This is a genomic window from Streptomyces sp. NPDC031474 (assembly GCF_055581185.1).
The window spans coordinates 1-461373 of record NZ_JBVIJX010000008.1; the positions used below are offsets into that span (position 1 = coordinate 1).

At 71.1% G+C, this 461373-nt stretch carries 344 protein-coding genes, 6 pseudogenes and 2 riboswitches (1 of these 352 only partly in view); of the genes and pseudogenes, 157 read left to right on the forward strand and 193 right to left on the reverse strand.

The window, feature by feature from the left end; translation table 11 throughout:
• Nucleotides 1-357: 357 nt before the first annotated feature.
• Nucleotides 358-1434: a glycoside hydrolase family 19 protein gene (locus tag ACZ5SK_RS17530; protein WP_443041317.1), complete on the reverse strand. Its 1077-nt coding sequence runs from the start codon at nt 1432-1434 to the stop codon at nt 358-360.
• A gap of 767 nt (nt 1435-2201) precedes the next feature.
• On the opposite strand from ACZ5SK_RS17530, the gene ACZ5SK_RS17535 reads away from it, so the two are divergent.
• From ACZ5SK_RS17535 to ACZ5SK_RS17545, 3 genes and pseudogenes are all read left to right on the forward strand, one after another.
• The gene (locus ACZ5SK_RS17535; RefSeq protein ID WP_334575795.1) at nt 2202-3680 is read left to right on the forward strand and encodes a BTAD domain-containing putative transcriptional regulator; all 1479 of its coding nucleotides are present in this window, start codon (nt 2202-2204) and stop codon (nt 3678-3680) included.
• A 62-nt stretch (nt 3681-3742) separates the two neighbouring features.
• A pseudogene (locus ACZ5SK_RS17540) lies at nt 3743-4486 on the forward strand (radical SAM family protein); the annotation flags it as partial.
• Nucleotides 4487-4629: 143 nt separating this feature from the next.
• Nucleotides 4630-6216 (forward strand): alpha/beta hydrolase, encoded by a 1587-nt coding sequence (locus ACZ5SK_RS17545; RefSeq protein WP_334575796.1) that lies wholly within the window; start codon nt 4630-4632, stop codon nt 6214-6216.
• A 102-nt stretch (nt 6217-6318) separates the two neighbouring features.
• On the opposite strand, the gene ACZ5SK_RS17550 is transcribed toward ACZ5SK_RS17545, so the two are convergent.
• The gene (locus tag ACZ5SK_RS17550; RefSeq protein WP_334575797.1) at nt 6319-7446 is read right to left on the reverse strand and encodes a tryptophan dimethylallyltransferase family protein; all 1128 of its coding nucleotides are present in this window, start codon (nt 7444-7446) and stop codon (nt 6319-6321) included.
• Between the two features lie 140 nt (nt 7447-7586).
• On the opposite strand from ACZ5SK_RS17550, the gene ACZ5SK_RS17555 reads away from it, so the two are divergent.
• Together ACZ5SK_RS17555 and ACZ5SK_RS17560 are read left to right on the forward strand one after the other, a co-directional pair.
• Nucleotides 7587-7985, forward strand: a complete 399-nt coding sequence (locus ACZ5SK_RS17555) for a RidA family protein (RefSeq protein WP_457495222.1) — start codon at nt 7587-7589, stop codon at nt 7983-7985.
• A gap of 23 nt (nt 7986-8008) precedes the next feature.
• Entirely contained in the window at nt 8009-8509 is a 501-nt protein-coding gene (locus ACZ5SK_RS17560; RefSeq protein WP_334581103.1) for a GNAT family N-acetyltransferase, read from the forward strand.
• A 35-nt stretch (nt 8510-8544) separates the two neighbouring features.
• On the opposite strand, the gene ACZ5SK_RS17565 is transcribed toward ACZ5SK_RS17560, so the two are convergent.
• Nucleotides 8545-9120 (reverse strand): adenylosuccinate lyase, encoded by a 576-nt coding sequence (locus ACZ5SK_RS17565; RefSeq protein WP_334575800.1) that lies wholly within the window; start codon nt 9118-9120, stop codon nt 8545-8547.
• A 386-nt stretch (nt 9121-9506) separates the two neighbouring features.
• On the opposite strand from ACZ5SK_RS17565, the gene ACZ5SK_RS17570 reads away from it, so the two are divergent.
• The 10 genes from ACZ5SK_RS17570 to ACZ5SK_RS17615 all read left to right on the forward strand — a co-directional run bounded on the left by ACZ5SK_RS17570 (nt 9507) and on the right by ACZ5SK_RS17615 (nt 21858).
• On the forward strand, nt 9507-11312 hold the full coding sequence (locus ACZ5SK_RS17570) for a 3-hydroxyacyl-CoA dehydrogenase family protein (protein ID WP_334575801.1): 1806 nt from the start codon (nt 9507-9509) through the stop codon (nt 11310-11312).
• 118 nt (nt 11313-11430) lie between these two features.
• Nucleotides 11431-12264, forward strand: a complete 834-nt coding sequence (locus ACZ5SK_RS17575) for a TetR family transcriptional regulator (RefSeq protein WP_334575802.1) — start codon at nt 11431-11433, stop codon at nt 12262-12264.
• A gap of 429 nt (nt 12265-12693) precedes the next feature.
• Complete coding sequence (gene ccrA, locus ACZ5SK_RS17580) at nt 12694-14031, forward strand: crotonyl-CoA carboxylase/reductase (protein WP_334581104.1); 1338 nt, start codon at nt 12694-12696, stop codon at nt 14029-14031.
• Nucleotides 14032-14048: 17 nt separating this feature from the next.
• A complete protein-coding gene (locus tag ACZ5SK_RS17585) occupies nt 14049-16097 on the forward strand; it encodes a protein meaA (RefSeq protein WP_334575804.1) in 2049 nt (682 codons plus the stop codon).
• Nucleotides 16094-17053, forward strand: coding sequence for an HpcH/HpaI aldolase/citrate lyase family protein (locus ACZ5SK_RS17590; protein WP_334575805.1), 960 nt, complete (start codon nt 16094-16096; stop codon nt 17051-17053). Before ACZ5SK_RS17585 ends, ACZ5SK_RS17590 begins: the two co-directional genes overlap by 4 nt.
• A 15-nt stretch (nt 17054-17068) precedes the next feature.
• Nucleotides 17069-17575, forward strand: coding sequence for a MaoC family dehydratase (locus ACZ5SK_RS17595; RefSeq protein WP_319333068.1), 507 nt, complete (start codon nt 17069-17071; stop codon nt 17573-17575).
• A gap of 4 nt (nt 17576-17579) precedes the next feature.
• Nucleotides 17580-18785: an acyl-CoA dehydrogenase family protein gene (locus ACZ5SK_RS17600; protein WP_334575806.1), complete on the forward strand. Its 1206-nt coding sequence runs from the start codon at nt 17580-17582 to the stop codon at nt 18783-18785.
• Nucleotides 18786-18956: 171 nt separating this feature from the next.
• A complete protein-coding gene (locus ACZ5SK_RS17605) occupies nt 18957-19613 on the forward strand; it encodes a phosphatidylserine decarboxylase (protein ID WP_079658622.1) in 657 nt (218 codons plus the stop codon).
• Nucleotides 19614-19632: 19 nt separating this feature from the next.
• Nucleotides 19633-20451, forward strand: coding sequence for a CDP-diacylglycerol--serine O-phosphatidyltransferase (gene pssA / locus ACZ5SK_RS17610; protein ID WP_334581105.1), 819 nt, complete (start codon nt 19633-19635; stop codon nt 20449-20451).
• 177 nt (nt 20452-20628) lie between these two features.
• Nucleotides 20629-21858 carry an alpha/beta fold hydrolase gene (locus tag ACZ5SK_RS17615; RefSeq protein WP_334575809.1) on the forward strand — a complete coding sequence of 410 codons (1230 nt, stop codon included), beginning with the start codon at nt 20629-20631 and terminating at the stop codon, nt 21856-21858.
• A 58-nt stretch (nt 21859-21916) separates the two neighbouring features.
• On the opposite strand, the gene ACZ5SK_RS17620 is transcribed toward ACZ5SK_RS17615, so the two are convergent.
• Nucleotides 21917-23035 (reverse strand): glycerate kinase, encoded by a 1119-nt coding sequence (locus ACZ5SK_RS17620; RefSeq protein ID WP_468416073.1) that lies wholly within the window; start codon nt 23033-23035, stop codon nt 21917-21919.
• 218 nt (nt 23036-23253) lie between these two features.
• Between ACZ5SK_RS17620 and ACZ5SK_RS17625 the strand changes: the two genes are divergently transcribed.
• From ACZ5SK_RS17625 to ACZ5SK_RS17635, 3 genes are all read left to right on the forward strand, one after another.
• The gene (locus ACZ5SK_RS17625; protein ID WP_334575810.1) at nt 23254-24411 is read left to right on the forward strand and encodes an ADP-ribosylglycohydrolase family protein; all 1158 of its coding nucleotides are present in this window, start codon (nt 23254-23256) and stop codon (nt 24409-24411) included.
• Nucleotides 24408-24908 carry an NUDIX hydrolase gene (locus ACZ5SK_RS17630; protein WP_334575811.1) on the forward strand — a complete coding sequence of 167 codons (501 nt, stop codon included), beginning with the start codon at nt 24408-24410 and terminating at the stop codon, nt 24906-24908. The genes ACZ5SK_RS17625 and ACZ5SK_RS17630 overlap by 4 nt, the downstream gene beginning before the upstream one ends.
• A 111-nt stretch (nt 24909-25019) precedes the next feature.
• Nucleotides 25020-25754 carry an SIR2 family NAD-dependent protein deacylase gene (locus tag ACZ5SK_RS17635; RefSeq protein WP_334575812.1) on the forward strand — a complete coding sequence of 245 codons (735 nt, stop codon included), beginning with the start codon at nt 25020-25022 and terminating at the stop codon, nt 25752-25754.
• Here the strand turns inward: ACZ5SK_RS17635 and ACZ5SK_RS17640 are convergent.
• The 17 genes and pseudogenes from ACZ5SK_RS17640 to ACZ5SK_RS17720 form a co-directional block, all read right to left on the reverse strand.
• Entirely contained in the window at nt 25751-26986 is a 1236-nt protein-coding gene (locus ACZ5SK_RS17640) for a cytochrome P450 (RefSeq protein ID WP_334575814.1), read from the reverse strand. The two genes, ACZ5SK_RS17635 and ACZ5SK_RS17640, sit on opposite strands and share 4 nt — an antisense overlap.
• Before the next feature lie 24 nt (nt 26987-27010).
• Complete coding sequence (locus ACZ5SK_RS17645) at nt 27011-28435, reverse strand: NAD(P)/FAD-dependent oxidoreductase (RefSeq protein ID WP_443041200.1); 1425 nt, start codon at nt 28433-28435, stop codon at nt 27011-27013.
• Nucleotides 28392-28616: a ferredoxin gene (locus tag ACZ5SK_RS17650; RefSeq protein ID WP_334581108.1), complete on the reverse strand. Its 225-nt coding sequence runs from the start codon at nt 28614-28616 to the stop codon at nt 28392-28394. The genes ACZ5SK_RS17645 and ACZ5SK_RS17650 overlap by 44 nt, the downstream gene beginning before the upstream one ends.
• A 130-nt stretch (nt 28617-28746) precedes the next feature.
• Nucleotides 28747-29385, reverse strand: a complete 639-nt coding sequence (locus ACZ5SK_RS17655; RefSeq protein ID WP_334575816.1) for a hypothetical protein — start codon at nt 29383-29385, stop codon at nt 28747-28749.
• A 155-nt stretch (nt 29386-29540) separates the two neighbouring features.
• Complete coding sequence (locus ACZ5SK_RS17660) at nt 29541-30563, reverse strand: TolB family protein (protein WP_334575818.1); 1023 nt, start codon at nt 30561-30563, stop codon at nt 29541-29543.
• Nucleotides 30560-31828 carry an MFS transporter gene (locus ACZ5SK_RS17665; protein WP_361707798.1) on the reverse strand — a complete coding sequence of 423 codons (1269 nt, stop codon included), beginning with the start codon at nt 31826-31828 and terminating at the stop codon, nt 30560-30562. Before ACZ5SK_RS17665 ends, ACZ5SK_RS17660 begins: the two co-directional genes overlap by 4 nt.
• A 5-nt stretch (nt 31829-31833) precedes the next feature.
• Nucleotides 31834-32724 carry an alkaline phosphatase family protein gene (locus ACZ5SK_RS17670; protein WP_334575820.1) on the reverse strand — a complete coding sequence of 297 codons (891 nt, stop codon included), beginning with the start codon at nt 32722-32724 and terminating at the stop codon, nt 31834-31836.
• Nucleotides 32725-32895: 171 nt separating this feature from the next.
• The gene (locus tag ACZ5SK_RS17675; RefSeq protein WP_361707801.1) at nt 32896-33402 is read right to left on the reverse strand and encodes a methylated-DNA--[protein]-cysteine S-methyltransferase; all 507 of its coding nucleotides are present in this window, start codon (nt 33400-33402) and stop codon (nt 32896-32898) included.
• A gap of 9 nt (nt 33403-33411) precedes the next feature.
• Nucleotides 33412-34944: an AlkA N-terminal domain-containing protein gene (locus tag ACZ5SK_RS17680; RefSeq protein WP_361707803.1), complete on the reverse strand. Its 1533-nt coding sequence runs from the start codon at nt 34942-34944 to the stop codon at nt 33412-33414.
• A 79-nt stretch (nt 34945-35023) separates the two neighbouring features.
• Nucleotides 35024-35500, reverse strand: coding sequence for a DUF7144 family membrane protein (locus ACZ5SK_RS17685; RefSeq protein WP_334575824.1), 477 nt, complete (start codon nt 35498-35500; stop codon nt 35024-35026).
• A complete protein-coding gene (locus ACZ5SK_RS17690; RefSeq protein WP_468576259.1) occupies nt 35497-36750 on the reverse strand; it encodes a hypothetical protein in 1254 nt (417 codons plus the stop codon). The genes ACZ5SK_RS17685 and ACZ5SK_RS17690 overlap by 4 nt, the downstream gene beginning before the upstream one ends.
• 830 nt (nt 36751-37580) lie before the next feature.
• Nucleotides 37581-38993, reverse strand: coding sequence for a dihydrolipoyl dehydrogenase (gene lpdA / locus ACZ5SK_RS17695; RefSeq protein ID WP_468415881.1), 1413 nt, complete (start codon nt 38991-38993; stop codon nt 37581-37583).
• Nucleotides 38994-39125: 132 nt separating this feature from the next.
• A pseudogene (locus tag ACZ5SK_RS17700) lies at nt 39126-39556 on the reverse strand (beta-galactosidase small subunit-related protein); the annotation flags it as partial.
• 16 nt (nt 39557-39572) lie between these two features.
• Nucleotides 39573-40523 carry an RNA-guided endonuclease InsQ/TnpB family protein gene (locus tag ACZ5SK_RS17705; RefSeq protein WP_468415879.1) on the reverse strand — a complete coding sequence of 317 codons (951 nt, stop codon included), beginning with the start codon at nt 40521-40523 and terminating at the stop codon, nt 39573-39575.
• A complete protein-coding gene (locus ACZ5SK_RS17710; protein WP_361707810.1) occupies nt 40502-40873 on the reverse strand; it encodes a helix-turn-helix domain-containing protein in 372 nt (123 codons plus the stop codon). The genes ACZ5SK_RS17705 and ACZ5SK_RS17710 overlap by 22 nt, the downstream gene beginning before the upstream one ends.
• A gap of 261 nt (nt 40874-41134) precedes the next feature.
• Nucleotides 41135-41509: pseudogene (locus ACZ5SK_RS17715) on the reverse strand (hypothetical protein); the annotation flags it as partial.
• A gap of 123 nt (nt 41510-41632) precedes the next feature.
• A complete protein-coding gene (locus ACZ5SK_RS17720; protein ID WP_457495235.1) occupies nt 41633-45805 on the reverse strand; it encodes a molybdopterin-dependent oxidoreductase in 4173 nt (1390 codons plus the stop codon).
• An 811-nt stretch (nt 45806-46616) separates the two neighbouring features.
• Between ACZ5SK_RS17720 and ACZ5SK_RS17725 the strand changes: the two genes are divergently transcribed.
• The 4 genes from ACZ5SK_RS17725 to ACZ5SK_RS17740 all read left to right on the forward strand — a co-directional run bounded on the left by ACZ5SK_RS17725 (nt 46617) and on the right by ACZ5SK_RS17740 (nt 51931).
• The gene (locus tag ACZ5SK_RS17725) at nt 46617-48536 is read left to right on the forward strand and encodes a M1 family metallopeptidase (RefSeq protein ID WP_334575831.1); all 1920 of its coding nucleotides are present in this window, start codon (nt 46617-46619) and stop codon (nt 48534-48536) included.
• A 201-nt stretch (nt 48537-48737) separates the two neighbouring features.
• Nucleotides 48738-49187, forward strand: a complete 450-nt coding sequence (locus ACZ5SK_RS17730; protein ID WP_334575832.1) for a DUF6153 family protein — start codon at nt 48738-48740, stop codon at nt 49185-49187.
• Nucleotides 49188-49305: 118 nt separating this feature from the next.
• The gene (locus ACZ5SK_RS17735; protein ID WP_334575833.1) at nt 49306-50952 is read left to right on the forward strand and encodes a multicopper oxidase family protein; all 1647 of its coding nucleotides are present in this window, start codon (nt 49306-49308) and stop codon (nt 50950-50952) included.
• A 454-nt stretch (nt 50953-51406) separates the two neighbouring features.
• Nucleotides 51407-51931 carry a DUF4396 domain-containing protein gene (locus tag ACZ5SK_RS17740; protein WP_361707819.1) on the forward strand — a complete coding sequence of 175 codons (525 nt, stop codon included), beginning with the start codon at nt 51407-51409 and terminating at the stop codon, nt 51929-51931.
• A 36-nt stretch (nt 51932-51967) separates the two neighbouring features.
• Here ACZ5SK_RS17740 and ACZ5SK_RS17745 read toward each other — a convergent pair whose 3' ends face one another.
• The 4 genes from ACZ5SK_RS17745 to ACZ5SK_RS17760 form a co-directional block, all read right to left on the reverse strand.
• On the reverse strand, nt 51968-52477 hold the full coding sequence (locus tag ACZ5SK_RS17745; protein ID WP_361707822.1) for an O-acetyl-ADP-ribose deacetylase: 510 nt from the start codon (nt 52475-52477) through the stop codon (nt 51968-51970).
• Nucleotides 52478-52510: 33 nt separating this feature from the next.
• Nucleotides 52511-53923, reverse strand: a complete 1413-nt coding sequence (locus ACZ5SK_RS17750) for a phytoene desaturase family protein (RefSeq protein ID WP_334581110.1) — start codon at nt 53921-53923, stop codon at nt 52511-52513.
• 284 nt (nt 53924-54207) lie between these two features.
• Nucleotides 54208-55065, reverse strand: coding sequence for an inositol monophosphatase family protein (locus ACZ5SK_RS17755; RefSeq protein WP_334575837.1), 858 nt, complete (start codon nt 55063-55065; stop codon nt 54208-54210).
• Nucleotides 55066-55150: 85 nt separating this feature from the next.
• On the reverse strand, nt 55151-56977 hold the full coding sequence (locus tag ACZ5SK_RS17760) for a gamma-glutamyltransferase family protein (RefSeq protein ID WP_334575839.1): 1827 nt from the start codon (nt 56975-56977) through the stop codon (nt 55151-55153).
• 274 nt (nt 56978-57251) lie between these two features.
• Between ACZ5SK_RS17760 and ACZ5SK_RS17765 the strand changes: the two genes are divergently transcribed.
• A complete protein-coding gene (locus ACZ5SK_RS17765) occupies nt 57252-57920 on the forward strand; it encodes a hypothetical protein (RefSeq protein ID WP_468576262.1) in 669 nt (222 codons plus the stop codon).
• A gap of 67 nt (nt 57921-57987) precedes the next feature.
• Here the strand turns inward: ACZ5SK_RS17765 and ACZ5SK_RS17770 are convergent, their stop codons facing one another.
• The 9 genes from ACZ5SK_RS17770 to ACZ5SK_RS17810 form a co-directional block, all read right to left on the reverse strand.
• A complete protein-coding gene (locus ACZ5SK_RS17770) occupies nt 57988-59517 on the reverse strand; it encodes an NCS1 family nucleobase:cation symporter-1 (RefSeq protein WP_334575841.1) in 1530 nt (509 codons plus the stop codon).
• A gap of 134 nt (nt 59518-59651) precedes the next feature.
• Nucleotides 59652-60671, reverse strand: a complete 1020-nt coding sequence (locus ACZ5SK_RS17775; RefSeq protein ID WP_334575842.1) for a TIGR03842 family LLM class F420-dependent oxidoreductase — start codon at nt 60669-60671, stop codon at nt 59652-59654.
• Between the two features lie 143 nt (nt 60672-60814).
• Nucleotides 60815-62218: a dihydropyrimidinase gene (gene hydA / locus ACZ5SK_RS17780; protein WP_361707833.1), complete on the reverse strand. Its 1404-nt coding sequence runs from the start codon at nt 62216-62218 to the stop codon at nt 60815-60817.
• Nucleotides 62219-62339: 121 nt separating this feature from the next.
• Entirely contained in the window at nt 62340-63182 is an 843-nt protein-coding gene (locus ACZ5SK_RS17785; protein WP_334575844.1) for a nitrilase-related carbon-nitrogen hydrolase, read from the reverse strand.
• Nucleotides 63183-63363: 181 nt separating this feature from the next.
• On the reverse strand, nt 63364-64947 hold the full coding sequence (locus ACZ5SK_RS17790; protein ID WP_334575845.1) for a PucR family transcriptional regulator: 1584 nt from the start codon (nt 64945-64947) through the stop codon (nt 63364-63366).
• A gap of 29 nt (nt 64948-64976) precedes the next feature.
• Nucleotides 64977-66260, reverse strand: coding sequence for an aspartate aminotransferase family protein (locus ACZ5SK_RS17795; RefSeq protein WP_334575846.1), 1284 nt, complete (start codon nt 66258-66260; stop codon nt 64977-64979).
• On the reverse strand, nt 66257-67099 hold the full coding sequence (locus ACZ5SK_RS17800) for a nitrilase-related carbon-nitrogen hydrolase (RefSeq protein WP_319674650.1): 843 nt from the start codon (nt 67097-67099) through the stop codon (nt 66257-66259). Before ACZ5SK_RS17800 ends, ACZ5SK_RS17795 begins: the two co-directional genes overlap by 4 nt.
• A gap of 187 nt (nt 67100-67286) precedes the next feature.
• On the reverse strand, nt 67287-69005 hold the full coding sequence (locus ACZ5SK_RS17805; protein WP_468576264.1) for a hypothetical protein: 1719 nt from the start codon (nt 69003-69005) through the stop codon (nt 67287-67289).
• A 144-nt stretch (nt 69006-69149) separates the two neighbouring features.
• Complete coding sequence (locus ACZ5SK_RS17810) at nt 69150-69401, reverse strand: helix-turn-helix domain-containing protein (protein WP_334575850.1); 252 nt, start codon at nt 69399-69401, stop codon at nt 69150-69152.
• Nucleotides 69402-69433: 32 nt separating this feature from the next.
• On the opposite strand from ACZ5SK_RS17810, the gene map reads away from it, so the two are divergent.
• On the forward strand, nt 69434-70204 hold the full coding sequence (map, locus tag ACZ5SK_RS17815; protein WP_334575851.1) for a type I methionyl aminopeptidase: 771 nt from the start codon (nt 69434-69436) through the stop codon (nt 70202-70204).
• 166 nt (nt 70205-70370) lie between these two features.
• Nucleotides 70371-72920, forward strand: coding sequence for an ATP-dependent Clp protease ATP-binding subunit (locus tag ACZ5SK_RS17820; RefSeq protein WP_468576265.1), 2550 nt, complete (start codon nt 70371-70373; stop codon nt 72918-72920).
• Nucleotides 72921-72930: 10 nt separating this feature from the next.
• Here ACZ5SK_RS17820 and ggt read toward each other — a convergent pair whose 3' ends face one another.
• Nucleotides 72931-74742, reverse strand: coding sequence for a gamma-glutamyltransferase (gene ggt / locus ACZ5SK_RS17825; protein ID WP_468576266.1), 1812 nt, complete (start codon nt 74740-74742; stop codon nt 72931-72933).
• Nucleotides 74743-74884: 142 nt separating this feature from the next.
• Here ggt and ACZ5SK_RS17830 point away from each other — a divergent pair, with 142 nt between their 5' ends.
• Nucleotides 74885-75646: a hypothetical protein gene (locus ACZ5SK_RS17830; RefSeq protein ID WP_334575855.1), complete on the forward strand. Its 762-nt coding sequence runs from the start codon at nt 74885-74887 to the stop codon at nt 75644-75646.
• 130 nt (nt 75647-75776) lie between these two features.
• Complete coding sequence (locus tag ACZ5SK_RS17835) at nt 75777-77345, forward strand: alpha/beta fold hydrolase (protein ID WP_334575857.1); 1569 nt, start codon at nt 75777-75779, stop codon at nt 77343-77345.
• 166 nt (nt 77346-77511) lie between these two features.
• Here the strand turns inward: ACZ5SK_RS17835 and ACZ5SK_RS17840 are convergent, their stop codons facing one another.
• The 4 genes from ACZ5SK_RS17840 to pcaDC form a co-directional block, all read right to left on the reverse strand.
• Complete coding sequence (locus ACZ5SK_RS17840) at nt 77512-77931, reverse strand: DUF6278 family protein (protein WP_334575858.1); 420 nt, start codon at nt 77929-77931, stop codon at nt 77512-77514.
• 61 nt (nt 77932-77992) lie between these two features.
• The gene (locus tag ACZ5SK_RS17845; RefSeq protein ID WP_334575859.1) at nt 77993-78772 is read right to left on the reverse strand and encodes an exodeoxyribonuclease III; all 780 of its coding nucleotides are present in this window, start codon (nt 78770-78772) and stop codon (nt 77993-77995) included.
• Between the two features lie 30 nt (nt 78773-78802).
• A complete protein-coding gene (locus ACZ5SK_RS17850; RefSeq protein ID WP_334581112.1) occupies nt 78803-79438 on the reverse strand; it encodes an MBL fold metallo-hydrolase in 636 nt (211 codons plus the stop codon).
• Nucleotides 79439-79484: 46 nt separating this feature from the next.
• On the reverse strand, nt 79485-80795 hold the full coding sequence (gene pcaDC / locus ACZ5SK_RS17855; RefSeq protein ID WP_468576267.1) for a bifunctional 3-oxoadipate enol-lactonase/4-carboxymuconolactone decarboxylase PcaDC: 1311 nt from the start codon (nt 80793-80795) through the stop codon (nt 79485-79487).
• Between the two features lie 754 nt (nt 80796-81549).
• Between pcaDC and ACZ5SK_RS17860 the strand changes: the two genes are divergently transcribed.
• Nucleotides 81550-82554, forward strand: a complete 1005-nt coding sequence (locus tag ACZ5SK_RS17860) for an asparaginase (protein WP_334575885.1) — start codon at nt 81550-81552, stop codon at nt 82552-82554.
• A 95-nt stretch (nt 82555-82649) separates the two neighbouring features.
• A complete protein-coding gene (locus ACZ5SK_RS17865) occupies nt 82650-82853 on the forward strand; it encodes an NUDIX domain-containing protein (RefSeq protein ID WP_443041204.1) in 204 nt (67 codons plus the stop codon).
• Nucleotides 82854-82896: 43 nt separating this feature from the next.
• Here the strand turns inward: ACZ5SK_RS17865 and ACZ5SK_RS17870 are convergent, their stop codons facing one another.
• From ACZ5SK_RS17870 to ACZ5SK_RS17910, 9 genes are all read right to left on the reverse strand, one after another.
• Nucleotides 82897-83739: a DUF4097 family beta strand repeat-containing protein gene (locus tag ACZ5SK_RS17870; RefSeq protein ID WP_361707852.1), complete on the reverse strand. Its 843-nt coding sequence runs from the start codon at nt 83737-83739 to the stop codon at nt 82897-82899.
• Between the two features lie 103 nt (nt 83740-83842).
• Entirely contained in the window at nt 83843-84361 is a 519-nt protein-coding gene (locus tag ACZ5SK_RS17875; protein WP_334575888.1) for a hypothetical protein, read from the reverse strand.
• A 392-nt stretch (nt 84362-84753) separates the two neighbouring features.
• Nucleotides 84754-87300: a sensor histidine kinase KdpD gene (locus tag ACZ5SK_RS17880; protein WP_334575889.1), complete on the reverse strand. Its 2547-nt coding sequence runs from the start codon at nt 87298-87300 to the stop codon at nt 84754-84756.
• A 13-nt stretch (nt 87301-87313) separates the two neighbouring features.
• Nucleotides 87314-87997 carry a response regulator transcription factor gene (locus ACZ5SK_RS17885; RefSeq protein ID WP_334575890.1) on the reverse strand — a complete coding sequence of 228 codons (684 nt, stop codon included), beginning with the start codon at nt 87995-87997 and terminating at the stop codon, nt 87314-87316.
• A gap of 166 nt (nt 87998-88163) precedes the next feature.
• Nucleotides 88164-88832 (reverse strand): potassium-transporting ATPase subunit C, encoded by a 669-nt coding sequence (locus ACZ5SK_RS17890; protein ID WP_334575891.1) that lies wholly within the window; start codon nt 88830-88832, stop codon nt 88164-88166.
• Between the two features lie 6 nt (nt 88833-88838).
• Entirely contained in the window at nt 88839-90974 is a 2136-nt protein-coding gene (gene kdpB, locus ACZ5SK_RS17895) for a potassium-transporting ATPase subunit KdpB (RefSeq protein WP_334575893.1), read from the reverse strand.
• On the reverse strand, nt 90971-92635 hold the full coding sequence (kdpA, locus tag ACZ5SK_RS17900) for a potassium-transporting ATPase subunit KdpA (RefSeq protein WP_334575894.1): 1665 nt from the start codon (nt 92633-92635) through the stop codon (nt 90971-90973). Before kdpA ends, kdpB begins: the two co-directional genes overlap by 4 nt.
• Before the next feature lies 1 nt (nt 92636).
• On the reverse strand, nt 92637-92726 hold the full coding sequence (gene kdpF / locus ACZ5SK_RS17905) for a K(+)-transporting ATPase subunit F (RefSeq protein WP_099013225.1): 90 nt from the start codon (nt 92724-92726) through the stop codon (nt 92637-92639).
• Nucleotides 92727-92985: 259 nt separating this feature from the next.
• Nucleotides 92986-94830, reverse strand: coding sequence for an APC family permease (locus ACZ5SK_RS17910; RefSeq protein ID WP_334575897.1), 1845 nt, complete (start codon nt 94828-94830; stop codon nt 92986-92988).
• A gap of 236 nt (nt 94831-95066) precedes the next feature.
• On the opposite strand from ACZ5SK_RS17910, the gene ACZ5SK_RS17915 reads away from it, so the two are divergent.
• Nucleotides 95067-95576: a hypothetical protein gene (locus tag ACZ5SK_RS17915; RefSeq protein WP_468418548.1), complete on the forward strand. Its 510-nt coding sequence runs from the start codon at nt 95067-95069 to the stop codon at nt 95574-95576.
• Here ACZ5SK_RS17915 and ACZ5SK_RS17920 read toward each other — a convergent pair.
• A complete protein-coding gene (locus ACZ5SK_RS17920) occupies nt 95554-98040 on the reverse strand; it encodes a sensor histidine kinase (RefSeq protein WP_468418547.1) in 2487 nt (828 codons plus the stop codon). The genes ACZ5SK_RS17915 and ACZ5SK_RS17920 overlap by 23 nt on opposite strands.
• Before the next feature lie 235 nt (nt 98041-98275).
• On the opposite strand from ACZ5SK_RS17920, the gene ACZ5SK_RS17925 reads away from it, so the two are divergent.
• Nucleotides 98276-99850: a Na+/H+ antiporter gene (locus ACZ5SK_RS17925; RefSeq protein WP_361707860.1), complete on the forward strand. Its 1575-nt coding sequence runs from the start codon at nt 98276-98278 to the stop codon at nt 99848-99850.
• 10 nt (nt 99851-99860) lie between these two features.
• Here the strand turns inward: ACZ5SK_RS17925 and ACZ5SK_RS17930 are convergent, their stop codons facing one another.
• Entirely contained in the window at nt 99861-101414 is a 1554-nt protein-coding gene (locus ACZ5SK_RS17930; RefSeq protein WP_361707863.1) for a hypothetical protein, read from the reverse strand.
• A 529-nt stretch (nt 101415-101943) separates the two neighbouring features.
• Here ACZ5SK_RS17930 and ACZ5SK_RS17935 point away from each other — a divergent pair.
• The gene (locus ACZ5SK_RS17935; RefSeq protein ID WP_334575903.1) at nt 101944-103899 is read left to right on the forward strand and encodes an APC family permease; all 1956 of its coding nucleotides are present in this window, start codon (nt 101944-101946) and stop codon (nt 103897-103899) included.
• Between the two features lie 93 nt (nt 103900-103992).
• A complete protein-coding gene (locus tag ACZ5SK_RS17940; protein WP_457493758.1) occupies nt 103993-104511 on the forward strand; it encodes a hypothetical protein in 519 nt (172 codons plus the stop codon).
• A 141-nt stretch (nt 104512-104652) separates the two neighbouring features.
• Here ACZ5SK_RS17940 and ACZ5SK_RS17945 read toward each other — a convergent pair whose 3' ends face one another.
• The 3 genes from ACZ5SK_RS17945 to ACZ5SK_RS17955 all read right to left on the reverse strand — a co-directional run bounded on the left by ACZ5SK_RS17945 (nt 104653) and on the right by ACZ5SK_RS17955 (nt 107333).
• Nucleotides 104653-105141: a GNAT family N-acetyltransferase gene (locus tag ACZ5SK_RS17945; RefSeq protein ID WP_361707464.1), complete on the reverse strand. Its 489-nt coding sequence runs from the start codon at nt 105139-105141 to the stop codon at nt 104653-104655.
• 108 nt (nt 105142-105249) lie between these two features.
• Nucleotides 105250-106362, reverse strand: a complete 1113-nt coding sequence (locus ACZ5SK_RS17950) for an FAD-dependent oxidoreductase (protein ID WP_468576270.1) — start codon at nt 106360-106362, stop codon at nt 105250-105252.
• Nucleotides 106359-107333 carry a Clp protease N-terminal domain-containing protein gene (locus ACZ5SK_RS17955; protein ID WP_334575909.1) on the reverse strand — a complete coding sequence of 325 codons (975 nt, stop codon included), beginning with the start codon at nt 107331-107333 and terminating at the stop codon, nt 106359-106361. The genes ACZ5SK_RS17950 and ACZ5SK_RS17955 overlap by 4 nt, the downstream gene beginning before the upstream one ends.
• A 68-nt stretch (nt 107334-107401) precedes the next feature.
• On the opposite strand from ACZ5SK_RS17955, the gene ACZ5SK_RS17960 reads away from it, so the two are divergent.
• Nucleotides 107402-107761 carry an excisionase gene (locus ACZ5SK_RS17960; RefSeq protein WP_334575910.1) on the forward strand — a complete coding sequence of 120 codons (360 nt, stop codon included), beginning with the start codon at nt 107402-107404 and terminating at the stop codon, nt 107759-107761.
• A gap of 37 nt (nt 107762-107798) precedes the next feature.
• Here the strand turns inward: ACZ5SK_RS17960 and ACZ5SK_RS17965 are convergent, their stop codons facing one another.
• The 3 genes from ACZ5SK_RS17965 to ACZ5SK_RS17975 form a co-directional block, all read right to left on the reverse strand.
• The gene (locus ACZ5SK_RS17965; protein ID WP_334575912.1) at nt 107799-108233 is read right to left on the reverse strand and encodes a DUF2267 domain-containing protein; all 435 of its coding nucleotides are present in this window, start codon (nt 108231-108233) and stop codon (nt 107799-107801) included.
• Nucleotides 108234-108360: 127 nt separating this feature from the next.
• A complete protein-coding gene (locus ACZ5SK_RS17970; protein WP_334575914.1) occupies nt 108361-108756 on the reverse strand; it encodes a DUF2267 domain-containing protein in 396 nt (131 codons plus the stop codon).
• A gap of 95 nt (nt 108757-108851) precedes the next feature.
• The gene (locus ACZ5SK_RS17975; RefSeq protein WP_334575917.1) at nt 108852-109286 is read right to left on the reverse strand and encodes an Hsp20/alpha crystallin family protein; all 435 of its coding nucleotides are present in this window, start codon (nt 109284-109286) and stop codon (nt 108852-108854) included.
• 128 nt (nt 109287-109414) lie between these two features.
• Here ACZ5SK_RS17975 and ACZ5SK_RS17980 point away from each other — a divergent pair, with 128 nt between their 5' ends.
• Complete coding sequence (locus tag ACZ5SK_RS17980) at nt 109415-110104, forward strand: type III effector protein (protein ID WP_334575919.1); 690 nt, start codon at nt 109415-109417, stop codon at nt 110102-110104.
• Between the two features lie 136 nt (nt 110105-110240).
• Here the strand turns inward: ACZ5SK_RS17980 and ACZ5SK_RS17985 are convergent, their stop codons facing one another.
• Complete coding sequence (locus ACZ5SK_RS17985) at nt 110241-110978, reverse strand: flavodoxin family protein (RefSeq protein WP_334575920.1); 738 nt, start codon at nt 110976-110978, stop codon at nt 110241-110243.
• A gap of 356 nt (nt 110979-111334) precedes the next feature.
• Between ACZ5SK_RS17985 and ACZ5SK_RS17990 the strand changes: the two genes are divergently transcribed.
• Nucleotides 111335-112744: a DUF1996 domain-containing protein gene (locus ACZ5SK_RS17990; protein ID WP_334575922.1), complete on the forward strand. Its 1410-nt coding sequence runs from the start codon at nt 111335-111337 to the stop codon at nt 112742-112744.
• Between the two features lie 60 nt (nt 112745-112804).
• On the opposite strand, the gene ACZ5SK_RS17995 is transcribed toward ACZ5SK_RS17990, so the two are convergent.
• From ACZ5SK_RS17995 to ACZ5SK_RS18015, 5 genes are all read right to left on the reverse strand, one after another.
• Nucleotides 112805-115231 carry an SWIM zinc finger family protein gene (locus ACZ5SK_RS17995; protein ID WP_468418538.1) on the reverse strand — a complete coding sequence of 809 codons (2427 nt, stop codon included), beginning with the start codon at nt 115229-115231 and terminating at the stop codon, nt 112805-112807.
• The gene (locus tag ACZ5SK_RS18000; RefSeq protein ID WP_443041319.1) at nt 115231-118074 is read right to left on the reverse strand and encodes a DEAD/DEAH box helicase; all 2844 of its coding nucleotides are present in this window, start codon (nt 118072-118074) and stop codon (nt 115231-115233) included. The genes ACZ5SK_RS17995 and ACZ5SK_RS18000 overlap by 1 nt, the downstream gene beginning before the upstream one ends.
• A gap of 138 nt (nt 118075-118212) precedes the next feature.
• A complete protein-coding gene (locus tag ACZ5SK_RS18005; protein ID WP_334575926.1) occupies nt 118213-118806 on the reverse strand; it encodes a sugar kinase in 594 nt (197 codons plus the stop codon).
• 78 nt (nt 118807-118884) lie between these two features.
• Nucleotides 118885-120033: an ROK family glucokinase gene (locus ACZ5SK_RS18010; RefSeq protein ID WP_079658688.1), complete on the reverse strand. Its 1149-nt coding sequence runs from the start codon at nt 120031-120033 to the stop codon at nt 118885-118887.
• A gap of 233 nt (nt 120034-120266) precedes the next feature.
• Complete coding sequence (locus ACZ5SK_RS18015) at nt 120267-121004, reverse strand: GntR family transcriptional regulator (protein WP_334581114.1); 738 nt, start codon at nt 121002-121004, stop codon at nt 120267-120269.
• A gap of 129 nt (nt 121005-121133) precedes the next feature.
• Between ACZ5SK_RS18015 and ACZ5SK_RS18020 the strand changes: the two genes are divergently transcribed.
• Nucleotides 121134-122156 (forward strand): Gfo/Idh/MocA family protein, encoded by a 1023-nt coding sequence (locus ACZ5SK_RS18020; RefSeq protein WP_334575928.1) that lies wholly within the window; start codon nt 121134-121136, stop codon nt 122154-122156.
• Here ACZ5SK_RS18020 and ACZ5SK_RS18025 read toward each other — a convergent pair.
• From ACZ5SK_RS18025 to ACZ5SK_RS18040, 4 genes are all read right to left on the reverse strand, one after another.
• On the reverse strand, nt 122149-122649 hold the full coding sequence (locus ACZ5SK_RS18025; RefSeq protein WP_334575930.1) for a hypothetical protein: 501 nt from the start codon (nt 122647-122649) through the stop codon (nt 122149-122151). The genes ACZ5SK_RS18020 and ACZ5SK_RS18025 overlap by 8 nt on opposite strands.
• 34 nt (nt 122650-122683) lie before the next feature.
• A complete protein-coding gene (locus ACZ5SK_RS18030; protein WP_334575931.1) occupies nt 122684-123859 on the reverse strand; it encodes a cytochrome P450 family protein in 1176 nt (391 codons plus the stop codon).
• A 43-nt stretch (nt 123860-123902) separates the two neighbouring features.
• Nucleotides 123903-124613, reverse strand: a complete 711-nt coding sequence (locus ACZ5SK_RS18035) for a response regulator transcription factor (protein ID WP_334575932.1) — start codon at nt 124611-124613, stop codon at nt 123903-123905.
• Between the two features lie 63 nt (nt 124614-124676).
• Nucleotides 124677-125963 carry a sensor histidine kinase gene (locus tag ACZ5SK_RS18040; RefSeq protein ID WP_334575933.1) on the reverse strand — a complete coding sequence of 429 codons (1287 nt, stop codon included), beginning with the start codon at nt 125961-125963 and terminating at the stop codon, nt 124677-124679.
• 201 nt (nt 125964-126164) lie between these two features.
• Between ACZ5SK_RS18040 and ACZ5SK_RS18045 the strand changes: the two genes are divergently transcribed.
• Entirely contained in the window at nt 126165-126365 is a 201-nt protein-coding gene (locus ACZ5SK_RS18045; protein WP_334575934.1) for a hypothetical protein, read from the forward strand.
• Between the two features lie 68 nt (nt 126366-126433).
• Here the strand turns inward: ACZ5SK_RS18045 and ACZ5SK_RS18050 are convergent, their stop codons facing one another.
• The 3 genes from ACZ5SK_RS18050 to ACZ5SK_RS18060 form a co-directional block, all read right to left on the reverse strand.
• Complete coding sequence (locus ACZ5SK_RS18050; RefSeq protein WP_334575935.1) at nt 126434-126820, reverse strand: guanyl-specific ribonuclease; 387 nt, start codon at nt 126818-126820, stop codon at nt 126434-126436.
• 96 nt (nt 126821-126916) lie between these two features.
• Nucleotides 126917-127546, reverse strand: coding sequence for a dihydrofolate reductase family protein (locus ACZ5SK_RS18055; RefSeq protein WP_334575937.1), 630 nt, complete (start codon nt 127544-127546; stop codon nt 126917-126919).
• A gap of 74 nt (nt 127547-127620) precedes the next feature.
• A complete protein-coding gene (locus ACZ5SK_RS18060) occupies nt 127621-128442 on the reverse strand; it encodes an AIM24 family protein (protein WP_334575939.1) in 822 nt (273 codons plus the stop codon).
• A gap of 131 nt (nt 128443-128573) precedes the next feature.
• On the opposite strand from ACZ5SK_RS18060, the gene ACZ5SK_RS18065 reads away from it, so the two are divergent.
• Nucleotides 128574-129320: an SDR family oxidoreductase gene (locus ACZ5SK_RS18065; RefSeq protein ID WP_334575940.1), complete on the forward strand. Its 747-nt coding sequence runs from the start codon at nt 128574-128576 to the stop codon at nt 129318-129320.
• Nucleotides 129321-129363: 43 nt separating this feature from the next.
• Here the strand turns inward: ACZ5SK_RS18065 and ACZ5SK_RS18070 are convergent, their stop codons facing one another.
• From ACZ5SK_RS18070 to allB, 3 genes are all read right to left on the reverse strand, one after another.
• Nucleotides 129364-130374 carry a hypothetical protein gene (locus ACZ5SK_RS18070; RefSeq protein ID WP_334575942.1) on the reverse strand — a complete coding sequence of 337 codons (1011 nt, stop codon included), beginning with the start codon at nt 130372-130374 and terminating at the stop codon, nt 129364-129366.
• Nucleotides 130375-130433: 59 nt separating this feature from the next.
• Nucleotides 130434-131549, reverse strand: a complete 1116-nt coding sequence (gene alc, locus ACZ5SK_RS18075) for an allantoicase (RefSeq protein ID WP_334575944.1) — start codon at nt 131547-131549, stop codon at nt 130434-130436.
• A gap of 80 nt (nt 131550-131629) precedes the next feature.
• Entirely contained in the window at nt 131630-132967 is a 1338-nt protein-coding gene (gene allB / locus ACZ5SK_RS18080) for an allantoinase AllB (RefSeq protein WP_334575945.1), read from the reverse strand.
• A 326-nt stretch (nt 132968-133293) separates the two neighbouring features.
• Between allB and ACZ5SK_RS18085 the strand changes: the two genes are divergently transcribed.
• On the forward strand, nt 133294-134091 hold the full coding sequence (locus tag ACZ5SK_RS18085) for an IclR family transcriptional regulator (RefSeq protein WP_334575947.1): 798 nt from the start codon (nt 133294-133296) through the stop codon (nt 134089-134091).
• Nucleotides 134092-134193: 102 nt separating this feature from the next.
• On the opposite strand, the gene ACZ5SK_RS18090 is transcribed toward ACZ5SK_RS18085, so the two are convergent.
• Nucleotides 134194-134481, reverse strand: coding sequence for a DUF5955 family protein (locus tag ACZ5SK_RS18090; RefSeq protein ID WP_361707426.1), 288 nt, complete (start codon nt 134479-134481; stop codon nt 134194-134196).
• Between the two features lie 207 nt (nt 134482-134688).
• On the opposite strand from ACZ5SK_RS18090, the gene ACZ5SK_RS18095 reads away from it, so the two are divergent.
• Nucleotides 134689-135300 carry a nucleotidyltransferase family protein gene (locus tag ACZ5SK_RS18095; protein WP_334575948.1) on the forward strand — a complete coding sequence of 204 codons (612 nt, stop codon included), beginning with the start codon at nt 134689-134691 and terminating at the stop codon, nt 135298-135300.
• 183 nt (nt 135301-135483) lie between these two features.
• Nucleotides 135484-137118, forward strand: a complete 1635-nt coding sequence (gene aceB, locus ACZ5SK_RS18100) for a malate synthase A (RefSeq protein WP_334575950.1) — start codon at nt 135484-135486, stop codon at nt 137116-137118.
• Nucleotide 137119: 1 nt separating this feature from the next.
• Here the strand turns inward: aceB and ACZ5SK_RS18105 are convergent, their stop codons facing one another.
• From ACZ5SK_RS18105 to ACZ5SK_RS18130, 6 genes are all read right to left on the reverse strand, one after another.
• On the reverse strand, nt 137120-137410 hold the full coding sequence (locus ACZ5SK_RS18105; protein WP_079658706.1) for an Rdx family protein: 291 nt from the start codon (nt 137408-137410) through the stop codon (nt 137120-137122).
• Complete coding sequence (locus ACZ5SK_RS18110; RefSeq protein ID WP_361707422.1) at nt 137407-138321, reverse strand: HipA family kinase; 915 nt, start codon at nt 138319-138321, stop codon at nt 137407-137409. Before ACZ5SK_RS18110 ends, ACZ5SK_RS18105 begins: the two co-directional genes overlap by 4 nt.
• Before the next feature lie 108 nt (nt 138322-138429).
• Nucleotides 138430-141189: a helix-turn-helix transcriptional regulator gene (locus ACZ5SK_RS18115; protein ID WP_334575955.1), complete on the reverse strand. Its 2760-nt coding sequence runs from the start codon at nt 141187-141189 to the stop codon at nt 138430-138432.
• Nucleotides 141190-141911: 722 nt separating this feature from the next.
• The gene (locus ACZ5SK_RS18120) at nt 141912-142502 is read right to left on the reverse strand and encodes a response regulator transcription factor (protein ID WP_334581116.1); all 591 of its coding nucleotides are present in this window, start codon (nt 142500-142502) and stop codon (nt 141912-141914) included.
• Nucleotides 142503-142600: 98 nt separating this feature from the next.
• Nucleotides 142601-143110: a hypothetical protein gene (locus ACZ5SK_RS18125; protein ID WP_468418532.1), complete on the reverse strand. Its 510-nt coding sequence runs from the start codon at nt 143108-143110 to the stop codon at nt 142601-142603.
• 975 nt (nt 143111-144085) lie between these two features.
• Nucleotides 144086-144742: a TetR/AcrR family transcriptional regulator C-terminal domain-containing protein gene (locus ACZ5SK_RS18130; RefSeq protein WP_334575959.1), complete on the reverse strand. Its 657-nt coding sequence runs from the start codon at nt 144740-144742 to the stop codon at nt 144086-144088.
• Nucleotides 144743-144854: 112 nt separating this feature from the next.
• On the opposite strand from ACZ5SK_RS18130, the gene ACZ5SK_RS18135 reads away from it, so the two are divergent.
• The 8 genes from ACZ5SK_RS18135 to ACZ5SK_RS18170 all read left to right on the forward strand — a co-directional run bounded on the left by ACZ5SK_RS18135 (nt 144855) and on the right by ACZ5SK_RS18170 (nt 155996).
• Nucleotides 144855-146333, forward strand: a complete 1479-nt coding sequence (locus tag ACZ5SK_RS18135) for an MFS transporter (protein WP_334575961.1) — start codon at nt 144855-144857, stop codon at nt 146331-146333.
• Nucleotides 146334-147040: 707 nt separating this feature from the next.
• Nucleotides 147041-147997 (forward strand): chlorinating enzyme, encoded by a 957-nt coding sequence (locus tag ACZ5SK_RS18140; protein ID WP_334575963.1) that lies wholly within the window; start codon nt 147041-147043, stop codon nt 147995-147997.
• 3 nt (nt 147998-148000) lie between these two features.
• Complete coding sequence (locus ACZ5SK_RS18145) at nt 148001-148276, forward strand: phosphopantetheine-binding protein (protein WP_334575964.1); 276 nt, start codon at nt 148001-148003, stop codon at nt 148274-148276.
• A 36-nt stretch (nt 148277-148312) separates the two neighbouring features.
• A complete protein-coding gene (locus tag ACZ5SK_RS18150; protein ID WP_334575966.1) occupies nt 148313-149044 on the forward strand; it encodes a thioesterase II family protein in 732 nt (243 codons plus the stop codon).
• The gene (locus ACZ5SK_RS18155) at nt 149037-150617 is read left to right on the forward strand and encodes an amino acid adenylation domain-containing protein (protein WP_361707409.1); all 1581 of its coding nucleotides are present in this window, start codon (nt 149037-149039) and stop codon (nt 150615-150617) included. The genes ACZ5SK_RS18150 and ACZ5SK_RS18155 overlap by 8 nt, the downstream gene beginning before the upstream one ends.
• 56 nt (nt 150618-150673) lie before the next feature.
• Nucleotides 150674-151687 (forward strand): ketoacyl-ACP synthase III family protein, encoded by a 1014-nt coding sequence (locus ACZ5SK_RS18160; protein ID WP_334575970.1) that lies wholly within the window; start codon nt 150674-150676, stop codon nt 151685-151687.
• A gap of 18 nt (nt 151688-151705) precedes the next feature.
• Complete coding sequence (locus ACZ5SK_RS18165; protein WP_468418529.1) at nt 151706-153016, forward strand: aminotransferase family protein; 1311 nt, start codon at nt 151706-151708, stop codon at nt 153014-153016.
• A 202-nt stretch (nt 153017-153218) separates the two neighbouring features.
• Nucleotides 153219-155996: an amino acid adenylation domain-containing protein gene (locus ACZ5SK_RS18170; protein ID WP_361707403.1), complete on the forward strand. Its 2778-nt coding sequence runs from the start codon at nt 153219-153221 to the stop codon at nt 155994-155996.
• 50 nt (nt 155997-156046) lie between these two features.
• On the opposite strand, the gene ACZ5SK_RS18175 is transcribed toward ACZ5SK_RS18170, so the two are convergent.
• From ACZ5SK_RS18175 to ACZ5SK_RS18225, 11 genes are all read right to left on the reverse strand, one after another.
• A complete protein-coding gene (locus ACZ5SK_RS18175; RefSeq protein WP_361707401.1) occupies nt 156047-157342 on the reverse strand; it encodes a cation:proton antiporter domain-containing protein in 1296 nt (431 codons plus the stop codon).
• A gap of 193 nt (nt 157343-157535) precedes the next feature.
• Nucleotides 157536-158327 (reverse strand): thioesterase II family protein, encoded by a 792-nt coding sequence (locus ACZ5SK_RS18180; protein ID WP_334575978.1) that lies wholly within the window; start codon nt 158325-158327, stop codon nt 157536-157538.
• Nucleotides 158324-164698: a type I polyketide synthase gene (locus ACZ5SK_RS18185; RefSeq protein ID WP_457493752.1), complete on the reverse strand. Its 6375-nt coding sequence runs from the start codon at nt 164696-164698 to the stop codon at nt 158324-158326. Before ACZ5SK_RS18185 ends, ACZ5SK_RS18180 begins: the two co-directional genes overlap by 4 nt.
• 63 nt (nt 164699-164761) lie before the next feature.
• The gene (locus ACZ5SK_RS18190) at nt 164762-165328 is read right to left on the reverse strand and encodes a 4'-phosphopantetheinyl transferase superfamily protein (protein WP_334575982.1); all 567 of its coding nucleotides are present in this window, start codon (nt 165326-165328) and stop codon (nt 164762-164764) included.
• A gap of 9 nt (nt 165329-165337) precedes the next feature.
• Nucleotides 165338-165592, reverse strand: coding sequence for a phosphopantetheine-binding protein (locus tag ACZ5SK_RS18195; RefSeq protein WP_334575984.1), 255 nt, complete (start codon nt 165590-165592; stop codon nt 165338-165340).
• Entirely contained in the window at nt 165585-166448 is an 864-nt protein-coding gene (locus ACZ5SK_RS18200) for an alpha/beta fold hydrolase (protein WP_334575985.1), read from the reverse strand. The genes ACZ5SK_RS18195 and ACZ5SK_RS18200 overlap by 8 nt, the downstream gene beginning before the upstream one ends.
• Nucleotides 166435-167439, reverse strand: a complete 1005-nt coding sequence (locus tag ACZ5SK_RS18205) for an NAD(P)H-dependent flavin oxidoreductase (RefSeq protein ID WP_334575987.1) — start codon at nt 167437-167439, stop codon at nt 166435-166437. Before ACZ5SK_RS18205 ends, ACZ5SK_RS18200 begins: the two co-directional genes overlap by 14 nt.
• Nucleotides 167439-168266, reverse strand: a complete 828-nt coding sequence (locus tag ACZ5SK_RS18210) for a class-II aminoacyl-tRNA synthetase family protein (protein WP_334575988.1) — start codon at nt 168264-168266, stop codon at nt 167439-167441. Before ACZ5SK_RS18210 ends, ACZ5SK_RS18205 begins: the two co-directional genes overlap by 1 nt.
• A complete protein-coding gene (locus ACZ5SK_RS18215; protein WP_079658724.1) occupies nt 168266-168508 on the reverse strand; it encodes an acetyl xylan esterase in 243 nt (80 codons plus the stop codon). Before ACZ5SK_RS18215 ends, ACZ5SK_RS18210 begins: the two co-directional genes overlap by 1 nt.
• The gene (locus ACZ5SK_RS18220) at nt 168508-169359 is read right to left on the reverse strand and encodes a diiron oxygenase (protein WP_334575990.1); all 852 of its coding nucleotides are present in this window, start codon (nt 169357-169359) and stop codon (nt 168508-168510) included. The genes ACZ5SK_RS18215 and ACZ5SK_RS18220 overlap by 1 nt, the downstream gene beginning before the upstream one ends.
• Nucleotides 169360-169400: 41 nt before the next feature.
• On the reverse strand, nt 169401-170351 hold the full coding sequence (locus ACZ5SK_RS18225) for a hypothetical protein (protein WP_468576277.1): 951 nt from the start codon (nt 170349-170351) through the stop codon (nt 169401-169403).
• A gap of 471 nt (nt 170352-170822) precedes the next feature.
• On the opposite strand from ACZ5SK_RS18225, the gene ACZ5SK_RS18230 reads away from it, so the two are divergent.
• Nucleotides 170823-174551, forward strand: coding sequence for a type I polyketide synthase (locus tag ACZ5SK_RS18230; RefSeq protein WP_468576278.1), 3729 nt, complete (start codon nt 170823-170825; stop codon nt 174549-174551).
• A 21-nt stretch (nt 174552-174572) separates the two neighbouring features.
• Nucleotides 174573-177962: a non-ribosomal peptide synthetase gene (locus ACZ5SK_RS18235; RefSeq protein WP_468576279.1), complete on the forward strand. Its 3390-nt coding sequence runs from the start codon at nt 174573-174575 to the stop codon at nt 177960-177962.
• Between the two features lie 110 nt (nt 177963-178072).
• Here ACZ5SK_RS18235 and ACZ5SK_RS18240 read toward each other — a convergent pair whose 3' ends face one another.
• Entirely contained in the window at nt 178073-178918 is an 846-nt protein-coding gene (locus ACZ5SK_RS18240; RefSeq protein WP_334575998.1) for an ABC transporter permease, read from the reverse strand.
• The gene (locus ACZ5SK_RS18245) at nt 178915-179931 is read right to left on the reverse strand and encodes an ATP-binding cassette domain-containing protein (RefSeq protein ID WP_334576000.1); all 1017 of its coding nucleotides are present in this window, start codon (nt 179929-179931) and stop codon (nt 178915-178917) included. Before ACZ5SK_RS18245 ends, ACZ5SK_RS18240 begins: the two co-directional genes overlap by 4 nt.
• 65 nt (nt 179932-179996) lie before the next feature.
• Between ACZ5SK_RS18245 and ACZ5SK_RS18250 the strand changes: the two genes are divergently transcribed.
• On the forward strand, nt 179997-180608 hold the full coding sequence (locus ACZ5SK_RS18250) for a TetR/AcrR family transcriptional regulator (protein WP_468576281.1): 612 nt from the start codon (nt 179997-179999) through the stop codon (nt 180606-180608).
• 120 nt (nt 180609-180728) lie between these two features.
• Here ACZ5SK_RS18250 and ACZ5SK_RS18255 read toward each other — a convergent pair whose 3' ends face one another.
• Both ACZ5SK_RS18255 and ACZ5SK_RS18260 read right to left on the reverse strand, forming a co-directional pair.
• Nucleotides 180729-187331 carry an SDR family NAD(P)-dependent oxidoreductase gene (locus ACZ5SK_RS18255; protein WP_468576282.1) on the reverse strand — a complete coding sequence of 2201 codons (6603 nt, stop codon included), beginning with the start codon at nt 187329-187331 and terminating at the stop codon, nt 180729-180731.
• A 7-nt stretch (nt 187332-187338) separates the two neighbouring features.
• A complete protein-coding gene (locus ACZ5SK_RS18260; protein WP_468576283.1) occupies nt 187339-202395 on the reverse strand; it encodes an SDR family NAD(P)-dependent oxidoreductase in 15057 nt (5018 codons plus the stop codon).
• A gap of 79 nt (nt 202396-202474) precedes the next feature.
• Here ACZ5SK_RS18260 and ACZ5SK_RS18265 point away from each other — a divergent pair, with 79 nt between their 5' ends.
• The gene (locus tag ACZ5SK_RS18265; protein WP_468156581.1) at nt 202475-203233 is read left to right on the forward strand and encodes a 4'-phosphopantetheinyl transferase family protein; all 759 of its coding nucleotides are present in this window, start codon (nt 202475-202477) and stop codon (nt 203231-203233) included.
• Here ACZ5SK_RS18265 and ACZ5SK_RS18270 read toward each other — a convergent pair.
• From ACZ5SK_RS18270 to ACZ5SK_RS18290, 5 genes are all read right to left on the reverse strand, one after another.
• The gene (locus tag ACZ5SK_RS18270; RefSeq protein WP_099935660.1) at nt 203230-204576 is read right to left on the reverse strand and encodes an NAD(P)/FAD-dependent oxidoreductase; all 1347 of its coding nucleotides are present in this window, start codon (nt 204574-204576) and stop codon (nt 203230-203232) included. The genes ACZ5SK_RS18265 and ACZ5SK_RS18270 overlap by 4 nt on opposite strands.
• Before the next feature lie 5 nt (nt 204577-204581).
• Nucleotides 204582-204854 (reverse strand): hypothetical protein, encoded by a 273-nt coding sequence (locus ACZ5SK_RS18275; protein WP_079658733.1) that lies wholly within the window; start codon nt 204852-204854, stop codon nt 204582-204584.
• A 60-nt stretch (nt 204855-204914) separates the two neighbouring features.
• The gene (locus tag ACZ5SK_RS18280; RefSeq protein ID WP_334576011.1) at nt 204915-206396 is read right to left on the reverse strand and encodes an amino acid adenylation domain-containing protein; all 1482 of its coding nucleotides are present in this window, start codon (nt 206394-206396) and stop codon (nt 204915-204917) included.
• Nucleotides 206393-207532 (reverse strand): acyl-CoA dehydrogenase family protein, encoded by a 1140-nt coding sequence (locus ACZ5SK_RS18285; protein ID WP_361707370.1) that lies wholly within the window; start codon nt 207530-207532, stop codon nt 206393-206395. The genes ACZ5SK_RS18280 and ACZ5SK_RS18285 overlap by 4 nt, the downstream gene beginning before the upstream one ends.
• A gap of 266 nt (nt 207533-207798) precedes the next feature.
• Nucleotides 207799-208566, reverse strand: a complete 768-nt coding sequence (locus tag ACZ5SK_RS18290) for a thioesterase II family protein (RefSeq protein WP_334576013.1) — start codon at nt 208564-208566, stop codon at nt 207799-207801.
• Nucleotides 208567-208763: 197 nt separating this feature from the next.
• Between ACZ5SK_RS18290 and ACZ5SK_RS18295 the strand changes: the two genes are divergently transcribed.
• Entirely contained in the window at nt 208764-210857 is a 2094-nt protein-coding gene (locus ACZ5SK_RS18295) for an acyl-CoA dehydrogenase (protein ID WP_334576015.1), read from the forward strand.
• Nucleotides 210858-210976: 119 nt separating this feature from the next.
• On the opposite strand, the gene ACZ5SK_RS18300 is transcribed toward ACZ5SK_RS18295, so the two are convergent.
• Entirely contained in the window at nt 210977-212536 is a 1560-nt protein-coding gene (locus ACZ5SK_RS18300; protein WP_468576286.1) for an IucA/IucC family protein, read from the reverse strand.
• Between the two features lie 113 nt (nt 212537-212649).
• Between ACZ5SK_RS18300 and ACZ5SK_RS18305 the strand changes: the two genes are divergently transcribed.
• The 3 genes from ACZ5SK_RS18305 (at nt 212650) to ACZ5SK_RS18315 (ending at nt 216542) form a co-directional block, all read left to right on the forward strand.
• A complete protein-coding gene (locus ACZ5SK_RS18305; protein WP_334576019.1) occupies nt 212650-214191 on the forward strand; it encodes an IucA/IucC family protein in 1542 nt (513 codons plus the stop codon).
• A 261-nt stretch (nt 214192-214452) separates the two neighbouring features.
• Nucleotides 214453-215715: a VWA domain-containing protein gene (locus ACZ5SK_RS18310; RefSeq protein WP_079658740.1), complete on the forward strand. Its 1263-nt coding sequence runs from the start codon at nt 214453-214455 to the stop codon at nt 215713-215715.
• The gene (locus ACZ5SK_RS18315) at nt 215715-216542 is read left to right on the forward strand and encodes a hypothetical protein (RefSeq protein WP_361707364.1); all 828 of its coding nucleotides are present in this window, start codon (nt 215715-215717) and stop codon (nt 216540-216542) included. The genes ACZ5SK_RS18310 and ACZ5SK_RS18315 overlap by 1 nt, the downstream gene beginning before the upstream one ends.
• A 99-nt stretch (nt 216543-216641) precedes the next feature.
• Here the strand turns inward: ACZ5SK_RS18315 and ACZ5SK_RS18320 are convergent, their stop codons facing one another.
• A complete protein-coding gene (locus tag ACZ5SK_RS18320) occupies nt 216642-217328 on the reverse strand; it encodes a helix-turn-helix domain-containing protein (protein WP_361707361.1) in 687 nt (228 codons plus the stop codon).
• Nucleotides 217329-217415: 87 nt separating this feature from the next.
• Here ACZ5SK_RS18320 and ACZ5SK_RS18325 point away from each other — a divergent pair, with 87 nt between their 5' ends.
• From ACZ5SK_RS18325 to ACZ5SK_RS18350, 6 genes are all read left to right on the forward strand, one after another.
• The gene (locus tag ACZ5SK_RS18325) at nt 217416-218624 is read left to right on the forward strand and encodes a pyridoxal phosphate-dependent aminotransferase (RefSeq protein WP_334576025.1); all 1209 of its coding nucleotides are present in this window, start codon (nt 217416-217418) and stop codon (nt 218622-218624) included.
• Between the two features lie 77 nt (nt 218625-218701).
• Entirely contained in the window at nt 218702-219301 is a 600-nt protein-coding gene (locus tag ACZ5SK_RS18330) for a histidine phosphatase family protein (protein ID WP_334576026.1), read from the forward strand.
• 88 nt (nt 219302-219389) lie between these two features.
• Nucleotides 219390-219965 (forward strand): IS607 family transposase, encoded by a 576-nt coding sequence (locus tag ACZ5SK_RS18335; protein ID WP_361707357.1) that lies wholly within the window; start codon nt 219390-219392, stop codon nt 219963-219965.
• Complete coding sequence (tnpB, locus tag ACZ5SK_RS18340) at nt 219962-221419, forward strand: IS607 family element RNA-guided endonuclease TnpB (protein ID WP_361707354.1); 1458 nt, start codon at nt 219962-219964, stop codon at nt 221417-221419. The genes ACZ5SK_RS18335 and tnpB overlap by 4 nt, the downstream gene beginning before the upstream one ends.
• Before the next feature lie 87 nt (nt 221420-221506).
• Complete coding sequence (locus ACZ5SK_RS18345; RefSeq protein ID WP_468576289.1) at nt 221507-222172, forward strand: hypothetical protein; 666 nt, start codon at nt 221507-221509, stop codon at nt 222170-222172.
• Nucleotides 222173-222226: 54 nt separating this feature from the next.
• A complete protein-coding gene (locus ACZ5SK_RS18350) occupies nt 222227-222649 on the forward strand; it encodes an acyl-CoA thioesterase (RefSeq protein ID WP_334576032.1) in 423 nt (140 codons plus the stop codon).
• Between the two features lie 60 nt (nt 222650-222709).
• Here the strand turns inward: ACZ5SK_RS18350 and ACZ5SK_RS18355 are convergent, their stop codons facing one another.
• Entirely contained in the window at nt 222710-223561 is an 852-nt protein-coding gene (locus ACZ5SK_RS18355; protein WP_443041206.1) for an NAD(P)H-binding protein, read from the reverse strand.
• A gap of 96 nt (nt 223562-223657) precedes the next feature.
• Here ACZ5SK_RS18355 and ACZ5SK_RS18360 point away from each other — a divergent pair, with 96 nt between their 5' ends.
• Nucleotides 223658-224440, forward strand: coding sequence for a helix-turn-helix domain-containing protein (locus tag ACZ5SK_RS18360; RefSeq protein WP_361707348.1), 783 nt, complete (start codon nt 223658-223660; stop codon nt 224438-224440).
• A 166-nt stretch (nt 224441-224606) separates the two neighbouring features.
• On the opposite strand, the gene ACZ5SK_RS18365 is transcribed toward ACZ5SK_RS18360, so the two are convergent.
• The 6 genes from ACZ5SK_RS18365 to ACZ5SK_RS18390 form a co-directional block, all read right to left on the reverse strand.
• Complete coding sequence (locus ACZ5SK_RS18365) at nt 224607-225980, reverse strand: 8-oxoguanine deaminase (RefSeq protein ID WP_361707345.1); 1374 nt, start codon at nt 225978-225980, stop codon at nt 224607-224609.
• Nucleotides 225981-226029: 49 nt separating this feature from the next.
• On the reverse strand, nt 226030-226929 hold the full coding sequence (gene pucL, locus ACZ5SK_RS18370; protein WP_334576037.1) for a factor-independent urate hydroxylase: 900 nt from the start codon (nt 226927-226929) through the stop codon (nt 226030-226032).
• Between the two features lie 4 nt (nt 226930-226933).
• Nucleotides 226934-227341: a hydroxyisourate hydrolase gene (gene uraH / locus ACZ5SK_RS18375; protein WP_334576038.1), complete on the reverse strand. Its 408-nt coding sequence runs from the start codon at nt 227339-227341 to the stop codon at nt 226934-226936.
• Between the two features lie 8 nt (nt 227342-227349).
• Nucleotides 227350-227859 (reverse strand): 2-oxo-4-hydroxy-4-carboxy-5-ureidoimidazoline decarboxylase, encoded by a 510-nt coding sequence (uraD, locus tag ACZ5SK_RS18380; RefSeq protein WP_361707343.1) that lies wholly within the window; start codon nt 227857-227859, stop codon nt 227350-227352.
• Nucleotides 227860-228029: 170 nt separating this feature from the next.
• Nucleotides 228030-228398: a helix-turn-helix domain-containing protein gene (locus tag ACZ5SK_RS18385; RefSeq protein WP_334576041.1), complete on the reverse strand. Its 369-nt coding sequence runs from the start codon at nt 228396-228398 to the stop codon at nt 228030-228032.
• Nucleotides 228395-228643 (reverse strand): thiamine-binding protein, encoded by a 249-nt coding sequence (locus tag ACZ5SK_RS18390; protein WP_334576042.1) that lies wholly within the window; start codon nt 228641-228643, stop codon nt 228395-228397. Before ACZ5SK_RS18390 ends, ACZ5SK_RS18385 begins: the two co-directional genes overlap by 4 nt.
• Before the next feature lie 215 nt (nt 228644-228858).
• On the opposite strand from ACZ5SK_RS18390, the gene ACZ5SK_RS18395 reads away from it, so the two are divergent.
• Nucleotides 228859-229707 carry a TIM barrel protein gene (locus tag ACZ5SK_RS18395; protein ID WP_468576291.1) on the forward strand — a complete coding sequence of 283 codons (849 nt, stop codon included), beginning with the start codon at nt 228859-228861 and terminating at the stop codon, nt 229705-229707.
• Nucleotides 229704-230597, forward strand: coding sequence for a 2-hydroxy-3-oxopropionate reductase (locus ACZ5SK_RS18400; protein ID WP_334576045.1), 894 nt, complete (start codon nt 229704-229706; stop codon nt 230595-230597). The genes ACZ5SK_RS18395 and ACZ5SK_RS18400 overlap by 4 nt, the downstream gene beginning before the upstream one ends.
• A gap of 230 nt (nt 230598-230827) precedes the next feature.
• Here ACZ5SK_RS18400 and ACZ5SK_RS18405 read toward each other — a convergent pair whose 3' ends face one another.
• Nucleotides 230828-231346, reverse strand: a complete 519-nt coding sequence (locus ACZ5SK_RS18405) for a cupin domain-containing protein (RefSeq protein WP_334576047.1) — start codon at nt 231344-231346, stop codon at nt 230828-230830.
• A gap of 203 nt (nt 231347-231549) precedes the next feature.
• Here ACZ5SK_RS18405 and ACZ5SK_RS18410 point away from each other — a divergent pair, with 203 nt between their 5' ends.
• Nucleotides 231550-231786 (forward strand): hypothetical protein, encoded by a 237-nt coding sequence (locus tag ACZ5SK_RS18410; RefSeq protein ID WP_334576048.1) that lies wholly within the window; start codon nt 231550-231552, stop codon nt 231784-231786.
• A 130-nt stretch (nt 231787-231916) separates the two neighbouring features.
• Nucleotides 231917-232528, forward strand: coding sequence for a TIGR04222 domain-containing membrane protein (locus ACZ5SK_RS18415; RefSeq protein ID WP_334576049.1), 612 nt, complete (start codon nt 231917-231919; stop codon nt 232526-232528).
• Nucleotides 232529-232551: 23 nt separating this feature from the next.
• On the opposite strand, the gene gcl is transcribed toward ACZ5SK_RS18415, so the two are convergent.
• Complete coding sequence (gcl, locus tag ACZ5SK_RS18420; RefSeq protein WP_468576293.1) at nt 232552-234336, reverse strand: glyoxylate carboligase; 1785 nt, start codon at nt 234334-234336, stop codon at nt 232552-232554.
• 211 nt (nt 234337-234547) lie between these two features.
• Between gcl and ACZ5SK_RS18425 the strand changes: the two genes are divergently transcribed.
• A complete protein-coding gene (locus tag ACZ5SK_RS18425; RefSeq protein WP_334576053.1) occupies nt 234548-235330 on the forward strand; it encodes a hypothetical protein in 783 nt (260 codons plus the stop codon).
• Nucleotides 235331-235396: 66 nt separating this feature from the next.
• On the opposite strand, the gene ACZ5SK_RS18430 is transcribed toward ACZ5SK_RS18425, so the two are convergent.
• Both ACZ5SK_RS18430 and ACZ5SK_RS18435 read right to left on the reverse strand, forming a co-directional pair.
• The gene (locus ACZ5SK_RS18430; protein ID WP_334581118.1) at nt 235397-237025 is read right to left on the reverse strand and encodes an AMP-binding protein; all 1629 of its coding nucleotides are present in this window, start codon (nt 237023-237025) and stop codon (nt 235397-235399) included.
• A 38-nt stretch (nt 237026-237063) separates the two neighbouring features.
• A complete protein-coding gene (locus tag ACZ5SK_RS18435; protein ID WP_334576055.1) occupies nt 237064-238734 on the reverse strand; it encodes an AMP-binding protein in 1671 nt (556 codons plus the stop codon).
• A 183-nt stretch (nt 238735-238917) separates the two neighbouring features.
• Between ACZ5SK_RS18435 and ACZ5SK_RS18440 the strand changes: the two genes are divergently transcribed.
• The 3 genes from ACZ5SK_RS18440 (at nt 238918) to ACZ5SK_RS18450 (ending at nt 243967) form a co-directional block, all read left to right on the forward strand.
• Nucleotides 238918-239805, forward strand: coding sequence for a response regulator transcription factor (locus tag ACZ5SK_RS18440; RefSeq protein WP_334576057.1), 888 nt, complete (start codon nt 238918-238920; stop codon nt 239803-239805).
• 224 nt (nt 239806-240029) lie between these two features.
• Nucleotides 240030-242858 (forward strand): helix-turn-helix transcriptional regulator, encoded by a 2829-nt coding sequence (locus ACZ5SK_RS18445; protein ID WP_334576059.1) that lies wholly within the window; start codon nt 240030-240032, stop codon nt 242856-242858.
• Between the two features lie 317 nt (nt 242859-243175).
• Nucleotides 243176-243967, forward strand: coding sequence for a S1 family peptidase (locus ACZ5SK_RS18450; RefSeq protein WP_334576060.1), 792 nt, complete (start codon nt 243176-243178; stop codon nt 243965-243967).
• Nucleotides 243968-244136: 169 nt separating this feature from the next.
• Here ACZ5SK_RS18450 and ACZ5SK_RS18455 read toward each other — a convergent pair whose 3' ends face one another.
• The gene (locus ACZ5SK_RS18455) at nt 244137-245246 is read right to left on the reverse strand and encodes a winged helix DNA-binding domain-containing protein (RefSeq protein WP_334576061.1); all 1110 of its coding nucleotides are present in this window, start codon (nt 245244-245246) and stop codon (nt 244137-244139) included.
• A 137-nt stretch (nt 245247-245383) separates the two neighbouring features.
• Between ACZ5SK_RS18455 and ACZ5SK_RS18460 the strand changes: the two genes are divergently transcribed.
• The 6 genes from ACZ5SK_RS18460 to ACZ5SK_RS18485 all read left to right on the forward strand — a co-directional run bounded on the left by ACZ5SK_RS18460 (nt 245384) and on the right by ACZ5SK_RS18485 (nt 250017).
• Nucleotides 245384-245746 (forward strand): serine hydrolase, encoded by a 363-nt coding sequence (locus tag ACZ5SK_RS18460; protein ID WP_334576063.1) that lies wholly within the window; start codon nt 245384-245386, stop codon nt 245744-245746.
• Nucleotides 245747-245763: 17 nt separating this feature from the next.
• Nucleotides 245764-246171, forward strand: a complete 408-nt coding sequence (locus ACZ5SK_RS18465) for a VOC family protein (RefSeq protein WP_334581119.1) — start codon at nt 245764-245766, stop codon at nt 246169-246171.
• A gap of 24 nt (nt 246172-246195) precedes the next feature.
• A riboswitch (cobalamin riboswitch) is annotated at nt 246196-246348 on the forward strand.
• Nucleotides 246349-246434: 86 nt separating this feature from the next.
• Complete coding sequence (locus ACZ5SK_RS18470; protein WP_334576064.1) at nt 246435-247499, forward strand: ABC transporter substrate-binding protein; 1065 nt, start codon at nt 246435-246437, stop codon at nt 247497-247499.
• Complete coding sequence (locus tag ACZ5SK_RS18475; protein ID WP_334576065.1) at nt 247496-248548, forward strand: FecCD family ABC transporter permease; 1053 nt, start codon at nt 247496-247498, stop codon at nt 248546-248548. The genes ACZ5SK_RS18470 and ACZ5SK_RS18475 overlap by 4 nt, the downstream gene beginning before the upstream one ends.
• On the forward strand, nt 248545-249357 hold the full coding sequence (locus ACZ5SK_RS18480) for an ABC transporter ATP-binding protein (RefSeq protein WP_334576067.1): 813 nt from the start codon (nt 248545-248547) through the stop codon (nt 249355-249357). Before ACZ5SK_RS18475 ends, ACZ5SK_RS18480 begins: the two co-directional genes overlap by 4 nt.
• A gap of 57 nt (nt 249358-249414) precedes the next feature.
• Nucleotides 249415-250017, forward strand: coding sequence for a histidine phosphatase family protein (locus tag ACZ5SK_RS18485; RefSeq protein ID WP_468576297.1), 603 nt, complete (start codon nt 249415-249417; stop codon nt 250015-250017).
• A 57-nt stretch (nt 250018-250074) separates the two neighbouring features.
• On the opposite strand, the gene ACZ5SK_RS18490 is transcribed toward ACZ5SK_RS18485, so the two are convergent.
• The 3 genes from ACZ5SK_RS18490 to ACZ5SK_RS18500 form a co-directional block, all read right to left on the reverse strand.
• Nucleotides 250075-250833, reverse strand: a complete 759-nt coding sequence (locus ACZ5SK_RS18490; protein WP_334576069.1) for a CbtA family protein — start codon at nt 250831-250833, stop codon at nt 250075-250077.
• A 22-nt stretch (nt 250834-250855) separates the two neighbouring features.
• Nucleotides 250856-251077: a CbtB domain-containing protein gene (locus tag ACZ5SK_RS18495; RefSeq protein WP_334576070.1), complete on the reverse strand. Its 222-nt coding sequence runs from the start codon at nt 251075-251077 to the stop codon at nt 250856-250858.
• A 36-nt stretch (nt 251078-251113) separates the two neighbouring features.
• A riboswitch (cobalamin riboswitch) is annotated at nt 251114-251268 on the reverse strand.
• A 96-nt stretch (nt 251269-251364) separates the two neighbouring features.
• Nucleotides 251365-252171, reverse strand: coding sequence for a VOC family protein (locus ACZ5SK_RS18500; protein WP_334576072.1), 807 nt, complete (start codon nt 252169-252171; stop codon nt 251365-251367).
• A 272-nt stretch (nt 252172-252443) separates the two neighbouring features.
• Here ACZ5SK_RS18500 and ACZ5SK_RS18505 point away from each other — a divergent pair, with 272 nt between their 5' ends.
• The 3 genes from ACZ5SK_RS18505 (at nt 252444) to ACZ5SK_RS18515 (ending at nt 256711) form a co-directional block, all read left to right on the forward strand.
• Nucleotides 252444-254660, forward strand: coding sequence for an MMPL family transporter (locus ACZ5SK_RS18505; RefSeq protein ID WP_334576073.1), 2217 nt, complete (start codon nt 252444-252446; stop codon nt 254658-254660).
• Between the two features lie 141 nt (nt 254661-254801).
• Nucleotides 254802-256031: a sensor histidine kinase gene (locus ACZ5SK_RS18510; RefSeq protein WP_457493741.1), complete on the forward strand. Its 1230-nt coding sequence runs from the start codon at nt 254802-254804 to the stop codon at nt 256029-256031.
• Nucleotides 256028-256711: a response regulator transcription factor gene (locus ACZ5SK_RS18515; protein WP_334576076.1), complete on the forward strand. Its 684-nt coding sequence runs from the start codon at nt 256028-256030 to the stop codon at nt 256709-256711. Before ACZ5SK_RS18510 ends, ACZ5SK_RS18515 begins: the two co-directional genes overlap by 4 nt.
• 19 nt (nt 256712-256730) lie before the next feature.
• Here ACZ5SK_RS18515 and ACZ5SK_RS18520 read toward each other — a convergent pair whose 3' ends face one another.
• A complete protein-coding gene (locus ACZ5SK_RS18520; RefSeq protein WP_361707309.1) occupies nt 256731-258401 on the reverse strand; it encodes a bifunctional 3-(3-hydroxy-phenyl)propionate/3-hydroxycinnamic acid hydroxylase in 1671 nt (556 codons plus the stop codon).
• 144 nt (nt 258402-258545) lie between these two features.
• Between ACZ5SK_RS18520 and ACZ5SK_RS18525 the strand changes: the two genes are divergently transcribed.
• The 3 genes from ACZ5SK_RS18525 to katG all read left to right on the forward strand — a co-directional run bounded on the left by ACZ5SK_RS18525 (nt 258546) and on the right by katG (nt 262598).
• Nucleotides 258546-259751: a cysteine desulfurase-like protein gene (locus ACZ5SK_RS18525; protein ID WP_334576083.1), complete on the forward strand. Its 1206-nt coding sequence runs from the start codon at nt 258546-258548 to the stop codon at nt 259749-259751.
• A gap of 135 nt (nt 259752-259886) precedes the next feature.
• Entirely contained in the window at nt 259887-260324 is a 438-nt protein-coding gene (locus ACZ5SK_RS18530) for a Fur family transcriptional regulator (RefSeq protein ID WP_334576085.1), read from the forward strand.
• Nucleotides 260325-260387: 63 nt separating this feature from the next.
• On the forward strand, nt 260388-262598 hold the full coding sequence (katG, locus tag ACZ5SK_RS18535; protein ID WP_457493738.1) for a catalase/peroxidase HPI: 2211 nt from the start codon (nt 260388-260390) through the stop codon (nt 262596-262598).
• A gap of 144 nt (nt 262599-262742) precedes the next feature.
• Here katG and ACZ5SK_RS18540 read toward each other — a convergent pair whose 3' ends face one another.
• The 9 genes from ACZ5SK_RS18540 to ACZ5SK_RS18580 form a co-directional block, all read right to left on the reverse strand.
• Nucleotides 262743-264026, reverse strand: coding sequence for a cytochrome P450 family protein (locus ACZ5SK_RS18540; RefSeq protein ID WP_457493737.1), 1284 nt, complete (start codon nt 264024-264026; stop codon nt 262743-262745).
• Nucleotides 264027-264084: 58 nt separating this feature from the next.
• Nucleotides 264085-264873, reverse strand: coding sequence for a thioesterase II family protein (locus ACZ5SK_RS18545; RefSeq protein ID WP_334576089.1), 789 nt, complete (start codon nt 264871-264873; stop codon nt 264085-264087).
• A 21-nt stretch (nt 264874-264894) separates the two neighbouring features.
• Nucleotides 264895-265071 (reverse strand): hypothetical protein, encoded by a 177-nt coding sequence (locus tag ACZ5SK_RS18550; protein ID WP_334576090.1) that lies wholly within the window; start codon nt 265069-265071, stop codon nt 264895-264897.
• Nucleotides 265071-265829 carry an SRPBCC family protein gene (locus ACZ5SK_RS18555; protein ID WP_334576091.1) on the reverse strand — a complete coding sequence of 253 codons (759 nt, stop codon included), beginning with the start codon at nt 265827-265829 and terminating at the stop codon, nt 265071-265073. The genes ACZ5SK_RS18550 and ACZ5SK_RS18555 overlap by 1 nt, the downstream gene beginning before the upstream one ends.
• 5 nt (nt 265830-265834) lie before the next feature.
• Nucleotides 265835-267082: a cytochrome P450 family protein gene (locus tag ACZ5SK_RS18560; RefSeq protein WP_334576093.1), complete on the reverse strand. Its 1248-nt coding sequence runs from the start codon at nt 267080-267082 to the stop codon at nt 265835-265837.
• Nucleotides 267079-267309 (reverse strand): MbtH family protein, encoded by a 231-nt coding sequence (locus ACZ5SK_RS18565; protein ID WP_334576094.1) that lies wholly within the window; start codon nt 267307-267309, stop codon nt 267079-267081. Before ACZ5SK_RS18565 ends, ACZ5SK_RS18560 begins: the two co-directional genes overlap by 4 nt.
• Nucleotides 267306-291470, reverse strand: coding sequence for a non-ribosomal peptide synthase/polyketide synthase (locus ACZ5SK_RS18570; protein ID WP_468576301.1), 24165 nt, complete (start codon nt 291468-291470; stop codon nt 267306-267308). Before ACZ5SK_RS18570 ends, ACZ5SK_RS18565 begins: the two co-directional genes overlap by 4 nt.
• Before the next feature lie 219 nt (nt 291471-291689).
• Nucleotides 291690-293867 (reverse strand): ABC transporter ATP-binding protein, encoded by a 2178-nt coding sequence (locus ACZ5SK_RS18575; RefSeq protein WP_361705503.1) that lies wholly within the window; start codon nt 293865-293867, stop codon nt 291690-291692.
• A 221-nt stretch (nt 293868-294088) separates the two neighbouring features.
• Nucleotides 294089-294427, reverse strand: a complete 339-nt coding sequence (locus ACZ5SK_RS18580) for a DUF5132 domain-containing protein (RefSeq protein WP_334576100.1) — start codon at nt 294425-294427, stop codon at nt 294089-294091.
• Nucleotides 294428-294907: 480 nt separating this feature from the next.
• On the opposite strand from ACZ5SK_RS18580, the gene ACZ5SK_RS18585 reads away from it, so the two are divergent.
• The 4 genes from ACZ5SK_RS18585 (at nt 294908) to ACZ5SK_RS18600 (ending at nt 299339) form a co-directional block, all read left to right on the forward strand.
• A complete protein-coding gene (locus ACZ5SK_RS18585) occupies nt 294908-296398 on the forward strand; it encodes a family 43 glycosylhydrolase (RefSeq protein ID WP_334576102.1) in 1491 nt (496 codons plus the stop codon).
• 97 nt (nt 296399-296495) lie between these two features.
• Nucleotides 296496-297944 carry a family 43 glycosylhydrolase gene (locus tag ACZ5SK_RS18590; RefSeq protein WP_334576103.1) on the forward strand — a complete coding sequence of 483 codons (1449 nt, stop codon included), beginning with the start codon at nt 296496-296498 and terminating at the stop codon, nt 297942-297944.
• A 129-nt stretch (nt 297945-298073) separates the two neighbouring features.
• Nucleotides 298074-298841, forward strand: a complete 768-nt coding sequence (locus ACZ5SK_RS18595; protein ID WP_334581120.1) for a polysaccharide deacetylase family protein — start codon at nt 298074-298076, stop codon at nt 298839-298841.
• A gap of 57 nt (nt 298842-298898) precedes the next feature.
• The gene (locus tag ACZ5SK_RS18600) at nt 298899-299339 is read left to right on the forward strand and encodes an SRPBCC family protein (RefSeq protein WP_334576105.1); all 441 of its coding nucleotides are present in this window, start codon (nt 298899-298901) and stop codon (nt 299337-299339) included.
• A 219-nt stretch (nt 299340-299558) separates the two neighbouring features.
• On the opposite strand, the gene ACZ5SK_RS18605 is transcribed toward ACZ5SK_RS18600, so the two are convergent.
• The 5 genes and pseudogenes from ACZ5SK_RS18605 to ACZ5SK_RS18625 all read right to left on the reverse strand — a co-directional run bounded on the left by ACZ5SK_RS18605 (nt 299559) and on the right by ACZ5SK_RS18625 (nt 305063).
• A complete protein-coding gene (locus ACZ5SK_RS18605; protein WP_334576106.1) occupies nt 299559-300740 on the reverse strand; it encodes an XdhC family protein in 1182 nt (393 codons plus the stop codon).
• 55 nt (nt 300741-300795) lie between these two features.
• Nucleotides 300796-301017, reverse strand: a pseudogene (locus tag ACZ5SK_RS18610) (NCS2 family permease); the annotation flags it as partial.
• 97 nt (nt 301018-301114) lie between these two features.
• Nucleotides 301115-303532: a xanthine dehydrogenase family protein molybdopterin-binding subunit gene (locus ACZ5SK_RS18615; RefSeq protein ID WP_468576302.1), complete on the reverse strand. Its 2418-nt coding sequence runs from the start codon at nt 303530-303532 to the stop codon at nt 301115-301117.
• Nucleotides 303533-303534: 2 nt separating this feature from the next.
• Nucleotides 303535-304173, reverse strand: coding sequence for a (2Fe-2S)-binding protein (locus ACZ5SK_RS18620; protein WP_334576108.1), 639 nt, complete (start codon nt 304171-304173; stop codon nt 303535-303537).
• Complete coding sequence (locus tag ACZ5SK_RS18625; protein WP_334576110.1) at nt 304173-305063, reverse strand: FAD binding domain-containing protein; 891 nt, start codon at nt 305061-305063, stop codon at nt 304173-304175. The genes ACZ5SK_RS18620 and ACZ5SK_RS18625 overlap by 1 nt, the downstream gene beginning before the upstream one ends.
• A gap of 415 nt (nt 305064-305478) precedes the next feature.
• Here ACZ5SK_RS18625 and ACZ5SK_RS18630 point away from each other — a divergent pair, with 415 nt between their 5' ends.
• Nucleotides 305479-307170, forward strand: coding sequence for a PucR family transcriptional regulator (locus tag ACZ5SK_RS18630; RefSeq protein WP_468156549.1), 1692 nt, complete (start codon nt 305479-305481; stop codon nt 307168-307170).
• 207 nt (nt 307171-307377) lie between these two features.
• Nucleotides 307378-308151 (forward strand): hypothetical protein, encoded by a 774-nt coding sequence (locus ACZ5SK_RS18635; protein WP_334576114.1) that lies wholly within the window; start codon nt 307378-307380, stop codon nt 308149-308151.
• 139 nt (nt 308152-308290) lie between these two features.
• On the opposite strand, the gene ACZ5SK_RS18640 is transcribed toward ACZ5SK_RS18635, so the two are convergent.
• Nucleotides 308291-309151 carry a GntR family transcriptional regulator gene (locus ACZ5SK_RS18640; protein ID WP_457493734.1) on the reverse strand — a complete coding sequence of 287 codons (861 nt, stop codon included), beginning with the start codon at nt 309149-309151 and terminating at the stop codon, nt 308291-308293.
• 664 nt (nt 309152-309815) lie between these two features.
• Between ACZ5SK_RS18640 and ACZ5SK_RS18645 the strand changes: the two genes are divergently transcribed.
• The gene (locus ACZ5SK_RS18645; RefSeq protein ID WP_334576117.1) at nt 309816-310877 is read left to right on the forward strand and encodes a DUF2637 domain-containing protein; all 1062 of its coding nucleotides are present in this window, start codon (nt 309816-309818) and stop codon (nt 310875-310877) included.
• 106 nt (nt 310878-310983) lie between these two features.
• Here the strand turns inward: ACZ5SK_RS18645 and ACZ5SK_RS18650 are convergent, their stop codons facing one another.
• From ACZ5SK_RS18650 to ACZ5SK_RS18660, 3 genes are all read right to left on the reverse strand, one after another.
• Nucleotides 310984-311472 carry an ATP-binding protein gene (locus ACZ5SK_RS18650; RefSeq protein ID WP_457493733.1) on the reverse strand — a complete coding sequence of 163 codons (489 nt, stop codon included), beginning with the start codon at nt 311470-311472 and terminating at the stop codon, nt 310984-310986.
• 999 nt (nt 311473-312471) lie between these two features.
• On the reverse strand, nt 312472-312969 hold the full coding sequence (locus ACZ5SK_RS18655) for a hypothetical protein (RefSeq protein WP_443041208.1): 498 nt from the start codon (nt 312967-312969) through the stop codon (nt 312472-312474).
• A 127-nt stretch (nt 312970-313096) separates the two neighbouring features.
• Nucleotides 313097-313744, reverse strand: coding sequence for a hypothetical protein (locus ACZ5SK_RS18660; RefSeq protein ID WP_361705487.1), 648 nt, complete (start codon nt 313742-313744; stop codon nt 313097-313099).
• Between the two features lie 222 nt (nt 313745-313966).
• Here ACZ5SK_RS18660 and ACZ5SK_RS18665 point away from each other — a divergent pair, with 222 nt between their 5' ends.
• Nucleotides 313967-315403: a helix-turn-helix domain-containing protein gene (locus tag ACZ5SK_RS18665; protein ID WP_334576121.1), complete on the forward strand. Its 1437-nt coding sequence runs from the start codon at nt 313967-313969 to the stop codon at nt 315401-315403.
• Nucleotides 315404-315498: 95 nt separating this feature from the next.
• On the opposite strand, the gene ACZ5SK_RS18670 is transcribed toward ACZ5SK_RS18665, so the two are convergent.
• A complete protein-coding gene (locus tag ACZ5SK_RS18670; protein WP_334576123.1) occupies nt 315499-317241 on the reverse strand; it encodes a pyruvate dehydrogenase in 1743 nt (580 codons plus the stop codon).
• 67 nt (nt 317242-317308) lie between these two features.
• Entirely contained in the window at nt 317309-319579 is a 2271-nt protein-coding gene (locus tag ACZ5SK_RS18675; protein WP_468576304.1) for a protein phosphatase 2C domain-containing protein, read from the reverse strand.
• Nucleotides 319580-319854: 275 nt separating this feature from the next.
• On the opposite strand from ACZ5SK_RS18675, the gene ACZ5SK_RS18680 reads away from it, so the two are divergent.
• The gene (locus ACZ5SK_RS18680; protein ID WP_334576125.1) at nt 319855-320337 is read left to right on the forward strand and encodes a DUF456 domain-containing protein; all 483 of its coding nucleotides are present in this window, start codon (nt 319855-319857) and stop codon (nt 320335-320337) included.
• Nucleotides 320338-320344: 7 nt separating this feature from the next.
• Here the strand turns inward: ACZ5SK_RS18680 and ACZ5SK_RS18685 are convergent, their stop codons facing one another.
• From ACZ5SK_RS18685 to ACZ5SK_RS18705, 5 genes are all read right to left on the reverse strand, one after another.
• Nucleotides 320345-320854 carry a methylated-DNA--[protein]-cysteine S-methyltransferase gene (locus ACZ5SK_RS18685; protein ID WP_334576126.1) on the reverse strand — a complete coding sequence of 170 codons (510 nt, stop codon included), beginning with the start codon at nt 320852-320854 and terminating at the stop codon, nt 320345-320347.
• Nucleotides 320851-322230: an AlkA N-terminal domain-containing protein gene (locus ACZ5SK_RS18690; RefSeq protein ID WP_361705478.1), complete on the reverse strand. Its 1380-nt coding sequence runs from the start codon at nt 322228-322230 to the stop codon at nt 320851-320853. Before ACZ5SK_RS18690 ends, ACZ5SK_RS18685 begins: the two co-directional genes overlap by 4 nt.
• A gap of 102 nt (nt 322231-322332) precedes the next feature.
• On the reverse strand, nt 322333-323490 hold the full coding sequence (gene rsgA / locus ACZ5SK_RS18695; RefSeq protein WP_457493730.1) for a ribosome small subunit-dependent GTPase A: 1158 nt from the start codon (nt 323488-323490) through the stop codon (nt 322333-322335).
• A 266-nt stretch (nt 323491-323756) separates the two neighbouring features.
• Nucleotides 323757-325256, reverse strand: coding sequence for a cellulose binding domain-containing protein (locus tag ACZ5SK_RS18700; RefSeq protein WP_468576305.1), 1500 nt, complete (start codon nt 325254-325256; stop codon nt 323757-323759).
• Nucleotides 325257-325502: 246 nt separating this feature from the next.
• On the reverse strand, nt 325503-326822 hold the full coding sequence (locus tag ACZ5SK_RS18705; protein ID WP_334576130.1) for a radical SAM protein: 1320 nt from the start codon (nt 326820-326822) through the stop codon (nt 325503-325505).
• A 211-nt stretch (nt 326823-327033) separates the two neighbouring features.
• On the opposite strand from ACZ5SK_RS18705, the gene ACZ5SK_RS18710 reads away from it, so the two are divergent.
• The 9 genes from ACZ5SK_RS18710 (at nt 327034) to ACZ5SK_RS18750 (ending at nt 338862) form a co-directional block, all read left to right on the forward strand.
• A complete protein-coding gene (locus tag ACZ5SK_RS18710; protein ID WP_334576132.1) occupies nt 327034-328278 on the forward strand; it encodes an FAD-binding protein in 1245 nt (414 codons plus the stop codon).
• A gap of 152 nt (nt 328279-328430) precedes the next feature.
• Nucleotides 328431-329684 (forward strand): ROK family protein, encoded by a 1254-nt coding sequence (locus tag ACZ5SK_RS18715; RefSeq protein ID WP_334576134.1) that lies wholly within the window; start codon nt 328431-328433, stop codon nt 329682-329684.
• Nucleotides 329685-330082: 398 nt separating this feature from the next.
• On the forward strand, nt 330083-331348 hold the full coding sequence (locus ACZ5SK_RS18720) for an ABC transporter substrate-binding protein (protein WP_334576136.1): 1266 nt from the start codon (nt 330083-330085) through the stop codon (nt 331346-331348).
• Between the two features lie 20 nt (nt 331349-331368).
• Nucleotides 331369-332334 carry a carbohydrate ABC transporter permease gene (locus ACZ5SK_RS18725; RefSeq protein ID WP_334576137.1) on the forward strand — a complete coding sequence of 322 codons (966 nt, stop codon included), beginning with the start codon at nt 331369-331371 and terminating at the stop codon, nt 332332-332334.
• A complete protein-coding gene (locus ACZ5SK_RS18730) occupies nt 332331-333227 on the forward strand; it encodes a carbohydrate ABC transporter permease (protein WP_334576139.1) in 897 nt (298 codons plus the stop codon). The genes ACZ5SK_RS18725 and ACZ5SK_RS18730 overlap by 4 nt, the downstream gene beginning before the upstream one ends.
• Before the next feature lie 12 nt (nt 333228-333239).
• On the forward strand, nt 333240-336116 hold the full coding sequence (locus ACZ5SK_RS18735; protein WP_334576140.1) for a glycoside hydrolase family 2 TIM barrel-domain containing protein: 2877 nt from the start codon (nt 333240-333242) through the stop codon (nt 336114-336116).
• 141 nt (nt 336117-336257) lie between these two features.
• Nucleotides 336258-337253, forward strand: a complete 996-nt coding sequence (locus ACZ5SK_RS18740) for an ABC transporter ATP-binding protein (RefSeq protein WP_334576142.1) — start codon at nt 336258-336260, stop codon at nt 337251-337253.
• Nucleotides 337253-338056 (forward strand): ABC transporter permease, encoded by an 804-nt coding sequence (locus ACZ5SK_RS18745; protein WP_319673407.1) that lies wholly within the window; start codon nt 337253-337255, stop codon nt 338054-338056. Before ACZ5SK_RS18740 ends, ACZ5SK_RS18745 begins: the two co-directional genes overlap by 1 nt.
• Nucleotides 338057-338061: 5 nt before the next feature.
• Nucleotides 338062-338862 (forward strand): ABC transporter permease, encoded by an 801-nt coding sequence (locus ACZ5SK_RS18750; protein WP_334576145.1) that lies wholly within the window; start codon nt 338062-338064, stop codon nt 338860-338862.
• Nucleotides 338863-338923: 61 nt separating this feature from the next.
• Here ACZ5SK_RS18750 and ACZ5SK_RS18755 read toward each other — a convergent pair whose 3' ends face one another.
• Nucleotides 338924-339610, reverse strand: a complete 687-nt coding sequence (locus ACZ5SK_RS18755; protein WP_334576146.1) for a TetR/AcrR family transcriptional regulator — start codon at nt 339608-339610, stop codon at nt 338924-338926.
• A 130-nt stretch (nt 339611-339740) separates the two neighbouring features.
• Here ACZ5SK_RS18755 and ACZ5SK_RS18760 point away from each other — a divergent pair, with 130 nt between their 5' ends.
• From ACZ5SK_RS18760 to ACZ5SK_RS18770, 3 genes are all read left to right on the forward strand, one after another.
• Nucleotides 339741-340385 carry an NADPH-dependent FMN reductase gene (locus tag ACZ5SK_RS18760; RefSeq protein WP_334576148.1) on the forward strand — a complete coding sequence of 215 codons (645 nt, stop codon included), beginning with the start codon at nt 339741-339743 and terminating at the stop codon, nt 340383-340385.
• Between the two features lie 232 nt (nt 340386-340617).
• Complete coding sequence (locus ACZ5SK_RS18765; RefSeq protein WP_468576306.1) at nt 340618-341949, forward strand: jacalin-like lectin; 1332 nt, start codon at nt 340618-340620, stop codon at nt 341947-341949.
• A gap of 170 nt (nt 341950-342119) precedes the next feature.
• Nucleotides 342120-342716, forward strand: coding sequence for a TetR/AcrR family transcriptional regulator (locus ACZ5SK_RS18770; RefSeq protein ID WP_334576151.1), 597 nt, complete (start codon nt 342120-342122; stop codon nt 342714-342716).
• Between the two features lie 25 nt (nt 342717-342741).
• Here the strand turns inward: ACZ5SK_RS18770 and ACZ5SK_RS18775 are convergent, their stop codons facing one another.
• The gene (locus ACZ5SK_RS18775) at nt 342742-343113 is read right to left on the reverse strand and encodes a VOC family protein (protein ID WP_334576153.1); all 372 of its coding nucleotides are present in this window, start codon (nt 343111-343113) and stop codon (nt 342742-342744) included.
• 89 nt (nt 343114-343202) lie between these two features.
• On the opposite strand from ACZ5SK_RS18775, the gene ACZ5SK_RS18780 reads away from it, so the two are divergent.
• On the forward strand, nt 343203-344588 hold the full coding sequence (locus tag ACZ5SK_RS18780; protein ID WP_334576155.1) for a hypothetical protein: 1386 nt from the start codon (nt 343203-343205) through the stop codon (nt 344586-344588).
• Here the strand turns inward: ACZ5SK_RS18780 and ACZ5SK_RS18785 are convergent.
• Both ACZ5SK_RS18785 and ACZ5SK_RS18790 read right to left on the reverse strand, forming a co-directional pair.
• Nucleotides 344533-346284: a DUF2264 domain-containing protein gene (locus tag ACZ5SK_RS18785; protein WP_334576157.1), complete on the reverse strand. Its 1752-nt coding sequence runs from the start codon at nt 346282-346284 to the stop codon at nt 344533-344535. The two genes, ACZ5SK_RS18780 and ACZ5SK_RS18785, sit on opposite strands and share 56 nt — an antisense overlap.
• 90 nt (nt 346285-346374) lie before the next feature.
• Nucleotides 346375-347421 (reverse strand): rhamnogalacturonan acetylesterase, encoded by a 1047-nt coding sequence (locus tag ACZ5SK_RS18790; protein WP_334576159.1) that lies wholly within the window; start codon nt 347419-347421, stop codon nt 346375-346377.
• Between the two features lie 190 nt (nt 347422-347611).
• Here ACZ5SK_RS18790 and ACZ5SK_RS18795 point away from each other — a divergent pair, with 190 nt between their 5' ends.
• On the forward strand, nt 347612-349294 hold the full coding sequence (locus ACZ5SK_RS18795; protein WP_457493728.1) for a rhamnogalacturonan lyase B N-terminal domain-containing protein: 1683 nt from the start codon (nt 347612-347614) through the stop codon (nt 349292-349294).
• A gap of 7 nt (nt 349295-349301) precedes the next feature.
• Here the strand turns inward: ACZ5SK_RS18795 and ACZ5SK_RS18800 are convergent, their stop codons facing one another.
• Both ACZ5SK_RS18800 and ACZ5SK_RS18805 read right to left on the reverse strand, forming a co-directional pair.
• Entirely contained in the window at nt 349302-350714 is a 1413-nt protein-coding gene (locus ACZ5SK_RS18800) for an RICIN domain-containing protein (protein WP_334576163.1), read from the reverse strand.
• A pseudogene (locus ACZ5SK_RS18805) lies at nt 350714-350896 on the reverse strand (alpha-N-arabinofuranosidase); the annotation flags it as partial. The gene ACZ5SK_RS18800 and the pseudogene ACZ5SK_RS18805, both read right to left, overlap by 1 nt.
• Before the next feature lie 238 nt (nt 350897-351134).
• On the opposite strand from ACZ5SK_RS18805, the gene ACZ5SK_RS18810 reads away from it, so the two are divergent.
• The gene (locus ACZ5SK_RS18810) at nt 351135-353243 is read left to right on the forward strand and encodes an autotransporter-associated beta strand repeat-containing protein (protein ID WP_457493727.1); all 2109 of its coding nucleotides are present in this window, start codon (nt 351135-351137) and stop codon (nt 353241-353243) included.
• A gap of 104 nt (nt 353244-353347) precedes the next feature.
• Nucleotides 353348-354289 (forward strand): homocysteine S-methyltransferase, encoded by a 942-nt coding sequence (gene mmuM, locus ACZ5SK_RS18815; RefSeq protein ID WP_334576167.1) that lies wholly within the window; start codon nt 353348-353350, stop codon nt 354287-354289.
• A gap of 111 nt (nt 354290-354400) precedes the next feature.
• On the opposite strand, the gene ACZ5SK_RS18820 is transcribed toward mmuM, so the two are convergent.
• From ACZ5SK_RS18820 to ACZ5SK_RS18850, 7 genes are all read right to left on the reverse strand, one after another.
• Complete coding sequence (locus ACZ5SK_RS18820) at nt 354401-356023, reverse strand: carboxylesterase/lipase family protein (protein ID WP_334576168.1); 1623 nt, start codon at nt 356021-356023, stop codon at nt 354401-354403.
• 91 nt (nt 356024-356114) lie between these two features.
• Nucleotides 356115-357371 carry an alginate lyase family protein gene (locus ACZ5SK_RS18825; RefSeq protein ID WP_361705439.1) on the reverse strand — a complete coding sequence of 419 codons (1257 nt, stop codon included), beginning with the start codon at nt 357369-357371 and terminating at the stop codon, nt 356115-356117.
• A gap of 27 nt (nt 357372-357398) precedes the next feature.
• Nucleotides 357399-360743, reverse strand: a complete 3345-nt coding sequence (locus tag ACZ5SK_RS18830) for an alginate lyase family protein (protein ID WP_468576309.1) — start codon at nt 360741-360743, stop codon at nt 357399-357401.
• Entirely contained in the window at nt 360740-362269 is a 1530-nt protein-coding gene (locus ACZ5SK_RS18835; protein ID WP_334576172.1) for a glycosyl hydrolase family 28 protein, read from the reverse strand. Before ACZ5SK_RS18835 ends, ACZ5SK_RS18830 begins: the two co-directional genes overlap by 4 nt.
• A gap of 36 nt (nt 362270-362305) precedes the next feature.
• A complete protein-coding gene (locus tag ACZ5SK_RS18840) occupies nt 362306-363178 on the reverse strand; it encodes a carbohydrate ABC transporter permease (RefSeq protein ID WP_334576173.1) in 873 nt (290 codons plus the stop codon).
• Nucleotides 363175-364173, reverse strand: a complete 999-nt coding sequence (locus ACZ5SK_RS18845; RefSeq protein WP_334576175.1) for a carbohydrate ABC transporter permease — start codon at nt 364171-364173, stop codon at nt 363175-363177. Before ACZ5SK_RS18845 ends, ACZ5SK_RS18840 begins: the two co-directional genes overlap by 4 nt.
• On the reverse strand, nt 364170-365519 hold the full coding sequence (locus ACZ5SK_RS18850; RefSeq protein WP_334576176.1) for an extracellular solute-binding protein: 1350 nt from the start codon (nt 365517-365519) through the stop codon (nt 364170-364172). Before ACZ5SK_RS18850 ends, ACZ5SK_RS18845 begins: the two co-directional genes overlap by 4 nt.
• Before the next feature lie 610 nt (nt 365520-366129).
• Between ACZ5SK_RS18850 and ACZ5SK_RS18855 the strand changes: the two genes are divergently transcribed.
• From ACZ5SK_RS18855 to ACZ5SK_RS18895, 9 genes are all read left to right on the forward strand, one after another.
• Nucleotides 366130-367143 carry a hydroxyacid dehydrogenase gene (locus ACZ5SK_RS18855; RefSeq protein ID WP_334576177.1) on the forward strand — a complete coding sequence of 338 codons (1014 nt, stop codon included), beginning with the start codon at nt 366130-366132 and terminating at the stop codon, nt 367141-367143.
• A gap of 238 nt (nt 367144-367381) precedes the next feature.
• Nucleotides 367382-368467 (forward strand): LacI family DNA-binding transcriptional regulator, encoded by a 1086-nt coding sequence (locus tag ACZ5SK_RS18860; protein WP_334576179.1) that lies wholly within the window; start codon nt 367382-367384, stop codon nt 368465-368467.
• Between the two features lie 378 nt (nt 368468-368845).
• Nucleotides 368846-370183, forward strand: coding sequence for an ABC transporter substrate-binding protein (locus ACZ5SK_RS18865; protein WP_334576180.1), 1338 nt, complete (start codon nt 368846-368848; stop codon nt 370181-370183).
• Between the two features lie 10 nt (nt 370184-370193).
• Entirely contained in the window at nt 370194-371081 is an 888-nt protein-coding gene (locus tag ACZ5SK_RS18870; protein ID WP_334576181.1) for a carbohydrate ABC transporter permease, read from the forward strand.
• Nucleotides 371078-372001, forward strand: a complete 924-nt coding sequence (locus tag ACZ5SK_RS18875) for a carbohydrate ABC transporter permease (protein ID WP_334576182.1) — start codon at nt 371078-371080, stop codon at nt 371999-372001. The genes ACZ5SK_RS18870 and ACZ5SK_RS18875 overlap by 4 nt, the downstream gene beginning before the upstream one ends.
• Nucleotides 371998-373590 carry a glycoside hydrolase family 43 protein gene (locus ACZ5SK_RS18880; protein ID WP_334576184.1) on the forward strand — a complete coding sequence of 531 codons (1593 nt, stop codon included), beginning with the start codon at nt 371998-372000 and terminating at the stop codon, nt 373588-373590. The genes ACZ5SK_RS18875 and ACZ5SK_RS18880 overlap by 4 nt, the downstream gene beginning before the upstream one ends.
• A gap of 182 nt (nt 373591-373772) precedes the next feature.
• Nucleotides 373773-374816: a LacI family DNA-binding transcriptional regulator gene (locus ACZ5SK_RS18885; RefSeq protein WP_334576185.1), complete on the forward strand. Its 1044-nt coding sequence runs from the start codon at nt 373773-373775 to the stop codon at nt 374814-374816.
• A 129-nt stretch (nt 374817-374945) separates the two neighbouring features.
• The gene (locus ACZ5SK_RS18890) at nt 374946-375578 is read left to right on the forward strand and encodes a VOC family protein (RefSeq protein WP_334576186.1); all 633 of its coding nucleotides are present in this window, start codon (nt 374946-374948) and stop codon (nt 375576-375578) included.
• A 105-nt stretch (nt 375579-375683) separates the two neighbouring features.
• Nucleotides 375684-376079: a VOC family protein gene (locus ACZ5SK_RS18895; RefSeq protein ID WP_334576188.1), complete on the forward strand. Its 396-nt coding sequence runs from the start codon at nt 375684-375686 to the stop codon at nt 376077-376079.
• 250 nt (nt 376080-376329) lie between these two features.
• Here ACZ5SK_RS18895 and ACZ5SK_RS18900 read toward each other — a convergent pair whose 3' ends face one another.
• Both ACZ5SK_RS18900 and ACZ5SK_RS18905 read right to left on the reverse strand, forming a co-directional pair.
• Nucleotides 376330-377004 carry a helix-turn-helix domain-containing protein gene (locus tag ACZ5SK_RS18900; protein WP_334576189.1) on the reverse strand — a complete coding sequence of 225 codons (675 nt, stop codon included), beginning with the start codon at nt 377002-377004 and terminating at the stop codon, nt 376330-376332.
• 93 nt (nt 377005-377097) lie between these two features.
• Entirely contained in the window at nt 377098-378363 is a 1266-nt protein-coding gene (locus ACZ5SK_RS18905; RefSeq protein ID WP_334576190.1) for a YihY/virulence factor BrkB family protein, read from the reverse strand.
• Between the two features lie 124 nt (nt 378364-378487).
• On the opposite strand from ACZ5SK_RS18905, the gene ACZ5SK_RS18910 reads away from it, so the two are divergent.
• From ACZ5SK_RS18910 to ACZ5SK_RS18980, 15 genes are all read left to right on the forward strand, one after another.
• Nucleotides 378488-380137 (forward strand): acyl-CoA dehydrogenase family protein, encoded by a 1650-nt coding sequence (locus ACZ5SK_RS18910; protein WP_334576191.1) that lies wholly within the window; start codon nt 378488-378490, stop codon nt 380135-380137.
• A gap of 321 nt (nt 380138-380458) precedes the next feature.
• Nucleotides 380459-381736, forward strand: a complete 1278-nt coding sequence (locus tag ACZ5SK_RS18915) for a helix-turn-helix domain-containing protein (protein ID WP_334576193.1) — start codon at nt 380459-380461, stop codon at nt 381734-381736.
• A 166-nt stretch (nt 381737-381902) separates the two neighbouring features.
• Nucleotides 381903-383231, forward strand: a complete 1329-nt coding sequence (locus ACZ5SK_RS18920; RefSeq protein WP_361705424.1) for a hypothetical protein — start codon at nt 381903-381905, stop codon at nt 383229-383231.
• A 17-nt stretch (nt 383232-383248) separates the two neighbouring features.
• Nucleotides 383249-383821: a GNAT family N-acetyltransferase gene (locus ACZ5SK_RS18925; protein ID WP_468576311.1), complete on the forward strand. Its 573-nt coding sequence runs from the start codon at nt 383249-383251 to the stop codon at nt 383819-383821.
• Nucleotides 383822-383971: 150 nt separating this feature from the next.
• On the forward strand, nt 383972-384055 hold the full coding sequence (locus ACZ5SK_RS18930; RefSeq protein WP_309486338.1) for a putative leader peptide: 84 nt from the start codon (nt 383972-383974) through the stop codon (nt 384053-384055).
• A gap of 127 nt (nt 384056-384182) precedes the next feature.
• Nucleotides 384183-385880 (forward strand): nitrite/sulfite reductase, encoded by a 1698-nt coding sequence (locus ACZ5SK_RS18935; protein WP_361705420.1) that lies wholly within the window; start codon nt 384183-384185, stop codon nt 385878-385880.
• Nucleotides 385877-386056: a hypothetical protein gene (locus ACZ5SK_RS18940; protein WP_030940226.1), complete on the forward strand. Its 180-nt coding sequence runs from the start codon at nt 385877-385879 to the stop codon at nt 386054-386056. Before ACZ5SK_RS18935 ends, ACZ5SK_RS18940 begins: the two co-directional genes overlap by 4 nt.
• Complete coding sequence (locus tag ACZ5SK_RS18945) at nt 386053-386763, forward strand: phosphoadenylyl-sulfate reductase (RefSeq protein ID WP_334576199.1); 711 nt, start codon at nt 386053-386055, stop codon at nt 386761-386763. Before ACZ5SK_RS18940 ends, ACZ5SK_RS18945 begins: the two co-directional genes overlap by 4 nt.
• Before the next feature lie 5 nt (nt 386764-386768).
• Complete coding sequence (cysC, locus tag ACZ5SK_RS18950; protein ID WP_334576200.1) at nt 386769-387374, forward strand: adenylyl-sulfate kinase; 606 nt, start codon at nt 386769-386771, stop codon at nt 387372-387374.
• Nucleotides 387371-388309: a sulfate adenylyltransferase subunit CysD gene (cysD, locus tag ACZ5SK_RS18955; RefSeq protein ID WP_334576202.1), complete on the forward strand. Its 939-nt coding sequence runs from the start codon at nt 387371-387373 to the stop codon at nt 388307-388309. The genes cysC and cysD overlap by 4 nt, the downstream gene beginning before the upstream one ends.
• Before the next feature lie 2 nt (nt 388310-388311).
• Nucleotides 388312-389646 carry a sulfate adenylyltransferase subunit 1 gene (locus ACZ5SK_RS18960; RefSeq protein ID WP_334576203.1) on the forward strand — a complete coding sequence of 445 codons (1335 nt, stop codon included), beginning with the start codon at nt 388312-388314 and terminating at the stop codon, nt 389644-389646.
• A gap of 236 nt (nt 389647-389882) precedes the next feature.
• Complete coding sequence (locus ACZ5SK_RS18965; protein ID WP_334576204.1) at nt 389883-390995, forward strand: aliphatic sulfonate ABC transporter substrate-binding protein; 1113 nt, start codon at nt 389883-389885, stop codon at nt 390993-390995.
• Nucleotides 390996-391004: 9 nt separating this feature from the next.
• Nucleotides 391005-391817 (forward strand): ABC transporter ATP-binding protein, encoded by an 813-nt coding sequence (locus ACZ5SK_RS18970; RefSeq protein WP_334576206.1) that lies wholly within the window; start codon nt 391005-391007, stop codon nt 391815-391817.
• Nucleotides 391804-392700 (forward strand): ABC transporter permease, encoded by an 897-nt coding sequence (locus ACZ5SK_RS18975; RefSeq protein ID WP_334576207.1) that lies wholly within the window; start codon nt 391804-391806, stop codon nt 392698-392700. The genes ACZ5SK_RS18970 and ACZ5SK_RS18975 overlap by 14 nt, the downstream gene beginning before the upstream one ends.
• 11 nt (nt 392701-392711) lie before the next feature.
• Entirely contained in the window at nt 392712-393461 is a 750-nt protein-coding gene (locus ACZ5SK_RS18980; RefSeq protein ID WP_468576313.1) for a sirohydrochlorin chelatase, read from the forward strand.
• 61 nt (nt 393462-393522) lie between these two features.
• Here ACZ5SK_RS18980 and ACZ5SK_RS18985 read toward each other — a convergent pair whose 3' ends face one another.
• Nucleotides 393523-394569: a ketopantoate reductase family protein gene (locus ACZ5SK_RS18985; protein ID WP_334576210.1), complete on the reverse strand. Its 1047-nt coding sequence runs from the start codon at nt 394567-394569 to the stop codon at nt 393523-393525.
• A gap of 30 nt (nt 394570-394599) precedes the next feature.
• Nucleotides 394600-395151: a DUF1697 domain-containing protein gene (locus ACZ5SK_RS18990; protein WP_334576211.1), complete on the reverse strand. Its 552-nt coding sequence runs from the start codon at nt 395149-395151 to the stop codon at nt 394600-394602.
• Between the two features lie 278 nt (nt 395152-395429).
• Here ACZ5SK_RS18990 and ACZ5SK_RS18995 point away from each other — a divergent pair, with 278 nt between their 5' ends.
• Nucleotides 395430-397697 carry an MMPL family transporter gene (locus ACZ5SK_RS18995; protein WP_334576212.1) on the forward strand — a complete coding sequence of 756 codons (2268 nt, stop codon included), beginning with the start codon at nt 395430-395432 and terminating at the stop codon, nt 397695-397697.
• Nucleotides 397698-397847: 150 nt separating this feature from the next.
• On the opposite strand, the pseudogene mgt reads toward ACZ5SK_RS18995, so the two are convergent.
• The 4 genes and pseudogenes from mgt to ACZ5SK_RS19015 form a co-directional block, all read right to left on the reverse strand.
• Nucleotides 397848-399087, reverse strand: a pseudogene (gene mgt / locus ACZ5SK_RS19000) (macrolide-inactivating glycosyltransferase).
• A gap of 51 nt (nt 399088-399138) precedes the next feature.
• Entirely contained in the window at nt 399139-399735 is a 597-nt protein-coding gene (locus ACZ5SK_RS19005; protein ID WP_468576315.1) for a hypothetical protein, read from the reverse strand.
• Between the two features lie 17 nt (nt 399736-399752).
• The gene (locus tag ACZ5SK_RS19010; RefSeq protein WP_334576215.1) at nt 399753-401255 is read right to left on the reverse strand and encodes a sensor histidine kinase; all 1503 of its coding nucleotides are present in this window, start codon (nt 401253-401255) and stop codon (nt 399753-399755) included.
• Nucleotides 401252-401947 (reverse strand): response regulator transcription factor, encoded by a 696-nt coding sequence (locus ACZ5SK_RS19015; RefSeq protein WP_334576216.1) that lies wholly within the window; start codon nt 401945-401947, stop codon nt 401252-401254. Before ACZ5SK_RS19015 ends, ACZ5SK_RS19010 begins: the two co-directional genes overlap by 4 nt.
• A gap of 140 nt (nt 401948-402087) precedes the next feature.
• Here ACZ5SK_RS19015 and ACZ5SK_RS19020 point away from each other — a divergent pair, with 140 nt between their 5' ends.
• Nucleotides 402088-403041, forward strand: a complete 954-nt coding sequence (locus ACZ5SK_RS19020) for a DUF3152 domain-containing protein (RefSeq protein ID WP_361705404.1) — start codon at nt 402088-402090, stop codon at nt 403039-403041.
• A 50-nt stretch (nt 403042-403091) separates the two neighbouring features.
• On the opposite strand, the gene ACZ5SK_RS19025 is transcribed toward ACZ5SK_RS19020, so the two are convergent.
• From ACZ5SK_RS19025 to ACZ5SK_RS19035, 3 genes are read right to left on the reverse strand one after another with little or no spacing between them, the layout of a single operon-like run.
• Nucleotides 403092-404369, reverse strand: coding sequence for an ABC transporter substrate-binding protein (locus tag ACZ5SK_RS19025; RefSeq protein ID WP_457493719.1), 1278 nt, complete (start codon nt 404367-404369; stop codon nt 403092-403094).
• A complete protein-coding gene (locus ACZ5SK_RS19030; RefSeq protein WP_334576220.1) occupies nt 404369-405202 on the reverse strand; it encodes a carbohydrate ABC transporter permease in 834 nt (277 codons plus the stop codon). Before ACZ5SK_RS19030 ends, ACZ5SK_RS19025 begins: the two co-directional genes overlap by 1 nt.
• Entirely contained in the window at nt 405199-406104 is a 906-nt protein-coding gene (locus ACZ5SK_RS19035; RefSeq protein ID WP_334581124.1) for a carbohydrate ABC transporter permease, read from the reverse strand. Before ACZ5SK_RS19035 ends, ACZ5SK_RS19030 begins: the two co-directional genes overlap by 4 nt.
• Before the next feature lie 215 nt (nt 406105-406319).
• On the opposite strand from ACZ5SK_RS19035, the gene ACZ5SK_RS19040 reads away from it, so the two are divergent.
• The gene (locus ACZ5SK_RS19040; RefSeq protein ID WP_468416424.1) at nt 406320-407183 is read left to right on the forward strand and encodes a phosphotransferase enzyme family protein; all 864 of its coding nucleotides are present in this window, start codon (nt 406320-406322) and stop codon (nt 407181-407183) included.
• A 229-nt stretch (nt 407184-407412) separates the two neighbouring features.
• Here the strand turns inward: ACZ5SK_RS19040 and ACZ5SK_RS19045 are convergent, their stop codons facing one another.
• From ACZ5SK_RS19045 to ACZ5SK_RS19060, 4 genes are all read right to left on the reverse strand, one after another.
• The gene (locus ACZ5SK_RS19045; RefSeq protein ID WP_334576223.1) at nt 407413-408135 is read right to left on the reverse strand and encodes a 3'-5' exonuclease; all 723 of its coding nucleotides are present in this window, start codon (nt 408133-408135) and stop codon (nt 407413-407415) included.
• Nucleotides 408136-408244: 109 nt separating this feature from the next.
• On the reverse strand, nt 408245-409483 hold the full coding sequence (locus tag ACZ5SK_RS19050) for an SAV2148 family HEPN domain-containing protein (protein WP_079658851.1): 1239 nt from the start codon (nt 409481-409483) through the stop codon (nt 408245-408247).
• 102 nt (nt 409484-409585) lie between these two features.
• A complete protein-coding gene (locus ACZ5SK_RS19055; protein ID WP_334576225.1) occupies nt 409586-410932 on the reverse strand; it encodes a copper amine oxidase in 1347 nt (448 codons plus the stop codon).
• A gap of 78 nt (nt 410933-411010) precedes the next feature.
• Nucleotides 411011-411832 carry a Tat pathway signal sequence domain protein gene (locus ACZ5SK_RS19060; RefSeq protein WP_334576226.1) on the reverse strand — a complete coding sequence of 274 codons (822 nt, stop codon included), beginning with the start codon at nt 411830-411832 and terminating at the stop codon, nt 411011-411013.
• 219 nt (nt 411833-412051) lie between these two features.
• Between ACZ5SK_RS19060 and glgX the strand changes: the two genes are divergently transcribed.
• From glgX to ACZ5SK_RS19075, 3 genes are all read left to right on the forward strand, one after another.
• Nucleotides 412052-414208, forward strand: a complete 2157-nt coding sequence (gene glgX, locus ACZ5SK_RS19065; protein WP_334576228.1) for a glycogen debranching protein GlgX — start codon at nt 412052-412054, stop codon at nt 414206-414208.
• 99 nt (nt 414209-414307) lie between these two features.
• Nucleotides 414308-416707 carry a malto-oligosyltrehalose synthase gene (gene treY / locus ACZ5SK_RS19070; RefSeq protein WP_468576317.1) on the forward strand — a complete coding sequence of 800 codons (2400 nt, stop codon included), beginning with the start codon at nt 414308-414310 and terminating at the stop codon, nt 416705-416707.
• A gap of 120 nt (nt 416708-416827) precedes the next feature.
• Nucleotides 416828-418078: a M14 family zinc carboxypeptidase gene (locus ACZ5SK_RS19075; RefSeq protein WP_334576232.1), complete on the forward strand. Its 1251-nt coding sequence runs from the start codon at nt 416828-416830 to the stop codon at nt 418076-418078.
• Between the two features lie 79 nt (nt 418079-418157).
• On the opposite strand, the gene ACZ5SK_RS19080 is transcribed toward ACZ5SK_RS19075, so the two are convergent.
• From ACZ5SK_RS19080 to ACZ5SK_RS19090, 3 genes are all read right to left on the reverse strand, one after another.
• Entirely contained in the window at nt 418158-418625 is a 468-nt protein-coding gene (locus ACZ5SK_RS19080) for an SSI family serine proteinase inhibitor (RefSeq protein ID WP_468576318.1), read from the reverse strand.
• Nucleotides 418622-419950: a M14 family zinc carboxypeptidase gene (locus ACZ5SK_RS19085; RefSeq protein WP_468576319.1), complete on the reverse strand. Its 1329-nt coding sequence runs from the start codon at nt 419948-419950 to the stop codon at nt 418622-418624. The genes ACZ5SK_RS19080 and ACZ5SK_RS19085 overlap by 4 nt, the downstream gene beginning before the upstream one ends.
• A gap of 141 nt (nt 419951-420091) precedes the next feature.
• Entirely contained in the window at nt 420092-420643 is a 552-nt protein-coding gene (locus ACZ5SK_RS19090; RefSeq protein WP_334576236.1) for a DUF1707 and FHA domain-containing protein, read from the reverse strand.
• Nucleotides 420644-420774: 131 nt separating this feature from the next.
• Here ACZ5SK_RS19090 and treZ point away from each other — a divergent pair, with 131 nt between their 5' ends.
• Nucleotides 420775-422520: a malto-oligosyltrehalose trehalohydrolase gene (treZ, locus tag ACZ5SK_RS19095; protein WP_468576335.1), complete on the forward strand. Its 1746-nt coding sequence runs from the start codon at nt 420775-420777 to the stop codon at nt 422518-422520.
• A 7-nt stretch (nt 422521-422527) separates the two neighbouring features.
• Here the strand turns inward: treZ and ACZ5SK_RS19100 are convergent, their stop codons facing one another.
• The 8 genes from ACZ5SK_RS19100 to ACZ5SK_RS19135 form a co-directional block, all read right to left on the reverse strand.
• On the reverse strand, nt 422528-423511 hold the full coding sequence (locus ACZ5SK_RS19100; protein ID WP_334576237.1) for an aminoglycoside phosphotransferase family protein: 984 nt from the start codon (nt 423509-423511) through the stop codon (nt 422528-422530).
• Nucleotides 423512-423562: 51 nt separating this feature from the next.
• On the reverse strand, nt 423563-424690 hold the full coding sequence (locus ACZ5SK_RS19105) for an aminopeptidase P family protein (RefSeq protein ID WP_361705389.1): 1128 nt from the start codon (nt 424688-424690) through the stop codon (nt 423563-423565).
• Nucleotides 424691-424856: 166 nt separating this feature from the next.
• Nucleotides 424857-425486 (reverse strand): LysE family translocator, encoded by a 630-nt coding sequence (locus tag ACZ5SK_RS19110; protein WP_361705386.1) that lies wholly within the window; start codon nt 425484-425486, stop codon nt 424857-424859.
• 57 nt (nt 425487-425543) lie between these two features.
• Nucleotides 425544-426179 (reverse strand): PDZ domain-containing protein, encoded by a 636-nt coding sequence (locus tag ACZ5SK_RS19115; protein WP_361705383.1) that lies wholly within the window; start codon nt 426177-426179, stop codon nt 425544-425546.
• Nucleotides 426180-426270: 91 nt separating this feature from the next.
• Nucleotides 426271-428445 (reverse strand): germacradienol/geosmin synthase Cyc2, encoded by a 2175-nt coding sequence (gene cyc2, locus ACZ5SK_RS19120; protein ID WP_334576241.1) that lies wholly within the window; start codon nt 428443-428445, stop codon nt 426271-426273.
• Nucleotides 428446-428637: 192 nt separating this feature from the next.
• Complete coding sequence (locus ACZ5SK_RS19125) at nt 428638-429882, reverse strand: damage-control phosphatase ARMT1 family protein (RefSeq protein ID WP_361705379.1); 1245 nt, start codon at nt 429880-429882, stop codon at nt 428638-428640.
• A gap of 142 nt (nt 429883-430024) precedes the next feature.
• Complete coding sequence (locus ACZ5SK_RS19130; RefSeq protein WP_334576244.1) at nt 430025-430675, reverse strand: ScbR family autoregulator-binding transcription factor; 651 nt, start codon at nt 430673-430675, stop codon at nt 430025-430027.
• A 407-nt stretch (nt 430676-431082) separates the two neighbouring features.
• Nucleotides 431083-432891, reverse strand: a complete 1809-nt coding sequence (locus tag ACZ5SK_RS19135; protein ID WP_334576245.1) for a S8 family peptidase — start codon at nt 432889-432891, stop codon at nt 431083-431085.
• A 411-nt stretch (nt 432892-433302) separates the two neighbouring features.
• On the opposite strand from ACZ5SK_RS19135, the gene ACZ5SK_RS19140 reads away from it, so the two are divergent.
• Nucleotides 433303-434247, forward strand: coding sequence for a lytic polysaccharide monooxygenase auxiliary activity family 9 protein (locus tag ACZ5SK_RS19140; RefSeq protein WP_334576246.1), 945 nt, complete (start codon nt 433303-433305; stop codon nt 434245-434247).
• Nucleotides 434248-434368: 121 nt separating this feature from the next.
• Here ACZ5SK_RS19140 and ACZ5SK_RS19145 read toward each other — a convergent pair whose 3' ends face one another.
• A complete protein-coding gene (locus ACZ5SK_RS19145; RefSeq protein ID WP_334576248.1) occupies nt 434369-435010 on the reverse strand; it encodes a Tat pathway signal sequence domain protein in 642 nt (213 codons plus the stop codon).
• Nucleotides 435011-435710: 700 nt separating this feature from the next.
• Between ACZ5SK_RS19145 and ACZ5SK_RS19150 the strand changes: the two genes are divergently transcribed.
• The 3 genes from ACZ5SK_RS19150 to ACZ5SK_RS19160 all read left to right on the forward strand — a co-directional run bounded on the left by ACZ5SK_RS19150 (nt 435711) and on the right by ACZ5SK_RS19160 (nt 438194).
• On the forward strand, nt 435711-436376 hold the full coding sequence (locus tag ACZ5SK_RS19150) for a DUF6230 family protein (RefSeq protein ID WP_334576249.1): 666 nt from the start codon (nt 435711-435713) through the stop codon (nt 436374-436376).
• Nucleotides 436376-436837 (forward strand): DUF6114 domain-containing protein, encoded by a 462-nt coding sequence (locus ACZ5SK_RS19155; protein ID WP_334576250.1) that lies wholly within the window; start codon nt 436376-436378, stop codon nt 436835-436837. The genes ACZ5SK_RS19150 and ACZ5SK_RS19155 overlap by 1 nt, the downstream gene beginning before the upstream one ends.
• Nucleotides 436838-437195: 358 nt before the next feature.
• Nucleotides 437196-438194 carry a sporulation protein gene (locus ACZ5SK_RS19160; RefSeq protein ID WP_468576322.1) on the forward strand — a complete coding sequence of 333 codons (999 nt, stop codon included), beginning with the start codon at nt 437196-437198 and terminating at the stop codon, nt 438192-438194.
• A gap of 131 nt (nt 438195-438325) precedes the next feature.
• Here the strand turns inward: ACZ5SK_RS19160 and tatA are convergent, their stop codons facing one another.
• On the reverse strand, nt 438326-438556 hold the full coding sequence (tatA, locus tag ACZ5SK_RS19165) for a Sec-independent protein translocase subunit TatA (RefSeq protein ID WP_361705523.1): 231 nt from the start codon (nt 438554-438556) through the stop codon (nt 438326-438328).
• A gap of 199 nt (nt 438557-438755) precedes the next feature.
• A complete protein-coding gene (locus ACZ5SK_RS19170) occupies nt 438756-439133 on the reverse strand; it encodes an ArsR/SmtB family transcription factor (RefSeq protein ID WP_334576253.1) in 378 nt (125 codons plus the stop codon).
• Nucleotides 439134-439826: 693 nt separating this feature from the next.
• Here ACZ5SK_RS19170 and ACZ5SK_RS19175 point away from each other — a divergent pair.
• The 5 genes from ACZ5SK_RS19175 (at nt 439827) to ACZ5SK_RS19195 (ending at nt 444967) form a co-directional block, all read left to right on the forward strand.
• Nucleotides 439827-440840, forward strand: coding sequence for a substrate-binding domain-containing protein (locus ACZ5SK_RS19175; RefSeq protein WP_457493714.1), 1014 nt, complete (start codon nt 439827-439829; stop codon nt 440838-440840).
• 82 nt (nt 440841-440922) lie between these two features.
• A complete protein-coding gene (locus ACZ5SK_RS19180) occupies nt 440923-443541 on the forward strand; it encodes a sensor histidine kinase (RefSeq protein ID WP_468576324.1) in 2619 nt (872 codons plus the stop codon).
• A gap of 11 nt (nt 443542-443552) precedes the next feature.
• Nucleotides 443553-443987 carry a roadblock/LC7 domain-containing protein gene (locus ACZ5SK_RS19185; protein WP_079664699.1) on the forward strand — a complete coding sequence of 145 codons (435 nt, stop codon included), beginning with the start codon at nt 443553-443555 and terminating at the stop codon, nt 443985-443987.
• Nucleotide 443988: 1 nt separating this feature from the next.
• Nucleotides 443989-444345 (forward strand): DUF742 domain-containing protein, encoded by a 357-nt coding sequence (locus ACZ5SK_RS19190; protein ID WP_319677755.1) that lies wholly within the window; start codon nt 443989-443991, stop codon nt 444343-444345.
• Nucleotides 444332-444967: a GTP-binding protein gene (locus ACZ5SK_RS19195; protein ID WP_334576259.1), complete on the forward strand. Its 636-nt coding sequence runs from the start codon at nt 444332-444334 to the stop codon at nt 444965-444967. Before ACZ5SK_RS19190 ends, ACZ5SK_RS19195 begins: the two co-directional genes overlap by 14 nt.
• Nucleotides 444968-445008: 41 nt before the next feature.
• Here the strand turns inward: ACZ5SK_RS19195 and ACZ5SK_RS19200 are convergent, their stop codons facing one another.
• Nucleotides 445009-445425, reverse strand: a complete 417-nt coding sequence (locus ACZ5SK_RS19200) for an ankyrin repeat domain-containing protein (RefSeq protein ID WP_468576325.1) — start codon at nt 445423-445425, stop codon at nt 445009-445011.
• A gap of 218 nt (nt 445426-445643) precedes the next feature.
• Between ACZ5SK_RS19200 and ACZ5SK_RS19205 the strand changes: the two genes are divergently transcribed.
• Nucleotides 445644-447014 (forward strand): glycoside hydrolase family 43 protein, encoded by a 1371-nt coding sequence (locus ACZ5SK_RS19205; protein WP_468576326.1) that lies wholly within the window; start codon nt 445644-445646, stop codon nt 447012-447014.
• Between the two features lie 90 nt (nt 447015-447104).
• Here the strand turns inward: ACZ5SK_RS19205 and ACZ5SK_RS19210 are convergent, their stop codons facing one another.
• Together ACZ5SK_RS19210 and ACZ5SK_RS19215 are read right to left on the reverse strand one after the other, a co-directional pair.
• Nucleotides 447105-449102 carry an aromatic amino acid lyase gene (locus ACZ5SK_RS19210; protein ID WP_468576327.1) on the reverse strand — a complete coding sequence of 666 codons (1998 nt, stop codon included), beginning with the start codon at nt 449100-449102 and terminating at the stop codon, nt 447105-447107.
• 50 nt (nt 449103-449152) lie between these two features.
• Entirely contained in the window at nt 449153-450112 is a 960-nt protein-coding gene (locus tag ACZ5SK_RS19215; RefSeq protein ID WP_334576264.1) for an ABC transporter substrate-binding protein, read from the reverse strand.
• Between the two features lie 405 nt (nt 450113-450517).
• On the opposite strand from ACZ5SK_RS19215, the gene ACZ5SK_RS19220 reads away from it, so the two are divergent.
• From ACZ5SK_RS19220 to ACZ5SK_RS19240, 5 genes are all read left to right on the forward strand, one after another.
• Nucleotides 450518-453718: an ATP-binding protein gene (locus tag ACZ5SK_RS19220; protein WP_468576328.1), complete on the forward strand. Its 3201-nt coding sequence runs from the start codon at nt 450518-450520 to the stop codon at nt 453716-453718.
• Nucleotides 453715-454191 (forward strand): roadblock/LC7 domain-containing protein, encoded by a 477-nt coding sequence (locus ACZ5SK_RS19225; RefSeq protein ID WP_334576266.1) that lies wholly within the window; start codon nt 453715-453717, stop codon nt 454189-454191. The genes ACZ5SK_RS19220 and ACZ5SK_RS19225 overlap by 4 nt, the downstream gene beginning before the upstream one ends.
• A gap of 30 nt (nt 454192-454221) precedes the next feature.
• Entirely contained in the window at nt 454222-454662 is a 441-nt protein-coding gene (locus ACZ5SK_RS19230; RefSeq protein ID WP_334576268.1) for a DUF742 domain-containing protein, read from the forward strand.
• Nucleotides 454649-455248 carry a GTP-binding protein gene (locus ACZ5SK_RS19235; protein ID WP_079658883.1) on the forward strand — a complete coding sequence of 200 codons (600 nt, stop codon included), beginning with the start codon at nt 454649-454651 and terminating at the stop codon, nt 455246-455248. The genes ACZ5SK_RS19230 and ACZ5SK_RS19235 overlap by 14 nt, the downstream gene beginning before the upstream one ends.
• Before the next feature lie 64 nt (nt 455249-455312).
• Nucleotides 455313-455753, forward strand: coding sequence for a RidA family protein (locus tag ACZ5SK_RS19240; RefSeq protein WP_334576269.1), 441 nt, complete (start codon nt 455313-455315; stop codon nt 455751-455753).
• Here ACZ5SK_RS19240 and ACZ5SK_RS19245 read toward each other — a convergent pair.
• From ACZ5SK_RS19245 to ACZ5SK_RS19270, 6 genes are all read right to left on the reverse strand, one after another.
• Nucleotides 455750-456418: an ABC transporter permease gene (locus ACZ5SK_RS19245; protein ID WP_334576270.1), complete on the reverse strand. Its 669-nt coding sequence runs from the start codon at nt 456416-456418 to the stop codon at nt 455750-455752. The genes ACZ5SK_RS19240 and ACZ5SK_RS19245 overlap by 4 nt on opposite strands.
• Nucleotides 456415-457131 (reverse strand): ABC transporter permease, encoded by a 717-nt coding sequence (locus ACZ5SK_RS19250; RefSeq protein ID WP_334576272.1) that lies wholly within the window; start codon nt 457129-457131, stop codon nt 456415-456417. Before ACZ5SK_RS19250 ends, ACZ5SK_RS19245 begins: the two co-directional genes overlap by 4 nt.
• The gene (locus tag ACZ5SK_RS19255) at nt 457128-458282 is read right to left on the reverse strand and encodes an ABC transporter ATP-binding protein (protein ID WP_334576273.1); all 1155 of its coding nucleotides are present in this window, start codon (nt 458280-458282) and stop codon (nt 457128-457130) included. The genes ACZ5SK_RS19250 and ACZ5SK_RS19255 overlap by 4 nt, the downstream gene beginning before the upstream one ends.
• A gap of 273 nt (nt 458283-458555) precedes the next feature.
• A complete protein-coding gene (locus ACZ5SK_RS19260; protein ID WP_334576274.1) occupies nt 458556-459290 on the reverse strand; it encodes an FAD:protein FMN transferase in 735 nt (244 codons plus the stop codon).
• Nucleotide 459291: 1 nt separating this feature from the next.
• On the reverse strand, nt 459292-459693 hold the full coding sequence (locus tag ACZ5SK_RS19265; RefSeq protein WP_334576276.1) for an FMN-binding protein: 402 nt from the start codon (nt 459691-459693) through the stop codon (nt 459292-459294).
• 10 nt (nt 459694-459703) lie between these two features.
• Nucleotides 459704-461041, reverse strand: coding sequence for a ferredoxin reductase family protein (locus ACZ5SK_RS19270; RefSeq protein WP_361705350.1), 1338 nt, complete (start codon nt 461039-461041; stop codon nt 459704-459706).
• Between the two features lie 152 nt (nt 461042-461193).
• On the opposite strand from ACZ5SK_RS19270, the gene ACZ5SK_RS19275 reads away from it, so the two are divergent.
• Nucleotides 461194-461373, forward strand: the 5' end (the start) of a protein-coding gene (locus ACZ5SK_RS19275) for a response regulator transcription factor (protein ID WP_334576278.1). Its footprint extends 513 nt past the window's final position; 180 of the gene's 693 nt are visible here — the first part of the coding sequence; its start codon is at nt 461194-461196; its stop codon lies off the right edge, out of view.

Here is a 461373-nt window from a genome sequence, read left to right on the forward strand (position 1 = left end):
AACTGTGGCGGGTAGTTCTTCATGACCACGAGATGTCCGTTCTCAGATCCTCAGGATCCAGTGTCTCGTGTGTTCAACATCCGGGGTCAAGGCCCGCCTGGGCCGAAGCTTGAGTCGAAGTCTGAGTCGAGTGCGGCACGGCGGCTGCCGCGACGGCACTCGTTGACGCCCCTGAGAGCATCAGAAATCCAAACGCTGTCGCGAACGCGAAGCGCTTTTGACTCGAATTCATGAGAGTTTTCCTGTTCCTTGACAAGATCGAAGTGGTGACTGTGCGGTGCCTCCGGGCACCGCACAGTCACAAGGGGCTCAGGGTGCCGTGCGATCCCGGCCGCTCCGGCGACGTATGGGTGGGGTTCAGCAGGAGAGATTGCCGCCCGGGCCGACCCCGAGGATCCCGGTGAACCTCTGGTACGCGTTCACCCTGCTCTGCACCTGACCGGGGTTCTTCCCATCGCACTCGAGAGAGCCGTTGATGGCACGGATGGTCTGGCCGAAGCCCGCCTGGTTCACCATCGCGTTGTGCGGTGTCATCGTGCCGGCGCCGGTAGACGTGTTCCAGAACCACAGACCGGTGCGCCAGGCCACGGCGGCGTCGGTCTCGACCAGCCGGGGGTTGTGAAGCAGGTCGATCCCGAGCGCGTCGCCCGCCGCCTTGTAGTTGAAGTTCCAGCTGAGCTGGATGGGACCGCGCCCGTAGTAGGCGGCCCGACCGGCCGGGCAGCCGTACGACTGGCTGAGGTCGCAGTAGTGCGGGTAGTTGGCGGTGTTCTGCTCCACCACATGGACCAGCCCACCGGTCTCGTGATTGACGTTGGCGAGGAAGGCGGCGGCCTCCTGCTTCCTGACCGTGTCACTGCCGGTCTTCGCGAACGCCGGGTAGGAACTCAGCGCCTGCACCAGCCCGTTGTAGGTGTAGAAGCTGTTCCGGTTCGGGAACATCTGGTTGAACTGGGCCTCGCTGACCACGAAGCCGGAAGGGGTCGTACCGCCCCCGCGCGCAGGCGCCGTCCACTTCTGGTTCGACGTGCCGGTGCAGGTCCAGATCTGCAGCCGGGTGCCGTTGGCGGAGTTGTTCTCGCGGACATCCAGGCACTTGTCGGCGGCGGGGTTGACGATGTCCCGAGCCGCGGTGACCACCCACTGCTGATTGGCAGTGCCCGTGCAGTCCCACAGCTGAACTGCCGCACCGTCCGCCGTGCTCTGCTCGACGACGTCGAGGCACTTGCCAAGCGCACGCAGGGTGCCATCTCCTGGATTGGACCAGATCTGAGCGTTGGTCCCATTGCAGTCATAGAGCTGCACGGATGCCCCGTTTTCGCTGCTCGCCGATGCGACGTCGACGCACTTGCCGGCCAGCCCCTTGATCTGGCCATCCGCCGCCGAGACGGTCGGCGCAGCCACGAACAGTGCGGCGATCAGCGCGACAAGCACCGAGAGGGCTGTGAGCACCGTCGACGTGCCAGAGGAAGCGCGTCTGTCCGGTAACTGCTGGACGAGGGATGTGGGCATGCGGATACCACTCCTTGGTCGGCTCAAGGCCGTGTGTGGGGGAACGGGGGATCTTCCCCGTAGGCGTCGGTGTTCACTGGCGTGAGTCCGTGCCGCTCGTGGGTGAGACGGCGCGAACCGCCGCCTGGCCAAGACAACCGCCAGGGTGTTTACAGCTTGTTGACGGTCGCTCCACGAACCGTTGACTTCCACTCGCCGGGTCTCGCGCGCCGTGTACAGGACGTTCCTCGCGCCGAGCTGATGGTCAGTAGAGGGGCGCCTTCGCCGGGAGGCTGTCGGCTTCGGCTTCGGGCCGGCGCCCGCGCCCACGGCCTCCGTGACCGGCGTGAGTCCGGGGCGCCCGTCGCGCGGGTACCAGTCGGCGAAATCCTCGTCCCGCCACAGGCCGTCGAGACGGTCACGCACCCACATCGCCGTCGTACGAGAGGTGTTGCCGGCCCGAGCCGTCCGCGCCGTCAACACCGGGACCTCGACACCCGGACGGGGACGGACCGGCATGTCGCACTCATCAGGAATCTCGCGGGCACCACGTCCCCACAAGACCGGCGCACCACCATGATCACCGGCATCCGAACACCAAGATCCCCGGCAGACTCAAGGTTAGACTTCGGGCATGATCCGCGCGGTTGCCCCGGAAGCCCGGCCTCGCCTGTCGGCTTCGGACGTGCATCCCTGAAGGAGGGCGCTGGTTGAAAGAGCCATTACGGTTCTCGCTGCTGGGACCGGTCAGGGCGTGGCGAGGCCAGGACGAGATCACGCTCGGCCCGCCCCAGCAACGGGCGGTACTGGCCGTGCTGTTGCTGGCCGAAGGCTCGCAGGTGTCGGTGGGCAGGCTCGTCGACGCGGTGTGGGGGACCGAAGCACCGGCCTCCGCGCGTGGCATTCTCCGCACCTATATTCACCAGCTCCGTAAGGTATTGGAGCCCGCCGGGGACACCGCGTCGTCCGTGATCCGTGCCGCGGGGGACGGCTATCAACTCACCTCGCCGGGCGAGCTGGATCTGAGCGCCTTCCGGGAACTGTTCGCCCAGGCCGAGCGGTTGCGAGGTGCGGGAGACGCCCAAGGCGCGGCAAAGTGCCTGGGTGATGCGCTCGGTCTGTGGCGGGGAACGGCGTTGGCCGGTGTCCGGGGCGAGTACGCGGACAGCCAGCGGCAACGGCTGGACGAATTGCGACTGTCGGCGGAGGCGGCCCGGCGGGCGGTCGAACTCGACCTGGGTGGCCATGAGCAGGCGGCCTCGGAGCTGACCCGTCTGGTCGCCGAGCATCCGCTGGACGAGCGGTTCCGGGAGATGCTGATGCTCGCCCTGTACCGCTCGGGGCGACAGGCGGCGGCCCTCGCCACCTACCGCGAGGTGCAGACGCTGCTCGCGGGCGAGCTGGGCGTCGATCCCGGGCCGGCGCTTCAAGCGACGTACCGGCGGGTTCTGCAGGCCGACGCCGGGCTCCTCGCTCCGCCGGCCCCGGTCGAGCCGGACCCCGTGCCCGCCTCGGTCCCGGTCGAGCCAGCCCCTGTGCCCACCCCGGTCCCGGCCGTTTCGGCTCAGTTGCCCGCCGGTCCGGTGGTGTTGGTTGGCCGGAACGCCTTCGTAGAGGAGACCGCAGGTCCGGACACCCGTCCCCGCCGGCTCCGCTGGATGCTGCTGGCCGGCTCCGGCCTGGCGATGGCCCTGCTCGCGTACGTCCCCTTCCTCATAGCGGGCGGGGACTCCGACGAGGGCGGTTCGACAACGAGTTCTTCGACAGCGAGTTCCTCGACAGCGGTCCCTTCCCCCTCCAAGTCTGCTTCAGGCGTGGCAATACAAAGTCACGCCTCCGACAGGTGCATTGACGGCGGCATCCTTGGGGACGCGCCGCTGCAGATCCAAGACTGCTCGAGCAGCGACAGACAGTTCTGGCAGATCGTGTCGGAGGAAAGAATCATCCGGATCTCGGGCAAGTGCCTGGACGTCGCGGGCGGTTCGACAGACAACGGCGCGGCCATCCAATTGGCCAACTGCAACGGCAGCGGCTCCCAGCGGTTCCGGCTCAACCCTGCCCACGACCTGGTCAACCTTCAGGCTCACAAATGCGTGGAGGCCACGGACCCGCGCGGGAGCAACCGCACACCGCTCCGGCTCTGGACCTGCACAGGCGCCCAGAACCAGAAGTGGACCGCGGTCAGCTGATCCCTCGGCCGTTCAGATCACGCGTTACGGGGTCGCGTATCGCCATGTCGGGTGCCCTCGATGGGGAGCACGTCGCGATGGGCGCCAACGTCGACTGCTACCAGCGCGCGGAGGGCCGCTACCGGCTGATGCCGGGCATCCTGTCCGCCCTGCGCGAGCGGGCGAACCCCTTCTCGATCCTGACGAAGGGCACGCTGATCCTGCGCGACCTGGACCTGCTGCGGCAGTCCGCCGAGGTGACCGACGTGGGCGTCTCGGTCTCCGTCGGCTTCACCGACACCGAGCTGTGGCGCACCGTCGAGCCGGGTACCCCGGCACCGCAGCGCCGCCTGGACGTCGTACGGACCCTCACCGACCACGGCATCGGCTGCGGGGTGCTGATGGCGCCCGTGATCCCGTTCCCCGGCGACGAGCCGGCCCAGCTGCGCGCCACCGTGCGGGCCATCGCGGCCGCCGGGGCCACCTCCGTCACCCCGCAGGCGCTGCATCTGCGCCCCGGCGCCCGCGAGTGGTTCATGGCCTGGCTGGGGCAGCACCACCCGCACCTGGTGCGCCGGTACGAGCGGCTGTACGCGGACGGCGCGTACGCCCCGAAGTGGTACCAGCGGCGGATCACCCGTCAGGTCCACGAGCCGGCCGAGGAGTACGGCATCGGCCCCACGCGCGCGGGGATGCCCCGCCGGATCGCGCGGCCCGGCCCGACCGGCCCCACCGAGCCGACCGACCCCACCGACGGGTCCGCCGGGGCCGTCGGGACCGTCGGATCGGCCGCCGGGGCCGAGCCGGTCCAACTCACGCTGATCTGAGCGCGTTCGAGCGCATCCGGCAACCCGAACGGGTCAAGTAACGCCGGATCAGGTTCTTCCGGACGATCTTTTCGGGACGATGCGGCGAGGGCCGTGACCTGCACGGTCCGTCCGTTTCCGTCCCTTGCGTCCCGGGAGCACTCATGAACAAACGCGCAGCCGTGCTGTGCGCTGCCGCCGCCGTCGTGGCCGGAACGGTCACGGCCGTGCCCGCCGGAGCGAGCCCGTCGCCCCCCGCGGCGCCCGCCCGCGCGGCGAAGCTCTCCTGGAGGAGCTGCGCCACCACCGACCAGCCGCGCCTGCAGTGCGCGTCCCTGAGAGTGCCGCTCGACCACGAGCAGCCGGGCGGGAAGCAGATCACGCTGGCGCTGTCCCGTGTCCCACACACCGCGAAGACGTACCAGGGACCGCTGCTGGTCAACCCCGGCGGCCCCGGCGGCCGGGGGCTGAGCCTCGCCGGATTCGTCGCCTCGGCACTGCCGAAGGCGGTGGCGGCCCAGTACGACGTCATCGGCTTCGACCCCCGCGGGGTCGGCAGGAGCAGGCCCGCGCTGAACTGCAAGCCCGGCCACTTCACCCCGGTCCGCCCGGACTCCGTGCCGAGCACCGGGGCGATCGAGCGGGCCAACCTCAAGCGCGCCCGGTCGTTCGCCGCGGCCTGCGGCAAGAAGTACGCGAGCGTCCTGCCGTACATCGACACGCTCAGCGCGGCGCGCGACATGGACGCGATCCGGGCCGCCGTCGGCACGCGGCAGCTGAGCTACTTCGGCTACTCGTACGGCACCTACCTCGGCGCTGTGTACGCCAAGCTCTACCCACAGCGGGTGCGCCGCCTGGTCCTGGACTCGATCGTCGACCCCACCGGGGTCTGGTACGAGGACAACCTCACCCAGGACCTGGCCTTCAACGACCGCCACCGCGCCCTGATGGCCTGGATCGCCAGGTACGACAAGACGTACAAGCTCGGCGTCGACCCGGCCGGGGTCGAGGCCAAGTGGTACGCGATGCGGGCGGCCCTGGCCAGGAAGCCGGCCGGCGGCAAGGTGGGCGCCTCGGAGCTGGAGGACACCTTCATGCCCGGCGGCTACTACAACGGCTACTGGCCCCACCTCGCCGAGGCGTTCGCCGCGTATGTGAACGCCAAGGACGACGACCCGCTGGTCGAGGCGTACGAGAACTTCGCCGCCGTCGACTCCGCGGGGGACAACGGCTACAGCATCTACACCTCCGTGCAGTGCCGGGACGCCTCCTGGCCGCGCGAGTGGCACCAATGGCGCACGGACAACTGGTCGGTGTACGCGAAGGCGCCGTTCATGACCTGGAACAACGCCTGGTACAACGCACCGTGCGCGTTCTGGCCGGGCGAGCCCATGGAGCCGCTGAACCTCGTCAACGACGATCTGCCGCCGGTCCTGCTGTTCCAGGCGACGAACGACGCGGCCACCCCGTACGAGGGCGGCGCGACGGTCCACGCGCTGCTGCACGACTCCAGCCTGGTCGTCGAGGAGGGCGGCCAGAACCACGGCATCACGCTGAGCGGGAACGCCTGTCTGGACCAGCACCTGGCGAAGTACCTGAGCGACGGCGCCGTGCCGCGCGGGACGGGCGGCACGGGCGGGGTCGACGCGGTGTGCAAGGCGCAGCCCGACCCGAAGCCGCTGGGCGCGAGGGTCGCCTCGGGCACGGCCCGCGGCGCCGCGCTGCACGGGCTGCTGGGATTCCGTGGCTGACGCGCGGCTGACCGGCGGCTGACGTAGAGCGGGTGAGGGGGCTCCGCGAGGTCGTCATCGGCCGAGCGGAGCCTTCACGCCGCCCTGGGAACGGCTTCGTGGTCAGACCACGGGGTCGGCATACGTACGGAACCGCAGGTACACGCCTATGTCCGCGGGGAGTTCCGGTGAGATCGTCCGGTAGCTGCACAGCTCCTGCAGTCCCCCGGTGTCCTGGGGCAGTCCCGCCGTCAGCTGTCGCAGGATCTCGGCGTGCGGTCGCGGGTCGATGCCCTCCACTTCCATGAGCCGGGCGATGCGCTCGGCCGCCTCCGCGTCGGAGCGGGTGTTGTCCGGCAGCCGCAGATAGACGTTGGCCTCCTCGGGGCCGGGCGTGCCCTCCCGGAACGCCAGACACGTCATCGGCTCGTTGCTCACGGTGCCGCCGTTCCGCCCGTAGATGACGCTTCGCGCCCGGGCCGCCCGGGCCTGCTCGTAGCGGTGCGCCATCGCCCCCACGGTGTCCAACTCGCCCATGGGCATGGGGAGATGCCGGTAGTAGACCTTCACCCGGGAGGTGTCCGAGCCGCCCAGGTCGAGGGCCATGAGCTCCAACTCGTGTCCGCGCCCGGCGAGTTCCGCGCCGCGGTGCGCGACCGGTTCCCAGGCGTCCGCCAGGCCCAGCCGGTGCATGGCCTCCGCCATGACGTCGTACGCGCCGTCCAGGCCGTGCACCTGCGGGTTGAGGTAGACCTTGTAGTGGGGCCGCTTACCCGGCCGCCAGGCCAACGAGTGCCAGAGGGTGGCCCGGTAGCGGTCGGGAGCGGACGTGATGAACAGGTCCTCGATGCTCAGATAGCGCGCGATGTCCGTCCCGGGGCTTCCGGCGAGTCGACGCGTCAGCTCCCGGCCGGCCTCCTGGCAGCCGAACGGGGTGCCGTCGGAGCCGAGCGACTCGAAGAGGATGCGGACCTCGGGCCGGCCGCCCTTCCAGCTGACGGAGAGTTCGGCGGGGAAGCCGTCGGCGGAGACGAACGAGGGGGGATCGCACCGGGTTCCGACGGGCCGCGTGCCCCACGGGTGGATCACTTCCCTCAGGTCCTGCAGTACGGTCTCGGTCTCCCACTGGTCCACCCCCAGGCCACGGCAGACCGCGGTCCACTTCTCCTCCAGGAACTGCCCGAACGTCTTCGCCGCGTCCTGACGCGGGTCCAGGCCGGATATCTCATCGGGAAGTTGCGCACCTGCCACTCTCCATCACCTTCCACAGCCGGACCAACCCGGCCTAGTCCGCGCTCACTTCGGCGGAAGGCGATCTTCCCCTCGGGAAGATATTCGAATCTCGAACTAATTAGCGACAGGCGGTGACGCGCATGGTTCACCATGGACGCATGAGTGAACTGACCAGGATCCCCGCCCCCGACGGAGTCGCCGCCGCGGCCCAGTACTCCCACGTCGTGATGGGCACCGGCCGTTTCGTCGCCGTCGCAGGTCAACTCCCGCTCGACGAACACCGCCGGCTGGTCGGCGAGGGCGATCCCGAGGCCCAGGCGCGCCAGGTCTTCGAGAACCTGCGGCGCTGCCTCGCCGCGGCCGGCGCCGGCTTCGACGACGTGGTCAAACTCACCTACTTCGTCACGGACATGGCTCACCTGCCCGCGATCCGCACGGCCCGCGCCGCACACCTGCCCGACGACCGTCTCCCGGCCGCCTCGGCCGTGCAGGTCGCCGCGCTGGTCCGTCCCGAGTTCCTGATGGAGATCGAGGCCTTCGCGGTGGTGGCCGAGTGAGCGCCCCGGTCGTCGTACGGGACATGGCACTCGCCGACGTCGACCGGGTCTGCGAGATCCGTGTCCGTGGCTGGCAGAGCGCCTACCGGGGCCTGATGCCGCAGTCCTACCTCGACGCGCTGAGCGTCGACGAGGACGCCGAGCGCCGACGCGCGCACTTCGGGCGCCGCGGCGCCGACGTGGTGAACCTGGTCGCGGAGCAGGAGGGAAAGGTGGTCGGCTGGGCCGCCCACGGCGCCTACCGGGACGGTGAAGTCCGCACCGCCGACGCCGAGTTGTACGCGCTCTACGTCGACACCGGGCACATCGGCACGGGCGTCGGGCGCGCTCTCCTCAAGGAATCGGTGCGGCAGGCGGGCGCCCTCGGGCGGTCCCGCATGTACCTGTGGGTCCTCAGGGACAACACCCCCGCCCGCCGCTTCTACGAGCGTGCCGGGTTCCATGCGGACGGCGCCGAGGAGCCCTTCGAGGTGGCGGGCGTCGCCGTGCCCGAGGTGCGGTATCTCAGCCCCCTCCCGGTCTGACCGGTCCGGTCCGACGGCTGCCGGCCGGCCGCTCCTCACCGCTGTCGGGGGATCCGCGCCAGCGCGTGCACGGCGGCCTCCGCGAGCGCCGGGTGGGCGAGGGCGTCGTTCAGCACCGGCCGGGCCCGGCCGTCCCCCAGCGTGCCCAGCCCCTCCACGCACGCCAGGGCCACCCGCCGGTAGGGGTCGTGCGGCCGCAGCCGCCGACGAAGCGTCGTGATCAGCGCGGGCACGGACTCGGGTGCCCGCAGCTCCACGAGGAGCCGGACGGGATGCAGGGCGTAGGCGACACGCAGTTCGTTGGTGGCCAGGGCGGCCGCGGCGCGCGCCGTGCGGGGGTCGCCGAGGCGGGCCAGGGCATGGGCGGCGGAGGCGCAGCGCGGCGGATCGCGGTGGTTGAGCAGCAGGACGAGCGCCTCGAAGGCGCGCCGGTCCCCGGCGAGCCCCAGCCGGAACGCGGCCAGCTCCCGGGCCCACAACGGCTGTCCCGACGCGATGAGCACGCCCGCCAGTTCGTCGTGATCGCCCGTCGCCGTCAGCCGCTCGTACAGCGCCGCGCCACCCGACTCCCGCCGTAAACGCTCCGTGAGCGTTCGCAACTCTTCGTCCATGACGCGAGCCTAAAGGCTCGGTCGGTCAGGGAGTTACCTCACAGCCGCGAGGGCTGGCGCGCTCGTTACCCACCGGTTAAGCTCATACGAGCGAATCACCCTTTCGCTTCACCTCCTCGTGGTGGCCTGGTGACGCAGTCGCCGCGAGAAGTCGGTTCGGTACCTCGTACCGCTGTACGACCCGGCCACGGGACAGGGCCGGTCGGATCTCCCGTTCGTCTCCGGGCGTGTGCACGCCCTGGGCGACGGCACCGGGCGTGTGCGCTCGCAGCCCGGCATCACCCGCACTCCTTGCTCTCCGCACCCGGTGCGCTCAGGCCTCGCAGAGGCTGTCTCGGCGTATCCGGGCGCGTTCCCAGTCGTCACCTCATTCCTGGAGTCCCGCGATGGCCGCTCCCCTGTCCGACACCACCCTGTCCCCGCTCCAGACGATCGCCGTCATCGGCCTCGGCACCATGGGCACCGGCATCACCGAGGTCCTGGCCAAGGCCGGGCGCGAGGTGATCGGCATCGACATCAGCGAGGCGCAGACCGCGCGGTCCCTCGCCGCGCTGGAGGCCTCCACCGACCGTGCCGTGCGGCGCGGCCGGCTCACCGAGCAGGAGCGCACGGCCGTCCTGGCCCGCGTCCGCACCTCCACCGATCTGCGCGCGGCGGCCGGCGCCGACCTGGTCATCGAGGTGGCGCCGGAGTCGTACGAGATCAAGCAGCAGATCTTCCGCGAGCTGGACGGGATCGTGCGTCCCGAGACCATCCTCGCCACCGGCACCAACGCGCTGTCCGTCACCCGGCTCGCCGCCGACTCCGCCCGCCCGGAGCGGGTGCTGGGCCTGCACTTCTTCAACCCGGCGCCGGCGATGAAGCTGGTCGAGGTCGTCTCCTCGGTGCTGACCGCGCCCGCCGCCGTCACCGCCGTCACCCACCTCGCGCTCGACCTCGGCAAGGAGCCCGTCGCGGTGGGCGACCGGCCCGGGTTCGTCGCCGACGGCCTGCTGTTCGGCTACCTCAACCAGGCCGCCGCGATGTACGAGGCCCGGTACGCCTCCCGCGAGGACATCGACGCGGCGATGCGGCTGGGCTGCGGGCTGCCGATGGGCCCGCTCGCGCTGCTCGACCTGATCGGCGTGGACACCGCCCGCACGGTCCTGGAGGCCATGTACGCCGAGTCCCGCGACCGGCTGCACGCCCCCGCCCCGATCCTGGGGCAGCTCAGTGCGGCGGGCCTGACCGGCCGCAAGTCGGGCCGCGGCTTCTACACCTACGACGCCCCCGGCAGCGCGACGGTCGTCCCGGACGCGCTGACGCCCCTGACCGGCGGGGCTGCGGCCACCGGCCGTCCGGTGCGTTCGGTCGGCGTCGCCGGCTCCGGCACCATGGCCTCCGGCATCGCCGAGGTCTTCGCCAAGGCCGGTTACGACGTCGTCCTCGCCGCCCGCAGCGAGGAGAAGGCACAGAGTGCCAAGGCCCGTATCGGCAAGTCCCTTTCCCGATCCGTCGACAAGGGGCGGCTGCCCGCCGAGGCCGCCGCGCGGACCCTGGACCGGATCACCGCCGCCGGCTCCTACGACGCCTTCGCCGACGTCGATCTGGCCGTCGAGGCGGTCGCCGAGGACCTCGCGGTCAAGCAGCAGCTCTTCGCGACGCTGGACAAGGTCTGCAAGCCCGGCGCGGTCCTCGCCACGACGACCTCCTCGCTGCCGGTGGTCACCTGCGCCCGCGCCACCTCGCGCCCGCAGGACGTGATCGGCATGCACTTCTTCAACCCGGCGCCGGCCATGAAGCTGGTCGAGGTCGTGCGCACGGTGCTGACGGCCGAGGACGTCCACGCGACGGTCCGCGAGGTGTGCGTGAACATCAAGAAGCACGCGGTCGACTGCGGCGACCGGGCCGGCTTCATCGTGAACGCGCTGCTCTTCCCGTACCTGAACAACGCGATCAAGATGGTGCAGGAACACTACGCGTCGCTCGACGACATCGACGCGGCGATGAAGCTGGGCGGCGGCTATCCGATGGGCCCCTTCGAGCTGCTGGACGTCGTCGGGCTCGATGTCTCGCTCGCCATCGAGAAGGTCCTGCACCGCGAGTTCCGCGACCCGGGCCTGGCGCCCGCGCCGCTCCTGGAGCACCTGGTGGCCGCGGGCTGCCTCGGCCGCAAGACCGGCCGCGGCTTCCGCGAATATGCCCGCCGCTGACGGCGTCGGCGACTGGTTCCGAGCGCACGAGGACTGGGGCGGACTACTCGGCCCCACTGGCGGACCCCCGCCCGCCGAGGGCGGGGGAAACCCCGGACACGCGCACCGAGCTGCACACATGCAGTACGTTCGGGGCATGCCCCAGCCCGCCAGGTCCTCACGTACACCAGCCACGCCCGACGCGCCGGAGAGTGCCGCAGGCAGCCGCGCGGCCGCCCAACGGCTCAAGATGCGCCGAGAACTGGCGGCCGCGGCCATGGAGCTGTTCGCGACCAAGGGGTACGAGGCGACCACCGTCGACGAGATCGCGGCCGCCGCCGGGGTCGCCCGCCGCACCTTCTTCCGCCACTTCCGTTCCAAGGAAGAGGCGATCTTCCCCGACCACGACGACACACTGATCCGGGCCGAGGCGGTGCTCAACGCGGCCCCGGCGCACGAGCACCCGCTCGACACGGTGTGCCGCGGCATCAAGGAAGTCATGAAGATGTACGCGGCCCGGCCGGAGATCTCGGTCGCCCGCTACAAACTGACCCGCGAGGTGCCCACCCTGCGCGAGGCGGAGATCGCGTCGGTGGCCCGCTACGAGCGGCTCTTCACCCGCTATCTGCTCGGCCACTTCGACGAGCACGCCCATGACGACGACGCCAACGACGACCCGCTGCTCGCCGAGGTCGCCGCGTCCGCCGTGGTCACCGCCCACAACCACGTCCTGCGGCGCTGGCTCAGGGCAGGCGGCCAGGGCGATGTCGAGGCCCAGCTCGACCACGCCTTCGCGATCGTGCACAAGACGTTCAGGACGGGCATCGGAATGGGCCGCAGCGGCGCCGGCGCCCCCGCACAGGCCCCGGCGACGATCTCCGCGCAGGGCGAGGTCCTGGTGACGGTCGCCCGCACCGACGCCCCGCTGGACGAGGTCATGCGGGCCATCGAGCAGGCCCTCAAGGAGCGCTGAGCCGCTGCCGGAAAGACCCTTCACGCTGTGAGACGGCCACCCCACGGGGTGGCCGTTTTGGCATGTCAGAGCACCTTTTCTCGCGGATTTCACACCTCGTTCGATCGATCATCGCTCATTTGTTACGTAAAGATTTCACCTGAGAGGAAGTTCTGGCACTCAGTGCCTTGCGAGGTGACACGCGGTGTCATACGTTGAAGGTGTCCGGGCGGCCGGCGTGCAGAGACCTTTCGTACGTCGGCTGTCCCCGCAAGCACATGGCTTGCGCGCCCGGACGCCTGCGTCACAGGCAACCTCCCGCGCCACAAAGCGCTGCCGAACAGCACCGCCGCCGAACCGACGGCACTTCCCTCACTCCCTCAGCAGCACCGACGTAACCCTCAGCGCCCCGCCCTCAGGGCGCTCACCGCCGGAGGCAACACCGTGACCATGCAGAAGATCCTGGACGCGATCCAGTCGCCGGACTCGACACCGGACGACTTCGCCGCTCTGCCGCTCCCCGAGTCCTACCGCGCGATCACCGTGCACAAGGACGAGACGGAGATGTTCGCGGGCCTGGAAACCCGCGACAAGGACCCGCGCAAGTCGATCCACCTCGACGAGGTCCCGCTGCCCGAGCTCGGCCCGGGCGAGGCCCTGGTGGCCGTCATGGCCTCCTCGGTCAACTACAACTCCGTGTGGACCTCGATCTTCGAGCCGCTGTCCACGTTCGGCTTCCTGGAGCGCTACGGCCGGCTCAGCGAGCTCACCAAGCGGCACGACCTGCCGTACCACATCATCGGCTCCGACCTCGCGGGCGTCGTCCTGCGCACCGGCCCCGGCGTCAACGCCTGGAAGCCGGGCGACGAGGTCGTCGCGCACTGTCTGTCCGTCGAGCTGGAGTCCTCGGACGGCCACAACGACACGATGCTCGACCCCGAGCAGCGCATCTGGGGCTTCGAGACGAACTTCGGCGGCCTCGCCGAGGTCGCGCTCGTCAAGTCCAACCAGCTGATGCCCAAGCCGGACCACCTGAGCTGGGAGGAGGCGGCGGCCCCCGGCCTCGTCAACTCCACCGCCTACCGGCAGCTGGTCTCCCGCAACGGCGCCGGCATGAAGCAGGGCGACAACGTCCTGATCTGGGGCGCGAGCGGCGGCCTCGGCAGCTATGCCACGCAGTTCGCGCTGGCCGGCGGCGCCAACCCGATCTGTGTCGTCTCCTCGCCGCAGAAGGCGGAGATCTGCCGGGCCATGGGCGCCGAGGCGATCATCGACCGCACCGCCGAGGACTACCGGTTCTGGAAGGACGAGCACACCCAGGATCCGAAGGAGTGGAAGCGTTTCGGCAAGCGCATCCGCGAGCTCACCGACGGCGAGGACGTCGACATCGTCTTCGAGCACCCCGGCCGGGAGACCTTCGGCGCCTCGGTCTACGTCACGCGCAAGGGCGGCACCATCGTCACCTGCGCCTCGACGTCCGGCTACAACCACGAGTACGACAACCGCTACCTGTGGATGTCCCTGAAGCGGATCATCGGCTCGCACTTCGCCAACTACCGCGAGGCCTGGGAGGCCAACCGGCTGGTCGCGAAAGGCAGGATCCACCCGACGCTGTCGAAGGTCTACTCCCTGGAGGAGACCGGCCAGGCCGCCTACGACGTGCACCGCAACCTCCACCAGGGCAAGGTCGGCGTCCTCGCGCTGGCCCCCCAGGAGGGTCTGGGCGTGCGCGACGAGGCCAAGCGCGCCCAGCACATCGACGCCATCAACCGCTTCCGCAACATCTGAGACACCCGAGGTCATAGATGACTGAGCGTCAGCCCGCCGAAGGAAAGCGGGAGAAGGACCGGCCGTGGCTCATGCGCACGTACGCCGGTCACTCCACCGCCGAGGCGTCCAACGAGCTGTACCAGCGCAACCTCGCCAAGGGCCAGACGGGTCTGTCGGTGGCGTTCGACCTGCCCACCCAGACCGGCTACGACTCCGACCACGTCCTCGCCCGCGGCGAGGTCGGCCGGGTCGGCGTGCCGGTGGCCCATCTCGGTGACATGCGCAGGCTGTTCCAGGACATCCCCCTGGAGCAGACGAACACCTCGATGACGATCAACGCCACCGCCATGTGGCTGCTGGCGCTCTACCAGGTCGTCGCCGAGGAGCAGGGCGCCGACATCACCCGGCTCCAGGGCACGACCCAGAACGACATCGTCAAGGAGTACCTGTCGCGGGGCACGCACGTGTTCCCGCCGGGGCCGTCGCTCCGCCTGACGACCGACATGATCGCGTACACGGTCTCCCACATCCCGAAGTGGAACCCGATCAACATCTGCAGCTACCACCTGCAGGAGGCGGGCGCCACGCCGGTCCAGGAGATCGCGTACGCGATGTCGACGGCGATCGCCGTGCTGGACGCCGTCCGGGACTCCGGGCAGGTGCCGGCCGAGAAGTTCGGCGACGTCGTCGCCCGGATCTCCTTCTTCGTGAACGCGGGCGTCCGCTTCGTCGAGGAGATGTGCAAGATGCGCGCCTTCGGCCGCATCTGGGACCAGATCACCCGCGAGCGCTACGGCATCGCCGACCCCAAGCAGCGCCGCTTCCGCTACGGCGTCCAGGTCAACTCCCTGGGGCTGACGGAGGCGCAGCCGGAGAACAACGTCCAGCGCATCGTCCTGGAGATGCTGGCGGTGACGCTGTCGAAGGACGCACGCGCGCGTGCCGTGCAGCTCCCCGCCTGGAACGAGGCCCTGGGCCTGCCCCGCCCCTGGGACCAGCAGTGGAGCCTGCGCATCCAGCAGGTCCTCGCCCACGAGAGCGACCTGCTGGAGTACGAGGACATCTTCGAGGGCTCGCACGTCATCGAGGCCAAGGTCGCCGAGCTGGTCGAGGCCTCCCTGACCGAGATCGAACGGATCCAGGAGATGGGCGGCGCGATGGCCGCCGTCGAGTCCGGCTACCTCAAGTCGCAGCTCGTCTCCTCGCACGCCGAGCGGCGCGCCCGTATCGAGTCCGGGCAGGAGAAGATCGTCGGCGTCAACATCTTCGAGACGACCGAGCCCAACCCGCTGACCGCCGATCTCGACACCGCGATCCAGACGGTCGACCCGGCGGTCGAGGCCCGGGTCATCGCCTCCCTGCAGAACTGGCGCGACACGCGGTACCAGCCGCCCTTCAACCATCCGCGCCCGTGCAAGGCGCTGGAGAAGCTGAAGGAGGCCGCGAAGGGCACCGCCAACCTCATGGAGGCCACCCTGGAGTGCGCCCGCGCCGGGGTCACGACCGGCGAGTGGGCGGGGGCGCTGCGCGAGGTGTTCGGCGAGTTCCGGGCCCCGACCGGGGTCTCGTCGGCGCCGGTGGCGGTGCCGGCGGAGGAGGGCTCGGCCATGGCCGACGTCCGCCGCAGGGTCGATCTGACGGCGAAGGACCTCGGGGTCGGCAAGCTGCGCTTCCTGGTCGGCAAGCCGGGCCTGGACGGGCACTCCAACGGCGCCGAGCAGATAGCCGTGCGCGCGCGTGACGCAGGCTTCGAGGTGGTCTACCAGGGCATCCGGCTGACGCCCGAGCAGATCGTGGACGCCGCGCTGGAGGAGGACGTCCACGCGGTGGGCCTGTCCATCCTGTCCGGCTCGCACGCCCAACTGGTGCCGGATGTCCTCGAACGGCTCCGTGTGGCCGGTGCCACAGACATCCCGGTGATCGCCGGTGGCATCATCCCGAATGGAGACGCCGAACAGCTCAGGGCTGCCGGCGTGGCCGCGGTCTTCACCCCGAAGGACTTCGACATCACCGGAATCATCGGCCGCATCGTCGACGAGATCCGGACAGCGAACCAGCTCGACCCCCTGGAGGTCCCCGCATGACCGTCAACCGTCTGCGTCCCCGCCGCTCGTGTCTCGCGGTCCCGGGCAGCAACCCCCGCTTCCTGGAGAAGGCGCAGGGCCTCCCGGCGGACCAGGTCTTCCTCGACCTGGAGGACGCGTGCGCGCCGCTCGCCAAGCCCGAGGCGCGGCACACCATCGTCAAGTTCCTCAACGAGGGCGACTGGACGGGCAAGACGAGGGTCGTGCGCGTCAACGACTGGACGACCGAGTGGACGTACCGCGATGTCGTGACGGTGGTCGAGGGGGCCGGCCCCAACCTCGACTGCATCATGCTGCCGAAGGTGCAGAACGCCCAGCAGATCGTCGCCCTGGACCTGCTGCTGACCCAGATCGAGAAGACCATGGGCTTCGAGGTCGGCAAGATCGGCATCGAGGCACAGATCGAGAACGCGCAGGGCCTCAACAACGTCAACGAGATCGCGCAGGCCTCCCCGCGCATCGAGACGATCATCTTCGGCCCGGCCGACTTCATGGCGTCGATCAACATGAAGTCGCTGGTCGTGGGCGAGCAGCCGCCCGGCTACCCGGCGGACGCCTACCACTACATCCTGATGAAGATCCTGATGGCGGCCCGTGCCAACGACCTCCAGGCGATCGACGGCCCGTACCTGCAGATCCGCAACGTCGACGGCTACCGCGAGGTCGCCCGGCGCGCCGCCGCGCTCGGTTTCGACGGCAAGTGGGTGCTGCACCCGGGCCAGGTCGAGGCGTCCAACGAGATCTTCTCGCCGTCGCAGGAGGACTACGACCACGCCGAGCTGATCCTGGACGCGTACGACTACTACACGTCCGAGGCGGGCGGCAAGAAGGGCTCGGCGATGCTCGGCGACGAGATGATCGACGAGGCCAGCCGCAAGATGGCGCTGGTCATCTCCGGCAAGGGACGCGCGGCCGGCATGCAGCGCACGTCGAAGTTCGAGACCCCCGTCGACTGAGGAGCCCTGAGCGCGATGCAGTTCGGACGCACGTACGAGGAGTTCGAGGTCGGCGCGACGTACAAGCACTGGCCGGGCAAGACGGTCACGGAGTACGACGACCACCTGTTCTGTCTCCTCACCATGAACCACCACCCGCTCCACATGGACACCAACTACGCGGAGAAGACGACCGACTTCGGCAAGAACGTCGTCGTCGGGAACTACATCTACTCCCTGCTGCTCGGCATGTCCGTGCCGGACGTCTCCGGCAAGGCCATCGCCAACCTGGAGATCGAGTCGCTCAAGCACGTGGCGCCGACCTTCCACGGCGACACGGTCTACGGGCAGACGACCGTGCTCGACAAGTGGCCGTCGAAGTCGAAGAACGACCGCGGCATCGTGTACGTCGAGACGAAGGGCTACAAGCAGGACGGCACGCTGGTCTGCGTGTTCCGCCGCAAGGTGATGGTGCCGACCGAGACGTACATCAAGGAGCGCGGCGGCGAGCAGCCCGGCCGCCCGGAACTTCAGGAAGGCTGACTCGATGGCCCGCCTCGCCCAGACCGCCGGTCTGACCGACGTCCAGCAGGAGATCCTCTCCACCGTCCGCGACTTCGTGGACAAGGAGATCATCCCCGTGGCGACCGAGCTGGAGCACCGCGACGAGTACCCGCAGACAATCGTCGACGGTCTCAAGGAGTTGGGCCTGTTCGGCCTGATGATCCCCGAGGAGTACGGGGGCCTGGGCGAGTCGCTCCTCACCTACGCCCTGTGCGTGGAGGAGATCGCCCGCGGCTGGATGTCGGTGTCCGGCATCATCAACACGCACTTCATCGTGGCGTACATGCTCAAGCAGCACGGCACGCAGGAGCAGAAGGACCACTACCTGCCGCGCATGGCGGCCGGCGACATCCGGGGCGCGTTCTCCATGTCGGAGCCGGCCCTCGGCTCGGACGTGTCCGCGATCACGTCGAAGGCGGTGAAGGACGGCGACGAGTACGTCCTCAACGGCCAGAAGATGTGGCTGACGAACGGCGGAACGTCCTCGCTGGTGGCCGTTCTCGTGCGAAGTGACGAAGGACACCCCGAGGGCACCGCGCCCCACAAGTCGATGACGACCTTCCTGATCGAGAAGGAGCCCGGCTTCGGTGAGGTCCGCCCAGGCCTGACCATCCCGGGCAAGATCGAGAAGATGGGCTACAAGGGCGTCGACACCACCGAGCTCATCATGGACGGCCTGCGGCTTCCCGCCGATCGGGTGCTCGGCGGGGTCACCGGCCGAGGTTTTTACCAAATGATGGACGGCGTCGAGGTTGGGCGCGTCAATGTCGCGGCGCGTGGCTGTGGCGTCGCACAGCGTGCGTTCGAGCTGGGCGTGCGGTACGCCCAGCAGCGTCACACCTTCGGCAAGGCGATCGCCCAGCACCAGGCGATCCAGTTCAAGCTGGCCGAGATGGCTACCAAGGTCGAGGCCGCCCATGCGATGATGGTGAACGCCGCGCGCAAAAAGGATTCCGGAGAGCGAAACGACCTTGAGGCAGGGATGGCGAAGTACCTCGCCTCCGAGTACTGCAAGGAGGTCGTGGAGGATGCCTTCCGGATCCACGGCGGGTACGGCTTCTCCAAGGAATACGAGATCGAGCGCCTCTACCGCGAGGCCCCGATGTTGCTGATCGGTGAAGGCACCGCCGAAATCCAGAAAATGATCATCGGGCGCCGCCTGCTCGAGGAGTACCGGTTCCAGGGTTGATTGTCAGAGTTGGGGGTGTTTTCTTCGAGAAGAAGATCACACCCGGTCAACTTCCGTCAGCCGCCGACTCGGCTTCCTGGCTTACCCAGTTGTGGCCCCGAACCGCTACGATCGCCGAAAGCCGCCGTCCCCCCTGTCGAAGCGCGGCATCATCCGCTACGAAGGTCATCCATGCCCCACAGCCAAACCTCTGCACACCGCGACAGCCTGGTAGGCGCACGCCTCGCGCGCGGAGCATCGCCGTGGCTCCTGCCGACCGTCGCCACCGCAGCCGTCAGCCTGCTGCGCGCTCGCCGCTCGGGTGCCGCCAAGGCCGTAGCCGTGCCCGCCACCGCTCTCGCGGCGGGCATGCTGTGGTTCTTCCGCGACCCCGAGCGTGAGATCGCCCCGGGCCGGGTCATCTCGCCCGCCGACGGAGTGGTGCAGAGCATCATGCCGTGGAAGGACGGGCGCACCCGGGTCGCGATCTTCATGAGCCCGCTCAACGTCCACGTCAACCGCGCGCCGCTGGCCGGCACCGTGACGTCGGTCGAGCACATCCCCGGCGGCTTCGTTCCGGCTTTCAACAAGGAGAGCGAGAACAACGAGCGCGTCGTCTGGCACTTCGACACCGAGCTCGGTGACATCGAGATGATCCAGATCGCCGGCGCCGTCGCCCGCCGCATCGTCCCCTACATCCCCGAGGGCACGAAGGTCGAGCAGGGCGAGCGGATCGGCCTGATCCGTTTCGGCTCGCGCGTCGACATCTACCTGCCCGAGGGCGTGGAGGTCGCGGTCGAGGTGGGACAGAAGACCGTGGCGGGGGTGACTCGCATTGACCGTGATTGATCCTGAGACCCAGGGCTGGGTGCCCGAGGCCGACGAGGTGGACGACGACGAGGAGATGCCCCTCTCTCTCCGCCTGTCGATAGCGGACACCCTCACCCTGGGCAACGCCACATGCGGCTTCATGGCGGTGTACTTCACCACCACCGGCATCCTCATCCCTCACCTCACCGGTGACCAGGAGACCGGCATGGCCCGCCACAGCGCGGCCACGGCGGTCATCCTGATGCTGTGCGCGGCGGTCTTCGACCTCTTCGACGGCCTGGTCGCCCGCAAGCTGCGCTCGTCCCCGATGGGCGCGGAGCTGGACAACCTCTCGGACCTGATCAGCTTCGGCCTGGCCCCGGCGTACTTCGTCCTGGTCTACGGCATGGTCGCCGACGACGCACACCAGCGGGTCGCGGCGGTCGGCGCGATCGTCGTCCTGCTGGCGGTGGTGCTGAGGCTCGCGAGATTCTCCTGCGTCACCGTCAAGGACGGCACCTTCCAGGGCATGCCCTCGCCGTTCGGCGCGCTGACGGTCGTCTCGATCGTGCTCCTCGAGCTGCCCTTCGCGGCGACGCTGATGGCCATCCTGGGCACCGCCTGGCTGATGGTGAGCCGGGTCGAGTACCCGAAGCCGCGGGGCCGCCTCGCCGGCGCGATGCTCGCCTGGATCGTGCTGTCGATGGGCCTGCTGGCGGCTTGGGCGTTCGACGCCCCGAGCGGCCAGCTCCTGCTCCAGACCGGCTGCGCGCTGCAGCTGGTGATGGGCGCGGTCATCCCGCTGTTCGCCACGGCCCGCCGGGTGAACAACTTCCGCGACAACCGGCGCGAGGCCAGGGCGGCGCAGCTGCCCTGACCCTCACCTCACCGTCGAACGGGTGTGGCCCGAGCCTCTTCCAGGCTCGGGCCACACCCGTTTGACGGGTCAACTACCTCTCCCTCACGCCCATTTGCAGGCGACAGGCAAGAAGAGGACGGTGGAATCAGGGGGTTTATCCGGGATTCTTCCCGTTCGATGGATCGGAGGGCGACCATGCCCGCACCCCAGGTGGACCACCTGGTCCCACACGTCTCGACGATCCCGGCGAACGCGGGCACCGACGTGCAGCTGTTCGTCCGGGAGTACAACGGCACCAAGCCGTCCCACACGCCCCAGCCGGTCCTCATGCTCCACGGCAGAAGCGTGCCCGCGGTTGCGGGGTTCGACCTCGTGCTCCCCCCGGGAGCCGAGGGTCCCGAGACCCGATACAGCTGGGCGCAGGACCTCGCCGACGACGGTTACGACGTGTTCCTGATGGACCTCCAGGGCAGCGGACGCTCACCGCGTCCGCAGATGGACGAACCCTGCAACGCCAACCCGGCGCAGCAGACGGACGTCCTGAACCCGAACCCCCTCACGACCACCCCGTGCCCGCCTCCCTACCCGCACCAGCTCGGCAACGCCGAGAGCGAGTGGGCGGAGCTGGACACCGTCGTCAAGTTCATCAAGGCACTGCCCGGCAGGGACCATCCGATCGACTTCGTCGGCTGGTCCGCGGCCGCCTTCGTCATGGGCCCCTACACGCTCCAGCACCCCGGCGAGGTCAAGAGCCTGCTCCTGCTCGCCCCGATCTTCCCGCCGCAGGGCCGCTGGTCCACGAACCCCGCAGACCCCTTCGGGCGTCCCCCCGAGGCCGCGGCGCTGCCCCTGTCCCTGCCCGCCGTCACGTTCGGCTTCCCGATGAACGTCGGCAGCAAGACCGGCTTCAAGGCCGGCTGGGACAAGGAACAGGCCGGCCCCACGCAGCGCGAGCCCGGCATCGAGGACAAGGTGTGGCGCGCCATGATGCAGAACGATCCCCTCGGCAGCACCTGGGGCCCTGCGGTGTCACCCGGCGTGTTCGAGGGGGTCCTGCGGTACCGGAACTCCTACTGGTGGGGCTGGAACAACCAGACCGTCCCGCACAAGGACCCGGGCAACACCCACATCCTCGGTGACCGGGTGCCCGTACTCATCCTCTACGGCGAGCAGGACACGCAGGCCAACACGTCGGCGACGCTCCCTCCGGTCCTGCACTTCTCCGTCCCGGACCTCTACACGGCCATCCAGGGACCGGACAAGCTGATGTTCAAGCTGGCCGGTGCGGGACACTCCGTGGTCTGGGAGCGCAACGCCAAGGTCGTACAGCGCTACGCGAGGCACTGGCTCGACAAGAGCAAGGTCGAGGGCCTCACCAGCGGCAGCTACTACCGGGACGACCTCGGCGTTCTGTACCCCCTGTGAGACTGAGACCCCTACGGGAAAGGGGCTCAGGGCACGTGGGGCTCAGGGCACGTGGGGCTCAGGACAGAAAGTCCCGCCCGATCCGCTCGGCGACCCGCTCCAGGATCGGTCCGGCGTCCGCGATACACGTGGCCACGTCCGGCTCGACGTCGGTCAGCGGGTACGCCCGGCGGATCCCCGCCCGGCCCAGCTCCGCCGGCAGCAGGGCGAGACGGCCGCACACGGCGACGACCTCCTTGCCGGCCGCACGGGCCGCCGCGGCGACACCCGCGGGGGCCTTGCCGTGCAGGGTCTGCTCGTCCAGCGACCCCTCGCCGGTGATCACCAGCTCCGCCCGCTCGAGCGCCGGCCCGAAGCCCAGCACGTCGAGCATGACGTCGATCCCCGCGCGGAAGCGGGCGCCGACGAGCAGCGCGCCGTAACCGATGCCGCCCGCGGCGCCCGCGCCCGGCGCGGCGGCGTACTCCGCCGCCCTCGGCCCGACCGCCGCCTCCAGCACCGTCGCGTAGTGCGTGAGCGCCGCGTCCAGGGTCTCGACGTCGTCCGGCGAGGCGCCCTTCTGCGGCCCGTACACCGCGGCCGCCCCCTTGGGGCCGGTCAGCGGGTTGTCGACGTCGCTCGCCAGGACCAGTTCCACGGAGGCGAGACGCGGATCCAGGTCCGACAGGTCGGCGCGGGCCAGCGCCGCGAGGCCGCCGCCGCCCGGCGCCACCGGCTCGCCGTCCTCGTCCAGGAACCGGGCGCCGAGCGCGGACAGCATGCCCGCGCCGCCGTCCGTGGTGGCGCTGCCGCCGACCCCGAACACGATCGTGCGCACGCCCGCGTCCAGGGCGGCCCGCAGCAGCTCCCCGGAGCCGTACGTCGACGCCGTGAGCGGCGCGAACACGCCGGCCGGGAGCCGTTGCAACCCGCTCGCCTCCGCCATCTCCACGACCGCGGTGTCGCCGCGCACCGCGAACGCGGCGCTCACCTCGTGCCCGAGGGGGCCGGCGACCCGCACCTCGTGGCGTTCGAAGCCGGCCGCGACCGCCGCGGCGACCGTCCCGTCACCTCCGTCGGCGACGGGCAGGGCCTCCACCTCGACGTCCGGCACGACCCGGCGCAGTCCGGCCGTCACCCGCTCGGCGACCTCCACGGCCGTCAGCGAGCCCTTGAACTTGTCCGCGGCCACGAGCACCCGTCGGGTGCCCTGCGCTGCAGCGTCCGCCACCTTGCCATCCCCTTGCTCTCCGGGCCCCGCGCACGTCAGGGCCAGTCGCGCCGCTGCGACCTTAACCGGAGGACGCCCCCGCCGTCATGCGGAGAGCGGACCCTGGAACAAGCCTGAGCGCCGTCTGTGGGCCGTCCGGGCCCGCACGAGTGTTCCCGGGATCCGGAATCGGGTAAACCGGAGCCATGACCCCTGTGGGCGGCGAGCCGGAACTCGCCGACCGTGTCCTCGGGGGCTGGCTGGGCCGGATCGCGGGCAACATGCTCGGCAAACCGGTCGAGCAGGGCGACCTGTGGACGCGCGGACGCATCGACCGCTATCTGCGGCGGGCCGCCGCCCTGCCCCTCACCGACTACCTGCCCGAACCGCCCACCGAGGAGGACGGCCTGCGGCTGCGCCCGGAATGGCGCGCGTGCGTGCGCGGCCGTATCCACGGCAGCTGCCGCGACGACGACGTCGACTACGCCGTCCTCGGCCTCGACCTCCTGGAGACCCACGGCTTCGGCTTCAGCACCGAGCAGGTCGGCGACCTGTGGCTGCTGCGGCTGCCGTATCTGCAGACGTTCACCGCCGAGCGGGCCGCCTACCGCAACCTCGCAAACGGGCTCAGGCCACCGCTGACGGCGACGTACGACAACCCCTACCAGGAGTGGATCGGCGCCCTGATCCGCGCCGACGTCCACGGCTGGACCAGCCCCGGGCTCCCCCGTCGCGCCGCCGCCCTCGCCCGCCGGGACGCGGTGCTCTCGCACACCGGCAACGGCGTGTACGGCGCGATGTTCGCGGCCGCCCTGATCGCGGCGGCGTTCACCGCGCCGACGGTGCGGCAGGCGCTCGACGAGGCGCTGGCCGTCGTCCCGGCGAGCAGCCGTCTCGCCCGGACCGTGCGCCGGGTCGTCGCCCTGCACGCCACCCGCATGACCTGGGAGGACACCCTCACGACGATGGAGACGGAGACGGCGGGCCTGGGCTGGATCCACACCGTCCCCAACATCGCCGTCCTCACCGCCGGACTGCTGTACGGCGACGGCGACTTCACCCGCACGATCGCACTCACCGTGCGCGGCGGCCTGGACACCGACTCCAACGGGGCGACGGCCGGTTCGGTGGCCGGCGTCCTGACGGGCGCCGCGGCCATCCCGCCGCAGTGGACGCAACCGCTCCAGGACACGGTCCGCAGCGCGGTGTTCGGCTTCGACGGCGCACACATCAGCGAGTTGGCGCAGCGGACGGTTCGACTGGCGCGGCTCGCACGGCTGGAGGACGCCCGGGACCGGCGCCCGACGCAGAACCCGCCGGACGCCCCACCGGCCGGCCCGCCACCCCTTACCCTTTCCGGGTGACTGCTTCCGATACGACCGACTTCGCCGCCTACCTCGCCTCCCTGCCCCGGGTCCTGGCGGGCGCCGCCGCGATCTTCCGTGACGCAGACGGGCGGGTGCTGCTCGTCGAGCCCAACTACCGGGCGGGCTGGGCGCTCCCGGGCGGCACCATCGAGTCCGACGGCGGGGAGACCCCGCGGCAGGGCGCGCGGCGCGAAACGCTCGAGGAGATCGGACTCGACCGCGAGCTCGGCCGACTGCTCGCGGTCGACTGGGTGCTCGACCCGGGCCTGCCGCCGCGGGTGGCGTACGTGTACGACGGCGGGGTCCTCGGCGAGGCCGACTTCGAGGCGATCCGGCTGCAGGAGGCGGAGCTGCTGTCCTGGCGACTGGTCCGGCCCGAGGAGCTCACCGACTACCTGCCGGGCCAACTGGGCCGCCGGGTCCTGACCGCGCTGGACGCCCTGGCGGACCCCTCGCTGACGGCCGAACTCGAGAACGGCCACCGCGTGGGCTGACCGCCGGACGACGCACTCGCACTCACCTCCCCCGGTCGTGGGCGGCTGTCTGCGGGACACCGCGCGATATCCGCTCGCGGCCACCGGATCCCCCGACTTACGCTCGAACGCATGAGCAAGCCACTCGTCGCCATCCTCAGTGGGGCCGGTATCTCCACGGATTCCGGGATCCCCGACTATCGCGGTCCGAACGGGTTGTGGCGGCGGGATCCGGAGGCGGAGAAGCTGGTCACGTACGAGTACTACATGGGCGATCCGGAGATCCGGCGGCGGTCCTGGCAGCTGCGGCGCAAGAACCGCAGTCTGAAGGCGGAGCCGAACGCCGCGCATCTCGCCGTGGCGGAGCTGGAGAAGTCCGGCGTACCGGTGCGGGTCATCACCCAGAACGTCGACGGGTTGCACCAGCTCGCCGGCCTGCCCGCCCGCAAGGTGCTCGAACTGCACGGCACCGCACGAAGTTTCGTGTGCACCGACTGTCATGCGCGCGGGCCCATGGAGGACGCCCTCGCCCGGGTCGAGGCCGGGGAGGACGATCCGCCGTGCCTGGCATGCGGCGGGATCCTCAAGTCGGCGACCGTGATGTTCGGGGAGCGGCTCGATCCGGTGGTGCTGGGTGAGGCCGTCGCGATCACCAAGGCGTGTCAGGTGTTCGTCGCCGTGGGGAGCAGTCTTCAGGTGCAGCCCGCCGCCGGGCTCACCGGCGTCGCCGCGGATCATGGGGCACGGCTCGTCATCGTCAACGCCGAACCCACCCCGTACGACGAACTCGCCGACGAAGTCATCCGCGAACCCATCGGCACCGCGTTGCCGAAGCTGCTGCGCCAACTCGGCACGGAGCACCCCTAAGGGCGAATCCCGTCGCAGGAGATGTGCAGATGCCGCGGCCCGCGCAGCACGGCGTTCTGCCGGTACGGGGGCGGGTCCTCGAGCAGACGTGGGTTCTCCAGCCTCCGGGCCAGTTCCGACAGGGCGAACTGGGCCTCCAGCCGGGCGAGTGGTGCGCCGAAGCAACTGTGGATGCCGCTGCCCAGGCCGAGGTGCTGGATGTCCCGGCGGTCCGGGTCGAAGCGGTCCGGGTCCTCGAAGCGCCGGGGGTCGCGGTTGCCGGACGCCAGAACCAGCCAGAGGGAGGCGCCCTTCGGGATGGTGACGCCGCGGACCTCGATGTCGGCGAGGGTGGTGCGCTGTGGCACCAGTTGCACCGGCGGCTCGAAGCGCAGCAGCTCCTCGACGACGGGCACGGCAAGCCGCGGATCCTCGCGCAGCCGCTGGAGGACATCGGGATGGCGCAGCAGGGTCAGCATTCCGTTGGTGATGAGGTTGACGGTGGTCTCGTGCCCCGCGATCAGCAGCAGCGCCGCGGTGCTGAGCAGCTCCATCGTGCTCATCGGGCCGTCCTCGCCCTTGGCCGTGGCCAGCTGGGAGAGCATGTCGTCGCCGGGATTCCTGCGGCGCTCCTCGATCAGACCGGCCAGGTACGTGCCCAGCTGGATACGGGCGTCGTGCGCGCCCTTGCCCCGCTCGGTGGGGTCCGCGTCCGGGTCGGGGTCCAGGCTCGCGGCGAGCGTGTCCGCCCAGGTGTGGAAGCGCGCCTCGTCCTCGCGCGGCACCCCGAGCAGCCGGCAGATCACGGTCACGGGGAAGGGGTACGAGAACTGCTCCACCAGGTCGATCCGGCCCGGGTCGCCGATGCCGTCGATGAGACCGGAGACGATGTCGTGGAGCTCTGAGCGCATACCGTCGACACGGTGCGGGGAGTGCGGCGGGCCGAAGGGCCGGTTCGTCATGCGTCGCAGCCGGTCGTGTTCCGGCGGGTCGAGCCGCAGGAACCCGGGCGGCAGGGCGCTCTCCTCCTGGGCCGGCTCGGCCAGCGGGTCGTGGGCGGTCGAGGCCAGATTGCGGGCGTCGGAGCTGATCCGAGGATCGTGCAGGAGGCTGCGGATCTCGTAGTAGGTGCTGATGACGTACGGCCCGCCGTCGTCGTGGTGTACCGGCGTCTTCCGCAGCTGTTCGTAGATCGGGTACGGGTCGGCGCGGTTGGCGTAGTCCAGGATCTGGTGCAGCAAGGATTGCGTCATGGCGAGTCCTCGTGGCCGTACGGATCAGTGCGCGGGGGTGAACGTCATCCGGCGGTCGGCCGGCGAGTATCCGCCGAGGGTCACGGTGGGGCCGTGAGTGGGGACCGAAGGATCGGGGAAGTCGGCGTCGACCGGCCGCTGTCCGTCCGCGTGGCGGTCGACCGTGGGGAACGGCGGCGGGAACGGCGCGGTGGTCTCGATCAGCTCCTGGTAGAACGGCAGCCACCGGGCGTGGTCGAAGGCGACCGCGCCGATGACGCGCCCCTGATACCCGTAGACGCCGAGGAACCGGTGGTCCTTGAGCGATCCCTGCGCGATGAGGATCTCCGTCCCCAGCGACGGCACGCCGACCGACTTGATGTTGACTCCGAACTGCGAGGACCAGAAGGCCGGCACCTCCATGTGGGGGATGCGGTCGGCGCTCTCGCTGATCATGTTGTGCGCCGCGATCCGGGCCTGGGAGACGGCGTTGCCCCAGTGCTCCAAGGACAGGAACTGGTAGCCGAACAGGGGGTGCGGGCAGCGTGCGACATCGCCCGCCGCATAGATGTCGTCGGTGACGATTCCGCGGACGTCGAAGGCGCGGCAGCCGGCGTCGCAGGCGATGCCGCGGGGGCCTGCGCCGAGTCCGGATCCGGCGAGCCATTCGGTGTTGCGGGTGGCGCCGAGCGAGACGATCACCACGTCGGTCGCCACGGTGGAGCCGTCGGAGAGCTGCGCGGCGCGCACCCGTCCCGAGGCATCGCCCTCCAGAGCGGTCACCATGACCCCGCACCGCAAATCCACACCGTGCTCGCGCTGCATCTCGGCCGCCACCGCGCCGACCACTCCGCCGAGAGCGCCGACCAGGGGCGCCGCGCCGCGCTCGGCGATGGTGACGGCAAGGCCGCGTTCGCGGCAGGCGGAGGCGATCTCCGAGCCGGTGAACCCGGCCCCGATGACCAGGACCCGCTTGGGGCCCTCCTCGAGCCGCCGCGCGAGCGCGACGCTGTCGTCGCGGGTCCGCAGGACGAAGACGCCGTCGAGTTCCGCCTCGGCCTCCCGCGGCCATGCTCGCGCCCGAACGCCGGTGGCGATCAGCAGCCGGTCGTACGGCACCTCGTCGCCGTCGGCCAGCCGCACCCGCCTTGCGGCCATGTCGAGGCCGGTGGCCGGGACACCCAGCCGCCAGGTCGCGTCGAGCGGTCGGAGCCTGGGCAGCGCGGTGCGGTCGGCGGCCGCCCTGCCCAACAGCACCTGTTTGGAAAGCGGGGGCCGGTCGTACGGCTCGTGGGGCTCGTCGCCGATCATGGTCAGGGAGCCCGCGAAGCCCTCTGCCCGCAGGGTTTCGGCAGCGCGCAGCCCGGCCAGCGAGGCGCCCACGACGACGATGCGGCCCTCGCGTTTGAGCCGTTCCAGGGATCCGTCACCGAGCACCGGACACCGCCTCGGCCGGTACGTCCACCGCATCGACGAGGATGGCCTGGACCGGGCAGGCCGCGGCGGCCTGGGCCAGCTTCTCGCGCTGTGCCTCGTCGGCCTCCGGGTCGTACAGCAGCGCCTCCTCGCCGTGCATGGCGAAGATCTCGGGGGCGAGGAACGCGCACTGCGCATACCCCTGACAGCGGTTCAGGTCGACGGCAATCCTCACCACGGAATCGGTCCTCTCCGGCAGCCCGGTCAGCCCCCTACGACCACCCTCGGTGGCCTGACGGGATGCCGCGACGAGAAGGAGACCGTTCGAGTGAGCGGTGCGGCCGACTCAGGTCGATGCGGCCGACTCAGGTCGATGCGGCCGACCGTGGCCGGGCGGGACGCCGGCCCCACAGGATGTTCAGGCTGAGGACCAGCGCCCAGGCCGGGAAGACCAGTTCGGACCAGGGCACGTTCGCTCCCACCACGAGCAGCGTCAGGCCCGCCAGGTAGCCGAGGACGACGAGCGGGCGTGGGAAGGCGCCGAGTCGGCGGCCGATGGTCGAGGTCGTGATGATGAACACCGCCGCCATCCGCATGGCGTACGTGGTCAGCAGGGCGTAGGCGAAGTGTCGGCCGAAAGGCGGGTGCTGCTGACTCTCGTCGAGCACGGTTGCGGCCGCCGCGGCAGCGCCGAACAGGGTGGCGACGAAGACCAGGCCGCTGCCCAGGAACACGGTGGAGAAGAACTGGTCCTCGCCCTCGCCGGCCTGCTCGCGCAGGGCGCCCATGAACCACAGGAAGGCGATCCCGGCGAACGGGAGCAGTGCCAGCGCCGTCCGCACGGCACTGCGTTGTCCGGCATCGACGGTTACGTCGTCCCCTGCGGCGCCGCCCGGCAGAGCGATGCGCATCAGGACGATCGCCGCGGCCATCAGGACCGCGAACACGACCCCGGCCACCCCGGCGGCCCAGGGTGTCGCGAGTCGCTCGTGTTGTCGCTCCATGGTCTCTCGCTTTCTGCCTGGTCCTCCTTCGTCCAGACAGCAACGATCCAGAGACTCGCGCCACCGGGGTCACTCAGGAGGAAGACCGCGATGCGCCATACAGGCCATGGTCACGTACGAGTACTGCATGGGCGATCCGGCACCGGGCCGGCCTGTCAGCCCAGGTAGGCGGGGGCGACGGCGGAGGTCATGAGGGTGCGGGCCGTGCCGCTGCCGTCGGCGGGGACGGTCCACAGGTCCGAGCCGTAGTCGCCGGGAAGCGCGTACACGAGGGTGGAGTCGTCGGCCCACAGGGCCTGGTCGTCGATGTTGCGCCGCTCGGCCGTCGCGGTCTCCTTCATGGTGCGCAGATTCAGGACGTACAGCCGCCAGGGGGCGTCGGCGGAGGCCCCCTTGACGCGCTTCTTGTAGGCGACCCGGGTGCCGTCGGGTGAGAGGGAGGGGCATTCGACGTTGCCGTGCAGGGTGGTGAGGGTGCGTGCGGTCACGTCGCCCCGGACGAGGTAGGTCCGGCCGCCGCTCGCCAGGGTGGCGTAGAAGCGGGTGTCGTCGGCGAAGGTGACACCCCAGACGTTGATGTCCGCCGCGCGGTAGGGCCGGCCGTCCTTGATGATGCGGAAGGTCTCCAGGTTGTCGTCGATCGCCCAGGTGCGGGTGTCGACGATGGCGGTGCGGGTGGAGAAGTCGGTGCCGGCGTAGGAGTCTCCGCTGACGAAGACCGTCCAGGCCACCAGGTGGCCGGAGGGTGAGACGCGGGCCCGGGTGGGGATGCCGGCGGCCGGGAAGTGGTGCAGTTCGTGCAGGTGCGAGTCGAGCACCACCGCTCGGTAGGTGTCCTGCAATGGGCCGTGCACGGCCTGCAGACAGATGCCGGTGCCGGCCGCCGCGTGGAAGCGCAGGCACTTGACGCCCGATGCGGTCCGCGGGCCCTGCGGATCGTCGGCGGGCACGGTGGCGATCTCGTCGCGGTGCGGGCCCCAGGCCAGGTTGCGCACCAGCAGCCGACGGCCGGTCGTCGGCCGGAGCGAGACGTCGCCGGCCCGCACGGTCGGACCGTCCGCCTGCTGCTCGTCACGCATGCCCGACCGGTGGGCGGCGTACAGCACCGCCCCGGTGCCCACGCTGCCGAGCAGCAGGACCGAGACCAGCAGGATCAGCAGGCGGGCGGTTCTGGTCATACGGGCACCTCATCGGCCGTACGGAGGATGAAGGAGGCCACCACGGCGCTGACGGCCAGCGCGACAGCCGTGACGGCGAGCGCGGTGTGCCCGCCCCACAAGCTCCAGGCCGCGCCGAAGGCGAGCGAGCAGGCGAACCGGGCCAGCGCCTGGCCGGTGCCGACCAGCGCCTGCCCGGCCCCTTGGTGCTGGGCCGGCACGGCGCCGGCGGTGGCGGCCGCGAGGACTCCGTCGGTGGCGGCGTAGAAGGCGCCGTGCAGGACGAGGACGGCGACCACGGCGGGGGCGCCGTGCCAAGGGGACAGCACCAGGCCGTAGCCCAGCAGCAGGACGCCGTGGCCGGCCAGGAAGAGCCGACGGCTGCTGACGCGGTCGGCGAGGGCGCCGAGCGGAAAGGCGAGCAGCAGGAAGACGGCGGCGGTGCCCAGCGGCAGCAGCGGGAAGAGATGGGCGGGCAGATCCCCTTCGCGCTGCAGCAGCAGATAGAGGAAGGAGTCGCTGACGGTGGTCAGGCCGAGCAGGGTCGCGCACACGGTGAGCCCGCGCAGCTCGGGGCGGCGCAGCAGCCCGAGCGCGTCCCGGAGCAGCGGGCGGGCCGGCTCGGGTCGCGGTACGGCGTCGGCGGGGGCGATGGTGCGGGGCACGAAGAGCACCAGCACCAGGACCCCGAGTACGGCGATGCAGCCGCTGACCGCGAAGACCGCGTCGTAGCCGTCGACGGTCGCCCGCAGCACGGCGAAGGCCACGAGCGGGCCGAGCAGTGCGCCGGTGGTGTCCATGGCACGGTGCACCCCGAACGCCCGTCCCCGGTGGGCGGGTTCGGTGGCCAGCGAGATCATCGCGTCCCGGGGGGCCGTGCGCAGCCCCTTGCCGGTGCGGTCGGCCGCGAGCACGGCGCTGATCACGGGGAGGGTGTGGGCGAGCAGCAGCAGCGGCTTGCACAGTGCCGACAGTCCGTAGCCGAGGCCTGCCACGACCTTGTGCCGACGGCCTCCCCGGTCGGCGAGATGGCCTCCGGCCAGCCGGACCAGGGCCCCGACGCCGTTGTTGATGCCGTCGAGGAGACCGAACCCGAGCGGCGACAGACCGAGGCCCGCGACCACGTAGAGCGGCAGGACCGCCGTGACCATCTCCGAGGAGACGTCCGTGATCAGGCTGACCGCCCCCAGGGCCAGCACCGTGCCGGGCACGGCGGCCCGCCGCCGCCCCGGACGGGGGTCCGGGACGGCGGCGGCCTTGGTGCTGCGGGAATCCGCGAGATACACGGGCGTCAGTTCCAGATGCCGGTGATGTCGGAGGCGGAGGCGGCGTTGCCCGCGTGCGCGCTGAGACCCGCCAGGTCCTCCACGGTCCGCAGGACGTTGTAGTGGTTGTAGGTGGTGGCGCTGGAGCTGCCCGGGGTGACGTGCTGCCCGTAGAAAACGGTGGGTATGCGGTTGCCGGACAGCTTGTTGTCCTCGTCGAAGGTGACGGCGAGGACGCTGTTGTGGGTCTGCGCCCAGGTGGCGTACGCGCCCAGGTTGTTCTTGATCCAGGTGTCGCCCGTGGAGACCGAGCAGTCGTGCATGTCACTGCACAGGTTCGGCACGACGAAGGACACCTTCGGCAGGGTCGTGTAGTCGGTCGGGAACTGCGTCATGGTCTTGGCGCTGCTGGTCGGCACATTGGAGAAGCCGAACCACGGGTTGTGCTTCTGGGCGTAGTTGCCGCTGCTGCAGGTCGTCGAGCCCTGGCTGGGCAGCGACTCGTTGTAGCTGGCCCAGGTCTTGCCGGCGGCGATCAGCTCCGAGGCGAGGTTGGGCGCGGAGATGGACCCGACCGAGACGCAACTGTCGTCGGTACGGCCCTGGTTGGAGCCCGAGAACAGCATGTAGTAGTTCGGCTCGCTGGGGTGGGTGAGGCCGTAGGACTGGGTGAGGTTGGCGCCACCCGCCTTGAGGGTGTTGTTGATGTAGGGGGCGCTGGAGCTGCCGATCACCTGCGAGTAGGCGTGGTTCTCCATCACCACGACCACCACGTGGTCGGGGGTCGGGAGAGCGGCGGCCTGAGCGGTGGAGGCCGTGGCGGCCCACACGCCGATCGACGTGGCGGTGAGGGCGAGGGCCCCGGCGAGTGCGGCGAGGGGGCGTCTGTTGCGCTGGGAAGCCTTGACGGCGGCCATGACTGTCCTCCGGACAGAAGGGACGGACGTGCGAGGGGGCAGCGCCGCAAACCCTAGAAGTCCTGGGCCGGGCCTGGGTGAAGGCCAGGAGAACGGTGAACCTCACCAGGCAAAGGTCGCACCAGGTACAGGTCACGCACAGCAAAAGCCGTCCGGTCCTTCCAACTGTGTCTAAAAGAGGGTCGTTTCACCGGCTTCGTCGATTGCGGTGCCGCTCTCGAACTTCAACAGGCGCTGCTTGCGTTCCAGACCGCCACCGTAGCCGGTCAGGGCGCCGCCCGCTCCGATCACACGATGACAGGGGACGATGATGCCGATCGGGTTCTTGCCGTTGGCGAGACCCACCGCGCGGGAGGCGGCCGGATTGCCGAGCGCTTCGGCGAGTTCGCCGTAGGTGCGGGTCTCGCCGTACGGGATCTTGCGCAGTTCGGCCCAGACGCGCTGCTGGAACTGGGTGCCGTGCAGGCGGAGTGGGAGTGTGAACTCCTGGAGGTCGCCTGCGAAATAGGCTTCGAGCTGTTCCTCGGTGTCGCCGAAGAGGGTGTCCTGGCGAGGGCCGAAGTTCTCCTCGGGCGGGCGGTGGCGCTGTTCGGTCATATAGAGGCCGCAGAGGACTCCGTCGTCGGCGACGAGGGTCAGCGGGCCGTACGGGCTGTCGACGATCGTGTGCTGGTTCACTGAACGCCCCTATACAGGAAGGAAGTTGATGGGGTGGCTGTCGGTCGCCCACAGGTACTGGACGGCGTATGCGCGCCAGGGCCGCCAGGCCGCCGCACGGGCCGTGAGCGCCGCCGGCGTCGAGGGCAGACCCAACTCCTGGGCCGCGCGCCGGATTCCGAGGTCGGTGGCGAGGAAGGCGTCGGGGTCGCCCAGGGCGCGCATCGCGATGACGTCCACCGTCCACGGCCCGAAGCCGGGCAGCGCGAGGAGACGGGCGCGGACCTCGGGCCAGTCGCTCTCCACACCCAAGTGCAGAGTGCCGTCGGCAAGTTGACGGACCAGGGTGGTGAAGGTGGTGCGGCGGGTGCGGGGCATCGCCAGACGCTCGAGGTCGACGTCGGCGAGCGCCTGCGGCGTCGGGAAGAGATGCGTGAGGCCGCCTTCGGGGTCGTCGACCGGGTCGCCGTACGCGGTGACCAGGCGGGCCGCGTGGGTGCGGGCGGCCGCCGTGGAGACCTGCTGGCCCAGCACGGCACGCACGGCGAACTCCGCCTCGTCGACCGTGCGCGGCACCCGGCGGCCGGGGGCCTTGTCCACCAGCGGCGCGAGGAGCGGGTCCGTGCGCAGTTGCTCGTCGACGGCGACCGGGTCGGCGTCCAGGTCGAGCATGCGCCGGCAGCGACTGATGGCGACGGTGAGATCGCGCAGGTCGCTGAGGGTGAGACGGCAGCCGATGTGGTCGGGGTTCGGGGTGAGCGCCACGATCCCGTGCCCGTACGGCAGCCGGAGCGTGCGCCGGAACGCCCCGTCCCGCCACTCCTCCACGCCCGGCACGGCGGTCGCGGCGAGGTGCCCGAAGAGGTTGTCGGGGTTGAGGGGCGCACGGAAGGGGAGGCGGAGGGCGAGCGTGCCGGGCGTGGCCGGGTGGGCTGCGGTCTGCGCGGGCGCTGAGGCCGAAGGGGCCGTGCGGGCCGAGGGGCTCTTGCGCGGGACGCGGGCTCGCAGTGCGCTCGGCGAGAGCGCGAAGACCTCGCGCACGGTGTCGTTGAAGGTGCGGATGGAGGAGAAGCCGGCGGCGAACGCGACGTCAGCCATGGGAAGTTCGGTCGTCTCGATGAGGATACGAGCCGTCTGGGCGCGCTGCGCGCGGGCCAACGCGAGGGGGCCCGCGCCGAGTTCGGCGAGGAGCTGGCGTTCGACCTGACGGGCGCTGTAGCCGAGGCGCGCGGCCAGTCCGGGGACGCCGTCGCGGTCGACGACGCCGTCGGCGATCAGCCGCATGGCGCGGGCGACCAGATCGGCGCGCTGGTTCCACTCCGGGGACCCCGGGGTGGTGTCGGGCCGGCAGCGCTTGCAGGCGCGGAACCCGGCCTGCTGGCAGGCGGCCGCGCTCGGATGGAAGACCATGTTCTCCGGCTTGGGCGGCACCACCGGGCAGCTGGGCCGGCAGTAGATTCCGGTGGTCAGGACCGCCGTGAAGAACCAGCCGTCGAACCGTGCGTCCTTGGACTGCACGGCGCGCACACAGCGCTCCCGATCGGTGTACATCCCGTTCTGCATGCCTCCAGCATCGACCGGCCACCGCCCCCGTGCTGGCGAGAATCCGACATCGACCTCGCGCGTCCTGCGACGCGTCGCATCACCGGGTGCCGCCCTGCACCTCCCGTGGCGACGTCAGGGACCAGATCACGAACACGTCGATCGCCATGACGGTGATCGACCAGAGCGGCTCGTACGGCAGGAACAGGAACTGGGCGACCAGGCTCAGCGCGGCGAGGAGGATGCCCGGGAAGCGGGCCCAGCGGGCGTTCTTCAGGAGGGCCACGCCGGTCGCGGCCGCGACGACGCCGAGGACGAGGTGGATCCAGCCCCAGCCGGTGAGGCTGAGCTCGTAGACGTAGGCGCCGACGCGGGCGTAGATGTCGTCCTCGGCGATGGCCGCGATGCCCTGGAGGACGGCGAGCACGCCGCTGCACAGCATCAGGACGCCGGCGAAGACGACGCCGCCGCCGATCCGGCTGCCGGGCGGGGTGGGCCGGCGCGGTCCGCCGCGTGGCGTGGACCAGGCGGTGCCGATCTCGCCGTGCGGGTCGCCGGCCGGGGGGTTCGCGCTCATGCGGGGCTGTCCTTTCGGCGGGGCCGGGTCGCGAGGAAGTCGACGATGCCCAGCGCGAAGAGCAGAGCGAGGGCGAGGCCGATCACGACCCAGCCGGTCGGGTACGGCCACAGCAGATACGCCAGGACGGCCGCGCCGGCCAGGATCCAGGCGATCCAGTGGCGAAAGCGGTTCACGAACGGGCCGACGGGTCCGGTCCGCAGCCCTGCGTGGTCGGCGGTCGCGCGTATGGCGCCGATGCCCGAGTGCCACAGCCCTCGGACGAGAGTGGCCCGGCGGCCCGGCCCGGTCAGCCAGGCGGCGAGCGCGACCACCACCCCGACGGCGACGACCTCCCGCACCGACGTGCGCAGGAACCGCGTGAGCGTGTCGTAGACGGATCCGGCGGCCGGCTGGGAGATGCCGGCCGGGAGCGCGTCCAGGTAGAAGACCCGGAAAACGGTGAGCGCAACGCCCAGCAGGAGGGTGGCGAAGGCGAAACAGAGCGCGGAAACGATGAGCACGCGTCGCCGGTGGGTGGAGAGCAGGACACCGGACGCCACCAGGAGCATGGCGACGATCGGCAGCCACAGGCCGGCCAGTTGCAGCAGCCGGAAGTAGGTCCGCACCTTGCCGATGTCGTCGGACCTGACGACCGTGAAGTCGGTGTGGACCTCGGGGATCTTTCCCGCGACCGTCAGGCCGGAGTCGACCAGCCGTTTTTTGACCTGGTCGACGACCGGGGCGAGGTCCACGGTCACCGTGTCGTTCTCGATCTTCACGGCGCCGCCGCCGCTGCCGGTGAGGGCCTTGACCATGGTGCTGTGGATGCGGCGGTTGGCGTCGACCCAGATCCGTTCGAAGGCGTCGGAGGCGATGACGGCCTGCGCTTTGTCCTGCACGAAACTGTGGACGGCGCCCTCGATGGAGCCGCCGAGCTTGCCCAACGCCTTCTGAACGAGCGGACGTTGGGTCGGGACGACGTCCTGCAGCAGGGCGTTGAGGTCCAGGTGGTCCATCACGGCGTTCGTGACACGGTTTGCGGCCGCGTTCTGCACGGCCCGGTCGGAGGCGAGGGGACGCACAGTGTCGACATAGCGATCCGAGTCGCCCACGATGTCGGCCGTCCAGGCGGCCACCGCCCCCAGTGGGGCCAGGACACAGCCCAGGACGATGAGCACGACCGCGAAGAGCGAGCGGACCCAGTGGTGCGTGGAGCGTCGGCCACGCTCCCCCTCCAACACCGCAACCCGAGCCCTGAGCGCCTCCAACTCCGCAGCACCGTCGCCGGGGACGGGCCTGCCAGGGGCGGGGCCGCCAGGGGCAGGGTTGTCCCCGGCACCACTGTCGGGGACACGGTTGCCGGAAGCAGAATCGCCCGCGGCACCGCTGTCCGGGAGACGGTTGCCGGGAGCAGGGTTATGCGCAGCGCCGCTGTCCGGGAGACGGTTGCCGGAAGCAGAATCGCCCGCGGCACCGCTGTCCGGGAGACGGTCGCCGGGAGCAGGGTTGTCCCCGGCGCCGCTGTCCGGGGGACGGTTGTCCGGAGCAGCACGGTCCGGGGGCCCGCTGTTCGGAGGGCTGGTGTCCGGAGAGCCGCTGTCCGGAGGCCCGCCGTTCGAAGGCCGGCTCTCTGGAGCACCGCTGTCCGGTGGCCCTGCGCCCGGAAGGCCTGCGTCCACAGGCCCACTGCCCGGAGACCCGCCGTTCGGAGGCCGGCTCTCCGGAGGGTCGGTGGCCGGAGGCCCGCTGGCCGGTGACCCGCCGTTCGGAGGCCCGTTGGCCGGACGGTCGCTGGCCGGAGGCCCGCTGGCCGGTGACCCGCCGTTCGGAGGCCCGTTGGCCGGACGGTCGCTGGCCGGAGGCCCGCTGGCCGGACCGTCGCTGGCCGGACGGTCGGTGGCCGGGGTGTTGGCGGGCCGGGCGCTGTTGTCCGGCATGGCGGGCTCCCTCGCCGTCGGTCCGGTCCGGTCCTGGCCGGACCGCCCCGCGTCGGTCGGGGTTCGGTCCGGTGGATGCCAGCACATCCCGGCCGTACGTCGGCGGCGAGCGCAGCGGGACCGTTCGGGTGAACGGCCCCGCCGGGTGCGGTGCGCGGGAACTACATGTTGATCATGTGCCCGGCCAGTCCGTGCAGCGCCTCCTTGACGGCCTCGCTGAGGGTGGGGTGGGCGTGGACGTTGCGGGCGACCTCGTGGACGGTGAGGTCCCACTGCTGGGCCAGGGTCAGCTCGGGGAGGAGTTCGGTGACGTCGGGGCCGATGAGGTGGCCGCCGATCAGTTCGCCGTACTTGGCGTCGCTGATGAGCTTGACGAAGCCGGTGGTGTCGCCGAGGCCGTGGGACTTGCCGTTGGCGGTGAACGGGAACTTCGCCACCTTGACGTCGTAACCCCTCTCCCGAGCTTGCTCCTCGGTGTAGCCGAAGCTGGCGACCTGGGGCTGGCAGAACGTGGCCCGCGGGATCATGGCGTAGTCCAGCTCCATGGTCTCCGCGTCCGCGAGCGTCTCGGCGGCGATGATGCCCATCGCCTCGGCGGCGTGCGCGAGCATCAGCTTCGCGGTGACGTCGCCGATGGCGTAGATGTGCGGGACGGAGGTGCGGCAGCGGCCGTCGACGTCGATCGCGCCGCGCTCGGTGACCTTCACGCCCGTGTTCTCCAGGCCGTAACCGGTCACGTTGGGCGCGAACCCGATCGCCTGCAGGACCTTGTCGGCCTGAAGGACCTGCTGGGCGCCGTCCTTGCCGGTCACGGTGACACGCACCTGGGGACCGGACTCGTCGATCGCCTCCACGCGGGTCGAGGTGAGCACGTCGATGCCCAACCTGCGGTACTGCTTGGCCAGTTCGGCGGAGACCTCGGCGTCCTCCAACGGGGCGACCCGGTCCAGGAACTCGACGATCGTGACCTTCACGCCGTAGTTGTGCAGTACGTAGGCGAACTCGATGCCGATGGCGCCGGCGCCCGCGATGACGATCGACTGCGGCAGGTCCTCGGCGAGGATCTGCTCCTCGTACGTCACCACCCGCGCGGTGCGCTTCGTGCCGGGCAGCAGCTTGGGGGTCGCGCCGGTGGCGATGATGCAGTGGTCGAATCCGATGGTGCGGATCTCCCCGTCGTACCCGGTCACCCGAAGGGTGTGGTCGTCGACGAAAGCGCCACGGCCGTCGAGTTCGGTGATCTTGTTCTTCTTCATCAGGTAGTGGACGCCCTTGACCCGGCCGTCGGCGACCTTACGGCTGCGGCGGTACGCCTCGCCGTAGTCGAAGGAGACCTGCCCGTCGACCTTGATGCCGAAGGTCTTCGCGTCGTGGGTGAAGATGTGCGCGATCTCGGCGTTGCGCAGGAGGGCCTTGGTGGGGATGCAGCCCACGTTGAGGCAGACGCCGCCCCAGTACTTCTCCTCGACCACCGCGACGCGCTTGCCCAGCTGGGCGGCGCGGACCGCGGCGACGTAGCCGCCGGGACCGGCGCCGAGGACCACGACGTCGAAGCGTTCGTCCTGCTCGGGCATAGGGGGTTCCTTTTCCGTCGATTCCGTTTCCCGTTCCGTGGGAATTGTTCCGCTCTTCCCCGCCCGCCGCCACAAAGATCATCCGTGGAGGGGGTCACACGGGCGGGGAAACGGCGCCGACGGACCCGGGGGTTACTCCTCGGCGGTGGGCCTGCGCGAGGCGGCCGTCGCCTCGCGCACGTCGGTCAACGGCCGCAGTCGGTAGGTGTACGCGTAGTCGCGGTCGGCGAACAGCTTGTACTCGTCGTGGGTGTGCGCGCCCCAGCTGTTGTCGCCGCCGATGCCCATCTGCCGGTGGTTCAGGCGGAGTACGACTTCCTTGCGGGGGGTGAGCTGGTAGTCGTGGCGGGCCCCGACCGACAGGTCCTCGGGCGTGAAGTGCGAGGCGTTGACCTCCAGGAGCGGCTCACCGGAGACGAGCAGGCCGTTGCCGTCGCCGTCCGTGAGGGCGACCCACCGCACGTCGGTCTTGTTGCCGTTCTCCTGCGGACGCAGGTAGGAGGTCCACTGCCCGGTGACGGTGCCGGAGTACAGGCCCACGTTGGTGCGTCGTTGCGGTCCCATTGACATCCTCCCCCTTTAAAAGAGGGGGATTTCAACCGGTTTGGGTTGAGGTTCACGGACGTTCTTCGACCGCGTGGGCGGCGTCGTCCCTCCGGCACCGGCTGTGCGCCGGGGGCGGGGGATCCCGCCCTGTCCTGCCGCGACGTTGTGACTGGCATTGGTGTCCGCGTTGCAGGTGAAGCCACAGGACACACACGCGAAGTCGGCTTGGCTCTTGCGCGACTTCTTCTCGATCCACCCACACGCACTGCACCGCAGAGACGTGTAGGCAGCGGGAACGTCCTCGACCCGGCCCGGCGCCTTGTGCCCGGTGCGCTGCCGCAGCAGGCCCCAGCCCTGAGCGAGAATCGACCGGTTCAGCCCGGCCTTCTGCGCCACGTTCTTACCGGGCTGCTCCACGCTGCCCGTCGCGGAGCGGGTCATGTTCTTGATGTTCAGCTTCTCGAACCGGATCAGACCGTAGCTGCGGGCGAGCATGGTCGAGGTCTTCTCGCACCAGTCCTTACGCCGGTTCGCCTCCCGCGCCTTCAGCTTCGCGACCCTCGTATACCCGGCCGCCTTCCGCTCGCTGCCCTTCGGCGCGCGGGCGGCACGCCGCTGGTGTTTGCGGATCTGCGCCCGTTCCCGGACGGTGAGCTGCGGGCAGTTCAGCTTCCGCCCGTCGGAGAGGGCGGCGGTGACGGTCACCCCCCGGTCGATGCCGATCACCCCACCCCCGGCGGGCGCCGGTACCGGCTGGGGGATGACGGCGAACGCCACATGCCACTGCCCGTTGCGGTAGGTGACCCGGAACGTCTTCGCGTCGGGCAGGTGCGCGCCTTTGCCTGTGGCGCTGAGGCGGAAGCGGACCCAGCCGCAGCCGGGCACCCTGACCTGGGCCCACCGCCGGTTGAGCTTCTGCACGACGACCGAGCGGCCCAGGACCTGCCGGCCGGTCTTCGCGTTCAGCTTCGGCGAGCCGTCCACGTGGTATCCGGGGACGCGGTCGGTGCCGATGACCCTAAAGCCCTCGTGCACATGCTTCCGACGCCAGGTCGGCTCACCGAACCCGGACGTGAAACGCGCCTGCTTGGCCTCGCGAAGTCCTTCAGCGCCTGCTGCTGCACGTCCGCGTTCCCGGACCCCAGCCACTCGTTGTCGCGCCGGGCCGCGGTGAGCTGACGGCACTGCTCCGCGAAACCGGGCGCACTGCGACGCCACCGGCGCCAGTGCGCGTGCTGCTCCACAGCCAGGTTCCAGACATACCTCGCATGCGCGCAGTGCAGCAGCATCTGCCGCTCCTGCCCGCCCGTCGGGTACATCCGAAACCGTGCCATGCCGCGAACCTAGACCACACATTCCCCGCCCGCGCACCTCATCGATCACCGTCACCCGTCCGAGTGACCACACTCTGCCAACCGCAAGGCCACCTCCCCAACCCCCTCGACCCGATGCAACCACCCCCTCCGAGGCCGCCCTCGGCATCCCGGACGGCGACGCCGACCGCCCCGACGGCGATCCGGCCACCCCTGCCCCGCTCCGCGGAACCGAGCATTCACCTCGGCCCTCAAGGACCGGGCACCCCACCCGAAAGCCAGGTGGAAGTCGGCGTCTCGGTCGTCGGGGCGGTCGGCGTGCGCGAACTTCCAGACACCGTCCAGACTCAGCCGGTACGGGGAGCGGGTGCGGTCGGCGGCGAGCGCCTGGCCGAGGTCCGCGTACGGCATGAGGGTGGTGTGCGGGGCTTCGGTGCCGAGCCGGAAGACGTCGATGGAACCGTTCCATTCCGGCGTGCCGTCCGCCGCGACGGCCCGGTGCGCGGTGGACGGTGCGGACAGGGCGAGCGCGCCGAGAACGGCGGCGGACCCTTCGAGCAGACGGCGGCGGCTGACGACCGGCCGCTGGGAATGACCCGGCTCCACCCGCTGGGGGCGGTCCGGCCGGTCCATGGACGACACGTGCGGGTGCGACATGACCACGACCTTCCCCGAGGCGACCGTGCGGCTGTGCACGGACGGAGGGTGCGTCAGATCTTGTCCACTCCTGTTGATAAAACGAACATGAATGACCGGCCATGGCTGAATATCAACTACGTCTCAGTAAACGTCCCGCACGTACCGCTTGTCGGCGGCGAGTTGCTTCACATGCGCCGCCGCCTCCTCCTCGCTCATGCCGCCGTGGACGACGGCGACGTCGCGCAGCGCCCGGTCGACGTCCTTCGCCATCCGGGAGGCGTCTCCGCAGACGTAGAAGTGGGCGCCGTCCTGGAGCCAGGACCACAGGTGGGAGCCGTGCTCGCGGATCCGGTCCTGGACGTAGACCTTGGCGCGCTGGTCGCGGGAGAAGGCGGTGTCCAGTCGGGTGAGGGCGCCGTCCGCCTGCAGGGCGCTCAGCTCGTCCTCGTAGTAGAAGTCCGTCGCCCGGTGCTGCTCGCCGAAGAACAGCCAGTTGGGAGCCCGGTGCCCGCGGGCCCGGCGCTCCTCGAGGAACCCGACGAACGGCGCCACGCCCGTGCCGGGGCCGACCATCACCATCGGGGTCGCGGGGTCGGCGGGCGGCCGGAAGTGCGGGGAGCGCTGCACATGGACCGGGACCTCGGTGCCCGGTTCGGCGTCGGCGAGGAAGGGCGAGCAGACGCCCTGCCGGGGGCGGCCGGCCAGGTTCTCGTACCGCACGACGGAAACAGTGAGCGACACAAGGTGGGAGTCGGTCAGCGGGCTGGACGAGATGGAGTACAGGCGCGGTTGCAGCCTTCCGAGCACCTCGGCCCATTCCTGGGCGTCGGCGCGCAGGCCCAACTCGGCTGCCACGTCGACGGCTTGGCGGCCCCAGGACCACTTCGCCAGCTCGTCCTTGTTGTCCGGGCGCAGGAGTTTGCGCAACTCGCGCGGGTCGCGGGTGCGGTCGGCGGCGAAGCGGAGCAGGGCCGGGGTGATCCGGGTGATGTCGAGGTGGCGCAGCAGGGCCTCGCCGACGGCAACCTCACCGAAACCGTTGACGACAACGGGGGCGTGCGCGTCGAGGCCGGTGACGGACAGCCACTCCGCCACCAGTTCAGGGGAGTTGAGGGGGCGCACGCCGAGGGCGTCGCCGGCCTCGTAGACGAGCGGGCTCTCGCTGTCGCTGGTGTCGAAGGTGAAGCGCCGGACCTCCTTGCCGGAACCCGGCCGGCTCAGCAACCGGTTGCCGGTGAGGCGGGCGGTGACGGGAACGGGCCGCCTGGAGCGGGCGGGAGCGGCAGGCGCGGTGGGCGTGGCGGGCACGGGCTTGGTGGCGACGGCGGCGGACGTCGAGGCGGGGCCGAGGGCCGGGACAGGGGCGGCGGCGGGGGACGCGGGAGGGGTCGCGAGGGGGCTCGCGGGCAGGAACTCCGTGGCCTCCTTGAGCGCGGTGACCACCTGGTCGAGCCAGGCCTCCGCCTCCGTCTCGTAGTCCGGTTCACAGTCCGTGCGCGGGGCCAGCCGGACCGCGCCGAGCTCGTCCATACGGTGGTCGAGCCGTCGGCCGTGTCCGCAGAAGTCGTCGTACGAGGAGTCCCCGAAGGCGAGGACGGCGTAGCGGCGGCCTTCGAGACGGCCGGTGTCCAGCGCGGCGAGGCCGTCCCAGAAGCCGGCGCCGTTGTCGGGGGCGTCGCCGTCGCCGAAGGTGCTGGTGATCAGCAGCAGGTCGGCGGCTGCGGGCAGGGTGGCGGGGTCGGCCTCGTCCATGGCGACGAGGGACGCCGGATGGCCGCCCTCGGTGAGCCGGGCGGCGGTGGCGGCGGCGAAGTCCTCGGCGTTGCCGGTCTGGGAGGCCCAGAGGATCACGACCTGACGCGCCGGGGATTCCTGGGGCGCGGCGGCGGTGCGGGAGTACATGCCGGCGAGGGTGCCGTTGACCCACAGGGCGTGCTCGGGGCTGAAGGGCGCGTCCGGCGGCAGCACGGGGACGCCGGGGGCGCCGGCCGGGATACCGGCGAGGAAACCGACGAGGTACTGCCGTTCGCGTTCGGTCAGGACCGGCGGCGGGGCGGGCTCCAGGCCGAAGACGGCCGCCGCGGAGGGCTGGACGGCGGTCGGTACGAGGACGGGCGCGGACGCGGAGGCCCCCAGGGCAGTGGTTTCCGTTACCGGAGTTTCCGTGACCGGTCCGGCCATGACGCGCGTCCCCGTGGCCGGGGTGTCCGTGGCCGGAACCTGCACGGTAACCGGTGTCGAAACCCTGGTCAGCGAGACAGCGCATACCTTCAGCTCGGGTTGGAAGGAGAGCGGGTCGACGGCGTCGCTGGTGACCGCGTTGACGCTGAGGTACTCGCCGAACAGGTCGTTCCAGTGGAACGGCGCGAAACAGGAGCCGGGCAGGACGCGGTCGGTGACGACGGCCGGCAGCACGGCCCGCCCGCGCCGCGAGGCGACCTCGACGGAGTCTCCGTCGGCCACGCCGAGCGCGGCCGCGTCCTCGGGGTGCACCTCGACGAACGGGCCGGGGTTGAGCTTGTTGAGCTTGGCCACCTTCGCGGTCTTCGTCAGGGTGTGCCACTGGTGCTGGAGGCGTCCGGTGTTCAGGACGAACGGATAGTCGTCGTCGGGCATCTCGGCGGGCGGAACATGCGGACGCGGGTGGAAGACGGCGCGGCCTGAAGCCGTGGGAAAGGTGAGCGAGCCGTCGTCGTTCACGTACCGGATCGGATTGCGCTCCGGGCCGTCGGCGGTGGCGGCCGGCCACTGCACGGGGGTGGCGCGCAGTCGGTCGTACGTCACTCCGCGCAGGTCGTAACCGGTTGCCGGGTTGTGGGCGCGCTTGATCTCCTCGAAGACCTGCTCGGCGCTGTCGTAGGTGAAACCGCTCTCGTAACCCATTGCGCGGGCGACGGCCGCGATGAGCTGCCAGTCGGCCATGGCCTCGCCGGGCGGGTCGGCGGCGGGCCGGGCGAGGGTGAGGTTGCGCTCGCTGTTGATGAGGACGCCCTCGGTCTCGGTCCACAGCGCGCCGGGCAGGACAACGTCGGCGTAGGCGTTGGTCTCGGTGTCGGCGAAGACGTCCTGGGCGACGACGAACTCGGCGGCCTCCAGCCCCTCGATGACCGTTCTGCGGTTGGCGACGGAGGCGACCGGGTTGGTGCAGATGATCCAGCAGGCCTTGATCTCGCCGTCGGCCATTTTCCGGAACATCTCGACGGTGCCCTTGCCGACGCCGTCGGCCCGGATGGTGCCCGGTTCGAGCCCCCACAGTTCCTCGACGAAGGCGCGGTCGGCGTCGACGAGGACGGAGCGCTGGCCGGGGAGCCCCGGACCCATGTACCCCATTTCCCGGCCGCCCATGGCGTTGGGCTGGCCGGTGAGGGAGAAGGGCCCGCTGCCCGGGCGGCAGATCGCGCCGGTCGCGAGGTGGAGGTTGATGAGCGCGTTGGTGTTCCAGGTGCCGTGCGTGGACTGGTTGAGGCCCATGGTCCAGCAGCTGGTCCACTCCCCCGCCTCCCCGATCAGGCGGGCGGCCTCGTGCAGGTCGGCCTCCGGGAGGCCGGTGATCTCCGCGACGGTCGCGGGCGGGTAGTCGGCGAGGAACTCCGGCATCGCCTCCCAGCCTTCGGTGTGGGCGGCGACGAAGGCGGGGTCGGTGTGGCCCCTCTCGTGCAGGAGGTGGAGCAGGCCGTTGAGGAGGGCCAGGTCGGTACCCGGCTTGACCTGGAGGAACAGGTCGGCTTTCGCCGCGGTGGCGGTGCGGCGCGGGTCGACGACGATCAGTTTCGCGCCCGCTTTCACCCGGTCCATCATCCGCAGGAACAGGATCGGGTGGCAGTCGGCCATGTTGGAGCCGATGACGAGGAAGACGTCCGCCTTGTCGAGGTCCTCGTAGGAGCCGGGCGGGCCGTCGGCGCCCAGAGACAGCTTGTAACCGGTTCCGGCGCTTGCCATGCACAGTCGGGAGTTCGACTCGATCTGGTTGCTGCGGAGGTAACCCTTCACCAGTTTGTTGGCGAGGTACTGCGCTTCGAGGCTCATCTGGCCGGAGACGTAGAGGGCGACCGCGTCGGGGCCGTGCTCGTCGACGATGGCCCGCAGCCGCCGTGCCGTCTCGGCGACGGCCGCTGCCACGGGGGCGGGTTCCGGTTCCTCGCCGCGGTCCGAGCGGACGAGGGCGGTCGTCAGCCGGCCGGGGGCGGCGAGCATGTCGGCGGTGGTCGCACCCTTGGTGCACAGCCGGCCGAAGTTCGCGGGGTGCTCCTTGTCGCCGGACGCCTTCAGGACCGTACGCCGTCCGTCCGGTCCGAAGCCGATGTCCAGGACCATGCCGCAGCCGACGCCGCAGTACGAGCAGACCGTGCGCACCTTCGTCTCCGACGCGCTGTCGGTCCGCGGGTCCAACGCGGCCACGGGCGCCCCTTTCCTTCTGACGATCAGCCTGGCGAGAGTCTCTGCAAGCCTCTGCGACGGTACGAACCGTGCATTACACAGGTGTCTCCCGGACCGGCCACCGGGAGTTAAGCCCGGCGCACAACGAACGGCGGGCGAGTGTGAGCGGGCCGCCCCCGCCCCGCAAGAGAGCAGGTTACGGGGGTGACGGCCGGGGTGCCGGGCTCCAGGGAAGGCGGGGCCCGGGGGCGCGGGTCCGGGGGTGGGGGTCCGGGGGGCGCGGGTCCGGGGGTGGGGGCAGGCCGGACGGTCGGGGTCTCGGGGCGTGGGCCCGGGGCGCTCATGGGGCGAAGGCCGGGCGGGTCCGGGCGCGGTGCGGGCCGAGCCGGGCGGGGTTCGAAGGCCGGGCGGGTCCGGGCGCGGTGCGGGCCGAGCCGGGCGGGGTTCGAAGGCGGGGCGGGTCCGGGCGCGGAACGGGCCGAGCCGGACGGGGTTCGAAGGCCGGGCGGAGTTCGAAGGCGGGGCAGGGTTCGGGCTGCGGGGCAGGGGGCGTGGGGGTGGGCCGGAGGCGGGGGTGTTTTCGGGCCGTCTGTCGGGGGAGGGAGCTTTGCCAATCTCTGATGGCATGGCCGCGTCAAATCTGTCAGGCTTCCGGCAGCCGTCGCGCACCGCCCCTCCGGCACACCCACGCCGTCAGGGGACAGCCACCGAGCAGGCCGGAAACCCGGCCGCCGCAAAGGAGCCATGTGTGAGACCCACCCCCCGCAAGGCCATCTCCGCGAGCGCACTCGTCCTCGCCGCGCTGGCCGCCGTCTCGCTCCCCGCCACGACCGTGGCAGCCGCGCCGCAGACCCAGCAGGCACCCCGTGCACAGCAGGCACAGCAGGCCCCGCGGGCGGCACAGGCGCCGCGGCCTGCGGCTGCCGCCTGCACCCCCGCCCAGGTGGTCGCGGGCGGCGACTTCGAGAGCGGCGCCTCGGCGTGGACCCAGTCCTCGACCGGTGTGATCACCAGCCGCACCGGTCAGTCGGCGCACGGCGGCACCGCTTTCGCCTGGCTGGACGGAGTCGGCAGCACGCACACCGACACGCTCTCGCAGAGCGTCACGATCCCGTCCGGGTGCGCCGGCGCCACCCTCACCTTCTGGCTGCACATCGACACGGCCGAGACGACCTCGTCCACCGCGTACGACAAGCTGACGGCGAAGATCGGCACGACGACGCTGGCCACGTACTCGAATCTCGACAAGAACACCGGCTACGTCCAGAAGTCGTTCGACGTGTCGGCCTTCGCGGGCCAGACCGTGAGCCTCGCCTTCACCGGAACCGAGGACTCCAGCCTCCAGTCGAGTTTCGTCCTCGACGACATCGCGCTCAACACCTCCGGCGACACCGCACCGCCGCCCGCCGACTCCACGCGCACCCCGGCCGCACCCTCGTACACCGTCAGTCTCACCAGCAACACGGCCGGCACGGTCTGGACCGGTCACGAGAGCGCGACCTTCACCAACGCCTCCGCCACCGCGCTGAGCGAGGTGTATCTGCGGTTGTGGGACAACTACCACGGCACCTGCACGTCGATGCCCATCGCGGTCAGCAACGTCACCGGCGGCACCGCGGGCGCCCTCTCCGTCGGCTGCACGGCCCTCCAGATCACCCTCGCCACGCCCCTCACCCAGGGGAAGAGCGCCACGATCGGCTTCGACCTGGGCATCACCGTGCCCAGTGGCGCCGACCGGTTCGGCTACGACGGGTCGTTCAGCTTCATCGGCAACGCGCTTCCCGTGCTGGCGGTGAAGGACGGGGCGGGCTGGCACCTGGACCCGTACACGAACAACGGCGAGTCCTTCTACTCCCTGGCCGCCGACTTCAAGGTGACCCTCGACCACCCGACCGCCCTGCTGGTACCGGCCACCGGCGCCTCGGTCGACGCCGCCGGCTCCAGCGGGCGCACCATCACCACGGCAACCGCGTCCAAGGTGCGTGACTTCGCGTGGGCGGCGGGCCCGTTCAGCAAGATCTCCGGCACCTCGACCGCCGGGACGCCGATCAACGTCTACTCCGTCTCCGGCATCAGCTCGGCCAACGCCCAGTCGATGCTCACCACCGCCAAGTCCGCCGTGGACGCCCACGCCGCCCGCTTCGGCGCCTACCCGTACGGCGAGCTGGACGCCGTCATCGACAACGACTTCTGGTTCGGCGGCATGGAGTACCCCGGGTTCGTCCTGGACCTGGTGAGCACCACGGCGCTGACCCATGAGATCGGCCACCAGTGGTGGTACGGCATCGTCGGCGACGACGAGTACAACAGCCCCTGGCTGGACGAGTCGTTCACCGACTACGCCACCGACCTGGCACAGGGCAAGACCGGCAGCGGCTGCTGGAGCAGCGTCTCGTGGGCCTCGTCGGCGGAGAAGATCACCAACTCGATGGCCTACTGGGACGCCCACTCCTCCCGGTACTCCACCGTCGTCTACGGCTACGGCAAGTGCGCCCTGCACGACCTGCGACGGCTCATCGGCGACACCGCCATGGCCAACCTGCTGAAGACGTACGCCACTTCGCACTGGTACGGCGTCTCCACCACGGCCGAGTTCAAGGCGGCGGCCCAGGCCGCCACGACCACGGACCTGACGTCGTTCTGGACCACCCACCGCATCGACGGCTGATCCGGCACGGACGGCGGTCCACGGACCACGGACCGCGGTCCACGCACTGAGCAGTGCGGCCGCCAGCCAGGTCGCCCCGGCGCAGCACAGGCTCCTCGGCATGGTCGAGGAGCCTGTGGCCGACGGCCCGCAGACCTGAGATACGCATACCCGTACGGGGTATAGTGGGCCACCGCGACGGCAGGAAGTACGGATCCCCTGATGACGGTACGAGAGTGGCCCCGGCACGGGACGGGCGGTGCCGCCCGCTGGGTACGGGGCCTGCTCGTCACGCTGTGCGCCGTGGTTGCCGTACTGCTCCACCACGGGCTCTGCGACGCGCCGGTCACGGCGATGCCGACGGCCGGCCCGCACGCCATGGCGGCGCCTGTCCCGGTTCCTGCCGCCCAGCCGCGTACGGGCCCACCGGCAACAGGCCCAGCGGCACACGTGGCACCCGTGGCACACGGTTCCGACGGCGCCGCCTGCCCTTCCATGGACATGCAGGTCTGCATGTCCGCCGGCGTCAACGCCGTACAACTCACGGCGCCACCCGAGTCGCCGATGGCTGCCTTCCCCGTTCGGACCGCGGAGCTCACGAGCGTGGACATCGCACGCTCGGTGCATCGTGCGCCACCCGATCTGTCTCTCCTCTCCCTCCTGCGCATATAGGCCGCCGTCCCACGGCTTCCCCGCGTCCCCGAGACGCCGGCGAACCGTGTCCGGACCGCCCGAACGCCTATCGCGCATCGCGCATCGCGCATCGCGCATCGAGAAGAGGACCTTCCTCGTGAACAGCATCAACCGTCGCTCCGTCCTGCTCGCCGGACTGGGGGCGGCAGGTACCGGCCTGCTCGCCGCGTGCAGCAACGACGCCTCCGACAGCCCCTCCCTCCTCAGCCCCTCCGGTTCCCAGGTCGCCCGCACGGAGGAGAAGCGGAGCGCTACGGGCCGGGTGCACCGTCTCCGTCTGACCGCTGCTCCCGGCATGCTCGACCTGGGCGGCGGCACCATGGCCGAGTCCTGGGCCTTCGGCGGCCAGGCACCCGGCCGGGAGATCCGCATCTCCGCCGGCGACACCCTCGCCGCCGAGCTGTCCAACCAACTTCCCGGCAGCACCACGACGTCCGTCCACTGGCACGGCATCGCGCTGCGCAGCGACATGGACGGCGTACCGCCGGTCACCCAGACCGCGGTGCGCCCCGGGTCCAGCCTCACGTACCGCTTCGTCGCCGACGCCCCCGGCACCTACTTCTTCCACCCGCACGTGGGTGTCCAGCTCGACCGCGGCCTGTACGCCCCGCTGATCGTCGAGGACCCCAAGGAGCCACTGTCGTACGACGACGAGTGGGTCGTCGTACTCGACGACTGGCTCGACGGCGTGACCGGCACCCCCGACGAAGCCTTCGCCGAGCTCAGGCGTGGCATGGGCGCCATGGACATGAGCGGCATGGACATGGGCGGAACGGACACAGGCGGAATGGACACGGGCGGAATGGACACGGGCGGGATGGACATGGGTGGCTCCGGCATGGACGAGACGACGCCCTCGCCGTCCTCGTCCTCCTCGTCCTCCTCCTCGGGGGACGGCATGCCGATGAGGTTCATGCTCATGGGCGCCACCAGCCGACTGCTCGGGGGCGACGCGGGGGACGTGAAGTACCCGTACCACCTGGTCAACGGGCGGGTGCCGACCAGCCCCGCCGTTTACACCGGCAAGCCGGGCAGGCGCGTCCGACTGCGCATCATCAACGCGGGCGGCGACACCGCCTACCGGGTGGCGCTCGGCGGCCATCAGCTGACCATCACCCACACCGACGGCTTCCCCGTCGAGCACCAGCAGGTAGACGCTCTGCTGATCGGCATGGGCGAGCGATACGACGTGCTGGTCACCCTCAAGGACGGCGTCTTCCCGCTCGTCGCGCTCGCCGAGGGCAAGGGTGCCGGCGGTATGGCTCTGATGCGCACCGGGTCGGGGAGCACCCCGAAGTCGACCGTACGACCGGCCGAGCTGAACGGCCGGATCGTGACCGCCTCGCAGCTGCGCGCGGCCGACGACGTACGGCTGGAGCCGAAGAAGGCCGACCGGGTCCACCGCATCGCACTGACCGGCGGAATGGAAAAGTACGACTGGACCATCAACGGCAAGCGGTACGACATGGCCCATCCGACCGCGAACCCGCTGCTCGTCGAGGAGGGCCAACGCGTCCGGCTCGACTTCGTCAACACCACGGACATGTGGCACCCGATGCACCTGCACGGCCACACCTACCAGCTGGGCAGCACCGGTCCGCGCAAGGACACCACCATCGTGCTGCCCAAGAAGACGGTGTCCGTGGTCTTCGACGCGGACAACCCCGGCCAGTGGATGCTGCACTGCCACAACGCCTACCACGGCGAAGCCGGGATGATGGCGCTCGTGGCCTACGGGAGCTGAGCCCCCGGCCCCCGGTCCGGGGCGGGATTCAGCGCTCCCGCCCCGGACCGTGGTGTCCGACGACTGGGCCGGATGGTGACCCTCGGGACCGTGCCCGTGCCATGCCTTCTCCGGAGGCAGCGTGGACGCGGATCTGCTGCCCGGCCGGGTCGTGGCCTGCCTCGGGCTCGGCGCGGTATTCGTCACCGCCGCCACCACCGCACGGGGCATGGTGCAGCACCACGAGGCCCGCCTCGGTCTGCGCCCTCGCGGCAGCGGCGTGTGCTGCGGCCGCACTGGCGCTCGTCCCGCCGGGGAAACCACGGATGAGCGGCGGGCCGCACGTGCACTGACCGCTCAGGCGAGAAACCCTCCCGACGGAAATGCCTCAACGGAATACCCCCAGGGGGTATATCGTTGGCGACTGCGGGCTCGGGGAACGAGCCATACCGGACGGACGGGAATGGGGAAGGCCATGGATCACAGCGCTCATGACACCGGCACCATGCACGACCACGCCGCCCACGAGGGTCGGCACGGCCACGCAGGCCACGGCGCGCAGGCGGGAGCCTCCTGGGGGACGGCGGTCAAGGCGACCCTGCACTGCCTCACCGGATGCGCCATCGGCGAGATCCTCGGCATGGTCGTCGGCACCGCCCTCACGTGGGGCAACGTGCCCACCATGATCCTGGCGATCGCGCTCGCGTTCCTCTTCGGTTACTCCTTCACCCTGTTCGCGGTGCGCCGGGCCGGCCTGGACCTCAAGTCCGCCATCAGGGTGGCACTGGCCGCCGACACCGTGTCGATCGCCGTGATGGAGCTGGTCGACAACGGGATCGTCGCCCTTGTCCCGGGCGCGATGGACGCCCAGCTGTCCGACGGGCTGTTCTGGTCCGCGCTGCTCGGCGGCTTCGTGATCGCCTTCCTGATCACCACCCCGGTCAACAAGTGGATGATCGGCCGCGGCAAGGGCCACGCGGTCGTCCACGCCCATCACTGACCACGGGCTGGGCGGCCGGGCCACGACGATCGTCGGTCAGCCGACCTGCCGGGCGAACGCCTCGTACGCCCGCTCGTCGAAGAGGACGAACCTGACCTCCTCGACCGACGTCGCTGCCGCCCGCACCGTCTCCACCGCGATCCGCGCCGCGTCGTCCATCGGCCAGCCGTAGATGCCCGCGGAGACCGCCGGGAAGGCGACGGTGCGGGCGCCCAGCTCGTCCGCCACCCGCAACGACTCCCGGTAGCACGAAGCCAGCAGCTCCGACCGGTCCTCGGTCTTGCTGTGCACGGGACCGACGGTGTGGATCACCCAGCCTGCGTCCAGTTCGCCCGCGGTGGTGGCGACGGCCTGCCCGGTGGGCAGGCCCTTGCCGTAGTGCGAGGCGCGCAGGCGGCGGCAGTCGTCGAGGATCGCGGGTCCGCCCCGGCGGTGGATGGCGCCGTCGACGCCACCGCCGCCGAGCAGGGAGGAGTTGGCGGCGTTGACGATGGCGTCCACGGACTGCCGGGTGATGTCGCCCTGGACGAGCGTGATCGTGGTCATGCCTGTGTATACCAACGCGGACGGGCCGACCGCTCAGCCTTGTTGCCGCAGCCTCCGCCACACGGCCTTCGCCGCGTTGTGGCCCGACATGCCGTGCACGCCAGGGCCGGGCGGGGTGGCCGAGGAGCAGATGAAGACGGCCGGGTGCGGGGTGCCGTACGGGAACAGGGACGGCTTGGGGCGCAGCAGCAACTGGAGGCCGGAGGTCGCGCCGGAGGCGATGTCTCCGCCGACGTAGTTGGCGTTGCGCACGGCGAGTTCGGCCGGGCCCGCGATGGCGCGGGCGAGGACTCGGTCGCGGAACCCCGGGGCGAAGCGCTCCAGTTGGCGTTCCATCACGTCGGTGAGGTCGCCGGTCCAGCCGTTGGGAACATGGCCGTAGGCCCAGAAGACGTGCCGGCCGGCCGGGGCCCGGGTGGGGTCGACGACGCTGGGCTGCACCGTGATCATGAAGGGCCGGTCAGGTGCCCGGCCCTCCCGGGAGGGGGCGCGCAGAGCGGCGCCGATCTCCGCACTGTCCGCGCCGATCTGCACGGTGCCGGCGGTGCGGGCCTCCTTCGCGGTCCACGGGACCGGGCCGTCGAGCGCGTAGTCGATCTTGAAGGCGGCCGGGCCGTACCGGTAGCCCTGATAGTGGTTGCCGAAGCCGGCGATGCGGGCGAGGGCGGTGGGCGAGGTGTCGAAGACGTAGGCGCGGGCCGGGGGCAGGTCGTCGAGGCGCTTGACCTCGTAGTCGGTGTGGATGCTGCCGCCGAGGTCCTCGAAGTAGGCGGCGAGGGCGTCCGAGATGGACTGGGAGCCGCCGCGGGCCACCGGCCAGCCGCGGGCGTGCGCGGCGAGGGCGAAGACCAGGCCGATGGCCCCGGTGGCGAAGCTGCTCAGCGGGGCCATGACATGGGCGACGAGACCGGCGAACAGGGCCTTGGCGGGCTCGTCGCGGAAGCGGCGGGTGAGCCAGGTGGACGGGGGCAGGCCGACCAGGCCGAAACGGGCCAGGGTGAGCGGGTCGCGCGGGAGGGCGGTCAGCGGCAGCGACATGAAATCGCGGGCCAGGGTGTCCCACTTGGGCAGGAAGGGCTCGACCAGACGGCGGTACGCGCCCGCGTCGCGCGGCCCGAAGGAAGCGGCCGTCTCGGCCACCGACCTCGACAGCACCGCGGCGCTGCCGTCGAGGAAGGGGTGCGCCATGGGCAGTTCGGCGTGCAACCATTCGAGGCCGTAGCGCTCCAGGGGCAGGGCACGGAAGGCGGGCGAGTTGATGCCGAGGGGGTGCGCGGCGGAGCAGGGGTCGTGGCGGAAGCCCGGCAGGGTGAGCTCCTCGGTGCGGGCTCCCCCGCCCACGGTGCCCCGCGCCTCGAACAGCGCCACGGAGAAGCCACGCCTGGCCAGCTCCACCGCCGCGGTCAGCCCGTTGGGCCCCGCTCCCACCACGACCGCATCGAGCATCGACGGCACTTCGACCCCTTCGTCAGCCGGTGACCTCCGTAGACCGGCGGCCCCCGATCTCAGGATATGCCGGTGGTACGACAACACCTGCGGCACGGGGCCACCGCAAGCGTCCGGATCGCGGGAGCAGCCACGAAACGTCGCGGGGGCGGTCGCCCACCGCATCGCGGGGGCGCGCCACAGTAATCGCCCGCCCCGTCACCGAGACCGCGCCGCCGAAGCCCCCCGTCACCGAGACCGCGTCACGGAACCCCCGTCACAGGGATCGCCTCGGCGTGTCCGCCTCACCGTGTCCGTCGTGCGGTGCCCGAGAGCAGGCCCGACACGCGGCGGGCCGTCGTCGCGTCCCTGGCCGCCGTGAACGGCAGAGCGTTGCCGCCGGTGATGCGGAACGGCTCACCGGTGAGGGTGAGGTGGGCGCCGCCCGCCTCCTCGACCAGCAGCAGTCCGGCCGCGTGGTCCCAGGCCGCCTCCCAGGAGAAGGCTGTTGCGTCCAACTCGCCCCGGGCTATGGCGAGATACTCCAGGCCGGCCGATCCGCACGCGCGCGGTGCGACCCCGTCCGTCCACAGCGCCAGCAGGGCGCTTTTCTGCTCGTCGGTCGTGTAGTCGGGGTGGGACGTGGCCACCGTCAGGTCGCGGCCGGCCTCGGGCGGGCCGGCGAAGAGACGCTCGCCGTTCAGGAAGGCGCCGCCGCCGCGGACGGCCGTGGCCAGTTGGTCGCGGGCCGGAGCGTACGTCCAGGAAGCGAGCAGGACGCCGTGCCGGGCGAGGGCGACCAGGGTGCAGAAGCCGTCTTCACCGCGCACGAACTGCCGGGTCCCGTCGACAGGGTCGACGATCCAGACCGGCGCGTCGCCCTGTATCGCCTCATACGTCGCCGGGTTGGCGTGCACCGCCTCCTCGCCGACGACCACCGAGCCGGGCAGAAGGGCGCCGAGGGCCTCGGTGAGGAGCAGCTCGGCGTTACGGTCGGCATCCGTCACCAGGTCGTGCGGGCCGCTCTTCTCGTCGATCTCGTGCGCCGCCAGCTGCCGGAAGCGGGGCATGATCTCGGTCGCGGCGGCCTTGCGGACCGCCTCCTCCACGTCGACCGAGTGGCGGGCGAGAAACTCGTCGATGGTTTCCGTGTCTTGGATCATGCCTCCATGAGAGCACGCCCCACTGACAATCCTCGCCCGGCCGGTGCACATCGGGTGGAATCGGGATGAAGAAGCGGGGCGCGGGTCAGCGGCCCACCGCGTACCCCTGCATCCCGCGCGGGTTCGCGGCCGCGAGCAGGATCCCGGTCCGCGGGTCGCGGGCCACCGCGCACAGCCGGCCCTCGGACCAAGGGGCGCCGACGGTGACGTCATGGCCGCGCCGCCGCAGCTCCTCCACCACCTCGGCCGGCATGCGCGACTCCACGGTGACGCTGCCAGGCCGCATGCCGCGCGGGTAGAAGGAACCGGGGAAGGCGTCGTTGTGCCAGTTCGGGGCGTCGATGGCCCCCTGGAGGTCGAGGGAGCCGCGCACCCGCGCGCGAAGGGCCACGGCCAGGAAGAAGTGCAGCTGCCACTGGTCCTGCTGGTCGCCGCCGGGCGTGCCGAACGCCAGCACCGGCGCCCCGTCGCGCAGCGCGATCGAGGGGGTGAGGGTGGTGCGGGGGCGGCGGCCCGGCGTCAGCGAGTTCGGCAGGCCCTCCTGCAGCCAGGTCATCTGCAGCCGGGTGCCGAGCGGGAAACCCAGCTCGGGCACGACCGGGTTGGACTGCAGCCAGCCGCCGCTGGGCGTGGCGGCGACCATGTTGCCCCAGCGGTCGACGACGTCGAGGTGGCAGGTGTCGCCCCGGGTGAGTCCGTCACCGGTCACCTCCGGCTCGCCGGGCACCGGCGAGGCCGGTCCCCTGGCGACCGTCGGCTCGCCCGCGCCCATCGGGTCGAAGGCGGGGTCGTCGCCGTTGACCACGTGCGCGTGCGCGCTCAGCCGCGGGGTGCGCCCGCCGGGGCTGCCGGGCCGCAGCTCGTACGACGCCTTGTCGCCGATCAGCCGTCGCCGGTCCGCGTTGTAGCCGGCGTCGAGGAGCTCGCCGAGCGGGACCTCGGCCGCGTCGCCGTACCAGGCCTCGCGGTCGGCCATGGCGAGTTTGCAGCCCTCGATCAGGAGATGGACGTAGTCGGCGCCGCCGTGGGCGGGCAGCTCGGGCGGGAGCAGGGCGAGCTGCTGGAGGAGGGCCGGACCCTGGCTCCAGGGCCCGGCCTTGCACACCGTCCAGCCGTTCCAGTCGTATGTCGCCGGCGTCTCGTAGGTCGCGGACCAGCCGGCCAGGTCGGCGGCCGTGAGCGTGCCGGCGTGGCGCTCGCCGCTGGTGTCCAGGGTGGGCCGGGCGGCCTGACGGACCAGCGCCTCGGCGATGAACCCGGTCCGCCACACCTCCCGCGCGGCCTCGATCCGATCCTGGCGGTCACCGGCCCCGGCGGTCTCGGCGAGCAGCCGCTTCCAGGTGGCGGCGAGGGCGGGGTTGCGCAGCAGCTCGCCGGTCCGCGGCGACTGCCCGCCGGGCAGGTACACCTCGGCCGAGGAGGTCCACTCCGTCTCGAACAGTTCTCGTACGGTCTCGACGGTCGCGCCGACCTTCTCCACCGGCGCGTGGCCGTGCTCGGCGTACCCGATGGCGTACTTCAGCACGTCGGCGAGGGACTTGGTGCCGTGGTCGCGCAGGAGGAGCATCCAGGCGTCGAACGCGCCGGGCACGGCGGCGGCGAGCGGTCCGGTGCCGGGGACGAGGTCCAGACCCAGCCCCCGGTAGTGCCCGACTGTCGCGCCCGCGGGCGCCACGCCCTGACCGCACAGCACCCGCACCTCGCCGCCCGCCGGGGCGAGCAGGATCGGCACCTCGCCGGCGGGGCCGTTGAGGTGCGGTTCGACGACGTGCAGGACGAAGGCGCCGGCGACGGCGGCGTCGTAGGCGTTGCCGCCGTCCTCCAGGACGGCCATCGCCGACTGGGAGGCCAGCCAGTGCGTGGAGGACACCATGCCGAACGTGCCCTGGAGGGTGGGTCGGGTGGTGAACACGAGTGCTCCTCAACTCACGACGGCCGCTCTCGTGATCGTACGCACGCGCCCGTCGTGCCGGGCCTCGATCACTTCAACCCGTGCTCCCCTCCGTGTGTCCGGGCCGCCGCTATGCCCCGTGAAGAGCCGTGATGTCCCGGTCGGGCCGGGCCCCTTCGTCACCGCGCCGCCACGGAGCGAGTTTTCGCTTCCGCCCCACAGGGAGTCGTGTGACACTGGCGTCTTCGTCCGCATCGCGGACTGTCGTCCGCACCGTCCCCCACGAAAGTGCGCCGTGCGCTCTCTCCCACTGCCGCTCGCCCTCACCGCGCGCCTGTCCCCGGTGGCCGTGCTGGCCTGCGCGGGCTGGGCGCTGACGTCCGGCCCGCTCACCGAAACACAGGACACCGCGAGCAAGGACCCGCAGAAAACCCAGTCCCAGAAGGCGTCCGACCCTTCCTCCACCGCCGCGTCCAAGACGTACACCGCGGCGCCCGCCCCCTGCACCAGCGTGGCCGCGAAAACGGTTGCCTCGCTTGTTCCCGGCGCCAAGACGGCGGGCAAGGAGATCCCGTCCACGGACGCCGACCTGCGCCGCACCTGTTCCTGGAACGCGCTCAAGGGATACGACTACCGGTGGCTCGACATCTCGTTCGAGATCATGGATTCGGACGATGCGGCACAGAGTTCGTACAAGGCGCGTCTCGGGGAGAAGAGCGGCGGCGGCGCGGTCCCGGGGCTCGGTAACGCGGGCTACTCGGTGGTGAACCTCACGACGGAGGACAAGCAGCAGACCCGGGAGGGCGTCGTCATCGCCCAGGTGTCCAACGCGCTGGTGGTCGTCAACTACAACGGCAGCGACTTCGAGACGAAGAAGGCGCCCAGCACGGACGAGATCAACAAGGGTGCGATCAAGGCCGCGAAGGAAGCGGTGGCCGCCCTGCAGAACGGCACCAAGAGCTGACCTCGAACGCGGAAGCGGCCGAAGGAGCCGAGCTGCTCCTTCGGCCGTTCTCGTGCCGCAGAGACCGTCAGACTCCGTGTTCCTCCTGCCGTCCGCGCGTCAGCATCAGCGCCAGGTACAGCACCATCGAGGTGCCGAGCCCGACCGCCCAGCCGTAGTCGGCGAGGGATTCCAGGGCCGGGATGGGCCGCCCGTCGAACAGCGGCTTGAAGCTGGCGCCGCCGATCGCGAGGACGCCGCCGACCGCGAAGGCCACCACGGCCCGCCAGTTCCAGCCGGCGTCGTACCAGTAACGGCCGCCGGTGCGGTACAGGTCGGCCAGGTCGAGCTTGCCGCGGCGCAGGATCCAGTAGTCGGCGATGAGGATGCCGGCGACCGTGCCCAGCAGCCCGCCGACCAGACCGAGCCAGGTGAAGATGTAGCCCTGCGGGTCGGAGTACAGCTTCCACGGGAAGATCAGCACGCCGAGGACGCAGGTGGCGAGGGCGCCGGTACGGAAACTGATTTTCCTGGGCGCGATGTTGGAGAAGTCGAAGGCCGGCGAGACCAGGTTGGCCGCGATGTTCACGGACAGCGTCGCCACCAGCACGGTCACCAGGGCGAACAGCAGCCCGAAGACGTTGTCCGTCTTCGCGGCGAGCTGTACCGGGTCCCAGATCGTCTCGCCGTAGACGGCCTGCGAACCGGAGGTGACCATGACCGACAGCAGCGCGAAGAGCGTCATGGTCGTGGGAAGGCCGAGGGCCTGGCCCCACGTCTGCGCTTTCTGCGACTTTCCGTAGCGGGTGAAGTCCGGGATGTTCAGCGACAGCGTCGACCAGAAACCGATCATGCCCATCAGGGACGGCCAGAAAAGCTTCCAGAAGTCGCCGCCCCAGCCGAGCTTGGAGGGCTGGTCCAGCAGCGGGCCGAAGCCGCCCGCCTTGTTGCTCATCCAGATCAGCATCACCAGCGCGCCGACGAGGACGAAGGGCGCCGCCCAGTTCTCGAAGCGGCGGATCGTCTCCATGCCCCGGTAGATGATCGCGACCTGGATCGCCCAGAACACCGCGAACGACAGCCACATCGTCCAGGCGTAGCCGCCGATCTTCCCGGCGTCGCTCCAGCCGTTGCCGATCAGTTTCCCGGCGAGGAAGTAGATCGCCTCACCGCCGATCCAGGTCTGGATGCCGAACCAGCCGCAGGCCACCAACGCCCGTACGACAGCGGGGAGGTTGGCGCCGCGGATGCCGAAGGAGGCGCGGGCGAAGACCGGGAAGGGAATGCCGTACTTCGGTCCCGCGTGCCCGGTGAGCAGCATCGGGACCAGCACGATGAGGTTGGCCAGCGCGATGGTGAACACCGCCTGCTTCCAGTCCATGCCGACGGCGATCAGACCGGAGGCGAGCGTCCACGACGCCGTGTTGTGGGCCATGCCGACCCACAGCGCGGAGAAGTTGTACGTCGTCCAGGTGCGCTTCTCCACGGGAACCGGAAGCAGGTCCTCGTTGGCGTAGGGGCCGCTGGGCGGCGGTGAGCCCGGGGCGAGCTCGACGCGTCCGTCGGGACGGGTGAGTTGGTCGGCCATGGGTATGGCTGTGGGAGCGGTGTCGGTCATGGGCAGGCCAATCAAACGAGGGGCGGATCCGGAAAGGCCGTGCGGGATCTCCGGTCCCCTCCTTGGGGAATGCCGCAGGAGGGGAGAACTGGAGTGGGGGGCTGGGGAGTCGAGCGGGGTGGTCCGGGCAGGGATCAGCCGTTGACGGCCGGGATCACCGTCGTGCCGTACGCGTCGATGACCTTCTCCTGCGCGTCGTGCATGTCGTAGACGGCGAACTGGTCGACGCCCAGCTCGCGCAGGGCGTTCAGCTTCTCGATGTGCTTCTCGACGGGTCCGATGAGGCAGAACCGGTCGACGATCTCGTCGGGCACGAACTCGGTGTCGGGGTTGTCGCTGCGCCCGTGGTGCGAGTAGTCGTACCCCTGACGTGCCTTGATGTAGTCGGTGAGCTCCTCGGGGACCTGGGCGGAGTGCTCGCCGTACTTGGACACCAGGTCGGCGACGTGATTGCCGACCATTCCGCCGAACCACCGGCACTGGTCGCGGGCGTGGGCGAGCGCCTCGGGCGAGTCGTCCTCGGTGACGTACGCGGGGGCGGCGACGCAGATCTTCACCTCGGACGGGTCGCGTCCGGCGGCGACGGCCGCGTCCTTGACGGCCTTCACCATGTACTCGGTGAGGTACAGGTCGGCGAGCTGGAGGATGAAGCCGTCGGCCTCCTCGCCGGTCATCTTCAGCGCCTTGGGTCCGTACGCGGCCATCCAGACGGGGAGCCGGGCGTCCTCCTTGATCCAGGGGAACCTGACGACCGTGCCGCCGAGGTCGGCCTCCCGGCCCGAGCCGAGCGCCCGGATGACCTTCATGGCCTCGCTGATCCGGGCGAGGGTGTTCGGGGTGCGGCCGGCGACGCGCATCGCGGAGTCGCCGCGGCCGATGCCGCAGACCGTGCGGTTGCCGAACATGTCGTTGAGGGTGGCGAAGGTGGAGGCGGTGACCTCCCAGGTGCGGGTGCCGGGGTTCGTCACCATCGGGCCGACCGTCAACGTGCTGGTGTTGGCCAGGATCTGACTGTAGATCACAAAGGGTTCCTGCCAGAGCACCGCGGAGTCGAAGGTCCAGCCGTAGGTGAAGCCGCTGCGCTCGGCGCGCTGCATCAGGCTGACGACACGGGAGGCAGGGGGGTCGGTCTGGAGGACAAGTCCGAAGTCCATCGGTCTCCTTGCAATGGTCTGGTAGCGTTCTTTCGCCCTGTAAAGGGCCGGTTCGGGCTGGACCGCGATCTTCGGATTGGAAGCTTCCTCATCGAGGAAGCGGAGTCACGGTGCGCTGCTCCTAGTTGCTGCGGCGTCACACCTCATTGGAGGTACTGGCAAGTTGAGCGGGGCGTGTACAGGCCGTGGCCGACACGCCCCGCAAACTTCCGCTGGTCGATGACGAGTTCGCCGCGCGAGAGGACCGTCTCGACGCGGCCGGTGAGGCGCTTGCCCTCGTACGCCGAGTAGTCGACGTTCATGTGGTGGGTCTCGGCGGAGACGGTCTGCTCGGCGTGCGGGTCGTAGATGACGACGTCGGCGTCGGCGCCCGGGGCGATGGTGCCCTTCTTCGGGTACATGCCGAACATGCGGGCCGGGGTGGCGCAGGCGATCTCGATCCAGCGGCGGCGGCTGATGTGGCCGTCGACGACGGCCTGGTGGAGCAGGTCCATGCGGTTCTCGACGCCCGGCAGCCCGTTGGGGATCTTCGAGAAGTCGCCCCGGCCGAGCTCCTTCTGGCCCACGAAGCAGAAGGGGCAGTGGTCCGTCGACACCACCTGGAGGTCGTTGGTCCGCAGGCCCTGCCACAGCTTGGCCTGGTGTTCCTTCGGCCGCAGCGGGGTGCTGCACACGTACTTCGAGCCCTCGAAGTCGGGCTCCGCGAGGTTGTCCGTCGACAGGAACAGGTACTGCGGGCAGGTCTCGCCGAAGACGTTCAGCCCCTCGTCGCGTGCCCTGGCGAGTTCCGCAACCGCTTCCATCGCCGATACGTGCACCACGTACAGCGGCGCGCCCGCGACCTGCGCGAGTTTGATGGCGCGGTGGGTGGCCTCGGCCTCCAGCAGTGCCTTGCGCACTTCGCCGTGGTAGCGCGGATCCGTCTCGCCGCGCGCCAGCGCCTGTTCGACCAGGACGTCGATGGCGATACCGTTTTCCGCGTGCATCATGATCAGTCCGCCGTTCTCGGCGGAGCGCTGCATGGCGCGCAGGATCTGGCCGTCGTCGCTGTAGAAGACGCCGGGGTAGGCCATGAACTGTTTGAAGGACGTGACGCCCTCCTCCACCAGCAGGTCCATCTCCTTGAGCGTGTCCTGGTTCACGTCGGAGACGATCATGTGGAAGGCGTAGTCGATCGCGCAGGTGCCCTCCGCCTTGGCGTGCCAGGCGTCCAGGCCTTCGCGCAGGGTGTGGCCGACGCTCTGCACGGCGAAGTCGACGATGGTCGTCGTACCGCCCCAGGCGGCCGCCCGGGTTCCGGTCTCGAAGGTGTCGGAGGCGAAGGTGCCGCCGAACGGCAGCTCCATGTGGGTGTGGGCGTCGACCCCGCCCGGGATCACGTACTTCCCGGTGGCGTCGATGACGCGCTCGGCGCTCCAGGCCTCGGCGGCCGGGGTGCCGGAGGCGGCGAGGGCGGCGATACGGCCGTCCTCGATCAGGACGTCGGCGTGGATCTCGTCGGATGCGGTGATGACGAGGCCACCCCGGATGACGGTACGGCTGCTCATACTCCCTCTCCTGCCGTGCTCAACACTGGTGTGCGGGTCGGTCGGCGCCGCCGGTCGGGCCCCCGTGCACCGGACCGGCGGCGACCGCTGCGACTGCGGGTGCGCGGGCTGCCGCGGCCGGCTACGGAGCGGTGAGCGGCGGGTAGGCGTCGGGACGGCGGTCCCGGTAGAACTGCCAGCGGTCGCGCACCTCGCGCAGCTTGGCCATGTCGAGATCGCGGACGACGAGTTCGCTCTCCTTGTCGCTCGCCACCTCGCCGACGAACTGGGCCTCCGGGTCCACGAAGTACGAGGTCCCGTAGAAGTCGTTGTCGCCGAGTTCCTCTACGCCGACCCGGTTGATCGCGCCGACGAAGTACTCGTTGGCGACGGCCGCCGCCGGCTGCTCCAGCTGCCACAGGTAGGCGGACAGGCCCCGTGAGGTGGCCGAGGGGTTGAAGACGATCTCCGCGCCCGCCAGCCCCAGCGCGCGCCAGCCCTCCGGGAAGTGGCGGTCGTAGCAGATGTAGACGCCGATCTTTCCGACGGCCGTGTCGAAGACCGGCCAGCCCACGTTCCCCGGGCGGAAGTAGAACTTCTCCCAGAAACCCTTCACCTGCGGGATGTGGTGCTTGCGGTACTTGCCGAGGTACGAGCCGTCCGCGTCGATCACGGCGGCGGTGTTGTAGAGGACGCCGGGCTGCTCCTCCTCGTACATCGGCAGCACCAGGACGATGCCGTGTTCCCGGGCGAGCGCCTGGAAACGCTCGACGATGGGGCCGTCGGGGATCTGCTCGGCGTACTCGTAGAACTGCGGGTCCTGGACCTGGCAGAAGTACGGTCCGTAGAACAGCTCCTGAAAACACAGGACCTGAGCACCCTGGGCGGCCGCGTCGCGCACGGCCTGCTCGTGGACCTGGATCATCGATTCCTTGTCGCCGGTCCAGGCCGTCTGGAAAATCGCGGCACGGATCACTCTGCTCATCGGGACCTCCGGTCGCTCGGTGTGCGAGGAGCCTAGAAAGGCCGGAAGACCCATTTGAGTTGCACCGTGTCACGTCTGCGGGCGTCCGGCGTGCCAGCGTGTCACGTCTTGGTCGCCCCATGTTTCACCGCCGTTTTCCCAGGTCGTTTCATGTTTCCGGGCGGTTGCCGCCGCCCGCGGGTCAGCCCTGTTGAGCGTCGTGCGCGAGAAGCGCGATGTGCACCGAGGCGGCCTGTTCGAAGTCGTCCAGGTCCACGCCCAGCCGGCCCTCTATCGCCTCCAGCCGCCGGTACAGCGCGGGTCGGGAGACATGATGGAGCTGGGCGGTGCGGGACTTGTTGCGGCCGGTGGCCAGATAGGTCCGCAGCACGGCGAGGAGGTCCTCGCCCGCCGCGCACAGCAGCCCGTCCAGCTCCCGCTCCGCGAAGGACTGCACATGCGGGTCGTCCCGCAGCAGCCGGACCAGGCCCCGCAGATGGACGTCCTTGAGGCGGACGACGGCCGGGAGGTCGAGGGCGGCCGAGGAGTCGGCCACGGCGTCGGCGACGTGCTGGGCCTCGCGCAGTCCGGCGGGCACGTCCTCCCAGACGGTGCGCGGGTCGGCGGCCGCGACGACCCTGCGGGCCTGACCCGACTCCGTCCGCAGCCGGGCGGCGAAGTGCACGGCGAGTGCGTCTGCGTCCTGGTCGCGGGCGAGGCTGAGCAGCACCGCCGTCGCCCCGTCCGCGAGCTCGGCGACGAGGCCCGGCATTCCCAACAGCCGTAGTGTCCGGTCGAGTTCAGCCAGGTCCCCGTCGCGTACGACGAGCGGGACGAAGGTGCGCCGGTTGACGGGGAGTCCGGCCGCCCGGGCCCGGGGCAGCAGCTGCCGGGCCGGTACGACGCCGGAGATCAGGTCGGTGAGCAGGCTCTGCGCGGACTGCTCCTCCCAGGTGTGGGCGGAGGCTCCGCCGAGCATGCGGTGCAGGACGAGGGCCTCGGCGGCCCGGTCGGCGAGGAGCCGTCCGCCCGCGGTGTCGCCGCGGTGCCCGCAGAGCATGATCTGCCCCCACCGTTCGCCGCGTCCGCCGAGTTCGGCGCGGATCCAGCCGTCGCCCTCACTGCCGCCGGCCTGCCGGGCGATGCGCTCCCAGTCCCGCAGGACGTCGTCGACCGCGGAGCGCTCCCCCGCCGTCGCCAGCACCCGGTGGGCGAGGTTGGTGACGACGACGGGGCAGGCTGCGTGCTGGGCGATCTCGTCGAGCAGCAGTTGCAGCGGGGCGCCCGCGGTGATCAGTGCGGTGAGCGCGGTCCGTACGGCCTCCGACAGGCTGACGGCGGCGAACTTGCGCCGGACCAGACGGGACTGGACCTCCTCCGTCAACTCGGCGAAGGGGAAGGGCCGATGGAGCACGATCATGGGCAGCCCGCACCGTTCGGCGGCCCGTCGCATCACGTCCGGCGGGGTGGGAAAGGCGCGGCCGAGGCCCAGCACCACGGCCGCGGCCTCCGCCCGGTGCAGGGACCGGATGTACTCGGTCTGCGCGCTCTCGTCGCCGGCGAGCAGCACACCGGTGGTGAGGACCATCTCGCCGCCGCTGAGCATCACGCCCACGTCCGCCGCCTCGGCGACGTGCACCCAGCGCACCGGCCGGTCGAGCTGCGCGGCGCCGGCGACCACCTCGGGTTCGCCGGCCAGCACCCGCTCCAGGGCGAGGACCTGACGGACCGACAGGGCGGGTTCCAGGGGCTCTACGGGGCCCCAGGGCTCCAAGGTGATGGTCATGGCGATGTGTTCCCTTGCTCAGGCCGGCACTACTGCGTGGTCCTCAGCGCGTTTTCGAGGATCGCGGCGCCCTCCTCGGCCTCCGCCACGGTCAGCGACAGCGGCGGGGCGATGCGCAGGGCGCTGGTGTTGTGGCCGCCGCCCTTGCCCAGCAGCAGCCCGTCGGCGCGGGCCGCCTCCAGCACGGCGGAGGCCCGGTCCGGGTCGGCCAGGCCGGTGCCGGGCCTGGTCAGTTCGACGCCGATCATCAGCCCGCGCCCGCGCACCTCCCGTACTCCGGGGTCCTGGGCGGCGGCGGCGCGCAGCCGCTCGATGAGCAGACCGCCGACCCGCCGGGCGTTGCCCTGGAGGTCGTGTTCCAGCAGGTAGCCGAGGTTGGCGAGGCCGGCCGCCATGGTGACCTGGGTGCCGCCGAAGGTGGAGATGCTGTTGGCGTCCAGGCAGTTCATGATCTCGGAGCGGGCGATGACACCGCCGATGGACATGCCGTTGCCGATGCCCTTGGCGAAGGTGACGATGTCCGGCGGACCGCTCTGCCCATGCGCCTGCCAGCCCCAGAAGTGCTCGCCGGTGCGTCCCCAGCCTGTCTGCACCTCGTCGGCGATCCACAGGATGCCGGATGCGTTCAGCACGTCTCGGAATGCCGCGTACAGGCCGTCGGGCGGCGAGGTGAAGCCTCCGACGCCCTGGATCGGCTCGGCGATCAGGGCCGCGGGCGGGCGGGTGTGCCCGAGCAGGTCCTTCAGGTCCTCGACGCAGGCGTCGATGAACTCGGCGTCGTCGAGGTCGGCGAAGGGGCCGCGGCTGCGCACCCCGCCGTGCACGTACAGCGTCTGCAGCGGGGACAGCGAGGTCGGGGACCAGCCGCGGTTGCCGGTGATGCCGACCGCGCTGAAGGAGCGGCCGTGGTAGCTGTTGCGCATGGCCAGGACGGTGTTGCTGCGCCGGTATGTGGTGGCGAGCAGCAGCGCCGTGTCGTTGGCCTCGGTGCCGGAGGTGGTGAAGAAGACCCGGGCGTCGGGGATGCCGCTGACGTGGGCGATGCGCTCGGCGAGTTCGACCATGGGCCGGTTGAGGTAGAGCGTGGACGAATGGACGATCCGCCCGGCCTGCTCGCTCACCGCTTTCGTCACCTCGGGCAGCGCGTGCGCGGTCATCGTGGTGAGGATGCCGCCGAAGAAGTCGAGGTACTTGTTTCCGTCGGCGTCCCAGACGTGGCGGCCCTCGCCGTGGGTGATCTCCAGCGGGTTGTCGTAGTAGAGGGCGAGCCAGTCCGGCAGAACGCTTCGGTGGCGGGCGTGGAGGTCGCTCACGGCTGCACCAGTCCTTCGTAGGCGTCGGGACGGCGGTCGCGGTAGAAGGCCCACTGCTGGCGAACCTGCTCGACCAGGTCGAAGTCGAGGTCGCGGACGAGGAGTTGCTCGTCCTTGTCGCTGGCGACCTCACCGACGAACTGCCCGCGCGGGTCGACGAAGTACGAGGTCCCGTAGAAGTCGTTGTCGCCGTACTCCTCGACGCCGACCCGGTTGATCGCGGCGACGAAGTACTCGTTGGCGACCGCGGCCGCCGGCTGCTCCAGCTGCCAGAGGTGGGCGGACAGGCCGCGGTGGGTCGCCGACGGGTTGTAGACCAACTGCGCGCCCTTCAGGCCGAGTTGCCGCCAGCCCTCCGGGAAGTGACGGTCGTAGCAGATATAGACGCCGACCTTGCCGACGGCCGTGTCGAAGACGGGCCAGCCGATGTTGCCCGGCCTGAAGTAGTACTTCTCCCAGAAACCCTTCACCTGCGGAATGTGGTGTTTGCGGTACTTGCCGAGGTACGAGCCGTCGGCGTCGATCACGGCGGCGGTGTTGTAGTAGAAACCGGACTGCTCCACCTCGAAGACCGGCACCACGACCACCATGCCCGTCTCGCGCGCGAGGTCCTGCATACGACGCACGGTCGGCCCGTCGGGGACCGGCTCGGCCCAGCGGTAGTGCTCCGGCTCCTGGACCTGACAGAAGTAGGGGGCGTTGAACACCTCCTGGAACCCGATGACCTTCGCACCCTGCCGGGCCGCCTCGCGGGCGTGCTCCTCGTGTTTCGCCACCATGGACTCGGTGTCGCCGGTCCAGGTGGCCTGGACCAGAGCGGCACGTACGACGTTGGCCATGAGCTGCTCCTTCGACGGGACGGCAGAGCGTCTACGCGCGTGTACGCCGACCGTAGAGGGCGAAGGTCCCGCCGGGAAGGATGCCCGCCCACTCGATCGAGTGAACTGCATTGAATGCCCCGCAAGAAACAAGCGTGAGCGGATTTCTTTACCTCGATGTAAACCGGGCCGGCCGGGTGCGGCCCGGTCAGGCGGTGAAGCCCGCGACCCGCAGGGCGTGCACGAGGTCCCAGCGGCGCTCCTCCGAGACGGCCTGGGCCGCCTCCAGCAGGAGCGGGACGAGCGCCTGCGGATCCGCGGCGACGCTGCGGGCCGCTTCCTCGGGGGTACGGACACGGACGTAGGCGTCGAGCAGCGCGCGGGCCTCCCGGCGCCTTCCCTCCGCGACCAGGCCGAGCACGGACTGCCCGATCTCGGCGGCCGGCCGGGCGACGCCCTGCCGCAGGATCTGCTCGCCGTCGGCCGTGCGCCCCACGGCGGCCAGGGCGTCGGCCGCCGCGACGAGCCGGTCGGCGGGCAGGGACGCGGCCTCCCAGAGCAGGGTGGTCCAGTCGGCGGTGAGTCCGGCGCGCTGCAGTTCGGCCGCGAGCAGCGGGATGCGGGCGGCCGGCCAGTAGGCGAGCTCGACGAGCAGGGCGTGCGCCTCGCCGCTGCGGCCGTCGCCGCGCAGCCGCACCAGCCGCTCCACGACCTCGACGGTCTCCCGTCGGGCCGCCGCGTCCAGCGGCTCACGCTGCGGCTCGGACGGACGCTCGACCTTCTCGGCGGCCCCGGCGAAGCGGGCGCCGCGCGGGGTGCGGCGCGCGGGCGCGGCAGGCGCGGGCGCCACCGGCTCGGCGACGGGCGGTACGACGGAAACACCGGCGTCCTCCTCCTCGGCGAGCCCGGCGAATCGGGCGCTGCCACGACGCCGTTTGCGCTGCTTGGGCACGGGCGCCGGGGCGGGAGCGGGGGTCTCCTCGGCGGGGGCCGTCGGAGCCCCGGCATCGTATGCGTCGACCGTGGCGCCCGCGGCGGACTCGGCACCGCGATACCCGGCCCGCGTGTCATATCCGTCGGCCCCGGGACCGCCCGCAACCTCAGCGCCGCGAAAGCCGGCCCCGGCGTCGTCGTACGCGCCGACCGCAGCACCCGCCGCAGGCCCGACGGCACCGTACCCGGCCCGAGCGTCGCGCACGTCGACCGCGGCACCGGCCACGGGCTCCGCAGCCCGGTACCCGGCCCCGGCCCCGGCCCCGGCATCGTATGCATCGACCACAGCACCCGCCGCAGGCCCGGCGGCGCGGAACCCGGACCGGGGGTCGTACGCGTCGGACGCAGCACCCGACGCCGACTCCGCGTGGCGATGTTCCGCCCGGGCGGCGTACGCGTCGGTCGCGGGGCGGGGGTCGGAGGCCGGGAGGCGGTCCAACTCGGCCATCCGGTAACGGAGTTCGGCGCAGCGGGCGGTGGCTCGTTCGTGATCGTCGTGGGCCCAGGCGAGGTCGAGGCGGATGGCGTCGGCCTGGTCGTGGGTGGCCGCGGAGGCGAGCCGGCCGCTCAGGTCGGCCAGCCGTTCCGCGGCATAGCGCTGTTCGCGGAGCATGACGTCGAGCCGGTCCCCGAGGGCGTCGCGGCCGCCGGGCCGGGCGTCGTGGGCGGCGAGCGCGGCGGCATGCAGGGGCCGTACCCGCTGCGCCTCCTGTACGGCGACCTCGGTGCCGTACTCGGCGGCGAGGTCCTGGAGCAGCGCCTCCACCACGTCCCAGGGCGGCACCTCACGTCCGTCGAGGCAGGCCTGCATGCCGTCGGGATCGCGCTGCCAGAACACCGCGCACCAGCCGACGGCCTGATCCAGGCGTGCCAGCAGTGCACTCAGGTGGCTCGCGAACTCCCGCACCCCGCCCGGGAGTTGATGCACATCCATCGCTCGACTCCCGCCCCGGCCGGAACACTCCGATTGGTAGAAAACACCAGTCGTGTTACAGCGGGGCTACGGCAAGTTTTCGAAGCGGACGCGACGACGTCATTTGCGCGATCTTGACCCATGCCCGAGGACGGGCGCCGGGGGTCATGCCGGGGCGAGTGCGCACAGCCCCGCCAGTTCGTCCATCGACAGGCCGAGCACCCGGGCGAGCGCGGCGACGGTGAAGAACGCCGGGGTGGGCGCGCGGCCGGTCTCGATCTTGCGGAGGGTCTCGGCGGAGATGCCCGCGCTCGCCGCGATCTCGGTCATGCTCCGGCCGCCGCGCGCCTCGCGCAGCAACCGCCCGAGCCGCTCGCCGCGTTCGTGCTCTTCCGGAGTGAGGGGGGTACGCACCATGCCGTCATTCTAATACCGGTATAGTAATTGGCATGGTGGAGCTGAAGACAGACACATCGATCGATGCCATGTATGAGGCGGGACAGGTCGTCGCACGGGCTCTCACGGCCGTGCGCAACGCTGCCGACGTGGGCGTTTCCCTGCTGGAGCTGGACGAGCTGGCGCATGCGACCCTGCGGGAGGCGGGGGCGACGTCACCGTTCCTCGGCTACCGCCCGTCCTTCGCCCCGACGCCCTTCCCGGGGGTGATCTGCGCATCCGTGAACGACGCGATCGTGCACGGCGTCCCCACCCGCTACCGGCTGCGCGACGGCGATCTGCTCTCCGTCGACTTCGGCGCCGAGCTGAACGGCTGGGTCGGCGACTCCGCGATCAGCTTCACCGTCGGAAGGGCGCGCCCGGCGGACGTCCGGCTGATCGAGACGGCCGAGCGCGCCCTCGCGGCGGGCATCGAGGCGGCGGTCGTCGGCAACCGTGTCGGCGACATCGCGCACGCGATCGGCACGGTGTGCCGGGCGGGGGGCTACGGCATCATGGACGACTTCGGCGGCCACGGCGTGGGCCGCCACATGCACGAGGACCCGGCGATCCCCAACGAGGGGCGCCCGCACCGCGGCCTCCCGCTGCGTCACGGCATGGTCATCGCGATCGAACCGATGCTGCTCGCCGGCGGCAGGGACGACTATCACGCGGCCCCCGACGGCTGGACCCTCCGAACGAACGACGGCTCAAGAGCGGCCCACGCCGAACACACGGTGGCGATCACGGAGGCGGGCCCCAGAGTCCTGACCGAGAGGCTGTAGAGCAGTCGGCGGTCCACCGGGGGCGCGGGGCCGTCACGCACCCAGGACATGCCACGCCATGGGGAACGTGCCATGGTGGTCTACGGGCCCTGCCCCACCACACAGGTGTAGCGCCGCACGGCGAGGGCACCCGCGTCCGAACGGTACCTCGATCGAACGGAACGCCATGACCAGCGGCTTCACCAGCCCGGAGGGCTACGGCGACCCCTTCGGTGAATTCCTGGCCCGCTTCTTCGGCGGGCCCCGCCCCGGCCCCCGCCAGATCAACATCGGCCAGCTCCTCAGCCGGCCCGCGAGGGACCTCGTGCGCGGCGCGGCCCAGTACGCCGCCGAGCACGGCAGCCGCGACCTGGACACCGAGCACCTTCTGCGCGCGGCCCTCTCCGCGGAGCCGACCCGCAGTCTGCTCAGCCGGGCGGGCGCCGACCCCGACTCCCTCGCGACGGAGATCGACGAGCGGTCGGGCCCGGTCCAGCACCCGCCGGGCGAGGTGCCGCCGCCCACCTCGCTGGCCCTGACCCCGGCCGCCAAACGTGCCCTGCTGGACGCCCACGACCTGGCCCGTTCCCGCGGCGCGGGGCACATCGGCCCGGAGCACGTGCTCAGCGCCCTCGCCTCGAACCCGGACTCGGCGGCCGGGCACATCCTCAACGCGGCCCGCTTCGCCGCCGCCGGTCTGCCGCCCGAGCCCCCGGACGCCGCCCAGGCGACCCGCACCGCGGACCGGCAGCGGTCCACCGACACGCCCACGCTCGACAAGTACGGCCGTGATCTGACCGAGCTGGCCCGCGAGGGCCGGATCGACCCGGTGATCGGCCGGGACGACGAGATCGAACAGACCATCGAGGTGCTCTCGCGGCGCGGCAAGAACAACCCGGTGCTGATCGGCGACGCGGGAGTCGGCAAGACCGCCATCGTGGAGGGGCTGGCCCAGCGGATCGTGGAGGGCGACGTACCGGACACCCTCGTCGCGCGGCGGGTGGTGGCCCTGGACCTGACGGGCGTGGTCGCGGGAACGCGTTACCGCGGCGATTTCGAGGAGCGGCTGACCACCATCGTCGACGAGATCCGCGCGCACTCCGACCGGCTGATCGTCTTCATCGACGAACTGCACACGGTCGTCGGCGCGGGCGGAGGCGGCGAGGGCGGGTCGATGGACGCCGGAAACATCCTCAAGCCGGCCCTGGCCCGCGGCGAACTGCACATCGTGGGCGCGACGACACTGGAGGAGTTCCGGCGGATCGAGAAGGACGCGGCGCTGGCCCGCCGTTTCCAGCCGATCCTCGTCCCGGAGCCGTCCGTCGCGGACGCGCTGGAGATCCTGCGCGGACTGCGCGACCGCTACGAGGCCCACCACCAGGTCCGCTACGCCGACGAGGCGCTCGTCGCGGCCGTGGAGCTGTCCGACCGCTATCTCACCGACCGCAGGCTGCCCGACAAGGCGATCGACCTGATCGACCAGGCCGGCGCCCGGGTGCGCCTCGGCGCCCGCACAAAGGGCACGGACGTGCGGGCCATGGAGCGCGAGGTCGAGCAGCTCGCCCGCGACAAGGACCAGGCGGCCGCGGACGAACAGTACGAGCAGGCCACCCAACTACGGGACCGTATCGTCGAGTTGAAGCAGCGCATCGCGGACGCCAGCGGCGAGGACGCGGCTGACGAGGGCTGTGATCTGAAGGTCACCGCGGAGGCCGTCGCCGAGGTGGTGTCCCGGCAGACCGGCATCCCGGTCGCCAGCCTCACCCAGGAGGAGAAGGACCGACTGCTCGCCCTGGAGGAACATCTGCACGAGCGGGTCGTCGGCCAGCAGGAGGCCGTACGGGTCGTCGCGGACGCGGTGCTGCGCTCACGCGCCGGGCTCGCGAGCCCGGACCGGCCGATCGGCAGCTTCCTCTTCCTCGGCCCGACCGGCGTCGGCAAGACGGAACTGGCCCGCGCGCTCGCCGAGGCGCTCTTCGGCAGCGAGGAGCGCATGGTCCGGCTCGACATGAGCGAGTACCAGGAGCGGCACACCGTCAGCCGTCTGGTGGGCGCCCCGCCCGGCTACGTCGGCCACGAGGAGGCCGGGCAGCTGACCGAGGTCGTCCGCCGTCACCCGTACTCACTGCTTCTGCTCGACGAGGTGGAGAAAGCGCACCCGGACGTCTTCAACATCCTGCTGCAGGTCCTCGACGACGGCCGGCTCACCGACGCCCAGGGCCGCACGGTGGACTTCACCAACACGGTGATCGTGATGACCAGCAACCTGGGCTCGGAGGCGATCACCCGGCGCGGCGCCGGCATCGGCTTCGGGTCGGGCGGCACGGACGCCGACGAGGAGGCGCGGCGCGAGCAGATCCTGCGTCCGCTGCGCGAGCACTTCCGGCCGGAGTTCCTCAACCGGATCGACGAGATCGTCGTCTTCCGGCAGCTCACGAGTGAGCAACTGCGGCAGATCACGGACCTGTTGCTGGAGAGGACGCGTCGGCTGGTGCATGCCCAGGGCATCACGGTCGAGTTCGGCGGCGCGGCCGTCGACTGGCTCGCCGAGCGCGGCTACCAGCCCGAGTACGGTGCCCGGCCGTTGCGCCGCACCATCCAGCGCGAGGTCGACAACGAGCTCTCGCGGCTGTTGCTCGACGGGCGGGTCAAGGAGGGCGACCGGGTGCGGGTGGAGGTCGAGGACGGGCGGCTGGCGTTCCGCACGCCGCCGTCCGTCCCCACCGCCGAACTCTGAGCTCAGGCCGCTACGGCGCCGGGTGCACCACCTGCGCGGAGCCGCCGCCGCGCCGTACGGTCTCGGCGGCGGCCAGCCACTTGCCGTTCGGCAGCCGCTGCACGCCCGTCGCGGCGCCGATCTCGGGGTTGAGCTTGAAGGAGTGGCCAAGGGCCTCCAGCCGGGCGCGCAGGCTGTCCGGGCCGGCGTCGTTGTAGAGCGCGGGCTCCAACTCCGTCTGCGCGGCGTTGCGTTGGCTGGCGCGCGGGGCGGCGATCGCGTCGACGAGCGGCAGACGGCGGTCGAGGAACTCGGTCAGGGTCTGCAGCACGGTGGTGATGATGGTCGCGCCGCCGGGCGAACCCAGCGCCACCACCGGCTCGTTGTGCCGGTCCAGCACGATGGTGGGCGAGATCGACGACCGCGGCCGCTTGCCCGGGCCGGGCAGGTTCGGGTCGTGGACGGCCGGGTTGGCGGGCGCGAAGGAGAAGTCCGTCAGCTCGTTGTTGAGGATGAAGCCGCGGCCGGGGACGGTGATGGCGCTGCCGCCGGTCTGCTCGATGGTGAGCGTGTAGGAGACGACGTTGCCCCACTTGTCGGCGACGGTCAGGTGCGTGGTGTTCTCGCCCTCATACGTCGTCGGCGCCGCCGTGCCGCCGGTGTTGCAGGCGGCCGGACGGCGCGGGTCGCCCGGTGCCACGGGGCTGGTGAGGACCGCGTCGTCCTTGATGAGGCACGCGCGGGAGTCGGCGTACTTCTGCGACAGCAGTTGCTTCGTGGGCACGTCCTCGAAGGCGGGGTCGCCGACCCAGCGTCCCCGGTCGGCGAAGGCGATCCTGCTCGCCTCGATGAAGTGGTGCAGATACTGCACCTCGCTCGCCTTCGAAAGGTCCGTCTTCTCAAGGATGTTGAGGGCCTCACCGACCGTTGTGCCGCCCGAGGACGAGGGCGCGATGGAGTAGACACCCAGTCCGCGGTACGAAGTCCTCGTCGGCGCCTGGGGTTTGGCGCGGTAGGCCGCGAGATCCTTGGCGGTCAGGTCGCCGGGCCGGGCGTTCCAGCCCGAACTCGGGTCCACGGGAGGGTGGTTGACGGAATCGACGATGTCCTTGCCGAGGTCGCCCCGGTAGATCGCGTCGACGCCCTTCCTGCCCAGCTCCTCGTAGGTCTTGGCGAGGTCGGGGTTCTTGAACGTGGAGCCCACGACGGGGAGACCGCCGCCCGGCAGGAACAGCTTGGCCGTGTCCGGGAAGTAGCGGAAGCGGGTCTCGTTGGCGGCGGTCTGGCTGCGGAAGGTGTCGTCGACGGTGAAGCCGTTGCGGGCGATGCGCTCGGCGGGCTTCAGGACCGTGCCGAGCCGTTCGCTGCCCCACTTGCCCAGTGCTGTCGCCCAGGTGGCCGGCGTGCCCGGCGTGCCGACGCTGAGGCCGCTGCTGACGGCGTCCGCGAAGGCGAGCGGCTTGCCGTTCTCCAGGAAGAGACCGGAGTCCGCCGTCAGCGGCGCGGTCTCGCGGCCGTCGATGGTGTGCACCGTGCGGGACTTGGCGTCGTAGTAGACGAAGTAGCCGCCTCCGCCGATGCCGGAGGAGTAGGGCTCGGTGACGCCGAGGGCGGCGGCGGTGGCGACGGCCGCGTCGACGGCGTTGCCGCCCTTCCTCAGCACCTCGATCCCGGCCGCGGAGGCGTCCGCGTCGACGCTGGCCACGGCGCCGCCGTAGCCGACGGCGACGGGTACCTTCCCAACCGCCGTTCTCTGTGCGGCGGGTGGCGCTGCCGCCCCCACCGTGACCACGGCGGCCGAGACCGCCAGGACCGACAGTTTCCGCGCGACAGGGCGACGCATCCGTACCTCCAGTCAGGGACGTCCGCGCAGCGTAACCATATTCACGGGGGCCTGACAGCCTCCTTCCGGGCACTGTCATACGACTGCCACACCTCGAACACGGGTACGTAGCGGTCATGCTCGCCCGCTACCATGCGCGCCCATGAACGACGACGTGCGCAACATCGTCCTGGGCGTGGTCGCCGCCGGTATCAGCGCCGCGTTCGGCTGGCTCGCCCGTACGTACCTGTGGCGGCGCCGACTGCGGCGCAAGCAGGCGTTCTTCGGGCTGCCGGAGAACTCGGAGACGCTGCTGGTCGTCAACCGCGACCCGGCGTCCTCCGAACCGGCGGTGCACCGCTTCGACGTCTTCGCGCTGCTGGAGCTCTCCGCGCTGATCAAGGACTGCGGCGCCAACGTCCAGGTGGTCACCCAGGACACCGCCCAGCAGGGTTTCGGCGAGCGCACCGAGTTCTGCGTGGGCGGCCCCGCCTCCAACCGGCGCATGATGGCGCACATGGCGGCGATGCTGCCGGGCGTGCGCGTCAACGTCGACCCCGAACCGGGGCCGGACCGGGGGGCGTTCCAGATCGGGCCCGAGCGTTACCGGCTGGAGGCGGGGATCACGGAGTATGTGCTGCTGGCCCGGCTCACCGCGGGCGGGCGGCGTGACATGCGGCCGGTGTTCCTCTTCTGCGGCCAGCGCGCGATCACCAACCAGGCCGCCACCCGCTATCTCGCCCGCAACCACGAGCGGCTGGCCCGCAAACACGGGAACAACTCGTTCGTGCTGTTGCTGAAGGTGGTCAACTCGCAGGCGTACGGCCCCGATGTGGTGGATCTGGTCGCCGACGTGACCCGGGCCGCCCAGGCGCCGCTGCCGTCCCAGGAGGTGGCTTCGCGCAGCTCACATCGTGCGTCCTGATCACCTTCCGGCAAGCGCGTGCACAGCACAACAATCGTTACTCCCACGTAACTTACCGGCGGGTTACTTCGGCTGGGAAACGCGGTTACCGTCGGTTCACTTTGCACTGGGGCACGTCGAGGAGTGAACCGTGGGACAGCACCGCAAGGCCCTGCGCACGACCGCCGTGGGCGCCGTCTCCGCGTCCCTGGTCGCCGGGGGCGTCCTCGCACTGGCTCCCGCAGCGCACGCGGCGACGAACGACGTCCGCTTCGTCGACATCGCCGGGGACGGCGGGACCGTCCTCAAGGCCAACGTCGTCACCCCCGCGGGCGCCGACGGACAACGCCGTTACCCGCTGATCGTGCTGCCCACGGCCTGGGGCTTCCCACAGGTCCAGTATCTCGCCCAGGCCCAGAAACTCGCCGACACCGGTTATGTCGTGCTCAGTTACAACGTGCGGGGCTTCTGGCAGTCCGGCGGCGCGATCGAGGTGGCGGGCCCGCCCGACGTGGCCGACGCCTCCAAGGTCGTCGACTGGGCGCTCGCCCACACCCCGAGCGACCCGAAGAAGGTCGGCATGGCGGGCGTCTCCTACGGCGCCGGCATCAGCCTGCTGGCCGCCGCGCACGACCGGCGCGTCAAGGCGGTCGCCTCGCTCAGCGGCTGGGCGGACCTGATCGACTCGATCTACTCGGGTCGCACCCAGCACGCCCAGGCCGCGGCCCTGCTCGACACCGTGGGCACGGTCACCGGCCGGGTCAGCGCCGAGTCCCAGCGGGTCTTCTCGGACTTCTTCGCCTCCGACCTGTCCCGGGAACAGGCCATGATCGAGTGGGGGCGAAAACGTTCCGCCGCGACCTACCTGGACCAGCTCAACCAGAACGGTGCGGCGATCATGCTCGCCGGCGCCTGGGGCGACACGGTCTTCCCGCCCAACCAGACCGCCGACTTCTACGAGAAGCTGACCGTCCCGAAGCGCCTGGAGTTCCGCCCCGGCGACCACGCGACCCCCGAGATCACCGGCCTGCTCGGGCTGCCCAACGACGTGTGGACCTCCACCGAGCGCTGGTTCGACCACTACCTCAAGGGTGAGGACAACGGCGTCGACCGGGAACAGCCGGTCCGGCTCAAGTCCCGTTCCACAAGCGGTTACGAGGGTTATCCGGACTGGAAGTCGGTGACCGCCACCCGCAAGAAGATCGCCCTCGCGGGCACGACCACCCTCCACACCAACGTCGACTCGGGCGCGGACGCCGGAATCGTCTTCCTGTCCAGCATCCTCGACCAGGTGGCGAAGCTCCCCCCGGTGGCGTCCCTTCCCCTGCTCCCCCGCCGCTGGGCCGCCGTATGGCAGTCGGAAAGGTACGCCACGGCCCAACAGGTGCGTGGCACCGCGCGGTTGCACACCACCGTCACCCCGACCGAGGAGAGCGGCACCCTCGTCGCCTATCTGTACGACGTGGGGCCGCTCGGCCTCGGCAAGCTGGTCAGCAACGCGCCGTACACCTTCCACGGGCGCACGCCCGGCAAGCCGTTCCGTCTCGACCTGGACCTGTTCTCCACGGCCTACGACGTCCCGGCAGGGCATCGGCTCGCCCTGGTCGTCGACACGGTCGACCCGCTCTACATCGAGCACAACCCGTCCGGCGCGCGGCTGACCTTCTCCTCGCCGGGAGACGACCCGTCGTACGTGTCGATTCCGCTGCGCGAGCAGTGATCTCCGGCCGTTGCCGGGGCGGGTGGGCTCGGTGGCTGCCGCAGGTCGGGGTCAGTGCTTGAGGATCTTGGAGAAGAAGTCGTGGTTGCCGCAAACTATCCACATATGGCTGGAGTTAAGGCACGACACGCACTTTTCGGTCATTAACCGTATTTACTCCAGATAGTCAGTTCTCTGACACCTCTGCGTACAGCTGGGACAGTTCGGGAGTGCCGCTCGCGGCCCACTCGTGTCCTGCGGAGACCACGTCGACCTCCCGGCCGGACTCCAGCCTGACGACCGGCTCGCCGCCGGGCCGGATCGCCCAGGCGGCGCCCGGCACGGTGCGCACGACGACGGTGCCCAGGTAGAGCCCGGCGTCATGGCCGAACCACTGCAGGCCGTCCTCGTCGTCGCGCCAGCGCGGCGGAAGCTGGTCCAGCGCCTCCAACGAGGCGGCGGTGTCGTCGAGTCCGATCCCCTCCCGGGCTGCGATGGATCGCAACAGCTCGCATTCGGAGAGGAGTTCGGCGATCCCCTCGGGGTCCTCGGCCAGCACCGACGCACGGTACTTCTTGCTCCTGTTGCCCAGGAAAGGGATGTTCATAAGCTCAGCGTGACACCGGCACCGGGGTGTGCACCACAGGCGCGCTGGCCTTCCCCGGGACCTACACGTCGAGGTCGACGACGACCGGTGCGTGGTCCGAGGCGCCCTTGCCCTTGCGTTCCTCACGGTCGACGTAGGCGTCCTTGACGGCCTTGGCGAACGGCTCGTTGCCGTACACCAGGTCGATGCGCATGCCGCGGTTCTTGGGGAAGCAGAGCTGGCGGTAGTCCCAGTACGTGAAGGGGTGCTCGTACTTCAGGGGGCGCGGGACGACGTCCGACAGGCCGGCCTCGCGCAGGGAGGCCAGGGCGGCCCGCTCGGCCGGGGTGACATGGGTGAGGCCCTCGAAGGCGGCCACGTCGTAGACGTCGTCGTCGGTCGGCGCCACGTTGTAGTCGCCCATCACCGCGAAGGGCCGGCCGCCCGCCGCGTCGCCCGCGACGGCCGCCTTGAGGGCCTCGAACCACTGGAGCTTGTAGGCGTAGTGCGGGTGGTCGACCTCGCGGCCGTTCGGCACGTACACCGACCAGACGCGGACCGGGCCGCAGGTCGCCGAGATGGCGCGGGGCTCCGGCGCGCCGTCGTAGCCGGGGTCGCCGGGCAGGCCCTTGACGACGTCCGCCAGGCCGACGCGGGAGATCACCGCCACGCCGTTCCACCGGCCCGTGGCGTGGACGGCCGCCTCGTAGCCCCGCTCGCGCAGCTGGTCGAGCGGGAACTGCTCCTCGGCGACCTTGGCCTCCTGGAGGCACAGCACGTCGGTGCCGCTGCTCTCCAGCCAGGCCAGCAGCCTCGGCAGGCGGGCGGTGATCGAGTTGACGTTCCAGGTCGCGATGCGCATGTCTCACAACCTACCCGGCAGGTCCGACACTCACAGGAGTGCGGTCTCGCCGGGCGTCAGCCGCAGGTGCCGCGAGCCGCCGAGGGAGCCGATCTGGTTGTCGTAGATCGGGCGGGCGAGGTCGGTGAGGAGGGCGTCGTGGATGTCGTAGGCGCGCTGTGGCTTCACCTCACGGACGTAGTCGATGACCTCGGAGATCTTGCTCCAGGGGGCCATCACCGGGAGCATCAGCGTCTCGACGGAGCGGTCGGGGACGGTGAGGGCGTCGCCGGGGTGGAAGACGCGGCCGTCGTCGATGAGATAGCCGACGTTGGTGATGCGCGGGATGTCCGGGTGGATGACGGCGTGCAGCTCGCCGTGGACCTGGACGTCGAAGCCCGCGGCGGTGAACGAGTCGCCGTGGCCGACGGTGTGGACGCGGCCGGGGAAGGCCGCGGAGATCTTCTCGGCGACCGACTTCAGGGTCCAGATCTCGGCCGCCGGGTTGGCGTCCATGGCCGTGCGCAGCCGGCCTTCGTGGAAGTGGTCGGCGTGCTCGTGCGTGACCAGGATGGCGTCCGCGCCGACCGCCGCGTCCTCCTCGCCAAACCCGCCGGGGTCGAGGACGAGCGTGCGCCCGTCCTTCTCCAGGCGCACGCACGCGTGAAACTTCTTCGTGAGCAACAGATCCGTCGTCATGGCGTCCATCCTGCCTCGGCGCCGCCGGCGGGGCTCACTCGGTGGGGGTGGTCTCCTCGCGGATGACCTGCTGCGCCACCTTGAACGCGCTGTTCGCCGCCGGTACGCCGCAGTAGACGGCCGCCTGGAGCAGCACTTCCTTGATCTCGTCCGGAGTGAGGCCGTTGCGCAGGGCGGCGCGGGTGTGGAAGGCGAGCTCCTCCAGATGGCCGCCGGCGACCAGCGCAGTGAGCGTGACGCAGGAGCGGGAGCGCCGGTCCAGGCCGGGGCGGTCCCAGATCTCGCCCCAGGCGTAGCGGGTGATGAACTCCTGGAAGTCCCCGGAGAACTCGTCGGCCTGCGACAGCGCCCGGTCGACGTGGGCGTCGCCGAGGACCTCCCGGCGCACCTTCAGCCCGGCGTCGTACGGATCGGGGCGGCCCATGACCTGCGGCGGCTCGACGACGGGGGCGGGCGCGATCTCCGCGATGGCCACGGGCTGCGGAGGCTGCTGGGGCGCGGTCAGGACGGCTCTGACGGGGACGCCCGGGATGGCCGTCTGCCCGGTGCCGGAGTCGTAGGCGGGCTGCCAGGCGGTGGAGAAGTGGCGGACGAGCAGGTCGGTGACGGCGGCGGGCTGCTCGACGGGGACCAGGTGCGAGGCGCCGGGGACGACGGCCAGGCGGGCGTCGGGGATGCCGGCGACCAGGGTGCGTGCCTCGGCGGGGCCGGTGACCTGGTCGTCCGAGCCGACGAGGACGAGCGTCGGCACGCCCACGCGACCGATCTCGGCCCGTACGTCGAACGCGGCGAGGGCCTCGCAGGCCGCGATGTAGCAGCCGGGGTCGGTGGTGCGCACCATCTGCACCGCCCACTCGGTGATCGCGGGCTGCGCGGCCGCGAAGCCGCTGGTGAACCAGCGGTCGGGTGAGGTGCGGGCGATGGGGTCGAGGCCGTTCGTGCGGACTATCACGCCGCGCTGGCGGAACTCGTCGGCCGTGCCGAACCGCGGGGAGGCCGCGATCAGCGCCAGCGAGGCGACACGCTCCGGGTGCCGCAGGGCCAGCTCCACGCCGACCGCGCCGCCGAACGCACAGCCCGCGTAGCCGAAGCGCTGCACCCCGAGCGCGTCGAGCGTGGCGAGGAGGCGGTCGGCGAGGTCGGAGACCGAGCCCGCCGGGTAGGCGGGGGCGCCGCCGTGCCCCGGCAGGTCGAACCGGAACACCCGCCACTGCTGGGCCAGTTCGGGAACCTGGCGGTCCCACATGTGCCAGGTGGTGCCCAGTGAGGGACCGAGGATCAGGACCGGGGCGTCTTCTGGTCCGTCGAAGCGGTATTGCAGGGTGTTCATCGGTGTCTCACTCACCCGCCTGAGCCTCTCATCTGTCACGAGATGTCACATCGCCGGGGTGAATGTAGCGGGCCTTGCCCCGCTCCAGGACTGCCGGACCCGCCGGACCTGCCGGACCTGCCGACGAGAGCCCAGGCATACGTTCTCCGGCATGTACTCGTGGCCGTGTCGGCAGTGGGCCCTCCGGGCACGCGCCCTCCTTCAGTCGCTACGGGCAACGCTTCTCTCTTTGACCACGGCCTCCAGGCGGTTCGCGTTGCAGCATCAAGTGTGGTGGCACGGATGAGGCTCGGCGTGACTCACCTGGAAACCTTCCGGAATCCCGCCCAACAGCAGCTTGAACACCGTACGGTGAACGCTTGGTAGAGGGCTTGCCGTAGCCGCATGCCAGTGTCCGGCCCGTCACGCGGATATGGTCCGGGCTGCAGCGGCACGTGACCCGACACCGTGTACGCCTCCCCCAGAGCGAGCCTCTCCTCGGCGTGGAGTGCAGGAGACGGATATTGCCGAGCCTCCCCCGAACTCGGCCCAGGGTAATCCCGTAGTTGTAGTGGGCGGTTTCTTCGAGGTCCTCCGCTTTCATGGCCGGCCATCGGTCGAGCCATGCATGACCAGCGGCCTACGTGTTGCAGCTTGTCGCATCGGCCGGTCGGGTTCGAGGCCGGCACACACGCTGAAGCGACCGATAGCCTGCATCAGGCGATCTCCGTGGGCGGGATACGTGACGATCTCCTCACGAACCGGACCTGACGAGCGCGAGCCTGGGGGCATGGTGGGGGCAACGAGAACGGTGGCGGTCTACTCGCTGGGCGGCACCATCGCCATGACCACCGATCCGCTGACCGGTGGAGTCGTACCCGCCTTGTCCGCACACGATCTCCTCGCCGGCGTCCCCGGCCTCGACAAGTGCGGCGTCGAGCTGCTCGTCCACGACTTCCGCCGGGTACCCGGCGCGTCACTCACTTTCGACGACCTCACCGAACTCGCCGCCGTTATCGGCAACACCCTCGACGGCGGCGACATCGACGGCATCGTGATCACACAGGGCACCGACACCATCGAGGAGACCGCGTTCTTCCTCGACCTGCACCATGGTCACGACCAGCCCATCGTCGTCACCGGCGCCATGCGTAACCCCACGATGGCCGGCCCCGACGGCCCCGCAAACCTGTACGCGGCCGTCATTGCCGCCGCAGACCCGTGCCTGCGCGGCGCCGGAGCGCTGGTCGTGCTGAACGACGAGATCCACGTGGCACGGCACGTCCGCAAGGCCCACACCACCAGCCCCGCAGCGTTCGCCTCACCTGGGGCAGGCCCCATCGGCCGCGTCACGGAGGACCGCGTACGTCTGCTCTCTTCCCCGCCCCGACGTCCAGCCCCCCTCAGGCCACCGAGCCGCGAGGTCCGCGTAGGCATGTATGCCGTCAGCCTCGGTGACGACGGCACACTGCTCTCCGCGTGGGACAGCCTCTGCGACGGGCTCGTCATCGCCGCCTTCGGCGTCGGCCACGTCCCCCAACGCCTCGTGGAGACACTCGAAGCGCTCGCCTCCCGCATCCCCGTCGTTCTTGCTTCGCGCATCGGCAGTGGCCCCGTGCTGAGCAGAACGTACAGCTACCCAGGATCGGAGAAGGACCTCATCGACCGCGGTCTCATCCCGGCCGGCGACCTCGGCCCGTTTCAGGCACGGCTGCTGTTGCACGCCCTGGTCGCCCAGGAGGCCGACCGCAGAGCAATCGTCGAGACCTTCGCCGCCTTGTCCAACCAGCCCTGAGAACCACGGCTGGTCAAGGAGTGACGATGTCCTGAGCCCCTTTTCAAGTCCTTGTCGTTCCCTTCCGCCGAGTCGGCGACCAGGTCGAATTCGCTGTGCTGCTGCGACGCGAGGACATGAACGTCTGGCAGGGCGTGGCAGGGGGCGGTGAGGTCGACGAGACGCCGCAGCAGGCCGCCATACGTGAGACCTGTGAGGAGCTCGGCCTCGACCGGCCAGTCCCGTTGTACCGGCTGCGCTGCGGAGCGGCCATGACTGCATGGTCGCCGTGCCGGATGCACTCACCGACCTGCTGTTGAAGGCCGGCTGACCGGTTGCCGGTTGCCGGTTGCCAGGAGGCGCTCAGGCTTTGGCACGGACGATGTCGATGTTGCCCCAGTTGGTCCGTGCGTGGACCTTGACGGTGCCCTCGGTCAGCTCCGGGGCGTCGGACGCGGCGAGCGCGTTGCGTACCTGCCCGCGGTTGGAGCTGACGTCGAGCCAGGCGGCGGCGCCCTCGCGGACACCGACCTCGATGGAGCCGTTGGAGGTCTCCAACTGGACGCTGCCGCAGGCGACTTCGGCGACGCGAAGGAGACCGTTGGTGGTGGTGCCGGTGACCGACGCCTCGGCGCGCCTGATGTCGATGGCGCCGTTGGCGCCGTTCACCCGCAGCTCGCCGGTCACGGCGCCGACGGTCGTGGTGCCGTGGGAGTTCTTCAGGACGGCGGGGCCGTCGACGAGGCCGACGCGGACGTTGCCGGTGCTGCTGGTGATCTCGGCCATGCCTTCGACCCGGTCGACGGTGGTCGAGCCGTGCGACGCCTTCAGCTGCAGCGGGCCGGTGGTGTCGAGGCGGACATCTCCGGCCGAGGTCTTCACGCGGACCTCGCCGAGCCGGCCTTCGCCGAGCACTCTGGCCCCGGCGCCGGTCACGTCGATGTTCGAGCCCGTAGGCAGTTCCACTGTCACATCGACGGTGCCGCCGCGCCCGAGCAGATTGGCCCTGGGTGTGGTGACGGTCAGGGTGCCGCTCGCGTAGGCGACCTCGGTCTGGTCGGCCGTCCGTACGTCCAGGTCCTTCTTCGGGTCGCGGGGCCGTACCTCGACGACGGTGTCGGGGCGGTCGCCTGCGGTGAACTGGATGGAACCGGCGTACACGTAGGCGGTGACCGAAATCGGTTCGGGAGTATCGAAAGAAGGCATGGCTGTCCCGTCCTCATGAGTCTTTGGGGCGTCCCCGCTGGTGGGACGTGGTGTGGGTGCTGTGCTGGTTCTTTTTTTGGGGGGGTGCGGGCGGGGGGCGCGGCTAGCGCACCCAGCCCGTGAAGCTCTGTCCGACGGTCTGGGTCTTCTCCGTCGTACGTGGCCGGGCGCCGCTGTCGACCGCGACCGACACGGCCCGCACCAGCCACGCGTTGACCGACAGGCCCTCGCGGCTCGCGGCCTCCTCGGCGCGTGCCTTGAGGTGGGCCGGCAGACGCAGGTTGACACGGGCGGTGCCACCCTCGTCGCCGTCGGCCGGGGCCGGAGTCCTGAACGGTTCGACGGGCGCGACGGGTTCCGCGGGGGCGCCGCCGTAGGTGGGCGGTGGTGTCACCACGAAGTCGGGGTCGAGCCCGCGCAGCCGTACGTCGACCGAGCCGGGGGCGAGGTCGCGGGTGATCTCGTCCATCGCGGCGGAGAGCACGTTGAGCATGATCAGCCGGGTCGCCGACTCCAGGGGAGCGGTGAGCCTCTCGGCCAGCTCGCGGGCTTCGTCACCGCCGGCTTCGGCGGCCACCGCAAGCTCGCGGCGGAGAGTGTCGACGTATGGGGTGAGGTCCATAACGCCACCATGGCACCATGATGGCACCTCACGCAAGCCGGTAGGCGCCACCTTCCGGCCCACCCTCACCAAGACAGCCATGAGCTGCAGAAACGTATCGACATCGATCTGAGTGATTGTGGCGCCGCGCGCCCGAATACGCTCCCGAGGACGCAAAACGGCACCTGACGGCAACGTGTGGCACCACGCAGCGCCATGTGATGCCATGTGGTGCCACGTGGCACCGGATAGTGCGAGGCGATGTCGCGAGGAGGGGCGGGTGGCGGCATGGTCGGGCCCGACCCGCCCAGTCAGGGCATCTGTGTGGTCGTGTCATACCCGCAGGGATTCGCCGATGTGACGGAGCCCGAGTGGCTTGAAGGGCCCCTGGGCCCCTCTTCGCGCGTCTGCCCTCAGGACGTGGCCACGGCCGGCAGGTCCGCTTCCGGTGTCCCGGGGTGGCCCGCCGTCCGCGGCAGGCTCAGCACCATGGTGAGGCCCCCGCCAGGCGTGTCCTCGGCGTCGAGGGTGCCGCCGATGGCCTCGGCGAAGCCGCGGGCGACCGCCAGACCGAGGCCGACACCGGTGCCGCGCGGCGAGTCGCCGTAGCGCTGGAAGGGTTCGAAGATGCGGCCCTTGGCCTCGTCGGGGACGCCCGGACCACGGTCTACGACGCGCACCTCCACCCGGTCCGCGATGGCGCTCGCCGACACCAGCACCGGGGTGTCCGCCGGACTGTACTTCACCGCGTTCTCGACGATGTTGGCGACGGACCGTTCCAGAAGCCCCCGGTCGACGTCGACCATGGGCAACGTCTCCGGGATGTCGAGCTCCACGCTGTCCTCGGGCACACCGCCGAGCGCCATGGGCACGACTTCGTCGAGGTCGGTCTCGCGGATGATCGGTGTGACCGTGCCGGTCTGCAGACGGGACATGTCGAGGAGGTTGCCGACGAGGTGGTCCAGGCGGTCGGCGCCCTCCTCGATGGCCTCCAGCAACTCCGCCTGGTCCTCCTCCGACCATGCAACGTCGTCCGAGCGCAGGGAAGTGACCGCGGCCTTGATGCCGGCGAGCGGGGTGCGCAGGTCGTGGCTGACGGCGGCGAGCAGGGCAGTGCGGATGCGGTTGCCCTCGGCCAGTTCCTTGGCCTGGTCGGCCTCCTGCCGAAGCCGCCGGCGGTCCAGGACCACGGCGGCCTGGGCCGCGAAGGCCGCGAGCACCCGCCGGTCCTCGGCGGGCAGGACCCGTCCGGTCAGCACCAGCGCCATGTGGTCACCGACCGAGACGTCGACGTCAGCCTCGTCGGGGGTGGTGCAGGGCTGTGGGCCGACGCTGCCTGCGCAGGTCCAGGGTGTCACGTCGCTCTCGCGCTCCAGCAGGGCCGCCGACTCCATGCCGAAGGTCTCGCGGACGCGCTCCAACAGCGCCTCCAGGCTGGTCTCGCCCCGCAGGACGTTGCCTGCGAGGAAGGACAGGATCTCCGACTCGGCCCGCAGGCGTGCGGCCTGGTGGGTGCGGCGGGCCGCGAGGTCGACCACGGACGCCACGGACACCGCGACTCCGACGAAGATCGCGATGGCCACGATGTTCTTCGGGTCGGCGATGGTGAAGGTGTGGACGGGCGGGGTGAAGTACCAGTTCAGCAGCAAGGAACCGGCCGCCGCCGAGGCCAGGGCCGGGAACAGGCCGCCGAGCAGGGCCGCGGCCACCGTCATCGCCAGGAAGAGCAGCATGTCATTGGCGAGTCCGACATCAGGGGAGACACCGCTCAGCAGCCAGGTCAGCAGCACGGGGCCGCCGAGGCCGGCCACCCAGCCCCAGATGAGGCGGGACCGGCCGAGGCGTGCTCCGCGGGCGACCGGGAGTCCGCGTCCCTTGCCCGCCTCGTCGTGGGTGATGAGATGGACGTCGAGGTCGGGTCCGGACTCGCGGGCGACGGTGGCTCCGACGCCGGGGCCGAAGGCGTACTGCCAGGTTCTGCGGCGGGAGACGCCCAGCACGATCTGGGTGGCGTTCACCCCCCGCGAGAAGTCCAGAAGTGCGGCCGGTATGTCGTCGCCGACGACGTGGTGGAAGGTGCCACCGAGGTCCTCCACCAGGGTCCGCTGGACGGCCAGTTCCTTCGGGGAGGCTCCGGTGAGGCCGTCGCTGCGCGAGATGTAGACCGCCAGCACCTCGCCGCCGGCGCCCTTCTCCGCCAGCCGGGCGGCGCGGCGGATGAGCGTACGGCCCTCGGGGCCGCCGGTCAGGCCGACCACGATCCGCTCCCGCGAGCCCCAGATGGTGGAGACGCTGTGCGCGCTGCGGTACTCGGTCAGATAGGCGTCGACCCGGTCGGCCACCCACAGCAGCGCCAGCTCCCGCAGGGCGGTGAGGTTGCCGGGGCGGAAGTAGTTGGACAGGGCCGCGTCGACCTTGTCCGGCTTGTAGATGTTGCCGTGCGCCATACGGCGGCGCAGCGCCTCCGGGGACATGTCGACCAGGTCTATCTGGTCGGCCCGGCGTACGACCTCGTCCGGGACCGTCTCCCTCTGCCGTACTCCCGTGATCGACTCCACCACGTCGCCGAGCGACTCCAGGTGCTGGATGTTCACCGTGGAGATGACGTTGATGCCGGCGGCCAGCAGCTCCTCCACGTCCTGCCAGCGTTTCTCGTTGCGGGAGCCGGGGACGTTGCTGTGGGCGAGTTCGTCGACGAGCGCCACCTGCGGACGGCGGGCCAGCACCGCGTCCACGTCCATCTCGGTGAAGGTGCCGTCCCGGTACTCGATCTCCTTGCGCGCGATCTGCTCCAGGCCGTGCAGCATCACCTCGGTGCGCGGCCGGTGGTGATGCTCGACGAAGGCGACCACGCAGTCGGTGCCCCGCTCCACGCGGCGGTGCGCCTCGGAGAGCATGGCGTAGGTCTTGCCGACGCCGGGCGCCGCGCCGAGGTAGATCCGGAGCTTGCCGCGTGCCATGTACGCCCTTCGTTCATGCTTCGAAGCGGTAGCCCATGCCGGGCTCGGTGATGAGATAGCGGGGGTGGGAGGGGTCCGATTCCAGTTTGCGACGGAGCTGGGCCATGTAGACGCGCAGGTAGTTGGTCTTGTTGCTCTGGGAGACGCCCCAGACGTCCTGGAGCAGCTGCTTCTGGGTGATCAGCCGGCCCGGGTTGGTGACCAGGATCTCCAGCAGGTGCCATTCGGTGGGGGTGAGGCGGATGTCGCGGCCCTGGCGTACGGCCTTCTTGGCCAGTAGGTCGATGGTGAAGTCGTCCGTCTCCACGTGCGTCGCCCCGAACGCGAGCGGTACTTCTTCGGTACGGCGGACGGCGGCCCGCAGCCGGGCCAGCAGCTCGTCCATGCTGAACGGCTTGGTGACGTAGTCGTCGGCGCCGGCGTCGAGCGCGGCGACCTTCTCGTCGGACGCCTGCCGGGCGGACAGCACCAGGATCGGGACGCGGGTCCAGCCGCGCAGGCCCTTGATGACGTCGACGCCGTCCATGTCGGGCAGCCCGAGGTCGAGCATGACGACGTCGGGCTGACGTGCTGCCGCGAGCCGGAGCGCGGTGGCGCCGTCGGGGGCCGCGTCGACCCCGTACTGGCGTGCCTGGAGATTGATGATGAGGGCCCGGACGAGCTGCGGGTCGTCCTCCACCACCAGCACCCTTGTCATGGGCGTGAGCCTTTCCTGTCGTACGTCGGGCACGTGGGCGCCAGGAGCACGGCAACCGGCGTCATGACCACGGGAGTTGACGGACCCAGGATTCCTCCCGGGCCGCCAACTCCCACGCGGGTCGCGTAAAGCCATCGGCTCAACAGCCTGTCGGCTCTTGTGCTCTTCAGCTCTTCGCCACGAGTTCCTTGAGCGCGATGTTGAGCTCGAGAACGTTCACGCGGGGCTCGCCGATGAAGCCGAGGGTGCGGCTCTCGGTGTGCTTCTTGAGCAGCTTCTCCACCTGGGCGACGGACAGGCCGTTCTTCTCGGCGACCCGGTGTACCTGGATCTCCGCGTATTCCGGGGAGATGTCCGGGTCGAGGCCGGAGCCGGAAGAGGTGACGGCGTCGGCGGGGACCTCGGACGGCTTGACCTTGTAGTCGGCGGTCGAGTTGTCCTTGACGACGGCGGCCTTGGCGGCGGTCACCCAGTCGATCAGGTCCTTGTTGTCGGCGGACCGGTTGGTGGCGCCGGACAGGATCAGCTTGTACCGGGTGTTGACGCTGTTGGTGCCGAGGCCGTTCTGCGGGCGGCCCTGGAACCACTTCAGGTCGGGCTCCGGGGTCTCCTCGCCCTTCTTCAGCGGCAGGTTGTACGACTGCCCGATCAGGGAGGAGCCGACCACCTTTCCGTCCGCCTTGATCTCGGAGCCGTTGGCCTCGTCGTGGAAAAGCGCCTGCGCCACGCCGGTCACCGCGAGGGGGTAGATGACGCCGGTCACCAGGGTCAGCACGAGGAGGGCCCGCAGGCCCGCCCCGAGCAACCGGACGGTGTTCGATACGGAGTTGTTCATGGCGGCTCAACCGATTCCGGGGATGAGGGAGACGAGCAGGTCGATGATCTTGATGCCGATGAACGGGGCGATCAGGCCGCCGATGCCGTAGATCGTGAGGTTGCGCCGCAGCATCTTGTCGGCACTCACCGGCCGGTACTGCACGCCCTTCAGGGACAGCGGCACCAGCGCGATGATGATCAGCGCGTTGAAGACGACTGCTGACAGGATCGCGGAGTCCGGCGAGGCCAGGCCCATGATGTTGAGCTTGTCCAGGCCCGGGTAGACGGCCGCGAACAGCGCCGGGATGATCGCGAAGTACTTCGCGACGTCGTTGGCGATGGAGAACGTGGTCAGCGCACCACGGGTGATGAGGAGTTGCTTGCCGATCTCGACGATCTCGATGAGCTTGGTCGGGTTGGAGTCGAGGTCGACCATGTTGCCGGCCTCCTTGGCGGCCGACGTGCCCGTGTTCATCGCCACGCCGACGTCCGCCTGGGCCAGCGCGGGCGCGTCGTTCGTGCCGTCGCCGGTCATCGCGACGAGCTTGCCGCCGGCCTGCTCCCGCTTGATGAGGGCCATCTTGTCCTCGGGGGTGGCCTCCGCGAGGAAGTCGTCGACGCCCGCCTCCTCGGCGATCGCCCTGGCCGTCAGCGGGTTGTCGCCGGTGATCATGACGGTCTTGATGCCCATGCGGCGCAGTTCGTCGAACCGCTCGCGCATGCCGTCCTTGACGACGTCCTTGAGGTGGATGACGCCCAGGACGCGAGCGCCGTCGGTGTCCTCGATCGCGACGAGCAGCGGGGTGCCGCCGGCCTCGGAGATGCGGTCCGTCAGATCCGAGGCGTCCCGCGCGACTTCGCCGCCCTGTTCCGTCACCCACGCGATGACCGATCCTGCGGCGCCCTTGCGGATCTTCCTGCCGTCGACGTCCACGCCGGACATCCGGGTCTGGGCGGTGAAGGCGATCCACTCGGCTCCGGCGAGCTCTCCCTGGTGTCGCTCGCGCAGGCCGTACTTCTCCTTCGCCAGTACGACGATGGAGCGGCCCTCCGGGGTCTCGTCGGCCAGCGACGACAGCTGGGCGGCATCGGCGACCTCGGCCTCCGTGGTTCCCGACACCGGCACGAACTCGGACGCCTGGCGGTTGCCCAGCGTGATGGTGCCGGTCTTGTCGAGCAGCAGGGTCGACACATCGCCGGCGGCCTCGACCGCGCGGCCGGACATCGCCAGGACGTTGCGCTGCACCAAGCGGTCCATGCCCGCGATGCCGATCGCCGAGAGCAGGGCTCCGATGGTGGTCGGGATCAGGCATACCAGCAGGGCGACCAGGACGACCATCGTCAGGTGGGTGCCCGCATAGTCCGCGAACGGCGGCAGCGTGGCGACGGCCAGCAGGAACACGATCGTCAGCGAGGCGAGCAGGATGTTCAGCGCGATCTCGTTCGGCGTCTTCTGCCGGGCCGCGCCCTCGACCAGGCTGATCATCCGGTCGATGAAGGTCTCGCCCGGCTTTGTCGTGATCCTGATGACGATGCGGTCGGAGAGGACCTTCGTGCCGCCGGTGACGGCGCTGCGGTCGCCGCCCGACTCACGGATCACCGGCGCCGATTCACCCGTGATCGCCGACTCGTCGACCGACGCGACGCCCTCGACGACGTCACCGTCTCCCGGGATGATGTCGCCTGCCTCGCAGACGACCAGGTCACCGATCTTCAACTCCGTGCCCGGCACCTGCTCCTCGGCGCCGTCCTTGAGCAGCCGGCGTGCCACGGTGTCGGTCTTGGCCTTGCGCAGGGTGTCGGCCTGCGCCTTGCCCCGGCCCTCGGCGACCGCCTCCGCCAGGTTGGCGAAGACGACGGTCAGCCACAGCCAGACGCTGATCGTCCAGCCGAACCAGTCGCCCGGGTCCCGGAAGGAGAACACGGTGGTCAGGACGGACCCGATCCACACCACGAACATCACGGGCGACTTGACCATCACCCGCGGGTCGAGCTTGCGGAAGGCGTCCGGCAGCGACTTCAGAAGCTGCCTGGGGTCGAAGAGGCCCGCGCCGACACGGCCCTCGGCGGGCTTGTGCCCGGAGGGCACGTCGCTGTGGGGCGCCCGGGTCGGGGTGGCTGTGGACATCGCGTCCTCTTGCTTCGTCGTGTCGGTTGTCATGACGCCAGCCCCTCGGCCAGCGGGCCCAGGGCGAGGGCCGGGAAGTACGTGAGGCCGGTGATGATCAGGATCGCGCCCACCAGCAGACCGGTGAACAGCGGCTTCTCGGTGCGCAGGGTGCCTGCGGTGACCGGAATGGGCCGCTGCTCGGCGAGCGAGCCGGCCAGCGCCAGCACGAAGATCATGGGCAGGAACCGGCCCAGGATCATCGCCAGCCCGATCGTGGTGTTGAACCACTGCGTGTCCGCGTTCAGACCGGCGAAGGCCGAGCCGTTGTTGTTCGCGCCGGACGTATAGGCGTAGAGGATCTCGGAGAAGCCGTGTGCGCCGGAGTTCGTCATCGAGTTGCCGGGCGTCGGCAGAGCCATCGCGGCGGCCGTGAAGATGAGCACCAGGGCCGGGGTGATCAGGATGTAGCAGGCGGCGAGCTTGATCTCGCGGGTGCCGATCTTCTTGCCCAGGTACTCGGGCGTACGGCCGACCATCAGACCGGCGATGAACACGGCGATGACCGCCATGACGAGCATGCCGTAGAGGCCGGAGCCGGTGCCGCCGGGCGCGATCTCGCCCAGCATCATGCTCAGCATCGTGATGCCGCCGCCGAGGCCGGTGAAGGAGGAGTGGAAGGAGTCCACCGCACCGGTCGAGGTGAGGGTGGTCGACACCGCGAAGATCGAGGACGATCCGACGCCGAAGCGGACCTCCTTGCCTTCCATGGCACCGCCGGCGATCTGGAGCGCCGGGCCGTGATGAGCGAACTCGGTCCACATCATGAGCGCGACGAAACCGACCCAGATGGTGGCCATGGTGGCGAGGATCGCGTAACCCTGCTTCACACTGCCGACCATCACGCCGAACGTCCGGGTCAACGCGAACGGGATGACCAGCAGCAGGAAGATCTCGAAGAGGTTGGTGAAGGGGGTCGGGTTCTCGAACGGGTGGGCGGAGTTGGCGTTGAAGTAGCCGCCACCGTTGGTCCCGAACTCCTTGATGGCCTCCTGCGAGGCGACCGCCCCGCCGTTCCACTGCTGCGAGCCGCCCATGAACTGACCGACCTCGTGGATGCCGGAGAAGTTCTGGATGGCACCGCAGGCGACCAGCACGATCGCCGCGATGAAGGCGCCCGGCAGCAGGATGCGGGTGACTCCGCGCACCATGTCGGACCAGAAGTTGCCCAGTTCACCGGTGCGGGAGCGGGCGAAGCCGCGCACCAGCGCCACCGCCACCGCGATGCCGACCGCCGCCGACACGAAGTTCTGCACAGCCAGACCGGCGGTCTGCACGACGTGGCCCATGGCCTGCTCGCCGTAGTACGACTGCCAGTTGGTGTTCGTGACGAACGACGCGGCGGTGTTGAACGCCTGGTCGGGGTCGATCGCCTTGAAGCCCAGCGAACCGGGTAGGACGCCCTGGACCCGCTGCAACAGGTAGAGGAAGAGAACGCTGACCGCCGAGAAGGCGAGCACGCCCCTCAGATAGGCCGGCCAGCGCATGTCGGTGTCGGGGTCGGCACCGATGCCCTTGTAGATCCACTTCTCGACCCGCCAATGGCTGTCGGAGGAATAGACCTTCGCCATGTAGTTGCCGAGAGGGATGTAGGCGAGCGCCAGTGCGCCTATGAGGGCGAGCAGTTGGAGGACGCCGGCGAGTACGGGACCCATCTCAGAACCTCTCCGGGAAGATCAGGGCGAGGACGAGATAGCCCAGCAGGGCGACGGCCACGATCAGGCCGACGATGTTTTCGACGGTCACAGCTTCGTCACCCCCTTGGCGACGAGAGCCACCAGCGCGAACACCGCGATCGTGATGACGACGAAGGCCAGATCGGCCATCGCGAACTCCTGGAGTGAGGTGCGGGAGAAGAACGGACGATTAGAGGAAACCGCCTCCGTGGCCGGATCCGGCCGGCCATTGACGGCTCTCTTACGGCGACACTCACACCTTTGACGGGACTCTTACGCCCCTGATCGGTACCGGTGGGTGAGCCGCCCGTGACTGTGCGGGACGTCACTCACAGCAGCCGGAAGCGGAGCCGGCAGATGACCGCGTCCGTCTCGCGCCGCACGGCGTGCGCGACGACCGCCCCCCGCTGGTTCTGCAGCAGCCTCTGCCACAGCCGCTCCGGCTCGGTCTCGGGGATCAGGACGGTGACCCGGGTGGCCGGCTCGGACGTCATGACCTCACGCACGTAGGCAGCGATGGGGTGGCCCAGGGTGCGGCGCTCGGAGGTCAGCCGGACCAGGGGTACGCCGGGGTCCCACTCGGCCCATGCGCCCTCCAGGGCGTGCATCTGCGCGCGGTCCTCGGGGTCCGGGTAGCAGACGGTGACCGCGCGGACCTCGTCGCCGAGGGAGGCGGCGGCGCTCAGTGCCTCGGACGTCAGGCGGGAGAGGGAGGAGACCGGAACGATCACGACGGACCAGTCGCGGTGCGGGTGCTCCGGGACGCGGCCGAGGCCCAGCCGCTCGCCGATTCGCGCGTAGGCGCGGTGTACGGCGACGAAGGCCGCCACCAGCAGCGGCAGTTCGACGACGATCAGCCAGGCGCCCTCATCGAACTTGCTCGCCGTGACGACGATCGTCGCGACACCCGTCAGCGCCGCCCCAAAGCCGTTGAGCAGCGCCTTGCCGCGCCATCCCGGGCCACGCTCAAGGCGCCAGTGCCGGACCATGCCCACCTGGGCGATGGTGAAGCCGACGAAGACGCCGATGGCGAAGAGCGGCACCAGGGTGTTGGTGTCGCCGCCGGAGAAGACCAGCAGTGCGGCGGACACGGCGGCCAGGGCGAGCACCCCGTGCCGGTGGACCTGCCGGTCGGCCTTCAGGGCGAACACGTGCGGCAGGTAGTTGTCGCGGGCCAGCAGCTTCAGCAGCACGGGCAACCCGCCGAAGGACGTGTTCGCCGACAGGGCGAGCAGGATCATCGTCGCGAACTGGATGACGTAGAAGGCCCAGTTGTGGCCGAGGGAGGCGTCCGCGAGCTGGGCGAGGACGGTGACGCCCTCGACCGGCTGGAGGTGGAAGCGGGAGATCAGCACCGACAGGCCGATCAGCATCACACCGAGGACCGCGCCGAGGGCGACCTCCGCCCGCTGGGCGCGCTTGACGCGCGGGCGGCGGAAGGAGGGCACGGCGTTGGCGATCGCCTCGACACCCGTCAGCGCGGAGCACCCGGAGGCGAAGGCTTTCAGCAGGAGCAGTGCGCCCACGCTGGTCGCGTTGTCCGCCAGGACCGACGTGTGCCCGGCCGCGGTGGCCGTGCTCACCGGTTCGGAGCGCAAGAGGCCGACGCCTATCAGCACGAGGATCGAGCCGACGAAGACGACGGTCGGCACGATGAACACCCTCGCCGACTCGACGATGCCGCGCAGGTTCACGGCCGTGATCAGCACCAGTACGCCCAGGCACAGCCACAGCCGGTCGTCGTACAGAGCGGGGAAGGCGGAAGTCAGGGCTGCCACACCGGCCGTGACGGCGACGGCCACGTTGAGGACGTAGTCCAGGACCAGCGAGGCGGCGGCCACCAGGCTCGTCCGCACCCCCAGGTGCGTCTTCGCCACGGCGTAGGAGCCACCGCCGTCCGGGAAGGCCGCGACCACCTGTCGGTACGAGGCGACCAGCACCGCCAGCAGGCCCGCGATGGCCAGCGTCACCGGCAGCGTGAAGCCCAGGCCGTGCGATCCGGCGGCGGCCAGCACGAGGACGATGGCCTCGGGGCCATACGCCACCGACGCCATCGCGTCCAGGGACAGGGCGGCCAGCCCGGTGACGGCGGTCAGCCGGTGCCGTTCGCCGGTATCCCGCGGCTCCTCGCCGACGGGGGCGGTGCCGCCGGGCTCGGTGGTCAGGACGGACATGGGTGCGTGCTCCTTCTTCCGCGCCGCGCACGAGGGCCGTGGTACTGCGGTGTGCGCGATGCACTCAGGGTGTGTCCGTTTCCGGCCGCATATGACCATTCCTTGCGGCATCTTCGCGCTGAAAGAGCCGACTTTGACGGACTTTTGACGGCGGTACGAGAGCTCCCGTCAGAGTCGCGTCAAGGGCTCCCGTCAACGGTGTCGATCCGGCTCTCCGGTTCCCTACGGTCGCCCCTATGGAATCCGGGGACGCGGCGCACGACCTCCGCTGGGCAAAGGACGTACGGGACTCGATCCGCTGTGCCGGCGCGCTGTTCGCTGTCCTCCTCCTCGTCGACTGGGGCACGGATCGCTTCACGCTCCGCCGCGGCGCCCTGTGGCTCACCCTGGCGCTGCTGCTCCTCCTGGTGCTGTATCCCGCCCGCGTGTCTGCGGGCGAAGGCTGGCTGGCCTCGCGACGGCTGCTGCGCGAACGCCGTGTCCGTACGGATCTGCTGGTGTCCGTCCGCTGCTTGGACGGCGTCTCCCAACGGCTCGTGCTGCGGGACGCGTTCGGCGGGCGCGTGGAGATCGACCCTGAAGTCCTGGTGAAGAACCCCCATGTGTGGCTGCGGCTCGACGCGGGCGCGCAGAAGTCGGCGGCCGGCGGCACCCTGTTGTGCGGTGCCACTGCCCTGCGCCGCCTCTCCCGGCGCATCGACCGCGAGACCGCCCACGCGGTGTTCAAAGCCTCCGGCTTGGAGTGACGTGTTCGGTCTGTTCAGCGAACGGCAGCGACACGACCATCGTCAGGCCACCGCCCGGTGTGTCCTCGGGGACGAGGGTGCCGTTCATCGCCTCGGTCAGGCCACGGGCGAGGGCGAGCCCGAGGCCGAGGCCGGTGGTGTTGTCGATGTCGCCGAGCCGCTGGAACGGTTGGAAGAGCCGGTCCCGGCCGGTCTGCGGGAGCCCGGGGCCTCGGTCCACGACGCGCACCTCCACCCGGCCCGCCAGCGCGCTCGCCGTGACCAGCACCTTCCGCCCCGGTGGGGTGTGACGGGCCGCGTTGCCGACCAGGTTGGCGATCACCCGCTCCAGCAGCGGCGGATCGGCCAGCACTGCCGGAATGTCCTCGACGTCCGCCACCGCGACGGCGTCCGGGACGTCCGCGAGGGCCATGGGCAGGACCTCCTCCAGGCTCGTGGACCGCAGGTTCAGCGTGAGCGCCCCCGCCTCCAGACGGCTGAGGTCGAGGAGGTTCTCCACCAGCCGACTGAGCTTGGCCATGGACTCGTCGGCGGTGGCGAGGAGTTCGTCCCGGTCCTCTGGCGAGAACTCCACGTCCCGGCTGCGCAGCGAGGTGACGGCCGCCCAGCCCGCGGCGAGCGGGGTACGCAGGTCGTGGCCGACGGCCCGCAGCAGCGCTGTACGCATCCGGTCGGCGGCTTTCACCGGCTCCACCTCGGCCGCCGCCTCGGCCAGCCGGGCCCGCTCGACCGCGGACCCGACATGTGCGGCGAAGGCGGCCAGCACCCGCCGCTCCGAGGAGGACAGGGTCCGGCCGCGCAGCACCAGGTACGCGCCCGGTCCGGCCGGCACGGCGGTGAGACCCTCGGTATCGGGCGGCTCGTCGGCCAGTTCCACCGAGTCCATGCCGAAGGTCTCCCGCGTACGTTCCAGCAGGGCCGGGATCGTCGCGTCGCCGCGGACGATGCTGCCGGCCAGCGACGACATGGTCTCGGCCTCGGCGGTGGCCCGGGCCGAGCGGCGCGACAGGCGCAGGGAGCGGTCGACGACGGCGGCCACGGTGGCGGCGACGACCGCGAAAACGCCCAGGGCCAACAGAGCGTTCGCATCCTCCAGTGTGAAGGAGCCGATCGGCGGGATGAACCAGTAGTTCAGCAGCAGGGACGCCGTCACCGACGCGATCAGCGCCGACACGACCCCGCCTATGCAGGCCACTCCCACCACCGCGAGCAGGAACAGCAGCGCCTCGCTGGTCAGGTTCACCGTCCCACGTACCTGCGCGAGGGCGGCCGTCAGCAGCACCGGCAACACCAGCCCCGCCACCGGGCCCGCGATCAGCCGGGCCCTCGACAGCGTGCGGCGGCGGGACGGCAACAGCGTGCCGCGCCCTGCGCGCTCGTGGGTGACCCGGTGGACGTCGATGTCGCCGGACAGCGCCGTCACGGTCTCCCCCGTGCCCGGACCGGTCAGGAACCGCTCCAGCCGGCCTCGGCGACTGGTGCCAAGGACCAGCTGGGTGGCGTTCTCGGCGCGGGCGAACTCCACCAGCGTGGTGGCGATGTCGTCGCCGACCACGGAGTGGTAACTGCCGCCGAGGTCCTCCACGAGCCGCCGCTGCCGGGTCAGTGAGGCGTGCGAGACTCCGGCGGCGAGGCCGTCGCTGCGGGCGACGTGTACGGCGAGCAGATCACCTCCGGCCGACCGGGCGGCGATCCGGGCGGCCCGCCGGATCAGCGTGTCCCCCTCCGGCCCGCCGGTCAGCGCGACGACGACCCGTTCCCGCGTCTCCCACACGCCGCCGATGCCGTGCTGCGAGCGGTAGTCCAGCAGCGCCTCGTCGACCCGGTCGGCCACCCACAGCAGCGCCAGCTGGCGCAGGGCGGTCAGGTTGCCGGGACGGAAGTAGTTGGCGAGGGCCGCGTCGACCTTCTCGGGGGTGTAGACGTTGCCGTGCGCCAGCCGCCGCCGCAGCCCCTCCGGAGGCATGTCGACCAGCTCCACCTGGTCCGCGCGCCGTACGACCTCGTCCGGCACGGTCTCGTGCTGGGGGACGTGCGTGATCTTCTCGACGACGTCGTTGAGGGACTCCAGGTGCTGGATGTTCAACGCCGTGATGACGTCGATTCCGGCGGCGAGCACCTCCTCGATGTCCTGCCATCGCTTGGCGTTGCGGCCGTCACCGGGCACATTGCTGTGGGCGAGCTCGTCGATGATCGCGACCTGCGGGCGCCGGACCAGCACGGCGGCGAGATCCATCTCCTCGAACTGCCCGCCTCGGTAGGAACAGCGGGCGCGGGGGACGACCTCCAGGCCGTCCAGCATCGCCTCGGTGTGCGGCCGCCCGTGGCACTCGGCGAACCCCACCACCACATCCGCCCCGCGAGCGGCACGCCGCCGCCCCTCGTCGAGCATCCGGTAGGTCTTGCCCACCCCCGGGGCAGCCCCGAGATAGACCTTCAGCTGTCCGGGCCGTACGTCACTCATCGCCGTCGACGCGCTCCGCTCACTGACTCAACTCCCTCAGGAGACCGGTTACTTCTCCTACCGAAGCGCCTCCGGGCACCGTAAGGGGCGCCCGTTAGCGCTTTCTTGGCGCTGATCACGGGGAGCTTGACACTGCCTTGACGTGCCGTGGCCGGATAGGGTGACAGCGGTGTGCCGGGAAGTCTGGTCGGCGGGGGAGCCAAGGCGGCTCCCTTTGTAGCCCCAGGGAGACGGCATGCGCGGCGTCGGTACGGTTCTGGCACTGGTCATCCTGGCCACCATCGTGGCGACCTTCGCCCGCCGGTGGCGCATTCCCGCGCCGTCCCTTCTCGTGGTCGCCGGCCTCGCCGTGGCGCTGCTGCCGGGCACGCCTCAGATCGAGATCAGCCCCGAGATCATCGGCCTCGTCGTCCTGCCGCCCCTGCTGTACGCCAGCGCCGAGGAACTGTCCTGGCGCGAGCTGAAGGCCGTCTGGAAACCGGTCGGGATCCTCTCGATCGGCCTGGTGCTGGCCTCGGCCGCCGCAGTCGGTTGGGTTGCGTCACTGGTGACGCCCCTGTCGTGGCAGATGGCGTTCGTGCTGGGCGCGGTGCTGGCCAGCACGGACCCGGTGGCGGTGACCGCGCTCGGCAGACGCCTCGCCCTGCCTCCGAAGGTGCAGGTCCTGGTACAGGCGGAGAGCCTCTTCAACGACGCCACCTCTCTGGTCCTCTTCCGTGTGGCGGTGAGCGTCGCCGTGGCCACAGCGGCGGCCGGCTGGGGCGCGGCGGGCGGCGAGTTCCTGCTGCTGGCGGGCGGTGGAACGGTCATCGGCGCGGCGGTCGCCGGGGTGGTCGCGCTGATCCGCCGACGCACCGAGGACCCGGTGCTGGAGACGGTGATCTCCCTGGTCACCCCGTACGCGGCCTACGTCCTCGCGGAGGCCGCCCACACCTCCGGCGTCACGTCGGTAGTGGTGGCGGGCGTCGTGCTCGGCGGCCGCGGCGACCGCCTCACCAACGCCCGCATTCGCCTCCAACTCCACGCCGTCTACGGCACCGTGGTGTTCCTGCTGGAGAGCGTGGTCTTCAGCCTCATCGGGCTGGCGCTGCCCGCGCAGGTGCGGGCGCTGGCCGACGGCGACCGCGCCTGGCCGCTGTACGCGCTGGCGGTGGCGGCGACCCTGATCGCCGTACGACTGCTGTGGCTGGCGCCGCTGTCGGCCGTGGTCCAGCGCCAGGGCGGCGGCCGGCGGACGAACTGGCGGGTGCCGCTGGTCCTGACCTGGGCGGGCACCCGAGGCGTGGTGCCATTGGCGGCAGCATTGTCCATCCCGGAGAACACGCAGAACGGCACCGCCCTGGCGGACCGCCCGTTGGTCCTCGTCCTGACCACGTCGGTCGTGGTCGTCACCCTTGTCGTCCAGGGGTTCACCCTCGCCCCGGTCGTGCGTCGCTCGGGCATCGCCCTGGAGCCCGATCACACCGAGCGCGAGGAAGCCTCCGCCCGCTGCCGGCTGGCCGACGCGGGCATACGGCGCCTCGACGAGCTCTCCGAACTCGAAGCCGTACCGGACGTCGTCCTCGACCGTCTCCGCCGTGGACTCACCGCCCGCCTCGACGACGCCCGCGACCGCCTCACCGACGACCACGGCGCCACGGCCCCCGTCGAGTCCGCCGACCTGATCTACCGCCAGCTGCGCCGGGACCTGATCGCCGTCGAAGCCCTGGAGCTGCAACGCCTCTACGACGAGCAGACCATCAGCGACACCACACGGAGAAGGCTCCAGCGCTCCCTCGACCTGGAGGAGGCACGACTGGCAGACGTCTGAGCGGCAGTGCTCAGCGGAACTCTGCCAGCCTCGGCCGCAGCCCCAGCACGGTCAGGAGCATCGCGCCGAGCAGCAGACCGCCCGCCCACGGCAGCAGACCGCTCACCGCCGATCGGCCCGCCTGGACGGACGACGCGAAGTGGTCCCGGTTGATGTCCGTCACCTTGTCCAGCGCCGTCATCCAGGCGGCGAAGTGCGCATTGGAGGTGCCGGGCTTCCAGTCCATGCAGAACTCGGTGGCCTCCCGCTCCTTCCCCGCCGCCACCAGCGCGCGGATCCTCCGGTCGTCGCGCTGGTAGACGGCGTACGTCTCCATCGTCTTCTCCGCCGCCGTCCGCTCACCGGGGAAGGTGATGTTGTCCAGTTCGCGCCGGAACTCGCCCGTGAAGCGCAGGTCGTGGTGGTCGGACTCGTACGCCTGCCAGGTCGTGGCGAGTCCGGAGTCGTACGTCGACAGGGTCGCGTCCTTCAGGCCGTACAGCTGTTGGGACTTGGCGAGGAAGGAGCGCGCGTACTGGTCGCGGCGGGCGGGGTCGAGGAGGTAGCGGCTCTCGTCGGCGTTGGCGTCGTAGGCGATCGCGCGGGCGCGGGACAGGGCCACGACGGAGTCGAAGGCGTCACGGCGGGCGCCGCGCAGGTGCTCGGCGGAGGCGGACAGCATCTGCGTGCCGAGGATCACCGCGAGCAGGGTGCAGACCGTGGCCGCGAGGACGCCCGGGTTGAGGATCCGCCGGAAGCGGCGGGCCAGGTGCCACTGCAGGACGCCAAGTACGGCGAGCAGCAGGATCCCGAGCGCCACGGCGGCCGCGAGCTCGGCGGACAGGGTGGCACGGGCGGTGTCGTATTCGGCGTCGAAGGCGCTGTCGTTGGAGGACACCAGGGTGCGGGACGCGGGCAGGAGCTTGCCCTGCAGGAGGTCCGTCGCCCGGCGGTGGTCGACGAGCGCCGATGCCTTGCCACCGACACGGTCGTCGTTCTCCAGCGCGCGGCCGATCAGTTCCTGGTACTCGGCGAAGGCGTCGGTGAGGTCCTCGACGGTCTTCTCGTCGGCCCTGTTGCCCTGCGCGGCGACGGCGAGGGTGCGCAGGTCGTGCCCGATCTCGCGGCGGGCGGTGCCGTAGAAGCCGACGGCCTTGTCGTACGGCGTCGTCAGGCGCCCTCTGCCTCCGTCGCCGCCGGCCAACAGGATGTTGGAGGCCTGGGCGTCCATGTCGTTGAGGGCGAGGTCGAGGTCGGCGGCGCTGGTGGTGCGGGGCGCGTCGCGCCCCGCGACGGTGTCCCAGGTGCCGGTGGCGGCGAGTCCGGCCAGCAGGAGCAGCAGAGCGAGCGCGGTGGTGAGCGAGAACGTGGCCGCGCGCAGGAGCCGCAGCCGTGCGGGGAGGGTGGCCCAGTAGCGGCGGCGCAGAGCGGCCCACGCGGCGACGGCCCTGTGAGGGAGGCGGTGCCCCGGACTGCCGGGCCGCGACCTCTTCTGGGGCTCTGGCCCGGAGGTCGTCCCGGGCGGGGCGGCAGATGGGTGCGTCTCCGCTTCAGGACTGCGCGCGGTTCCGGCCGTGATCGTCACGAGCCCCCCAAGGTCACGCCACGGACGGTGCGCCCGTCTCTCGTGCCGCTCAGTCTGCGACCGGAATCGGCCACCAGCGGCTGGCGTTGACGCCCTCCTGACGCTTCCTCAGGCTTGTTTGACGAGACCTTGACGGCGCAGGTGGGACGACGGGGCAGACCACGTCTCCCATGGTGCGGTGACCGCGCGCCTCCAGCCCGTCCCACAGCCGCTGGGCGACCTCCTCGTGGCGAAGGACTTGGAGAACGCCCCGACGACGAAGTCGACCTCGTCCTGACATGACACTGGGTGTCCGCCTCTGATCCACCGCCCCTCACCCCCGTATGGCGCAGTCCCCGCCCACACACAGGAGACCTCACCGTTTTGATGTGTTTCCGGCGATCACCGGGCCGCTCTTAACGGAACCTTGACGCCATCGGGCGACTCACCCCCAGGCCCGTACGTCACTCTCTGCTTACGCTGGTGCCGCCGTCCGCGTGATGGCCCGGACCGGACCGCACGCTGAGCCGCACGTCAGGAGAGCACGTCGATGGCCACCGCCGAACACCCGCCTCCCAGCCGCATGCGCACGTGGATGCTGCAGGGCCTGTCCGACATGGGCAAGCCCGGGGGCCACACGGGGCCGCACGCCGAGCCGGAACCTCCACACAAGGGCCAGCGCTGGTACCGGGTCATGTGCCTGACCGGCGTCGACTACTTCTCCACCCTCGGCTACCAGCCGGGCATCGCCGCGCTCGCGGCCGGTCTGCTCTCCCCCGTGGCGACCATCGTGCTCGTCATCGTCACCCTGGCGGGCGCCCTGCCGGTCTACCGGCGGGTGGCCGAGGAGAGCCCGCACGGCGAGGGCTCGATCGCCATGCTGGAGCGGCTGCTGTCCTTCTGGAAGGGCAAGCTGTTCGTCCTGACCCTGCTGGGCTTCGCCGCCACCGACTTCCTGATCACCATCACCCTGTCGGCCGCCGACGCCTCCACCCACCTGGTCGAGAACCCGCACCTGGAGAGTGCACTGCACGGCAAGCAGATGATCATCACCCTCGCGCTCGTCGCCCTGCTCGGCGCGGTGTTCCTCAAGGGCTTCCTGGAGGCGATCGGGGTGGCGGTCGCCCTGGTGGTGGCCTATCTCGGGCTGAACATCGTGGTCGTGCTGGTCGGCATGTGGCATGTGTTCACCGAAGGGCACGTCGTCACCGACTGGACCAACGCCCTGACCGCCGAGCACGGCAACATCTTCGCGATGATCGGCGTCTCCCTGCTGGTCTTCCCGAAGCTCGCTCTGGGCCTCTCCGGCTTCGAGACCGGCGTCGCCGTGATGCCGCACGTCCGGGGGGACCCAGGCGACACCGAGGAACAGCCGAAGGGCCGGATCCGGGACACCAAGAAGCTGCTGACGGCCGCCGCGCTGATCATGAGCGTGTTTCTGATCGCCACCAGCTTCATCACCACCTGGCTGATCCCGGAGAAGGAGTTCGAGCCCGGCGGCCAGGCCAACGGCCGCGCCCTCGCCTACCTCTCCCACGAGTACCTGGGCAACGCCTTCGGCACGGTCTACGACGTCTCGACCATCGCGATCCTCTGGTTCGCCGGCGCCTCCGCCATGGCCGGGCTGCTCAACCTGATGCCCCGCTACCTCCCCCGCTACGGCATGGCCCCGCACTGGGCCCGCGCCGTGCGCCCCATGGTCATCGTCTTCACCCTGGTCGCCTTCCTGGTCACCTGGATCTTCGACGCCGACGTCGACGCCCAGGGCGGCGCCTACGCCACCGGCGTCCTGGTCCTGATGTCCTCCGCCGCGATCGCCGTGACCATCGCCGCCCGCAAGGCGGGACAGCGCAACTGGACCATCGCCTTCGCGGTGGTCTCGGCGGTCCTCCTGTACGTGACGGTCGCGAACGTCATCGAGCGCCCCGACGGCGTCAAGATCGGCGCCTGCTTCATCGCCGGCATCATCCTCGTCTCCCTCCTCTCCCGCCTGGCCCGCGCCTTCGAACTGCGCGTGACCAGCGTGACCCTCGACGACATGGCGGAACGTTTCATCCGGGACATGGCCAGCCGCAAGATACGGTTCATCGCCAACGAGCCCGACCGCCGGGACAAAGCCGAGTACCGCGACAAGATCGAGCAGATCCGGGCGGACAACGACATGCCGGAGCAGGAGGACTTCGTCTTCGTCGAGGTGACGGTCACCGACCCCTCCGAGTTCGAGGCGGGCCTGACGGTCCGCGGCGAGGTCCTGCACAACCGCTACCGCGTCCTGACCCTGGAATCCTCCTCCATCCCGAACGCCCTGGCGGCCCTCCTCCTCCACGTCCGCGACTCCACCGGCTGCATCCCGCACATGTACTTCGAGTGGACCGAGGGCACGCCCTTCGCCAACTTCCTGCGCTTCTTCCTCTTCGGCCAGGGCGAGGTCGCCCCGGTCACCCGCGAGGTCCTGCGCGAGGCGGAACCGGACCGCGCCCGCCGCCCACGGGTCCACACGGGCTGAGGCGTCAGGATCCCGTCAAGATCCGCCCGCAAGGCGTCAGGGTCCCGTCAGCGGCCGTCGCCGGGCGTCGCTCAGCGACCTAGCGTCGGCGGTGTGCGACGGAGCGGACCAACAGACCCGGCCGGCGACCGCCACTGGCGTGGCGGCGCCCGGTTCGCGGTGAGCTGCGCCCTGGTCTTCTGCGCCATGACCCTGCTGGTTGACTGGGACGCCGGAAGCCTGACGCTCCTGCGCGCCGTGCTGTGGGCCACTCTGTCGACCGCTGTAGGCGCCGTCCTGCTGCCGCCGCAGGTGTCCGCGGGTCCCGGCTGGCTGGTGGTACGCACACCCTGGCGCCGGTGCATGGTGCGCACGGACGCGCTGACGACGGTATGGCAGTACGACGGCGTCTCCTCGCATCTCGTCCTGCGGGACGCGTACGGCGCCCGCCTGGAACTCGACCCCCGCGTCCTCACCGCGAACCCGCTGATCTGGCACGAACTCGACACGGGCGTACGCCGCTCTGTCGAGCGAGGGACACTGCGCCAAGGGGCGGACGTGCTGGAGCGACTCGGTCACCGGATCGACGACGACACCGCGCAGGCGGTCCTCAGGGCGTCCGGGCTCTCCTGAACGACTCGCAGCTGCTCTTCGCCGACCACGTCGGCCGCTTCTACGCCCGCCACGGCACCCACGGAGCGCGCGGCGTCCAGCGGCTCCTGAAGCCGGCCGTCGTGCGGGCGAAGCCGGTGTCCCGCAGACCGGCACACCGCGTCATTCCGAAGAAATGCGAAACTCGAATTCGGGACGGTCCCACGGCACGGCGGGCGGGTTCGCGAACGCGGTCCCGGTCCGCACCGCGCCGACGCGGTGGTAGAAGTCCGCGGCGGGAAGGTGCGACACGACCTTGAGACGGTCGATCCCGGCGGCACGGGCCTCGCACCGCATGTGCGCGACGAGCAGCCGTCCAATACCCCGTCCTTGCACGTCGTCGGCGACGAACAGCAGGTCGAGCTCCGGTGGAGCGAGGACGAGCGAGTAGAACCCGAGGACCCTGCCTTCGTGCTCGTCGGCGCCGACGGCCACAAAGGCGCGGTGGGCCTCGATGTAATCAGGACCGACCCGGTAGCCCGCGACTGCGGCTGCGTACTTGCCCTCGTAGGCGCCTGAGCCACGCACGAGCCGCGTGAGCCGTTTGGCATCCCGCGCGACAGCCCTCCGTATCGTGATCGGCTGGCTGACCGGGGAAGTCCGTGAACTCATCGGGAGAGTATTTCGCACCGGGGAGTTCCTTCGTGCGGCGGGTCGGCTGCTCGGGCAGGGCGTTCCTGCACCGCTGCACCCTGCTCCGCTCCTGTCACGTTCATGCGTTCAGCCGGGTCGGAAGAACGCCAGCATTTTCCGGGCGGCGTCCGGCGACCTCAGCAGTTCCTGCATGTCCGCGGACATCCGGGCGGCAGCGCTGGTGCGTTCGAACATCTCGCGTTCGTATTCCTTGACGGCGGCGGGAAAGTCGTCCGGGTGCGCGGCCAGCGCGAGAGCGAGCAGGGCGCCGTCGAGCAGCGCCATGTTGGCGCCCTCTCCCACCGGCGGCATCAGGTGCGCGGCATCGCCGAGCAGCGTGACGCCTGGCGTCGACGGCCAGGTCAGGCCGAGCGGGAGCGTGCTGATCGACCGCGGCACGACCATGTCGTCGCAGGCCGCGATCAGCTCGGTGAACCGTGGGTGCCAGCCGGGGAGCAGGTCGATCAGCCGTGCCCGGGCGGCGGCCGGGTCGTCGAGCGGGATCCCGCTGGTGGCGAACCAGTCCTCGGCGGTGTTGTAGAAGCTGACGCCGATACGCACGCGGCCGTCGCCGTTGCGCTGCGCCGCCAGGGATATTCCGCCGCCGAGCACCCAGTAGGTGCCGCGCCCGACCATCGCCGCGAGGTCGGGGTGCGTGCGGTCGATGTCGGGGATGCCGATCTCGACGACGTTGTGGCCGGTATGCGCCGGGCGGGCGTCGGTGAGCAGCGCGCGGACCCGGGACTGCGCGCCGTCCGCGCCGACCAGCAGGTCATACGGCGCACTGCTGCCGTCGGCGAAGCGCAGCAGGCCGTTGTCGGCGGATCTGAACGCGTGCCCCCAGCGCACCATGTCCTCGGGGAGGGAGTCCAGCAGCAGGTCGCGCAGATCGGCGCGGTCGACCTCGGGTCGGTCGAGCGGCGCGTCGTCGGGTGTGTCCTCCTGGAGCAGCAGGGTGCCGTCCGGCTCTAGGAGACGCATGTCCTGGCCTTCACCACGGGCGATCGCGTAGAACTGCTCGATCAGACCGGCCTCGCGCAGCGCCCGCTGGCCGGAGTGGATGTCGAGCATGCCGCCCTGACCGCGCGCACCCCGCGACGCCTCACGTTCGTACACGACGGCGTCGATGCCGTTCACGTGCAGCACCCTGGCAAGGGCCAGGCCGCCCAGGCCGGCTCCGACGATGGCAAGCCGGTTCACCGGCGGAGCCGGGGTGCGAGGACCGTGCGCACGACCTTGGCCACCTTGCTCGCGGCGGATCCGTCGTCTTCTTCGGGTTCCGGTTCGAGCATGCCCCTCAGCTGCAGCAGCAGCTGGTTGGTCGACCGCCACAGCGGGACGAACAGGCCGGCGACCGGTCCGACGCCCTGGACCGGGCCGCCGCACAGCTCGGCGACCTCCTTGGCGATCGTGACCGTCGTCGGGTCCCGGAGGATCAGGTGCACCTCGTCGTCGACCACCCGGATTTCCATCTTGCGCGCGGCGGCTTCCTCCGGGTTCGCGTCCGTGGTCGTCTCCGGGTCCAGTTCGTCGATCTTGGCGGCGACCGCGGCCGGGTCGACCCCGAGTTCGCGCAGCACCCGGGCCGCCATGCTGTTCTCCGCCCGCAGCATCGCCTCGAGGAGGTGATGGCTGCCGACCGGTGCGCCGCCGGCCAGCGCGCCGGCGGCGGACACGGTGTCCTCGGCGGCGGGCGTGCCGGCCGGCCATGGGCCGGCCGCGACGTCCTGCGGCCCCTGCACCACCGATGCCAGCACCGCGGCACGGATCTTGCTGATCGGATTGATCCGCCCGGCGAGCACCTTCGCGCCGGCGCCCTCCCCCTCCCTGACCAGGGCGAGCAGGATGTGTTCGGTACCGACGTCGTGGTGGTGCAGCTGCTGCGCCTCGCGCAGGGCGAGTTCCAGCGTCTTCGTCGCGCGCGACTCGAACGGGATATGGCCGCTCAGCTGCCGCGTGCCGGGCGGGACCAGCGCGGCGACATCGGCCTGCGCCGCCTCCTTGTCGTACCCGAGCCGGTGCAGAACCTTCGCCGCCGTGCTGTCCGGCACGTCGAGCAGCCCCAGCAGGAGGTGCTCGGTGCCGATGTGGAGGTGCTTGAGCAGCCTCGCCTGCTCCTGGGCCGCGACGACCGCCTGGCGGGCTTTCCCCGTGAACCTTTCAAATGTCATGCTTCCATGGTCCCAACCCTGTCAATACACTGTTATTGACAGGGTCACCGTGCTGAAGGGAGGGTGTGATGGAGACACCGTCGGACTGGGAGGACCGGCTCGCGCGCTGGCGGAACGAGCTGGAGTTGTTCGAGCAGCTGGACGAGACCCCGTGGGTCACGCTGGCCAAGGCGGAGGCCGAGACCGGCGTCTCCCGCTCGGCCCTGCGGTCGTGGTACCGCAACGGCGAGATCCGGTCTCGGCTGGTGGACGGCCCGAACGGCCCGCAGCGTCTGGTCCAGTTGGACGCGGTGATCGAGCGGGCCGCCACGTCACCGCGCATTCAGCGCAGGGCGGAGCGAGAAGTGAGCCTGGAAGCCCAGGTCACCCTGCTACGGCACCGGGTCGACCAGCTTGAGCTGCGGCTGGCCGCGTTGGAGCGACGGTGACCGTGTGCGCCGCGGACCGTGTGCGCCGCGCTGTGCGTCAGGCCGCCCGGGTGAGCTCGGCGCGGCCGAACAGCAGGGCGTAGCCGGAGGGGAGCCGGGCGAGGATGCGGTCGAGGAGTTCCTCGCCGGCGAGGTGGGCCACGACACGCAGGACGGTACCGGTGTCCCAGCGGGTGGTGGCCGGTGTGCCGCCGGTGCGGGTCGCCAGGTCCTTGACGAAGCCCCAGCCGGTGAGGGCTTCGGTGGCGGGGATCTGGGAGGAGAAGATGACGGCGGCCTCGTGCGGCAGCCGGGCGGCGAGCTCCACGCGCTCATCGCCGGTGAGCGCGCGCCCGAAGGCGGCCAGCACAGCGCGCACGGCCTGCTCGGCTTGGGCGCGGGTGGCATAGGCGCCTTCGTAGCGCACTTGTTCCAGCATCTGCTCGAATGTCATGCCCGTGGTGGACCGGCACGGCTGCTGCTGGGGAATCATCGCTGACGGGGTTGCCTTTCTCGGGTGAGGTGGTGGCGGCACCGGCGGCGCGGCCCTCGCGCCGGCTGCCGGTGTCGCCCGGGGTCAGGCAAGAGCGGGTGTGGCCTGCTGTGGGCCGGCCGTGGGGTCAGACGGGCTGGGGGTGGCCGAACAGCAGGTCGTAGCCCGCCGGGAGCTGGAGCAGGATGCTGCGGGTGAGTTCGTCGCCCGCCGCGTCCGCGGCCACGCTGAGCACGGCGCTCACGTCCCAGGCCGCGGTCTGTTCCGTGGCCCCCTCGATCCAGGCCGCGGTGGCCCGTACGAAGCGCTCGGCGGACAGCGGCTCGCGCGCCTGGAGCGGATTGAGCAGGACGAGGGCCAGATTCTCCGGTAGTCGGGCGGCCAGTTCCGCCCTCACCTCGCCCACCAGGTGCGCGCCCAGCAGCGCCAGTACCGTGCGGGCCGCCCGCTCGGCTTCCTCGGTGGTCTTGTACTCGCCGCGTTCCTTGACCTGGTCCAGGAACGTTTCCCATCGCATCACCATCGCTGCTCCCATGCCTGTGTGCGGCGGCGAGCGGAGGACGGGGCCGGCCCCGGGGCGGCGCCGGCCCCGTCCTCCGATGCGGCCGGGAGGGGATTTCAGCCGCTGATCTCCCTGTGCGCGGATCCGCCGCCGATGGCGACCTTGCGGGGCTTGGCGCGCTCGGCGATCGGGATACGCAGGGTCAGCACACCCGCGTCGTAGTCCGCCTTGATGTGCTCGGTGTCCAGGGTGTCGGCCAGCACGACCTGGCGGGAGAAGACGCCCAGAGGCCGCTCCGACAGCTCCATCTGCACGTCGTCCGCCTTGGCGACGGGCCGCCGCTCCGCCTTGACGGTCAGCATGTTCCGCTCGACGTCGATGTCGATCGCGTCCGCGGAGACGCCGGGCAGGTCGAGGGCGATCACATACTCCTCGCCCTCTCGGTAGGCATCCATCGGCATCGGCGACGGCCGCGACCAGGTCCCGGTCGTGCCGAGGAGCTGCTGGGTGAGCCGGTCGAGCTCGCGGAAGGGGTCGGTGCGCATCAACATCGTCAAACACCTCCAGCGTTCAGGTCAGGCACTGCTGCCAATGCGTTCACCTGCCATCGTTGTAACATGTCATCCAGGCGATGACAAGTCGAAAGTCGTCGAGATGATGACAGAGCGATGGAGGCCCGATGACCAGGGATGATCAGCCCACCCGCCGCGGCGGCGGTCTCACGCCGGCGTCCTTCCTCGCCGCCGCGGCGGCGCTGGACACGATCCACGAGGCCCTGCACACCGCCCGGACCACACCGGCCGGCACCGCAGGCGCCCTCGCCGGGTCCGACCGGAGCAGCTCCGAGCAGGCACTCGCCGCGCTCCTGCTGCTGCGCGAAGCGCGCGAGCAACTCGCCGAGTGGGAACCGGGCCTGATCGAAACCGCGCGGGAGGCGGGCGCCAGCTGGGCCGACCTCGCCCAGCCCCTCGGCGTCTCCAGCCGCCAGGCCGCCGAACGCCGCTACCTGCGCGTACGCCCCGGGACCCCGGGGTCCACGGGCGAGCAGCGGGTGCGGGCCACCCGCGACCACCGCGCCGCCGACCGCACCGTCACCGCCTGGGCCCGCGCCAACGCCGGCGCCCTGCGTCAGCTCGCCGGCCAGATCACGGCGCTCACCGGCCTCCCGGCCGCCGCCGACATCCCACTGGCCGAACTCACCGCCGCCCTCGCCGACAACGACCCGGCCGCCCTCGTCGCCCCCCTCACGGACACGCACCCCTACCTGGCATCCGGCCACCCCGACCTCGCCACGCGCGTCGACGACCTCACCCGCCACACCGACCGTCTCCGCCGGCACAGCGGAGACCAGCGCCGAAACAGAACCTGAAACGGGCAGGTCACCGTCTCCGTGGGGGGGGGCGGCAGGGGCAGGAGGCGTCACCTCACTGCCGGCACGCTCGGCCTGGACCACCTGACCACTGCGACGAGGCGGGCGGGCGACAGCGTCGGGCTCCCGGTTCGGCTCAGCGGTGCTCGGGGTTGTCCGCCCCCGGTCGGCAGCCGGCGTCCCACTCCGTGCGCTGGTTGCCGTGGGCCGGAACGCCTCCGGCCCGTTTGAGCAGGGCCGCCAGGTGCATCAGGTTCCAGGTCATGAAGCTGGTGTTGCGGTTGGTGAAGTCGTTCTCCGGGCCGCCCGAACCGGGGTCCAGGTAGGAGGGGCCGGGGCCCGCGGCGCCGATCCAGCCGGCGTCCGCCTGCGGCGGGATGGTGTAGCCGAGGTGCTGCAGGCTGTAGAGGACGTTCATGGCGCAGTGCTTGACGCCGTCCTCGTTGCCGGTGATCAGACACCCGCCGACCCGCCCGTAATAGGCGTACTGCCCCTGGGAGTTGAGCAGGCTGGAGCAGCTGTACAGGCGCTCGATGACCTGCTTGGTGACGGAGCTGTTGTCGCCCAGCCAGATGGGCCCGGCCAGTACCAGGATGTCCGCGGCCATCACCTGCTCGAAGAGCGCGGGCCAGACGTCCGTGGCGAAACCGTGTTCGGTCATGTCCGGGTAGACGCCCGGCGCGATGTCCAGGTCGACCGCGCGGACGAGTTCCGTGGTCACCCCGCGCGCGTCCATGATCGCCCGGCTCTTGTCGATGAGTCCCTGGGTGTGGCTGAGCTGGGGGGACGGCTTGAGCGTGCAGTTGATGAAGAGCGCACGCAGATCGTCGAAGCGGTAGCCGTCCTCGCTGGACGGGGCTGATGGTGCTGCCATGGCGGACTCCTGGGAGGGGAGGAGAGCGGACAGGGGCGAGAGGTGAAGGGTGAAGGGCGAGGGGTGAAGGGCTGGGGGTGATGCCAGCGGCAGCGTCTCGCGGAAGTCGCGCGCTGTCCTGTTACGACGCACCGGCACACGGTGGGTTCCCAGAGGTCCTGCAGCTTGTCGTGCGCGCTGCCTGTTGCCTGCCGGCTGCCGCGGATCTCCTTACGCACCGCTTACGGGCTCCCAGAAACGGCCGTTGCTGATCGCCACTCAGGTCACGCTGTGCTCGTCCCGGGTGAGGCCGAGGAACGTTCGTGGAACTGCGAGCGGGCCTGCCCGGCTGTAGGACCACAGAAAATGGAGCACTCATGCGAGTAGATCACCGGCGCGGCAAGGGCCGTCGCAACAGCATCGTGTTGGCCTTGGCCCTGCTGGCGGGTGGCGGCGGCCTGGTGGCCGTCAATGCGGCAGCGAACGCCACGGACACCGCCCCCAACGCAGCCACGCTCTCGGCGCCCTCACAGACCGTCAGCTGCCCAGGCGTCCGGAATCGATTGCCGGCGATCCCCTCGCGGGCGAAGGCGGAGGTCGACCGAAATCTCGCACTGTTGGAGACCCAGATCGCCGACGCGAACAACAGGATCGCCGCCACCCGGGGACAGGGCGGTCCGAACTTCGTCGACAACGCCGTCCTGGGTCCGCTCAAGGACAAGCGGGTCGCCACCCTGGACCGCATAGCCGTCGCGATCGGCCGCGTCGCCGACAAGCCGACCGGTCTGGAGGCCCTCGCTCCCTGCAGGCTGTCGGCCCCCGCCGCCGGCCCTACGGCATCCGCCTCCGCCGCCACGGGTGCCGGCGGCGCCCAGCGGAACGGCGGCGTGGTCAGGGTCGACGGTCCCGTCGCCTCCGACTTCGTCGACATCACCAAGGTGGCCCGCAACGTCCGGCAGGCGCCCTCCAGGGCCGGTGCGTCCACCGGCACCTTCGACTCCCGTTGTGGCACCAACCGGCGCGGCCAGCACAACTCGGACAACGACATCGTCGCCCCGGGCGTCACCAACGGGGCCCACCACGTTCACGACTACATCGGCAACAAGGACGTCAGCGCGGTCTCCACCAACGAGTCGCTCATCCGCCAGGGGACGACCTGCACCAACGGCGACCAGTCGGCCTACTACTGGCCCGTCCTACGTGACCTGACCAAGGCGGGCCCGGACGCCGACTCCGCCCTCGGCGGCGGGAAGGAGGGCAACGTCGGCGCCATCCTGGTCCCCGCCTCGGTCTCCGTCACGTACAAGGGCAGCCTCGCCGGAAAGGTCGTGGCGATGCCGCAGTTCCTGCGGATCATCACCGGCGACGCCAAGGCCGCCACCAACGGCGTCGCCAACGCCAACTCCCGCTGGACCTGCACCGGTTTCGAGAACAAGGTCGAGCTGGCGGACAAGTACCCGCTGTGCCCGAGGGGCAGCAAGGTGGTGCGCAAGTTCCGCTTCCAGAGCTGCTGGGACGGCAGGAACATCGACAGCGCCGACCACCGCAGCCACGTCGCCTTCGCCGACCCCGCGACCGGTGCCTGCCCGTCCGGTTTCGTGGCCGTCCCGCAACTGACCATGCGACTGGTCTACAAGGTGCCCTCCGGCCCCCACTACGCCGTCGACGGCTTCCAGGGGCAGGGGCACAAGGCGATCACCGACCACGACGACTTCATCGAGGTCATGAACCCCCGGCTCATGAACCAAGCCGTCAAGTGCATCAACTCCGGCAGGCACTGCGGCTGAACAGCCGTCGGGAACCGGCTTCCGGCCGTCGGACGTGCCGCATGCCTGGAGTCCTGTTCATCAAAGGTCCTCCGAGCCGCCCAGGCCGGTGAGGGCGCCCACCGGGTCCGGGTCGGGGGTGCCGCGGGGCCACCAGTCGTCGTCGCCCGGTTCCGACTCGTACGCATACCACAGGCCGTCGCGGCCGAAGCGGAGCTGGACGTGACCACGGGGGTGGGTGAGGTGGTTGCGGCGGGGACGGAAGGCGGGGAGGTCGGCGGCCAGGAGGAGAGGGCGGGCCCGGTCGAAGCGGCCGGCCGGCGGATCCCAGGACTCCTCCAGGACGGTGAGCCCGTCCGGCCCGCCCTGCCGCCAGGCCGCCACCGCGCGCGCCAGCTCGGACGGGGTACGGCCGACGGCGGAGGCGAGCGAGGCGTAGAGGGAACGCGTGGTGGCGGTGAGCCCGGAGCCCGGGCGGGACGCGGCGAGGCGCACGGCGTCCTGCCAGAGGGTCAGTTCGCCGATCTCGTCATGACCGGTGGTCAGCAGGGCGTGGGCGCGGGCGGCCGCGTCGGTCGCCAGGTGATCCAGCTCGAAGGAGTCGGGGCCGTTCGGCGCGGACGGGTACGCCGGGGGCTGCTCGGGATGCGCAGGCACGGGCAACGGGGCCGGAAGGGGCGGAAGCCGACGTTCGGCGAGCGCTTCGGCGGCCCGTACGCCCGGCAGGGGCTCCGGTTCCTGTTCCTGTGCGGCACGGGCCGCACGCGTGGCGTTACGGCGGGACAGCGCGTCGAGTACGTCGCGTTCGCCGCGACCGCGCAGCAGGAGCAGCACGAACGGGTCGGCGTCGAGCAGTCGCGCGGTCTGGTAGCAGAGGGCGGCCGCGTGCTTGCAGGGGTGACCGCGGTCGGGGCAGCTGCAGTGCGGGTCGAGGTCGCCGGGGCCGGGCAGCAGTGGCACCCCGCAGTCGGCGAGGGACTCGGGCAGCTCCTTGTCGAGCAGCGCGGCGATGTGTCCGGGACGCTCGACGGCGGCGTCCAGGAACCGCTCCCAGTGCTCGTCCCCCAGGGTGCGCAGGCGCACCTGGACGCGGTAGGGGCGGGGGCGGCTGCCCTGCACGTACGCCAGGACGAGCCCAGGGGTGACCGTGATCGCGTCCACGTTTCCCTGCTCTGCGTAACCGCGGCCGCGGGCCAGGCGCGCCGGGTCCAGGGCGCCTTCTTCGAGCGCGGTCACCCAGGCGTTGCCCCACCACGTCTCGGCGAAGGATCCACCGGTGCGAGGCGGGAAGGCGGGGAAGGTGCGGCGGTGGTCACCGTCCCGGGAGGGGGCGGCCATGGAGCGGGGGGTGGTGGGGGTGAGTGGGGTGGTGGGGGTGAGTGGGGTGGTGGGGGTGAGTGGGGTGGTTTGGGTGAGTGGGGTGGTTTGGGTGCGGGGCGGTTCGGCGGTCTCCGAGAAGGGCGAACTTCCCTCGGTGGGCGGGGTAGGTGCGTCGTACCGGACGGGTTCGGGCTCGGAATCCGGGTGCGACTCGGAATCCGGGTGCGTCTCAGCATCCGGGTGCCGCTCGGAATCCGGACGCGGCTCGGCATCCGGGTGCCGCTCGGAATCCGGACGCGGCTCGGCATCCGGGTGCTGCTCGGGACGCGGATACGGCTCGGGACGCGGTTCAGGCTCGGGGCGAGGATCGCGATCGGGACCCAGGCCGGGATCGCGATCGGGGCCCCGGTCGGGATCGGCGGCGGGACCCACGTCGGGACCGAGGTCGGGGGCGGGATCGAGGTCGGGCGGGTCCTCCGGTGGCATTCGGAAGGCGTCCGAGAGCAACTCCCTTACCGCACGCGCGCGTTCTTCGGCGACATGGTCACGCGTGCGGCCGGGGCGCCGGGCTTCGGACGCGCCGGCGTCCGCGCGAGGGCGGGGGTGCGGTCGTGGGTGTCGGCTGCCGGGTGCGGTCTCCCGCCCTGCCTGCTCCCCCGCTTCGGCCGCATCCTGCCGCGCCTGCGCGCGTGCCGCCCGCAGGGCCTCACGGGCGATGTCCCCGGGGCGGGCGCCGGTCGTCCCCTGCCGGACGTGCGGCTCGTCGGCCGCCGGTCCGGCGTCCGCGGGTGGAGCGGGGGCCGCTGCGGGGATGGCGTCGGCGGCTGCCGGGGCGCCCTCCGCGGGAGCGGTGGGCGACGTGGAAGCAGTCGGTGCGGGGGTGGGGTCCGACGGGCGTCGCAGGGCCGCGCGGGCCGCGTCGCCCGGCCGGGGGGCAGGGCCTGCGGGCCGCTGCGACGACTCCTGCGCCGACTGTTCCTGCCGCCGCTCCCGGGCCGCCCGCAGCGCGCGGCGGGCCTCGTCGGCCGGCCTGCTGCCCTGCTCTTGGTGCGCCGCCCCGGTGACTGCGTCGGTCTCCACCTCGCCCCCGGTTTCCACCTCGCCTCCGGTTTCCACCATGGCATCGGTTTCCACCTCGGCGTCGGGCGGGACCGCGTCGTGCCTCTTCTGCTCGTGCGACTCCCCCATCACGCCTCCCTCCGCAGCCTGACCAGGTCGGTCAGCTCGCGGTCCGTCAGTTCCGTGAGGGCCGACTCGCCGGAGCCGAGGATCGCGTCGGCCAGGGCGCGCTTGGCCTGGAGCATCTCGGCGATGCGGTCCTCGACCGTGCCCTCGGTGATGAGGCGGTGGACCTGGACCGGCTGGGTCTGCCCGATGCGGTAGGCGCGGTCGGTGGCCTGTTCCTCCACCGCCGGGTTCCACCAGCGGTCGAAGTGGACGACATGACCCGCGCGCGTGAGGTTGAGGCCGGTGCCGGCGGCCTTCAGGGAGAGGACCAGGACCGGGGTCGCACCGCTCTGGAAGCGGTCCACCATCCGCTCCCGCTCGGGTACCGGGGTGCCGCCGTACAGCAGGTCGACCGGGACCGCGCGGGCGGTGAGGTGGGCGGCGATCAGGCGGGCCATGCCGACGTACTGCGTGAAGACGAGGGCCGAGCCGTCCTCGGCGAGCAAGGTGTCGAGCAGCTCGTCCAGGAGAGCGAGCTTGCCTGAGCGGGCGGCCAGCGCGTCGCCGACCGAGGCGCTCTCCTCCTTGAGGTACAGGGCGGGGTGGTCGCAGATCTGCTTCAGCGCGCCCAGGAGCTTCAGCACCAGGCCACGCCGGGCGATGCCGTCCGCCGTCTCGATGGCCAGCAGGGACTCCCGCACCACCGCCTCGTACAGTGCGGCCTGCTCCCGGGTGAGCGGGACCGGGTGGTCGGTCTCCGTCTTGGGCGGCAGTTCGGGCACGATGCCGGGGTCGGACTTCTTGCGGCGCAGGAGGAAGGGGCGCACCAGGCGGGCGAGGCGCTCCGCCGCGAGCTCGTCCTCGCCGTTCTCCACGGCGCGCGCGTGCCGGGCGCGGAAGGACTTCAGGGGGCCGAGGAGTCCCGGTGTCGTCCAGTCGAGCAGGGCCCACAGCTCGGAGAGGTTGTTCTCGACGGGTGTGCCGGTCAGAGCCACGCGCGCGGGCGTCGGGATCGTGCGCAGGGCCTTCGCCGTCGCCGAGAAGGGGTTCTTCACGTGCTGGGCCTCGTCCGCGACGACCATGCCCCAGGGCTGCCCGGCCAGGGTCGCTGCCGCCGAGCGCATCGTGCCGTAAGTGGTGAGGACGAAACCGCCGGTCAGGTCCGTGAGGCTGCGGTCGGGGCCGTGGAAGCGGCGGACGGGGACGGCGGGCGCGAACCGGGTGATCTCGCGCTGCCAGTTGCCCAGGAGGGAGGCCGGGCAGACCACGAGGGTCGGCTCGGTACGAGCTCGCTTCAGGTGCAGGGCGATGACGGTGATCGTCTTTCCGAGGCCCATGTCGTCGGCGAGGCAGCCGCCGAGGCCGAGGGAGGTCATGAGGTCGAGCCAGGCCAGGCCGCGCAGCTGGTAGTCGCGGAGGGTGGCGTGCAGGCCGTCGGGCGGCTGCGCGGGGTGCACCCCGGCGGTGAGGCGGTCGCGCAGGGCGGCCAGGGCGCCGACGGGGACCGCCTCCACGGTCTCGCCGTCGACCTCCGCGGTGCCGGTGAGGGCGACGGACAGGGCGTCGACCGGGTCCAGCAGGCCCAGTTCCCGTTTGCGGGCCTTGCGGACGAGCGCGGGATCGACCAGCACCCACTGGTCGCGGAGCCGGACCACCGGGCGGTGGGCCTCCGCCAGCGCGTCCATCTCGGCCTCGCTGAGCGGGTCGCCGCCGAGCGCGAGCTGCCAGCGGAACTGGAGCAGTTCCTCGCCCTCGAAGAAGCCGGTGCCGTCGGTCGCGGAGCCCGGCGCGGGCCGGACCACCGCGGCCGCGCTGAGGTCCTGCGCCAGGTCCCTCGGCCAGTGCACGGCGACCCCGGTCGCCGCGAGGCGGGTGGCCGCCACGCCGAGCAGGTCGCCCAGCTCGTCCTCGGAGAGGGCCAGGACGTCCGGCGCGTCCTGGTCGGCGAGCCGGGCGAGCGGCGGCCACACGCGGGCCGCGCGCCGCACGGCGAGGGCGGCGTCCACGCGTGCGCGTGCCCCGAAGGCGGCGTCGGCCCCGCCGGCCCACAGGGTCGCCGCGTCCGTCACCAGGGTCGGGTCGGCGAGGCTGTGCACCTGGACGATCGCGGCGCCCGCGCTGCGCACCCGCTCGCCGTCGTCGGACACGTCGAACATGTCGTACGCGGACAGGTCGAGGCGGAGCGAGATCCGCACGCCCGCGTCCATGCCGGCCGCGACCTCGGCGGCCCAGTCGTGTGCGCCGGGCAGCCGCTGGGGGCGGCGGTCCGCGAAGGGCTTCCCGCAGGCGTGCGGCGCGGCAGGGGTGCGGGGCAGGGTGTCCGCGACGGCGTCCAGGAAGGAGCGCATCAGGGCCTCCGGCTTCGGCAGCCGGAGCGGGCCGGGGCCGGGGAGCGGCACCGCGTGGCCCTCGGGCGGGAGCGCGGCGGCGATCGCGCGCAGGTGTGCGATGTCCTCGGGGTCCAGGGGGCCCGCGCGCCAGGCGTCGTGTCCGGCGGGCGTCAGGCCGGGCAGCAGGCGGCCGCGGGCGGTGAGCCGCAACGCGTGCAGGGCGGCGGCGCCCCAGCAGGCGGTGGCCGGGTGGGCGGCGGGGTCTCGGCGGGCGCGCACGAGCAGCTCGAGCGCCTTGTCGAGCGGCAGGGACAGGGCAGGGGCCTGGGTACGGCGGATGGAGGAACCGTGCCGCCGGACGACGGTGAGCTCCGTGAGTTCCGCATGGTCCGCGTCCGCCGCGAGGGGCGGCGGGCCCGGTGACGGGTCCCAGAAGGCGACGCGGCCCTCGCGCGGGAGGGGTGCGGGCAGGAAGACGGCGGCGAGCCGCACGGAGACGGCGCCGGGCTCCGCCGAAGCCGCCTCGCCGGCCATGACGCTCATACCTTGTGTCCACCTCCCGCCCGTGTGTCGGATCAGTCGTCTTCGACTCTACGGGCGGGGTCTGACAATCGGCCCCGGCGGCCGGCCACCCCCAGCAGGTCCGGTCCGCTCCGGTGCGGTGCGGTGCGGTCAGGGCACTGTGCGCGAGACGACGTAGACGAAGGGGTAGAGCGCGTTGCCGGTGTTCACCACCACGTCCAGCGTCGGATCGGGGTTCTCCCGCTCGCGGACGACGCCGAAGTCGTCGCCGGGGCGGGAGCCGGGGCCGGTGAGCTTCCAGCCGGTGATCTCCTGGTCACGGTCGCTGATGGCGATGTCGCCCTTCTTCAGGGCGGCCCTGCTGACGCCGATGTCCGCGAGGAACTGGTCGAGACCGGCCTGCGTGGTCTGGAACTGCACGTAGAGCCGGCTGGTCTTCCAGTTGTTCGTCTCGTAGTAGGCGACCTGGTTGGAGGGGTGCGGGATCGGCACCTGGTACAGGCGGCGCTGGATCTTCGACGGCCAGTCCGCGGTCAGGCCGGTCGCCGAGTACTTCGCCTCCTTGTCCTTGCCGCTGTCGCGGCTCTGGTTGGCGGAGATCACCAGGTAACCGGCCGGGACCCCGATGAGCAGCACGATGATCAGCAGGGTGAGCGCCCTGCGGCGGATCACATGCCGACGGTCCTCCGGCGGGCTGGACGGCTCGTCGGGGGGCGCGGCCTGGCGGGGCAGCGATGCTGTCATGCGGCGTCCCGGGTGGTGCGGGGTGACGCGGCGGTCATGCCGTGTCCTGGGTACGGGGCAGTGCGGCGGTCATGGCGGTCATGCCGTGTCCTGGGTTCGGCGGGCCGCCTCCGTGAACCGCTCGAAGCGCTCGTAGCGCTCCACCCGGCGGCGCTTGGCGCGCCGGAAGCGGCGGGCGACCAGTCGGGCCAGGTCGGCGGCGCCGACCATGCCGGCCTCGGGGCCGAGCTGGGCGCGGACGATCCGGGCCTCGGGGCGGTAGCCGCGGCCGGTGAGCTGACGCTTGAACGCGTCCCGCGCGGGGGCGATCAGCAGGTCGTCGGCGGCCGAGACGCCGCCGCCGATCACGAAGCAGGACGGGTCGAGGGCAGCGGCCAGGTTGGCGATGCCGACGCCGAGCCACTGACCGATGTCCTGGAGCAGCTCGATGCACATGGCGTCGCCCTCGCGGGCCAGCTCGGTGATCATCGGGCCGGTGATGTCGCCGATGTTGCCCTTGACGTGCTCGATGATCCCGTAGGCAACCGGGGAGTCGGCAGCGGCGAGCTCGCGCGCCTCCCTGACCAGGGCGTTGCCGGAGCTGTACTGCTCCCAGCAGCCGCGGTTGCCGCACGGGCAGCGATGCCCGCCGGGCACGACCTGCATATGGCCGAACTCGCCGGCGACACCGTACTTGCCGCGTTTGACCTGGCCGTCCTCCAGGATCGCGCCGCCGATGCCGGTGCCGAGCGTGATCATGACGAGGTGGTCCTCACCGCGGCCCGCGCCGAACCGCCACTCCGCCCAGGCGGCGGTGTTGGCGTCGTTGTCCACCAGGACGGGAACCGCCAGACGGCCGGAGAGGCGGTCCCTGAGCGGCTCGTTGCGCCAGGACAGGTGGGGCGCGAACAGGACGCGGTTGCGGTCCGCGTCGACCCACCCGGCCGCGCCGACGCCGACCGCGTGCACGTCGTGGCGGTCGGACAGGTCCAGGACCAGCTCGACGATCGTGTCCTCCACGACCTTCGGGCTCTTGGACTTGTCCGGGGTCTCCGTGCGGACCTTCTCCAGGATGTTGCCGTCGGCGTCGACGACGCCCGCCATCACCTTGGTGCCGCCGATGTCGATGCCGACGGTCGGCACACGGGGTGCGGTGAGGTGCGAGCGGCGCTCCCTCGTGCCCACGGTGCGAAGTGCGGGGGCGCGGCGGGAGCCGATGGGGGCGCTGAAGTTGCCGTAGGTGCTCATCGTCGCCGATTCTGCCTCACCCACACGTCGGGTGCCGAGTGGGGCAGTGCCCGTGCGGCGCAACCGCACACCGCCGCCGGCCCCCGCCCTCAGGGGGTGCGTTCCCGCTCGTGCCCGGGATCGTCGAGCTCGTTTCCGCCCGTCGTCCGCCTCGTCGGCCACCCTCACCTTGTCCGGATATCCGGTCACATTGTCAGGACATTGCGACGCATTCGGGCTTCTCTCGCCTGCTCTCAGGGCCGTACGAGCAGCTGGAACTCGAAGGAGTAGCGGGTCGGCCGGTAGATGTGGTCGCCGAACTCCACCGCCCGGCCGGTGTCGTCGAAGGTCGTGCGCTGCATGGTCAGCAGGGGGGCGCCCTCGTCCTCGGCGAGCCGCTCGGCCTCGTCGGCGGTCGCGGCGCGGGCGCCGATGGACTGACGGGCGCTGTGCAGGGTGATCCCGGCGGCCCGCATCAGGCGGTACAGGCCGGTGGCCTGGAGCTGGTCGCTGTTCAGATCGAGCAGCCCGGTGGGGAGGTGGTTGCACAGGTAGGCCATCGGCTCCCCGTGCGCCAGCCGCAGCCGCTCCACCCGGTGGACGTCACTGCCCTCGGCCACCGCGAGCGCGGCCGCGACTTCCGCCGACGCCGGGACCATGGTGTTGACCAGGACCGTCGTCGCCGGACGCTGCCCGGCCGCCTCCAGGTCGTCGTAGAGGCTGCTGAGCTCCAGCGGGCGCTTGACCTGGCTGTGCACGACCTGGGTGCCCACGCCCCGGCGGCGGACCAGCAGGCCCTTGTCGACGAGCGACTGGATCGCCTGGCGGACGGTCGGCCGGGACAGGCCGAGCCGCCCGGCGAGCTCGATCTCGTTGCCCAGCAGGCTGCCGGGGGTGAGCGAGCCGTGCTCGATCGCGGCCTCCAACTGCTGGGCCAGCTGGAAGTACAACGGCACCGGAGAGCTTCGGTCCACACGGAGTTCGAGCTGCACGGTCGGGTCCACTTCTGGTTTCGGCACGGGCCGAGCGTAGCTCCGCCGCCGGTTGACGGGAAGTTGTGTAGTTCGGTTGTCCGGACATACGCATTGACAGGGTGCGGCCCGCGCCGCCACTTTGGTTTCATGCGCATCGGGGTCATCGGGACGGGCCGCATAGGCACCATTCATGCGAACACACTCAGCCGTCACCGCGAGGTCGGATCCCTGATCCTGACGGACGCGGACCATGCGCGGGCCCAGGAGCTCGCGCATCGGCTGGGCGAGACGGCCGCCCCTGGGGTGGACGAGATCTTCCGCTGGGGCGTGGACGCCGTGGTGATCACGACGGCGACCTCGGCCCACGCCGAACTGATCGGTCGGGCAGCACGCTCGGGGCTTCCGGTCTTCTGCGAGAAGCCGATCGCCCTGGATCTGGCGGGCACGTTACAGGCGATCGCCGAGGTCGAGTCCGCCGGAACGATCCTTCAGATGGGCTTCCAGCGGCGCTTCGACGCGGGGTACGCGGGCGCCCGGGAGGCGGTGCGCTCGGGGCGGCTCGGACGGCTGCACACCGTACGGGCCCTGACGTCCGACGAGTCGGCGCCGCCGGCCGCGTGGCTGCCGGTGTCCGGCGGGATCTACCGGGACGCGCTCATCCACGACTTCGACTGCCTGCGCTGGGTCACCGGGCACGAGGTGAGGGACGTGTACGCGGCCGGGTCCGACGCCGGGCCCGCGATGTTCCGCGAGGCGGGGGACGTCGACACGGCCGCCGTGGTGCTCACCCTCGACGACGGCACGCTCGCCACGGCGACGGCGACACGGCTGAACGGCGCGGGCTACGACGTCCGTATGGAGCTGGCCGGGGAGCTCGACCAGATCGTCGTGGGCCTGGACGACCGCACGCCGATCGCGTCCACCGAGCCCACCGGACCGCCGGCCGCGGACAAACCGTGGACGGGGTTCCTGGAGCGCTTCGAGCCCGCCTACGGGGCCGAGTTGGCCGCGTTCGTCGAGGTGGTGCTCGGCCGGCGGGCGAACCCGTGCGACGGCCGCGAGGCCCTGCAGGCGCTGAGGATCGCCGAGGCCTGCGAGCTGTCCAGACGGGACCGCAGACCGGTCGCCCTCGCCGAGATCCCGGGCGGGGTCGAGTCGGCGTTCAGCTGAGCAGGCGTATCGCGGGGGCCGCGGCGTCCGTCGCCATGACGGACTCGCAGTGGGCGCATCTCAGGCGGTACGGCCGGACCAGGTTGGTCTGGATGCTGTTCGTGCCCGACTCCTTGGTCTTCGGGCAGTAGTACCCGAGGTTCAGGCGCACCCAGGGATGGCTGGTGGGCGCCAGGCCCCGTCTGCTGTCCCTGGCGTCCTCGAACGGGGCCCACCAGAAGTCCACCAGGGCCCGCAGCGCGAGCCGCTCGGAGCCGGAGGTCGTGTCGTACGCGGCGATCCGGCCCGCGGTGTAGTGGCTCCGGAAGCCGCTGCGGCTGCCCGAGCACAGCGCCCGTTCGGCGCCGCGCTCGTAGACCGTGGTGCGGCCGGTCCGCTCGCAGATGAAGCAGTCCACGCTGAACTCGAGCTGGGAACCCCAGTGCAGATTGTGGAAGTCGTCGCCCTTGAGCGGTCCGGTCAGCTCGGCGGTGATCTCGGCGGTGCGCAGCACGCATGTCCCCCTCAAAGACGTCCGGATCGGTGTTCTACCAGCGCACCGGGAGGCTGCGCACCCCGCGTATCAGCAGGCCCGGGAGCCAGTCGCCGGGCGGGCCGTCGAGGGTGAGGGCGGGGGCGCGGTCCAGCAGTGTCCCTATCGCCGTGCGGGCTTCGAGGCGGGCCAGCGGGGCGCCCAGGCAGTAGTGGATGCCGTGGCCGAAGGCGAGGTGGCCCCGGGTCTCGCGGCGGATGTCGAAGCGGTCGGGGTCCGGAAAGCGGGCCCCGTCCCGGTCGGCCGCGGTGAGGCCGATCATCACGTGCTCCCCCTGCGCGATGGGTGTCGCGCCGATCTCCAGCGGCTGCGCCGCGTAGCGGAAGGTGGCGTTCTCCACCGGCCCCTCGTAGCGCAGGGCCTCCTCGACCGCGCCGTCCAGGAGGGTCATGTCGGCGCGCAGGGCGGCGAGTTGGTCCGGGTGGGTGAGCAGGGCGTGGACGGCGTTGGTGATCAGGTTGACGGTCGTCTCGTGGCCCGCGACGAGGAGGATGAACGCCATGCCGCGCAGCTCGCCGGGCGAGAGCCGGTCGCCGTCCTGCGCGGTGGTGCGGATCAGGTCGCTGAGCAGGTCGCCGCCGGGTCCGGCGGACCGCTTGTCCTCGATCAACTCGGTGAGGTACTCGGCGAGGCGGACCAGCGCGTCGTACTCGCTGTCCGCGTCGGTGGGCGCCACCACCTGCGTGGACAGCTTGCGGAACTCCGTGCGGTCCAGTTCGGGAACGCCGAGCAGCTCGCAGATGACCGTGATGGGCAGCGGGAAGGCCAGTGACTCCACGAGGTCGGCGCGGCCGTGCGGCAGCATCGTGTCGAGCAGCTCGTCGGTGATCTGCTGGATCCTCGGCCGCAGTTCCTCCACGCGGCGCATGGTGAAGGCGCGGGCGACGAGCGCGCGCAGGCGCGTGTGCTGCGGCGGGTCGGCGGTCAGCAGATACGGGCCGATGAGCTGATCGTCGAAGCCCCCCAGCCGGCTGCTGTCCTTGGACAGCCCCGGGTCGGCGAGCGCCGCCCGCGCCTCCTCGTACCCCACGACGAGCCAGGTCTCATAGTCGTCGCCGCCGGGCAGCCGCACCCGGTGCACCGGGCCACGCTCGCGCAGTCGCGCGTACACCGTGTGCGGGTCCCTCAGGAGCCCGTCGCCGAACTCCCCCAGGTCGATCACCTCGGCCATGCCACTCCCCCTCCGTCACTCCCCCAACGGACGGGAGCGACGCCTAGTGCCCGTCCTCCGTCGCGTCCTGAGCTCCCGCCGCGCCTTCCGCCCGCTCCTCCAGGAGCCCGGCGTCGTACGCCAACAGGGCGATCTGCACCCGGTTGTTGAGGTCGAGTTTGGCGAGGATCCGGGAGACGTGGGCCTTGACGGTGGCGACGCTCATGAAGAGTCCGGCGGCGATGTCCGCGTTGGACAGTCCGCGGCCGACGGCGACGGCCACCTCGCGTTCGCGTTCGCCGAGCGCGGCAAGGCGCACGCGCGCGTGGGCGCGTCGGGTGTCGGCCGCCGTGCCGGCCGCGTGGTCCATCAACTGCCGGGTGACCGTGGGCGACAGGACCGGGTCACCGGCCGCGACCCGGCGCACCGCGTCGAGGATCTCGGCGGGCGGGGTGTCCTTGAGGACGAACCCGGCGGCCCCCGCGCGCAGTGCCCGCAGCACCTGCTCGTCGGCGTGGAAGGTGGTGAGCACCACGACCTGCGGGGCGTCCGCCCGCCTGCGCAGCCGTTCCGTGGCGGTGAGCCCGTCCATGGCCGGCATCCGGATGTCCATCAGGACGACGTCGGGCCGGGTGCGGTCCACGAGCTGCTCGACCTCGCCGCCGTCGGCGGCCTCACCGACGATCTCGATGTCGTCGGCGCCGCCCATCATGAAGGCCAGACCGGCCCGCACCAGGGGATCGTCGTCGACGAGGAGGAGTCTGATCGCAGTCATGGCCCTTACGTAATCACGGTTACCGGCCTGCCGGTCGGCGAGTTCACCTGACGTGACGAAGCACTACTGGGGCGCCGCCGCCGGCCACGGCAGCCATGCCCGTACCTCGAAGCCGCCGTCTTCCCACTCGCCGTGTTCCAGGCGGCCCCCGGCCAGCGTCGCCCGTTCGGTGAGGCCGATGAGGCCCTGGCCGGAGCCCGGGACGGGCGGTACGTCGCCCTCGGGGGCCGGGTTGCGCACGGTGACGGCCAGGCCCTCGCCGGGACCGCCGGTGACGGTGACCGCGGTCTCCGCGCCGGGGGCGTGTTTGCGGGCGTTGGTGAGGCCCTCCTGGGCGATGCGGTAGGCGGTGCGGCCGACGGAGGAGGGGACGGATGCGACGTCGGTGACGCGCTGGTCGAGGGTGACCTTCATGCCGGCCTCGCGGGACTCGGCGACCAGCGTGTCCAGGGCGGCCAGCGTCGGCTGGGGCCGGCCGGCGTCGTCGGGCTCGCCGGCCCGCAGCACACCGATGATCTCCCGCAGATCCTGGAGGGCGTCGTGGGCGCTCTCGCGGATGACACCGGCCGCCCGCGCGATCTCCTCACGGGGCGCGTCGGGACGGAACTCCAGCGCGCCGGCGTGCACGCTGAGCAGGGTGAGCCGGTGGGCCAGCACATCGTGCATCTCCCGCGCGATGGCCTCGCGGGCCAGCCGCTGCGCCTGCTCGGCGCGCAGCCGGGCCTCCGTCTCGGCGCGTCGGGCGCGCTCGCGCAGACTCAGCATGAGTTGCCGCTTGGAGCGTACGAACATGCCCCAGCCGATGGCCGTGACGATGATCAGCACAGTCCACGCCACCGCGGCCCCGTAGGCCAGGGTGGGGTCCGGGCGCGCCCAGGCGAGCACCGGGATCAGGGCGAGCTCGGCGCCGCCCACCCAGGCCACGTACCGCAGCGGCCGGTGCACGGCGAGCGAGAAGAGGGCGACGACGCAGGCGCCGGACGAGGTGGTCGACAGGAAGCCGAGGGGGACCAGCAGGGCCGCCAGGCCGAGGGGCCACCGGCGGCGCAGCCAGACCGCCGCGCAGGCGAGGGCGCCCAGGAGCTGGTCGGTGAGGGCGAAGGCGGGCGGGAGGTCGGGTTCGCCGGGGAAGGAGTCCGCGACCGTCAGGCCGACGGCGACGGCCAGCAGGAAGCAGCAGAAGTCGACGACCCAGTCGCGTGCGGTGCGCCGGTGCGGGCGGCCGGGCCGCTCGGCGTCCGGGTCGAGCGCCGAGACCAGGGCGGACGGCAGCAGCCATCGGCGTCCCGTGAACCCGGGCGCCGCCCGTGCCGCGTCGTCCGCGGCAGCCGTGTCGTCGTAAGCCCTCATGGTCGACAAATCTACGCAGCGCGGGGCCGTGCCACCGCCCCGCGGACGGGATCCGCTGCCGAAGGGAGACGACCGTCGACCGAAGTCGTGCCGCCGGCTACTTTCGGCGCTCCCGGACCGCCGGACCGGGGCCTTCCGTCGGACGGGTCTCGCCCCACGGCCGATGGCCCGCAAGGGGGCTCGGGGGTGAGGGTCCGGGACATGAAGAAACTGCTGGAAGCGATCGGTTTTCTCGCCCTGGTGCAGGGTGTGCTGGGCCTGGTGCACGAGTTCAGCGACTGGCGGGTGGGCCTCGTGCAGCGAATCGGTTTCCCGGACGGCTACGAGGTCTACGCCTGCGCCGCGCTCATCGCCTTGGCGTTCGCCCTGTTCGCGGCGGCGGAGAGCCGGGGGTCCGACTGAGTGGGGGGAGTCGGACCTCCGGCCGGTCGCACCGTTCCTCGACGGTCAGCCCTTGATCGCCCGACGGCTCAGCAGCCGTAGTTGATCAGGTTGAACGTGGCGTAGTGGTCCGCGGTGTAGTAGTCCTCGTCGGTCTTCTTCCCGGTCACGATGCGGCGCGCTCCGCGCGTCGACGACCCGGGGGTCTTCACCGTGTACTCGTGGTAGTAGCCGGTCGACTGCGAGGGCAGCACACTCTCCCGGTTCTGGAAGACCGAGCCGTCCTGCGAGTACGGGAACGGCCCGCCCTGCTCGATCAGCTCGAGCGTGTCGTACGCCTGGGACGGCAGCCTGCTGTAGCAGACGCTGCCGACCGCGGCGTTCGCCGTGGTGGCGGAGACGGTGCCGCCGACCAGGAGGGCGGACAGGACGGCGGCCGCGGCGCCTGTGCGAGTGATGCGTGGGGGGAATCTCATGCCCTCATGATGACGCGCGTAGACAGTGGCATGTCAATGACAACTTCGAGGATTTTCCCGGCAAGTCCGTTGAGTTTTCGGGAAGTTAACCTGCGGCTAGCCGTTGTCCGGGAGTTCGTACGAGCCGTAGCTCGGACGGCCCTGAAGGTCGTACGTCTGGATGGAGACGCCCGCCGCGGTGATCAGGCCGCCGGTGTGCCGGAACGCGGTGGGCAGGGCCCCCTCGGCGAACAGCCGCAGGCCGGAGCCGAGCACGACCGGGAACGTCAGCAGGTGAACGGTGTCCACGAGGTCCAGCGCGAGCAGCGACCGGACCAGGGCGCCGCTGCCGTGGATCTGGAGCTCACCGTCGGTGCGCTCCTTGAGGGCGGTGACCTCCTGGGCGAGGGCGTCCCCGCGGATCACGGTGGTGCCTGCCCAGGCGGGGTCGGTGAGGGTCGTGGAGACCACGTACTTCGGCAGTGCGTTCAGCTTGCCCGCGACCGGGTCGCCCAGGTCGGTGACCTTCGGCCAGAACCCGGCGAAGATCTCGTAGGTGCGCCGGCCGAGGAGGAACGCGCCGACGTGGTCGAAGACCCCGGAGACGAACCGGCCGAAGTCCTCGTCCCCGTACGGGAAGCTCCAGCCGCCGTGCTCGAAGCCGCCGCGGGTGTCCTCGTCGCGGCCGCCGGGGGCCTGGTAGACGCCGTCGAGGGTGACGAAGATGGTGGAGACCAGCTTGCCCATGACGCGTGCCTGCTTTCTTCAGTGAGGTCTGCTGTCATCACCTCAGACCCCACCGCGACCCGCAACTCATCGGTTCAGCCCGCGTTCGTCGAGAACAGTCCGCCCGTCGGGCCCTGCTTGTCGCCGCCCTGGGCCTTCTTCAGGGCGTTGGCGAGGCTCTCGATGGTGAGGGACTGCAGGATGACCCGGCCGCTGCCCTCCAGGGTGGCCAGGGACAGGCCCTCGCCGCCGAACACGGCGTTCATGATCCCCTGGCGGTTGAGCCCGCCGACGCGCTGGACGCCGTACCGGATGCCCTCCTCGAAGGCGACCACGCAGCCCGTGTCGACCTCGATACGGCCGCCGAAGTCGGCCGGGTCGAGGTCGATGAAGTTGCCGGCGCCCGCGATGATCACCGTGCCGCGGCCGGTGAACTTCTCCAGGATGAAGCCCTCGCCGCCCTTCATCCCGGTGCGGCCGCCCTGGAAGGCGATGCCGAAGTCGACGGTGGACTCGGCGGCCACGAAGGCGTCCTTCTCGGCGAACCACGCGCGCGTGCCGTCCAGCTCCAGCGCCCGCATCTCGCCGGGGAGCACGCCCGCGAAACCGACCGTGCCCTCGCCGCCCTGCGCGGTGAAGTACTGGAACGCCAGCGACTCACCCGCGAGGGCACGCTGGCCGACCTGCATGGCCGTGCCCATGGCCTGGCGCAGCATGCCGCCCATGCCACCGCCGCCACCGCTCTGGGGCTGCTGGCCGCCGCCCCCGCCGGACGGGCCGCCCAGGCGGGTCTCCATGGTCACGTTCGTGGTCTTGAACAGGAACTTTCCGGCCTCGCAGTACACGGTCTGGCCGGGGTGCAGGCTGACGACCGCCATCTGCATGGCGTTGCCGACGATCTCTTGCTGAAGGGTCACGAGGGGAGAACGGCGGGGGCGGAGGAAAGAGTTCCGGCCCACCCGCTTTCGGCCAGCGGCTCCTTCGGCTCCTCGACCTCGGTGTCCGTTCGCCGCCAGCACGGCGGGGCGGCGGCCGCTGGGATGGATCCATGACGACGACCTACGGAACTCTCGACGGCAAGGTGGCCCTGGTGACCGGCGGCAGCCGCGGCATCGGGGCGGCGACGGCCCTGCGGCTCGCCCAGGAAGGCGCGGACGTGGCGGTGACGTACGTGAACGGCAAGGAGGCCGCCGCGGACGTCGTAGCGGCCGTTCAGGCGCTGGGTCGGCGGGCGGTGGCGCTGCGCGCGGACTCGGCGGACCCGGCGGAGGCGGCCGGGGCGGTGGACCGTGCGGTGGAGGCGCTGGGCGGCCTCGACGTGCTGGTGAACAACGCGGGCGTCGGCGTCCTCGGTCCGCTGGCGGAGCTCGCCCTCCCGGACGTGGACCGGGTGCTGGCCGTGAACGTGCGCGGCGTGTTCATGGCCTCCCAGGCGGCGGCCGGGCGGATGCCGGCCGGCGGGCGGATCATCACGATCGGCACCTGCATGACCCAGCGGGTGCCCGGCCCCGGCGGCACGCTGTACGCGATGAGCAAGTCGGCCCTGGTGGGACTGACCAAGGCGCTGGCCAGGGAGCTGGGCCCGCGCGGGATCACCGCGAACCTCGTCCACCCCGGCCCGATCGACACCGACATGAACCCGGCGGACGGCCCGTACGCGGCCGGTCAGGCGACCATGACCGCGCTGGGCCGCTTCGGGACGGCGCAGGAGGTGGCGGCGACGGTCGCGCACCTGGCGGGGGCCGCCTATGTCACGGGCGCGGAGTTCGCCGTGGACGGCGGGCACGCGGCCTGAGTGCGGGAGTGCGGGAGTACGGGGGTGCGGGAGTGCCTGACCGTCAGGCCAGGGCCTCCCGGACGCGGTGCAGATAGCTGAAGTCGTGGTCCTCGCGGGCTCGGGCCAGGGGGCGGATCTCGCGGGTGGCCACGTTCAGCGCGATGCCGCCGACCGCCCCCAGGACCCAGCCGAGGCCCGGCCGGACCACCTCGCCGGCAGCGGCCGTGAGGCCCACGGTCACCATCACGGACCGTTCCACCCAGGCCATCCGGCTGCTTCTGGCGGCCGCGCGGTAGTCCGCGACGGACTCGTCGATCTCGCGTCGCAGCTGGGCCAGGACGTCGGCCGGGTGTGCGTAGTCGCGGCGGAGGTCGCCGAGCATCCGGTGCAGGGCCCGCATCAGCCGCTCCCGTTCGTCGCCGTAGCGGTCGCGGAAGGCGAGGACGTCGGCGGTGGGGGTGCCGGGCGCGGGGACCGGCAGGAGGCCGCCGAGGTCCGCCTGGTAGGCGGGCAGCCGGTGCTCGTCGGGGGCGGCCAGGCACGCGGCCTCGGCCTCCGCGCGGTCGGTGTACGGGACGTACGCGAGAGGTCCGGCGTGGGCCAGTTCGCGTGCCATGACGCCGACGATGAGCTGCTGGACCCGCCGCGGCACGGCCAGGCTCCAGTACCCGCGGTCGCAGCGCTCGGCCAGGCCGAGGCGCAGCAGCTCCTCCTCCAGCCAGCGACTCAGCTTCGAGCCGTAGATGAAGGTGTCGGGCGGTACGGGGAGCCGCGGCCGGTCCGGGCTCTCGGCCAGGCGGTGCAGTTCCCAGAGCAGCACCCGGGAGGTGAGGGAGCCGAGGGAGACCAGGCCGTGGTACGGGTCGTCCAGCCGCTCCATCGCGCCCTGGCCGAAGACCAACGGCGTGTACAGCGCGCGGTCCCGCAGCTCCGTCAGCTCGGCGGAGACGGCGACCTCGTACACCTCGGGGTCGCGGGGCACGACCGTGGCGATGCCGTCCCAGTACAGCAGCGCCTGGTGCAGCACCTCCGTCGGTGGCTTCACCAACGGGTAGTAGAGCAGGACCGCCATCGTGCCTCCCCGTGAACACCCCGTTCCCCGACGGGGTGTTCACCGTAGCGGAGGCCGGCTCAGCCGCCCAGTTCCTGGTGGCGGGCCGTCAGCGCCGCCGTGCCCGCCTCCGTGAGCGAGCCGAACAGGCGCAGCCGGGAGATGCCGCCGTCGGGGTAGATGTCCACGCGCGCGTGCGTGCCGACGGCCGGCTCCGGCAGGACGAAGCGGTGGTTGGTGTCGGGCTGGAGGCGGGTGCGCGGGAGGATCTCCGTCCACGCGCCGTCCTCGCCGTCCTTGGCCGACACCGTCGCCCAGCCCGCGCTGTTGCCCTTCAGGTACGCGGTGTCGATCTCCAGGGCGCGGATCTGCGCCTGGGCGGCCAGGCGGTAGCGGATCCAGTCGTTGCCCCGGTCGCGTCGGCGGCGGGTCTCCCAGCCGTCGTCCATCTTGCGGGAGCGGCCGGGCTGGATGGTGTTGGAGGCCGGGGAGTAGAAGAGGTTCGAGGCGTCCTCGGCCCGGCCGCCGTTCTCCAGGGCGACGACGTCGAAGGCGCCGAGCACCGCCAGCCACGCGGGGTCCGGGATCACCTCGCCGTACACGCGCAGGCGGGCGATGCCGCCGTCGGGGTGCTGGTTGACCCGCAGATGCGTGACGCGCTGCTCCACCGACACGGCGAAACCGTTCGCCGCGTGGCCGCCGACCGGGGTGCGCGGGACCAGCGTCGTCCACTTCACGTCGTCGCCGAGGAGCTCCTCGGGGGACGGCGAGCCCGGCACCGAGGCGCCCTCGACCGACACCGCCTGCGGGTAGTTGCCCCGGAAGTGGGCCGTGTCGACGACGATGCCGCGGATCACGCCGGGCGCGCCGAGGCGGACCAGCGCCCAGTCGTGGTCCTCGGCGGTCGGCCAGGGGTGCTCGGCCGAGGCGCCGCGGCGGCGGCGGGTCTCCCAGCCGTCCATGATCTTGCCCTTGTGTCCGAAGCGCTCCGGGTCGAACTCGGCGGGCTCGGGGATCAGCAGGTTCTCGCGCTCGGCGAAGAACTCGTCGTTGGCGGCGATCACCGAGGCGCCGAGCCGCCGGTCGGCGAGGTCGGCGTGGTGGGTGAAGGGGAAGTCGGCGGTGCGGTAGTCCGCGTACGGGTCGCCGCCGCCGTAGGGGTTCGCGTCGCCGGTGAAGCGCTCTATCGCCGTCACGGTGATCAGATCTGCCTTTCGGGAGTCGGCCGGTGCGGATGCGGGTGGCGTCGGGGGTGCGGGGCGGGCGCGCCTTCGGCTCAGGGGGTGCGGGTGAGCAGCCGGCCCTTCGGTTCGGTGAACTCGCCGTCTGCGACGATGCGTTCGCCGCGCAGCCAGGTCGACTTGACGACGCCGTACAGGGTCCGGCCTGCGTACGCCGTGACGCGGTTGCGGTGCTGGAGGTCGGCCGGGTCGACGGTGAAGGTCTCGTCGGGGGCGAGGACGGCGAAGTCGGCGTCGCGGCCCACCTCGATGGCGCCCTTGCGGGTCAGGCCCACGAGGGCGGCGGTGCGTGCGGACATCCACCGGACGACGTCCTCCAGGCCGTGGCCGCGCCTGCGGGCCTCGGTCCAGACCGCCGCCAGGCTGAGCTGCAGGCCCGAGATGCCGCCCCACGCGGTCGCGAAGTCGTCGGTCTTCAGGTCGGCCGTGGACGGGGAGTGGTCGGTGACGACGCAGTCGATCACACCGTCCGCGAGGGCCTGCCACAGCAGGTCCCGGTTGGCGGACTCGCGGATCGGCGGGCAGCACTTGAACTCGCTGGCGCCGTCGGGGACTTCCTCGGCGGTGAGGGTCAGGTAGTGCGGGCAGGTCTCGACCGTGATGCGGACGCCGTCGGCCTTCGCGGCGGCGATCAGCGGCAGTGCGTCGGACGAGGACAGGTGCAGGACGTGCACGCGCGCGTGCAGGCGCCCGGCCTGCGCGACGAGGTGCGCGATGGCCGTGTCCTCGGCGTCGCGCGGGCGGCTGGCGAGGAAGTCGGCGTACTTGGGGCCGCCCTGCTGCGGGGCGGCGTCCAGGTGGTGCGGGTCCTCGGCGTGCACGATCAGCAGGCCGTCGAAGGCGGCGATCTCGGCGAGCGACCGGGCGAGCGCGTCCTGGTCGAGGTGCGGGAACTCGTCCACGCCCGACGGGGAGAGGAAGGCCTTGAAGCCGAAGACGCCACGGTCGTGCAGCGGGCGCAGCTCCTTGAGGTTGTCGGGCAGGGCGCCGCCCCAGAATCCGACGTCGATGTGCGCCTTGTCGGCTGCGACCTCCTGCTTGACGCGGAGGTGCTCCACGGTGGTGGTCGGCGGGAGGGAGTTGAGGGGCATGTCGACGAGGGTGGTGATGCCGCCGGCCGCCGCCGCGCGCGTGGCGGTCCAGAACCCCTCCCAGTGGGTGCGGCCGGGGTCGTTGACGTGCACGTGCGTGTCGACCAGGCCTGGCAGCAGGACGTCGTCCCCGAAGTCCTCCAGCCGGGCGCCCTCGGGGACGGGGGCGTCGTAGGGCAGGACGGCGGTGATCTCGCCGGCCGCGACGGCGACCGCGGCGGGCCGTGTCCCTTGGGGAGTGATGACGCGTGTCGAGCGCAGCACCAGTTCAGCGTCGGACACCCGGACCCCTCTCTGTTCGCGTTCTCCGCCGTTGTCTTCCGGTCTCGGAACCGGTTTTCTTCCGGTCGCCCCCGGAGAAACTTCCGGAGATATTTCGGAAACTTCCACGTAACGGAATTCAACGTTCTGTTGAAGGAGTCTTCACCCCCGCCCTCGCGTCGTCAAGGGCACACTTCTCCACAGTGCACCCACTGCCGTCACTCTGGACGTTTCCACAAGGCGGAATTAGTATTCCGTCAAGCAGAACGTAGCTACGCACCAGCGAGGAGTCAACCGACTGCCGGGTAGGCTTCAGCCCTTCCCGCCTGTTTCGAAAGGAACGCGCCGTGCCGACGTCCAGCGCCAGCACCACCGACTCCGCCAAGTCCGCCGGCGGAGGGGTCCAGTCCCTCGAGCGCGCCTTCGATCTGCTGGAACGGATGGCGGACGCGGGCGGCGAGGTGGGCCTGAGCGAGCTCTCCGCGAGCAGCGGACTGCCCCTGCCGACCATCCACCGCCTGATGCGCACCCTGGTGGCCTGCGGATACGTCCGTCAGCAGACCAACCGCCGCTACGCGCTGGGCCCGCGGCTGATCCGGCTCGGCGAGTCCGCCTCCCGGCTGCTGGGCACCTGGGCCCGCCCCTACCTGGCCCGCCTGGTCGAGGAGACCGGCGAGACGGCGAACATGGCGCTGCTCGACGGCGACGAGATCGTGTACGTGGCACAGGTGCCGTCCAAGCACTCGATGCGGATGTTCACCGAGGTCGGCCGTCGGGTCCTGCCGCACTCCACTGGCGTCGGCAAGGCGCTGCTGGCGGGCTTCCCGGACGCCGAGGTGCGCGCGCTGCTCGCCCGCACCGGCATGCCCGCCGCCACGGAGAAGACGATCACCACCCCGGAGGGCTTCCTGGCCGCCCTGGCACAGGTGCGCCGGGCCGGTTACGCGGTCGACGACAACGAGCAGGAGATCGGCGTCCGCTGCCTGGCGGTGTCCGTGCCGGACTCCCCCACCGCCGCGGCCATCTCCATCTCCGGCCCGGCGGGCCGCGTCACGGAGCCGGCCACGGAGCGGATCGTTCCGGTGCTGCAGCAGGTGGCGGCGGAACTGTCGGAGGCCCTGACGAACTCGGGACCGGCCACCTAGGGCGTGGTGCGAAAGTCCCGTCTGCACCCCGGCCGCGCGCAGGCACCCCGGGAGCCTCACCGGCCGGCGCCCGAGGCCCGGCCCGGAAGCAGGGGCCACGGCTCAGCGACGCGGCGTCTGTCCGAACAGCTCCACGGCGTCGCGTACGTCCGACAGGCCGCGGGCCAGCGCGCTCACCGAGCCGATCGCGCCCGCGACGAGGAGCAGGGAACGGCGTAACCGGGGGATTTCCGGGATGCCGTGGGTCGCCATCGCGGCGAGTGCGGCGAGTTCGTCCTCGGCGATGACCCGGTCGGGGAACTCGGCCGGGTGCGCGGCGAGTTCGCGGCGCAGCCGGGACACCGCGGTCCGCAGTTCCGCCACCCTCGGATCCTCGTCGCTGCCGGTCACTGCTCTTTGCCCCAAGCTCCGCAACACAGCTCTCCCCCCTGGCACACTCTCGCGTCTTCCCACCCCCGCGCCCACCGTGACGCCGGTCGGGCGCCGAAGGACGCGCGGGTCAGTAAACGCCACCCGATGCCGGGTGCGCCACTGCACGGACGGAAATTCAGCCCCCGGACACCGTGTGGTCGACACCGCGTCAGGTATGCAGGACGCATGACGCACAACGAAGACCGGGCCCGCGACCAGGTGGTCGGCCTGCTGCTGGCCGCGGGCGGGGGCCGGCGGCTCGGCGGACGGCCCAAGGCGCTGCTCGAACACCGGGGACGGCCGCTGGTCGAACATGCGGTGGGAGTGCTGCGTGCGGCGGGCTGCGCGCGCGTGCATGTGGTCCTCGGGGCCGCCGCCGACGCCGTACGGGAGCGGGCGCGGCTGGAGGGGTGCGTGCTGGTGGAGAACCCCGCGTGGGAGCAGGGCATGGGCACGTCACTGCGGGCCGGGCTCGACTCGCTCGCCGGGACGGGGGCACGGGCGGCGCTCGTCTCGCTCGTCGACCAGCCCGGCATCGGGCCTCGGGCGGTCGCCCGGGTACGCGCCGCGTACGAGGACGACTCCTCGCTCGTCTCCGCCGCCTACGACGGCGTACGCGGCCATCCCGTCCTGTTCGGGGCGGCCCACTGGGCGGGCATCGCCGCGACTGCCACCGGCGACCGTGGGGCACGCGCCTATCTGAGGGCACACGAGGAGGCGATCACGCTGGTCGAGTGCGGGGACGTGGCCAAGCCGTTCGACATCGACACGCCCCAGGATCTCGCCCACCTCGAGTGAGGGGCCTGACACTGAGCGCCACCCTGCCTCGACCCGAAGAATCTCGACATCAACAAACCATTGAACTTCCACAATGAGGAAACTAGTATCCACTGTTCAGAAGCGCCCGGCTCGTCCGGGGACCCGCTCGCCGTACCCGGTTCGACTGGCACCCGGTGCCACCGCTGAAGGAAGTGACCGCTCATGTCCGCACCAGCGCCGTCCCCGCTGGCCATCGTCGACGCCGAGCCCCTGCCGCGGCAGGAGGAGGTCCTCACCGAGGCGGCGCTCGCCTTCGTGGCGGAGCTGCACCGGCGGTTCACGCCACGCCGTGACGAGCTCCTCGCCCGGCGGGCGGGGCGCCGCGCCGAGATCGCCCGCACCTCCACCCTCGACTTCCTCCCCGAGACCGCCGCGATCCGCGCGGACGACTCCTGGCGGGTGGCCCCCTCCCCCGCGGCCCTGGACGACCGCCGGGTCGAGATCACCGGCCCCACCGACCGCAAGATGACCATCAACGCCCTCAACTCGGGCGCGCGGATCTGGCTCGCCGACTTCGAGGACGCCTCCGCGCCGACCTGGGAGAACGTCGTCCTCGGCCAGATCAACCTGGCCGACGCGTACACCCGCACCATCGACTTCACCGACGAGAGGTCCGGCAAGTCGTACGCCCTGCGCCCGGACGAGGAGCTGGCGACGGTCGTCATGCGCCCGCGCGGCTGGCACCTGGGCGAGCGCCACCTCGTCGACGCCGACGGCAACCAGGTCCCCGGCGCCTTCGTCGACTTCGGCCTGTACTTCTTCCACAACGCCCAGCGCCTGATCGACCTCGGCAAGGGCCCGTACTTCTACCTCCCGAAGACGGAGTCGCACCTCGAAGCACGCCTGTGGAACGACGTGTTCGTCTTCGCGCAGGACTACCTCGGCATCCCGCAGGGCACCGTCCGCGCCACCGTGCTCATCGAGACGATCACGGCCGCGTACGAGATGGAGGAGATCCTCTACGAACTCCGCGACCACGCCTCGGGGTTGAACGCCGGCCGCTGGGACTACCTGTTCTCCATCGTCAAGAACTTCCGTGACGGCGGAGCCAGGTTCGTCCTCCCGGACCGCAACGCCGTGACGATGACCGCCCCGTTCATGCGCGCGTACACCGAGCTCCTCGTCCGCACCTGCCACAAGCGCGGCGCGCACGCGATCGGCGGCATGGCGGCGTTCATCCCGTCCCGGCGGGACGCGGAGGTCAACAAGGTCGCCTTCGAGAAGGTCCGCGCGGACAAGGACCGCGAGGCGGGCGACGGCTTCGACGGCTCCTGGGTCGCCCACCCCGACCTGGTCCCGATCGCCATGGAGTCATTCGACAAGGTCCTCGGCGACCGTCCGAACCAGAAGGACCGTCTGCGCGAGGACGTCCATGTGGAGGCCGCCGACCTGATCGCGATCGACTCCCTGGACGCCCGGCCGACATACCAGGGTCTCGTCAACGCCGTACAGGTCGGCATCCGTTACATCGAGGCCTGGCTGCGCGGCCTCGGCGCCGTCGCCATCTTCAACCTCATGGAGGACGCGGCCACCGCCGAGATCTCCCGCTCGCAGATCTGGCAGTGGATCAACGCGGGCGTCGAGTTCGAGCACGCCGGGAACACGGTGAAGGCGACCCCGGAGCTGGCCCGCCAGGTCGCCGCCGAGGAACTCGACAACATCCGCAAGGAGATCGGCGAGGAGGCCTTCGCGGCAGGCCACTGGCAGCAGGCCCACGACCTGCTGCTGACGGTCGCCCTCGACGAGGACTACGCGGACTTCCTGACGCTGCCGGCGTACGAGCAGCTCAAGGGCTGAGCTACTCCCGCGACGGCTTGTCCGAGTGGCCCAGGGAGCGTCCCGGGGCCACTCGGTCGCGTACGGCCTGCTTCACGGCGGTCGGCTCCGGGAAGCCCTGTTCGCGGCGGTCCCAGACCACCTCGTCGTCGACCCGGACGACGAAGACGCCGCCGGTGCCGGGCTTGAGCGACAGCTCGGTCAGCTCCGCCTCGAAGGTGATGAGCAGCTCCTGCGCCAGCCAGGCCGCACGGGGCAGCCAGCGGCACTGGGTGCAGTACTCGATCTGTACCACCCGTCCCACGCGGTTCATCCGAGGTGCACCGACCAATCCTGTTCCGCCGCCGGTTTGCCGTGCAGGTCGGGGACCCGCTTGAGCCAGTTCGGGCGGCCTTCCTGAGTGCGGGCCGCGCGAAGGGCCTCCTCGGCGGCGAGTTCCTCCCGGGTCGGGAAGTCGGTGGGCAGCCAGGCCACGGATGCCTGCACGCGCGCGTGGAGGTAGTCGACGTACGCGGTCCGGACGTCGTCCGCGCTCGCGAAGCCCTCCTCCGCGTCCAGCCAGGCGTCGGGGACCTGCGCCGCGATGTCCCGCAGCAGTTCCCGCGTCACCTTCGGCGCCAGCTCCGCGTCGGCCGCCCGTACGTCGGGGGCGTAGTGGCCGAGGGCGTGGTGGCGGAAGTCGTACCGCTTCGCGGGATCCGACCCGTCCCAGCGGTGATGGAAGACGAGGGCCGCGCCGTGGTCGATCAGCCACAGGCGCGCGGGCACGGTGCCGAAGGTCGGCCAGACCATGAGGTTGGAGCTGTGCACCGTGCGGTCCACGTTCACCGTGAGGGCGTCGAGCCAGACGATCCTGCCCGCCTCCAGCGGGTCCACGGGGAAGGTCCTGGCGACCTCCGGGGTGAAGTCCCGCGCGCCCGGCAGGTAGTCCATGCCCAGGTTGAGGCCCGCGCTCGCGCCATGGAGTTCGCGCACCTCCTGGTGGGGCTCGCCGTCGGCGATCGCGGGGTCGAAGTGCACGAGCACCAGCTCGGGGAACCGCAGCCCGAGCGCGCGGGCCAGCTCGCCGACGATCACCTCGGCGACCAGCGCCTTACGTCCCTGCGCGGAGCCGGTGAACTTGACGACATACGTGCCCAGGTCGTCGGCCTCGACGACTCCGGGGACGGAGCCGCCGGAGCGCAGGGGCGCGACGTAGCGGGTCGCAGTGACTTCGGTCAGCATTTTCCCAGGCTCCACAGCTCGTTTTCCTTGCATACCACGGCACGCCCTCACGGGGTGCAACCGGGCATGAAATGAGCATAGTAACCGGGCGCGTGACACCGGCGGTCGTCATGGGACGAGCTCGGACAGACGCGAAGGGAGTTGGGTGCGGCGGCGGATGCCGAGTTTTCGATAGGCGCGGGTGAGGTGCTGTTCGACGGTGCTGACCGTGATGAAGAGCTTTCGGGCGATCTGCTCGTTCGTGGCACCCCGGGCGGCCAGTTCCGCCACCCGCCATTCCGCCGAGCTGAGCCGGCGGGCGGGTGGGTCGGCCTCGCTGAGGAGCTCCGCTCCCCTGCGCTCGTCGGCCGCCGGTACCGACGGTGGCAGCAGCGGTGCCGCGGCGCACCGGTCCGCCAGTGTCCTCGCCTGGTCGGCGTGGCGGCGGGCCTGGCCGACCTCGCCCAGTGACTCGTAGGCGTGGCCCAGGTCGGAGAGGGTGTACGCCAGGTTCAGCGAGTCGCCGCAGCGATCGAGAATGTTCGCCGCCTTCAGCAGCACCGGCGGACGTTCGTCCGGGCGGAGGGTGGCTGCCATGGCCCGGTAGGTCAGGCCGCGGGTGCGCGGGTGCCCCGGCGGGAGCAGCGTCATCTGTTCCGTCAGGAGTTCCCTCGCCTGCGTCACGAGGCCCTTGTGGAGATACGCGCGGGCGGCGTTGGCGCGCCAGGGCACCGCCGACGGACAGTCGGCCTCCCCGAGCTTCATCAGGTGTCCGGCCGCGAGGAAGTCCTGGAGAGCGGCGTCGTGGTGGCCGCGCGCGAGATGGAAATGGCCCCGGGCGTCGAGGTAGACCACTCCGCCCAGGGTCCCGAAGGCGGCACGGGGGACGGGGAATTCGAGATGGCTCTCGGCCTCGCCCAGGTTCCCCATCGCCGTGGCGGTGAGGATGAGGATCGAAAGCGGGAGGCCCACGGCCACTCCCCAGCCCTCGCGCGGCATCAGCGCGAGCGCGGCCTGTGCCTGTCTCCTGGCGTTCGGCAGGTCTCCGAGGCGGTAGTGGATCTGCGCGCGCGCCGTGGTGAACATGGCGTTCCATACGAGGCCGTGCGTCTCCCCCAGGGAGGCGAGGAGGGCGTCGCACCAGGCCGACGCCTTGTCGAGGTGGTCGGAATAGACCAGGACCATGAGTGAGGCGAGCGACGACGCCGGGCTCGCCGCCCCGGCCAGGGCCTCCCGCAGGACGAGTTCCGCGGCGGGGACGGCTCCCTCCTCGTCGGCGCCCCGCAGGATCGCGCCGAGTGCGGCCGCGGACCGCTGCTCGGGCGTGCCGAGGCCGGCGTCGAGGGGGGCCGCCTCCCCGAATCCCAAGGCGGGTGCGATTCCCGGATACGTGAGCGGAAGCCACAGGTGCAGCTGCTCGGCGTACGCGCCGGCGTCCGCGCCCACCTGCGCGTGAGGATCGTCGCCGAGGCATGCCATCACGCGCGTCGCCTGCTCCACCTGGCCGTTCCACAGCAGGCTTCGGACGACGGGGAGCGACTGCCGGACGGAGAGCTCGCCCTGCTCGACGGCCGTGACCAGATCGGGCAGGTAGCTCTTCACCGCTGTGGGATCGTGCCGCCAGGTGACGTCGGCGAGCTTCGCGGCGATGTCGATCCGCTCCCGCCCGTCCGCACACTGGCGGTGTGCTCTTTCGAGGTAGCGGACGGCCGCTTCGTGGTCTCCGCCGGCGAGGGCGCGGTCCGCTGCCTCGCACAGCACCTTCTTCGCCCAAGGAATCGTTTCGTCGATACGCATCAGGTGTTCGGCCGTCACCAGGGCGGGGGCGCCCTCCTGGTACAGCAGGCGGGCGACGCGAGACCGCAGGGCGTGGCGCTCTTCCTGGGGGATGCTGCCGAGCACGGCCTCACGCACGCTCGGCTGCCCGAGAAGGTCATGGTCCAGCAGTCCACCGACGCCGGGAGAGCCGGCGACCCGCGCGACGGTTTCCGAGTCCATGCCGCAGAGTCGCGCGACCACGGCCGGCGACCGGAACTCCCCCACCGCGGCCCTCGCCTGCGCGATCTCGAGCACGACGGGCTCGGCCCGGTAGAGGCAGCTCAGGACGGCACGGCCGAAGGCAGGGCCGGCCAGTGGCCGCCGCAGCGCGGCCGACGCCGATGCGCTGTCGGCATGGTCCTCGGCCATGGCGTGCACCAGCAACGGCCGGCCGCCGCTGAGCTGCCTGCAGTCGGAAGCGATCCGGCCCGCTGCCTCAAGGGTGAAATACTCCTCGAGCACCGTCGCGACCCCCGTCTCCGAGAGCGGCTCGAGTTCCAGCTGGGTACAGGTCGGCATCCTGAGGATCTCGGCCTGGAGTATGCGCTGAACGCTGGGCCGGCCCATGTCGGGACAGTAGGTGAGGACCATCGATATCGGCGCGCCGCCCATCCGCCGCATGAGCGCGAGCAGACCCTCCAGCGACTCGACGTCCATGAAATGCGCATCGTCGATGCAGAGGACCAGCGGCGGACTGTGGGTCAGGTACTGGAAAGCACTGTGCAGCAGACCGAGGACCGACGGGGAGATCTCGCTGTGCGCTCCTGCTCCGCCGCCGCTCTCCAGCACGGCCCGGATCTCGAGTTCCGCGCTGTGTGAGTAGAGCCGACGCCCCCGCAGAAGCTGATCTATGATCCCCAGCGGCCGGTAACGCTCAAGACTCGAACCGGTGGCCTCGAGGACGGTCGCGCCCGCGTCGGCGGCGTCGTGGGCGAAGGAGTCCAGCAGGGCCGTCTTTCCACTGGCGAGCGGTCCGCCGATGGCGACCGTCCGGCTGCGGCCCAGCGAACACTCGCTCCAGATCTGGACCAGCGTCTTTTCTGCCTCGTCCCGTTCGACCAGCATCTCCATCACCTCTCACCTTCCGCAGCACAGGGACAGGTGTGGATCGACACCCGGCGAACACGGGGGCCGTGCGGGTGGGAGGTCGGGAACAGTTCCGCGCTGTGCGGACCGGTGCCGGGTCGCTCGGCGCAGGCACCGTCTCCCGGCCGTGGTCGGTCGTGGTGAGATCGTGGGTGTTCACCGGCGCGCCGGCCACGGCCGGCCGCAGGGCGTCGGAACCGCCCCACCGCACCGTCGCGTCGTTCGCGGCGGCCTTCCCGTCGATTCCGCACCCGAGGATCCCGGCGACCGGGGCAGTGCGGGTCCGGTGCGGACCACAGCGCGCGGTGGCCCATGTCCCGGGCCGCCGCGAGCACGGGTGCCACCGGAATCCCACTCGACGCCACGACGCCGAAGAAGAGCGGGAGGGAACGGCGGTCGGTCTGCCGACCGTCCGAGGCAGCGGGACGCTGCGTCCCTGGGGCGATGCCCGGCATGAGGGGCGTGGCCTCGTCCGGTAAGAGGTGATCCGTCGAATCGCCCGGAAATTTGCCGCGCAGGCTCGTCCCGAAGATGAAGCCCACTGCGATCCGGCCGACCGCAGCCGGCTGCCCGATCCGGCGCGCGAGGGCGCCGAGCAGGCTCGACGCCCCGAGCACGAGGGCTAAATGGCCGATGACGTCGGCCGTCACCCCATCCATGGTCATAACCAACCCCCAATTGGTCGATGAAGTCGGCGAGCAGGACTTTCAGAGCCAGTGCGCATCCCTGGCGATCCGCAAGGCGTCGATGCGGTTACGCGCGCCGAGCTTCGCCACCAGGGACGAGAGGTAGTTGCGGACGGTCCCCTCGGAGAGGTGCAGCCGTGCCGCGATCTCGGCGATCGAGTCCCCGCGGGAGAATCGCTCCAGCACCGCGAGTTGACGCGAGGTCAGCGGGCAGCCGGCGTTGGACATGGCCGCGACCGTCAGGTCGGCGTCGAAGACGCGTTCGCCCTGATGCACCCGGTGCAGGGCCTCGAAGAAGCGGCTGGCCGGCATGGATCGCTGCAGCATGCCGTCGACCCCGCCGGAGAAGGCCTGGCGGACGATCGATCGGGTGAAGCACTCGGCCAGGACCAGGCTCCGGCACCCCGGAAGACTCGCGATCTTCTCGGCAAGGGTGATCGCACTGGTGTCGGCCCCGTCGAAGCTGATGATCGAGATATCGGGGCGATGAATCTCGGCGAATTCCAGCGCGTCCGAATCTCCGCCGACGGCCCCGACAACCTGGAGATCCTCGCGCTTCTCGATCAATGCGGCGAGCGCACTTCGGGAGAGTAACAAAGCGTCCGACAGCATCACTTGTATTCCCATTGTTCCCCCATGGCGTGAAAAACGCCCCACTGATAGTTGAGAACAGTTATGACCGAATATCGGGGCAGTAGTTCAATCCGCGATTACTGCGTCCAGCGCGATGTCCGGTCCACCGACGCTGCCGGGTCGTTCCGGAGGGGCCCGGCCTGACCAATGGCCGGACGGTGACCCGCGCCGCCCACCTCCGTGATGAGCGGCTCGGCCGTCCACGTCCCCGAGGGCACGCGAGCGACCCGCCGCCGCGTTGCCGCGTTGCCGACGCGGCGGGCGCCGGACGCCGTCCCGCGCCCGGCGACCATCCCCGCCGCGAAACCTCCGGCGAGGCAACCGATCTGCGGGTACCCGCCCGGCGAAACCCCGGTGACCCCGGTGACCTCGGTGACCCCGGTGACCCCGGTGACCCCGGTGACCCCGGTGACCTCGGTGACCCCGGTGACCCCGGTGACCTCGGTGAACCGGGGGGCGAAGGCGCCCGCACCGGAGCAGGCGGCGGCTTCGGCGATGTCACCGGCGCCTTGCTGGACGCGCGAGGAGAGCAGCCGACGTCGCGCCTGCTCTCCTCGTACGGCCAGCAGAAACCCGCCAGGGACCAATCCGTTCTCTTGGCGGAAAAAGCCGGCCGCGGGACAGGCGCCGAATCTCGCCATACGCCGTAAGCGGGCGATTGACAAGTTGTTTTCGTCCATGTGAATGCGCACAGCGCTCAGCCTTCCCCCGTTTTGAGCCGCGCATGACGATCAATGAACATAGCCAGTACCGCTGCGACAGGTCAAGAAGCCCGGGTCAGAGGGCTGCGACACCGAACTGATCAAACAGCGCGATGTGGCCGATACGCCCCGGCCCGCGTACTGGTGACGTCCATCGAAATACCAAGTCCCAGTCAAAAGCAGTACAACACCGATGCGTGAATTGCCGTGGCCGATTCACCTCCGGCCACCACGGAGGTGAAGATTCCGCTCGGCGCGCGGAAGCAACGCGGTGATTCTCGGCCAGTCGGGGGACCGCCTTGGTGACGCCGTCGGCGGTCGAGTGGGGCGCGAGGAGCGCCCACCCCGGCGGGGGACGGAGGCGGGCCGCCACGGGACGGCCGGACCGCGCGCTCGCGGCGGGGCACGGCGACCCGTACGCCGATGCGCCGGGCCGTACGCGGAGATCCCACGGATGCGGCCGACCGAGTCCCGGCCGCCGTGGACGAGTGGGCCGACCTGCCGCCGGAGACCGACTGACGCGCACTTGGACGCGCACGGGTACGCGGACGCTGACGCGGGCGCGGACAGCGGGGATCCGCCTGGTGGCCGCCGGGGCGGGCGCAGCGGAGCCCAGCCGTTTCGCGCGAGGCGGTGAGGCGCGCGAGGCGCGTGAGCCCGAGGGGCGCGCGAGGCGCTGAGGTGCGTGAGGCGCTCAGGTGCGTGAGGTGGTGGGGCGCGTGAGGTGGTGCGGGTTGGGGAGCCGCCGGCTCGGGGCGGCAGGACACGTCGCTGTGGTGCTGGGGGTCGAGGGGTTCTCCTCGGCCGGCTCACGCACGATCGAGGGCGTCCGCCGCGAGGGGGGCGCCCGGTTCCGCTACCTCAGTTGCCCACCGCCCGCCCGGGGAGTGACACCGCCACTGCCTCCCCCTGGAGGTGGCAGAGCCCTTCGATGAAGATGTTCAGCCCGTAGTCGAACCGTTCCGCCGGGTCCGCGTCCGTCAGCGAGTCGAGTGCCGCCGCATACTGCGGTGACACTTCGACGTCGAGCCCCTGGGTGCGGACCCGCCAGTCATGGTCGGGCGGCAACCGCAGCTGGGCCTGTTCCTCGATGGTGTGGCCGAGCACGTAGTAGAAGATGGCGAAACTGACCCAGCCCGCCTGGGCGGGGGGCAGACCGGCCCGGCAGAGCACCCGGACCGCCGCGTCCGAGCCGATGACCGTGTTGGCTCCGGGTGCGAACGTGCCGGCCACCACCCGAGCGCCGTCGCGACGGCTGAGCAAGGCCGCGCGGAGCCGGCTGCCGACGATCCGGATCTGCTCGGGCCAGGAGACGTCGGGCAACGCCTCGCCGACGCCTTCGACGATCTTGTCGGCCACCGCGTCGAGCAGGGCCTCCTTGTTCTCGAAGTGCCGATACAGGGCGCCGCCTTGCACGTTGAGTGATGCGCCGAGCTTGCGCATCGTGAGCTGGTCCAGGCCCTCGGCGTCGAGAAGGCGCAGCGCTTCCTCGACCACGTCGGCTTTGCGCAGCGGCATCGGTTCTCCCTCGATTGACACCCTCCGGACAGCATTGTAGCGTGAACAGTGTTCACGTGAACACTGTTCACATGAACTCGATTCAGTCGCGATCGGCCACTGAGGAGACTCCATGTCTGAGCCACGAGTCGCGTCCGCACCCCCTGTTCTCCGGCCGAATCTGCCACTCGGCGTCGTCGTGGCGATGTCCTGCCTCGCCCTGTTCATGGTCGTGCTCGACGCCACCATCGTCACCGTGGCCCTGCCGGACATGCGCACCGGGCTGAACCTGTCGAACGACCAGCAGCAGTGGGTCGTCAGCGGCTACCTGCTCACCCTGGGCGGCTTCCTGCTCCTGGCGGCCAGGGCCGGCGACCTCTTCGGGCACAAACGGGTGTTCCTGTTCGGGGTGGTCGTCTTCACCGCCGCCAGCCTGATCGGCGGCCTGGCGTCCGACGCGGCCGTTCTGATCACGGCCCGGATCGCGCAGGGCGCCGGCGCTGCCGCGATGGCTCCCACCAGCCTGAGTCTCATCACCGCCAGCCACACCGACGAACACGAGCGCGAGCGCGCCCTGGCGCTGTGGAGCATGATGGGCGGGATCGCAGGCCTGATCGGCGTGGTCCTCGGCGGAGTGCTCACCGCCGAGCTGAACTGGCGCTGGGTGCTGTTCGTCAACGTCCCCCCGGGCGTGGCGCTGTTGGTCACCGGCGTGCTGTTCCTGCTGCCTTCGGCGAACACCGAGCGGACCCGGCTCGACCTGCCCGGCGCCCTCTGCGTCACCCTCGGAGTCGGGGCGCTGACGTACGGGCTCTCGGAGGCCTCCGCCAAGGGCTGGGGTTCACCGAGCGTCGTGCTCCCGCTGGTCGCGGCCGTGGTCCTCATCGCCCTCTTCCTGGTGGCCGAAGCCAGGAGTTCCCACCCGCTCATCCCGGTCGACCTGATCCGGCCGCGGACCCTGCGGATCGCGAACCTGCTGATGTTCTTCCTGGGCGTGACGCTGACCGCCCTGCTCTTCTTCCTCTCGCTCTACTGCCAGCAGGTCCTCGGCTACAGCGCGCTGCGCACCGGCATGGCCATGCTGCCCATCACCGTCGTCTTCATCGTCGGCGGCATCACCTCCCGGGTGCTCACGCCCAAGGTCGGCCCCCGCCGCATGCTGGTGGTCGGCGGCCTCATCGCCACCGCGGGCATCGCCTGGCTGACCACCATCCCCTCCCACCCCGCCTACGTGACCCACATCCTCGGCCCGAACGTGGTCGGCGGGTTCGGCGTCAGTCTCATGCTGCTCGCCGTCACCATCAGCGGCACCACCGATGTGGATCCCAAGAACGCCGGCGCCGCCTCCGGGCTGCTCAACACGTCCCGTCAGATCGGCGGAGCGATCGGTCTTGCCGTGCTCGTGAACATCGCGTCCAGCGTGACCCGTAACGCGAGCCATGACAGCAGCCACCTCGACGCGCTGGTCCAGGGCTACCGCGTCGCGTTCCTCGTCAACGCGGGTCTCATGCTCGTCGCGGCGCTGGCCGCTCTGGCACTGCCGGCCATGGCACCGGGCAAGCAGACAACCGATGAATCCCTCGCGGGCCGGCCGGCGACCACCCGACCGTGACCACGAGAACCTCACCTGCGCGGCGCGCCCTGATCCATGTCTCAGACATGGCCCGGGGCGCGCACGGCAGCCACGGCAGCCACTGCTCGACCCGGATCGGCGTGCTGCCGAATCTGGCTGAAGATCGCCTCCCTGGCACTTGACTTTCTGCCCCGAAGGCCACCGCTCGCCGTGACCGGCGACACTCTCCGCCCGCGGCCCGACAAGCCTCGGCTACGACTGTTCTCAGCCACGCCCGACTCGTCACCGCCGGCCCCGCCACTCGGCCCCGGACCGACATTCGGCACCTGACAAACGCGGGTCCCGCTCGGCGAAGTGACGCGGACTCATGAACGAGCAGGCCAAAGCCACAGGTATGGCACGGCCCTGCGTACTTCCTGCGAAAGACGCATACGAATGTCGCCGCTGTTCACGCGGCCAATGGCCGCGCGGGGCACCCCCTCGGTCGCGCACGGCCTCAACGGCGACGCCCGGCGGCACCGATCTGCGCGTACCTCCGGCGCGAGCACTCAACGCGAGCACTCAATAGGGGTTGCCGACCGCTGGATAGGGGTTGCCGATAGGGGTAATCCATCGGTAGCTTTTTTTCTCGGTTCTTCGTCTTATATTCCGGCGCTGCGGCCACCGAGCCCGCCGGCGGCCCCAGTTTCCAGCCTTATGCCGCTCTGAGCGAAGCCTTCGAGCGCGATTAGGATCGAGGAGAAAAAATGGCCCGTACGAAAACCTTCGCGCTGACCCCCGAAGAGCTGAAGCAGTTCGCTCGCGATGGCTACATCGGCCCTTTCGACCTCTACACCGAAGAAGAGATGGAAGGACATCTCAGGGCGACCAGGCCGAAGCTGCTCAGGACCAAAACGTCCATTTACCACGAGGGGCAGACGGAATCCGGAAACACAAATCTGGCGGCCAGTTACGATCGCCATCTCGACGTCGACTTTCTCGCCGAGCACGTCACGAGGCCGGAGATCGTGGACAGGGTGTCGAGCATCCTCGGGCCCGACACGCTCTGCTGGCGTACCGAACTCTTCCCGAAGTATCCGGGTGACGAGGGAACGGACTGGCACCAGGCGGACAACTTCTCCAGCGTCGACGGTTCGAAGCACCCGCACATCGTGTGGCCGGAGGACGCGGAATTCGGGGGCACCGTAACGGCCTGGACCGCTTTCACGGAGGCGTCGGTCAAGAATGGCTGCCTTCAGTTCATCCCGGGCACTCACACGTCGATGAATTATGATGAGTCGAAGATCATGGAATACAATCCGGAGATCATCAACCAGGTAGAGAAGGACGGCGTCAAGCGCGGGCTCTTCGGCTACGACTACCGGCAGCTGCAGAAGGATCCGGACTGGACTCCCGACGAGTCGAAGGCCGTCTCCCAGGTCATGCGCCAAGGCCAGTTCATTCTCTTCTGGTCGACGCTCATGCACGCGTCTCATCCGCACAGCGGCGAAACCGACCAGATGCGGCTCGGCTTCGCCTCCCGTTACCTGCCGACGCAGGTCCAGGTCTACCCGTACTCCGACGAGCTCCAGGAATTCGGTGCGCGGGCGAGCCTTGAGAAATACGGCTGCGTATTGGTGTCCGGCGAGGACCGATACGGCCACAATCGTTTTGTTGAGAGCACTGTCAACGGATTCCGCTTCCCGGTGCACCAGGAGAAATGACAAATGAGCGAGACGGACAACCGAATGACGTCGGAAACACTGCTGGCATGGGTCGTCGACGAGTGCAGGCAGCTCGGCCTGCGGGTGACGGGCGGCGAGGACGACTTCTTCGAAGCCGGCGGCACATCGCTCACTGCGGTGAAGCTGATCGAGCGGGCGGAACGAGAGTTCGGCGACGACTCGCTTCCCGCTGACGAACTGTTCACCGAGAGCCGCGTCATGGACATCGTGGTCAGCATCCAGCGGAACAGCAAGCACGCTGACGCGGCGTCGGACTAGCGGGTCGGCGTGGCGGCAAGGGCCGACAAGTGGGTGATGACCCTCAAGGCGGCGACGGCAGAGCCGGTCAGCACGTTGTTCTGCTTTCCCTACGCGGGCGGGAGCCCCGAGACGTTCCGTGCCTGGTGCGGCGGGATCGCGGACGACGTGGAGCTGTTGTGCGTGGTGCTCCCCGGCCGGGGGCGCCGGCTCAAGGAACCACGCTACGACCAGTGGCAGCCCCTGGTGGACGATGTCTTCGAGGCGCTGTCGCCGTATCTGAACCGCCGCCACGCCTTCTACGGCCACAGTTTCGGTGGGCGGCTGGCCTACGAGCTGTCTCACCTGGCCACGGCCGAGTACCCGGGAATGACACGCCGGCTGTTCGTTTCCGGCTGCCGGAGCCCGGATGTGCCGCAACTGCGCCCTTATATGCATCGGATGACGGAGAGCGATTTCCGCGATGCGGTGGCGAAGATGGGCGGCACGCCGGCGGAGCTCTTCGAACAGGAGGCGCTGATGCGCCTCCTGTTGCCGACGGTGCGAAGCGAAATCCACCTTGCCGAAATATGGGATCACCGCCACGCCACCGGCGTGGATGTCCCCATCACCGCCATATACAGCCTGGATGACGCGATCGACAGCTGGAGAACCATGCGCGGCTGGCAGAGGTTCACCAAGCAGCATTGCGAGCTGATCGAAGTCCCCGGCGGACACTTCTTCGTGGACAGCCACCCGGAGTACGTAACAAGAATCGTCAACACACGGCTGGGGAACCTGAATGGATAAGATCGCCCTCTCCGAAGAGGCTCTGTCTGTTCATCAGAAGATCAACAGGACTGATGCTGTTCATCCGGTGGAGAGCCTGAAGGAGCTCTTCGAAAGCGCTGCCGGCCGTCATCCCGACTCCGTCGCCCTCGTCCATCAGGAGCGCAAGCTCACGTACCGCGAGCTCAACGGCCTGGCGAACAGCCTGAGCGTGCGGCTCCGCGAGGCCGGCGTACACCCTGGCCAGGTCGTGGGACTGTGCGTCAGGCGCTCACCGGAGATGATCATCGCAATGCTGGCGATCATCAAGTGCGGCGCCACCTACCTCCCGTTCGACCGCACCTGGCCGGATGAACGCCTGAGCGGGATATTCGGCCAGGCCGACTGCACGACCTTGCTCACCGACGCGTCCGGCGAAATGACGGTCCGCTTCGAGAACATGCAGGTGATTCCCGTCGACCTGCCCACGCTGAACGCGGACGAGAAGAACCCTGACCTGCGGGTCCAGCCGGACTCCATCGCCTACATCGTCTTCACGTCGGGATCGACGGGATCCCCCAAAGGCGTGCCGATCCGGCATGAGGGCGTCGTTCGCCTGGTGTTCAACGCCTGCTTCGTCGCCCTCGACGAGAACGCCGTCATCCCGCAGTTGGCGTCGATATTCTTCGACGCCGCGGTCTTCGAGATCTGGGGAGCGCTGCTCCACGGCGGAACGTGCGTGCTCTACCCGTCAGATTTCATCCGGCTCTCGGAACTGAAGCGGGTCGTGCAGCAGAACGGCGTCACGGCGATCTTCGTGACGACAGCGCTGTTCAATGTGATAGTCGATGAGGCGCCCAGCACCCTGGATACCGTGCAGACAATCCTCACGGGCGGCGAGGCGCATTCTCTGAGGCATATGGAAGACGCTCGGAGCCATTACGGGAACGACAAGATAGTGAGCGTGTACGGGCCGACCGAGTGTTCGGTGTTCGCCACGTATTATCCCGTTCGGCATTCCGTCCTGGGGATGTCCGCGCTCCCGATCGGATTGCCCATTCAGAACACGTCTCTCTATGTCGTCCGTGACGGAGTGCTGTGCGCGCCCGGCGAGACCGGAGAGGTGTGCCTGGCGGGACCGGGGCTGTCGCCCGGCTATCTCGGCATGCTTGAGCTGACGAAAAAGAAGTACGTCGAATACGACATCAACGGCGACAAGGTGCGGCTCTACCACACCGGAGACCGCGGATTCTTCCGGGAAGACGGAAATGTCGTCTTCCAGGGGCGGCTGGACGATCAGGTGAAGGTCAACGGTTTCCGGATCGAGCTCGGCGAGATCGCGCACTTCATGAATGAGGTGCCGTACGTCAAGCAAAGCTATGTCACCACCGGCGAGAAGGAGTCCGGCGAGAAGGTCGTGGTGGCGTTCGTGGTCCCCGCCGGCGAGGACTGCACGCCCCAGGCGTGCCGCGACCACCTGGTCACGAAGGTTCCCAGCTACATGCTGCCCGGGGAGATTCATGTCTGCGACAGTCTGCCGCTGACGGGATCGGGCAAGGTGGACCGGAGGGCGCTGCTGTCGCAACGGAATTATCAGGATGCCCCCAAGGCGTAGTGGCCGGGCCCACGCACGGAAATCCAGAATGAAGACGAGAGAAGGGCAAGGATCCAGTGACAGCGACCGAGCTGAGTATCAAGGCGGCGACCCTCCGGCTTCCGTCGGGCAAACAAGGTCCTGCGGACGGTGAGCTCAGCTCAGCGGATATCGAACGCATCGGCGTGACGGAACTGTATGTCGCTCCGGACGATACAGCGCCACCGCAGATGGCTGCGCTGGCCGCGAAAGACGTTCTGGAGTCGAGCGGAGTCGAGCCTGCCGCCATAGGCTGCCTGGTTCATTCCTTCAGTTACCACCAGGGCTTTGACATGTGGTCGCCGGCGCACTACATCGCCAACCAGGCCGGGATCATCGACGCGCTTCCCGTCAATGTCCAGCAACTCTGCAACGGCGGCGCCGTGGCGCTGCAACTCGCGGCCAAATGGCTGGTCGCCACCCCTGAGGCGGGCGCGGCTCTCGTCACGGCCGCGGACCGTTTCTGCGCACCGGGATTCGATCGATGGGCAAGCGACGACGACGCGGCCTACTCGGACTCGGCGACCGCGGTCCTGCTCGGTCGCTCCGGTGAGGGCAGCGACTTTCTCCACCTGCGTTCGCTGGAGATGGAGACGGACACCGAGTGGGAATTCCAGATGCGCGGCGACGACGAGTTCACCTCCGTGCCGCTGGGGCACGGCACTCCGATCGACCTCCGGCGCGCCAACAAGGCGTTCAGGGAGTCCGGTGCGGCAGCACGCATGGTCAAGCTCAGCGTTCCCAAGCTGTTCGGGCTCGTCCTGCGGGCTCTGCGGGCGGCGAATGTCGAACCCAAGGACATCAGCTGCATCGCGCTGCCGCGTCTTACCCGGACCATGCGCGAGGGCATGTTCAAGCCGGCCATCAGTGAAGTCATCGGAGGAAACCCTCGCTATCTCGAGTGCAGCACCGGCTGCCTCGGCGCCGGAGACTTCCTCGCGAACCTGGTGGACATCGAGGCCGGCCTCAACCCGGGCGAATTCGGCATGCTCATCCAGGGCACCGGCGGATACACCTTCACGTGTTCCGTGGTCCAAGCGCCCGTGAAATAACGCGGGAAACGGGGAGACATGGCCATGACGCCGAGTACATGGGATCGTGAAACATACCCTCTCTGGCACGGGACCCTACCCACGTCAGCGATCCTCGAGCAGAGCGGAACCAAGGACTTCTGGGTCAAGGGCGAGGGGTCCTGGCTGATCGACGCCTCGGGAAACCGCGCGCTCGACGCCCGCGCCGGGGTGGGCAACATGATGCTCGGCTACGGCAGGAACGACGTCGTAGAGGCGATGTGCCGCCAGGCGCACGAGCTGCCCTACGTCTGCATGGTGCGGTGGGAACTGGCCGCGCCCGTGGTCGTCGAACTGGCGCAGGCGCTTACCGCGATCGCCCCTGCCGGCCTCAGCCGTGTGCGGTTCTGCCATACGGGCGGCGCAGCGGTCGAGAACGCGATACTGATGGCCCGCTCCTATCACCGAAACCAGGGCCGCCGGGACAAGCGCCTGATCGTGGGTCTCCGGGACAGTTACCACGGCAGCCCGATGGCAGCCATGGCGGCGAGCGGGCAGCGCATCATGCATTGGCTCTTCGGTCCGATGCCGGACGGCTTCTGTCACCTTCCGGAGCCGACCGACGAATCCGGTGCCGAACTCGCCGCCCAGCTGGACGCGCTGGGGCCGGATCGCATCGCGGCGATGATCCTCGAGCCGGTGAAGGGACGCAACGGACAGCCTCTCCCTGCCGCATACCTACGAGCCGCACGTGAGTACTGCACAGAGAACGACATTCTGCTGATCTTCGACGAGGCGTTCACCGGGTTCGGCCGCATGGGCGAGATGTTCGCGGCCGATATCTCCGGAGTCTCCCCGGATGTCATGTGCCTCGCGAAGGGCATCACCGCCGGCTACGCGGCGCTCGGTGCCGTCCTGGCGACCGACCGGATCTACCAGGCATTTGACACCAGCAGCACGGTGTTTGCCCATGCCTCGACCACGGACGGCCACCCCGTGGCCTGCGCTGCGGCGCTCGCAGCCATCCGTGCCTACACGTCCGAGGATCTGGTGGCCAACGGCCGGGCACTCGGCCGGCTCCTTTGCGATCGGCTGGACGACCTGCTCGGCAAGGCGCCCACGTTCGGGGGCGTCCGGGCTGTCGGCGCCTATGTGGCGATCGACCTCGTGGAGGACGACGGCAGTCCGCTCTCCATGCAGGACCGACGTCACCTGGAGACAGCGTGCCGACGGCAGGGCCTGCTGGTCCACTACACGCCCGACACCGTCGTGCTGATGCCTCCGCTGACGATGACCACACAGGAAGCGGAGTTCGCGGCGCAGAGATTCGCGAGCGTGGTGGCCGACCTCAGGCCGGCCGTCCGTCACTAGGGCTCATCGGTCCTTCGGGCCCGCTCCCCGGACGTGGCGTACGTGCGAAATGCACGAACGGGGGTGCGATCCGCATATCGCTCCGGTGCTGCTCCTGCCGCTACTGTGGCCGGTCGGTGGGGAGTCGAAAAAAGGTGCGGATCATGGAGAATTCGACGCGTTCACACGTCGCTGACCATCCTGAATGTCGATCCGGACGACGATGACGTCGGATTTCCGACTGCAGGGTCCGAGGAGTTCCCTGACGGCTCCTCAGGATCCGGCCGGTCCGCCCAACGTGGTCGTCGTCGGCTTCGTCGAACGGGGTGGTGTCGACACGGAGATCCTCGCCGACGCCGTCGTGGGTGTCGTCGCGCACCATGCCCCCGAGATCGTCCGCGCCGAACACGACGGCGCGCCGGAGCACTTCGACGCCTGGGCGCGCGATACGGCGCGCCGATTCGGGCAGCCGCCCTTCGACCCGTCCGCCGCGGCGTCGATGCGCTTCCTGCTGCTCTCGCACGAGGGCGCTCTTCGTGCGGTGGCCGTCGCGGCGCCCCGGTTCCTTCTCGACGCACACGCCGTGGGCCGACTGCTGCGCACACTGTTCTCGCGTCATGACCAACTGCGCCTGGACGCACCGGCTGCCCGTGTCCGCGCCGGCGCGCAGCGCCGCCCCGACGATGAGCCAGAACGCCTCACGGCGTCGTGGGCGGACCGGCTGGCCGAGGTGCCGACGGTCCTCAAGATTCCCTCCGACCGGCCGCGCCCCTACCGCCACGACACGTCCGGCGCGCGGCTTCCCGTCGAACTCTCCGCCGAGGCGACGCAGGCCGTGCTCGAGCGGTCCCGGGCCCTGGGGGTGACCTCGTCCGCCTTCCTCCTCGCCGCGTTCGGTCTGATCCTGGGGCGGATGACCGGTGCCGACTCGCTGCTCGTGGGCATCACCTCGCCGGCCGGCGAGCTGCTCCCGGTCCGCATCGACATCGACGACGACCGCCCACCGGGCGCGTTCGTCCGCGCCGTCCATGAGTCGGTGGCCTGGAGCCTGGCCGCCGACGGCGTTCCGTTCCCGCGGATCGTGGAGCGGCTGGGCGTGGAGCGGTCCGGGCCGGGCCATCCCCTGGTGCAGACGTCCTTCAGTACCTACGGCGAGCCCGGCCCGGAGAGGATCGAGACCGGCACGGCGCGCATCCGGATCGAGGAGACGGACGGCGGCGGATCGCGATTCGACCTCAGCCTCCGGTTCGGCCGGGACGAGCCCTCCTACGCCGGCCACGCCGAATACGCGACGAGCCTGTGGAGCCGGGGCGAGGCGCAGCGTTTCGTCCTCGACTACGTGGCCGCGGTGCAGCAGCTCACCGAGGCGGCGGGCGACGACGACGGCACACTGGCGGACGTGCGGTGCATCTCCCCCGCCGGCCGCGAAGTCCTTGCCGGGCTCAACGAGACGGGCCGTGTCTTCCCCTCCTCCTCCCTGGACGAGCTGTTCCGCGCCGTGGCGGCACGCCGGCCCGCGGCGGTGGCCGTACGCGACGACGAGTCGGCGCTGACCTACTCCGAACTCGCCGCCGCCGCGGCCGAGCAGGCGCGGCTCCTGCGTGCCGCCGGCGTCCAGGACGGCGACACCGTGCTGATCGGGGTCCAGCGGTCGGCGGCGGAGGCGGTGGCCGTCCTGGGCACACTCTGGGCGGGCGGTACCTACGTCGGCGTCGATCTCACCCAGCCCGCGGCACACACCGCGGGGATCGTCGCCAAGGCGGCGCCGGCCGCCGCCATCGTCGGCGACGACGACGCCGGCGAGGTCTCCCGGCACAAGGTGCCCGTGGTCAGCCCCTGGCGGCCGGAGTGGACCGTCGGCGCGGAGCATGTGCCGCCCGCCGCACCCGATCCCGACCGCCCGGCGTACATCGCCTTCACCTCGGGCACGACCGGCGAGCCGAAGGGAGTGGCGGTCCCGCACCGTGCGGTGATCCCGCTGTTCCAGGACACCGACCACCTCGTGTTCGGCCCGGGCGAACGCGTGCTCCGCCTGTCGTCGCTGGCCTTCGACGTCTCCGCGTTCGAACTCTGGGGCGCGCTGCTGTCCGGCGCGGTCCTCGAGGTGTGTCCGCCGGGGCTGCTGTCGCCGGGCGAGCTCGGCGCGTTCATCGAGGAGCGCGAGGTGACCGTGGCCTGGCTGGCGGCAGGTCACTTCCGGCTTGTCCAGGAGTTCGCGCCGACGTCGCTGGGCACGCTGCGCCAGCTGTTGACCGGCGGGGACGTGGTCCCCCACGAACATGTCGCGCGAGCGCTCGCCGACCACCCGGGCCTGACCGTCACCAACGGCTACGGGCCGACCGAGAACGCGATCTTCACGACGTTCCACTCGGTCCGCAGGCCGCAGGACGTCGACGGCCCGCTGCCGATCGGCACCCCCGTTCCCGGGACCCGGGTGTACGTCCTCGACCGGCGGGCGAGGCTGCTGCCGCCCGGCGCCGTCGGCGAGCTGTGCACGGGGGGCGAAGGCCTCGCGGTGGGGTACGTCGACGACGAGGAGGAGACCGACCGCCGCTTCGGCCGCTTCTCGCCCGACGTCCCGGAGCGGATCTACCGTACGGGCGATCTCGTCCGTATCGACCAGGCCGGCCGCATCCACTTCGTCGGGCGGGCCGACCACCAGGTCAAGGTGCGCGGCTACCGTGTCGAGCTCACCGCGATCAGCGACGCGCTGAACGGCTGTCCGGAGGTCGAGGAGACAGTTGTCACCGTCACCGACGGCATCTCCGACAAGCGGCTGCTCGCCGCGGTCCGGCTCGCGCCGGGAACGGCCGTCACCCCGGTCGACCTCAGAGACCGCCTCGCCGAACGGTTCCCGTCCTTCATGGTGCCCTCGCTCTGGGCGGTCGTCGACCGGATGCCCCTCACGGCGAACGGGAAGGTCGACCGGCGTGCGCTCGCCGCCTCGGCCGTACCGGCCAACGTGTTCGCCCGGAGGAAGCGGGGCCGCCGGGGAAGGTGAGCGCGTCCGCCTGGCCGGTGGGTGGCTTCCCCGCAGGCCCGGGACCGTTCTCAGGCGGCGGGGCCTGTCGCGCGTTCGGGTGTGCCGGTGACCTCGGCGACGTCCGCGGCCGCACCGGGGCCGGTGGCGGTGAGGTCGTCGCCGGTCGGGCGGCCCAGGATCCAGGCCAGCAGCGGACCCGCCATCGCGGTCGTCACCACGGCCATGACGACCATCAGGGAGTACAGGCCCTGGCGGATGAAGCCCAGTTGCAGGCCCACGTTCAGGACGATGAGTTCCGTCAGCCCGCGCGTGTTCATCAGCGTGGCCAGCGCGGCGGACTGCCGGACCGGCATCCGGCTCAGCCGGGCGGCGGCGTACGCTCCGGTGAACTTCCCGCCCACGGCCACGAGCAGGATGAGCCCCAGGTCGCCGAGCCCGCTCGCGTCGAGCCCGGACAGGTCGACCTTGAGGCCGGCGACCAGGAAGAACACCGGCAGAAGCAGGGTCGCGCTCAGCTGGCCGAGGCGGTCGTGCACCTCACGGCGGAGCGGCGCGGTGCCCGAGCGCGGGAGGACGGCGCCGAAGAGGAAGGCGCCGAAGATGTAGTGCAGTCCCATCCATTCGGTGGCCGCGGCGGACAGCAGCAGGCCGGCGAGGATGCACGCGAAGACGGTGGGGGTCAGCCGGAGCGAGCCCTGTCGGCGGGCCAGCTGACGCAGTGCGGGGCGCAGGACGAACGCCATGCCGAGCAGATAGGGGACGGCGAGCAGGATCCGCCACTGGTCGGAGCCGGCCGATCCGCTGATGGCGACGACGGCGGCGAGCAGGGACCAGGCGAGGACGTCGTCGATCGAGGCGCAGGCCAGCGCCACCACGCCCAGCGGCGTACGGGTCATGCCCCGGTCGGTGAGGATGCGGGCCAGGACCGGGAACGCGGTGATCGACATGGCGATGCCCATGAAGAGCATGAACGCCGTTTTGTCGCCCGTGCCGTGATCGTGCATCAGATAGCCGCCGAGGGCCGTGCCGAGGCCGAACGGCAGGAGGACGGAGCTGATCGACACCGCGGGGGCGATGGCGCCGCTGCCCCGTATGAGGGTCGTGTCCCACTCGAGGCCGACGATGAACATGAAGATGGCGACGCCGACCGCGGCCAGGGCACTGAGCAGGGGGCGCGTCGTGTCGGGGAAGAGGGCGTCGGATATCGCCCCGTGGAACAGGGTCGGTCCCAGCGCGATGCCGGCGAACACCTCACCGATCACCGGGGGTTGTCCCAGGCGCCGGGCCAGCGCGCCGAGCAACCGGGCGAGCAGCACCATGACGGCCAGGCCGACGAGGAGTGCGGTGGTCTGTTGCGTGGTCATGCGGTCCGTCTCCGTTCTTCGTGGTCCCGCCCGCCGCCTCGTCCGCGGGGCATGGACGGGCAGGGTTGTCTTCCGGATCAGGCCGACCGCGGTCATGTGTTCCCGCGCGGCGTCGGGCCGGATGCTGCTCATCCGGCCCGACAGCCTCAAGGCCGAACGCCACGGCCTTTTCGTACGGCGTCTCCCTGCGCCGTCACTGGGAGTGGGACAGGGCCGTCGGCCGGCCGGTCCTCGTGACGGGGCTCGGGGTGCTGGTCAGGTCGGTGAGCAGGTCGTCCAGGACCTCCTGGAAGTGGTGCCGGATGTAGAAGTGGTCGCCCGGGTAGCGGTGCAGCGTGAAGGCTTCCGGGCCCGCTGCCCACTGCTGCCATCCCGCCATGTCCTCGGGGTCGGCGATGGCGTCGTCGTCACCGGCGAAGGCGGCGACGGCGCAGCGCAGCGGGACGGGCGGCTGGATTCCGAGCCCGGTGTACAGACGGGCGTCGGCGCGGATCAGGGAGATGAAGGAGTCGACGGTGGCCTGGTCGTGTTCGATCTGTCCGGGGAGGGCCTCGCCGCCGAGCATGAGATAGGCGGTGACGGGATCGGTGAGCAGCTTCTCCGCGGTGCTGGTCCAGTACGGGTGGTCCGGTGCCGAGATCCCGGAGGGGCACAGCAGTGCGGGGCCACGGTTGGCGCGTTCGAGGGCCCGGCAGACTTCGAAGGCGTAGCGACCGCCGCCCGAGTGCCCGAACAGTGCCGTCGGGCGGCGCTCGCAGATCCCCGCGATCGCGTTCGCGGTCTGCCTGACCAGGCGGGGCAGGTCGGTGATGGGCAGCTCGGCGGTGCGGGCCTCGCGTCCCGGTGGCTGGACGGCGAGGATCTCGACGCCGCGGGCGTCGGCCCAGGGCGCGTAGAAGTTGGGGCCGCCGCCGGGGTGTGGCAGTCCGATCACGCAGACTGGCGCGTCCGGGTCGGGTGCGATGGGGACGATCCAGTCGTTCACGAGTGCTGCTCCTTGGCGTGACTGATCCCTGCGGCAGCCATGGCGCGGTTGGCCAGGTCGCGTATGCCTTGGCTGGCAAGGATTTCCAGGGTGGGGATGTCGAGGTCGAGTTGGCGTCGCAGGGTGACGCCGAGCTCGGTCGCCAGAATCGAGTCGAGTCCGAGGCGGTTCAGCGGTACCGAGGGTGAGAGGCGTTCCGGTTCGGTCCGCAGGACGGCCGCGATGACGTCGGTGAGCGCCTGGGTGGCCAGTTCCTCCGCGTCGGCTGCCTCGCCTGCCTGCAGTTGCTCGCGCAGGCTTGTGCCGGCCCGGTCCTGCTGCCCGGACGCCGAGGTGATGAGGTGGGAGAACCGGGTGGCGGCGGCGGCCGGGAACATGAGGCCGGCCCGCTCCCAGTCGACGCGTGCGATCACCGCGCTGTGGGGTGCGTCGCCGGTGAGGAGCCGGCCCAGGCGGTCGAGGGCTTCGGCGGTGGAGATCGGCTCCAGTCCGAGCCTGGTCATGGATTCGGCGAGGTTGTCGCGGACGACGACGCCGGTGCCGGCGATGGCTCCCCAGCCGACGGCGAGTGCTGCCTGGCCGCGGTCGCGGCGCCGGCGGGCCAGGGTTTCCAGGCACAGGTTGGCGGCGGCGTAGGAGGCTTGGAGCCGGTTGCCGAGCAGCGCGGAGATGGAGGAGTAGAGGACGAAGTGGTCGAGGTCGCAGTCGCTGGTCAGCTCGTCGAGGAGGTGGGCGCCGGTGACCTTCGGGGCGAGGACGCCTTCGTACCGGTCGCGGGTCTGCTCTTCGAGGGGCCCGTCGTCATAGCCGGCCGCGCAGTGGAACACTCCGCGCAGTCCGCCCGGCGCGCAGGTCCGGGCGTGGTCGATGACCTGGGTCATGGCAGCCCGGTCGGTGACGTCGGCGGCCATGAAGGTGATGCCGGCGCGGTCCGGCTGCTGAGCGGGCTCGCGGCGTCCGGTGACGATGACCCGCCCGGCGCCGTGGTCGGCGAGCCAGCGTGCGGTGGCGGCGCCGAACCCGGCGGTTCCGCCGGTCACGAGGTACACGCCTTCGGGGTCGAACGTCACGCGCTGGGCGGCGATGCCGGTGGTGTCGATGACGAGCTTGCCGATGTGCTCGGACCGCTTGAGCCGGTTGAACGCGTCGTCGAGGCCGGCTGCCGGGTAGACGATGTGCGGCAGCGGTTCGATACGGCCTTCTCCGGCCAGCCGGGCGATGTCGCTCAGGACCTCCCGGGCCCGCTCGGGACGCCGGTCGATGAGCTGGGCCAGGTCGACGGCGAAGTAGGACAGGGTGTTCAGGAAGGGGCGCAGCCGCAGTCCCGCATCGCCGTACAGGTCCCGCTTGCCGAGTTCGACGAAGCGTCCGTCGGGGGCGAGCAGTTCCAGGCAGGCCGCGGCGGCCGTTCCGGTCAGGGAGTTGAGGACGATGTCCACGCCCCGTCCGCCGGTGAGTTCCCGGACCTGGTCGGGGAAGTCGCCGGAGCGTGAGTCGAGCGCGTGCTCGGCCCCTCGGTCCAGCAGGAGCTGCCGTTTCTCGGGTGTGCTGGCGAGGCCGATGACGCGCACGCCGGCCAGGCGTGCCAGGTTCAGGGCGGCCAGGCCGACACCGCCGGCGCCGCCGGGCAGGAGCAGGGTCTCGCCGGCCGACATGCCGGCGAGGACGTTGAGGCTGTAGTGGGCGGTCGCGTAGACCAGCGGCATGGTCGCGGCGTGCTGGAAGTCCATGCCTTGCGGGATGGGGACGGTGACGGCCGCTTCGGCCTTGACGTGGCTGGCCAGAGAGCCGGACGCGACGGCCATGACGGCCTGGCCGGGGCGCAGGCCGGTGACGCCGGGGCCGGTCCTGACGATCACGCCGGCGCATTCCTGGCCGATCAGCGGACCGGCGTTGACGCCTGCGCGCCAGTCGGCCTGGCTGGGCTCGATGGGCATCAGGCCGGTGGCCAGCATGACGTCCTTGTAGTTCAGTGCGGCGGCCTTGACCTCGATGACGACCTGGCCCGGGCCCGGTTCGGGCATCGGGATCGCGGCGGGCCCGAACTGTGGTGTCAGCGCGATCGTGCTGACCTGCAGGGCTGTCGCCTGGTCCGTGGGCCTGCGGCGCGGCGGGGTGGTTTCGCCTGTGGACGGTGGCAGGGCGGCGAGGCGCGGCACGCGTACCTGGTCCGCGAAGACGGCGAACTCGTCCTCCTGGCCGGTGTCGGCCGTGAGGACCTCGGCGACGCGTTCGGTCAGCGCGGCGGCGAAGGAGGGTTCGACGGCGATCCGGCGGATGGCGATGCCGGGTATCTCGTTGGTGATGGTCCGTGCCGTGCCCCATGCCGACGCTGCCGCCATGCTGCCGGCTCCGTCCGTGCCGGGGTGTGCCATGGCGCCGCAGGGCCCGGTGATCAGCCACAGCGTCAGCCGTGCGTCGGGGGTGTCGGCGATGCGCTGCTGCCAGGCGATGGCCACGTCGCGGAGGATCTGTCCGGCGTGTGCCGCGGCCGCGCCCGGGTCGTGGTTGTAGTCGTCGTTGTCGTTGTCGTCGGAGAGCACCAGGGCCACCGCGGTCGCGGCGTCGGGCCGGACCGCGTCGGTCCAGGCTGCGGTGTCACCGGGGGCGACGGCTGTGGGGGCCGTGGCGTCGAGCGTGTCGGCGAGCTGCCGCGCGAACGGCAGGCCACCGTGATCCGCCATGACCGTCCAGGCCGTCGGGGCGCCGGCGGTGTCCGTGGGGAGCGGCGTACCGGGCTCGTCCGCGAAGGCGGCTGCTTCCGACGTGGCCGCCCATACTCCCAGCGGGGGCTGTGGACGGCCCTCGATCAAGCGGAGCCGCATGTTCTTGATGGTGATGGCGACGGTGCCGTCCGGAGCGGCCAGCGTCACGTCCCATACGGCTTCCCGGCCGGTTTCGGAGTGGGCGACGACATGCACGATGCCTTGGGTGGGCGGCCGTGACCAGGCGGTGAGCGCGCCGAACTCGACGGGCATGAACAGCATCGAGCCGTCGCGCAGGGCTGGGTTCAGCGGGCCGCCCGCGTGGAGCGCGACATCGAGGAGTACGGGGTGGGCGACGTAACGGCTGGTGGGTCCGGTCATCTCGGCGGCGGGTGCGGCGGGCATGGTGTACTCGGCGAGAAGCTCGCCGGTTCCGCCCACGTCGTCGCAGCGGAACCATGCGCCGGTCACGGCACGGAAGTCGGAGCCGTAGACGGTGCCCGCGCGGTCGCTGATCGCGTAGAACTCGTCGTGGTTCAGGGTCATCGCCCCGGCGAGGCGGGCGCGGATGGCTGTGGCGTCGAGCGCCTCGGGGCTGGGTGCGGTGACGGCGCGCAGTCGGCCGCGGGCGTGCTGCTGCCACGGCTGGGCCGGGCCGCCGAGCCGGTCCCGCCGCGAGGAGATCGTGATGACGTCTCCCGACACGGCGGTGCTGAGGTGTACCTGCGCGGGGTCGCCGGGTGCGGGCATGGTGAGGCCGGAGGTGACGGCCAGGTCGGTGACCTGGATTGCGTGGTCGCGGATCGCCGCGGGTCCTGCGACCAGAGCCATTTCGGCGAATGCCGCGCCGGGCATGACGGTCGAGCCCGCCACTCGGTGTCCGCTCAACCAGGGCACCCGCGCTGTTTCGACCGTTCCCTCCCACTGCGGGTCCGGGACGGCCACCCGCTCGCCGAGCAGCGGGTGTACGAGCTTGCCGTCGCCGGGGCCGTGTCCCCACCAGGACGGTTCGCCGACCCACAGCCGTTCCCGCTGCCACGGGTAGGCGGGCAGGTCCGCGACGCGGCCGGGTGCGGCGAACCACGTCTGCATGTCGACGGCGCCGCCGGCCGCGAGTACCGCCGCGGCGTGCGCGTCGAGGTCCGGCTTCTGGTCGCGGCGCAGTGTCTCGGTCGCTGTGAAGGCAGGGCTGTCCGGGGACTGGGAGATGCGGCGCAGGTAGGTGGCGAGTACGGGGTGCGGGCCGATCTCGACGAGTACGCCCGCGCCGGCGGCGGTCATCGCCTGGACGGCCTCGGCCATCCTGACGGGCTCCCGGATGTTGCGCCACCAGTAGTCCGCGTTCATCGTCCGGCCGTCCGGCACGGCCGCGCCGGTCACCGTGGAGAACATGGGCAGCGTCGGGTCGCCGGTCGCGAGGTCGTCGAGTTCCTCGAGGATCTGGGCCCGGATCGGGTCCATCCTGGCGCTGTGGAAGGCGTAGTCGAGGGGCAGCATCCGGAAGAACACGCCGCGGTCGGCGAGTATCTTGCCGATGTCCTCCAGTGCTTCGCGGTCGCCTGAGAGGGTGACGTCGCTGGGCGAGTTGATGGCGCTGACCTCCACCTCGGCCCCGCTGGAGGCGATGAGCGCGTCCGCTTCCGCCGGGCCGACGGCGGCGGCGGCCATCATCCCGGTGCCGGCGGTGCGGCCCTGTGCGGCGCTGCGGATCGCCACCACCCGGCAGGCCGCCTCCATGCCGAGGATGCCGGCGGCGTAGGCGGCGGCGATCTCCCCGACGCTGTGCCCGGTGACCATCGACGGGGTGACGCCCCGCTCACGCAGCGAGGCCAGCAGCCCCACCTGGACGGCGAACAGAAGCGGTTGGGCGATCTCCGTGCGTGCCAGGTCGTACTGCCCGTCGGCGAGCGCGGCGGCCACCGACCAGCCGAGCAGCGGGGACAGGTACGTGTCCGCCTCCCGCACGGCGGCGGTGAAGGCGGCGTCGGCCCCGGCGCCCGCGCCCATCAACGCCGACCCCATGCCGGCCCATTGGGAGCCGTTGCCCGCGAACACGAAACCGACGGGTGTCCCTGCCGCCGCGGCTGCCTCGCAGCGGGCGGCGGCTGCGGGGAGCGTCCCCGCGGAGATGCTGTACAGGTCCTGGGCGGCACCGGCCGCGTCATCGGCGATCACCACTGCGGTGTGCTCGTAGCGCTGTCGCCGGCGCACCGAGGTGAACGCGACGTCGTAGAAGCTGTCCGGGGTGTCCTCCAGGTACTCGGCCATCGCCCATGCGGCCTCGTCGAGCGCCTCCGGGGTTCGCGCGGAGACCAGCACCGGCAGCCGCCGGTCGGGCGTCGGGGGCCGGGTGTCGGCGTGCTCTGCTGTCGGCTCGGCGAGGATGACGTGGGCGTTCGCGCCGCCGATGCCGAACGAGTTGATCCCTGCCGCCGCGCGGCCCGGGCCCCGCTCGATCGGGATCTCCCGGTCCGTGGGGAGGAGTCCCAGCCCGTCGAAGTCGATGGCGGAATTGCGGGGCAGACCGTGCAGGGACGGGGGGATCCGGCCGCTGCGCAGGACGACCAGGGTCTTGAGCAGTCCGGCCATTCCGGAGGCGCACTCGAGGTGCCCGATGTTGGTCTTCACCGACCCGATCGGGAGCGGGCGGTCGGCGGCCCTGTGCGCGCCGAGCGCGGCGCCGAGCGCGGTGCATTCCACCGGGTCTCCGACCGGTGTGCCGGTCCCGTGGCATTCCAGGTAGACGAGCTCTTCGGGGCTGATGCCGGCTTCCGCGTACACCTGCTCCAGGAGCGCCTGTTGGGTGACCGGGGACGGCTGGCTCATCACGTTCACCGACCGGCCGTCCGTGTTGGTGCCCGAGCCCGCGACGACCGCCAGGACCCGGTCCCCGTCCGCGAGCGCGTCATCGAGCCGCTTGAGCAGGACGACGCCGCCGCCCTCGCCTCGTACGAACCCGTCGGCGAGTTCCGAGAACGCATGGCAGCGTCCGGTCGGCGACAGTACGGATGCCTCGGCGAATCCGATGTAGTCGACGGGGTTCAGCAGCAGGCCGACACCGGCGGCTATCGCGGTGCGTACCTTCCCGCTCGTCACCGCCTGGGCGGCCTGGTGGAGGGCGACCAGCGCCGACGAGCACGCCGTGTCGATCGAGTACGACGGGCCCCGCCAGTCCAGCAGGAACGACAGCCGGTTGGAGGCGTTGCAGGTGAGGGTGCCCTGCAACGAATGGGCGTCGATCGCCTCGGGTCGCGCGGACACCAGCTCCCAGTACCCGCGCGTGGAGGTCCCCACGTATACGGCGCCGTCCTGCCCCTCCACCGCCGCCGGGTCGATGCCGGCATGGTGGAAGGCCTCTATCGTCATTTCCAGCAACAGCCGCTGCTGCGGGTCCATCTGGGCCGCCTCACGCGGCGAGATCCCGAAGAAACCCGGATCGAAACCGGTGATGTCCTGCAAAAACCCGCCGGCGTCGGTGTAACTCATCCCCGGGCGGTGCTCCCCCGGGGCACACCACAGCGCCGGATCGAACCGGTCCGGCGGCACTTCGGTCACCAGGTCGAGGCCGGCGAACAGGGCCGCCTGAAGCTGATCCAGGTTGTTGATGCCACCCGGCAGCCGACAGCCCACTCCCACGATTGCCGCGCAGTTCCCAAGATCGCCCACGAGTCTCTCCTCCCAGAATCCTGAAACAAAACGCATGGTGGTCAATTTCATTCACCGCTTCATTCACCGCTGGATCGCAACGGCGAACGAAAGGTCTTCCTCGGAACGGATCCACACCGGTACCGCCGCACCGCGATAGGACGCGATCAATGCATCGTCGGACCGATCGAGTGCGATCTTCCAGAACAGGAAGTGTTCCGGTGCGCCGATGCCGTACAGCGCCTTGAAAGCAGCCTCCTTGGCCGAGAAGAGTTCCCGTGGGGTGAATTCCCCGGCGGGCGGGAGCAGCGTATTTCGCTCCCGTCCGCTCAGGACGAATCCGGCGACGCGCGGACCGATGACCGCGCTTTCGATGTCGACGCCGACCGCCGCAGCACCGGGAATCACCACCGCGACCGCCAGACGGTCGGTGTGGGAGATCGATCCGGCGAATCCCGGCGGGAAGCGCGGCCGTCCGTCCCGGTCACGGGGCACGGTCCGGTCGGCGGCGCCGGCCGCGGCCAGCGCCGCCGCGGCCGCCCGTCGGCCGGCCGTGAACTGCTGACGCGGCCCGTACGGCCGGTGCACCGCACGCCATTCGACCCGCATTCCTGCGGCGGCGCGGGCGGGAACCGCCGGCTCGACAACCACGTCGGGCCGTCAACCGCGCAGCGCCACGACGTGGTCGGCCAGCGACTCGATCGAGCGCAGCGCCTCCGGCTGGACGTCGTCGTCCCATTCGAAGTCGAACGCGTCCTCCATCGCCACCAGCAGAGCGACCAGCGCGTTCGAGGACATCCCCGCCTGGCGGAGCGACTCGGTGTCCGACACCGTGCTCACGAACCGGTCGCCGCCCTGCTGCTCCCGTAGCAGTTCACGGATGCTCTGCCGCACCTCGAGTGCTTCATCAGGCACGTGATTCCACTTCTTCGACGAACTTTCGGACGATCGACTGGTAGCCCTCGGGATCGTCGATGAAGGGGATGTGGCCGGCCTTCGGAATGATCTCGCAGCGGCCGTCCGGGAAGAGGCCTGCCAGTTCCTTGGCGCCGGTCGGGCTGAGCAGGAAGTCGTCGTCGCCGACGACGACCAGCGTCGGCGCCTCGATGCGGGCCAGCATCTCGGGGCTGCTCTTGTCCTGCATGGCGCGCTTCAGACCGTTGGTCATCTCCTCGACGGTGGCGAGCGCGCTGAAGCTCTCCCGGAAGCCCAGGAAGCCGGGCGCACCGAGCGCCTCGTTCATTTCCGCGCTGAACACCTCGGGGTACAGATGCTCGTACAGGCCCTCAAGGCCGTGGCTCTCCAGCGTCCGCAGCCACGCCCGCTGAATCTGCCGCTGCCGCCGCATGCCGCGGGGGCCGAAGGCCGGGCCTGTCAGCACCAGCCCCTTGACGCGCTCGGGGTAGCGCAGCGCCACTTCCCTGGCGAACACGGTGGAGGTCGACAGGCCGACCAGATACGTCGTCTCGATCTCCAGGGCGTCGAGCAGGGCGATCAGGTCGACCGCGTGCTCGTCCCAGGTGGGTTCCTCCGCGACCTTCGAGGAGTGGCCGTGATTGCACAGGTCGAAACTCAGCACGCGGTAATGCTGTTCGAGTTCCTCGGTGTATACCCGCCACGCCGGGACCGGCAGGAAGAAGGTGTTGAGCAGCGTGAGGGCAGTGCCTTCACCACGGGTCTCGTAGTAGAGTTCGACGCCCTCCCTGGTGCGAATTCGCGGAGTGTCGAGGTAGGTCATATCCAGCCGGGACAGTTCTTCATAGCTTGCCATGCGATTCCTCCACATTCTCTGTTCCCACAGTGCCGGAACCCGGCAGAATGCGGGCAAATTCGGCGACGATGTCGGCAGCCGGGCGTTCGCCGGAAATGGCGCCGCAGGACAGTCCGCAGTACATCGCCATCTCTTCGATGCGGCCGCTGGTGGTGACAGTGGGAACCGCGGCGCTGAACCGCGGCACCACGTATTGCTTCCCCTCGACCACGGTGCGGCCGATGAATTTCTTCGGCTGGTCCGAGTCGCGGGTGACGGCCGTCGCCAGAACGCGGTGCCGGCGGCCGGACCAGCCGATCTCGTACACGTCGGTGATCACCGTGTCGGCCTCGCCGGAGGCGCAGACCGCGGTCTTGAAGTAGGGGTGGGCCATCGACTCGCGGGCGACGACGAAGGCGGTTCCGAGCAGCACGCCGTCGGCTCCGGCGGCGAGAGCCCGGGCCGCCTCGGCCGGTGAGCCGATCCCGCCGGCGGCGACCAGGCAGGCGTCGGGCAGCAGGGCGCGCAGCTCCGCGACCAGCTCGTCGCGGTGCGAGGTGCCGAGGAGATGACCGCCCGCCTCGGTGCCCTGCACCACCACGATCGCGCCCTGTTCGGCCGCGTGCACGCCGTCCCGTACGGTCCCGATCTGGACGACGAGCTGCCGTCCCGCACCGGTGATCCGCTCGCACACGGCATCGTCCGGCATGCCGAACAGCGACAGGTACACCTGCGGGGGCGTCTCGTCGAGCACCTGCGTGACCTGGCGGTCGAGTTCCTCCGGTCCGACGACCTCCGGGATGAGGTTCACGCCGACAGCGCGGTCGGTGCCCGCGACCAGCCGTTTCAGCGCTGCCGACAGCGCCTCGCCGACCAGCTTGTAGCCGCCGAGGCAGCCCGCCGCGCCCGCCTCCGACACCGCGCACGCCAGGTCCGGGCCCGCGACGCCGCCCATTCCCGACTGGAGCAGGCTCACCCTGATCCCGAGCGCCTCCGCCAACGTGGCGCGCATCAGCCCAGACTCTCCACTGCGGACAGCGCGGCGGCGGTGTCGCCGAAGTGCCGGGTCAGGGTGTGCACCCATCGCTCCAGGCCGAAGGCGAGGCAGCTGGTGTGCGCCGTGTCGCCGCCGGCCTGGATGGCGCATCGCTCGCCGAAGAAGTTCCGGTGGTAGTTGACCGAGCCGATCGCCAGACCGTCGACGACGAACTCCTCCTTCACCGGGAACAGCCGCTGCATCTTGGCCTTGCTGCTGTTCTTGTCGAAGAAGGGATCGGTCGCGACCTCGACCTGGACGTCCAGCCCGAGTCCGGCGCAGAGCGTCAGCACGGTGTCCTTGGCGTTCAGCAGATGCTGCTTGGCGCCGTCCTCCGGGCCGATGAAGACGATCTCCCGCATGGAGAAGCCCAGCAGCCGCTGGAGGCCGTCGTAGTGGTCCTCGTTGCGGAAGCAGGTGGCGACCGTCGTCCGCAGCAGCCCGGCGTCGGGCAGCGTCCGGCCTGCCAGGTTGACGTAGACCGCGTAGCAGGCGGCCGACGGCAGTGCGAAGGCGGTCGTTTCCATGATCTCGGGCGGCACGCGGTCGATCGGCCGCTCCGCCTCGGTGAGCAGCTTGCCGAGGCGTGGCGGGTCGAGCCGGGTCGCAGCCAGGCCCAGTTGCGGGAAGTTGTCGAAGTAGTCGAACCTGTCCAGATCCTCACACCGGATCAGGAACGGGAACCGGAACTCCGGGGCCTGCCAGCCTTCGGCGAAACGCTGGAACACCGCGTCGAGCGCCCGCAGCAGACGCAGTTGGCCGCCGTCGAGAACTCCCAGGCCGTTGTCGGTTGCTGTGGTCATCACGCCGCCTTCTGCTTGAAGAATCGCGCTTCGATCGCGTGGAGCGTGCGGAAGTCGTCCAGATCCAGGTCCTCGGGGTCGATCGGCTCGCCGGTCAACTCCTCGAGCAGGAAAATGAATTCGACGAAGGCCAGCGAGTTGATGGCCCGGCTGTCGATCAGGTCGAGGTCGCCGTCCAGCCGGTCGATCTTGGGATTGCGGCCCAGGATGAACTCCCGAACCGCCTGCATGGGCTCGGTCATCACTTGATCAGTTCCCTGCCTGCGCCTGCCTTGGACAGGAACTTCCGCGTCCGCTTGAGTATCCGGTCGTGCGCCTCCACCCGAGCGGGGTGCTCCAGCGCGCGCCGCCGCAGCGCCAGCGCGTCCGGGATGCCGGCGTCGCGGTAGGCGGCCGGGTTGTAGAGGGTGCCGATGCTGTACTGCAGGTAGTTCTCGAGATACTCGGCGACCACCGGCACCTCGTCCGGGTCTCGCCCGGCCACCTGACCGAGCAGGTTGGTGAAGACCATCCGGCCGAACGCGACGTGCCGGCTCTCGTCCTGGTGGTGCACCCGGTTGATCTCGCGGGCGATGTGCGGCAACGACGGGTCGGTCGCCATATGCGCGTTGTAGTGGTCGACGATCTCCTCGAAGATCAGGATGCGCGCGAACACGATGACCTCACGGGCCACCGTGGAGAGGTGGGCGACCGAGTCGGCCTTCAGCGTCGGCTGCGCCGGATACAGCTTGCCGCCGTAGCGCAGGCAGAACTGCGCGAAGAACCACATGTGCTCGTTTTCCTCACCGATGAAGTGGTGCAGGAATTCCGAGACGTCCGCGTAGGTCCGCTCGTGGATGCGCATCACGACGTCGCTCATCAGCTCGCGGATGCCATGGATGTTGAGGCTGAAGAAATTGATCGCCTCGTATTTGGTCAGCGCGATCTGCTGTTCACGCGTCAACTCGTCCCACATCGGCGTGCCGGCCAGCGTGGTCAGGCTCTCGCTCATCCACGGCAGGTCGGGCTCGATTGTCTCGGGCCAGTCGAACATCGTATACGGGTTGTAATAGCCGGACTCGGCCAGCTGTTCCAACCGGTCGAGTTCGAGCACTACCGGCTCGATTTCGCGTACAGCCATGTGCAGTCGTCTCCTCAACGCACCGATCGGATATCCGCACGCACGTGGACCGGCGTCCGTGAGCCGCACTCGTGATGGCCCAGGGCGGCGTTACCGGAAGCGGTGGACGGAATGACCTTGTTGTAGATCGAGCCAAGGCACAGCTCCTGGAACTCGGCGGTGCTCGCGGAGAGGCGGGCGGCCAGCTGGGCCTTGGCGATGTCGATGGTCTTGAGCCTGCCGTCGTCGTCCTCGACCTCGACGCAGGCGTGCGGCAGGTCGAGGGCGCCGCCGAGTACGCCGCAGAACCAGCCCCGCTTCGCCTCGGCCCGGTACCCGGCGTCCCGGAAGCGCTCCGCCAGCAGCAGACTGGCCGCGATGCAGCTCGTCGCGCCCAGGTCGTGCACCAGGCCGTAGTCGGCCTGCATGGGTACCGGGATCATCTGCCAGCGGTAACCGGCGGCCAGGTACTCGCTGGTCAGGCGCCGTAGCACCGGAGAGATCACCGGGGTGCGCGCACCGGTCGTGGTGACCGTGGCCGTGTACTGCGCGGATCCCGAGCCCGGGGCCGGCGCCGTCACGTCGGCGACGCTCCCGCCGAACCGGACAATGTCCGGTTCCTCCAGACGCCACGGAGCCTCGCCCGCGCAGTCGGAACACTCCAGCCGGACCTGGAAGTCCCAGGTCTTGGTGCGCAGCAGGTCGTCCACGGGCCGGCCCGCGAACCGGAACAGCATGCGGAACGCGAGCTCCGGCTGCGTCTTCGAGGTGTTCGAGTACATGCCGAGGTTGTAGAGATCGTTCACGTCGAAGTGACGGACGCCGGAGCGCTCCTCGAACGGCAGCCCGGCGGCGACGAGCCGATCGATCTCCGCCGGCCCGCACCGCAGCATCTCCTGCGCGACCGATTCCGGCTCGCTCTTGACGGAATATTCGGCGGGAATGAATTCGATGGAATCGGCGACCTTTTCCCAGGGCGTATCCATCACTACAGGCGGATCCGACACAATCCATCTCCCGAGGCAGCATCGAACGGTGATCGTCGACGGACTTTCTCGACGCTAGCAGCGGGAGGCCGGCCATGGCAGATCAACGCCACACCTTTCCCCGTGCATTCTTCACCGCATAAAAGGACAAGAATGATCGCCCCACCGTGGTCCGGCCACCTCGGCAGGTAATGAGTGGGGGGGTTCAGCTCACCGACCACCGGCGCATCCATCACGGACCCGGCCGGCTCACCCCGTCACGGTCTTCGGTCTACCCGACCCGGGAGGCCACCTCAACCCCTATCGCACCCTTAGCCGATGGGCTTAGGGGTGTGCGTAGGGGTGGAGGTGGGGTACCAGGGGACCACGCCCGCGCAGTAAGGTCGACCGGGAATTATGCCGAAGTGAAAAATATGCGTCCCCGGGCCTTCGGATTTGAATTGCCGACAATTACAGGGAGCCGTACGACGAATGGCTGATGAAGAAAAGCTGCGTCAGTACCTGAAGAAGGCCACCGGCGAACTGCAGCGCACCGCCCGGAGACTGCACGAGATCGAGCTGAAGGATTCGGAGCCCATCGCGATCGTCGGCATGGGCTGCCGGTTTCCGCCCGATCTGCGTTCCGCGGCGGATCTCTGGCGGTTCGTCGTCGGCGAAGGCGACGGCATCTCGCCGTTCCCCGACGACCGGGGATGGGGCGCCGTCGACGTGCCCGGCTGCACGGACGCGATGGCGCGGCCCACGGCGGCCCAGGGGGGCTTCGTCGCCGGAGCCGACCGGTTCGATGCCGAGTTCTTCGGGATCGGCGAGCACGAGGCGCTGGCGATGGATCCGCAGCAGCGGCTGCTCCTGGAGACCGCCTGGCACGCGGTCGAGCACGCCGGCCTGGATCCGGCCGGTCTGCGCGGGACCCTGACGGGTGTCTACGCCGGGGTGTCCTACTCCCACTACGCCGGGGAGCCGCGGGCGGGGCTCCCGGCGGGCGTCGAGGAGCAGCTGATCGTCGGCGGAGCGCCGAGCACGACGTCGGGCCGGGTCTCCTACGTCATGGGGCTGCGCGGGCCGGCCATCAGCGTCGACACGGCCTGCTCGTCCTCTCTGGTCGGCATCCATCTGGCGTGCCAGGGACTGCGGCGCGGCGACTGCGAGCTCGCGCTGGCCGGCGGCGTCACGGTCATGGCCACGCCGGACGTCATCGTCGAGTTCGGCCGCCGCGGCGCTCTCGCCGGGGACGGCAGATGCAAGCCCTTCTCGGCCGCCGCGGACGGCATGGGCTTCGGCGAGGGCGCCGGGTTGCTGGTGCTGGAACGCCTGTCCGCGGCTCGGCGCAACGGCCACTCGGTGCTCGCGGTGATCCGCGGGTCGGCCGTCAACCAGGACGGCGCGACGAACGGGCTGACCTCGCCGAGCCGCGCGGCCCAGGAGGCGGTCATCCGGCAGGCGCTGGACGACGCCGGGCTCACCCCCGACCAGGTGGACGCGGTGGAAGGGCACGGGACCGGCACGGCGCTGGGTGACTCGATCGAGGCCGAGGCCGTCATCGCCGTCTACGGCGAGAGCAGGACGGCCGAGCGGCCCCTGCGGCTGAGCTCGGTCAAGTCGAACATCGGCCATACCCAGACGGCGTCCGGGGTGGCGAGCGTGATCAAGACGGTCATGGCCATCCGTGCGGGGACACACGCGCGGACGCTCCACTTCGACCGGCCGTCCCCGCACGTGGACTGGTCCGGCGGAACGGTCGCGCCGACGGCCGAGACGGTTCCGTGGCCCGCCGACGGTCGTCCCCGGCGGGCCGGTGTGTCCTCCTTCGGCATCAGCGGCACCAACGCCCATCTGATCCTCGAGGAGTCGACCGCGCAGGACGGCGGATCCGACCCGGCGCCGGACGGCGCCGACGACATCGCCACGCCCTGGGTGCTGTCCGCGAAGTCCGAGCCGGCGCTGCGTGCCATGGCCGCGGAGCTGGGCGGCTTCCTCGCCGCTCGACCGTCCCGCTCGACGGAGGTCGGGGTGTCGCTCGCCCGCACCAGGGCGGGCTTCAGGCACCGCGCGGTCAGCGTGGGCGTCCGCGCCGGCGACCATCTCGCCGCGCTCGCGGCCCTCGCCCGCGGCGAGGACGCGCCCGGCCTGTTCACCGGTGCGGTCACCGCCGCGAAAACGGCCATGGTGTTCACCGGCGCCGAGACGGCCCACGACGACTCGATCCGGCGGCTGGCGGAACGCTTCCCCGTCTTCGCCGAGGCGTACGACGACGTTCGCACCTGTCTTGAGTCCCATCTCGACCGGCCGCCGGCGACGTACCGCCACGCAGCCGTCTTCGCCGTCCAGGTGGCGCTGTACCGCCTGGCCCTTTCGTGCGGAGTGGTGCCGGATCTCGTCGCCGGTTCGGGGATCGGCGAGATCACGGCCGCTCTCGCCGCCGGTGTCCTGTCGCCTGCGGATGCCGGGGCGCTCGCGGCGGCCGTCGCGCGCGTCCACGACACCGAAAGCCGCGAGGACCGCGGGGATCGCGGGGCCGCGGACGGGCTGCGGGCCACCGCGGAGCGGATCGGTTACGCGAAGCCGCGCATCACGTTGGTCTCCCCCGACCACCCCGACCACCCCGACCACCCCGGCCACTGGGCAGCGGGTGACTTCCTGTGGGCCGGCGGCGACGGCGACGACCTCCTGGCCCGGGTGCGGTCGCAGGGTGCGACGGCCTGTCTGGAGCTGGATCCCGGAGCCGTCGTCACGGCGGAAGGGCTGCTGACACGCCTCGCGGAGGCGTACACGGCCGGTGCGGCGTTGTCGTGGGAGGCCGCCTTCACCGGGACGGACGCCAGGGGGATCCGCCTGCCCGGCTACCCGTTCCGCCGCAAGCGGTACTGGCTCGACGCGCCGAGCTCCCGGGGCCGCGGGGGCGACGAGCTGGTCGGGGAGCCCGTGCACCCTCTGCTCGGGGGCCCGATCGACCTCGCCGACCCCGGCGAACGGCGGTTCACCCGGACACCGGCGGAGCGGGAACCCTGGTACGTCGCGCAGTACCGGTTGCGCGGCACGCGGGCCCTGCCACCCGCCGCGGTCGCCGAATGGGCGCTGGCGGCCGCACGCCGCGGAGCCCGCGAGGGCGACGACGCCCGGACGATCGGGGATCTCGTCTTCGGCGAGCCCACCACGCTGCCCGGCACGCTCCCGCCGACCCTTCAGACAGCGGCGGAAACCCACGGCGCGGTCCGCCGGATCAGGGGATTCAGCGCCGGTCCCGGGGACGCCGGTCCCGGGGGCGGCGGCTGGACCCTGCGGTTCACCGCGTCGAGCACCGAGGAGACCGTCCCGGTCCCTTCCGGCGCAGACCTCGACCGGCTGCGCTCCCGGATGACCGAGCAGGCACCGAAGGAACTGTTCGCGCGGCTCGCGGACGCCGGAATCGCCTGCGGCCCGGCCTTCCGGGAGGTCGCCCGCCGCTGGTGGCGGGCCGACGGGGAAGCGCTGACCCTCCTCGAGACCGACGCGGTCGCCGCTGACGGCGATCAGTACGTCGTGCACCCCGTGGTGCTCGAGACCTGCTTCCTGACCGCCCTGCCGCTCGTCGCCGACGCCAACGCCAATGCCGATGCCGATGCCGACGCCGGCCTGTGGCTTCCGTCGGGCCTGTCCCGGCTCACCCGGCACCGCGCGCTGCCACGACGGCTGTGGTGCCACGTCCGCCGTACGCCGGGCGGCCCGATCGACCTGGAGCTGTACTCCGACGCCGGCGAACCGCTCGTCACCGTCGCGGGGCTCACGTACGCCGCATCCGATCCGGCCGGGCAGGCGGCGGCCGTCGCCGAGCCGGAGGCCGTCGAGCCGTGGGACGCCGACGAGCTGTCGCGGCTCGCCGTCGAGGAGCCGCAGGAGGCACGGCGAGCCCTCACGGACATCCTGTTCACCCGGATGACCGTGCTGGTCCCGGGGCTCGCGGACGAGGTGGAGAGCCTGCGCGCACGGTTCGCCGGCGCCCGGCTGGGTGATCTCGGCCTGGACTCGCTGCGCGCGATGCGGCTCAGGGAGCAGTTCCGCACGGCGCTTGTCGTGGACGTCCCGCCCCAGCGCCTCCTCGGCGACACCACCGTGGCGGACATCGTCGACCTGGTCTGCCGGTCCCTCGCCGCCCGAAGCCTCGTCCTGACCGGCGACGAGGAGTCGGCGGCCGCCGGACCCCTCGAAGAACTCATCCTGTAACCCGCCAGGAAGGCAGGCACGATGACCACGGATCTCTTCGCCGAGCTGTACCGCCGGGGGGTCAGATTACGGCTGGCCGACGGCCGGCTTCATGTGACGGCCCCGCCCGACGCCCTGACCCCCGAACTGCGCGAGGAGATGAAGCTCCGCAGGGACGAGCTCGTCGAGATCATCTCGCGCTCCGGGAGCACGGAGGAGCCGGCCGGCCTGGTTCCACGGCCCGAGGAGCGGCATGAGCCGTTCCCGCTGACGGACATCCAGCACGCGTACTGGGTGGGGCGGACACCGGCGGTGGAGCTGGGCGGGAACTCGACCCACTGCTACCTCGAGTTCGATGCCATGGATCTCGACGTGCCGAGGCTGGGCCAAAGCCTCGACCAGGTCGTCCGGCGCCACGACATGCTCAGGGCGATCATCCAGCCCGACGGCCGTCAGCGTGTCCTGCCCGAGGTCGCGCCGTACGACATCCGGGTCACCGACCTGTCCGGGCTCGACGACGCGGCGCAGGAGAGGGGGATCGCGCGGATCCGGGAAGAGCTGGCGCACCAGGTCCTGCCCGCCGACCGATGTCCGCTGTTCGAAGTCCGCGCGACCCGGCTGGACGACCGGCGGTGGCGTCTGCACCTCAGCCTGGACATGCTGGTCATGGACGGTTTCAGCTTCGGAATCTTCCAGCGCGACTGGTTCCGCTTCTACAGCCGGCCGGACTCCCCGCCCGAGCCCGTCGACGTCACGTTCCGGGACTACGTTCTCGCCGAGCAGCGGCAGCAGAGCGAGCAGCCGTTCGAAGCCGACAAGAAGTACTGGCTGGACCGGCTCGACCGGCTGCCACCCGCTCCCGAACTGCCCCTGGCCGTCCAGCCCGGGCAGCTCTCCCGCCCCAGGTTCGCCCGGCGTGAGGGCCGGTTGTCCCGCGAGCAGTGGTCCGCCGTCAAGGAGACCGCCCGGCGCCGGGGGCTCACTCCGTCCGCCGTGCTCATCACCGCCTACGCCGATGTGCTCCGGCGCTGGTCGAAGCGGCCCGAGTTCACTCTCAACCTGACGCTGTTCAACCGCCGGCCGCTCCATCCCCGGATCGGCGAGGTGATCGGCGACTTCACCTCGTTGGTCCCCCTGGAGGCGCGTCCCGAGCCGGAGGACTCCTTCACGGTGCGGGCGAAACGCCTGCACCACCAGCTCATGGACGATCTCGGGCACTCCGCCTACTCCGGGGTCCGCGTCATGCGGGAGCGCGCCAGACGTCTGGGGGGTCGGCTGGGGGCCGCGATGCCGGTCGTCTTCACGAGCATGATCGGCTTCGACTCCGCGACCGATCTCGCCGGGACCGCCCAGGTGTTCGGCGACGTCGTGTACGGCGTCAGCCAGACGCCCCAGGTCTGGCTGGACTACCAGGTGCTCGAGGACCGGGGCGAGCTGCTGGTCAACTGGGACTTCGTCGACGGACTCTTCCCCGTCGGCATGATCGAGGAGATGTTCCTCGCCCACCGGGCGTGCCTGGAACGCCTCGGCGAGAGCGAAGCCGCGTGGGACGAGCGGGAGCTCGTCACGCTCCCGGCCGCCCAGGCCGACGAGCGCCGCCGGGCCAACGCCACCGAGGCCCCGCTCCCCGAGCGGACGCTCTGCGGCCTGGTCGAGGAACAGGCCGAACGGACTCCGGACGCGACCGCCGTGATCTCGGCCGACGGCGAGCACACCTACCGCGAGCTGGTCGGCGACGCCTACCGGCTGGCCCACGTCCTGCAGTCGATGGACGCGACCCGGGACACCCTGATCGGCGTCATCACCGAGAAGGGGTACGAGCAGGTGGCGGCGGCCCTCGGCGTCACCCGGTCGGGGGCCGCGTATCTGCCGATCCAGCCGCGCTGGCCGGACGCCCGGCGCACGCAGCTCCTCCAGCAGGGCCGGGTCCAGGTCGTGGTCACGACACCGCAGCTGCGCTCCGAGCTGACCTGGCCCGACGGCATCCGGCTGGTGACCCTCGCCGACGCCGCAGTACGGTCCGCGCCGCCCACCCCGCCGCCGGCCGGTCCCGCCCCGGACGACCTGGCATACGTGATCTTCACCTCCGGGTCGACCGGCACGCCGAAGGGCGTCATGATCGACCATCGGGCCGCGGCCAACACGGTCCAGGACCTCAACGACCGCTACCGCGTCACCCCGGACGACCGGGTCCTCGCCCTGTCCGCCCTCAGTTTCGACCTCTCCGTGTACGACGTCTTCGGCCTGCCGGCGGCGGGCGGCGCCGTCGTCATGCCGGAGCCGAGCAGGTCGCAGGAGCCACGGCACTGGAGCGAGCTGGTGAACCGGCACCGGGTGACGATCTGGAACACCGTGCCGGCCCTGATGCAGGCGTGGATCGACGCGCACGAGCCGGCCGCTCCCCCGCCCGGACACGGGCTGCGGCTGGTCATGATGAGCGGCGACTGGATCCCCGTGGCGCTGCCGGACCGCATCCGCGCGTTCTACCCCGAGGCCGAGGTGATGAGCCTGGGCGGCGCCACCGAGGCGTCCATCTGGTCGATCCACTACCCGATCGGCGCGGTGCCCCCGCACTGGTCACGGATCCCCTACGGCAAGCCGCTCGCCAACCAGACCATGCATGTGTACGACCAGTGGCTCGAACCGAGCCCGGTCTGGACGACGGGTGAGATCTACATCGGCGGAAGCGGTGTGGCCCGTGGCTACTGGGCCGATCCCGAGCGGACGGCGGAGCGGTTCGTCGTGCATCCCCGGACCAAGGCCCGGCTGTACCGGACCGGCGACCTCGGCCGCTATCTCCCCGGCGGGGACATCGAGTTCCTGGGGCGCGAGGACTCGCAGATCAAGCTCAACGGCTACCGCATCGAGCTCGGAGAGATCGCGGCCCCGCTGCTGCGGCATCCGGGCGTCCGTGACGCACTGGTGTCCGTGGACACCAACCCCAGGACGGGCCGCCGCCAGCTGGTCGCCTACCTGGTGCCCGCGGCAGGCGAGGCCGTCACGGGGCCGACGCATCCCGACGCCGACGCGCTGCGGGCCGAGCTCGAACAGGTCCTGCCGGAATACATGGTGCCGCGCCACTATCTCGTCATCCCGAGGGTGCCGCTCAGCGCGAACGGGAAGGTCGACGTGTCGGCTCTGCCCGCCCCGAGGGACCACCAGGCCCCCGCCCGGCCGTCCGCTGCGCAGGACGAGCTGGAGCGGACGCTGCTGCGGGTGTGGCAAGAGGTCCTGGAGCGCGACGACTTCGGGACGGAGGAGAACTTCTTCGAACTCGGCGGGGACTCCCTGCACGCGATCGGCGTCCTGGAACGCATCGGCAAGGAGTTCGGGACGACCGAGAGTCAGGACGACGGTCTGCGCAGGCTCTTCGACCACCCCACGGTCGCCGGGCTGGCCGCCGTCATACGGGCCGAGGGCCAGGGGTCCTGACCTGCTCCTCCCGGTGATCCGGGGCTGACGAGGGAGAGCGACCGCCGCCGGAAGACCGGTGGCGGTCGCTCTGCCCATGGCCCCCGGGCAAGGCAGGGGGCAGCGGGGGGTCAGCCCTGCTTGCTGTAGAGGCGGAGCGTGATCGGGCCGCATACGAGAGTGAGGACGGCGATCGCGGCGAGCGACCACAGGACGTCGCCGCCGGCGCCTCCGGTGTCGTTCATCAGGGCGCGGGCCGCGCTCGACACATGGCTGAGCGGGTTGACGTCGACGAAGGCCTGGAGCCAGCCGGGCATGGTGCTCGGCTGGACGAAGATGTTGCTGGCGAACGACAGGGGCATCAGCACGGCGTTGGCGATGCTGAGGACGACGGCCTGGTCGCGGACGGCCAGGGCGACCGCGGCCCACACCAGGGACAGCGAAAGTCCGAAGGCGACGACCAGGGCGACCGCGGGCAGCACGCCCAGCACGCCGCCGTCGGGGCGGTAGCCCATGATCATGCCGAGGACGAGCACGATGGCGGAGGCGAACAGATAGCGGGCGATATCGCTGAGCAGCCCGCCGAGCACGAAGGCACCGCGCCAGACCGGCAGGCCGCGGAAGCGGTCGAAGGCTCCGCTGCGCACGTCCTGGGCGAGACGGCCGCCCCCGTACATGGTGACGATGGCGATGCTCATGCTGAGCACGCCGGGCAGCAGGACCTTGAGGTATTCGCTGGTCGAACCGCTGATGGCGCCGCCGAACAGGTAGGTGAACAGCACCGTCAGCAGGATCGGGATGGCGGAGGAGTCCACGAGCTGCTTGGGGTCGTGCTTGAGCTTCAGCATGGCGCGCCTGCCGAAGGTGGCCGATGCGGCGAGGGCGCCGGCACGGCCGCGTACGCGTCCCTCGGCGAGGAGCGCGTCGATCGGGTCCTCCGGCGCGGCGGGGCGCGTGGACACGGCAGGAGTACTCATGCGTTCAGTTCCTCGTGGTCGATGGTGGCCGGACCGGCCCCGTGGCCGGTCAGGGCGAGGAAGGCCTCGTCCAGGCTGGGCTGGCCGAGGGAGAGGTCGGCGATGCCCACCCCGGCGTCGGCGAGCCGGGTCGCGGCGCGCCCCACCAGCCGGCCCACGTCCGTCTCGTCGGGCCGGCCGGCGAGCAGCACGGACACGGAAAGGGGGTCGGCGGCGGCCTGGACCGTCCCGCCCAGGACGTCGGCCAGGATCTGCAGCGCGTGCGGACGCTGCTCGCCGTCGAGGAGCCGGACGTGCAGGGTGCCCGAACCGACCCGGGACTTGAGCTGGGCGCTGGTGCCTTCGGCCACGATCCGGCCGTTGTCGATGACCGCGATCCGCTCGGCGAGCTGGTCGGCCTCCTCGAGGTACTGGGTGGTGAGCAGCACCGTGGTGCCGGCCGCGGCGACCCGACGGACCAGGTCCCACACCTGGTTACGGCTGCGCGGGTCGAGGCCGGTGGTCGGCTCGTCGAGGAACAGCAGGTCGGGCGTCACGACCAGGCTCGCGCCGATGTCGAGCCGGCGGCGCATGCCGCCGGAGTAGCCGCCCACCGGCCGGTCGGCCGCGCCGGTCAGGTCGAACGCGGCGAGCAGGGCGTCGGCGCGCTTCCTGGTGGCCGCCCGGGACAGTCCGTTGAGCCGGCCGAGGATCAGCAGGTTCTCGTGTCCGGTGAGATCTTCGTCGAGGGAGGCGAACTGGCCGGTCACCGCCACCCGGGCCCGGATCGCGTCCGTCTCGGTCAGCACGTCGTGGCCGAGGACGCGGGCGGTGCCGCCGTCCGGCCGGGTCAGGGTGGCCAGGATGCGGATCGTGGTGGTCTTGCCCGCGCCGTTGGGGCCGAGGAACCCGAACACCTGACCGCGCCCGATCGTGAGGTCGATCCCGTCCAGCGCTCGGTTCTCGCCGTAGACCTTGACCAGACCGCGCGCCTCGACCGCCGGATGATCCGCACCCGAACTTTTCTTTGACATGCCGTAAGAGTTAGCCAATCTCTTACAGCTTGTCAAGGTTATGGCCGAACGCGTATCTTCTGGGAATGGCCGAATCGCACGACACCATCACGCCGCCACGCCGCCGCCGGGCCGACGCCCGGCGCAGCATCGACGCCATCCTCAACGCGGCCCGGGTCGTGCTCGGCGAGCGGCCCGACGCGAGCATGGACGACGTCGCCGCCACGGCCGGCGTCACCCGCCAGACGGTCTACGCGCATTTCCCTTCCCGCGACGCGCTGGTCGCCGCCCTCATCGAGGCCGCGGCCGCCGAATACATCGCCGCGCTCGACAGCGCCGGCCTCGACGTCGACCCGCCCGCCGAGGCGCTGGCCCAGTTCCTCGACGCCGGCTGGCGGTTCCTTCGCCGCAACCCCCTCCTGCTCAACCCCACCGGACCCGGAGCTCCGCGCCCGAACCGCAACGCTCTGTCCGACGTCGTGCCCCCGCGGCTCGAACGGCTCATCCGGCGAGGCCAGAACACGGGCGACTTCGGTGCGCCCCTCCCCGCCGCGTGGCTCGCCGCAGCCGTCATCGGACTGCAGCACGCCGCCACGGCAGAGGTCACCGCCGAGCGCCTCACCACCGACGAGGCGGACGCGCTGTGCCTGGAAAGCGCACTGCGCCTCTGCGGTGGCGAGGCGCCGGCGTCGCGGTAGTCGTGCCCGGTCCGCTCCCGGTCCCAGCCCGCCGTGGACCGGCGACAGGGCCGATGACCAGCCGGGTCCACGGCCTCCGCCGGATGGCCGGCCTGCCCGTGTCCAGGGGCAGGCCGCCCGTCATGCGGTGTCGGGGAGGTCTGCGTCGATGAGCGCGAAGAGTTCGTCGTCGGTGGCGGAGTCGAGGGCGGAATCGAGGGCGGAATCGAGGGCGGTCGCCGCGCCCTCGCGGGACGGCGCCCCGCTCTCGGGGTGAGCGTCGTCCCATCGGCTCAGCAGCGTGCGAAGGCGCCGGGCGATCCTGTCCCGCAGTTCCTCACCCGGCTCGATCCGCAGGAGGCCCTTCTCGAGGCTGTCGATCTCGTCGAGCACCGGCACGGACTGCGGCGCCGCCTCGGAGGTGAGCCTGGTGCGCAGGTGCTCGGCGAGTTCGGCCGGAGTGGGATGGTCGAAGACCAGCGTCGCCGGGAACCGGCAGCCGGTCGCGCCGGCCAGCCTGTTGCGGAAGTCGACGGCGGTGAGGGAGTCGAACCCGATGTCCCGGAACGGGCTGTCCGGATCCATGCTCTCCGCGTCACCGCCGCCCAGCGCGACCACCGCGTGCGACCGGACGAGGTGGAGCAGGAACTGCCGCTGGTCGGCTTCGCTCAGCGAGGCCAGTTGCCTCGCCACACCGGTGGCGGGGTCGGAGGCCACGATCCGTGGCTGGGCCGGCGTGTTGATCAGCCCCCGCCAGAGCGCCGGGAGCGAACCGTCACGGGCAAGGGTCCGAAGCCGGCCGGTGCGGATACCGGTCGCCAGCAGGAGAGGTTCGGCGGAGCCGCGTGCGGCGTCGAACAAGGCCAGCGCCTGCTGGGTGGGCAAGGGGGCGAAGTACCCGCTCATGCGTGCCCGGTTGGAGCTGGTGATGCCGGCGGTCAGCTCGCTGGTCTGCGCCCACAGGCCCCACGCCGTCGACGTCGCCGGCAGGCCCATGGCCCGCCGGTGACAGGCGAGCGCGTCGAGGAACACGTTGGCGGCCGCGTAGTTGCCCTGTCCGGGTGCGCCGGTCAGCCCGGCGCCGGAGGAGAACAGAACGAACGAAGCGAGGTCGGCCCCGGCGGTGAGCTCGTGCAGATGCAGGGCCGCGTCGACCTTGGGCCGCATGACCGTGTCGATCTTGTCCGGGGTGAGCGAGGGCAGGATCCCGTCGTCGAGGACGCCGGCCGCGTGCACGACCGCCGTGAGGGGGTGATCAGCCGACACCGTGGCCAGCGTCCGGGCGAGATCGGCCCGGTCGGCGACGTCACAGGCGACGATCTCCACCCGGGCGCCCCGCTCGGCCAGTTCGTCGTGAAGGGCCTGCGCACCGGGGGCTTCGGGGCCGCGGCGGCTCAGCAGCAGGAAGTGCCTGGCTCCGTGCTCGGCGAGATGGCGCACGACGAGGCCGGCCAGGGTTCCGGTGCCGCCGGTGACGAGCACCGTCCCCTCGGGGTCCAGCGCCGGCGGAACGGTCAGCACGATCTTGCCGACGTGCCGGGCCTGGCTCATGAACCGGAACGCCGGTATCGCGTCGCGGACGTCCCAGGTGGTGACCGGTGGCAACGTCAGTGAACCGGCGTGGAACAGGCTCATGATCTCGGACAGCATCTCCTTGATGCGGTCCGGTCCCGCGTCGTTCAGTTCGAATGCCCGGTAGTCGGCCCCGGGATGGCTGCCGGAGACGTCGGCGCCGTCGCGGATGTCGGTCTTCCCCATCTCGACGAAGCGTCCGCCGGGCCGTAGCAGCCGCAGTGAGGCGTCGACGAAGTCTCCGGCCAACGAGTTCAGCACGACGTCGACGCCCTGCCCGGCGCTCACGTCGCCGAACTGCCGCTCGAACTCGAGCGTGCGGCTGGACGCGATGTGCGCGTCGTCCAGTCCGGCGGACCTCAAGACCGGCCACTTGCCCTGGCTGGCGGTCGCGAACACCTGTGCGCCCCGGTGCTGCGCGAGCTGGACGGCCGCCATGCCGACCCCACCGGCCGCCGCGTGCACGAGCACGGACTCGCCGGGTCGCAGCCCCGCCAGGTCGGACAGCGCGTAGTGCGCGGTGAGGAAAGCCACCGGCACCGAAGCGGCCTCCTCGAACGACCATCCCTCGGGGATCTTGGCGAGCAGCCGGTGATCGGTCACCGAGAGCGGCCCGAACGCATGGGTCAGCAGACCCAGGACCCGGTCCCCTGGCACCAGGTCAGGTACGTCGCTGCCGACGGCGGTCACCGTTCCCGCGCCCTCGCCGCCGAGATCCGTCTCACCGGGGATCAGCCCCAGCGCGACGACCACGTCATGGAAGTTGAGTCCGGCCGCCCGCACGGCCACCCGTACCTCGCGCGGGCCGAGTGGGCCGGTCGGCGGTGAGCATTCCGCCGCCGTCAGTCCCTCCAGCGTCCCGGTGCCGGTGCATTCCAGGCGCCAGGCGGCCGCCCGGGCGGGCGGTGTCAGGCTTTCGCCGTCGGCGGCCCGGGCCAGCCGCGGCGCCAGCAGCTCGCCGGAACGGACCGCGAGCTGCGGTTCCCCGCAGGCCGCTGCCGCCGCCCAGGCCTCCCCCGGTCCGGCATCCTCCGGGCAGCTGCCGTCGTCGACCAGGACGAACCGGCCCGGGTGCTCCGTCTGCGCCGTGCGCACCAGCCCCCACACGGCGGCCGACGCCAGGTTCGCGACGTCGTCCCCCGCCCGTGCCGCGACCGCGCCCTGGGTCCTGATCACCAGCCGGCCGGCGCCGAGGTCGTCGTCCGCCAGCCATGCCTGCACCACGCCCAACGCGGCCGCGGTGACTGTCCGGACGAGGGCGGGCAGGTCGGCGGAGCCGTTGCCGCGGACGGCCTCGGGAGCACTCCACAGCACCAGGTCGGGCGCCGGGGTTCCCTCGGCGATCGCCGCCCGCAGCCCGTCCGGGTCACGGTAGGTGTCGACGACCGCGCCGGAGTCACCGAGCCGCTGCGCGACCGCCGCCCCGTCCGTGCCCAGGACCGCCCAGCGCGGCCGCGCCGGGCCCGGCCCGGACCCGGGCCGGGGCACGGGCGCCCAGTCGACCCTGAACAGCGCGTCGCGGAGCGCGCCCGACTGCGTGGCGCGCACCTGCTCCGCCGATACCGGCCGTACGACGAGGGCGCCGACCGAGACGACGGGACGCCCGTCGAGGTCCGCGGCCGTCAGCGCCACCCGGTCCGGGCCGTTGCGCCGCACCCTGACCCGCAGATCGGTCGCGCCCGACGCGACGAGGGCGACCTCGCTGAACACGAACGGCAGCAGAAGTCCGGCACCCGTCGGCGGGCCTTCCGGCGCCATGAGGATGCCCGCCGCCTGCACCGCCGCGTCCAGCAGGGCAGGGTGGACGCCGAACCGCCCGGCCTCGCCGCGCTGCGGGGAAGGCAGGCGGACCTCGGCGTACACGTCGTCGCCGAGCCGCCATGCCCGGCGGATCCCACGGAACGCCGGTCCATACGTGAATCCGCGCTCCGCGTACTCCTCGTAGAGCCGCTCCGTGGGCAGTTGCTCCGCGCCGGCCGGCGGCCAGATCACGAGGTCGCCGAAGTCCTCCGCGAACGGCGTGCCGGTCAGCTCGCCCACGGCGTTCGACGTCCATCCGCCGTCCACGGACGTGTCCTCCGGCCTCGAGTACACGCTCACTGGGCGGTTGCCCGAGTCGTCCGGGGCTCCGGCGACGACCTGGACCTGGACCGCGCCCTGCGACGGGACCACCATGGGGGCTTCCAGCGCGAGTTCGCCGATTCCGGAGCAGCCGGTTTCGGCCGCGGCGCGCAGCGCCAGCTCCACGAACCCGGTGCCGGGAAGCAGCACCTGGTCCTCGACCACGTGATCGGCCAGCCACCCGTGGGTCTGCGGCGACAGACGGCCGGACAGCACCACGGCGGCGCTGTCGGCGACGTCCGTCGCGGCGCCGAGCATGGGATGCTCACCGGCCCGCAGTCCCGCCTTGCCGAGGGCGTCCGCGGAAGGGGCCGTCGGGTCCTGCCAGTAGCTCTGCCGCTGGAACGCGTACGACGGAAGGGCCGGGGTGTCGTTCCCGCGCCGCCCCAGCACGCTCTCCCAGGCGACCGGCACGCCGCCGACGTAGGCCTGCGCGACGGAGCCGAGGAAGTCGTCGAGGCCGCCGCGGTTGCGATGCAGCGTGGCGAGGACCAGTGCGGAGGCGTCCGCGTCGGCGATCGTGTCCTGCAGTCCCATGGTCAGCACCGGGTGCGGGCTCGCCTCCACGAACAGCTCGTAGCCCCGGTCGAGCAGGGTCCGGGTGACCTCGTCGAAGCGCACCGGCTGCCGGAGGTTGCGGTACCAGTAGTCCGCGTCGAGCTCGGCGGTGTCCAACTGCCCGCCGGTGACCGCGGAGTAGAAGGGGATCCGCGAGGGGCCGGGGGTGACGCCGTCGAGCCGCGCGAGCACGTCGGCCCGGATCCGCTCGACGTGCGGCGAGTGCGAGGCGTAGTCGACCGGGAGGAGCCGTGCCCGGACGTCCGATTCCTGGTGTTCGGCCACCAGAGCGGCTGCCGCGGCGGCGTCGCCCGACACCACCACCGACCCGGGCCCGTTGACGACGGCGATCGTCAGCCGGCCGTCCCACCGGGACAGCAGGGCCTCGGCGTCCTCGCGTCCCAGGCCCAGCGACGCCATCGCCCCCTGCCCGGACAGCGACGCCAGGGCCCGGCTGCGCAGCGCCACGACCCGTGCCGCGTCCTCCAGGGACAGTCCGCCCGACACACAGGCAGCCGCGATCTCGCCCTGGGAGTGTCCGACCACCGCGGCGGGCACGATCCCGGCGTGCTGCCACAGGGCGGCCAGCGACACCATGACCGCGAACAGCACCGGTTGGACGACGTCCACCCGGTCCAGGTCCGGGGCGCCGGGCGCTCCCCGGAGCACGTCGCACACCGACCAGCCGGTGAACGCCGCCAGCGCCTGGTCGCATTCGGTGAGCCGGTCGCGGAACACCGGAGCCGTCTCCAGCAGCCCGAGCGCCATCCCCGGCCACTGGGACCCCTGTCCGGGGAACACCAGCACCGCCTCGCCGGAGCGGCTGCGTGCCGTGCCCTGGATCAGCCCGGGCGCGGGCCGTCCCGCTGTCAGGGCGTGCAGTCCGCTCAGCAGCCCGGTCCGGTCGGCGCCGAGCACCACGGCCCGGTGGGGCAGCGCCGCGCGCCGGGCCAGCGAGTGTGCGGTGTCGCGCGCGTCGAGGTCCGGGCGGGCCTCGACGAACTCCGCCAGCCGGGCGGCCTGCCCGCGCAGACCGGCCTCCCCTCGTGCGGACACCACCCACGGCAGCACAGGCACGGCGTCTTCGGGCCCGGACGGCTGCGGGGCGGGGTCCGCGCCGTCGTGGGCCGGGGGCTGTTCGAGGACGAGGTGGGCGTTGGTGCCGCTGACGCCGAAGGAGGACACCCCCGCACGCCGTGGATGCCCCGCGTCGGGCCACGGCGACGCCTTCACGGCCAGCTCGGCCTCGCCCGCCGACCAGTCCACATGACGGCTCGGCTCGTCCACGTGCAGCGTCGCCGGCACCGTCCCGTGACGCATCGCCAGCACCATCTTCATCACGCCGACCGCACCGGCCGCCGCCTGCGTATGGCCGATGTTCGACTTCACCGACCCCAGCAGAACCGGCCTGCCCTCGGGCCGCTCCTGCCCGTACGTCGCCAACAGCGCCTGTGCCTCGATCGGGTCCCCCAGCGACGTGCCCGTGCCGTGCGCCTCCACCACGTCCACGTCCCGCAGCGACAGGCCCGCGTTCGCCACCGCCTGACGGATCACCCGCTCCTGCGACGGGCCGTTCGGCGCCGTCAGACCGCTCGACGCGCCGTCCTGGTTGACCGCCGAGCCCCGGATGACCGCGAGCACCTCGTGCCCCCGGCGCCGGGCCTGCGACAGCGGCTCGAGCAGCAGCAGCCCGACGCCCTCGGCGAACCCGAATCCGTCCGCGGCGTCGGAGAACGCCTTGCACCGCCCGTCCGCCGACAGCGCGCGCTGCCGGCTGAACTCGACGATCACCTTCGGGCTCGACATCACCGCCACCCCGCCGGCCAGCGCCATCGAGCACTCGCCGGCCCGCAGGGCCTGACAGGCCAGGTGCAGCGCCACCAGGGACGACGAACACGCCGTGTCGACCGTCACCGCCGGGCCCTCCAGCCCGAACACGTACGACAGCCGCCCCGACAGCACACTCGGGGTGGTCCCGGCCACCGCGTAGCCCTCCACGCCGTGCGGGTAGTCCGTCGGACCGGCGCCGACGAACACCCCGGTCCGGCTGCCCTTGAGGCCGAGCGGATCCACTCCGGCCGCCTCGAACAGCTCCCAGGAGGTCTCCAGCAGCAGCCGCTGCCTCGGGTCCATGGCCAGCGCCTCGCGCGGGGAGATCCCGAAGAACTCCGCGTCGAACCCGGACACCCCGTCCAGGAACCCGCCCTCGCGGACATACGACGTCCCCAGGTGATCGGGGTCCGGATCGAACAGCCCGGCCAGATCCCAGCCCCGGTCCGCGGGGAAGGCGGACACCGCGTCCCGGCCCTCGGACAACAGCTGCCAGAACTCCTCCGGCGACGTCACACCCCCCGGCAGGCGGCACGACATCCCCACGATCGCGACCGGCTCGCGGAGCGTCGCCTCGAGCTCGTCGTTTCGCAGCCGCAGCCGCCGGGTCTCCTTGACCGATTCCCGCAGTGCTCTGGTGATCTCGTCGATTGACGCAGTCATCGGGGCCTCACTCTCCGGAGTTCTGCTCGTGGCCTTCGCCGCCGTGCACCGCGCGGATCAGTTCGTCCACGTCCATGTCGTCGACGGCGCTGGTCTCCTCGTCGACGCGCTGTCGGTGGCCGTCGTCGCCGCCGTCCGCCGCGCTCGGGACGTCACTCACCGGACTGAACCGCTCCTCGATTCCGCGTGCGAGGTCCAAGGGCGTCGGACAGTCGAAGATGACGGTCGCGGGCAGCCGCAGACCGGTGGCCGTGGCCAGCCGGTTGCGCAGTTCGACGGCGGTCAGGGAGTCGAATCCCATCTCCAGGAACCCGCGGTCGACGTCCAGCGAACTCGCCGAGCCATGGCCCAGCACCGCGGCGGCCTGTTTCCTGACGAGGCTCACCAGCGCCTGGCGCCGCTCGGCCGGGGACATCCCGGCGAGCCGGTCGGCCAGTCCTTCGGAGGTGCCGCTGTCGCCCGCGGTGTGCTCGGGCCGGCCGCGGCGCGGCGCCAGAGCGCGCATGACGGGAGGGAGCGTTCCCTGGCTGTCCTGGGCGCGCAGCGCCGCGCGGTCGATGTGCGCCGCCACGACCAGCGGCTCCCCGGACCTGACCCCTTGATCGAACAGGGCGAGGCCTTCCGCGGCGGACATGGCCTGCGCCCCGCCCCGGGAGAGCCGATCGCGGTCCACGGCGTTCATCTGCCCTGTCAGTGCGCTGTCGGGCGCCCACAGGCCCCAGGCGATCGACGTGGCGGCCTGCCCGCGCGAGCGCCTGACCGCGGCGAGCGTGTCGAGGAACACGTTGGCCGCGCCGTAGTTGGCCTGCCCGGGGTTGCCGAGCAGGCCGGCCGCGGAGGAGTACAGGGCGAACATGCCGAGGTCGAGGTCGGCGGTGAGCTGGTCGAGGTGCACGGCGGCATCGACCTTGGGACGCAGCACGGGCGCCAGGCGTTCGCCGGTGAGGGAGGTGAACACCGTGTCGTCCAGCACCCCCGCCGTGTGGACCACCGCGGTGAGCGGGTGGTCGGCCGCGATCTGGTCCAGCAGGCCGGCCAGAGCCTCGCGGTCGGCGATGTCGCAGGCGGCGATCCGCACGTCGGCGCCCAGCCCGGCGAGTTCCGCCCGCAGTTCCCCGGCGCCCGGCGCGGTGGCGCCCTGGCGGCTCGCCAGCAGGATGTGGCGCATCCCCCAGGGGCCGGCCAGGTGCTTCGCCACCAAGGCGCCCAGTGTCCCGGTGCCGCCGGTGATCAGTACCGTGCCTTCCGGATCGGGAACGGGCGGAATCGTCAGGACGAGTTTGCCGATGTGCTTGGCCTGGGCCATGTGCCGGAATGCCTCGGGTGCGTCACGAACGTCCCAGGTGCGGACGGGCAGCGGCTCCACGGCGCCGTCCCGCAGCAGCCCGACGACCTCGGTCAGCATGGTCCGGATCGACTCCGGGCTCGTGTCCGGCACCAGGTCCACCGGCCGGTACACCACGCCGGGACAGGCGGCGGCAACCTCTTCCGGATCCCGGCGATCGGTCTTGCCCAGCTCGATGAAGTGACCGCCCTTGGGCAGCAGGCGCAGCGACGCGTCGATGAGTTCGCCGGCCAGCGAGTTGACGACGACGTCGACTCCCGCGCCGCCGGTGGCGGCGAGCACCCGGTCGGCGAACGCGGAGTCCCGTGACGAGGAGATGTGAGCGTCGTCCAGGCCCATCCGCCGTAGCGCGTCGTGCTTGGCCGGGGCGGCCGTGGCGAACACCTCGGCGCCCAGGTGGCGGGCGAGCCGGACCGCGGCCGTGCCGACTCCGCCGGCCGCCGCGTGGACGAGGACTCGTTGCCCGGCGCGCAGGCCGGCCGCTTCGTGCAGCGCGAAGTGGGCGGTCAGGAAGGCGGAGGGGACCGAGGCCGCCTGCTCGAACGACCAGTCCTGCGGGATCGGGACCAGCCAGCGGTGGTCGGTGACCGCTTCGGTGCCGAACGCCTGTGGCATCAGCCCCATGACCCTGTCCCCGGGCTTCAGCCCGGTCACGCCGGGACCGGTCGCCTGGATCACCCCGGCTCCCTCGCCGCCGATGAACAGGCCGTCGTCCGGCGGCAGCCCCAGGGCGACGAGGAGATCGTGGAAGCTGATGCCGGCGGCACGGACCCGCACCCGCACCTGGCCCGCTGCCAGGGACTCTCCGGTCGCCGGGCACGCCACCACGGACATGGCGTCCAGGACACCGGCCGGGTCCGGTTCGAGCCGCCACCGGCCGCCGAGCGGCGGCGTCAGCCTGCCCGGCGGCAGGGCCGCCGCGGCCAGCCTGGGGATCAGCAGCGCGCCCCGCCGGATCGCGATCTGCGGCTCGTCGCCGGCCAGCGCGAGCGCGGCCGTGCCGTCGTTCTCGTCCAGGTCGGCGAGGACGATGCGGCCCGGGTTCTCGGCCTGCGCCGAGCGAAGCAGCCCCCACACCGGGGCCGCGGCGAGGTCGTGCACGTCGCCGGGGTCCCCGACCGCGAGCGCGCGGCGGGTGACCACGATCAGCCGGGTGTCGAGCGTCCGGTCGTCGGCCAGCCAGGCCTGGACGTCGTGCAGCGCCCTGTCGGTCAGGTCGAGAGCGGAACCGGGCAGCCCGGCGCCCGCCGTCGTCGTACAGGGGAGGACCGCTGTGCGGGGGGTCGGCGCACCGTCGGCCAGGGCGCTGAGCAGGGTGGCCACATCGGGGTAGGTGTGCACGGGGGTTCCCGACGCCGTCAGCGCGTCGGCGAGGCCGAAGGCGTCCTCGCCCAGTACGGCCCAGTCGCCGTCGACGCGACGGTCCTGCGGCGCCAGCGGAACCCAGCCCAGGTGGAACAGGGACCGGTTGGCGGGGCTCGCGGCCACGGAGAGCTGCTCGACCGGGACCGGCCGGGTGACCAGGCGTTCGATCACCAGCACCGGGTCGCCGGTCTCGTCCGCCGCGGTCAACGCCACCGCGTCCGGGCCGGCCGGCGCGATGCGCACCCGCAGGGCTCGTGAACCGGGCGCGAACAGTGACACGCCGGACAGGCTGAACGGCAGCCGCACCGTCCTGTCGGGGCCGTCGCCCTGCGCGGCGGACGGGGCCAGGACCATCGCGTGCAGCGCCGCGTCGAGCAGCGCGGGGTGGATGCCGTACCGACCCGCCTCCTCTCTCACCCGGGCGGGCGGCGATATCTCGGCGTAGATCTCGTCGCCGCTCCGCCACGCCCGGGCCAGACCCTGGAACGACGGCCCGTAGGTGTAGCCGGCCTCCGCTCCCGCCGCGTAGAAGGAGTCGGGGTCCATCGGCACGGGTTCGGCACCGGGCGGCGGCCACTCGGCCGGCGTGGCCGAAGGCGTGCGGCCGGCTGCCGCCAGGGCCGCCGACGCGTGCCGCGTCCAGTCGCCGCCCTGGCTGTTCTCACCGTCCGGCCGTGAGTAGACGGCCAGCGGCCGATGCCCCGAATCGTCGGGCGGCCCCACGATCAGCTGGAGGCTCACCGGATCGTCGCCGTGCAGCAGCAGCGGCGCTTCCAGGGTCAGTTCCTCGACACACGGGCAGCCTGCCTCGGCTCCGGCGCGCAGAGCCAGCTCGGCGAACCCCGTCCCCGGCAGCAGACACACGCCGTCGACGGAGTGATCGGCCAGCCACGGCAGGGTGCGGGCCGACAGCCGCCCGGTGAGCACCAGGCCGCCGCTGTCGGCCAGTTCCACGGCGGCGCCGAGCAGCGGGTGGTCCGGTGCCGTCACGCCGAGGGTGGCCGGGTCCGCGGCGGCGCTCTCGTCGTCCATCCAGAACCGCCGCTGGTCGAAGGCGTAGGTGGGCAGGGGGACCCGTCTGCCGCCGGGGATCAGCTTGGCCCAGTCCAGGTCCGCGCCGTTCACCCACGCCTGGGCGAGCGAGGTGGTGAAGCGGGCCATGCCGCCTTCGTCGCGGCGCAGCGAGCCCACCGTCACCGGCTCGGCGGCGACGTCCGCCGACGTGGCGGTGTCCAGCACCGCGGCGGCCAGCACGGGGTGCGGGCTCGCCTCGACGAACAGGGTGAAGCCGTTGTCGAGCAGCTTCTTGGTGGTACGCGCGAACAGCACCGGTTCCCGCAGGTTCCGGTACCAGTACTCCGCGTCCAGCCCGGTGGTGTCGATCGGCTCCGCGGTCACCGCGGAGTAGAACGGGATGCGGGCGCGCCGGGGCGCGATGGCGTCCAGCTCGGCGAGGAGACCGTCGCGCATCGGCTCGACCTGCGGCGAGTGCGAGGCGTAGCTGACCTCGATCCGCCGGATCCGGATCCCGCGCCGTTCGCACTCGGCGCTCAGCTCGTCCAGCGCGTCGGTGTCACCGGCCACGACGACCTGCGAGGGGCTGTTGACGGTCGCGATCGACACCCGCCCCTGCCAAGGGGCGAGGAGGGTCGCCGCCTGCTCCTCATCGGCGTGCAACGAGGCCATCCCCGCGGAGCCGGTCAGCCGGGCCAGTGCCGCGGCCCGTACGGCCACCACCTTGGCGGCGTCCTCCAGCGACAGCGCGCCGGCCACGTACGCGGCGGCGATCTCGCCCTGGGAGTGCCCGACGACGGCCGCGGGGTGCACGCCGTGGTGCTGCCACAGGCGGGCCAGCGAGACCATCACCGCGAACAGGGCCGGCTGCACCACGTCGACCCGTTCCAGGCCGGGCGCCCCGTCCGACCGGCGGAGCACGTCGGTCAACGACCAGGTGGTGTACGGAGCCAGCGCCTGCTCGCATTCGCGGACGTAGCCGGCGAACTCCGCGGAGGTGTCGAGCAGTTCCGCGGCCATCCCGGCCCACTGGCTGCCCTGTCCCGGGAAGACGAACACGACGCGTGGCTTGCGCCGTGCGGTGCCGCACACCAGCGCGGGGTCCGGCTCGTCGTCGGCGAGCCGGGTGAGCGGGCGCGGGTAGTCGTCGCGGCCCGCGCCCAGCACCACCGCGCGGTGCGGCAGCGCCGACCGGGTGGCGGCCAGGCTCCAGCCGATGTCGCGCGGTCGCACGTCCGGCTCGTCCGCGAGCAGCCGGTGCAGCCTGCCGGCCTGTTGCCGCAGCGAAGCGGGGGACGCCGCCGAGACGGGCCAGGGAAGCGGCGAGTTCGCCGCATCCGGACCGGCGTCACCCTCCTGCTCCGGCTGCTCCGGCTGCTCCTGCGGCTCCTGCGGCTCCTGCGGCCCAGTCGGTGGCTCTTCGACGATCAGGTGGACGTTGGTGCCGCTGACGCCGAACGCGGAGACCCCCGCGCGCCGTGGATGTTCCGCGTCGGGCCACGGCAGCGCCTTGACCGCGAGCTCGACCTCACCGGCCGACCAGTCCACCTTCCGGCTCGGCTCGTCGACATGCAGCGTCGCCGGCACCGTCCCATGGCGCATCGCCAGCACCATCTTCATCACGCCGACCGCACCGGCCGCCGCCTGCGTATGACCGATGTTCGACTTCACCGACCCCAGCAGAACCGGCCTGCCCTCGGGCCGTTCCTGCCCGTACGTGGCCAACAGGGCCTGTGCCTCGATCGGGTCCCCCAGCATCGTGCCCGTGCCGTGCGCCTCCACCACGTCCACGTCCCGCAGCGACACGCCGGCGTTCGCCACCGCCTGACGGATCACCCGTTGCTGGGACGGGCCGTTCGGCGCCGTCAGTCCGTTCGACGCGCCGTCCTGGTTGACCGCCGAGCCCCGGATGACCGCGAGCACCTCGTGCCCCCGGCGCCAGGCCTGCGAAAGCGGTTCGACCAGCAGCAGGCCGACGCCCTCGGCGAACCCGGTGCCGTCCGCGGCCTCGGCGAACGCCTTGCACCGTCCGTCCGCCGACAGCGCGCGCTGCCGGCTGAACTCGACGAACACCTTCGGACTCGATATCACCGAGACGCCGCCGGCCACCGCCATCGAGCACTCACCGGCCCGCAGGGCCTGACACGCCATGTGCAGCGCCACCAGGGCCGACGAACACGCCGTGTCGATCGTCACCGCCGGGCCCTCCAGCCCGAAGAAGTACGACACACGACCCGATATCACGGCCGGTGTGCTTCCGGTCACCGCATATCCCTCGGCGCTGCGCGGCGCCAGCGGCGCCCCGGTCGCGTAGTCCGTCGGACCGGCGCCGACGAACACCCCGGTCGGGCTGCCCTTGAGGCCGAGCGGATCCACTCCGGCGTTCTCGAACAGCTCCCAGGAGGTCTCCAGCAGCAGCCGCTGCCTCGGGTCCATGGTCAGCGCCTCGCGCGGGGAGATCCCGAAGAACTCCGCGTCGAACTCCCCCACCCGGTCCAGGAACCCGCTCTCGCGGACATACGACGTCCCCAGGTGATCGGGGTCCGGATCGAACAGCCCGGCCAGATCCCAGCCCCGGTCCGCGGGGAAGGCGGACACGCCGTCCCGGCCCTCGGACAGCAGCCGCCAGAACTCCTCCGGCGACGTCACACCCCCCGGCAGGCGGCACGACATCCCCACGATCGCGATCGGCTCGTCGACGGCCGACGGGTTCCCGGACGGCACGGCCGGTGCGGACTCCACCGCCGGCGCGGCCGGTTCGCCGGAGGCGAGCTCGAGCAGGCAGCCGGCGACAGCCGTGGCGGTGGGGTAGTCGAACGCGAGGGACGCCGGCAGGCGCAGCCCGGTGGCCGTGTTCAGGCGGGTGCGGAACTCGACCGCCGTGACGGAGTCGGACCCCATCTCGGTGAAGGGCCGGTCGGGGTCCAGGTCGCCGGCCCGGCCGTAGCCCAGCACGGCTGCGGCCTCGGTCCTGACCAGGTCCAGCACCGCCCACTCGCGCTCGGACTCCGGCGTCCGCGCCAGCAGTTGGGCGAGGGCGCTCTCCCCCGCCTCCTGGTCGCCCTGCCCCGGCGTCCCACCCGCGACGCCCTGTACGTCCGACAGTTCGTCGAGGAGCGGCCGGGAGCGGGCCGCCGTGTACAGCGGGGCGAACCGCTCCCACTCCACGTCGGCGACGGCCACGGAGGTCTCGTCCCTGTCGAGCACGTGCCGCAGGGCCCGCAGCGCCTGCCCGGGATCCAGGAGCGGCAGGCCCTGCCGTTCCGACTGACTGGTGAACATGTCGCGCACCGCCGCGTCGTCGGCGTCGTCTCCGAACGCGTTCCAGAAGCTCCAGGCGATCGCGGTGCCCGCCCGGCCTTTGGCGCGGCGCTGGACGGCCAGGGCGTCCACATGTGCGTCGGCGGCCGCGAAAACGCCGTTCTCGGCCGCTCCCCAGACGCCCGCGACGGAAGAGAACAGGACGAAGGCGTCCACGGCCTCCTCGCTCAGCAGTTCGTCCAGGACGTGCGCGCCTGTCACCTTGGCGCGCAGTGTGCCGGCGAGCTGCGCCAACGTCGTCCCGGACAGCGGGCCGGGCTCGGGAACGACCGCCGCGTGAAAGACCGTACGGACCGGCCGTCCCGCGGATCGGGCCGCGCGCAGCAGATCCCCCATCGCGGCCCGGTCGGCCACGTCGCAGGCCGCCATCGTCACCGACGTGCCGGACCGTACGAGTTCGGTCTCGAACTCGGCCGCGCCCGGTGCGTCTTGGCCCCGCCGGCCGACGAGGATGATGTGCTCCGCGCCGGAGGCCGCCAGCCACCGGGCCAGCCGCCGCCCGAGCCGGCCGGTGCCGCCGGTGATCAGGACGCTGCCGCCCGGCTCCCAGGTGCGTGTCACGGGCCGGTCGGCCACCGGATCACGCACCAGTCGCCGCACGTGCACACCGCTGTCGCGTACGGCGACCTGGTCCTCCGCGCCCAGGCCGCCGCCGAGCACGGCACACAGTTGTTGAAGCGCGTCGTCGCCCGGTGAGCCGGGCAGGTCGATCAGGCCGCCCCAGCGTTGCGGAACCTCCAGGCCTGCCACCCGCCCCAGGCCCCAGACCTGGGCCTGCGCCGGTGAGGGAAGATCGCCGCCGTCCACGCGGACCGCACCGGCGGTCACGAGCCACATCGGGATGTCGGCCCCCACGTCGCCCAGCGCCTGCACCAGGGCCAGGGTGGCGGCCGAACCCGCCGGGACGTCCGGGAACTCCTGGTGCGGGCGCTCGTCCATCGCCAGCAGGGACAGCACACCCGCCGCGTCCGCGGCCGACGCGCCGCGGAGCAGGTCGGCGAGGTGATCCCGGCCGTCGCGCGCCGGGTCCAGGGTGAGCTGCCGCGGGTCCGCGCCCCGGGCGGCGAGCACCCGGCACACGTCCGCCGCGCGGTCCTGTCCCGGGCCGGTGCCGGGAGCCAGGACAAGCCAGGTTCCGCTCAGCGGCGGTTCTGCGGGGTCGGCGGCGGGCCGCCAGTCGACGCGGTAGCGCCAGGCGTCGAGTTCGTGGGCGGCGACGTCGGGGATCGCGGCCGGCTCCGCGTCGCGCCCGGCGAAGACCGGCTGCCAGTCCACGTCGGCGCCCTGCGTGTACGCCTCCGCGAGGGAGGCCAGGAAGCGTCCGGTGCCGCCGTCGTTCTTGCGCAGCGTGCCCAGTGCCCTCGCGTCGCTCCCCGTCTGCTCGACCGTCTCCTCGATCGCCGGGGTGAGCACCGGGTGCGGGCTGGACTCGATGAACAGGGTGTGGCCGTCCGCGAGCAGCGCGCGGACCGACTCCTCGAACCGCACGCGGCGGCGGAGGCTGTAGTACCAGTACTCCGGACCGAGTTCGGCGGTGTCGAGCAGGCCGCCGGTGGCCGAGGAGTAGAACGGCGCGTTCCCCTGGCGGGGCCTGATGCCCGCGAGGACGTGCCCGAGCCGCTCACGGATCTGCTCCACGTGCGGCGAGTGCGAGGCGTAGTCGACGTCGACGCGCCGGAACCGGACGCCGTCGCGCTCGCAGACGGCCGCCAGTTCCTCCAGGGCGGCGACGTCACCCGCCACCACGACGCTGCTCGGACCGTTGATCGCGGCGATGGACAGCCGGTCGGCGAAGCGGCGAAGCATGCCGGTGACCGCCTCCGCGCCCAGCGCGACCGAGGCCATGCCGCCCCGGCCGGACAGTCGCGACAGTTCCGCGCTGCGCAGCGCCACGACCCGGGCCGCGTCGCTCAGCGACAGCGCGCCGACCACGCAGGCGGCGGCGATCTCGCCCTGCGAGTGGCCGACCACGGCCGCGGGCACGACGCCGTAGGAGCGCCAGAGTTCGGCGAGCGAGACCATCACGGCGAAGAGCGTGGGCTGAACGACGTCGACCCGGTCGAGCGACGCGGCGCCGGGCTCACCCGCGATCACCGCGCCGAGCGACCAGTCGGTGTACTCGGCCAGCGCCTGACCGCAGGCGCGCATCCGCTCGGCGAAGGCCGGTTCGGCCGCCATGAGCTCCGCGGCCATCCCCTGCCACTGGGCGCCCTGTCCCGGGAACACCAGTGCGGTTTTCGGCTCGGCCGCGGCCGTGCCCCGGATCAGGTTCGCCGCGGTCCGGCCCTGCGTCAGCGCACTCAACGCGTCGCCGAAGCTCCTGGCGTCGCCGGCCAGCAGGACGGCGCGGTGTGCGGCGGAGTGCGGCAGCGCGGCCAGGGAGGAGCCCACGCCGAGGGGGCTGAGGTCCTGGCTGCGTGCCGTGAAGTCCCGTACCGCGGCGGCGCGTGCCCGCAGACCGGTGGTGCTGGCGGCGGACATCACCCACGGAATCGCCGGCCGGTCGTCGCGGACGTCGGCGGCCTCGCGATACCAGTGGCGCTGACGCTGCCACGGATAGCCGGGCAGGCTGACGGGCCGGCGTGCCGCCTCGGCCGGAGCGGGGACGGCGCCGGTGACGAACAGGTCGGCCGCCGCGGCCGCGATCCGGTCCAGTGGATCGTCCGCGCCCGTCTCCGCCCGCGGCCGGCCGGCCGGCCGATCGGGCAGGTCCTCCGGCGGCAGGATGTCGAGGAGCGTGTCCACGCCCGCGGCCGAGATGGCGTCGGCGAGGCCCTCCGGCCGGTCGGCGGACGCGTCGTGGCGGGCCGGCCGGACGAGTTCGTCGGGCGACACGGCGGGGCTTTCGCCGTCCGCCGGCACGTCGGGGATGCGGCCGGGGCGGAGTTCCGCGCCGGCCGGCCGCCCGGCGGCCAGGCGCAGCGCGTCGTCCAGGGCCAGCCGTCCCGCCGCCCAGGCGGCGCCCAACCGGCCCGCGCCCTCGCCGACCACGGCCTCGGGCACCAGCCCGACGGTGGCCCACAGTCTGGTCGCCGCGACGTGATGGCACAGCAGGTGGGCCGCCGGCAGGTCGGCCGGCGCGGCGGCGAACGGGTCGACGCTCTCGCCGGTCAGCGCGGTGAGGCGCTCGGCGCAGGAGCGCAGGGCAGCGGCGTACTCCGGCACCCCCGCCAGCCGGTCGCGCAGGGCGGCGGACGGCGGCTGCGCTGCGTACCGGAATCCGACCCTGCGCTCGGCCCCCTCGGCCACCTGCCCCGTCCGGGCGGCCGGCGTGTCGTTGCCTCGCGCCGCCTCCTCCAGCGCCGCCGCGAGTCCGGCGGCGTCGTGGCCGGTGACGGCGAGCCGGTGACTCAGCCAGGTACGGCGGTAGGCGGCGGTGAAGACGATGTCGTCCACGTCGGCCGGAGTCTCACGGAGCCGGGCGGCGAGGCGTTCGGCGGCCTGCTTCAGCGCCGGTTCCGCCGCCGCGGTGACCATCAGGACGTAGGGCGCCCCGCGGGGCGGTGCCGCCGCCGGCTCCGCAACCTCCGACAACTGTTCGACGACCACGTGCGCGTTGCTGCCGCTGAACCCGAACGAGCTCACGCCCGCCCGGCGCGGGCGGTCCCGGCGCGGCCACTGCCGCCGCTCGGTGACCACCGAGACCGGGAGCCGGTCCCAGTCGATCTGCGTCGACGGACGGTTCAGCGGATGCGGCGGGAGCTCCCCGTGGTGGAGCGCGAGGACCACCTTGAGCAACCCGGTGACGCCGGCCGCGGCCTCCAGATGGCCGATGCGGGCCTTGGCCGCGCCGATGAGCAGCGCCTCGTCGGGCGCACGCCCCTGTCCCAGCGCCTCGGCGAGGGCGCGGACCTCGATCGGGTCGCCAAGGGGCGTCCCGGTGCCGTGGGCCTCGACGTAGTCGACGTCGCGCGGCGCCCAGCCCGCGGCCTCGACGGCCCGCCGGATGACGGCGACCTGCGCGGACGCGCTGGGCACCGTCAGGCCGCCGCTGGCCCCGTCCTGGTTGACCGCGCTGCCGCGGATCACCGCGTAGACGCGGTCGCCGTCCCGTCTGGCCGCGCCGAGCGGCTTGAGGATGAGCGCCGCCGCTCCCTCGCCCCGGCCGTAGCCGTCGGCCGCGTCGTCGAAGGTCTTGCACCTGCCGTCGGGGGCCAGGGCGCCGGCGCCGGCCATGGAGACCGACACCGTGGGCGCGACGATCACGTTGGCCCCGCCCACGACGGCGATCTCGCAGTCCCCCTCGCGCAGGCCCTGGCAGGCCAGGTGGATCGCGGTGAGGGAGGAGGAGCACGCGGTGTCGACGGCGATGCTGGGGCCGCTCAGTCCGAGGAAGTACGACAGACGTCCGACGGCCGCGGCGAACGTGGTGCCGGTGCCGTAGAAGTGGTTGACGTCGGCCATGTCACGGGTGAGCAGCTGCTGGTAGTCGGCGGTGTTGAGGCCGAAGTAGACACCCGCGGCCCGGCCCTCCAGGGTGGGCGCGGGCTGCCCGGCGTCCTCCAGTGCCTCCCAGGCGACCTCGAGGAGCAGCCGGTGCTGCGGGTCGAGGGACTTCGCCTCGCGCGGCGAGACGCGGAAGAACTCCGCGTCGAATCCCTCCACCTCGTCGAGGAAGCCGCCGCGGAGGGGGACGCCGGACCCGGCCTCGGCCCAGATCGGGTCGGACCGGCGGCCGGCCGGCATGTCGCGGATCGCGTGGCGGCCCTCGGTCAGCAGCGCCCAGAACTCCTCCGGCGAACTCGCGCCGGGCAGCCGGCACGCCATGCCGATCACCGCGACGGCGTCGTCCGCCGACCCGTCCTCGTCCGCAGGCCCGCCGGACCGGGCAACCGGCGAGGTCGCCCGGTTCCGGCCGTCGGTTTCAGGCGCTGCTTGGGGGGCGGCTTCGGGGGCGGCTTCCGCCAGGAACGCGGCGAGTGCCTCGATCGTCGGCTTCTCGAAGACGATCGTCGGGGGCAGCTCCAGGCCGAACTCGGCGGCCAGGCGGTCCCGCAGCTCGACCGCGGTGAGCGAGTCGAGTCCTTGGTCGAACAGGCCGCGCCGGCGCGCGGGCGGCTGGTCGCCGGAGAGGCCGAGCACCGCCGCCACATGCTCCTCGACCCGCCGCAGCGGGCCACCGTCCGCCCGCGGCTTCCTGGCGGGTGCGGGCACGGCCCCGAGTGCGGGTGCGGGTACGGGTGCGGGTACGGGTGCGGCCAGGGGAGCCGGCGGGGCCTCGGCGCCGCGGGCTCCCGGGGCGGCGTCGTCCGTCGGGCGCGCGACCATGTCGCCGATCACCCGGCCGTCGCCGTCGCGCAGGCTCAGGTGGATCTGCGCCGGCACGGCAGCCGGGTCGCTGCCCTGCTCGCCGGGCTCGACTCCCGGCAGCCAGTACTTGTCGCCGCCCCACGAGGGCACCGGCAGCGTCCGGTACCGGCCCGGCGTGCCAGTGATCTTCGTCCAGTCCACGTCGATGCCGGCGACATGGAGTCGGGCGACCGTCCTGTGCAACCCGAGCAGCCCGGACTCGCCGCGGCGCATGGTGCCCGTCACCGGTCCCCGGCGTCCACGGCGACGGACGGCGTCCGCGAGCGGCCGGGCCAGCGTGAAGTGCGGGCCGATCTCGACGAACGCCCGGTCGCCCTCGGCGAGCAGCCGGTCGACGGCGGGCCACAGGAGTACGGGGTCGGTGAGGTTGCGTTCCCAGTAACCCGCGTCGAAGCGCACGTCCGGATCGTCCGGCAGCACGGTGGAGATCAGCCGCACCGAGGGCGTGTCGACGGTGAGAGAGGCCAGCTCCTCCCGCAGCCGCGGACCGCACTCGGCCACCACCGGGCTGTGGAACGCGTAGCCGCCGGGCAGTCGCTTGCACCGCAGGCCGCGGCCCTCGATCGCCGCCGCGGCCGAGTCGACGGCGTCGCCGGGGCCGCTGAGCACGACCGTCTCGGGTCCGTTGACCGCGGCGATCACCACCGGCAGACCGGTGTCGGCCAGCATCGCGAGGACCGTGTCCCGGTCGGCGCGGACCGCCAGCATGGCGCCCCGGCCCGCCGTCTCCTGAAGGATCTGTCCCCGCCGGACGGCCAGCCGCACGGCGTCGGCACGGGTGAGCGCGCCCGCCGCGTGCGCGGCGGCGATCTCCCCGACGCTGTGTCCGACCACTGTCTCGGGCCGGATGCCGCATTCGGCCAGCCAGCCGGTCAGGGCCGTCTGTACGGCGAGGAGGGCGGGCTGGGCGATGTCGGTGCGGTCGAGCCGGGCGTCCTCGCCCCGTCGCAGCTCGTCCATCAGCGACCACGGCACATCCCGCCGGATCAGCGCGTCGCACTCGTCGAGGGTCTCCCGGACCACGGGCGAGGCGTCGTACAGGTCCACCGCCATGCCCGGCCACTGCGCGCCCTGACCGGAGTACACGAACACCGGTTCGGGGGCGCCCTCGGGGTCCACGGCGCCGAAGTAGGCGCCGTCCGGCGCCTCCTCCATCTCCTCCAGGGCCGCCGCCAGCTCCTGCGGTCCCGCCGCGACGGCGGCGAACCGGTGCCGTTCATGAGTGCGCCGGGTGGCGGCGGAGGCGAGCAGGTCGCCGAGCCCGTCGGCATCCGCGCTCACCCGCTCCCCCATCGCGGAGATCTGATCGGCCAGGCCCGGCCGGTGGGCGGCCGAGGCGAGCAGCACGTAGGGGCCGGCGGGGCGCGTGTCCGCGGGCTCGACGGCGGCGGGCTCGACGCCCTCCGCGATCACATGGACGTTCGTGCCGCTGAGCCCGGACGAGCTCACCCCGACGCGGACCGGCCGGTCCCGTCCGGCGAGGCTGACCGTGTCGAGGGGCACCGCCAGCCTGCCGCGGTCCCAGGCGACGGCCGAGGTGAGCCGCCCGGGGTCGGGCTGGGCGGGCACCTCCCGCGCGTTGATGACCCACAGGCCCTTCAGCAGGCCGGCGACTCCGGCCGCGCCGTCGGTGTGCCCGTACACCGCCTTGTTGGAGCCCACGTAAAGAGGCGGGCCGTCCGGATCCCGCTGCCGCCCGTAGACCTCGTCCAGCGCCATGAGTTCGACCTGGTCGCCGAGCGGGGTCCCCGTGCCGTGGGCCTCCACGTAGTCCAGGTCCGACGGACCGATCTCCGCGTTGCCGAGGGCGGAGCGCAGCAGTTCGGCCTGGGCGACGCCGTTGGGCGCCGTGATGCCGAGGCTGCGACCGTCGTGGTTGGCCACCGAGGCCCGCAGGACCGCGTAGATCCGGTCCCGGTCGGCGAGGGCGTCGGGCAGGCGCTTCAGTACGAGGACGCCGCATCCGTCACCGCGGAGGATGCCGTCGGCGTCGGCCGCGAACGGGCGGCACCGCCCGGTCGGCGAGATCGCGCCGATCCTGCTCATGAAGACGCTCAGCTCGGGCGTGATCATCAGGCTGACGCCGCCGGCCAGGGCGATGTCGCTCTCGCCGGACCGCAGACTCTGGCTCGCCAGGTGCACGGCGAACAAGGAGGAGGAGCAGGCGGCGGTGAGCGAGGCCATGGGCCCGTGCAGGTCGAAGGTGTAGGCCAGCCGGCCCGCCGCGAAGCTGAACTCGGTTCCGCTGGCGTAGTGCGGCCCGATGCCCTTGATGCCGAGCGTCTTGGTGTGCAGCGTCGCGTAGTCGTGCGCGAACATCCCGAAGAACGCCCCGGTGCGGGTGCCGTGCCAGGCGTGCGCGGGCCGCCCGGAGTCGCTCATCGCCTCCCAGGCCACCTCGAGCAGCAGCCTCTGCTGGGGGTCCATCGCGCTCGCCTCGCGTGGCGAGACCCCGAAATAGGAGGCGTCGAACCGGTCGATGTCCTCCAGGAACCCCCCGACATGGCTCGCCGTGCCCGGCCCTGAGGGGCCCGGGGCGGCGAACCCGCGGTCCCAGCGGGTCGCGGGGACGTCCCCGAAGACGGCGGTCGCGGAGCTGAGCGCCGCACCGAAGGAGTCGAGATCGCGGGCGCCGCCGGGGAACCGGCAGCCGATGCCGACGACGGCGATCGGCGTAGCGTACGGGCTCGTCAGCGGTCGTTCTGCCATTGAAGATAGTCCTCGCTCTACAATGATCTTCCGCAATTTCGGCATCGGGATCCCCGTGGGATACCGGAGAGGGCGACAGATGAGTGAGCCCCACCTCGCGGGGTCCGGCTACGTCGCCGTCTGGGTGGCGGTGGGCGCGGCGCCCGGGGGCGAGCCGCTCAGCCTGGACCAGCGCGCCCGGCGGTATCGCCGGGCGCGGGCCACCGCACATCGGGTCGGTCGGCAACTGGTCGCGGCGTACACCTCATGTCCGCCGGACCGGCAGGTCTGGGAGCGCGACGCCCGGGGGCGCCCGTTGGTCGTCGACCCCGGCGGCCTCCACGTGAGCCTCAGTCATGCCGAGGCCGTGGTGGCGGCCGCCGTGTCCTGGGACGCTCCGGTCGGCGTCGACGTCGAGCGGCTGCGGCCGCTGGCCGACCGCGGCGCGCTGGCCCGGACGGCACTGTCCGAAGCCGAGCTGAAGGCCGTGGACGAGCTGCCGAAAGCGCGCAGAGACGCACAGGTGCTCCGTTTCTGGACCCGTAAGGAGGCCGTGGCGAAGGCCCTCGGCACCGGGCTCGCCACGAACCTGCGCGGCATCGTCACGACGGCGCACGGCGCCGTGGTCTCGCTTCCCGACGGGTGCGGCGACATCTCCGGGTGGTCGCTGGCCGACCTTGTGGTCCATAACGAAGTGATCGGCTCCGTCACGGTCCGGGCGCCGGGTGTCCGGGTCGTGACCCGGACACTCGCACTCCCCGCGGACGCGGACCGAACCGGCCCGGGCGGCGCCGCCGGTCACGACCCGGAGTTCCCTGGAAACGGCCGCGGGGGCCGGGACCTGCGCAACACGCCCTAGAAGGCCGGGGCCAGGACCGGGGCACGCAGGGAGCCCAGGTACGAGTGCCACAGGTGGGACGGGTCCTGCTCCACGGCGGTCACCGTCTCCCGCATGACGCGCAGCACCTCCGGCTCCTCCTCGTCGTAGAGGTCGCCCTGGAGCAGCCGGATGATGTCCAGCCGGTACCGCGGGTCCTGCACGAACGTGGTGAACAGGATGTTCAGCCGGTAGTAGACCGAGATGAACTCGTACCAGTTGCGGACGCCGTTGCGGATCGTCTTCTCGTAGGTGGTGAACCTGTCCCGCGAGAAGTCGTCGGCCTCGACGGCGGCGACGATGTCACGGCAGGCCAGCCGCGCGCTGTTGAGCGCGACGCTCACCCCGCTGGAGAAGATCGGGTCGACGAAGCGCGCGGCGTCACCGAGCAGCACGTACCGGTCGCCGCAGATCTGCCGCATGGCGTAGCTGTAGTCGCCCTCGACCTTGAAGGGCGTCACCTGCTCCGTCTTCCTCAGCGCCTCGGCCAGGTCCGGCCGGCTCTCCACGAAGCTCCAGAAGAACTTGTCGCGGTCCATGTTCGCCTCGGCGAAGCGGTGCTTCTGCGTCACGACCCCGACGCTGGTGACGGTGTCGGTGATGGGGATCTGCCAGACCCAGGTGTCGCTGATCGGCAGGAAGTGCACGTAGATGTAGTCGACCTTCTCGGGGGTGTTGGCGACCGCGGACCGGTCGAGGCCGTCGAACCAGGCGTGGATGGCGTACTGGTTGAAGACGGGGTCCGCCTCCTTGATCCCGAGCTGCCGGCCCAGCATGGTCTGGCGGCCGGAGGCGTCGATGATCATTTTCGCGGTGACGTCCACCTCTTTGGGACCCATGCGGCAGGTCAGGGTGACCTTGTCCGGGTCGTCGAAGTCCACGCGCTGCGCCCGGACCCCCTGGAAGACCTTGGCGCCCAGGCTTTCGGCGTGCTTGAGCAGGATGAGGTCGAACTTGCTGCGGTCGACGTGGAAGGTGTAGTCCCGGTCGACGCCCGGCTGGTCGCGCTCACTGAAGAGGATGTCGGCCGCGCCGAGCTCATGCGTGAGCGTGCTCGCCTGGCCGGCGGTGACATTGCGCGACTGGGACGACGTCCAGGCCGCGCCGTACTTGCGCGGGAAGCCCGCCGCCTCGATCTTGTCCATCACGCCGGTCTCCAGCAGCACCCTGGTGGTGGCGGGGACCAGCGACTCGCCCACATGCGGCCGGGGGAAGTTCTCGCCCTCGAACACGGCCACCGACATACCGGCCTTGGCCAGGTAGGCGGCGGCGCTGGAACCGGCCGGCCCACCGCCGACGATCACGACGTCATAGTCGACACTCATCGTTCTCAGGCACCTTCCGCGGGGACGGCCAGCAGGCCGCCGACGAGCTTGCTGATGGAGGCGATGTCTCGGAAATTCGCCGCGTTGATCGACGACAGCGGCACGTCGACCCGCAGTTCCTCCCGCAGGAAGTTCAGCAGGAGTGCGCTGTTCATGGAGTTGAGGACCTCCCACTCGAGCAGCGGGGTGGACTCGGTGAGTTCGCCTTTCGGGTCACCGTCGAGAAAGCTCTCGCTGATGAAGGCCGTGATCCGCGGTGTGACCTCATCGAGGGTCATTACGCCGCCCCTTCTGCCGGTTTCTGCCGGGTGTCGGGAGATCGTTGACACGACTCCGGTTCATGAACTGCCTGTTCCGGACCCGCCGGCGCGCGCCTGCAGCACCAGCCGGTCGATCTTGCCGTTGCCGTTCCTCGGCAGCGGGGAGAGGATCCGCACCTCGTCCGCCACCATGTAGCGCGGCAGGCGCTGGGAGAGGTACTGCCGCAGTGCCAGAACGCCGAGGTCACAGCCGGATCGCGGGGCCGCGAACGCCACCAGGCGGGCGTCGACTCCTTCGCCCACCGCCACCGCGGCGGCCTCCGCGACGTCGGCGTGGTTCTCGAGCACGGACTCGACCTCGCCGAGCTCGACCCGGTGGCCGCGGATCTTCACCATCTGGTCGCGGCGCCCGACGTAGTCGAACGCGCCCTCGGGAAGGACCCGGACCATGTCACCGGTTCGGTAGGGGCCGCTGTGCGGCGGTCGGCCCCAGTAGCCGGACATCACCGTGGGGCCGTCCACGACGAGTTCGCCCTCCTCGCCCGCGGTCGCGACTCCTCCGTCGTCCCGCAGCGCCCAGACCCGGTCGCCGCTCGCCGCGATGCCGATCGGCACCGGACGGTCGCGGTCCAGGTCCGCCTTCGTGACCTCGTGGTAGGTGCACACGTTGGTCTCGGTCGGGCCGTAGAGGTTCATCATCCGCGCACCGGTCCAGCCGGCCAGGTCGCGGAGCTGCGCGATGGGGAACGGCTCACCCGCGAACAGGACGGTGTGCAGCGTCTCGGGCGCCGGACGGTCGAGGAGTCCGCCGTGCCGCATCATCACCGCGAGGGCGGACGGCACCGAGTACCAGACGCCGATCCGCTCGCGGTGGAGGAACTCGACGAGCTGCATCGGCGCGAAGGACAGCTCGGGGGGAACGAGATGCACCGACGCAGCGGCGCGGAACGCCACGTACAGGTCGAACACCGACAGGTCGAAGGCGAAGGGCGCATGGTTGGCGAAGCGGTCGTCCTCACCGGGCGCCAGCAGGTCGTACGCCCAGTCGACGAAAGCCCGTGCGTTCGCGTGGGTCAGGCACACGCCCTTGGGCGCGCCCGTCGACCCCGACGTGTACAGGATGTACGCCAGCTCGTCGGGGCCCGTGGCGGTGTCGACGGCCGGCGCCGGCTCGTAGGGGCCGTCGAGCTCCTCGTAGCGGACGTCCGGGCCCAGTTCGGCGGAGATCCGTGGAATCCGTGCGCCGTTCGTCAGGACGACGCGCGCCGCGCAGTCCCTGGCGATGGCCGCGACCCGGGCCACCGGGCTGCTGCCGTCGACGGGCACATAGGCGGCGCCGAGCCTGAGAACGGCCTGCGTCGCCGCCACCGTCGCCGGGCTCTTGCCCGCCCAGAGCACGACACGGTCACCGCGCCGGACGCCCTGACGGGTGAGCCTGGCGGCGATCGCGTCGGCCGCGGCATCGAGCTCGCCGTAGGTGAGGGCGCCGGACGGCCCGCTCACGGCCGGTGCGTCGGGCCTGCGTGCGGCGGCCTCGATGACGAGTTGATGGAGGGTCACAGGCCTGCCTCTCTCGCGATGAGCTCCAGCTGGATCTCGGTCGTCCCGGAGAAGACGGTGGTGGGCAGGCAGTCGCGCAGCTGCTCCTCGATCCCGGCGTCGGCCAGATAGCCGGCCGAGCCGAACAGCTGCATGGCGTCCAGGCTGTTGGCGACCGCGGCCTCGGACACGGCGGTCTTCGCCATGGCGATCGCGGTGACGTCCGTGCGGCCCTGGTCGAGCAGCCAGCAGGCGCGGTACAGAAGCAGCCGCGCGCTCTCCAGCCGCTGCCGCATCCGGGCGATCCGGTGCGACACGGCCTGGAACCCGGAGATCTTCCGCCCGAACTGACGCCGTCGGGTCGTACGGCTGACGCACTCGGCCAGCTGCCGTTCCATCAGCCCCAGGTACGCGGCGAACAGACAGCCGCGCTCCCACGCCATGGAGTGCTGGAAGATCGCCCCGCCGCTGCCCTCGGCACCGAGCAGATACCGGGCCGGTACGACGCAGTCCTCGAACCGCACCCGCGCCGCCAGGCAGCCGTTCAGCCCCATCTTGCGCAGCGGCGGACCCACGACGACACCGTCGAGCTCCCGCGGCACGGCGAACGCCGAGACGCCCAGGAACCCGGCGGACGGGTCCGTGACCGCATAGGTCACGAACACGTCCGCGACCGGGGCATTGCTGACGAAGGACTTCTCCCCCGCCAGCACATACCCCTCGCCCGTGCGGGTGGCGGTGGTACGGATCCGCCCGATGTCCGAGCCCGCCTCGTCCTCGGTCATGGCGTTCCCGGCGATCAGGTCGCCCGCCGCCATGCCCGCCAGCAGCTCCCTGGCCGCCTCGTCCGTCCCGAACTCCCCGACGGGCACGGCACACGACAGCAGGTGCGCCGCGACCCCGAACACCAGGCCCATGTCGGAGCAGGAGCGGCCGAACGCCTCGAGGCCCAGCGCCGTGTCCAGCGCCCCCAGCCCCGCCCCGCCGTGCTGCTCGGACAGGCACAGTCCCGTCAGTCCGACGCCCGCCGCGTCCTTCCAGGCAAGCCGCACCAGCTCCGGGTCGGCGGACGTCACATGCTCGGCGAACCGCTCGGCGACAGCCGCGCCGATGCCGGCGCAGCGTTCACGTTGAATAGGTGACAGCTCGAAGTCCATCAGTCGTTTTCCGGTGTGTATTCGACCGTTGCCAATTCAATCCCCCCGGAGACCGTATGCGGAAAGTGAGATGCAGCGACATTTGATTTACGTGGCCCGGTACACTCGGCAACGTTATGTTCCGGGCGAGCGGACCCCAACCCTTACCGCACCCTTAAGCGAAGAAGAGTGGGGCTAGGGGTGCGGTAGGGGTTTCGGTCAAGACGCAATCGACGTACGGTCCGCGCGAGAGACCGCGGAGAATTTCCGGGAGACGCACGGACGCGTCAGGCACGACCCGTCTCCTGCCGTACTCCGGAGAGCACGGACGAGATCACGTCGGACACCCCGGCCCGGCAGTCGTCCAGATAGAAGTGGCCGCCCGGGAAGATCCGCATGTCGAACCGGCCGAGCGTGTGCCCCGACCAGGCCGCCGCGTCGTCGACGGACGCCCTGGGGTCGCTGTCCCCGACCAGCGCGGTGATGTCGCACGACAGGGGTGGCCCGGCCTCGTACCGGTATGTCTCGATGGCCCGGTAGTCGGCGCGGACCGTCGGCAGGACGAGGTTCAGCAGCTCCTCGTCCGCCAGGATGCGCGGGTCCGTGCCGCCCAGCGCGCGCATCTCCGCGACGAACGCGGCCGTGCTCGCCCGGTGCAGCTCCTCGTGCCGCACCAGGGAGGGTGCCCGTCGGCCGGAGACGAACAGATGCGCCGGGGCGGCCCCCTCCTCCCGGGCGATCCTGCGCGCCACCTCGAAGGCGAGGATCGCTCCCATGCTGTGGCCGAAGAACGCGAACGGCTCCCCCAGCCGCGGCCGGATCGCCGCATGGATCCGGTCGGCCAGCTCGGGGATGCTGCGGACGCAGGGCTCGCTGCCGCGGTCCTGGCGGCCCGGGTACTGCAGGGCCAGCACCTCGATGTCCCGAGGCAGCGACCTCGACCACGAGTAGAAGTAACTGGCGGCGCCGCCCGCGTGGGGGAAACAGAACAGACGCATACCTTCCGGCGCCTCGCGGTGGACGCGGATCCAACTGTCGTCGTCGGTATTTCCCAATGCCCTCACCTTTCCGAGCGCAGCACCCCTGGCCGATCCCTCAGTCGCGTTCGAGCCTATCCGCCCACTTAATTCGGCGAACCCCTATCAGGCCCCTATTGTTTGGGGCCTCGCGTTGCCCGGCATTGACGCGGTCCCTACGCTCGGACCGACGGCGCGGCAATGGACACCGCAGGCGGGACGGGCGAATGCTCAGCATGGATGAAATCACCGAACTGTTGACCCGGCAGTGGAATTATCCTGACCTGGCGGACGACGCCGCCCTGGCCCGGCTGTGGAGAACGGCCGCGGCCCGGGGCTGGTTCGACCCCGGCGACCTCACCGACGCCGTCGCGCTGGTCCGGGCCACCGGAGCGGCGGCCTGCCCGCTGCCCGTGATGGACGGCTTCGTCGCCGCGGGCCTGCTGACCGAAGCCCCGGAGACCGTGGCCCGCATCCGCTCCGCGGACGTGCGGATCGTGGTGGCGCCGGCGGACCCGGCGGCCGAGACAATACCGTTCGCGGAGGGCGGGACGGCTGCCTCACATGTCCTGGTCCTGCCGCCCGCGGGCGGGCGCGCGTCGGTGCGGCCCGTGGAGTTCGCCGTCCCCCAGCCCGGGCTGGCGTCGCCCGCCTGGGCCCGGCTCCATCTGGGCGGTCCGCAGGCCGTCGTCGACGTCGGTCCGGAGCAGGCCGGCCGGGCGCTCTCCCTGCTCCGGCTGGGCCTGACGGTACGGGCGATGGCGGCCGCGCGGCGGACTCATGACCGTTCCCTCGCCCATGCGAAGGTCCGTCGGCAGTTCGGCCGGCCGATCGGCGGGTTCGGCGCGGTCCAACAGCGTGCGGCGACCCGCGAGATCGAACTGCGCGCGGGCGAGCTCCTCATCGACGATGCCGTCCGCAGACACGCTGAGCACGCACCGGACCGGATCCTCGCCACGGAGCTCGCGGTGTGCCACGCGGTCGCTGTCGCACCGCGCATCCAGGTCAGCGCCCATCACAACCTCGGCGCGGGCGGGTACTTCGAAGAGCATCAGGCCCCCTGGCTGTTCCGCCGGGTGCACGCCGACATCGCGCTGCTGCCGTCCTGTCCGCCACCGCTCGGAACGGTCGCCGACATCCTCCTCGGGACCGCCGCCGGTCTGCCCGCCGTGGCGTCCACCGCGCCCGCGGCGGCGATGCGGGAACAGGTCCGCGCCTTCGGCGCCGAACACCGCACCGGCGCCCGAGCGTTCGCCAAGGGCGACGATCCCGCTCTGGTGGCGGCCATGTCCGCGCGGAAGTGGTTCGGGATGACCTGGCCCACCGCCGACGGCGGCCGCCACGCCACGCTCGCCGAGCAGCTGGCCCTCCAGGACGAGACCGCCTATCACCAGCTGCCGGTCGCCCACGCGATGGCTGCCGTCTCGGTGGTCGGCGCTCCCGTGGTCACCTACGGAACCTCCGAGCAGAAGGCGACATATCTGCCCCGGATCCAGGAAGGCACCCTGACCTTCTGCCTGGGCTACAGCGAGCCCGAGGCGGGGTCCGATCTCGCGTCTTTGACCACGACCGCGATCCGGGACGGCGACGACTGGGTGATCAACGGGACGAAGTCCTGGATCGCCAACGCGCACACGGCGCAGTACATCTGGCTCGCCGTGCGCACGGACGTGGACGCGAAGCTGCCGCTGGCCGGGATCAGCATGTTCATGGTTCCGATGGCGTCCGCGGGGATCGCAACGGAGCAGCACCAGGCCCTGTCCGGGCAGATCTGCTGCACGGTGACCTTCGACGACGTCCGGGTGAGCGACTCCGCGCGGATCGGCCCGGTCAACCGCGGCTGGCAGGTCATCACGGACACCCTGACCGGTGAACGACTGCTGCTGGCCAGCGATATCGCCGGGATGTGCCGTCGGCAGTTCGACGAACTGCTGGCAGCCGGCCGTGCCGATCCGGACCGTGTGCTCGGCCCGCCCGGATCGGCCGGGCGAGCCAGGCTGAGCGGCATGGCCGTCCAGGTCCAGGCGGTGAACGTCCTGCTCGCCGAGGCGGCCGAGAGGGCTGAGCAGGCCGAGCGGGCCGAGCGCGGTGCGGCGCACACCGCGCGCCTCGCCGCGGCCATGGCGGGCGTGCTGGCCGCCGAGGCAGTGGAGCAGCTCAGCCGCGACGCCCTGGAGATCCTCGGCCCCGCGGCGGCCCTCCACACACCGGACGCCCCGGGCGCGGGCATCTTCGAGCTGGGCCTGCGCCTGTCCGTCCTGGCCTTCCTCGGCGGCGGCACCAACGACGTCCAGCGCGGGCTGATCGCCCGAGGCCTCGGCCTGAACTGACCGCGGCACAGTGTGTCGGGGGGATCGGCCGCGCGTGAGGCGACCCGGATCCGCAGGACGCTGAAAGGGTTCGCGTATCGACCAGCGGTCACGTCGCGCGGCACACCGGCCGGGGTGGGTCAGCGGCCCGCGGCGAGGGGACTGGGCAACGGCAGGTAGCGGGCGTCCGCCCCGTCCGCGCCGGTCCAGCGCAGCAGCAGGTTCGTCTTGCCGGGCAGGGTCGGCGCGGTGAGCAGGGCGGCGGCCTCGGGGAGATCGTGGCGGGCCAGTTCACGGCGGACGGCGGGCCAGGGGTCGACGCCGGGGTGGTGTTCGGCGAGGGCCGCGGCGACCTCCCAGAGGTGGTTCACGACCAGGCAGTACACCAGCCGCTCCCAGCCGGCCGCCCGCTCCACGTCCGGCAGCAGTTTCACGCCCTCGGCGTCCCGGAACAGGGCCTGCACGGGGGTGCCGTCGGCGTCGACGGCGACCAGGGTGTTCTGCAGATGCGCCTCCAGGACGACGCCGTGGTCGGCGAAGACCTGGAGCGCCGGCGGGACGACGACGGCCAGGTAGGCCTCCCACCAGGCGGCCGGGTCCGCCGTGGCGGCCAGGGGGCTGCCGTCGAAGCCCTCCACGAGGCCCGCGGCGAGCAACGGGGTCGCGCCGGGCAGCAGGTGGTCGTCCAGACCGTCACGGACCAGGACGGCGAGCTCCTCGAAGGCGAAGGCGGCGGTGCGGTAGCCGCGGTCGCTCAGCCAGGCGGCCGGTGCGCGGACCGCCCGCCCGTCGTCGGCGCCGGCGAGCGCCGCGAAGGCGTGGACCGCCGCCGCGTCGGTGCGGCGCAGTTTCAGCAGGTCGTGGCGCCACAGCCGGCGGATGTCGTTGGTGATGCGGACGTCGAGGCTGAACTTCAGACACAGATCACGCTCGGGCGCGTACACGGTGCGTACGGCGGCCGTCGGCCAGGCTTCGAAGTCGGTCGTGCCGAGCCGCAGCAGCCGGCCGTCGGCGAAGGCGGGCGCGAGCAGCGGGCCGGCCAGGTCGAGCTGCCAGGGGTGGGCGGGCAGCAGCCGGTAGCCGGGCGGCGCCTCGCCGAGCGCGTCCAGCGCACCGGTGTCGCCCTCCTCGACGACCAGATCCTCGCGCAGGCCCAGCACAACCAGCGGGAACCGGGCGTGCGCCTCGGGGGCGTACGGCAGCCAGCCTGCGTGCGGGCCGCCGCCGCGCGCCTTGGGGGCGGGGTGGTGGGGGTGGCCGGTGATCAGTGCTTGCTCGGAACGCAGGTAGCGGGAGTCCGGCGGGGTGGCACGCGCGCGTGCGGTGAGCAGTGCGGCCACCGCGTCCCTGCTGTCGATCATCTCGGCGGGCAGCTCGTGGTTGGACAGCCCGGTGTGCCGGCGCAGTACGTCGCCGGCCAGTTTGACGAGCTCGGGGTGGCCGAGGCGGTGCCAGGCGCCCGCCGCGTACACCTCGGGGTCGGCGGGCCGCCGGGCGCCGCGCACCCGCAGCAGACGGTCACCGGGCAGCCGGTACACGAACCGGTCGTCGCCTCCCGGCGGTCCCGGCAGCGGTTGCGCGACCTCCCGCAGGAGGCAGTTGAGCAGCGGCGCGGCCGCGTAGGCGTCGGCGCGCTCGGCGACGCCGTCGGCGGGCGCCGCGGCGTCGGCGGGCGGAGGTATGAGGTCCACGCGATCCACTGGTTCCCTGGTTCCCTACGGTTCTTCTGGGCGGAGACGATCAGTATCGCTGTCGTCACGGCCCTCCGTGACGTCGTACCCGTACCACCAGCCCGTACCCCAGGAGCCCACCCGTGCACCGTCCCCCCACCGTCGAGGCCGAGATCGCCGCGGAACTGGCCGCCGTACGCCCCGCTCTCGGCCCCCGGTACTCGGCCGCGCTGCCCGGGGCGCGGGCGGCCGTGCTGACCCGGCTGTGGCGGGCCCTCGTCCACGAGCCGCTGCCCTGGATCGCGCACCGGGAGGAGTCGGGGACGCAGAGCGTGCTGCGGCTGCGTGACGGCCGCCGTCTGCACGGTCCGCGCGCCGACCCGTACGCGACCGCCTCCTACGTGACCGAGGTGCGGCTGGACGGGGTGGCGTACGAGGATCCCGCGGCGTTGACGACGGCGCTTGCGGTGCCGCACGGCGGGGCCTTCGCCGCCGAACTCGGCCACAGCGTCGCGTCGTTGGCGCTGTCGCGGGCCGCGCAGGAGCCCGACGACGCCTTGTCGAAGGACCCGCGGGAGTGGCCGGTGCACGACTGGGAGTGGGAACAGCGGGTCGTCGACGGGCACCCCTACCACCCCAACTGCCGTGCGCGGCCGGGCTTCTCGGTCGCCGAGCAGTTGGCGTACGGGCCCGAGCACCGGCCGTCGGTGCGGTTGGGTCTGCTGCCGGTGCCGGCCGGTGAGTGCCTGGTGTCGGGTGAGTGGCCGGAGCGGCTGCGGGACGGGGGCCGGCTGCTGATCCCGGTGCATCCGTGGCAGGCGGCGCACGTGCTCAAACGATCCTGCGAGGAGGAGCTCGTCGCGCATCCGCTGATGGCGCTGCGCACGCTCGCGCTGCCCGGCGGGCCGCATGTCAAGACCGCGCTGAGCACCCGGCTGACGTCCTCGGTGCGGGACATCTCCGTCGGCTCCATCGCCGCCTCCGCGGCCCTGTCCGCCTTCGCGGAGAGTCTGACGCCGCGCACAGACGGCCTGCTGCACATGACCCGCACGCTGGGCGCGGCCACCGCCGACTCCCCCGACCTGGCGGCCGTGTTGCGCGAGTCGCCGCGCGTGTACGGGGCGCCGGGCGAGCACGTCGTCCCGGTGGGGGCCCTCGCCGGAACCGAACTGTCGGGCTCCGCCGTCTGGTTGGCGCAGTTCGCGCGGCTCGCACTCACCGTCGGGCTGCGCCTGCTGGAACTGGGCGTGGCGTTGGAGGCGCACGGCCAGAACCTGCTGGTCGTGCTGTCGGCTTCGGGCGCGCCGCTGCGGCTGGTCTACCGCGACCTGGCCGACATCCGGGTCAGCCCGGCCCGGCTGGCCCGACGCGGCGTCCCGCTGCCGGCCGACCTGCCCGCCCGGATCCTCACGGACGACGTCACGGCGCTGCGACGCAAGCTGTTCGGCTCCCTGGTCGCGGGCTCGCTCGCGGCGACGGCCGGCAGCCGCCAGGCCCTGCGGACGGCCCTGGAGTCGGCCCTACGGGACCTGCCACGCACCCCGGACCTCACGGCACTGCGCGAAAGACCGCTTCCCACAAAGGCACTGACGCTGATGCGGCTGTCGCCGGGCGTACCCGGCGACCAGTGGACACTGCTGCCCAACCCGCTGTCCCCCAACCCGCCCGCGCCGAACGCGAACTGACCACGTTCCCGGCGACCGAGGTTCCCCGCGTCACCGAACCCGGCCTTCCGTCGCGCCACCGATACCGGTCCCACACGCGTCACCGAGGCCGGCTTCCGCCCGCATCACCGAAACCGCATACGGCGCATGGCGAGGCCCGGGTTCCGCCGCGATTCCCGAACCCGGTTCCCCCGCGTCGCCGAACCCCGGTTCGCCGTCGTTTTCGTGAGCGGTTGTGCCGTCGTTTTGTGGCGGGACGCCTCTGATCAATAGGATCCGCCGATGATCAGAACACAACGGCTGGCGGCGGGCGTCTGCGCCCTGCTCGCCCTGCTCGCGGCCGGGATCGCGTTCCCGGCCGGGGCGGTAGCCGACGAGACCACCGCCCTCGCGCCCAAGGTCGACCTGGTCCTCGACGTCAGCGGTTCGATGCGGACGAAGGACATGGACGGCGGGACGCGGATGGCCGCGGCCAAGCAGGCGTTCAACGAGGTGCTGGACGCGACACCGGAGAACGTTCTCCTGGGCATCCGCACCCTCGGCGCCAACTACCCGGGCGACGACCAGAAGACGGGCTGCAAGGACACCGCGCAGCTCTACCCGGTCGGCCCGCTGGACCGCACCGAGGCGAAGACGGCGGTGGCGACCCTGTCGCCGACCGGCTGGACGCCGATCGGCCCCGCACTGCTGAAGGCGGCCGACGATCTCGAGGGCGGCACCGGCTCCAAGCGCATCGTGCTGATCAGCGACGGTGAGGACACCTGCGCCCCGCTCGACCCGTGCGTGGTGGCCCGTGAGATCGCGGCCAAGGGCATCGGCCTGACCATCGACACCCTCGGCCTGGTGCCGAACGTCAAGATGCGCCAGCAGCTCAGCTGCATCGCCGAGGCGACCGGCGGCACCTACACGTCGGTGGAGCACACCGAGGAACTCACCGACCGCGTCAACCAGTTGGTGGACCGGGCCGCCGACCCCGTGGTGACGCCGGTGGCCGCCACGGGCGCGGCCTCCTGCACCAAGGCGCCCACGCTGAAGTCCGGTCTGTACACCGACCGCGAGGAGTTCGGCCAGGAGCGCTGGTACAAGGTCGACGTGGAGCCGGGCCAGGAGCTGCGCGCCTCGGTGAGCGTGTCGGCGGACCGTGCCATGAACCCCGACTACGGGGTGCTGCTGCGGGCGGTCACGGTGCACGGCCGGGAGATCGTGCGCGGCGAGGCGTCCGGCAACGGCCGTACCGACGTCATCTCGACCGGTCTGCGCTACCCGAAGGCGGAGAGCGACGAGGACGAGGCGCCCGCCGAGACGGTGTGCGTGCAGGTGACCAATTCCTACTCGGCGGCGGCCGGCGTGAAGACCACGCCGGGCATGCCGCTGGAGCTGACCGTGGACGTGGTCGACGGCCCGTCACAGGCGAGCGACGTCGCCTCCTTCGGCCTCGGCCGCGGCTGGTGGCTGCTGGGCGTCCTGGTGCTGGTCGGCTTCCTCGCGGGTGTGCTGTGGGGCTGGCTGTCACGCTGGCGGGTCGCGGTCTGGAGGACCAACTGATGTGGATCACACGCGTGTTGAACAGCGCCCTGCCCGCTCTCGGACTGGCGCTCGGGCTGACGCTCGGCCCGGCGGCGACGTCGGCCACGGCCGACGCCACCCCGTCGGCGAGCCCGTCCGGCGACAGCTCCGCGCCCACCGAAGCGGGCACGTCGTTCCGTACGGCGACGGAGATCGACCAGGGGCAGACGGCGACGGCGAGCGGCTCCTCGGGCGACTACCTGTACTGGTCGTTCCCGGCGGACTCGGGTCAACGCCCCACCGTGAAGGCGACGGTGAAACTGCCTCAGACGCACACCGCGCAGACCTGGCAGGTCGATGTGTACGACGGTCTGCGGCGCCGCCAGGCCTGCCAGTACGGAGCCCAGACGCGCACCGCCGCCGCCGGCGCGACCTCCGTCGAGCTGGCCTGCGTACTGCGCACGGTCCGCGCCTGGTCGGAGCCGTGGGCGAACGACCCGCTGCCGGGCACGTACTACGTCCGCCTGACGGCCCTGGACCTGAAGGCGGGCGACCTGGGCCTGCCGGTCGACGCCGAACTGCGGGTGGACTCCAAGGACATCGGTGGAGCCGCGGCCGTCGACGGTTCGCTGGCGAAGCCACTCGTTCCGGGCATCGCCGTGAAGTCCGAGGCGGAGAAGGACGATTCGTCGGCCACGGCCGTCCTGTCCAGCATCGAGCCGGATGACGGCTGGGCGTCCGGCTGGTGGTCCGACCGCTGGGTGTGGACCGCGATCGGCGCGATCCTGGCCGCCCTCGCCGGCATCGGCGGCTACACGCTGACGCGCGGCTCGGGACGACCGCGGAACGTGCCGCCGACCGCCTGAACATCTGCCTGACGCACCATCAGAAGGCTCATCGCAGCACGGCGGTGGGCCTTGTGTGCTTCGCCTCGCGCCGTGCGGTGGTTTCCCGCATGCGGGCTCTCAGGCCTCCCGCAGCGCCTTGGCCAGGGTGCCGTCACCGCTCACGTCGATCCGCCCGGCGCGCACCGCCTCGAGCACGGTCAACTCCCCTTGGGCGACGGCCGTGCAGGTGTCAGTGTCGAGCACGAGCCGCGCGTCGGGCTCCCCGGGCGCGGCGCCGAAGCCGTACACCGGCCCGCTCTGCGCACCGACGAACAGATGGAACTCCCCCTCCTCCAGCCGGACTTCGACAAGCCCCGCACAGTCGACTCCCGTACCGCCGACTCCCGCACCGCCGGCTCCCGCACCGCCGTGCCCCTCCCCCTGGAGCCCGCGCAGCAAGGGCAGCGCGAACCAGTGCGCACGCAGGGCGTCGGTGGGCCGCCGCCGGCCGAGTTCCCCCTCGCCCCACTTCCCCAGCGCCTGGAGTACGGGCAGCAACTCCCGCCCATGCGCGGTGAGTTCGTACACGTAGGCCGCGCCGGGCGGGGGCAGCCTGCGGCGGGTGGTCAGCCCGTCCCGCTCCATGTCCTTCAGCCGCGAGGCGAGCACGTCCGTGCTCACGCCCGGCAGATCGGCGTGCAGGTCCGTGTAGCGGCGCGGGCCGGCGAGCAGCTCCCGGACGATCAGCAGGGTCCAGCGGTCGCCGACGGTGTCGAGCGCGCGGGCGGCGGAACAGTACTGGTCGTAGCTTCGGCGAGGTGACATGGCACGCAGTCTAGACATGTCGTTGGACTTTCCAAGCTGGAACTTGGTAAAACCAAGCAACACAACGAACCGGAGGGGCGAGCGCGCATGGAGTTCCGGCAGTCGAACAAGTTGAGCGAGGTCTGTTACGAGATCCGCGGCCCGGTGATCGAGCACGCCGACGCGCTGGAGGCGGCGGGCCACAGCGTCCTGCGCCTGAACACCGGCAACCCCGCGCTCTTCGGTTTCGAGGCGCCGGAGGAGATCCTCCAGGACATGATCCGGATGCTCCCGCAGGCGCACGGCTACACGGACTCACGCGGCATCCTCTCCGCCCGCCGCGCCGTGGCCCAGCGCTACCAGGAGCGGGGCCTGGAGGTCGGCGTCGACGACGTCTTCCTCGGCAACGGCATCTCCGAGCTGATCTCGATGGCCGTGCAGGCGCTGGTCGAGGACGGCGACGAGATCCTCATCCCGGCCCCCGACTTCCCCCTCTGGACGGCGGTCACCACGCTTGCGGGCGGCAAGGCGGTCCACTACCTGTGCGACGAGCAGGCCGACTGGTACCCCGACCTGGACGACATGGCGTCGAAGGTCACGGACCGCACGAAGGCGGTTGTGATCATCAATCCGAACAACCCCACCGGCGCGGTCTACCCCAAGGAGGTCATCGAGGGCATCCTCGACCTCGCCCGTCGGCACGGCCTGATGGTCTTCGCCGACGAGATCTACGACCAGATCCTGTACGACGACGCCGTGCACCACTCGGTCGCCGCGCTCGCCCCCGACCTGGTCGTCCTGACCTTCTGCGGCCTGTCGAAGACGTACCGGGTAGCCGGCTTCCGCTCGGGATGGCTGGTGATCACCGGCCCGAAGCAGCACGCGAAGAACTACCTGGAGGGCCTGACCATGCTGGCCTCCATGCGTCTGTGCGCCAACGCGCCCGCCCAGTACGCCATCCAGGCCGCGCTCGGCGGCCGGCAGTCCATCCACGACCTGACCGCCCCGGGCGGCAGGCTGTACGAACAGCGCACCGTGGCCTGGGAGAAGCTCAACGAGATCCCCGGCGTGTCATGTGTGAAGCCGAAGGGCTCGCTGTACGCCTTCCCTCGTCTGGACCCCAAGGTGCACAAGATCCACGACGACGAGAAGTTCGTCCTGGACCTGCTGCTGAGGGAGAAGATCCAGGTGGTCCAGGGCACGGGCTTCAACTGGCCCACCCCCGACCACTTCCGCATCCTCACCCTTCCCCACGCGGACGACCTGGAGGCCGCCATCGGCCGGATCGGACGCTTCCTGAGCGGGTACCGGCAGTAAGCGGCTCGCGCGTGCCGGACTGCGCCGGCCGACGCCCTGTGACACGGTGCTGATCAGGCACGGCAGGAAGGGCACACGTGGGCGACCTGTTTCTCGTCCGGCACGGCGAGACCTCCTGGTCGCGCTCCGGACGGCACACCGGATCGACGGACGTCCCGCTCACCGAGGACGGGCGGGCTCAGGCACGGCGGCTCGTGCCGCTGATCCGCTCGCACCGGATCGGGGCGGCGTTCGTCAGCCCGCTGCGGCGGGCGCGGGAGACGGCGGAGCTGATCGGGCTGCACGACGTCCGGGTCGACGCGGACCTGCGGGAGTGGGACTACGGCGGCTACGAGGGCATCACGACGGAAGAGATCCAGCGCACCCGACCGGGCTGGTTCCTGTTCACGGACGGCGTGGCCCCCGGCCCGCCCGACCATCCCGGGGAGACGCCCGAGCAGGTCGGGGAGCGGGCCGACCGGATGCTGGCCAAGGTCGACGCGGCGCACGCCGACACCGAGGGGTGCGTGGCGCTGGTGGGGCACGGCCACTTCCTGCGGGTGCTGACCGCCCGCCGGCTCGGACTGCCCCCGTCGGCGGGCGCGCTGTTCCAACTGGCCACGGGGACGCTGTGCCGACTCGGCACGGAGCACGGGCGGCCGGTGATCGCCGGCTGGAATGTCAGACCCGGGTCGTAGCCTTCGAGGAGGCCCTGCCGAGGGGGCTCACAACTGCTGCGGTATTCATCAGTGAATATCAGCCTTTCTAGTATGTTATCTTGATCACGTGAAGCTTTCCGAGTGGGCGGCGCGCAACGGCGTCCACTACCAGACCGCGTGGACGTGGGCGAAAGAGGGCCGTATGCCGGTCCCCGTTCGCCAGACACCGTCCGGCACGTGGCTCGTCGACGAGCCTGCCGAGGAAGTGTCCGGGCGCGTGGTGGCGTACTGCCGTGTGTCTTCGGCTGACCAGGAGCCGGACCTTGACCGGCAGGTCGCGCGCGTGGTCCAAGGAGCTACCGGGCTTGGCCTGCCGGTCGCCGAGGTCGTCACCGAGATCGGGTCGGGACTCAACGGGCGGCGCCGCAAGCTGCACCGCCTGCTGTCCGACCCGCAGGCGGCTGTGATCGTGGTCGAGCATCGTGACCGGCTGGCCCGGTTCGGCGTCGAGCATCTGGAGGCCGTCCTGTCGGCGTCCGGGCGGCGCCTGGTCGTCCTCGACCCCACCGAGACCGCCGATGACCTGGTGCGGGACATCACCGAGGTGCTGACCGCGATGTGCGCCAGCTTGTACGGGCGGCGTGCGGGGAAGAACCGGGCCGCCCGCGCGGTGGCCATGGCGACCGCCGAGGACACCGAGTGAAGAAGTTCCAGGCGCAGTCCGGTTTCGTGGTGCAGGCGTTCCGGTTCGCGCTGGACCCGAACGTCGCCCAGGAGAGCGCGCTGCGCTCGCACTGCGGCGCGGCGCGTGCCGCGTACAACTGGGCGGTCGCCTGGGTCGAGGCGTCGTGGTGGCAGCGCCGCGCGGAGGAGTCCTACGGGATCGCCCAGGAGCAGCTGACGCAGTGGCGGCCGTGGTCGCTGCCCGCGCTGCGGAAGGCGTTCAACGAGGCCAAGCACAGCGACCCGAGGTTCGCCGCCTGGTGGGAGGACAACTCCAAGGAGGCGTACGCCACCGGCCTGGCGAACGCCGCCGCCGCGTTCGACAACTACGCGAAGTCCAAGCGCGGACAGCGCAAGGGCAAGAGAGTGGGTATGCCCCGCTTCAAGTCGAAGCGGAAGGCGCGCCTGTCCTGCCGGTTCACGACCGGCACGATCCGCGTCGAGTGGGATGGCCGGCATGTGACGCTGCCCGGGCTGGGCACGATCCGTGTCCACGAGCCCACGGTGAAGCTCCTCGCGCGCGTCCAGGCCGGGACGGCCCGGATCCTGTCCGCGACCGTCCGGCACGAACGCGGACGCTGGTTCGTCTCTTTCCAGGCCGAGGTCAAGCGCGACCTCGAACGCGTGGCGCGGCCGGACGCGGCGGTCGGCATCGACCTGGGGGTGAAAACCCTCGCGGTCATGGCCGACAGCACCGGCGAGAGACGCACCGTGCCCAATCCCGGGCACTACGACCGGGCGCGCAAGCAGCTGCGCCGCGCGTCCCGGATCGTGTCCCGCCGCCAGGGCCCCGACCGGCGCACCGGGCAGAAGCCGTCGAAGCGGTGGGAGAAGGCGAACGCCGCCCGCAACCGCGTCCACCACCGGGTGGCGACCCTCCGCGAAGACGCCCTGCACAAACTCACCACCGCCGTGGCCGCCGAGTACGGCACGATCGTGGTCGAGGACCTCAACGTCGCCGGAATGCTCCGCAACCCGCGCCTGGCCCGACGGATCGCCGACGCCGGATTCGGCGAGATCCGCCGCCAGCTCACCTACAAGACCGGCCAGCGCCACGCCACCCTCCTCGTGGTCGCGGACCGCTGGTACCCCTCCTCCAAGACCTGTTCCGGGTGCGGCGCGGTGAAAGCCAAGCTGCCGCTGCACATCCGGACCTACGAATGCGACGCCTGCGGTCTGGTCATCGACCGGGACGACAACGCCGCGCTCAACCTCGCCGCCCTTGCGGCAGCCGTAGTGACTGGTACCGGAGTGGCCGGAGCCCAGGACACCACCGAGGTGGTGCCGAAGCCTCGTGGAGCCGACCAGAAGACCCGCGCCACCCGCACCCGCCGAAAGGCGGAGGCGGGGCGGGCAGGTGGCGCGACCCTGCCGCACCAGCGGCAGACGGAAACGAGAGACCGTCCTCAAGCCGAGCCCCTGACGCTCTGGTGATGTGACGGACCTTCCGAGCCGAAACGCCCGGAATGCTGAAAGTCCTTGAGGCTGAAAGCAACGGCAGCACTCGAAGGGAGCACGCCCGTGACCCGAGCACCGACCGCCGCGCAACGGCGTGTGATCGACGCCGCCGAACCGGTCACCGGGCGGTTGCGGGGTACGCAGGCGCAGCTCGCGGCCCTGGTGAGGCACGGGCTCGCGTTCCGGCACCCGCGGCCGCCGCACGATCACTTTCTGACCCCGGCGGGGCACCGGATACGGGAAGCCGTACCCGAGCCGGCTGCCGAGCGGCGTGATGCGGACGCCCCCGGCAGCGGCGGTGCTGGTGATGCCGGGGGCGCCACGGGGGTGTTCGCGGCGCGCGTCGGGGGCGAGGAAGGCGTCGGGGAAGCCGGGCCCGCCCGGACCCGTGAGGTGCACAGTGCCTGGCAGGGGCTGCTGGAGCTGCGCCGGATGACCAACCAGGGCGGCGGCATGGACCGGCCCTGCGGCTGGGAGCGCACGCATCTCGTGCGGGCCGCCGCGCTCGCCCTGGAGGCGGCCGGCCACCGCCCCGCCGGTCCGGCGGGCACGGACGGCTACCGGGTGTGGGCGACCCCGCAGCCGGAGGCGGTGGCCGTGCACGGGCCGGACGAGGCGGCGCTGCGCGCCTGTGCGGCCACACTGGAGAAGGCGGGCTGGCAGGTCGGCGAGCACACCGATCCCCGGACGAGAGCGCGCTATCTGCTGGCTTCCCCACGCCGGATGTGAGGGACATGCCAAGATCGATGCTCATCGAATGCTCGTCGACGAGAAGGGGAAGCAGTGAGCGAGCCGTTTTCCGTCCGCATCACCGTCCGCGGTTACGAGACGGACGTGCAGGGTCATGTGAACCAGAGCGTGTACATCAACTACGCGGAACACGCCCGCTGGTCCCTGCTGCAAGCCGCGGGCATCAGCCAGGCCGATCTGCTGGGGAGGGGCGTGGGCCCGGTCGGCCTGGAGACGACCATCCGGTACAAGCATGAACTCCTCGCCGGGGAGGAGATCGACGTCACCTGCGCCTTCGAGTGGGGCAGCGGGAAGACGTTCCGGATCGAGCAGACCATCCGAAAGGCCGACGGCACGGTCGCCGCCGAACTCACGTCGGTCGGCGGTCTGCTGGACCTGGAGAAGCGCCGGATGATCGCGCACCCGCACGACTGCTTCAAGGAACTGGCCAAGGACCCGGGCCTGTTCGAGCTTTAGGGCCGACGCCGTCGAGCCGGGTGATCACACCGACTCACGCTCCGCCGAGTCCCGGCTCCCTCACCGCGCCCCGAACGCCTCCCGGTGGTCGAGCGCCCACTCCCGGTACGTCCGTGCCTGGCGCCCCAGGAGCTGCGGCACGTCCTCGGTGACGACGGCGTTGCCGCCCCGGCGGACGTACGCGGAACTCACCGCGACGCCGTCGGCGACGGCCTCGTCCTGCCACCAGTTCAGGACGTACGCGCGGACCTCGTCCACGGCGAGGTCGCGGGTCGGCACCGGACGCCCCAGGAGATCGGCGAGGACTGCGGCCTGGCCGGGCACGCTGATCGTCTCGGGCCCGGTCAGCGTGTACGTCCGGCCCGCCCGGCGCTCGTCGAGGAGGGCGACGGCGGCGGCCTCGGCGACGTCGCGCGGATCGACGACCCCTTGGGCTCCGTCACCGCTCATGTTCGGCACCGGTTCACCGGCCCGGAGGGCCTGCGCCCAGCTCAACGTGTTCGAGGCGAACGAGGAGGGCCGTAGGACGACCCACTGGGCGCCGCTCTCCCGGACCGCCCGCTCACCCTCGACATGCCACTCACCGGTGGGCCCCACCTCGGGATCGCCGGTGCCGATCGCCGACAGCTTGACCAGCCGGCCCACGCCGACCGTCTTCGCCGCCGCCACCAGGGCCGCGTCGTGCTGCACGGACGGACCGGGCAGGCCCACCAGGAAGGCAGCCGTCACCCCGGACATCGCGGCCTCCAGGGAGGCGGGTTCGCCGTAGTCCCCGCGCACCACCTCGACGCCCGCCGGCATCCGGGCGTTCGCGGGATCGCGGGTGAGGGCACGCACCTTCTCACCGCGCGCCGCGAGGTGTCGTACGAGTTCGCTGCCGATGGTGCCCGTGGCACCGGTCACTAGGATCATGACCACCACGGTGGCGGCCGACGCCCTCCCCGCTCTAGGAAATACCGGCACGCTTCGACAGCCCGCCCGCCGCGTCCGCGCGCATACGGTGGAGGGGTGACGAACGCCCTTGCCGCGCAGCCCCTGCCCGTCCCGTCCGCACTGCGTCCCTGGATCGCCGGCATCGGTGACGTCGTCGTCGACCGCGCTCCGCGGGACGCCTTCACGCACGTACCGGACGCGGCGACCAAGGTCGTCGTCCGCGTCGCTGAGAACGGCCGACCCGACACGCTGGTCGTCGGTCCGCGTACGCGGGCCACCTATCACGTGGATCCTGACCGACCTCTGGTGTCGTGCGTGCAACTGCGGCTGGCGCCGGGGGCGGTGGGCCCGTTGCTCGGGGTGCGGGCGGTGGACCTCGTGGGTCGGGCGGTGCCGGCCGGTGACCTGCCGTCCCCGGCGGCCGGCCGTCTGGCCCGCGAACTGACCGGTGCGGAACCGGAAGAGATCACCGCCCGCCTGGCCGACCTGCTGCCGCAGCCCACGGAAGGCACGCGCGAACGCCTGTTACGGGCCGCCGTCGACGCCCTGTCGACCCGCCCGGACCGCACCCCCGCCGCCGTGCGCGAGGTGGCCCGTGAACTCGCCGTCAGCGAGCGCCAGTTGCGCAACCTGTTCGCCGACGGCGTCGGGGTCTCCCCCAAGCACTACGCCCGTATCGACCGCGTACGCCACGTCCTCACGCACGCGGCCTCCGCCCCGTGGGCCGAACTCGCCGCCACCACCGGCTACTACGACCAGTCGCACATGACGGCCGACTTCCGCACCCTGATGGGCGTCCCGCCGCGGGCGTTCTTCAGCGGCCGACTGCCCCGGGCAACGCCCTGCCAGGCGTCCTGACACGCGCGGACCCGCGATGATCCGCTCCCATGACCGCACGGCCCGGGGACCGGTTCCGGGGCGCGCGCGTTCACGCGCGCGCCCCGGTCACGGCCGGCCATGAACCCTGGTGGGGTTCATGGCTCCGGTCGAGGGCCGTCCCCCTCGACCGGAGTTCTCGGGTCGCTCAGCCCTGCGCGGCGATACGCGCCAGGCGCTGTGCCTCCTCGCGGGTGGAGCGGGCGATCGCGTCCTCGTCTGCGTGCAACAGACGTCCGTTCTCGACGATCTGACGGCCGTTCACGAAGGAGGCGGTGACCGGGGCCGCCGCTCCGAAGACCAGCGCGGTCACCGGGTCGGCGATGGAGGCGTGGGCGAGGGTGTCCAGCCGCCACAGCACCAGGTCGGCGAGCTTGCCCGGCTCCAGGGAGCCGATCTCCCGTGCCCGGCCGAGGACTTGAGCCCCGCCGAACGTCCCGAGGCGCAGTGCCTGACGGGCATTCAGGGCAGCTTCCCGGTGGGCGCCGAGGCGGTTGATGAGGAGGGCGTTGCGCAGTTCGGTGTGGAGTTCGCCGGACTCGTTGGACGCCGTGCCGTCGACGCCGAGACCGACCGGGACGCCGGCCGCCAGCATGTCGGGGACGCGGGCGATGCCGGCCGCCAGCCGGGCGTTGGACGACGGACAGTGGGCGACCCCCGTCTTCGTCCGGGCGAAGGCGTCGATGTCGGAGTCGTTCATGTGGACGCAGTGCGCCATCCACACGTCCTCCCCGAGCCAGCCGGTGGACTCGAAGTAGTCGGTCGGGCCCATGCCGAACAGCTCGTGGCAGAACTTCTCCTCCTCGACCGTCTCCGAGCCGTGCGTGTGCAGGCGCACACCGAGGCGGCGCGCCAACTCCGCTCCCTGGCTCAGTAGTTCGGTGGACACGGAGAAGGGCGAGCAGGGGGCGACGGCGATCTGGGTCATCGCGTCGAAGGAGGCGTCGTGGTGCTGCCCGACGGTCTCCTCGGTCGCGGCGAGCGCCCCTTCGAGGGTCTCGACGGCGAAGTCCGGGGGCAGGCCGCCGTCCTTCTCGCTGCGGTCCATGGAGCCGCGGGCGAGGGTGAAGCGGACGCCCATGTCGCGGGCCGCGCCGATGATCGCGCCGGACAGGTCGCCGGAGCCCTTCGGGAACACGTAGTGGTGGTCCATGGCGGTGGTCACGCCGCCGCGGGCCATCATGGCGAGGGAGCCCTGGGCCGCCGCGCGGACCATCTGCTCGTCGATGCGCGCCCAGACGGGGTAGAGGGCGACGAGCCAGTCGAAGAGGTTGTGGTCGGTGGCCAGGCCGCGGGTGATCCACTGGTAGAAGTGGTGGTGGGTGTTGACCAGACCGGGCGTGATCAGGTGTCCGGTGGCGTCGATCCGGCGCACGACGTCGTCCAGTTCCGCCGGAGCAGTGCCCGCGCCGAGCGACTCGACGCGGTTGCCGGCGATGACGACGTATCCGGTGGCGTACTCGGTGTCCTGCGCGTCCACGGTCGCGATCGCCGCGTTCTCGATGACGATGCGCTGGGTCATGGTGGGTCCTTCGCTTTCGTGTCCGCTTGGTGTCCGCATCGTGTCCGCGTCAGAGGTTGGTGAGGTCCACCGGGATGCGCGCCTCGCAGCCGTCCCGCAGGACGGTGGCCTCGATCAGGCCGTACGGGCGGTCGGCGGCCAAGTACACGGCCCCGTCGGGGGTGGCGTTCTTCAGGCCGAACGGTTCCAGGTCCACCAGGAAGTGGTGCTTGTTGGGGAGCGAGAAGCGGACCTCGTCGATCTCGCCGCGGCGGTCGATGATCCGTGAGCCCATCTGGTACAGGGTCTGCTGCAGCGACAGCGAGTACGTCTCGGCGAACGCCTGGAGCAGGTGCTGCTTCGTCTGCTCGTAGGACTCCTCCCAGTCGGGCATCGGCTGCTCGTCGTCGGACCAGTTGAAGCGCCAGCGGGCGGAGACCTGCGTGGCCAGGATGCGGTCGTGGGCCTCGGGGAGCGTCGTGTACTTGTCCTTGACGTAACCCCAGAACTCGGAGTCGGTGGAGTTCATGACCACCAGGTCCGCAAGGCCCGAGACGACCTCCCATGACGTACCGTCAAAAGTGATCTGGGCGAGGCGGGTTTCCTGTCCCTGGCGGACGAACGAGTGCTTGCTCCGCGGGGTGTCGATCCGCTCCCAGGCGTACTCCTCGATCCGGATCCGGGCCGTGTGTATCGGCTCCTGACTCGTCACGAAGTGCCGGGCGAGGTGGATGCCGAACTGCTCGGCGGACTCGATGCCGTGCTCCTTGGCGAACGCGTACACCGTGTTCTTGGTGGTGTCGGTCGGCAGGACGTTGGCGTTGGAGCCGGAGTAGTGGACCTCGTCCATGTCGCCGCTCAGCGACACCGACACGTTGAGATCCTTGATGTGATGGGTGGCGCCGTCCCGCGTGATCTTGACGACTCGGTTCTCGGCCTTGCCGTACTGGTTCTGTCCCAGGATGGGCATGTAGCTAGCTCCCTCGGTATACGGAGTAGCCGAACGGGTTGAGCAGCAGCGGTACGTGGTAGTGCTCGCCGGGCACGACGGCGAACGTGATCGCCACCTCCGGGAAGAACACTTGGGCGGCACCGCTGTCCCGATTCGCGGGGGCGTCCTGCTGCGCATCGGCTTGCTGGTTCACATCATTCTCGAAGTACGCCTCGACCGCGAAGTCGAGGCGTGCGTGGGTGGTCCCCTCCGGCAGCGCCGGGAGGTCCTTGCACCGGCCGTCCGCGTCGGTCGCGGAGCCGCCGAGCGCCTGCCAGGCCGCGGCACGGCCCGTGCGGGCCGCGAGACGGACGGCGACGCCGGCGGCGGGACGGCCGACGGAGGTGTCCAGGATGTGGGTGGACACCGAGGCGGAGGTGCTGGTGCTCATGGCGGTTCTCAGTCCTCTTCGACGAGCCGGGCGAGCCGGATACGGTTGATCTTGCCCAGTTCGGTGCGGACGATCTCCCGCTCCTGCTCGGGCGTGTTGCCGAGCCGTTCCCTGACCGCGTCCCGCATCTGCTCTCCGGTGCGACCGATGGCGCAGATCAGGAAGACCTGGCCGAACTTCTCCTGGTAGGCCAGGTTCAGTTCGAGCATCTGCGCCTTCAGCTCCTCGGAGGCGCCGGCCATGCCGCGCTGTTCACGGGCCGAGGTCGGGTCGCCGGGCTTGGGGCGGCCGATCGGGGGGTGCCCGGCCATCGCCTCTGCGAGGTCCGCCGCGGTCAGGTCGGCCATGGCGGCGTCGCTGGCGGCGTACAGGTCGTCGGCGGTGGCGTAGGGGCGGGCCGCGAGCAGTCGGTCCGCCCACGCCGTGGCGGCGCACGCCTCGTGGAGGGCGGCGCGGGCCGCGGACTCCCCGAGGTCGTTGAACCGGGCCAGGCCCCAGGGCGTGGAAGTCGAAGTCACGGGAGCCTCCGTGGCCGCGAGACGGCCTTCGTGCTTGAGCGGGCTGCGTTCAGCTAACGCCTCTCCGGAACACCGCGTCAACACTTTGTTGAAAATTCCGGGTAACGAAACCCGGCCCCAGGCTCCCCGCCCAGGCCTCCCCCAGCCCCCAGGCCTCACTCGGGCCTCGCTCAGGCCTCCTTCTCCCGGTTGAGGTAGTTGTAGACCGTGAAGCGGCTCACCCCGAGCGCGCTCGCCACGGTCTCCACGCCGTGCCGTACGGAGAATGCGCCGCGCACCTCGAGTATCCGTACGACCTCCTGCTTGGCCTTGCGGTCGAGGTCGGCGAGGGGCTTGCCCTTCTTGCGCTCCATCGCGGCCAGGATGTGATCGAGGGAATCGGCGAGCTGCGGCAGCCGTACGGCGACGGTCTCGACGCCCGCCCAGGTCAGAACGACGTCGTCGGCGCCGGCCTCGTCGGGCGGGAGCATCTCGGCGCCCATCGCGTCGACCAGCGGCTTCACCGCCGCGATGAAGGCCTCGTCACCCCTCGCGTTCACTCGCCCTCCCCGAGGACGTTGACCTGGAGGGAGATGCGGGTGGCGCCCGCGCCCAGGGACTTGCGCAGCAGGGCGTCCACGGCGGCGAGCACCGTGTCGGCGGCGCCTTCGACGGTGTTGCCGAACGGTCCGACGTCCACCGCGTCCAGGTCGGCCGCCTCGATCACCTCGCGGGCGACCAGCGCGTGCGCGGGCGCCTCGTCGAGGTCGAAGGGCTCGGTGGTGAACTCCACTTTCAGTCGCATCGCGCCCCACATCTCTTTGAACCGGACCGGACCGTCGACGCCCGGACCCCGACCTTAACGGACCCGGCGGACGGCCACCCGGGACTCGCGATTCCCTCCCGTCCCGGCTCCGCGCCCCCTTGACAAGCCACGAGACCGGGCGACAGTCTTCCAATAGGCAGAAATTTACTTCCGCATTACGGAATTACTCGACACGGAAGGGAGCGCGGAACCCCATGGGCTTCGAAGACCAGCGCTTCAACGTCAACCTGTCGATCCTCTTCACCGAACTCCCGCTCCTGGAGCGTCCCGCGGCAGCCGCCGCGGCCGGCTTCACCGCGGTCGAGCTGTGGTGGCCCTGGATCGCCTCCCCCACCCCCGAGCGGTCCGAGCTCGACGCCCTGAAGAGCGCGATCGACGACGCGGGCATCCGGCTCACGGGCCTCAACTTCTACGCCGGCCGGCTCCCGGGCCCCGACCGCGGCGCCCTGTCACTGCCCGGCGAGGAGTCGGAGCGGTTCCGCGCCAACATCGACGTGGTCGCCGACTTCGCACAGTCCCTCGGCTGCACCGCGCTGAACGCCCTGTACGGCAACCGCGTCGACGGCGTCGACCCGGCCGAGCAGGACGCGCTCGCGCTGGAGAACCTGACCCTCGCGGCCCGGGCCGCGCACCGGATCGGCGCGATCCTGCTGATCGAGGCGCTGAACCGACTCGAGTCGCCACGGTATCCGCTGGTGAGCGCACCGGCCGCGGCCGGGATCGTCGACAAGGTCAACGAGGCGACGGGGCTCGGCAACGCGAAGTTCCTGATGGACCTCTACCACCTGTCGATGAACGGCGAGGACCTGCCGTCGGTGATCGAGCGGTACACGCCGATCACCGGCCATGTGCAGATCGCCGACAACCCGGGCCGCGGCGCGCCCGGCACGGGGACGCTGCCGCTGGAGGAGCTCCTCGATCAGCTGAAGAAGTCCGGATACGACGGCTGGGTCGGCCTGGAGTACAAGCCGGGCGACCGCCCGAGCGCCGAGGCCTTCGACTGGCTGCCCCGCCGGCCCCCGTACCGAGAGGCACCCCGATGAGCAACGCACTCCCCAAGGTGGCCTGGATCGGCCTCGGCATCATGGGCTCCCCCATGTCCGAGAACCTGATCAAGGCGGGTTACGACGTCACCGGCTTCACCCTGGAGCAGGACAAGCTGGACCGGCTCACCGCCGCCGGCGGCACCGCGGCGGCGTCCATCGCCGAGGCCGTCCGCGACGCCGACGTCGTGATCACCATGGTTCCGGCCTCCCCGCAGGTCGAGGCCGTCGCCTACGGCCCGGACGGCATCCTGGCCCACGCGCGGTCCGGCGCGCTCCTGATCGACATGTCCTCGATCACCCCGCCGACCTCGGTCGACCTCGCGCGAGCGGCGAAGGGCAAGGGCATCCGGGTCCTCGACGCCCCCGTGTCCGGCGGTGAGGCCGGCGCCGTCGAGGCCGTGCTGTCCATCATGGCCGGCGGTGAGCAGGCCGACTTCGACGAGGCGAAGCCCCTTTTCGAGGCCCTCGGCAAGACCGTCGTGCTGTGCGGCCCGCACGGCTCGGGCCAGACCGTGAAGGCCGCCAACCAGCTGATCGTCGCCGTGAACATCCAGGCCTGCGCCGAGGCGGTGGTCTTCCTGGAGAAGTCGGGCGTGGACCTGAAGGCGGCCCTGGACGTCCTGAACGGCGGACTCGCCGGCTCGACGGTGCTGACGCGCAAGAAGGACAACTTCCTCGCCCGCGACTTCGAGCCGGGCTTCCGGATCGACCTGCACCACAAGGACATGGGCATCGTCACGGACGCCGCCCGCAGCGTAGGCGCGGCCCTGCCCGTCGGCGCGGTGGTCGCCCAGCTGGTGGCGAGCCTGCGAGCGCAGGGCGACGGCGAGCTGGACCACTCGGCACTGCTGCGGGCCGTGGAGCGGCTCTCGGGCGCCCTGGTCTGAGTCCGCCGCGAAGACTTCCGGGCCGCGGCGCCGCCGACATCTGTCCTGTCGCGCCCAGGCGACGCCGCGGCCCGGAACCGCCTTCACCGTCGACGTCGACATCTACGTCGAGGACTCTCGACGTCGACACTTTCTCGACCTGAGGGAAGGCGTGCCCGGTTCCGTCGCACCCGCCGCGGTCCCGCCCGCACCCGAGCCCCCTCGGCAGGACGACGCCGTTCGCGGACGTCCTACTCCTCCCCGGGCTCGAGGTCTTCCAGGAAGTAGCTGTCGTGCCGGATGCGAAACTGCCTGAGTTCCTCGCCGCCACGCTGCGCCATCTCCGCGACCCGCTCGAAGTACTCCTCGCGCGGGGCGCCCGGGGAGAAGAGCATCAGCATGGACATGGGCTCGTCGGTCGCGTTCTTGAAGGCGTGCAGACCGCCGACCGGCACGTACAGGAAGTCGCCCCCGCGACCCGTGACCCACTTCTCGCCGTCGTAGAGCTCCAGCTCGCCGGAGAGGATGTAGAAGGACTCCGACATCGCCTTGTGGAAGTGGGTCTTGGCTCCAGCGGACCGCGCACCCAACTCCAGCTTGTACAGGCCGAATTCGCCGCCGGTCGACTCGTTGGTGGCGAGGTAGTGGGTAGCCGCGCCGGGTGAGGAGATGTCCGGCGGGGTGCCGGCCGGGCGGAAGGCCGCGTTCACTTCGCCCTTGTCACCGTGGTAGCGGGCTTCCGGGTACGCGAGGTGTTCCGGGTACGACATCATGCGCTCCTCTCGGCAGGTCTCCACCGGCATGGTGGCCCCCGCCTCCAGCAGCCGGCATCGGGCTTGCGCATGATCCCGGGTCGGCCCGGGCCGAGGGCCGGGGACCTAGGGCGCTGCACGCGGGGGCGCCGCACGTGGCCTCGGGCCGCCTCGCGGCCGTCCGGCGTGCGGATCCGCCCCGTCCGCAGGAGGCTGAGGACATGGGCAATCCGACGCAGTTTCCGCACATCGTGGTCCATCCCCCGGCCCTGGACGGATCCCGCCGCGTCACCTCGGGCGATGCCGTCCTCGGGGTCGCCTCGCATCTCGACGACGTCGTCGAGATCCTGCGTCTGGCCGACCTGGACCGGATCGAGGTGGAGGAGAGCGACCTCATCGAGTGGCAGGGCGGCGGCCCCGAGGACTGGCCGGGGCTGTCCGAGCCGCACGGGACATAGGACACGCCAACCTCAAATCAACCTCTGAACATGGTTCAGCAGGCTTCAACCGCCCCCGGGGCAGGGCACATTGTCGTCACGCGGGGCCCGCCGACACGGGGGCGGCGGGCCTCGCCACGGGGGTGATGACATGAGCGGTGCTACGTCGCTCCGGCTGGAGCCGTACGAGGTCGCGCTGTTGCGGGGTGGTTCCGGGGCCGCGGTCACGGTGGCCGTGCTCTCCCTGCACCTACGGGGACTGATCGAGGTGGGCCGGCCGGGCAGGATCCGGGCGACGGGGACGGCGCCCTCCGAGGACGCGGGAGACGACCTCCCTCCCCTGCCCGCGGCCGTGTACGCGACGCTCCAACGGTTCGTGAGCATCCCGGAGTTGGAGTCCCGACCGGACGTGCACCGGGCGCTCGCGGAGTTGCGCGCCGGGCTCGTGGCGGCCGGCATGCTGCGTTCTCTCCCGCCGCGCCGGACCCGTACCGCCCGCCGCACGCTGAGCGCCCTTCGCCTGGAACATCCCCTGCCGACTCTGCCGGCCGCCCGCAAGGGACTGCCGCCGGACGACATCCTGATGGCGGTGGCCCTGCACGGGGAGGCCGCCCTGGGCGTGCTGGCCGCGCGCTTCGCCCTGCGGGCGGGGCTGACCGCCCGCGCCGAGGTGGCGGACAAGGGTTTCCACCGACGCGCTCCCCGAGGCGGCGGCACGGGAGGCTTCATGTACTCCTGCGGCGGAGGCGGCGGCACGGACTGAGGTCGGACGGGTCGGACGACGGGTCAGACGTTCAGCGTTCTGATCGACGTCGGCGCGTGCTCCGGCTCGGTGGCGATCTCCTCGAACTCCACGACGTTCCCTATGTCGTTGGTGCCGCTCATCGAGATGTTGGTGACGCGTTCCAGGATCGCCTCCACGACGACCGGCACCTGGAACTCCGCGGCGAGCTTCTTGGCCTCCTCGAAGGCGGCGCCCAGCTCGGCCGGGTCCGTCACCCTGATCGCCTTGCAGCCGAGGCCCTCGGCGACCTTGACGTGGTCGACGCCGTAGACGCCCAGCTCGGGCGAGTTGATGTTCTCGAACTCCAGCTTGACCTGGAAGTCGATGTCGAACGCCCGCTGGGCCTGACGGATGAGGCCCAGGTAGGAGTTGTTGACGAGGACGTGGACGTACGGGATCTTGTGCTGCGCGCCGACCGCCTGCTCCTCGATCATGAACTGGAAGTCGTAGTCCCCGGAGAGGGCGACGACCTGCGCTTGCGGGTCGGCCATCGCCACACCCAGCGCCGCCGGGATCGTCCAGCCGAGGGGTCCCGCCTGACCGCAGTTGATCCAGTGGCGCGGTCGGTAGACGTGCAGCAGCTGCGCGCCGGCGATCTGCGAGAGGCCGATGGTCGTGACGTAACGGGTCTCCGGGCCGAAGGCCTTGTTCATCTCCTCGTAGACGCGCTGCGGCTTGATGGGGATGTCGTCGAAGTGCGTACGGCGCTGGAGGGTCGCCTTCCTCTCCTGCGCGGCGGCAGCCCACGCGGAGCGGTCGGGAAGCGTGCCCGCGGCCTTCGCCTCCCTCGCCACCGCGACGAAGAGCTCCAGAGCCGCCTTCGCGTCCGAGGCGATCCCGTAGTCCGGGGCGAAGATCCGGCCGATCTGCGTTGGCTCGACATCGACGTGGACGAAGGTGCGGCCCTTCGTGTAGACGTCGACGCGGCCGGTGTGGCGGTTGGCCCAGCGGTTGCCGATGCCGAGGACGAAGTCGGATTCCAGGAAGGTCGCGTTGCCGTAGCGGTGCGAGGTCTGCAGGCCGACCAGGCCGGCGTGCAGCTCATGGTCGTCGGGGATCGCGCCCCAGCCCATCAGCGTCGGGATGACCGGAGTCCCCGTCAACTCGGCGAATTCCACGAGGAGTTCGGTGGCGTCGCCCGTGATGACACCGCCGCCCGCGACGATCAGCGGACGCTCGGCGGCGTTCAGCATCCGGATCGCCTTCTCGACCTGCGCGCGGGTCGCGGCCGGCTTGTACACGGGCAGCGGCTCGTACGTGTCCGGGTCGAACTCGATCTCCGTCTGCTGGACGTCGACCGGCAGGTCGATCAGGACCGGGCCCGGCCGGCCGGAGCGCATGAGATGGAAGGCCTGCTGGAAGACTCCGGGGACCTGGGCGGCCTCCAGGACGGTGACCGCCGACTTCGTCACCGGCCTCGCGATGGAGGCGATGTCGACGGCCTGGAAGTCCTCCTCGTGGAGCACGGCGGTCGGGGCCTGCCCCGTGATGCACAGGATGGGGATCGAGTCTCCGAGGGCGGAGTACAGCCCGGTGATCATGTCGGTGCCGGCCGGTCCGGAGGTGCCGACGCAGACGCCGATGTTGCCCGCACGGGCGCGGGTGTAGCCCTCGGCCATGTGCGAGGCGCCCTCGACATGGCGGGCGAGCGTGTGGTTGATGCCGCCGGAGGCCCTCAGTGCCGCGTAGAAGGGGTTGATCGCCGCGCCGGGGACACCGAACGCACTGGTGACACCCTCACGCTTGAGGATCTCGACTGCCGCGCGGGCAGCGGTCATACGAGCCATGGAGTACTCCTGCTTCGCCTGCTTCAGCTGGTGCAGCTGGTGCAGCTGTCGGATTCCGCTCTCCCGTCGCGCCCCGCGGTGAGCCCTGCCGTATCCGCGACGACTCCGCGGACTTCCGTATTGTGGAAATTACTTTCTACTATCTGGAAGTAATGTAAGTGGGTGCGCGAAGGTAGTCAAGGGACGGACAAGCGGGGGCCGAAGGAGGACGATGGGGGCCATGCCCGAGAGCGTGCCGGTGCGCTGCCCGGCCTGTCGGCGCGAGCGCCTCTACACCGCGCCGTCCTACCCGTGTGCGTGCGGTTCCCCCGTCACGCCGGTGCTCGACCGGCGCACGGCGCCGACGGCAGTGGCGCACCGGGCGTGGGACGAGGAGTGGATCGCCTTGCGGTGCCGCGCCTGCGGCCGCCGTGACCAGTTCCCCCACCCGGAGTTCGGCTGCGCCTGCGGAACAGTGCTACGGATCCCGGTGGCCGCCCCGCCCGCCGAGCCGAAGCCCGAAACACCGACACCCCCCTCGGCGCCGGCACAGGCACCGCAGGCGGAACCGGCACAGCCACCCGAACCCGCGTCCGCACCCGTGCCGGCGGCGCGACGGCCCGCCTTCCGGCCCGCCGCCATCCGCACCGCGCTCGACGCGGTCACGGCCACCGCCCTGTATCTGAACTGGCTCGGGCACGAGGGCATACGGCGAGCCGACCAGCGGCCCACCTGCGGCATCGGCCTGGCCGCCCGCGGGCTCCTGGTCCAGGTCGACCCGAGCGCGCGTCCGGCCTCACCGCGGGACGTGGAGTGTCTGTGGCTGACGGCCATGACGGAGTCCGCGGACTGCGTCTACTTCTCCCTCGCCGGATACGACGCCGACGCCCGCGCCCGCGCCGACCAGCTGCACGTCCCGCTCTTCGTGCTGGACCTCACGGGCACTCCGCAGCCGGTCAACGCGATCGCCGACGCCCTCGACGCCCGAGGCGGCAACCGCCACCGGGGCCGGTGACCGCTACCCGGGGCAGCAACCGCCACCGACCGTGGTTCTCACGCGGTGCCTCTCAAGCGGTGTCTCTCAAGCGGTTCGATACTTCTCCCGCAGTTCGATCTTGCGCACCTTGCCGGAGACGGTCATCGGGAAGGCGTCCAGGATCTGCAGCCTGCTCGGGATCTTGTAGTGCGCCAGCCGGCCCTCGCAGTACGCGCGCAGTTCCTCCAGGGTCAGGGGGTCCGCCGCGTCGTGCGGGATCACACACGCGAGGACCTCCTCGCCGTACCTCTCGTGCGGGACGCCGACGACCTGGACGTCCCTGATCTTCGGGTGGGCGTAGAGGAACTCCTCGATCTCGCGCGGGTAGATGTTCTCCCCGCCGCGGATGATCATGTCCTTGATGCGGCCGACGATCTCGACGTAACCGTCTTGGCGCATCACCGCCAGGTCCCCGGTGTGCATCCAGCGTCCCGCGTCGATCGACTCGGCGGTCTTCTCGGGCTCGTTCCAGTAACCGAGCATCACGCTGTAGCCGCGGGTGCACAACTCCCCCGAGACGCCCCGGGGTTGGGTGACCCCGCTCACGGGGTCGACGACCTTCACCTCAAGGTGCGGCAGGACGCGGCCGACGGTCTGGGTGCGGTGCTCCAGGTCGTCGTCGCGGCGGGTCTGGGTGGAGACGGGCGAGGTCTCGGTCATGCCGTAACAGATCGACACCTCCGCCATGTTCATCTCGGCGACGACCCGCTTCATCACCTCGACCGGGCAGGGCGAGCCCGCCATGATGCCGGTGCGCAGCGAGGAGAGGTCGTAGGTCGCGAAGTCGGGCAGGTTCAGCTCCGCGATGAACATCGTCGGGACGCCGTACAGCGCTGTGCACCGCTCCTGCTGGACCGCCTGCAGCGTGGCCTTCGGGTCGAAGGACGGCGCCGGGATCACGATGCAGGCGCCGTGCGAGGTGGCCGCGAGGTTTCCCATCACCATGCCGAAACAGTGGTAGAAGGGCACCGGGACGCAGATCCGGTCCTGCTCGCTGTAGGCGATCAACTCGCCGACGAAGTAACCGTTGTTGAGAATGTTGTGGTGGGAGAGGGTGGCCCCCTTGGGGAAGCCCGTCGTGCCCGAGGTGTACTGGATGTTGATGGGGTCGTCGCAGGACAACTCCTGTGCCCGGACGGCGAGTTCGGCGCGCAGTTCGGGTGTGCCGCGCGCGATGAGCGCCTCCCAGCTCGGATCCCCGATGTACACGGTCTCCCGCAGTTTCGGGCAGCTGCGGCGCACCTCCTCGACCATCGCCCGGTAGTCGCTCGTCTTGTGGGTGAGCGAGGCGAACAGCACCGAGATTCCGGCCTGGTTGAGGACGTACTCGACCTCGTGGGTGCGGTAGGCCGGGTTGATGTTCACCATGATCGCGCCGATGCGGGCGGTGGCGTACTGGACCAGTGCCCACTCGGCGCAGTTGACCGCCCAGATGCCCACCCGGTCGCCCTTGGCGACCCCGCTCGCGAGCAGTGCGCAGGCCAGCCGGTCGACGTCCGCCACGAACGCGGCGTACGTCCAGCGCCGCCCGGACGCCATGTCGACCAGCGCCTCGCGGTCCGGCCAGCGCTGCGCCGCCCGGTCCAGATCGGCCCCGATGGTGTCCCCGAGCAGCGCGGTGGCGCTCGTCCCGTGCGTGTACGAGGAACCCGAGGCCGGCCGCGACGGCTGCACCGACGTCTGCCCCGACGTGTGCGGGGACGACGGCCCGCTCACCGGAAGTCCTCCTCGCGGTACTCCGCCGTCGAGCCCGCGGCCGTCGCCTCGCGCAGCTCGATCCGGCGGATCTTGCCGCTGACGGTCTTGGGCAGCGGCGCGAACTCCAGGCGGCGGACCCGCTTGTAGGCGGCGAGGACCTGGCGGGAGTGCTCGAACAGCACCTTCGCGGTGTCGGGACCCGGCTCCCAGCCCTCGGCGAGGACGACGTACGCCTTGGGCACGGCGAGGCGCAGCTCGTCCGGGGCGGGGACGACGGCGGCCTCGGCGACCGCCTCGTGCTCCAGCAGCGCGCTCTCCAGCTCGAAGGGGCTGATCTTGTAGTCGGAGGCCTTGAAGACGTCGTCGGCCCGCCCGACATAGGTGATGTAACCGTTCTCGTCGCGGTTGCCGATGTCACCGGTGCGGTAGTAGCCGCCGGCCATCGCCTCCGCCGTACGGTCGGCGTCGCCGTGGTAACCGGTCATCAGACCGACCGGCCGGGCCGACAGATCGAGCGCGATCTCGCCCTCCTGCGCGCCCGGCGCGCCGGACACCGGGTCCAGGAGCTCCACCCGGTAGCCGGGGCTGGGCCGGCCCATCGAGCCGGTCTTCAGTTCCTGTCCGGGGCTGTTGGCGATCTGCACGGCCGTCTCGGTCTGGCCGAAGCCGTCCCGGACGGTCACCCCCCAGGCGCGGCGCACCTGGTCGATGACCTCGGGGTTGAGGGGCTCGCCCGCGGCCACGGCCTCGCGGGGCGGGATCCGCAGCTGGGTGAGGTCGGCCTGGATGAGCATGCGCCAGACGGTGGGCGGCGCGCAGAAGGTCGTCACGCCCGCCCGGTCCATCTCCGTCATCAGCCGGACGGGGTCGAAGCGGGTGTAGTTGTGGATGAATACGGTTGCTTCGGCGTTCCACGGGGCGAAGAGGTTGGACCAGGCGTGCTTGGCCCAGCCGGGCGAGGAGATGTTGAGGTGGACGTCGCCGGGCTGGAGCCCGATCCAGTACATCGTCGACAGGTGCCCGACCGGGTACGAGGTGTGGGTGTGCTCCACCAGCTTGGGGCGGGCGGTCGTGCCGGAGGTGAAGTAGAGCATCAGCGGATCGTCGGCGAGGGTGGGGCCGTCGGGGGTGAAGCCGGCCGGGGCGGTGTAGGCGTCCTCGTACGGCTGCCAGCCCTCGGGCGCGCCACCGACCGCGATGCGCGAGTAGCGGCCCGGGACCTCGTCGAACTTGCCGGTGTCCGCGGACCGCACGAGGACATGGCGGACCCGGCCGCGTTCGACGCGGTCGGCCAGGTCGGCGGGGCCGAGCAGCGGGGTGGCCGGGATGACGACGGCGCGCAGCTTCATCGCGGCCAGCGCCGTCTCCCACAGTTCGGCCTGGTTGCCGAGCATGACGAGGATCCGGTCCTCGGCGGCGACCCCGCGGCCGCGCAGCCAGTTCGCGATCCGGTCGGAGCGTTCCGACAGCTCGGCGAAGGTGAGACGCGTTTCGGAACCGTCTTCTTCCACGATGTGCAGGGCGGTGCGATCGTTGCCGTCGGCGATGACGTCGAACCAGTCGAGGGCCCAGTTGAAGTGCTCGGGCCGGGGCCACTCGAAACGCTCGTAAGCGGTCGTGTAGTCCTCGCGGTGTGCCAGCAGGAAGTCGCGGGCTCTGCGGAAACGCCCCGTCGCCGTCGTCATCTGTCCTCCTTGCTCTGTCGGTCGTTCACCGCGAAAACGCTTCTCCGGTGCGTCGTGGCGGTTCACGCCCGTGGTGCCGGACCATTGCCGGGCGGCTCTCTGCCATCGTGTAATCCGTGGTGCAGGTCTCACTACCCCCGAACGGGGGTGTGCGGTACCAGGCCGCACGGAAAGGGCGAGAACGTGGCAGCAGACGCGGCCGGAACGGTGGAGATGCGCGGGGCGCTGGCGCGGCTGCGGCGCGCGACGGGGCTGCCGGTCGCCTTCGGCGGCCTGGTCGAGCCGGGGCGCCGGCAGATGCGGATCAGTGAGTTCAGCGGCGCGCGGGGTCTCGCGCTGCGCGGACTGGCCGTGACCTCGGGCAACGGTCTCGGCGGCAAGGCCGTCGCGCTGGCCCGTCCGTGCGCGGTGAGCGACTACTCCCTCTCCCGGCAGATCAGCCACGAGTACGACGCGGCCGTCGCCGAGGAGGGGCTGCGTTCGGTGCTGGCGATCCCGGTGATCGTGCGGCGCCGGGTGCGCGGGGTGCTGTACGGCGCCCTGCGCACGGCGCAGCCGCTGGGCGACCGCACGCTGACCGCGGCCGTGCAGGTGGCGCGGGACGTGGAGCAGGCGCTGGTGGCCGGGGACCAGGCGCGCGAACTGCTGACGGCGGCCCGGCCTGGCGCCCCGGGCGGTGCGACGGGCCCGGGCGGCGGTCCGCGGGCCGGTCAGGGGGCCGATCCCGGGGCGGGTGCGGCGGCCGGCTGGGAGCAGGTGCGCGAGGCGCACGCGGCCCTGCGCGCCCTGGCGCCGCGGATCACCGACCCGATGCTGCGCGCCGAGCTCCTCGACGCCTGCGGGCTGCTCACCTCCGGCAGCGGCGACGCTCGGCAGGTCGCGCTCGCCGCGCGCGAGCTGGACGTGCTGGCCTGCGTGGCGGCGGGGGCGACGAACGCGGCGACGGCCGAGCGGCTGGGGCTGCGCCCGGAGACCGTCAAGGGGTATCTCAGGTCGGCGATGCGCAGGCTGGGCGCGCACACCCGGGGAGAGGCGGTGGCCCTGGCCCGCAGGGCAGGTCTGCTGCCGTAGCGGGGGGGGCGCGCAACACGGCTGTAGCGCGGACGGTGCAGGATGCCGGGGAGCAGCGATCACATCAAGCCAGGGAGGTGCCTCACGACAAGAGACCATTCACGCGCAGCCGTCATGAATTTCCCCATGCGTCACGTTGTTATATCCCTCACCACGCCGCGTCTCCGAATTTCAAAGAGTCATTGCCTAGAATTTGGCCCGGACACGACACTCGGAGGGGAGCGGTGACCGTGCGACGGGAGTTCAAGGAGCCTGCCCGATGCCGCCCCGACCTGGTCATCGGCAGGGAGGAGCTGTTCACGGCCGCCCGTGAGCAGCTGACTCGCGGCGGCAGTGTGCTGCTGCACGGCCCCGCCGGAATAGGAAAGTCGACCGTGCTGCGGGCATTGGCCGCGGAATACGGCGAGGCGGCGCGCACCGTGCTGCGCTGCTCGGCGACCGAGTCCGAATCCCACCTCCCGTTCCTGGCCCTGGCCGATCTCTTCGGTCTGGTACTCGACGAGATCTCGGACAGGCTGCCCGCCGCCCAGCGCACGGCGCTGGAGTCGGCGCTCACCGGCCGAGGCGAGTCGACGCTGCAACGCGACGGTCTCGCCCTGCGTCTGGCCGTGCTGTCCGCCCTGCGCGCCCTCGCCGCCGCGGGCCCCGTGCTGCTCGTCGCCGACGACCTCCAGTGGCTGGACTCGGCCAGCGCCGAACTCCTCGGCTTCGCCGCCCGCCGCCTCGGCGACACCCCCGTCCAACTGCTGTGCGCGGTGCGGACGGAGGGCCAGGAATACGACCGTCATCTACGCGCGTCCCCGCCCGACACCCTCGCCGTCCGGCTGAACCCCCTCTCCCGTGCCCAGGTCTCCGCGCTGCTCGACCACCGCGGCTACACCGACCTGCCCCGCTCCACGGTCCGCGAGGTCCACCGCACCAGCGGCGGCAACCCCCTGTTCGCGCTGGAGCTCGGCCGCGCCCTCGGCGAGAACCCGACGCCGCCCCGCCCCGGCGAGCCGCTGCCGGTGCCGACCTCGCTGCGCGCCCTGGTGCTCAGCCGTCTCGACATGCTCTCCGACGAAGCCCGCCGCACCCTGCTCGTGGCCAGCGCCGGCGCCCGCCCCACGCTGGCCCTGCTGCACGCGGCCGGCCGGGAGAACGCCGAGGCCGAGACCGCGCAGGCCGCGGCGCTCGGGCTGCTGGCGACGGAGCCGGAGGGTCCGGCCGTGCGGTTCGCGCATCCGCTGATCTCCGCCGCGCTGTACGCGGAGGCGCCCGCGCAGGAGCGCCGGGCCGCGCACGCCGCGCTGTCCACGGCCGCCTCCGACCCGATCGAGCGGGCCCGCAACCTCGCCCTGGCCACCACCGGCACCGACCCGGAGGTGGCCGCCCGGCTCGCCGAGGCGGCGGCCCTGGCCCGGGACCGGGGCGCGCCGTCGGTCGCCGCCTCGCTCGGGCTGCTGGCCGCCCGGCACACCCCGCCGGACGGCGTCCCCGCCCCGGACGACCGGCGGCTGCAGGCCGCCGAGGACGCCATCACCGCCGGCGAGGTGGATCTCGCCCGGGACATCGCCCGCGAGGTGCTGACCCGGGCGACCGTGCCCGCCGAGCGGATCCGGGCCTGGGAGGTGGTGATCGAGGCCGCCGGACAGTCCCTCGGCGAGGTCGACGCGGTCTTCCCGCAGGCTCTCGCCGACGCCGGCGACGACCCGCAACTGCTCGCCCTGGTCCACTACCGGCTGGCCTGGCGCAAGCTGATCGTCGAGGGCGACTTCGCGGAGGCCCGGCAGGAGGCCGCGCACACGGCGGAGCTGGCCGCACGCGGCGGCGACCGGCGCACCGAGCTGATGGCGCTGTCCTTCCAGGGGCACACCGAGGCCCTGATGGGCCATCCGAACGCCCCCGCGACCATCAAGCGGGCCCTGAGGGAGCCTCAGGACCCGTATGTGGCCTGCCATCACAACGGCGTCGGCGCGGCCCGGTTCCGCTGGCTGCTGATGAGCGACCAGCTGCCCGAGGCCCGGTCGACCATCACCGCGCTGCTGCGCGAGGTGCGCCGGCGCGGCATGGTCGAGAGCGAGGTGCACTTCCAGCGTTTCCTCGCCGAGACCGAACTGCGCTCCGGGCACTGCGGGCGCGCCCTGGACCTGGCCCGCGAGAGCCTCAGGCTGGCCCGCGACTCGGGCATCGGCCTGGGCGCCTCCGCGATGCTCACCTCCCTCGCCGAGGCCTCCGGCGGTGACGTCGACCGGGCGCTGGCGCTGGCCCGGGAGGCGGCGGACAAGGCCGAGGAGGACGGCGACCAGATGTACGTCTCCCGCGCCCTGGCCGCCCTCGGACACGCCCACTTGGTGGCCGGGGACGCGGCGGGCGCGGTCGGCTCGCTGCGCCGGGTGCGGGAGCTGGAGCAGGGCCTGGGCATCACCGACCCGGCGCGGGGCCGCTGGCAGGGCGACCTCGCCGAGGCGCTGGTGCGGGTCGGCGAGCCGGGCGAGGCGCAGGACGTCATCGACGTGACACGCGAGCACGCGCTGCGGCTGGGCCGGGAGAGCGTGCTCGCGGTGCTGGACCGGTCGGAGGCGCTGGTGCGGGCGGCGCTCGGCGACCACGAGGCGGCACTGTCCCGGCTGACGTCGGTGCAGGACCGGCTCGCCAAGCTGGGGTACGGCCTGGAGGAGGCGCGGGCGGCGTTCGCGCTGGCCCGGCTGCGCACCCTGCGGCCGGGGACGGTCGCGGGACCGACGTCGTACGACGAGGCGGCGCGGCTGTTCAGGCGGTGCCGGGCGCTGCCCTGGCTGCGTCAGGTGGAGGCGGCCGCGGCGGAGGGGCAGGCGCAGCCGGTCGCCACCGCCCAGCAGTCGTCCGCGTCCGACGCCCTGGAGGGCCTGGCCTCGATGGAGCGTCAGGTCGCGGCGCTCGTCATGGAGGGCGCGACCAACCGGGAGATCGCGGCGCGTCTGTTCATCAGCGTCAAGACGGTCGAGGCGACCCTGACCCGGGTCTACCGCAAGCTGGGGATCCGTTCCCGGGTGGATATCGTCCGACTGGCGGCAGGGCGTCACGCGAAGTGAGGAATCCGCGGGTCAACCGCCCCTGAGGGGCTATCTACCCTGAGTGGGTTTCTCCTGGGTCTCCGCCCCGCGCGGCGGGTTCCCTCAAGCGGCCCAAGCGGCCCCATCGGCGGCGACTGTGGGTTCCCTGTGGGGCGACCGAGGGTTTTCCCTGCCTCAACTCCCCTAGGGGGTTCCCTCATTGGGACGAGCGGGTTCCGGGTCCTAGCGTAAGGGACGTGCCGCTCGCCCGGGCACACGGGGGTCGGTCCCGCGACCCCCGTGCTCACCCCCACACCCGTGCGATCCCCCACCGGCCATCTCCACCGAGGAGTTCCATGTTCGGGCTCAACCGCGCCAAGAAGACCGCTGCCGTCCTCGCGGCGACCGCCGCCGCGGCAGCGACCGCACTGCTCAGCGCCCCCACCGCTGTCGCAGCGCCCCAGCCGATCGTCGGCGGCACGACGACCACGACCACGACGTACCCGTTCATGATGCAGGTCACGGACGCCTCGCAGAACCAGTTCTGCGGCGGCACCCTCGTCTCGGCGACCAAGGTGGTCACGGCCGCCCACTGTATGGTCGGCGAGACCACGAGCAGCGTGCGCGTCGTCGGTGGGCGCACGTACCTCAACGGCACGAACGGCACGGTCAGCCGGGTGAGCAAGATCTGGATCAACCCTGACTACACGGACGCCACCAACGGCGACGACGTGGCCGTCCTGACCCTGTCGACGGCGATGCCGTACACCACGGCGTCGTATGTCTCCTCGTCCCAGACCGGCGTGTACGCGGCCGGCACCACGGCCCGCATCATCGGCTGGGGCACCACCTCGGAGAACGGCAGCTCCTCCAACCAGCTGCGGACCGCGACCGTCCCGATCGTGTCCGACACCAGCTGTGCGAGCTCCTACGGTTCGGACTACGTCAAGTCCGACATGGTTTGCGCCGGATACACCTCCGGCGGCACAGACACCTGCCAGGGCGACAGCGGCGGTCCCCTGCTCATCGGGGGCGTCCTGGCAGGGATCACTTCTTGGGGCGAGGGCTGCGCGGAGGCCGGTTACCCGGGTGTGTACACCCGGCTGGCCACCTTCTCCAGCCTGGTGACGGCGCAGGTCAACTCGTAGTCACCGGGTAGCCCCCAAGAACCTCCTGAGCACCCCTCAGGGAAAGACCGGGGGGCGCTGCGAGCCTCCACGAGCGGCCCGCAGCGCCCCCTATCCAAGCCCTCACCTCTCACCGGTGGGGGCTTCGGCCTGTTCGGGATCGTCCCCGACAGGGACGTCCCCCTTCGCGTCAGGGGCGTACGACGGCAGCGAACCGGATGTCGTGGGGCCGGCCCGGGTGCATCGCGGACAGCATCCGCTCGCCCTCTTCTGTCACCTCGTCCCGCTGGGCCCTGGTGAGGCGGCCGAAGGGCTCGATGACGAGCGCGTCCTGCTCCAGCTTCCACAGGCCCGCCAGGAAGCCGTCGACGAGGAGCGTGCAGTAGGCCTGGTTGCCCTGCCAGCTGCGGCCCCAGTACTCGGGCGGGACGACTCGGGTGCGGTCCGCGTGGGAGAGGAGGAGGTTGTCGAACTCGGGGAGGAAGCGCGGCGGGGCCGGGACCTGGGGGTCCGGGCGGGGGGCGTCGGGGAGGTCGAAGAGTTCCACGCCGTGCTCGTCGCGGAAGGTGAGCAGGTGGGGGCGGAGGCGTTCGAAGGGCTCGCGCAGTCGGGTCAGGCCGGCCCAGGTCTGCATGTCCTTGACGGAGGCCGGGCCGAAGGCGGCCAGGTAGCGCAGGACGACGGCGTCCGGCGCGGGGGCCGGTGCGGCGGGCCGGCCGAGCCAGTGCTCGGCGGTGGTCAGCGCGACCTGCCCGCTCCTGCCCCACAGCCCGCGCGGGGTGACCTGGACGAGGGGCAGCCGGCACCGGGCGGCGACGGCGAGGGATTGGGGGTCGGCGTCCGGCCACTCTGCGAAGAGGGCTTCGCGCAGTTGCCTCATGGTGCGCGGTTCGCTCTCGACGAGGTCGCGGGCGAGGACGGCGAGCCGGTCGAGGTCGACGCCGGCGAGGCCCTTGCGGAAGTACGTCAGCTCACGGTCGCGGGCAGGCTGGACGAACGGCCGCAGGGTCAGGCAGTCGTCGGCGGTGTGGGCGTGGATGGTGGAGCGCATGCTGACGATGCGGACGACCTCGCGGCCGGCCATCGGCGTCGACAGCTTCTCCGGGACGAAGCCGTCGAGGCGGGCGGCGAGCGCGTAGTACGGCGGCTTGACGTTCTGCGCCTGAAGCCCGAGCAGGTGTTCCACGGCGGCCCCGGCCGACAGCGACGAGGGACGCAGCAACAGCTGCCGCTCCAGGGTGGCGCGGTTGAGGGCGCGGGCGCCGAGCACGGGGGCCGCCGGGGACGTCGTCTTCGTCATGCAGGGCAAGCTAACGGGGAATGAGGACAGTTGCTGTCCTCAAGGCGTTCGAGCCGGGTCGCGCCGGGGATGTCCCCCTGCCGGTCCTGGGGCGGGCCGGCTCGTGCCCCCGCCGGCGGCGAAACTAGCGTGCGGTCATGACGTCCACTCAATCGGTCGCCGCCAGCGGCACCACCGACCTGAACACCGGCCGCCCGGTGCCTTCCGACGGCTGCTTCCGCATGGCGGGCACGTCCAGGACGCTGCTCGTCACCGTGCTCCTCCAGCTGGAGGCCGAGGGCAGGCTGTCCCTGGACGACAGCCTCGACCACTGGCTGCCGGGAGTGGTGCGGGGCAACGGCAACGACGGCGGCCGAAGCGCCGTGGTCTCCATGTCCGAGGCGCGGGGCGACACCCCGGAGCACATCCTGGCCCAGGAGAACGCGGCCGGCGCGCTGATCGACCACGCACTGTGCGCAGGAGGCCCGGCGCGTCCCGTGAGCGCGGGTGATGCGAAGTGAGTCGGCCGACGCACGGCATGCTGCATCACGTCGAGTTGTGGGTGCCGGACCTCGACCGCGCCGTCGCCTCGTTGGGCTGGCTGCTGGAGGCGTTGGGGCACACCCTCTTCCAGAGCTGGAGCGGTGGGCGCAGCTGGCGGCTCGGGCCGACCTATCTGGTCATCGAGCAGTCCCCGGCCCTCACCGCCGAACAGCACGAGCGTTGCCGCCCGGGGCTGAACCATCTGGCGTTCCACGTCGACGACGACGCCATGGTCGAGAGGCTGGCCGCCGAAGCCGCGCAGCACGGCTGGCGCCTGATGTTCCCCGAGCGACACCCCTACGCCGGCGGCCGGCAGCACTACGCCGCCTACCTGGAGAACGAGGACGGCTTCGAGGTCGAACTCGTCGCGGGTCCAGGACGTGCTGCCGGGAGGCTGTGGTAGCTTGCCGAGGCCAGTCGTACCCATGTGCGTATCCGTACGTGCGCGGGTCAGGGAATCCGGTGCGACTCCGGAGCTGACGCGCAGCGGTAAGGGCGACGGGCGGGGCACTGGCCACTGGATCGTGATCACGGTCCGGGAAGGCGCCTCGTCCGGGTGACCCCGAGTCCGAAGACCTGCTGGCGGCCTCCGACGCCGGAAGACGGCCGGGGGAGCACCGTACGACCGGGCTTCGCGCCAGAGCCCTCGACGCCGAAGGAAGTTCCGTGCCGTTCGCACGCCCCGTCCGTCCTGCCGTCCTGCTCCTGTCAGCCGCCCTGCTGCTGACCGGCTGCGGCGGCTCCCCCGCCCCGTCGGACTCGTCCGGCTCGGCGGGATCGGCGGGATCGGCGGCGGGTGGCTCCGCCGGCCGTCCGGTCACGCTCGACAACTGCGGGCAGCGGGTCCACGTGGACGGTCCTCCGCGGCGGGCGGTCTCCCTCAACCAGGGCACGACCGAGATCATGCTCTCGCTCGGGCTGGCCGACCGCATGGCGGGCACCGCCACCTGGACCGACCCGGTGGCGAAGGGGCTGGAGAAGGCCAACGCGACGGTGCAGCGGCTGGCCGACAACGCCCCGTCGTTCGAGACGGTCCTGGACACCGAACCCGACTTCGTCGCCGCGTCGTTCGCCTCCACTCTCGGTGAGGGCGGCGTCGCCACCCGCGAACAGTTCGCGAAGGTGGGCGTGCCCACGTACCTCTCCCCCTCCGACTGCGTCGGCAAGGACAACGCCGGCGACGGCGACGGCTCGCGCACCGAGCCGCTGACCATGGACGCGGTCTACGGCGAAGTCACCGACCTGGCCAGGGTCTTCGGTGTCGAGGAACGCGGCACGAAACTGGTCGCCGCTCTGAAGTCCCGTGTGGAGAAGGCCACTTCGGGGCTCCGCGCGCAGAACGTCAGCCTCCTGTACTGGTTCGCCGACTCCCGGTCCCCGTATCTGGCGGGCTGTTGCGGCGCGCCCGGCGTCATCACCCGTGAACTCGGCGCGAAGAACGCCTTCGACGACACCCATGAGGAGTGGCCCCAGGTCAACTGGGAGACGGTCGCCGACAGGGACCCCGACGTCCTCGTCATCGGCGACCTGAGCCGCAGGCAGCAGACGGCCGAGACCGCCGCGAAGAAGATCGCGTTCCTGGAGTCCGACCCGGTCACGAAGAACATGACCGCGGTCAGGAAGAAGCGGTACGTGCTGCTGCCCGGGCAGGCCATGAACCCGACCGTCCGGACCGTCGAGGGTGTGGAGAAGGTGGCGGCTGCGCTGCGCGCGTACGGCCTCGGGGGATGAGCGACGCCCTGTCGGCGGCGACCCCGGCGGCGGTGCGCGGGCTGCGTCGCGCGGCGCTGTGGACGGCCGGTCTCGCACTGTTGTTCGGGTCGGTCGCGGTGGCGATCACCATCGGCCCGGCCGACATCGCGGTCGGTGACGTGTGGGCGACGGTGGCGGCCCATCTCGGCTGGGGGCAGGCGGAGTTGACGCCGATCCGGGACGGGATCGTGTGGAATCTGCGGCTGCCGCGCACGCTGCTGGCCGCCGTGTGCGGAGCCGGCCTCGCCGTGTGCGGCGCGGTGATGCAGTCCCTGCTGCGCAATCCGCTCGCCGACCCCTTCGTCCTCGGCGTGTCGTCCGGGGCCTCGACCGGCGCGGTCGCGGTCGTCGTACTCGGCGTGGGCGGCGGTGTCCTGTCGGTCTCCGGGGGCGCGTTCCTGGGCGCGGCGCTCTCGTTCGCGCTGGTGCTGCTGCTCAGTCACACCCTCGGCGGCACCACGGACCGGGTGGTCCTCGCCGGTGTGGCGGCCATGCAGTTGTTCTCCGCGCTCACCTCGTTCATCGTGATGACGGCCGCCGACGCGGAGACCACGCGCGGGGTGCTGTTCTGGCTGCTCGGCTCGCTCGGCGGGGCCGGCTGGAACGATGTGGGCGTGGGTCTGGCGGCGCTGGTGGTGACGCTGCTGGTGTGCGCCGGGTACGCCACGACACTGGACGCGTTCGCGTTCGGGCAGGACGCCGCCGCGTCCCTGGGCGTGCACGTGGCGCGCACCCGGCTGGTCCTGCTGTGCACCACCGCCCTGCTGACGGCCACCCTGGTCAGCTCGGCGGGGGCGATCGGCTTCGTCGGCCTGGTCCTGCCGCACGCCGCCCGCGCGTTGACCGGCCCCGGGCACACCCGGCTGCTGCCGGCCACCGCGCTGGCCGGGGCGGTGTTCCTGGTGTGGGTGGACACGCTCGCCCGCACCGCCCTGGACCCGCAGGAGGTGCCGGTGGGCGTGGTGACCTCGCTGATCGGCGTCCCGGCCTTCGTCCTCGTGCTGTACCGGACCAGGAGTACGCGATGAAGAGCACCGCGGACGGCGGCGGCGAGGGCGCCGGCGACGGCGGCGGGCTGCGCGCCGAGCGGGTCACGCGCACGGCCGGCGACGCCCTCATCCTGGACGGCGTCAGCATCGCCCCCCGCCCCGCGACCGTCACCGGTCTGCTCGGCCCGAACGGCTCCGGCAAGTCGACCCTGCTGCGCCTGCTGGCCGGGGTGATCGCGCCGGCCTCCGGCGTCGTCACCCTCGACGGTCACCCGCTGGATCGGGTGGGGCGCCGTACGGTCGCCCGGCGGGTCGCCGTCGTCGAGCAACAGGCCGACGCCCAGGTCGCGTTGAGCGTCCTCGACGTCGTACGCCTCGGCCGGATACCGCACCGCCGGGCCTGGGCCCCCGCCTCGCCCGAGGACGAGGAGGCCGTGCACCGCGCCCTGGAGCGCACCGCCCTGGCCGACAAGGCCGACCGCCCTTGGCACACCCTCTCCGGCGGCGAACGCCAGCGTGTCCAGATCGCCCGCGCCCTCGCCCAGCAGCCGCGGGAGCTGCTGCTGGACGAGCCCACCAACCACCTGGACATCCAGCACCAGTTGGGACTGCTGACGCTGATCAGGGAACTGCGCCTCACCACGGTCGTCGCCCTGCACGACCTGAACCTGGCCGCGATGTACTGCGACCGGGTCGTCGTCCTGCGGCAGGGGCGTGTGGTGGCCGCCGGCAGCCCGCAGGACGTCCTCACCGAGACCCTCGTCGCGGACGTGTACGGCGTACGCGCCACCGTCACCCGCACCGGCCCCGACGACCGCCCGCACATACGGTTTCTGGGCCCACGGTGAGCGCACGCCAAGGCCACGTCAGGACCACGCCGTGACCGGATCAAGAGGAGCCGCCCAGTGACCAGTCGTGTCACCTTCGTCTCGCCCGCGACGAACGCGTCGCTGCGTCAGGCCCGTTTCGACGACAGGGGTTCGATCGACGCCGCCGGGCAGGCCCGGGCCCGGGGCGCGGCCGGAACCCTGCCCGCCGTCGCGCGGGTCGTCACCTCTGCGAGCGTGCGCTGCCGGGAGACGGCGGCCGCGCTAGGTCTCGACGCGGCGCAGTCGGCGGAGACAGCCGAGCTCGCGGGGCTGGACATGGGGCGCTGGCGGGGCCTGACGCTCGCCGAGGTCGGCGCCGGTGAGCCGGAGGCGGTGGCCCGCTGGCTCGCCGATCCCGCGTCCGCACCCCATGGCGGGGAGTCCGTCGAGGAGTTGTGCGGGCGGGTGCGGCGTTGGCTGGAGACGGCCCAGGACACGGGCGGCCGTACGCTCGCCGTCGTCGAACCGGAGGTCGTACGAGCCGTGGTCGTCCAGGTGCTGGGGGCGCCCCCGGCCGCCTTCTGGCGGGTCGACGTGCCGCCGCTGACGGCCACCACGATCAGTGGGCGAAGCGGCCGCTGGAACCTTCGGATCGGGCATCCGCTGGACCCGTCCGAGCCGCACACCGACGGCTCATGACGACAAACCCGAGAGTGCCCGCGGACGCCTGCGCGGGCACTCTCGGGGTCGGACCTGTCAGTGCGGGGCGGCCGCCGCCGAGCCCGCGGACACGCCGGCCGGCTTCGGGTGCAGCAGTCGCTCGGCCAGTTCACCGAAGACCAGGCCGAAGCCGGCCCACAACGTGACCTGCATCGCGAGGGCGGAGAGCCGGAACCGCCACAGCAGCGTGGCCGGGAAGTCCTGCGGGACCTCGTTGACGACGGGCAGGAACTCGTACGCCAGCCCGATGACCAGCACGAAGCCGAGGACGGCGACGAGGGTGGCGTTCCAGTTGCCCAGCTTCGGCGCGAGCCGCTTGCCCACGATCACGGCGGCGACCGCGAGAAGCACACTGAGCACCATCATCAGGAAGTACAGGGTGGTGCGCTTGCCGATGGTGTCCGCGTCGCCGACGGACGGCGGGTTGGCCGGATACTTCAGGAACGGGACGACGTACACGGCGAGCAGAGCAGTGCCCGACAGCAGCAGCGCCGTGGCCCGGGGGCCGAAGCGGCCGACACGGCCGAGCGCGAAGCAGTAGGCGAGGGCGGCGATGCCGCCGAACGCCACCCCGTAGAGGAGCACACCCGTGGCCAGCCCCGCGGTGGACTGCAGGCTGCGGGAGACGAGTTCGACCTCGTGCTCGTGACCGGCGGCGTGGGACTCCTCGAAGCCGATGGCGCTGTCGACGTACGGTTCGCCGAGGAAATAGGCGACGATCAGGGCGAGCACGCCGGCGCCGAGGCCGGCGAGCATGCCCCGCACGAGCAGGTTTCTTACCGTTGCGGAGTTCATCGGGGTTGCGGCGTCCCTCAGGTCAGTGGCAGGGGAAGCCGAGGAGGTGGCGGGCGTCGTGCACCCACTCGTGGACGTTCTCGCCGGAGACGACGGAGGTGGCGCCCTGCTCGGCGCCGACGAAGTACAGCAGGACCAGCATCAGGACGCCGAAGAAGACAGCCCACGGGGCGATGTCCTTCAGCGCCAGCTTTGCGGGCACGACGGGGTTGTTGACGGTCGGCTGGGCGACATGCTGGGCCATGGCAGGGCCTCCTCTGGGAGTTCGCGTCCCATCTCGGTGGTGCACAGGACGACGGTCCCGGGTCTGACTCGCGATGCGCCCAGTCGAGAGAGCGCATCGACCACAGTGGCGCGACCGTGCCGGATTCCCACCGGCTTCCGTGATGCCGTCGTCGATATCAGAGCGACGGTACCGTGTGTCGGGTTCATGGCCAATAGCGCCCCACCTGGCGTGATGGCGCTCTCGCCCGCCAAGTGGCCCGCATCACCGCCCCGTACAGCTACGGACCACCGGTTTCCGGTCGGCGGCTATCGCGTCGCCTCGGCCGGCGTGAGGAGCACGAAGTCCGCGTTCGACGGGTCGAGGCAGACGGCCAGCCGGCCGACGCCCTCCGCGTCCGCCGGCCCCATCTGCACGCTGCCGCCGTTCCCGTGGACCTCGGCGACCGCCGCGTCGCAGTCGGCGGCGGCGAAGACCGGGTGCCAGTACGGCCGCCCGTGCGCCAGGGCGAGGTCCTCCTTCGAGACCTCCATGAGGCCGCCCTGCATGCGCTCCTCGGGCTGGCCTGCGGGCGTGATGAGGGTGTACGTGCCTCCGCCGCCCGGCAGTTCCGTGTCGCCGAACTGCCAGCCGAAGACACCGGCGTAGAACTCCTTGGCGGCTCCGGCGTCGCTCGTGTACAGCTCCGTCCAGGACAACGAGCCCGGCTTGTCCGCCAGTTCGAAGCCCGAGTCCTTCCCCGGCTGCCAGACGGCGAACTGGCCGCCCAGCGGGTCGTTGAACTGCGCCATCCGGCCCCAGTCCTCGAGGTCCCGCGTCGGCACCCGCACCGTGCCGCCGCCGCGCTCCACGGCCTGGCTCGTGGCGTCCGCGTCGGTGACGGCGAAGTAGATCATCCAGGCCGAGCGCGCGCCCTCCTCGGTCAGCTTGCCGAGCCCGGCGACGGTCTTGCCGTCCTTGCGGAACATCCCGCCCTGCATCTCCTCCCCCTCGCCCCCCATGGGCTCGTACTCCCAGCCCAGCACCGCGCCATAGAAGTCCGCGGCGGCCCGGACGTCGGGGGCGCCGAGGTCGATCCAGCAGGGGGAGCCGGGAGTGATGTCGGTGGTGATCACGGCGATTCCCTTTCGCAGGTCGCAGGTCCTGTCACCTCAGCCTGACACCCGGCACTGACAATCGCCCGTCGGCAAAGCGGCTCCGGACTGCGGCTACGGGCCCCCGTCTCATGCTCGGGCCGTATCCGGCCGTCCTCCTTGAGGATGACGAGCGGGCGTCACTTGGTGCGTCGGCACCAGGAGGGAGTGCGAGCACGCGCACGATGCCCCGGCGCACCCCCGCAGGCCAGGCTGGTGGTCCACCCGAACCCAGACCTGGAGATCCGTTTCTCGTGGCTACCTTCCTGTACCGGATGGGCCGGACCGCCTTCCAGCGGCGTTGGCTCGTGACGTTGCTCTGGGCGGTGATCCTCGGCGCCGTCGGGTTCGGCGCCGCCAAGGCTCCCGCCGCCTCCGACAACGGCACGTCCTTCATGCCCGGCATCGAGGCACAGAAGGCGTTCGACCTGATCGGAGAGCGTTTCCCCGGCTCGGACGCCAACGGGGCGGGCGCGCGCATCGTGTTCGTCGCCCCCGACGGCGAGAAGGTGACCGCGGCCGGGCACCGCGCCGCCATCGACACGCTCGTGACCGAGGCCGGCGACGAACCCCAGGTCGCCGGCGCCGTGAACCCGTTCACGGCGGGCGCGGTCAGCAAGGACGGCTCCACCGCGTACGCCACGGTGAACTACAAGGTCAAGGCCGCCGACCTCACCGACGCCGACAAGCGGGCCCTGGAGAAGGCCGTCGACGCGGCGCGCGAGTCGGGCCTCACGGTCGAGGTCGGGGGCACGGCGCTCGCCGAGCAGCCCGCGGCGGGCGGCTCCTCCGAGGCCATCGGCATCGCGCTGGCCGCCGTCGTCCTGCTGATCACCTTCGGTTCCCTCGCGGCCGCCGGTCTCCCCCTGCTCACCGCCGTCATGGGCGTGGGGATCAGCATGGCCTCGATCATGGCCCTCGGCAGCACCTTCGGTCTGTCCCTGACGACCGGGACGCTCGCGACGATGCTGGGACTGGCGGTCGGCATCGACTACGCCCTGTTCGTGGTCTCCCGCTACCGGGAGGAACGCGCGGGCGGCCACACACCGCGCGAGGCGACCGGCCGCGCCGTCGGTACGGCCGGTTCCGCCGTGGTCTTCGCAGGCCTCACCGTCGTCATCGCGCTGGCGGGCCTGTCGGTGGTCGGCGTTCCCATGCTGACCAAGATGGGCCTGTGCGCCGCGGGCGCCGTGGTCGTCGCCGTCCTGATCGCCCTCACGCTGGTCCCCGCGCTGCTCGGCATGTGGCCGGACGCCGTGCTCTCGCGTCGGGCGCGCAAGGGCGGTCGCCCGGCTCGGCCGACCGACAACGGCGGCTCGCGGTGGGCGCGGTTCGTGCTGCGCCGCCCGCTGACCGTGCTGCTGGTGTGCATCGCGGGCCTGGGCGCCCTGGCCCTGCCGGCCACGCACCTGGAGATGGGCATGCCGGGGGCGGAGTCCAAGCCCGTCTCGTCCACGGAACGGCGCGCCTACGACGCGCTCGCGGACGGCTTCGGCGCGGGCTTCAACGGGCCGCTGACGATCGTGGCGGATGTCAGGGGAGCGGACCACCCCAAGGCGGCCGCGACCCGGATCGCCCGGGAGATCGGCGCGACCCGCGGCGTCGAGTCCGTGTCCCCGGCGCGGTTCAACGAGGCCGGCGACACCGCGCTCTTCTCGGCGGTGCCCGCCACCGGCCCCAACGACGAGCACACCAAGGACCTCGTCCAGACCATCCGCGCCGAGCGCGCGGGGCTGGAGCGCACGACGGGGGCGACGTTCGAGGTCACCGGCAGCACCGCGATGGACATCGACGTCGCCCAGGCCCTGCAGGCCGCCCTCGTGCCCTACCTGAGCGTCATCGTCGCGCTCGCGCTGCTCCTGCTGCTGGTGGTGTTCCGTTCCGTGCTCGTGCCCGTCAAGGCGGCCTTCGGGTTCCTGCTGTCGGTGCTGGCCGCCCTCGGCTCGGTCGTGGCGGTCTTCCAGTGGGGCTGGGGCGCGCAGCTGCTCGGCGTGGAGCAGACCGGTCCGATCATGAGCCTGATGCCGATCTTCCTGGTGGGCATCGTGTTCGGCCTGGCAATGGATTACGAGGTGTTCCTGGTGGCCCGGATGCGCGAGGCGTACGTCCACGGGGACCCGGCTCCCCTGGCGGTCGTCACCGGTTTCCGGCACAGCGCGCGGGTGGTCGTCGCGGCGGCGGTGATCATGATCGCGGTGTTCTCCGGGTTCGTCGGCGCCGACGAGTCGATGATCAAGACGATCGGTTTCGGACTCGCGGTCGCGGTGCTGTTCGACGCCTTCGTGGTCCGTATGGCGCTGGTGCCGGCGGTGCTGGCCCTGCTCGGCGACAAGGCGTGGTGGCTGCCCCGGTGGCTCGACCGGCTGCTGCCGCACGTGGACGTCGAGGGCGCCGGGCTCACCGCCTCGCGGGAGCACTCCGCCGCGCCGGCGGGCAACGAGCCCGCGCCGCAGGAACCGGCCCGTCTCTGAGCCCCGTGTCCCGTGCTCCCGTACTCCCGTACTCCCGTACTCCCGTACGGTCATGCGGCAGGTCGCGGCGCCGCGGACAACGGCGCCGCGACCTGCGGTGTGTGAGCATGAATGTCCTCGACACCCTTCTCCCGGAGCGTCATGAACACCAGCTGGCGGCGTCGAGCGGCGACCCGTCCGAAAGCCGTCGAGGCGACGGCGTTGGTCCTGTTGTTCGCTCTCACGGTCGCCGGTGTCCTCCTCACCCGGACGGTGATGGCAAAGACACCGGCGCTGTGGCCCGGCGTCGCGCTCGCCGCCGTCGGGTGCGGCGCGCTGGTCTGGCGCCGTGACCGCCCCCTGTACGTCCTCGCCACGGCCCTGCTGTGCACGATGGCTCAGGCGGTGCTGGGCTACCTCCTGACCCCGGGGGTGATGGGCCCGCTCCTGGTCGCGCAGTACGCCACGAGCGTGCGCCGTCCCCGCCGCATCAGCTGGAACAGCGCGCTGGCGGCCACCGCAGGCATCGCCGTCACCGGCCTGTTCGTCCCGTCGTTCCTCCACTCGCCGATCCTCGCGATCGCCAACCCGGCGGCCTGGGTGCTGCTGTCGGCGGCCGTCGGCGCGTATGTCCGGGTGCGCCGCGAGTACGCGGTGGCCCGTGCCGAGCACGTGGACCGGCAGCGTGAGGAGGAGGCGCGGCACCGGGTGATCCAGGAACGCATGCGCATCGCCCGGGAGCTGCACGACGTGGTCGCCCATCATCTGACGCTGGCCGACGCCCAGGCCGGCACCGCCGCCCATCTCTCCCGGACGGACCCCGGCAAGGCCTTGGAGATCATCGTGAAGCTGCCGGAGACGACGGCCGCGGCGCTGCGCGAGCTGAAGGCCACCGTGGGGTTGCTGCGCGAGGACACCGACGCGGCGGACGAGCTGGCTCCCGCCCCGGGGCTGGGACAGCTGCCCGAGCTGGTGGACGGCTGCTCGGCGGTCGGCCTGGAGGTGACGGTCACCGTCGAGGGAGAGCCGCGCCGCCTCAGCCCCGTCCTCGACCTCACGGCGTACCGGATCATCCAGGAAGCCGTCACCAACGTCACCAAGCACGCCGCGACCCGCACCGCACAGGTCCGGCTCGTCTACACCCCCCGCTATCTGACCCTGACCGTCACCAACGACACCACCGGCGACCGCCCGGCGGCGCCGACCGCTCCCGGCGGCGGCTTCGGTCTGCTCGGGATGCGCGAGCGGGCCACGTCCGTGGGCGGCACCTTCCACGCCGGCCATCGCCCGCAGGGCGGCTTCGAGGTCGCCTGCGCCCTTCCGCTGCGCAACGACGACGGCGACACCGAGGACAGCCCCGACGACCGCGATCCCGAAGGCCCTCTCTCATGACCATCCGCGTCCTGCTCGCCGACGACCAGGCCCTGCTGCGGGCCACCTTCCGCATCCTCATCGACTCGGTCGAGGACCTGACCGTCGTCGCGGAGGCCGCGGACGGACAGGAAGCCGTCGACCTCACCGCGATCCACCGGCCCGACGTGGTCATCATGGACATCCGGATGCCGCACCTCGACGGTGTGGCGGCCACCGCCGCCATCTGCTCCCGACCGGAGCTGTCGGACACCCGCATCCTGATCCTCACCACCTTCGAGAACGACGTGAACGTCGCCAAGGCCCTGCGGGCCGGCGCGAGCGGGTTCCTCGGCAAGGGCGTCAGCCCCGACGTCCTGCTGTCGGCGATCCGCACGGTCGCGGCCGGCGACTCCCTGCTCTCCCCCACCGCCACCCGCACCCTCATCACCCGTTTTCTGGCCACCCCGGACACCGAGGACTCCCTCGCCCTGCCCGATGTCCTCAAGGCGCTCACCGACCGCGAACGCGAGGTGATGGCCCTGGCCGCGCACGGCCGGTCGAACGCCGAGATCGCCGTCGAGCTCGTCCTGAGCCCGCTGACCGTGCGCAGCCACATCCAACGCGCCATGACCAAACTCCATGCCCGCGACCGCGCCCAGCTCGTCGTCATCGCCTACCAGAGCGGGCTGGTCAAACCCCCTCCGCAGCAGGGCAGTTGAGGTGGATGGCACCGACCGGTCAGACCGACTCCGGTGCCGTTGTGCGCAGTTGGCGACGGGCGGCGGCGAGCAGGGCGCCGAGGTCGTCGGTCGAGCGGACGCCGCCGAAGACGTAGTGGTCGGGTCGGGCCAGTACGGCCACGCATGACTGGCGGCGCAACCAGCCGTCCAGGACGGGCTGTTCCTCGCGGTACTCGTCCGCTCCGGCGGGCGCGGCGCCCCGGGCGGCGTCCACGAGACGGACGAGGCGGAGCGGGAAGCCGCCCTCGACGGCGTGGGCGCGCAGGGCGGACTCGGCCGCGGCCGGGTCCGTGTCGTGCCGCAGCACCAGCCGGAAGGAGCTCCCGGTGAACTCGTCGAGCAGTGCGGGGCCGGATCGGGCGTCCGTCACCCTCGGCTGCGGCAGGAGGTCGCCGCGCGCGGGGAACCCTCGCGGCGCGAGGAAGCCCGCGCGCAGTCCGGGGATCAGTGACTGCCGGACGGTGCCCTCGGGCCGGGCGGCCAGTTCCGCCAACAGCTCGGCGTCGCGTTCGGCGGCCAGGCGGGCGTCGCGTTCGCAGATGACGTGGCCGAACTCCTTCGCCGTGAGGGTGACTTGGCGGACGTGTGGCTCACGCTCCCGCTGGTAGGTGTCCAGCAGGGCGTCGTCGGCTCCGGCGCGCAGACGCAGGGCGAGCTTCCACATCAGGTTGGAGGCGTCCCGGATGCCCTGGCACATGCCCTGCGCGAGGAACGGCGGGGTCATGTGCGCCGCGTCGCCGAGGAGGAACAGCCGCCGCACGCGCCACTGCTTCAGCACCAGGGCGTGGAAGCGGTAGGTGGACGCCCGCCACAGGTCGTACTCCCCGGGATCCAGCCAGCGCGACAGCAGGGCGCGGATGACGTCGGGGTCGGACACGTCCTCGGGCCGCTCGCCGGGGTTGATCATGAACTCCCAGCGGCGGTGGTTGCCGGGGCCCACGACGAAGGTGCTGGGCCGGGCCGGCTCGCAGTACTGGACGTTCGTCCGGGGCAGCCCGGCGCCGGCGCCGGGGCGCAGGAGCAGGTCCACGACCAGCCACGGCTGGTCGAACTCCAGGTCGTCCATCCGCAGGCCGAGGCGCCTGCGCGACGGGCTCGCGCCGCCGTCGCAGGCCAGCACGTACCGCGTGCGCACCGTGCGGGGGCGGCCTGCCGCGTCGACGACGTCCACGGCGGCGCCGTCGTCGTCGAGGCGCACGTCCGTCACCTCCGTGCCGAGGTGCACGTCGACGCCGTCCGACCGCTGGAGTCGTCGGCGCAGGGCGCCTTCCAGCTGGGGCTGGTCGAAGACGTAGTTGGGGGCCCAGCCGAGGAGGTGGGGCGGGGGCGCGGCGCCGATGCGCTTGATGACCCGTCCGTCGGCGTTGCGATACTCGGAAGGGCGGTACGGCATGGTGTGGTCGGCGATCGCCCCGGCCAGCCCGAGGCCGGCGAAGACGCGCATCGCCTCCTGGTCGAACCCGATGGCCCGGGGCCGCTTCTCGATCTCCGCGGCCCGGTCGAACGCGACGACGCGGAGCCCCAGGTCGTGAGCGAGGTTCGCGGCCGTGGCGCCGACCGGGCCCAGCCCGACGATCACCACGTCGGCGTCGAAGCCCCCGGCGTCGAAGGTGTCAGCGTCGAAGGTGTCAGCGTCGAAGTTCTCGGCGGTGTCGTCATGCTCGGTCACTGCGGCCCCTTCCGACTCCACGGAACGTATTTGTCAAAACCGAGACAGTCAAGGGTCTGACAGTTTTCTTCGGAGGGACGTGATCCGGTCGAACCGGCGCGATGCGCTGGTGGGCCCCCGGTCCCGGATGCCAGAGTCTGGGCCATGGCCATCGACGTCGCCGCCCTCCGCGCCCACTTCCCCTCCCTCACCCACGGCCTCGCCTTCTTCGACGGACCGGGCGGGACGCAGACCCCCGCCCCCGTCGCCGAGGCCGTCACCAGGACGTTGACCGGCCCCCTGTCCAACCGGGGTCTCGTCAGCCCGTCCGAACGCAACGCCGAACAGGCCGTCGCCGACTTCCGCGCCGCCTACGCCGACCTGCTCGGCGTCCCCGCGAGCAGCGTCGTGCACGGGCGCAGCGCCACCCAGCTCACCTACGACTTCTCCCGGCACCTGGCCAAGGACTGGCGGCCCGGCGACGAGATCGTCGTCAGCCGTCTGGATCACGACGCCAACGTGCGCCCCTGGATACAGGCGGCCGAGCACGCCGGGGTCACGGTCCGCTGGATCGAGATCGACGCCGAAACCACGGAACTCGACCTCGACTCCTACGAGCGGGCGCTGTCGCCGCGGACGCGGCTGGTCGCGGTGACGGCGGCGTCGAACGTGCTGGGCACCAAGCCGCCCGTGCGCCGGATCGCCGACCGGGCCCACGAGGTGGGCGCCCTGCTGTACGTGGACGGGGTGCACTTCGCCGCGCACCACCTGGTGGACGTGCCCGCGCTGGGGGCGGACCTGTTCGTCTGCTCGCCGTACAAGTTCCTCGGACCGCACTGCGGTGTGCTCACCGGATCCCCCGGCCTCCTCGAAGCCCTGGAGCCGGACAAGCTGCTGCCGTCCACGAACGCGGTGCCGGAGCGCTTCGAGTTCGGGACGCTGCCCTACGAGATCCTGGCGGGCGCCACCGCCGCCGTGGACTTCCTGGCCGCCATGGACGCGACGCGGACGGCGGGGGCGTCGCGCCGGGAGCGGCTCACGCGGTCGCTGGCGTCCTTGCACGCGCACGAGAACGCGCTGCGCGCCCGGGTGGAGGACGGTCTGCGGGCGCTGGGCGACGCCGTCACCGTCCACTCGAAGGCGCCGGACCGCACCCCGACCGTCCTGATGACCCTGGAGGGCCGGGACGCGCGTGAGGCACAGGCACACCTGGCCGCCCGGGGGGTCGTCGCCCCGGCCGGGTCCTTCTACGCCTACGAGCCGTTCACCGCGCTGAAGCTCCACGACCCCGCGCTGCGGGTGGGACTCGCGCCCTACACCGACGACGAGGACGTCGACCGACTCCTCGACGGCCTCGCCTCGTTCCTCTGACTGCGGCCTCTGACTGCGGCCTCCGCCGACCTCTGCCGACCTCCGCCGGCTTCCTCTCCGCGACCTGCGCCGTTTCCCAGACCTGCACTGTTCGTTTTCTTGAATCGTTCGTGTTTATGAAGTAGGTTCGGCCGCATGACAGCACCCCGTACACCGACCACCGCGGAGGAGCTGCGCGGTGTCGGCCTGCGGGTGACGGCCGCCCGTGTCGCCCTGCTCGAAACCGTCCGCGGCGGCGACCACCTCGGCGTCGAGGCGATCGCCACGGGCGTGCGCGACCGCGTGGGCCACATCTCCCTGCAGGCCGTGTACGAAGCGCTGCACGCGTTGACCACGGCAGGACTGGTGCGCCGAATCGAGCCGCCGGGCAGCCCGGCCCGGTTCGAGGGGCGCGTCGGGGACAACCACCACCACCTCGTGTGCCGCTCGTGCGGCGTCGTCGTCGACGTCGACTGCGCGGTCGGCCACGCCCCCTGTCTGACCGCCGCCGACGACCGCGGCTTCTCCATAGACGAGGCCGAGGTCATCTACTGGGGCCTGTGCCCCGCCTGTTCCACCGCCGGCAGTACCTGACCGCAGCACCCGAGCGCTGCGGTACGTGAGCATGTGATCCGACCAGCCCAGAAGGATTCCCCCATGACCGAGAACCATGATGCGATCGTGACCGAGCCCAAGGCGGCGGAGGCAGGTGGCTGCCCGGTCGCGCACGGTCGCGCGGCGCACCCGACCCAGGGCGGCGGAAACCGCCAGTGGTGGCCGGAGCGGCTCAACCTGAAGATCCTTGCGAAGGACCCGGTGGTCGCGAACCCGCTGGGTGCGGACTTCGACTATGCCGAGGCGTTCGCGTCCCTCGACCTCGCGGCCGTCAAACAGGACATCGCCGAAGTGCTGACCACCTCGCAGGACTGGTGGCCGGCGGACTTCGGCAACTACGGCCCGCTGATGATCCGGATGGCCTGGCACAGCGCCGGCACCTACCGCATCAGCGACGGTCGCGGCGGTGGCGGCCGTGGTCAGCAGCGCTTCGCGCCGCTGAACAGCTGGCCGGACAACGGCAACCTCGACAAGGCCCGCCGTCTGCTGTGGCCGGTCAAGAAGAAGTACGGCCAGTCCATCTCCTGGGCCGACCTCATGATCCTCACGGGCAACGTCGCGCTGGAGACGATGGGCTTCACGACGTTCGGCTTCGGCGGCGGCCGCGCCGATGTCTGGGAGGCCGACGAGGACGTGTACTGGGGTCCCGAGACCACCTGGCTCGACGACCAGCGCTACACCGGCGACCGCGAGCTGGAGAACCCGCTCGGCGCCGTCCAGATGGGCCTCATCTACGTCAACCCCGAGGGCCCCAACGGCAACCCGGACCCGCTGGCCGCGGCCCGCGACATCCGTGAGACGTTCCGCCGGATGGCGATGAACGACGAGGAGACCGTCGCCCTCATCGCCGGTGGCCACACCTTCGGCAAGACCCACGGCGCGGGCCCGGCCGAGTCGGTCGGCGACGACCCCGAGGCCGCGTCCATCGAGCAGCAGGGCCTGGGCTGGAAGTCCAGCTACGGCACCGGCAAGGGCGGCGACGCCATCACCTCCGGCCTTGAGGTGACCTGGACCACCAAGCCCACCCAGTGGAGCAACGACTTCTTCGACATCCTCTTCGGCTACGAGTGGGAGCTGACCCAGAGCCCCGCCGGCGCCAACCAGTGGGTGGCCAAGGACGCCGAGGCGATCATCCCCGACGCCCACAGCGACTCCAAGAAGCTCCCCACGATGCTCACCACCGACCTCTCGCTGCGCTTCGACCCGATCTACGGCGAGATCTCGAAGCGCTTCCACGAGAACCCGGCCGAGTTCGCGGACGCTTTCGCCCGCGCCTGGTACAAGCTGACCCACCGTGACCTGGGCCCGAAGTCCCTGTACCTCGGCCCGGAGGTCCCGGCGGAGACCCTGCTGTGGCAGGACCCGCTGCCGCAGGCCGAGGGCCCGGCGATCGACGCCGCCGACGTCACGGCCCTCAAGGCCAAGATCCTCGCCTCGGACCTGACCGTCTCGCAGCTCGTGTCCGTCGCGTGGGCGTCCGCCTCCACCTTCCGCGGCAGCGACAAGCGCGGCGGCGCCAACGGCGCCCGCATCCGCCTGGAGCCGCAGCGCGGCTGGGAGGCCAACGACCCCGACCAGCTCGCGCAGGTGCTGCGGGTCCTCGAAGGCATCCAGCAGGAGTTCAACTCCGGCGCCAAGAAGGTCTCCCTCGCCGACCTGATCGTCCTCGGCGGTGCCGCCGCGGTCGAGAAGGCCGCCAAGGACGCCGGCGTCGACGTGGAGGTCCCCTTCACGCCGGGCCGTGTCGACGCGACCGAGGAGCACACCGACCCCGAGTCGTTCGCCGCGCTGGAGCCGACCTCCGACGGCTTCCGCAACTACCTCGGCAAGGGCAACCGCCTCCCCGCCGAGTACCTGCTGCTCGACCGGGCCAACCTGCTCACGCTGACCGCCCCCGAGCTGACCGTCCTCGTCGGCGGCCTCCGTGTCCTGGGCGCCAACCAGGGCCAGTCCTCGCACGGCGTCTTCACCAACGCCCCGGGCACGCTGACGAACGACTTCTTCGTCAACCTGCTCGACCTGGGGACGACCTGGTCGTCGACGTCCTCGGACCAGAGCACCTTCGAGGGCCGCGACGCCTCCGGCGAGGTCAAGTGGACCGGCACCCGCGCCGACCTGGTCTTCGGCTCGAACTCCGAGCTGCGCGCGGTCGCCGAGGTCTACGCGAGCGACGACGCGAAGGAGAAGTTCGTGAACGACTTCGTCGCCGCGTGGGTCAAGGTCTCCAACCTCGACCGGTTCGACCTGGTCTGAGCCCGACCGGCCGGATCACGACGTGCGTGATCCGACCGGCACATCCAGCACCACCGAGCACCACGAGCACCGTCCGGGGCGTCCGGCCCGGCCCGCACAGGCCGAGCCGGGCGCCCCGGCGCGTTCCCGGCCGTGTCCGTCGTCCTAGACGCGCGCCGCCAGCCGGGGCAGCCGGGGCGCCGTCCCCGGGATGATCGTGCGCTGCAGGCTCTCCGGGCCCTCGGCGAGACACAGACCGGGGTGGCGGGACAGCAGGGTGTCCAGGGCGATCTCGGTCTGGAGGCGGGACAGGACGGCGCCGAGGCAGTAGTGGATGCCGTGCCCGAAGCCGATGTGTCCCTCGGAGCCGTCGTGCGGGCGGCGCGTGATGTCGAGGCGGTCGGGGTTCTCGTAGACACGCGGATCGCGGTTGGCGGAGACCAGCACGAACTGGACGCACTCGCCTCTGCGGATGTGCGTGCCGCGGAACTCGACGTCCTCGGCGGCCAGCCGCATGCGCACCATGATGTCGGGCCCGCACCAGCGGACGAACTCGTGGACGGCGCTCGGCATCAGGCCCGGGTCGGCCCGCAGGAGCTTCAGCTGGTCGGGGTGGGTGAGCAGGGCGGCGAGGCTGTTCACGACGAGCTGGGCGGTGTTGTCGTACCCGGCCATGACGACGTTGAGGGCCATCGCCACGGCCTCCTCCTCCGTCAGCCGGTACCTGTCCTCGTCGCGGGCGGCGGCGAGGGCGCTCAACACGTCGTCGGCGGGCTCCCGGCGCCGCTGGTCCAGCAGGCGCAGGACGGTGTCGACCACGGCCGGGGAGGACTCCCGCAGCCGGCCGGGTTCCCTCTCCAGGATGTCGTCGCCCCAGCGGCAGAAGACGGCACGGTCCTCCTCTGGAACGCCCGCCAGTTCGCACACGACGGTGACGGCCAGCGGGTAGGCGTAGCCGCCGACCAGTTCCAGGACGCCGTCGGCCGAACGGCGGTGGAGGTCGTCGAGGATCTCCGCGGCGAGCTGCTCCACGCGGGGGCGCAGAACCTGCATACGGCGGGCGTTGAAGCCCCGGCCGACGGCTCCGCGCACCCGGGTGTGGTCCGGCGGGTCGGTGTCCAGGGCCGAGACCAGGAAGTACTTCTGGACCTCCGCCGGCAGGTTCAGCATGTCCACCAGGGTGCGGCGCGGATCCTCCCCGGTGTACCCCTCGATCGCGGCGGGGCTGCTGACGAAGCGGCTGTCGCGCAGCCCGTCGCGGACGTCGTCGTAGCGGGTGACCAGCCACACCGGCTGGGTCTCGGTCAGCCAGCCGCGCACCACGGGACCCTGCTCGCGGACCTTGCCGTAGCCGGCGGCCGGGTCGGCCGTCAGCTCGGGATCGAGGAGGTTCGGCTCTCCGGGCGGACGCGCGGTGCGGGGGGCAGCGGGGGTGGTCGTGTTCGCCATGAGGCAACTCCCTTGTCATACAAGGCTGTTCAGCCGCGCGCCGATGCGGGGAATTCCGTCAGCCGAGCCGGGCGGCGATGTCCGCAACCAGCTGCGCCTCGTGCGGGACCAGGTAGAAGTGGTCGCCGGGGAACGAACGCAGCGTGAAGCGGCCCGGTTCGGTGAGCTCCGCCCACGCGCCGACGGACTGTGCCGGGCAACTGGCGTCGTCCCGGCCCGTGTAGGCGGTGACGGGGGTGCGCAGCGGCACCGGACGGTCGGGGCGGTAGCTCTCGATGAGGCGGTAGTCGGCGCGCAGGGCGGGCAGCAGCAGGTCCCTGAGCTCGGGGATGTCGTAGACCTCCGCCTGGTAGTCGCCGAGGCCCCGCACCGTGGCGAGCAGCGCCTCGTCGTCGCCGTCGACGCCGCCCGCCGGCCGGGCCCGGTGCGGGGCTGCCCGCCCGGAGACCAGCAGCCGCGCCGGACGCAGACCGCGCGCCTCCCACCGCAGCGCCACCTCGTAGGCGACGGCGGAGCCCATGCTGTGGCCGAACAGGGCGAGCGGCAGATCGGTGTACGGAGCGAGGGCCTCGGTGACGGCGTCGGCCAGTTCGCCCATGTCCTCGACGCAGGGTTCGGCCAGGCGGTCCTGGCGGCCCGGGTAGCGCACGGCGAGCAGTTCGACGTCGTCGGGCAGATGCGCGGGCCAGCCGTGGAAGAGGTGGGCGGTGCCGCCGGCGTGCGGGAAGCACAGCAGACGGCGGGCGGCCCGGGGCGCACGGCACCGGTGCACCCGGAACCACCGGTCCGCCGGGGCCCGCCGCTGCGCGGGAAGCGCGGCGGCGGTCGTTCGGTGGGTCGGCACCATGGTCGGACGGTCCTCCTGGAGTTAGCGAAACGCGCTGAATCGGCGGGAGTTGAGCAGCGAAAGGAAGTAAGGGAGCTTGTCCACGGCCCGTTTGGGGACGTGCGCGGTCTGCACGGTGTCCCGGCGCAGATCGGTGACGACGAGCTTGAACACGCCGTCCTCCTCGATGAGTTCGGCCGAGTACAGAGGTGTCTCCATCAGGGCGCCACCTCCGCCAGCCACGCGTCCCACGCGCGCGTGGCGGCGTCGGCGTCGGCATCCGGTGCGAAGAGATGGTGGCCGAGCCACACCGGCCAGTTCCAGGCGCTTCCGTCGTAGAAGCGGTACAGGGCGTCGGCGGTGCGCAGGCCCAGGAAGTCGGTGTCGAGGAAGTCGACCACCGCCTCGACGGGGGCCGCGGGCCGGGCCGGCAGCGTCACCTTCACGGTGTCGCCCGCGCCGGCCGCCGCGGGCAGTCCGAGCCGGTCGCGTACGGCGGTGAGGCTGCCGGGAACGGCCGGGTCGGGGCGGGTGGCCTTGACGTAGGCGGCGCGGCGGCCGGAGAAGTGCCGCAGGTACTCGGCGAGGCTGTGCCGGTAGAAGTCGATGTGCTTCTCGGCGGCGTCGGCCCGGGTGTCCCAGCCGTCGTCCACGACGCCGGTGTGCACCCAGTGGATCCCCATCGACAGCACGGCACGTCCCTCACCCCGCCGCGCGTCACCCTGCTGCGGTACGACGGTGTAGTCGAGGGTGTTGCTGAAGCCGTCCTGGTCGGCGGTCCGGCAGGCGAATCTGCGGGGCGGCTCCCACTCGACGACGGCGGCCTGCCCCCTCGACACCGCACCACCGACACGCGGCTCGATGTCCATCGGGTACAGCCAGCCGAGGTTGCCCTCGCCGGTGGCGACCGCGTTCCACACCTGATCGGGTGTCGCGGGCAGCACCTGCTCGCGGCGCACCCGGAACTCGCGGGCCATGCGCGTCACTTCCTCTCTCGGACGGTGGTGTCGGTGGTGTACGTGACCGGGAGCGCCGTCAGCCGGCGTTGCAGCGGGTTGGGGCGCCACCGCAGCTCCCCGGGTGCGACGGCCAACCGCAGGCCGGGCAGCCGGCGGACGAGGGCGCCGACGGCCAGCTCGGTCTCCAGCCGGGCCAGGGGCGCGCCGAGGCAGAAGTGCGGCCCGTGGCCGAAGCCGAGGTGACGGTGGGCGGGGCGGGCCAGGTCGAGCCGGTCGGGGTCCTGGTGGCGGTCGGGGTCGCGGCCCGCGGAGCCGAGGAAGAGATACACGAGGTCGCCGGCGGGCAGGGTGCGCCCGCCCAGCGGCACGTCCTCGGCCACCACCCGGACGATGGCCTGGCTGGGAGTGTCGTAGCGGACCATCTCGTCGACGGCCGTCCGGATCAGCTCCGGTTCGGCGCGCAGCCGGGCCAGCTGGTCCGGGTGGCGGAGCAGGGCGAGGACGCCGTTGCCGATGAGGTTCGTCGTGGTCTCGTCGCCCGCGGTGATCAGCAGGAAGCAGGTCGACAGCAGTTCGTGGTCGGTGAGCCGGTCGCCGCGGGCCTGTGCGGTGACCAGCGCGCTGATCAGGTCGTCGCCGGGGGCGGCGCGCCGCTGCGCGGCCAGCTCGGTCAGATACGCCTCGAACGAGTCGACGACCCGCTCGGCGCGCTCGATGTCCTCGTGGATCCGGCCGAGCCCGCGAAACCACTCCTTGACGCGGTCCCGGTCGGCGTCGGGGATGCCGAACAGCTCACAGACCACGGTGTGCGGGAGCGGCGAGGCGAGAGCGGTGAGCAGGTCGGTCGGCGGCCCCGCGGCGAGCGCGTCGTCGACCAGCCGGTCCACGACCTCCTGGACACGCTCCCGCAGCTGCTCGACCCGGCGGGCGGTGAACGCCTTGTTGACGAGCCCCCGCAACCGGGCGTGGTCCGGCGGGTCGGTGTTGCTCATGACCCGCCCGAGCCGCGCCGTCAGCCGGCTCAGGTCGCGCATCCGGCCGTCCCGGGCGACCAGCGCCCCGGTCATCCGCTCGCGGTCGTTCGACAACCGCACGTCGCCCAGGGCCTGTTCGACGTCGGCGTGCCGGGTGACGTACCAGACGCCCTGCGGCGCCCGGTACACCGGGCACTCGGCGCGCATCCGGGCGTAGGTCGGGTAGGGGTCGTGGCGGAACGCGTCCGACCGCAGAGCCGCCGCGAAGTCCCCCACGTCGGTGGTGAGCATGCTCATGGCGTGGCGTCCGTCGCGCCGGCGGCCATCGCCTCCACGAGGCTCTTGGGCCGCATGTCGGTCCAGGTGGCCTCGATGTACGCCAGACAGGCCTCGCGGGTGTCCTCGGGGTGGGCGACGGTCCAGCCGTCGGGGACGTCGGCGAAGACGGGCCACAGCGAGTACTGCGCCTCGCCGTTGACGAGCACGAGGTAGGTGGCGTCCTGGTCCTCGAAGGGGTTGTTCACGACTGGTTCTCCTGGGTGGTGCGGGGGCGGTCGGGCAGGTGCCGCTGGATTTCGGTGAGGCGGGCGGCGAGAAGCGGGCCGAGCTGTGCGAGGGAGCCCGGCTGGGTCATGCGGTCATGACGGGCGGTGATGTCGTACGAGTCGATGGAACCGGTTACGTAGGGGCGCCAGACGTCGGCGCCCGGGGAGTCCTGGCCGCGGTCGATGGTGGAGTTGAACAGGAGCATGTCCCCCTCGAACACGGCCGGCCGGAAGGTCAGGGCCAGGCTCGCGTTGTTGATCATGATGGCGACGACGGCCTCGATGTGCCGTTCCGTCAGCCCGGCCAGTGCGCTGCCCCGACCCCGCAGGACCTCCATGACCTGCCCGTGGGTGAGCTCCTGCGCGCCCACCTCCGCGGGGTCGCAGTCGAGCATGCCGACCAGGACGTCGCGTTCGCTGGGCACCGGCGCCTCGTCGAAGGTGAGGTCGGCGACCGGATAGGCGTCGAGGATCGCGAGGAGGGCGGTGCGCTGCCCCTGCCGCTGGAGTTCGGTGGCGACGGCGTGCGCGACGAGCCCGCCCGCCGACCAGCCGAGGAGCAGGTAGGGGCCCTCCGGCTGGACCTTGCGGATCTGCTCGGCGTAGTCGGCGGCCATCTCCTCGTAGGAGGTCGGGCGGGGTTCGTCGCGGCCGAGACTGCGGGCCTGGATCGCGTACACGGGCTGTTCGGGCGCGAGATGGCTGAGCAGTCCGCTGTAGCACCAGCTGATGCCGCCGCCCGGGTGGACGCAGAACAGCGGGGTGCCCGAGCCGCCCGGACGCAACGGCAGCAGGACGTCCAGGGAGTCGTCGGTGTCGCGCAGCGCGAGGCCTTCGGCGAGCCCGGCGACCGTCGGCGTCTGGAAGAGGGTGCGCAGTGCGAGCTCGGCGCCCAGGACGTCGCGGACCCGGGCGACGAGACGGGCGGCGAGCAGCGAGTGACCGCCCAGGTCGAAGAACCCGTCGTCGATGCCGACCCGGTCCCGGCCGAGCACCTCGGCGAACAGATCGCACAGCACCTGCTCGTGCGGAGTGCGCGGACCACGCCCGGTGCCGTCACTGCCCGGGCCGTACTCGGGGGCCGGCAGCGCGGCCCGGTCGAGCTTGCCGTTGACGGTCAGCGGAAGCGCGTCGAGGGTGACGAAGGCGGCGGGGACGAGGTGAGCGGGCAGGTCACGCCGGAGGCGATCGGCGAGGGCGCGCGCGTCGAAGCAACCGGTCGCGGCCGGTGTTTCGGATGCGGTCCCTGTTTCGGATGCGGCCGGTGTTTCGGATGCGGCCGCGGTCGTGGTCGGGGTGTCGTTTCCGGAAGCGGTTTCGACGCCGATGTCCTGTCCGGGCGGGGTGCCGCCGCCGGGGACGACGTAGGCGACGAGCCGTTTGTCGCCGGGACGGTCCTCACGGGCGACGACCGCCGCCTGGGCGACTGTGGGGCAGCGGGCGAGGGCGGCCTCGACCTCGCCGGGTTCGACGCGGAAGCCCCGCAGCTTGACCTGGTCGTCGGCGCGGCCCGCGAACTCCAGGGTGCCGTCGTCGAGCCACCGGGCCAGGTCGCCGGAGCGGTACATCCGGGCGCCGGGCGGCCCGTAGGGATCGGCGGTGAAGCGCTCGGCGGTGGCAGCGGGCCGGCCGGCGTAGCCGCGGGCGACACCCGCCCCCGCGATGTACAGCTCACCCACGACGCCGGCCGGGGCGGGCCGCAGCCGGTCGTCGAGGACGTACAGCCGCATGCCGGCCATGGGACGGCCGAGGGGCACGGAACGCGCGGGGTCGGGCGGGGTGTCCATGCGGTGGTGGGCGGCGAAGGTGGTGGTCTCGGTCGGACCGTAGCCGTTGACGACCCGCATGCCCGGGCAGGCGTCCATCACCCGTGCGACGGCCGTCGCGGACACCACGTCACCGCCGGTCCACACCTCGCGCACCCCGGTGAGCCCGGCGGGCTCCTCCTCGGCGACGACCCGGAACAGTCCTGCCGTCAACCACAATCCGGTCACCCGCTGTTGGCTGATCGTGGCGCACAACTCCCGTACGTCGAGGCGGCCCTGCGGGGCGACGACGATCCGCCCGCCGCCCAGCAGCGGCACCCATAGTTCATAGGTGGACGCGTCGAACGCGGTCGGCGCGTGCAGCAGCACCCGCTCGTGGGCGCCCCAGCACGGCGCGAGGGCGAGTCCGGCCACGTCGGCGTGGGTGACGGCGATGCCCTTGGGACGACCGGTGGAGCCGGAGGTGTACATCACATACGCCAACTGGTCGGGGCGACAGGGCACTTGGGGGGAGTCGGTGCGGGGCTCGGCGGCCAGCAGAGCGGTGAGCACGTCCTCGGTGAGGACGAGGGCGGCGCCGGTCTCGCGGACGACGAGGTCGATGCGGGCGGGCGGGAATCCGGGGTCGAGCGGCACGTATCCGCCGCCCGCCTTGACGATGCCCAGGATCGCCACGACCAGGTCGGCCGAGCGTTCCATGAGCAGGGCCACCGGCGTCTCGGCGGTCACGCCCTGGCCGGCGAGGGCGTGGGCGAGACGGTTGGCGCGGGCGTCCAGCTGCGCGTAGGTGAGCGTGTCGTCGCCGCTCGCCACGGCCACCGCGTCCGGGGTGGCCCGCACCCGCTCGGCGAACAGTTCCGGCAGGGAGCGGGCCGCGGGCAGCACGGCCCCGGTGTCGTTGTGCCCGACCACAAGCCGGTGTCGCTCCTCGTCCGACAGCAGGCCGATGGCGCCGATGGGCTCCCCGGGCCGCGCCACGACCGCCTCCAGCAGGCGGATCCAGCGGCTGACGAGCGTGGCCACGGTGGGCGCGTCGAACAGGTCGGTGGCGTACTCGACCGCGCCGACCAGTCCCTGCGGGGAGCCGTCGTCGGCGTAGCGTTCGGCGAGGCTGAGGGTGAGGTCACAGCGGGCGGTGCCGGTCGGCACGGCCACCGGCTCGGTGGTCAGCCCGGCCAGGCCGAAGCCGCCGCCGGGGGCGTTCTGAAGGGCCAGCATCACCTGGAAGAGGGGGTGGTGGGAGAGCGAGCGTGCCGGGTTGAGGACCTCGACGAGGTGCTCGAACGGCACGTCCTGGTGGGCGTAGGCGGCGAGCGCGGTCTCCCGCACCCGGCCCAGGAGTTCGGCGAAGCTCGGATCCCCGGAGGTGTCCGTGCGCAGCACGAGCGTGTTGACGAAGAACCCGACGAGATCGTCCAACGCCTGGTCGGTGCGTCCGGCCACCGGAGCGCCGAGGGGAATGTCGCTGCCGGCCCCGAGGCGGCTCAGCAGCGCCGCGAGACCGGCCTGCAGGGCCATGAACATACTGGCGCCGTGCTCGGCCGCGAAGTCCCGCAACGCGCGGTGGAGTCGGGCATCGAGGCGGATCGGCAAGGTCGCGCCGCGCTGCGAGGCGACCGCCGGACGCGGCCGGTCGGCCGGCAACGCAATCTGCGCGGGCAGTCCGGCCAACGTCTGTGTCCAGTAGTCGAGTTGGGCGGCAAGTCGACTGTCCGCGTCGCAGGCCTCGCCGAGCAGCTCCCGCTGCCACAGGGCGTAGTCGGCGTACTGCACCGGCAGAGCGGCCCAGTCGGGCGGCTCGCCCTCCCTCCGCGCCGCGTACGCGGTCGCCAGGTCCCGGGACAGCGGTCCCATCGACCAGCCGTCCCCGGCGATGTGATGGACGGCGACCAGCAGGACGTGGTCGTCGGGTGCGAGCGCGAACAGTTCGGCCCGCAGCGGCGGCTCGACGCCGAGGTCGAAGCCGCGCCGGGCGGCGCCGGCGAGCAGCTCCGGCAGCCACGCCTCGTCGGCCTCGGTGACCGGCAGCTCCGGGCGGACGTCCACAACGAGCTGGTGGGGCACACCGTCGGCCTCCGGGAACACCGTCCGCAGACTGTCGTGCCGGTCGACGACGTCGCCGAGGGCGAGCCGCAGCGCCGTCCGGTCGAGGGGCCCGGTCAGCCGCAGCGCCAGCGGCATGACGTACGTGGCGGCGCTCGGCCCCTCCAGCCGGTGCAGGAACCACAGCCGCCGCTGGGCGTACGACAGCGGCACCCGCTCCGGACGCTCCGCGCGGGCGGTGAGCGGGGTCCGGGCCGCCCCGGCCTCGTTGAGTCGTTCGGCGAGCAGGGCCGGCGTGGGCGCCTCGAACAGGGCCCGGACGTCGAGTTCCGCGCCCAGTGCCGCCCGGACACGGGAGACCAGCCGGGTGGCGAGCAGCGAGTGTCCGCCCAGGTCGAAGAAGCTGCTGTCGACGCCGACCCGGCCCACACCGAGCACCTCGGCGAACAGGTGGGCGAGCAGCTCTTCCTGCGGAGTACGCGGCTCCCGCCCCCTGCGACCGCTCCCCCCGCTCCCCCCGCTCTCCGCCGTGGCGGGGGCGGGCAGGGCGGCCCGGTCCAGTTTTCCGCCGGCGGTGAGCGGCAGTTCGTCGAGTACGACGAACCGGGACGGTACGAGGTGTTCGGGAAGCCGTGCGCGTACGAAGTCCCGCAGGTCGCCGACGAGGGATGCGGGGGTGCGGCCGACGGCGGGTGTGTTGGTGAACGCCCCTGTGTGGCGGGCCGGCCGGTACGCCTCGACCGGGGCGTCCGGGTCGTCCGCCCGCGCGGGGTCCACGAGCACGACGTCCAGGGCGTCGGCCGCGTCGGCCGACCAGGTGACGTGCGCCCGGCGCCCCGTAGAGGCCGCCAGCGCGTGCCAGACCTCGGGGTCGACGGCGGGACCCGCACCGGGACCGGCCCCGCTGCCCGGGGCGGTGCCGTCCCCGTGCACCGCGCGGTCGGCGGCGGACTCCCCGCTCAGGCGGGCGTCGGGCACACCCGTGATCCGCAGGACCGGGGGGTCCGCCGCCGCCACGAGGTCGCGTACGTCGTCCGGTGTGGCCACTGCGCGGCCCCAGGCTGCCTCCGTGAAACCGTTCCACTTCCCGGCGGGACGGGTGTGCAGGGTGACGTCGTAGCGATGGCGGGTGAGCTCGTTGTGGTGCCGGCCGCGCTTGACCTCGACGACGACGGCGCCGATCGCGTCGGCCGCGTCGCTCCGGCCCCGGCCCTGGCCCTGCCGCAGGGCGGCGAAGAAGTCGGGATCGACGAGGAGTTCCTCCTCGGAGCGCAGCGCCCGCTCGACGGCCCGCCGGGTTTCCACGGGGTCGGCGTCGGGGTCCTGGTGCAGTTGGACGGCCGTGGCGAGTGACCGCTGCGACCGCAGGTTGCGTACGTCGCCGATGAACAGTGCGCCGCCGGGCGCGAGGAGCGAGGTCAGCTTGCGGACCACGTCGAGGAGGTATGCGGCGCCGGGGAAGTACTGGACGACCGAGTTGAGCACGATGGTGTCGAACCCGCCGGGGAGTTCGGCGATGTCGTGCGCGGGCCGGGTGAGCAGCACGACCCGCTCCGCCAGCTCCGGGTCCCGGCTCAGCTGCTCGCCGAGGGCGTCTACCGCCGTGGCGGAGAAGTCGGTGGCCCAGTACGTCTCGCAGTCCGGAGCGAGCCGTGCCAGCAGCAGTCCGGTGCCGACGCCGACCTCCAGGACCCGACGGGGCTTCAGCGCCCGGATGCGGGCCACGGTGGCGTCCCGCCACTCCCGCATCTCCGCCTCGGGAAGGGGAAGTCCGTCGTAACTGCTGTTCCAGCCGGTGAAGTTCTCACCGAGGGCGGCCTGCGTGGACCTGACCGGAAGGGCGTCGTAGATCTCCCGCCATCCGGCGATGTGGTCCTGCTCGCGGCCGTGGTCCCGCTCCGGTCGGGACGTGGCGGCCGTCCCCGCGGTGGGAACGACGTAGCCGACCAGTAGTTCGTCGCGTACGGCCACGACGGCATGTCCGACGGCGGGATGGGCGGCGAGTACGGTCTCGATCTCGCCGGGCTCGACCCGGAACCCTCGCACCTTCACCTGCTCGTCGGCACGACCCACGAACTCCAACTCACCGTCCCCACGCCACCGCACCACATCACCCGTGCGATACATACGAGCGCCAGACGGACCGAACGGATCAGCCACGAACCGGCACGCACTCAAACCCGGCTGACGCAGATACCCCCGCGCAAGCCCCGCACCAGCCACATACAACTCACCCGGCACACCCACCGGCACCGGCTGCAACGCCCCGTCAAGCACATACACCCGCGCATTGACGATCGCCCGCCCGATCGACGGCACACCCCCCGACACCGCCAACGGCCCACTCATCGTCGCGCACACCGTCGTCTCCGTCGGACCATACGCATTGATCATCCGAAGCCCACAAGCCCACCGCGCCACCAACTCCCGACCACACGCCTCCCCCGCCACCACCAACGTCGACACCGACAACTCCTCCACCGCCGCCAACACCGACGGCGGCAACGTCACATGCGTGATCTCCGACGTCAGGCCCGCCAGGGGGTTGTCCGGGGGCGGAAGGACCAGGGTCGCCCCCGTGAGCAGGGCGGTGTACAGCTCGGACACGGACGCGTCGAAGCTGGGCGAGGCGAACTGCAGCACCCGGCTCGTCGCGTCGATGGCGAACCGCTCGACCTGTGCGGCCACCAGGTGCGCGATGCCCGCGTGACTGACGACGACGCCTTTGGGGCGGCCGGTCGAACCGGACGTGTAGATGACGTAGGCGGGCTGCCGCACATCCACCGGCACCCCGGGGTCGTTCTCCGGCTGTCCGACGACTGATCCCAAGTCCCGGACGGTGAGGGACGGTTGAGCGTCGTCGAGCATGTAAGCGATCCGCGCCTCGGGGTAACCCGGGTCGACCGGCAGATAGGCGGCGCCCGCCTTCATGGTCCCCAGGATCCCCACGACGAGATCCACCGAACGCGGCAGGACAAGAGCGACGACATCCTCCGCGCCCACACCACAGCCGATGACAGCGTGCGCGAACTGATTGGCGCGCGCGTCGAGTTCGGCATACGTCAGCTCGGTGTCACCGGACACCAGAGCCACCGCGTCGGGCGTGGCCCGCACCTGGCGTGCGAAGGCGGTCGGCAGCGGGACCGGATCGACGGCTGCGGCGGTGTCGTTGGCGTCGTGGAGCAGGCGACGGCGTTCGTCGGCGGAGAGGAGGTCGATGCGGCCGACGGGCCGGGCGGGGTCGGCGACGACGGCGTGCAGCAGTCGGCTCCAGCGGTCGACGAGGTCGGCGACCGTGGCCCGGTCGTACAGGTCGGTGGCGTACTCGACCGCGCCCGCGATGCCCGCCGGGGAGCCGTCGCCGGCATACCGTTCGTACAGGTTGAAGCCGAGGTCGAACTTGGCGGTGCCGGTGGGCACGGTCACGGGCGCGACCCGCAGACCGGGCAGCTCGAACTCGCCCATCGGCGCGTTCTGCAGGGCGAACATCACCTGGAACATGGGGTGGTGGGACAGCGAGCGAGCCGGGTTGACCTCCTCGACGAGGTGCTCGAACGGCAGGTCCTGGTGGGCGTAGGCGCCCAGCGCGTCCTCCCGGACCCGGCGCAGGAGTTCCTCGAAGGAGGGATCGCCAGAGGTGTCGGTGCGCAGGACGAGCGAGTTGACGAAGAACCCCACGAGGTCGTCGAGGGCCTGGTCGGTGCGGCCGGCGATGGGGCTGCCGACCGCGATGTCCGTGCCCGCGCCGAGCCGGGTGAACAGGGCGGCGAGGGCGGCCCGCAGCACCATGAACAGACTCGCGCCCGACCGACGCGCCAACCCGGCCAGTCCGGCGTGCAGTTCGGCGTTCAGCTCGACGAGCAGATGCGCGCCCCGATAGGAGGCCACGGCCGGGCGAGACCGGTCGGCGGGCAGCTGAAGCTGCTCCGGAAGTCCGGCCAACCGCTGTTTCCAGTAAGCGAGTTGGGAGGCGAACACGCTGTCAGGTGCGGCTGGGTCGCCGAGCAGTTCGCGTTGCCAGAGCGTGTAGTCGGCGTACTGGGCGGGCAGCGCCGCCCACTCGGGCTTGTGCCCCGCGCTCCGGGCCGCGTACGCCTCGGCGAGGTCGCGGGAGAGCGGCCCGGTGGACCATCCGTCGCCGGCGATGTGGTGCATGACGAGCAGCAGCACGTGCTCGTCGTCCGACAGCACGAACAGGTGGGCGCGCAGCGGGACTTCGAGGGACAGGTCGAAGGGGCGGCGGGCGGCTTCGGCGAGCTCCTGCGCCAGCCGGGAGGCGTCGGTGTGCGTCGCGTGCAGGCGTGGCCGGGCCGTGTCGGCATCCAGCACGTTCTGGTACGGCGTGCCGTGCGCCTCTGGGAAGACCGTGCGCAGGGTCTCGTGCCGGGCGACGACGTCCGCGAGGGCCTCGGTCAGCGCCCGCTCGTCGAGCCGTCCGGACAGGCGCAGAGCGAGGGGGATGTGGTAGCTCGCGCCGGGGCCCTCCATCTGCTGGAGGAACCACAGCCGGCGCTGCGCGAACGACAGGGGTGTCCGTTCCGGCCGGTCGGCGGCCGTCAGCGCGGGCCTGGCCCGGTCGGCGTCGTCGAGCGCCGCGGCGAGCCCGGACACGGTGGGCGTCTCGAAGAGGGTGCGCAGGGCGAGTTCGGCGCCGAGCACTGTCCGGACGCGGGAGACGAGCCGGGTGGCGAGCAGCGAGTGTCCGCCCAGGTCGAAGAAGCCGTCGTCGAGACCGACCCGTTCGACGCCCAGCACCTCGGCGAACAGCCCGGCCAGCACCTGTTCCCGCGGGGTGCACGGCGCCTGCCCGGGGGTTTCGGACGCGAAGTCCGGGGTGGGCAGCGCCGCCTTGTCGAGCTTGCCGTTGGGGGTCAGCGGAGTTGCGTCCAGCAGGACGACCGCGCTGGGCACCAGGTGCTCCGGGAGCCGCTCCCGCAGGAAGGCGAGCAGCACGGCCGGCCGCGGGTCGGCGTCGGGCTCGGGCACGACATAGCCGACGAGCCGCTCCTGCCGCACGGCGACGACAGCATGTCCGACGGCGGGATGGGCGGCGAGTACGGTCTCGATCTCGCCGGGCTCGACCCGGAACCCCCGCACCTTCACCTGCTCGTCGGCACGACCCACGAACTCCAACTCACCGTCCCCACGCCACCGCACCACATCACCCGTGCGATACATACGCGTTCCCGGACCACCAAACGGATCAGCCACGAACCGGCACGCACTCAAGCCCGGCTGACGCAGATACCCCCGCGCAAGCCCCGCACCAGCCACATACAACTCACCCGGCACACCCACCGGCACCGGCTGCAACGCCCCGTCAAGCACATACACCCGCGCGTTGACGATCGCCCGCCCGATCGACGGCACACCACCCGACACCGCCAACGGCCCACTCATCGTCGCGCACACCGTCGTCTCCGTCGGACCATACGCATTGATCATCCGACGCCCACAAGCCCACCGCGCCACCAACTCCCGACCACACGCCTCCCCCGCCACCACCAACGTCGACACCGACAACTCCTCCACCGCCGCCAACACCGACGGCGGCAACGTCACATGCGTGATCTCCGACGTCAGGCCGGTCAAGGGAGATTCGGCCGGTGCCAGGACCAGGCGGGCCCCGGTGAGCAGCGCGGCGCACAGGTCCCAGAAGGAGGCGTCGAAGCTGGGCGAGCTGAGCTGGAGCACCCGGCTGGAGTCGTCGAGGCCGAGCCGCTCCGCCTGCGCCGCGACCAGGCTGGGCACGCCACCGTGGGTGACGACGACGCCCTTGGGGCGGCCGGTCGAACCGGACGTGTAGATGACGTAGGCGGGCTGCCGCACATCCACCGGCACCCCGGGATCCGTCCGCGGATGACCGACGGCGAAGCCCAAGTCCCGTACCGTGAGGGATGGTTGAGCGTCGTCGAGCATGTACGCGATCCGCGCCTCGGGGTAACCCGGGTCGACCGGCAGATAGGCGGCGCCCGCCTTCATGGTCCCCAGGATCCCCACGACGAGATCCACCGAACGCGGCAGGACAAGAGCGACGACATCCTCGGCACCCACACCACAGCCGATGACGGCATGAGCGAACTGGCTGGCGCGCGCGTCGAGTTCGGCATACGTCAACTCGGTGTCACCGGAGACGACGGCGACCGCGTCCGGGCGGCGGGCCGCCTGCTGCCGGAAAAGCTCGAGAAACGTGGTTTCCGGGAGGTCGATGGCGTGCTGGTCGTGCAGGAGCGCGTGACGTTCGTCGGCGTCGAGGACGTCGAGGCTGCCGATCGGGCGGTCGGGTGCCGCGACGACGGCGCTGAGCAGTCGCACCCACCGGTCGAACAGCGCGCGGACGGTGTCCTCGTCGAACAGGTCGGCGCTGTACTCGACGACGGCGTCGAGTCCGTCGGGCCTGCCGTCCGGGCGGCGGCGTTCGGTGAGGGCGAAGGCCAGATCGAGCCGGGCGGTGCCGGTGCGGACGGGCAGCGGAGAGGTCTCCAGGCCGTCGAGGGCGAAGTCGCCGTCGGGGACGTTCTGGACGGCCAGCAGCGTCTGGAACAGCGGATGGTGAGAGAGGGAGCGCGCCGGGTTCAGAGCCTCGACCAGGTGCTCGAAGGGCACGTCCTGGTGGGCGTAGGCCGCGAGGGCGTTCTCCCTGACGCGGCTGAGGAGTTGGGTGAAGGTCGGGTCGCCGGAGGTGTCCGTGCGCAGCACGAGCGTGTTGACGAAGAATCCGACGAGGTCGTCGAGGGCCTGGTCGGTGCGGCCGGCGAAGGGGCTGCCGACGGGAATGTCGCTGCCTGCGCCGAGACGGGTGTAGAGGGCGGCGAGAGCGGCCTGGAGCACCATGAACAGGCTGGCGCCGTTGCGGCGGGCGAGGCCGGCCAGCGCGCTGTGCAGACCGGCGTCGACGGACGCGGTGAGCAGGCCGCCCCGGTGGGTGGCGTCGGCGGGGCGGGGCCGGTCGGTGGGGAGGTGGAGGCGGTCGGGCAGGCCGCTGAGGGTGTCGGTCCAGTGGGCGAGTTGGCGTGCGTAGGTGCTGTCCGGGGCGGACTCGTCGCCGAGCAGGTCGCGCTGCCAGAGCGTGTAGTCGGCGTACTGCACCGGCAGCGGGGACCAGTGGGGTTCGTGGCCGGCGCGGCGGGCCGCGTAGGCGGTCGCCAGGTCCGTCGACAGCGGGCGCAGGGACCAGCCGTCGGCGGCGATGTGGTGGAGAGCGAGGAGAAGGACGTGTTCGTCGTCCGCGAGTACGAACAGGTGGGCACGTAGGGGAAGTTGGGTGGCGAGGTCGAAGTCGTGGCGGGCGGCGGCGGTCAGCAGCGTGGGGAGGTCCGCCTCGGCGGCCTCGGTGACCGCGAGGGGGATCCGGGCCTCGGCGGCGGCCAGGATCCGCTGGTGCGGTACGCCGTCCGTGTGCGGAAACACGGTGCGCAACGTTTCGTGCCGGGTGACGACGTCCGTGAGCGCCTCGGTGAGGGCGGTCCGGTCCAGGGGGCCACGCAGCCTGAGCGCGAGCGGCATGTGGTAGGTGGCGCTCGCGCCTTCCAGCCGGTTCAGGAACCACAGGCGACGCTGCGCGAACGACAGCGGCAGGGGCGGCGACTGCGCGGTCCGCGGGGCCGGGGTGAGGGCCGGGCGGGCCTCGGCGGCTTCGTCGAGGCGGGCGGCGAGTCCGGCCGGGGTGGGCGCCTCGAACAGGTGGCGCAGCGGCAGTTCCACGCCCAGGGTGGCACGGACCCGGGACACGAGCCGGGTGGCCAGCAGGGAGTGGCCGCCCAGATCGAAGAAGTCGTCGTCGAGTCCGGCCCGTTCGCGACCCAGCACCTCGGCGAACAGGTCGCACAGGATCTGCTCCTGCGGGGTGCGCGGCGCCCGGCGACCCCGGGTGCCCGGCGCGGGGTCGGGCAGGGCGGCACGGTCGAGCTTGCCATGGGGGGTGAGCGGGAGCACGTCCAGGGCGACCACGTGCGACGGGACCATGTAGTCGGGGAGGCGGTCGCCCAGGTGGTCCAGGAGTACTCCGGGTACGACGCTCGCCCCGGCGGCCGGGACGACGTAGGCGACGAGCCGGTCCTCGCGGGGGACGACGGCGGCCCGCGCGACCGTCGGGTGAGCGGTGAGCGCGGCCTCCACCTCTGCGGGTTCGACGCGGAAACCGCGGACCTTGACCTGATGGTCGGCGCGGCCGAGGAACTCCAGCTCCCCGTCCGTACGCCATCGTGCGAGGTCGCCGGTGCGGTACATGCGGGCGCCGGCCGGCCCGTGGGGGTCGGCGACGAAGCGCTCGGCGGTGAGTCCGGGCCGGTTCAGATAGCCGCGGGCCAGGCAGGCCCCGGCCAGATACAGCTCGCCGGGCACTCCCGTCGGCACGGGGTGCAGCGCGGCGTCGAGGACGTATGCGCGGGTGTGCTCGACCGGCCGGCCGATGGGCACCGGCAGCGGGCAGTCGCCGAGGCCGGCGGGCAGGGTGTAAGCGGTGACGACGTGGGTTTCCGCCGGGCCGTAGTGGTTGTGCAGTCGCCGATCCGGGCGACGGGCGTGGAAACGGCGCAGCGCGTCACCCAGCCGCATCGCCTCGCCGGCCTGTGCGATCGTCCTCAGGTCGGGCAGGTCCCGGCCATGCTCCTCCGCGGCCTCCGCGAGCGCCTCCAGCACCAGGGTCGGCGCGAACAGCTCCTCGACGCGGTGCGTCTCCAGCCAGGCGGTGAGGAGTTCGGCGCTGCGCCGCTGCTCCTCGGTGGGGATCACGAGCGTCTTGCCGTACAGCAGGGCGGAAAGCGTTTCCTGCACCGACACGTCGAAGCTGACCGCGGTGAACTGCGCGGTACGGGTGCCGGGGCCTCCGCCGACGGCACGATGGTGCCAGTGCAGCAGATTCGCCAGCGCGGCCGACGGCATGACGACGGCCTTGGGCCGCCCGGTGGAACCCGAGGTGTAGACGACGTACGCGGGATGACGGCCGTCGATCACGACGTCGGGGTCGGATGCGGGGTCGGATGCGGGGTCGGTGTGCCCGACGCCCCCGTCCACGGCGGCGACGTCGTCCAGCACGAGGACCGGACGGGCGTCGTCCAGCATGAACGCGCGGCGCGCGGCCGGAAACTCCGGGTCCACGGGGAGGTAGGCGGCACCGGTCTTCAGGACCGCCAGGATCGCGACGACCAGCTCCGCCGAGCGGGGCAGCACGAGCGCGACGACCGTCTCCGGTCCGGCGCCACGGCCGATCAGCGCGTGCGCCAGCCGATTCGCACGGGCGTTGAGCTGCGCATACGTCATGACGGTGTCCTCGACGACGACCGCCAAGGCGTCCGGCGTGGCCCGTACCTGCGCCTGGAACAGCTCGGGAAGAGCTGCGGCGGCCGCAGGCCCGTCCTCGGCCACCCCGAGAAGCCGGTCGTGCTCGTCGTCGAGGAGGACGTCGAAGCGGCCGATCGGCCGGTCCGGGTGGGCGACCGCCTCGTGCAGGAGTCGTGTCCAGCGGGCGAGGAGCCGCTCGACGGTGGTGTCGTCGAACAGGTCGGTGGCGTACTCGACGTAGCCGTGGATGCCCGCGGCTTCCCCCGTGCCGCGCTCCACCAGGTGGAACGACAGGTCGAACATGGCCGTGGCGTGGTGCACCGGCAGGATCTCGGCGTGCAGACCCGGCAGGTCGAAGTCGCCACGCGGCACGTTCTGCAACGCGAGCAGCACCTGGAACAGCGGCTGGCGGGACAGCGACCGGGCCGGGTTGAGCACCTCGACCAGATGGTCGAAGGGCAGTTCCTGGTGCGCGTAGGCCCCGAGCGCCGACTCCCGTACCCGGCCGAGGAGTTCGGCGAAGCTCGGATCGCCGGAGGTGTCCGTGCGCAGCACGAGCGTGTTGACGAAGAACCCGACGAGATCGTCCAGGGCCTCGTCGGTGCGCCCGGCGATGAGGCTGCCGACCGGGATGTCGTCCCCGGCTCCCAGCTTCTTCAGCAGCGCGGCGAGTGCGGCCTGGAGCACCATGAACAGGCTGGCGCCGTGCTGCCGGGCCAGGCCGAGGAGTCCGGCGTGCAGATCTGCGTCGAGGGCGACGGGCAGATGGCGGCCCTGGAAGGACGGGGCCGCCGGACGCGGCCGGTCGGTGGGCAGCTGGATCTGCTCGGGCAGTCCGCTCAGCGTGCTCGTCCAGTGGGCGGCCTGACGCGCGAACAGGCTCTCGGGGTCGGCCGGTTCACCGAGCAGCTCACGCTGCCAGAGCGTGTAGTCGGCGTACTGCACGGGCAGCGGCGCCCAGTCCGGCTGCCGCCCTTCGCGGCGCGCCGCGTACGCGGTGGCCAGGTCACTCGACAGCGGACCCAGCGACCAGCCGTCACCTGCGATGTGGTGCACGACGACGAGCAGTACGTGCCGGTCGGTACCGGTGGTGAACAGCGCGGCGCGCAGGGGCGGTTCGACGGCGAGGTCGAAACTCCGTCGTACGGCACGGTCGAGCAGCGGGAGCAGTTCGGCCTCGTCGATCTCGGAGTTCTCGACGGGCTCAGCGGTCGCAGCGGCTCGGGCGGTCTCAGCGGCTCGCGCGGTCCCGGTGAACCCGGTGATCCCGGTGAGGAGCAGGTCGCGGCGGGCCTGTTCGGGGTCCAGGACGAGCTGGTAGGGCACTCCGTCCACGGACGTCGGGTAGAGGGTGCGCAGGACTTCGTGTCGGGCCACCAGGTCGCCGAGGGCCTGGCACAGCGCCTGCCGGTCGAGCGGACCGTTCAAACGCCAGGCCAGCGGGATGTGGTAGGCGGCGCTGCTGCCGTCGAGTTGGTGCAGGAACCACAGACGGTGCTGCGCCGACGACAGCGGCATCCGCTCCGGCCTCGGCGCCGGCGCCAGCGCGGGCCGCGCCTCCCCGGCCCCGCTCAGCCCCTCCGCCAGCCCGGCCACGGTCGGCGTCTCGAAGAGGGCACGTAGTTCGAGTTCGGCGCCCAGGGCAGCGCGGACGCGGGCGACGAGCCGGGTGGCGAGCAGGGAGTGACCGCCCAGGCCGAAGAAGCCGTCGTCCATGCCGACGCGTGGGACACCGAGTACTTCCGCGAACAGTTCGGCGAGCACCTGCTCCTGCGGGGTGCGCGGCGCTCGTCCGGCTACGGCGGGCGTGAACTCCGGCTCGGGCAGGCCCTTGCGGTCCAGCTTGCCGTTGACCGTCAGGGGCAGGGCGTCCAGCGCGACGAACGTCGCCGGAACCATGAACTCGGGCAGCCGGTCCCGTAGATGCTCTCGCAGGACGTCCGAGTCGACCTCCTCTGCGCCGACAGGGACGACATACGCGACGAGCCGCGTGTCGTCGGCACGATCCCGACGTGCCACGACAGCCACATCACCCACACCGGGATGGCCGGCCAACGCGGCTTCGATCTCACCGAGTTCGATCCGGAAGCCCCGCACCTTAACCTGGTCGTCGGCGCGCCCCACGTATTCCAGCGAGCCGTCGCCCCGCATACGAACCAGGTCACCCGTGCGGTACATCCGGGTGCCGGCCGGCCCGTAGGGGTCGGCGACGAAGCGCTCGGCGGTCAGGGCACGTCGGTTGAGGTATCCACGGGCGAGCCCCGCCCCGGCGACATACAACTCGCCGACCACGCCTGCCGGTACGGGACGCAGCCATCGGTCGAGCACATACGTCCGCAGGTCCGGGATGCGCGTGCCGATCACGCCGGACGGCTCGCCGACGGACCGGGCGTCGAGGGTGGTGTGGGTGACGTGGACGGTGGTCTCGGTGATGCCGTACATGTTCACCAGCACGGGAGCATCGTCCGCGTGCCGCGTGTACCAGTCCGAAAGCCGACCGGGTTCCAGCGCCTCCCCACCGAACACGACCGTTTGCAGGGCAAGTTGAGTGCCCGGGTTCTCCCGGTCGGCCTGCATCAGCTGGTAGAAGGCCGACGGCGTCTGATTGAGAACCGTCACCCGCTCCTGCGCCAGCAGCCGCAGCAACGCCTCCGGAGACCGCGACGTCTCGAACGGCACCACCACCAACCGACCGCCATGCAGCAGCGGACCCCACAACTCCCACACCGAGAAATCGAACGCATAGGAGTGGAACAACGTCCACACATCATCCGACCCGAACCCGAACCACTCCCGCGTCGCCGAGAACAACCGCACCACATTCCCATGCGGAACAACCACACCCTTCGGACGCCCCGTCGAACCCGACGTATAGATCACATACGCCGGATGCCGCGAGTCCAGCGACACACCCGGATCGGTGTCCGAAACCTCCCCCGACTCCCACTCCGCCAAGTCATCGACCACCAGCACCGGTCGGGCGTCACCGAGCATGAACTCCCGCCGCGCCGCCGGATAGTCCGGATCCAGCGGCAGATACGCAGCCCCCGCCTTCAACACACCGACAACCGCCACCACCAACTCGACCGAACGCGGCAACGCCAACGCAACGACGTCCTCGACACCCACCCCACACCCGATCAACCCACGCGCAACCCGATTCGCCCGCCGATTCAACTCCCCGTACGACAACACCACCTCACCCGACACCACCGCCACCGCATCCGGCGCCTCCCGCACCCGCGCCTCGAACAACCCCACGAGGCTGTCCTCGACGACGGCGGGCGGGAGGGCGGTGGGAAGCGACAGTCGTCGTTCCGCCTCCGCCAGGACGTCGAAGTGGCTGAGCCTGCGCTGCGGTTCGGCCACCGCTGTGGTCAGCACTCGTACCCAGCGGTCGCACATGGCCTGGACGGTGTCGGGGTCGTAGAGGTCGCCTGCGTATTCGACGAAGCCGTCGATTCCCTGGGGGGTTCCGTCGTCCGTGTGCCGTTCGGACATGGAGAAGATCAGGTCGAGCTTGGACGTGGTGGTGGTGAGCCGGACGCTGCTGGTGCGCAGGCCGGGCGGGGCGAAGTCGACGCCGGGTGCGTTCTGCAGGACGAGCATCACCTGGAACAACGGGTGGTGCGCCAGGGAGCGGGCCGGGTTGAGTGCCTCCACGAGGTACTCGAAGGGCAGGTCCTGGTGGGCGTAGGCGGCCAGTGCCACGTCCCGGACCCGGTCGAGGAGTTCGGTGAAGGTCGGGTCGCCGGAGAGGTCGGTACGGAAGACGAGGGTGTTGACGAAGTAGCCGATCAGGTCGTCGAGGGCCTGGTCGGTGCGCCCGGCGATGAGGCTGCCGACCGGGATGTCGTCGCCGGCGCCGAGCTTGTTCAGCAGGGCGGCGAGTCCGGCCTGGAGCACCATGAACAGACTGGTGCCCTGGTTGTGTGCCAACGCTCGCAGACTGCTGTGCAGTTCGGCGTCCAGTCGGACCCGGACGAAGCCGCCCTGGTGGGAGGCGACGGCGGGTCGGGGCCGGTCGGTGGGGAGTTGGATCTGCTCGGGCAGCCCTTGCAGCGCGGTCGTCCAGTGGGCGGCCTGCCGTGCGAACAGGCTGTCGGGATCGGCGGAATCGCCGAGCAGCCGGTGCTGCCAGAGCGTGTAGTCGGCGTACTGCACCGGCAGCGGCGCCCAGTCGGGCTCCTCGCCCCGGCAGCGGGCTGCGTAGGCGTCGGCGAGGTTGTGCGCCAGCGGGCCGAGGGACCAGCCGTCGCCCGCGATGTGGTGGATGACCAGCAGGAGCACGTGCTCGTCCGTGCCGAGCGCGAACAGCTCCGCGTGCAGCGACAGGTCGACGGCCAGGTCGAAGGGACGGCGCAGCGCCTCGGCCAGTACGGCGTCCAGGCCGGCCTCGGTCGTCTCCCGCACCCTCAGTCGCGGCCGGGCCTGCTCCGCGGACTCCGTGAGGATCCTCTGGTACGGGGTGCCGTCGATCTGCGGGTACAGCGTGCGCAGGCTCTCGTGGCGGGCCAGGACGTCGGCGAGGGCCTGTTCCAGGGCGCGGCGGTCGAGGGGACCGGCCAGCCGCCAGGCGAGCGGAATGTTGTAGTTGGCGCTCGCGCCCTCCAACTGGTGCAGGAACCACAGTCGGCGCTGTGCGAACGACAGCGGGACCAGGTCGGGCCGGTCCTCGTACGGGGTGAGAGCGAGACGGGCCTGTCCGGCGCCCGCCAGGCTCGCGGCGAGCCCCGCCGGAGTCGGGACCTCGAACAAGGTACGCAGCTCCAGCTCCACGCCCAGGGTGGCCCGGACGCGGGCGACGAGCCGGGTGGCGAGCAGGGAGTGACCGCCCAGATCGAAGAAGCCGTCGTCCACACCGGCCTCGGCGACCCCGAGGATCTCGGCGAACAGCTCGCACAGGATCTGCTCCTGCGGGGTGCGCGGCGCCCGGCCCGCGCCCAGACCGCCGCCGGCCTGCGGTTCGGGCAGCGCCCGCCGGTCGAGCTTTCCGTTGACGGTCAGCGGCAGCGCCTCCAGCACGACGAAGGCGGCCGGGATCATGTACTCCGGGAGGCGCTCACGAAGGTGTTCGCGAAGGGTGGCCGAGTGCGCCGTCCTGCCGGGCGCGGGGACGACGTAGGCGACGAGTCGGGTGTCGTCGGCACGGTCCTGACGCGCCACGACGGTGACATCGCCGACCTCCGGATGGCCGGCCAACGCGGCTTCGATCTCGCCGAGTTCGATCCGGAAGCCGCGCACCTTGACCTGGTCGTCCGCGCGCCCGACGAACTCGAGCGCGCCAGAGGAGTTGCGGCGTACGACGTCACCGGAGCGGTACATCCGCGTGCCGGGCGGGCCGTAGGGGTCGGCGACGAAGCGGGACGCGGACAGTGCGGGCCGGTTGAGATAGCCACGGGCGAGGCCGGCTCCGGCCACGTACAACTCCCCCGCCACGCCTGTCGGCACGGGGCGCAGGTGATCGTCGAGTACGTGGACGCGCAGGTCGGGAATCGCCGTCCCGATCGCACTCGCGGCGCCGGCGACTGCGCTGTCCCGGGTGAGGGCGGTGTGGGTGACGTGGATGGTGGTCTCGGTGATGCCGTACATGTTCACCAGCACGGGAGCATCGTCCGCGTGCCGCGTGTACCAGTCCGAAAGCCGACCGGGTTCCAGCGCCTCCCCACCGAACACGACCGTTTGCAGGGCAAGTTGAGCACGCGGGTTCTCCCGGTCGGCCTGCATCAGCTGGTAGAAGGCCGACGGCGTCTGATTGAGAACCGTCACCCGCTCCCGCGCCAGCAGCCGCAAAAACGCCTCCGGAGACCGCGACGTCTCGAACGGCACCACCACCAACCGACCGCCATGCAGCAGCGGACCCCACAACTCCCACACCGAGAAATCGAACGCATAGGAGTGGAACAACGTCCACACATCATCCGACCCGAACCCGAACCACTCCCGCGTCGCCGAGAACAACCGCACCACATTCCCATGCGGAACAACCACACCCTTCGGACGCCCCGTCGAACCCGACGTATAGATCACATACGCCGGATGCCGCGAGTCCAGCGACACACCTGGATCGGTGTCCGAGACCTCCCCCGACTCCCACTCCGCCAAGTCATCGACCACCAGCACCGGTCGGGCGTCACCGAGCATGAACTCCCGCCGCGCCGCCGGATAGTCCGGATCCAGCGGCAGATACGCGGCCCCCGCCTTCAACACACCGACAACCGCCACCACCAACTCGACCGAACGCGGCAACGCCAACGCAACGACGTCCTCGACACCCACCCCACACCCGATCAACCCACGCGCAACCCGATTCGCCCGCCGATTCAACTCCCCATACGACAACACCACCTCACCCGACACCACCGCCACCGCATCCGGCGCCTCCCGCACCCGCGCCTCGAACAACCCCACCAGGTCGTCGTCGGTCTTCGGCACATCGACGCCGACGGACGGGGGCAGCAGCAGTTCGCGTTCAGCGTCGGTCAGGACGTCGAACCGGCTGAGCCTGCGCTGCGGTTCGACGACCGCCGTGGTCAACAGGTGCGTCCATCGGTCGACCATCGTCTCGACCGTCTCCCGGTCGAACAGATCGGTGCTGTACTCCACGGCGCCGACGAGGCCGGCCGGGGTGCCGTCGGGGTGGCTGCGTTCGGCCAGGTTGAAGGTGAGGTCGCACTTCGCGGTGCGGGTGGGGACCAGGCTCGTCGTGACGTGCAGGCCGGGCAGGTCGAACGCGCCGAGCGGCGCGTTCTGCAGGGCGAGCATGGTCTGGAACAGCGCATGGTGGGCGAGCGATCGCGTCGGGTTGAGCTCCTCCACCAGATGCTCGAAGGGCAGGTCCTGGTGGGCGTAGGCGGCCAGGGCGTTGCGCCGGACCCGGCCGAGGAGTTCGGTGAACGTGGGATCGCCGGAGAGGTCGGTGCGCAGGACGAGCGTGTTGACGAAGAAGCCGACCATGTCGTCGGCTGCCTCGTCGGTGCGCCCGGCGACGGGCGCGCCCAGGGGGATGTCGGTGCCCGCGCCGAGCTTGCCGAGCAGAGCGGCCAGGCCCGCCTGGAGCACCATGAACAGGGTGGCCCCGTGGGCGCCGGCGAACTCTCGTAGTCGGCGGTGGAGTTCGGCGTCCAGACGCAGCGGCAACTGCGCGCCGCAGTAGGTCGTCGCGGACGGTCGGGGCCGGTCGAAGGGCAGCTCCAGCCGCTCGGGCAGGTCGGCCAAGTTGTCGGCCCAGAAGGCTAGTTGGCGCGCGGCGAGGCTGTCGGGATCGGTGACGTCGCCGAGGAGGTCGCGCTGCCAGAGCGTGTAGTCGGCGTACTGCACCGGCAGCGGCGCCCAGTCGGGCTCCTCGCCCCGGCAGCGGGCCGCGTAGGCGCGGGTGACGTCGTCGGCCAGGGCGGACAGCGACCATGCGTCGCCGACGATGTGGTGGACGACGAGGAGAAGGACGTGCTCGTCCGGCGCAAGCGCGAACAGTTCGGTGTGGACGGGTGGTTCGGCGGCCAGGTCGAAGGGGCGGCGCGCGGCGGCGGTGAGCAGGTCGGGGAGTTCATTTTCGGTGACGGGGGTGACGGTCGGGCGGGGCGCTGCCCGGTCGGCGTCCAGGATGCGCTGGAAGGGCACCCCGCGTTCGTCGGGGAAGACCGTGCGCAGGCTCTCGTGCCGCGTGACGACGTCCCGCAGGGCCGCTGCGAGGGCGGTCCGGTCGAGGATGCCGGACAGGCGCAGGGCGAGGGGGATGTGGTATGTGACGCCGGTGCCCTCGATGCGTTGCAGGAACCACAGGCGGCGCTGCGCGGATGACAGCGGCACGGCGTCCGGCCGTTCGTAGGGGCGCAGAGCGGGTCGGGCGGCACAACGGGCTGTGGCCATGGCCATGGCGTCCAGGGCGGTGGCGACGCCGGCGGGGGTCGGGGCGTCGAAGAGGTCGCCGAGCCTCAGGTCGGTGTCGAGGGCCGCGCGGATCCGGGCCAGGAGGCGCATGGCCAGCAGCGAGTGACCGCCGAGGGCGAAGAAGTCGTCGTCGACGCCGACGTGCGGGACGCCGAGGACGTCGGCGAAGAGTCCGCACAGCAGTTCCTCGCGGGCCGTGCGCGGGGCGCGACTCTCCCCGGCGTCCGCGGTGGCGGGAGCCGGCAGGGCGCGCCGGTCGAGTTTGCCGCTGGGGGTGAGCGGCAGCGCGTCGAGTGCGACGAACGCGGCCGGGATCATGTGGTCGGGGAGGCGTTCGCGCAGGTGGGCGCGGAGTTCTTCCGGCTGCGGCGGGGTGCTGCCGGGCTCGGCGACGACGTAGGCGACCAGGCGGGAGCTGCTGCCGTCGCCGCTGTCACCTCCGTCCACGCGGGCCACGACCGAGGCGCGGGCCACGGCCGGGTGGGCGCTCAACTGCGCCTCGATCTCTGCGGGTTCGACCCGGAAGCCCCGGATCTTGACCTGCTCGTCGGCGCGGCCGAGGTATTCGAGAATGCCCTGCGAGGTGCGTCGGACGAGGTCGCCGGTGCGGTACATACGCGTCCCGGGCGTGCCGTAGGGGTCGGCGACAAAGCGCTCGGCGGTGAGTCCGGGCCGGTTCAGGTAGCCGCGGGCCAGGCCGGCGCCCGCGATGTACAGCTCGCCGGACGCTCCGTCGGGAACCGGTTGCAGCGCGCTGTCGAGGATGTGGGCGCGGCAACCCGTTACCGGGTTGCCGATCGCGGGGCGGGGGGTTGTGTCGAAAGAAGCGGTGACGGCGTCGACGGTGCACTCGGTGGGGCCGTAGAAGTTGTGAACGCGTACGTCGTCGGCCGCGCGCAACTCGTGCCAGAGGCGCTCCGGCACGGCCTCGCCACCGGCGACGATCACGGACGGACGCCACGGTTGTCCGCCGTCGAGCAGGCCGTGGTCGAGAAGGACCCGCAGGTAGGACGGGGTGGCGTTGACGAAGTCGAGGCGGTGGCGGGCGAGATGGCCGAGGAAGGCTTCCGGGTCGGTCCAGGTGGCGCGGTCGAGGACGTGCAGTTCGTGCCCGGTGAACAGACAGGCCAGTTGGTCCCAGGAGGCGTCGAAGGAGAGGGAGGTGGTCAGCGCCACCCGCATCCGGTCGCCCGCGGTGGGGTACAGCGCGCCGAGTTGGTGAAGCACCAGGTTCGTCACCGCGGCGTGGGTGGCCACGACCCCCTTGGGGCGTCCCGTGGAACCCGAGGTATGGATGACGTACGCCGGATGGCGCGGGTCGCGGGCCGCATGCGGGGCGCTCTGCGGCGCGGCGGTGAGCCGCGCGGCCGTGTCGCGGGCGTCGAGGACGACGACCTCGGCGGTCACCTCGTGCGGCAGTCGGGGCAGGGTGGCGCCGTCGGTCACCAGGACGGTGGGGCGGGTGTCGTCGAGGAGGCCGGCAAGGCGGGCGGAGGGGTGGTCGGGGTCGAGGGGGACGTAGGCCGCGCCGGTCTTCAGGACCGCCAGGACGCACACGACCAGCTCGGCGGAGCGAGGCAGCGCGAGCGCGACCATGCGCTCCGGGCCGGCGCCGTGCGCGGTGAGGAGGTGGGCGAGGCGGTTGGCGCGGCCGTCGAGTTCGGCGTAGGTGAGGGTGGCGTCGGAGGCGACGACGGCGACGGCGTCCGCAGTGCGGCCGGCTTGCCTTTCGAAGAGGTCGGCAAGGTGGGTGGGTGCAGCCGTCGTCGGCGTGGCGGCCGGTGGGGCGACCGCCGACGTCGGCGTCGCCACCGGCATGGGCTCGGTCAGGCGGACGCGGCCGACGGGACGGTCGTCGTCCGTCCCGGCGAGGCTCTCCAGGAGGCTCGTCAAACCGTGTTGGTGGGCGTGGCGTTCGTCGGCGTCCCAAGCGTCGGCTGCGGCCTGGAGCTTGAGATGCGGGCCGGTGCCGTCCATACGGTCCAGCGCCCAGACGGCGAATTCGGTGGCGGGGCCCTCGGCGAGGCTGTGCGCGGTCGCTTCCAGGCCGGCGAAGCGCAGGTCGCTGTCGAAGGACATGATGTTGACGACCGCGGAGTAGGCCGATCCCGGTGCGCCGGGCAGGCCCAGGTCGCGGTGCATGTCCTCGCCGCGGTAGCGCTGGTGCCGCACCGCCGCCCGGACCTCGGCGTCGACCTGCCCGAGGAGCCCCGACCAGGACGTTTCCGGCCGCACGGTCAGCCGCAGCGGCACCATGTTGGAGACCACGCCCGGGGTCGCCGCGAGCACCGGGTCGCCGTGGTCGCGGCCGGTGACGGGAAGCCCGAGGAGGAGGTCGCAGGCGCCGGTGTGACGCTGCACGTACAGCGCGGTGGCCGCGATCAGGACGCGCGACCAGCGCACTCCGGCGCGTGCGGCCAGCGTGTTCAGGGCGTGGAGTACGGGCTCGGCGGGCAGCGGGGTGTGCGTCGAGCCGGCGGCGAGGTGGCCCGCGGACCGGCCGATGCGGGCGGGTTCGGGGAGGTCGGCGAGGCGCTCGGTCCAGTAGGCGCGGTCGGCGGTGAAGCGTTCGGAGGTGCGGTAGGCGGCGTCGCTGTCCACCACGGAGCGCAGCGGCGGGAACGGTGTCGGCTCCGGCGTGCGCCCCTCGGCGAGCGCCGTGTGGACGGCCGCGACCCGGCGGGCGATCAGGGCGTATCCGAGGCCGTCGGAGAGAAGGTGGTGGTAGCTGTGATACCAGAGGTGGTGGTCGTCCGACAGCTTGATGAGGGCCTGGCTGAAGAGGCGGTCGCGGGTGAGGTCGAGGGGCCGCAGACGGTCGGCGGCCATCCACTCCAGGGCGGCGGCGTGCGGGTCGTCCCGCGTGCTGAGGTCGAGGTGGCGGGGGCCGCAGTCCCTCGGCTCCCGCATGATCTGCCGCGGTCCGTCGGTGCCGTCGCCGCCGTCCGTGCCCTCGGTGAAGGCGACGTGCAGGGCCTCGTTCTCGGCGACGACCTGGCGCAGTGCGGCGGTGAGCAGGTCGATGTCGACGGGGCCGGGGAGGTCCACGTACTCGCCGATGCGGTAGTTGGGGATCACCCCGTCCGTGCGCTGTTCGGCGAGCCAGAGTTCGCGCTGAGCCGCCGTCAGGGGCAGGGCGACGTCATCGCGAGCAGACATGGGGGTACCTCCAGGGATGCTGAGTGGAGCTGGGGCCGCCACCCGGGGGACACGGGCGCAGGCGCAGACGCGAAGGCTGCGGGGAGAGGCAAGAGAAGGCGATGCCGAAAGAAAGGGCGAGAAGGAAAAGCAAGGGAGAGACAGAGACGGTGACGGAGACGGTCGATCAGTCGGTCGAAACCGGTTGCTCGGGCGGGGCGACGCCGGGGGCCGGGCGGGTCACGCCGCCTGCTCGCCTGCCTGTAGGTGCCACAGCGAGGCGTAGAGGCCGTTGCGGGCGAGGAGTTCGGCGTGGGTGCCCTGTTCGGCGACGAGGCCGCCCTTGTCGAGGACGTGGATCCAGTCGGCGTTGCGGATCGTCGAGAGACGGTGGGCGATGATGATCAGGGTGCGGTTCTCGGCGAAGGTGCGCAGGGTGCGCTGGATGGCGGCCTCCGTCTCGTTGTCCACGGCGGAGGTGGCTTCGTCGAGGATGACGACGGGCGGGTCCTTGAGGATGGCCCGGGCAAGGGCCAGTCGTTGTTTCTGGCCGCCCGACAGGGCCGCGCCGCGCTCCCCGATCATCGTTTCGTAACCGCCCGGCAGGGCCTCGATGAAGGGGTGCGCCTCGGCCATGCGCGCGGCGTCGACCAGGCGTTCGTCGGTGGCGTCGAAACTGCCGTAGCGGATGTTGTCGGCGATGGTGCCGTCGAAGAGGAAGGGGTCCTGGGCGACGAATCCGACGGCGCCCCGCAACCCCCGCCGGGACAGGTCGCGTACGTCCCGGCCGTCGAGCAGGACCCGGCCGGAGTCGGTGTCCTGGAAACGCATGAGCAACTTGGCGATGGTCGTCTTACCGGAACCTGTGGGGCCGACGATGCCGGTGACGCGGCCCGGCGCGATGCGCAGGGAGAGGTCCCTGAGGACGGGCGGGCGGCCGGGGTAGGCGAAGGTGACCCGGTCGAGGGTGACGGCGCCCTTGACGCCGTCGGCGTCCACGGGATGTTCGGGGCCGACGGGTTCGGTGGGCAGTGCGTGCAGGCGCAGGACGCGCTCATGGGCGGCGAGGGTGCGCTGACACTGGTCGACGATGGAGCCGAGCCGGGTGAGCCGCAGCAGGACCTGCTGGGGCAGACCGATGAGGGGACTGAACACCTCGAACGGCAGGGTTCCGTCGAGGACGGAGCGGCCGCCGAGCAGGAGGGTGCCGGTCATGGAGGCGGTGGTGACGGCGCGGATCGTCTCGGCGTGGCGGACGGTGGAACGGTCCGTGCGGCGTGTGCTCTCGCGGCACACCTCGCTGAGGTCGTCGACGCGCCGGGACTCGTACTCCTCGGTGCAGAAGCTCTTGACGGTGGCGCCGGCCTCCAGACTGTTCACCAACTGGCTGTGCAGTTGGGCCTTGTGCTCGCTGGAGAGTCTGTAGTCGATGGCGACACGGTCGTGGTAGCGGAAGGACAGCCAGGCCACGATCGGCATCGGCAGGAAGGCGATCCAGGCGATCTCGGGGGCCAGCAGGAGGAAAGCGGGCACCAACACCAGGAAACTGAAGGCGAGTTGGACGACGTCGCCCGCTGCGGTCGCGAAGAAGGCGCCGAGTTGGGTGACCTCTTCGGTGAGGACGCCGGCGATGCGGCTGGTGCGCTCGCCCTCCAGATGGCGCAGTTCGAGCTTCTGCACCTGGGCGTAGGTTGCGCTGCGCCAGTCGTGCTCGACGGTCTGACCGAGTCGCCGCCATTCCACGCTCGCCGCGTAGGACAGGCCGGCGACGGCGGCGCAGGCCACGGCGGCGGCGCCCGCGAGGAACCACAACTGGGCGGAGGCGCCGGTCAGTCCGAGAGCGAGAAGGGGTGCGGCCTCGCCCTTGATGAGGACGAGCGCGATCCAGCCGAGGAAGAGACCCAGCGCCACCTCGGCCAGCTGGCATGCGGCGGAGAGCCCGGAGGCGAGACAGAGCCGGGGTCTGTGCGGGCCGACGATGTCGAGCAGGGAGCGCAGGGTGGACCTCGGCCGGGGCGGCGACGCCTCGTCGGCGGTGGAGCCGGGCGGGTGTGTGCCGTCGGGTGTCGCGCGCACGGCCCGGCGTACGACGAGGACGGTGGCGGTGACGACGGCGCCGAGGACGGCGAGCGGTTTACGCAGGAGCTTGCCGGGGCCGAGGGCGAGCGCGGCCGCTGTCGCGCCGCCTGCGAGGGCCAGGGCGGGGGCTGGGGTGCGAGTGGGGGCAGAGGCGGAGGCGGGGGCGGAGGCGGTGCTCGGGGCGATATGGCTGGGCGGTGTGGCGGGTCGCCGTTGTGCGGCCCGGAAAACGGTGGCCAGGGAATCACGGATGATTCTTGCGACCTCAATGGTTTCCAGGCATGGATCGTGGAGGACGAGAACGCTTCCCGTGACCCCGCTGACCTTTGCCGTCCGCACGCCAGGAGATTTTTCCAGAACGCTTTCCAGGACTTTCGAGAAACGCGTTCTGCCCACCATTTCGGCAATCTTCCAACGTTGCCGCCCCGGAATCGCAGAGCACAGTCTCAGCGAATATGTTTCCGCGTTTTCCCGGGCCGAATTCCGTACGGCCGCAGTATCCACCAGCAATGTCATGTTCAGTAGACCCCCGAGTTGCTTCCCCTTCGAGGCGTGGGCGTTCAGTTCGCCTTGCCGGTGGCGACGGCGGCCGTGCGTCCCTTGGCGGGCCCCTTGGACCGGGTGTCGGCGGCGGGTGTTTCCTCAGCGACCGACTGAGCCTGCGGGTGTGACTGCGGCTCCGGATGACCACTGCCCCCCATCTGCGCCGCGACGACTTCGGCGGTGACCTCGGCGGCGAGATCCTGCAAACCCTCGCCGGCTTCTTGCGCGGCGCGCTTCACTTCGAGCGCCAGCCCCACCGACGTTTTCACCAGTCCTCGCATCAGCGGCTTGACGACCCGCTTGGCCAGGGGTGCGGCGATGAGACCGATCAGAAACGGGGGAACTACGGGAGGCATGAGTCGTACCCCTTTCTTTTCGGGGGCGCAAACTCATTGCCCCCGGCATTTGTGTAACCTGCATCAGCGTATCGGAGTCCCGAGGGCAGAAACCAAGCCGATACCTGCCCCGTCACCCGGAAGAGTAATAAGCCGCAATGAAACCAGCCGGTTCAGGCCAGAAACCAGGCCCGATCCAGCCGGTCCGGGCCGGTCGGCCACGAATGAATCAGCGGCCGACCCGACCACCTTTCCCCATTAATTTCACGGAGCGTACGGAAAAAGGTGGCCAGTAAATGCAGAGACGATACGGCGATCCGCGCGGACCCGCACCGGGCCGGCGGCGCAGCGGTCGCCACTTTTCATCCCGGCCCATGCGTCCGCATCGCAGCCTGCCGAAACCATTGACGAGGACATGATGGCCCCCTATCTTCTGGCCGAAGTTACGAACCATGTTCGAAATAGCGAACAGGTAGCTTCATGGACAAGGGACGGTCCTGTATGCCTCGGATGTACCGCCGCAGACCCCTGCTCGTCTGCGTGTTGGCGCTCCTCGTCGCCCTGGTGGCGGCGACCCAGCCGGTGTCCGCGGCCGACGGCCGCCCGTACACCAACCCGCTGAAGTCCGCCAAGGGCGCCGACCCCTGGCTTGAGTACTACGACGGCGACTACTACCTGATCACCACGACGTTCACGGGTGTCCTCGGTATCCGCAAGGCGCCGACCCTGGCGGGTCTCGCGACCGCGCCGACCGTGCAGGTGTGGTCGGACACCACGTCGACCCGCAACAACAACATCTGGGCACCGGAGATCCACCAGTTCAACGGCCACTGGTACCTGTACTACTCGGCGGGACAGGGCGGCACCGCCTGCTGCGACTCCCAGCGCACCCATGTCCTGGAGAGCGCCGGCACCGACCCGCTGGGCCCCTACACCTACAAGGGGTCCCTCACCGGTTCCAACCTCACCCCCGGCGGCTGGCTGATCGACGCAAGCGTCCTACAGGCGAACGGAAAGCTGTTTCTCGTCGGAAGCGGTTTCGTCAACGGCAGCACGCAGAGTCTGGTCATCGCGCCGATGAGCAACCCGTACACGCTGTCCAGCAGCACCTTCACGGTGATCTCCAGCCCGACGCTGAGCTGGGAGACCTCGGGCTCACCGGTGAACGAGGGCCCCGAACCGCTGTACCACGACGGCCGCACCTTCCTCACCTACTCCGCGAGCTCCTGCCAGACCGCCGACTACAAGCTGGGGCAGCTGGAGTTGACGGGCAGCGACCCCCTGAACCCGGCGTCCTGGACCAAGAAGCAGACGCCCGTCTTCCAGCGCAGCGACACGAACGGCGTCTACGGTCCGGGCCACAACGGCTTCTTCACCTCGCCCGACGGCACCGAGAACTGGATCGTCTACCACGCCAACTCGTCCGCGAGCGGCGGCTGCGGCAACGGCCGGACGACCCGCGCCCAGAAGTTCACCTGGAACGCCGACGGCACGCCGAACTTCGGCGCCCCGGTCGCGCTCGGCACGACGCTCCCCGGCCCGTCCGGCGAGACGGCGACGACCCCGACGTCGTACACCCTCGTCAACCGCAACAGCGGCAAGTGCCTGGACGTCGAAGGCGGTTCCACCGCCAACGGCACGAACATCCTCCAGTGGACCTGCACCGGCGGAGCCAACCAGAAGTGGCGGATCGAGGACCAGGGCGACGACACCAGCCGGCTGGTGAACGTGGCCACCGGCGGGGTGATGGACACCGCCGACTGCTCCACCGCGGACGGCGCCGATCTGCGTCAGTGGTCGTGGCTGAACAACAAGTGCCAGCGTTTCCGGCTCGTCTTCACCGCGAGCGGCGACTACGTCCGGCTCGTCGGCGAGAACAGCGGCAAGGTCGCCGACGTCGCGGACTGCGGTACCGCGAACGGCACCGACGTACGGCAGTGGACCTGGCTGAACAACACCTGCCAGCAGTGGCGCCTCGTGCCGACCACCTGAGCCCCACGCGCGCCTCCGCCGCCCGAAAACACCCCGGACTCGACTCCCCCTCCCTCATCTCCCCTCTTTGTCTCCCTCCCCCATCAGGAGAACTCCCTTGAGACGCAACGCCGTTCGGCTGTTCCTTGCCGGCCTCGTCGCCCTCGCGGCCGTCCTCACCGGCCTGGGCGCCCCGGCCCAGGCCGCCGTGCCAGACTCCCCCGCCGTGACGTACACCAACCCGATCGCCGAGAAGCGCGCCGACCCGCACATCTACAAGCACACCGACGGCTACTACTACTTCACCGCCACCGTCCCCGAGTACGACCGCATCGTGCTGCGCCGGGCGACGACCATCCAGGGCCTGTCGACGGCCCAGGAGGTCACCATCTGGACCAAGCACAGCAGCGGGGTCATGGGCGCCCACATCTGGGCGCCGGAGATCCACTTCATCGACGGCAAGTGGTACGTGTACTTCGCGGCCGGGTCCACCAGTGACGTCTGGGCGATCCGGATGTACGTCCTGGAAGGCGCCGGCGCCAACCCGCTCACCGCGACCTGGACCGAGAAGGGCCAGATCAAGACCACGTGGGAGAGCTTCTCGCTCGACTCCACCACGTTCGTCGTGAACGGCGTCCGCTACCTCGCCTGGGCGCAGCGCAACCCCTCCGAGGACAACAACACCAGCCTGTTCATCGCGAAGATGGCCAACCCCTGGACCATCTCGGGGACTCCGACGGAGATCTCGCAGCCGACGCTGTCCTGGGAAACGGTCGGCTACAAGGTCAACGAGGGACCCGCGCTGATCCAGCACGGCGGCAAGGTCTTCATGACCTACTCGGCGAGCGCGACCGACGCCAACTACTGCCTCGGCATGCTGACCGCCTCCGCGACGGCCGACCTGACCGACCCGGCGTCCTGGACCAAGGGGTCGCAGCCCGTCTTCAAGACGAACGCCGCGACCTCGCAGTACGGGCCGGGCCACAACTCGTTCACGGTTTCCGAGGACGGAAAGTCCGACATCCTCGTCTACCACGACCGCAGCTACAAGGACATCACCGGCGATCCCCTGAACGACCCCAACCGCCGCACCCGCGTGCAGAAGGTGTACTGGAAGGCCGACGGCACGCCCGACTTCGGCATCCCGGTCGCCGACGGCGTCACCCCGCAACGGTTCTCCTCGTACAACTACGCGGACCGTTTCATCCGCCACTGGGAGTACCGCGCCCGCATCGAGGCGAACGTCAGCCCGCTCGCCGACTCGCAGTTCCGGGTGGTGACCGGTCTCACGGGATCCGGCACGGTGTCGCTGGAGTCGGCCGACTTCCCCGGCTACTACCTGCGGCACAAGAACTTCGAGGTGTGGCTGGAGAAGAACGACGGCACGTCGACGTTCGCCTCCGACGCGAGTTTCTACCGGCGGGCCGGGCTGGCCGACTCCGCGGGGATCTCGTACGAGTCCTCCAACTACGCCGGCCGTTACATCCGCCACTACGACTACCTGCTGTACGTGCAGACGCCGAGCACGGCGACGGACAAGTCAGACGCGACCTTCTACGCCCAGTGAGGCCCTCGCCGATGTGACGGCGGCCCACGGGCGGCCCGCCGACAGCGGGGCAGCGGCACGACACCGAGACTATACATAGGGCGTATATGCTCTATGTATAGTCTCGGCATGCCTACTCTGACCAGGAAGATGAAGAACACGGGGGCCTGGTTGCGTCCCGCCGCCGTCTCCGCGGCGGCCGCTTGCCTGACGGTCACGCTGACCGGCTGCGGCCGTGCCGACACCACGCACCCGAGCGCCGCCCGCGCCCATCCCGCGGCCACCGCCCAGGCCGCCCGTTTCGGCGCCGTGGACTGCCGGGAGGCGAAGTGCATCGCCCTCACCTTCGACGCGGGCCCCAGCGAGAACTCGGCCCGGCTGCTGGACATCCTGAAGGAGAAACAGGTTCCGGCGACCTTCTTCCTGCTGGGTGCGCGGCACATCGAGAAGTACCCGGAGCTCGTCAGACGCATGGCCGCCGAGGGACACGAGGTGGCCAGCCACACCTGGGACCACAAGATCCTCACGCAGATCACGCCGGCGGAGATACGCGAGGAGCTGCAGCGCCCCAACGACGAGATAGAGCGCCTCACGGGGCGCCGTCCCACCCTGATGCGCCCGCCGCAGGGCCGCACGAACGAGACCGTGCACAAGATCTCCCGCGAGCTGGGCCTCGCCGAGGTGCTGTGGTCGGTGACCGCCAAGGACTACACGACGACCGACCCCGCGCTGATCCAGCGCCGGGTCCTCGCACAGGCCGACCGGGACGGCATCATCCTGTTGCACGACATCTACGACGGGACCGTGCCGGCCGTGCCCGGGATCATCGACGCGCTGAAAGAGCGCGGATACGTTTTCGTGACGGTTCCCCAGTTGCTGGCGCCCGGCGAGGCTCAGCCGGGGCGGGTCTACCGCTGACCTGTGATCCGGAGGGTCATCCTCCGCCGGACGGTCCTGACTCCCTAGGATCTCCGCGTGGTCATTTTCCAGCTGGAACGCACGGTACCGCTCTCCCTGGACGACGCCTGGCGTCGACTGACCGAGTGGTCCCGGCACGGCGACGTGGTGCCACTCACCCGCGTGTCCGTGCTCTCTCCCTCCCCGACCCGCGAGGGCACGGTCTTCGTGGCGCGAACGGGTTTCGGCCCGTTCGCCTTCGCCGACCGGATGGAGGTGACCGTCTGGCAGCCGCCGACCTACGACGAGCCGGGCCGGTGCCGGCTGGAGAAGCGGGGCCGGGTCGTCCTGGGCTGGGCCGAGATCGAGGTACGGCCGGGGCCGGGCGGGCGGGCCCGTGTGGTCTGGCGCGAAGAGTTGCGGGTGCGGTTTCTGCCGGCTTTCGTCGATCCGCTGCTCGCAGCCACGGCCCGCACGGTGTTCGGCCGGGCGGTCAACCGGCTGCTCCGCAGACCATGACGGTGCGGGGCTCGTACGCCGATGTCAGGGTGAGCGCATGACGGGAGCGGACCAGGTCGAGGAACCTGCGGTGGACGCCCCGCGCCGGATGCGGGGCGCCGCGCGGGACATCGGGGACATGGCGCCATTTCGGCGACGACACCTACGCCGACACCGCTGTGCGCGCCACCCCCAGCCTCCGATGTCGACGGACCGGCCGGCCGTGCGCGAGGCGGCGGCTCAGGCCACCGACCCGATCCGCCGAGCGGGCGCCGACGTCACGTCGTGATGGATCGGCGTGTGCGCCCCGGTGAGGGAGACCCCGCTGCCGCCCCGCCGGTTGGCGACGATTTCGGCGGCGATCGACAGCGCGGTCTCCTCGGGCGTACGGGCGCCCAGGTCGAGGCCGATGGGTGAGCGCAGGCGTGCCAACTCCAGCTCGGTGACGCCCACTTGGCGCAGCCGGTCGTTGCGGTCGAGGTGGGTGCGGCGGGAGCCCATCGCGCCGACATAGGCGACCGGGAGGCGCAGCGCCAAGCGGAGCAGGGGGACGTCGAACTTGGCGTCGTGGGTGAGGACGCACAGGACGGTCCGCGCATCCACCTCGGTGCGCTCCAGGTACCGGTGCGGCCACTCGACGACGATCTCGTCGGCCTCCGGGAAGCGGGTTTCCGTCGCGAAGACGGGTCGCGCGTCGCACACCGTCACGTGGTAGTTCAGGAACTTGCCGACCCGTACCAGCGCCGACGCGAAGTCGATCGCGCCGAACACGATCATCCGGGGTGCGGGCACGGACGACTCGACGAGGACGGTGAGCGGGGCCCCGCAGCGGGAGCCCCGCTCGTCGATCTCCAGGGTGCCGGTGCGACCGGCGTCGAGGAAGGCGGCGGCCTCGGCTGCGACCGTGCGGTCCAGCTCGGGATGGGCCCCGAAGCCACCGGTGCGGTAACCGCCGTCGTACGAGAGGTTGTCGTCGCTTTCGTCGGTGCGGACGAGCAGGGCGCGGCCGACCAGGTCCGCCGGACCGGTCACGATCCGTGCCAGCGCGGCCGCCCGGCCGGAGGCGGCCGCGTCGAGGGCGGCCGTGATCACCGGGCGGCCGGGGTCGCCGACGCGCACCGGGGTGACGAGGATGTCGATGATCCCGCCGCAGGTGAGTCCCACGGCGAAGGCGTCGTCGTCGCTGTAGCCGAACCGTTCGAAGACCGGCTCCCCGTCCTGAAGCGCCTGCCGGCACAGCTCGTAGACCGCGCCCTCCACACAGCCACCGGAGACCGAGCCGATCGCCGTGCCGTCGGCGTCCACCGCGAGGGCGGCGCCAGGCCTGCGGGGCGCGCTGCCGCCGACGGCCACCACGGTGGCCACGGCGAAGTCACGGCCCTGCTCGACCCACCGGTTCAGCTCCTCGGCGATGTCCAGCATCTCGGTCTCCTTAACTGCGGTTGCGTGGAGGGCGGTTGCTCGTCGGGCGGAGCGGCTAGTGCACGCCCAACCATCCCTCGATCGGGTGGAGGGCGAAGTACACGAGGAAGATCACCGTCAGGCCCCACATGAAGGCCCCGACCTCCCGCGCCCTGCCCTGCGCGGCCTTGATGGCGACGTAGGAGATGACACCCGCGGCGACACCGGTGGTGATGGTGTACGTGAAGGGCATCAGGACGACGGTCAGAAACACGGGGACAGCGGTGGCCCGGTCGGCCCTGAATGGACGACCCGGGGGACGGCCCGAGACGAACGGTTTAAGGGTCCGGGGGGACGAGGTCCCCCCCGGAGTCAGCGGCGCAGACCCCGTGGGGTCACGTTCCGGTGAGGTGTTCCGGACGTACCGGAGTGCGGTTGAGCTCCAGCCCGGTCGCGTCGCGGATCGCCGCGAGGACGGCCGGGGTCGAGGACAGGGTGGGCGCCTCGCCGACGCCGCGGAGCCCGTAGGGGGCGTGGTCGTCGGCGAGTTCGAGCACGTCGACGGGGATGGTCGGCGTGTCGAGAATCGTGGGGATCAGATAGTCCGTGAACGACGGGTTCCTGACCTTCGCCGTCTTCGGGTCGACGATGATCTCCTCCATGACCGCCACGCCCAGCCCCTGGGTCGTGCCGCCCTGGATCTGACCGATCACGGACAGCGGATTCAGCGCTTTTCCGACGTCCTGCGCGCAGGCCAGCTCGATGACCTTGACCAGGCCGAGCTCGGTGTCGACCTCGACGACGGCGCGGTGCGCTGCGAAGGAGTACTGGACGTGTCCGAAGCCCTGTCCGGTGCGCAGGTCGAAGGGCTCGGTCGGCCGGTGCCGCCACTCCGCCTCGACCTCGACGGCCTCCCCCTCGAGCACGTCGACCAGGTCGGCGAGAACCTCACCGCCGTCGGTGACGACCTTGCCGCCCTCCAGGAGCAGTTCGGCGGTGGCCCAGGCCGGGTGGTAGGAGCCGAACTTGCGGCGCCCCAGCTCCAGGACCTTCTCCCGGACGAGCTCGCAGGAGTTCTTGACCGCGCCGCCGGTGACGTACGTCTGCCGGGAGGCCGACGTCGAGCCGGCGCTGCCCACCTGGGTGTCCGCCGGGTGGATGGTCACCTGCGCGACGCCCAGCTCGGTGCGGGCGATCTGCGCGTGGACGGTGACACCGCCCTGGCCGACCTCGGCCATGGCCGTGTGGACGGTCGCGACGGGCTCGCCCGCGATGACCTCCATGCGGACCTTGGCGGTCGAGTAGTCGTCGAAGCCCTCGGAGAAGCCGACGTTTTTAATGCCGACCGCGTAGCCGATCCCCCGTACGACGCCCTCGCCGTGCGTGGTGTTGGACAGACCGCCGGGCAGCTGCCGGACGTCCGCTCCCTCGCTGCTCTCCCACTGGCGCTCCGGCGGCAGCGGCATCGCCTTGACGCGGCGCAGGAGTTCGGCGACCGGCGCCGGGGAGTCGACCGCCTGCCCGGTCGGCAGCAGGCTGCCCTGCTCCATCGCGTTGAGCCGGCGGAACTCGACCGGGTCCATGCCGAGTTCCGCCGCCACCTTGTCCATCTGTGCCTCGTAGGCGAAGCACGCCTGGACCGCGCCGAAACCGCGCATCGCGCCGCAGGGCGGGTTGTTGGTGTACAGGGCGATGGCCTCGATCTCTACGTCGTCGACGACGTAGGGGCCGATACCGAGCGAGGAGGCGTTTCCCACGACGGCCGGGCTGGCGGAGGCGTACGCGCCGCCGTCCAGGACGATCCGGCACTTCACATGGGTCAGCTTGCCCTCGCGGGTGGCCCCGTGCTCGTAGTACAGCTTGGCCGGGTGGCGGTGGACGTGGCCGAAGAAGGACTCGAAACGGTTGTAAACGATTTTGACGGGTTTTCCGGTGCGCAGGGCCAGCAGGCAGGCGTGGATCTGCATGGACAGGTCCTCGCGGCCGCCGAACGCGCCGCCGACGCCGGCCAGCGTCATCCGCACCTTGCTCTCGGGCAGGCCGAGGACGGGCGCGATCTGGCGCAGGTCGGAGTGGAGCCACTGGGTGGCGATGTAGAGGTGGACGCCGCCGTCCTCCTCCGGCACGGCGAGGCCGGACTCCGGGCCGAGGAAGGCCTGGTCCTGCATGCCGAAGGTGTACTCGCCCCTGACGATCACATCGGCGCGCCCGGCCGCCTCGGTCGCGTCGCCGCGGATGATCGGCTGGCGGTGGAGGATGTTCGGGTGCGGGACGTGACCGATGTGGTGGTCGTCGCGGCCCTCGTGGACGAGGATCGCGTCCGGGGCGGTCGCGGAGGCCTCGTCCGTGATGACCGGCAGTTCCCGGTACTCCACCTTGATCTTGGCGGCGGCGCGGCGGGCGGTCTCGGGGTGGTCGGCGGCGACGATCGCGACCGGTTCCCCGTGGTGGCGTACCTTCCCGTGGGCGAGGACCGGCGTGTCCTGGATCTCCAGGCCGTAGTTCTTCACGTCGGACGGCAGGTCGTCGTACGTCATCACGGCGTAGACGCCGGGGGTGGCGAGCGCCTCGGACGTGTCGATGGACACGATCTCGGCGTGGGCGAGGGTGGAGCGCAGGATCTGACCCCAGAGCATGTCCTCGTGCCACAGGTCGGAGGAGTACGCGAACTCTCCGGTGACCTTGAGGATGCCGTCGGGGCGGAGCGTGGACTCGCCGATGCCGCCCTTGGTCGGAGACCCCTGGGTGATCTTGGTGGGGGTGCCGACGGGGGCACCTCCCGCTCGGGCGGAGCCGAAAGTGGGGGAGGACATCGTCAGACCGCCTCTCCCTGCCGGGCGGCCGCCAGGCGGACCGCGTCCATGATCTTCTCGTAACCGGTGCAGCGGCACAGGTTGCCGGAGAGCGCCTCGCGGATGTCCGCGTCGGTCGGGTTCGGGTTGTGTTCCAGCATCTCGTCGGCGGCGACCAGCAGCCCCGGGGTGCAGAAGCCGCACTGGACGGCGCCGGCGTCGATGAACGCCTGCTGGATCGGGGCGAGTTCGGTGCCCTCGCCGGCCTGGGAGTCGTGGCCCTTGGGCTGCCAGCCCCTGGCCTCGTCGAGCGAGGTCCCCGAGACGCCCGAGACGCCCGACGCGCCCGCCTCTACCGGGCCGCCCGACGCTGCGCAGGTACCGGTTCCACAACCGCCGTGTTCGGCGCGCTGCTTGGCGTACTCGGCGAGCCCTTCGACGGTGACCACGTCACGCCCCTCCGCCTGACCGGCGGCGACCAGGCAGGAACAGACCGGGACGCCGTCCAGCCGGACCGTGCACGAGCCGCACTCGCCCTGCTCGCAGGCGTTCTTGGAACCGGGAAGGCCGAGCCGCTCCCGCAGGACGTACAGCAGGCTCTCGCCCTCCCACACGTCGTCGGCTTCCTGCGGACGTCCGTTGACAGTGAAGTTGACGCGCATCACGCAGCTCCCTCGGTGGTGCGGCGGGCGCCGCGGTACGACTCCCAGGTCCAGGTCAGCGTGCGGCGGGCCATCACGCCCACCGCGTGACGGCGGTAACTTGCCGTTCCCCGTACGTCGTCGATCGGATTGCAGGCGGCGGAACACAGGTCTGCGAACTGCTTGGCGACCGCCGGGGCGATGATTTTGCCGTTGTCCCAGAAACCGCCTTCTTCGAGCGCCGCGTTGAGGAAGTCCTCCGCGGCTGTGGCCCGGACGGGGGTGGGCGCGGCGGAACCGATGCCGGTGCGGACGGTCCGGGTCTCGGGGTGCAACGCCAGGCCGAAGGCGCAGACGGCGATGACCATGGCGTTGCGGGTGCCGACCTTGGAGTACTGCTGCGGTCCGTCGGCCTTCTTGATGTGGACGGCGCGGATCAGCTCGTCGGGGGCGAGGGCGTTGCGCTTGACGCCGGTGTAGAACGCGTCGATCGGGATCCGGCGCGAGCCGCGCACCGACTCGGCCTCGACCTCGGCGCCGGCGGCGAGCAGCGCGGGGTGGGCGTCGCCGGCCGGGGAGGCGGTGCCGAGGTTGCCGCCGACGCCGCCGCGGTTGCGGATCTGCGGAGAAGCCACGGTGTGCGAGGCGAGGGCGAGGCCCGGCAGCTCGGCACGCAGGTTCTCCATGATCCTGGTGTACGGGACGGAGGCGCCCAGCCGCACGCTCTCCTCGCCGACCTCCCACTCGTAGAGGTCACCGACACGGTTGAGGTCGAGCAGGTACTCGGGCCTGCGGTGGTCGAAGTTGATCTCGACCATCACGTCGGTGCCACCCGCAATGGGCACAGCGGTGGGGTGCTCGGCCTTGGCGGCGAGCGCCTCCTCCCAGCTGGCGGGGCGAAGGAAGTCCATGACCGGCTCTCTTCTTCGTCTCGTGCGTCTCGGAGTCGTATCGGCTGCCGGTGGCGACCGACGGCCGAATCGATCGAGCCAGAATCGGGTGCGGCGGGCCCGGCTCGTTCATGTGCTGTTCACGTGGAGTGAGGCCAGTACACAGCGCCTTGCTCCAGCCCGGTCAGTCACCGAAACCATGAAGGAGTTGGCTGGTCGACCGGGGCATCTTGTAGATTCGTATGAACGGAGGTCATCAGTAACCTCCTCGTTTTCCTGTGGAAACGTAGGAAACAGCCTGGCAATCAAAGAATGCGGTGCGTGACTGTCCGCCGCAGCGGTCCGGCCCCGGTGGGCGGGACCGGCGGCGGGTGCCTTCCCGCCACATCCTTCAGGATTCATCGTAGATTTCGAGACACAGAACGGCGGCGACGAGATGCGGCTGCGCGCCCTGCTGGACACCGATGCGCTGGGCCTGAGGCTCCTCGGCGGCGAGGACGAGCTGGACCGCGCGGTGCGGGGTGTCATGACCACCGACCTGCGGGACCCCAGCCGCTACCTCTCCGGCGGTGAGCTGGTGCTGACGGGCCTGGCGTGGCGCCGGGACGCGGCGGACTCCGAGCCGTTCGTGCGGATCCTGGTGCAGGCCGGGGTGGCCGCGCTCGCGGCGGGTGAGGCGGAACTGGGCGACATCCCGGAGGACCTGGTGGTGGCCTGTGCCCGGCACCGTCTCCCGGTGTTCGCGGTGCACGAGTCGGTGGCCTTCGCGACGATCACCGAACACGTGGTGCGGCAGGTGTCCGGCGAGCGCGCCGGGGATCTCGCGGCCGTCGTGGACCGGCACCGCCGGATGATGACCTCGGGCCCGGCGGGCGGCGGCCCGGACGTGGTCCTGGACCTGCTCGGCTCGGACCTGGACCTGCGCGCCTGGGTGCTGTCCCCCACCGGTCGGCTGATCGCGGGCCCGAAGGGCACGGGCCCCGGCCTGCCCGCCGAGGTGTGCGCGAAGCTCGCGGCGGAGCAGCTGGCTGCCGTCCGGACGGGCCGGCGCGGACCGCACCGGGCGCTGGTCGGCCAGGCGACGTACTCGCTGTTCCCGATCCGCAGCAGCGGCCGCGCCCCGCAGACCGCGCAGGGCCCGAAGGCCGGCCGGGACGTGCGCGAGAGCGTGCTGTCGGACTGGCTGCTGGCCGTCGAGGCCGACGCCGGGGACTGGGCGGACGAGCGCCTCGACCTGCTGCAGGGCGTCACCCAGCTGATCGCGGTGGAGCGGGACCGCCGGGACGCCGCGCGCACGGTGCGCAGGCGCCTGGCGCAGGAGGTGCTGGAGCTCGTCCAGACGGGCGCGGCCCCGGCGGAGATCGCGGCCCGGCTGCGGGTGGCCGCGCCGGTGCTGCTGCCGGGACTGGGGTCCGCGCCGCACTGGCAGGTGGTCGTGGCCCGCGTCGAGTGGGAGGACGGCGGCCCGGAGGCCGGCCCGGTCGCCCAGTCGCTCCTGGAGGAGATCCTGGTCGATCCGCTCGCCACCGGCCCGGAGCCCTCCGACCGCATCGCCGTCGCCCACACAGGTGACGAGGCCATCGCCCTCGTACCGCTGCCGGCGGTGTCGAGCGAGCACGACGGCTCCGAGAGCGGCGTCCTCGCCGACGCGCTCCTGACTACCGTACGAGAGCCGCTGTCGGCGGGTCTCGACGGCGACGGCCGGCTCACGCTGGGCGTCAGCGCGGCCGTGCATTCGGCGGAGGGGCTGCGCGGGGCGCTGGAGGAGGCGCGGCACGCGCGACGGGTGGCCGCCGCCCGGCCGGGGCGGGTGTGCGCGGCCGGGCACCAGGAACTGGCCTCGCACGTGCTCCTGCTCCCGTTCGTCCCGGACGACGTGCGCAGAGCGTTCACCGCCCGTCTCCTGGATCCCCTGCGCGACTACGACCGACGCCACCGCGCCGAGCTGATCCCGACGCTGGAGGCCTTCCTCGACTGCGACGGCTCATGGACCCGTTGCGCCTCCCGTCTGCATCTGCACGTCAACACTTTGCGTTACCGAGTGGGACGGATCGAGCAGTTGACGAGCCGTGACCTGTCGCGCCTGGAGGACAAGCTGGACTTCTTCCTGGCCCTGCGCATGAGCTGACGACAGGATGACAACAGGCCGACAAGGAACAGAAGCCGGTTCCCACCCGTCTTGCCGTCCTTCGGTCGGCCGTCCGTCGAAACCTTCGGGGACGGAGAGTCCCACGACTTTGTGAAATCTTTCACCCGCCCCCTTGGCTCGGTGCCGCGATTCGTGCTGAGATGCGGCCACCACTCAAAGCTCGACGGCGCGCTCGGGGAGGGCAACGTGGCGTACACCGCCATGTCCGGTACCGGAACGACCTCAGGTGACGACCCCCTCCAGACGGCCGTATGGCGGCTGCGCTCGCGGGCCTGCTGGTCCGACGCGGCGGCTCTGATCCCGCCCGAAACGGCGCAGGGCGCGATCCAGCGGGCCGCGCTGCTCGTGGAACGGTGCCTGTACACCGAGCAGGGCTGGCAGGACGCCGAGGACGCACTGCGTACGGCGGAAGCGCTGGCCCACGACGACGAGGAGCGGGGCGCCGCCGCTTGTGAACGGGGGCAACTTGCGTACGCCGCCACGGTGCACGGGGTGCGCGACCGGGTGGACGAGGCGCGGGCCGCGCTCGGCCGGGCGGCGGCGCTGATCCCGCCGGACGCGGTCGGCCGGGCGCTGCTGGACTTCCGCCGGGGCCTGCTCGCGGAGAACATCGCCCGTTCCCCGCAGGCCGCGAGGGCCGCCTACCGCCGCGCCCACACGGCGGCCGCGGCGCACTCGGACTCGCTGCTGCTGTCCTTCACCTGGCGCCACCTCGCCGGACTCGCCCTGCGCGACGGCGAGATGGCGGAGGCCCGCCACGGCTTCGCCGAATCCCTGCGCATCCGGGAGGAGTTGGGCTACCTGGTGGGCACAGCACCGGCGCTCGCCTCACTGGCGGACGCGGAAGCAGAGCCGGAGGCCTCCCGACTACGCGAGGAGGCACGACGCCTGTTCCGCCTCCTCGGCGGCGTCCCCACCTGGCTGGCAAGGCAGTTGACACCCCCGGCGGCGACGGCGTAGGGACGGGGGTCGGACTTCAGCCCGTCCGGCGTTTGAGGACGAGGCCCTTTCGGGGCCGAAGCGGGGGTCTGGGGGCGGCAGCCCCCAGCAGGCCGGCACGCACGCAGCGCGCACGCGGCACGCACCACGAACCGTCCGCTCAGGCCGCGCCGGCGAAGTGCTCTCGCACTACCGCCTGCACCACGTCCAGATCCCGTGCCGTCAACGCCTCCAGCAGCGTCAGGTGCTCCGTCGCGTCCGCCACGAGGTCGGCCCGTGCGCGCGAGGCGGGCCCGCCGACCAGCGGCCACTGCGACCGCCGGTGCAGATCCTCGGCGACCCCGACCAACTGCTCGTTGCCGGCGAGGGCGAGCATCGCCCGGTGGAAGACCCGGTCGGCCTCCGCGTACGTGACCCGGCAGCCGGAGGCCGCCGCGCGCATGCCCGCCTCGGCGAGGGGCCGCAGCTCCGCCCACCGCTCGGCAGGCACCGTACGGGCGAGCCGCAGCATCACGGGAATCTCGATCAGCGCCCGCACCTCGGCCAGCTCGGCGAGCTCGCGCGTACCCCGCACGATCACCCGGAACCCCCGGTTGGGGACGACCTCGACGGCGCCCTCCATCGCGAGCTGCTGCATCGCTTCCCGGACCGGCGTCGCGGAGACCCCGAAACGTTCCCCGAGGACCGGCGCCGAGTACACCTCGCCCGGCCGCAGGTCCCCGGCGACCAGGGCGGTGCGCAGCGCGTCGAGGATCTGGCCGCGCACCGAGGCGCGCTGGACGACGGGCCGGGGGCGCGGGATCGGGGTCTCGCTGTGCGTGTGCTCACCGCGCGCGGCGCCCGCCGGGCCGCACGGCTCACGGCCCGCGCCCTCACCGGGCTCACCGGGCTCACCGGGCTCACCGAACTGTCCGTACTCGGCAGCAACTCCGCGTGACTGCGCCGGCACCCGAGCCCAGTCCTCGGCCTCCTGTGCGGCCGGATTTCCCGTACCGATGGAGCCCTGCGCCCTCTGCTCCACGGGGGCCTCCTCCGGCCTTGTCGGTACTTGGGGTCATTACGGCGGGTTGTTACTCGTCCGTCAAGCACCTTAGGCGCACCGACCGCCAGTTCAAATCCCGACGATACCGGATAAGGTAAGGCTTACCTTTAATCGCTCCCAAAACGGAGGGCGCTCGAGCCCGACCGTCACGGAGCCGGGGCACACAGAACCGTTTCCCCGCACAGAACCGCTTCCCCCGGGAGTCGACCGGACCGCCGCGGCCCAGCCCGCGAAGGGCGGAACCGCGCCGTACGCCACCTGCCCGCGCACCTGCGACGCCGACCGCGTCACCAAGCTCACCGGCGCCCCGGCGAGTTGAGGCACGCTCAGGCACACTCGGCCACCCCCCGGCGACGGGACACGCCCGCACGTCCCGTAAGATCACCCGGACGAGACTCCCTTTCGGTTACAGGCGATTCACAACTTTCTCACTTGTCACGGGAACTTTCCGTGGAACCACCCGTACGGGTAGTCTTATTCGAACTCAACTCCCGCCCCTCAAGCGGCAGTTCGAGCAGAACGTCGCCCTGGGCATCCCCTTGCACCTCCTTGGCGGCCTCTTGCCCCGAAACCCCCTGAGGGACGGCGGGATTGGGCCACTATGGCGGGCGTTACGCCCTATCCCAATGCAAGGGACCCCCAGATGAGACTGACCGACATATCGCTGAACTGGCTGCTTCCCGGCGCCGTACTGCTCCTGGGCATGCTGGCGGCGGTTGCGGTGCTCGCGCGCGGCAAGCGCTCCTCCGGGGCCAACGCGAGCGCGGACGACTCGTGGGAGCGCACCGAAGAGCGCCGCAGGCGCAAGGAAGCCATATACGGAACCGCTTCCTACGTGCTTCTGTTCTGCTGTGCGGCCGTCGCCGCCGCACTCTCGTTCCACGGCCTGGTCGGCTTCGGCCAGCAGAACCTCGGCCTCACCAACGGCTGGGAGTACCTCGTCCCGTTCGGCCTGGACGGCGCGGCGATGTTCTGCTCCGTCCTCGCGGTGCGCGAGGCCAGCCACGGTGACGCGGCGCTCGGCTCCCGGATACTCGTGTGGACGTTCGCGGGCGCCGCGGCCTGGTTCAACTGGGTGCACGCGCCCAGGGGCCTCGGCCACGACGGCGCACCGCAGTTCTTCTCCGGCATGTCCCTGTCGGCGGCCGTTCTCTTCGACCGGGCCCTGAAGCAGACCCGCCGGGCCGCGCTGCGCGAGCAGGGGCTGGTGCCCCGTCCGCTGCCGCAGATCCGCGTCGTGCGCTGGCTGCGGGCTCCTCGTGAGACCTACAAGGCGTGGTCGCTGATGCTCCTGGAAAACGTGCGCAGCCTGGACGAGGCCGTCGAGGAGGTCCGCGACGACAAGGTCCGCAAGGAGGAGACCAAGCTGCGCCGTCGCGAGCAGCAGCGGGTCGAGCGGGCCCAGTTGAAGGCGATCAGCCGAGGTCACAGTCGTTTCCCCGGCCGTGGTGGCGGCGGTGGCCGTCAGGTGGAGGCCCAGGCCGCCCTGGAGCGCGCCACGGCCGAGCGAGTTTCCGCGGAGCCTGCCATAGCGAACTCTGCGGAGCAGCTGCCCGTACGGTCACGGCCCTCCTTGCAGCCCGTTCGCCACGGCGCCGACTCGTCGATCACCGTCGATCTCACCGCGGAGGACGACACAATGGCCCTGCCGCGCCTCGACTCCCTGGAGCGCAAGCTCAAGGACCTGGAGCAGCAGTTCGGCTGACGGACAGGTAGACACCACCGGGAAGGGGGCGCGACCACGACGGTCGCGCCCCCTTCCCGTTGCTGTGTCGCCCCTCGCCCATGGCCTGTCTTTCAGGGCCTGTCCTTCAGGCGGCTTCGGCTCCCAGCTCGAACCAGACGACTTTTCCGCCGCCCTGCGCCCGCACGCCCCAGGTGTCCGCGAGGGAGTCCACCAGGACCAGCCCCCGACCGTGCGTGCCCTCGTCGGGGCTGGGCGTGCTCGGCCGGGGGTGGCGGGCCACGAAGTCCCGTACCTCCACCCGCAGGCCGGACGGTGAGACGGTGGCCGTCAGCACCGCGTCGTCGTCGGTGTGCACGAGGGCGTTGGTGACGAGCTCGCTGGTGAGCAGTTCCGCCGTCTCCGACCGGCCGGGCCTTCCCCAGCCCTGCAGCAGTTCCCGCAACGCCCGGCGCACCTCGGGCACCGCCCGCAGATCCGCCCGTCCGAGCCTGCGGCTGAGCTGCGACGCCCCGTCCTGCTCCGCCACGTCCTCGGCCGTGCCCTCCCCTGTCCGTCTCGTCGCCGAGGTGCCCGCGATCGCCGTCGGACCGCTTCCCCAAGCCTGCCTCTCCATGACCCCCGCCCGCGTGTCGATGTCGGTTCCCCTCCTGCTCGAACACGTTCACGGGGATCCTTGCCCGGTCGGCACGGGGCCAGTCATGTCGAATCATCAACGACCGGGTGTTCGGCCATGTTCGGGCGGGCCGCGGGGGCGCTCCCCACACTCCCGGGCCCTCCCGGGGTTCCCCCGAGTCCTCCCCGAGTTTTCCCACGGGCTGCCGAGGGACGGGCGGCGCCCGTCCGAACCACCGAGGAGGGCGCCGCGAAACAACCGACCGGACCCTGTTTCCAGCGCGTGCGGAGCGCGCGATGCGACGGTTCGGGTGTCGTGCGCCTCAAGGGGCCTGTGTGCCGTCGACCCGGTCCGTCGGGCACGCGCCGGGCGAACCGGTGCCGGGCGATGTGGCCCTGCGGGCCTTGGACGAGCCGTCCGATACTGGCACCAGGCGGGAAAGGCCCTGCTCGACAGGGTGGTTCCGGTTGACAGGGCGCGGACTGGAGGAGCGGGCGGGCGGTTGCGAGAAGGCGGTGATCGGCCCCAGGCCCGGCGGCGACGAACTCGGCTTCCAGACCGAGGGGACGGCGTACGACGGCGCGGTCGTACCCCTGAAGAGTGCGCGCCGGCGCAACCGGCGCCCGACGTTCGCCTCCCCGGCGAGCGGTGGTGAGCCGGGGCATCCGCTCTGGGAGGCGGACGCCGACCCGGCCGCCCTCGCCCCCTTCCCACCTACGCACCCGGGCGACCTGCTGACCGTCCGGGATCGCATCGACTACGGATTCGCCCCTGCCGACCTGGCCGTACCCGAAGAAGAGGTGGGGCCGCTGATACCGGACGGCCGGAGCGCTTTCCCGTTGCCGACGACATTGGCCGGAATGCACTGCTCCTCACGCGGAAACGCAACGGAAACCGTGTCCCCCGTTTGCCCCGCATACTCGAACTGCCGCAGTACGAGGCCCAAGGGCCTTTCGCACTACGGCAGTTCAAGATCCCAGCGATACTCGCGCAGCAGTCCTAACTGCCTTCGACTCCCGTCGTGCCGATGTGGAAGATCTTGTGGTCGCGGGTCATGTCGACGACGAGCTTGGTCGCTGTGTTGCTGCTCCAGGTGAGGGTGACGACCGCCTCCGTGTAGTTCGCCGTGCCGTTGTCGGTGACCTTCCATGCGAGCGGCACGTTCTGGGCCCGCAGGACGCCGTTGGCGTGGTTCTTGTCCTCCCAGGCGTTCAGTTCCTTCTGGAAGGCCGGGGTGAGGTAATGCTTGCGGAGTTCGTCCGCGAGCTTTCCGCCGCCCTCGTCGGTCACCGCGTCGATGTAGGCGCCATAGAAGTCGGCGATACGGGTGATGTTGTCGGACGACTTGCCGCTGACGCTGCGCGGGCTGCCGGCGGAGGCCTGGGCCGTCACGCCGAGCCCGAGGGCCAGGGCGAGGGCCGCGGCCAGGGCGGCACGGCGGCGAGTGGTACGAAGGCGGCTCGTGCTCTTGCCGGTCAAGCTGATCATGCTCGTCATGTGTGTGTTCCCCGTATGTCTCGTGTGTCCAGTGGTCGTGTGGGGACGCCGTCCTCCCGACCCCCGTGACGGGAGGGCGGCGTCCCCGGCTCTTCTCGGTGGTCGTACGGCTGTGGGGGTCGTGCGGTCAGCGAAGCTTGTTGACGGCCGTGACGGTCGTCTTCTTGAAGGCCTTCACCGGCGCGTCGTCGAAGTCGCCGAGCCGGCCCCAGTCCACGACCGTCACCCGCGTGCCGTCCCGTCCCACGGAGAGGAGGCGGATGTCGGTCGCGCCCCAGGACGTCTCGGTGTGCAGGCCGTAGACATGGGCGCCCTCCTCCACGTTCAGCTTCCCGTAGTCCTTGAACGTGGCCGTGACCTCCGGGTCGGCCTGCTCGATCCGCGTGGCGCAGGACTTGATGTGCTCGTTGACCAGCGAGAACCGCCACTTCGCCGCGCTGACGCTCGACAGTTCGAGGCTGACCTGACGGGCGCTGGCGTCGAGGTCGGTCCGGAAGTCCCGGTACCAGGAGTCCCGTCCGTCGCCCAGCGCCGTGCCGAGACAGCGGTCCGCCTCCGCCTCCGGCGATGCGCCGGCGGTGATCTCACCGGCCGTCCAGGACGAGCTGGGGTGCGGCGGAAGGTCGGCGGCGGAGAGGAAGCCGGGCGGCTGCGGCGCGGCCGCACCCGCCGGTGCGGCGCCGGCGGGTACGACGAGCAGGGTGCCGAGGGCGAGGCCCGCCGCCGTGAGTGCGGTGAGCCCGGTGAGCGTGGCGGCTCGGATGCGCTTGGGCATGGGTGTCCCCCGTGAGTGAGTGCATGGGTGTGGATCGTCGCCGCGACGCCGGTTGGTCGATCCGGCCCTGGTCGGGGCGACACCAAGAGCATCGGCGGACGGAGCGGCCCGGTGCAACGTTCTTCGCCCGATCTGCCGCGGTGGAACCATCCCAGCCCATGTGACGTGCAGGTATATGGGTGCCTGGGATGACCGACCGGGCCGGACGAGCACGGGGGAACGGTGTCGACCGACGACGGTGTGGGCGATGTGACGGAGTTCGCGGCGCTGCTGACGGAACTGAAGGGGCGCACGGAGCGCAGCTACGGCTCTCTCGCACGCCGACTGGGCATGAACACCTCGACTCTGCACCGGTACTGCGCGGGGGAAGCGGTTCCGCAGGATTTCGCCCCGGTGGAGCGGCTCGCGGAGTTCTGCGGAGCGACCTCCGAGGAACGCCTCGAACTGCACCGGCGGTGGCTGCGCGCAGTGGCGGCCCGTCAGCAGCGGGCGGCGCGGAGCATATCCGCCCCGGACGCACCGGACGCACGAGAAGCACCGGGAGCACCGGAAGCACCGACGCTCCGGGAAACGCGGAAGACCTCAGAAGCCTTAGAAACACCGGCAACGACGGAAATGCCGGAAACACCGGAAACACCGGGCGCACCGCCGGAAGCGAACGCCCGGCCTTCGGCGGAAACAGAGCCTCGGAAACCCGGCGGACAACAGGCGCCGTCTCGCCGTTGGTACCGTCGTCGACGCGTCACAGTCCTCGTCGGTGTCGCCTGCGCGGTCCTCGCCACCCTGGGCAGCCTGTCCGCGCTGCCCGGCGGCAACCACCCGACGGCTTCCGACGACGCCGCCCGGGCCCCGGGATCCACCGCCGACCCGTACCGGACGGCGTCCCCGCACCCTTCCCCCACGCCCACCAGCAGCACGACCCTCTCCCCCGCGCCCCGCTCCGCCTCGCCCTCCCTTTCGACCGGCCCCGGCAGGACCTCCCCCTCCGGGGCCAGCGCCCCGGCCGGCGGCAGGGCCTCGGCCCCCGCGACGGGCGTACCGCTGCTGTGGACCGCCGACTCCCAGGTCTGGGCGCTCGGCTGCGGTCACGACTACGTCATCGACAAACCTCCGGCGCAGGTTCCACCGCCCCCGGCTGAGCAGGACGCCGGTCAGTGGGCGTCGGCCCAGGGCGCCCTGCACGGGCGGGAGACCAACGTGGAGATCTCGGTGCAGGGCCGCGACTCGACGGCCGTCGTTCTGACGGCGTTGCGTGTGCGGGTCGTCGGCCGCGCCTCACCCGCGCAGGGCACCGTGTACGCCATGGACCAGGGCTGCGGCGGCTCGCTCAGCAAGCGCTACTTCGCGGTCGACCTGGACAAGGACCGTCCCGTCGCGCACTCGGTCGCCGGGAACGATGCGGGCACTCCGATCCCGGCGGTGAGCCTGCCCTACCGCGTGTCCAGCGCGGACCCGGAGGTGCTGCTGGTCACGGCACGGACCGAGAGCTGCGACTGCAACTGGTACCTCGAACTCGACTGGTCGTCCCAGGGACGTACCGGCACGGTCCGCGTCGACGATCACGGCCGCCCGTTCCGCACGAGCGGCATCAAGGGTCTGCCCCGCTACTGGTACGGCTCGGACAACGGCGAGCGCCAGTGGGTCCCCGCCACCGACTGACCGCAGGCTGCCGTGGCCTGGCGACCCACCGTCCACCCGGACCGACCGTCGCCGACCGGCGGGACCAGCAGTGACCGGCCGGGCTGCCGGCGTCCTTACGGGCGAGGCACGTTGCGCAGGTTGGAGCGGGCCATCTGCAGCATCCGGCCCACCCCGCCGTCGAGGACGATCTTCGAGGCGGACAGCGCGAAACCGGTGACCATCTCGGCGCTGATCTTCGGCGGGATGGACAGCGCGTTGGGGTCGGTGACGATGTCGACGAGGGCCGGGCCCTTGTGCCGGAAGGCGTCCCTGAGCGCGCCGGCCAGTTGTCTGGGCTTCTCGACGCGGACGCCGTGGGCGCCGCAGGCGCGGGCGACGGCGGCGAAGTCGGGGTTCTTGTTGGCAGTGCCGTACGAGGGCAGCCCCGCGACCAACATCTCCAACTCCACCATGGCGAGCGAGGAGTTGTTGAACAGTACGACCTTCACGGGCAGGTCGTACTGGACGAGGGTCAGGAAGTCGCCCATCAGCATGGAGAAACCGCCGTCGCCGGACATCGACACGACCTGCCGACGGCGGTCGGTGAACTGTGCGCCGATCGCCATGGGCAGCGCGTTCGCCATGGAGCCGTGGGAGAAGGAACCGATGACGCGGCGGCGGCCGTTGGGCGTGAGGTAACGAGCGGCCCAGACGTTGCACATCCCGGTGTCCACGGTGAACACGGCGTCGTCGGCGGCGAGTTCGTCGACGACGGCGGCAACGTACTCGGGGTGGACGGGAACGTGTTTCTCCACGTTCCGCGTGTACGCCTTCACCACCCCCTCCAGCGCGTCGGCGTGCTTCTTCAGCATCCGGTCGAGGAAACGCCGGTTGTCCTTCGCCCGCACCCGCGGGATCAGACAGCGCAGGGTCTCGCGCACGTCGCCCCAGACGGCGAGGTCCAACTTCGAGCGCCGGCCCAGGTGTTCGGGCCGCACGTCGACCTGGGCGATCTTCACGTCGTCGGGCAGGAAGGCGTTGTACGGGAAATCGGTTCCGAGCAGGATCAGCAGGTCGCACTCGTGAGTGGCCTCGTACGCGGCGCCGTAGCCGAGGAGACCGCTCATGCCGACGTCGAATTCATTGTCGTACTGAATCCACTCCTTCCCGCGCAACGCGTGCCCCACCGGGGACTTGATCTTTCCGGCGAACTCCATGACCTCGGCGTGCGCGCCGGCCGTACCGCTGCCGCAGAAGAGGGTGACCTTGTCGGCCGCGTCGATCATCTCGACGAATGCGTCGATCTCGGCGTCTCCGGGGCGGACGGTGGGCCGGGCGGTGACGAGAGCGGTTTCGACGGCTTTCTCGGGGGCGGGCCGGTCGGCGATGTCGCCGGGGAGCGACACCACGCTGACGCCGCTGCGGCCGACCGCGTTCTGGATCGCCGTGTGCAACAGCCGGGGCATCTGTTTCGGGCTGGAGATCAGTTCGCTGTAGTGGCTGCACTCGCGGAACAGCTGGTCGGGGTGGGTTTCCTGGAAGTAGCCCAGGCCGATCTCGCTGGAGGGGATGTGCGAGGCGAGGGCGAGCACGGGGGCCATGGAGCGGTGGGCGTCGTAGAGGCCGTTGATGAGGTGGAGGTTGCCGGGTCCGCAGGAGCCCGCGCACGCCGCGAGCTTCCCGGTGATCTGCGCTTCCGCGCCGGCGGCGAAGGCGGCGGTCTCCTCGTGGCGGACGTGGATCCAGTCGAGGGCGGGGTTGCGGCGCACGGCGTCCACGACGGGGTTGAGGCTGTCCCCCACGACGCCGTAGAGGCGCTTCACTCCCGCGCGGGCGAGGATGTCCACGAACTGTTCGGCGACGTTCTGCTTGGCCATGGATCGACGCACCCCTTCGGTCTCGGTCTCCTCGGGTCCCCCCTCCACAGTGGCCGCGGGGGCCCTGTCACGCCTCCCAGACGGCCGCCGCCGTGCGGTCGTCGGAGTAACCCTTCACCCTCACCTGGGTGTCGGCGAGGAAGGCGGCGAGCCCGGGCGGGGTGGGGCCCGACCAGCGTCCCGTCAGGTGCGCGGACAGTTCCGGCTCGCCGCGCAGGGGTTCGGCCAGGCCGCCGGTGCACATCAGGAGCGTGTCACCCGGGCGGGCTACGGAGGCACGGAAGCGGAAGGGCTCGCGGGGCGGCTCGGGGGCGGGGTCGTAAGGGTTCGGCGGGGTCGTGATGCCGAGGTCCATGGTGAGGCGGTCGCCCTCGGGCGTCTCGGCCGGCAGGGACCCGAACCCGACGACCGGCTCCCCGGCGACCTCGCCCACCTGCGGCTCGATGTCCTGCCACACGCCGCCGCGCAGCCGGAACAGTCCGCCGGAGCCGACACCGAAGAAGACGCGCGTGCGGCAGTCGGGGTCGGCGGGCAGGAGCAGACAGCGCAGGGTGGCCGCGTACTCCTCCGGCGCCAGGCCTTGTTCCGCGGCGCTGGCGCGGAGCCGGCCGAGGCTGCGGTCGGTGAGGCGGTGCAGGCCGGACTTCAGGTCGCCACGCCGGGCCGCCCTTATGTCCTCGGCGAGCCGGACGTGACTGCGGCCCACGGCCCGTCCGATCCACCGGCACGCCTCGGCGGCCGCCCGGTGGGCTCCCGGGGTCGCCCGGGCGCCGGTCGCCATCGCGACGAGGATCAGCGCATGCTCACCCGCGCCGAAACGGGCGGTGAGCAGCGAGTCACGGCGCGGCTCGCCCCGGTACCGCGCGGAGTCCCCCCGCACGGAAACGGCCCGCAACGCCCAGGCCCCGTACCGGGCCCCGTCCAGGACGGTGTCGGCGACGAGATCGTCCAACTCGTCCGGGTCGGCGAGCGGGAGGGCGGTGGGCTCGGCATCGTAGGTGGGCGGCCCGGAACCGACGTAGTCCTTTTGCGGGTCGGGAGCACGCTCAGGTGCTGCTGAAGGTGCCGGAGGTGCGGCAGATGCCGGGGAGTTGGGAGCGTGCGCCGGGAGTGGGGGGCGCTCGGAGGCGGGGGCGCCCTTGAGGGTGGACGGGTAACTCGCCGGAGCGAGAGGGGCTGCGGTGCCGCTGGCGGAGACGGTGGGGGCGGAGGGCGCGGTGGGGGCGGTCGGAGGTGGCGGCGCGTGGGCCGGAGTGGGCGGCAGCGCGGGCGGGGGCGGCGGCACAGTTGGTGCGGTTGGTGCGGTGGACGGGGTGAGGGGTGAAGCCGTGGGCGCTGAGGGGGAGGTTGTCGGCGACCCGGGTGAGGTGGACGGCGCAGGTGGGGAGGGCGGTGCCGGGGGCGCGGAGGGGGCGGACGGTGTCTCCGTCGGCGTGCGGCCGTCGGGCGTGGAGGATGCGGGACCGCCGGGCGCCCGCTCGTCGAAGCCCGGCGGCAGTGGGCCGGGCAGGAAGTTCTCGGGACCGGACGGTGTGGCTGACGGCGGTTCCCAGGGGGCGCGGTACCGCTCGGGCGGACGGGCGCCCGGATCGGTCTCGGCCCCGCGTGCGCCGACGTCGGCACCCTGACCGGCGCCCGAAGAGGCGTTCGGATCAGCGGCCCAGCCGATGCCTCGGCCCGCGTGACGGCCGACGTCCCGACCGGTGCCGCGTCCAGCATCGTGCCGGGCGTCACGCTCATCGGCGAGCCCGCTGTCGGGGTCCCCCGGGTCCCAGCTCGTGCCTGTGCCTGTGCCTGTGCCTTGGCGTGTGGCTGGGGCGGAGCCGGAGTCGGCCATGCGGCCGCGCCGGGGCGGCGGAACAGTGGCCTCCGATGAGGGCGGCGGCGCTGTCGGCGGCGCGACCTGCGAGGCCCACCAATCGGTCCGGCCGCGCGGACCGGGCCGCTCGGCCCGTGGTGCCGACACCGGGCCGACGGGACCCGAAGGGCCTGCCTCATCCACGCCGTCCACGCGGTCCGAGTCGTCCGAGTCGTCCACGTGGTCCGAGTCGTCCGAGTCGTCCACGTGGTCCGAGTCGTCCCCGTGGTCCCGGTGGTGCGTGTCATCGTCCGCACCGCTCGCCGGGGCGCGCGCGCCCGCCGCGGTCCCCGTGCCGGCCGTCGCACCCTCGGAGTGCGCCGCCGTACCCGCGGAGCGGACCGCTCCGGCGGCCGAGGCGAAGCGGTCGTCCAGGGAGTCGGCGGCGGGCGTGGGCCCCGTGTCCTCGGTGGAGTCGTCGTACAACTGCCCCCACCAGTCGTCCTCGTGACCGGTGGACCTTCCCCCCTGCTGGCTCATGCCCCCAATTGTCCACCGCACGGGCCGTATGAAAACGGGGCATCCGGAAAATGATTCACCGCACGGGTGTCGAACAGTATGTCGAGCGACGTCCGGAACAGCAGTGCGACGGAAGTGCTTCCTGAGGCGGCAGAGGTCGCCGGGCGGTTTTCCCCCCACGGGACCCGATGATCACGTGTTTCCGCCGTGGCCACACCTTGGCAGATTGACGTCGGTGGCCTCCGACTCCGCCCCCTTGACCTGCGTCTTCTTCTCGATTCGGGCACCCTGGGCAGATGGGAGTGTGGGAACTCCTGCTGGTCGGACTGGTCATTCTGCTCGGCCTGTGCGGAGTGCTGGTGCCCGGTGTGCCGGGATCGTGGCTGGTGTGGGCCGCGGTCCTGTGGTGGGCACTGGAGGACCCGCAGCCGGTCGCCTGGGCCGTGCCGATGGGGGCCACGCTGGCGCTGTTCCTGTCCCAGGTGGTGCGCTGGGCCCTGCCGCCCCGTCGGCTGCGCGCGAGCGGCGCGACACCCCGGATGGCGGTGTACGCGGGCCTCGGCGCGTTCCTCGGCTTCTTCCTGCTCCCCGTGCTCGGCGCGATCCCCGGTTTCATGGGCGGCATCTACCTCTGCGAACGGCTCCGCCTGGGCCGCCACGGTGAGGCACGGGCGGCCCTGCGCACCGCGATGCGCTCCGGCGGCTCCAGCATCCTCGCCGAGCTGTTCACCTGTCTGCTCGTCATGGGCGCGTGGCTGGGGACGGTGCTGTGGGGATGAGGCACCACTAGAGCGGTGCCGGGAAGGAACCCTCCAGCGTGAGCAGCCGAACCTTGCGCTCCAGCCCGGCCGCGTATCCCGTCAGCGAGCCGTCGGCGCCGATCACCCGATGGCAGGGCCGCAGGATCAGCAGCGGATTCGCCCCGATCGCTCCTCCGACCGCTCGTACGGCCATCCGCGAGGCGCCGACGCGGGCGGCGATCTCGCCGTACGTCGTGGTCGCCCCGTAGGGGACGGAGTCGACGGCGGCCCACACCCGCTCACGGAACTCGGTGCCGTCGCCACGCAGGGGAAGCCGGAACTCCTTCAGCTCGGCGGCGAAGTAGGCGGCGAGCTGTTCCCCGGCGGAGCGGAACGGCCCGGGGTCGTGCCGCCAGCCGTCCTGGACCGTCGCCCCGCCCTTCTGTCCGGGCATGGAGAGGGACGTCAGCACGCCGGACGCGTCGGCGGTGAGCAGCAGCGGGCCGAGCGGGCTGTCCACGCTGGTGTAGTACGTCAGGTCGGTCGGGGTGTTCATCGTTCCTCCGCGGCGCGCAGGTGGTGCAGGGCGTAGGTGCGCCAGGGGCGCCAGCTGTCGGGCACGTCCGCGCCGGGCGGCGCTACGTCGGGATCGCCGAGAGCGCGGGCGCGGATCGCCGCCACCGTACGGGCGTCCAGGCCGGGCAGCGCGAGCAGCGCTTCCTGGGCGTCGTCCCGGTCGACGCCCGGGTCGAGGCGTACGGTGCCGTCCGCGAGGGCGGCGGCGAGAGCGCCGAGGGTTCCGCCGGCGCCGGCCAGGGCGGCCGGTTCGGGGAAGAGGTGGGTGAGGGTTCCGCACGGTGCGTCGAGCACCTTGCCGTGGGCGCGGACCAGGCGTTCCGATTCCGTCCGCCCCACCAGCGCCCGTAGGGCGTACTCCTCCGGGTCGGCGGCCCCCGGCGCGCGCAGTCCGGGCCGGGCGGCGACCAGCGGTGCGAGCCGCGGATCGGCGCCGAGCCTCTCGTCCACGGCGAACGGGTCGGCGTCGAGGTCGAACAGCCGCCGCAGCCGCTGGACGGCGGTGGTGAGGTCGCGCAGGTCGGTGAGGTGCAGCCGGGCGTCGAGCCAGCCGCCGGGATGGACGGCCGTGGCCAGGCCGGTGTCGCCCGGCCGCTCGTCCACGGCGACGATCCCGGTGCCGTGGGGCAGCCGCAGCGTACGCCGGTACGTGCGTGCGCCGAGCGGCCCGCTCACCTCCTCCACGCCGGCCACGGCCTCTCGTTCCAGCAGGTCGAACACGGTGCCCGCGTGATACGGGCCGCGGTGGGCGAGCCGCAGCGGGATCCCTGCGGACGGGGTGGCGCTGCGGCGACTCGCGCGGACGGCGGCCCGCAGCTCGGTCGGGGTCGCGGCGTACACGGTCCGGACGGTGTCGTTGAACTGCCGCACGCTGGCGAACCCGGACGCGAAGGCGATCTCGGTGACCGGCAGGCCGGTCGTCTGCAGCAGGACCCGCGCGGTGTGGGCGCGCTGCGCCCGGGCGAGGGCGACCGGACCCGCGCCGAGTTCGGCGGTGAGCTGGCGCTGTACCTGGCGGGAGCTGTAGCCGAGTCGGTCGGCCAGCCCGGTGACGCCCTCGCGGTCGACGACGCCGTCGCCGATCAGTCGCATGGCGCGGCCCACGACGTCGGCGCGCACGTTCCAGTCGGCCGATCCGGGGACGGCGTCCGGGCGGCACCGCCGGCAGGCCCGGAAGCCGGAGCCCTGCGCGGCGGCGGCCGTCGCGAAGAAACGCACGTTGCGGCGTTTCGGTGTCACGGCGGGGCAGCTGGGCCGGCAGTAGATGCCGGTCGTCTCGACGGCGAAGAAGAACTCGCCGTCGAACCGGGCGTCCCTGCTGCGGACCGCCTCATAGCGGGTTTCCTGGTCCGTCATGGGTTCCAGTCTTCGCCCACGACGGAAACCGTGCTAGCGGAAATCGGACGTGACGCTGAGGCGGCGCAGGCCGGTGACCGGACACGTGCACGCCTACCCGGTTCAGCGAGGCGGAGCAGGTCGCCATGACCCCCGCCCTCGTTTCGCCTCCCCCGCGGCCCGGCCTTCGGCCTGCTTGCGCTTCCAGTCCTGGCGGATGTCGGCACGCATGCGGGCGTCGGACTTGGCGACGATCCACTGGTTCTCCCGGACGAGCTTGCGATAGCTCTCCAGTCGTCGCAGGGGCAGCTCCCCGTCGTCGACGGCGGCACGCACCGCGCACCCCGGCTCGACCTCATGGGCGCAGTCGTGGAACCGGCAGCCCCGGGCGAACTCCTCGATCTCCGAGAAGACCTGTCCCACCCCGCCGCCCGCGTCCCAGAGGCCGACGCCGCGCAGCCCGGGCGTGTCGATGAGGACGCCCCCGCCGGGCAGCGGCAGCAGGTTACGCGTGGTGGTGGTGTGCCGCCCCTTGCCGTCCATGTCGCGGGTGGCCTGAACGTCCATCACGTCCTCGCCGACGAGCGCGTTCGCGAGCGTCGACTTGCCCGCTCCGGACGCCCCGAGCAGCACGGAGGTGCCTCGGCCGAGGAGTGCGGCGAGCTCCTCGACGCCCTCGCCGTCGCGGGCGCAGACGGTGAGCACGGGCACGCCGGGCGCACTGGTCTCCACGTCCTGCACGAGGTAGGAGAGCGCGACCGGGTCGGGCACCAGGTCGGCCTTGGTGAGCACGACGACGGGCTGTGCGCCGGACTCCCAGGCCAGGGCCAGGAACCGCTCGACTCGACCGAGATCCAGTTCGACGGCCAGGGACATCGCGACGACGGCGTGGTCGACGTTGGCCGCGAGGATCTGTCCCTCGGACCGCTTGGAGGAGGTGGAACGCACGAAGGCGGTACGGCGGGGCAGGAGTGTCCGCACATACCGGGGGTCGCTGCCGTCGGGGTCGACGGCGACCCAGTCCCCCGTGCACACGACCTTCATCGGGTCACGGGGAACGACGAACTCGGTGTCGGCGCGGACCGTGCCGGTCCGGGTGACGACGTCGCACAGTCCGCGGTCGACCCGCACGACACGGCCGGGCACGAGGCCCTGCTCGGCGTGCGGAGCGAACTCTGCTTCCCAGCCCTCGTCCCAACCGATGGAAACGAGAGGGCGCGACGAACCCGAAGGACGAGAAGACGACGACGAAGGAGAAGTGGAAGACGAAGAGAGAGTCAAGGGAAACCCTTCACAGGGCGGCCCCGGCCACGCGCACTCGCGATGGGTGTGCGACGTGGGAAAGGTCAGCCGGAGGCCACGGAGGTGGAGTGGATGATCTTCTGGTTGCGGGCAACGGCCCTCACGAAGACAGTCATCGGTCACACCTCCCGTTTCTCACTCGGCCGACCACGGCAGCCGACGGCTACCGCGTGAAGCGATCCTCACCTTAGAGGCAGCCCGCATTCCGGTGCCACCCGTTTTCCGTCCGAATCAGTGACGGTACGTCAGGACGTCGTGCATGGCTTCCCGTTGAGGGCGAACGCGTACGGGGCGCTGTTCTTGTCATGCCAGGAGGCGAGGAAGCCGAAGCTGAGGGTGCCGTTGGCCGCGACGGACCGGTTGTAGTCCGCCGCGGTCGCGGTGACCCGGGAGCCGTTCTGGGCGAGGCTCGCGTCCCACATCTGGTCGACCCGCTGGCCGTCGCGGAAGGACCAGGCCACCCGCCAGTCGTCGAGGGTGTTGGAGGTCGTGACGGTGACGGTGGCCTGGAAGCCGTCCGGCCACTGGTTGACGAGGTCGTAGCGGACCTCGCAGGCCGCCCCGTCCGCACTCCCCCCGGCGCCCGCGCCGGTACCGGCGGTGGCCGAGGAGGTGCCCTGGGGCTCCGGGTCGGGCTTGCCGGTGTCGTCGCCGTCCGTCGCCGACGCCGTACTGCCGGCGGACGGCTTCGGGGCGGACGAGGACGGCGCCGCGGAGTTGTCGGGTGTGGCGGACGGCAGGGAGGGGCCGGGTCCGGCCACCGGGCTGCTGTCCGTGGGGCCGCCCTGGGCAACGCTGTCACCGCCGCTGTCGCCGGGCATCATCGACACGGCGAGCGCCAGCCCGGAGACGAGGACGGCGGCGACGAGAAGCGCGTTGCGCCGCACGCGCGCCCTGCCGGCGGCGGCCCGTACGGCCGCGCCCTCGGGGTCGGGCGTCTCGGGGCGTCCGGGGCCGAGGCGCACCTCGAAGGCGCGGCGGCGGCGCTCCAGGTAGGCGAGGCCGCCCCAGCCGATGACGCCCTGGGCGAGCGCCGCGGGCAGCCCGCCGCCGTGCAGTCGCAGACAGGCCGCGGCTTCGGCGCATTCGACGCAGGTGGCGAGGTGCCGGGAGAGGTCCGGCGGCGTGTCGGCCGCGGGCGAGCGGGTGACCGCGTCCAGGAGCCGGACGTAACTGCGGCACTCCGCATCCATCGGCGTGTCGAGGTGGTTGCGGTGGCAGCGGTCCCGGAACAGGCCGCGGACCTGGTTCAGCTCCTCCACCGCGGCGGTCTGGTCCAGGCCCTGCCGGCGGACCACGGCGTGCAGCGGAAGCGCCTCCACCTCCGCCAGCCACAGCAGGGCGGCGTCCGCTTCCTGCATGTCCCGCAGGCCGCGCAGGGCTATGGGACGGCTGAGGGGCGGTCCGACGTAGCGGGCCGCCTTGCCGGAGTTCAGCCACAGGCGCAGGTCCGGGTCGAGTTTGTGGCCGTGGCCCTGGGCCTCCCAGTGGGCCGCCGTGGCGCGTACGGCGGTCAGCAGCAGGGGGATCCGGGGCAGCCGGGACGAGCGACGGCCGGCGCCTCGCGCGGTCCCGTCCTCGGCGGCGCGGGCCTCGCGTATGCCGAGCGCGAACGCCTCACGGGCCAACTGGTTCGCCGCGGTCGAGCCGGACGTGCACAGGTCGGCGTACGACAGGACGGCATCCCAGCACTCGGAGAACAGCGCGGCTTCGGCGGCGTCCTTCGGGGTCGGCAGGTCGGGCATGGGTCTCCTGCATCCACAAGCGAGGTCAACTCACCATGACGGCAATGGAGTTGGGGGGAACCTCGCGGCAGAGGCAGAGCTTTTCACGTTTCCAACACAACTGACAAGCGCCCTGTTCAGATGTCATGTCAGGACACCAGGACAAGACAGCAGGGGGCGGCCGCGCCCGTTACTCCGGCCTGTTGTACGGACGCGAACCGCCGTGTGTTCAACGCCGGCGCCAAGTTTCGACACCGGTTCCGGGGACTATACGGTCGCCTCGTCCTGCGCCGGAAGACTGTCCATGAAGGAACTCACGGAGAACACCGCACGGCCGGGTCCGGGCAGGCCGTAGCCGGGAGGCGAGGAGAGCCCGAACTCGTCCATGGTCGCGCGGTAGGCCTCCAGCAACCGGATGTGGTACTCGAGCGGCGCGCCCTGCGGGTTGGCCTTGCCGAGCGGGGTCGTGGGCTCCGGGCACCAGGTGGTGAAGCGCGGCGTGATGCCCTGCGACATGAAGAAACGCAGCCCCTCCGTGGTGGAGGCGATCGCCTCGTCAACGGTGGTGAAACCGAACGGCTCCGCCATCTCGACTCCCGCGACGAAGTTGGGGATGACGTTGCGCGCGCCGAAGATCTCCGCCGAGTCGAGGATCCGCTTGTGCCACTCGTCGCGGCCGACGTAGCGCTCCTTGCCCGGGCAGTACAGCTCGAACAGCCGGCGGTCCCACACCTCGTAGTTGGGGTGGTAGATCTGCACCCCGTAGTCCTTGAAGCGCTGCACGTCGTCGCGGGGCAGCGCCTGGGCCACGACCTTGCCGATCCAGCGGCCCGGGAAGCGCTCCTCGATGGCCTTGGCGTAGTGGCCGTAGAAGTCGGCCTCGTCGCGCCCGGCAACCGTTTTCGTGATCGCGCCGCCGGTGAGCGTGTAGGCGGTGGACGTCTTCTGGGTGTCGTACCGGTCGATGATCTCGAGCGCCTCCAGGACCTCCTCCACGTCCTTCACGCCCGTGTACGGCCGGCCGGCCGCCTTGTGCTGGCGCCAGTTGTGGTTGATGTCGCAGTACTGGCACTCCTCCTTGGCGCCGAAGTACTGACACACCCGGAAAACGGTCAGATAGATGAGGTAACCCCACTGGATGGTGGGGGCGACCTCCATGACGGACTTCCCGTTGGAGAGCTTGTGCCGGTAGTACTCCGGCATCGGCGGCACCCCGACGTCGGCGATGCGCGTTCCGTCGAGGTAGAGCCCGAGCAGGCCGGCGTCGTCAGCCGCGACGCGGTACGGCGAGGCCGGGTTCACGCGCACCGACACGACGGTCCGCCGCAGGTCGTACGGTCCGCCGGTGAGGATGATCTCCTCCGGCGGGCGGCGCAGCGCGGCCTCGCCGAGCTCGGGCAGGGTGCCGTGGTCGAAGGAGAAGATGAAGTACGACTTCGGCTTGACCTCGCCCGACTCGTTGTCGCTCAGGGCGGAGGGGTCGAAGGCCACGCCTCCGCGCAGCAGGTCCTCCTTGAAGACGGCCTCCCGCGGAACATGCGGAAACCGCTCCATCAGATCCTCGACCAGCGCGGTACGGCTGCCCATCCGTCTCTCCTCCCGGCTCAGGCGTACGAATTCCTCACGGTATGCCCCCGCCCTCCCGGCCGTCGTGCCGGGGCCCCGCTCCGCGCGCCGTCGGCGTCGGCATCGGGGTCGGCATCGAAGGTCGGGATCCGGCATATCGGTCATATGTATCGGACCCACCGAATTGTGGCTGCGACTTCCCGATTTCCGTTTCCTCAGGAAGGATCACCGCATGACCGAAACCGTTACCAACTGGGCCGGCAACATCACCTTTGCCGCCGGTGAGCTGCACCGCCCGGACTCCCTCGAGGCGCTCCGCTCGCTCGTGGCGAAGAGCGAGCGGGTGCGGGTGCTGGGCAGTGGGCACTCGTTCAACGAGATCGCCGAGCCGGGCGGCGACGGAGTGCTCCTGTCGCTGGACGCCCTGGCCGGGGAGGTCGAGGTCGACACCGCGGCCCGGACCGTACGGGTCGGGGGCGGGGTCCGGTACGCGGAACTGGCGCGCCGGGTGCATGAGCACGGGCTGGCGCTGGCGAACATGGCTTCCCTGCCGCACATCTCGGTCGCAGGGTCGGTGGCGACCGGTACGCACGGGTCCGGGATCCGCAACGGCCCGCTCGCCGCCGCCGTACGGGAGGTGGAGATCGTCACCGCCGACGGGTCCACCGTCGTCATCGGGCGTGGCGACCGGCGCTTCGGCGGAGCCGTCACCTCGCTGGGCGCCCTCGGGGTGGTCACCGCGCTCGTACTCGACCTGGAACCCGGCTACGAGGTCGAGCAGCACGTGTTCACCGAACTGCCCCTGGAGGGGCTGGACTTCGAGACGGTGGCGGGGGCGGCGTACAGCGTCAGCCTGTTCACCGACTGGGGTGCGCCCGGCTTCCGGCAGGTGTGGGTGAAGCGGCGCACGGACGAGCCCCTGGCCGACTTCCCGTGGGCGACCCCCGCCGTCCGGGCGCTGCACCCGGTGCCGGGTATGCCGGCGATCAACTGCACCGAGCAGTTCGGGGCGCCGGGGCCGTGGCACGAGCGGCTGCCGCACTTCCGGGCGGAGTTCACTCCGAGCAGCGGAAACGAGCTGCAGAGCGAGTATCTGCTGCCGCGCGGACATGCCGTCGAGGCTCTGCATGCGATCGACGGGATACGACAGACGGTCGCCCCTGTGCTGCAGACCTGCGAAGTGCGGACCGTGGCCGCCGACGAACAGTGGCTGAGCCCCTCCTACGGCCGGGACACCGTGGCGTTCCACTTCACCTGGATCGAGGACACGGCGGCCGTGCTTCCGGTGGTGCGGGCGGTGGAAACCGCGCTGGATCCCTTCGGGCCGAGGCCGCACTGGGGCAAGGTGTTCCAGCTGCCGGCCGACGTGGTGCGCGGGCGGTATGCCCGGGCAGGCGACTTCACGGCCCTGGCCCGGGTACTGGATCCGGCCGGGAAGTTCACCAACGCCTTCGTACGGGACGTCCTGGAAGGCTGACGATTGGCTGACTTCCACCGACTTAATAAAGCCCCTTTCCTAACCCCTTGTCGAACGGTGGGGCACCCCATAACCTGACGCGGCGCCGGTGCCGTCGCCGTACCGGCCTGCCCGGCACGGAAGGGGACGGAAGGGATGAGAGGGCACGCTCCATGAAGCGCGGCACATCACGTGACATCCGCACCGCGAACCGCTACGAGGTGCTGCGTCAGATCATCGCCGCCTCGCCCACCTCCCGGCAGGAGCTCGCGGCCGCGACCGGTCTCTCGCTCGCCACCGTCGCCACTCTCGTCGGCGAACTGCTCGACCTCCGCATGATCACGGAGGTCGGGTTCGAGGACTCGGCGGGTGGCCGCCCCCGGGGCCTCGTGGCCGTCAACGCGTCGGGGGGCGCGTTGATCGGCGTGGACATCGCGGAAACATACGTCCATGTCGAGCTGTTCGATCTCGCCCTGAACGTGCTGGCGCGCGCCGAGGAGAACATGCGGCCCGGCGAGAGCCGCCCGCAGCAGGTGGTCGGCCATGTCGCGACGGCCGCCGGTTCGGTGGTCGCGCAGGCCGGGGTCGAGGCCGCCCGGGTGCTGGGCGTCGGGGTGAGCGTGCCGGGGCAGGTGGACCGCGCCACCGGCATCTCCGAGTACGCGCCCAACTGGGACTGGCACGACGTGCCGTTGCTCGACCTGCTCTCCGAACACATCGCGTATCCGCTGTACTTGGACAATCCGCTGCGCGCCGGCGCGGTCGCCGAACTGTGGTTCGGGGCAGCGCGCGGGCACGGGGACGCCGTGGTGGTCAACCTCGGCACCGGCGTCGGCGCCGGACTGGTGCTGGGCGGCGCGCTGCACCGGGGGGTCAGCAACAGCGCCGGCGAGTGGGGGCACACGACGCTCGTGCTCGACGGCCGGCTGTGCCGGTGCGGCAACCACGGCTGCGTGGAGACCTACGTCGGCGCGCCCGGGATCATGCAGAACCTGCGTGAACTCAGCCCGCAGAGCCCGCTGTTGCATCCCGAGGACCAGACCGCCACCGTCGACGCCCTGGCTGCCGGGGTCGCCGCGGGCGATCCGATCGCCGTCAAGGTCGTGCGCGACACCGCCCGTTACCTCGGTGCCGGCATCGCCAACCTGGTCAATGTCCTCAACCCCGAGGTGGTCGTGCTGAGCAGCTGGGTCGCCGCCCGGCTCGGCGAACCCCTCCTCGACGAGGTCCGCGAGGCCGTCGCCCGGCACGCGCTGAATCGGCCGCTGGCCGCCAACCGGATCGTCCTCTCCACGATCCCCAGCGACCCGGCCTGTCTCGGTGCGGCGACGTTCGCGCTCGAAGGGGCGCTGCAGTCCGTCGGGCAGCGGAACACGAAGCGAACCATCCCCGCACGAGCCAGGAGCCGTATCGCACCCTCTGCATGAACCGGCGAAACCGCACCGCCTTCACCACCGCAACCGTCTTAGCGGTAGCGGTCACGGGGTCCTCCCGGCTGCCCTCTCCGCGAGAACCGCAGCGGCGACAGCCAAAACGGCAGATGTAGGGGAGAACCACCCACTGACCGAGGGCCGCCGGCCCTGACACCGGCGGCCCTCAACCCCCTTTTGGCCCAGCCGAGTTACCCGTTCCGTCACCGCCCCACACCCACGTTTGCCACCCCGCCGTTCGCCATTCCGAACCGATCACAACGCTTCGAACAGGCTTCGTCCAACCCCTTGCCGAAGCCTTAGCCGAAGGTTAACGTCCCGCTCCGCAACGCCATTCGAGCCATCTGGCGCTGAAGCCGTTGAGTCGCAGCCGTACTCGAGACAAGGACGTCACCATGTCGGCAATGAGCAACAGCAACTGGTCCCGCCGATCACTCTTCCGGGCCGCCGCCGGTATGGCAGCGGCCGGCACACTCGCCGCGTGCGGCAGCAACAACGGCAGAAGCGGCGGATCCGGTTCGGGCGTCAACCTGACGCAGTTCTTCCACGCGTACGGCGAGCAGGGCACCGAGCAGGCCATCAAGAAGTACGCGAAGGCCTACGACAAGGCCAACGTGACCACGCAGTGGATCACCAGCGCCGACTTCGAGAGCAAGCTCTTCGCCACGCTGCTCACCAAGAGCGCGCCCGACCTCTTCGAGTTCCACCCGCAGATCCAGATGATCAAGAGCGGTCAGGTGGCGGACCTGACCGACATCATCGACCCGGTCAAGAGCGACTTCAACCCGGCTGACATCAAGTCGCACACGGTCGACGGCAAGATCTACGGCGTCCGGATGATCGACGACCCGCAGTTCTTCTTCTACCGCAAGTCGCTGCTGGAGAAGGCCAAGGTCCAGGTGCCGACCACGCTCGACGAGCTGGCGGAGGCCGCCGCCAAGCTCACCACCGGCAAGGTCAAGGGCCTGTACATGGGCGACGACCTGCACAGCGTCATCAGCCCGATGATCTGGTCCGCGGGCGCCGACACCCTCGACGAGAAGAACCAGATCGCCTACCACACCCCAGGCGTCGTCGAGGGCATCAAGAAGATGCGCAAGCTGTTCACCAGCGGCCACCTCCTCCTCGGCGCGCCGACCGCGTCCTGGGACCCCTCCTCGTTCATCCAGGGCCTGTGCGCCATCCAGTTCTGCGGCATGTGGGCGATGCCGGCGATCCAGAAGGCGCTCGGTGACGACTGGGGAGTCTTCCCCTTCCCGAAGACCATCGACTCCGGCAAGCAGTCGGTGTACAACGGCGGTTGGTCGATGTTCGTCAACGCCAAGGGCAAGAACGTCGAGGCCGCCAAGGAGTACGTCAAGTGGCTGTGGATCGACCAGAAGGAGTACCAGGAGGAGTGGGCCACGTCCTTCGGCTTCCACATTCCGCCGCGTACCTCGATCGCGCAGACCGCCACCAAGCTCAAGTCGGGCAACGCCGCTGAGGGCGTCCGGCTCTTCAACGAGTTCGGCCACTTCGACAACATCGGCTGGACCCAGGCCATGATCACCTCGCTCGAGGACGTCTTCGCCAACTCCGTCCGCAAGGACATGGACCCGGAGGCCGCGCTCGACAAGGCCGACGCGGCTGTCAACCGCGAGCTCAAGAAGCTGTTCGGATAGGCCGCGGGACGGACCACGACATGTCGACGACCAACACGCGCGACCTCGCGCGCCCCGCCCCGGCGAAGGCCTCACCGGCCAAGCCGCGGCGGGGGCTGCGGGGCAGCCCCACCTTCAACTTCTGGCTCTTCTCCGGGCCCTTCCTCATCGGTCTGGCGATCTTCGTCTACGCGCCGATCCTCTGGAGCCTCTGGCTCAGCTTCTTCGAGGCCCGCTTCACCGTCACACCCGACAAGTTCGTCGGCTTCGAGAACTACAAGTACATGCTGACGAACGACGACTTCGTCGGCTCGCTCGGCACCTTCACCGCTTTCGCCGCGTTCATCGTGCCCACCACCTGGGCGCTCTCGCTGGGCCTGGCCCTGCTGGTGAACCGGCTGCGCTTCATGCGGGCCTTCTTCCGCTCGGTCTTCTTCCTGCCGACCGCGTGCAGCTACGTGGCCGCCTCGCTGATCTGGAAGATGTCCATCTTCAGCGGAGTCCGCTTCGGCCTGATGAACACGGTCCTCGGCTGGTTCGGGATCGACAACATCGCCTGGCTGGTCGACCCCAACCCGCCCTGGTACTGGGTGGTCATCGTCTCCGCGCGACTGTGGCTGCAGTCCGGTTTCTACATGATTCTCTTCCTGGCGGCGCTGCAGAACATCCCGGGCGAGCTGTACGAGGCCGCTGCCATCGACGGCGCCAAGCCGGGCTGGCAGACCTTCCGTTACATCACCCTGCCCCAACTGCGCGCCACGTCCACCGCGGTGATCCTGCTGCTGCTCATCGCGGCGTATCAGGCCTTCGACGAGTTCTTCAACCTCCTGTCGAAGACCACATGGGGTCGTCCGCCCCTCGTCGAGCTGTACTACAAGGCCCTGGGCGAGAGCCAGGACTACGGTTCCGGCAGCGCCGGCGCGGTCATCCTGACCGTGTTGATCTGCGCCGTGACCCTGCTCCAGGGCAAGTTCCTGGGCTTCGGAAGGGGGGATGAGTCCAAGTGACCACCACGATGCCCGAGGTGCAGGAACCCGTTCCGTCCACGGACAAGCCCCGTCGCACCCGGCGCGGTGGCGGCGTGATGAGCTCCACCGGCCTCTACATCGCCACCGGGACCGCCGCCTTCTTCTTCCTGGTCCCGTTCTACCTTCTGCTGCGCAACGCCCTCTCCACCGATGCCGAGATCACCGGAGAGAACTGGAAGTTCTTCCCCACGGACATCCAGTGGGGCAACATCAGCGAACTGTTCAGCGACGAGACGGTGCCGTTCGCCCAGTCCCTGTGGAACTCGGCGGTCGTGGCCACGCTGCACACCATCGGCGTCCTGCTGGTGTGCTCGCTGGCGGGCTACGCTCTCGCCCGCATCCCGTACAAGCACGCCAACAAGGTCTTCTACGCCGTCCTGGGCACCCTGATGGTGCCGACGGCGGTCACCTTCGTCCCGAGCTTCGTGCTGGTGTCGTCGCTCGGCTGGGTGGACACCTACCGGGGTCTCATCATCCCGGGCCTGTTCAGTGGTTTCACCTGCTTCCTGTTCCGGCAGTACTTCCTGGGGTTCCCCAAGGAGCTGGAGGAGGCCGCGCGCGTGGACGGACTGGGCTACTGGGGTGCGTACTGGCGCATCGTGGTGCCCAACTCGCTGAACTTCTTCGCGGCGATGGCGACCATCACCTTCATCAACGGCTGGAACTCCTTCCTGTGGCCGCTGGTCATCGGCCAGGACCCGGGTTCGTGGACCGTCCAGGTCGCGCTCTCCAACTACATGACCAACCAGACCGTGATCTTCCATTTGATCTTCATGGCCACCTTCTTTTCCATCCTGCCCCTGGTGTTCGTGTTCCTCTTCCTCCAGCGCTGGCTGGTGCAGGGGATCGCGCAGACCGGCATCAAGGGCTGAGCTAGGAGACAGATGTCTTTCCGCACCACCACTGACATCGGTTACGTAGAAGACGTCTCGCCGGGCGCCGGGGCCCTTCCGCCCCGCGCCTGGTACGCGTCCTCGGACGCGAGATCGCTGTCGCTCAACGGACGTTGGCGGCTGCGCGTGTCGGCGACGGCCGACGCCGAGGACGACTCGTTCGCCGAGGAGGGGTACGACGCCGGGGACTGGGCCGAGGTCACGGTCCCGGGACACTGGGTTTTGCAGGGCGAAGGCGCTTTCGGCTCGCCCGTCTACACCAACCACCTCTACCCCTTCCCGGTGGACCCGCCCCGCGTCCCGACCGAGAACCCGACCGGCGACCACCTGCGCGTCTTCGACCTGCCGCAGGGGTGGCCCGATGTGTCCGAAGGCGGTTTCGTTCTCCGTTTCGACGGTGTCGAGTCCTGCGCCCGGGTCTGGCTGAACGGCACGGACATCGGCGAGTTCAAGGGCTCGCGGCTGGCGCACGAGTTCGCGGTCGGGCATCTGCTCAGGCCGAGCGGAAACATCCTCGCCGTCCGGGTCCACCAGTGGTCGGCGGGCTCGTACCTGGAGGACCAGGACCAGTGGTGGCTGCCGGGCATCTTCCGTGATGTCACGCTGCTGCACCGCCCGGCGGGCAGCGTGCTCGACTTCTTCGTGCACGCCTCCTACGACCACGTCTCGGCCGAGGGCACCCTGCGTGTCGACTCCGACGTCGACGGGCGGGTGACCGTCCCCGCGCTGGGCGTCGACGTCCCGACGGGGGAAGCGGTCACGGTACCGGTTCAGCCGTGGACGGCGGAGACGCCCACGCTGTACGACGGCGAGCTGGTGACGGAGGGCGAGCGGGTTGCGCTGCGCATCGGTTTCCGCACGGTCGAGCTGGCGGACGGCCTGATCAAGGTCAACGGCCGGCCGATCCTCTTCAAGGGCGTCAACCGGCACGAGTGGCACCCGGAAACAGGCCGCGCCCTCGACCCGGAAACGATGCGCGAGGACGTGCTGCTGATGAAGCGGCACAACATCAACGCCGTGCGCACCTCGCACTACCCGCCCCACCCGGCCTTCCTCGACCTGTGCGACGAGTACGGGCTGTGGGTGATCGACGAGTGCGACCTGGAGACCCACGGCTTCGTCGAGCAGGACTGGCGGGACAACCCGGTCGACGACGACCGATGGACACCTGCCCTCCTCGACCGCGCCGCCCGCATGGTCGAACGGGACAAGAACCATCCCTCGGTGGTCATCTGGTCCCTCGGCAACGAGGCCGGCACCGGGCGCGGCCTGACCGCCATGGCCGACTGGATCCACGGCCGCGACACCACCCGCCTCGTGCACTACGAAGGCGACCTCAACTGCCGTGACACGGACGTCTATTCACGCATGTACGCCTTCCACGAGGAGGTGGACCGGATAGGCCGGAGGCTGGACGGCGGCACGCTGCGTCGACGCCAACTGCCCTTCATCCTCTGCGAGTACGCCCACGCCATGGGCAACGGCCCCGGTGGACTGGCCGACTACCAGCGGATCTTCGAGGCGCACGACCGGCTCCAGGGCGCGTTCGTCTGGGAGTGGATCGACCACGGCATCAAGCACCCCGAGCTGGGTTACGCCTACGGCGGGGACTTCGGCGAGGAACTGCACGACGGGAACTTCGTGTGCGACGGCCTGGTCCTGCCGGACCGCACCCCGTCTCCCGGCCTCGTCGAGTTCAAGAAGGTGATCGAGCCGGTCGCCCTCACCGCGTCCGAGGACGGCACCGTCCGCGTCACCAACAAGCAGGACTTCGCCGACCTGTCGGCCCTGGCCTTCACCTGGGCGTTCCAGGTGGACGGCGAGACCGTCGCGTCGGGCGACCTGACGGTGCCGGCGCTGGCGGCGGGCGAGTCGGCCGACGTCAAGCTGCCGCAGCCGCCGACGGATGCCCCGGCGGGCGCGGAGACGGGTTGGACCGTCCGGGCGCTGCTGGCCGAGGACACCGCCTGGGCGTCCGAGGGGCATGTGGTGGCGTGGGGCCAAGTCCCCGTCGCCGCACGCACCTTGCCGTCGGTCACCGCGACCGCCGTCCCGGTCGTCGGCGAACGGCTCATCACGCTGGGCCCGGCCTCGTTCGACGCCCGCACCGGCGAGCTGCGGTCCATCGGCCCGGTGGAGGTGACCGGGCTGCGTCTGGACGTGTGGCGGGCGACCACCGACAACGACGACGGCGCGCCCTGGCAGTCGGACGTCCGGCACGGCGTGCTCTGGCGCAAGCTGGGTCTGCACCGGATGCGGCACCGGCTGGACGCGGTCGAGGTCGGCCCGGACGCGCTGACGGTACGGACCCGGGTGGCGCCGGCCGCCTGGGAGCAAGGCCTGGCGACGGTGTACAGATGGTCGTCGGACGGCGACCGGGTACAGCTGACCGTGTCCGTGACTCCCGAGGGCGACTGGACGGTGCCGCTGCCCCGCCTCGGCGTCCGCTTCGGGCTCTCCGAGGCCGACCGGCTGACGTGGTTCGGCGGCGGCCCCGGCGAGGCGTATCCGGACAGCAGGGCGGCGTCGACGGTCGGCCGCTGGCAGTCGACGGTCGACGGTATGCAGACGCCGTATGTCCGTCCGCAGGAGAACGGCGCCCGTGCCGACGTCCGCTGGGCGGAGCTCGGCGGACTGCGCGTCGAAGGCGACCCGGAGTTCTGGTTCACGGCACGACGCTGGACGAGCGAGCAGCTGGACGCCGCCCGGCATCGCTCCGACCTCGTGCCGGGCGGGACGGTGTGGGTCAACCTCGACCACGGTCAGCACGGTCTCGGCTCCCAGTCCTGCGGGCCGGGCCCGCTGCCGCAGTACTTCCTGAACGCGGTGCCCGCCGAGTTCTCGTTCGTCTTCACGGCAACCGGCTGACCGGCCGGTCGACGACACCGATCGGCCGAGGAGATCGATTTATCGATTGACCTTTTGATCCAGATTCCGACACGGTGATGACGTCTCCCGCGGCCGGCCGGCTCCCAGTCGGCCGGCCGCGCTTCACTGGAGGTTGAACGAGTGATCGGCAGCATCGAGGTGCGCGGCCTGTCCCGCACCTTCCACACCACCGTCCGCCGGCCAGGCCTCGTGGGAGGCCTGCGTTCCCTGGTCAACCCGGAGCGGGTCGCCAAGCACGCCGTCTGCGACATCACCTTCGACGTGGCCGCGGGCGAGCTCCTCGCCCTGCTCGGCCCGAACGGCGCCGGAAAGTCCACCACCATCAAGATGCTCACCGGCATCCTCACCCCCACCTCCGGCGAGGCACGCGTCGCGGGCGTGGCGCCGTACCGGGAGCGGGAACGCAACGCCCGCAACATCGGGGCCGTGTTCGGGCAGCGCACCCAGTTGTGGTGGGACCTGCCGGTGCGCGAGTCGTTCGCGATCCTGCGCGACATCTACGAGGTGCCGAAGGCCGAACACGCCGCGCGCCTGAAGGAGTTCGACGACCTTCTGGAGCTCTCCTCCTTCTGGGACACCCGGGTGCGCCACCTCTCCCTCGGCCAGCGCGTGCGCTGCGACCTCGCCGCGGCGCTGCTGCACGACCCGCCGGTCGTCTTCCTCGACGAGCCGACGATCGGGATGGACGTGGTGGTCAAGGAGCAGGTCCGCGAGTTTCTTCGGCATCAGGTCGAACAGCGCGGCCGCACCGTCCTGTTGACCACGCACGACATGACGGAGGTGGAACGGCTCGCCGAGCGCGTGGTGTTGATCAACCACGGACGGCTGGTCCTGGACGGCACCCTCGACGAGATCCGCCGCAGGTTCGGCTCCACCTGGCAGGTGCGGGCCACCCTTGCCGACCCGCGCGCCGAGGTCGTGGCGCTGCCGGGGATCGCGGTCCTGCGGCACGAGGGCTCGCGGGTGGTCTTCGGCCCGGACGGATCCGGTGCGCCGACCGTGCACCAGGCACTGAAGTCGGTCATCGACCGGTACGACGTGACGGACATCGCCCTGGACGAGGCCGAGTTGGAGGACGTGATGCGGGCCGCGTACGTGCAGGCCGGGGACATGTGATGGCGGTCCTGCACGCCTGGCGTGCCGCGCGCGTCACCCCGCTCGGCGAGCTGCACACCCCGCCCCGGATGACCGCCGTCCTGCTCCGCCTGGCAGTCCAGGTGGTGCTGGTGGCGTCCCTGTGGCACGGCCTGTACGCCCACACCGGCACCACCGCCGGAATGACCCGCGACCAGGCCGTCACCTACGCCGTACTGGCCGTACTCGCCTCCCGGCTGCGGGAGCTCGACCAGTACGCGGGCCGGGACAGCGTGATCCAGCACATGCACTTCGGCACCATCGTGTACTGGTACCTGCGCCCGCTGTCACCCCAGCGCTACTACGCCCTGCGCGCCCTCGGCGAGCAACTGTACGGTCTGGCCTGGGCGTTGACCGGGTATGCGGTCTGTCTCGCGGCCGGCGTGGTGGAACCGCCCGGGTCGGCCGCCGTGGCGGGGGTGTTCGCGCTGAGTCTGCTGCTCGGCCAGTGGATTCTGTACTACGTCATGCTGGTCATCGACCAGCTGTGTTTCTTCACCCTGCGCAACAGCGCCGCGATGCTCATCCTGATCTTCGCGCAGAACCTGTTGTCCGGGGTGTACGCGCCGTTGTGGTTCTTCCCCGACTGGTTCGTCACGCTGAGCGGTTTCCTGCCGTTCCAGGCCACGCTGAGCGTGCCGTTGTCGCTCTACGTGGGCCGCATCCCGTTGTCGGACGCCGGGCCCGCACTGCTGGTGCAGGCCGCGTGGGTGGTGGCGCTGGCCCTGTTCACCCGGCTGGTGTGGCGACTCGCCGCCCGGCAGGTCATCTCGCAAGGGGGCTGACGCGCTTGAAAGCCATACGTCTCGCGTGGCGGATCACGCGTCTCAACTTCCGCGCCCAGCTGGAGTACCGTTCCGAGTTCCTGATGATGGTCGCGATCGGCGCCGTCTGGCAGGTCTCGGTGATCGTTTTCGCAACCGTGCTGCTGACCCGTTTCAGCGGCATGGGCGGCTGGGACAGCTCCGACGTGCTGCTCATCCCGGCGACCCGGATGCTCGCCCACGGTCTGTTCGTCCTCTTCCTGGGACGGATGCACGGCATCGGTCACTTCATCCAGGAAGGCAGGATCGACGTCTGCCTGGTGCGGCCCATGCCGGTACATCTCCAGGTCCAGTTGCGCGTGTTTCCCACGAATGCCATCGGCGATCTGACCGTCGCGGTGGCCCTGATGGCGGGCGCGCTCAGCCGCAGTCACCTCGACTGGACAGCGGGCCGGACCTCGTACCTGATCGTGGCCGTGCTCGGCGGCATGCTCCTGGAGGCCGCCTTGTTCACGGCGGTGGCCTCCGCCGCCCTGCGCTTCCCGGCCGCCGACTACTGGGGCGGCTGGCTCGAGGAACTGCTCGGCACGTTCGGCAGCTACCCGCTCAACGTGCTGCCCAAGGCAGTGGGCGGCTTGCTGACCTACGGCCTTCCCCTCGCCTTCGTCGCGTACTTCCCGGCCGCCGTCCTGACCGGCCACGGCCACGACACCGGCGTCCCCTACTGGCTGGCGGCGGCCTCCCCGCTGGTGGGCCTGCTGGCGTACATCGGCTCACGGCTGCTGTGGCGGTGGAGCCTCGGCCACTACACCGGGGTGAACGGATGACACCCACGGCACGGAGGTCCGCGGGCGCCCGACGATCCCGTCCCCTCGGCCACCGCTTGGATCACGCGGCACGGTACGCCCGCAGAAACGCCGCGACACCGCCACTCATCAAACGCTCGGTCTCCTCCTTCGGCAGCGGCAGCACCCCGTAGTGGGAGCGCTGGGTGATCGCGTGGGAGACCAGCGCCGTGAAGTGCGTCGCCGCGAGGGTCGCGTCGCCGTGCACGTCGAGCAGACCGGCGGCGGCGAGGCTCTCCATCGCCTCGGCCAGGGCGCGGCCGACGGGGCCCGGCCCCGCGTCCCGCCAGGCGTCGAGCACCTCGCGTGGGACGTGGTCGGCCTCGGCGTGGATGTGGCGGACGAGGGCGAAGTGATTCGGGTACTGGGCCATGAGGCCGACGAAGCCGCGGGCGAGGGCGACGAGGTCACGCTCCAGGTCCTGCGGCCGAGGTGGCCGATCCGGATCCAACACGCCGTGCAGGCAGGCCAGTTGGGCGTCCTTGACCTCGGCTGACGTCCAGGTGACGACCGCGCCGAAGAGCTGCGCCTTGCCGCCGGGGAAGTGGTTGTAGAGCGTGCGCGTCGAGACGCCGGCCTCGGCCGCGAGGGCATCCACGGAGGCGCGCGCGTACCCCTCTCGACCGAAGACGGTGCAGGCCGCGCTTGCGATCGCCGTCTGCTTCTCCAGCTTGCGGGGCGAGACCGAGCGCCGTGCCTCGTCAACCCAGCTCTCGTTGGTTGTGCCCACCCTCGACTCCTCGCTGATTACAACGCTCGTTGCACTTTTTACAACGCTCGTTGTAGCTTACCGAAGGTGAGGCCGCACCGCGCGGCCGTCCCGCCCCGCAGGGGCCGTGAGGAAGAAACAGGGGACACCCATGCCTGCCGACAACCCGCCCACCGCCGAAACCACCGTCACCGCCGCTGTCGAGAACGACGCCCCGCTGCGCGTGGCCGTCGTCGTCGGCAGCGTCCGCGAGGGTCGCCAGGGCCGCTCCGTGGCGGACTGGTTCCTCGACACCGTCACCGGACTCGACGGCCTGGACCTGGACGTCATCGACCTCGCCGACACCGAGCTGCCCCTGGTCATGCCCGGCTGGGGCGGCTCGCAGAGCCCCGAGACCGCGGCCGTACTGGCGGACGTCTCACCACGGCTGGCCGCCGCGGACGCCTTCGTCGTCGTCACCCCCGAGTACAACCACAGCTTCCCCGCCGCACTGAAGAACTTCATCGACTGGCACCACTCGCAGTGGCAGGCCAAGCCGGTCGGATTCGTCTCCTACGGCGGTCTCGCCGGCGGCATCCGAGCAGTGGAGCAACTGCGGCTGGTATTCGCCGAGTTGCACGCCATGACGGTTCGGGACGCCGTGAGCCTGCACGGTCCCTGGTCGGGGCTCGGAGAGGACGGCACACCGCGCGACGCGGCCGTCTGCGAGGGCGCCGCCAAGGGCATGATCGGCCAACTCACCTGGTGGGGGCAGACGTTGCGGAGCGCCCGCGCCGGCCGCCCCTACCAGGGCTGAGGTCGTGATCACCGGCTCGATGACATCGGTCCTCGACCTCACGACGGAACGCCGCTCTGCGCCGGAGCGCCGCAAGCAACGCAAACAGCACAAGCAGAACAAGCCGCGGTAAGCGTTTTCCGCCCTGCACTCACTGTTTCCTCAACAGACCTTGTGTGTCACACCGGTCGGCCCCAATCTGAGCTCTGTTCACCTTTCTCGCCGCCCCCTCCCCGACCGGAGACACCCCCACATGAGACGACTCATCGGCACCCTGGCAGCCGGCGTCCTGGCCGTCACCGGCCTCACCGCGACCGCCGCCCTGCCCGCCCAGGCCGCGCCCGCCGCCGCCGCGTCCGGCAGCTTCAACGTCCTGACGTACAACGTCGCGGGCCTGCCCGAGGGACTCAGCTCCGGCCACCCGGCCACCAACACCCCGTTGATCTCACCGAAGTTGGCGGCGTACGACATCGTCAACGTGCAGGAGGACTTCAACTACCACGCCGCGCTCTACGCGGGCGACAACCACCCGTACCGCACCGCGACGAGTGGCGGCGCGGCCATAGGCGACGGCCTCAACACCCTCTCGAACTACGCCTTCGAGGACTTCGAGCGGGTGCGGTGGAACAACTGCACCGGGACCAACTGCCTTACGCCGAAGGGCTTCACGCTGTCCCGGGCCCGCTTGGCGGAGGGCGTCTTCGTGGACCTCTACAACGTCCACACCAACGCCGACGACTCCGATGACGCGCTGGCCGCCCGACGCGCCAACATCAAGCAACTGTCGGACTTCATCCAGGCGAACTCGTCCGGCAACGCGGTGCTCGTGATGGGCGACACCAACACGCGCTACACCCGGGCCGGAGACAACATCCGCACCCTCGCCGACGAGAACGGCCTGACCGACGCGTGGGTGAAGCTGGTGAAGGGCGGCACCCGGCCCACCCAGGGCACCGACGCGCTGCTGTGCCCGACGACGGCGCCGACGAACGACTGCGAGGTCGTGGACAAGGTTCTCTACCGGAGCAGCAAGCTCCTGACCCTCAACGCGACCCGCTACAAGAACGAATGGGCGTCGTTCCTGGACTCCGCGGGAGGCAACCTCTCGGACCACTTCCCGCACACGGTCGACTTCTCCTACACCCTCAACCCGAGCGTGCGGGCGAGTGACTTCTTCGGCGGTCCGCACGGCACAGCGTTCAACGACGCGGACGACCTGTCGGCCACCCCGGCCCCGCGCACGCTGACCCTGCGCGGCAGCGCCCGCCTGGACGCGGTGGCGCTGACGTACGACGGTGGTACGACGGTCACTCACGGAGGCACCGGCGGTACGGCGACGTCGCTGACGCTGGCGACGGGCGAACACCTCACCTCGGTGAAGCTGACGCAGGGCCAGAAGGACGGCCGCACAAGGATCTTCTCCGCGGGGTTCACCACGGACAAGGGCCGCACGCTGTCCTCGGGCACCGCGACGGCCGACACGACCACGTTCACGGCCCCGTCCGGCTGGCAGATCGTCGGCCTCACGGGCCGCGCGGGCGACGAGGTGGACAAGCTGGGCGTGCTGTACGCGCCGATCAGCTGAACCTCGTCACGCCAGGACGCTTCCGCCGAGGACCCCGCCGAGGCTCCGCCAGGCCTGCGGCCGGCCGGCCCCTCGCGTGGAAGCGTCCCGGTAGGCGTTTCGGGCGCGCGGGACCCTTAGGATCCTGCCCAGTACCTCCAGGCCCGAGCGCACACAAGGCGGTCCCCTCCATGCCACGAGTCGGCCTCACCACCGACCGCCTCGTCGAAGGCGCCGCCGAGCTGGCCGACGAGGTCGGCTTCGACAACGTCACTGTCTCGGCGCTGGCCCGGCGCTTCGGAGTCAAGGACGCGAGCTTGTACTCGCACGTCAAAAACCTCCGGGAGCTGCGCACCAGGCTCGCGCTGCTCGTCGGCGGCGAGATGATCGACCAGATCGCCGCAGCCGTCGTAGGACTCGCCGGCAAGGACGCGTTGGTCGCTTTCGCGGGGGCCTATCGGGAGTACGCCCTGCGGCACCCGGGACGGTACGCCGCCACCCAGATCCGTATCGACGACGCACTCGACCAGGAGCTGGCCGCCGCATCCCCCGTGCTGCGCCGCACCGTCGACATCACCTACGGGATGCTCCGCGCCTACGGTCTCGACGAACCCGACATCACGGACGCGGTGCGCCTGTTGCGCAGCACGTTTCACGGGTACTGCGTGCTGGAGGCCGGCGGCGGCTTCGGGGCGCCCCGGGACGTGCAGCGGTCGTGGAACAAGGCGATCGACGCCCTGCATCTGGCACTCACCCACTGGCCACGGGAGGACGCCACCGCCGGCTGACGCCGCGTCCCCGGAGACCGTCTTCTCAGTCGGCGGAGCGCTCTGCCGCACTGCGCTCCACGCAGAACTCGTTGCCTTCCGGGTCCACGAGGACCGCCCACCCCGTGCCGTCGGGCCGGCGGCGGTCGTCGACCAGGGTGGCGCCGAGGGCCAGCAGCCGCTCGACCTCCTCCTCACGGGTGCGGTCCTGCGGCTGGAGGTCGAAGTGGATGCGGTTCTTCTTGCCCTTGGGCTCCGGGACGGTGACGAAGAGCAGGCCCGCGCCCGCGATCAGCGCCTCGGGGTCGCCCGGCTTGTCGTCCTCATGGAGGGGCTGGCCGAGAACCTCGGACCAGAAACTCCCGAGGGCGTAGGCGTCGGAACTGTCGATCGTCACGTGACGGATGGCAGAAGTCATGCGTGGATTCTTGTGGACACCGTTTGCCCGCGGCAACGGAGATTCCCCTGGCACGGCAACCGTTTCCTCCCCCGCGGCAACCACAGGCCATGACATCTGCACGACACACGACGCGCCACCGCCGTATCCGTGCGGCACGCAAGCCCGCGATCGGCGCGCTCGCGGCCGCCGGGCTGCTCGCCGGCGCATGGTGGGCCACTGCCGGGGCGGCGACCACCTCCCCGAACCTCACCCCCACCACCACCGCCGTCACCCTCGCCGCCAAGTTCCCTTACCTGTCCGCCGGGTACAACAACACCCGGGAATGGACGCGGACGACGACCGCGGTGGCCCCGAACGGCACGCTTCGCGTCGCCTGGCCCGCGGCGGACGGTGTGCACGTCACGCCGCTCACCGCCGCCGGGAAGCGCTCGGGCGCCGACACCGTCGTCAAGGGCGTCAAGGAGGTGGGCGGCCTGGTCGCACACAACGACGGCTTCGCGCTGCTCACGCGGGTCGCCGACACGAACAAGTGGAAGGAGACGGCGGCCGCGATCATCCGTTACACGGGCAGCAGGCAGACCTTCCGCACGAAACTCACCGGTACCGCCTCCCACGACACCGCCCCGTTGCTCGACGGGCAACTCACCTGGAACGGCAGCAAGTACGGCGCCTACTTCGTCGTGCACGGTGCCGGCGGCTTCGCGGACGGGCACTACGGGGACAAGCTGGCGTACGTCAGCGCCAAGGGGGCGAAGCTCAGCGGCGGATGGAGCTGGGGCTGCAGTCACAACGAGGGCATCGCCCTGCACGCCGAGCCCTCCGGCGCCTTCACCTCCCTGTGCTTCGACGACTGGCGCTCCGGGCTGTTCGTCTCGACCGGGATCGGCGCTCCGGACACGGCGCCCGTGGTGCAGCGCGAGCAGTGCTGGGCCGGTTACTGCGGGGGCACCTTCCCCGGTCGCACCGGTGACCTGGTGAAGTCGTCCACCGGCCGTTACGCAACCGCGTTCGCCTCCCGCGGCGCCGTCTCGGCGAAGAAGAACCCGGACGACGCCAGCGGCCGCGGCTGGACGGTGAAACCGGCGACGGGCACGCATCAGGTCGCCCTCGCCTTCATGAAGGACCGCAACTCCGGTCCCGGCAAGGCGGTTTACCTCACCAGCGCGGTCGGCACCGAGAACGTCAACGTCCATGTCGCCCCGTACGGCAAGGACCGCCTCCTCGTGTCCTGGGAGTCCCTGAAGAGCTCCAAGTGCACCAGCGGCACCTGCGTCGGCGCCTTCACGGGCACCCACTTCCGTCTGGTCGACTGGAACGGCAAGGCGCAGAGCGCGGACAAGGTGGTGACCACGCGTGTCACCGGGGACGTCGCGGTCCTCAAGGACGGGACGCTGACCTGGGCGTACGCCCCCGTCACGCCTACCTACGCGACGGCGCTCAGCGGGGCTTCACCGACCACGACGACGCTTGGGATCGCTCGTCTGAAACCGTGAAGGAAAACCGGTTCTCCGAGCCCGTCGGCCAGCGGACGATCAGGTCGTACGCCCCATGAGCGTCGTCGGCGCCCGCCCCCCGCACCTCCACGGAGACCAGTTCCCGCAGGGGCAGGGGGGCGGGCTCGGCGGTGAGGCGGGCCAGCGCGACGAAGAGAGTCCCGGGGCCGTCCCCCAGCACGCCCGTCAGCGCGGACGTGCCCGTCAGCCCGTGCACGGGGACCAGGTCGGCACGCTCACCCGCGCCCTCCACCGGCGCCCAGCCCGTGACCTGCACCCGCGTCCCCGGCGCCGCGCCGGCCACCAGATGGGCCCGCACCTCCACCGCGCCGTCGGCCACCACCAGACTGGTGACCTCGGCGCCGGAGTCCAGCACATACCGGGAGGCCGCCCAGCCCTCCCCCACCCCGAGCGGGACGATGCCCTCACGGTGCGCGTCTCCGCCGACCACGACGACGTTGTCCGGTGGCGAGCCAAGTGGCCGGGTGACCGTGGAGTACGCGAACCGCGTGTAGTAGGGGTCGTAGCGGACGTCCTCGCTGCCGTGGTTGTGCAGGCGCACCAGGCCGTCCGAACTCGTCGACTGCACCAGCCAGTTGGGGGCGGGAAGCGGGGTGACCGCGTCTCCTTGTTCCACCGGTCCGGGCGCTTCCCGCGCCGTCCACACCTCGTGTTCCGGTGGAAGCAGCAGACCGAGGAAACCCTTGCTCGCCCAGTAGGGGGAGGCCGGTCCCGAATAGCCCTGGAGGACCGACTCGTCGGGGCCGTGCCAGCCGAGGGTCAGCAGACCGCGCTCGTCGACCGCGTCCCGTTCCAGAAAGTACTTCAACGCGCCCGAGGCCAGGCGCCGGGTCTCGCCGGGAGGCAGCGGGGTATGGCCGGTCAGGGCGCCCAGCCACAGGGGGGCGGTGGTGGCGAAGCGGTAGGTGAGGGAGCGGCCCTGGTGCATCGGCGCCCCGTCGCCGCCGAACAGGCGGGCGTAGTCGGCGAGATGGGCCCTGAGCCGCCCGCCGTAGCGGGCGAGCAGGTCCGGGTCGTCGGCCAGCCAGGCGTGCAGGACCGGGTAGAGGTGCATCGCCCAGCCGTTGTAGTAGTCGAAGGCGCGGCCCGCGCCGTCGGTGTACCAGCCGTCGCCGACGTACCACTGCTCGATGCGTTCCAGGCCGCGGTCGACGGCCTTGCGGGAGGCCTCCGGCTCATGGCCGACCGACTCCAGGAAGCCGCCTACCGTGACCGGGAACAGTTCCCAGTTGCAGGGCCAGGGTTCGGCGGTCAGCGCGTCGCCGAGCCAGGCCGCCGCGCGCTGCTGAACGCCGTCGTCGAGGCGGTCCCAGAGCAGCGGACGGGTCAGTCGCAGCGCGAGGGCGATCGACGCGGCCTCGACGAGCGGCTGGCTCCGGTCCCCGATGCGGGGCCAGACGCCGAGAACTCCGGCTTCGAGACCGGTCGCGTAACGCTCCAGCGCGCTCTCGTCGCGGCGGAAGGCGGCCAGCAGCAGGGTGCGGGCGTAGCCCTCGAGGCCGTCGGAGAGGCGGCCCGACCAGCTCTCTCGGTTGCCGGGAAAGTGGTAGAGGGCGCGATCTTCGGTGGCGTACGGCTCCACTGCGGCGAGCAGGGCGTCCGCGGCCGCCTCCCAGTGGGCGCGGGTGTAGCCCGTTCGGGGGCTGCGGGCGGGGTCGGGCGGGGGCAGGTGCATGTGCTGTTTCTTTCCTTCGCGGCCGGGTCGGGACCTGGGGAGGCCAGGACCTGGGGGCGTCCCGGTTCCGGTCGGGGCGCCCCCAGGCGTTCATCCCACCCGCACGGCGCCCCTCGGCACCAGATGCAGGGCGACGAGTTCGTCGCGGACCAGGCCCGCGTAGACCGTGGCTCCGTGGACGGAGGTGTGCGTGTTGTCGCGTTTTTCGTTGTAGAGGTAGAGCGCCTTGGAGCCCTCGACCCCGAGGGACTCCACAAGAGCCTTGGTCTTGGCGGTGAGGTCGATCAGCGGAACGTCCTGCGCGGCCGCGACCGAACGGATCACCGCCGGGTGGTCGACGCCGAGTCCGTTGACCAGCAGGGCTGTTCCGTTGTTCAGAGTGCCGTCGGCGTTGAACCAACGGCGCACGATGGGGGTGACGAGGACCGGCCGTCCGCCCTTCTCCCGCACTCCCGCCACCAGTGTCTCGAGGTTCGTCCGGTACGTCGCCTCGTCGGTCGTCTTGTCGTTGTGTGCGAGCTGGACCAGGACGAGGTCGCCGGGGCGGATCAGCGGCTGGACCGTGGCCCACAGCAGCGGGTTCCCCAGATAGGTGACCGTACTCTCCCCGGAGTCGGCGTAGTTGGCGACCGAGACGCCCTTGCGCAGATACTGCGGCAGCTGCTGGCCCCAGCCGGTGTACGGGTCGGCGCTCTGGTCGCAGACCGTGGAGTCGCCGATGAGGAAGATCTGCCGGGCGTGCCGGGAGGGGGTGACCCTGATGTCGGCCAGGGCCGGCGCCGAGCCGCCGAGCGTCAGGTCCAGGCCGGGGGTTCCGGCGGCGCCGGTGGGCTCGCCCTCGGGGGTGCGGACGTCGACCGTGAAACTGCGGGCGAGGCGTTCACCGGCGGGGGCGGCGGTCTCCGGGAGCAGGGCGCGCCGCGTCTCTCCGGTGACGGCGGTGCTCGAGTCGGTGTCGCCGCCGAGGACGACCTTCACGTCGTAGGTGCCGGGCGGTACGTCGAAGTGACATGCGGTGGCAGTGCAGTTGTCGATGCCGAGGGGCGCGCGTCCGCCGTGGGCGTGGGCGGCGGGAGCGGCCGTCAGACCCGCGGTCAGGGCGAGTGCCGCCATGACGGCGATGTTGAAACGTCTCACTTGCAGCTCCTCCGGCGCGGCAACAGGGTTGGCGGCAGGACCGTACCTCCTCTGGCAAGCGCTTTCTAGACCTTGGACCGATTTCACAAGATTGCCAACCTCGCACAGGCGAAAGCCCTTTCGCGAAATCGATTCAACTGTCACTCTCTCAGGCACCCGCACCCCCACACCTCCCGAAGGAGGCACCCCCATGTCCGGATCCGAGAGCCACAGGCCGGTCCGACGCCGCACCTTCGTCCTCGGCACCGCGGCCGCCGCAGGCTCGGCCGCCCTCGCCGGCCCGCTCGCCCTCCCGGCCGCCGCGGCGGCCTTCGGCTACACCGACGACGGCTCGAACTACGTCGTCGACACCGGCGCCGGCCTGGTCTTCAAGGTCAGCAAGACCACCGGCGACCTGACCTCCCTGGTCTACCGGGGCACCGAGTACCAGGGCTACGGCGGCATGAACTCGCACATCGAGTCGGGGCTCGGCAGCTCCACCGTGACGATCACGCAGTCCGGCTCGACGATCCTGATCTCGGTCACCCACGGCACGCTCAGGCACTACTACGCGGCCCGCAGCGGCGAGAACAACGTCTATCTGTGGACCAACAAGGCCGACACGTCCGTTTCGGCGACCCGTTACATCGTGCGCGTCAAGGCCGGCCTGTTCCTCAACGACGAGCCCGACTCCTACACGTACACGACCAGCACCGTCGAGGCCTCCGACGTCTTCGCGAAGTCCGACGGCCAGACCCGCTCCAAGCACTACTCCAAGCTGCGCGTCATGGACTACAGCTACATCGGCTGGACCACCGGCAGCAGAGGCCTGTGGATCGTGCGCAGCAACCACGAGAAAGCCTCCGGCGGCCCCTTCTACCGCTCCCTCCTGCGCCACCAGAGCGCCGACGGCGGCGGCCTCTACGAGATCCTCTACTACGGCCAGAACCAGACGGAGGATCAGCGCTTCGGCCTCCAGGGTCCGTACGTCATCGCCTTCACGGACGGTGGCGCCCCCTCCTCGTCGCTGTTCCCGGGCACCCTGACCACGTCCTGGGCCGACTCGCTCGGCATCGCCGGATACGTCGGGGCGAGCGGTCGGGGCCGGGTCTCCGGGGTCGGCATCACCGGGCGCGACACGGCGTATCCGTACACGGTCGGACTCGCCAACTCTGCCGCCCAGTACTGGGGTTCGGCGCGCTCCTCCGACGGCTACTTCTCGATCACGGGTGTGCTGCCGGGGACGTACACGCTGACCGTTCACAAGGCCGAGCTCGCTGTGTACAGCACCCAGGTGACGGTGTCCGCGGGCGGGACGACCACCCTCAACTCGATCGCGATCCCGTCCTCGAACGATCCGAGCAACGCGAGCGCGATCTGGCGGATCAACGACTGGACCGGTACGCCGAGCGGCTTCAAGAACGCCGACCTCATGACGTACGCGCATCCGTCGGACGTGCGGGCCGCCGCGTGGACCGGCAACGTGGTGATCGGCAGCGGCAGCGAGACCTCGGCGTTCCCCTGCTACCTCTGGAAGGACGTCAACAGCGGTCTGCTCGTCTACTTCAAACTGACCGCGGCCCAGGCCGCCGCCGCGCACACCCTGCGCATCGGCGTGACGACGGCCTACGCCAACGGCCGGCCGCAGGTCGTCGTGAACGACACCTGGACCTCGGCCATCCCCTCCCCGCCCACCCAGCCGAGCACCCGGTCCCTGACCAACGGGTCCTACCGGGGCAACAACCACACGTTCACCTACAGCGTCCCGGCGAGTGCGTGGCTCACGGACACCAGCCAGTACAACGTGCTGAAGATCAACGTGGTGAGCGGTTCGGGGACGACCTCCTACCTCAGTGCGGGCACCTCGATCGATGCGATCGACCTGCTTGCCTGATCTGGCGTCAGGTTCCGCGCGTCCACTGCTGGTTGGTGCCTCCGTTGCATGTGTAGGTGATGACGGCGGCGGAGTTGGCGGTGGACGCGCCGCTCACGTCCAGGCACTTGCCGCTCGCCCGGGAGGTGACGTTGACATAGCTGCCCGAGGTCGTCAGCGACCACTGCTGGCCGGCGGCCGTCGCGTTGCAGTTCTCCTGGCTGACCGTGCCCGCGTTCTCCTGCACGCACAGGGAACTGTTTCTGACGACCAACTGGTAGTAACCGCTTCCGACGGACTTGAACCAGTATTTCTGGTTGTTGCCGCCGTTGCAGTCGTACTGCTTGATCTGGGCCCCGGCCCACAGGGACTGGCTCGTGACGTCCGCGCACTTGCCGCTGTGCCGGGCGATCAGCGTGTTGTACGTGGCGCTCGTGCCGGTGACCGTTCCCGCGGCCGTGTCGACGGTGACTTCGGGGGACCAGGACATCGACAGCGAGGTGGATGTGGGGAAGGTCAGCGGCAGCCAGACGTAACGGGAGTCATTGACGGTCCCGCCGAAGGAGTTGCCCCAGCGATCGCCCAGGTAGAGGTAGGAGGTGCCCGACGTGCCCTGGACGGGAAGGACGTACGCGGTCTGCGAGCCGTACGCCGTCGAGTCGCCGACGTTCGTCATCGCCGTCCAGGGCCCGGCGAGGGAGGTCGCCGTGGCGTACTGCTGCTGGTTGGGGTTCCAGCCGGTCGCGGCCGAGGTGAGCATGAAGTAGACGCCGCCCCGCTTGAACAGCGCCGGGGCCTCGCGGTGGCCGTCGTGCCAGGGGTCGGCGACCAGGCTCGCGATACCGGTGTAGTCGTCGGTGAGCCGGTAGATCTGCAGGTCGTAGTTCTCGCGTGCGGCCGAGACCATGTATCCGGCGCCGTCGCTGTCCACGAAGACCGTGATGTCCCGGGACATGTACTGGCCGAGCGGGCGGAAACTGCCCTGCCACGTGTAGTTTCCGTCGACGGTGTCCGACACGGCCACGGCGGCCCGCGCCTCGCTGTAGTCGGCGCCGTTCTCCTTGTGCATCCACATGACGAACTTGCCGGTGGACGCGTTGTACATGACCTTCGGGCGTTCGATGTTGGCGGTGGCCAGCTCGGAATCGCTCGACTGGGTCAGGACGTGGTTACGGAACTCCCAGTTCTTCAGGTCCGTGGAGCGGTAGGCGTCCACGTACCGAAACGTGTTGTCGGCGTTGCGGTCCTCGCCGAACCAGTAGTAGTAGGAGCCGACCTTGAGGACCCCGCCGCCGTGGGCGTGTACGGGAGCGCCCGAAGTGTCGGTGAACTGTGTGCCGTTGGCGATCGTCTGCGGCGCCGCCTGAGCCGTTCCCGCGGTGGCGAAGGCTCCGATCAGCGCCAGACAGAGGGCGAGCAGGGTCGCGTACGCACGTCTCATCACGCACTCTCTTTCACGGTGTCGGCGACGGGGACGCCGAAGTCGGGGGTGCCGGCCGGGCTCCGGCCGAAGGTCTGGAACCGGCTGTGGCGGTTGGGGTCGTCCAGCGGGTCGCCGTCGAGCTCCTTGCACTGACGGGCGTGGTGGAGCAGGACATCGGTCTCGCCGTCCTCGCCTGCGGTGAGCACGGTCGCCTCTCGCAAGAGGGGCGTTCGGAACTGCGAACGACATGTGGAATGACGAACGCCGAAAAGGTAAGGGTGCGTTACGAGCAGGTCAACGGGTCGGACGAGACTTGATGGAAAGCCCTTTCCGGAGGTTTCCGGGCAGGACATCGGTTTTCCGGCCCGGCGGGCCCGAGCCACCCTTCGAGGCGAGCAAGTTTCTGTTATCGCTCTCGCTCCGCCGCGTCTCCGATCCGTGCACAGCCCTCTCCACACCTCAAGCGCGATCGCCGGCGCCCTCGCGGCCGTCGCGGCCCTCCTGGCCGCCGCTCCCCCGGCCGTGGCCGCCGGCGCCCGCGACGTCACCGCCGACGTGCTCGCGAACCGGGACGTGACGCTCACCGGCGACACGGTGGTCACGGTGCCCTCGGGGACGACCACGTACGACGGCGTTTTCCGCGGCCAGGGAAGCCTTACGGTGCGCGGTGGCGGCACGCTCGTGCTGAGCAAGGACAGCGACTTCACGCTGCCCGAGGCACGCCGTCGACAGGTGGTGCGCACACAGGGTGGAAACCACCCGTACACGACGGTCAGCAACCCCGACCCGCCCGCGATCACGGTGGAGCGCGGGACGACCCTGCAGTACGGCACCGGTGGGGGCACGGGCCTGATCGGGCACTTTCCCTACAACACCCCCGGGTACCGGCTCAACCAGCTCAACGTCCGCGTCGACGGCACGCTCCGGCTGTCGCTGACCCGCACCTTCAACATCGGCACCATCAGTGGATCGGGCCTGGTCACCCAGCCCCGCAACATGTGGGGCACCCTCGACCTCGCGGGCACGCACCCCTTCTCCGGGGTCATCGACAACGGCACCGGGATGGCCGTCGGCCGCCCCGAGTATCCGGTGTCGCTGCCCGATGCCCGGGCGATCCTCAACCAGGGTTCCTGGATCATCGACACCCCGCTGTACCAGACGATCACGCTGCGGCAGAACTTCTACCAGCGGGAGTACGGAAGCGACGTCAACGTCCACACCCGGCCCGGCAGCAAGGTCGTCCTCACGGGGCAGTACAGCTACAGCGACCAGGGCGGCGACGCCAACCCCTCGCTCAGCGACCCGGGCATCAACTGGCGGCCGATAGCGCACCAGTTGAACAAGCGCGGCACCAACGTCGAGGGCGCGAACGTGCAGTGGGGCGACGGCACCACGCACACGATCTTCATGCCGGGAACCAAAGACACCGTCTACATCAATCTGCACGAGGCGAGCGGACGGCGGTCCCTGCTGACGTTCGACTACAACGGCCCGGTCACCCTGGGCGCACCGATCGGCGGCGGCAGGTACCACGACACCCTTGCCGCACCCGGCGCCGGGGACATCGTCATCGCCGGAACCAGGGGAAACGACGTCACCTTCGCGGCCGCGCAGTACTACGACGGTTCGACCACCGTGGAGAAGGGGGCGGTCCTGCGACTGGGATCGCCGCAGGGCGACGGTTCCCTGCTCACCGGCACCGACCGGCGGCGCATCGTGAACGACGGCACGATCGTCGTGCGCAACACGAAAACCGCGACCTCCCTGTCCCGGCTCGGCGGCAGCGGATCGCTCGTGCAGTCCGGTGCGGCGACGACGACACTCACGGGCCCCTCCGTGACGTACACCGGAACGACGACGGTCAAGCAGGGCACCCTCGCGCTCAAGGACGGGGCGACCCTCGCCAACAGCAGGGCGATCCGGCTGACGGCTGCGGGGGCACGGCTGGACACCGGCGGCTCGGCTCTGCGTGTGACGAGCACGCTCAGCGGCACCGGCATCGTGACGGGCGCCGTGGCGAACGAGGGCGTGGTCACGAGCGGGCTGACGGTGACCGGGGCCTACACGCAGAGCGACAAGGGCCAACTGGTGCTGGGAAAGGCGCCCCTGAAGGTGGCGGGCAAGGTCTCGCTGGGTGGCGGCATCGACCTGTCCGCCGCGACCGGCACGACGCCCCGCCGGGAGATCACTGTCCTGAGCAACACCGGTAGGACCTCCACCTCCGGCGCCTTCGACGGGCTGCGGGAAGGAGCCGACGTGAAACTCGGCGACACCGTTTACCGGATCGGTTACAAGGGCGGCGACGGCAATGACGTCGTCCTGACTGCCACGGCCGCGAGCCCCTCGGCGAGCGTGCACGGACGGGCGTCGTCGGGCGCCGTGACGGCCGGGACGCGCAGCGCGAGCGCGGCCGAGAGCGGCGGGTTCGGCTGGTGGCCGTATGTCCTGGCGGCCGGGCTGCTCGGCGCCCTCCTCGTCCCGGCGAGCAAGCGCACGCGGCGCGGCGGTCGACGTCGGGGCGGACGGCACTCGGCGCACGGACGATGAGCCCTCGCGTGACCTCACCGAACCGGGCATCCCGCATGGTGGGCAAGCTGTTCATGTATTGGACGGACCGAGCTGTCCGCCGTCCCTTCGACTAGCGTCATGACATGACCAGCGACACCCCTTCCCCTCGCGCGCAGACGTCCCTCACCGCGGCTCTCGCCGCCGCAACCGTCGTCCTCGACGGCGGTATGTCCAATCAGCTGGAGTCCGCCGGGCACGACCTGAGCGACGAGCTGTGGTCGGCGCGGCTTCTCGCCGAGCGGCCCGAGGCGATCACTCAGGCGCATCTCGCGTACTTCGAGGCGGGCGCGAACGTGGCGATCACCTCCAGTTACCAGGCCACGTTCGAGGGTTTCGCGAAGCGCGGCATCGACCACGAGGAAGCCGCCCGGCTGCTCGCGCAGAGCGTGGAGCTGGCCCGGGAAGCGGCCCGGCAGGCGCGGAGCAACGGGGTGGCCCACCCGCTGTGGGTGGCGGCCTCGGTCGGCCCGTACGGGGCGATGCTCGCCGACGGCTCCGAGTACCGGGGCCGCTACGGGCTGAGCGTCGCAGAGCTGGAGCGTTTCCATCGTCCCCGACTCGAAGTGCTGGCCGCCGCGGGGCCCGACGTGTTGGCGCTGGAAACGGTTCCCGACGCCGACGAGGCCGAGGCGCTGCTGCGCGCCGTGCGCGGCCTCGGCGTGCCGGCCTGGCTGTCGTACTCGATCGCCGACGACCGTACCCGCGCCGGGCAGCCGCTGGAGGAGGCGTTCGCCCTGGCTGCCGAGGTGGACGAGGTGATCGCGGTCGGTGTGAACTGCTGTGTCCCCCAGGACGTCGACGCCGCCGTGGCGACCGCGGCGCGGGTGACGGGCAAGCCGGTCGTCGTCTACCCGAACAGCGGCGAGGTCTGGGACGCCGAGGCACGCGCCTGGAACGGCCGCTCCACGTTCACCCCCGAGCAGGTCCTGGGCTGGCGGGAGTCGGGGGCACGGCTGATCGGGGGCTGCTGCCGGGTCGGCCCGGAGGCGGTCGCCTCGATCGCCCGCACGCTGACCTCCGCATAGAAGGGCCCAGGCGGAGACCGCACCGGGCCTCTTCTGCCCCGTCGAGGTCGGCCTGAAGGCCCGACGTGCCGGACCGGCCACGTGCGACGGGCCCACGCGGCGGTCAGGCCGTCAGCGGCCCCGCACTCCGCCGGCGCGGCGCAGCCTGCGCACTGCCGACCTGAGTTCCGTGCCGCGCACGGGCCTGCTGGGCAGCGGGTCCGGCGTCGCCGTGCCGTCGGCGGATTCTCCCGGAGCGGCGGTCGCGTCCGCCGTCCACAGGGCCAGCTCACGGTCGCGCGGACCGTATGCGGTGTAGGCCAGGTCGTCGCTCGGGTACGGTCCGCTGCCGACGTCGCCGAAGATCCGCACAGGGTGCGCCGCGTCCCAGGCCTCCCAGCCGGGGTCGCCCGTCGCCGCGAACCGTGTCCAGGCCCCGTGCATCGCGTCGGCGAGCTCCTGCGGCGCGTCGTCCCCCGCGAGCTTCGCGGAATCGGGCGTCTCTCCGGTGTCGAAGACGAACCCGAGTTCGAGGGCGTGGCAGGCGCCGAGTCCGGGCCTGAGCGACGGCCAAGCGAACTCGTACACGTACGACGACCCGGGGCGGGCGTCCGCGAGCCGTTGCAGGGGCAGGCGCAGCAGGTTGTCGGTGACCATCTGGCCCACGATCTCGGCGGTCCCGGCCCCGGGGTGCAGGGCCCGGTAGCCGCGCGGCACCTCGGGGCCGCAGCGGCAGCGGGCCATGGCGCCGGCGAGGGCCACGGGACCCAGTCGGTCGACGCGCTCCAGCAGACCGCCCGGGGCCAGCCACAGTCGGTACTCGTCGCGGGTCCAGCCGAGAAGCAGGTCGATGCCGGAGGCCGCGTCCCCGCCGATGAGGGCTTGCAGGGGGTCGCGCGGGACGAGGTCGCCGTCGACGACGATGCCGAAGGCGGGCCCGCCCAGGACGGGGCTGCTGAGCCTGCCGACCTCGGCCTGGGTACGCAACAGCAGGTCCCGGTCGACGGCGGCGAAGGCCTCGGCGGTGGCAGGGACCTTCAGCCGGGCGGCCATACGGCGCACCATGCGCCGGACCTTGTCCCGTTCGAAGGCCTCCGGCGGTCCGCTCTGCAGGACGGCCCGGTGGAACAGGCCCTGCGCCTGCGGGGCCGCGATCAGGGCGCCGGCGCTGATCGCTCCGGCGGACTGTCCGGCCAGGGTAACCCGGTCGGGGTCGCCGCCGAAGGCCCTGATGGAGCGATGGACCCATGCCAGCGCGGCGAGCTGGTCGCGCAGTCCGCGGTTGGCGGGGGCGTCCGGGAACAGTCCGTAGCCCTCGACTCCGAGCCGGTAGTTGACCGAGACGAGGACGACGCCGTCGCGGGCGAAGGCGTGCCCGTCGTACACGGGCACGGCCGACGAGCCACGGGTCAGGGCGCCGCCGTGCAGCCACACCATGACCGGGAGCCGGGCGCCCGGTCCCGGCTCCGACGTCCACACGTTGAGGTTGAGACAGTCGTCACCGGGCAGGTCCGGGTCGGACAGGTACTGCGCGAAGGCGTCGGAGTACGGCGGTTTCGGCGCCGTGGGCCCGAAGGCGCCCGCGTCGCGCACGCCCTCCCAGGGCTCCGGCGGCGCGGGGGACCGAAAGCGCCCGGGACCGAACGGCGGGGCGGCGTACGGGATGCCCCTGAAGACCGCGACGCCGTTCTCGTACCTGCCGCGTACGGCCCCGTACGGCGTCCTGACCACGGGGTTCGCCTGGTCTGCTGTCATGCGCCCACCAGCCCTTCGCGTGCTCGCGCACCGGTAGTACCAGAGCACCACAAGGTCGCGCGGTATTCCGGTGCACGAGCCCGCAGCAGGGCTATTTGGCGTACATCAGGGTGCCGAAACCGAGCTGGTCGTAGCCGCCGCTGGTGGAGCCGTAGTCCCCGCCGCCGCCCTCGGGGGCCACCGAGAAGCACATCTGGGAGATCCATTTGTCGTCGAGGTAGAGGCGCCGGTTGTAGTGGTAGTGGAGCATGGCCCAGACCGGGCGGACCTGGCCGCGGGAACCGGAGCTGATCACCGTCTGTGACTGCTGGCTGCAGTTGGTGCCGGTGCCCCAGGTGTAGGTGGTGTAGGGGACGTCCTGGCCCAGGTTGTACTTGGCGACGTACTGGGCGGCCTTCATGAAGCGGCGGCTGTCGTACGAGTAGAGGTCGTCGCCCTGGTTCCAGGCCATCTCGCAGAGGGCGCCCATCTGCCCCATGCCCATCATGGTGTGGCCCTGGTCGCGGCCGGACTCCTGCCACTGGCCGAGGGCGTAGCCGTCGGAGTCGGTGTACAGGTACGGGACCGCGTGCGCGAGGGAGCCGTTGCCGGCGCCGGTCTTGAAGTAGTTCACGGCCTGGTCGTACTTGGCCGCGTTGTCGGTGAGGATCCCGATGGCCATGACCGAGGCCATGTTGCACAGGTCCCAGTTGGCCCAGTAGTTGGTGATGCAGGCGCCGTTGTGCTGGGTGAGGAACTGGTTGTTGAGCGGGTAGAAGACGTTGACCATCATCTGCTGGAACTTCGCCAGGTCGAACCCCGCGTAGCCGCGCATGAGCTCGGCGGCCTGGCAGAACTCCCAGCCGTAGATGCCGGCCGCGAGGAACCGGTCGGCGTTGCCGGTGAGGGTGGTCAGCTTGGACGACCAGGCGTTGAGGATCCTGACGGCGGTGTCGCCGTTGGCGGCCGTACCGCCCACCGCCCAGCGCAGGGCGTTCTGGTAGGCGGCGGCGATGTCGTTGTAGAGGATGCCGTAGTTCTCGCCCGTGCCGCCGCGGATGATGGTGGCCTGCGGGTTGGGCGTCCAGGTGGACTGCGCGTGGGAGTTGGCGGTCAGCCTGTTCCAGCCGGACAGCCAGGGGTCGGTTTTCGCCGCGACCTTGACCTTGGCGCGGTTGATGTCTCCGGCGTTGTGCAGCATGCCGGGGTGGGTGAAGGTGGCCGGGGCTGCGCTGGCGGCGGGGCCCGCCAGCGCGGCCGCGGAACCGCCGAGGGCGAGTGCGGCGGTGAGGCCGCCGGCGGTCTTCAGCAGACCTCGGCGGCTCAACTCGCCCTGTTCGGGGCTCTGGTGGGGGGAGATGCGGCTCATCTTGTGCGACTCCAATCCGTGGGGGGATCAGTCGGGGGTGATGCTCACCTCTTCGAAGTGGGCGGTGCCGAGGGCCAGCGGGCTGCGGGAGCAGACCACCAGGCCCACGTGGAAGGGGGCGTCACCGAAGCCGGGGATCTCGCCGGAGGCGAGAGCGGACCAGGTGGCGCCGTCATCGGTGGACACTGCTGCGGCGAAGGCGGTCCCGGCGCGCTTCAGCCGTAGCAGCAGGGGCAGTTGGACAGGTGCGGTGCCGGAGAAGGCGGAGGCGCCGGCCACGGTTTTGCGCAGCATCAGCTGCGCGGAGGTCCCTCCGGTGACGATCACTCCGGCGGCCTGGTCGAACGGTGACAGCGACTTGGCCATCAGCAGGCCCACCCGGTCGGCGGTGGCTCCGGTGCGGGAGACCAGCCGGGCGGTGACCGTGCAGTCGCCGGTGACGGGCTGTCGTACGAACTGCCCTGTCATTCCCTGGTTGTTGACGGTCAGGTCGATGCCCGCACCGCGGACGGTGAAGGTTCCGTCGTCGTACGAGCTGCTGCCCGGCGTACGGATCGCGACGACGCCGAGCGTCCCGTAGGCCCGGTCGTCGAGGATCACGTCGCCGAGATCACCGTAGGTCCAGGGGGTGGGCGGGGGTGTGCCGACGGTGAGGGCGAGGGTGGCGGTGCCGTCGCCCGCCGCGTTGCCTGCGGTGGTGGTGATCGTGAACTCGCCGCTCTCGTTGGGGGTGCCGCAGATCAGACCGGTGCGTCTGTCGACGCGCAGGCCGTCGGGGAGCCCGTCCGCGGTGAAGCGTATGGGCTCGTGCGAGGCACGCAGAAGGTGCCGGAAGGGAACGCCCCTGTTCGCGAACGCCGTGGTCACGGAGGTGAGTTGGGGCGTGCCAGGCATGGGCATGGATGCCGCAGCGGACTCCGAGAGCGGGCCGCGGCCCCCGGCGTTCGTCTTCGCGACGACGTAGTGGTACGTCGTGCGGGGCGTGCCGGTGGCGTCGGCGTACCGGATGCGGGTGCCGAAGCCGACGGGGCCGATGCCGGTGGCGACGGTGCGGTACGGGCCGTCGGCGTCGGTGGAGCGCAGCACCTTGTAGCGGGCGGAGAGGTCCGGGTCGGTCCAGGCCAGTTCGACGGCGTCCGCGCCGGTGGTCGCCGTGAGGCCGGTGGCGGCGCCGGCCGGGTGCGATACCGTCCACACCTCGCCCGAGGCCGACATGACGGTGACGTTGTCGAAGGCTCCGGTGCCGGTTTCGGCGTAGTCCTCGTCGACGCCGAGGCAGGAGGTGAGGACGAGACCCGCGTACGCGGTGTGCCCCAACTCGACCTCGGTGGAGCCGACTTCGGTCCAGCGGATGCCGTCAGGGGAGATCGCGCCGGTGCACCGGCGTGCCTTGCGCGTCACCCGCACCCAGTACGGCGCCCGCAGCCGGTAGCCGTCGCCCGCGCCCTCGACGTACGGGGCCTGAAGCGGGGTCGCGGACTCCGGGAGGGCGCCGAGGTTGGAGATCGGGAAGGACGCGTTGCTCGTGATGGCGTCCTGCTGGGCGGGCGGCACGGGTGTGCTGCCGGTGGCGGAGATCTCCGCCCCGGCCGACGGCCGTACGCTCCACACACCGCTCCAGGTGTGCAGCGGCAGCCCCTGGATCAGCATGGCGGCGTGCGCCGCGTCCGCGTCGAGCGAGTCGCGCAGGGTTACGCCGATCTTGGAATACTGCGAGCTGAGCGGCCACACGATCCGTGCGGTGACCGTGCCGTCGCCCGGCAGCGGCAGGTGCACGAGGCGATAGGCGTCGGCGGTGCCGCTCGCCTCCAGGACGAAGCGTTCGCCGTCGAAGGCGGCGGAACCGGGGATCTTCACGTCGCCGAGATCCTGGGTGGACCAGGGGGCGGGGAGGCCGGCTGCGGCGGAGGCGATGCGTGAATTACCGCTGTCGCCCTGGGAGTTGAAGGCGATGACCGTGTAGTGGTACGTCCGGTCCCCTCGCGCGTCGGTGTCGCTGTACGTCGGCTTGTCGAGGCCCGTGGCGATCTCCTCGTACGGGCCCTCGGGCTTGGTCGCCCGGCGGACGCTGTACGTGCTCGCCCCCACGGACGGCAGCCAGCTCACGGTGACGGACCTGCCGTCGCCGACGGCGGTGACGCCCGCCGGAGCCGTCGGCGCCGTCGTCGACGAGGTGGCCGTCGCGCCGGCGTAGGCGAAGGTGCCCCAGCTGGGCAGGTCGTCGTTGCTGCCCTCGACGGTGCGGGCGTCGCCGGTGCCACGGAAGACGGCGGCCTTGGTGTACGGGGTGTCGAGACCTCGGACGCCGGCGTAGTGGGCGTAGGCCATCTCGTAGATCGGTGGCAGGTTGCCGCGGGCGGTCGCGGAAACCGTCTTCTTGATGTACTTGCCGGTGCGGTCGAGGTCGGGGGTGAAGGGGACGTCGCCGCCGAGGTTGTAACGGGCGGCGTACTCGAAGTTGGCGAGGATGCGGTTGTCTTCGTGGCCCCAGAGGTCGATGCCCTGGTTCCAGGCGACCTGGGCGATGTCGCCGGTCAGGCCGACGGCGAGCTGCTCGTGGCCCTGGTCGCGGCCGGCCTCCTGGCCCTGCCCGGCGTCGGTGACGATGCGGTGCGGGATGCTTCCGTTGCCCGCGCCGGCCGCGGCGAAGCGCAGGGCGTCCTCGAAGAGCACGGGCTCCTCGCAGAACACGCCGATGGCCAGGATGGTCTGAAGGGCAGTCAGGTCCCAGTTGCCGTTGGCGTAGAGCATGTAGCCGGACACGGCCGGATACCAGACGTCGAGGAAGGACCGCTCGCAGCGGGCGATGTCCGTCTGCGCCCAGCCGTCGTAGTCGCTGTGCCTCAGGAGTTCGGCCGCGTTGACGAACTTGAAGGCCTGGAGCCCGGCGCCGAGCGGCCCGTCCGCGCCGGTGATCGCCGTCAGGGACGCCGACCAGGCGTTGAGGATGTCGCGGGCCTTGTCGGCGTTGGCCCGGTTGCCGGTGACAGCCCACATGAGCGCGTTCTGGTAGGCGGCGGCCGAGTCGGCGACGGCCTGGTTCTGGAAGTTGGTGGGGCCGCGGCCCCAACTGGTGATCTGGCCCGTGTTCTGGACGGCGTACGAGGCCGAGGAGCGGGCGTGCGCCGCGAACGCCAAGTAGCCGTCGTAGACGGGGGACTGCTTGGCGGCGACGGCTGCCTTCATCCGGGCGAGGTCGTCGGCGGTGTGCAGCAGGCCGGGGTGGGCGAAGGCTCTGGTACCGGTGCCGGTGTCGTTCCGGTCGGCGGCCCGGGCGACGCCGGGAACGAGCAGTCCGCTCGCGCCCGACGCCAGCAGCAGGGCCGCCGCGCCGCCGAGGAAGCCCCGGCGGCTGGTCGCGGGGGTGATCATGACGCGGCGGCCGCCTCGGCCTCGGCGGTCGTGAGGAACGTCAGGTTCGTCACGTGCTCGTTGTAGAACCACTGGATGGCGTCGGTGGTGTAGTACCACTTCGGCTTCTTCATCGAGTCGGCGACGACGACCCCGTTGATCACCAGGTTCTCGAAGGTGACGTTGTCGATGGCGTGTTCGGCGTCATAGCCGAGGAACAGCGACGGCTCGGCGTGGGTGCCCGTGTAGCTGAGGTTCTTGACGTAGACGTCCTGGATGCCGCGGCCGACCGAGGTGTTGTACTTCGGGTTGAACATCACCTTCATGTAGATGACCTGGCCCCAGCGGAAGTCCTCGATGCGCACGTCCTCGATGCGGACGTTCTTGATGAGGTTGGAGTCGCCCGGATTGAGGGCGATGCAGCCCTGGTAGTTCATCTGGGGCTCGCGGTGGTCGAGGACGTCGATGTTCTTGATGACCAGGTTCTCGAGCGTCTCGGGGGCATCGCTGTTGCCGTGCGTGCCGACGTTGATCGGGTGCGCGACATCGGCCCACAGGGTGCAGTTCTGGATGGTGATGTCGCGGGTGTCGCCGTAGTAGTCCCAGCGGTGGCAGTAGATGGCGAAGCAGTCGTCGGAGTTGCGCATGAAACAGCCGTCGAAGACGATCCCGGTCGAGGAGAAGACGTCGAAACCGTCTCCATTGCCCTTCGAGCTGAACGAACGCGCCTTCTTGACATGGACGTTCTCGCTCATGCCGAACGTGCCCGCATAGCCGTTCGGGTTCATGATGATGACGTCCTCGACGCGGATGTTCTTGCTGCCCTCGCAGAGGATGCCGCCGGGGCCGGCGTTGAGCATGCCGCGGCCGGTGAGGGCGGCCTTCTCCACGTTCTTGAAGAACACCTGCGCCTGTAGGACGGCGCCGCCCGCGAGGTACACGGTCTTGCCGCTGGGGACGGTGAGGACGTTGCCGGTGACGGTGTGCACACCGGGGCCGAAGTAGATGACGTCCGGGTCGTCCGCCGAGGGCGGGTTGGGGCAGATGTGGTTGGTGATGACGTGCAGACAGTCGAAGATCTCGTCGTTGATCTGGACGACGACGTCCTTCGGCTCGTCAAGGGTGAACACCAGCGTGTCGCCGCCGAGTTCGGGCTTGATGCCGTACGAGTCCGGCCTCACCCGGGCCTTGGTGGTGCCGCCCTTGAGGTACGTCACCTCGACTTCGACGGAGCCCTGGAAGTCGAAGTACACCATCGAGGAGTTGTAGACCTTGCCGGAGCCGGTGGTCGCGTTGATCTCCTCCAGCTGCGGCCGGTAGACGTCGAGCGTCTGCCAGTCGCCGTCGGGGGCGGTGCGCACACGCACCTTGAAGCTGGTGTTGGTCGGCATGGTGGCCGGACGGGGGTACGTGACCAGCCTGGGGGCGGAGTTGTCGTCCGCCCCTTCGGCCCGGGCCGCCGTGGCCGTGAGGTTGGTGAGGCCGGCGGCGAGCACCGTGGCGCCGGCCGCCTGCAGGGCGGTACGGCGGGACAAAGGCGTGATCATGTGCGACTCCTTGCAACAGACAGGTCGGTAGGAGGGTTACTTGAGACCGGAGGTCGACATCCCGGCGACGAAGCCGCGCTGGGCGATGAGGAAGATCAGCAGGATCGGGACGACATACATCACGGAGGCCGCGGCCTGAAGCTCGGGCACGGGCGTGCCGGCCTCACTGACATAGGTGGTCATCACGGCGACGGCGAGCGTGGTGCGGTCGGTGGACAGCAGGAGCTGCGGGGCGATGTAGTCGCCCCAGGTCCAGGTGAAGGCGATGATGAAGCTCGCGGACAGCACGGGCCAGGACTGCGGCAGGAAGATCCGCCAGAAGACCGATGTGTATCCGCAGCCGTCGACGATCGCGGCCTCCTCCAGCTCGCGCGGCAAGCCCGCGAAGAACTGCCGGAAGAGGAAGACCAGATACGGCGCCGAGGACAAGCCCCACAGCACCCACGGCCAGTAGGTGTCGACCATGCCGAGCTTGGCGAAGATCAGATAGGTCGGCAGCAGCGTGACCATCTGGGGCAGCATCATCGAGCCGAGCAGGACGCCGAACAGCACCTTCTTGCCGGGCGCGTCGAGCCGGGCGAAGCCGAAGCCGACCCAGGCCGAGCTGAGGGTGACGAGGGTGGCGTAGATGAGGGCGATGACCAGGGAGTTGCGGGCGTAGCCGAGGAAGTCGATCTGGTGGAAGGCGTCGGCGAAGTTGTGCCACTGAAAGGCGTCGGGCAGCCAGTGCACGGGTGAGGCGGCCAGTTCGCCCTGGGTCTTCAGGCCACTGAGGATCAGCCAGCCGAAGGGGCCGAGGAACAGCCCGGTGACGGCGACGAGGACCGTGTAGAGGACAAGGCGCCTGACGCGCACCCGCACCCGCATGTCGGTCGTCGATGACGTGGGCCGCAGGGTGGTGGCGGTCACTTCTTCGCCTCCGGGTCGACGTTGTAGAACACCGCGCCGGACGTGAACTTGAAGATGAGTCCGGTCACGACGAGGATCAGGACGAAGAGCACCCACAGCAGCGCGGAGGCGTAGCCGTAGCGGCCGAGCGCGAAGTACTGCGCGAACACGTGCATCATGTAGAGGTAGTTGGACTGCGGAACCGTGGTGACGCCGCTCGTGTCGCCGAGCGGGGCCAGCAGCAGCGGCATGATGGTCTGCACCGAGGCGATCATCCCGGTGACCGTCTGGAAGAGCAGGACGGGCGACAGCAACGGCACGGTGATGCTGCGGAAGGTGCGCCAGGCGCTCGCCCCGTCGATACGGGCCGCCTCGTGGAGTTCCCGGGGTACGTCCTGAAGCCCCGCCAGCGAGATGATCATGACGTTTCCGGCGCCCCAGAGCACCGTCATCAGCAGGACGTAGCGGGCGTAGGGGTCGGCGAGCCAGCCCACGGCGTCGATGCCGAAGAAGGTCAGGACGCCGTTGGAGGCGCCGGAGTTCTGATCGAAGAGAAGCTTGAAGGCGAGGCCCGCGCCCACCGGCGGCACCACGGCGGGCAGATAGAGCAGGGTGCGGAACACGCCGCGCGCCTTGATCGGCCGGTTGACGAGGACGGCGAGACCGAGCCCCGCGGTGATCGACAGCGGCACCGAGGTCACCGCGAACAGGCCCGCGCGGCCCAGCGCGTCCCAGGTGACCGGATCGTTCAGCAGCTCGCGGTAGTTGCCGAGTCCGACGTACTTCCAGTGGGGAGAGATGCCGTCGAACGTGGTGAAGCTCAGCCACAGCGCGTACACCATCGGCGTGATGGTCAGCAGCAGGAACCCGATGATCCAGGGCGAGGTGAACAGGTAGAACGCCCGGTGCCTGCGCGCGGTCATGGACGTCCCCGGGCCTGCGGCGGCCGGTGCGCGTCGGGCGCTCGCGGCGGCGCCCGGCCGCTTGGCGACGGAGGAGATCTGGTCGGCCGTCATCCCACCTGCTCCTTACCGCGCTTCAGCTGCTCGTTGACCGCCGAGTTCAGGCGGCGGGCGAGAGCGTCGACGGAGATCTGGCCGTTCATCGCGGCGGGGGCGATCTGGTTGAAGAGGGCGTCGACGGCGTCTGCCCTGGAGTAGGGGGTGAAGGAGACCACCGAGAAGTGCTTCAGCTCGTTCTCCTGCGCCTTCAGTGCCCGTTTCTGGTAGTCCTCCTGGGCCGGCATCAGCGAACGCATCGACTTCAGGGTGGGGATGCCCCAGCCGCCGGAGGCGCGCGCCTTGGCCGGCTCCTCTCCGAAGAACCACTCGAAGACCCGCCATGCGGCGTCCTTGTTCTTCGCCGCGCGCGGCATCCACAGGCCCGTGCCGCCCTGACAGGCGCTGATCCGCGGGCCGCCCGCGAAGACGGGGGCAGGCGCCAGGCGGGACACGGCCGCCAGCTTCCTGTCGGTGCCGATCATGCCGCCCAGCCAGTAACCGGAGTTCGACATGGCCATCCGTCCGGCCTGGTAGGTGGGCCCGTCCCAGCCGTTGGGGTCGGGCTGGATCAGGCTCGGCCCGACCTTGGTCCTGGCGTAGTCCAGGTACCAGGCCAGGGCCTTGCGGGCCTCGGGGGTGGTGAAGTCGACCCGGGAGAAGTCGTCGCTGAAGAGGCTGCCGCCCGCGGACGCCGTCATGGTCGCCAGGAGCGTGGCCCGGGTCAGGCCGTTGAAACTGCCGCCGAAGACCGTGGTCTGGCCCTTCTTGCGCCGCACGAGGCGCTTGGCGGTGTCCAGCCACTCCTCGTACGTGACCGGTTCGGTCTCCGACGGGTAGTCGACGCCTCCCTTGTCGAACGCCGCGGTGTTGAACCAGAACATGGAGTCCTGGGAGAAGTCCTTCGCCATGCCGTAGCGCGGGCCCTTGCCCTGGGTGCGGCCGTCGAACCGCCACAGGTCGTTGACGGGATCCAGGTCGTCGAGCTTGAGGACGGCGCTTCGGGCGAAGTAGGGGTCCAGCTCCTCGGCCACGTCCCGCGCCGCGAAGAACGGCAGGTCCACAGCCCCGACGCCGCGCACCAGGTCCGGCGGGTCGCCGCTGGTGAGCATCGCGATCAGCTTGGTGATGTCGTACTTCACCAAGCTGATCTTGATGCCGAGGTCCTTCTTCGCCTGCTGGACCTGCTCGGGGAGGATGTCCCCGGAGTTGACCATCACGGTGACGGTCTCGCCGGATCCGCCGACCCCGGTCGACACCCGCATCGCGCAGCCGCTCAGCGCCGCCGCGCCGGCCACGGCGCCGCCGGCCGACAGAGCGAGAAAGCGGCGGCGGCTGGGAGGGGCGCCGGCATGGGAGCGCATGGAGGCCTCGCCTTCTGATTCGGGGATACGAGCTCGGGCGATCCGAGGAGGACGCGAACACGGGATCGCGAGGGACTCGCCGTAGTAACAGGTAGCAACCGGTTGCTACGAGCGGGTGGCCAGAGCTTGTGCCGGTCTCGATGGCGCGTCAAGAGCCTGCGCAGACTTTCGAAAACTCTGCGCACGGCCCGAGAGCCGCCGCGCAGTCACCGCCAAGCGGTCTCCACCCTCCAGAAAATCCCGTCTGACCTACGGTGATCAGCGAGGTTGCAGCCAGGTCCGCACCAGCAGGGACCCTTCGAAGATTTCGCCGACTCGCACCTGCGAACGCCGCCTCGGCGCGCCTTCGGCAACCGGTAGCGCCCGTGGCTCCCCCGTCGCACCTCGCTCCCCGCCCTCACACCGGAAACATGTTTCCCGCTCCCGCGAAGCCCGTCCGCGCGCCCCGCCGCGCCCGCCGAACTCCCGCTCTGAAGTGCCCTTTTACCCAGAAAGCGGCTCGAAAGGATTTCCGCTTCGGCGATCCGCCCGACCGATTGACCCCGACTCCGGAGCAGACCTACCGTAGAAGACGCTTTCAGAAAATGTTTCCTACGCACTCAGGAGAGTCATGCCCAGCGCCCAGCTGCCCAGGGCCGTGTTCGCCATGGATCCGGTGCATCTGCCCCTGCTGTTCCCCGCGCCGCTCCTGGCCCGCCTGCGGCAAACGGCCGACCTCGACCCCACGCTCGTCGTCCGCGACTTCGCCGATCCGGCCGCCGCGCCCGCACTGGCCGGCGCCGAGGTCCTGATCACCGGCTGGGGCTGCCCCCACCTCGACGCGGACGCGCTCACCGCGGCACCCGGGCTGCGCACGGTCCTGCATGCGGCGGGCTCGGTCCGCTCGCTCGTCGGCGACGCCCTGTGGCAGCGCGGCGTCGCCGTCTCCAGCGCGGTCACCGGCAACGCCGTACCCGTCGCCGAATACACCCTGGCCATGATCCTGCTCGCCGGAAAGGACGCCTTCGCCCACCGCGAGCGCTTCCGCCGCACCCACGCCTACCCCACCCCCGCCGAGACCGCGACCACCGGCAACCTCGGCCGCCGCGTCGGCGTCATCGGCGCCTCGCGGGTAGGCCGCCGCCTGCTGGAACTGTTGCGTCCGTACGACTTCGAGGCCTTCCTCCACGATCCGTACGTCGACGCGGCCGAGGCCGCCGAGCTCGGCGCCCAGCTTCTCTCCCTGGAGGATCTGCTGCGCCACAGCGACATCGTCAGCCTGCACGCGCCCGACATCCCCGAGACCCACCACATGCTCGACCGCGCCCGGCTCGCGCTGGTCCGGGACGGCGGCCTGCTGATCAACACCTCCCGGGGCGCCCTGGTGGACCACGCGGCCCTCACCGACGAGCTGCTCTCCGGTCGGCTGAACGCGGTCCTGGACGTCACCGAGCCCGAACCGCTGCCCGCCGACTCCCCCCTGTACCGGCTGCCCAACGTCTTCCTCACCCCGCACATCGCGGGCTCCCTCGGCAACGAGCTGGAGCGGCTCGGCCGCATCGTCGTCGAGGAACTGGAGCGCCTGGCGCAGGGCCTGCCCCTGGCCCACGAGGTACGGCACGCGGACCTGGCACGGGTCGCGTGAGGCCGGCGCCGCCCGGCCGCCCCGGCCCGCGCCCCGGCCCGCGCCGCGACCGGCCCGCCCCGGCGGCCCGCCGATGGCCCGCCGGTGGGGAAAAGCGCTGTTCAGCGGCGCTCGCCGGCCACTGTCCACAGGCTCCCCCACCTGGGGGAACGATGGGATACCGTTTCCGCACCGACGAGGAGCCCGGCCGCCCGGGCCTCCCCCGCGGGCGGACCACGACGGCGAAGGAGCCAGCACGGTGAGTCAGCGCAGGACGAGCTCGGACGCCGGACGGTCGACCATCCGTGACGTGGCGGAGCGCGCGGGCGTGTCCGTGGCGAGCGTGTCGCGCGTGCTGTCCGGCAACTACCCGGTCTCGGAAGAGCTGCGCCGCCGGGTGATGAAGGTGGTCCGGGACCTGGACTACGTCACCAACGCCCACGCCCGCTCCCTGGCCGGCGGCGGCACGCCGACGGTCGCGATCCTCCTCAACAACATCACCGGCGCCGCCTTCGCCCACGTGGCCAAGGGCGTCGAGGGCGCCGCCACGATGCGCGGCTGGCTCTCCCTGGTGGGCACCACCGGCGACGACCCGGAACGCGAGCTCGCCCTGGTGAACATGATGCGCCAGCAGGGTGTCGCCGCGGTGGTCCTGCTCGGCGGCGCCTACGACTACGAGGAGTACCAGCTGCGCATGGCCCGCTTCGCCCGTTCCCTGGACGCGGCCGGCTCGCACCTGGTCCTGGTCGGCAGGCCGCCGCTGGAGGGCGCCGTACCGGCCACGACCGTCGACTACGACAACGAGTCCGGCGCCTACGCCATGGCCAGCCATCTGCTGTCCGCGGGCCACCGACGGGTCCTGATCCTGCCCGGCCCCGCCCCTCTCACCACGGCGCAGAGCAGGCTGAAGGGCGCCCGGCGGGCCTTCGAGGCGTACGGGGTGCCGTTCGATCCGGGCCTGGTGCGGCACGGTCCGTACGACGACGAGCACGGGTACTCGGCCGTCGAATCGGCCCTGCGCGAGACGCTCGACTTCACCGCCGTGCTCGCCGGGACCGACGTCGTCGCGGCCGGAGCCATGCAGGCGCTGCGCTCGGCGGGCCTGCGCGTCCCGGAGGACGTGTCGATCGTCGGCTACGACGACATCCCGCTGGCCTCCCAGCTCACCCCCCAGCTGACCACCGTGCACGTCCCGTACGAGGAGATGGGCCGCGTCGCGCTGCGGGCGGTCGCCGACCGGCGCGAAGGCGGCGCGGGCGGCCGCAGGGGCGGCGACGGGGAACACCTCGTGCTGGGCACCCATGTCGTCGTACGCGACTCGGTGCGGCCTCCATCTCGACGGTGAGCGAGGGCGTTGTGACCACGTTACGAAACCGTTTACCGAAGGTTTTTGCCGACCTCGCCGGGCTCTTGAGCGATGTCCTCCGGAAGTCCTGAAGGCCTCTGCCTGGCGTATCTGACCTGCACAGATCACTCCACCGTGGCCCATGCGCGGCGTTCACGGAGACCTCACCCCACCGACCGGCGGCCGTAACAAGTTTCCGCCTACCTCTTGCTCTGTGCGGAGCGTCCGTCCTACGGTCCCAGCAACCGGTTACTACAGCTTCCGCTTTGGCCGAACCCCCCGCGACCGCGAGCCGACGCCCCCCGGCCGCCGTTCCTGGCCAGTACCGAGCCGCCGTTCCTCGATTCCGAGGCCTACTTCCCGAAGGATCACGGTCAGATGAACTCCACCAGCTCCCGGAGAAGGTTCGCCCGCGCCGCCGTTGCGGGATTCGCACTGACAGGTCTGCTCACCGCTTGCGGCGGGTCCGGGGACGATGACTCGTCCTCGAAGTCGTCCGGTCCCATCACCCTCGACTTCTGGGGCTGGGCCAACGGTCAGGAAGCGCTCGTCAAGGCGTTCAACGCCTCCCACAAGGACGTCCAGCTCAAGTACACCAAGGTCACCGACCAGCTCACCATGCAGAAGCAGCTGACCAACGCGGTCAAGGCGAAGAACGCGCCCTGCCTGGTGCAGAACACCGCCGAGTACGTGACGAGCTGGGTCTCGCAGGACGCGCTCGCCGACCTCACGCAGTACATCGAGCCGAGCAAGGACAAGTTCAACGCCGGTTCCTGGGCCGCCGGGCTGGTGCAGGGCAAGGTCTACGGCGTGCCGACCAGCTCGGCGCCCGCGTTCACCATCTACCGCACGGACATCTTCGCCAAGTACGGCCTGAAGGCGCCCAGGACCTGGGACGACTTCATCGCCGCGGGCAAGGAGCTGAAGAAACACGGCATCAAGATCACCAACTATGCCGGCGAGGACCCCAGCACCCTGGAGGTGCTGGCCATGCAGGCCGGGGCGCACTGGTACGCCATCGACGGCAACTCCTGGAAGGTGAACTTCCAGGACGAGGGCACCCTCAAGGCCGCGAAGGTGATCCAGGACATCATCGACAACGACCTCGACTCAAAGCTCTCCTTCGCCGACTACGCCGCCGTCCAGCGCAACTACGACAACGGCGGCACCGCGACCCGGCAGATCTCCACCTGGCAGATGGCCGGCATGGTGAACAACTTCACCAAGTCCTTCGGCCAGTGGGCGCTCACGCCGTGGCCGACCTTCGCGGGTGAGGCGGCCAAGACCCCGGCCGGCACCAACCAGAGCGGCGGTGTGACCCTGGTGCCCAAGCAGTGCGAGAACCAGAAGCAGGCGGCCGAGGCGGCGCTGTGGATGTCCACCGACACCGGCGCGGTCAAGACGATGGCGAGCCCCACCACGGGCAACGGCGTGATGCCCGCACTGGCCGACAGCGACTCCTACGTCGGCGAGGCGATCTCCCAGAAGCTGCTCGGCACGAACTACCAGCCTGCCCAGCAGGTCGTGAAGGACAGCCTGGGCACCGTCACCACCGACTGGGCCTTCGGTCCCGACTGGACCGCGATGTTCACCGAGCTGCAGGCGGGTTGGGGCAAGGTCGTCAGCAAGGAGCAGAAGGTCACCGACCTGCTCGCGCACATGCAGCAGTGGACGGTCAACGACCTGAAGTCCCGCGGCATCAGCGTCAAGGGCTGAGGCAGATTCGATGATTCGCTCCCTGCGCTGGAAGGGCGCCGCCTTCACGGTGCCCTTCCAGCTCGGCTTCGTGTTCCTCTACCTGGTCCCGATCGGCTACGCCGTCTACCAGTCCCTGTTCCGCACCCAGCAGTCCGGGCTCGGTCTGGGCGGCGCCACCGAGGAGTTCTCCGGCTTCGACAACTACCGGCAGGGCCTGACGGACTCGGCGTTCCTGACGTCCATCCTGCGCGTGGTGCTGTTCGCCTGTGTGCAGATCCCGGTGATGCTGTTCATCGCCCTGGTGCTGGCGCTGCTGCTGGACGCGCTCACCTCGCGCGCGGCCGGCCGGTTCCGGATCCTGCTCCTGGTGCCGTACATGATCCCGGGGGTGGTCGCGGCGATCGTGTGGATCAACCTCTACAGCCCCGACGTCGGTCCGCTGACCCCGCTGGGCAAGCTGTTCGGGTTCGACTGGAACTTCTTCACGCCGTCCATGGTCTGGCCGTCCATCGGCAACCTGCTCACCTGGCACGGCATCGGCTACAACATGGTGATCATCTACTCGGCGCTGCAGGCCGTGCCACGCGAGCTGTTCGAGGCCGCGCGGCTCGACGGCGCCTCCGAGCTGCGGATCGCGCGCAGCATCAAGGTCCCGTACGTGCGCGGCGCGCTCGTCCTGACCGGTCTGCTGTCCATCATCCAGATGCTGCAGATCTTCAACGAGCCGGCGCTGTTCAGGAACGTCACCCCGCAGACGGTGAACGACAGCTTCACCCCGATCATGATCATCTACAACCAGGCGTTCAACGCCGGCAACTACCACTACGCCGCGACCCTGTCGGTGCTGCTCGCCCTCATCCTCGGCGTCGCCTCCTTCCTCTTCTACCGGCTGACTTCGAGGGAGGCAGACCGATGACGCTCACCGAAAACCGCGCCGAGAAGCCCGACAGGCCCCCGGCTCCGGCCGTCCGCCGCCGGACCCGCCCCGACCCGGCCGCTCGCTCGCGCGGCGGCCAGCGGTTCCTGCTCCTCGGACTCGTCCTGGCCAGCGCCTACAGCCTGTTCCCGGTGTGGTGGCTGATCGTCGCCGCCACCAAGGACCGCGTCGGCCTCTACCAGAGCAACGGACTGTGGTTCTCCGGCTGGCACCTCTGGGACAACCTGCACCAGCTGTTCACGTACGAGGACGGCATCTTCCTGCGCTGGACCGCCAACTCCCTGCTGTACGCGGGGGTCGGCTCCCTGGGCGGAACGCTGATCGCCCTCGCCACGGGCTACGGCCTGGCCCGTTTCGACTTTCCCGGCCGCACTGTGGTGTTCGCGAGCGTGGTGGGTTCGTTCCTGATCCCGATCGCGCTGCTCACCCTCCCGCTGTACCTCATGTTCTCGGAGATCGGCCTGGTCGACACCCCCTGGGCGATGCTGATCCCCTGCCTGATCAACCCGTTCAGCGTGTATCTCGCCAAGGTCTACACCGAGGCCACGATTCCCTACGAGCTCCTGGAGGCGGCCCGCCTCGACGGCGCCGGTGAGCTGCGGATCTTCTTCAGCATCGTGCTGCGGATGATGACGACGGGCGGCGCCACGGTCTTCCTGCTGGCCTTCGTCAACACCTGGAACGCCTTCTTCCTGCCGCTGACCGTGCTGCGCGGCGAGAAGAACTGGACGCTCAACATCGGCCTGTACAACTGGAGCGGCAAGCGCCTGGAATCGGGCGTGGACGTCACCAGCCTGGTCCTGACCGGCGCACTGCTGTCCATCGTGCCGATGGCGATCATGATGATCGCGATGCGTCGCTACTGGCGGACCGGCGTCACGCTGGGAGCGCTGAAGTGACCGTTGTGCACAACCCCGTGATCCGTGGCTTCGCGCCCGATCCGTCCCTGATCCGGGCCGGCGACCGGTACTACGTGGCGACCAGTTCCTTCGAGTGGTTCCCGACGATCCCGATTCACAGCTCGCACGATCTGGCCCACTGGGAGTACGCGGGACATGTCGAAGGAGCCGCCCCCGGGGGGACGTTGGCCGGCGTCCCCGACTCGGGCGGCATCTGGGCGCCGTCGCTGAGCTGGGACGGCGAGCGCTTCTGGGTGGTCTACGCAGTCGTACGGTCCGTCGGGACGCCGTACTTCGACCAGGACGCCTACGTGACCACGGCCACCGACGTGAGCGGCCCCTGGACGCCGCCGCGCCGCGTCGCGAGTCACGGTTTCGACCCCGCGCTCTTCCACGAAGGGGGACGGCTCTGGCTGCTCAACCTCCAGAACGACCACCGCCCCGAAGGGCAGCGGTTCGCAGGGATCACCCTGACGGAGCTGGACCGCGACACGCTGTCCCCGCTCGGCGACACGCACCTTCTCCTCCAGCACGAACGGCTCGTGGAGGGACCGAAGTTGCTCAGGCACGGCGGGTGGTACCACCTCGTCCTCGCCGAGGGTGGAACGGGTTTCGAGCACGGCGTCCGCACGGCCCGCAGTCGGTCTCTCACCGGCCCGTACGAACTCGACGGCCGCCCCCTGCTCACCTCGCGGGACGATCCGGGGCTGCCGCTGCAGAAGGCGGGGCACGCCGAGCTGGTGCAGACGCCGGACGGCGAGTGGTTCCTGAGCCACCTCACGGCCCGCCCGCTGAGGACGCCGAACGGCCCCCACTGCACCCTCGGCCGGGAGACCGCGATCCAGGCGGTGACCTGGGACGCGGCGGGCAGACCGCGGCTCAGGCAGGGCGGTTGGCATCCGTCGGTCGAGGTCGAGGTGCCGGACAGTCCGTACGAGACTCCCCCGCCCTCTTCCTCCGACGACCCGCTGGGCTGGCCCTGGAGCACCCTGCGCGAACCGCCGGATCCCTCCTGGGCGGACGTCGCCTCCCGTCCGGGGTGGATCCGCCTGCGTGGCCGGCACGGTCCCGAGTCCCGCTGGGCGCAGAGCCTGCTCGCCCAGCGCCTCACCGAACACCGGTCCACGGCTCAAGTAACCGTGGACGCACGTCCGTTCACCTTCACGCAGGCCGCCGGCCTGATCCTCCGCTACGACGCGGAGGCGTATCTCTGCCTCGACCTGACCTGGGCGGAGCCCGCGGGCGAGCCGCAGCGCGGCCAGCAGTGGGAGGGCAGGGGACGGACGGTCCTCAGTCTGGTGGAGCGCGACGAGAAGGGTGCGCGGCAGGCGGCGGTCGTGGACGTCGACGCGAGCGCACCGGTCACGCTGGGCGTCACGGTCGACGGCGTGGAAGCGCGTTTCTGGTACCTGGGCGACGGGGTGCGCACGCCGGTCGGCCCGCCGCTGGACGCCGGCCGGCTGTCGGACGACCATGGCGGACGGCTGCGTTTCACCGGCACCCTGGCCGGGATCCATGTCCGGGACCTGGTCGACGCCGCCTTCACGGCGGACTTCCGGGACTTCCGGCTGAGCTGCACGCCCGACTGAGCTCCGGCGGGTTTCGAAAGTCACCGCCACAAGATCCCGCCGTTCCCGGTGTCTTCACGTCAGGCTGTGGCACACCTAGGATAGCAAGCGCTTTCTGCGAGCCGCCTGTTGCCGGATCGGCTCCGAAAGGGTGCTGGTCGAACTTTCGCTGGCCCTCGGGCGGGCCGGAGAGGTGGTTCCCAATGGTGCACACGGCGAGCGCGAGCGTGACGGCCGGGCCGACCCTGGCGGTCGTGGCCCGCGAGGCGGGAGTGTCCGTACCGACCGCGTCCAAGGTGGTCAACGGCCGGGAGGACGTCGCCCCCGAGACCCGACGCCGGGTCACGGAGGCGTTGGACCGGCTCGGCTATGTGCGCAGACCGCGCTTCGACGCGACGAAGCCGCCCCGGCTGGTCGACCTCGTCGTGCACTCGCTGGACAGTTCCCGGTCGGGCGCGGTGCTGCACGGCGTGGAGGAGGCGGCGCACGACGCGGGTCTGGACGTGGTCGTCTCGGCCGCCTTGTCCCGCACCCGCGCCGGCCGCCCGCAGCGCGGCTGGCTGGACAAGCTGACCGTGCGGGGTTCGGCCGGAGTCCTGTTCAACCTGGCCGAGTTGACGGGCTCTCAGTTCGCCTGGCTGGAGCAGCACCGCACACCGTTCGTGATGATCGACCCGGTGGTCGAGCCGCCGCCCGGGGTGGTGTCGGTGGGGGCGGCGAACTGGCAGGGCGGGGTGACGGCGACCGAGCATCTGCTGGCACTCGGCCACGAACGCATCGCCGTGATCGCCGGCCCGCGCCGCAAGATGTGCAGCAGCGCCCGGGTCGCCGGCTACCGCTCGGCGCTGGCCTCGGCCGGGCTCGCGCAGCGCCCCGAATACCTGCGCAACGGAAGCTTCGACGAGTCCGTCGCGCACCGACGCATGCATGAACTGCTCGATCTGGCCGAGCCGCCGACGGCCGTCTTCGTCTGCTCCGACCGCATGGCCCTCGGGGTCTACCAGGCCCTGGCGGAACGGGGGTTGAGGATCCCCTACGACGTCAGCGTGGTCGGGTTCGACGACCTGCCGGAGTCCCGATGGACCACGCCCGCCCTCACCACCGTCCGTCAGCCGTTGGCGGAGATGGCGGCGACGGCCCTGCGGCTGCTGGTGCGGATGATGGACGGAGAGCGTCCGGAGGGAACGCGGACGGAGCTGTCGACGCGGCTCGTACAGCGGGCGAGCACGGCACCGCCGCGGGGCTGACGATCCGCGAGAGCCCAATGTCCTGACGGGGAAGCCGAGTTCAGTGCGAGTCTCGTTTCCCCGCGGTTTCCCAGCCGTGGCGGGACACACAGGGCAGCGGCACCGTCCGGGCGCGTACGCTCGGACGGGATGAACACCATTCCCGCACGCCTCGATCACATCGTCCTCGCAACGCCCGATCTGGCGACGACGGTCGCCGAGTTCGCCCGGCGCACGGGACTGACCCCGGCGCCGGGCGGAGTGCACGTCGGGCTGGGCACCCGCAACTACCTGGTAGGGCTGGGCGGTTGCGCCTACCTGGAGATCATCGGCCCGGATCCGGAGCAGCCCGTGCCGTCCCATGCGCGCCCCTTCCAGATGGACGGGTTGGCGGCGGCACGGACGACCACCTGGGCGATCAGCCCGCCCGATCTGGACGCGGCAGTCGCGGCCGCCCGTGCCCGGGGCTACGACACCGGTGAGGTACGGGAGATGAGCCGACGTCGTCCGGACGGCACCCTGCTTCGATGGCGGCTGACCGACGGCGGTGCCCCGCACCCGTCCGGTGTGGTGCCCTTCCTCATCGACTGGGGCACCACGCCCCACCCCTCCGCGTCGGGCCTGCCCGTCAGCCCCCTGCTGGAGCTGACCGCGACCGCCCCGGACCCCGAGGACGTACGTCCTCTGCTGAGCGCCCTCGGCACCGACCTCACCCTCACCGAGGGCCCGGCGGGTTTCTCGTTCACGGTGGACACGCCCAACGGCCCGATGACGTTCACCTGACCTGCGAGGCCGCTCTCAGCAGGCGCAGCCCTGTGGAACGGGTTTCCGGGGCGGACGTCCGTTTCCTTCAAGACCGGCTGCACCGGTCCTGTCTACCGTGGCCGTATGAGTCCACGATTCGATGCCATCGGCCTGGTCGTCTCCGACATGGCCGCCTCCGTTTCCTTCTACCGTCGGCTCGGGTTCGCCTTCCCTGAAGGTGCAGAGCGCGAGCCGCACACCGAGGCCGAACTGCCCGGTGGGCTCCGGCTGTTGCTGGATACCGAGGACACCGTCCGCTCGTTCCACCCGACGTGGCGGCCGCCGTCCGCAGGCGGCCGGGCGTCGCTCGCGCTGCGCTGCGCCACACCCGACGAGGTGGACGCCGTGTACGAGGAGCTGGTGGGCGCCGGCCACCCGGGCGAGCTGAAGCCGTGGGACGCCTTCTGGGGCCAGCGGTACGCCGTCGTGCACGATCCCGACGGCAACGGCGTCGACCTCTTCGCGCCGCTGGCCCCATAGCTCGGGGCCCTGACGCGGCACGGCCCCCTAGGGTCTGTCCGGCGGATCATGCCGCAGACGCGGGGAATGGCACGCCCTCCCCCACTCTCGGCTTCGCTCGAGCGGGAGGTGCCCCCACCGGCGTTGTCGTCGGTTGCCGACGCTCCGCGTCGACGCCCTCCTCCGCCTTGCAGTTGGACGCACCATTCCCCGCTCACCTGCGTTGATCAGGCACCGCTGCTTTCCTGCGACTTGATCCGCCGGACAGGCCCTATCGCAGCAGGTCGCCCAGTGTCCGGCCCGTGAACTCCCGTACGTCTCGGGAGAGATGGGCCTGGTCGGCGTAACCGGCGCGGGCCGCCGTGTCCGCGTACGGCACGCCCTTGCGGACCAGCGCGAGTGCGCGTTGCAGGCGCAGGATCCGGGCCAGCGTCTTGGGGCCGTAGCCGAAGGCCCCCAGCGAGCGGCGGTGCAACTGGCGAGCGCCGAGGCCGAGTTCGTCCGCTGTGGCGGCGACCGGACGGCCCGCCGCGAGCGCGGCGACCAGTCGACGCAGCGCGGGGTCGGGCGCAGCGGCCCGCTCCAGCGCCAGCGCCTCCAGTGCCGTCGCCGGGTGCGCCGCCGCAGCGACTCGGGCACTCAGGCGCCGCACCTCCGACACCGGCCAGAGATCGGCCAACTCCACGCGGCGGTCGCGCAGTTCGTGGGCGGGTACGCCGAGGAGGGTCGGCGCCGTGCCGGGGTAGAAGCGGATGCCCGCCCAAGGCGCGGGCGGGCCGTCGGGGGTGTACGCCCGGGTGTCCGGTCCGGCGACCAGCAGCCTGCCCTCGCTCCACAGCAGGTCCATGCAGCCGTCGGGCAGTACGGGAAGCATGAGGAACGCCGCCGACGGCGTGTTCGTCCACACCACCGCCCCGGCCAGCCGGGAGGCCCTCTCCTCGTACACGTACGCCAGGTTACGCCGCCGCGTCCGGGGGACCCGGGGGCCGACTGACCCGTACCCCCGCTTGAAGGCGGGCTCAGTCCGGAGGCTCACCCCTCAGGGAGCTGTTTCCTCCCCGATACCACTGTTTCCACCGCCCTCGCTGTTACCGCCGTTATCGCTGCTTCCGCCGTTACCAGTGCTGCCGCCGGACCCTCCGTGCTCCCCGTGGTCCCCGTGCCCTCCGTGGCCTTTCAAAGAGCTCTTCACATGTGTCCGGAACCGGCCCGTCACGTCCTCCGGCGGAAGGAAACGGGACCATCTTTCGGGGAACTCGGACGGCATGTCGGGGTCGTCGGGGTCGTCCTCCTCGTGGGAGCGGATCGCCGCCATGCGGGCGACGTACTCCGCGGCCTCCTCCTGCCGCAGCCGTTCGTTGGCGGCGCGGGCCGCGGCCGTCGCGGCGGCCGGCCAGACGCGGTCGATCGCGGCGTTGACGGCGGCGCCGACCAGCACGGCAAAGGCCGACACCCCGATCCACAGCAGTACGGCGACGGCGGCGGCGAGGGAGCCGTAGATGGTGGCGCCCTCGATCGTGTTCGTCAGGTAGATGCGCAGCAGGAAACTGCCCAGCACCCACATGGCGAGGGCGACGAGCGCGCCGGGCACGTCCTCGATCCACGGGGAGCGCACCGGCACGGAGACGTGGTAGAGCGTGGTCAGGAACGCGACGGACAGAACGATCACGACCGGCCAGTACAGGACCTGCACCACGGTCGTCGACCAGGGCACGATCCCCACCACCGCGTCCGGGCCTGCCACCATCAGCGGCAGCGCGACGGAGCCGATCAGCAGGGCCGCGACGAACAGCAGGAACGCCACCAGCCGCGTCTTGACGATGCCGCGCACGCCGTCGAGGCCGTACATCACGGTGATCGTGTCGATGAAAACGTTTACCGCACGCGAGCCCGACCACAGTGCGAACAGGAACCCGATGGAGATGACGTCGGGACGGCCGCCCTTCATCACGTCGTCGAGGATGGGCTGGGCGATCTGTCGGACGCCCTTGTCGGACAGGACCGTGCGCGAGGCCTCGAGAAGGTTGTTCTCCAGGCTGCTGATGCTGTCGGTGCCGGTCCAGTCGTCGACGTAGCCGAGCAGGCCGATGAGGCTGAGCAGCAGGGGCGGCACGGACAGCAACGTGAAGAAGGCGGCTTCGGCGGCCAGGCCGAGGATGCGGTACTCGATGCAGGAGTTGACGGTGTCCTTCAACAGCAGCCAGGCGGTCCGGCGCTTGGAAACGTTCCGGTAAAGGGCGCGCGCCCGGTGGAGACGCCCGGTGGGGCTCCCGGGTTGCTCGGGTGACTGACTTGCTGACTGCACTCCCTAAAGGTATCCGCCGTTCGGGGCTGCACTCACCTCCGGCAAGGCCGCGTCCCCGGGTCGGGGAGGCGGCGCGCGGGCTCCGGGTGGCCATTACCGTCGTACCCGGGGGTAGGTTCGGTCTATGGCAGGCAGCACGCACACCGTGACCAACCAGCCCCCGCCCCTGACCGGGTACGACGTCTACGGCACCGACCAGGCACTGGTGGCTGCCGTGGAGCGGCACCTGGATCCGGAGCTGCTCGACGAGGCGCGCGGCGAGTTGTCGGCGCTCGGGCGGGCGGCCGGATCGGCGCAGTTGCAGGAGTGGGCGGTGCAGGCCAACGAGTATCCGCCGAAACTGCGCACGCACGACCGTTACGGCCATCGCGTCGACGAGGTCGACTTTCATCCGGCGTGGCACCGGCTGCTCGGCAAGGGTGTCGGGGCGCAGCTGACGAATGCCTGGGGGCGGCCGGGCGGGCACGTGCGGCGGGCGGCGGGGTTCCTGGTGTGGACGCAGGTCGAGGCGGGCAACGGCTGTCCGTTGTCGATGACCCATGCGGCGGTGCCCGCGCTGCGCACCGATCCGGAGCTGGCGGCCGAGTGGGAGCCCCGGCTGACGTCCACGATCTACGACCGTGAGCTGCGCCCGGCGCGTCTGAAGGCGGGGGCGCTGTTCGGGATGGGGATGACGGAGAAACAGGGTGGCAGCGACGTACGGGCGAGCACGACCCTCGCCGCTCCGCTCGCCGAAGACGGGACGTACGAGCTGACCGGGCACAAGTGGTTCTGTTCGGCGCCGATGTCGGACGGTTTCCTGGTTCTCGCCCGGACGGCGCCGTTCCGGGAGGGAGGCGGGCTCACGTGTTTCCTCGTGCCGCGCGTGCTCGAAGACGGTACCCGTAACGTTTTCCGCCTCCAGCGGCTCAAGGGGAAGCTGGGGAACCGGTCCAACGCCTCCGGTGAGGTCGAGTTCGACGGGACGTGGGCGCGTCGGGTCGGTGAGGAGGGGCGCGGGGTGCGCACGATCATCGACATGGTCGCGGCGACGCGGCTGGACTGCGTGCTGGGTTCGGCGGGGTTGATGCGGCAGGCGGTGGCGCAGGCGATCCATCACTGCACCTACCGTGAGGCGTTCGGCGGAAAGCTCGTCGACAAACCGTTGATGCGCAATGTTCTGGCCGACCTCGCGCTGGAGTCGGAAGCGGCGACCGCGCTCGCGCTGCGGCTGGCGGCGGCCTACGACGACGGGGGCGAGCAGGAGCGGGCGCTGCTGCGGATCGCGGTTCCGGCGGCCAAGTACTGGGTGACCAAGCGCTGTGCGCCGGTGGCGGTGGAGGCGTCGGAATGCCTGGGTGGAAACGGTTACGTGGAGGAGTCGGGGATGCCCCGGCTGGTGCGTGAGTCGCCGCTGAACTCGGTGTGGGAGGGCGCCGGCAATGTCCAGGCGCTGGATGTGCTGCGGGCGCTGCAGCGGGAGCCGCAGGCGTTGAACGCGTATCTCCAGGAGGTGGGTCGGGCGCGTGGGGCCGATCACCGGCTGGACGGGGCGATCAAGGGCCTGCTGACGGAACTGGCGGATCTGGACGGCGTCGAGGGGCGGGCCCGGCGGCTGGCGGAGCGTTTCGCTCTGGTGCTTCAGGGTGCGCTGCTCGTTCGATTCGCGCCGCCGGAGGTCGCCGACGCGTTCTGCGCCTCGCGGCTGGGCGGGGACGGGGGTGCGGCCTTCGGCACGCTGCCCCACAGCCTGGACCTGGCGGCGGTCGTCGATCGGGCACAGCCTCGGCTTTGACCGCGTCGGCCTGAGGAAACGCGTGGAAACAGGAAGCGGGGGTGGTGCTGCGCCGACACGGCACCACCCCCGCCGCAATGGCCCTGCGAGGCCAGAATCGCCGCTCGGGGCGACGTGGCCCAAGTTTCAAACACTCTGTGGATGTTCACCAGGGTTGCAGGGGGTTGCAACCTGTCGGTGGTTGTGTCCGGACTCTGCCCCTCGGTCCCGCGTGAGCGGCAAGATGGGGCCTTCAGCAGGACCGGAAACAGGCGGTGCGCAAGCTTGACATCCGGTTGTCCGCCTGTGTGCTCCCCGGGAGGCCCAGTGGCGATGCCACCGATGAACATGCCGCAGCTCGCGGCCGTCGACGCCGCGCGGGCGGCTCGGGTGCTCAACGAGGTGCGTGACGCCCGGCTGGCCGGTCTGCCGGCGCGCCTCGCGCCGCGCCCTGTGATCGAGCAGTCCTGGGAGCGGATGCTGCGCAGCGGTGTCGATCCCGAGCACGATTTCAGAGCGGGGCTGCTCAGCACCGACGAGGTGCGGCGACGGCGGGAGGAGTCGCCGTTGCGGGAAGTGCTGCCGGTGTTGCGGGAAGGGTTGCTGTCGGTCGCGGACGTCGCCCATCACATCATGGTCGTCGCCGATGACGAGGGCCGGGTGCTGTGGCGCGAGGGCTGCAACCCGGTGCTGCGCAAGGCCGACGGGCTCGGTTTCGAACTGGGCGCGGACTGGGGCGAGGCCGTGGTCGGCACCAACGGGGTGGGCACGCCGGCGGTGGTGCGTCGACCCGTACAGGTGTTCGCCGCCGAGCACTTCGTGCGCTCGCACGCGGCCTGGACCTGCGCGGGCGCCCCGATCACCGACCCGCGCAACGGCCGGCTCCTCGGCGTGGTCGATGTCAGCGGCCCGCTGGAAACGATGCATCCGGCCACCCTCGCCTGGGTCGACTCGGTGGCGAAGCTCGCCGAGTCCAGGCTGCGGGAGAAACACCTGAACTCGCTGGAACGGCTGCGCGCGGTGGCGGCGCCGGTGCTGGCCCGGCTCGGCGGCCGGGCGGCGGCGGTGGACGGGGACGGCTGGACGGCCGCGGTGACCGGGATGCCGTATGCGAGCCGGATCGCACTGCCCAAGTCGCCGTCGCCGGGCCGCCGCTGGCTGCCGACGCTGGGGTTGTGCTCGATCGAGCCGCTGGCCGGGGGCTGGCTGGTGCGGTCCGTGGCCGATGCCGCCGAGCCGCTGCCGGGCGGCGCGACCCGGATCGTGCTGGACCTGACCCGGCCCCGGCGCTGGTCGGTGACGGTGTCGGGGGGTGCGGGGTCGTGGTCGCACGAGCTGAGTCCCCGGCACGCCGAGTTGCTCTACCTGCTGGCGACGCACCGTGGCGGCCGCAGCGCGGCGGGCCTGGCCGAGGACGTGTTCGGCGACTCGGGCCGTACGGTGACGGTACGGGCCGAGATGTCTCGGGTGCGGCGGTATCTGGGGGGTTTTCTGGAACACCAACCGTATCGTTTCTGCGAGGATGCCGAGGTCGAGGTGCTCCTTCCGGCCGATCCGATGGGCCTGTTGCCCCATTCGACCGCGCCCGCCGTGGTGAGGAACCGGGCGTCGGCACCATAGCCACCATGGCCCACCGGAGTCCTTCCGATGGCATCTTCCGCATATTTGCGGGGTCTTCGTCCTCAAAGGCGGCCTACTGCCGTAGCATCCCTCTACGGGTCACCCCACCTGCTCCTCGGTCAACGTACGGATCATCAGGCGCAGTTGGCCCGCCTCGGGAGGACGAATGAAGCATCGCGGCCGACACCGTCGGCGCAGGCGAGGCAGGGTACTGCGCGCGTTCCTGTCCGGAACGGCTCTCGCGCTCACCGCTGCCGCCACCATGATCAGCGCTTCCCAGGCCACGGTGACCGACGACGGCCCCGGCGCTCTGAAACCGCTTACCGCCACGGCCGACACCGCGAAACTGCGACTGACGGAGAACCTGGTGCCGCAGGCCTCCCTGAACCGCCTCGCCGCGGGAATGGGCCGGCCGGTCGGCGTCAGCGCGGTGCTGGAGGGCGCCGACCGCACGATGCGGGACGCGATCGACTGCTCGCCCGCCGAACGCAGGGCCCTGCCGGTCTCCCCCGAGGCCACCCGTGCGTACTGCTGGAACACGGACGACACCGAGGGCTGGCAGCCGGGCGCGGTCACCACGTCGGGGGACGCGGACGACGACGGCGCCTGGGGTGCGAACCGGGTGATCCTCTCCGGCTGGTCGCGCAGCGGCGGCACGGCTGCCGACCGGGGCCTGGCCCGGGTCGGCTTCGTGAACGCGGGAGACCTGAACCACCTCTCCTACACCTGGGCCCTGCTCGCCGTCCCGGTCGCCGACGGGCGTGACTACCGAGGTCTGGTCTCCCATGTCTCCGGGATGGTCTGGTACCAGGACAAGTTGCTGGTCACGGCCGACGACGGGCAGCGGACCGCGCTGTACGTCTACGACATGAACCGTGTCCAGCGCGCCACCGTGGTGAGCGATGCGGTCGGCCGGGTCCCGGGCGGCTGGTCGGCAAACGGTTACCGCTTCGTCCTGCCGGCCATCGGCTCCTATGAGCTGAGCGGTGGTTCCGACGCCCCGCACCCCGCAACCGTTTCCCTCGACCGCAGCACGGCGCCGGACAGCCTGGTGGCCGGGGAGTGGACCCTCGACGACGGCGACCGGGGCGCCCGCCTGTGGCGCTACCCCTTCAGCACCGCCCCCGGGCACGCCGGGCTGCTCGCCGCCGGCGCCACGGGGCGGGTAGGGGCCTCGGAGGCGTACGAGACGAAGGTGACGGGCGTACGGGGCGTGCTGTCGTACGGATCCCAGTGGTACGTGACCCGCGCCGCCGGCCCGCAGGACGAGCACGGGACGCTGTGGCGGCAGACCGCCGGCAGGGCGCACGGCGAGGCAGACAGCAAGGCGGACCGGGCACGGGCCGCGAAGTGCGGTACCGCGGAAACACACAGCTGCTGGAGTGCCCGCACCGAATCCCTTTCCTACTGGGCGGAGACCGGTGAGGTCTGGACCCAGTCGGGGCGGGTGCTCTTCGCGCTGCCCCTGGCATCGATCGACAGAACAAGCAGGTAAATGATTCCCTGGCGGGCATGACCAACATTCCCGTGACCACCTGGTCCTTGGAGCAGACCGATCCGACCGACCTCCTCCCGGCCGCCGCGCCCGAGGACGACGTCCGGATCGTCCGCTCCGAGGTCCCCTCCCCCGAGTTCAGCCGTTTCCTGTACGCGTCCGTCGGCGGGGACATCCGCTGGATCGACCGGCTGCGCTGGACGTACGCGCAGTGGCAGGAGCACCTGGCGCGCCCGGGGGTCGAGACATGGGTCGCGTACGACCGGGGCACTCCGGCCGGATACGTGGAGTTGGAGCCGCAGGACGACGGAGTCGTGGAGATCGTTTACTTCGGTCTGATCCCGGCTTTCCGGGGGCGGCGGATCGGCGGCCACCTGCTGTCGTACGGCGTCGCCCGCGCATGGGAGCTCGCGGACCGCTGGCCCGGACTGCCGCAGACCAAGCGGGTGTGGCTGCATACGTGCAGCCTGGACGGTGAGCACGCCATGGACAACTATCAGCGGCGCGGTTTCAAACTGTTCGACACCAAGGTCGAGGAGCGGCCCGAGGTGTCCGCGCCGGGCCCCTGGCCGGGCGCGTTCCCGGCCTGATCCGCCGCGCATACCCGCTACGACCTGCGCGGACAAGAGCTCGCGCAGGGCATGTGATCGACGCCACCCTTGTCTCGCATTTCGGGACAAGGGTGTCCGCATCGCGGACGAAGCTGGACTGTGTCCAGATCGCCGTGACACGCTTTCGTCATGTCCGGAACTGGAATTGCCTTGGTGAGTCGGCGACACGTCGACCTCGGCCGCATGTCCAGCGCCATCTGTCCGGCGAGCTGAGCCGCACCGCCGCCGCTTTCCGCACGCTTTACGCCTCCTCCCTGCGCGATGATGCGCACGTATGTCTTCGTGCGCCCGTATGCGCAGGTCAGAGACCCTCCCGCCTGTCCCGAAGGACGTATCAACCATGGCCGCCACCCCGCAGAACCCTGCCGCCGCGACTCCCCGCCGCAAGGTGAGCCGTCACCGCGGTGAGGGCCAGTGGGCCGCGGGGCACCACACCCCGCTGAACGGCAACGAGCAGTTCAAGAAGGACGACGACGGTCTCAATGTGCGGACACGCATTGAGACGATCTACTCCAAGCGGGGCTTCGACTCGATCGACCCCAACGACCTGCGTGGACGTATGCGCTGGTGGGGCCTGTACACCCAGCGCAAGCCCGGGATCGACGGCGGCAAGACCGCGATCCTGGAGCCGGAGGAGCTGGACGACAAGTACTTCATGCTGCGGGTGCGGATCGACGGCGGACGCCTCACCACCCAGCAGCTGCGCGTGATCGGCGAGATCTCCGAGGAGTTCGCGCGCGGCAGCGCGGACATCACCGACCGGCAGAACATCCAGCTGCACTGGATCCGCATCGAGGACGTGCCGGAGATCTGGAACCGGCTGGAGGCCGTCGGGCTGTCCACCACCGAGGCCTGCGGCGACTGCCCGCGTGTGGTCATCGGCTCGCCGGTCGCCGGCATCGCCGAGGACGAGATCATCGACGGCACGTCCGCCATCGACGAGATCCACGAGCGGTACATCGGCAGCAAGGAGTTCTCCAACCTGCCGCGCAAGTTCAAGACGGCGATCTCCGGCTCCCCGCTCCTGGACGTCGTCCACGAGATCAACGACATCGCGTTCGTCGGCGTCGAGCACCCCGAGCACGGCCCCGGCTTCGACCTGTGGGTCGGCGGCGGCCTGTCCACCAACCCCAAGCTCGGCGTCCGGCTCGGCGCCTGGGTGCCGCTGGACGAGGTGCCCGAGGTGTGGGCCGGTGTGGTCGGCATCTTCCGCGACTGGGGCTACCGCCGCCTGCGTACGCGCGCCCGTCTGAAGTTCCTCGTCGCCGACTGGGGCCCGGAGAAGTTCCGCCAGGTCCTGGAGGACGACTACCTGAAGCGGAAGCTGGTCGACGGTCCCGCGCCCGCCGAGCCCTCGGGCCGCTGGCGCGACCACGTCGGCGTGCACCGCCAGCAGGACGGCCGTTTCTACGTCGGGTTCGCCCCGCGCGTCGGCCGCGTCGACGGCGCCACGCTCACGAAGATCGCCGAGGTCGCCGAGGCCCACGGCTCGGGCCGGGTCCGCACCACCGTCGAGCAGAAGATGATCATCCTCGACGTCGAGGAGGCGCAGGTCGAGCCGCTGGTCGAGGCGCTTCAGGCGCTGGACCTGACGGCCAAGCCGTCCCCCTTCAGGCGCGGCACCATGGCCTGCACCGGCATCGAGTACTGCAAGCTCGCCATCGTCGAGACCAAAGCGCGGGGCTCCCAGCTGATCGACGAACTGGAGCGCCGCATCCCGGAGTTCGACGAGCCGATCACCATCAACCTCAACGGCTGCCCGAACGCCTGCGCCCGTATCCAGGTCGCGGACATCGGTCTCAAGGGCCAGCTGGTCCTCAACGACCAGGGCGAGCAGGTCGAGGGCTACCAGGTGCACCTGGGCGGCGCGCTCGGCCTGGAGGCCGGGTTCGGCCGCAAGGTGCGGGGCCTGAAGGTCACCTCCGCGGAGCTGCCCGACTACGTCGAGCGCGTCCTCAAGCGGTTCCAGGCCGAGCGCAAGGAAGGCGAGCGGTTCGCCGCCTGGGCCTCGCGTGCGTCCGAGGAGGCCCTCTCATGAGCGAGCGGGCTGCCCCCTTCTACTGCCCCTACTGCGGCGACGAGGACTTGCGTCCCAGCGAGCAGGGTCACGGCGCGTGGGAATGCGCCGCGTGCAACCGCGCCTTTCAGCTGAAGTTCCTCGGGCTGCTCGCCCGTGGACTTCAGCACTCCGAAGCAGGGGGAGACGAGATATGACCGCGGTGAAGGAAGAGCAGACGACCGAGGACCTGAAGGCGCTCGCCGAGCAGGCGGGCCGTGACCTGGAGGACGCCTCCGCGCTGGAGATCCTCCAGTGGGCGGTGGACACCTTCGGCAAGCAGTTCTGCGTGACGTCCTCCATGGAGGACGCCGTGGTCGCGCACCTGGCGTCGCGGGTCCTCAAGGGCGTGGACGTGGTGTTCCTCGACACCGGTTACCACTTCCCCGAGACCATCGGCACCCGGGACGCGGTCGAGGCCGTGATGGACGTCAACGTCATCACGCTCACCCCGCGTCAGACGGTCGCCGAGCAGGACGCCGAGTACGGGCCGAAGCTGCACGACCGCGACCCCGATCTGTGCTGCAAGCTGCGCAAGGTGCAGCCGCTGGAGGAGGGCCTCAAGGGCTACCGCGCCTGGGCCACCGGCCTGCGGCGCGACGAGTCGCCGACCCGGGCGAACACTCCGGTCGTCGGCTGGGACGAGAAGCGCCAGAAGGTCAAGATCTCGCCCATCGCCCGCTGGACCCAGGACGACGTGGACGCGTACGTCACCGAGCACGGCGTGCTGACCAACCCCCTGCTGATGGACGGTTACGCGTCCGTCGGGTGCGCCCCCTGCACCCGCCGGGTCCTGGAGGGCGAGGACGCACGCGCCGGCCGCTGGGCCGGCCGGGCGAAGACCGAGTGCGGGCTGCACGGCTGACCACGATGACCGCGACTGCCACGAACACGCCCACCCCCACGCCGACCCCCACTTCTACGAACCGGGAGAACCACGTGACGACCGGAGCCACCGTCTGGCTCACGGGTCTGCCGAGTGCCGGCAAGACCACCATCGCGTACGAGCTGGCCGACCGGCTGCGCGAGGAGGGCCACCTCGTCGAGGTGCTCGACGGCGACGAGATCCGCGAGTTCATCTCCGCGGGCCTCGGCTTCAGCCGTGAGGACCGGCACATCAACGTGCAACGCATCGGTTTCCTGGCCGAGTTGCTGGCCCGTAACGGTGTGAAGACGCTTGTTCCGGTGATCGCGCCGTACGCGGACAGCCGCGAGGCGGTGCGCAAGCGGCACCAGGAGGGCGGCACCGCTTACCTGGAGGTGCATGTGGCCACTCCGGTCGAGGTGTGCTCGGTCCGTGACGTGAAGGGCCTGTACGCCAAGCAGGCGGCGGGCGAGCTGACCGGGCTCACCGGGGTCGACGACCCGTACGAGGCGCCCGAGGCGCCCGATCTGCGGATCGAGTCCCAGGACCAGACCGTGCAGGAGTCCGCGGCGTCGGTGTACGCCCTGCTCAGCGAGAGGGGACTGGCATGACGACGACCGTCGCCGAAACCGAGGAGGGCACGGCCAGCCCGTACGCCCTCAGCCACCTGGACTCGCTGGAGTCCGAGGCGGTGCACATCTTCCGTGAGGTGGCGGGCGAGTTCGAGCGGCCGGTGATCCTGTTCTCCGGCGGCAAGGACTCCATCGTCATGCTGCACCTCGCGCTGAAGGCGTTCGCCCCGGCGGCGATCCCCTTCTCGCTGCTGCACGTGGACACCGGACACAACTTCCCCGAGGTGCTCGAGTACCGCGACCGCGTGGTCGCCGCACACGGCCTGCGCCTCCATGTGGCCTTGGTGCAGGACTACATCGACCGCGGTGCGCTGAAGGAACGGCCCGACGGAACGCGTAACCCGCTGCAGACGCTTCCGCTGACCGAGAAGATCCAGTCGGAGAAGTTCGACGCCGTCTTCGGCGGCGGCCGGCGGGACGAGGAGAAGGCGCGCGCGAAGGAGCGGGTGTTCTCCCTGCGCGACGAGTTCTCCCAGTGGGACCCGCGCCGCCAGCGCCCCGAGCTGTGGAACCTCTACAACGGGCGGCACGCGCCCGGCGAGCACGTGCGCGTCTTCCCGCTCAGCAACTGGACCGAACTCGACGTCTGGCAGTACATCGCCCGCGAGGGCATCGAGCTGCCGGAGATCTACTTCGCGCACGAGCGGGAGGTGTTCCAGCGCGCTGGGATGTGGCTGACCGCCGGTGAGTGGGGCGGCCCGAAGGACGGGGAAACGGTGGAGAAACGCCTCGTCCGTTACCGGACCGTCGGTGACATGTCCTGCACCGGTGCCGTCGACTCCGACGCGGTGACGCTGGACGACGTCATCACCGAGATCGCCGCCTCCCGGCTCACCGAGCGCGGCGCGACCCGCGCCGACGACAAGATGTCCGAGGCCGCGATGGAAGACCGCAAGCGCGAGGGGTACTTCTAAGCATGAGCACGATCACCTCCGAGGAACTCTCGGCCACGACCCTGCTGCGGTTCGCCACCGCCGGTTCCGTCGACGACGGCAAGTCCACCCTGGTGGGCCGGCTGCTGCACGACTCCAAGTCGATCCTCAGCGACCAGCTGGAGGCCGTGGAGCGCGTCTCGGCGAGCCGCGGCCAGGACACCCCCGACCTGGCGCTCCTCACCGACGGTCTGCGCGCCGAACGCGAGCAGGGCATCACCATCGACGTGGCCTACCGCTACTTCGCCACGCCCCGGCGCCGGTTCATCCTCGCCGACACCCCCGGTCACGTGCAGTACACCCGCAACATGGTGACGGGCGCCTCCACGGCCGAGCTGACGGTGATCCTGGTCGACGCCCGTAACGGGGTCGTGGAGCAGACCCGTCGGCACGCGGCGATCGCGGCTCTGCTGCGGGTTCCGCACGTCGTGCTCGCCGTCAACAAGATGGACCTCGTCGAGTACCGGGAAAGCGTCTTCGCGGCGATCGCCGAGGAGTTCACGGCGTACGCCGGCGAGCTCGGCGTTCCCGAGGTCACCGCGATCCCGATCTCGGCGCTCGCCGGGGACAACGTGGTGGATCCCTCGGCGAACATGGACTGGTACGGCGGGCCGACCTTCCTGGAACACCTGGAAACGGTTCCCGTCAGTCACGACCTGGCGCACTGCCACGCGCGGCTGCCCGTGCAGTACGTGATCCGGCCGCAGACGGCCGAGCACCCGGACTACCGGGGCTACGCGGGCCAGATCGCGGCCGGCACGTTCCGGGTGGGCGAGGCGGTGACGGTGCTGCCGTCCGGCCGTACCTCGACGATCTCCGGCATCGACCTGCTGGGCGAGCCGGTGGAAGTGGCGTGGACGACCCAGTCGGTGACCGTGCTGCTCGCGGACGACATCGACATCTCGCGCGGCGACCTGATCGTGCCCACCAAGGACGCGCCGCCCACCACACAGGACGTCGAGGCGACCGTGTGCCATGTGGCCGACCAGCCACTGACGGTCGGGCACCGGGTGCTGATCAAGCACGGCACCCGTACCGTCAAGGCGATCGTCAGGGACATCCCGTCCCGTCTCACGCTCGACGACCTGTCCCTGCACCCGCACCCCGGACAGCTCGTCGCCAACGACATCGGCCGGGTGAAGATCCGCACGGCACAGCCGCTTCCGGTGGACTCCTACGCGGACTCGCGCCGTACGGGCTCGTTCATCCTGATCGACCCTGCCGACGGCACCACGCTCACCGCGGGCATGGTCGGCGAGTCGTTCGCGTCGCCGGTGCCGGTCAAGGACGAGTCCGACGACGACGGTTGGGACTTCTGAGACATGAACTCCACCGATTTCTACTCCACGTTCGCGAAGGAGGGCGGCCGCATCGGCAGCGGCGCCCTCGGCAGCGGGCAGGGCGGGGTGGCGCGATGTGCGCGCTGACGTACGCGCACTGCCTGCGCGCCCTCTCCCCCCACCCGACGTCCCGGAAGCGACGAAGACCCTTTGCCGATTTCCCGGCCACGACCTGAAAAGCCGTGACCGCCGGGCCAACGAGAGGAACCCCTCCCGTGCCTGCCAACCGCTCATTTCTCCTCCGCCGCGGCGCCGCCGTGGCCGCCGCACTCCCCCTTCTCGCCCTCGCCGCCTGCGGTTACGGTTCCGAGTCCAAGGACGACAACGCCAACGAGAAGGTCGCCGCCGGGGCGCAGAAGATCGACGGGCTCGACACCGTCAAGATCGGCTACTTCGGCAACCTGACGCACGGGACCGCGCTGGTCGGCCGTGAACAGGGCATCTTCCAGAAGGAGCTGGGCGCCACCAAGGCGTCGTACGCGACCTTCAACGCCGGTCCGTCCGAGATCGAGGCATTGAACGCCGGTTCCATCGACATCGGCTGGATCGGTCCCTCGCCGTCGATCAACGGTTACACGAAGTCCGACGGAAAGAGCCTGCGCATCATCGGCGGTTCGGCGTCCGGCGGGGTGAAGCTGGTCGTCAACCCGGACAAGGTCAAGTCCCTGAAGGACGTCAAGGGCAAGAAGATCGCGACGCCTCAGCTCGGAAACACGCAGGACGTGGCGTTTCTGAACTGGATCGCGGAGCAGGGCTGGAAGGTCGACGCGCAGAGCGGCAAGGGTGATGTCACCGTTGTGCGCAGTGACAACAAGGTGACTCCGGACGCTTTCAAGGCGGGTTCGCTCGACGGCGCCTGGGTGCCGGAGCCGACCGCGTCCAAGCTGGTCGCCGAGGGCGGCAAGGTGCTGCTCGACGAGGCGTCGCTGTGGCCCGACAAGAAGTTCGTGATCACGAACATCATCGTGTCGCAGAAGTTCCTCACGGCACACCCGAAGGTCGTCGAGGCCGTGCTGAAGGGCTCGGTCGAGACCAACAAGTGGATCAACGCCAACCCGGCGGAGGCCAAGGCAGCGGCGAACAAGCAGCTGGAGGCGGACTCCGGCAAGGCGCTGCCCACGAAGGTCCTGGACCCGGCGTGGACGTCGATCCAGTTCATCAACGACCCGTTGGCCTCCACCCTCAACACCGAGGCGGCGCACGCGGTCAAGGCGGGCCTGCTGAAGCAGCCCGACCTCAAGGGCATCTACGACCTGACGCTCCTGAACAAGGTCCTCAAGGCCGAGGGCGAGCCCGCGGTCGACGACGCCGGTCTCGGCATCGGCTGATCGAGTCCGATGAGTTCCCAGGAGGTGACGACCATGGCCACGACCTTCGCCAAGGCCGCAGAGTCCACCGAGTCCGTGGAGTACGCGGCACGCCTTGAGCACGTCTCGAAGTCCTTCGCGGGACCGGGCGGGCAGCAGCTCGTCCTGGACGACATCACCCTCGATGTCGCTCCCGGCGAGTTCGTCACCCTCCTGGGGGCCTCGGGCTGCGGCAAGTCCACGCTGCTCAACCTGGTGGCGGGGCTCGACGAGCCCACCGCCGGGTCCATCACGACCCACGGCCGCCCGGCCCTGATGTTCCAGGAGCATGCTCTCTTCCCGTGGCTGACCGCGGGCAAGAACATCGAGCTCGCCCTGAAGCTCAGGGGGGTCGCGAAGCCCGAGCGGCGCGGCAAGGCCGAGGAGCTGCTCGAACTGGTCCGGTTGAAGGGCGCGTACGGCAAGCGCGTACACGAACTCTCCGGCGGTATGCGGCAGCGGGTGGCGATGGCCCGCGCCCTCGCGCAGGAAAGCCAACTGCTGCTGATGGACGAGCCGTTCGCGGCGCTGGACGCCATCACCCGGGACGTGCTGCACGACGAGCTGACCCGGATCTGGGAGGAGACGGGGCTGTCCGTCATGTTCGTCACGCACAACGTGCGCGAGGCGGTGCGGCTCGCACAGCGTGTCGTCCTGTTGTCCTCCCGGCCCGGCCGGGTGGCGCGCGAGTGGACGGTCGACATCCCGCAGCCGCGCCGGATCGAGGACGCCCCCGTGGCGGAACTGTCCATCGAGATCACCGAAGTCCTGCGTGGGGAGATCCGCCGTCATGGCCAGCACTGAGACGAAGACGACGGTGACGAAGGCGTCCACGGAGCTGGCCGGGGTGGAGGCGGGCCTCGACGCGCTCGACGTGGTCGCGCCGACCGTCCGCACGCCCTTCCGGCGGACGTTCGTCGACAAGATCCTGCCGCCGATCATCGCGACCGCGCTGCTGCTGGTCGTCTGGCAGATCACCTTCAAGGTGGTCGACGATCCGACGAAGCTGGTCTCGCCGCTGGACGTGTGGCACACGCTGCGGGACGCCTGGCTCGAGGGCAAGCTGCTCGGTTACATCTGGACCAGCGTCTCGCGCGGTCTGCTCGGCTTCCTCTTCGCGCTGGCCATCGGCACCCCGCTGGGTCTGCTGGTGGCGCGGGTGAAGTTCGTGCGGGCGGCGATCGGCCCGATCCTGTCCGGTCTGCAGTCGCTGCCGTCGGTGGCGTGGGTGCCGCCGGCCGTGCTGTGGCTGGGTCTGAACAACTCCATGATGTACGCGGTGATCCTGCTCGGCGCGGTGCCCTCCATCGCGAACGGGCTGGTGTCGGGCGTCGACCAGGTGCCGCCGCTGTTCCTGCGGGCGGGCCGCACGATGGGCGCCACGGGTCTGCGGGGAACCGTTTACATCACGTTGCCGGCCGCGCTGCCGGGCTATGTGGCGGGTCTGAAGCAGGGCTGGGCGTTCTCGTGGCGCTCGCTGATGGCGGCGGAGATCATCGCGTCCTTCCCGGATCTCGGCGTCGGTCTCGGTCAACTGCTGGAGAACGGCCGCAACGCCAGTGACATGTCGATGGTGTTCGAGGCGATCCTGCTCATCCTGTTCGTCGGTATCGCCATCGACCTGCTGATCTTCAGCCCGCTTGAGCGGTGGGTGCTGCGCAGCCGCGGTCTGCTGGTGAAGGGCTGAGCCGAAGTCCCATGCACAGGAAACCGTTTCCCCCCGCGCTTGTGGTGATCGCCCACGGCAGCCGCGATCCGCGGCATGCCAGAGCCGTCCATGCCCTGGTGCGGCGGGTACGGTCGCTGCGGCCGGGGTTGCGCGTGGAGACCGGTTTCCTGGACTTCACCCTCCCGTCCGTCCACGGGGTGCTGGAGTCGCTGGCGGCGCAGGGCGCGCGTGACGTCGTGGCGCTGCCGCTGCTGCTGACCCGCGCGTTCCATGCGAAGGCCGACATCCCGGCGGTCCTGCGCGAGGCGCCGGCGCAGCTGCGCATCAGGCAGGCCGAGGTCCTCGGTCCCTCGCCGCTGCTGCTCGCCGCCCTGGAACGACGGTTGTACGAGGCGGGGTTGACGCCCGCCGACAAGTCCTCGACCGGGGTCGTACTGGCCTCGGCGGGGTCCACGGACCCGGAGGCGATCGCAGTGATCGCAGAAATCGCGCGGGAGTGGCGGCGCACCGGTTGGTGTGCCGTGCGACCTGCGTTCGCCTCCGCGTCTCTCCCGCGCACCGAGGACGCGGTCCGCGAACTGCGGGCACTGGGCTGCTCTCGGGTCGCCGTCGCACCGTACGTCCTGGCCCCGGGCTTCCTGCCGGACCGCATCGCGCGCGGCGCGGCGGAGGCGGACGTCCTGGCCGAGGTGCTGGGCCCGGCGCCGGAGGTGGCGCGGGTGCTGCTGGAGCGGTACGACGCGGCACGGACGCCGGCGCTGACGGCCGTCGGCGCCTGACCGGCGGCGGACGCCGTCAGCGACGCCGGCCCCGCCGGCCCTCACTGCGGCGGAGGTCCGATCAGGGGCGGGCCGCCGTTCCCGTACCACCCGGCCGCGCGGCGGAGTCCGTCTCGTCGACCAGTCGGATCAGCTCCCCCACCGGCAGCGACCCCGGTGCCCGGCGTTCGCTTGCGAACCGGTTCGCAAGCCGTTGCAGCAACTCGTTCAGCGGGGTCGGCACGTCGTGCAGACGGCCGAGAAGCGCGATCTCGCCGTTGAGGTAGTCGGCCTCGATGCTGCCGGCGCCGCGGCTGAGGGACTGCCAGGAGGAGCCGCCGCCGCGCGGGGCGCCGTCCAGCGGGACGAGGGTGACCTTGTTCCCGCGTACCGCCTGCTCTTCCTCGGCGCCCGTGTACGCGATCCCGGCGGCGTGCAGCACGGCCTCGCCCTCGGCCCGCACGCGTTCGAACAGGGCCTGGGCGTCGGGGTCGTCGATCGGGCCGCTCACCGCTTCCAGGGCGTTGGCGAGGTTGGACAGCAGTTTCGCGTACTGCCAGCGGGAGACGTCCGCTGCGACCGGCGCCTCGAAGCGCGCCTTCTCCAGGTCGGCGGCGATACGGCGGGCCGTGTCGTCGGTGCCGTGCGGATAGCGGCCGAGGTGGAGGATGCCGGTGAGCGGGGTGCCGGCGGCGGAGACGACGCCGGGCTCGACATGAGTGGCGGGCAGCCAGACGCAGACGCCGTAGACGTGCCGGAAGCGCCGCAGGGCCAGGCGCGGGCTCTCCACGCCGTTCTGCGCACAGACCAGCGGCAGGCGCTCGGCGGCCGTGCCGCCGCCCGCCACCGGAGCCGGGCCCCACGCCTGGAGTGCCGACTCGCTGTCCTGGGTCTTGACGGCGAGGACGAGGACGTCGTCGGCGCGCAGTGTGCCGAGTGCGTCCGGTCCTTCGACGACGGGCAGCCGGTGTGTCAGCTCGCCCTCCGGCACCCTGAGCCGCAGTCCGTGCTCGCCGAGGGCCGCGCCGTGCGCGCCGCGCGCGACCAGCACGACCTCCCGTCCGGCCTCGGCCAGCCGTCCGCCGATCGTGCCCCCGACCGCTCCTGCTCCGATGATGACGTAGCGCATGGGACGAGCCTCGCACAGTCGTGCGCGGGGTCAGACTCGGGTCATCTCCACCAGCTTGACGACGGTGTTCCAGTTCCGGGTTGTGGCGATGAGCCCCTTGTTGAGGCGGGGCCTGGACAGTTGCTCGGCGAGCTTGGAGCGGCCGAGACCGTCGGGGGCGTACAGGTACAGGACGCGGTCGCCGAGGCGGAACTCCTCGGGGAGATGGGCGTCGCGGTCGATGCCGGCGTAGCGCTCCTCGTCGACGGGGGCGGAGAAGTAGGTGACGTGAAGCTGCTTGGCCTGAAGTTCGGCGGCCGGGAACGGACAGGCGTCGACAACCGCTTTCAGAAACGCGTGGTCACGCACGAGGACGTCGACGCCGAACCCGAAGTGTTTCTCGATCGCGGCCGTGATCTCGGCGGCGAGGCTTTCCTCGTTTCCGTGGTCGCTGGAGAAGACGGCCTGGCCGCTCTGGAGGTAGGTGCGCACGTCTCCGAGGTCCAGGCCCTCCAGCAGGGTGCGCAGTTCGGCCATCGGGACCTTCTTGCTGCCGCCCACGTTGATGCCGCGCAGCAGGGCCGCGTACGTCGTCGTCGTCATCCGCACACCCTAAGCGGCCGCCGCACCCGTGGGTGTGGGCACGGTGGCCCCGGCGCCTTCGCCGTCGGCCGGACCCTGATCAACAGCCCCGAGAACTCCGGATAGATGTAAGGGGCCGCTGTCCTCCCCAGCGGTGAGAGGGCGGGGTCCGACGGGAGGAGTCGGGGATCCGGCAGGTCACCGGCCAGCACGAGGAGAAGGCCTTATCCAGCCCATACCTTCGAATCAAAAGGTGGCGGCAGGGGGCTGTCACCGCATCACAAGGGGGCAGGCCCGTCATGGGGAACGGAGACACACGGGTGCGGGGCATCGCCGCGCGGGCCGGCGGCTGGAGTGCCCGGCACCGATGGGCCGCCGTGGGGATCTGGGTACTGTTCGTCGTCCTGGCCATGGGGATCGGCTCGGCGGCGGGCACGGTCGAGGTCAAGGACAGTGACCAGTTGTCGGGCGAGACCCGCACGGCCGCGCGGATCATCGAGGACGCCGGGATCGACGAGCCGGCCAGTGAGACCGTCCTCATCCAGTCCAAGGACGGTTCCGTCAAGGCCACGGACGCCGAGTTCAAGGCGGCCGTCGCCGCGGTCGTCAAGGCCGTCGACGGGACGGGCGCGGTCACCGACGTGACCTCGCCCTACGACTCGCACACGATCTCCAAGGACGGCCGCAGCGCGCTCGTCCAGTTCGACATGCGGGGCGACTCCGACACCGCGGGCGACCGGGTCGAGCCGGTGCTGGCGGCCGTGGAGGGTGTCGGGAAGGAGCACTCCTCGCTGCGGATCGAGGAGATCGGCGGCGCCAGCATGATGAAGACCTTCAACGACGCGTTCGGCGACGACTTCCAGCAGGCCGAGTTCTCCGCCGTGCCGGTGGCCCTGGGCATCCTGCTGATCGCCTTCGGCGCGCTGGTGGCGGCGCTGCTGCCGGTGGCGCTCGCGATGACCGCGATCATGGCGACGATGGGTCTGATGAGCATCGTCAGCCACATCCAGCCGATGGACGACCAGGCGAGCTCCGTGATGCTGCTGGTCGGTCTGGCCGTGGGCGTCGACTACTGCCTGTTCTACCTGCGCCGGGAGCGCGAGGAGCGGGCCGCCGGACGTGATCCGGAAACCGCGCTCAGGATCGCCGCGGCGACCAGCGGCCGCGCTGTGATCGTCTCCGGTGTCACGGTGTGCGTGGCGATGGCGGGCATGATGTTCACCGGGCTCGCCACGTTCCAGGCGATGGGTCTGGCCTCTTTGATGGTGGTCGCCGTCGCCATGGTCGGTTCGGTGACCGTTCTCCCGGCGTTGCTGTCGCTGCTCGGCGAGCGGGTGGAGAAGGGACGCATTCCGTTTCTGCACCCGGACAAGCGCCGCAAGAAGGCGGGCGGCCGGCCCGCCGCGGAGGGCAGCCGGTTCTGGAGCGCCGTCCTCAAGGTCGTCCTCGCCAAGCCCGCGGTCTCGCTGGTCGTCGCGGCCGGTGCGTTGCTCGCGATCGCCGCTCCGGCAGTGGGCATGAAGACGCAGAACCTCACGCTGGACCAGGAGTTCGGCGACTCGCTGCCCATCGTGCAGACCTACAACCGGGTCAACGACGCCTTCCCGGGCGGTTCCGAGCCCGCCGAAGTGATCGTCAAGGCGGACGACATCAACGCCGCCGAGGTGAAGACCGCGCTGGAACAGTTCAAGGAGCAGGCGGTCAGCTCGGGCGCCTCCCTGGGCCCCGTCGAGATCAAGCTGCACGACGCGCAGAACATCGCCTACGTGTACGTTCCGCTGGTCGGCGGCTCCGACCTGGACAAGGCGGGTGCCAGCCTGGACAAGCTGCGCGACGAGGTGCGGCCCGCGACGCTCGGCAAGGTCGACGGCCTGCAGGCGCCGATCACCGGACAGGTGGCCGGTTCACAGGACTTCAACGACCAGTTGGGCGGAGCCGTCGCCCCCGTCTTCGCGTTCGTCGTGGTCTTCGCCTTCCTGCTGATGCTGCTGTCGTTCAGGTCGCTGACGATCGCGGTCACCTCGATCGCGCTCAACCTGCTGTCGGTGGGCGCGGCGTACGGCATCCTCGTGGCCGTCTTCCAGCACGGCTGGGGCGCGTCGCTGGTGGGCGCGGAGGGCGTCGGCGCCATCATCACCTGGCTGCCGCTCTTCCTCTTCGTGATCCTGTTCGGCCTGTCGATGGACTACCACGTGTTCGTCGTCTCGCGGATCCGCGAGGCACGGATGCGGGGCCGTACGACGAACGAGGCCATCGAGCACGGTGTCGTCACCACGGCGGGTGTGGTGACCAGTGCCGCCGTCATCATGGTGGCCGTGTTCGCGATCTTCGGAACGCTGTCCATGCAGTCCATGAAGCAGATGGGCGTGGGTCTGGCGGCCGCGGTCCTGATCGACGCGACGATCATCCGGGGTGTGCTGCTCCCGGCCGTGATGGCACTGCTCGGCGAGCGCAACTGGTACCTGCCGAAGTGGCTGCACCGGCTGCCCGACCTCACGCACGACGAGTCGCCGCAGGCGCTCGCCCCGGTGACCCGGGACGACGAGGGCGAGCCGCTGAGGGTCTGACGGTCCGAGTGCTCCGGGAGCTCCCTGACTACCCGACCTCCCCGATTTCCCCGACCTTCCTCAAGCTCCTGAACCACCTTGAACCGAGGGCCCGTTGACTTACCGGGGTAGTCAACGGGCCCTCATTCTCCGTTCTCAGATTCTCCGTTCTCAGCGGGGGAGTCCGGCCTCGACGAGATCCGCCGCCCTTCGGGTGCCGCCCTCGTTCGCCATCTCCGCCCGGATCCGCTGGAGCCGGACGGCGACCTCCGGGTCGTCGACGAGTGCGAGGGCGGCCTCCCGCAGGGCCTCGGCCGTCGCGTCCGAGGCAGCGATGTGCCGGGCTACCCCGAGCCCCTGCAGCACGTCCGCGTTGCCGAACTGGTCGACGGCCTGCGGTACGGCGATCATCGGTGTGGCCGTGGCGAGCCCCTCCTGGCTGCCGCCGGCGCCGGCGTGCGTGACGAACAGGTCGGCCTTCCTCAGCACCCCCAACTGCGGTACCCAGGACCGTACTTCGACGTTGTCGGGTACGACGCCCAGCGCGGCGGGGTCGACGTGCCGGCCGATCTGGAGCACGAGGTGCCAGCCGGGCAGTCCGCCGAAGGCCCGCACGCACTCCCGATAGAAGTCCGGCCGGTCGGTGAAGGTCGAGCCCAGCGAGACGAGTACGGCCTTCTCCGCGCCGGCGGGCCGGGTCCAGTCACCCTCGGACGCGCGGTCGCCCTGGCAGGACCCGACGAACGTGTACACGCTTTCGTCGACCCGGTCGGCGTGCGGCTGCAACGCTCGGGGGATCAGCACGAGGGAGCGGGCGGGGTGGCCGGCGAAGTCGTCGGGGTGCTGGGTGATCCCGTTCTCCTCCAGCCAGGCATGGAAGCGGGCGTAGTAGGCCTTTCCGCGCGCTGTCTTCTTCGGCTCGGCCCACATCGGTTCGGCGACCTCCTTCTCATAGCCCTTCCAGGCCACGAGGTTGGGCGAGAGGGAGATCGCCGGGACGCCCCAGCGGTGGGCGAGGACACGGGCCGGGTAGGAGGTGATGTCGTGCAGGACGAGGTCCGGCTCGTCCCCGTCGTAGGCCTCGATCAGCTGGGGCAGTGCCTGGATCGCGTCGGCGAGGAAGGGTTCCACGTTGTCCAGGAGGGTGTCTCCCCAGGCGGAGGGATCGTCGTCGGGTGAGGGCAGAGTCGAGTGCCACGGCTTGACCTCGGCACCGGTTCCGGCGACCTTGTCGGCGAAGACGGGCGGGATCGCGTACGTCACCCGGTGCCCGCGCGCGACGAGTTCGCGGATCACTTCGAGGCTGGGGTTCACGTGGCCGTGGGCGGCGATGGAGAACATGGCGATATGGGCGGGGCGACCGGTCATGCCGACGACCGTAGGCGAGACGATACGTCTCGTGCAATTCAATTGAGCGGGTCCGCGACCTGCCCGGTCGAGAGGTCGGGGCAGGGTGCGCGCATCACAGGCCGGGGCAACCCGCGCCGGATCCCTCGACGCTTTGGCCGGCCGCGGTCGTCACCGTCACGGTCACCGTCTTGATCTCGGGGCCGACGGTGCGACGGGCGTCGACCGCTGTGCAGATCAGCTGTGCCGCGGCGAGCTTGGTCAACTCTTCGGTGACGGAGCTCAGTTGGATCGCCACCTTGTCCTCACTCGTGGTCACCCGCACGGAGGCCGACTCCGCGCCCTGGGTGGCGGGGGCCACGGACGGATCCACGGTGGGCACTCCGGGCTGCTCGGTGGCAGGGGCAGCATTCAGGAAGGACGACCAGGAGTACATCTGTGGCAGCAGCGTGGTCAGGCTCTTCGCCCGTTCCACGTCCGTCGGTCCCGACAGGAGCGCCTCCACGGCCGACTCGACGTCGACCTGTCCGGCGACCCTGCGGGGGACGGCGACCAGGGCGCCGTCGGCGACGAGGTAGACCCGTACCGTCGGCGTGATCCCGTGGGCGGGCCCGCCCGCCTCCACCACGCCGGTCGAGGGAATGCCGCAGGAGACCAGCGTGCACAGGCCCGGGACGCACAGGAGCACGGCTCGGGACACAGCTCGGGACACGGCTCGGGACACGATCCTCACGGTCGCGCCTCCTCTGTCGACTCGTCCCGCCTCAGCGGGAGTTCAACGATGAAGACGGCGCCGCCCTCCGGCCGGTTCGCCGCCCGGACGGTGCCGCCGTGCATACGGACGTTCTCCTCGGTGATCGCCAGTCCCAGGCCGCTGCCCTCGGTCCGGGAGCGTGCGGCGTCCGACTTGTAGAAGCGTTCGAAGACATACGGCAGCACGCTGTCGGGGATGCCGGGGCCGCTGTCCGCCACCTCGATGACCGCCCGCCGCCCGCCCCCGGGCGCCGCGTCCTCGGACAGGCGCAACCGGACCGGCAGGGCGCCGTGCCGCAGGGCGTTGCCGACCAGGTTGGCGACGACGACGTCGAGGCGGCGCGGGTCGACGCGTCCGCGCAGCGCGTCCGGCGCCGGCAGCACGGCGTCCACCGTGTCGGTCCAGCCACGGGAGGCGAGGGTGCGCCGGAGGGATTCGGCGAGGTCGATCTCGTCCAGGTGCAGGACCGCCGCACCCGCGTCGAAGCGGGAGATCTCCATCAGGTCGTCGACCAGTCGGGCCAGTTTCACGGTCTCCTGGCTGATCAGCCGGACCGCGGTGGCGGTGTCCGGGTCGAGGCGGACGGCGTCCTCGTCGAGGACGTCGGTGACGGCCGACATGGCGGCCAGCGGAGTGCGCAGCTCGTGCGAGACGTCGGCGGCGAAACGGCGGGCCCGGGCCTCCATGCCGCGCAGTTCGGCCACCGACTCCTCCAGGGCGGCAGCCGTCTCGTTGAACGTGTACGACAGCTCGGCGAGTTCGTCGGAGCCGTCGACGGCGAGCCGCGTGTCCAGCCGGCCCTCGGCGATCCTGCGGGTGGCATGCCGCAGCGCGCGCACCGGCCGCAGCACCCCGCGGGCGGCGAGCAGCGCGAGCAGGACGGCGAGGAGCAGCGCGGGGACGGCGGCCCGCTCCACGGCGGTGACCAGGGCGTCGACGTAGGCCTCTTCGGTGGTCTGCGGCACCGTCAGGAACACCTTCATGCCGGAGAGGGGCGCTGCGCCCGAGGGGTCGGAGGAGGCGAAGGCGACCGACATGCCGACGAGGAGCGCCGTGTGGTCCGCGCGGTTGACGCGCTGGAAGACGGTGGCCGAACGGGAGTTCACGGCCTCGCGCACGGCGGGCGTCAGCTCCTCGAACCGGTCGTCGGGCACGGAGGTGGCCTGAAGGCCGCGGTAGGCGACCAGCACCCGCCAGGAACCCGACTGCTCGGCGCCGGCCACGTCGGCCGCGAATCGACGCAGTCCGGCCTCGTCGGGCGGGAAGGCGAGGTCGGGGGCGAGCCGGGTCACCTGGGTGCGCAGCAGTTTGATCACGGTGTCCTGGCTCTGCTGGAGCACCCGGGTGCGCGCCTCCCTGAAGGTGAGCGCGCCGGTGGTGGTGGCGCTGACGGCGGCCACGAGCGCGAACGCCACCACCAACCGCACCCGCAGGCCGCGCAGTCGGTGGGTGCGGAAACGTGTTCCCAGGGCTCTCACCGGGCGGCGAACCGGTAGCCGAAACCGCGTACGGTCTGGATGTGCCGGGGCTCGCGCGGGGGTTCGCCCAGCTTGGCGCGCAGTCGCTTCACGCAGGCGTCCACCAGACGCGCGTCGCCGTGGTAGCTGTGTTGCCAGACCGCTTCCAGGAGCTGCTGTCTGCTGAACACCTGGCCGGGCGAGGCGGACAGGGTCAGCAACAGCCGCAGTTCGGAGGGGGCGAGGGCGACCGGCGTCCCCTGCCAGGTGACCGACAGTCCGGCGCGGTCGATGGCGAGGTCGCCGTAGGTGTCGATCTTCGGGATGCCGCCCTCGGCGGTCGCGCCACCGCCCGCGCGGCGCAGGACGGCGCGGATACGGGCCTGGAGGACCTGGGCCTGCACGGGCTTGACCACGTAGTCGTCGGCCCCCGCCTCCAGACCGACAACGATGTCCTCGTCGTCGCCCCGCGCGGTCGCCATGATGATCGGCAGCGTCTGGTCCAGGTCGCGCATCCGCCGGCACACGTCCAGGCCGGTCATGCCGGGCAGCATCAGGTCCAGCACCACGACGTCCGGCCGGAAGGAGCGCAGCCGGTTCAGGCCGTCCTCCCCGGTCTCGGCGGCGGCGACCTCGTGGCCCTGACGGCGCAGCGCGAGGCCGACGCCGTCCCGCACGGCGCGGTCGTCCTCGATCAGTAGTACTCGTGGCATGAGCACAGTATCGATAGATCGTAGGCCCCTTCGGGCCACTGTTACCGGATGATCACATAAACCCACGCCGGTCGGGTCGTTACCTTTTCGTTATCTCTTGAGCTAGATCCGATCACATTGCGATCACAATCTGAACAACCATGAGCGTGCATCGAGCAGATTCCTCGTCCGCCCGTCGTCGTCGGAGCGGCCCCGCGCACTCCGCCGCGACCGGGCGGAGAAGACCGCTGTGGGGAGGGCTCGCCGCGCTGACCCTCCTGGGCGCGGCCGGTTTCGCGGCCGTGGGATGGACCTCTGCGGGGGCGGGCGGCACGTCGGCCGAGGGCCGGTCGACCACGTCCGCCGAGCCCGGCACGTCCGGCGGCGCGGCGGGATCCGGTGCGGCGCCCTCGCGGACGGCGGCGCCGAGCTCAGCGGCCTCGCCCCGCACATCCGCCGGCCCGTCGGGGGGTTCGTCGGCGGGTTCGTCCGACGGTAAGTCCGACGGTAAGTCCGGGGGTAAATCCGGGGGTACGTCCAAGGGCGGCATCCCGGCCTCGGGGCCGGGCACGTTCACGACCGCCTCCGGTTCGAGTGCCAAGGTCGGCAAGGGCACCGCCCTGCGCTACCGGGTGGACGTCGAGGACGGCATCGATCTGTCCGCCACGGACGTGGCCCGGCAGGTGGAGCTGATCCTGGCCGACCGGCGCGGCTGGACGGCGGACGGTCGATCGGCGTTCCGGCGGGTCTCCGTGGGTGCCGTCGACTTCGTCGTACGGGTCGCGACGCCCGGCACCGTGGACAAGATCTGCGGTCAGTACGGGCTGGACACCGGCGGCGAGGTCAACTGCAACGTCGACGACAACGTCATGGTGAACCTCAGGCGCTGGCTGCTGGCCACCCCCGTCTACGCCAAGGACGTCACCGCCTACCGCGCGCTGATCATCAATCACGAGGTCGGCCACTTCCTCCATCACAACCACGTCGGCTGCCCCGGTCCCGGCCGGCCGGCCCCGGCGATGATGCAGCAGATCAAGGGCATGAACGGCTGTGTCCCCAACGTCTGGCCGTACGACGCGCAGGGACGGCTCATCACCGGTCCGTCCGTCCCCTGAACCGGCCGCCGCTCGGCGCTGTCACCGTCGCTCAGCGCTGTCACCGCCCGTCAGCGCTGGTAACGGGCCAGGACGAGGTTTCCGTCCTTTTCCAGACGGGTGCGCAGTTCGCCGAGATCGATGGCCCCGCTGTAGTACTCCTGGAAAGCGGGGGTCGCGACCTTGTCCTTCCACTCGGGGTAGCCGCGCACGGACTGGGCGGGCGCCGGGCGCAGGTACCGCGCGAGTGCGGTGCCGGTCGCCCAGTCGTCCTTCGTCGTGTGCAGGGCGGGGTCGGCGAGCGCCGTGGCGCCGGTCGGCAGCATCCAGTCGCCCAGCGCGAGGCGCACCATGTTCTTCGGCCGCAGCAGGAAGTCGAGGAAGGCGACGGCCTCCTTCTTGTGGGGGCTGTCCTCGGCGACGGACAGGGTCTGCGGGCTGACCCCCTGGGCGAGCCCGTCGGCGCCCGCCGGGGCGGGCAGCACCTGCCAGTCGAAGCCCTTCGGTGCCTGCTGCACGATCTGCTGGCGGTAGGAGAAGCCGAGCGGGACCATCGCGTACCTGCCGCCGAAGAAGCCGGGCAGGGTGTCCGAGCCGCCGCTGCCCAGTGTGGTGGGCGAGGCGCTGCGGTCGGCGGCGACCTGGTCGTGGACGGTGCGCGGGACGACCTCGTCGCCGGCCTCGAAGCGGACGGTGACCCGGCCGTCCGCGCCCCGGTGGAACAGTTGCCCGCCCGCCGACAGGGAGAGGTTGAGGGTGGCGGAGACGGGTTCCTTCAGCGGCCAGGCCACGCCGTATGTGCCGGAGCCGGCGAGTCTCTTGGTGATCTGCCGGAACTCCGCCCAGCTCCAGGGGTGTTCGGGGGTCGGGATCCGCTCGCCGGACCGCCTCAGCCAGGTCGCGTTGGCGACGAGGACGCGCGGCTCCTGGAGGAAGGGCACTCCGTAGACGCCGTCGCCGAAGGTCGTCGTCTCCCAACTGCGCTGTGGAATATCGGACTTGAGGCGAGCGGGGAGCAGGTGGGTCAGGTCGGCGAGGTAGCCGCCGTAGGCGAAGTCGGCCAGGTCGTCGGAAGCGTCGTGGAGGATGTCGGGGGCCTCGCCGCCCTCGAAGGAGGTGAGGAGCTGGTCGTGGACGCTCTCCCAACTCCCCTGCACATACTCGACCTTGACGTCGGAGTGGGTGGCGTTCCACTCCTTCACCAGTTCCCTGTTGGCCGTGACGGACTCCTCCTGCCAGGCCAGGGACTGGAAGCGGAGGGTGATAGGACCGTCGTCGTCCGCACCGCCGCTCGACGAGCAGCCCGTGAGGAGCAGCAGTACCGCGAGGGCCAGCGCTCTCGTCCGCATCAGCTCTTCACCGCCCCGGCGAGCATGCCGCCCGTGATCCGCCGCTGGATGAGCGCGAAGACGGCCAGCGAGGGAAGCGTGGCGAGGAACGCGGCGGCGGCCAGCGGCCCCAGGTCGGCCACGCCCTCCGCTCCGAGGAAGTGGGTCAGGACGACCGGCAGCGTCTGTTTCTCAGGCGTTTTCAGCAACACCAGCGCGAAGAAGAACTCGTTCCACGCGGTGATGAAGGCGAACAGCGCCGTCGCGACGATGCCCGGCGCGAGGAGCGGCGCCGTCACGGAGACGAGCGTCCGCAGCCGCCCGGCGCCGTCGATCGCCGCCGCCTCCTCCAGTTCTACGGGGACGGCCCGGACGTAGCCGACGAGCATCCACAGTGCGAACGGCAGGGCCCACACCACGTACACCATCACCAGCCCCGGCACCGAGTCGATCAGCCGCAGGTTCTTCAGCACCAGGAACAGCGGGATGATCACCAGCACGAACGGGAAGGCCTGGCTGACCACGACCCACCCGGAGGCGGCCCGCGCGAGCCGGGTGCGCTGCCGGGCCATGACATACGCCATCGGCGTGGCGAGCGCGACGGCGAGCACGGCGGCGCTCGTCGCCGCGAGCAGGGAGTTGACCGCAGCGTGCACCAGGGGCTGTTCGTCGAAGGCCTGGCGGAAGTTGGCGAGTGTGGGGTGCTTCGGGATCCAGGTGGGGTGCAGGCTGCCCAGTTCGCGGGGCGGCTTGAACGCGACGGACAGGAGCCACAGGAAGGGAAAGGCGAGGAAGACGAGGTACGCGAGCAGGGCCGTGTACTGGCCGGCGCGGGCCGCGGGGCGGGTCCTCAACGGTCGTCGCCTCCCTTGATGCGGCCCACCAGGAAGAGGGCCAGAAACACGGAGATCACCGCGACCATCACACAGCCCATCGCCGCCGCGTACCCGAACTGGCCGTAGCGAAAGGCCTCTTCGTAGGCGAAGAGCATGGGCAGCCGGGTCCGGCCGCCGGGTCCGCCGTTGGTCAGCACATAGACCAGGGCGAAACTGTTGAAGTTCCAGATGAAGTTGAGCGCGGTGACGGCGAGGGCGATGGGCCTGAGGGCGGGCCAGGTGACCGTGCGGAAGCGGCGGAAGGCGCCCGCGCCGTCCACCGCGGCCGCCTCGTGCAGCTCGCGCGGGGTGTTCTGCAGGCCGGCGAGCAGGGTGACCGTCGTCTGCGGCATGCCCGCCCACACGCCCACGACGACCACCGCGGGCAGGGCGCTCGCCAGCCCGCTGAGCCAGTCCCGTCCGTCGCCCAGACCCAGGTCGCGCAGGGTCTCGTTGAGGATGCCCGCATCCGGGTTGTAGACGAGTCGCCACATGACGCCGACCACGACCTCGGGCATGGCCCAGGGGATGATCGCGAGGGCGCGGGCCAGCCAGCGCAGCCGCAGGTCCTCGTCGAGGAGCAGGGCGAGGCCGAGGGCGAGCAGGAACTGCGGGACGGTCACGCCGACCGCCCAGACCAGGCCGATCCGGAAGGACTCCCAGAACAGGGTGTCGTGCAGCAGGTCGGAGAAGTTGAGGGCGCCGATCCACCGGGTGGGCGCGGTGCGGCCCGCCTGGGCGTCGGTGAACGCCAGCAGGATCCCGTACAGCAGCGGGCCGACGCTCAGGGCCAGGATGGGGATCAGGGCGGGCAGGACGAGGAACCACGCGCCGCGGCCGGCGGTGGTGCGCGGCGGGCCGGTGCCGGTCGCACGGCGCACCGTCCCTGTCTTCTCGGTCGCCAACGACACCGGAGCGTCCCCCTTCCCGCGGCTGTGACGGGCCCCGCCATGGTCGTGAAGGTGCTGTACGCCGTCAAGACAGCATGCGCACGCTCCGATCTGTGCGAATGCGACACTGGCCGTCGGATGGCCGGATCCCGACGCCGGGCGGTGGGGCCGGACGGGCAACGCGCACAACGACACGGAGGCGGGCGATGGACGAGGCACGGGCGCGGGACGTACTGGCCGCGGCGGGGGCGCTGCCCGGCCCGGCGGCGGACGCGCGGCTGCTCGCCCTGGGCGAGAACGCGGTGTTCGCCGCCGGTGACCTGGTGGTGAAGGTGGGCCGGGACGCCGAACTCCTCGACCGGGCCCGGCGCGAGCTGGACGTCGCTGCCTGGCTCGCCGAGGCGGGCGTGCCCGCGGTGCGGGCGGCCGAGCCGAAGCCGCTGCTGGTCGAGGGGCACCCGGTGACCGTGTGGCAACGGCTGCCCGACCCGGTACGGCCTGCCGAGCCGCGGGATCTGGCCGAACTCCTGCGCCTTGTGCACGCCCTGCCCGTTTCCTCCTTCGGTCTGCCCCCGCGCGACCTGCTGTCGGGAGTGGAACGCTGGCTGCGGCTCGCGGGCGACGCGATCGACCCGGCGGACGCGGCGTTTCTGCGTGAGCGCCGCGACGGCTTCGCCGCGGCCGCCGCCGCGCTCACCCCGCAGCTGCCGCCCGGCCCGATCCACGGCGACGCGCTGCCCCGCAATGTGCACATAGGCCCCGACGGTCCGGTCCTGGTCGACCTGGAGACCGTCTCCGCCGATCTGCGCGAGCACGACCTGGTGGTGATGGCGCTCTCCCGCGACCGCTACGGCCTGCCCGCCGAGGCGTACGGCTCCTTCACGGCGGCGTACGGCTGGGACGTGCGGGAGTGGGCGGGCTGCGCGGTCCTGCGGGGCGCCCGTGAGACCGCGAGCTGCGCCTGGGTCGCCCAGCACGCGCCCACCAGTGCGCCTGCGCTGGCGGAGTTCCGGCGCCGGGTGGCGTCGCTGCGGGACGGGGACGAGGAGGTGCGGTGGTATCCGTTCTGATCCGGCTGCTGCGGGCATGGCGGGCCGAGGCCCGGCTCAGGAGAGACGCCGGCGTATCCCCCGGGCGGTGAAGCCGGCGGGCGCGACGCCCCTGTCGATGACGACGAGCGGGTGAATGCGCGGAAAGAGCGAGTCGCCCGCGGCGACGGCGGCAGGCTTCGTCAGGCCCAGTTCCTCAAGACCGGGGGCGGACGGGCGCCATTTGGCCGCCGCCTCACCCACAAGAACGTCAGACGGTCTCTCCCGCGACCTCTCGTACGGGCCAGGCCCCGTCGATCACCGCGTCCGTCTCTCCCTTGCGGCGCAGGAAGTTCTGGAAGTCCGCCGCCCACTCGGCGTACCACTCGATCTGGCGGCGGTGCAGCTCCGCCGGGCCGAGGGCCGCGACCTTGGGGTGGCGGGCGGCTATCGCGCAGGCCAGTCGCGCCGCGGCGAGGGCGTCGGCGGAGGCGTCGTGGGCGGAGTCGAGCGGGACGCCGTATTCGGCGCAGACCGCTTCGAGGTTGCGCTTGCCGCGCCGGTAGCGGTCGACCGAGCGGTCGATGGTGTACGGGTCGACGACCGGCGCCGGATCCACGCCGCCCAGGCGCTCGCGCAGCGACGGCAGGCCGTGGCGGCGCAGTTCTGCGGAGAGGAGGGTGAGATCGAAGGCGGCGTTGTAGGCGACGACCGGGACGCCGGTGCGCCAGTACCCCACGAGGACCTCGGCGATCGCGTCCGCGACCCGGTCGGCGGGGGCGCCCTCGGCGGCCGCCCGCTCGTTGCTGATCCCGTGCACCGCCACCGCGTCCGCCGGGATCTGGACGCCCGGGTCCGCCAGCCACTCGCGGCGCCCCAGGACCTGCCCGTCCCTGACCTCGATCACGGCTGCCGTGACGATGCGCGCCTCGCGCGGGTCCGTCCCGGTCGTCTCCAGGTCGAAGCCGATCAGCAGCTCCCGGTACCAGGCCATGATGGCCCCCCCTTCTTGGCGGTGCTTCCCCCAGTGGTCTCCACCCTCGCATGCGCCACTGACAATCAGAGGACCGCGTTCCGCTTCCCGGCGGGCGCAAAGGGATCATTCAGGACACGGGTCGTGAATCCGCCCAGGCCAGCTCGAACTCCTCGCGATAGGCCGGGAAAAGCCCGCTTTCGTCCACCTCGCCCGACTTGACGACCCGGTTGCCGCCCCGCAGCACCAGCACCGGCGCCTCCATGCCGCGCATGCGCCGCAGATAGGACTGGATCACCGCGATGCCGTCGGTGCCGTCGCCGTCGACGAGGTAGGCGGTGAAGCGGGGCGTCTCGTCGTAGACCTGGATCTGGAAGGCGCCGGGGTCGCGCAGCCGGGCGCGGACCCGGCGCATGTGCAGGATGTTCATCTCCACCGCCCGGCTCAACTCGCCCCGCTTCATGCCGAGTTCGCGCTCGCGGCGCTTGACGGCGCTGGAGGCGGGGTTGAGGAACAGCAGTCGGACGCGGGCCCCGGCCTCGGCGAGGCGGACCAGCCGTCGGCCGGAGAAGTTCTGCACGAGCAGGTTGAGGCCGATGCCGATGGCGTCGAGGCGGCGGGCGCCGTCGAAGATGTCCTCGGCGGGGAACTGGCGCAGCAGCCGCACCCGGTCGGTGTGGACGGCGACCACGTCCGCGTACCGGTCGCCGACGAGGTCCTCGACGGCGTCGACGGGCAGCCGGCGTGCGGAGGGGACGTCGCCGCCGGTGCCGAGCATCTCCAGCAGGCGTGCGGAGGCCCGTTCGGCCTGGTTCAGGACGGCCTCGGACAGGGCCCGGTTGCGGGAGACGACGTTGCGGGTCACCTCCAGCTCGTCCAGGGCGAGTTCGACGTCGCGGCGGTCGTCGAAGTACGGCTCGAAGCAGGGCCAGTGCTGCACCATCAGCTCGCGCAGCTGCGGCAGCGTGAGGAAGGAGATCACGTTGTCATCGGCCGGGTCGAGCAGATAGCCCTTGCGGCGGCTGACCTCGCGGACGGCGACCGCGCGCTGCACCCACTCCTGTCCGGCGGGTCCGGCCGCGGCGACCACCCACTCGTCGCCGTGGACGGGCTCGTAGATGGGCCGCAGCACGGCGGCCACCACGGCGCGCAGCCGCTGTTCCACGAGGTTCAGCCAGATGTAGGCCCGGCCGGCCCGCTGGGCGCGGGTGCGCACCTCCCGCCAGGCGTCGGCGTCCCAGTCCAGCTCCGGACCGATGGCGTTCGTCTCCATCGGCCGGGCCAGGGACACCGTGCCGGGCGGGACGTCTGCGGAGCCCCCCTCGTGACCCTCGTCACCAGGGGGCAGCTCCAGCCCTCCCGAGCCCACCCAAGCACCGCCTTCCGCTCCCCCGAGCACTCCCCGTCCCAACGATCAAGGAAGGGTACTCCGGGAGCGGCGGGCGGTGCAGCCGGATGGACAGGTCGTTTCTCAACTACCGCTGTTCGTCTGTCCGTTCTCCCCCGCGAGGGCGGGCGGAGTGAGCGGATTCATAGCGGTGACGTCCCGGGGGACGAGGGAGAAGCCCTGCCAGTGGACCGGCATGGGCTGCTGGTCCTCGTCCCGGGCAATGTGGTGGAAGCCCACGTTCACCCAGGCCACGGGGTGGGTGAGGGTCTGCCCGTTCACCCACTTGTCGACGGATGTGCCGTGCAGCGGACTGCCGCAGCTGCGCACGTTGTTGCTGGCGTACTGCTCGCACTTGTTGTACTGCGTGAAGTAGATGTCGTGCTGGGTGAAGGGGCGCCCGCCGTACTTGGTGGTGGCGCCGGGGACGAACTCGTAGGAGCGCGCGTGGCCGTCCTTGTTCTTGCCGGTGGCGCTGACCACCCGCCACCAGCGCATGTTCTTGGCGTCGCCCGCGAGTTCCTTGGTGACGCGCGTGCGCCTGGTCTTGGCGGTCGGGCCCTGCTGTCCGCCGGCGGGCGGGCTTACCACCGAGTCGTACTGCTCCACCTTGGTGTTCGAGGAGCCGTCGAGGCCGAAGTCGAGCCGCCAGAAGACATTGTGGCTGTGGCTGGTGGCGTAGGACTTGGCGCCCTTGCCTATGGGCCAGCCGCGGCCGTCGCCGGCGTCGTAGTCGAAGGGCGAGAGGCTGCCGGTGGCGCCGACGTTCATGTTGATCGCGCCGTCGTCGGAGAAGCGCCACTCGGTGATGTACTCGTACCAGCCGACCTTGTTGACGGTGTAGATCAGCAGGTCCTTGCCCTGGGTCTGGAAGACCTTGTTGCCGTCGGCCTGCATGCGGTAGGCGTGGCCCCGCGCGCGGGTCGTGGTGCACAGGCCCTTGACGTTCGGGGTCTCGGAGGTGAACGGGTCGGGGACCTTCACCGTCTTGATGGTGCCGCCGGGGCACTCGGCGGGCGCCATGTCGACCAGGCCCGAGCCGAAGTTGTAGTCGGTGATGTCGTTGTACTCGTTCGTGCCGTCGTCGTACGGCACATGAATCTGGGCGATCTTGGCGCTGTTGAGGACTCTGATCGGCTTGGTCTCGCCGGGCGGCTGGTAGGAGATCTTCTCCAGGACGAGACCGGACTTGGCCTCGAAGCGCCAGCACATGCGCCAGGTCGTGCCCGTGGAGAGCTTCTGTTCGATGCGGTAGGCGGCGCTGCAGTCGGCGGCCGGCGCGGGGGCCGCCTTGGGCCGGGCGACGGCCGGACCGGCGCCCGCGGTCACACCGGCGGCCAGCGCGGCCACGGAGACCCCGAGGACCGCCCCCTTGCGGGCGCGGCTCATTCCCCGCGGCCGGAGGTCGCTTTTCAGATACGGAACGCGCATGACGACATGACTCCCTTTGCGTCCCTCTACGGGAGGCAAGTTGGAAAAACGGACTGAGGGGAGGACGTGCGAGACGGTTCAGCCGGCGAGCCGGGCGACCTTGCGGGCGCTGAGGTCGATGACCAGGGACCGGGCGTCGATCCATGGACCGTTCTTGGCCTTCGGCAGCAGCCGTACGCAGCGGTGTTCGCCGCACTTGTCGAGGACGGCGGGCTCGGCGCCCGGCACCGCCCGGTACACCATGGCGGCGAGCTGCAGCTGGTCCGGGGAGGTGAGCTCCTTGCCGGTGGCGTCCTTGAAGTCGGCCTTGAGGCCCGCGCCCAGCGGGTCGGCGATCAGCAGCCTGGCCGCCTCGGTCTGCTCGGCGGCGCTGAGCGGCGGCTGGACGCCGTGCTCGGTGCCGGTGGCCTCGACCTTGCCGGTGTCGAGGTTGACGGTCTTGGTGACGAGCGAGTCGGTCCTGTAGTCGTAGAACGACACCTCCGCCCGGCGGGGCGCGGCGGGGTCGTCCACCTCGTCGGCCTCGGGCTCGGCGAGATCCACGCCGAGGCGCTGCGGGCCGCGGTCGCCGTCCACGTCCTTCCCGGCGGTGAGCAGCTGCCGGTTGAGCGCGATCTTCTCGACACGCTTGATCTCGTCGTCGGTCAGCGGGTCGCGGCCCTGGCCCTTCGCGCCCTCGGCCGGCGCGTCCTCGACGACGCCGGGCTGCACGACCGCCGCGGCGTCACCCTGCTGCTGCCCGGCCGCCTGCGCGGTGCTGCGGCCGGCCTTGCCGCCTGACGTGTCGTCCGCCCCCGCCGTGCCCGGCAGCGTGATCCCCACCATCACGGCCGTCGCGGCCACCGCGATGGCCGTACCTGCCACCACCTTGCCCAGGTGGCGGCGCACTGTCGTGCGCACAATCTCCCCCTGCTCCCCCTGTTGACGGGAGTACGTGTCATCCCCACTGCTTTTGCATACGACGTACTGCGACGTACTACGAGGTACCACTGCAGATGCTGTCGTATGCGCTGGTCGCACGGTAAGAGGGACGTAAGTCACAGGTGGTTCCCTCACTTTCCGGGAGACTCGACGCCAAGGCGCCCCCGACGGGGCGGCACACCTGGAAGAGTCGTGTCCATGCAGGTCTGGCCTGGAGAGGCATATCCCCTCGGTGCCACATACGACGGCGCCGGCACGAACTTCGCGGTCTTCACGGAGGCCGCGGACCGAGTAGAGCTGTGTCTGCTGCACGACGACGGCTCGGAGACGGCGGTGGAACTGCGGGAGAGCGACGCGTTCGTGCGGCACGCGTACGTGCCGGGCATCATGCCGGGGCAGCGCTACGGCTTCCGGATGCACGGCCCGTACGATCCCGCGCGCGGGCTGCGCTGCAACTCGGCGAAGCTGCTGCTCGACCCGTACGCGAAGGCGATCAGCGGTGCGGTCCGGTGGGGCGAGGAGGTGTACGGCTACCACTTCGACGCCCCCGAGCGGCGCAACGACCTCGACTCGGCGCCGCACACGATGACGTCGGTCGTGGTCAACCCCTACTTCGACTGGGGCGACGACCGCAGGCCGCGCACCGAATACCACCACACGGTGATCTACGAGGCCCATGTGAAGGGCCTGACGATGCGCCACCCGGGGCTGCCGGAGGAGCTGCGCGGCACCTACGCGGCCCTGGCGCACCCGGCGCTCATCGAGCATCTGACGGAGCTCGGGGTGACGGCCCTGGAGCTGATGCCGGTGCACCAGTTCGTCAACGACCACCGGCTGGTCGACATGGGCCTGAACAACTACTGGGGCTACAACACGATCGGCTTCTTCGCCCCGCACAACGCCTACGCCTCCTGGGGCGACCGCGGTCAGCAGGTGCTGGAGTTCAAGTCGGCGGTGCGGGCGCTGCACGAGGCGGGCATCGAGGTCATCCTCGACGTGGTCTACAACCACACCGCCGAGGGCAACCACCTGGGCCCGACGCTGTCCTTCCGGGGGATCGACAACCAGTCGTACTACCGGCTGACGGACGACCCCCGCTACTACATGGACACCACGGGCACCGGCAACTCCCTGCTCATGCGGTCCCCGCACGTCCTGCAGATGATCATGGACTCGTTGCGGTACTGGGTCCTGGAGATGCACGTCGACGGGTTCCGTTTCGACCTCGCGGCGACGCTGGCCCGTCAGTTCCACGAGGTGGACCGGCTGTCGTCGTTCTTCGACCTGGTCCAGCAGGACCCGGTGGTGTCCCAGGTGAAGCTGATCGCGGAGCCGTGGGACGTCGGCGAGGGCGGCTACCAGGTGGGGAACTTCCCGCCGCTGTGGACCGAGTGGAACGGCAAGTACCGCGACACCGTGCGGGACGTGTGGCGGGGCGAGCCGCGCGCGGTCGGCGAGTTCGCCTCCCGGCTGACCGGCTCCTCCGACCTCTACCAGGACGACGGCCGCCGGCCGCTGGCCTCCATCAACTTCGTGACCTGCCACGACGGGTTCACCCTGCACGACCTGGTCTCCTACGACACCAAGCACAACCAGGCCAACGGGGAGGACAACCGGGACGGCGAGAGCCACAACCGGTCGTGGAACTGTGGTGTGGAGGGCGAGAGCGACGATCCGGAGGTGCTGCGGCTGCGGGCGCGGCAGATGCGCAATTTCGTCGCCACGCTGATGCTGTCCCAGGGCGTGCCCATGATCAGCCATGGGGATGAGTTCGGCCGCACCCAGAAGGGCAACAACAACGCCTACTGCCAGGACAGCGAGCTGGCCTGGGTCGAGTGGCCCGACGCCGACGAAGGCGGCGCGGGGGAAGGCGGAGCGGGGGGAGCCGGAGCGGGGCTGCTGGAGTTCACGCGCGCGTTGGTGTGGCTGCGCAAGGAGCACCCCGTCTTCCGGCGGCGCCGCTTCTTCCACGGCCGGCCCGTGGAGGGCACCCACGACGAGCTGTCGGACATCGCCTGGTTCACCCCCGAGGGGACGGAGATGGCACCACGGGACTGGGACCGGGCGCAGGCGTCCGCGCTGTCGGTGTTCCTCAACGGCAACGCGATCTCCGAGCCGGGCGCGCGCGGCGAACGGATCACCGACGACTCCTTCCTGCTGATGTTCAACGCCTCGGCCAAACCGCTGGAGTTCGTGGTTCCGGTCGACCACGGCCGGCAGTGGCAGGTCGTCGTGGACACGGCGAACCCGGAGGCGGTGGCGCAGGGAGCGGGCACGAAGGTACAGGCCGGGGCCCGGCTGACACTGGTCGACCGCAGCATGACGGTGCTGCAACGGCCTACCCGGCCCCTGTGAAGGGATCCGAAGAGGGGTGACCCGACCCGCCCGGAGAAGGTGTGACAGGAAACGAGGAGGTGTGACAGGAAACGCGGTGGGGCGGGTACGTAGGTGGTCATGACCCCTGAGCGACGTGCCGCCCCTGTTCCCGTGCCGCCCACGGCGACCTACCGGCTGCAGCTGCAGCCCGCGTTCCCGTTCCGGGCCGCCGCGGCGGCCGTGCCGTATCTGGCCTCGCTCGGCGTCTCGCATCTGCATCTGTCCCCCGTCCTGGAGGCCGTGCCCGGTTCCCCGCACGGCTACGACGTCGTCGACCCCACGCGCGTGCGTGCGGAACTGGGCGGCGAGGAGGGGCTGCGGGAGCTGGCGCGGACCGCGCGCGAGCACGGGCTCGGCCTGGTGGTGGACATCGTGCCCAACCACATGGCGATGGCCCCGCGCCACAACCGCGCCCTGTGGGAGGTGCTGCGCGAGGGCCCGGGCTCGCCGTACGCGCGCTGGTTCGACATCGACTGGGAGGCGCAGGGCGGCCAGGTGCTGCTGCCGGTGCTGGGCGGTCCGGTGGGGGCCGAGCTGGCGCACCTGCGGGTGGACGGCGACGTCCTGCGCTACCACGACCACGTCTTCCCCCTGCGCGAGGGCACCGCGGACCTGCCGCTGCCGCGGCTGCTGGACGCCCAGTGGTACCGGCCGGCGTGGTGGCGGCTGGCCCGCACCGAACTGAACTACCGGCGCTTCTTCAGCATCTCGGAGCTCATCGGCGTGCGGGTGGAGGACCCGGAGGTGTTCGAGGCCACCCACGGCACGATCCTGCGGCTGCTGCACGAGGGCGTGGTGGACGGGCTGCGCGTCGACCACCCCGACGGCCTCGCCGACCCCGACGGCTACCTGGAGCGGCTGCACGGGGCGAGCGGCGGCCGCTGGACGGTCGTCGAGAAGATCCTGGCCGACGGGGAGCGGCTGCCGGACTCCTGGCCGGTCGCCGGCACCACCGGCTACGACGCCCTGCGCCGCGTCGACGGCCTCTTCACCGACCCCGCGGGCGCCGGGGAGCTCCTGGGCCACTACCGGCGCTTCGCGGCCCCGCAGACTGACCGGGGCGGCGACTGGGCGGCGACGGTGCGGCGGGCGGCGTACGGGGTGCTCGGCCACGAGTTGGCGGCCGAGACGGAGCGGCTGACCCGGGTGGCGTCCCGGGTGTGCGCCACGTCGGCCGACCCCGCGCTGCGGGACCGGGCGCCCTGGGCGCTGCGCACGGCCCTGGAGGAGCTGCTCGTCCGTCTGGAGGTGTACCGGCCGTACGCCTCGGGCGACCCGGCGGCCGTCGTCACCGAGGAGGCCGCCGAAGAGGCCCGGCAGGCGTTCGTGGTGCCGCAGGAGGCGGGCGCGGTCGATGTGGTGCGGGGCCTGGTGCTGGGCGGGGAGGGGCCGTCGGGGGCGGAGTTCCGGGCGCGGTTCGCGCAGACGTCGTCCGCGCTGCGGGCCAAGTCGGTGGAGGACACGGCGTTCTACCGGTACGTGCCGCTGCTGTCGGCGAACGAGGTGGGCGGCGACCCGGGCGACCCGGGGGTGTCGCCGGCCGGCTTCCACGCGTACTGCGCGCGCGTGCAGCGCGACTGGCCGGCCACCGGGACGGTCGTGTCGACGCACGACACCAAGCGCAGCGCCGACGTGCGCGCCGCGCTCGCCGTGCTCACCGAGTGCCCGCAGCGCTGGGCGGACGTCCTGGAGCAGGCCATGCGCACACAGGAGGACACGACGGACGACGCGACGGACGGCGCGTCGGACGCCATGGCGGACGGGCAGCTGGCGTGGGCGGCCTGGCAGACGGTCTTCGGGCTCGGCCCGGCGGCCCCCGAGCGCGTCCAGGAGGCGCTGCTGAAGCATGTGCGCGAGGCGGGGCTGTACACGAGCTGGACGGAGCAGGAGCCGCCGTACGAGAAGGCGGTGGCCGCGTTCGTGGCGGCGGGGCCGTGCGGGGTGCCGGGCGAGCAGGTGGCCGCGCTGCGCGCCGCCCTGGAGCCGTACGTCCGGGCGAACGTGCTCGGCACGGCGCTGGTGCATCTGACGATGCCGGGGGTGCCCGACCTCTACCAGGGCACGGAGAGCGAGTACCGGGCGCTCGTGGACCCGGACAACCGGCGCCCGGTGCGGTTCCCTCCGGCGGATCCCGGCGTCAAGGACGCGGTCACGGCGGCCGCGCTGCGGCTGCGCCGACGGCGGCCGGACGCCTTCGGGGAGAGGGCGACGTACGAGCCGCTGCCGGCCGAGGGAGCGGCCGCGGAGCACTGTCTGGCGTTCGCGCGCTCCGGCCGGGTCGTCACGGCCGTGACGCGGCTGTCGCTGCGGCTGGCCGAGACGGGCGGCTGGCGCGAGACCCGGCTGACGCTGCCGCCGGGGCGATGGGTCGACGTCCTGGCCGAGGAGCGGGAGCCCGCCCGCGCGTTCACGGGTCACGCGCGCGTGGCGGACCTCTTCGAGCGACTGCCGGTGGCACTGCTGGAGCGGGCGGACTGAGCGAGAACGCGCATCCGAGCGCCCCCCGGAGCCTCCCGAAGGCTCCCCCCGGGCGTCCTTGACAGTTCACAGAGACCGTGGGGTACTGCGGATGCGAAGGCCGGGCGGACGAATACGGGGGTGAGTCTCCTGCCGGAGCTGCGCTACCCCACGGTGACCGAACTGACCACTTTTGCCCGGATGTTGGCCACGCGCCAGCCCGGTATGTGCGCGCTGCGGCAGGTGGGGGTCTCCCGGGCGGGCCGGCCACTGCACCTGTTGTCCGTGGGACATGCCCGGCGGGCCGTGCTCGTCGTGGCGGGCGCCCACGCCAACGAGCCGACCGGGGGTTCGACGCTGCTGGCGCTCGCCGAACGGGTTCTGTACGAGAGGGAGTTGCGGGACGGGACGTCCTGGCACTTTCTGCTCTGCGCGGACCCCGACGGGGCGAGTCTGCACGTGACCCCGGCGCCGCGCAGTCTGCTGGAGTACCACCTCGGCTTCTTCCGGCCCGCCGGTCCGGAACAGCCGGAGTGGTCCCCCGCCGTGCTGCCGCCGGACCGGCTGCCGCCCGAGACGCGCGCGTTGACCCGGGTCATCGACGAGGTGCGGCCCTATCTCCAGGTGACCCTGCACGGCACCGATCTGGGCGGCAGCTGGGTGCAGTTGACGAAGGACATCCCCGGACTCGCCGAGCCCTTCGCCAAGTCCGCGGCCCAACTGCACATCCCGGTGGAGACGGGCGCCTCCGACGCGGCGGGCTGGCCGGCGTCGGGGCCCGGCGTGCATGTGATGCCGGCCGCCGGGGCGGACGCGGCGTACCCGAGCATGCCGGACGACGCACGGCACAGCACCTGGTACCACGCCCACCGCTACGGCGGTCTGACCGCGGTGGTGGAGGTGCCGATGTGGGCGAGCGACATGGTGGACGACCCCGCCCCGCATCCCGCCCCGGCCGCGGCGATCCGGCGGTTGGCGCAGCGACTGCTGCGGGACACGACGGAGGTCGAGCGGGTCCTCGTAGAGGCGCTGCCGCGGCTTGAGGGCGTCGACGGGCCTCTGCTGCGGGCGGCCAGATGGGCGCTGGAGCTGGTGCCGGGGCTGGCCGCGGACTGGACGGACACCCCGCCCGCGGCCACGACGATGGCGTACGTCGGCAGCGTCGACGCCTTCGCCCGCCGGCTGCCGCTGCGGGCGGCGGCGATGCTGTGGCGGGTGTTGCAGGAGAGCGACGACTGTGCGGCCCCGCGCCTGGAGCAGCTCGTCCAGATGTGGAGCGACGCCTTCGCCGACCGCTTCCGGGCCCGCTGGGTGCCGTTGGAGCACCAGGTCGAGCACCAGTCCCGCACGGTCGTCGCGGCGGCCCTGCACGCCCGGGAGCGGGCGGCGTAGGACCGCCCGCGCGAGAGCGAGCCGCCGGGGGGCGGCTGCGGACGCGCGCGGGTGCCCGCTGCCACCGCGCCCGTCCGGGTCAGACCTCGGGGGCCTGGTCGTCGTCGTCCAGGGCGAACACCGCTCCCGTCATGGCCTCCCGTTCGCAGTCGTTGCCGAAGGTGTGCCGGTAGTCGACCGGGCGTCCGTTCCACTGCCCCTGCGCGCGGACGTTCACCGGGGCGTACATGAGCGTGCAGACGCGGCTGCTGTCCCCTGCGACGGCGTTCATGTCCCCGCCGGCCCGGGCCAGGACGTCGCAGGCCTCGGCGGCACGGGAGTGGCCCTGGGGCGGGTCGCACAGCAGCAGGGTGCCGCGGGTGTCGCTGGAGCGGGAGTCGCCCCGGGTGACGGTGAGCTCGAGCCAGTTGCCCGGCAGGGAGTCAGCGGCGTCGCGGGAGGCCGCCAGGGCGGGTGCGGCGCCGACGGCGAGGAGGAGGGCGGCCGCGGCCGGCAGGGCGCGCCGGACGGCTTTCGCCGGACGGAGATCGTTGAGGAAGTGCGTCATTCCCGGTGCATCGGCACGGCGGGCCGGCTACCCCAGTCCGACTCACCCGAACGGCCAGGGGCGGGTTCGGCGGCGCGCCGGCCGGCCAGCTCGAACGCGGCGAGCACGACCCGTGCCTGGTACTCCGCCTGGCGTGCGACGGGGATCCAGCGCGCCCCGCAGTCCGTCTGGTAGGCGACGCACCAGGCGTCGATGAGCCGGTCCAGCTCCGGCAGCACGCCCGCGGGGTCGCGTCCGGCGCCGCGGACGAGCTGGTGCAGCAGGCCCGCCGTCCGCACGGCGATCCGGCGGCCGGCGATGCGCAGTGCGGTCAGATGGCCGGTGCTGAGCGGCGGGAGCGGGCGGGCGGGGTCGGCGGTGTCGGGGTCCCAGGCGTTCGCGAGGCCGGGGCAGACCAGGAGGTGGTCGTCGACCGGGGCGAGCAGCCGCGCCGTGTCCGGGGTGTCGGCGAGGTGGGGCCGCACGCGCGCGAGGATGCGGACCAGCGCCTGGACGTCGTGGCGCAGGGCGCCGCTCACGGCCCGCAGCACCGCGTCCCGGCCGGCGGGCGTCGAACCGTCCTCGACGGCGGCGACGCCCCACATGGGGGCCTCGACGACCGCGGTGAGCGTGCCGTGCCGATGCGGGTGGTACCAGGTCGACTCGACGGCGGCCTCGGTGATGGCGGCGGCCAGATCGCGCGGGCGCGGCGGCGGGATCCGGTAGACGGCGGGACCCAGGCGGGGCCAGTACAGGGTGTCGTAGGGGCCGAGTTCGCGGGGAATGCCGAGGCGGGCGGCGGCGTGGGCGACCCGCTGGGCGAGTCCGGGCAGGTCACGGGTGAGTTCCACGAAGGCGCCGCCGATGTCGACGCCGTGCAGCGAGCACTGGAAGAAAGGTTTCAGTTCGTCCTGGAGGCGGAGCAGCACACGGGTCTCCGGCAGCGTGGCGGCGGCCGCGCCGTCGGGCAGCCACTCGGGCTGTTCCAGGAAGCCGGGCCGGAAGAAGTTCCGGAAGTAGCGGCCGAGGCTGTAGGGGCCCGTCAGCCAGCCCTCGTTGCGGCGCAGACCGTCGGGGTCGAGGCAGAGCAGCAGGTTCCAGGTGGCGTCGGCCCCGACGGTGAGCCGCGGGTCGGCGAGGACACGGTCGGCCAGCCGCAGCACGGTGGCGCCGCCGACGGGCTCGTTGGCGTGCGGTCCGGCGACGACGAGCGCCTGGCGGGCGCCCCGGCCGAGGGAGAGCAGCCACAGGGGCGTGCCCGCACGGGAGACCCCGACGCGGCGCAGCCGGACGTCCCCGGTGCTGCGGACGGTGAGCGCGGCCGCGCGGGCCGCGAGTTCGTCCACGGTCGGATAGCGGGGGAGGGGCGGCAGGGCACACCTCCACAAGGCGGCGGTGTCGGTTCACCTGGCGTGTCTGGAGTACGACAGTGGGTCATGGCTCGGGGGTACGTCAACACCGCCACGGGTGAGGGGACTTGAGCGGGTTCAGCTCACCGAGAGACGGAACGCCATCCGCCCGAAGGCGACCTGGTCGCCCTCGCGGACCACGGCCGCGCCGATGACGCGGCGGCCGTTGACGGTCGTGCCGTTGGTCGAGCCGAGGTCGCGCAGCACCCACATGCCGCCCTGGCGGGAGAGTTCGGCGTGTACCCGCGAGACGCTGTCGTGGGTCAGCCTGAGGCCGCTCGCCGGGTCGCGGCCGATGCGCAGCGCGCGCTCGGTGCCCGGGTGCGGCAGCAGCAGCTTGGGCAGCCGCTCGGCCTGCCAGGCCCGGCGCAGCCGGACCGTGAAGCCGGAGACCGCCTCGACGGCTCCGAAGACCACCCGGGAGAAGCGGCTCTCCTCGGGCAGGTCGGCGGTGAGGACGGCGAGCTCGTCCGAGCGGCGGGCGGCGAGGGCCAGCTCCATGCGCCGGATGAACGTGTCGTGCGACAGACGCCCCAGGGCGACGCCATCACGCAGCACCTTCAGCGCCCGGTCGCGCTCCGCGTCCGACAACCGCGCGGGGTACGTGTTGAACTCGAAAGACGACGTCACGTTGGTGATTGTCGGTCAGTGAACCCTGGGTGTCCAGAAAACGGGAAAGAGGGTGTCCGCGGAGCGCACGGCTCCCGGGTGGAGGACGATGGAGGTGCTACATCACGGTGAGCAGACGAAGGGGACCGTCCGTGCAGTTCGAGGTGTGGGCACCGCAGGCCGACCGTGTGACGCTCCACTGCGACGGCGCCACGCGCGCGTTGGAGCGCGATCCGGGCCGGGCGGGGTGGTGGACCGGTGAGGCGCAGGCCTCGGACGGCACGCGGTACGGGTTCGCTGTGGACGACGGCCCCGTGCGCCCCGACCCGCGCTCGCGCCGCCAGCCGGACGGCCCCGAGGGGCTCAGCGCGGTCGTCGACCACGGCCGCTACGCGTGGCGTACGCCGTGGTCCGGGCGGCCGCTGCCGGGCGCGGTCCTGTACGAGCTGCACGTGGGCACGTACACCCCCGCCGGCACCCTGGACGCGGCCGCGGAACGCCTGGAGCACCTCTCCGAACTCGGCGTCACGCACGTCGAGTTGATGCCGCTGTGCTCCTTCCCCGGCCGGCACGGCTGGGGATACGACGGGGTGTCGCCGTGGGCGGTGCACGAGCCGTACGGCGGTCCCGAGGCGCTGAAGCGGTTCGTCGACCGGGCCCACGAGCTCGGGCTGGGCGTCGTCCTGGACGTGGTGCACAACCATCTGGGTCCGTCCGGCAACCATCTGCCCGAGTTCGGCCCGTACTTCACCGACACGCACCACACGCCGTGGGGCACGGCCGTCAACCTGGACGCGCCCGGCTCGGACGAGGTGCGCGCCTATCTGCTGGGCAGCTCGCTGGCCTGGCTGCGCGACTACCGGCTCGACGGGCTGCGCCTGGACGCGGTGCACGCGCTCGCGGACACGCGCGCGTACCCCTTCCTGGAGGAGCTGTCCGCGGCCGTGGACGCCCTCGGGGCGGAGACGGGCCGGCCGCTGTTCCTGATCGCCGAGTCCGACCTCAACGACCCGCGGCTGATCACGCCGCGTCGCCAGGGCGGCGTCGGCCTGCACGCGCAGTGGAACGACGACTTCCACCACGCCCTGCACACCGCGCTCACCGGCGAGTCCCAGGGCTACTACGGCGACTTCGCGCGCGACCCGTTCGCCGCGCTCGCCAAGACCCTGACCGGCGGCTACTTCCACGACGGCACGTACTCCGGTTTCCGGGGCCGCCGGCACGGCCGGCCGCTGGACCGCTCCCGGGTGCCCGCGCACCGGCTCCTCGGGTACGCCCAGACCCACGACCAGATCGGCAACCGCGCCCAGGGCGACCGCCTCTCCGCGTCCCTCTCCCCGGGCCTGCTGGCGTGCGCGGCCGCGCTGACGCTGACCGCCCCGTTCACGCCGATGCTGTTCATGGGCGAGGAGTGGGCGGCGGGCACCCCATGGCAGTACTTCACCGACCACACCGACCCGGAGCTCGCCGAGGCCGTACGGCGGGGCAGGCGGCGGGAGTTCGCGGCGCACGGCTGGGCCGAGGAGGACGTGCCCGACCCGCAGGACCCGGCGACGCGCGAGCGCTCCTGCCTGGACTGGTCCGAGCCGCGGCGCGAGCCGCACGCGCGCGTGCTGGCCTGGTACCGCGAGCTGATCGCGCTGCGGCACGCGCAGCCCGACCTCACCGATCCCGACCTGGCCGACACCAAGGTCGCCCATGACGCGCAGGCGCGCTGGCTGGCCTTCCGGCGCGGCGACGTACGGGTGGCCGTCAACCTCGGCAAGACTCCGGCCGCGATCCCCCTGGGCCCCCGCCCGGCCCGTGTCCTCGCCGCCTGGGAGCCGGTGGCCGCCCCGGGTGCTGACGGCCTGTTGCACGTGCCCGCAGAGGCGTGTGTGGTCCTGGAGCAGGAGTGAGCGCTGCCTACTCCCACTCCTCCTCGTCCGCCCCGCCCTCGCCGCGCTCCCCGTCCTCGCGGAACTCGGTGACCCGTTCCAGCAGGATCGCCTCCCAGGCGCGCCGCAGCCGCGTGCGCGGCAGGGTGAGCGCCTCGACGGCGCGTGGGCCCGTCTCGGGGGCGTCGAGGTGCTGTGCGAGGTGGACGACGGTGTCACAGCGGGCGAGCCACAGGCCGCGCAGGCAGGGGCGGGCGCCGTACCCGGCGAGGGTGGCGGCGCGGACGGCGGCGCCGGAGCCGACGGCGAGGGCGAGACCGGCGATGTCCTCGGCGGGGTCCCCGATGACCGCGTCGCTCCAGTCGAGGACGCCGCGCACCCGGCCGTCGGCGCTCACCACGAGGTGCTCGCCCCGCAGGGCGTGGTGGACGAGCACGGCGGTGGCGGGCTGCGCGGCGAGCTGGGTCGCGCCGGCCGGGGTGAGCTGGTGGAGGCGAGCGGCGTCGAACTCGTCGGCGCGGGCGAGGCGTTCGGCGGCGGTCACGGCCATCCGGCGCAGCGCCTCCAGGGAGCGCGGGGCGGTCCGCGGCACGCCGAGCGTCTCGGCCTGCCGGGGCGGCACCTCGCGCAGTCCCCTGAGCAGTCCGGCGAGGTCGGCCTCTCCGACGGCCGACACGTCGTACTCCTCGGCCGTGCCGCCGGGCAGCCTGCTGTCGAGGGTGTAGGCGAGACCCGGTGACCACTCGCCGTGCGCGACGCTGGTCGGCACGGCGACCGGGATGTGCGGGCGGACGAGGTCGCGCAGCCGCAGTTCACGGCGGCGGCGCAGGGCCTCCTCGCGGTCGGCGGCGAGGCGCAGCACATGGCGGGAGCCGACCCACCAGGTGGTGTGCGCGCCGCCTTCGGCGACGGGCCGTACCTCCGGCCCGATGCCGCGGGCGCCGCCCTCATCGAGGAGCGCGCGGACCAGTCGGCGGACGGTGTCCGCGGTGGGTGTCGGTGCCTGGGTCATGGTCGCGCCGCTGCCGTTCGGGGTGGTTGCCGGGGACTCCTGGAGGGTGGATCAGTCCACTATGACCAGCTCACGGGTGGTGTCGTTGAGACGGCGGCCGCCGTCCTCGGTGACGGTGACGATGTCCTCGATGCGTACCCCGAACCGGCCCGGCAGGTACACGCCGGGCTCCACGGAGAAGCACATGCCGGGCACCAGGGGCTGCTCCTCACCCTCGATCATGTAGGGCGGCTCATGGGTGGTGACGCCGATGCCGTGTCCGGTGCGGTGGATGAAGTACGCGCCGTAACCGGCGTCGGAGATGACGGCGCGGGCGGCCCGGTCGACCTCCTGGCAGGCGACGCCGGGCCGGACCGCGCGAAAGCCCGCCTCCTGGGCCTCGCGCACGACGTCGTGGACGCGGCGCTCCTCGTCGGTGGGCTCGCCGACGTGGACGGTGCGGGAGGTGTCGGAGCCGTAGCCGTCCTTGAGACCGCCGAAGTCGAGGACGACCATGTCGCCGCGCTCGATGACCCGGTCGCCGACCTCGTGGTGCGGGTTGGCGCCGTTCGGCCCGGAGGCGACGATGGTGAAGTCGACCTGGGAGTGCCCGAACCGGCGCAGCAGGTCGGCGAGGTCGGCGCCGACCTCCGTCTCCCGGCGTCCGGCGAAGGGAACCTTCCGGATCTCCTCGAACGCCCTGTCCGCGGCCGCTCCCGCGGCCGCCATGAGCTCCAGCTCGGCCGCGTCCTTGACGGCGCGCAGCATGGGCAGGGCCTCGGTGAGGGAGACGTAGGAGGTGGCGGGCAGGGTCTTCTGCAGGCCCAGCAGGTGCATCGCCCAGGCGTTGTCGCTGATCCCGAACCGGCCGCCCGTGTCGAGGAGGCCCGAGGTGAGGGCGTAGGGGTCCTTGCCGTCGGTCCAGTCCCGCAGGGTGAGCGCCGGGACGCCGGCCGCCTTCGCGGCGTCGGGGGCCTCCAGGGTCGGCACGACGAGGACGGGGTCCCGGCCGGCGGCCAGGACGAGCAGGGTGAGCCGTTCGGTGGCGGCGGTGGGCGCGTAGCCGGTGAGCCAGACGAGATCGGGTCCGGGCGCCACGAGCAGTCCGGCGAGTCCGGCGTCGGCGGCCTCGCGCGCGGCCCGCTCCATGCGGGCCCGGTAGTCGTCGGCGGTGAAGGGCGCGGGGGCGGTGCCGGTCATCCGGGCCTCCCAGTGAAGAACGTAGTGAAGAACGTGGTGAAGAACGTGGCGACTGATGTGTGACGGACGTGGTGACACCGGTGTGGTGACCACGGGCAGCATCCTGCCCGTACGGCGGGGGTCGCGCGAGCCGGTTGGGGGGTTTCGCACGGGCGGGCGGCCCGGATCAGGCGTCCAGGGCCATGCGCAGGCCGAGGAGCAGCAGCACACCGCCGGACACCTGCTCCAGGCGACGGCGCACCCCGGCCCGGGACAGGACGGTCTTCAGCCGACCCACACACCACACGTACAGGCCGTAGTAGCCGACCTCGTAGAGCGCCCAGAGCGCGGCGAGTCCCACCATGGCCGGCAGCTGCGGGACGTCCTTCGGTACGAACTGCGGCAGGAAGGACAGGGCGAACACGGCCGCCTTGGGGTTGGCGAGGTTCAGCAGCAGTCCGCCCCGGTAGGAGGCCCAGCCACGCTGTTCGACGCCCTCCCAGTCGCCGTCGCCCCGCTCGCCGCCCTGCTCCGTCCGGCGGGCCTGCCACAGCGCCCGGGCGCCGAGCCAGACGAGCACGACGGCGCCGACGACGCGCAGCACGTCGTACGCCACCTCGGAGGCCGTCAGCAGGGCGCTCAGGCCGAACGCGGCGACGACGCCCCAGACGAACACCCCGGTCTCGTTGCCGAGGACGGTCAGGAAGCCGGAGCGGCGGCTGCGCAGCGACTGCTTGACGATCAGCACGGTGCTGGGTCCGGGCGAGGCGGCGACGAGGGTGCAGGCGCCCAGGAACGCCAGGAGTGAGGTCAGCATGGCGTTCATGGTGGCGTGCCGGGGCCGCGGGGGCCAGTGGTCTGCTCGCGGGCCGTCTCAGGTGACGACGCCGGGGATCGCCGTCAGCTGCTGGTAGCCGCCCCCTGCGTGGCGCACGGTCAGTTTCACCGCCCGGCCCGGCCGGGCCTGGTCGACCGCCAGGGCGAGGTCGGTCGCCGAGTCGATGCTGGTACTGCCGAAGGTCAGCAGGACGTCGCCGCGGACTAGGCCCGCCGTGTAGCCGGGGCCGGGGATGTGGACGGCGACGATCTTCGCGCCCGCTTTCTCGGCGTCCACGACCTCCAGCCCCAGCGTGGCCGCGGCGGGGCGCGGTGAGGCGGTGGCCGCCCCGGCAGCCCCGGAAGCCCCCGACGCCCCGGAAGCCCCCGACGCCCCGGACGCCCCGGACGGTACGGGAGGGCCGTCGCGGCCCGGGGCGGTCCCGGCGCCCGGCATGCCCTGCCCTTGCAGTTCGGCCAGTCTGCTCATGCCGATCACGGTCGCCCCCACGGTGCCGAGTCCGATGCCGGACAGGACCAGGACGGTGCCCGCGGACAGGCCGAGAAGGAGAGTCGTCAGCCGTCGGCCGCGGCGGCGTGCGGCGTGCGGACGCCGGCCCCTGTCGTCCTGCCCGGCGCCGCCGCCCGGCTCCTGTCCCGGCATCGGCTTGGGACGCAACGCTGTCTGTTCCATGGATCGCCTCCGGCAGGTGCTCTACCCGGCGCACCGGCGCATCACGAGCCACGAACGAGTGAGACTGACCCACGCCGCGGCCGCAACAGGGTCAGGAGATCGACAGGCGTGGGGCGGGTGGCGCGGCCGACGCGAGGTCCGGCAGGAAGCCGTGGGTGCGGCGGGCCAGGTACGCGGACTTGTAGCGGTCGACCTCGCGGTGCCAGTGCAGGATCCCCGACAGCCAGTTCTGAAGGTCGGCGACGTACTCCCCCATGGCCTCGCGGGCCTCGGGCGAGAGGTCGAAGTCGTCGCAGAGGACGGGCAGGTCGTGCGCGATGATGTGCTCGAACTGCTGCATGCGCTGCGTCATCAGGTCATGGACGATGCCCAGCGCGGTCGGGTAGTCGCAGCCGAAGAAGTTCTGCACGACGAGGATCGCGTTGTGCATCTCGCCCTCGTACTCGATCTCCTTCTGGTACGAGAAGACGTCGTTGGTGAGGCATGCGTAGTCCGCGGCGGCGTTCTCCAGCGCGCGCACCACGCCACTGCGGTAGACCTCCGGCGGGAGGGCGGGGCTCTGGCCCATGCGGCACAGGCTCAGGGTGAGGTCGGAGCCGAAGGTGGCGCGGCGCATCTCCAGGTAGTCGACCGGGTCGGGGACGCGGTTCTGAAGTTGGTTGGACAGCTCCCACACCCAGCTCTCGGTCATGACGTCGACCGCGTCGCGCAGGGTGCGCCGCTGGTCCGGGGTCATGTCGGCGGCGGTGCGCGCCCACAGGTCGATCAGGCCGCGTTCCATGCCGTTGGCGGGGACGACGGGCGTCTTCGCGCCGTCGACGGGCATGCAGGCCGACAGCCGGGCCGTGGTGACTCGGGCGGCGGCCAGATCGCGGCGGCCGCCGAAGACCAGCGGGTAGTAGTCGTCGCCGTAGGTGCCCCAGGCGAGCCACTGGGCGCTGAGGTCGAGGGCCTCGGGCGTGGCGTCCGGGTCGAGGCCGGCCGAGCACAGGGGGAGGTCGTAGGCGACGAGCTTGTCCTCGTCCCAGACACCCTCTCGCAGCATGCCCATGCGGTGCATCCAGGCGGTCAGACGCGGACGGCAGGCCTGAAGATGCGGGCTGAGCTCGACCTGGAACGGCATGTGGAAGTCGGGCAACAGGGACGGGCCGACCTTCTGGAACGGCACGTGCGCGTACGCGCGCAGGCGTTCGGCGGCGGCCGAGGCGAGCAGCGCGCCGACGTCGGCGGCGGAGGTGCCGGGGCCCGTCAGCCTCTGCCAGGGCGCCTCGGACCTGGCGCCCTTGTTCATGTAGCGGCTGGAGCGCAGGTGCCATTCATGGCCGCCCGACTGCCAGTCCTGCAGGCCCTTGGCATAGGCGGCGACCGCGAGGACCTCCTCGGGCGTGAGGCCCTTGTCCAGGGCGAGCGCCGGCACTTCGGTGAAGGCGGTGTGCTCGAACTGGTGGAGGCGGGAGGTGAGGATGTCGTTGACGGTGTCGGCGGCCTCCTGGGTGGTGCAGCCGAAGAACTTCTCCAGGACGAGCACCCCGTTGCTGTTCTCGCCCTCGTCCTCGACCTCGCGCTGGTAGGAGAACAGGTCGTTGCGCAGGTGCACGGCGTCGGAGAAGGTCTCCATCAGCACCCTGAGCGGCCGTGACCCGGCGACGGCGGCGGGCACTTCGGCGGCCGCGTACTCCACGAGCCCCGCCGACCAGGGCGCACCGCCCACCTTGCGGCGCATCTCGATGTACTCGACGGGGTTGGCGATCCGCCCCTCGTCGATGTTGGACAGCTCCCACATCGACTCGTTGAGCAGATGCTCCGTCGCCACGGCGAACCGGCGGCGCCAGTCCTCGGACATGGCCGGCACGGTGCGCGCCCACAGGTCCTTCAGTCCCGCCTCGACCGGGTTGCGCGGCTCGGGCACGGGCGTCGACAGGTCCAGCGGCATGAACAGCGGCAGCCGGTCCAGGTGGGCCTTGCCGGCGGCGCGGTCGGGGGTGCGCTTGAACATGTCGAGGAAGTGGTCGTCGAAGAAGAACACCCACACATACCAGTCGGTGATCAACGACAGCGCGGGACCGTCACAGTCGGGGTGGGTGTAGGCGCAGAGCAGGCCGTAGTCGTGCGCCTCCAGGTCGGCCTGCTCCCAGATCCCGGACCCCTCCAGCATGCCCATGTCGCGCGCCCACTGCGTCGAGTGGGCGCGCGCCTGGTCGACGTGCGGGTTCAGGCGCGCGGGATACGGCATGTAGAAGTGCGGGAGTTCGAACGGTTGCGTCATGGCCGGGCCCTACCCGGGCGTGCGAACCGCCATCCTCCGGGCAGCACATGATCACACCATCGCGTGAATCGGGCGGGAAGCGGTGAACCGAACGAGAGCCGGCGTGTTCATCCCGGAGTTCGATCGGGAGTTCGACCGGGAGGACGAACGAATACCACGCGGGTGGGCCGCGCCGCGTGCGCGGCCCACCCCTCACTCGCGCAACTGGATCAGCGCATGCGTTCCGCCGGTGCGCCAGCGTTGTCCTTCGGCGGCGACCAAGGCGGCCTCGGTGTCGGCGTCCAGGCCTGTGATCACCTCGGACTTCAGCGTGCGCAAGGCCGCGACCGGTCCGGGGAAATAGGCGGTGACGTCGGCGAAAGGCGTGGTCGGGGCCCAGCGGCTGTCGCCCACCAGACGGCGGTAGTTGAGGTCGCCCTTCACGATCGTCAGGGTGGCCGTCGCGAACTCGGCCCGCAGGTCGTCCGGCATGGCCGCGTACGGCAGCGGGGCCGCGGAGAACGGGTGGGCGCGGACCGCCAGACTGCCGTCCGCCATGGCCGACCACAGACGCCGTCCGTGGGCGGCGGCCGCTCCCCGCGCGCCCGTCAGCTTCCGCAGCGCGTCGACGACATCGGCCGTCGTGGCGTCGGAGACGTAGTACGGGTACGGCTTGACGTGCAGAACCACGCGGTCGCAGCGCCGGTGGGCGAGCAAGTGCGCCGCCAGGAGGAGATCGGGGATCAGCTCACGGCCCGCGTTGTCGGCGACCAGGCACAAGGTGCGGACAGGGGTGGCGGTGTTGGTACGCGTACCCGTCTTCGACTCCGCGTCCACGTTCACCGCCGCCTCCGACTCCGCTCCCGGCAGCAGGGACCACAGTGTCTCGCTGTCGTCGGCGACCAGTCCCGGTACGGCCTCCCGCTCCTCGGCCTCGGCGTCGGACAGCCGGAAGCCGAGGTCGGCGCGGTTGCCCCAGAGGGAGCCGTGCAGGAGAGCCCGGGACCGCTCCTCGACCGGGCGGCCCTCGAGGGTGTCGAGCACGTCCAGTTCCTCGCCGGTCTCGGGCGCGTCGAGCTCGGCGAGTTTGAAGGGACGGAAGGGGTCGATGCCCTGCCAGGGACCCGGGCCGAAATAGCCCACTGCGCCGAGGAGTTGACGGTAGAAGTAGCTTTCCGACCACAGCCAGGGCACATCGAACCAGGAGCGGCCGGCGTACGCGTCGAGACCCCAGGTCCGCCACCGGTCCCGGTCGTGCGCGTCGTCGGGGAGCGGTTCGATCACGCCCTTGGTACAGCCGGCCAGCAGCGCGTCGAGACCCTGGTGGACCTCAGGGCCGTAGGGGAACGCGTCCCGCACCTGCCGGATGATCGCCGGATGCCGTTCGGCCAGGACGCTGTGAGGGAACGAGCCGGGCTCGTTGCCGAGGATCACGGGCGGGGCGGGGATGTCGGGCATGCCGATCACCGTATCGCGGGGCCACCCGGCGACGGCCGCACGCGCACCCGCACGCACCGCGCGGCCACCGGCCACCGGCCACCGGGGGCAACCCTCTCGGCGCCCCCGGTCGCGCGGCCCCGGCGCCGTGCGCTGCCTGCCCTTACACCGCCGCCATGATCTCCCGCTCCAGCCGTGCCGCGAGGCTCAGATAGCGGGGTCGGCGCGGTACGGGTACCAGGCCTCGGATGAGGACGTGCCACATCTCGGCCATCCGGCGGGGAAGTCGGCCCGCGGGTTCGCGGGAGCGGCCGACCACTCGGGTGCCCACGAAGAAGCAGACGAGGGAGTGGGCCACGGCGTCGACGTCGACGTCCGGGTGGATGTCGGACTCCTTGACCGCGCCGCCGAGCCGCCGGGAGATCAGGTCCAGCAACTCTGCGAAGGGATGCGGCAGGGGCGGCCGTACCGCCACTCCCCCGGTGGCGAGCCGCAGGCCGGCCCGGGCGATCGGGCCCTCGACCGACAGCCGCGTCAGCCCGAACGTCAGGCGTATCAGCGCTTCGAGGGAGCAGTAGCCCCGGTCGTCGATCTCGCCGGCGACCCGGCGTGCGGCCTGGGACTGCAACTCCATGATGGCGTGGGCCAGGTCCTCCTTCGCCGCGAAGTGGAAGTAGAGGGCGCCCTTGGTGACATGGGCGTGCTCAACGATCTCACTGAGGCTTGTCGACTCGTAGCCATGCCGGTCGAACAGGTCGGCGGCGGCCGTGATGATCGTCGTGCGGGTCTGTTCGGCGCGTAACTGCCTCGCCATCGACTGGTACTCTCCCGGGCCGGTAAAGAACGGGTCATGCCGTTTTTTCTTACCCCGCGTACACAATAGCTCACCGTACGAGGGTGCTGACCATGCATGCGAAGACCGCCGACTCCCCCTGCGATCCCCCGACTTGCCCGTGGATCACGGGCCTGCCGAGCGGCAGCCTCCCATGACAAACGTACCTCGGGCATAGTCGAAGTGACCACAGAAAAAGACGGGGTGCGCGGTTTCTGCACGCAACCGCCGAACGGTGAGGCCTTGGAGAGATGCGGTGACACGTGCCACTGAACGCTGATGCGCCCGGCGAACGGTCCCTGAAACAGACGTAAGGCGGGCCGGCCGGTGTCCATCCACACCGGCCGGCCCGCCCGTTCATCGCACGCGACGACTGTTCAGGAGTCCGCTCAGAAGGTCAGCTTCCAGCTGTTGAGGGTGCCCGTGTCCTGCGCGGCGGTGTCCTGGACGCGCAGCTTCCAGGTGCCGTTGGCGGTTTCACCGGACGCGTTCACCGAGTAGGTGGTGCTGACGTTGTCCGCGGAGTCGGAGGAGCTGGCCGCCTTCAGCCGGTAAGCGGTTCCGTCGGGTGCCACCAGGTCGATCACCAGGTCGCCTCGGTAGGTGTGGGTGATGTCGACGCCGACCTGTAGGGCGCTCGGCGCGTTGCCGGTGCGGCCGCTGACGGCGATGGAGGACTCGATCGCGGAACCGTTGTCCGGGATGGCGACCGCGGTGGTGTTGGAGAAGGTGGTGCCCCCCGTGGAGCCGCCGGAGCCGCTCACCGCCTGCACCGTCCTGGCCGCGTCCGCCAGGCCCGCGCCGCAGCCGCCGGAGCAGGAACCGGGCAGGGCACGGGCGTTGTTCTTGATGGCCGTCTCGATCTGCGCCGGGGTCAGCGAGGAGTTGGCCGACTTCATCAGCGCGACCAGGCCCGCGATGTGCGGGGTGGCCATGCTGGTGCCCTGGTAGTAGGCGTACGACTCGCTGGACGGCGTCTTGGTGCCGGAGTTCAGCGTGGACAGGATGCCGTTCGCGGTGCCGGTGCTGGTCTGGCCGCCGGGCGCCGAGATGTCCACGAGGGAACCGTAGTTGGAGTAGGACGCCTTGGCGCCGGTGCGGTTGGTCGCCGCGACCGAGATGATGTTGTTGCAGTTGCCCGGCGAGTGGTTCGCGACGTTGTCGTTCTCGTTGCCGGCGGCGACGACGACGGTCGTGCCGCGGTTCACGGCGGCGGTGATCGCGCTCTGGGTCGCCGAGGTGCACGCCCCGTCGCCGCCCAGGCTCATGTTGATGACCTCGGCGACGTTGGAGTTGGCGGGAACACCGGAAACGGATCCACCCGACGCCCAGGTGATGGCGTCGATGATGTCGGAGTCGTAACCGCCGCACTTGCCGAGCACCCGGACCGGCGAGATCTTCGCGCCGTACGCGATGCCCGCGACGCCCTTGTTGTTGTTCGTGACGGCGGCGATGGTGCCGGCGACGTGGGTGCCGTGCCAGGAGGAGTTGCTGGCCGGGATGCCGGAGCCGCACTCGTTGGCGGCGTAGTAGTCGCCGGGGTCGGCCGGGTTGCTGTCGCGGCCGTCGCCGTCGACGGAGACCGCGGTGTCGGCGATGAAGTCGTAACCGCCGACGATGTTCGCGGCGAGGTCGGAATGCGCGACGTAACCGGTGTCGATGACGGCGACCGTGACGCCGGTGCCGGTCGAAGTGGCCCAGGCCCCCGGCACGTTCATGCCGGCCGTGGACTCGAAGAGGTCCCACTGCTTGGCGTACTCGGTGTCGTTGGGGTCGGCCTTCGGCTTGTTCAGCCGGTCCGGGACGACGTAGGCGACCTGGGGGTCGGCCCGGTACTGGGCGACGACGTCGGCGACGTCCGCCTTCGTGAGGTCGTCACCCAGGTCGACCAGGGCGGCGCCGGTGCCGAGCCGGCGCTGGAAGTCGACGTCCTCGCCGGTCTCCTTGCCCTTGGCGGCGGCGTCGGCCTCGGCGGCCGGGTTGGACCTGGCCTCGGCGGCGCCGGACTTGTAGCCGACGATGAGGCGCTCGGCCGGGGTGCCGGGCGCGGCCTCGGTCTGGGCGGCAGGAACGGCGGAACCCGGGGAAACGGTTTCCTGGGCGGCGACGGCCGAGGCGGTGGAGGCGGCGGTGAGCAGGGCCGCGGAGAGCGCGGCGGCGGATATCAGTTTCCGTCTCAGGGCGGGTGACGTGCGCAAGGGCGTGCCTTTCGGGGCCGGCTCCGGGCAGCGTGGAGCAGCGGTCGATTCGCTTCGGTGTCGAAGCGGCGGGGGGTGCGTCGAAGAGCAGCGCGGAAGGCCGGCCAGGCGCGGGCGCCGACCCCGCCGGGGGTTACCTGTGGGTCGGCTGTGGTGGAACGATAGGCAAAGGATCAGTCATGCCGATACAGGGGAAACCCTCGATCCGGCCGGAAACCCACCCTCGACGGGCACGACCGGTCAGACATCGCCCGTTTTGATCCACCGGTCACTTCCCTGCCGATCCGCGGCCGATCCGCGGCCGATCCGCCTGCGCAGTGCAAGGGACGCAGGCGTGCGCGCTGAACGCGCCGGGCCGGTTTTCCGTACTGAGGGCAGTCCGTTCCCGCGTCGGCCGAGGAGACGTCCCCGATGCCCCGCACCACCGCACACCGCACCGCCGCACTGGCGGCCGCCACCGTGAGCCCGCTCCTGCTGGGCCTGTGGGCCGCCGGACCGGCCCAGGCGCACGGCGCCCCCACGGATCCGGTCAGCCGGGTGTACGCCTGCTCCCCCGAGGGCGGCGCCGACGCGAGGACCGCGGCCTGCCGCGCGGCCGTCGACGCGAACGGCACGTCCTTCGCCGCCTGGGACAACCTGCGGGTCGCGAACGTGAACGGTCGTGACCGGCAGACCATCCCCGACGGGCAGTTGTGCAGCGGCGGTCTGGCGGCGTACAAGGGCCTGGACCTCGCCCGCGCCGACTGGCCCTCGACCCGGCTGACGCCGGGCGGGACGCTGCGGATGACGTATGCGTCGACGATCGCGCACGCCGGCACGTTCAAGCTCTATCTGACGAAGCCTGGATACGACCCGTCGAAACCGCTTACCTGGTCCGATCTTCCGGAGCGTCCGTTCGCCGAGGTCAAGGATCCGGCGCTGACTGACGGCGCCTACCACCTCACGGCGAAGCTGCCCGCCGATCGAACCGGACGTCAGATGCTCTACACGATCTGGCAGAACACCAGCACGCCCGACACGTACTACTCGTGCTCGGACGTGGTGTTCTCGGAAGCGGTTTCACAAAGCAAGCCGGCCAGCGGCGCGACGGCCGAGTCGCCCGTTGCAGCCACTCCGAAGCCCACCGCGAGTCCGACGCCGGCCCAGGCCTCCACGGTGTCCGGCAGCCCGTCGGCGTCAGGGGCGTCCGACGCCGCGAAGGCGCAGGCCGCCCTGGCCACTCCGGAGAGCACCCCGGTGGCGGCCGACAGCGCGGCCGGCTCCGGGCCGTCCGCGCCGATACTGGCGGGCGGCGCCGCGGCGGTGTTGGTGCTCACCGGCGGCGCCGCCCTGGTCGTACGTCTGCGTCGGCGCTGAAGTCCGCCCGGACGGCGTCAGGTTGTCCGTCCACACGCCCGGACGCTTGGTCGCCCGGACTCGGGCGCACGGTCGCTCACCTGCGCGGACGCTGCCGCTCCAGCGTTGGAGGGGGGATGAATCAGTTGACGACGACGGCCGCGGAACCGTCGGTCACCGGCGCGTACTTCGCGGTGAAGTAGCCGTTGGCGAAGCAGAGCGACGAGCCGGACGTCTTGGTGAACTGCTGGCTGGTGAAGTTGATGCTGTTGTCGGTGTTGCTCGTCGTACCGGTCAGGCTGGGCGCCTGGTAGACGCAGTTGATGCTGCCGAGCAGTGTGCGCAGCACGACCGTGGTCTGGATGGTGGAGCCGCTCGCCGGAGTCACGGTGATGGTGCCGTTCGACCCCACGCTGGCGGTGTACGGCAGGTTGTTGACCGTGACGCTGGTGACGCCGAGCACGCCGATCACGTTCGCGGTGCAGCTGCTGAAGGAGTGCGCGGTGAGCGACTCGGTGGCGTTACCGGGCGCGGTGGGGTTGTCGGTCACGGTGGCGCTGAAGGCGGACGTGCCACAGGAGACGCCGCTGGTGCCGGTCGCGCTGGAGTACAGCGTGGCGGCGGTACCGCTGGCCAGCGATGCGTTGAGGACGTCACCGACGGCGACGTCGCCGCCCGCGGTCGTCAGCACCGCACCGGCCGCGGAGGCCGGGGTGACTGCAATCAGGGAGAGGGCGGCGGCAGTTCCTGCAAGGGCGAGGAGGGAGCGGGAGCGGGTGCGCATGCGAGTGCCTCTTTCTCAAGTGGGGCGTTTTTCGGGGGAGTTGGGAGGTTCGAGAGAGTAGGGGGTGTGCGAGGTGAACCGGCGCGTTGCCTTTCGAGCAACATGGGGGGACGCGAATCGGCGTCCGCCGTTGCCGGCCCGTGACGCCTTCTCCGTACGTGACGGACCGGCAACGGCAGCCGGCCGGTGACCGGCCGGAGGCACTGGCGAGTGCTCCGGCCGGGCCGGGCGGAAGGGGCGACCGGTCGCGGCCCGCAGGGGGAAGCGGCCGTGCCGGTGCCGTGAAGGGACGAGCTCGGGACCGAGGGCCCGTACTGGCTGAAAAGAGTCCGGGAGTGCGGACGATGTCCGCCGCACTACGGATCCGGCGCCACGGATCCGGGCTCAGCCAGGGAGAGTTGTAGACCTGAGGATCAGTCAACGTCAAGGCTCAACACGGAAGTTGATGATCCAACAGATAAATGCGAAGGCCGGGACGACGAGTGATCCACAGGCGGTACATAATGAACACTCTTTTTCCACATCTCCCTTGACCCGCTGATGTAACCATCGGTAACTTCCAGGGTGGCTACTGCCGCGTAACCAGAAAGCCCTTGCGATTTCCGGGAGTTGCGAGGACGTGTGCACGGCAGCCGCTGTCCGCGCCAGGGCAACGTGCCACTGAAGCCCGACCCGCATGACTTAGCGCATGGGAGCAGACATGGCCTCGTCCCCGGACGTCACGTCGTCCGCAGACAACACCCCCGAGAACCCCGAAAGCGGTTCCGCAGAGAGACGTGGCCGGGTCCGGCTGCGCCGGGCCGCCGTGATGGCGGTGCCCGCCACCTTCGTCGCCGCAGGGCTCGCGGTCCTCACCGCACAGGGCGCTCTCGGTGTGCAGTTCGCAATCTCCGGCATGCCGTTCGTGGTCACCGCCGACAGGCTCGACGGCGAAGGGTTCGCACAGTTCGGCGGACTGGACAACATGATCGAGAACAGCCCCAACCAGGGGGACACCGGCGGCCAGGTCCTGGTCGTCACCTCGGTCGTGAAGAACGGCAAGATCACCAATATGTGCCAGAGCGTCGACCTCGGCGGCATCCAGCTCGTCCTCAGAGCCGGCGGCGGGTCCACCCCGGTGAGTGTGAAGAACCTGGCGATCGACTCCGACCAGATCACGGGCGACGCCGAGTTCAACAACATCGAGATCGGCCGTGACTCCAGCACCTTCGACAAGGTCCCGATCCAGGGCCCCGCGGGTGTCTACGGTCAGCAGGCCGACACGGTCGTCATCAAGAACCTGTACCAGCACAACTACGCGGCCACCGCCGCCGTCTTCAAGCTTCCCGGTCTGAAGATGAGCTTCTCGAGCGAGGGCTGCAAGTAATGACCTTCACCCAGTGGCGGGACCGCTTCCGCGGGTGGAGAGGCCACCGGCCCTTCGCGGGCGGCGTGCTGCTCGTCCTGGGCGGCGCCGAGATCCTGGTGACCATGAAGGCACCGCTTCCGGTCATCCTGCATGTCGGCATGCAGGGCCTGGCGGGTTACCTCCTGCCGACCCTCATGATCCTCTGCGGCCTGCTGATCCTCTTCAACCCGGCCCAGCGGCTGTTCTACTCGATCATCGCCATCATGCTCTCCCTGGGCACCTGGCTCACCTCCAACATCGGCGGCTTCGTCATCGGCCTGCTGTTCGGCGCCGTGGGCAGTTGCCTGGCCTTCGGGTGGGTGCCCGACCAGGAACCGCGCCAGAGCCGCCGCAAGCAACGCAAGGAGACCCAGGCCGACCGGGCGGCCGAGACCGTCCGGCAGGGCAACCCCCTGCCCGGGGCGGGAAAGCCCGCCTGACACACGGCGCCGCTCCCGGACCCGACTCGCGTCCGGACAGGACACAGGTCCTACGTCCGTACGCCGCTTCAGCACTTCACCGGCGGGGCCGGGAGTACCTGCGCACAGCGGGCCGCTCCCGGCCCCGCCGGTCTCGTCGCCCCCCCCGCCCACCTCGCTCCCGCCGCCCCTCCTTCGTCTCTCCCTCGCCTCTCTTGTCGTTCCCTCGCCTTTCTTGTCTTTCCCTCGCCTCTCTGTCTCTCTTTCGCGCCCTCCGCCGCTCGTCATCCGAACAGGTGACTTGGGAACTTGTTTGCCGTCGCGGGGAGTTCTGCGGACGATCACTGCAATGAGTTCGAGGTGAAGGAGCGACACCGGCATGGTGTTCAAACGGCTGCTCGGGGCGATCGGCGTAGGCGGCCCCTCGGTGGACACGGTGCTCGACGGCGGGGCGGTGCTGCCCGGCGGGACGCTGTCGGGGCAGGTCCGCCTGCGGGGCGGCGGTGCGGCCGTGGAGATCGAGGAGATCGGCCTGGAGTTGATCGCGCGCGTCGAGGCGGAGCACGAGGAGGGCGAGAGCGAGGGCGCCGTCGTCTTCGAGCGGTATGTCGTCGGCGGCGGCTTTCGGCTCGGCGAGGACGAGGAGCGCAGCGTGCCGTTCACGGTCATGGTGCCCTGGGAGACGCCGGTCACCGAGCTGTACGGACAGCCGCTGGGCGTCGTTCTGGGGGTGCGCACCGAGCTCGCCGTGGCCGGCGCCCGTGACCGGGGCGACCTCGATCCGCTCGCCGTCCGTCCGCTGCCCGTGCAGGAGGCGGTCCTCGAAGCACTCGGGCAGCTGGGGTTCGGCTTCCGCTCCGCCGACCTGGAGTACGGCCGCATCGGTGGCACGGGGCAACGGCTGCCGTTCTACCAGGAGATCGAGCTCACCCCTGCCCCGCGGTACGCGCACGCGGTGACCGAGATCGAGCTGACCTTCCTCGCCACCCCGTCAGACCTGGAGGTCGTACTGGAGGCCGACAAGCGCGGCGGCCCGCTCACCCCCGGCCACGACGCGCTGAGCCGCTTCACGGTGCGCCACGACGACGTACCCGTCCTCGACTGGAACAGCGAGGTCGACGGCTGGATCCGCCGGCTGACCGAACACCGCGAGGCCTACGGCGCTCAGGCATACGTCCACTCCGCGCCGCACACCGACCACCGCACGGAGCAGGCCTCCGGTCCCGGCGTGGGTACGGCGGTCGCCGCGGGCGCGGCCGGCCTGGCCGTTGGGATCGTCGGCGGGATGGTGGCGGCCGAAGTGGTCGACGAGATCGGCGACTTCTTCGAGGAAGAGGACGACGAAGCGGACCCGGACGAGGAGGGCGGCGAGGACTGACGCCGACGGCGAGGACCGGGGCGGACGGCCGCTCCGGTCCTCGCCGCCAGAAACCTGGCGGTCGTCGCCGCCCGAAACCTGCCGTCAGGCTCCACCTGGGGCGTGGGGCAAGGGGCGAGTCGGCGAGAGAGTCAGCGTGCCGTGGCCGCAGGCTCCACCGGGGCGGTCGCGGCCTGCGACGGGTTCGCCGCGGCGTGCTCGGGAGCGCCCTCGTCCTTCATCGCCTTGGCCTCGCTCTTGAGGATCCGCATCGACTTGCCGAGCGCTCGCGCCGTGTCCGGCAGCTTCTTCGAGCCGAACACCACGATGACGACGAGCACCACGATCAGCAGGTGCCAGGGTTCCAGTCCGTTGCGGAGCATGCTCGCGACCTCTCCATCAGCCATAGTTGCTACCTTGCGCAACTTTACAACCCGTGTGCAACGCCAGGGCGTACGGGGCGAGGACGGCGGTGAGCAGGATGGAGAACGCTGCCGGCAGCGGCGTCATGCCGAGCCGAGCGCCGATCGAAGGCGGCCGTAGCAGTCGGCCGGGGACGCGGCGTGCGCGTGGGCCGGGGAGTCAGAGTCCACGGAGGCGGGCGGCCGGGACTCCGGCACCGGACGTGGCCGTCCGGCCCACGTCGGATCCCGCACCCTCGGCGCGGTCGGCGAGGCGGCCCACGGCGAGGCGCACGACGTCGACCACGTCGGGGTCGTCCACGAAGTACACCTGGCGGCGGCCCTCGCGGCGGGAGCGGACGACGCCGGCCAGTTTCAGTTTGGTCAGGTGCTGGCTGATCGCGGGCAGCGCGCCGCCGACCCGCTCGGCGAGCCCGGTCACGTCGCTCTCGCCCTGCGCCAGCGCCCACACGAGGTGCAGCCGGGCCGACGAGGCCAGCAGCCCGAAGGTTTCGGCCGCCCGCACCAGCACGTCGTCGGAAGGGTCCTCGGACGCCACGGCGGTCCACCCCCTCTGCACGGCGCGCTCGAAACGAACCGGACCAGTTTAGGGCGCGGGGACGTCTCGCCCATGGCCGCGGACCGAAGCGTCGTTGCGGCGTAGTCGCACCGATGTGCCCTCACCAAACAAGCAACAAACAGTGGTGATCAAGCCCCCGGCGTCGGCGAACACCGCGCTCGGCGGCCTCGCCCGGGTAGTCGGTCGCCCGTCGGCGACCGTGGTCCGCCGCGCTCCCCGAACGGCGCTTTGGGGGCGTGCTGTTCTTCCGCGTCGGAGCGGAGAAGCAAGGCCTCTCCAGCCGCGGCTGCAAAGACAAGGTTTTCTTCCCTCGGGCCGCCGAGGGTGAAGAATTCGTACATCGCCTTTCACCACGCTGTCGGCAGTGGGAGGTTGATCGCATGGACCGCGATGTACGGGGCGGTGGCGCGCAAACCCTGAGCTCGCCATGGCCGCTCAGGATTGACCAACAGTCAATTCACCTGCGGACATGCTCTTCACAGCCCTGTCGTCCACGTCGTAGATCACAATGCGGCAGCGGCATCTCACCCCATGTGGTTGCTCACTTGACTACCACCGGTCACACACGGTTGGCTCCGAGCCAACGAAAGTCCTCCGCCGGGGCACACCCCCTCGTTCCGGCGCCGCTCGCCCCGTCCTCCTGCTCTGCCGCACAGCGAGGTGCAGCCCCCCATGAACACTCCCCTCCCCGCTCCCCCGTCATCGGGGTCCCCCAGATCCGTGCGCCTCGTCGTCCTGGCCGCGGCCTGCTGTCTTCTCCTGGCCGGCTGTTCCGGCGTCACCTCGTCCGGCTCGGACGCGGACGCGTCGGCCCGCTCGGGCAACCGGATCAAGCTCGCCCTGGTCACCCACGGCGCCAAGGGCGACGACTTCTGGGAACTGGTACGCAAGGGCGCCGAAGCGGCGGCCGCCAAGGACGGCGTCGACCTGACCTACGCCAGCGACTCCGACGGCGCCGGACAGGCCGAGCTGATGCGGGACGCGATCGCTGACCGCGTCGACGGCATCGCGGTGACGCTGGCCAAGCCGCAGGCCATGAAGAGCCCGGTGGCCGCGGCCAAGGCGGCCGGCATACCCGTGGTCGGCCTCAACTCCGGTATCGACGCCTGGCGTTCGGTGGGACTGCTGGAGTACTTCGGCCAGGACGAGCGCGTCGCGGGCCGTGCCGTCGGCGACAAGCTCGACGGCCTCGGCGCGAAACACGCCCTCTGCGTCATCCACGAGCGGGGCAACATCGCCTTGGAGGCGCGCTGCGCGGGCGTGAAGAAAACGTTTACCGGCCAGACGGAGATGCTGTACGTCGACGGAACGGACATGGACGCGGTGACCGCCGCCGTGACGACACGTCTCCAGCAGAACCCCGACATCGACGAAGTCATCGCCAACGGCGCGCAGTTCGCGCTCGCCGCGGTGCAGGCGGCCGAGAAGGCGGACAGCAAGGCCAAGGTCGCCACGTTCGACCTCAACAAGGATCTGGTCTCGGCCGTCCATGACGGCAGTGTGCAGTTCGCGGTGGACCAACAGCCGTATCTCCAGGGATACCTGGCCGTGGACGCGCTCTGGCTCTACAAGACCAACGGCAACGTCAGCGGCGGCGGTGTGGCCCCTGTGCTGACGGGCCCGGCCTTCGTCACCAAGACCAACGTCGCCGACGTCACCCGCTTCGCTTCCGCAGGCACCCGCTGACCTGGCAGTTCTCGCGTTTCCCCGCCGTTTCCTCCGTCTCCTCTTCGTATCCCCCTCCCCCGTTGATCGCCCTAGGACGACTATGTCTCCACGGACAGGTGCCCGGCGCCGCCGTCTCGGCTCCATACGTCTCTCCCTGATTCTTCTGGCGCTGGTGCCCAGCGTCACCCTCGCCGCCATGTGGGGTGTGACGACGACCCAGATGTTCACGGAGGGGCTGCGGCTGCGCGCGCAGACCGAACTGAGCCGGGCGACCGGCGCCATGGGCACCGAGGCGACGCTCTCACTGCAGCGGGAACGCAGTCTGTCGGCCGTGTGGCTGGCCTCGCCGGCCGGTTCCCGGGCCGCGCTGGACGCACAGCGCAGGCAGACGGACGCGGCGGCCGCCAAGCTGACCGCCCGACGGGACGACATCCAGCGGGCGCCCGCTCGTGTCAGGGACCGGTTGTACTCGGTCGTCGCCTCCGTGAGCAGCCTGGAGTACTACCGGGGCCAGGTGGACGATCCCACCGACATCACCGCCGCGCAGGCGCTGGACCAGTACACCTCGATCATCGACGATCAGATCCACGCCTTCCAGGAGCTTTCCCAGGTCGACGACGGCGACCTCACCTCGCAGGCCGGCCCGCTCGTCGCCCTGGAACACGCGGCGGAACTGGTCTCCGAGGAGGATCTGCAGCTCACCCTGGCCGGGCCGAAGAAGCGGATGGACGAGAAGACGTGGGCCGAGTTCGCGCAGCTGGTGAACACCCGGCGCTGGCTCGTGCAGGACCAGATCGTCCCCTCGCTCACCGGCGCCGCGAAGGAGCAGACCGAGAAGATCCTGACGAGCTTCCAGTGGCAGACCCTGCAAGCCGTCGAGGACAAGGTGCTCGCGGCCCGGGCGAAACAGAGCGAGAACGGTGACGTCGCGTTGCCGGACGTGCAGAAGCAGTGGCGTGCCGCACTCATCGACGTCTCCGACCAGTACCAGGCACTCATCCAGCGACAGACCACCACGCTGCTGCAGAACAGTGCGGAGGAATCGCGCGGGCTGCTCATCAAGGCCGCCTCGCTGAGCGCCGGCGGTCTCGTCGCCCTGTTGGTGTGCGTCGGCATGTCCTGGCGGATCACCCGCTCGCTGTCCAGGCGGCTGCGCGGGCTGCGGGAGGCCACGCTGAGCCTGGCGCACGAACGGCTCCCGGACGTGGTGACCCGGCTGGACCGGGGGGAGACCGTCGACGTGGACTCGGCGACCCCGCCGCTGGACTACGGCGACGACGAACTCGGCGAGGTGGCCAAGGCGTTCAACACGGCACAGCGCACCGCCGTGCACACCGCGGTCGAACTCGCCGACACCCGGCGCGGTTTCCAGAAGGTCATCCTCGGCATCGCCCGGCAGAGCCAGAACCTGGTCAACCTCCAGCTCAGCAAGCTCGACGCCCTGGAACGGCGCCACCAGGACCCCGACATCCTGGCCGGTCTGTACGAACTGGACTCCACGGCCAGCCAGTTGCGCCGCTACGAGGAGAACCTCGTCATCATCAGCGGCGGCCGGCCAGGACGCAGCTGGTCGGAGCCGGTGGCGCTGATCGACATCCTGCGCAGCGCCGTCGGGGAGGTGGCCGAGTACCGGCGGGTGGAGGTGCACACCGAGGAGGAGGTGTGCATCGCGCCGCCCGCCGTGGCCGACGTGATCCATCTCCTTGCCGAGCTCATCGACAACGCGACGTCCTACTCGCCGGCGCCCGGTCCGGTGGGGGTACGGGCCGCTCTGGTGGCCAAGGGCCTGGCGATCGAGGTCGAGGACCGCGGCCTCGGCATGTCCGAGGAGGACTACGCCTCGTTCAACGCGCAGTTGGCGGTCCCTCCGCAGTTCGACGTGGTGGCGCTCGCCGACGACCTGCGGCTGGGCATGTTCGTGGTCGCCCGGCTCGCGACCCGGCACGGCATCGCCGTGACCCTGCGCTCCTCGCCGTACGGCGGCACCACCGCCATCGTCCTGGTCCCGCACGACATCGTGGTCCGCGAGCCCCTCGGCTCCGAAACGCCGGTGACAGGCGGTGCGGTGGCCGCCCCGGACCGAGCCACGTCCAGCCGGGAGCGGGAGCCCGGCGCTTCCGGCCCCGAGCGGGACCGGTCGTCCTTCACGGCGCAGGACACCCCGCACCGGACGCCGGACTCGCCGTCCCGGTCCCTGTCCTCGTCGCCGTCCCCGTCCCTGCCCCCGTCGCCGTCGCCGTCGCCGTCGGACGGTGCGGCGCCGGTGGACGATGCGTCGCCGGCGGGCCACTCGCCGCTCCCGAGGCGCAGGACGTCGAACTCGGCAGACCCTTCTCGCGGGGCGGCGCCGGCGACGGTCCGGGGCCCGCAGGAGGCCGCCCGCCCCGCAGGCCTCTCCCCGCTGCCCCGCCGAGTGCCGCAGACCAGCCTCGCCACCGAGCTGCGCGAGGACTCGGCGGCCTCCGCCGCCTCCGTCGAGGAGGACGGTTTCCCGGACGACTTCACCGCGGAGCGAGCCGCCTCTTCCCTCGCCGGTTTCCAGCGCGGCACGCTGCGGGCCCAGGCCGACACGGACACCGACACCGACACCGACACCGACACCGAAGCCGACTCCCCGCTGTCGGGCTTGCAGGAGACGTCCGCCGAGGAGGCCGCCCCCGGACCGCCGGTCGCCGCAGGCGCCGCCCAGACCCCGACACCGCCCACCGACCGCCCATGAAGGACACCGCGATGACACACTCCGTCCCCGCCACGAACACCCAACTCGACCAGCTGCTCACCGGGCTCGTGGACCGGGTCGCCGATGTCAACCAGGCCGTCGTGCTCTCCGAGGACGGGCTGGTGGTCAGCAAGTCCACCGGTTTCCTGCGGGAGGACGCCGAGCGGCTGGCGGCGACCGCGTCCGGTCTGATGAGCCTCAGCAAGGGCGTCAGCATGGACTTCCGCGGCGGCCCGGTGCGTCAGGCGCTCATCGAGATGGCCCACACCTATCTGATCCTCACCTCGGCCGGCCCGGGCGCCCACCTCGTCGTGCTGGCCGGGAAGAACGCGGACGTCGGCGTGGTCGCGTACCAGATGAACATGCTGGTGAAGAAGATCGGCGAGCACCTGAGCGCGGCGCCGCGGGCCCATGTCGGTCCCGCCGTCCGCACCAACGGCGGGTGAGGTGAGCGTAGGCGACGAAGCGGGCCGGCTCGTCAGACCGTTCACCCTCACCGGCGGGCGGACCCGGCCCAGCCGCGCCGACTTCACGCTCATCACGACGGTGACCGCGGTCGACCCGCCACCCGAGCCGGCCGCCCGCCCGCAGCCCGAACACGCCCGGATTCTGCGGCTGTGCGCCCGGCCGGTCGCCGTGGCGGAGCTCGCGGCCCACCTCGACCTGCCGGTCAGCGTGGTCGTCATCATGCTCTGCGACCTGCTGGAGGCGGGCCTGATCACCGCCCGTCCGCCTCGTCCCGTCACCGGTGCCCGGGACTTGGACCTGCTGCAGAAAGTGAGGGACGGCCTTGGCCGGATCTGATCCCACCACGCCCACCACTCTCACCACCCCCGCCGCCGGGTCGGCCGCGGCGCCCGACACGGTGAAGATCCTCATCGCGGGCGGTTTCGGCGTCGGCAAGACCACCATGGTCGGCGCGGTCAGTGAGATCGCGCCGCTGCGCACGGAGGAACCGCTGACCGTCGCGGGGCTGGAGGTCGACGACCTGAAGGGCATCGAGGAGAAACGGTCCACCACCGTGGCCCTCGACTTCGGGCGGATCACCATCGGCGCCGACCTGGTGCTGTACCTCTTCGGTACGCCGGGCCAGCAGCGGTTCTGGTTCATGTGGAACGACCTGGCGATCGGCGCCCTGGGGGCGGTGGTCCTCATCGACGTGCGCAGGCCGGAGTCCAGCTTCGCCGCGATCGACTTCTTCGAGCGCCGGGGCATCCCCTTCGTCGTTGCCGTAAACGGTTTCCACGGGTTGCATCCCTATGCGACGGACGAGATCAGGGATTCCCTGGCGTTGCCGCACCACGTCCCGGTCCTGTTGTGCGACGCGCGGGAACGGGAGTCGTGCCGAGACGTCCTGATCGCCCTGATCGACCGCCTGATCGACGACGCCGACGAGGCCGAACTCCGGCCGAGCCCGACGCACTGATCCAGGTCCGCGGACCGGTGACCGCGCCCCCGGAAACGCTGTCAGCGGGCTCCCGCGGCGCGCAGTACGTCAACGGTCTCCGGGTGGGGTCCGGCGCTCGCCCACTCCAGGGGCGTCAACCCCGTGCCATGGTCCTCGCGGAGGTTGGGATCGGCACCGTGAGCCAGCAGGATGCGGACCGTCTCCGTGTGACCCCAACAGGCCGCCGCACACAAGGGTGTTCCCTCGGCACCGAGTCCAGCGCTCTCGGCGTCGGCCGGCGCACCGGCCTCCAGCAGGCTACGAGCCGTGTCGGCGGCCCCATGAACGCCGGCCGCGTACAACGGCGTCGTTCCGTCGGCGTCCGCCACCGCCGGGTCGGCGCCGGCCCGGAGCAGCCGGTCGACCTGAGCCCTCTGCCCGAACATCGCCGCGGCAACCAGACGCCTCGTCAGTTTCTTCTGCTGTCTCCTGTTCACGGTCGCCGACCCTAGCCAGGCCCGTCGGCGGAGTCGTCGGATTTTCCATCGGCCGCACACAGAAACAAGGCGGGAAACCGCCAATCGTGTCCCAGTGATTGACCTGCTCCTCTCGCACCCCTACCTTCTGACCGACTCACCGAACTTCGTTCGATATATCGAATGAAGGATCGGTGTCAGTCCGCAGCAAAGGGCACCCCGCACCCCCTGGAGCGCACATGACCCCCAACCCGTCCCGCCGCCTCTTCCTCGGCGCGGCCGCCTCCGTCCCTCTGGCCCTCACCGTGGGCGTCCCCGCCGCCCACGCGGCCGACTCGGCGTACGTGATGGGCTACTTCACCGAGGCCAACGACCTCGGGGCCGGCACCGACTACGGCCTCCATCTCGCCGTCAGCACCGACGGGTTGCGCTGGATGCCGCTGAACCAGAACAACCCCGTGGTCACACCCACCGAGGGTGCCGGCGGGCTGCGCGACCCGTTCATCCTGCGCAAGCAGGACGGCACTTTCGTGGTGCTCGCCACCGACCTCAAGGGCACCGACTGGAATTACGTCAGCCAGTACGTCCACGTGTGGAACTCGACCGACCTGCGCACCTTCACCGGCTACCACCGGCTGAAGCTGCACGACATGAACACCCACAGCTGGGCGCCGGAGGCGTTCTGGGACGCGAGCCGGGGGCAGTACGCGCTCATCTACTCCGCGGTCAACTCCAGCGGCCACAACGTGATCATGGTGAACTACACGACCGACTTCGTCACGGCCTCAGCCCCACAGGTTTTCTTCGACCCCGGCTACGACGTGATCGACGGTGACATGGCCGTCGGCGTGAACGGCGTGAACTACCTCTACTTCAAGAGGGACCAGACGCTCGTGGGCGCGCGGTCCACCTCCCTCGATCCGGGGAGCTTCACGCCCTTCAACACGGGGGTCGCACACGGCGGAACCGAGGCGCCCACCCTGGTCAAGTCCCTCACGTCCAACACCTGGTGGCTCTGGGGCGACACGTACACCCCCAACGGCGTCTTCTACGCCTGGCAGTCCACCGACCTTGCGGCGGGCACCTGGACCGCACTGGACCAGAGAACGTACACGCAGCCGCTCAACTCCAAGCACTGCGGCATCACGACGATCACCAGCACCCAGTACAACAACCTGGTCGCCAAGTGGGGCGCGCCCACGTGGAACCGGCTCAAGTCCTACAACTTCCCGGACCGTTACGTCCGCCACTCCAACTACGTCGGCCGCATCGACACATACCCGTTCGTCCCCTACACCGACTCGCTGTGGAAGCTCGTTCCCGGCCTGGCCGACAGCTCCGGGGTCTCCTTCCAGTCGGTGAACTACCCGACCCGCTACCTGCGGCACTACAACTACCAGCTCCAGCTCGACGTCAACGACGGCACGTCGACGTTCGCCGGGGACGCGACGTTCTACCGTACGGCCGGCCTGGCGGACGCCGGGTGGTCGTCGTTCCGCTCGTACAACAACCCGACCCGCTACATCCGGCACTCGAACTACGTGCTGCGCATCGACCCGATCTCGACGACCACGGAGAAGCAGGACGCGACGTTCTACGTGGGCTACTGAGTTCCAGGTGAGCCGGGAGCCGAGCCGGAGCCGTCGCGGGAGGCGGTCCCGGCTCACGCTCACGCTCCCGCTCCCCGCTCCCGCTCCCGCTCACAACTCGGCGAGAACCGGCAGCAGTTGGGCCGCTGACGTCACATCGTCCGTCAGTGGACGGTCCTCCGTGCCGGCGGGCAGGGCGGCCGCAGCCACTGCGAAGACTTCCGTCGGCGACGGCATCGAGTGCGGGTGGGGGTGCGGGTGCATTCTCAACGCCCGTACGGCGGCGACGAGTTCGCACGCCAGGACGGTGGTGTAGGCGTCCGTGGCACGCAGGGTCTGACGGGCGGCCTGTCCGGCGAAGCTCGCGGCCTCCTCCAGGCCCCGCGAGAGGACTGCGTGGCCGGCCGAGGCCGGGGTCGTGCAGGAACGCAGTTCCGCCAGCGCGGAGTTGGCGGTGTATTCCAGGATCATCGTGCCCGAACTGCTCGCGGGTCCCGCCCCGAGGAACGCGGGCAGGCCGGTGAGCCCGGGGTCGCCGAGCGCGGCCAGCCGGGCGGCGGAGAGCTGCGCGGTCTGCAACAGCGCGAGGTCGGCGGCGTCCAGGGCGAGCCCCAAGGGCGCGGCGAAGAAGCCGCCGTGGTGGTAGGCGGCGTTGCTCTCGGCATCCATGAGGGGGTTCTCCGAGGGGCAGTTGACCTCCACCTCCAGAATCTCGCGCAGCCGCTCACAGGCGTCCAGGGCACAGCCGTGCGCCTGGGGGAAGGCGCGGAACCCGAACGGGTCCTGGACACGGCCGCCCGAGTGGCGCGTCGGCCGGTCGGGCAGTCCGAGCAGCCGCCGCACCTCACCGGCCGCGCGGGCGGCACCGGCATAGGGCCGTAGGGCGTGCACGGGGGCGGCGTACGCCTCCGGCGATCCGGACACCGCGGCCAGGGACAGTGCGGCGACGGCATGCGTGGCCCGCAACAACGTGTCCAACGCGCCCTGGGCGAGCGCGGCCTGCCCCAGGGCGAGGGCATTGCTGCTGAGCAGCGCCAGGGCATCACCGGGCTGGAGCGTGACGGGCGCGGGGAGTCCGGTGGAGGTGGGGGTGGGAGCGGACGCAGGGCCAGGAGTGGCATCGAGGGCCAGGGCGGGCGCGGGAGTCGGAGCGGAGCCGGAAAGAGAGGTAGCGACGACAACCGGAACGGACCCGGGAGCAAGGGCAGGGGAAGGGAGGGGCCCGCGGACGGAAACAGAAGCTGAGACTGGAATCGGACCGGCAACGGAAACAGGAACAGCGACAGGAGCCGACCCCGGGACCGAAACAGGAACAGCGACAGCAACGGGCCCCGAGTCAGAAGCAGAAGCAGAAGCAGAAGCAGAGACAGAGACAGAAGCGGGCGCGGGGGCGAGACCGGGGGCGGAAACAGGAACGGGAACCGGTACCGGAACTGAAGCCGGAACCGGATCAGAGGCCGGACCGGGCGCGGGAGTGGGGGCGGTCGGAGCGCCGGGCCCTGGCAGGAGCCGCGCGGACGCCTCCGGCTCGGGATCCCTCGCCCGGCTGCCGGGGGCCTCGCCCTGCGGCTCAGGATCCCCCGTCGAACCGCCCGGCACCTCACCCGCCCACGGCCGTTCGCCGATGAGTGTGAGGCCGGTCTGGGCCAGGGCCGTCAGGTCGCCGGTGCCGACACCGCCGTACTCGTTGACGGCAGGGTGGACGCCGAGCCGTAGAGCGTCGGTGAGGGCGTCGATGAAGTCCGGTTGGATGCCGGAGCCGCCGGCGAGGAGCTGGTTGGCGCGTACCGCGAGCATCGCACGGACCTGGCGGGCCGGGAGCAGGGCGCCCGCTCCTCCGGCATGACTGCGCAACAGACGCAGGCCGTGCGCGGCCTCGTCGTCTTCGTCGACCGGCACCGAGCGTTGGGCGCCGACGCCGGTGCCGCGGCCGTACAGCCGGCCGGTGGCGGCGAGCCGTCGCGCGGTCCGCCAGGAGCGCACGGCCCGTTCGCGCGCCTCGGGGGCCACCGTGGGCACCGCCTCCCCGTCGGCGAGCGCGATCAGCTCGCCGACGGTGAGGCTGGTTCCGTTCAGGACGACCCGGGCGCCGTTTGCTGTTGTGTCCAACGATTCAATCGTTCAACGATGCAATGGTTCAACGGGATGGCGAGGAAACGTCAGCCCAGGCCGGCCGACTTCAGCCAGGCCTTGGCGACGTCCAGCGGGTCCTTGCTCTCCAGCTGCACCTGGTAGTCCAGGTCGAGCAGGGTCTTGGTGTCGAGCTTGGCGGAGACGGCGTTGAGCGCGTCGACGCCCTCCTGGGAGAGTCCGCTCTTGTAGACCAGCGGCGTCACGTTCGCGAATCCGAAGAGGTTCTTCGGGTCCTGGAGGACGACGAACTTCTCCTTGGTGATGGTCGGGTCCGTGGTGAAGATGTCCGCGGCCTGCACGGTGTTCTTCTTCAGCGCGGCCTGGGTCAGCGGGCCGCCCGCGTCGAGGGCCTTGAAGGACTTGAACTTCAGCCCGTACACCGACTCCAGACCGAGCATGCCCTGCTGACGGGTCTGGAACTCGGGCGAACCGCCGAGGACCAGGTCGGGCGCGACGTCCTTGAGGTCGGCGAGGGTGGACGCCGCGGTGAGGTTGTGCTTCTTCGCGGTCTCCGCGTTGACCGTGACGGAGTCCTTGTCCTCGGCCGGCGACGACTCCAGCAGCGTCAGCTTGGAGTCGAGCTTGGCCTTCGCCGCGGCGTTCACGGTCGCGAGCGAGGTCTGCGGGGCCTTGGCGTCCAGGTAGGCCAGCAGGGAGCCGTTGTACTCCGGCAGGACGGTGATGGAACCGTTCTTGAGCAGGCCGTACGTGGTCTCACGGCTGCCGATGTTGGGCTTGTAGGACACCTTGATGCCCTTGGCCTTCAGGGCCTCGCCGTAGATGTCGGCGATCAGGATGCTCTCGGCGAAGTTGTTGGATCCGACGACCACGGTGTCGCCGGCCGCCTTGTCGCCTGCGAGCGGGTTGTCGGAGGTGTCGTCGGAGGAGGAGCATCCCGCCAGCAGGGCCGTCATGGCGGCGAGGGCGACGGCCGCCGCACCGGGGTGGTTCCTGAGGGACCTGCTGCTGTGGGCGTTGGAAGTCACGGTTCCCGTTCCGAACTGGGGGGTTGATGAAAACTCAAACACTCTGGCCTGATCCAATCCACCGGCTTCTTGATCAGTCAAGAGCAGCCGGGTTACCGATTGGCTTCGATCCGTGATCAATTGCGTACGGATCGGGAGTCCTGTGTACCCCTTCCGAGACCCCGGAAAGGCTTTTGTACACGGCTTCGTAATGGATTCTTGACGTAGAGCCACGCGCTCGACCGTTCGAAGAGGCGGTAGTGTCGCCGAAGTTGGCGTCCGCCACAGCAGTCGGCGTCGGCCACAGCGGTGTGCGGGGGCCGCTTCCGTATCGTTCACATTCGGACACGGACACTGCGTGCAGCATGACGGCACGCATGCAGCACCCCCCTTGCACGCCTGCAACACCCCCTTGAAGGAGGCCCGGTGTCCACGAAAGAGGTGGACGCGCCCGCCCGGTCGGCATCGTCGTCGTCCGTGCGCCGGGGACTGCGGGGTTTCGCCGACCGGTGGCCCTTCCAGCGCAAGTTGAACGTACTCGTCGGTATCCCGCTGACGGTGATCGCCCTGCTGCTGACGTACCTCATCGTCGACCTGGTGCAGGAGTCCAACCGCGCGCAGGACGCCGCCCATCTGGTGCGCGACAGCACCCAGGTCGCCCAGCTCGTCGCCGACCTGCAGAACGAGCACCAGCAGGCGATCCTGCTCTCCGTACGGCACGAGGCGTCCTTCGACGGCGGCACGCCCTCCACGGACGGCTACCGGAAGGCGCAGCTCGCCGTGGACGCGCAGGTGCAGAAGGTGGTCGACGCCTTCGGCGACCGGCTGCCGGACACCGAGGTGCAGGCGCTGCGGGAGGTCCAGGGCCTGAGCGGCCTGCGGGCCACCATCGAGCAGGGCTATCTGCCCGCCGACAACATCGACCCCGCGTACTCGGGTGCGGCCGACGGCCTCATCGACGGCCTGGGCCTGGACCGCAACTCCGCCCTCGCGACCACGTTCACCGGCAACCTTCTCGACTCGCTGCTGCGCGCCGACGCCGCGCACGGCGCCTACGAGACCGGCGTGTTCTCCGCGCGGACCGGCGACAGCAACGCGCTCATCGAGTTCACGGGAGCGGTCGGCTCCTACCAGCTGTTCACCTACCAGGCCGACCGGTTCGACCGGTTCGCCACCCAGGCGCAGTCCGACGAGTTCGGCGGCATCGAGCACAACGCCTCGCAGGCCTCGATCAGCCAGCACTACGCCGAACTGGCGGTGGACCCCAGCGCGTTGCAGGCCGAGTCGCAGGGCGAGATCCGGGCGGCGTTCCAAGCGGCCATCGCGTCCTACCCCGACTACAGTGCGCAGGCCAAGACCCGGCTGAAGATCACCTCGTCGCTCATCGACCAGATCGCCGACCGGGCCGACGACACCTCCTCCAACGCCCAGTGGCGCGCGGGTCTGCTGCTGAGCCTGGCGCTGATCTGCTTCGCCCTGTGGATCGCCTTCTCGATCCTGGTCCGCCGCTCCGTGGTCCGTCCGGTGCTGGCGCTGACGGGGGCCGCCCAGGAGGTCGCCGACGTCGCGGGCCGCGAGCTCGCCCGGGTCGCCGACGACGACGCCGAGGAAACCGGTTCCCCCCGATTGCGGGAGCTGCCGGTCACCGCGGACGACGAGATCGGTGAACTCGCCGAGGCCTTCAACAACGTGCAGACCACCGCGGCCGCGCTGCTGGAGCGCCAGGTGCTCAGCCGGCGCAACGTCGCCGAGATGTTCGGCAACGTCGGCCGGCGCGTCAGTAACCTGACGACTCGCCAGCTTGCGTTGATCGATGCGGTGGAGCGCGGTGAGACCGACCCCGCGCTGCTGGCCCGCCTCTACTCCATCGACCACATCGCCGTCCGTCTGCGCCGCAACGCCGACAGCCTGATGCTGCTGGCCGGCATCCGCGAGACCGTCCTGGACGCCGGTCCGACCGAGCTCACCAACGTCGTACGTGCCGCGCTGGGCCAGATCGAGGGCTTCCAGCGGGTACGGCTGCGGGCCGCGACCGAGGCCATGGTGGAGCCCGACATCATCGGCGACCTGACGCTGATGATCGCCGAACTCCTGGAGAACGCCGTGGCGTTCTCCCCCGAGGGCAGTCCCGTCGAGGTGGTGGTCGGCTCCCACGACGACGGCGCGTCGATCACCGTCGCCGACCACGGCCTGGGCATGAGCGCCGAGCGTCTCGCCGAGGAGAACGCCCGCCTGGTACGCCGCGAACGCCTCGACCTCGTCCCGACGAAGGTGCTCGGCCTGTTCGTGGTCGGCGCACTGGCACGCCGCTGGGACGTCGACGTCACGCTGTCCCGCACTCCCGGCGGCGGTGTGACGGCCGAGGTGTTGATCCCGGCGACCCTCCTCCTGACGATGAGCGAATTGGGTTCAGTGGGGCGGCCCGGCCCCGCGGAAGCGCCTGTTTCCCAGGCCCCCGCCGCACTCGCCACTCCGTCGGCCCCCGCGGCCGGCCCCTCCCCGTCCTCCTCGGTCCCGTCCTGGGCCACCGATGAGGACGACCCGATCACGCTCCCCCGCCGGGTGCCGCGCCGCGACCCGGCACCCGCCGAGCACGAGCCGGAAACCCCGGCAGCCGCTACCGAAACCCCGGACACCGCGACGGCCGGCACCCGGACCGCGTCCCAGGAGACAGCCGGGGTCGGAGCCGCGACGCACGAGACGGTCGGAACCGTGGCCGGTGCTTCGACGTCTGCGTCCGTGGCCGGTGCTTCGACGTCTGCGTCCGTGGCCGCTGCTTCGACGTCTGCGTCCACGGCCGGTGCCTCTCATCGAACGGCCGGGCCCGGTGCCTTTGACCGTACGGCTGACCTCGGTGCCTACGATCCGGTGGCCGAGGCCGACGTCCCCGGCCATGCGGTGGGGCCCGCTGTCGGCCGTACGGCTGAGCACGGTGTCCCCGGCCGTCCGGCCGGGTCCGGCACATCCGCGGCCCGCGCCCACACACCCGAACCCGAGGACTCGGCCGACCCTGCGCCGCCCATCCACCCCACTGAGCCCGGGTTCCACACCCACCGGACCGGCACGGGAATCCCGGCGCCCCGCGAGGCGGAGCCGACGTTCCGCCCCCGGGCGCAAGCGGAAGGGGCGACCGAGCCCCCCGCCCGCACGGCCGACGCCCAGCCTTCCGGCACCGGGAGCAACGGACCCGCCGTCGGTGCCGACGGCTCCCGTCCCCTGCGGCGACGGGTGCGCGGCGCCACGCTGCGGACGACCGTCGACGCCGCCGCCCAGCAGGCCGCGCGGCGAGCCGCCCGCCCGGCCGACGCGGACGCCGTGCGCGACGCACTGGAGGAGTTCGAGGCGGCCGTGGCCCGCGCGCACCGCGACACCGGTGGGGACACGGGTGAACACCCGCGCCCCGTCGAAAGCCACCCGGACACCCGTACCGGCACCACCCCCACCGAAGACCCGATCGCTCGCCGGAACGACCGCCGGCACGACCACCGTCCCGACGTCTCGCCCGAGCGGACCGACCGGACAGAGCCGTCCGACGCGCCCGACCGGACCGAACCGATCACTGACCCGATCGGCGTCCGGGACACCACGCACCACCAGAACCACCTTCCGGAAGGAGCCGAGCAGTGAGCACGTCGACAGGTGAGACTCCCACCGGAGACGCCAAGCCGACCGATCTGCGGGCCGCCGCAGCCGACTTCACCTGGCTGCTCAACCGTTTCGCCACCGAGACCGCGGGAGTCGTGGACGCCATCGCGGTGTCCTCCGACGGGCTGCTGATCGCCGTGTCGGAGCTGCGCGAGCACGCCGACTCCGAACGGCTGGCGGCGATCGTCTCGGGCATCACCAGCCTGGCCGCGGGCGCCTCCGGCAACTACGGTCTGGGCGGCCTGAACAAGGTCATCATCGATCTGGAGGGCGGCCATGTCCTGGTCTCCGCGATCGGCAGCGGCGCCGTCCTCGGCGTGGTCACCGACAAAGAGGCCAAGCTGGGCAACATCGCCTACGAGATGACGGTGTTCGCCAACCGCGCCGGCACCGCGCTCAGTCCGCAGCTCGTCCTGGAACTGAAGAACAGCGTCGGCGCCCCGCGTACGCGCTGACGCGTGCCACCGTAGAGAAAGCGAACACCGATGGCGGACGGCCGCACACCGCGCGGGGCCGGCGAGGACGGCGTCGCGCCCGTCGGCCCCGCGCCCGCCGTCCGGCCCTTCCTGGTCACCGCCGGCCGGGTGGCGGGCGCGGGCGAGGCGGCGTCCAGCCGGACGATGCCCGTGGAGACCCAGCTGGTGGCCACCACCGGCGGGCTCGACACGCTCGACCGGCTCTCCTTCGAACAGCACGACATCGTCGCCGCCTGCCGGGTTCCGCAGTCCATCGCGGAAATCGCGGCCCGGCTGCGGCTGCACCTGAACGTGGTGCGGGTCCTCGCCGAGGACCTGCGGGCGGCGGGGCAGCTGTCGGTGCACGTGCCCGACTCCGGCGTCACCCACGACGCATCCGTTCTGCGCAGGGTTATCGATGGCCTTCGGGCCATCCCAGACTCCCGGGGGGTACTCCGTGACACCGACTGAACCGCTGGTCCGCACCTCGGCCGGCCGGGATGCCGTACGGCCCCCGCTGCCGGTGAAACTGGTGATCGCGGGCGGCTTCGGCGTGGGCAAGACCACCGCCGTCGGCTCGATCTCCGAGATCGAGCCGCTGACCACCGAGGCGGCCATCACCGAGGTCGCGGCGGGCGTGGACGACCTCAGCCACACCCCGCGCAAGACCACCACCACGGTCGCGATGGACTTCGGCTGCATCACCATCGACCCGACCCTGAAGCTGTACCTGTTCGGCACGCCCGGACAGGAACGGTTCGGCTTCATGTGGGACGACATCGTGGAGGGCGCGGTCGGCGGGCTGGTCATCGTCGACACCCGCCGTCTCGACGACTGCTACGCCGCCGTCGACTACTTCGAACACAAGCAGATCCCCTTCGCCGTTGCGGTAAACGCTTTCGACGGTCACGTCGCGCACACGCTGGAGGAGGTCCGCTGGGCCCTCGACGTGTCGGACGGCGTTCCGCTGCTGGTCTTCGACGCGCGCGAGCGGGGCTCGGTGCGCGACGCCCTCCTCGTCGTACTGGAACAGGCGCTGGCCCGTTCGGAAGGCTGACGGGGCCGGCGAAAAACTCCGGTGCGCGGGAATGGCCTTGCCCCGCACCGGAGTTGTCCGCGTCATGAGCCATGACGACAGTCACGACGACCGTACGATCACCAACCCGCCCGCGCTGCACGACCCGACGCCCTTCGGCTACAGCCATGCCGTGTCGGCGCCCGGTGAACTCGTCTTCCTCGCGGGGCAGTACGCGTCGGACGCGTCCGGCGCCCCCGTGCGCGGCGACTTCGCCGCCCAGGTGGAACTGGCCTTCGACCGGCTGGAGTCGGCCCTGGCCGGGGTGGGTCTCGGGCTCCAGCACGTCGTACGGCTGGGTACGTTCATCGTCGACCACGACCCCGGCAAGCTGGCGGCACTGGGCAAGGCGCTGCACGCCCGGTTCGGCGAGCGCCTGCCGGCGCAGACCCTCAGCGGGGTCGCCTCGCTGGCGCTGCCCGGCATGCTGTTCGAGGTCGACGCGATCGCCGTACGGCCACCCTCTCCGAGCCAGGACCTGTCCTAGTTGCTTCTGCGCACCCCCGGGGAGACCGCCGTCTTGGTCGCCGCCCAGAACACCGCGAGGGTCACGAGTGCCAGGCCGGCGACCAGGGTGGCGCCGCCCACGACCTTCTCGTAGTCGTGCTGGTAGAGGCCGTCGACGATGTAGCGGCCGAGGCCGCCGAGGCTGACGTACGCGGCGATGGTGGCCGTGGAGACGATCTGGATGGCCGCCGAGCGCAGGCCGCCGAGGATCAGCGGGAGCGCCACGGGCAGTTCGACGCGCAGCAGGACGTCGGACTCGCGCATGCCCATGCCTCGTGCGGCGTCCACGGGCGACGGATCGACGGAGCGCACCGCCTCGTAGGTGGTGACCAGGATCGGCGGGACGGCGAGGACGACCAGCGGGATCATCACGGGCAGCATGCCGAACCCGAGGACGATGGTCGTCACCACCAGCAGGCCGAAGGTGGGCAGTGCACGGCCGGCCGTGGCGACGAGGGAAAGGATGTTTCCGCCGCGTCCGTAGTGACCGGTCACCAGGCCGATCGGCAGCCCGATCACGGCGGCGAGAGCAAGGGCTTGAACGGAGTACTGGATGTGTTCCCACAGGCGGGTGGGGATTCCGTCGTAGCCGTGCCAGTGCGCGCTGTCGCCGAAGAAGGCGTTGACGAAATTGAGTACGTTCACCGGGCTGCGTCCTCCAGGGCGGGCACGGCCGGATCGGGCCGGACGCCGGTGGTCTTGGACTTTCCGACGCGCACACCGCTCGGCATCCAGGGGGTGAGCAGGACGCGCACCACGACGAGCAGGGCGTCCGCGAGGACCGCCAGGGCGGCGCTGGTGATCACGGAGTTCCAGGCGAGTTCCGGCCGGTTGTAGATCTGCGCGTCGTGCAGCAGGTTGCCGAGCGCGCCCTGGTTGCCGATCAGCATGCCGACGCTGACGAGGCTGATGCTCGACACGGTCGCCACCCGCAGACCGGCGATGATGGCGGGCACCGCGATAGGCAACTGGACCTGGATGTAACGGCGTACGGGTCCGAAGCCCATGGCGGTGGCGGCGGCGAGGGTCTCCTGCGGCACCGAGCGGACGCCGTCGACGATCGCCGGGACGAGCACGACCAGGGTGTAGACCGTGAGCGGGATCATCACCGTCAGTTCGGTCTGCCCCGTGTAGTCGATGAGGACGACGAAGAAGGCCAGGGACGGGATGGCGTAGAGCACCGTCGTCACCCAGAGCACGGGCGGGTACAGCCAGCGCAGCCGCACGCACAGCTGGGCCAGCGGGAGGGCGAGGATCAGCCCGCCGAGCACCGGCAGCAGGGCCTCGCGCAGATGCAGCCCGATGAGGCCGAACCAGTCGTGCTGGAGGTCGCTGGGGATGTCGAAGAAGCGGTTCACCGGATAACTTTCTGCGCGGTTTCCGCGGTGGTCGGCCGTTCCTCGCGCCCTGCCGCGTGGGCGCCGCGGATGGCCTCGCCGATGGCCGCCTGCGAGACGACTCCGGCGGCCCGGCCCTCGGCGTCCACCGCGACGGCCCAGCCGGTGGGCGACAGGACGGCACAGTCGAGCGCGGCGCGCAGCGAGTCCCGTCCGGCGACGAACGGCCGCCCGTACGGCAGCAGTCGGCCGGCGTCGATCTCTCCGGCCGTCAGTCCGGCGGGCTCGCTCCAGCCGAGCGGACGCCCGTCCACTCCGGTGACGAGGAGGTAGGGGGTGTCGGCCGTACTGCGGGCGGCGATCTGCTCGGCGGTGGCGTCGATCGCGACGATCGGCGCGGTGAGCAGCTCCAGGCCCTCGGAGGAGAAGAACGACAGGCGCCGGATGCCGCGGTCGGCGCCGAGGAAGTCCTCGACGAACGCGTCGGCGGGGTCGGACAGCAGCTCGGCGGGCGGCGCGAACTGGGCGAGCCGACCTCCGGTGCGCAGCACGGCGACCATCGTGCCGAGCTTGACGGCCTCGTCGATGTCGTGCGTGACGAAGACGATGGTCTTGCCCAACTCGTCCTGGATACGCAGGAGTTCGTCCTGGAGCCCCTTGCGGACGACGGGGTCGACGGCGGAGAACGGCTCGTCCATGAGCAGCACCGGCGGGTCGGCGGCGAGCGCCCGTGCCACGCCGACGCGCTGCTGCTGGCCACCGGAGAGCTGGTAGGGGTAGCGCTTGGCGAACGAGGCGTCGAGCCCCACCCGTTCCATCAGCTCGCGGGCCCTCGCGCGGGCCTTGTCCTTGCTCCAGCCGAGCATCCGGGGCACCGTGGCGATGTTGTCGACGATCGTGCGGTGCTGGAAGAGGCCGGCGTTCTGGATGACGTAACCCATGGACCGGCGCAGGGTGTTGACCGGTTGCTGACGGCTGTCGACACCGTCGATGAGGATCGTGCCCTCGCTGGGTTCGACCATCCGGTTGATCATCCGCAGGGTGGTCGTCTTGCCGCAGCCCGAGGGGCCGACGAGCACGGTGATCGAACGGTCCGGTATGTCGAGGGAGAGCCGGTCGACCGCCACCGTGCCGTCCGGGTATCGCTTGGTGACTGAATCTATCCGTATCAAAGCGCCGAATACCCTTCGGGTCTGGCATTTTCTGCCCGCTCTCGACCACGCGAGTTCGGGCCGTTGCGGGGAGAGTCTAGACCGACTACCTGGGTGGGCCGCCGGTAACACCGGCGGCCCGCCTTTCCGTTTGCTCTGGACCCGCCGAGACCGGTCAGCGGCACCGCCGTTGGTCCGGTCGGGGTCGGTTTCCCCGTCCCGATGTCCACGCGAGGACCGCCGCGCTCCACCCGAGGAGCCAGACGGCCGCTCCCAGCGCCGCCGCCTCGACGCTCATGCTGCCGCCGCGCCCGCCGTGGGGAATCCGGCCGTGCGCAGCACGCGCCCGCCGGGCAGTACGGCGTACACCTCGCAGCCGTCGCGCTCCGCCGCCCACTCGACGCCCTCCGCGCCCATGGCGAAGGCGGCCGTGGCGACGGAGTCGGCCTCGGTCAGGGTCGGGGCCACGACGGTGAGGCTGTCGAGGCCGGCGGCGGGGCGACCGGTGCGGCCGTCGAGGATGTGGTCGCCGCGCTCGTAGCGCGCAGAGGTCGCGACCGCCGCGTCGGTGAGGTCGAGGACGGTGCACAGCTTGTCGGCGATCTCGGGGTGCCGTACGCCGACCCGCCACGGCCCGCCCGACACGACCACGTCGCCCCCGGCGTTGAGGCAGAACCGGCCGAGCCCGGCGCCGGTCAGCAGTGCGGCCGCCCGCTGCACGGACCAGCCCTTGACGACGGCGCAGGGATCGAGGCCGCGGCCGGGCAGCCGGACGTCGAAGGCGCCGCCGGTGGCCACCCGGTACCGCTCGCAGATGGCGAGGACCTCCACCAGGTCGGCGCTCAGCTCGTCGGCCGACAGCTCGCCCCGGTCGTACCGGGACACCTCGCTGTCGGCCTTGAACGGGCTGAACCGGGCGTCGACCTCGCGCAGCCAGGCGAAGACGGCATCCCCGGCCTCGTCGGGGACGACGGTGTCGTCGACCCTCAGTGAGACCGGAAACCCCATGACGTGTTCGACGCGGCGCACGTCAGGCGCCCTTCGCGTCGATGGCCGCCTGGAGGGACTCCTTGTAACCGTTGCTGGTGAGCGTCGCGCCGGAGACGGTGTCGATGTCCGCGCTCTGAGCCGTCAGCGTTTCCGCGATCAGCTTCGGCACCGCCGCCGTCGTCTGCGGATGGTTCGGCTGCTTCAGCATCTTCACAGCCGTGATCCGGCCGCCCTCGTAGGTCACCTGGACCTGGACGTCGCCCTTCTCCGTGGTGACGGTCGTACCGGTGATGGTGGTCGAGCCCGAGGAGGAGGTGGAGGAGGACACGGAGGGCGTCGAGGCGGCCTCGGTGGTGGACGTCGTACCGGTCGACGGCTCGTAGCGCCAGACCGGGATCAGGCCCGCCACGGACAGGACCAGGACAGGTATTGCTCGCTTCACGTCGTCTCTCTCATCCCGCCAGGCTGAAGCGCTCGAAATGGATCTGCGTCTTGGGCACGTCGAGCTCGCGCAGGGTGCCGAGGACCGCGTTCATCATCGGCGGCGGCCCGCACAGGAAGACGTCCCGCTCCGCGATGTCCGGCACGAGGGCGGCGAGTTCGCGCGGCGCCAACCGGTCGGGCACCGGCGGCCCGGTGACCAGGTGCAGTTCGGCGCCCTTGGCGACGGCGAGGTCGCGCAGCTCGTCGTAGAGGACGGCGTCGCGCTCGCCGGCCACCCGGTAGATGACCACGGCGTGCCCGTGGATCTCCTCCAGCAGCGCCCGGATCGGGGTGACGCCGACGCCGCCGGCGATGAGCAGGGACTCCGGACGGGTGCGGTGCATCGCGGTGAAGGCGCCGTAGGGGCCCTCGGCGAAGACCCGGGTGCCGGGCTTGATGTGGCGCAGGCCCGCGGAGCCGTCGCCGGCCGCCTTCGCGGTCAGACGCAGCCGGGTGCCGTCGGGGGCGGCCGACAGGGAGAAGGGGTTCGCCTGCCACCAGCGGTCCTTGGTCACGAACCGCCACAGGAAGAACTGGCCGGCCCGGGCGGGCAGCCGGTCCAGGTCGCGCCCGGTGATGTACACGCTCACGACGTTGTCGGCCTCGGGGACGACCGCCTCGACGCGCAGTTGGTGGCGCCAGTTGCGCCACAGGGGCAGGGCCAGCCGGCCCAGGAACACCGAGCCGAGGGCGACGCCCCACACGGTGTACCAGTACGCCGTGGCGGCGGAGGACGCGGTGAACGTGGTGCCGGCCGCGACCTGGTGGGTGAAGGCCAGCACCACGGCGACGTAGGTGTACAGATGGATGAAGTGCCAGGTCTCGTAGGCGAGGCGACGGCGGGCCCAGCGCGCGGAGACGCCGCCGATGACCAGGATCAGCACCAGGGCGACCGCCGCGCGGAAAACGCCTTCGACGGTCTCCGCGAGGTCCACTAGCTGGCTCACCGGGTTCATCGAGGAGGACTGGGCGTAGCCGAAGGTGATGAACACCACATGCCCGACCAGCGTCCACAGCAGACCGAAGCCGGTCCAGCGGTGCCAGTTGGTCAGCCGGTCCATGCCGATGCGGCGGTCCAGCCAGGGCAGCCGGGCCACCAGCAGCAGCTGGAACGCCATCAGCAGGGCGCCGTACAGGCCGGCGAAGCGGCCGATCACGACCAGCGCGTTGGAGGCGAAGCCGGCCTGGACGGCGAAGACGGTCACGACGGCCGCGTTCGCGGCCAGCACGGCGTACAGGCCCGTGCGGGCCACTACTTTGGGACGTATCGCCGTGGGGGGGACGGGAGGCGATTGGACGGTCGTCACGGACGGAAACTCCTAGATCGGGTCCTCAGAACACAGAGCTTGTCCGTGCTTCGCTGTCGTTTTCCTGTCGTACAACTTTCAAGATCTTATCGATCGGGGTGTGAGTGAGACGCGGGTCTGGCGCCGGGGGGTGGGTGGCGCACTATGTGGAGGTGGAAAAAGTACGACTCCTCGTCGTGGACGACGACCCGCCGATCGCCGATCTCGTGGCGACGGTCGCCCGCTACGAGGGCTGGGACGCGGTCACCGCGAACTCGGGTGCGGAGGCGCTGCGCCGCGCCGCCGACTTCCATCCCGACATCGTGGTGCTCGACCTGATGCTGCCCGACATC

Excerpts from the sequence above, each read along its gene's own strand:
- ACZ5SK_RS17545 (WP_334575796.1), top strand. The coding sequence starts at position 4,630 with ATGAACAAACGCGCAGCCGTGCTGTGCGCTGCCGCCGCCGTCGTGGCC.
- ACZ5SK_RS17555 (WP_457495222.1), top strand. The coding sequence starts at position 7,587 with ATGAGTGAACTGACCAGGATCCCCGCCCCCGACGGAGTCGCCGCCGCG.
- ACZ5SK_RS17560 (WP_334581103.1), top strand. The coding sequence starts at position 8,009 with ATGGCACTCGCCGACGTCGACCGGGTCTGCGAGATCCGTGTCCGTGGC.
- ACZ5SK_RS17565 (WP_334575800.1), bottom strand. The coding sequence starts at position 9,120 with ATGGACGAAGAGTTGCGAACGCTCACGGAGCGTTTACGGCGGGAGTCG.
- ACZ5SK_RS17570 (WP_334575801.1), top strand. The coding sequence starts at position 9,507 with ATGGCCGCTCCCCTGTCCGACACCACCCTGTCCCCGCTCCAGACGATC.
- ACZ5SK_RS17575 (WP_334575802.1), top strand. The coding sequence starts at position 11,431 with ATGCAGTACGTTCGGGGCATGCCCCAGCCCGCCAGGTCCTCACGTACA.
- ccrA (WP_334581104.1), top strand. The coding sequence starts at position 12,694 with ATGCAGAAGATCCTGGACGCGATCCAGTCGCCGGACTCGACACCGGAC.
- ACZ5SK_RS17585 (WP_334575804.1), top strand. The coding sequence starts at position 14,049 with ATGACTGAGCGTCAGCCCGCCGAAGGAAAGCGGGAGAAGGACCGGCCG.
- ACZ5SK_RS17590 (WP_334575805.1), top strand. The coding sequence starts at position 16,094 with ATGACCGTCAACCGTCTGCGTCCCCGCCGCTCGTGTCTCGCGGTCCCG.
- ACZ5SK_RS17595 (WP_319333068.1), top strand. The coding sequence starts at position 17,069 with ATGCAGTTCGGACGCACGTACGAGGAGTTCGAGGTCGGCGCGACGTAC.
- ACZ5SK_RS17600 (WP_334575806.1), top strand. The coding sequence starts at position 17,580 with ATGGCCCGCCTCGCCCAGACCGCCGGTCTGACCGACGTCCAGCAGGAG.
- ACZ5SK_RS17605 (WP_079658622.1), top strand. The coding sequence starts at position 18,957 with ATGCCCCACAGCCAAACCTCTGCACACCGCGACAGCCTGGTAGGCGCA.
- ACZ5SK_RS17615 (WP_334575809.1), top strand. The coding sequence starts at position 20,629 with ATGCCCGCACCCCAGGTGGACCACCTGGTCCCACACGTCTCGACGATC.
- ACZ5SK_RS17625 (WP_334575810.1), top strand. The coding sequence starts at position 23,254 with ATGACCCCTGTGGGCGGCGAGCCGGAACTCGCCGACCGTGTCCTCGGG.
- ACZ5SK_RS17635 (WP_334575812.1), top strand. The coding sequence starts at position 25,020 with ATGAGCAAGCCACTCGTCGCCATCCTCAGTGGGGCCGGTATCTCCACG.
- ACZ5SK_RS17640 (WP_334575814.1), bottom strand. The coding sequence starts at position 26,986 with ATGACGCAATCCTTGCTGCACCAGATCCTGGACTACGCCAACCGCGCC.
- ACZ5SK_RS17645 (WP_443041200.1), bottom strand. The coding sequence starts at position 28,435 with ATGCGGTGGACGTACCGGCCGAGGCGGTGTCCGGTGCTCGGTGACGGA.
- ACZ5SK_RS17655 (WP_334575816.1), bottom strand. The coding sequence starts at position 29,385 with ATGGAGCGACAACACGAGCGACTCGCGACACCCTGGGCCGCCGGGGTG.
- ACZ5SK_RS17660 (WP_334575818.1), bottom strand. The coding sequence starts at position 30,563 with ATGACCAGAACCGCCCGCCTGCTGATCCTGCTGGTCTCGGTCCTGCTG.
- ACZ5SK_RS17670 (WP_334575820.1), bottom strand. The coding sequence starts at position 32,724 with ATGGCCGCCGTCAAGGCTTCCCAGCGCAACAGACGCCCCCTCGCCGCA.
- ACZ5SK_RS17680 (WP_361707803.1), bottom strand. The coding sequence starts at position 34,944 with ATGCAGAACGGGATGTACACCGATCGGGAGCGCTGTGTGCGCGCCGTG.
- ACZ5SK_RS17685 (WP_334575824.1), bottom strand. The coding sequence starts at position 35,500 with ATGAGCGCGAACCCCCCGGCCGGCGACCCGCACGGCGAGATCGGCACC.
- lpdA (WP_468415881.1), bottom strand. The coding sequence starts at position 38,993 with ATGCCCGAGCAGGACGAACGCTTCGACGTCGTGGTCCTCGGCGCCGGT.
- ACZ5SK_RS17710 (WP_361707810.1), bottom strand. The coding sequence starts at position 40,873 with ATGGCACGGTTTCGGATGTACCCGACGGGCGGGCAGGAGCGGCAGATG.
- ACZ5SK_RS17720 (WP_457495235.1), bottom strand. The coding sequence starts at position 45,805 with ATGGTCCTGGACATCGGCTTCGGACCGGACGGACGGCGTACGGTCCTG.
- ACZ5SK_RS17730 (WP_334575832.1), top strand. The coding sequence starts at position 48,738 with ATGACGGTACGAGAGTGGCCCCGGCACGGGACGGGCGGTGCCGCCCGC.
- ACZ5SK_RS17740 (WP_361707819.1), top strand. The coding sequence starts at position 51,407 with ATGGATCACAGCGCTCATGACACCGGCACCATGCACGACCACGCCGCC.
- ACZ5SK_RS17745 (WP_361707822.1), bottom strand. The coding sequence starts at position 52,477 with ATGACCACGATCACGCTCGTCCAGGGCGACATCACCCGGCAGTCCGTG.
- ACZ5SK_RS17750 (WP_334581110.1), bottom strand. The coding sequence starts at position 53,923 with ATGCTCGATGCGGTCGTGGTGGGAGCGGGGCCCAACGGGCTGACCGCG.
- ACZ5SK_RS17755 (WP_334575837.1), bottom strand. The coding sequence starts at position 55,065 with ATGATCCAAGACACGGAAACCATCGACGAGTTTCTCGCCCGCCACTCG.
- ACZ5SK_RS17770 (WP_334575841.1), bottom strand. The coding sequence starts at position 59,517 with ATGACCGACACCGCTCCCACAGCCATACCCATGGCCGACCAACTCACC.
- ACZ5SK_RS17775 (WP_334575842.1), bottom strand. The coding sequence starts at position 60,671 with ATGGACTTCGGACTTGTCCTCCAGACCGACCCCCCTGCCTCCCGTGTC.
- hydA (WP_361707833.1), bottom strand. The coding sequence starts at position 62,218 with ATGAGCAGCCGTACCGTCATCCGGGGTGGCCTCGTCATCACCGCATCC.
- ACZ5SK_RS17785 (WP_334575844.1), bottom strand. The coding sequence starts at position 63,182 with ATGAGCAGAGTGATCCGTGCCGCGATTTTCCAGACGGCCTGGACCGGC.
- ACZ5SK_RS17790 (WP_334575845.1), bottom strand. The coding sequence starts at position 64,947 with ATGACCATCACCTTGGAGCCCTGGGGCCCCGTAGAGCCCCTGGAACCC.
- ACZ5SK_RS17800 (WP_319674650.1), bottom strand. The coding sequence starts at position 67,099 with ATGGCCAACGTCGTACGTGCCGCTCTGGTCCAGGCCACCTGGACCGGC.
- ACZ5SK_RS17805 (WP_468576264.1), bottom strand. The coding sequence starts at position 69,005 with ATGGATGTGCATCAACTCCCGGGCGGGGTGCGGGAGTTCGCGAGCCAC.
- ACZ5SK_RS17810 (WP_334575850.1), bottom strand. The coding sequence starts at position 69,401 with ATGGTGCGTACCCCCCTCACTCCGGAAGAGCACGAACGCGGCGAGCGG.
- map (WP_334575851.1), top strand. The coding sequence starts at position 69,434 with ATGGTGGAGCTGAAGACAGACACATCGATCGATGCCATGTATGAGGCG.
- ACZ5SK_RS17820 (WP_468576265.1), top strand. The coding sequence starts at position 70,371 with ATGACCAGCGGCTTCACCAGCCCGGAGGGCTACGGCGACCCCTTCGGT.
- ggt (WP_468576266.1), bottom strand. The coding sequence starts at position 74,742 with ATGCGTCGCCCTGTCGCGCGGAAACTGTCGGTCCTGGCGGTCTCGGCC.
- ACZ5SK_RS17830 (WP_334575855.1), top strand. The coding sequence starts at position 74,885 with ATGAACGACGACGTGCGCAACATCGTCCTGGGCGTGGTCGCCGCCGGT.
- ACZ5SK_RS17840 (WP_334575858.1), bottom strand. The coding sequence starts at position 77,931 with ATGAACATCCCTTTCCTGGGCAACAGGAGCAAGAAGTACCGTGCGTCG.
- ACZ5SK_RS17845 (WP_334575859.1), bottom strand. The coding sequence starts at position 78,772 with ATGCGCATCGCGACCTGGAACGTCAACTCGATCACCGCCCGCCTGCCG.
- ACZ5SK_RS17860 (WP_334575885.1), top strand. The coding sequence starts at position 81,550 with ATGGTGGGGGCAACGAGAACGGTGGCGGTCTACTCGCTGGGCGGCACC.
- ACZ5SK_RS17870 (WP_361707852.1), bottom strand. The coding sequence starts at position 83,739 with ATGCCTTCTTTCGATACTCCCGAACCGATTTCGGTCACCGCCTACGTG.
- ACZ5SK_RS17875 (WP_334575888.1), bottom strand. The coding sequence starts at position 84,361 with ATGGACCTCACCCCATACGTCGACACTCTCCGCCGCGAGCTTGCGGTG.
- ACZ5SK_RS17880 (WP_334575889.1), bottom strand. The coding sequence starts at position 87,300 with ATGGCACGCGGCAAGCTCCGGATCTACCTCGGCGCGGCGCCCGGCGTC.
- ACZ5SK_RS17885 (WP_334575890.1), bottom strand. The coding sequence starts at position 87,997 with ATGACAAGGGTGCTGGTGGTGGAGGACGACCCGCAGCTCGTCCGGGCC.
- ACZ5SK_RS17890 (WP_334575891.1), bottom strand. The coding sequence starts at position 88,832 with ATGAACAACTCCGTATCGAACACCGTCCGGTTGCTCGGGGCGGGCCTG.
- kdpB (WP_334575893.1), bottom strand. The coding sequence starts at position 90,974 with ATGACAACCGACACGACGAAGCAAGAGGACGCGATGTCCACAGCCACC.
- kdpA (WP_334575894.1), bottom strand. The coding sequence starts at position 92,635 with ATGGGTCCCGTACTCGCCGGCGTCCTCCAACTGCTCGCCCTCATAGGC.
- ACZ5SK_RS17910 (WP_334575897.1), bottom strand. The coding sequence starts at position 94,830 with ATGTCCGTCCTGACCACCGAGCCCGGCGGCACCGCCCCCGTCGGCGAG.
- ACZ5SK_RS17915 (WP_468418548.1), top strand. The coding sequence starts at position 95,067 with ATGGAATCCGGGGACGCGGCGCACGACCTCCGCTGGGCAAAGGACGTA.
- ACZ5SK_RS17920 (WP_468418547.1), bottom strand. The coding sequence starts at position 98,040 with ATGAGTGACGTACGGCCCGGACAGCTGAAGGTCTATCTCGGGGCTGCC.
- ACZ5SK_RS17925 (WP_361707860.1), top strand. The coding sequence starts at position 98,276 with ATGCGCGGCGTCGGTACGGTTCTGGCACTGGTCATCCTGGCCACCATC.
- ACZ5SK_RS17935 (WP_334575903.1), top strand. The coding sequence starts at position 101,944 with ATGGCCACCGCCGAACACCCGCCTCCCAGCCGCATGCGCACGTGGATG.
- ACZ5SK_RS17945 (WP_361707464.1), bottom strand. The coding sequence starts at position 105,141 with ATGAGTTCACGGACTTCCCCGGTCAGCCAGCCGATCACGATACGGAGG.
- ACZ5SK_RS17955 (WP_334575909.1), bottom strand. The coding sequence starts at position 107,333 with ATGACATTTGAAAGGTTCACGGGGAAAGCCCGCCAGGCGGTCGTCGCG.
- ACZ5SK_RS17960 (WP_334575910.1), top strand. The coding sequence starts at position 107,402 with ATGGAGACACCGTCGGACTGGGAGGACCGGCTCGCGCGCTGGCGGAAC.
- ACZ5SK_RS17965 (WP_334575912.1), bottom strand. The coding sequence starts at position 108,233 with ATGATTCCCCAGCAGCAGCCGTGCCGGTCCACCACGGGCATGACATTC.
- ACZ5SK_RS17970 (WP_334575914.1), bottom strand. The coding sequence starts at position 108,756 with ATGGTGATGCGATGGGAAACGTTCCTGGACCAGGTCAAGGAACGCGGC.
- ACZ5SK_RS17975 (WP_334575917.1), bottom strand. The coding sequence starts at position 109,286 with ATGTTGATGCGCACCGACCCCTTCCGCGAGCTCGACCGGCTCACCCAG.
- ACZ5SK_RS17980 (WP_334575919.1), top strand. The coding sequence starts at position 109,415 with ATGACCAGGGATGATCAGCCCACCCGCCGCGGCGGCGGTCTCACGCCG.
- ACZ5SK_RS17985 (WP_334575920.1), bottom strand. The coding sequence starts at position 110,978 with ATGGCAGCACCATCAGCCCCGTCCAGCGAGGACGGCTACCGCTTCGAC.
- ACZ5SK_RS17990 (WP_334575922.1), top strand. The coding sequence starts at position 111,335 with ATGCGAGTAGATCACCGGCGCGGCAAGGGCCGTCGCAACAGCATCGTG.
- ACZ5SK_RS17995 (WP_468418538.1), bottom strand. The coding sequence starts at position 115,231 with ATGGGGGAGTCGCACGAGCAGAAGAGGCACGACGCGGTCCCGCCCGAC.
- ACZ5SK_RS18000 (WP_443041319.1), bottom strand. The coding sequence starts at position 118,074 with ATGGCCGGCGAGGCGGCTTCGGCGGAGCCCGGCGCCGTCTCCGTGCGG.
- ACZ5SK_RS18005 (WP_334575926.1), bottom strand. The coding sequence starts at position 118,806 with ATGACAGCATCGCTGCCCCGCCAGGCCGCGCCCCCCGACGAGCCGTCC.
- ACZ5SK_RS18010 (WP_079658688.1), bottom strand. The coding sequence starts at position 120,033 with ATGAGCACCTACGGCAACTTCAGCGCCCCCATCGGCTCCCGCCGCGCC.
- ACZ5SK_RS18020 (WP_334575928.1), top strand. The coding sequence starts at position 121,134 with ATGCGCATCGGGGTCATCGGGACGGGCCGCATAGGCACCATTCATGCG.
- ACZ5SK_RS18030 (WP_334575931.1), bottom strand. The coding sequence starts at position 123,859 with ATGGCCGAGGTGATCGACCTGGGGGAGTTCGGCGACGGGCTCCTGAGG.
- ACZ5SK_RS18035 (WP_334575932.1), bottom strand. The coding sequence starts at position 124,613 with ATGACTGCGATCAGACTCCTCCTCGTCGACGACGATCCCCTGGTGCGG.
- ACZ5SK_RS18040 (WP_334575933.1), bottom strand. The coding sequence starts at position 125,963 with ATGAGGGCTTACGACGACACGGCTGCCGCGGACGACGCGGCACGGGCG.
- ACZ5SK_RS18045 (WP_334575934.1), top strand. The coding sequence starts at position 126,165 with ATGAAGAAACTGCTGGAAGCGATCGGTTTTCTCGCCCTGGTGCAGGGT.
- ACZ5SK_RS18050 (WP_334575935.1), bottom strand. The coding sequence starts at position 126,820 with ATGAGATTCCCCCCACGCATCACTCGCACAGGCGCCGCGGCCGCCGTC.
- ACZ5SK_RS18055 (WP_334575937.1), bottom strand. The coding sequence starts at position 127,546 with ATGGGCAAGCTGGTCTCCACCATCTTCGTCACCCTCGACGGCGTCTAC.
- ACZ5SK_RS18065 (WP_334575940.1), top strand. The coding sequence starts at position 128,574 with ATGACGACGACCTACGGAACTCTCGACGGCAAGGTGGCCCTGGTGACC.
- ACZ5SK_RS18070 (WP_334575942.1), bottom strand. The coding sequence starts at position 130,374 with ATGGCGGTCCTGCTCTACTACCCGTTGGTGAAGCCACCGACGGAGGTG.
- ACZ5SK_RS18095 (WP_334575948.1), top strand. The coding sequence starts at position 134,689 with ATGACGCACAACGAAGACCGGGCCCGCGACCAGGTGGTCGGCCTGCTG.
- aceB (WP_334575950.1), top strand. The coding sequence starts at position 135,484 with ATGTCCGCACCAGCGCCGTCCCCGCTGGCCATCGTCGACGCCGAGCCC.
- ACZ5SK_RS18105 (WP_079658706.1), bottom strand. The coding sequence starts at position 137,410 with ATGAACCGCGTGGGACGGGTGGTACAGATCGAGTACTGCACCCAGTGC.
- ACZ5SK_RS18110 (WP_361707422.1), bottom strand. The coding sequence starts at position 138,321 with ATGCTGACCGAAGTCACTGCGACCCGCTACGTCGCGCCCCTGCGCTCC.
- ACZ5SK_RS18115 (WP_334575955.1), bottom strand. The coding sequence starts at position 141,189 with ATGGAGATGCTGGTCGAACGGGACGAGGCAGAAAAGACGCTGGTCCAG.
- ACZ5SK_RS18120 (WP_334581116.1), bottom strand. The coding sequence starts at position 142,502 with ATGCTGTCGGACGCTTTGTTACTCTCCCGAAGTGCGCTCGCCGCATTG.
- ACZ5SK_RS18130 (WP_334575959.1), bottom strand. The coding sequence starts at position 144,742 with ATGCCGCTGCGCAAAGCCGACGTGGTCGAGGAAGCGCTGCGCCTTCTC.
- ACZ5SK_RS18135 (WP_334575961.1), top strand. The coding sequence starts at position 144,855 with ATGTCTGAGCCACGAGTCGCGTCCGCACCCCCTGTTCTCCGGCCGAAT.
- ACZ5SK_RS18140 (WP_334575963.1), top strand. The coding sequence starts at position 147,041 with ATGGCCCGTACGAAAACCTTCGCGCTGACCCCCGAAGAGCTGAAGCAG.
- ACZ5SK_RS18145 (WP_334575964.1), top strand. The coding sequence starts at position 148,001 with ATGAGCGAGACGGACAACCGAATGACGTCGGAAACACTGCTGGCATGG.
- ACZ5SK_RS18150 (WP_334575966.1), top strand. The coding sequence starts at position 148,313 with ATGACCCTCAAGGCGGCGACGGCAGAGCCGGTCAGCACGTTGTTCTGC.
- ACZ5SK_RS18155 (WP_361707409.1), top strand. The coding sequence starts at position 149,037 with ATGGATAAGATCGCCCTCTCCGAAGAGGCTCTGTCTGTTCATCAGAAG.
- ACZ5SK_RS18165 (WP_468418529.1), top strand. The coding sequence starts at position 151,706 with ATGGCCATGACGCCGAGTACATGGGATCGTGAAACATACCCTCTCTGG.
- ACZ5SK_RS18170 (WP_361707403.1), top strand. The coding sequence starts at position 153,219 with ATGACGTCGGATTTCCGACTGCAGGGTCCGAGGAGTTCCCTGACGGCT.
- ACZ5SK_RS18175 (WP_361707401.1), bottom strand. The coding sequence starts at position 157,342 with ATGACCACGCAACAGACCACCGCACTCCTCGTCGGCCTGGCCGTCATG.
- ACZ5SK_RS18200 (WP_334575985.1), bottom strand. The coding sequence starts at position 166,448 with ATGGCAAGCTATGAAGAACTGTCCCGGCTGGATATGACCTACCTCGAC.
- ACZ5SK_RS18205 (WP_334575987.1), bottom strand. The coding sequence starts at position 167,439 with ATGCGCGCCACGTTGGCGGAGGCGCTCGGGATCAGGGTGAGCCTGCTC.
- ACZ5SK_RS18210 (WP_334575988.1), bottom strand. The coding sequence starts at position 168,266 with ATGACCACAGCAACCGACAACGGCCTGGGAGTTCTCGACGGCGGCCAA.
- ACZ5SK_RS18215 (WP_079658724.1), bottom strand. The coding sequence starts at position 168,508 with ATGACCGAGCCCATGCAGGCGGTTCGGGAGTTCATCCTGGGCCGCAAT.
- ACZ5SK_RS18225 (WP_468576277.1), bottom strand. The coding sequence starts at position 170,351 with ATGGATACGCCCTGGGAAAAGGTCGCCGATTCCATCGAATTCATTCCC.
- ACZ5SK_RS18230 (WP_468576278.1), top strand. The coding sequence starts at position 170,823 with ATGGCTGATGAAGAAAAGCTGCGTCAGTACCTGAAGAAGGCCACCGGC.
- ACZ5SK_RS18235 (WP_468576279.1), top strand. The coding sequence starts at position 174,573 with ATGACCACGGATCTCTTCGCCGAGCTGTACCGCCGGGGGGTCAGATTA.
- ACZ5SK_RS18240 (WP_334575998.1), bottom strand. The coding sequence starts at position 178,918 with ATGAGTACTCCTGCCGTGTCCACGCGCCCCGCCGCGCCGGAGGACCCG.
- ACZ5SK_RS18245 (WP_334576000.1), bottom strand. The coding sequence starts at position 179,931 with ATGTCAAAGAAAAGTTCGGGTGCGGATCATCCGGCGGTCGAGGCGCGC.
- ACZ5SK_RS18250 (WP_468576281.1), top strand. The coding sequence starts at position 179,997 with ATGGCCGAATCGCACGACACCATCACGCCGCCACGCCGCCGCCGGGCC.
- ACZ5SK_RS18255 (WP_468576282.1), bottom strand. The coding sequence starts at position 187,331 with ATGACTGCGTCAATCGACGAGATCACCAGAGCACTGCGGGAATCGGTC.
- ACZ5SK_RS18260 (WP_468576283.1), bottom strand. The coding sequence starts at position 202,395 with ATGGCAGAACGACCGCTGACGAGCCCGTACGCTACGCCGATCGCCGTC.
- ACZ5SK_RS18265 (WP_468156581.1), top strand. The coding sequence starts at position 202,475 with ATGAGTGAGCCCCACCTCGCGGGGTCCGGCTACGTCGCCGTCTGGGTG.
- ACZ5SK_RS18270 (WP_099935660.1), bottom strand. The coding sequence starts at position 204,576 with ATGAGTGTCGACTATGACGTCGTGATCGTCGGCGGTGGGCCGGCCGGT.
- ACZ5SK_RS18275 (WP_079658733.1), bottom strand. The coding sequence starts at position 204,854 with ATGACCCTCGATGAGGTCACACCGCGGATCACGGCCTTCATCAGCGAG.
- ACZ5SK_RS18285 (WP_361707370.1), bottom strand. The coding sequence starts at position 207,532 with ATGGACTTCGAGCTGTCACCTATTCAACGTGAACGCTGCGCCGGCATC.
- ACZ5SK_RS18295 (WP_334576015.1), top strand. The coding sequence starts at position 208,764 with ATGGATGAAATCACCGAACTGTTGACCCGGCAGTGGAATTATCCTGAC.
- ACZ5SK_RS18310 (WP_079658740.1), top strand. The coding sequence starts at position 214,453 with ATGATCAGAACACAACGGCTGGCGGCGGGCGTCTGCGCCCTGCTCGCC.
- ACZ5SK_RS18315 (WP_361707364.1), top strand. The coding sequence starts at position 215,715 with ATGTGGATCACACGCGTGTTGAACAGCGCCCTGCCCGCTCTCGGACTG.
- ACZ5SK_RS18320 (WP_361707361.1), bottom strand. The coding sequence starts at position 217,328 with ATGTCACCTCGCCGAAGCTACGACCAGTACTGTTCCGCCGCCCGCGCG.
- ACZ5SK_RS18325 (WP_334576025.1), top strand. The coding sequence starts at position 217,416 with ATGGAGTTCCGGCAGTCGAACAAGTTGAGCGAGGTCTGTTACGAGATC.
- ACZ5SK_RS18355 (WP_443041206.1), bottom strand. The coding sequence starts at position 223,561 with ATGATCCTAGTGACCGGTGCCACGGGCACCATCGGCAGCGAACTCGTA.
- ACZ5SK_RS18365 (WP_361707345.1), bottom strand. The coding sequence starts at position 225,980 with ATGACCCAGCGCATCGTCATCGAGAACGCGGCGATCGCGACCGTGGAC.
- pucL (WP_334576037.1), bottom strand. The coding sequence starts at position 226,929 with ATGCCCATCCTGGGACAGAACCAGTACGGCAAGGCCGAGAACCGAGTC.
- uraH (WP_334576038.1), bottom strand. The coding sequence starts at position 227,341 with ATGAGCACCAGCACCTCCGCCTCGGTGTCCACCCACATCCTGGACACC.
- ACZ5SK_RS18390 (WP_334576042.1), bottom strand. The coding sequence starts at position 228,643 with ATGCGACTGAAAGTGGAGTTCACCACCGAGCCCTTCGACCTCGACGAG.
- ACZ5SK_RS18395 (WP_468576291.1), top strand. The coding sequence starts at position 228,859 with ATGGGCTTCGAAGACCAGCGCTTCAACGTCAACCTGTCGATCCTCTTC.
- ACZ5SK_RS18400 (WP_334576045.1), top strand. The coding sequence starts at position 229,704 with ATGAGCAACGCACTCCCCAAGGTGGCCTGGATCGGCCTCGGCATCATG.
- ACZ5SK_RS18405 (WP_334576047.1), bottom strand. The coding sequence starts at position 231,346 with ATGTCGTACCCGGAACACCTCGCGTACCCGGAAGCCCGCTACCACGGT.
- ACZ5SK_RS18410 (WP_334576048.1), top strand. The coding sequence starts at position 231,550 with ATGGGCAATCCGACGCAGTTTCCGCACATCGTGGTCCATCCCCCGGCC.
- ACZ5SK_RS18415 (WP_334576049.1), top strand. The coding sequence starts at position 231,917 with ATGAGCGGTGCTACGTCGCTCCGGCTGGAGCCGTACGAGGTCGCGCTG.
- gcl (WP_468576293.1), bottom strand. The coding sequence starts at position 234,336 with ATGGCTCGTATGACCGCTGCCCGCGCGGCAGTCGAGATCCTCAAGCGT.
- ACZ5SK_RS18425 (WP_334576053.1), top strand. The coding sequence starts at position 234,548 with ATGGGGGCCATGCCCGAGAGCGTGCCGGTGCGCTGCCCGGCCTGTCGG.
- ACZ5SK_RS18435 (WP_334576055.1), bottom strand. The coding sequence starts at position 238,734 with ATGACGACGGCGACGGGGCGTTTCCGCAGAGCCCGCGACTTCCTGCTG.
- ACZ5SK_RS18450 (WP_334576060.1), top strand. The coding sequence starts at position 243,176 with ATGTTCGGGCTCAACCGCGCCAAGAAGACCGCTGCCGTCCTCGCGGCG.
- ACZ5SK_RS18455 (WP_334576061.1), bottom strand. The coding sequence starts at position 245,246 with ATGACGAAGACGACGTCCCCGGCGGCCCCCGTGCTCGGCGCCCGCGCC.
- ACZ5SK_RS18460 (WP_334576063.1), top strand. The coding sequence starts at position 245,384 with ATGACGTCCACTCAATCGGTCGCCGCCAGCGGCACCACCGACCTGAAC.
- ACZ5SK_RS18465 (WP_334581119.1), top strand. The coding sequence starts at position 245,764 with ATGCTGCATCACGTCGAGTTGTGGGTGCCGGACCTCGACCGCGCCGTC.
- ACZ5SK_RS18475 (WP_334576065.1), top strand. The coding sequence starts at position 247,496 with ATGAGCGACGCCCTGTCGGCGGCGACCCCGGCGGCGGTGCGCGGGCTG.
- ACZ5SK_RS18480 (WP_334576067.1), top strand. The coding sequence starts at position 248,545 with ATGAAGAGCACCGCGGACGGCGGCGGCGAGGGCGCCGGCGACGGCGGC.
- ACZ5SK_RS18490 (WP_334576069.1), bottom strand. The coding sequence starts at position 250,833 with ATGAACTCCGCAACGGTAAGAAACCTGCTCGTGCGGGGCATGCTCGCC.
- ACZ5SK_RS18495 (WP_334576070.1), bottom strand. The coding sequence starts at position 251,077 with ATGGCCCAGCATGTCGCCCAGCCGACCGTCAACAACCCCGTCGTGCCC.
- ACZ5SK_RS18510 (WP_457493741.1), top strand. The coding sequence starts at position 254,802 with ATGAACACCAGCTGGCGGCGTCGAGCGGCGACCCGTCCGAAAGCCGTC.
- ACZ5SK_RS18515 (WP_334576076.1), top strand. The coding sequence starts at position 256,028 with ATGACCATCCGCGTCCTGCTCGCCGACGACCAGGCCCTGCTGCGGGCC.
- ACZ5SK_RS18525 (WP_334576083.1), top strand. The coding sequence starts at position 258,546 with ATGGCCATCGACGTCGCCGCCCTCCGCGCCCACTTCCCCTCCCTCACC.
- ACZ5SK_RS18530 (WP_334576085.1), top strand. The coding sequence starts at position 259,887 with ATGACAGCACCCCGTACACCGACCACCGCGGAGGAGCTGCGCGGTGTC.
- katG (WP_457493738.1), top strand. The coding sequence starts at position 260,388 with ATGACCGAGAACCATGATGCGATCGTGACCGAGCCCAAGGCGGCGGAG.
- ACZ5SK_RS18540 (WP_457493737.1), bottom strand. The coding sequence starts at position 264,026 with ATGGCGAACACGACCACCCCCGCTGCCCCCCGCACCGCGCGTCCGCCC.
- ACZ5SK_RS18545 (WP_334576089.1), bottom strand. The coding sequence starts at position 264,873 with ATGGTGCCGACCCACCGAACGACCGCCGCCGCGCTTCCCGCGCAGCGG.
- ACZ5SK_RS18550 (WP_334576090.1), bottom strand. The coding sequence starts at position 265,071 with ATGGAGACACCTCTGTACTCGGCCGAACTCATCGAGGAGGACGGCGTG.
- ACZ5SK_RS18555 (WP_334576091.1), bottom strand. The coding sequence starts at position 265,829 with ATGGCCCGCGAGTTCCGGGTGCGCCGCGAGCAGGTGCTGCCCGCGACA.
- ACZ5SK_RS18560 (WP_334576093.1), bottom strand. The coding sequence starts at position 267,082 with ATGAGCATGCTCACCACCGACGTGGGGGACTTCGCGGCGGCTCTGCGG.
- ACZ5SK_RS18570 (WP_468576301.1), bottom strand. The coding sequence starts at position 291,470 with ATGTCTGCTCGCGATGACGTCGCCCTGCCCCTGACGGCGGCTCAGCGC.
- ACZ5SK_RS18580 (WP_334576100.1), bottom strand. The coding sequence starts at position 294,427 with ATGCCTCCCGTAGTTCCCCCGTTTCTGATCGGTCTCATCGCCGCACCC.
- ACZ5SK_RS18585 (WP_334576102.1), top strand. The coding sequence starts at position 294,908 with ATGCCTCGGATGTACCGCCGCAGACCCCTGCTCGTCTGCGTGTTGGCG.
- ACZ5SK_RS18595 (WP_334581120.1), top strand. The coding sequence starts at position 298,074 with ATGAAGAACACGGGGGCCTGGTTGCGTCCCGCCGCCGTCTCCGCGGCG.
- ACZ5SK_RS18605 (WP_334576106.1), bottom strand. The coding sequence starts at position 300,740 with ATGCTGGACATCGCCGAGGAGCTGAACCGGTGGGTCGAGCAGGGCCGT.
- ACZ5SK_RS18615 (WP_468576302.1), bottom strand. The coding sequence starts at position 303,532 with ATGTCCTCCCCCACTTTCGGCTCCGCCCGAGCGGGAGGTGCCCCCGTC.
- ACZ5SK_RS18620 (WP_334576108.1), bottom strand. The coding sequence starts at position 304,173 with ATGCGCGTCAACTTCACTGTCAACGGACGTCCGCAGGAAGCCGACGAC.
- ACZ5SK_RS18625 (WP_334576110.1), bottom strand. The coding sequence starts at position 305,063 with ATGGACTTCCTTCGCCCCGCCAGCTGGGAGGAGGCGCTCGCCGCCAAG.
- ACZ5SK_RS18630 (WP_468156549.1), top strand. The coding sequence starts at position 305,479 with ATGCGGCTGCGCGCCCTGCTGGACACCGATGCGCTGGGCCTGAGGCTC.
- ACZ5SK_RS18645 (WP_334576117.1), top strand. The coding sequence starts at position 309,816 with ATGAGACTGACCGACATATCGCTGAACTGGCTGCTTCCCGGCGCCGTA.
- ACZ5SK_RS18650 (WP_457493733.1), bottom strand. The coding sequence starts at position 311,472 with ATGGAGAGGCAGGCTTGGGGAAGCGGTCCGACGGCGATCGCGGGCACC.
- ACZ5SK_RS18655 (WP_443041208.1), bottom strand. The coding sequence starts at position 312,969 with ATGACGAGCATGATCAGCTTGACCGGCAAGAGCACGAGCCGCCTTCGT.
- ACZ5SK_RS18660 (WP_361705487.1), bottom strand. The coding sequence starts at position 313,744 with ATGCCCAAGCGCATCCGAGCCGCCACGCTCACCGGGCTCACCGCACTC.
- ACZ5SK_RS18670 (WP_334576123.1), bottom strand. The coding sequence starts at position 317,241 with ATGGCCAAGCAGAACGTCGCCGAACAGTTCGTGGACATCCTCGCCCGC.
- ACZ5SK_RS18675 (WP_468576304.1), bottom strand. The coding sequence starts at position 319,579 with ATGAGCCAGCAGGGGGGAAGGTCCACCGGTCACGAGGACGACTGGTGG.
- ACZ5SK_RS18680 (WP_334576125.1), top strand. The coding sequence starts at position 319,855 with ATGGGAGTGTGGGAACTCCTGCTGGTCGGACTGGTCATTCTGCTCGGC.
- ACZ5SK_RS18685 (WP_334576126.1), bottom strand. The coding sequence starts at position 320,854 with ATGAACACCCCGACCGACCTGACGTACTACACCAGCGTGGACAGCCCG.
- ACZ5SK_RS18690 (WP_361705478.1), bottom strand. The coding sequence starts at position 322,230 with ATGACGGACCAGGAAACCCGCTATGAGGCGGTCCGCAGCAGGGACGCC.
- ACZ5SK_RS18700 (WP_468576305.1), bottom strand. The coding sequence starts at position 325,256 with ATGCCCGACCTGCCGACCCCGAAGGACGCCGCCGAAGCCGCGCTGTTC.
- ACZ5SK_RS18705 (WP_334576130.1), bottom strand. The coding sequence starts at position 326,822 with ATGGGCAGCCGTACCGCGCTGGTCGAGGATCTGATGGAGCGGTTTCCG.
- ACZ5SK_RS18710 (WP_334576132.1), top strand. The coding sequence starts at position 327,034 with ATGACCGAAACCGTTACCAACTGGGCCGGCAACATCACCTTTGCCGCC.
- ACZ5SK_RS18715 (WP_334576134.1), top strand. The coding sequence starts at position 328,431 with ATGAAGCGCGGCACATCACGTGACATCCGCACCGCGAACCGCTACGAG.
- ACZ5SK_RS18720 (WP_334576136.1), top strand. The coding sequence starts at position 330,083 with ATGTCGGCAATGAGCAACAGCAACTGGTCCCGCCGATCACTCTTCCGG.
- ACZ5SK_RS18725 (WP_334576137.1), top strand. The coding sequence starts at position 331,369 with ATGTCGACGACCAACACGCGCGACCTCGCGCGCCCCGCCCCGGCGAAG.
- ACZ5SK_RS18735 (WP_334576140.1), top strand. The coding sequence starts at position 333,240 with ATGTCTTTCCGCACCACCACTGACATCGGTTACGTAGAAGACGTCTCG.
- ACZ5SK_RS18745 (WP_319673407.1), top strand. The coding sequence starts at position 337,253 with ATGGCGGTCCTGCACGCCTGGCGTGCCGCGCGCGTCACCCCGCTCGGC.
- ACZ5SK_RS18760 (WP_334576148.1), top strand. The coding sequence starts at position 339,741 with ATGCCTGCCGACAACCCGCCCACCGCCGAAACCACCGTCACCGCCGCT.
- ACZ5SK_RS18765 (WP_468576306.1), top strand. The coding sequence starts at position 340,618 with ATGAGACGACTCATCGGCACCCTGGCAGCCGGCGTCCTGGCCGTCACC.
- ACZ5SK_RS18770 (WP_334576151.1), top strand. The coding sequence starts at position 342,120 with ATGCCACGAGTCGGCCTCACCACCGACCGCCTCGTCGAAGGCGCCGCC.
- ACZ5SK_RS18775 (WP_334576153.1), bottom strand. The coding sequence starts at position 343,113 with ATGACTTCTGCCATCCGTCACGTGACGATCGACAGTTCCGACGCCTAC.
- ACZ5SK_RS18780 (WP_334576155.1), top strand. The coding sequence starts at position 343,203 with ATGACATCTGCACGACACACGACGCGCCACCGCCGTATCCGTGCGGCA.
- ACZ5SK_RS18785 (WP_334576157.1), bottom strand. The coding sequence starts at position 346,284 with ATGCACCTGCCCCCGCCCGACCCCGCCCGCAGCCCCCGAACGGGCTAC.
- ACZ5SK_RS18795 (WP_457493728.1), top strand. The coding sequence starts at position 347,612 with ATGTCCGGATCCGAGAGCCACAGGCCGGTCCGACGCCGCACCTTCGTC.
- ACZ5SK_RS18800 (WP_334576163.1), bottom strand. The coding sequence starts at position 350,714 with ATGAGACGTGCGTACGCGACCCTGCTCGCCCTCTGTCTGGCGCTGATC.
- mmuM (WP_334576167.1), top strand. The coding sequence starts at position 353,348 with ATGACCAGCGACACCCCTTCCCCTCGCGCGCAGACGTCCCTCACCGCG.
- ACZ5SK_RS18820 (WP_334576168.1), bottom strand. The coding sequence starts at position 356,023 with ATGACAGCAGACCAGGCGAACCCCGTGGTCAGGACGCCGTACGGGGCC.
- ACZ5SK_RS18825 (WP_361705439.1), bottom strand. The coding sequence starts at position 357,371 with ATGAGCCGCATCTCCCCCCACCAGAGCCCCGAACAGGGCGAGTTGAGC.
- ACZ5SK_RS18830 (WP_468576309.1), bottom strand. The coding sequence starts at position 360,743 with ATGATCACCCCCGCGACCAGCCGCCGGGGCTTCCTCGGCGGCGCGGCG.
- ACZ5SK_RS18835 (WP_334576172.1), bottom strand. The coding sequence starts at position 362,269 with ATGATCACGCCTTTGTCCCGCCGTACCGCCCTGCAGGCGGCCGGCGCC.
- ACZ5SK_RS18845 (WP_334576175.1), bottom strand. The coding sequence starts at position 364,173 with ATGACGGCCGACCAGATCTCCTCCGTCGCCAAGCGGCCGGGCGCCGCC.
- ACZ5SK_RS18850 (WP_334576176.1), bottom strand. The coding sequence starts at position 365,519 with ATGCGCTCCCATGCCGGCGCCCCTCCCAGCCGCCGCCGCTTTCTCGCT.
- ACZ5SK_RS18855 (WP_334576177.1), top strand. The coding sequence starts at position 366,130 with ATGCCCAGCGCCCAGCTGCCCAGGGCCGTGTTCGCCATGGATCCGGTG.
- ACZ5SK_RS18865 (WP_334576180.1), top strand. The coding sequence starts at position 368,846 with ATGAACTCCACCAGCTCCCGGAGAAGGTTCGCCCGCGCCGCCGTTGCG.
- ACZ5SK_RS18870 (WP_334576181.1), top strand. The coding sequence starts at position 370,194 with ATGATTCGCTCCCTGCGCTGGAAGGGCGCCGCCTTCACGGTGCCCTTC.
- ACZ5SK_RS18875 (WP_334576182.1), top strand. The coding sequence starts at position 371,078 with ATGACGCTCACCGAAAACCGCGCCGAGAAGCCCGACAGGCCCCCGGCT.
- ACZ5SK_RS18885 (WP_334576185.1), top strand. The coding sequence starts at position 373,773 with ATGGTGCACACGGCGAGCGCGAGCGTGACGGCCGGGCCGACCCTGGCG.
- ACZ5SK_RS18890 (WP_334576186.1), top strand. The coding sequence starts at position 374,946 with ATGAACACCATTCCCGCACGCCTCGATCACATCGTCCTCGCAACGCCC.
- ACZ5SK_RS18895 (WP_334576188.1), top strand. The coding sequence starts at position 375,684 with ATGAGTCCACGATTCGATGCCATCGGCCTGGTCGTCTCCGACATGGCC.
- ACZ5SK_RS18910 (WP_334576191.1), top strand. The coding sequence starts at position 378,488 with ATGGCAGGCAGCACGCACACCGTGACCAACCAGCCCCCGCCCCTGACC.
- ACZ5SK_RS18915 (WP_334576193.1), top strand. The coding sequence starts at position 380,459 with ATGAACATGCCGCAGCTCGCGGCCGTCGACGCCGCGCGGGCGGCTCGG.
- ACZ5SK_RS18920 (WP_361705424.1), top strand. The coding sequence starts at position 381,903 with ATGAAGCATCGCGGCCGACACCGTCGGCGCAGGCGAGGCAGGGTACTG.
- ACZ5SK_RS18925 (WP_468576311.1), top strand. The coding sequence starts at position 383,249 with ATGACCAACATTCCCGTGACCACCTGGTCCTTGGAGCAGACCGATCCG.
- ACZ5SK_RS18930 (WP_309486338.1), top strand. The coding sequence starts at position 383,972 with ATGTCCGGAACTGGAATTGCCTTGGTGAGTCGGCGACACGTCGACCTC.
- ACZ5SK_RS18935 (WP_361705420.1), top strand. The coding sequence starts at position 384,183 with ATGGCCGCCACCCCGCAGAACCCTGCCGCCGCGACTCCCCGCCGCAAG.
- ACZ5SK_RS18940 (WP_030940226.1), top strand. The coding sequence starts at position 385,877 with ATGAGCGAGCGGGCTGCCCCCTTCTACTGCCCCTACTGCGGCGACGAG.
- ACZ5SK_RS18945 (WP_334576199.1), top strand. The coding sequence starts at position 386,053 with ATGACCGCGGTGAAGGAAGAGCAGACGACCGAGGACCTGAAGGCGCTC.
- cysC (WP_334576200.1), top strand. The coding sequence starts at position 386,769 with ATGACCGCGACTGCCACGAACACGCCCACCCCCACGCCGACCCCCACT.
- cysD (WP_334576202.1), top strand. The coding sequence starts at position 387,371 with ATGACGACGACCGTCGCCGAAACCGAGGAGGGCACGGCCAGCCCGTAC.
- ACZ5SK_RS18960 (WP_334576203.1), top strand. The coding sequence starts at position 388,312 with ATGAGCACGATCACCTCCGAGGAACTCTCGGCCACGACCCTGCTGCGG.
- ACZ5SK_RS18970 (WP_334576206.1), top strand. The coding sequence starts at position 391,005 with ATGAGTTCCCAGGAGGTGACGACCATGGCCACGACCTTCGCCAAGGCC.
- ACZ5SK_RS18975 (WP_334576207.1), top strand. The coding sequence starts at position 391,804 with ATGGCCAGCACTGAGACGAAGACGACGGTGACGAAGGCGTCCACGGAG.
- ACZ5SK_RS18980 (WP_468576313.1), top strand. The coding sequence starts at position 392,712 with ATGCACAGGAAACCGTTTCCCCCCGCGCTTGTGGTGATCGCCCACGGC.
- ACZ5SK_RS18985 (WP_334576210.1), bottom strand. The coding sequence starts at position 394,569 with ATGCGCTACGTCATCATCGGAGCAGGAGCGGTCGGGGGCACGATCGGC.
- ACZ5SK_RS18990 (WP_334576211.1), bottom strand. The coding sequence starts at position 395,151 with ATGACGACGACGACGTACGCGGCCCTGCTGCGCGGCATCAACGTGGGC.
- ACZ5SK_RS18995 (WP_334576212.1), top strand. The coding sequence starts at position 395,430 with ATGGGGAACGGAGACACACGGGTGCGGGGCATCGCCGCGCGGGCCGGC.
- ACZ5SK_RS19015 (WP_334576216.1), bottom strand. The coding sequence starts at position 401,947 with ATGCCACGAGTACTACTGATCGAGGACGACCGCGCCGTGCGGGACGGC.
- ACZ5SK_RS19020 (WP_361705404.1), top strand. The coding sequence starts at position 402,088 with ATGAGCGTGCATCGAGCAGATTCCTCGTCCGCCCGTCGTCGTCGGAGC.
- ACZ5SK_RS19025 (WP_457493719.1), bottom strand. The coding sequence starts at position 404,369 with ATGCGGACGAGAGCGCTGGCCCTCGCGGTACTGCTGCTCCTCACGGGC.
- ACZ5SK_RS19040 (WP_468416424.1), top strand. The coding sequence starts at position 406,320 with ATGGACGAGGCACGGGCGCGGGACGTACTGGCCGCGGCGGGGGCGCTG.
- ACZ5SK_RS19045 (WP_334576223.1), bottom strand. The coding sequence starts at position 408,135 with ATGGCCTGGTACCGGGAGCTGCTGATCGGCTTCGACCTGGAGACGACC.
- ACZ5SK_RS19055 (WP_334576225.1), bottom strand. The coding sequence starts at position 410,932 with ATGCGCGTTCCGTATCTGAAAAGCGACCTCCGGCCGCGGGGAATGAGC.
- glgX (WP_334576228.1), top strand. The coding sequence starts at position 412,052 with ATGCAGGTCTGGCCTGGAGAGGCATATCCCCTCGGTGCCACATACGAC.
- treY (WP_468576317.1), top strand. The coding sequence starts at position 414,308 with ATGACCCCTGAGCGACGTGCCGCCCCTGTTCCCGTGCCGCCCACGGCG.
- ACZ5SK_RS19080 (WP_468576318.1), bottom strand. The coding sequence starts at position 418,625 with ATGACGCACTTCCTCAACGATCTCCGTCCGGCGAAAGCCGTCCGGCGC.
- ACZ5SK_RS19100 (WP_334576237.1), bottom strand. The coding sequence starts at position 423,511 with ATGACCCAGGCACCGACACCCACCGCGGACACCGTCCGCCGACTGGTC.
- ACZ5SK_RS19105 (WP_361705389.1), bottom strand. The coding sequence starts at position 424,690 with ATGACCGGCACCGCCCCCGCGCCCTTCACCGCCGACGACTACCGGGCC.
- ACZ5SK_RS19110 (WP_361705386.1), bottom strand. The coding sequence starts at position 425,486 with ATGCTGACCTCACTCCTGGCGTTCCTGGGCGCCTGCACCCTCGTCGCC.
- ACZ5SK_RS19115 (WP_361705383.1), bottom strand. The coding sequence starts at position 426,179 with ATGGAACAGACAGCGTTGCGTCCCAAGCCGATGCCGGGACAGGAGCCG.
- cyc2 (WP_334576241.1), bottom strand. The coding sequence starts at position 428,445 with ATGACGCAACCGTTCGAACTCCCGCACTTCTACATGCCGTATCCCGCG.
- ACZ5SK_RS19125 (WP_361705379.1), bottom strand. The coding sequence starts at position 429,882 with ATGCCCGACATCCCCGCCCCGCCCGTGATCCTCGGCAACGAGCCCGGC.
- ACZ5SK_RS19130 (WP_334576244.1), bottom strand. The coding sequence starts at position 430,675 with ATGGCGAGGCAGTTACGCGCCGAACAGACCCGCACGACGATCATCACG.
- ACZ5SK_RS19140 (WP_334576246.1), top strand. The coding sequence starts at position 433,303 with ATGCCCCGCACCACCGCACACCGCACCGCCGCACTGGCGGCCGCCACC.
- ACZ5SK_RS19145 (WP_334576248.1), bottom strand. The coding sequence starts at position 435,010 with ATGCGCACCCGCTCCCGCTCCCTCCTCGCCCTTGCAGGAACTGCCGCC.
- ACZ5SK_RS19150 (WP_334576249.1), top strand. The coding sequence starts at position 435,711 with ATGGCCTCGTCCCCGGACGTCACGTCGTCCGCAGACAACACCCCCGAG.
- ACZ5SK_RS19155 (WP_334576250.1), top strand. The coding sequence starts at position 436,376 with ATGACCTTCACCCAGTGGCGGGACCGCTTCCGCGGGTGGAGAGGCCAC.
- ACZ5SK_RS19160 (WP_468576322.1), top strand. The coding sequence starts at position 437,196 with ATGGTGTTCAAACGGCTGCTCGGGGCGATCGGCGTAGGCGGCCCCTCG.
- tatA (WP_361705523.1), bottom strand. The coding sequence starts at position 438,556 with ATGCTCCGCAACGGACTGGAACCCTGGCACCTGCTGATCGTGGTGCTC.
- ACZ5SK_RS19175 (WP_457493714.1), top strand. The coding sequence starts at position 439,827 with ATGAACACTCCCCTCCCCGCTCCCCCGTCATCGGGGTCCCCCAGATCC.
- ACZ5SK_RS19180 (WP_468576324.1), top strand. The coding sequence starts at position 440,923 with ATGTCTCCACGGACAGGTGCCCGGCGCCGCCGTCTCGGCTCCATACGT.
- ACZ5SK_RS19185 (WP_079664699.1), top strand. The coding sequence starts at position 443,553 with ATGACACACTCCGTCCCCGCCACGAACACCCAACTCGACCAGCTGCTC.
- ACZ5SK_RS19205 (WP_468576326.1), top strand. The coding sequence starts at position 445,644 with ATGACCCCCAACCCGTCCCGCCGCCTCTTCCTCGGCGCGGCCGCCTCC.
- ACZ5SK_RS19230 (WP_334576268.1), top strand. The coding sequence starts at position 454,222 with ATGGCGGACGGCCGCACACCGCGCGGGGCCGGCGAGGACGGCGTCGCG.
- ACZ5SK_RS19240 (WP_334576269.1), top strand. The coding sequence starts at position 455,313 with ATGAGCCATGACGACAGTCACGACGACCGTACGATCACCAACCCGCCC.